General features: G+C 63.7%; 396 protein-coding genes, 16 tRNA genes, 1 riboswitch and 2 other annotated features (1 of these 415 running past the window's edge). Of the genes, 132 read left to right on the top strand and 280 right to left on the bottom strand.

The genetic code is table 11. The features are described from left to right. On the bottom strand, positions 1-573 hold the start of the coding sequence (locus C1A13_RS06320; protein WP_146021695.1) for a DHH family phosphoesterase. It extends 1401 nt beyond the left edge of the window; the window shows 573 of its 1974 coding nt (coding positions 1-573); it begins with the start codon at positions 571-573; the stop codon falls past the left edge of the window. A 182-nt stretch (positions 574-755) separates the two neighbouring features. Between C1A13_RS06320 and C1A13_RS06315 the strand changes: the two genes are divergently transcribed. After that, complete coding sequence (locus C1A13_RS06315) at positions 756-1238, top strand: DUF6530 family protein (RefSeq protein WP_101550226.1); 483 nt, start codon at positions 756-758, stop codon at positions 1236-1238. Beyond that, positions 1238-1579: a GIY-YIG nuclease family protein gene (locus C1A13_RS06310; RefSeq protein ID WP_101550225.1), complete on the top strand. Its 342-nt coding sequence runs from the start codon at positions 1238-1240 to the stop codon at positions 1577-1579. The genes C1A13_RS06315 and C1A13_RS06310 overlap by 1 nt, the downstream gene beginning before the upstream one ends. A 205-nt stretch (positions 1580-1784) precedes the next feature. Here the strand turns inward: C1A13_RS06310 and C1A13_RS06305 are convergent, their stop codons facing one another. Together C1A13_RS06305 and C1A13_RS06300 are read right to left on the bottom strand one after the other, a co-directional pair. Continuing rightward, on the bottom strand, positions 1785-3998 hold the full coding sequence (locus C1A13_RS06305; RefSeq protein WP_242970822.1) for a ribonuclease J: 2214 nt from the start codon (positions 3996-3998) through the stop codon (positions 1785-1787). A gap of 251 nt (positions 3999-4249) precedes the next feature. Continuing rightward, positions 4250-6571 carry a sugar phosphate nucleotidyltransferase gene (locus C1A13_RS06300; RefSeq protein ID WP_101550223.1) on the bottom strand — a complete coding sequence of 774 codons (2322 nt, stop codon included), beginning with the start codon at positions 6569-6571 and terminating at the stop codon, positions 4250-4252. Between the two features lie 188 nt (positions 6572-6759). On the opposite strand from C1A13_RS06300, the gene rnhA reads away from it, so the two are divergent. The 3 genes from rnhA (at position 6760) to nifU (ending at position 8954) form a co-directional block, all read left to right on the top strand. After that, positions 6760-7209, top strand: a complete 450-nt coding sequence (gene rnhA / locus C1A13_RS06295) for a ribonuclease HI (RefSeq protein WP_101550221.1) — start codon at positions 6760-6762, stop codon at positions 7207-7209. Positions 7210-7308: 99 nt separating this feature from the next. Continuing rightward, positions 7309-8502, top strand: coding sequence for a cysteine desulfurase NifS (nifS, locus tag C1A13_RS06290; protein WP_101550219.1), 1194 nt, complete (start codon positions 7309-7311; stop codon positions 8500-8502). A 23-nt stretch (positions 8503-8525) separates the two neighbouring features. Next, complete coding sequence (gene nifU / locus C1A13_RS06285) at positions 8526-8954, top strand: Fe-S cluster assembly scaffold protein NifU (protein ID WP_101550217.1); 429 nt, start codon at positions 8526-8528, stop codon at positions 8952-8954. Between the two features lie 58 nt (positions 8955-9012). Here the strand turns inward: nifU and C1A13_RS06280 are convergent, their stop codons facing one another. The 5 genes from C1A13_RS06280 to C1A13_RS06260 form a co-directional block, all read right to left on the bottom strand. After that, positions 9013-9948 carry a magnesium transporter CorA family protein gene (locus C1A13_RS06280; RefSeq protein WP_101550215.1) on the bottom strand — a complete coding sequence of 312 codons (936 nt, stop codon included), beginning with the start codon at positions 9946-9948 and terminating at the stop codon, positions 9013-9015. A gap of 370 nt (positions 9949-10318) precedes the next feature. Next, positions 10319-10792, bottom strand: a complete 474-nt coding sequence (locus tag C1A13_RS06275) for a DUF4358 domain-containing protein (protein ID WP_101550213.1) — start codon at positions 10790-10792, stop codon at positions 10319-10321. 16 nt (positions 10793-10808) lie between these two features. Then, entirely contained in the window at positions 10809-11660 is an 852-nt protein-coding gene (locus C1A13_RS06270) for a GDSL-type esterase/lipase family protein (protein ID WP_101550211.1), read from the bottom strand. Positions 11661-12196: 536 nt separating this feature from the next. Continuing rightward, a complete protein-coding gene (locus tag C1A13_RS06265) occupies positions 12197-12862 on the bottom strand; it encodes a hypothetical protein (RefSeq protein WP_101550209.1) in 666 nt (221 codons plus the stop codon). An 80-nt stretch (positions 12863-12942) separates the two neighbouring features. Then, positions 12943-13025, bottom strand: a tRNA-Leu gene (locus C1A13_RS06260). 244 nt (positions 13026-13269) lie between these two features. Between C1A13_RS06260 and C1A13_RS15250 the strand changes: the two genes are divergently transcribed. Continuing rightward, on the top strand, positions 13270-13716 hold the full coding sequence (locus C1A13_RS15250) for a YHYH domain-containing protein (RefSeq protein WP_347295252.1): 447 nt from the start codon (positions 13270-13272) through the stop codon (positions 13714-13716). Between the two features lie 69 nt (positions 13717-13785). Here the strand turns inward: C1A13_RS15250 and rsgA are convergent, their stop codons facing one another. The 3 genes from rsgA to C1A13_RS06240 all read right to left on the bottom strand — a co-directional run bounded on the left by rsgA (position 13786) and on the right by C1A13_RS06240 (position 17921). Further along, positions 13786-15177 (bottom strand): ribosome small subunit-dependent GTPase A, encoded by a 1392-nt coding sequence (gene rsgA / locus C1A13_RS06250; RefSeq protein WP_101550208.1) that lies wholly within the window; start codon positions 15175-15177, stop codon positions 13786-13788. A 619-nt stretch (positions 15178-15796) separates the two neighbouring features. Beyond that, positions 15797-16966, bottom strand: coding sequence for an iron-containing alcohol dehydrogenase (locus C1A13_RS06245; protein WP_101550205.1), 1170 nt, complete (start codon positions 16964-16966; stop codon positions 15797-15799). A gap of 28 nt (positions 16967-16994) precedes the next feature. After that, complete coding sequence (locus tag C1A13_RS06240; protein WP_101550203.1) at positions 16995-17921, bottom strand: aldo/keto reductase; 927 nt, start codon at positions 17919-17921, stop codon at positions 16995-16997. Between the two features lie 149 nt (positions 17922-18070). On the opposite strand from C1A13_RS06240, the gene C1A13_RS06235 reads away from it, so the two are divergent. Then, complete coding sequence (locus C1A13_RS06235) at positions 18071-18853, top strand: EFR1 family ferrodoxin (RefSeq protein ID WP_101550201.1); 783 nt, start codon at positions 18071-18073, stop codon at positions 18851-18853. Next, complete coding sequence (locus tag C1A13_RS06230; RefSeq protein WP_101550199.1) at positions 18850-19254, top strand: MerR family transcriptional regulator; 405 nt, start codon at positions 18850-18852, stop codon at positions 19252-19254. Before C1A13_RS06235 ends, C1A13_RS06230 begins: the two co-directional genes overlap by 4 nt. A 43-nt stretch (positions 19255-19297) precedes the next feature. Here the strand turns inward: C1A13_RS06230 and C1A13_RS14870 are convergent, their stop codons facing one another. The 6 genes from C1A13_RS14870 to C1A13_RS06205 form a co-directional block, all read right to left on the bottom strand. Further along, positions 19298-19471, bottom strand: coding sequence for a hypothetical protein (locus C1A13_RS14870; protein WP_172439193.1), 174 nt, complete (start codon positions 19469-19471; stop codon positions 19298-19300). A gap of 156 nt (positions 19472-19627) precedes the next feature. After that, entirely contained in the window at positions 19628-21730 is a 2103-nt protein-coding gene (locus C1A13_RS06225) for a sensor histidine kinase (protein ID WP_101550196.1), read from the bottom strand. Then, complete coding sequence (locus C1A13_RS06220; protein WP_172439312.1) at positions 21705-22400, bottom strand: response regulator transcription factor; 696 nt, start codon at positions 22398-22400, stop codon at positions 21705-21707. Before C1A13_RS06220 ends, C1A13_RS06225 begins: the two co-directional genes overlap by 26 nt. Positions 22401-22641: 241 nt before the next feature. Next, entirely contained in the window at positions 22642-23796 is a 1155-nt protein-coding gene (locus C1A13_RS06215; protein ID WP_101550192.1) for a hypothetical protein, read from the bottom strand. Positions 23797-23921: 125 nt separating this feature from the next. Next, positions 23922-25130 (bottom strand): GGDEF domain-containing protein, encoded by a 1209-nt coding sequence (locus tag C1A13_RS06210; RefSeq protein ID WP_172439192.1) that lies wholly within the window; start codon positions 25128-25130, stop codon positions 23922-23924. 83 nt (positions 25131-25213) lie between these two features. Beyond that, a complete protein-coding gene (locus C1A13_RS06205) occupies positions 25214-26542 on the bottom strand; it encodes an MATE family efflux transporter (RefSeq protein ID WP_101550187.1) in 1329 nt (442 codons plus the stop codon). An 85-nt stretch (positions 26543-26627) separates the two neighbouring features. Here C1A13_RS06205 and C1A13_RS06200 point away from each other — a divergent pair, with 85 nt between their 5' ends. Beyond that, on the top strand, positions 26628-27467 hold the full coding sequence (locus C1A13_RS06200; protein WP_101550184.1) for a MerR family transcriptional regulator: 840 nt from the start codon (positions 26628-26630) through the stop codon (positions 27465-27467). Positions 27468-27597: 130 nt separating this feature from the next. Here the strand turns inward: C1A13_RS06200 and C1A13_RS06195 are convergent, their stop codons facing one another. The 7 genes from C1A13_RS06195 to C1A13_RS06165 form a co-directional block, all read right to left on the bottom strand. Then, positions 27598-28335, bottom strand: a complete 738-nt coding sequence (locus C1A13_RS06195; RefSeq protein WP_101550183.1) for a nitroreductase family protein — start codon at positions 28333-28335, stop codon at positions 27598-27600. Positions 28336-28387: 52 nt separating this feature from the next. Further along, positions 28388-29089, bottom strand: a complete 702-nt coding sequence (deoD, locus tag C1A13_RS06190; protein ID WP_101550182.1) for a purine-nucleoside phosphorylase — start codon at positions 29087-29089, stop codon at positions 28388-28390. A 226-nt stretch (positions 29090-29315) separates the two neighbouring features. Then, positions 29316-29849, bottom strand: coding sequence for a CarD family transcriptional regulator (locus C1A13_RS06185; protein ID WP_101550179.1), 534 nt, complete (start codon positions 29847-29849; stop codon positions 29316-29318). A gap of 227 nt (positions 29850-30076) precedes the next feature. After that, positions 30077-32674 (bottom strand): translation factor GTPase family protein, encoded by a 2598-nt coding sequence (locus C1A13_RS06180; protein WP_101550177.1) that lies wholly within the window; start codon positions 32672-32674, stop codon positions 30077-30079. A 164-nt stretch (positions 32675-32838) separates the two neighbouring features. After that, positions 32839-33594 (bottom strand): SDR family NAD(P)-dependent oxidoreductase, encoded by a 756-nt coding sequence (locus C1A13_RS06175; protein ID WP_101550175.1) that lies wholly within the window; start codon positions 33592-33594, stop codon positions 32839-32841. 14 nt (positions 33595-33608) lie between these two features. After that, positions 33609-34238 (bottom strand): flavin reductase, encoded by a 630-nt coding sequence (locus C1A13_RS06170; RefSeq protein WP_101550173.1) that lies wholly within the window; start codon positions 34236-34238, stop codon positions 33609-33611. 177 nt (positions 34239-34415) lie between these two features. Next, a complete protein-coding gene (locus C1A13_RS06165; protein WP_101550171.1) occupies positions 34416-35759 on the bottom strand; it encodes an MATE family efflux transporter in 1344 nt (447 codons plus the stop codon). A 171-nt stretch (positions 35760-35930) separates the two neighbouring features. Here C1A13_RS06165 and C1A13_RS06160 point away from each other — a divergent pair, with 171 nt between their 5' ends. Together C1A13_RS06160 and C1A13_RS06155 are read left to right on the top strand one after the other, a co-directional pair. Next, complete coding sequence (locus C1A13_RS06160; protein WP_101550169.1) at positions 35931-36389, top strand: Lrp/AsnC family transcriptional regulator; 459 nt, start codon at positions 35931-35933, stop codon at positions 36387-36389. A 343-nt stretch (positions 36390-36732) separates the two neighbouring features. After that, complete coding sequence (locus tag C1A13_RS06155; protein WP_242970820.1) at positions 36733-38076, top strand: MATE family efflux transporter; 1344 nt, start codon at positions 36733-36735, stop codon at positions 38074-38076. Between the two features lie 63 nt (positions 38077-38139). Here C1A13_RS06155 and C1A13_RS06150 read toward each other — a convergent pair whose 3' ends face one another. Next, complete coding sequence (locus C1A13_RS06150; RefSeq protein WP_101550164.1) at positions 38140-39372, bottom strand: hypothetical protein; 1233 nt, start codon at positions 39370-39372, stop codon at positions 38140-38142. 231 nt (positions 39373-39603) lie between these two features. On the opposite strand from C1A13_RS06150, the gene C1A13_RS06145 reads away from it, so the two are divergent. After that, positions 39604-40353 carry an SDR family NAD(P)-dependent oxidoreductase gene (locus C1A13_RS06145; RefSeq protein WP_101550162.1) on the top strand — a complete coding sequence of 250 codons (750 nt, stop codon included), beginning with the start codon at positions 39604-39606 and terminating at the stop codon, positions 40351-40353. Positions 40354-40401: 48 nt separating this feature from the next. On the opposite strand, the gene C1A13_RS06140 is transcribed toward C1A13_RS06145, so the two are convergent. From C1A13_RS06140 to C1A13_RS06035, 22 genes are all read right to left on the bottom strand, one after another. Further along, entirely contained in the window at positions 40402-40749 is a 348-nt protein-coding gene (locus C1A13_RS06140) for a helix-turn-helix transcriptional regulator (RefSeq protein WP_101550161.1), read from the bottom strand. Positions 40750-40923: 174 nt separating this feature from the next. Further along, positions 40924-41274, bottom strand: coding sequence for a helix-turn-helix domain-containing protein (locus C1A13_RS06135; RefSeq protein WP_172439191.1), 351 nt, complete (start codon positions 41272-41274; stop codon positions 40924-40926). A gap of 313 nt (positions 41275-41587) precedes the next feature. Next, complete coding sequence (locus tag C1A13_RS06130) at positions 41588-42085, bottom strand: hypothetical protein (protein WP_101550158.1); 498 nt, start codon at positions 42083-42085, stop codon at positions 41588-41590. A 17-nt stretch (positions 42086-42102) separates the two neighbouring features. Then, positions 42103-42651, bottom strand: a complete 549-nt coding sequence (locus C1A13_RS06125; RefSeq protein WP_101550156.1) for a hypothetical protein — start codon at positions 42649-42651, stop codon at positions 42103-42105. 154 nt (positions 42652-42805) lie between these two features. Beyond that, on the bottom strand, positions 42806-43462 hold the full coding sequence (locus tag C1A13_RS06120; RefSeq protein ID WP_101550155.1) for a hypothetical protein: 657 nt from the start codon (positions 43460-43462) through the stop codon (positions 42806-42808). 97 nt (positions 43463-43559) lie between these two features. After that, positions 43560-44090 (bottom strand): hypothetical protein, encoded by a 531-nt coding sequence (locus C1A13_RS06115; RefSeq protein WP_101550153.1) that lies wholly within the window; start codon positions 44088-44090, stop codon positions 43560-43562. 6 nt (positions 44091-44096) lie between these two features. Beyond that, positions 44097-55136 (bottom strand): right-handed parallel beta-helix repeat-containing protein, encoded by an 11040-nt coding sequence (locus C1A13_RS06110; RefSeq protein WP_101550152.1) that lies wholly within the window; start codon positions 55134-55136, stop codon positions 44097-44099. After that, positions 55133-55702: a hypothetical protein gene (locus C1A13_RS06105; RefSeq protein WP_101550151.1), complete on the bottom strand. Its 570-nt coding sequence runs from the start codon at positions 55700-55702 to the stop codon at positions 55133-55135. Before C1A13_RS06105 ends, C1A13_RS06110 begins: the two co-directional genes overlap by 4 nt. Positions 55703-56116: 414 nt before the next feature. Next, positions 56117-56788: an MBL fold metallo-hydrolase gene (locus C1A13_RS06100; protein WP_101550149.1), complete on the bottom strand. Its 672-nt coding sequence runs from the start codon at positions 56786-56788 to the stop codon at positions 56117-56119. A gap of 10 nt (positions 56789-56798) precedes the next feature. Then, a complete protein-coding gene (locus C1A13_RS06095; protein ID WP_101550146.1) occupies positions 56799-57782 on the bottom strand; it encodes a lipoate--protein ligase in 984 nt (327 codons plus the stop codon). Between the two features lie 28 nt (positions 57783-57810). Beyond that, positions 57811-59196, bottom strand: a complete 1386-nt coding sequence (gene lpdA, locus C1A13_RS06090) for a dihydrolipoyl dehydrogenase (protein WP_101550144.1) — start codon at positions 59194-59196, stop codon at positions 57811-57813. Positions 59197-59214: 18 nt separating this feature from the next. Next, positions 59215-60492 carry a TRAP transporter large permease gene (locus C1A13_RS06085; protein ID WP_101550101.1) on the bottom strand — a complete coding sequence of 426 codons (1278 nt, stop codon included), beginning with the start codon at positions 60490-60492 and terminating at the stop codon, positions 59215-59217. Next, positions 60489-60992 (bottom strand): TRAP transporter small permease, encoded by a 504-nt coding sequence (locus C1A13_RS06080; protein WP_101550098.1) that lies wholly within the window; start codon positions 60990-60992, stop codon positions 60489-60491. The genes C1A13_RS06085 and C1A13_RS06080 overlap by 4 nt, the downstream gene beginning before the upstream one ends. 87 nt (positions 60993-61079) lie before the next feature. Continuing rightward, the gene (locus C1A13_RS06075; RefSeq protein ID WP_101550096.1) at positions 61080-61652 is read right to left on the bottom strand and encodes an HD domain-containing protein; all 573 of its coding nucleotides are present in this window, start codon (positions 61650-61652) and stop codon (positions 61080-61082) included. A gap of 12 nt (positions 61653-61664) precedes the next feature. Then, the gene (locus C1A13_RS06070; protein ID WP_172439190.1) at positions 61665-62621 is read right to left on the bottom strand and encodes a TRAP transporter substrate-binding protein; all 957 of its coding nucleotides are present in this window, start codon (positions 62619-62621) and stop codon (positions 61665-61667) included. Positions 62622-62746: 125 nt separating this feature from the next. Next, positions 62747-63841, bottom strand: a complete 1095-nt coding sequence (locus C1A13_RS06065) for a zinc-dependent alcohol dehydrogenase (protein WP_101550092.1) — start codon at positions 63839-63841, stop codon at positions 62747-62749. Positions 63842-63855: 14 nt separating this feature from the next. After that, entirely contained in the window at positions 63856-64884 is a 1029-nt protein-coding gene (locus C1A13_RS06060) for a zinc-dependent alcohol dehydrogenase (protein ID WP_101550090.1), read from the bottom strand. Next, a complete protein-coding gene (locus tag C1A13_RS06055) occupies positions 64885-66072 on the bottom strand; it encodes a dihydrolipoamide acetyltransferase family protein (RefSeq protein WP_101550088.1) in 1188 nt (395 codons plus the stop codon). It lies immediately after the preceding gene. 13 nt (positions 66073-66085) lie between these two features. Then, positions 66086-67060, bottom strand: coding sequence for an alpha-ketoacid dehydrogenase subunit beta (locus C1A13_RS06050; RefSeq protein ID WP_207654181.1), 975 nt, complete (start codon positions 67058-67060; stop codon positions 66086-66088). 13 nt (positions 67061-67073) lie between these two features. Next, positions 67074-68132: a thiamine pyrophosphate-dependent dehydrogenase E1 component subunit alpha gene (locus tag C1A13_RS06045; protein ID WP_101550086.1), complete on the bottom strand. Its 1059-nt coding sequence runs from the start codon at positions 68130-68132 to the stop codon at positions 67074-67076. A 297-nt stretch (positions 68133-68429) separates the two neighbouring features. Continuing rightward, positions 68430-69089 carry a FadR/GntR family transcriptional regulator gene (locus C1A13_RS06040; protein WP_101550084.1) on the bottom strand — a complete coding sequence of 220 codons (660 nt, stop codon included), beginning with the start codon at positions 69087-69089 and terminating at the stop codon, positions 68430-68432. 296 nt (positions 69090-69385) lie between these two features. Further along, positions 69386-70117: a carboxylesterase family protein gene (locus tag C1A13_RS06035; protein WP_101550083.1), complete on the bottom strand. Its 732-nt coding sequence runs from the start codon at positions 70115-70117 to the stop codon at positions 69386-69388. A gap of 28 nt (positions 70118-70145) precedes the next feature. Here C1A13_RS06035 and C1A13_RS06030 point away from each other — a divergent pair, with 28 nt between their 5' ends. Continuing rightward, positions 70146-71078 carry an AraC family transcriptional regulator gene (locus C1A13_RS06030; RefSeq protein WP_172439189.1) on the top strand — a complete coding sequence of 311 codons (933 nt, stop codon included), beginning with the start codon at positions 70146-70148 and terminating at the stop codon, positions 71076-71078. Between the two features lie 54 nt (positions 71079-71132). Next, the gene (locus tag C1A13_RS06025) at positions 71133-72146 is read left to right on the top strand and encodes a zinc-dependent alcohol dehydrogenase (protein WP_101550081.1); all 1014 of its coding nucleotides are present in this window, start codon (positions 71133-71135) and stop codon (positions 72144-72146) included. A 425-nt stretch (positions 72147-72571) separates the two neighbouring features. Here the strand turns inward: C1A13_RS06025 and C1A13_RS06020 are convergent, their stop codons facing one another. The 4 genes from C1A13_RS06020 to C1A13_RS06005 form a co-directional block, all read right to left on the bottom strand. Continuing rightward, positions 72572-73960 (bottom strand): hypothetical protein, encoded by a 1389-nt coding sequence (locus C1A13_RS06020; protein ID WP_101550079.1) that lies wholly within the window; start codon positions 73958-73960, stop codon positions 72572-72574. Positions 73961-74072: 112 nt separating this feature from the next. Next, positions 74073-74149 (bottom strand) — tRNA-Pro (locus C1A13_RS06015). Positions 74150-74214: 65 nt separating this feature from the next. Beyond that, positions 74215-74646, bottom strand: coding sequence for a PPC domain-containing DNA-binding protein (locus C1A13_RS06010; RefSeq protein ID WP_101550077.1), 432 nt, complete (start codon positions 74644-74646; stop codon positions 74215-74217). A 57-nt stretch (positions 74647-74703) separates the two neighbouring features. Further along, positions 74704-75210: a GNAT family N-acetyltransferase gene (locus C1A13_RS06005; protein ID WP_101550076.1), complete on the bottom strand. Its 507-nt coding sequence runs from the start codon at positions 75208-75210 to the stop codon at positions 74704-74706. A gap of 415 nt (positions 75211-75625) precedes the next feature. On the opposite strand from C1A13_RS06005, the gene C1A13_RS06000 reads away from it, so the two are divergent. From C1A13_RS06000 to C1A13_RS05990, 3 genes are all read left to right on the top strand, one after another. Next, positions 75626-76009: a desulfoferrodoxin family protein gene (locus C1A13_RS06000; RefSeq protein ID WP_101550074.1), complete on the top strand. Its 384-nt coding sequence runs from the start codon at positions 75626-75628 to the stop codon at positions 76007-76009. Positions 76010-76136: 127 nt separating this feature from the next. Next, positions 76137-77075 carry a uridine kinase family protein gene (locus C1A13_RS05995; RefSeq protein WP_172439188.1) on the top strand — a complete coding sequence of 313 codons (939 nt, stop codon included), beginning with the start codon at positions 76137-76139 and terminating at the stop codon, positions 77073-77075. A 138-nt stretch (positions 77076-77213) separates the two neighbouring features. Then, positions 77214-78503 (top strand): hypothetical protein, encoded by a 1290-nt coding sequence (locus tag C1A13_RS05990; protein WP_101550071.1) that lies wholly within the window; start codon positions 77214-77216, stop codon positions 78501-78503. Positions 78504-78559: 56 nt separating this feature from the next. Here the strand turns inward: C1A13_RS05990 and C1A13_RS05985 are convergent, their stop codons facing one another. The 4 genes from C1A13_RS05985 to C1A13_RS05970 form a co-directional block, all read right to left on the bottom strand. Beyond that, entirely contained in the window at positions 78560-79036 is a 477-nt protein-coding gene (locus C1A13_RS05985; protein ID WP_101550069.1) for an acyl-CoA thioesterase, read from the bottom strand. 149 nt (positions 79037-79185) lie between these two features. Beyond that, entirely contained in the window at positions 79186-79557 is a 372-nt protein-coding gene (locus C1A13_RS05980; protein WP_101553195.1) for a type II toxin-antitoxin system PemK/MazF family toxin, read from the bottom strand. 218 nt (positions 79558-79775) lie between these two features. Then, on the bottom strand, positions 79776-80315 hold the full coding sequence (locus tag C1A13_RS05975; protein WP_101550067.1) for a hypothetical protein: 540 nt from the start codon (positions 80313-80315) through the stop codon (positions 79776-79778). Positions 80316-80332: 17 nt separating this feature from the next. After that, positions 80333-81868, bottom strand: a complete 1536-nt coding sequence (locus tag C1A13_RS05970) for an NAD(P)H-hydrate dehydratase (RefSeq protein WP_101550066.1) — start codon at positions 81866-81868, stop codon at positions 80333-80335. A gap of 233 nt (positions 81869-82101) precedes the next feature. Here C1A13_RS05970 and rpsF point away from each other — a divergent pair, with 233 nt between their 5' ends. Genes rpsF through rpsR form a run of 3 tightly spaced genes read left to right on the top strand, consistent with a single transcriptional unit; the run spans position 82102 to position 83255 of the window. Continuing rightward, a complete protein-coding gene (gene rpsF / locus C1A13_RS05965; RefSeq protein WP_101550064.1) occupies positions 82102-82479 on the top strand; it encodes a 30S ribosomal protein S6 in 378 nt (125 codons plus the stop codon). A gap of 21 nt (positions 82480-82500) precedes the next feature. Then, positions 82501-82953: a single-stranded DNA-binding protein gene (locus C1A13_RS05960; protein WP_101550060.1), complete on the top strand. Its 453-nt coding sequence runs from the start codon at positions 82501-82503 to the stop codon at positions 82951-82953. A gap of 50 nt (positions 82954-83003) precedes the next feature. Further along, the gene (rpsR, locus tag C1A13_RS05955) at positions 83004-83255 is read left to right on the top strand and encodes a 30S ribosomal protein S18 (protein ID WP_101550058.1); all 252 of its coding nucleotides are present in this window, start codon (positions 83004-83006) and stop codon (positions 83253-83255) included. Positions 83256-83322: 67 nt separating this feature from the next. Here rpsR and C1A13_RS05950 read toward each other — a convergent pair whose 3' ends face one another. The 6 genes from C1A13_RS05950 to C1A13_RS05925 all read right to left on the bottom strand — a co-directional run bounded on the left by C1A13_RS05950 (position 83323) and on the right by C1A13_RS05925 (position 89910). Then, positions 83323-84237 (bottom strand): pseudouridine-5'-phosphate glycosidase, encoded by a 915-nt coding sequence (locus tag C1A13_RS05950; RefSeq protein ID WP_101550056.1) that lies wholly within the window; start codon positions 84235-84237, stop codon positions 83323-83325. 101 nt (positions 84238-84338) lie between these two features. Further along, a complete protein-coding gene (locus tag C1A13_RS05945; RefSeq protein WP_101550054.1) occupies positions 84339-85073 on the bottom strand; it encodes a GntR family transcriptional regulator in 735 nt (244 codons plus the stop codon). Positions 85074-85261: 188 nt separating this feature from the next. Next, positions 85262-86341, bottom strand: a complete 1080-nt coding sequence (locus tag C1A13_RS05940) for a BMP family ABC transporter substrate-binding protein (protein ID WP_158595622.1) — start codon at positions 86339-86341, stop codon at positions 85262-85264. Positions 86342-86364: 23 nt separating this feature from the next. Then, entirely contained in the window at positions 86365-87324 is a 960-nt protein-coding gene (locus C1A13_RS05935; protein WP_101550051.1) for an ABC transporter permease, read from the bottom strand. After that, entirely contained in the window at positions 87321-88361 is a 1041-nt protein-coding gene (locus C1A13_RS05930; protein WP_172439186.1) for an ABC transporter permease, read from the bottom strand. Before C1A13_RS05930 ends, C1A13_RS05935 begins: the two co-directional genes overlap by 4 nt. 16 nt (positions 88362-88377) lie before the next feature. Next, complete coding sequence (locus tag C1A13_RS05925) at positions 88378-89910, bottom strand: ABC transporter ATP-binding protein (protein ID WP_101550047.1); 1533 nt, start codon at positions 89908-89910, stop codon at positions 88378-88380. Between the two features lie 357 nt (positions 89911-90267). Between C1A13_RS05925 and C1A13_RS05920 the strand changes: the two genes are divergently transcribed. After that, a complete protein-coding gene (locus C1A13_RS05920; protein ID WP_101550045.1) occupies positions 90268-91095 on the top strand; it encodes a hypothetical protein in 828 nt (275 codons plus the stop codon). A gap of 29 nt (positions 91096-91124) precedes the next feature. Further along, on the top strand, positions 91125-92075 hold the full coding sequence (locus tag C1A13_RS05915) for a translation initiation factor eIF-2B (RefSeq protein ID WP_101550043.1): 951 nt from the start codon (positions 91125-91127) through the stop codon (positions 92073-92075). Between the two features lie 54 nt (positions 92076-92129). Here the strand turns inward: C1A13_RS05915 and C1A13_RS05910 are convergent, their stop codons facing one another. Then, positions 92130-92831 carry a Crp/Fnr family transcriptional regulator gene (locus tag C1A13_RS05910; RefSeq protein WP_101550041.1) on the bottom strand — a complete coding sequence of 234 codons (702 nt, stop codon included), beginning with the start codon at positions 92829-92831 and terminating at the stop codon, positions 92130-92132. A gap of 122 nt (positions 92832-92953) precedes the next feature. Here C1A13_RS05910 and C1A13_RS05905 point away from each other — a divergent pair, with 122 nt between their 5' ends. Then, a complete protein-coding gene (locus C1A13_RS05905) occupies positions 92954-94468 on the top strand; it encodes a YjjI family glycine radical enzyme (RefSeq protein ID WP_101550039.1) in 1515 nt (504 codons plus the stop codon). A 65-nt stretch (positions 94469-94533) separates the two neighbouring features. Here C1A13_RS05905 and C1A13_RS05900 read toward each other — a convergent pair whose 3' ends face one another. From C1A13_RS05900 to rlmD, 25 genes are all read right to left on the bottom strand, one after another. Further along, complete coding sequence (locus C1A13_RS05900; protein ID WP_101550037.1) at positions 94534-94965, bottom strand: YaiI/YqxD family protein; 432 nt, start codon at positions 94963-94965, stop codon at positions 94534-94536. A 134-nt stretch (positions 94966-95099) separates the two neighbouring features. After that, positions 95100-97286 carry a beta-propeller domain-containing protein gene (locus tag C1A13_RS05895; RefSeq protein WP_146021693.1) on the bottom strand — a complete coding sequence of 729 codons (2187 nt, stop codon included), beginning with the start codon at positions 97284-97286 and terminating at the stop codon, positions 95100-95102. 20 nt (positions 97287-97306) lie between these two features. Then, positions 97307-97840 (bottom strand): RNA polymerase sigma factor, encoded by a 534-nt coding sequence (locus tag C1A13_RS05890; RefSeq protein WP_101550034.1) that lies wholly within the window; start codon positions 97838-97840, stop codon positions 97307-97309. A 154-nt stretch (positions 97841-97994) separates the two neighbouring features. Next, complete coding sequence (locus C1A13_RS05885) at positions 97995-98396, bottom strand: hypothetical protein (protein WP_101550032.1); 402 nt, start codon at positions 98394-98396, stop codon at positions 97995-97997. An 82-nt stretch (positions 98397-98478) separates the two neighbouring features. Beyond that, entirely contained in the window at positions 98479-99750 is a 1272-nt protein-coding gene (gene purD, locus C1A13_RS05880) for a phosphoribosylamine--glycine ligase (protein ID WP_101550030.1), read from the bottom strand. A gap of 42 nt (positions 99751-99792) precedes the next feature. After that, positions 99793-100968 carry a phosphoribosylaminoimidazolecarboxamide formyltransferase gene (locus C1A13_RS05875; protein ID WP_101550028.1) on the bottom strand — a complete coding sequence of 392 codons (1176 nt, stop codon included), beginning with the start codon at positions 100966-100968 and terminating at the stop codon, positions 99793-99795. 13 nt (positions 100969-100981) lie between these two features. Beyond that, positions 100982-101680, bottom strand: coding sequence for an IMP cyclohydrolase (locus C1A13_RS05870; protein WP_101550026.1), 699 nt, complete (start codon positions 101678-101680; stop codon positions 100982-100984). Continuing rightward, a complete protein-coding gene (gene purN, locus C1A13_RS05865) occupies positions 101677-102285 on the bottom strand; it encodes a phosphoribosylglycinamide formyltransferase (RefSeq protein WP_417007719.1) in 609 nt (202 codons plus the stop codon). Before purN ends, C1A13_RS05870 begins: the two co-directional genes overlap by 4 nt. Next, a complete protein-coding gene (purM, locus tag C1A13_RS05860; protein WP_101550024.1) occupies positions 102279-103319 on the bottom strand; it encodes a phosphoribosylformylglycinamidine cyclo-ligase in 1041 nt (346 codons plus the stop codon). The genes purN and purM overlap by 7 nt, the downstream gene beginning before the upstream one ends. Further along, positions 103316-104773: an amidophosphoribosyltransferase gene (gene purF, locus C1A13_RS05855; RefSeq protein WP_101553193.1), complete on the bottom strand. Its 1458-nt coding sequence runs from the start codon at positions 104771-104773 to the stop codon at positions 103316-103318. Before purF ends, purM begins: the two co-directional genes overlap by 4 nt. A 24-nt stretch (positions 104774-104797) precedes the next feature. Beyond that, a complete protein-coding gene (gene purC / locus C1A13_RS05850; protein ID WP_101550022.1) occupies positions 104798-105508 on the bottom strand; it encodes a phosphoribosylaminoimidazolesuccinocarboxamide synthase in 711 nt (236 codons plus the stop codon). 68 nt (positions 105509-105576) lie between these two features. Next, positions 105577-106047, bottom strand: a complete 471-nt coding sequence (gene purE / locus C1A13_RS05845; protein WP_373690862.1) for a 5-(carboxyamino)imidazole ribonucleotide mutase — start codon at positions 106045-106047, stop codon at positions 105577-105579. Between the two features lie 412 nt (positions 106048-106459). After that, entirely contained in the window at positions 106460-106810 is a 351-nt protein-coding gene (locus C1A13_RS05840; RefSeq protein ID WP_101550018.1) for a DUF3221 domain-containing protein, read from the bottom strand. A 10-nt stretch (positions 106811-106820) separates the two neighbouring features. Beyond that, entirely contained in the window at positions 106821-108188 is a 1368-nt protein-coding gene (locus C1A13_RS05835; RefSeq protein ID WP_101550016.1) for an MATE family efflux transporter, read from the bottom strand. A gap of 23 nt (positions 108189-108211) precedes the next feature. Continuing rightward, entirely contained in the window at positions 108212-109564 is a 1353-nt protein-coding gene (locus tag C1A13_RS05830; protein WP_101550014.1) for an MATE family efflux transporter, read from the bottom strand. A gap of 26 nt (positions 109565-109590) precedes the next feature. Further along, positions 109591-111348 (bottom strand): ABC transporter ATP-binding protein, encoded by a 1758-nt coding sequence (locus tag C1A13_RS05825; RefSeq protein ID WP_101550012.1) that lies wholly within the window; start codon positions 111346-111348, stop codon positions 109591-109593. A 159-nt stretch (positions 111349-111507) separates the two neighbouring features. Continuing rightward, positions 111508-112881: a citrate/2-methylcitrate synthase gene (locus tag C1A13_RS05820; RefSeq protein ID WP_101550010.1), complete on the bottom strand. Its 1374-nt coding sequence runs from the start codon at positions 112879-112881 to the stop codon at positions 111508-111510. 369 nt (positions 112882-113250) lie between these two features. Beyond that, positions 113251-114303 (bottom strand): A/G-specific adenine glycosylase, encoded by a 1053-nt coding sequence (gene mutY, locus C1A13_RS05815; protein WP_242970818.1) that lies wholly within the window; start codon positions 114301-114303, stop codon positions 113251-113253. Next, entirely contained in the window at positions 114300-114863 is a 564-nt protein-coding gene (locus C1A13_RS05810) for an NUDIX hydrolase (RefSeq protein ID WP_101550008.1), read from the bottom strand. Before C1A13_RS05810 ends, mutY begins: the two co-directional genes overlap by 4 nt. A 7-nt stretch (positions 114864-114870) precedes the next feature. Further along, positions 114871-116457, bottom strand: coding sequence for an amidohydrolase (locus C1A13_RS05805; protein ID WP_101550006.1), 1587 nt, complete (start codon positions 116455-116457; stop codon positions 114871-114873). Between the two features lie 103 nt (positions 116458-116560). After that, positions 116561-118189 carry an immunoglobulin-like domain-containing protein gene (locus C1A13_RS05800; protein ID WP_101550004.1) on the bottom strand — a complete coding sequence of 543 codons (1629 nt, stop codon included), beginning with the start codon at positions 118187-118189 and terminating at the stop codon, positions 116561-116563. 46 nt (positions 118190-118235) lie between these two features. Further along, complete coding sequence (locus C1A13_RS05795) at positions 118236-119351, bottom strand: DUF4367 domain-containing protein (RefSeq protein ID WP_101550002.1); 1116 nt, start codon at positions 119349-119351, stop codon at positions 118236-118238. Continuing rightward, complete coding sequence (locus C1A13_RS05790) at positions 119348-119899, bottom strand: RNA polymerase sigma factor (RefSeq protein WP_101550000.1); 552 nt, start codon at positions 119897-119899, stop codon at positions 119348-119350. The genes C1A13_RS05795 and C1A13_RS05790 overlap by 4 nt, the downstream gene beginning before the upstream one ends. A 105-nt stretch (positions 119900-120004) precedes the next feature. Further along, the gene (locus C1A13_RS05785) at positions 120005-122122 is read right to left on the bottom strand and encodes a PTS sugar transporter subunit IIC/EAL domain-containing protein (protein ID WP_242970817.1); all 2118 of its coding nucleotides are present in this window, start codon (positions 122120-122122) and stop codon (positions 120005-120007) included. Positions 122123-122467: 345 nt separating this feature from the next. Then, positions 122468-123826 carry a 23S rRNA (uracil(1939)-C(5))-methyltransferase RlmD gene (rlmD, locus tag C1A13_RS05780; RefSeq protein WP_101549997.1) on the bottom strand — a complete coding sequence of 453 codons (1359 nt, stop codon included), beginning with the start codon at positions 123824-123826 and terminating at the stop codon, positions 122468-122470. A 232-nt stretch (positions 123827-124058) separates the two neighbouring features. Here rlmD and C1A13_RS05775 point away from each other — a divergent pair, with 232 nt between their 5' ends. From C1A13_RS05775 to C1A13_RS05760, 4 genes are read left to right on the top strand one after another with little or no spacing between them, the layout of a single operon-like run. Beyond that, a complete protein-coding gene (locus C1A13_RS05775; protein WP_367379705.1) occupies positions 124059-124994 on the top strand; it encodes an ABC transporter ATP-binding protein in 936 nt (311 codons plus the stop codon). Continuing rightward, the gene (locus tag C1A13_RS05770; RefSeq protein ID WP_101549994.1) at positions 124991-126595 is read left to right on the top strand and encodes a hypothetical protein; all 1605 of its coding nucleotides are present in this window, start codon (positions 124991-124993) and stop codon (positions 126593-126595) included. The genes C1A13_RS05775 and C1A13_RS05770 overlap by 4 nt, the downstream gene beginning before the upstream one ends. Next, positions 126582-127994 carry an ABC transporter permease gene (locus C1A13_RS05765; RefSeq protein WP_101549991.1) on the top strand — a complete coding sequence of 471 codons (1413 nt, stop codon included), beginning with the start codon at positions 126582-126584 and terminating at the stop codon, positions 127992-127994. The genes C1A13_RS05770 and C1A13_RS05765 overlap by 14 nt, the downstream gene beginning before the upstream one ends. After that, a complete protein-coding gene (locus C1A13_RS05760; protein ID WP_101549989.1) occupies positions 127987-128523 on the top strand; it encodes a hypothetical protein in 537 nt (178 codons plus the stop codon). The genes C1A13_RS05765 and C1A13_RS05760 overlap by 8 nt, the downstream gene beginning before the upstream one ends. A gap of 175 nt (positions 128524-128698) precedes the next feature. Here C1A13_RS05760 and C1A13_RS05755 read toward each other — a convergent pair whose 3' ends face one another. From C1A13_RS05755 to C1A13_RS05740, 4 genes are all read right to left on the bottom strand, one after another. Beyond that, positions 128699-128908, bottom strand: coding sequence for a ribbon-helix-helix domain-containing protein (locus C1A13_RS05755; RefSeq protein WP_101549987.1), 210 nt, complete (start codon positions 128906-128908; stop codon positions 128699-128701). Positions 128909-129409: 501 nt separating this feature from the next. Beyond that, on the bottom strand, positions 129410-130894 hold the full coding sequence (gene pap / locus C1A13_RS05750; RefSeq protein ID WP_101553191.1) for a polyphosphate:AMP phosphotransferase: 1485 nt from the start codon (positions 130892-130894) through the stop codon (positions 129410-129412). A 179-nt stretch (positions 130895-131073) separates the two neighbouring features. Further along, complete coding sequence (locus C1A13_RS05745; RefSeq protein ID WP_101549985.1) at positions 131074-131568, bottom strand: 4'-phosphopantetheinyl transferase family protein; 495 nt, start codon at positions 131566-131568, stop codon at positions 131074-131076. Further along, positions 131568-132395: a putative RNA methyltransferase gene (locus C1A13_RS05740; RefSeq protein WP_101549983.1), complete on the bottom strand. Its 828-nt coding sequence runs from the start codon at positions 132393-132395 to the stop codon at positions 131568-131570. Before C1A13_RS05740 ends, C1A13_RS05745 begins: the two co-directional genes overlap by 1 nt. A gap of 126 nt (positions 132396-132521) precedes the next feature. On the opposite strand from C1A13_RS05740, the gene C1A13_RS05735 reads away from it, so the two are divergent. The 3 genes from C1A13_RS05735 (at position 132522) to C1A13_RS05725 (ending at position 135046) form a co-directional block, all read left to right on the top strand. Continuing rightward, entirely contained in the window at positions 132522-133346 is an 825-nt protein-coding gene (locus C1A13_RS05735) for a Cof-type HAD-IIB family hydrolase (RefSeq protein ID WP_172439185.1), read from the top strand. Positions 133347-133513: 167 nt separating this feature from the next. Continuing rightward, complete coding sequence (locus C1A13_RS05730; protein ID WP_101549978.1) at positions 133514-134356, top strand: YitT family protein; 843 nt, start codon at positions 133514-133516, stop codon at positions 134354-134356. Positions 134357-134386: 30 nt separating this feature from the next. Beyond that, complete coding sequence (locus C1A13_RS05725) at positions 134387-135046, top strand: YczE/YyaS/YitT family protein (protein ID WP_101549976.1); 660 nt, start codon at positions 134387-134389, stop codon at positions 135044-135046. Positions 135047-135105: 59 nt separating this feature from the next. Here C1A13_RS05725 and C1A13_RS05720 read toward each other — a convergent pair whose 3' ends face one another. Further along, complete coding sequence (locus C1A13_RS05720; RefSeq protein WP_101549974.1) at positions 135106-135942, bottom strand: class B sortase; 837 nt, start codon at positions 135940-135942, stop codon at positions 135106-135108. A gap of 137 nt (positions 135943-136079) precedes the next feature. Between C1A13_RS05720 and C1A13_RS05715 the strand changes: the two genes are divergently transcribed. The 3 genes from C1A13_RS05715 to C1A13_RS05705 all read left to right on the top strand — a co-directional run bounded on the left by C1A13_RS05715 (position 136080) and on the right by C1A13_RS05705 (position 138588). Then, a complete protein-coding gene (locus C1A13_RS05715; RefSeq protein ID WP_101549972.1) occupies positions 136080-137576 on the top strand; it encodes an oligosaccharide flippase family protein in 1497 nt (498 codons plus the stop codon). Positions 137577-137670: 94 nt separating this feature from the next. Further along, positions 137671-138111: a cell wall hydrolase gene (locus tag C1A13_RS05710; RefSeq protein ID WP_101549970.1), complete on the top strand. Its 441-nt coding sequence runs from the start codon at positions 137671-137673 to the stop codon at positions 138109-138111. A 15-nt stretch (positions 138112-138126) separates the two neighbouring features. Continuing rightward, complete coding sequence (locus C1A13_RS05705) at positions 138127-138588, top strand: hypothetical protein (RefSeq protein ID WP_101549968.1); 462 nt, start codon at positions 138127-138129, stop codon at positions 138586-138588. Between the two features lie 46 nt (positions 138589-138634). Here the strand turns inward: C1A13_RS05705 and C1A13_RS05700 are convergent, their stop codons facing one another. From C1A13_RS05700 to C1A13_RS05680, 5 genes are all read right to left on the bottom strand, one after another. Further along, positions 138635-139960 carry an MATE family efflux transporter gene (locus C1A13_RS05700; RefSeq protein ID WP_172439184.1) on the bottom strand — a complete coding sequence of 442 codons (1326 nt, stop codon included), beginning with the start codon at positions 139958-139960 and terminating at the stop codon, positions 138635-138637. Positions 139961-140223: 263 nt separating this feature from the next. Then, on the bottom strand, positions 140224-141555 hold the full coding sequence (locus C1A13_RS05695) for a uracil-xanthine permease family protein (protein ID WP_101549966.1): 1332 nt from the start codon (positions 141553-141555) through the stop codon (positions 140224-140226). 152 nt (positions 141556-141707) lie between these two features. After that, complete coding sequence (locus C1A13_RS05690) at positions 141708-144023, bottom strand: xanthine dehydrogenase family protein molybdopterin-binding subunit (RefSeq protein ID WP_101549964.1); 2316 nt, start codon at positions 144021-144023, stop codon at positions 141708-141710. Continuing rightward, entirely contained in the window at positions 144020-144505 is a 486-nt protein-coding gene (locus C1A13_RS05685) for a (2Fe-2S)-binding protein (protein ID WP_101549961.1), read from the bottom strand. Before C1A13_RS05685 ends, C1A13_RS05690 begins: the two co-directional genes overlap by 4 nt. A gap of 13 nt (positions 144506-144518) precedes the next feature. Beyond that, complete coding sequence (locus tag C1A13_RS05680) at positions 144519-145355, bottom strand: FAD binding domain-containing protein (RefSeq protein WP_158595618.1); 837 nt, start codon at positions 145353-145355, stop codon at positions 144519-144521. 771 nt (positions 145356-146126) lie between these two features. Between C1A13_RS05680 and C1A13_RS05675 the strand changes: the two genes are divergently transcribed. From C1A13_RS05675 to C1A13_RS05635, 9 genes are all read left to right on the top strand, one after another. Then, on the top strand, positions 146127-147332 hold the full coding sequence (locus C1A13_RS05675) for a CaiB/BaiF CoA transferase family protein (RefSeq protein WP_101549957.1): 1206 nt from the start codon (positions 146127-146129) through the stop codon (positions 147330-147332). A 5-nt stretch (positions 147333-147337) separates the two neighbouring features. After that, on the top strand, positions 147338-148849 hold the full coding sequence (locus C1A13_RS05670) for an amidase family protein (RefSeq protein ID WP_101549955.1): 1512 nt from the start codon (positions 147338-147340) through the stop codon (positions 148847-148849). Positions 148850-148923: 74 nt separating this feature from the next. Continuing rightward, positions 148924-150444 carry an acyl-CoA carboxylase subunit beta gene (locus tag C1A13_RS05665; protein ID WP_101549953.1) on the top strand — a complete coding sequence of 507 codons (1521 nt, stop codon included), beginning with the start codon at positions 148924-148926 and terminating at the stop codon, positions 150442-150444. 336 nt (positions 150445-150780) lie between these two features. Further along, complete coding sequence (locus C1A13_RS05660) at positions 150781-152448, top strand: PucR family transcriptional regulator (RefSeq protein ID WP_101549951.1); 1668 nt, start codon at positions 150781-150783, stop codon at positions 152446-152448. After that, positions 152429-153355 carry an oxamate carbamoyltransferase subunit AllH family protein gene (locus C1A13_RS05655; RefSeq protein WP_172439183.1) on the top strand — a complete coding sequence of 309 codons (927 nt, stop codon included), beginning with the start codon at positions 152429-152431 and terminating at the stop codon, positions 153353-153355. Before C1A13_RS05660 ends, C1A13_RS05655 begins: the two co-directional genes overlap by 20 nt. Before the next feature lie 19 nt (positions 153356-153374). Beyond that, positions 153375-154928, top strand: coding sequence for an acyl-CoA synthetase FdrA (gene fdrA / locus C1A13_RS05650; RefSeq protein ID WP_242970816.1), 1554 nt, complete (start codon positions 153375-153377; stop codon positions 154926-154928). Positions 154929-154941: 13 nt separating this feature from the next. Next, the gene (locus tag C1A13_RS05645; RefSeq protein WP_101549944.1) at positions 154942-155112 is read left to right on the top strand and encodes a fdrA domain protein; all 171 of its coding nucleotides are present in this window, start codon (positions 154942-154944) and stop codon (positions 155110-155112) included. Positions 155113-155160: 48 nt separating this feature from the next. Next, entirely contained in the window at positions 155161-156411 is a 1251-nt protein-coding gene (locus tag C1A13_RS05640) for a DUF1116 domain-containing protein (RefSeq protein WP_101549942.1), read from the top strand. 92 nt (positions 156412-156503) lie between these two features. Further along, complete coding sequence (locus C1A13_RS05635) at positions 156504-157304, top strand: cyclase family protein (RefSeq protein ID WP_101549940.1); 801 nt, start codon at positions 156504-156506, stop codon at positions 157302-157304. Positions 157305-157404: 100 nt separating this feature from the next. Here the strand turns inward: C1A13_RS05635 and C1A13_RS05630 are convergent, their stop codons facing one another. Then, entirely contained in the window at positions 157405-157983 is a 579-nt protein-coding gene (locus C1A13_RS05630; RefSeq protein ID WP_101549938.1) for a LysE family transporter, read from the bottom strand. A gap of 120 nt (positions 157984-158103) precedes the next feature. Here C1A13_RS05630 and C1A13_RS05625 point away from each other — a divergent pair, with 120 nt between their 5' ends. Further along, entirely contained in the window at positions 158104-158655 is a 552-nt protein-coding gene (locus C1A13_RS05625) for a helix-turn-helix domain-containing protein (RefSeq protein WP_101549936.1), read from the top strand. A gap of 41 nt (positions 158656-158696) precedes the next feature. Here C1A13_RS05625 and C1A13_RS05620 read toward each other — a convergent pair whose 3' ends face one another. From C1A13_RS05620 to C1A13_RS05610, 3 genes are all read right to left on the bottom strand, one after another. Next, positions 158697-159641 (bottom strand): 2-hydroxyacid dehydrogenase, encoded by a 945-nt coding sequence (locus tag C1A13_RS05620; RefSeq protein ID WP_101549934.1) that lies wholly within the window; start codon positions 159639-159641, stop codon positions 158697-158699. Positions 159642-159731: 90 nt separating this feature from the next. Continuing rightward, the gene (locus C1A13_RS05615; RefSeq protein ID WP_101549932.1) at positions 159732-161075 is read right to left on the bottom strand and encodes a sensor histidine kinase; all 1344 of its coding nucleotides are present in this window, start codon (positions 161073-161075) and stop codon (positions 159732-159734) included. Then, complete coding sequence (locus tag C1A13_RS05610; RefSeq protein WP_101549930.1) at positions 161072-161746, bottom strand: response regulator transcription factor; 675 nt, start codon at positions 161744-161746, stop codon at positions 161072-161074. The genes C1A13_RS05615 and C1A13_RS05610 overlap by 4 nt, the downstream gene beginning before the upstream one ends. Before the next feature lie 182 nt (positions 161747-161928). Here C1A13_RS05610 and C1A13_RS05605 point away from each other — a divergent pair, with 182 nt between their 5' ends. The 3 genes from C1A13_RS05605 (at position 161929) to C1A13_RS05595 (ending at position 169449) form a co-directional block, all read left to right on the top strand. Beyond that, positions 161929-163527, top strand: coding sequence for an efflux RND transporter periplasmic adaptor subunit (locus tag C1A13_RS05605; protein ID WP_242970815.1), 1599 nt, complete (start codon positions 161929-161931; stop codon positions 163525-163527). A 6-nt stretch (positions 163528-163533) separates the two neighbouring features. Further along, on the top strand, positions 163534-166620 hold the full coding sequence (locus C1A13_RS05600) for an efflux RND transporter permease subunit (protein ID WP_101549928.1): 3087 nt from the start codon (positions 163534-163536) through the stop codon (positions 166618-166620). A 150-nt stretch (positions 166621-166770) separates the two neighbouring features. Next, positions 166771-169449 carry a cation-translocating P-type ATPase gene (locus C1A13_RS05595; protein WP_101549927.1) on the top strand — a complete coding sequence of 893 codons (2679 nt, stop codon included), beginning with the start codon at positions 166771-166773 and terminating at the stop codon, positions 169447-169449. A gap of 51 nt (positions 169450-169500) precedes the next feature. Here C1A13_RS05595 and C1A13_RS05590 read toward each other — a convergent pair whose 3' ends face one another. Then, positions 169501-170475 (bottom strand): carbohydrate kinase family protein, encoded by a 975-nt coding sequence (locus C1A13_RS05590; RefSeq protein WP_101549926.1) that lies wholly within the window; start codon positions 170473-170475, stop codon positions 169501-169503. Positions 170476-170635: 160 nt separating this feature from the next. On the opposite strand from C1A13_RS05590, the gene C1A13_RS05585 reads away from it, so the two are divergent. Then, complete coding sequence (locus tag C1A13_RS05585; protein ID WP_101549924.1) at positions 170636-171829, top strand: M23 family metallopeptidase; 1194 nt, start codon at positions 170636-170638, stop codon at positions 171827-171829. A 55-nt stretch (positions 171830-171884) separates the two neighbouring features. Here C1A13_RS05585 and C1A13_RS05580 read toward each other — a convergent pair whose 3' ends face one another. The 4 genes from C1A13_RS05580 to C1A13_RS05565 all read right to left on the bottom strand — a co-directional run bounded on the left by C1A13_RS05580 (position 171885) and on the right by C1A13_RS05565 (position 178138). Beyond that, positions 171885-173198 carry a cation:proton antiporter gene (locus C1A13_RS05580; RefSeq protein ID WP_101549922.1) on the bottom strand — a complete coding sequence of 438 codons (1314 nt, stop codon included), beginning with the start codon at positions 173196-173198 and terminating at the stop codon, positions 171885-171887. Between the two features lie 218 nt (positions 173199-173416). After that, positions 173417-175936, bottom strand: a complete 2520-nt coding sequence (locus C1A13_RS05575) for an HD domain-containing phosphohydrolase (protein ID WP_101549920.1) — start codon at positions 175934-175936, stop codon at positions 173417-173419. Continuing rightward, entirely contained in the window at positions 175933-177564 is a 1632-nt protein-coding gene (locus C1A13_RS05570; RefSeq protein WP_347295214.1) for a GH3 family domain-containing protein, read from the bottom strand. Before C1A13_RS05570 ends, C1A13_RS05575 begins: the two co-directional genes overlap by 4 nt. Continuing rightward, the gene (locus C1A13_RS05565) at positions 177548-178138 is read right to left on the bottom strand and encodes a hypothetical protein (protein ID WP_101549915.1); all 591 of its coding nucleotides are present in this window, start codon (positions 178136-178138) and stop codon (positions 177548-177550) included. Before C1A13_RS05565 ends, C1A13_RS05570 begins: the two co-directional genes overlap by 17 nt. Positions 178139-178360: 222 nt before the next feature. Next, positions 178361-178608: a binding site (T-box leader), on the top strand. Between the two features lie 71 nt (positions 178609-178679). On the opposite strand from C1A13_RS05565, the gene C1A13_RS05560 reads away from it, so the two are divergent. Beyond that, entirely contained in the window at positions 178680-180062 is a 1383-nt protein-coding gene (locus C1A13_RS05560) for a TrpB-like pyridoxal phosphate-dependent enzyme (protein WP_101549913.1), read from the top strand. Between the two features lie 62 nt (positions 180063-180124). Here the strand turns inward: C1A13_RS05560 and C1A13_RS05555 are convergent, their stop codons facing one another. Further along, complete coding sequence (locus tag C1A13_RS05555) at positions 180125-180571, bottom strand: MarR family winged helix-turn-helix transcriptional regulator (RefSeq protein WP_101549911.1); 447 nt, start codon at positions 180569-180571, stop codon at positions 180125-180127. Then, the gene (locus C1A13_RS05550; RefSeq protein ID WP_347295271.1) at positions 180568-181944 is read right to left on the bottom strand and encodes an MATE family efflux transporter; all 1377 of its coding nucleotides are present in this window, start codon (positions 181942-181944) and stop codon (positions 180568-180570) included. Before C1A13_RS05550 ends, C1A13_RS05555 begins: the two co-directional genes overlap by 4 nt. A gap of 217 nt (positions 181945-182161) precedes the next feature. Continuing rightward, positions 182162-182400, top strand: a binding site (T-box leader). A 49-nt stretch (positions 182401-182449) separates the two neighbouring features. Here C1A13_RS05550 and aspS point away from each other — a divergent pair. From aspS to gatB, 3 genes are read left to right on the top strand one after another with little or no spacing between them, the layout of a single operon-like run. Beyond that, positions 182450-184534, top strand: coding sequence for an aspartate--tRNA ligase (gene aspS, locus C1A13_RS05545; protein ID WP_101549909.1), 2085 nt, complete (start codon positions 182450-182452; stop codon positions 184532-184534). Between the two features lie 12 nt (positions 184535-184546). Further along, a complete protein-coding gene (gene gatA / locus C1A13_RS05540; RefSeq protein WP_101549907.1) occupies positions 184547-186004 on the top strand; it encodes an Asp-tRNA(Asn)/Glu-tRNA(Gln) amidotransferase subunit GatA in 1458 nt (485 codons plus the stop codon). After that, positions 186001-187428 carry an Asp-tRNA(Asn)/Glu-tRNA(Gln) amidotransferase subunit GatB gene (gene gatB, locus C1A13_RS05535; protein WP_101549905.1) on the top strand — a complete coding sequence of 476 codons (1428 nt, stop codon included), beginning with the start codon at positions 186001-186003 and terminating at the stop codon, positions 187426-187428. The genes gatA and gatB overlap by 4 nt, the downstream gene beginning before the upstream one ends. Before the next feature lie 56 nt (positions 187429-187484). Here gatB and C1A13_RS05530 read toward each other — a convergent pair whose 3' ends face one another. Further along, the gene (locus C1A13_RS05530; protein WP_158595696.1) at positions 187485-188129 is read right to left on the bottom strand and encodes a bactofilin family protein; all 645 of its coding nucleotides are present in this window, start codon (positions 188127-188129) and stop codon (positions 187485-187487) included. A 565-nt stretch (positions 188130-188694) separates the two neighbouring features. On the opposite strand from C1A13_RS05530, the gene C1A13_RS05525 reads away from it, so the two are divergent. Next, positions 188695-190074, top strand: coding sequence for a hypothetical protein (locus tag C1A13_RS05525; RefSeq protein WP_101549901.1), 1380 nt, complete (start codon positions 188695-188697; stop codon positions 190072-190074). Positions 190075-190128: 54 nt separating this feature from the next. On the opposite strand, the gene C1A13_RS05520 is transcribed toward C1A13_RS05525, so the two are convergent. Continuing rightward, on the bottom strand, positions 190129-190698 hold the full coding sequence (locus C1A13_RS05520) for a dipicolinate synthase subunit B (protein ID WP_101549899.1): 570 nt from the start codon (positions 190696-190698) through the stop codon (positions 190129-190131). After that, the gene (locus C1A13_RS05515; RefSeq protein WP_207654180.1) at positions 190698-190838 is read right to left on the bottom strand and encodes a hypothetical protein; all 141 of its coding nucleotides are present in this window, start codon (positions 190836-190838) and stop codon (positions 190698-190700) included. Before C1A13_RS05515 ends, C1A13_RS05520 begins: the two co-directional genes overlap by 1 nt. A gap of 189 nt (positions 190839-191027) precedes the next feature. On the opposite strand from C1A13_RS05515, the gene C1A13_RS05510 reads away from it, so the two are divergent. The 3 genes from C1A13_RS05510 to C1A13_RS05500 are packed head-to-tail and all read left to right on the top strand — an operon-like array spanning position 191028 to position 192469. Next, positions 191028-191618 carry a hypothetical protein gene (locus C1A13_RS05510; protein ID WP_101549897.1) on the top strand — a complete coding sequence of 197 codons (591 nt, stop codon included), beginning with the start codon at positions 191028-191030 and terminating at the stop codon, positions 191616-191618. A 3-nt stretch (positions 191619-191621) separates the two neighbouring features. Beyond that, positions 191622-191984: a type IV pilus modification PilV family protein gene (locus C1A13_RS05505; RefSeq protein WP_101549895.1), complete on the top strand. Its 363-nt coding sequence runs from the start codon at positions 191622-191624 to the stop codon at positions 191982-191984. Beyond that, the gene (locus C1A13_RS05500) at positions 191981-192469 is read left to right on the top strand and encodes a PulJ/GspJ family protein (RefSeq protein WP_101549893.1); all 489 of its coding nucleotides are present in this window, start codon (positions 191981-191983) and stop codon (positions 192467-192469) included. The genes C1A13_RS05505 and C1A13_RS05500 overlap by 4 nt, the downstream gene beginning before the upstream one ends. A 65-nt stretch (positions 192470-192534) precedes the next feature. Here C1A13_RS05500 and C1A13_RS05495 read toward each other — a convergent pair whose 3' ends face one another. From C1A13_RS05495 to C1A13_RS05465, 7 genes are all read right to left on the bottom strand, one after another. Then, positions 192535-198429, bottom strand: a complete 5895-nt coding sequence (locus tag C1A13_RS05495) for a type II secretion system protein (protein ID WP_101549890.1) — start codon at positions 198427-198429, stop codon at positions 192535-192537. Positions 198430-198466: 37 nt separating this feature from the next. Next, complete coding sequence (locus C1A13_RS05490; protein WP_172439182.1) at positions 198467-198871, bottom strand: type II secretion system protein; 405 nt, start codon at positions 198869-198871, stop codon at positions 198467-198469. 28 nt (positions 198872-198899) lie between these two features. Further along, complete coding sequence (locus tag C1A13_RS05485) at positions 198900-199370, bottom strand: type II secretion system protein (RefSeq protein ID WP_207654179.1); 471 nt, start codon at positions 199368-199370, stop codon at positions 198900-198902. A gap of 47 nt (positions 199371-199417) precedes the next feature. After that, positions 199418-199861: a type II secretion system protein gene (locus C1A13_RS05480; RefSeq protein WP_101549884.1), complete on the bottom strand. Its 444-nt coding sequence runs from the start codon at positions 199859-199861 to the stop codon at positions 199418-199420. Positions 199862-199990: 129 nt separating this feature from the next. Further along, the gene (locus C1A13_RS05475) at positions 199991-200362 is read right to left on the bottom strand and encodes a type II secretion system protein (protein WP_101549881.1); all 372 of its coding nucleotides are present in this window, start codon (positions 200360-200362) and stop codon (positions 199991-199993) included. Between the two features lie 48 nt (positions 200363-200410). Continuing rightward, positions 200411-201478 (bottom strand): type IV pilus twitching motility protein PilT, encoded by a 1068-nt coding sequence (locus C1A13_RS05470; RefSeq protein ID WP_242970814.1) that lies wholly within the window; start codon positions 201476-201478, stop codon positions 200411-200413. A 17-nt stretch (positions 201479-201495) separates the two neighbouring features. After that, the gene (locus tag C1A13_RS05465; protein WP_101549879.1) at positions 201496-203181 is read right to left on the bottom strand and encodes a GspE/PulE family protein; all 1686 of its coding nucleotides are present in this window, start codon (positions 203179-203181) and stop codon (positions 201496-201498) included. A gap of 66 nt (positions 203182-203247) precedes the next feature. On the opposite strand from C1A13_RS05465, the gene C1A13_RS05460 reads away from it, so the two are divergent. Next, positions 203248-204015, top strand: a complete 768-nt coding sequence (locus C1A13_RS05460) for a prepilin peptidase (RefSeq protein WP_101549877.1) — start codon at positions 203248-203250, stop codon at positions 204013-204015. Between the two features lie 74 nt (positions 204016-204089). Here the strand turns inward: C1A13_RS05460 and gspM are convergent, their stop codons facing one another. The 12 genes from gspM to spoVG all read right to left on the bottom strand — a co-directional run bounded on the left by gspM (position 204090) and on the right by spoVG (position 217125). Next, positions 204090-204710: a type II secretion system protein GspM gene (gspM, locus tag C1A13_RS05455; protein WP_101549875.1), complete on the bottom strand. Its 621-nt coding sequence runs from the start codon at positions 204708-204710 to the stop codon at positions 204090-204092. Further along, the gene (locus tag C1A13_RS05450; protein ID WP_101549873.1) at positions 204707-205324 is read right to left on the bottom strand and encodes a PilN domain-containing protein; all 618 of its coding nucleotides are present in this window, start codon (positions 205322-205324) and stop codon (positions 204707-204709) included. Before C1A13_RS05450 ends, gspM begins: the two co-directional genes overlap by 4 nt. Before the next feature lie 14 nt (positions 205325-205338). After that, the gene (pilM, locus tag C1A13_RS05445; protein ID WP_101549871.1) at positions 205339-206298 is read right to left on the bottom strand and encodes a type IV pilus biogenesis protein PilM; all 960 of its coding nucleotides are present in this window, start codon (positions 206296-206298) and stop codon (positions 205339-205341) included. Between the two features lie 15 nt (positions 206299-206313). Next, a complete protein-coding gene (locus C1A13_RS05440) occupies positions 206314-207501 on the bottom strand; it encodes a type II secretion system F family protein (RefSeq protein ID WP_101549869.1) in 1188 nt (395 codons plus the stop codon). 271 nt (positions 207502-207772) lie between these two features. Then, positions 207773-207949, bottom strand: coding sequence for a hypothetical protein (locus C1A13_RS14865; RefSeq protein WP_172439181.1), 177 nt, complete (start codon positions 207947-207949; stop codon positions 207773-207775). 68 nt (positions 207950-208017) lie between these two features. Further along, entirely contained in the window at positions 208018-209517 is a 1500-nt protein-coding gene (locus C1A13_RS05435) for a recombinase family protein (RefSeq protein WP_172439180.1), read from the bottom strand. Positions 209518-209711: 194 nt separating this feature from the next. Continuing rightward, entirely contained in the window at positions 209712-211754 is a 2043-nt protein-coding gene (locus tag C1A13_RS05430; RefSeq protein WP_101549865.1) for a bifunctional diguanylate cyclase/phosphohydrolase, read from the bottom strand. A gap of 21 nt (positions 211755-211775) precedes the next feature. Further along, on the bottom strand, positions 211776-212132 hold the full coding sequence (locus C1A13_RS05425) for an Hpt domain-containing protein (RefSeq protein ID WP_101549864.1): 357 nt from the start codon (positions 212130-212132) through the stop codon (positions 211776-211778). Positions 212133-212644: 512 nt separating this feature from the next. Continuing rightward, positions 212645-214069 (bottom strand): GntR family transcriptional regulator, encoded by a 1425-nt coding sequence (locus C1A13_RS05420; RefSeq protein ID WP_101549862.1) that lies wholly within the window; start codon positions 214067-214069, stop codon positions 212645-212647. A 113-nt stretch (positions 214070-214182) separates the two neighbouring features. After that, positions 214183-215115: a dipicolinate synthase subunit DpsA gene (locus C1A13_RS05415; RefSeq protein ID WP_172439179.1), complete on the bottom strand. Its 933-nt coding sequence runs from the start codon at positions 215113-215115 to the stop codon at positions 214183-214185. A gap of 95 nt (positions 215116-215210) precedes the next feature. Continuing rightward, positions 215211-216638 (bottom strand): D-alanyl-D-alanine carboxypeptidase family protein, encoded by a 1428-nt coding sequence (locus C1A13_RS05410; RefSeq protein WP_101549858.1) that lies wholly within the window; start codon positions 216636-216638, stop codon positions 215211-215213. Positions 216639-216807: 169 nt separating this feature from the next. Then, positions 216808-217125, bottom strand: a complete 318-nt coding sequence (spoVG, locus tag C1A13_RS05405) for a septation regulator SpoVG (protein ID WP_101549856.1) — start codon at positions 217123-217125, stop codon at positions 216808-216810. Positions 217126-217316: 191 nt separating this feature from the next. Between spoVG and murC the strand changes: the two genes are divergently transcribed. Continuing rightward, positions 217317-218678, top strand: a complete 1362-nt coding sequence (murC, locus tag C1A13_RS05400) for a UDP-N-acetylmuramate--L-alanine ligase (protein ID WP_101549853.1) — start codon at positions 217317-217319, stop codon at positions 218676-218678. A 1079-nt stretch (positions 218679-219757) separates the two neighbouring features. Here the strand turns inward: murC and C1A13_RS05395 are convergent. The 3 genes from C1A13_RS05395 to C1A13_RS05385 are packed head-to-tail and all read right to left on the bottom strand — an operon-like array spanning position 219758 to position 221888. Continuing rightward, positions 219758-220399 carry a nucleotidyltransferase family protein gene (locus tag C1A13_RS05395; protein WP_101549851.1) on the bottom strand — a complete coding sequence of 214 codons (642 nt, stop codon included), beginning with the start codon at positions 220397-220399 and terminating at the stop codon, positions 219758-219760. Further along, entirely contained in the window at positions 220392-220964 is a 573-nt protein-coding gene (locus C1A13_RS05390) for a cyclase family protein (protein WP_101549849.1), read from the bottom strand. Before C1A13_RS05390 ends, C1A13_RS05395 begins: the two co-directional genes overlap by 8 nt. A 15-nt stretch (positions 220965-220979) precedes the next feature. After that, entirely contained in the window at positions 220980-221888 is a 909-nt protein-coding gene (locus C1A13_RS05385; protein WP_172439178.1) for a magnesium transporter CorA family protein, read from the bottom strand. 449 nt (positions 221889-222337) lie between these two features. On the opposite strand from C1A13_RS05385, the gene glmS reads away from it, so the two are divergent. Then, positions 222338-224164, top strand: a complete 1827-nt coding sequence (gene glmS, locus C1A13_RS05380; protein WP_101549844.1) for a glutamine--fructose-6-phosphate transaminase (isomerizing) — start codon at positions 222338-222340, stop codon at positions 224162-224164. Between the two features lie 326 nt (positions 224165-224490). Here glmS and C1A13_RS05375 read toward each other — a convergent pair whose 3' ends face one another. Then, a complete protein-coding gene (locus C1A13_RS05375) occupies positions 224491-224685 on the bottom strand; it encodes a hypothetical protein (protein WP_101549842.1) in 195 nt (64 codons plus the stop codon). 13 nt (positions 224686-224698) lie between these two features. Then, positions 224699-225691, bottom strand: coding sequence for an asparaginase (locus C1A13_RS05370; protein WP_101549840.1), 993 nt, complete (start codon positions 225689-225691; stop codon positions 224699-224701). A gap of 376 nt (positions 225692-226067) precedes the next feature. Between C1A13_RS05370 and C1A13_RS05365 the strand changes: the two genes are divergently transcribed. Next, positions 226068-227000, top strand: a complete 933-nt coding sequence (locus tag C1A13_RS05365; protein ID WP_101549838.1) for a CAP domain-containing protein — start codon at positions 226068-226070, stop codon at positions 226998-227000. 47 nt (positions 227001-227047) lie between these two features. Here C1A13_RS05365 and C1A13_RS05360 read toward each other — a convergent pair whose 3' ends face one another. From C1A13_RS05360 to C1A13_RS05350, 3 genes are read right to left on the bottom strand one after another with little or no spacing between them, the layout of a single operon-like run. Beyond that, entirely contained in the window at positions 227048-227413 is a 366-nt protein-coding gene (locus C1A13_RS05360; protein ID WP_101549836.1) for a VOC family protein, read from the bottom strand. Between the two features lie 15 nt (positions 227414-227428). Further along, positions 227429-228217 carry a dihydropteroate synthase gene (locus tag C1A13_RS05355; protein ID WP_101549834.1) on the bottom strand — a complete coding sequence of 263 codons (789 nt, stop codon included), beginning with the start codon at positions 228215-228217 and terminating at the stop codon, positions 227429-227431. Continuing rightward, entirely contained in the window at positions 228214-229959 is a 1746-nt protein-coding gene (locus C1A13_RS05350) for a bifunctional homocysteine S-methyltransferase/methylenetetrahydrofolate reductase (RefSeq protein ID WP_172439177.1), read from the bottom strand. The genes C1A13_RS05355 and C1A13_RS05350 overlap by 4 nt, the downstream gene beginning before the upstream one ends. 148 nt (positions 229960-230107) lie before the next feature. On the opposite strand from C1A13_RS05350, the gene C1A13_RS05345 reads away from it, so the two are divergent. The 5 genes from C1A13_RS05345 to C1A13_RS05325 all read left to right on the top strand — a co-directional run bounded on the left by C1A13_RS05345 (position 230108) and on the right by C1A13_RS05325 (position 236536). Beyond that, entirely contained in the window at positions 230108-230479 is a 372-nt protein-coding gene (locus C1A13_RS05345; protein WP_101549829.1) for a BlaI/MecI/CopY family transcriptional regulator, read from the top strand. Continuing rightward, positions 230476-232332 (top strand): M23/M56 family metallopeptidase, encoded by a 1857-nt coding sequence (locus C1A13_RS15000; protein ID WP_207654178.1) that lies wholly within the window; start codon positions 230476-230478, stop codon positions 232330-232332. The genes C1A13_RS05345 and C1A13_RS15000 overlap by 4 nt, the downstream gene beginning before the upstream one ends. A 168-nt stretch (positions 232333-232500) precedes the next feature. Continuing rightward, a complete protein-coding gene (locus C1A13_RS05335) occupies positions 232501-232968 on the top strand; it encodes a MarR family winged helix-turn-helix transcriptional regulator (RefSeq protein WP_101549826.1) in 468 nt (155 codons plus the stop codon). Positions 232969-233000: 32 nt separating this feature from the next. Beyond that, positions 233001-234683 (top strand): ABC transporter ATP-binding protein, encoded by a 1683-nt coding sequence (locus C1A13_RS05330; RefSeq protein WP_367379712.1) that lies wholly within the window; start codon positions 233001-233003, stop codon positions 234681-234683. Continuing rightward, positions 234683-236536, top strand: a complete 1854-nt coding sequence (locus C1A13_RS05325) for an ABC transporter ATP-binding protein (RefSeq protein ID WP_101549823.1) — start codon at positions 234683-234685, stop codon at positions 236534-236536. The genes C1A13_RS05330 and C1A13_RS05325 overlap by 1 nt, the downstream gene beginning before the upstream one ends. A gap of 138 nt (positions 236537-236674) precedes the next feature. Here the strand turns inward: C1A13_RS05325 and C1A13_RS05320 are convergent, their stop codons facing one another. Together C1A13_RS05320 and C1A13_RS05315 are read right to left on the bottom strand one after the other, a co-directional pair. Continuing rightward, on the bottom strand, positions 236675-237163 hold the full coding sequence (locus C1A13_RS05320) for a GNAT family N-acetyltransferase (protein WP_101549820.1): 489 nt from the start codon (positions 237161-237163) through the stop codon (positions 236675-236677). Between the two features lie 40 nt (positions 237164-237203). Continuing rightward, entirely contained in the window at positions 237204-237473 is a 270-nt protein-coding gene (locus tag C1A13_RS05315) for a hypothetical protein (RefSeq protein WP_101549817.1), read from the bottom strand. A 119-nt stretch (positions 237474-237592) separates the two neighbouring features. On the opposite strand from C1A13_RS05315, the gene C1A13_RS05310 reads away from it, so the two are divergent. Beyond that, positions 237593-237823: a helix-turn-helix domain-containing protein gene (locus C1A13_RS05310; RefSeq protein ID WP_101549815.1), complete on the top strand. Its 231-nt coding sequence runs from the start codon at positions 237593-237595 to the stop codon at positions 237821-237823. A 429-nt stretch (positions 237824-238252) separates the two neighbouring features. Here C1A13_RS05310 and clpB read toward each other — a convergent pair whose 3' ends face one another. Next, a complete protein-coding gene (clpB, locus tag C1A13_RS05300) occupies positions 238253-240859 on the bottom strand; it encodes an ATP-dependent chaperone ClpB (protein ID WP_101549810.1) in 2607 nt (868 codons plus the stop codon). A 267-nt stretch (positions 240860-241126) separates the two neighbouring features. Between clpB and C1A13_RS05295 the strand changes: the two genes are divergently transcribed. Next, on the top strand, positions 241127-242194 hold the full coding sequence (locus tag C1A13_RS05295; RefSeq protein WP_101549808.1) for a hypothetical protein: 1068 nt from the start codon (positions 241127-241129) through the stop codon (positions 242192-242194). Positions 242195-242253: 59 nt separating this feature from the next. Here C1A13_RS05295 and C1A13_RS05290 read toward each other — a convergent pair whose 3' ends face one another. Together C1A13_RS05290 and fba are read right to left on the bottom strand one after the other, a co-directional pair. Next, a complete protein-coding gene (locus C1A13_RS05290) occupies positions 242254-243222 on the bottom strand; it encodes a hypothetical protein (protein ID WP_101549806.1) in 969 nt (322 codons plus the stop codon). Positions 243223-243395: 173 nt separating this feature from the next. Continuing rightward, complete coding sequence (gene fba / locus C1A13_RS05285) at positions 243396-244259, bottom strand: class II fructose-1,6-bisphosphate aldolase (RefSeq protein WP_101549804.1); 864 nt, start codon at positions 244257-244259, stop codon at positions 243396-243398. Positions 244260-244456: 197 nt separating this feature from the next. On the opposite strand from fba, the gene C1A13_RS05280 reads away from it, so the two are divergent. Both C1A13_RS05280 and C1A13_RS05275 read left to right on the top strand, forming a co-directional pair. Beyond that, complete coding sequence (locus C1A13_RS05280) at positions 244457-245872, top strand: alanine/glycine:cation symporter family protein (RefSeq protein WP_101549802.1); 1416 nt, start codon at positions 244457-244459, stop codon at positions 245870-245872. Further along, entirely contained in the window at positions 245838-246518 is a 681-nt protein-coding gene (locus tag C1A13_RS05275) for a YjjG family noncanonical pyrimidine nucleotidase (RefSeq protein ID WP_101549800.1), read from the top strand. Before C1A13_RS05280 ends, C1A13_RS05275 begins: the two co-directional genes overlap by 35 nt. Positions 246519-246579: 61 nt before the next feature. On the opposite strand, the gene pheA is transcribed toward C1A13_RS05275, so the two are convergent. Then, entirely contained in the window at positions 246580-247695 is a 1116-nt protein-coding gene (pheA, locus tag C1A13_RS05270) for a prephenate dehydratase (protein WP_101549798.1), read from the bottom strand. A 212-nt stretch (positions 247696-247907) separates the two neighbouring features. Continuing rightward, positions 247908-248921 (bottom strand): 3-deoxy-7-phosphoheptulonate synthase, encoded by a 1014-nt coding sequence (aroF, locus tag C1A13_RS05265; RefSeq protein WP_101549796.1) that lies wholly within the window; start codon positions 248919-248921, stop codon positions 247908-247910. A 77-nt stretch (positions 248922-248998) separates the two neighbouring features. Here aroF and C1A13_RS14860 point away from each other — a divergent pair, with 77 nt between their 5' ends. After that, positions 248999-249319, top strand: a complete 321-nt coding sequence (locus C1A13_RS14860) for a hypothetical protein (protein ID WP_172439175.1) — start codon at positions 248999-249001, stop codon at positions 249317-249319. On the opposite strand, the gene groL is transcribed toward C1A13_RS14860, so the two are convergent. Next, a complete protein-coding gene (gene groL / locus C1A13_RS05260) occupies positions 249316-250944 on the bottom strand; it encodes a chaperonin GroEL (RefSeq protein WP_101549794.1) in 1629 nt (542 codons plus the stop codon). The two genes, C1A13_RS14860 and groL, sit on opposite strands and share 4 nt — an antisense overlap. 46 nt (positions 250945-250990) lie before the next feature. Beyond that, on the bottom strand, positions 250991-251275 hold the full coding sequence (locus C1A13_RS05255) for a co-chaperone GroES (RefSeq protein ID WP_101549792.1): 285 nt from the start codon (positions 251273-251275) through the stop codon (positions 250991-250993). Positions 251276-251506: 231 nt separating this feature from the next. On the opposite strand from C1A13_RS05255, the gene C1A13_RS05250 reads away from it, so the two are divergent. After that, positions 251507-252445, top strand: a complete 939-nt coding sequence (locus C1A13_RS05250) for a D-2-hydroxyacid dehydrogenase (RefSeq protein ID WP_101549789.1) — start codon at positions 251507-251509, stop codon at positions 252443-252445. A gap of 289 nt (positions 252446-252734) precedes the next feature. Here the strand turns inward: C1A13_RS05250 and C1A13_RS05245 are convergent, their stop codons facing one another. From C1A13_RS05245 to C1A13_RS05225, 5 genes are all read right to left on the bottom strand, one after another. After that, the gene (locus C1A13_RS05245) at positions 252735-253313 is read right to left on the bottom strand and encodes a folate family ECF transporter S component (RefSeq protein ID WP_101549786.1); all 579 of its coding nucleotides are present in this window, start codon (positions 253311-253313) and stop codon (positions 252735-252737) included. A 68-nt stretch (positions 253314-253381) separates the two neighbouring features. Beyond that, a riboswitch (THF riboswitch) is annotated at positions 253382-253479 on the bottom strand. A 66-nt stretch (positions 253480-253545) separates the two neighbouring features. After that, positions 253546-254304, bottom strand: a complete 759-nt coding sequence (locus tag C1A13_RS05240; RefSeq protein WP_101549784.1) for a phosphoenolpyruvate-utilizing N-terminal domain-containing protein — start codon at positions 254302-254304, stop codon at positions 253546-253548. 187 nt (positions 254305-254491) lie between these two features. Continuing rightward, a complete protein-coding gene (locus C1A13_RS05235; RefSeq protein ID WP_101549782.1) occupies positions 254492-256153 on the bottom strand; it encodes a hypothetical protein in 1662 nt (553 codons plus the stop codon). A gap of 116 nt (positions 256154-256269) precedes the next feature. Further along, the gene (locus C1A13_RS05230) at positions 256270-257613 is read right to left on the bottom strand and encodes an AI-2E family transporter (RefSeq protein WP_101549779.1); all 1344 of its coding nucleotides are present in this window, start codon (positions 257611-257613) and stop codon (positions 256270-256272) included. Positions 257614-257699: 86 nt separating this feature from the next. After that, complete coding sequence (locus C1A13_RS05225; RefSeq protein ID WP_172439174.1) at positions 257700-258167, bottom strand: TspO/MBR family protein; 468 nt, start codon at positions 258165-258167, stop codon at positions 257700-257702. Between the two features lie 224 nt (positions 258168-258391). On the opposite strand from C1A13_RS05225, the gene C1A13_RS05220 reads away from it, so the two are divergent. Genes C1A13_RS05220 through nth form a run of 3 tightly spaced genes read left to right on the top strand, consistent with a single transcriptional unit; the run spans position 258392 to position 260214 of the window. After that, on the top strand, positions 258392-258970 hold the full coding sequence (locus tag C1A13_RS05220) for a chromate transporter (protein WP_101549774.1): 579 nt from the start codon (positions 258392-258394) through the stop codon (positions 258968-258970). After that, the gene (locus C1A13_RS05215) at positions 258967-259557 is read left to right on the top strand and encodes a chromate transporter (protein ID WP_101549771.1); all 591 of its coding nucleotides are present in this window, start codon (positions 258967-258969) and stop codon (positions 259555-259557) included. Before C1A13_RS05220 ends, C1A13_RS05215 begins: the two co-directional genes overlap by 4 nt. 12 nt (positions 259558-259569) lie before the next feature. Then, entirely contained in the window at positions 259570-260214 is a 645-nt protein-coding gene (gene nth, locus C1A13_RS05210; RefSeq protein ID WP_101549768.1) for an endonuclease III, read from the top strand. A gap of 42 nt (positions 260215-260256) precedes the next feature. On the opposite strand, the gene C1A13_RS05205 is transcribed toward nth, so the two are convergent. The 30 genes from C1A13_RS05205 to C1A13_RS05055 all read right to left on the bottom strand — a co-directional run bounded on the left by C1A13_RS05205 (position 260257) and on the right by C1A13_RS05055 (position 294141). Next, positions 260257-261564, bottom strand: coding sequence for a hypothetical protein (locus C1A13_RS05205; protein WP_101549766.1), 1308 nt, complete (start codon positions 261562-261564; stop codon positions 260257-260259). A 14-nt stretch (positions 261565-261578) separates the two neighbouring features. After that, positions 261579-262451: an Hsp33 family molecular chaperone HslO gene (hslO, locus tag C1A13_RS05200; protein ID WP_101549764.1), complete on the bottom strand. Its 873-nt coding sequence runs from the start codon at positions 262449-262451 to the stop codon at positions 261579-261581. A gap of 23 nt (positions 262452-262474) precedes the next feature. Then, positions 262475-263212 carry a class I SAM-dependent DNA methyltransferase gene (locus C1A13_RS05195; RefSeq protein ID WP_101549762.1) on the bottom strand — a complete coding sequence of 246 codons (738 nt, stop codon included), beginning with the start codon at positions 263210-263212 and terminating at the stop codon, positions 262475-262477. Next, entirely contained in the window at positions 263212-263499 is a 288-nt protein-coding gene (locus C1A13_RS05190; protein WP_101549760.1) for a YerC/YecD family TrpR-related protein, read from the bottom strand. Before C1A13_RS05190 ends, C1A13_RS05195 begins: the two co-directional genes overlap by 1 nt. A gap of 162 nt (positions 263500-263661) precedes the next feature. Continuing rightward, positions 263662-264003 (bottom strand): SHOCT domain-containing protein, encoded by a 342-nt coding sequence (locus C1A13_RS05185; protein ID WP_101549758.1) that lies wholly within the window; start codon positions 264001-264003, stop codon positions 263662-263664. Positions 264004-264015: 12 nt separating this feature from the next. Further along, entirely contained in the window at positions 264016-265317 is a 1302-nt protein-coding gene (lysA, locus tag C1A13_RS05180) for a diaminopimelate decarboxylase (RefSeq protein WP_101549756.1), read from the bottom strand. Between the two features lie 23 nt (positions 265318-265340). Further along, complete coding sequence (gene yihA / locus C1A13_RS05175; RefSeq protein ID WP_101549754.1) at positions 265341-266015, bottom strand: ribosome biogenesis GTP-binding protein YihA/YsxC; 675 nt, start codon at positions 266013-266015, stop codon at positions 265341-265343. 26 nt (positions 266016-266041) lie between these two features. Beyond that, positions 266042-268513, bottom strand: a complete 2472-nt coding sequence (gene lon, locus C1A13_RS05170; protein WP_172439173.1) for an endopeptidase La — start codon at positions 268511-268513, stop codon at positions 266042-266044. A gap of 415 nt (positions 268514-268928) precedes the next feature. Further along, on the bottom strand, positions 268929-270236 hold the full coding sequence (gene clpX / locus C1A13_RS05165; RefSeq protein WP_101549752.1) for an ATP-dependent Clp protease ATP-binding subunit ClpX: 1308 nt from the start codon (positions 270234-270236) through the stop codon (positions 268929-268931). A 68-nt stretch (positions 270237-270304) separates the two neighbouring features. Next, complete coding sequence (gene clpP / locus C1A13_RS05160) at positions 270305-270889, bottom strand: ATP-dependent Clp endopeptidase proteolytic subunit ClpP (protein ID WP_101553183.1); 585 nt, start codon at positions 270887-270889, stop codon at positions 270305-270307. A 133-nt stretch (positions 270890-271022) separates the two neighbouring features. Continuing rightward, complete coding sequence (gene tig / locus C1A13_RS05155; protein ID WP_101549750.1) at positions 271023-272417, bottom strand: trigger factor; 1395 nt, start codon at positions 272415-272417, stop codon at positions 271023-271025. A 148-nt stretch (positions 272418-272565) separates the two neighbouring features. Then, entirely contained in the window at positions 272566-273267 is a 702-nt protein-coding gene (locus C1A13_RS05150) for a metallophosphoesterase (protein WP_101549748.1), read from the bottom strand. Positions 273268-273327: 60 nt separating this feature from the next. After that, positions 273328-274293, bottom strand: coding sequence for a dipeptidase (locus C1A13_RS05145; RefSeq protein WP_101549746.1), 966 nt, complete (start codon positions 274291-274293; stop codon positions 273328-273330). Further along, positions 274280-274684: a YraN family protein gene (locus C1A13_RS05140; RefSeq protein WP_101549745.1), complete on the bottom strand. Its 405-nt coding sequence runs from the start codon at positions 274682-274684 to the stop codon at positions 274280-274282. Before C1A13_RS05140 ends, C1A13_RS05145 begins: the two co-directional genes overlap by 14 nt. Next, a complete protein-coding gene (locus C1A13_RS05135) occupies positions 274681-275280 on the bottom strand; it encodes a ribonuclease HII (protein ID WP_101549743.1) in 600 nt (199 codons plus the stop codon). Before C1A13_RS05135 ends, C1A13_RS05140 begins: the two co-directional genes overlap by 4 nt. 1 nt (position 275281) lies before the next feature. Next, complete coding sequence (gene ylqF, locus C1A13_RS05130; protein WP_101549741.1) at positions 275282-276181, bottom strand: ribosome biogenesis GTPase YlqF; 900 nt, start codon at positions 276179-276181, stop codon at positions 275282-275284. Beyond that, the gene (gene lepB, locus C1A13_RS05125; protein WP_172439172.1) at positions 276178-276741 is read right to left on the bottom strand and encodes a signal peptidase I; all 564 of its coding nucleotides are present in this window, start codon (positions 276739-276741) and stop codon (positions 276178-276180) included. Before lepB (C1A13_RS05125) ends, ylqF begins: the two co-directional genes overlap by 4 nt. Positions 276742-276772: 31 nt before the next feature. Then, a complete protein-coding gene (gene lepB, locus C1A13_RS05120) occupies positions 276773-277396 on the bottom strand; it encodes a signal peptidase I (RefSeq protein ID WP_101549737.1) in 624 nt (207 codons plus the stop codon). A 312-nt stretch (positions 277397-277708) separates the two neighbouring features. Next, positions 277709-278053 carry a 50S ribosomal protein L19 gene (rplS, locus tag C1A13_RS05115; RefSeq protein ID WP_101549735.1) on the bottom strand — a complete coding sequence of 115 codons (345 nt, stop codon included), beginning with the start codon at positions 278051-278053 and terminating at the stop codon, positions 277709-277711. A gap of 184 nt (positions 278054-278237) precedes the next feature. Then, positions 278238-278585: a cupin domain-containing protein gene (locus C1A13_RS05110; RefSeq protein ID WP_101549733.1), complete on the bottom strand. Its 348-nt coding sequence runs from the start codon at positions 278583-278585 to the stop codon at positions 278238-278240. Between the two features lie 12 nt (positions 278586-278597). Then, positions 278598-279275 carry a TIGR03936 family radical SAM-associated protein gene (locus C1A13_RS05105; RefSeq protein WP_101549731.1) on the bottom strand — a complete coding sequence of 226 codons (678 nt, stop codon included), beginning with the start codon at positions 279273-279275 and terminating at the stop codon, positions 278598-278600. Then, positions 279265-281109, bottom strand: a complete 1845-nt coding sequence (locus tag C1A13_RS05100) for a TIGR03960 family B12-binding radical SAM protein (protein ID WP_242970811.1) — start codon at positions 281107-281109, stop codon at positions 279265-279267. The genes C1A13_RS05105 and C1A13_RS05100 overlap by 11 nt, the downstream gene beginning before the upstream one ends. A 63-nt stretch (positions 281110-281172) precedes the next feature. Continuing rightward, complete coding sequence (locus tag C1A13_RS05095) at positions 281173-283482, bottom strand: hypothetical protein (protein WP_146021691.1); 2310 nt, start codon at positions 283480-283482, stop codon at positions 281173-281175. Between the two features lie 10 nt (positions 283483-283492). Beyond that, entirely contained in the window at positions 283493-284707 is a 1215-nt protein-coding gene (locus C1A13_RS05085; protein ID WP_101549723.1) for a hypothetical protein, read from the bottom strand. Positions 284708-284890: 183 nt separating this feature from the next. After that, positions 284891-285457, bottom strand: a complete 567-nt coding sequence (locus tag C1A13_RS05080; protein ID WP_101549722.1) for a hypothetical protein — start codon at positions 285455-285457, stop codon at positions 284891-284893. After that, on the bottom strand, positions 285447-286367 hold the full coding sequence (locus tag C1A13_RS05075; RefSeq protein WP_101549720.1) for a M23 family metallopeptidase: 921 nt from the start codon (positions 286365-286367) through the stop codon (positions 285447-285449). Before C1A13_RS05075 ends, C1A13_RS05080 begins: the two co-directional genes overlap by 11 nt. A 104-nt stretch (positions 286368-286471) precedes the next feature. Beyond that, positions 286472-287857 (bottom strand): NADPH-dependent glutamate synthase, encoded by a 1386-nt coding sequence (gene gltA, locus C1A13_RS05070; protein WP_101549718.1) that lies wholly within the window; start codon positions 287855-287857, stop codon positions 286472-286474. Beyond that, positions 287850-288707 carry a sulfide/dihydroorotate dehydrogenase-like FAD/NAD-binding protein gene (locus C1A13_RS05065; RefSeq protein ID WP_101549715.1) on the bottom strand — a complete coding sequence of 286 codons (858 nt, stop codon included), beginning with the start codon at positions 288705-288707 and terminating at the stop codon, positions 287850-287852. The genes gltA and C1A13_RS05065 overlap by 8 nt, the downstream gene beginning before the upstream one ends. Before the next feature lie 195 nt (positions 288708-288902). Next, positions 288903-292721 carry an N-acetylmuramoyl-L-alanine amidase gene (locus tag C1A13_RS05060; RefSeq protein ID WP_101549713.1) on the bottom strand — a complete coding sequence of 1273 codons (3819 nt, stop codon included), beginning with the start codon at positions 292719-292721 and terminating at the stop codon, positions 288903-288905. A gap of 91 nt (positions 292722-292812) precedes the next feature. Continuing rightward, positions 292813-294141 carry a family 10 glycosylhydrolase gene (locus tag C1A13_RS05055; RefSeq protein ID WP_172439171.1) on the bottom strand — a complete coding sequence of 443 codons (1329 nt, stop codon included), beginning with the start codon at positions 294139-294141 and terminating at the stop codon, positions 292813-292815. 150 nt (positions 294142-294291) lie between these two features. On the opposite strand from C1A13_RS05055, the gene C1A13_RS05050 reads away from it, so the two are divergent. After that, the gene (locus tag C1A13_RS05050) at positions 294292-294660 is read left to right on the top strand and encodes a zinc-ribbon domain-containing protein (protein ID WP_101549709.1); all 369 of its coding nucleotides are present in this window, start codon (positions 294292-294294) and stop codon (positions 294658-294660) included. A gap of 82 nt (positions 294661-294742) precedes the next feature. Here C1A13_RS05050 and C1A13_RS05045 read toward each other — a convergent pair whose 3' ends face one another. Further along, positions 294743-296014: a DEAD/DEAH box helicase gene (locus tag C1A13_RS05045; protein ID WP_101549707.1), complete on the bottom strand. Its 1272-nt coding sequence runs from the start codon at positions 296012-296014 to the stop codon at positions 294743-294745. Positions 296015-296171: 157 nt separating this feature from the next. Here C1A13_RS05045 and C1A13_RS05040 point away from each other — a divergent pair, with 157 nt between their 5' ends. Beyond that, positions 296172-297035 carry a polysaccharide deacetylase family protein gene (locus C1A13_RS05040; protein WP_101549704.1) on the top strand — a complete coding sequence of 288 codons (864 nt, stop codon included), beginning with the start codon at positions 296172-296174 and terminating at the stop codon, positions 297033-297035. Between the two features lie 447 nt (positions 297036-297482). On the opposite strand, the gene rlmH is transcribed toward C1A13_RS05040, so the two are convergent. The 6 genes from rlmH to C1A13_RS05010 form a co-directional block, all read right to left on the bottom strand. Then, the gene (gene rlmH, locus C1A13_RS05035) at positions 297483-297965 is read right to left on the bottom strand and encodes a 23S rRNA (pseudouridine(1915)-N(3))-methyltransferase RlmH (protein WP_101549702.1); all 483 of its coding nucleotides are present in this window, start codon (positions 297963-297965) and stop codon (positions 297483-297485) included. Continuing rightward, positions 297962-298756, bottom strand: a complete 795-nt coding sequence (locus C1A13_RS05030) for an MBL fold metallo-hydrolase (protein WP_101549700.1) — start codon at positions 298754-298756, stop codon at positions 297962-297964. Before C1A13_RS05030 ends, rlmH begins: the two co-directional genes overlap by 4 nt. 65 nt (positions 298757-298821) lie before the next feature. Next, positions 298822-300105 (bottom strand): UDP-N-acetylglucosamine 1-carboxyvinyltransferase, encoded by a 1284-nt coding sequence (locus C1A13_RS05025; protein WP_101553182.1) that lies wholly within the window; start codon positions 300103-300105, stop codon positions 298822-298824. A 300-nt stretch (positions 300106-300405) separates the two neighbouring features. Then, the gene (locus tag C1A13_RS05020) at positions 300406-302496 is read right to left on the bottom strand and encodes a LysM peptidoglycan-binding domain-containing M23 family metallopeptidase (RefSeq protein ID WP_101549698.1); all 2091 of its coding nucleotides are present in this window, start codon (positions 302494-302496) and stop codon (positions 300406-300408) included. A gap of 359 nt (positions 302497-302855) precedes the next feature. Next, the gene (thrS, locus tag C1A13_RS05015; protein ID WP_101549696.1) at positions 302856-304760 is read right to left on the bottom strand and encodes a threonine--tRNA ligase; all 1905 of its coding nucleotides are present in this window, start codon (positions 304758-304760) and stop codon (positions 302856-302858) included. A gap of 345 nt (positions 304761-305105) precedes the next feature. Beyond that, positions 305106-305561: a hypothetical protein gene (locus C1A13_RS05010; protein WP_101549694.1), complete on the bottom strand. Its 456-nt coding sequence runs from the start codon at positions 305559-305561 to the stop codon at positions 305106-305108. Between the two features lie 399 nt (positions 305562-305960). On the opposite strand from C1A13_RS05010, the gene C1A13_RS05005 reads away from it, so the two are divergent. The 3 genes from C1A13_RS05005 (at position 305961) to rny (ending at position 308263) form a co-directional block, all read left to right on the top strand. Further along, entirely contained in the window at positions 305961-306182 is a 222-nt protein-coding gene (locus C1A13_RS05005; protein ID WP_101549692.1) for a hypothetical protein, read from the top strand. After that, positions 306154-306426: a hypothetical protein gene (locus C1A13_RS05000; RefSeq protein WP_101549690.1), complete on the top strand. Its 273-nt coding sequence runs from the start codon at positions 306154-306156 to the stop codon at positions 306424-306426. The genes C1A13_RS05005 and C1A13_RS05000 overlap by 29 nt, the downstream gene beginning before the upstream one ends. A gap of 274 nt (positions 306427-306700) precedes the next feature. Further along, a complete protein-coding gene (gene rny, locus C1A13_RS04995) occupies positions 306701-308263 on the top strand; it encodes a ribonuclease Y (protein WP_101549688.1) in 1563 nt (520 codons plus the stop codon). Positions 308264-308314: 51 nt separating this feature from the next. Here the strand turns inward: rny and C1A13_RS04990 are convergent, their stop codons facing one another. The 4 genes from C1A13_RS04990 to C1A13_RS04975 all read right to left on the bottom strand — a co-directional run bounded on the left by C1A13_RS04990 (position 308315) and on the right by C1A13_RS04975 (position 312415). Beyond that, positions 308315-308866, bottom strand: a complete 552-nt coding sequence (locus C1A13_RS04990) for a YcxB family protein (RefSeq protein WP_101549686.1) — start codon at positions 308864-308866, stop codon at positions 308315-308317. 41 nt (positions 308867-308907) lie between these two features. Continuing rightward, a complete protein-coding gene (gene feoB, locus C1A13_RS04985) occupies positions 308908-310917 on the bottom strand; it encodes a ferrous iron transport protein B (protein WP_101549684.1) in 2010 nt (669 codons plus the stop codon). 275 nt (positions 310918-311192) lie between these two features. Then, positions 311193-311726, bottom strand: a complete 534-nt coding sequence (locus C1A13_RS04980; protein WP_101549682.1) for an inorganic diphosphatase — start codon at positions 311724-311726, stop codon at positions 311193-311195. A gap of 83 nt (positions 311727-311809) precedes the next feature. Then, complete coding sequence (locus tag C1A13_RS04975) at positions 311810-312415, bottom strand: LexA family protein (RefSeq protein ID WP_101549679.1); 606 nt, start codon at positions 312413-312415, stop codon at positions 311810-311812. A 279-nt stretch (positions 312416-312694) separates the two neighbouring features. Here C1A13_RS04975 and C1A13_RS04970 point away from each other — a divergent pair, with 279 nt between their 5' ends. Then, the gene (locus tag C1A13_RS04970) at positions 312695-312967 is read left to right on the top strand and encodes a hypothetical protein (protein ID WP_101549678.1); all 273 of its coding nucleotides are present in this window, start codon (positions 312695-312697) and stop codon (positions 312965-312967) included. 115 nt (positions 312968-313082) lie between these two features. Here C1A13_RS04970 and C1A13_RS04965 read toward each other — a convergent pair whose 3' ends face one another. From C1A13_RS04965 to C1A13_RS04955, 3 genes are all read right to left on the bottom strand, one after another. After that, positions 313083-313970, bottom strand: a complete 888-nt coding sequence (locus tag C1A13_RS04965; RefSeq protein WP_101549676.1) for a radical SAM protein — start codon at positions 313968-313970, stop codon at positions 313083-313085. After that, positions 313967-314386, bottom strand: a complete 420-nt coding sequence (locus C1A13_RS04960; protein WP_101549674.1) for a C-GCAxxG-C-C family protein — start codon at positions 314384-314386, stop codon at positions 313967-313969. Before C1A13_RS04960 ends, C1A13_RS04965 begins: the two co-directional genes overlap by 4 nt. A gap of 185 nt (positions 314387-314571) precedes the next feature. Then, positions 314572-314916, bottom strand: coding sequence for a helix-turn-helix domain-containing protein (locus tag C1A13_RS04955; RefSeq protein ID WP_172439170.1), 345 nt, complete (start codon positions 314914-314916; stop codon positions 314572-314574). 322 nt (positions 314917-315238) lie between these two features. Between C1A13_RS04955 and C1A13_RS04950 the strand changes: the two genes are divergently transcribed. The 3 genes from C1A13_RS04950 (at position 315239) to C1A13_RS04940 (ending at position 318876) form a co-directional block, all read left to right on the top strand. Continuing rightward, the gene (locus C1A13_RS04950) at positions 315239-315754 is read left to right on the top strand and encodes a ferritin-like domain-containing protein (protein ID WP_101549671.1); all 516 of its coding nucleotides are present in this window, start codon (positions 315239-315241) and stop codon (positions 315752-315754) included. Positions 315755-315820: 66 nt separating this feature from the next. After that, the gene (locus tag C1A13_RS04945; protein WP_101549669.1) at positions 315821-316480 is read left to right on the top strand and encodes a zinc ribbon domain-containing protein; all 660 of its coding nucleotides are present in this window, start codon (positions 315821-315823) and stop codon (positions 316478-316480) included. Positions 316481-316650: 170 nt separating this feature from the next. Next, the gene (locus tag C1A13_RS04940; protein ID WP_101549667.1) at positions 316651-318876 is read left to right on the top strand and encodes a hypothetical protein; all 2226 of its coding nucleotides are present in this window, start codon (positions 316651-316653) and stop codon (positions 318874-318876) included. Between the two features lie 84 nt (positions 318877-318960). Here C1A13_RS04940 and C1A13_RS04935 read toward each other — a convergent pair whose 3' ends face one another. Then, the gene (locus C1A13_RS04935; RefSeq protein WP_101549665.1) at positions 318961-319680 is read right to left on the bottom strand and encodes a glycerophosphodiester phosphodiesterase family protein; all 720 of its coding nucleotides are present in this window, start codon (positions 319678-319680) and stop codon (positions 318961-318963) included. Between the two features lie 195 nt (positions 319681-319875). Here C1A13_RS04935 and C1A13_RS04930 point away from each other — a divergent pair, with 195 nt between their 5' ends. Further along, positions 319876-320532, top strand: a complete 657-nt coding sequence (locus tag C1A13_RS04930) for a hypothetical protein (RefSeq protein ID WP_101549663.1) — start codon at positions 319876-319878, stop codon at positions 320530-320532. Positions 320533-320703: 171 nt separating this feature from the next. After that, positions 320704-321468, top strand: a complete 765-nt coding sequence (locus C1A13_RS04925) for a hypothetical protein (RefSeq protein ID WP_101549661.1) — start codon at positions 320704-320706, stop codon at positions 321466-321468. A 339-nt stretch (positions 321469-321807) separates the two neighbouring features. On the opposite strand, the gene C1A13_RS04920 is transcribed toward C1A13_RS04925, so the two are convergent. The 7 genes from C1A13_RS04920 to C1A13_RS04890 all read right to left on the bottom strand — a co-directional run bounded on the left by C1A13_RS04920 (position 321808) and on the right by C1A13_RS04890 (position 329378). Then, positions 321808-322704, bottom strand: coding sequence for a ribokinase (locus C1A13_RS04920; protein WP_101549658.1), 897 nt, complete (start codon positions 322702-322704; stop codon positions 321808-321810). A gap of 13 nt (positions 322705-322717) precedes the next feature. Beyond that, positions 322718-323197, bottom strand: coding sequence for an ureidoglycolate lyase (locus C1A13_RS04915; RefSeq protein ID WP_101549655.1), 480 nt, complete (start codon positions 323195-323197; stop codon positions 322718-322720). Between the two features lie 22 nt (positions 323198-323219). Beyond that, positions 323220-324125, bottom strand: coding sequence for an ABC transporter permease (locus C1A13_RS04910; RefSeq protein ID WP_101549653.1), 906 nt, complete (start codon positions 324123-324125; stop codon positions 323220-323222). A gap of 1 nt (position 324126) precedes the next feature. Then, on the bottom strand, positions 324127-325221 hold the full coding sequence (locus C1A13_RS04905; RefSeq protein WP_101549651.1) for an ABC transporter permease: 1095 nt from the start codon (positions 325219-325221) through the stop codon (positions 324127-324129). Next, the gene (locus tag C1A13_RS04900; RefSeq protein ID WP_101549649.1) at positions 325211-326737 is read right to left on the bottom strand and encodes an ABC transporter ATP-binding protein; all 1527 of its coding nucleotides are present in this window, start codon (positions 326735-326737) and stop codon (positions 325211-325213) included. Before C1A13_RS04900 ends, C1A13_RS04905 begins: the two co-directional genes overlap by 11 nt. 92 nt (positions 326738-326829) lie before the next feature. After that, on the bottom strand, positions 326830-327903 hold the full coding sequence (locus C1A13_RS04895) for a BMP family ABC transporter substrate-binding protein (RefSeq protein ID WP_101549647.1): 1074 nt from the start codon (positions 327901-327903) through the stop codon (positions 326830-326832). Positions 327904-327965: 62 nt separating this feature from the next. After that, complete coding sequence (locus C1A13_RS04890; protein WP_101549645.1) at positions 327966-329378, bottom strand: ADP-ribosylglycohydrolase family protein; 1413 nt, start codon at positions 329376-329378, stop codon at positions 327966-327968. Between the two features lie 139 nt (positions 329379-329517). Here C1A13_RS04890 and C1A13_RS04885 point away from each other — a divergent pair, with 139 nt between their 5' ends. Beyond that, positions 329518-330708 carry a PucR family transcriptional regulator gene (locus C1A13_RS04885; protein ID WP_101549643.1) on the top strand — a complete coding sequence of 397 codons (1191 nt, stop codon included), beginning with the start codon at positions 329518-329520 and terminating at the stop codon, positions 330706-330708. On the opposite strand, the gene codA is transcribed toward C1A13_RS04885, so the two are convergent. Further along, the gene (gene codA / locus C1A13_RS04880) at positions 330640-331974 is read right to left on the bottom strand and encodes a cytosine deaminase (protein ID WP_101549641.1); all 1335 of its coding nucleotides are present in this window, start codon (positions 331972-331974) and stop codon (positions 330640-330642) included. The two genes, C1A13_RS04885 and codA, sit on opposite strands and share 69 nt — an antisense overlap. Before the next feature lie 199 nt (positions 331975-332173). On the opposite strand from codA, the gene C1A13_RS04875 reads away from it, so the two are divergent. Then, on the top strand, positions 332174-332932 hold the full coding sequence (locus C1A13_RS04875; protein WP_101549639.1) for a creatininase: 759 nt from the start codon (positions 332174-332176) through the stop codon (positions 332930-332932). 605 nt (positions 332933-333537) lie between these two features. On the opposite strand, the gene C1A13_RS04870 is transcribed toward C1A13_RS04875, so the two are convergent. The 7 genes from C1A13_RS04870 to C1A13_RS04840 all read right to left on the bottom strand — a co-directional run bounded on the left by C1A13_RS04870 (position 333538) and on the right by C1A13_RS04840 (position 335893). Next, positions 333538-333612 (bottom strand) — tRNA-Cys (locus C1A13_RS04870). Positions 333613-333676: 64 nt separating this feature from the next. Next, positions 333677-333752: transfer RNA gene (locus C1A13_RS04865), tRNA-Gly, on the bottom strand. Between the two features lie 3 nt (positions 333753-333755). Then, positions 333756-333831, bottom strand: a tRNA-Phe gene (locus tag C1A13_RS04860). A 4-nt stretch (positions 333832-333835) separates the two neighbouring features. Next, positions 333836-333912 (bottom strand) — tRNA-Asp (locus tag C1A13_RS04855). 148 nt (positions 333913-334060) lie between these two features. Next, on the bottom strand, positions 334061-335134 hold the full coding sequence (locus tag C1A13_RS04850) for a 6-phosphofructokinase (protein ID WP_101549637.1): 1074 nt from the start codon (positions 335132-335134) through the stop codon (positions 334061-334063). Positions 335135-335166: 32 nt separating this feature from the next. After that, a complete protein-coding gene (locus C1A13_RS04845; protein ID WP_101549635.1) occupies positions 335167-335436 on the bottom strand; it encodes a DUF1294 domain-containing protein in 270 nt (89 codons plus the stop codon). A 112-nt stretch (positions 335437-335548) separates the two neighbouring features. After that, positions 335549-335893: a phenylpyruvate tautomerase MIF-related protein gene (locus C1A13_RS04840; RefSeq protein ID WP_101549632.1), complete on the bottom strand. Its 345-nt coding sequence runs from the start codon at positions 335891-335893 to the stop codon at positions 335549-335551. A 215-nt stretch (positions 335894-336108) separates the two neighbouring features. Here C1A13_RS04840 and sigK point away from each other — a divergent pair, with 215 nt between their 5' ends. The 3 genes from sigK (at position 336109) to C1A13_RS04825 (ending at position 338671) form a co-directional block, all read left to right on the top strand. Beyond that, positions 336109-336804, top strand: a complete 696-nt coding sequence (sigK, locus tag C1A13_RS04835) for an RNA polymerase sporulation sigma factor SigK (protein ID WP_101549630.1) — start codon at positions 336109-336111, stop codon at positions 336802-336804. A gap of 39 nt (positions 336805-336843) precedes the next feature. Next, the gene (locus C1A13_RS04830; RefSeq protein WP_101549628.1) at positions 336844-337917 is read left to right on the top strand and encodes a glycosyltransferase family 2 protein; all 1074 of its coding nucleotides are present in this window, start codon (positions 336844-336846) and stop codon (positions 337915-337917) included. A 112-nt stretch (positions 337918-338029) separates the two neighbouring features. Further along, positions 338030-338671: an HAD family hydrolase gene (locus C1A13_RS04825; RefSeq protein ID WP_101549626.1), complete on the top strand. Its 642-nt coding sequence runs from the start codon at positions 338030-338032 to the stop codon at positions 338669-338671. Between the two features lie 434 nt (positions 338672-339105). Here the strand turns inward: C1A13_RS04825 and C1A13_RS04820 are convergent, their stop codons facing one another. Continuing rightward, a complete protein-coding gene (locus tag C1A13_RS04820) occupies positions 339106-339351 on the bottom strand; it encodes a helix-turn-helix domain-containing protein (RefSeq protein WP_101553181.1) in 246 nt (81 codons plus the stop codon). Between the two features lie 661 nt (positions 339352-340012). Further along, positions 340013-342676 carry a cation-translocating P-type ATPase gene (locus C1A13_RS04815; protein WP_101549624.1) on the bottom strand — a complete coding sequence of 888 codons (2664 nt, stop codon included), beginning with the start codon at positions 342674-342676 and terminating at the stop codon, positions 340013-340015. A gap of 362 nt (positions 342677-343038) precedes the next feature. On the opposite strand from C1A13_RS04815, the gene C1A13_RS04810 reads away from it, so the two are divergent. Then, a complete protein-coding gene (locus tag C1A13_RS04810) occupies positions 343039-344295 on the top strand; it encodes a [Fe-Fe] hydrogenase large subunit C-terminal domain-containing protein (RefSeq protein WP_101549622.1) in 1257 nt (418 codons plus the stop codon). 60 nt (positions 344296-344355) lie between these two features. Here C1A13_RS04810 and C1A13_RS04805 read toward each other — a convergent pair whose 3' ends face one another. Together C1A13_RS04805 and C1A13_RS04800 are read right to left on the bottom strand one after the other, a co-directional pair. Continuing rightward, entirely contained in the window at positions 344356-347460 is a 3105-nt protein-coding gene (locus tag C1A13_RS04805; protein ID WP_101549620.1) for a hypothetical protein, read from the bottom strand. Next, a complete protein-coding gene (locus C1A13_RS04800) occupies positions 347457-349604 on the bottom strand; it encodes an efflux RND transporter permease subunit (RefSeq protein WP_101549618.1) in 2148 nt (715 codons plus the stop codon). Before C1A13_RS04800 ends, C1A13_RS04805 begins: the two co-directional genes overlap by 4 nt. Before the next feature lie 236 nt (positions 349605-349840). On the opposite strand from C1A13_RS04800, the gene C1A13_RS04795 reads away from it, so the two are divergent. Then, positions 349841-350788 (top strand): hypothetical protein, encoded by a 948-nt coding sequence (locus C1A13_RS04795; protein ID WP_101549616.1) that lies wholly within the window; start codon positions 349841-349843, stop codon positions 350786-350788. 73 nt (positions 350789-350861) lie between these two features. Here C1A13_RS04795 and dhaS read toward each other — a convergent pair whose 3' ends face one another. Further along, on the bottom strand, positions 350862-351425 hold the full coding sequence (gene dhaS, locus C1A13_RS04790) for a dihydroxyacetone kinase transcriptional activator DhaS (protein WP_101549614.1): 564 nt from the start codon (positions 351423-351425) through the stop codon (positions 350862-350864). A 161-nt stretch (positions 351426-351586) separates the two neighbouring features. Between dhaS and C1A13_RS14855 the strand changes: the two genes are divergently transcribed. Beyond that, positions 351587-351748, top strand: coding sequence for a hypothetical protein (locus C1A13_RS14855; protein WP_172439169.1), 162 nt, complete (start codon positions 351587-351589; stop codon positions 351746-351748). A 76-nt stretch (positions 351749-351824) separates the two neighbouring features. Here the strand turns inward: C1A13_RS14855 and C1A13_RS04785 are convergent, their stop codons facing one another. From C1A13_RS04785 to C1A13_RS04765, 5 genes are all read right to left on the bottom strand, one after another. Beyond that, a complete protein-coding gene (locus tag C1A13_RS04785; protein WP_101549612.1) occupies positions 351825-352991 on the bottom strand; it encodes a cation diffusion facilitator family transporter in 1167 nt (388 codons plus the stop codon). Positions 352992-353090: 99 nt separating this feature from the next. Beyond that, entirely contained in the window at positions 353091-353306 is a 216-nt protein-coding gene (locus C1A13_RS04780) for a DUF3006 domain-containing protein (protein ID WP_101549610.1), read from the bottom strand. Between the two features lie 11 nt (positions 353307-353317). Then, on the bottom strand, positions 353318-353935 hold the full coding sequence (locus C1A13_RS04775; protein ID WP_101549608.1) for an AAA family ATPase: 618 nt from the start codon (positions 353933-353935) through the stop codon (positions 353318-353320). A gap of 205 nt (positions 353936-354140) precedes the next feature. Then, positions 354141-354344, bottom strand: a complete 204-nt coding sequence (locus C1A13_RS04770) for a DUF378 domain-containing protein (RefSeq protein ID WP_101549606.1) — start codon at positions 354342-354344, stop codon at positions 354141-354143. Continuing rightward, the gene (locus C1A13_RS04765) at positions 354334-354771 is read right to left on the bottom strand and encodes a hypothetical protein (protein WP_101549604.1); all 438 of its coding nucleotides are present in this window, start codon (positions 354769-354771) and stop codon (positions 354334-354336) included. The genes C1A13_RS04770 and C1A13_RS04765 overlap by 11 nt, the downstream gene beginning before the upstream one ends. A gap of 169 nt (positions 354772-354940) precedes the next feature. Between C1A13_RS04765 and guaA (C1A13_RS04760) the strand changes: the two genes are divergently transcribed. Both guaA (C1A13_RS04760) and guaA (C1A13_RS04755) read left to right on the top strand, forming a co-directional pair. Next, positions 354941-356473, top strand: coding sequence for a glutamine-hydrolyzing GMP synthase (guaA, locus tag C1A13_RS04760; RefSeq protein WP_101549601.1), 1533 nt, complete (start codon positions 354941-354943; stop codon positions 356471-356473). A 35-nt stretch (positions 356474-356508) separates the two neighbouring features. Further along, entirely contained in the window at positions 356509-357813 is a 1305-nt protein-coding gene (guaA, locus tag C1A13_RS04755; protein ID WP_101549597.1) for a glutamine-hydrolyzing GMP synthase, read from the top strand. Between the two features lie 195 nt (positions 357814-358008). Here guaA (C1A13_RS04755) and C1A13_RS04750 read toward each other — a convergent pair whose 3' ends face one another. Then, positions 358009-358542: a helix-turn-helix domain-containing protein gene (locus C1A13_RS04750; protein ID WP_055081003.1), complete on the bottom strand. Its 534-nt coding sequence runs from the start codon at positions 358540-358542 to the stop codon at positions 358009-358011. Positions 358543-358732: 190 nt separating this feature from the next. On the opposite strand from C1A13_RS04750, the gene C1A13_RS04745 reads away from it, so the two are divergent. From C1A13_RS04745 to C1A13_RS04705, 9 genes are all read left to right on the top strand, one after another. Then, positions 358733-358933 (top strand): DNA-binding protein, encoded by a 201-nt coding sequence (locus C1A13_RS04745; protein WP_101549594.1) that lies wholly within the window; start codon positions 358733-358735, stop codon positions 358931-358933. 3 nt (positions 358934-358936) lie between these two features. After that, positions 358937-360019, top strand: coding sequence for a site-specific integrase (locus tag C1A13_RS04740; protein WP_101549592.1), 1083 nt, complete (start codon positions 358937-358939; stop codon positions 360017-360019). A gap of 54 nt (positions 360020-360073) precedes the next feature. After that, a complete protein-coding gene (locus C1A13_RS04735) occupies positions 360074-360394 on the top strand; it encodes a plasmid mobilization protein (RefSeq protein ID WP_101549588.1) in 321 nt (106 codons plus the stop codon). Positions 360395-360401: 7 nt separating this feature from the next. Further along, positions 360402-361556 carry a helicase RepA family protein gene (locus C1A13_RS04730; protein WP_101553180.1) on the top strand — a complete coding sequence of 385 codons (1155 nt, stop codon included), beginning with the start codon at positions 360402-360404 and terminating at the stop codon, positions 361554-361556. Positions 361557-361877: 321 nt separating this feature from the next. Beyond that, positions 361878-363221: a plasmid recombination protein gene (locus C1A13_RS04725; protein ID WP_101549586.1), complete on the top strand. Its 1344-nt coding sequence runs from the start codon at positions 361878-361880 to the stop codon at positions 363219-363221. A 372-nt stretch (positions 363222-363593) separates the two neighbouring features. Then, positions 363594-365513 carry a TetM/TetW/TetO/TetS family tetracycline resistance ribosomal protection protein gene (gene tet / locus C1A13_RS04720; RefSeq protein WP_101549584.1) on the top strand — a complete coding sequence of 640 codons (1920 nt, stop codon included), beginning with the start codon at positions 363594-363596 and terminating at the stop codon, positions 365511-365513. 376 nt (positions 365514-365889) lie between these two features. After that, on the top strand, positions 365890-366324 hold the full coding sequence (locus tag C1A13_RS04715) for a MarR family winged helix-turn-helix transcriptional regulator (protein WP_101549582.1): 435 nt from the start codon (positions 365890-365892) through the stop codon (positions 366322-366324). A 1-nt stretch (position 366325) separates the two neighbouring features. After that, a complete protein-coding gene (locus C1A13_RS04710; protein WP_101549579.1) occupies positions 366326-367690 on the top strand; it encodes an MATE family efflux transporter in 1365 nt (454 codons plus the stop codon). A 140-nt stretch (positions 367691-367830) separates the two neighbouring features. Further along, positions 367831-368340, top strand: coding sequence for a GNAT family N-acetyltransferase (locus C1A13_RS04705; protein ID WP_101553179.1), 510 nt, complete (start codon positions 367831-367833; stop codon positions 368338-368340). A gap of 75 nt (positions 368341-368415) precedes the next feature. Here C1A13_RS04705 and C1A13_RS04700 read toward each other — a convergent pair whose 3' ends face one another. The 7 genes from C1A13_RS04700 to C1A13_RS04670 form a co-directional block, all read right to left on the bottom strand. Beyond that, complete coding sequence (locus C1A13_RS04700) at positions 368416-368796, bottom strand: hypothetical protein (RefSeq protein ID WP_101549577.1); 381 nt, start codon at positions 368794-368796, stop codon at positions 368416-368418. Positions 368797-369217: 421 nt separating this feature from the next. After that, positions 369218-369898: a sigma-70 family RNA polymerase sigma factor gene (locus C1A13_RS04695; RefSeq protein ID WP_101549575.1), complete on the bottom strand. Its 681-nt coding sequence runs from the start codon at positions 369896-369898 to the stop codon at positions 369218-369220. Continuing rightward, a complete protein-coding gene (spoIIAB, locus tag C1A13_RS04690) occupies positions 369895-370332 on the bottom strand; it encodes an anti-sigma F factor (RefSeq protein WP_101549573.1) in 438 nt (145 codons plus the stop codon). The genes C1A13_RS04695 and spoIIAB overlap by 4 nt, the downstream gene beginning before the upstream one ends. Further along, positions 370319-370690 carry an STAS domain-containing protein gene (locus C1A13_RS04685; RefSeq protein WP_101549571.1) on the bottom strand — a complete coding sequence of 124 codons (372 nt, stop codon included), beginning with the start codon at positions 370688-370690 and terminating at the stop codon, positions 370319-370321. Before C1A13_RS04685 ends, spoIIAB begins: the two co-directional genes overlap by 14 nt. 111 nt (positions 370691-370801) lie before the next feature. Further along, positions 370802-372085 carry a bifunctional folylpolyglutamate synthase/dihydrofolate synthase gene (locus C1A13_RS04680; RefSeq protein WP_101549569.1) on the bottom strand — a complete coding sequence of 428 codons (1284 nt, stop codon included), beginning with the start codon at positions 372083-372085 and terminating at the stop codon, positions 370802-370804. A 122-nt stretch (positions 372086-372207) separates the two neighbouring features. After that, complete coding sequence (locus C1A13_RS04675) at positions 372208-374829, bottom strand: valine--tRNA ligase (protein WP_101549567.1); 2622 nt, start codon at positions 374827-374829, stop codon at positions 372208-372210. 174 nt (positions 374830-375003) lie between these two features. Next, positions 375004-375534 carry a DUF1836 domain-containing protein gene (locus C1A13_RS04670; protein ID WP_101549565.1) on the bottom strand — a complete coding sequence of 177 codons (531 nt, stop codon included), beginning with the start codon at positions 375532-375534 and terminating at the stop codon, positions 375004-375006. Between the two features lie 150 nt (positions 375535-375684). Here C1A13_RS04670 and trhA point away from each other — a divergent pair, with 150 nt between their 5' ends. Then, positions 375685-376338, top strand: coding sequence for a PAQR family membrane homeostasis protein TrhA (gene trhA, locus C1A13_RS04665; RefSeq protein WP_101549563.1), 654 nt, complete (start codon positions 375685-375687; stop codon positions 376336-376338). 113 nt (positions 376339-376451) lie between these two features. Continuing rightward, a complete protein-coding gene (locus C1A13_RS04660; protein ID WP_207654177.1) occupies positions 376452-376805 on the top strand; it encodes a ComEA family DNA-binding protein in 354 nt (117 codons plus the stop codon). A 54-nt stretch (positions 376806-376859) separates the two neighbouring features. On the opposite strand, the gene C1A13_RS14850 is transcribed toward C1A13_RS04660, so the two are convergent. Then, positions 376860-377036 (bottom strand): hypothetical protein, encoded by a 177-nt coding sequence (locus C1A13_RS14850; protein ID WP_158595683.1) that lies wholly within the window; start codon positions 377034-377036, stop codon positions 376860-376862. A gap of 146 nt (positions 377037-377182) precedes the next feature. Between C1A13_RS14850 and C1A13_RS04655 the strand changes: the two genes are divergently transcribed. From C1A13_RS04655 to C1A13_RS04640, 4 genes are all read left to right on the top strand, one after another. Further along, positions 377183-377258 (top strand) — tRNA-Val (locus C1A13_RS04655). Between the two features lie 5 nt (positions 377259-377263). Then, a tRNA-Asp gene (locus C1A13_RS04650) sits at positions 377264-377340 on the top strand. 29 nt (positions 377341-377369) lie between these two features. Next, positions 377370-377445, top strand: a tRNA-Phe gene (locus C1A13_RS04645). A 3-nt stretch (positions 377446-377448) separates the two neighbouring features. Next, positions 377449-377524: transfer RNA gene (locus C1A13_RS04640), tRNA-Gly, on the top strand. 404 nt (positions 377525-377928) lie between these two features. On the opposite strand, the gene C1A13_RS04635 is transcribed toward C1A13_RS04640, so the two are convergent. Next, the gene (locus C1A13_RS04635; protein WP_101549559.1) at positions 377929-378237 is read right to left on the bottom strand and encodes a helix-turn-helix domain-containing protein; all 309 of its coding nucleotides are present in this window, start codon (positions 378235-378237) and stop codon (positions 377929-377931) included. A 32-nt stretch (positions 378238-378269) separates the two neighbouring features. Further along, positions 378270-378596: a helix-turn-helix domain-containing protein gene (locus tag C1A13_RS04630; protein ID WP_146021689.1), complete on the bottom strand. Its 327-nt coding sequence runs from the start codon at positions 378594-378596 to the stop codon at positions 378270-378272. 180 nt (positions 378597-378776) lie between these two features. Here C1A13_RS04630 and C1A13_RS04625 point away from each other — a divergent pair, with 180 nt between their 5' ends. Beyond that, a complete protein-coding gene (locus C1A13_RS04625; RefSeq protein WP_101549555.1) occupies positions 378777-379133 on the top strand; it encodes a hypothetical protein in 357 nt (118 codons plus the stop codon). Between the two features lie 80 nt (positions 379134-379213). Here C1A13_RS04625 and C1A13_RS04620 read toward each other — a convergent pair whose 3' ends face one another. Then, positions 379214-379996: a M23 family metallopeptidase gene (locus tag C1A13_RS04620; RefSeq protein WP_172439168.1), complete on the bottom strand. Its 783-nt coding sequence runs from the start codon at positions 379994-379996 to the stop codon at positions 379214-379216. A 288-nt stretch (positions 379997-380284) separates the two neighbouring features. On the opposite strand from C1A13_RS04620, the gene C1A13_RS04615 reads away from it, so the two are divergent. From C1A13_RS04615 to C1A13_RS04595, 5 genes are all read left to right on the top strand, one after another. Further along, entirely contained in the window at positions 380285-380920 is a 636-nt protein-coding gene (locus C1A13_RS04615; protein ID WP_101549550.1) for a corrinoid protein, read from the top strand. 61 nt (positions 380921-380981) lie between these two features. Further along, on the top strand, positions 380982-382073 hold the full coding sequence (locus C1A13_RS04610; protein ID WP_101549548.1) for a zinc-ribbon domain-containing protein: 1092 nt from the start codon (positions 380982-380984) through the stop codon (positions 382071-382073). A gap of 118 nt (positions 382074-382191) precedes the next feature. Further along, complete coding sequence (locus tag C1A13_RS04605) at positions 382192-382371, top strand: hypothetical protein (protein ID WP_101549546.1); 180 nt, start codon at positions 382192-382194, stop codon at positions 382369-382371. Positions 382372-383090: 719 nt separating this feature from the next. Continuing rightward, a complete protein-coding gene (locus C1A13_RS15095; protein ID WP_242970904.1) occupies positions 383091-383552 on the top strand; it encodes a hypothetical protein in 462 nt (153 codons plus the stop codon). Positions 383553-383628: 76 nt separating this feature from the next. Continuing rightward, positions 383629-384438, top strand: coding sequence for an alpha/beta fold hydrolase (locus C1A13_RS04595; protein WP_101549544.1), 810 nt, complete (start codon positions 383629-383631; stop codon positions 384436-384438). 97 nt (positions 384439-384535) lie between these two features. On the opposite strand, the gene C1A13_RS04590 is transcribed toward C1A13_RS04595, so the two are convergent. The 7 genes from C1A13_RS04590 to C1A13_RS04560 all read right to left on the bottom strand — a co-directional run bounded on the left by C1A13_RS04590 (position 384536) and on the right by C1A13_RS04560 (position 399888). Next, the gene (locus C1A13_RS04590; protein WP_101549540.1) at positions 384536-386836 is read right to left on the bottom strand and encodes a sensor histidine kinase; all 2301 of its coding nucleotides are present in this window, start codon (positions 386834-386836) and stop codon (positions 384536-384538) included. Next, on the bottom strand, positions 386799-387509 hold the full coding sequence (locus C1A13_RS04585) for a response regulator transcription factor (RefSeq protein ID WP_101549538.1): 711 nt from the start codon (positions 387507-387509) through the stop codon (positions 386799-386801). The genes C1A13_RS04590 and C1A13_RS04585 overlap by 38 nt, the downstream gene beginning before the upstream one ends. Before the next feature lie 170 nt (positions 387510-387679). After that, positions 387680-388201: a EutP/PduV family microcompartment system protein gene (locus C1A13_RS04580; RefSeq protein WP_101549537.1), complete on the bottom strand. Its 522-nt coding sequence runs from the start codon at positions 388199-388201 to the stop codon at positions 387680-387682. Between the two features lie 4 nt (positions 388202-388205). After that, a complete protein-coding gene (locus C1A13_RS04575) occupies positions 388206-388580 on the bottom strand; it encodes a BMC domain-containing protein (protein ID WP_101549536.1) in 375 nt (124 codons plus the stop codon). 183 nt (positions 388581-388763) lie between these two features. Further along, positions 388764-389396: a hypothetical protein gene (locus tag C1A13_RS04570; RefSeq protein ID WP_101549534.1), complete on the bottom strand. Its 633-nt coding sequence runs from the start codon at positions 389394-389396 to the stop codon at positions 388764-388766. Positions 389397-389481: 85 nt separating this feature from the next. Continuing rightward, positions 389482-399528, bottom strand: a complete 10047-nt coding sequence (locus C1A13_RS04565; RefSeq protein ID WP_101549531.1) for a proline-rich domain-containing protein — start codon at positions 399526-399528, stop codon at positions 389482-389484. 177 nt (positions 399529-399705) lie between these two features. Next, a complete protein-coding gene (locus C1A13_RS04560; protein ID WP_101549529.1) occupies positions 399706-399888 on the bottom strand; it encodes a hypothetical protein in 183 nt (60 codons plus the stop codon). Between the two features lie 149 nt (positions 399889-400037). On the opposite strand from C1A13_RS04560, the gene C1A13_RS04555 reads away from it, so the two are divergent. Further along, on the top strand, positions 400038-400400 hold the full coding sequence (locus C1A13_RS04555) for a helix-turn-helix domain-containing protein (protein ID WP_101549527.1): 363 nt from the start codon (positions 400038-400040) through the stop codon (positions 400398-400400). A gap of 62 nt (positions 400401-400462) precedes the next feature. Here the strand turns inward: C1A13_RS04555 and C1A13_RS04550 are convergent, their stop codons facing one another. Both C1A13_RS04550 and C1A13_RS04545 read right to left on the bottom strand, forming a co-directional pair. Further along, positions 400463-401149: a manganese catalase family protein gene (locus C1A13_RS04550; protein ID WP_101549525.1), complete on the bottom strand. Its 687-nt coding sequence runs from the start codon at positions 401147-401149 to the stop codon at positions 400463-400465. 98 nt (positions 401150-401247) lie between these two features. Beyond that, on the bottom strand, positions 401248-402123 hold the full coding sequence (locus tag C1A13_RS04545) for a LysR family transcriptional regulator (protein ID WP_101549523.1): 876 nt from the start codon (positions 402121-402123) through the stop codon (positions 401248-401250). A gap of 108 nt (positions 402124-402231) precedes the next feature. Here C1A13_RS04545 and C1A13_RS15090 point away from each other — a divergent pair, with 108 nt between their 5' ends. The 3 genes from C1A13_RS15090 to C1A13_RS04530 all read left to right on the top strand — a co-directional run bounded on the left by C1A13_RS15090 (position 402232) and on the right by C1A13_RS04530 (position 403731). Further along, complete coding sequence (locus C1A13_RS15090) at positions 402232-402795, top strand: chromate transporter (protein WP_101549521.1); 564 nt, start codon at positions 402232-402234, stop codon at positions 402793-402795. Further along, positions 402792-403346, top strand: a complete 555-nt coding sequence (locus C1A13_RS15085; protein WP_101549519.1) for a chromate transporter — start codon at positions 402792-402794, stop codon at positions 403344-403346. The genes C1A13_RS15090 and C1A13_RS15085 overlap by 4 nt, the downstream gene beginning before the upstream one ends. Before the next feature lie 106 nt (positions 403347-403452). Beyond that, positions 403453-403731, top strand: coding sequence for a zinc-ribbon domain containing protein (locus C1A13_RS04530; protein ID WP_101549517.1), 279 nt, complete (start codon positions 403453-403455; stop codon positions 403729-403731). 290 nt (positions 403732-404021) lie between these two features. On the opposite strand, the gene C1A13_RS04525 is transcribed toward C1A13_RS04530, so the two are convergent. The 13 genes from C1A13_RS04525 to C1A13_RS04470 all read right to left on the bottom strand — a co-directional run bounded on the left by C1A13_RS04525 (position 404022) and on the right by C1A13_RS04470 (position 421384). After that, positions 404022-407861 (bottom strand): InlB B-repeat-containing protein, encoded by a 3840-nt coding sequence (locus C1A13_RS04525; RefSeq protein WP_172439166.1) that lies wholly within the window; start codon positions 407859-407861, stop codon positions 404022-404024. Between the two features lie 1160 nt (positions 407862-409021). Next, positions 409022-409477, bottom strand: a complete 456-nt coding sequence (locus C1A13_RS04520; RefSeq protein WP_101549513.1) for a DUF4085 family protein — start codon at positions 409475-409477, stop codon at positions 409022-409024. Positions 409478-409502: 25 nt separating this feature from the next. Then, a complete protein-coding gene (locus tag C1A13_RS04515) occupies positions 409503-414809 on the bottom strand; it encodes an RHS repeat-associated core domain-containing protein (RefSeq protein ID WP_101549511.1) in 5307 nt (1768 codons plus the stop codon). Beyond that, positions 414806-415372 (bottom strand): hypothetical protein, encoded by a 567-nt coding sequence (locus C1A13_RS04510; RefSeq protein WP_146021688.1) that lies wholly within the window; start codon positions 415370-415372, stop codon positions 414806-414808. The genes C1A13_RS04515 and C1A13_RS04510 overlap by 4 nt, the downstream gene beginning before the upstream one ends. A gap of 57 nt (positions 415373-415429) precedes the next feature. Then, positions 415430-415627, bottom strand: coding sequence for a hypothetical protein (locus C1A13_RS04505; RefSeq protein ID WP_101549507.1), 198 nt, complete (start codon positions 415625-415627; stop codon positions 415430-415432). Between the two features lie 10 nt (positions 415628-415637). Further along, positions 415638-416867 (bottom strand): hypothetical protein, encoded by a 1230-nt coding sequence (locus C1A13_RS04500; RefSeq protein ID WP_146021687.1) that lies wholly within the window; start codon positions 416865-416867, stop codon positions 415638-415640. Further along, entirely contained in the window at positions 416868-417746 is an 879-nt protein-coding gene (locus tag C1A13_RS04495; protein ID WP_101549503.1) for a collagen-like protein, read from the bottom strand. Between the two features lie 18 nt (positions 417747-417764). Then, entirely contained in the window at positions 417765-418697 is a 933-nt protein-coding gene (locus C1A13_RS15195) for a glycine-rich domain-containing protein (RefSeq protein WP_146021686.1), read from the bottom strand. 6 nt (positions 418698-418703) lie between these two features. Further along, positions 418704-418937: a hypothetical protein gene (locus C1A13_RS04485; protein ID WP_101549499.1), complete on the bottom strand. Its 234-nt coding sequence runs from the start codon at positions 418935-418937 to the stop codon at positions 418704-418706. Next, positions 418934-419773 (bottom strand): glycine-rich domain-containing protein, encoded by an 840-nt coding sequence (locus C1A13_RS15190; RefSeq protein ID WP_146021685.1) that lies wholly within the window; start codon positions 419771-419773, stop codon positions 418934-418936. Before C1A13_RS15190 ends, C1A13_RS04485 begins: the two co-directional genes overlap by 4 nt. A gap of 7 nt (positions 419774-419780) precedes the next feature. Continuing rightward, on the bottom strand, positions 419781-420779 hold the full coding sequence (locus C1A13_RS04480; protein WP_207654176.1) for a collagen-like protein: 999 nt from the start codon (positions 420777-420779) through the stop codon (positions 419781-419783). Positions 420780-421232: 453 nt separating this feature from the next. Then, a tRNA-Pro gene (locus C1A13_RS04475) sits at positions 421233-421309 on the bottom strand. A 1-nt stretch (position 421310) separates the two neighbouring features. Then, positions 421311-421384 (bottom strand) — tRNA-Gln (locus C1A13_RS04470). 231 nt (positions 421385-421615) lie between these two features. On the opposite strand from C1A13_RS04470, the gene trxA reads away from it, so the two are divergent. The 3 genes from trxA (at position 421616) to C1A13_RS04455 (ending at position 423010) form a co-directional block, all read left to right on the top strand. Beyond that, positions 421616-421933 (top strand): thioredoxin, encoded by a 318-nt coding sequence (trxA, locus tag C1A13_RS04465; protein ID WP_101549497.1) that lies wholly within the window; start codon positions 421616-421618, stop codon positions 421931-421933. Positions 421934-422018: 85 nt separating this feature from the next. Then, positions 422019-422594, top strand: coding sequence for a hypothetical protein (locus tag C1A13_RS04460; protein ID WP_146021684.1), 576 nt, complete (start codon positions 422019-422021; stop codon positions 422592-422594). Between the two features lie 215 nt (positions 422595-422809). Continuing rightward, on the top strand, positions 422810-423010 hold the full coding sequence (locus C1A13_RS04455; RefSeq protein ID WP_101549493.1) for an alpha/beta-type small acid-soluble spore protein: 201 nt from the start codon (positions 422810-422812) through the stop codon (positions 423008-423010). Positions 423011-423070: 60 nt separating this feature from the next. On the opposite strand, the gene C1A13_RS04450 is transcribed toward C1A13_RS04455, so the two are convergent. The 4 genes from C1A13_RS04450 to C1A13_RS04435 all read right to left on the bottom strand — a co-directional run bounded on the left by C1A13_RS04450 (position 423071) and on the right by C1A13_RS04435 (position 427390). After that, complete coding sequence (locus C1A13_RS04450; protein WP_101549491.1) at positions 423071-424831, bottom strand: Rqc2 family fibronectin-binding protein; 1761 nt, start codon at positions 424829-424831, stop codon at positions 423071-423073. A gap of 68 nt (positions 424832-424899) precedes the next feature. Continuing rightward, entirely contained in the window at positions 424900-426066 is a 1167-nt protein-coding gene (locus C1A13_RS04445) for an aminotransferase class I/II-fold pyridoxal phosphate-dependent enzyme (protein ID WP_101549489.1), read from the bottom strand. After that, positions 426066-426554 carry an Lrp/AsnC family transcriptional regulator gene (locus C1A13_RS04440; RefSeq protein WP_101549487.1) on the bottom strand — a complete coding sequence of 163 codons (489 nt, stop codon included), beginning with the start codon at positions 426552-426554 and terminating at the stop codon, positions 426066-426068. The genes C1A13_RS04445 and C1A13_RS04440 overlap by 1 nt, the downstream gene beginning before the upstream one ends. A gap of 17 nt (positions 426555-426571) precedes the next feature. Continuing rightward, positions 426572-427390 (bottom strand): histidinol-phosphatase HisJ family protein, encoded by an 819-nt coding sequence (locus tag C1A13_RS04435; protein WP_101549484.1) that lies wholly within the window; start codon positions 427388-427390, stop codon positions 426572-426574. 181 nt (positions 427391-427571) lie between these two features. Between C1A13_RS04435 and C1A13_RS04430 the strand changes: the two genes are divergently transcribed. Together C1A13_RS04430 and C1A13_RS04425 are read left to right on the top strand one after the other, a co-directional pair. Next, positions 427572-427841 (top strand): ACT domain-containing protein, encoded by a 270-nt coding sequence (locus C1A13_RS04430; protein WP_101549482.1) that lies wholly within the window; start codon positions 427572-427574, stop codon positions 427839-427841. A gap of 37 nt (positions 427842-427878) precedes the next feature. Further along, positions 427879-429237 (top strand): PFL family protein, encoded by a 1359-nt coding sequence (locus C1A13_RS04425; protein ID WP_101549479.1) that lies wholly within the window; start codon positions 427879-427881, stop codon positions 429235-429237. Between the two features lie 140 nt (positions 429238-429377). Here the strand turns inward: C1A13_RS04425 and C1A13_RS04420 are convergent, their stop codons facing one another. The 10 genes from C1A13_RS04420 to C1A13_RS04370 form a co-directional block, all read right to left on the bottom strand. Continuing rightward, positions 429378-430637: a hypothetical protein gene (locus C1A13_RS04420; RefSeq protein ID WP_101549477.1), complete on the bottom strand. Its 1260-nt coding sequence runs from the start codon at positions 430635-430637 to the stop codon at positions 429378-429380. Positions 430638-431091: 454 nt separating this feature from the next. Then, positions 431092-431988, bottom strand: a complete 897-nt coding sequence (gene ispE / locus C1A13_RS04415) for a 4-(cytidine 5'-diphospho)-2-C-methyl-D-erythritol kinase (protein ID WP_172439165.1) — start codon at positions 431986-431988, stop codon at positions 431092-431094. Between the two features lie 58 nt (positions 431989-432046). Next, the gene (locus C1A13_RS04410; protein WP_101549473.1) at positions 432047-433204 is read right to left on the bottom strand and encodes a DUF362 domain-containing protein; all 1158 of its coding nucleotides are present in this window, start codon (positions 433202-433204) and stop codon (positions 432047-432049) included. 864 nt (positions 433205-434068) lie between these two features. Beyond that, a complete protein-coding gene (locus C1A13_RS04400; protein ID WP_101549468.1) occupies positions 434069-434836 on the bottom strand; it encodes a Nif3-like dinuclear metal center hexameric protein in 768 nt (255 codons plus the stop codon). Then, entirely contained in the window at positions 434833-435525 is a 693-nt protein-coding gene (locus C1A13_RS04395) for a tRNA (adenine(22)-N(1))-methyltransferase (RefSeq protein WP_172439164.1), read from the bottom strand. The genes C1A13_RS04400 and C1A13_RS04395 overlap by 4 nt, the downstream gene beginning before the upstream one ends. Further along, on the bottom strand, positions 435525-435734 hold the full coding sequence (locus C1A13_RS04390) for a DUF1858 domain-containing protein (protein ID WP_101549464.1): 210 nt from the start codon (positions 435732-435734) through the stop codon (positions 435525-435527). The genes C1A13_RS04395 and C1A13_RS04390 overlap by 1 nt, the downstream gene beginning before the upstream one ends. 155 nt (positions 435735-435889) lie before the next feature. Next, the gene (locus C1A13_RS04385; protein ID WP_101553177.1) at positions 435890-436168 is read right to left on the bottom strand and encodes a zinc-ribbon domain containing protein; all 279 of its coding nucleotides are present in this window, start codon (positions 436166-436168) and stop codon (positions 435890-435892) included. 141 nt (positions 436169-436309) lie between these two features. Further along, a complete protein-coding gene (locus C1A13_RS04380) occupies positions 436310-436906 on the bottom strand; it encodes a sigma-70 family RNA polymerase sigma factor (protein ID WP_172439163.1) in 597 nt (198 codons plus the stop codon). 149 nt (positions 436907-437055) lie between these two features. Then, positions 437056-438414 (bottom strand): MATE family efflux transporter, encoded by a 1359-nt coding sequence (locus tag C1A13_RS04375; RefSeq protein WP_101549459.1) that lies wholly within the window; start codon positions 438412-438414, stop codon positions 437056-437058. A gap of 74 nt (positions 438415-438488) precedes the next feature. Beyond that, positions 438489-439454 (bottom strand): peptidylprolyl isomerase, encoded by a 966-nt coding sequence (locus tag C1A13_RS04370; protein ID WP_101549457.1) that lies wholly within the window; start codon positions 439452-439454, stop codon positions 438489-438491. Between the two features lie 153 nt (positions 439455-439607). Here C1A13_RS04370 and C1A13_RS04365 point away from each other — a divergent pair, with 153 nt between their 5' ends. Next, entirely contained in the window at positions 439608-440063 is a 456-nt protein-coding gene (locus C1A13_RS04365; RefSeq protein ID WP_146021682.1) for a metallopeptidase family protein, read from the top strand. Positions 440064-440133: 70 nt separating this feature from the next. Here the strand turns inward: C1A13_RS04365 and C1A13_RS04360 are convergent, their stop codons facing one another. From C1A13_RS04360 to C1A13_RS04335, 6 genes are all read right to left on the bottom strand, one after another. Beyond that, complete coding sequence (locus tag C1A13_RS04360) at positions 440134-440496, bottom strand: helix-turn-helix domain-containing protein (RefSeq protein ID WP_101549455.1); 363 nt, start codon at positions 440494-440496, stop codon at positions 440134-440136. A gap of 204 nt (positions 440497-440700) precedes the next feature. Continuing rightward, entirely contained in the window at positions 440701-441198 is a 498-nt protein-coding gene (locus tag C1A13_RS04355) for a GNAT family N-acetyltransferase (protein WP_172439162.1), read from the bottom strand. 103 nt (positions 441199-441301) lie between these two features. Continuing rightward, positions 441302-441376 (bottom strand) — tRNA-Gln (locus C1A13_RS04350). A gap of 42 nt (positions 441377-441418) precedes the next feature. Then, positions 441419-441495, bottom strand: a tRNA-His gene (locus C1A13_RS04345). A gap of 91 nt (positions 441496-441586) precedes the next feature. Further along, positions 441587-441663: transfer RNA gene (locus C1A13_RS04340), tRNA-Arg, on the bottom strand. A 30-nt stretch (positions 441664-441693) separates the two neighbouring features. Further along, a tRNA-Gly gene (locus tag C1A13_RS04335) sits at positions 441694-441767 on the bottom strand. A 267-nt stretch (positions 441768-442034) separates the two neighbouring features. Here C1A13_RS04335 and rpe point away from each other — a divergent pair. Further along, complete coding sequence (gene rpe, locus C1A13_RS04330; protein ID WP_101549451.1) at positions 442035-442697, top strand: ribulose-phosphate 3-epimerase; 663 nt, start codon at positions 442035-442037, stop codon at positions 442695-442697. Between the two features lie 4 nt (positions 442698-442701). Here rpe and C1A13_RS04325 read toward each other — a convergent pair whose 3' ends face one another. Then, entirely contained in the window at positions 442702-443274 is a 573-nt protein-coding gene (locus tag C1A13_RS04325; protein ID WP_101549449.1) for an adaptor protein MecA, read from the bottom strand. A gap of 62 nt (positions 443275-443336) precedes the next feature. Here C1A13_RS04325 and C1A13_RS04320 point away from each other — a divergent pair, with 62 nt between their 5' ends. The 6 genes from C1A13_RS04320 to C1A13_RS04295 are packed head-to-tail and all read left to right on the top strand — an operon-like array spanning position 443337 to position 450077. Beyond that, entirely contained in the window at positions 443337-445946 is a 2610-nt protein-coding gene (locus tag C1A13_RS04320) for a 4Fe-4S dicluster domain-containing protein (protein WP_101549446.1), read from the top strand. Beyond that, positions 445943-446953 carry an RnfABCDGE type electron transport complex subunit D gene (locus tag C1A13_RS04315; RefSeq protein ID WP_101549444.1) on the top strand — a complete coding sequence of 337 codons (1011 nt, stop codon included), beginning with the start codon at positions 445943-445945 and terminating at the stop codon, positions 446951-446953. The genes C1A13_RS04320 and C1A13_RS04315 overlap by 4 nt, the downstream gene beginning before the upstream one ends. Then, entirely contained in the window at positions 446904-447554 is a 651-nt protein-coding gene (locus tag C1A13_RS04310; protein WP_101549442.1) for an Rnf-Nqr domain containing protein, read from the top strand. Before C1A13_RS04315 ends, C1A13_RS04310 begins: the two co-directional genes overlap by 50 nt. Positions 447555-447585: 31 nt before the next feature. Next, positions 447586-448194 carry an Rnf-Nqr domain containing protein gene (locus tag C1A13_RS04305; RefSeq protein WP_101549440.1) on the top strand — a complete coding sequence of 203 codons (609 nt, stop codon included), beginning with the start codon at positions 447586-447588 and terminating at the stop codon, positions 448192-448194. A gap of 45 nt (positions 448195-448239) precedes the next feature. After that, entirely contained in the window at positions 448240-449490 is a 1251-nt protein-coding gene (locus C1A13_RS04300) for a putative glycoside hydrolase (RefSeq protein WP_101549438.1), read from the top strand. Between the two features lie 17 nt (positions 449491-449507). Beyond that, positions 449508-450077: a hypothetical protein gene (locus tag C1A13_RS04295; protein WP_101549436.1), complete on the top strand. Its 570-nt coding sequence runs from the start codon at positions 449508-449510 to the stop codon at positions 450075-450077. Positions 450078-450365: 288 nt separating this feature from the next. Here the strand turns inward: C1A13_RS04295 and C1A13_RS04290 are convergent, their stop codons facing one another. The 3 genes from C1A13_RS04290 to C1A13_RS04280 are packed head-to-tail and all read right to left on the bottom strand — an operon-like array spanning position 450366 to position 451644. Next, positions 450366-450929, bottom strand: coding sequence for a sugar O-acetyltransferase (locus C1A13_RS04290; RefSeq protein WP_101549433.1), 564 nt, complete (start codon positions 450927-450929; stop codon positions 450366-450368). Next, positions 450926-451252, bottom strand: coding sequence for an ATP synthase subunit I (locus tag C1A13_RS04285; RefSeq protein WP_101549431.1), 327 nt, complete (start codon positions 451250-451252; stop codon positions 450926-450928). Before C1A13_RS04285 ends, C1A13_RS04290 begins: the two co-directional genes overlap by 4 nt. Continuing rightward, positions 451249-451644, bottom strand: coding sequence for an RrF2 family transcriptional regulator (locus tag C1A13_RS04280; protein ID WP_101549430.1), 396 nt, complete (start codon positions 451642-451644; stop codon positions 451249-451251). Before C1A13_RS04280 ends, C1A13_RS04285 begins: the two co-directional genes overlap by 4 nt. Between the last annotated feature and the right edge of the window lie 643 nt (positions 451645-452287).

Here is a 452287-nt window from a genome sequence, read left to right as displayed (position 1 = left end):
CTCGTAGTTGTCCACCAGGATCAGCATGACCGACGGGCGGGTCTCAAAGTATTCGCGCGCGTAGCGCTTGAGCTCGGTGTTCTCGAAGAAGTACACCATGTAGAGCTCTTCCTCTTCGCTGACCGCGCGCGCCACGTAGACGGCGTAAAACCGCCCCTTGTATTCGGTGTCGTAGCCGCCCTCGGGACAGGTCCGGGTGATGTCCACGCCGGTCAGGATGGTGTAGATGCTCTTGCCGTAACAGTTCTCCTCCCCGAGGATCTCCTTCTGCCCGAGGCGGTTGCACCAGACGATCTCCCCCTCCCCGCTGCACACGAACACCGGGATGGGGAACCCCGTCAGCGCGTCCTGCTGCACGGTGGTCAGCGTCTGCCCCATCGTGACCAGGAAGCGGCTGATCTGCCGCTTGGCAAGCTGGACCTGCCACACGAGCAGCACCGCGCACGCCACCGTGACGAACGCGCAGATATAAAACAGCCGGATATTGAAGAACAGCGTGGCCACCGTGACGGCCGCGCAGCACCCGATTGCGATCAGCAAAAAGGATTGGAACGGATGATTACTTTTCTTCACTTCAAAACCTCGTTTGTAACGATGTTGTCGGTTTCCCAAGCGGGGCCGGCCCACTCATACATAGACTATTATATCACGTCCACCCGTCTGTTGCAATCCACAACCTGCCGCTTGACAGGCGAGGGCGCCTCTGCTATAATTCAAATTAGTAAATGACTAATTTAGTAAATGGAGGATTCCCCATGAACATCCCAACAACGTTAAAACATAAACCCGTCATCGCGGTCGAGGACTACGAGGCGATCGATGAGCACCGCTTCCCCGGAACCGACGCCAAGGGCCTCTCCCTCGGGCTTGCCCAGTGGAACGACCGCGGGAAGCTCGACATCTCCGCCAAGGTGTGGCGCCACACGGGCGGCAAGTGGTCCCGCCAGTCGGAGGAGCTTCCCCTGCACCGGGTGCTCGACCTGGCCATCCTCACCGCCCGCGCCTGCCAGTTCTTCCGCGAGGAGAGCTACCGCCACCCGGAATTCTACGACCCGGAGCACCCGGTCATCGACCGGGTGGGGCTCGAGGGGGACGCGATGACCGTCTCGGTCTGCACCGAAAACCCGATGATCGGGGAGGACATCAAGCTCTTCAGCCAGGCCCTCTCCGACGAGGGGGAACGCCTCGGCGAGCGGTTTTCCGTCCTCGCGCGGCTCTTAAAGGAGATGGGATACTGATGGACGCGCATAAAAAGGAGCTGCTGAACGCCTACAAGAGCCGTCCCCTTTCGGGCGGCGTCTACATCATCCGCAACACCCGGAACGGCCGCTACCTGCTGGCCGCCGAAACGAACCTCTCCGGCTCCAAGGGCAAATTCGAGTTTTCCCAAATGACCGACTGCTGCAACTGGCACAAGCTCTCCGCCGACTGGAAGGCGTGCGGCAGGGACGCCTTCGTCTTCGAGGTGCTCGACGAGCTCACCCAGAAGGAGACCCAGACGCCCGAGGAGTTCCGCGCCGACCTCGCCGCGCTCGGCGAGCTGTGGGCGGAAAAGCTCGACCCCGCCCTCGCCTATTAGCCTCCCCCGCCCATTCGTCCCCTTATTTAAATCTTCCAACCACGCAACAAAGCGGCCGCCCAATCGGGCGGCCGCTTCTGTATGCAGTTCATCAGAGGGTGGTCCATGGAGGGGGACGACCCGGCCCCCTCCATGAGGCGCGCCGGGCGGGACTGCCCGGCCCTCCTTAACGTGCTTTTGGGCGGGAGCCAAAAGCACGCGCGCCCTAGACCTCCTGGATGACCGGCAGGATCATCGGGCTGCGCTTGGTGCGGCTGTAGAAATAGGAAGAAAGGGAATCGCGCACCTGCGTTTTGAGGTTGCCCCAGTCGCTGACATGCTTTTTGGTGCAGCCTTCGATCGTCTGCTTGGCGACGGTGCGCGCCTCGGCGAGCATATCCTCCGCCTCGCGCACGTAGACGAAGCCGCGCGAGATGATGTCCGGGCCCGCGACGATCTGGCCGTTGGTCCCGTCGATGGTGGTGACCACCACGATGAGGCCGTCCTCGCCCAAATGCTTGCGGTCGCGCAGCACAATACTGCCGACGTCGCCGACGCCGAGGCCGTCGACGAGGATGCGCCCGGACGGGACGATCTCTCCCGTCTTGACCGACACGCCGTCGAGCTCGAAGACGTGGCCGTTCTCGCCGATAAAGATGTTTTCTGGCGGGATGCCCATCGCCAGCGCGAGGCCGGCGTGGCGCTTGAGCTGCTTATACTCGCCGTGCACCGGGAAGAAGAACTTCGGCTTGGTGAGCGCGAGCATGATCTTCAGCTCCTCCTGGCAGGCGTGGCCCGAGACGTGCACCTCGTACATCCGCTCGTAGATCACGTCGGCGCCCAGCCGCATCAGGTCGTTGACGACGCGGCCGACCGTCTTTTCGTTGCCGGGAATGGGGTTGGCGCTGATGATGATGAAGTCGTTCGCGGTGACCGACACCTTGCGGTGGTCGCCCGACGCCATGCGCGAAAGCGCGCTCATCGGCTCGCCCTGGCTGCCCGTCGTGATGAGGACGACGTCCTCGGGGCGGTAGCGGTTGATGTCGTCGATGTCGATCATGACGCCCTCGGGGGGCTTGAGGTAGCCGAGCTCGGTCGAGACGAGCACGGTGTTGACCATGCTGCGGCCGGAGACGGCGACCTTGCGGCCGTATTTCGCGGCCGCCTCGCAGACAAGCTGCATGCGGTGGATGTTGGACGAGAAGGTCGCAACGATGATCCGCTTATGCTCCGCCTGCTTGAAGAGCTTGTCGAAGCTCTCGGCGACCGTCACCTCGGTGGGGGTGAAGCCGGGGCGCTCGGCGTTGGTCGAATCGGACAGCAACGCGAGCACGCCCTTGCCGCCCAGCTCGCCGAACCGCGCGAGGTCGATGATGTCGCCGATGATCGGCGTATAGTCGATTTTGAAGTCGCCCGTCTGGATGATGACGCCCGCCGGGGTGTGGATGGCCAGCGCGACCGCGTCGGGGATCGAGTGGTTGACGCGGATGAACTCGACCTCGAAGCAGCCGAGCTTGATCGTCTCCTGCGGAGCGATCTGCACGAGCTTGACCTTGCCGTAGAGTCCGTGCTCGCGCAGCTTGTTCTCAATGAGCCCGAGGGTCAGCCGGGTGGCGTAGACGGGGACGTTGAGCTGCTTGAGGAAGTAGGCCAGCGCGCCGATGTGGTCCTCGTGGCCGTGGGTGATGACGATGCCGCGCACCTTGTCGCGGTTTTTCATCACATAAGTGAAGTCGGGCAGCACGAGGTCGACGCCCAGCATGTTTTCATCCGGGAAGGTCATGCCGCAGTCGACGAGGAACATGTCGTCCATGCACTCGTAGACCGTCACGTTCTTGCCGACCTCCAGAAGGCCGCCCAGAGGGATGACGCGCACCGGGGTCTTGCGCTGTTCCTTCTGGCCCTTGCGCCTGCGGCCCTGCTGTTTGGCCGCGTCCTGGCGCGCCTCGGCCGCCTGGCGGGCCTTGCCCGGCTCGGAAAGCTCGATCGTCGCGCCGACGACCACCGGGGCCTTTTTGCCGCCCCTGGAAGACTTTTTCGGCGCCTTCGGCGCCTGCTTGGCAGCCGCGGACTTCGGGGCCGCGGGCTGTTTCGCGGCCTGCTTGGGCGCCTGCTGCTTCGGGGCCTGCTGTTTGCCCGCCTGCTGCTTGGCGCCCTGCTTGGGCTGCTTCTGCTGTTTCTGGGGCGCGTCCTGTTTTTCATTCTGCGCCCTGGCGGCGCCGTTCCCCTGCTTCTCAGAGGATTTGGGCGCGGCTTTTTTCGGCGTCTCCGCTTTGGGGAGCGCCTTCTGGATCAGCTTGGCCGCGGCCTCTTTCACCGGCTGCCGGGGCTTTTTCTTCTGCGCGCCGCGTTCGACGACCGAACGCTTTTCGAGCGCGTCAAGCCCCATGCCGAGCTGTTCGTCGGTCAATTTTCCACCGACTTTTTTTTCATCTGTCACAAATGTACCTCCATGTTTTATGCAATTAGCAACTGCTCTTATCAAAATCCGGCAGAAAAGATCACAAAATCAGAACCCATCCTCCAACTGCTTACCCGGTCATGCCCAATCCACGAAACGGGTCAGCATCCCCGCCGGAAAGGACATCAATCGCAGTGAGAGAATAGGCGATGAAATTCCGTCAGCCGAATTCTTCTACCATCAAACGCATTGTGAAAATGCGTAAACCGAACACATGATTATTATACATTTTACCCGATTTCCCCCTCTTTGTCAAGCAAGCTCTCCAGCCGCCTGGTAAAATCTGTACAGAGCTCCTCCGCGATCTCCCAGCTCGCGGCCTCCGCGAAGACGCGGATGGCGCCGCCGTTTTTGCGCGGGCGCAGCAGCACGACGCCGCGGTCGCCCCGCACGACGACCCCCTCCCCCGCGCGTTCCCCGGCAAACTGCCCGAGCGCGCGCGCGGGCGGCGTCCGGATGGGCACCATCCGTTCCGCCTCGGCAAAGGGCGGGAGCTGCCGGTCGAGCTCGCGCAGCGAAAGCCCCCCGCGCTTCATGAGCGCGAGCAGCTGCACGGCGAGCATCAGCCCGTCGCGCGCGCACTGCTGGCGCGCCGCGAGCTTCCTGCCCTGCGCGTCCGAGCCGTCCGCCGGGCAAAGCAGGTAGCGGTAGACCCGCCGTCCCCGCTCGCCGGCCAGCGTGTCGAGCGCCCGCGGAAAGTCGTTTTCCACCGCGACGTCCTCCTGCTGCTCGAACTGCGCGAGGCACCACGCCGCCACCGCCCGGTGGCACCCGAGCTTCGTCTCCCCCTCCGAGAGCTCCAGCCGCCGCCCGTCCTCCGAGAGGGTGAGCTGCAGCGCCGCCTCCTCCGCGATCTCGCAGCCGAGCTTCGTCAGCACGTCGGAGAGCAGCCGCCCCGCGGCGGCGTTCCCGCAGGCGACCCGCGCACGCATCCCGTCGAGCCCGTCGGGGGCCTGCCGCAGCAGCTCGGTCAGGTACATGACCCCGATGCCGCTCATGTCCACGCAGTCGCCGAACCCGTCCGCCCCCGCGCGGGCGAACTCCCCGCGCGAAAGCGCCAGTTCGATCTCCCGCTCGACCCGGCGGGTGGCGGGCAGCCCCGCCTCGCAGAGCACCTTGATCGCGTTCTGCTCCCCGGCGCAGAGGTAGACCCCCAGCGTCAGGGCGTTGTAGCCCATCGCGAAGCCGAAGAGCGCCTCGAAGACGCTCCCGAAGTCGAGCACCGGCGCGCCGGTCGAGCGCACCCCCGCGATGAGCGCCGCGCCGAGCACCTTGGCGCACCGCGCGTCCCCCGTCGCCACGCCGACCGGGCAGCCCTTTGCGAGGGTGCCGACCGCGCAGCCGATCCGCACGGCAAGCTCGGGGGTCAGCTCCACGCCGACCTCGCCGCACATCCCCTCGTCGTCGAAGGCGCAGGCCGCGCCCCCCTTTGCCGAGAGATGGTCGGAGACGGCCGCGCCGTCCGGGACCTTCACGCCGCCCGCGACCCGGATGCCCGCGCGGACCTCCGCGCCCGCGCCGACGGCGGCGCCTTCGCCGACCGCCGCGCCCTCCCCGAGCCGGGCGCGCGACTTGACCGCCGCGCCGGGGCAGAGGACCGCGCCTTCGGCGGCGGCGTGCTCGCCGAGCACGCTGCGGGGCAGCAGCACGCTCCCCCGCACCTGCGCGCCCGCGCCGACGGTGCAGCCGTCGTCGAGCACGCTGCCCTCCCCGACCTGCGCGTTGCCGCCGATCCGCACCCCTTCGCCGACCCACACGGGCGGCGTCAGCTCGTAGCGGCCGGCGGGCCGCCTGCCCGCGAAGTAGTTGCCGGCGGCGTCCCGTTCCCCGCGCAGACGGCAGCGCACCCGCCCCGCGAGCAGGTCCGCCTGCGCGCGCCGGTAGGCCCCGAGATCTCCGATGTCGCACCAGTAGCCCGACAGGGTGCAGTTTTTGAGGAGCATCCCCCGCTCGAGCATCGCGGGGAAGAGATCGGATGCAAAGTCGAATTTCCGGCCCTCGGGAATCATATTGACCGCCTCGGGGGACAGGATATAGATGCCGGTGTTGGCAAGCTCGCTCGTCGCCTGCGCGTAGGAGGGCTTTTCCACGAAGCCGGTGATCCGGTCGGTTTTGTCCGCCACGACCAGCCCGTATTCACGCGGGTCGTCCACCTTCGCGGTCACGATGGTGACCGCCGCGCCGCTCTCCCGGTGCGCCTCCGCCGCCTGACGCAGCGGGAAGTCGCAGAGCGCGTCGCCGCTGATGACGAGCGCGGGGCCGTCGGGCGCGCCGAGCGCGTTTTTGACGCTGCCCGCCGTGCCGAGCGGCGCCTCCTCCTCGCAGAAGGAGAGCTTCACCCCCGCGAACTCCGCGCCCTCAAAATGGCCGGTGAGCCGCTCGGGCAGGTACTGCAGGGTGAGCACGCTCTCAAAGATCCCGTTTTCCGCGAGCAGCTCGAGGATGTATTCCACGACGGGGCGGCCGCACAGCCGCGCCATCGGTTTGGGGACGTTTTCCGTGAGCGGGCGCAGGCGCGAGCCCTGTCCGCCCGCCATAATGACCGCTTTCATCAGATGGGGAACCCTCCGTACAAACAGATTTACCGCTAGTATGGACGAAATCCCCCATCTTTACACTTTCCCGGCCGTCCGGGCGCAAAAAAACGGCCGCGCCCCTTGTAAAAAAGAGCAAAATCGTCTACAATATTTTCCGGTGTCTATCGCTGGGAAACCGGCAGTTTCACGGCACGGAGGAACGGATGCGTAAACAGGTCGAAATCTTTACCGACGGCGCCTGCTCCGGCAATCCCGGCGCGGGCGGCTGGGGGGCGGTCCTGCGGTTCGGGCGGCACGAGAAGGAGCTCTCGGGCGGCGAAATGCAGACCACCAACAACCGCATGGAGCTCACGGCGGTGATCATGGCGCTATCGGCGCTCAAGGAGCCCTGCACTGTCACGATCACCACCGATTCCAAATACGTCGCGGACGCGGTCTCCAAGGGCTGGGTCTACGGCTGGCAGAAGAAAAACTGGATGCGCGCCCCCGGCGAGCCGGTCAAGAACCCCGACCTGTGGAAGCGGCTGCTCGCGCTCCTCGCGGAGCACGACGTGACCTTCCGCTGGGTGCGCGGGCACAACGGGCATCCCGAAAACGAGCGGTGCGACGCGCTCGCGGTCGCCGCGATCGAAAAGGTGCGGGAAAATCCGTGATTTTTCGCGGAACCCCTTGCAAAATATACTTTATCGGTATACAATAGAGGCGTAATCAAAAACAACCCTTACATTTCCGGATAGAATGGTGGTAAGCGAATGAAACGGTTTGTATACGCGGACAACGCCGCGACGACACAGATTTCCCCTGAGGTGCTCGAGGCGATGATGCCCTGGCTCACCGAGGGCTACGGCAACCCGTCGAGCATCTACGAGCTCGGGCGCAGCGCGGGCTTCGCCATCGAGGATGCGCGCAAAAAGGCCGCCGCCGCGCTCGGCGCCCAGCCGAACGAGATCTACTTCACCGGCTGCGGCTCGGAGAGCGACAACTGGGCGATCAAGGGTGCGGCGCACAAGCTCGCCGCCAAGGGCAAAAAACACATCGTCACGACGGTGTTCGAGCACCATGCGGTGCTGCACACCTGCGCGGCACTCGAAAAGGAGGGCTTCGAGGTCACCTACCTGCCGGTGGACGAGCGGGGCCTCGTCACGGCGAAGCAGGTCGCGGACGCCATCCGCCCCGACACGGCGCTCGTGACGATCATGTACGCGAATAACGAGATCGGCACCATCCTGCCGATCCCCGAGATCGGCGAGCTCTGCCGCGAACGGGGCGTCTGGTTCCACACCGACGCGGTGCAGGCGGTCGGCAACGTTCCGATCGACGTGCAGGCCCAGAAGATCGACATGCTCTCCCTCTCCGGCCACAAGATCCACGCCCCCAAGGGGATCGGTGCCCTCTACATCAGGAAGGGCATCCTGCTGCCCAACCTCATCGACGGCGGCGAGCAGGAGCGCGGACGCCGCGCCGGCACCGAAAACGTCGCGTCGATCATCGGACTCGGCCGCGCGATGGAAATCGCCTGCGCCGACATCCCCGCCAAGATCGCCAAGGTCACCCCGCTGCGCAACCGCATCATCGACGAGCTGCTCACCCTTCCCCTCTCCCGCCTCAACGGCGACCGGGAACGGCGGCTCGCGGGCAACGCGAACCTCTCCTTCGTCGGCGCGGAGGGCGAGGCGCTCCTGCTGGGACTCGACATGCTGGGGGTGTGCGCCTCCTCCGGCTCCGCCTGTACGACCGGCTCCCTCGACCCGAGCCACGTGCTCCTCTCGCTGGGACTCTGCCACGAGGTCGCCCACGGCTCGCTGCGCCTGACGATCACCGACTGGACCACCCCCGACGACGTCGAGCAGATCATCGCGGCGGTCAAATCGGTCGTGGAACGCACCCGCGCGATGTCCCCGCTGTGGGAGGATATCCAAACCGGTAAAAAAGCCTTTAAGGTCTAAGCATAGAAAGGACTGGATGCAGAATGTTATATTCGGATAAGGTGCTCGAGCATTTCGCCAACCCCCACAACGTCGGAGAAATCCCCGACGCGGACGGCGTGGGCGAGGTCGGCAACGCCAAATGCGGCGACATCATGAAGATGTACCTCAAAATCAAGGACGGCGTCATCGAGGACGCGAAGTTCAAGACCTTCGGCTGCGGCGCGGCGATCGCGACCAGCTCGATGGCCACCGACATGATCAAGGGCTCGACCATCGAAGACGCTCTGAAGCTCTCCAATCAGGCGGTGGTCGAGGCGCTCGACGGCCTGCCCGCGAGCAAAATCCACTGCTCGGTGCTGGCCGAGCAGGCGGTCAAGGCGGCGCTCGCCGACTACTACCGCAAAAACGGCGTCGACCCCGACCCGATCGTCGGGACGATCACCGAGTGCGAGGCCTGCCACGGGCTGTAAACGAGAATTGAAAGAGCCGCCCATCTGGGCGGCTCTTTTTCTGCCTTGCGGCGGACGTTCAGTGGAACATATCCTTCTTGACGAGGATGAAGGTGCCGATGCCGGCAATGATCAGCGAGATGACGATCGGCACCCACCAGACGGGGAACGGCAGCCCCGAAACGTTCATGCCGTAGAAGCTGAACACCATATTGGGGATGGCCATGACGATCGTGATGGCGGTGAGCACCTTCATGACGATGTTGAGGTTGTTGGAGATGACCGACGCGAAGGCGTCCATCATGCCCGAGAGGATGCCCGAATAGATATTGCACATCTCGATGGCCTGCTTGACCTCGATCAGCACGTCCTCGAGCAGGTCCTCGTCCTCCTCGTAGAGCTTGATGATACGGCCGCGCAGGATTTTTTCGAGCGTGACCTCGTCCGATTTGAGGGAGGTGGAGAAATAGACGAGCGACTTTTCCAGCCCGAGCAGCTGGATGAGCTCCTTGTTGCGCATCGACTGGTGCAGGCGGCTCTCGGTGGTGGAGGAGAGCTTGTCGATCTGCTTGAGGTAGATGAGGAAGCGCGCGGCGATGCGCAGCAGCGTCAGCAGCAGAAAGCGGGTCTTGAGGGAGGTCTGCAGCCCCTTGACGCGGCCCTCCGCCATGTCCATGATCGTGAGGTTGTCGTTGAGGCAGACGGTGATGACATAGTCCCGCGTGATGATGATGCCCATCGGCAGGGTGGTGTAGAGCAGCGTCTTGTTCTCGTCGGTCTGCTCCTCGGCGGAGGGATAGTCGACGATGACGAGGGTCTGGTCCTCCTCGCTCTCGATGCGCGAGCTCTCCTCCTCGTCGAGCGCGGCCCGGACGAAATCGGGCTCCACGCCGAGGTCGCCGGTCAGGTAGGCGACCTCCGCCTCGGTGGGGCTGACGACCGAAATCCAGCAGCCCGGCTCGGGCGCGTCGATCTTGAGGATGCGGTTGTCCACCGTCTTATAGAAATTCAGCATAGAATGGCCCCTTTCTCAGGGGCTTCTAAGCACGGTGGGATGCGCCCCTGACGATATTGTGTTTTTTGACACAGAGCTTCCACCAGCGGGTACTTCCCGGGTCAGGGTTCACATCGGCACCTCCAAACTGTTTGATCGGTTCAAATTCCATATCCGGCGCCCGTTTGACGCCTTTCCCATTATAGCACATGATTCCCCGATTGCAAGCGCAAATTCCCGCAATCCGGACCCTCTTCCGCCTAGCCGCGCAAAAACCGTCCAAATCGGCCTGATTTCCGAAAATCCGGGTCAATACCGTCAAAATTGCGTAAAACTGGACCGCGAGAAAGCCCCCGCGGGAACGGTACGTTCCCACGGGGGCGTCCGGCAGTCAGAACTGCGCTTCAAAGGTCTTTTCCACGGAGGAGGTGTCGTCCGCCATGACGAGCAGGACATAGTTCCCGTGGGTCAGCACGAGCGCGCCGCCAATCTTGGTCATCTCCTCGGGCTTGTAGTCCTCGTAGGAGAACTTCTGGTCCTCGATGCGCACATCGATCGCGTCCTTGATATGCTGCACGTCCGCCGCGTCCTTCGCCTTGATGACGGTGACCTCCTCAGCGGTCGAGCGGGTGCCGCTCATGTACATCGACGCGTCCGCAACCTTCTCCTTGTCGAGCGAACTGTAAAGGCTGTAGAAGACCGTCTCGTCCGCCGTGACCATCTGGTCCTTGAGGTCGAGGCCACCGGCCACCGCCGCGACAACGTCCGCCGCCGCGGGCTGCTTTCCGGAATCCGCCTGCTTGCCGCACGCCGCCAGCGAGAGGACCGCCAGCGATGCGAGCAGGACTGCTAAAATACGTTTCATGATGACAGCTCCTTATTTATGATACGGTGTGGGTTTTGAGGTATTCAAACCACTTGGTGTAATATTCCGGCCCAAAGTGCATCCCGTCGGTCGGGGAGGCCTCCTCGGGCAGTTCGCCCCTGTCGTTCTTGAGCGCCTCGGCCACGTTGACGAAGTAGACGCCCTTCTCCTTGCTGAGCTCGAGCAGCGCCGCGTTGAAGGCGTCGATATGGCTGTTGTCCAGGTTGTAGATGTTGTCCGGCGTCACCGGAAGGATCGACTGGACGTAGATCAGCGCGTTCGGCTGGAGCGCCTTGATGTCGTCGAGCAGCTTGCCGTAACGGGCGATGAAGGTCGCGGTGTCCTCCCGGGCCTCGTTCCCGCCCAGCATGATGTAGAGTTTGGCATAGGGCTTCTGCCCGAGCGCGTCCATGATCGTGATGCGCCCCTCCTCCGTCTTGACGACCTCGCGCGTGTAGACGGTGTCGAGGTTGACGCTGGTGCCCGCGAGCACCGTGGTGTTGGACATGAGCCCGTAGAGGCCGATCCCCTCGGTGATCGAATCCCCGACGAACGCCGCGTCGTCAAAGTAGGTGCCCATCACCCGCTCCGATTCGGGGACCGCCCCATCGGGCAGCGCGGGCTTCTCCGGCGCCTCCGGTTCGCTGCTCTCCTCCGGCTCGGAGGAGGACGCCTCCGGCTCGCTCGATTCCGGCGCGGCGCTTTCCGCCACGGAGGGCGCGCTCTCCTCCGGTTCGGCGGCCACCTTCTGCCAAATCCCGGCCACGGCCAGCGAAAAAACCAGCGCGAACGCCAGCAGGCCGAGCACCGGCCAGAGCATATTCCGATTGTGCCCGCGAATCACCTTGGGCGGTTTCTTTTCAAACATCCCTTTACTCCTAACGGCGCGTATTCCGTCCGTCCCCCCGCCGCCCCTCCGGCCGCGGTAACGTGCTTATTATACAACATCGGCATTTGCCTTGTAAAGCCAGAAAATGGATGCCTGCAGCGCACAAAAGGTTGCAAAACCGGCGAAAGCAGGGGCGTTCCGCCCCATTTCCGTGACTGCGGCAAACGGTTCACAGAATATACACAAAGTTATAAACACTTTCCACCGAGTTTTCCACAGGACCGTTTCCCCGTAATCAGCGAGACGGCCCCCTTCTCCCCCGTCGTTTCAACAGCTTATCCACTGTATATTCGTCCGGGGCGCGGAAAATATACATGCATTTGTCCGCCAATGAAGGGCGGCGGCTGTCCGGAAAAAGGATTATACTTGAAGTCATACACCCCTTACGTGTCAAAATCTAACCGGATTCCTGCACACCGCGCCCGCTTTTTTCCATCGCGGTGCCTCCGGTGCGGGAAGGCAAAAAAATCCGGACGCTTTGCGTCCGGATTTTCGGCATGTCCGGAAGAGCGCCGCTATTCGGCGGCCTCCGTCTTTTCCCGCACGCGGCGGGGGAGGATCGGCGGGAACAGCCCCATTTTCACGCCGATGCGGTGGAAGAGCAGCGCGAACCCGACCAGCAGGACGAGCTGCATCGGGACGACGATGTATCCGTTGAGGGTGTCGTAGCCGTAAACGGCGTGCCCGCCCTCCATGTCCACCATCAGGTCGGTGCGGGTGAGCCCGCCGTAGGGGGCGAATCCCTCGACAAGCTCCGCCGGCAGCTCCCCATGGACGATCGTCCCCACCGGCAGGAGGATGTCGTGGCTGTAGAGGCCTGGTTCCCCGTCGTCCCGGATCGCGTCATGGTTGATCCTCGCCGCGATCCGGCTGCCGTCCTCCAGTTCGAGCGCCTCCCACCGCCGGCTTTTGTAGAAGGGGCCGCCGTTGTTGAGGACGGCGTACAGGTCGCCGCCGAAGGTGAACGTCCCGTGCTCCAGCATCTCGTCCAGCGTGCGCGCCCGGAAGGTGTCCCCGGCGGCGGGCGCGCCCACCGTCCCCGCCCCGCCCGCGTTGGAAGCGGCGTAGGACTCGTAGAGCGCGGGGAAAACGGCGTGGTTGAAGAGCCAGACGATCCCCAGCATGATCGGCAGAGCCAGCAGCAAGGAAAGCCAAATGTCAAAACGCAGTCTCCGTCTCAAGGAAAAGCCTCCTCTATTCGACGCCCGGCGCGCCGGACAAAAATAAAAACACCAGCCGCCGCAGCGACTGGTGTCTTTTTTGGTGCGGTGGATGGGACTTGAACCCACACGCTCGCGCACACGCCCCTCAAACGTGCCTGTCTGCCGATTCCAGCACCACCGCATGTCCATCAGGACCGAGGGCAAATCAAAAGCCGAGCTTCACTCGACGAATTATACCTTACCATATTGATGCGGGAATGTCAAGGTGAAAAAGAGAATTTGTTGGAAAAATTGCCTTTACAACGGACGGCTTTTTGATCACGCCGCGCAGCCGCGGCGCGGATGGTTTTTCCTCCGCCGTTCGACAGATTTCGACATTCCCAGTATTTTCCGGAGGGTACAATGGGTGCAGGAGGTGTTGTCCCATGAAAAAAATGCTCTGCGTCCTGCTGTCCGTCCTGCTGCTTTCGCTGCCGGTTTCCGCCCATTCGGGGCGCACCGATTCCGCCGGCGGCCACCACGACAACAAAAACGTCAGCGGGCTCGGCCCCTACCACTACCACCACGGCTATCCCGCGCACCTGCATCCGAACGGCGTCTGCCCCTACGAGAGCGCGCCGGCGGTCCCCGCCGCTTCCGCGCCCGCCGAGGCCTCCGCCCCCGCGGCGGCGGCCGCGCCGGCCGTGACCGGCAAGACGGACGCCGAGAAGGCGCTCTTCCTCGACACCTATATCGCGCTCATCCAGGGGGAGGGCTCCACCGTCTACCACAGGCTCGGCTGCACCGACTTTGACGAGACGGCGGGCTTTGTGGCCTACAACACGGCGAACGCCGAGGCGATGGGTTACACCGCCTGCACGAAATGCCACTGAGCGGGCAGCGTCCCGCGCCGCAGAAAAGCAGCCGCTTACGCGGCTGCTTTTCATTTTCCCAATCTCCGCCTACGGCTTCTCCGGGGCGGCTTGCCAGAGCGGGAAGGGCGGCTCCGCCAGCGGCTTCACCGCGATGGACATGAGCAGGGCGGGGTTGTCGTCCGCCGCGATCCGGTTCGAGCTGAGCGCGCCGCACGCCCGGCAGCGGTGGATGAGGGCCCACTCCCCGTCCTTGCGCACCCAGACGCCGATGGGGTCCATCGTGCCCCCGCAGAGCGACGCCCGGTCCCCCGGGCGGTTGTCGACATGGACGCTCGACAGGCAGCGGGGACAGTGGTTGCGGTGGCGGCTCCCGGCGTCCTCCGGCGTCACCAGAGCGCCGCAGACCTTGCAGGTGAAGCTCTCCATGCAGGGCTCATGGCGGTAGTCCGCCTTCTTCCACTGCCGCAGGGTCTTGGAGAGCTCCTTCTGCCGGCGCTGCTTTTCCCGCAGGAAATCCGCCTTGCTTCCGGAAAGCCGCGATTCCTCCCGGAGCTTCCGGTAGGACTCCCAGCGTTCGGGCGAAAGCTCGCCGCGCCGGATCGCCTCCGCCACCGCGCAGCCGGGTTCCCCCTGGTGGCGGCAGTCGCTGAACCGGCAGTGCCCGAGGTGCTCCTCGACGTCGGGGAAGCCGCGGGAGATCCCCTCCTCCGCCTCCCACATCCCGAGCTCGCGCATGCCGGGCGTGTCGATCGCCAGCACGCCGTTTTCCAGCAGGAGCAGCTGGCGGTGGGTGGTCGTGTGCCTGCCCCGCCCGTCCTTTTCGCGGATGCCGGAGGTGCGCATGACCTCCCCGCCCGCCAGCGCGTTCACAAGGGTCGACTTTCCCGCGCCCGACGGGCCGAGGAAGACGACCGTCCTGCCCGGCTTCAGGTAGCCGGCGAGCTGGTCGAGGCCGTACCCCGTGCGGGCGCTGACCGCGAAGACCCCCGTCCCGGCGGCGAGCTTTTCCGCCGCGCGGAGCTGGTCCGTGAAGTCCTCCACGGCATCCGCCTTTGTGAGCAGGACCGCCGGGACGGCGCCCGACTGCCACGCGAGCGACAGGTACCGCTCCAGCCCGCGCGGGCGAAATCCGCTCCCGAGCGGCTGCAAAATGAAGACATAGTCGAAGTTCGCCGCCACCGCCTGTTCCCCGTGCCCGGACGAGGAGGGGTCCCGGCGGGAGAACCGGGTTCTGCGGGGCAGCATCTCCAGGATGCGGCTTTCCCCGTCCTCCCGCCAGTCGAGCAGGACGAAATCCCCGACCGTCGGGCCGGTCTCCCCGTCCTCGCGGCGGGCGTCCGCCGCGAGGCGCGCGAGGCCGGCGCCCCTGTCGCAGACGATCTCAAAGCAGCCGCGGCGGACCGCCGTTATGCGCGCCGGGATTCCCCGCGCATCCTGCGGCAGGTCTGTCCGGCGAAATCCATATTGTTCGATATTCAAATGTTGTTCCCTCCGAATAAAATACAGGTTCCAAATGTTCGGCCGTTCCGGCCTCTCCTTTCCATCCGGGCTTTCCTCACCAAGACGCAAAAATCCCGCGGAAACAGAACCTTTCAGCCTGTCTCCGCGGGATTGTCCGGCGTGCCGCTGCGCGCGATCAGGGCGCAAAAAAGGACACGCCAAACGTGTCCTGCGCTGCGCAGCCTGCTGCGCGACAGTATTCACGAAAGGTGGCGCAAACGTCGCAAAAGCGCCGGGCGTTCCCCGCGCTCCCGCTCCGTTCCGGGCTATTCGGTTTTAGTGGAAAGCCACCTCATAAATTGCCGACATCAAGCGTTACTCCCTGTATGTTCCGATCAAACGGAAGGATTTGCAGATATCATATCCCATTTCGCGCAAAAATGCAAGGGGGAATTTTTCCCGCGCCGCGCGGCCGCAGGAAAAACCGGCAAAATCTCCGCCGGGTCGGGGGCAGGCGCGCAACCGTCACGCCGTCCTGGACGGCGGCGCGCCGGGGCTCGACGCCTGCGCCTAGAGCCGCGCGGAACTCTTCCGAGGCGCGGCCCGGCAGGGCATCTGACAAAAAAGGCCCCGGACAATGTCCGGGGCCTTTTTACCGTTACCGGTAGGACTCCTCCAAAATTTTCAGCGCGTCCGCGTCGGAGAGAGGCGCGGGGTCGACCTCGTAGAGGCCGCCCATCGTCTCCCGCGCGTTGCGGGCGTACTTTTCAAGCTCCTCCCGCTTCATGCCGTAGCCGCTCATCCTGATGTCGTCCACGCCGCAGGCGCGCATGAGCTCCTCGAGCGCGGCGACAAAGTCCATCGGCTCCTTCGCGTCCTTCCTGCCGAGGGCCTTTGCCATATCGACCATCCGCTCGTCGCAGCAGCCCGCCTTCGCCCAGTGGGTATAGTAGGCGCGGCTCACCGAGATGAGCGCTGCGCCGTGCTCGAACTGCGGGTGATAGGCGCTGATTGCGTGGGCGAGGCTGTGCTCGGAGGTGCAGCCGGAGGTCGATTCGACCATGCCTGCCAGCGTGTTGGCCAGCGCGACGTCGGCGCGCGCCTCGAGGTTGCCGCCGTCCGCGACCGCCGCCGCGAGGCTTTTGCCGATCAGCTCGATCGCCTTGAGTGCGTAGAGGTCGCTGAGCACGTAGGCGGTGCAGTTGAGGTACCCCTCGGTGCTGTGGAAGAGGGCGTCGAAGCCCTGGTAGGCGGTCAGCCGCTTCGGCACCGTCAGCATCAGCTCGGGGTCGACGACCGACAGCACCGGGAAGGTCTTGTCATAGCCGCCGCCGATCTTCTCGTTCGTCTCGGTCTTGGTGGTCACCGTCCAGGGGTCGGCCTCGGTGCCGGTACCCGCCGTCGTCGTGATCGCGACGACGGGAAGCGGGTCGTTCGGAGGGGTGAGTCCCTTTCCGGTGCCGCCCGAGATATAATCCCAGTAGTCCCCCTCGTTGGCCGCCATGATCGCGATCGCCTTGGCGGAGTCGATCGCGCTGCCGCCGCCGAGCCCGACGACGAAGTCCACGCCGTTTGCCTTGGCGAGCGCCGCGCCCTCCATAACGTGGTCCTTGATCGGGTTGGGCAGGATCCTGTCGAAGAGCAGGTGCTCCGCGCCCGCCTTGTCAAGCTGCTCCTCGACCCGCGCGAGGTAACCGTATTTTTTGACCGAGGTTCCGCCCGTCGTAACGATGAGCGCCTTTTTGCCGGGCAGCTCCTGCCGCGACAGCCGGTTCAGCATCCCCTTGCCGAAGAGGATGCGGGTGGGAATGTAGTAGTTGAATTTCATCTGATATCGCTCCTTTATCTCGTTTGAATCAGGGCAGGACGTTGCCCGCCGCCTGATAGATCGCGTACCACTCCTCACGGGAGAGGGTGACGTCCGCCGCGCGGCAGATATCCGCGAGCCGCCCGGGATTCATCGTGCCCGCGACCGGCTGCATATGGGCCGGATGGCGGAGGATCCACGCGATGGCGACCGTCGTATTGCTGACCCCATGCCGCTCCGCGATCCCGTCGATCACGCGGTTGAGCGCGGGGAATTTGTCGCTGCCGAGGAAGACCCCCTCGAAAAACCCGTACTGGAAGGGGGACCAGGGCTGGATCGTGATGTCGTGGAGCCGGCAGAAGTCGAGCACGCTTCCGTCGCGGCAGAGGGCGGAGTCGTTTTCCATGTTGACGTTGAAGCCGTTGGAGATCATGTTGCAGTTGGTGATGCTCAGCTGGAGCTGGTTGGCCACGATCGGGCGGGGACCCATCGCGCGCTGGAGCAGCTTCATCTGGCCGGGGTTCTGGTTGGAGACGCCGAAGTGCCGCACCTTGCCCGCGGCGGCGAGCTCCTCGAACGCGCCGGCGACCTCGTCGGGCTCCATCAGCGCGTCGGGGCGGTGGAGCAGCAGCACGTCCAGGTATTCGGTCCCGAGCCTGCGCAGGCTGCCCTCGACCGACTCGATGATGTGCCGCCTGCTGAAATCGAACATGCGCGGGTTCTTGACGATGCCGCATTTGGACTGGAGGATCAGTTTTTCCCGCACCGACGGGCTCATGTGCGCCGCCTTCGCGAAGATCTCCTCGCAGGCGCCGTCCCCGTAGATGTCCGCGTGGTCGAAAAAGTTCGCGCCCAAATCGAGCGCCGCCTGCACGAACCGTTCGGCGGCGGGGCCGTCGAGGTTGTTTATCCGCATACAGCCGACCGCGACGACCGGAACGGTCGGCCCGGCGGCGCCCAGCTTCATCGTTCTCATGCTTTCACCGCATCCTTTCTCCGCTGATGATATTCCGCCGCTTGCGCCGCGGCGGCGTTTCTGGTACGATATGATTATAGACCTTAGAGTATGCTCGAAGTCAATACCCCCAAAAAATATTCTTCCCCGGTGAAAGGAGGCGTCCCGGCGTGATCGGTCTCTACCTGAGCGGAACCGGCAACACCAGATACTGCGTCGAATACCTGCTGCGCCTGCTCGACGAAACGGCGGAGGCGGTGCCCATCGAGGAGGAAAACGCCGCCGAACGGGCCGCGGCGCATTCCTCGATCGTTTTGGCGTACCCCATCCAGTACTCCAACGCCCCGCTGATGGTGCGCGCGTTCATCCGGGACCATGCGGAGCTCTGGCGGGGAAAGCAGGTCCTCTGCCTGGCGACCATGGGCGCGTTCAGCGGCGACGGCGCGGGCTGCGCCGCCAGAATCCTGAAGAGGTGCGGCGCCGCCGTCACCGGCGGCCTGCACCTGCGCATGCCCGACTCCGTCTGCGACAGCAGGCTTCTGAAAAAGCCGCTCGAGGAAAACCGGAAAATCGTCAAAGCGGCGGAAAAAAAGATGCGGGAGGCCGCCGCCCGCATCCTGGCCGGGGACTTCCCAAGGGACGGGCTGGGACTCTCCCGCCGCATCGCGGGCCTGCTGGGACAGCGCCTCTGGTTTTACGGCAAGACGGCGCGCTATTCCGACGGGCCCAAATTCAGCGGGGCGTGCGTCGGCTGCGGCCTCTGCGAAAGGGTCTGCCCCATGCGCAACCTTTCCATACAAAACGGAAGGCCCCTGCCGCGCGGCCGCTGCACCATGTGCTACCGCTGCATCAGCCTCTGCCCGCGGAAGGCCATCACCCTCCTCGGGAAGGAAGTCACAGAACAGTGCCGCATCGAAAACTACCTGTCGAATGAAAAGGAGGACGCGGAATGAGCTACACCATCGCGCAGGCGGCGCGGCGCGCGGGGCTGACTGCGCACACGCTACGCTATTACGACAAGGAGGGGCTGCTGCCCTTCGTGGACCGGTCCCCCTCGGGGTTCCGCGCCTTCAAGGAGAGCGATTTCGAGTGGCTGTCGGTCATCACCTGCCTCAAGAGCACGGGGATGCCCATCCGGGATATCCGGCAGTTCATCGACTGGTGCGTGCAGGGCGATTCCACGCTGGCCGACCGGCTGGCGATGTTCCGGCGGCAGAAGTCGATCGTCGAGCAGCAGATCTCCCAGCTTCAAAAGCACATGGAAAAGATCAACCACAAGATCCGCTATTACGAGATCGCCTGCGAGGCCGGCACCGAGGACGCGGTCCGCGGCATCCCCTGCGACGAGCTGTGAGGAGAAAAGGCCGGGAGCCCCGCGGGGCTCCCGGCCTTTCTCCTCAGCCGTCCTTTTTGCGGAAATGGAAGACCAGCATCGCCGCCGCCCAGACCCCGAGCGGGACGAGCAGCCACCGGTAGGACACGGCGATATACGCCGAGGTCAGCGCCAGCAGAATGAGCGCGACCAGGGCGACGCAGAGCAGCCCGACGAGGAACAGCTTCTTTCCCGACATCCCGTTCCCTCCCCCACTTTTTTCTGCCCCCATCATACCATATCGCGCGCCCAAGAAAAGCCCCCGCGCCGATTTCTAACGGAATCTTAATCCGCGCCCGCACCGGACGGCGAAAGGCCCGCGGCAGCGCCGCGGGCCTTTCGCTTTCGGGGTGCTCTATTCATCCGTGGGTTCAGGAGGAGCCTGTTCATCGGACGGCACGCCGCCCGCCGCAACCAGATATTCCGCCTCCGGTACGCCATCCCCGGGCGCGTCCCCGTCCTCCCGCAAAACGGGGGCCGGTTCCTCCGGCCGCGGGGCCGGCTCCTCCTGGCAGAGGGGCAGCGTCACCGTGGCCTTGAAGAGGTCGCCGTCCAGCTCGATCGACAGCGCGCCGCCCGAAAGCTCCACAAAGCTCTTGGCGATCGCGAGCCCGAGCCCGCTGCCCTCTCCGGTGCGGGAGGCGTCCCCCCGCTGGAACCGCTCGACGATGTCCTCGGCGGTGAAGGTCATCTCATAGCTCGCCACGTTTTTGAAGGAGATCTCCGCCGTCTCCTCCGCCTGCCGCACGACGATGTAGACGCGGGTGCCGGCGAGGGAATATTTAAGGGCGTTGCCCAGCAGGTTTTCAAAGACGCGGTGCAGCTTCCTGCCGTCCGCCCAGACGAAGAGCCGCTGGGGGGCGAGCTGCGCCTTGATCTCCACGCCGGACGGGTTCATCCTTTCGTCCATCTCGGCGATCGTCTGCTCGGCCAGCGCGACCACGTCGATCCGCTCGGGTTCCAGATCGATCGCGCCGCTGTTCGCCTTGGAGATTTCAAACAGATCCTGCACGAGGTGGCTGAGCCGTCCCGCCTTCTGCCCGATGATCTTCACATAGTCGTTGGCGAAATCGGGGGTCAGGTTTTCCTGCCCGAGCAGGTCGGCGTAGTTGATGATCGAGGTGAGCGGCGTTTTGAGATCGTGGGAGACGTTGGTCACCAGTTCGACCTTCATCCGCTCGCTGCGCACCTGCTCCTCGACCGCGCGGCTCACGCCGCTCATGATGTCGCTGAGGTCCTCCCCCAGCCCGGCGAAGTCGCCCCGCAGCAGAAGCGGCCCCTGGACCGTGCCGCCGCGGACGCCCGCCGTGTAGTCCACCACCTTGGAGAACTCGTCCATGTTGCGATTATATTCGAGCACGAAGCGCGCGAGCAGGAAGATGCCGAGCGCCAACACGCCGACGTCGAGGATCCATCCGACCGGCCCGAGCAGGATCAGCACGCCGAACACGACCAGAAGGATGAGTTCCACGCCGATCAGCACGGCCAGCCGGGTCTTCATCCGCTCGAGGAACTCATAGGGGCTCTCGAGGCTCCTCATGAACCGCACGACCGACATGGGGATGTTGTTCCGGAAGAACTCCCTGCCGTTGACGGCAAGGTCGGCCAGCACGAGCCAGCACCACCAGAAGCAGAGCAGGAAGACGGCGATGCCGGGCGCGGGGCCAAGCTCCCCGCTGAACGTCGCCCACAGCGTCCACCCGCCGAAGCCGAGCGCGGCGGCCGAGAGGAGGAGCTTGACCTCCATCCACAGCCGGCCCATCGCGGAGGCGATGGCGCGGTGCGCCGCGCCGAGGGTGCGGTGGGCGATCAGCGTGCCGAGCAGCACCAGCAGGGCGAGCCCCGCGACGGCGCCCGCGGCGGAAAGCACCATCATCCACCGGAACCAGCGGTAGTATTCGCTGTAGACGGGGCCGTAGTTGAGCATCTGGTCCCGCGCCTTGACCGCGATGGCGATCGTCGGGGATTCGGCCCCAAGCCCCCCGGAGGAGAAGCTCGCGGCGTAAGGGGAGCGCCAAAGGGAGTCGTATTCGCGCTCCTGAACGCCGCTGCCGAAGGTGAAGAGCCGTTCCTTCATATGGATCCCGTTGATGTAGACCACGTGGTCGTACTGTCCCGCGCCCACCTGCTCCAGCAGGTCGGCGGCGAGCAGCTCCCCGTTTCCGGAGGCGTTCTTCGACCAGTTCTCCCGGGTGGCCCCGTCATAGATGTCGAAGCTGACGTTGTCCTCCCCCCACAGCAGGGTGTCCGCCTCCTGCTTGCCGCGCGCGATGTCGTAGGCGTCCCCGATGAGGGAGCCCATCAGCCTGCGGTAGCTCGCGGTGTCCTTGTAGTCGGCCGCGACCTCGTTTTCCAGCGCGAACGGCGTGAGAATCCCCGCCGTCAGCAGGATCGACAGGCTGAGGAAAAAGAGGAAGAAACACAGCCCCGGCCTACGCTTTTTCGATTTTGTAGCCAATGCCCCACACCACCTTCAAATATTTTGGTTCCCGCGGATTGATTTCGATCTTCTCGCGGATGCGGCGGATGTGGACCGCGACGGTGTTTTCCGGCGCGAAGCTCGGCTCGTTCCACACCCGTTCGTAGATTTCATCGATCGAGAACACCCGCCCCTGGTTGCGCATGAGCAGCTCCATGATCTTGTATTCGATCGGGGTGAGCTTGACCTCCTCGCCGTCGACGGTGAGGCGCTTCTGGTGCACGTCGAGGGCGAGCCCGCCCACCGACAGCACCTCCGACGCGCCGCCCGCGTCCGCGGCGGTGCCGAGCTGCACATAGCGGCGGAGCTGGCTTTTGACCCGCGCGATCAGCTCAAGGGGGTTGAAGGGCTTGGTGATGTAGTCGTCCGCGCCGAACTCCAGCCCAAAAATTTTGTCGGTGTCCTCGCTCTTCGCCGAGACGAGGATGATGGGGATGTTGTGCTCCTCCCGGAGCTTCAGCATCGCCTTGATGCCGTCTAGCCGGGGCATCATCACGTCCATCAATATCAGGTGGATGGTGTGGCCGGCCACGACGTCGAGCGCCTGCAGGCCGTCGTACGCTTTATAGATCTGTAAATTTTCCCTGCTCAGATAGATCGCGATCGATTCCACGATCTCCCGGTCGTCGTCCACGACCAGCACACTCAGTCTCTCTTCCATTCGTTTTGTCCCCCCGCAGGCGATTTGCGGCCTCGGCGCAATCCGTCCGGCCGCGACCCTCGTTTTCATGATTATACCACACCTCCCCTCTCTCGTCATGCTTCGATGATACCAGACAGTTCTTTCCTGCGGGTCGACAAAATTCTTACAATTCCCTTAACAATTTGCGACAAAATACAAAAGGTGCGGGTCCCAAACGGGACCCGCACCTTATTAAAATCAGTGCAGCTTACGGTTCATTGCCTTCCGTGTAGACATAAACCTTTCCTTCTTCCGACTCATAGCGGCTGCTGCTCGGTTTGAATTTGTAAGTATAGGAGCGGCCGTTGTCAATGGTATTGCTGCCGTTACTGACCCAGGAAACAGTACCCTTGACCTCGTCGCCGTTGTCGTCGTAAGCCCTGACCATCTTCTTCAGGTCGCTAAGCAGCGATTTCAGTTTAACATCGTCGTCTTTCGCAACGAGATAGCCCGGGCTCTTGAGCTCGAGGTCGATCTCACCGGAGGCCACGTCGAGATAGATCTTTACCGAACCGTCGACCGGCGCGTAGGACTTGTCGTCCGGCGTGAAGGTGAAGGTGTAGCTCTTTCCGCTCTGGACCGAACGGTTGTTGGAGGTGGTCCACCTGGCGTCGCCCGCGAGGTAGGTGCGGGTGGCGTAGTCATAGACCTCGAGGTTGTCGTTGAGCTCGTCGAGCACGTCGCCGAGAGTCGCTTCATCCTCGTCCCAGTAGATCGAATCGATCTTGACGCGGTAGTCGCCCTTCGAGCCGGTGGAGGCGGAGGAAGAGGCGGCGGGCTTCGTCGCCGCAGGCTTCGTCGCGGCGGCGGTCGGGGCGGCCGTCACGGCGGTGTTCGCCGAGGTGGTGATCTTCGCGGTCTTGGAGGTGACGTCCTTCTTGGTGACCGTCGCGCCCTTGGCCAGCGTGATGTTGGCGGCCGCGGTCACCTTGAGGGTGCCGACCTTGCCGTTGATCGCGACCGGGTTCGGGGTGTCGACCGTCATTGTGGTGACGTTTGCGGTCGCGCCGAGGGTCACGGCCACGCCGTCGTTGAGCTCCTTGGCGAGCGTCAGAGAGGCCATCGGGCCGCTGAGCGTCAGGGAGGTCTGTTTGCCGACCGTCACGTTGCGGGCCTTGCCGGTCGAATCGGTAAAGCAGACGAGCAGGTCGCCGTCCTTATGGGTGGTCAGCTTGATGTTGGCGGTTTTGATCGGGTAGGAAGCCGACGCGCCGTTACGCGTGAAGAGAATCTTGTCCGCCTGCGCGGTGACGCTGTAGGTGCCGGCGGTCTGGGTGGTCGCGGCGCTCGCCATCACGGCGAGGCTCAGCACCATCATGGCGGCCAGCAGGACCGCGGTAAACTTCTTGCCAAGCTGTTTCATCATCTTGTCCCCTTTTCTGTTGACGTTGGTGTTTGGGTCCGTCCCGCCCGCTGCGGGATGCTGTTTTCATTATACTATGGAAATGTTTCCAGTTCAATTATAATCTGTGTCCGTTCTGTGTTTTGTCAAATTTCGTCAGCCGGACGGGACGCGTCCTTCTTCATCTCCCGCTTGCGGCGGTACATCTCCCGGTCGACCCGCGCGATAAGCGGGGCCAGGTCGTCCTCCCCCTCCCGCAGGCTGTCCCAGCCCGCGGCAAGGCTGACCGGCAGATTGCCCGCGGCATTGTGCGCCTCTATCGCGGGATAGAGGTTTCCCAGCAGCGCCGAAACCTTGTCGGACGGCGTGCCGCAGGAGAGCAGTATGAATTCGTCCCCGCCCAGCCGGAAGATCTCAAACGCCTCCCCCAGAAGCCGCGTCAGCAGCTGCCCCGTCTCGCGGAGCAGGCGGTCGCCCCATTCGTGACCGCGCGCGTCGTTGACCTCCTTGAGGTTGTTCAGGTCCGCCGACACGCACCATACCGGCCGGTTGTGGACAAGGTCCGCCTCGATCTCCTTCCGCCGCCGCTCAAAGGAGGCGCGGTTGGCAAGCCCGGTCAGGCTGTCGACATAAGCCATCCGGTAGTAGACCTGCTGCAATTCGAGCTGGCTCTTTTGCAGTTCCAGCCGCGTTTGCAGCAGCAGTTCGCTCTGCTCGCTCTCGGAGAGCTTCACCATGCGCACGATCGCCTGGTAGATTACCACGTAGGTCGCCAGCACCGTCGCGCAGAAGAACAGCACCACGGGAATGTATTCCCTCCGCCCGATCAGCGGGGCCGGATAGGTCACGAGCAGATAGAGCATCGCATAGAAAAGGACCGACACCGCGGCCAGCATCCCCCAGCCGGTCGAATGCTCCGCCATCACCCGCCGGTAATTGCCGCGGATGCGCAGGAAGAGCGCCACCAGCAACCCTATCAACGCGAGCCGGAAAAGGAGGCTGACCCAGTCGTCGCCGCCGAGCAGGACGGCGGAGATGCGGGAAACGGCAATCAGCATGAACCCCAGCACGTCGATCGTGCAGAAGGTAAAGAGGAACCGCCCGTCCCGGTATTTGGAGAGCAGCAGGCAGGCCGTGAGGCTTGGGATCGAAAAACAGACGAGGGAGGCCTGCCCCGGCGTAAGCCCAAGGCCGAGGACGGCGGCGATATAGGCGGCGGCGGTCGCCGCGAAGACCGCAGATAGCAGGGCCGCGGTGCGGCGCATGGGATAGCGCGGCTCGGTGAGCAGCAAAAAGAGCAGCATCAGCCCGCTGCAGGAGACGATATCCCCCGCCAGAGCCATCGCGTCCGCCATTACCATCCCTCCAGCATCGAACTGCCTCCAGTATATCACAAACCTCCCGGCAATCCAAGAGGGCCGGAGGGATCAACGCGGCTTTACAGGTACCGGTAGACCTCGCGGCTGCGCCAGAGGAAGAGGGCGGCGACCCCCGCAGTGGCCAGCTCTGCGAAGGGGACGGCCAGCCAGATCCCCGTCACGCCGACCGCCTTCGGCAGCAGGACCAGCGCAACGATCAGGAAGCCGAAGGTGCGCAGGAAGGAGATGGCGGCGGAAACCCGCCCGTTGGAAAGCGCGGTGAAAAACGCGGAGGCGAAGATATTGACCCCGGCGAAGAGGAAGCTCAGGGAAAAGAGCAGGAAGCCCTCCCGCCCGATCTCATAGACCGCCGTGCCGGGCGGGGAAAAGACCCCCACAAGGGGCCCCGCCAGCAGCAGCGAAACCCCGAAGACGACCGCCGACGAGCCGCCGATGAACAGGGCGCAGATCTTGAAGAGCCGCTTGAGCTGGAGGGTGTTCCCGCTTCCGTAGTTGAAGCTGACGACCGGCGCGACCCCCATCGAAAAGCCGAGGTAGAGCGCGGTCAGCAAAAACTGCGCGTAGAGCACGATGGTGATCGCGGCCACCCCGTCCTCCCCGAGGTAGCGGAGCATGAGGATGTTGAAGAGGAAGGTGGTCACGCCGGTGGAAATGTTGGTCACCATCTCGGAGGAGCCGTTGAAGCAGCTCTCCCCGAGCGTCCGCCAGTCGAGCTTCGGGCGGGCGAAGCGCAGCGGGTTTTGGGAAAAGAGAAAATAGGCGACCCCCGCCAGAGCGGGGATGCACCAGCCGATGGCGGTGGCCACCGCCGCGCCCGTGATGCCCATCCCGGCGGGCACGATGAGCAAATAGTCGAGCACCGCGTTGGAGACCCCCGCCGCGATCGTCAGCCCGAGCCCGAGGCCGGGCCGCCCCGCCGTGACGAAGAAGCTCTGGAAGAGAATCTGAAGCACCGAGGCGGGCACGAAGAGCATCAGCGTGCCCAGGTAGGCCTTGCAGTCGGCCATCAGGCGGCCGTTCGCGCCGAGCATCGTGCAGAGCGGTTCGAGGAACGCGAGGCCCAGAACGCCGATGACGACGCCCGCCGCCACGCCCGCCGCGACGATGAGGGCGAAGCTCTCCCGGGCGCCCTGCGGGTCGCCCTCACCCAGCTTGCGCGCGACGATCGCGCTGCCGCCGGTGGAGAGCATGATGGCCACCGCCAGCACGAGGTTGAGGGCCGGATAGACGATGTTTGTGGCGGAAAGCGCGTCGGTGCCGACGAACCGGGAGACAAAGATGCCGTCCACAATGGTATACATCGACATGAAGATCATCATAATCACGGTCGGCAGCGCGAACCGCAGCAGGGATCCGAAGTGGAACTCCCTGGAAATCGCGGGATGCATGAGAAATACCTCCTGTTGTAAAAAAAGTCACTGCGGTCTATAATAAACCATCGGGTAACCCGATAGTCAAGGGGGAATTTAAAAAATGGGAAAGAATCCGCAGTACCTCACGACGGGCGAGTTCGCGCGGCTGTGCGGCGTAAGCAAGCACACCCTCTTCCACTACGACGAGCTGGGCGTCTTCTCCCCCGCCGTCAAGGCGGAAAACGGCTACCGTTACTATTCGATGGCGCAGATCGACGTCTTCTTCGTGATCTCCACCCTCAAGGAGCTCGACATCCCGCTGCGGGAGATCAAGGCCTACCTCGACCGGCGCAGCCCGGAGGAGCTGGTCCGGCTGCTCCAGGGGGAGGCGCGCCTGCTCGACGAAAAGATCCGCCGCCTGCGGCGGATGAAGGAGCTCATCCGCCGCAAGGCGGAACTCACCGAAAGCGCGCTCGCATCCGGACCGGAGGGCCCCTGCGTCCGTCCATTTCCCGAGAAATACCTCGTGCGCACCCAGGTGCCGCCCCTCACCAGCGAGCGCAGCGCCGCCCTGTCGCTGGCCGAGCACGTCCGCTTCTGCGACGAGCACGAGATCGTCAGCCCCTACGCGACCGGCTCGATGATCGGGCTTTCCGAGGTCGAGCGGGGGGATTTCACCCGCTATTCCCACTTCTACACCCAGCTGGACGCGCCCCCCAGGGGCCTGCCCGTCTACGTCAGGCAGGCGGGCAGCTACCTCACCGCCCGCCACTGCGGCGGCTACGACTCGGCGCATGAGACCTACCGGGACCTGCTCCGGTATGCGCGGGAGCAGGGGCTCCCGCTGATGGGCAGCTTCTTCGAGGACGTGCTGCTCGACGAGCTGTCGGTCAGCGGATATGAAAACTACGTCCTGCAAATCTCCATCCGCCTGGATGAGACGGAAGGGGCGGAGCGATAAAGGGCCGGAGGCGGTCGCCTCCGGCCCTTGCCGTTTGATTGCTCCCTTCCGCCGGGCCGCGCCAGCCGGTCGGACGGGAGGGCGGGAAGGGGCTCTTCGCCCCGCTTTTGTCCCGGGGCGGCCGTCCGCCTCACGGCTCCTCCCGGCGGAAGGCCGCGAGGTAGGCCTCCACCGAACGGGTCATCTCGCGGGAAAAGGCGGAGTTATACTTGCGCCCGCAGAAGGCCGCGAGCCACGCCTCATAGCCGTCCGCGCCCGATTTCGGGGCGAGCATATCCCGCAGCTCGTCCGCCCCCATCCGGCGGTAGCGGTTCTCCTGCACGATCCGCTCCATCGCGCACCGTTCCGGTTTTTTGCGGGCCTTCTGCCCGGCGGTCGGATAACCGAACACCACCATCGCCGCCGGGAAGACATAGTCCGGCAGGCCGAGCAGCGCCCGGTGCTCCTCGCACCGCTCCATCACGTCCCCGATGTAGCAGGAGCCGACGCCGAGGCTCCACGCCGCGGTCACGGCGTTCTGCGCCGCGATGAGGCTGTCGTCCACCGCGAGCAGCAGGTCCCCCGCGCCCGGCAGGCGCGGCGCGCACCCGCCCGCCAGGAAGGCGTCGTACCACTTCTGGCAGTCGGCGCAGAAGACCAGCACGAGCGGGGCCTTCGCGATAAACGGCTGGTGGTCGCAGCTTTCGGCGAGCCGCGCCTTGAGCTCCGGGTCGGTGACGTCGAGGATGGTGTAGAGCTGCTGGCAGCCCGCCGTGGGGGCGTTGACCGCCGCGAGCAGGATGGCCTCCTTTTCCGCCGCGGGGACTGCCCGCTCCTCAAAGGCGCGGACCGACCTGCGCGAAAGCAGGCTTTCGATGATCTCGTTCATGGGGGCTCCTTTCCCGCAAACGGGATGCGGCTTTCGCCGCATCCCGTCAGGCTCAGACGATTTCGAGCGCCAGCTCGACCATGTCGTTGAAGCTCGTCTGCCGTTCCTCCGGCGAGGTGATCTCGTCGGTGACGACGTTATCGCTCACCGTCAGCAGGGTGAGCGCCTGGATGTGGTGCTTCGCGGCCAGCGTATAGAGCTCGCAGGTCTCCATCTCAACCGCGAGGATGCCGTAGTCCGCGAGCATCTTCGTCTTTTCGGGCAGGTCGTCGGAATAGAAGCGGTCGCTCGTGAAGATCGGCCCGACGGTGGCGCGCATCCCCCTCTCCCGCGCCGTCTGATAGGCGCCCAGCAGCAGTTCAAAATCCGCCGACGGCGCGAAGGAGATCGGCCCGAACCGACATTTGTTGATGTTGGAATCGGTGGAGGCCGCGGATGCGATCACGACGTCCTTGAGCTTCAGTTCCGCCCGCAGGCCGCCGCAGGTGCCGACGCGGATGATCCGTTTGGCGCCGTACTCCTGCATGAGCTCGCTGGCGTAGATGTGCATCGACGGCATCCCCATGCCGCTGCCCTGCACCGAGACGCGCTTGCCCTTGTAGGTGCCGGTGAATCCGTACATCCCGCGCACCTGGGTATAGCAGACCGCGCCCTCCAGAAAGGTCTCCGCGATATGCTTCGCCCGCAGCGGGTCGCCCGGCATCAGCACCCGGTCGGCGATCTCGCCCGGCTTTGCTCCGATGTGGATACTCATTTGACTGCCTCCTTTATGTCTGTGATCCGTCCGTTTCCGAAAATTGGCCGCATTGCCTGTCCCCATTATACGTTACCCGCGCGCCCTTTTCAACCGGAAAGCGGACGGGCGGCGGCCCCGCGCGGGATCGAATCGCCGGGCCGGACGGCCGCGTCGGCGGCGCGGGGATTCTCTCCGAGCCTGAAAAACGGGGGCCGGTCCTGCGACCGGCCCCCGTTGATTCCTCTTATGCCTCCGCGTCCCCGCCGTCCTCCCCGGGGCGTTCCAGCCGCGCTTCGATATAGCGCGGCACCTCCTCCCTGGGGATGCCCAGCGCGGCGGCCAGCTCCCCGAAGAGGAGCTCCTCGGCGCGCTTCATGAACCGTTCGTCCACCGTGCCGAACTTTTGGCGCTGGCCCTCCAGCTCCCGCTTTTTCGCGTAGATCGACATGGTCAGCTCGACCAGTTCCGCGCTGTCATAGGTTTTGAGGGCGTTCGCGTAGTGCTCGGCCAGCTCTCCCAGCACCCGGCTGTAATAAGCCTTCGCCTGTACGGTGGGGATGCTGTCGACCAGCTCCTCCGCCTCCTTCTTTGTGAGGATCGGCCGCATGAACACCTTGTTGCCGTTCACCGGGGTGCGGATGACGCACTCCTGATAGAGCGGCTTCATCGTGTAGTAGGGCTGCTCCCCCGACGCGCCCGGCACCTTCCGCATGGCGATGTCCGCCACCTCGCAGACGCCCGTTCCTCCGTAAAAGACCAAATCTCCAACCTGATACATTTCCGATTACCTCCGAGGTCCTCTTGCCCGCTCCGCCCGGGGGCGTGAGCCGTCGCAGCAGTTCTTCGCGATCCGCGCTTTCGCATGGCTGTCCGCCGCGCGCCGCATCTATATTTTACCACAAAAAGCCGCCGGGATGTAAGAAGAAAATTTTTTCCCGCACAGGAATATTCGCCGCCGCGGCCCAGCGCGCAAAAATCCCGCCGCGCGGGCGGCGGGATTCGACCCTACCGGGCGGCGGGACCGCCCGATTCGAGGTATTCGCGGATGGCCTGTTCCACCTGCGCCACCTCCTCGCGGAAGGCGTCGGCGGAAATCCGCAGCGCGCCGTGCCCGAGGATGATGAGCTGTTCGAGCGCGTCGGAGGTCGCCACCCGCACCCGGTTGTGCTTTCCGAGCTCGCGGGTGACCTTCTCGATATACATGTCGGCCGTCTCGGCCTCCTTCGTATACACCACGCTGATGTTGTGCACCCGCTCGACCTCCCCCGGGTTCCCCTTCACCCGGTAGGCGTCGAACACTACGATCACCTCGCACTGCCGGAAGCCACGGTAGTTGCAGAGCAGGTCGACCAGCCGCCCGCGCGCCGCGTCCAGGTTCTCCTGCGCGAGGGCGTTCAGGTCGTCCCACGCGAAGATGATGTTGTAGCCGTCCACCAGCAGGTATTCCGGCCCATCGAGTCCCTTGGGGGGCTGGGAGGGGGGCCGCCGGGCGGGCTCCCTCCTGACCGGGCGGAACGCCTTGCGCGGGTCCCGGCGGATGGGGCCGTAGGTGCGCTCGAAAATCTCCAGCAGCTCCCGGTCCTCCGCCACCATCGCGCAGTAATCGGCCGCCCGCCGCTCGGCGGCGCGCTCCCCGGGGACGCCGGCAGGTTCCTTCGGCGCGCCGAGAACGCTTTCGAGGTGCATGTGCGCCGGCACTTCGTCCCATTTGACGAGGAAGCCCGCCCCATGGGCGCAGAAGACCGAATCCGCCGGGTTGTCCAAATCCGCGTCGCAGTCGTAGCCTGCGGCGGCAATCACCTCTTCGGCGTTGTGGCAGGGCTCGTAGCCCCTGAGGGAGCAGGAGAGCCGCCCTCTGCCGCGCGTGTACCCGGTGACCTCCATCTGGTAGCCCCGTATTTCGGACACGGGGGCGCTGCCGGTCAGCACCGACCGGTCCCCCTCCGTCTCGGGCGGCGCGAAGGAGCCCCCCATCCGCTGCAGATCGGACATCGCCCGGCCCACCGCCTCGGACGGCAGTTCCAGCCGGAAGTCGTACCACGGCTCGAGCAGGACGCTTTCGGCCCGCCGCAGGCCCTGCCGCACCGCGCGGTAGGTCGCCTGGCGGAAATCGCCCCCCTCGGTGTGCTTCTGGTGGGCGCGCCCCGCCGCCAGCGTGATTTTCATGTCGGTGATGGGCGCGCCTGTCAGCACGCCCGGATGGGTCTTCTCCTCCAGATGGGTCAGGATGAGCCGCTGCCAGTTGCGGTCGAGGTCGTCCTCGCGGCAGGCGGAGGCGAACCGCAGCCCGCTTCCCCGCTCCCCCGGCTCGAGCAGCAGGTGCACCTCGGCGTAGTGGCGGAGCGGCTCGTAGTGCCCGACCCCCTCCACCGTCGAGGCGATCGTCTCCCGGTAGAGGATGCTGCCCTGCCCGAAGCCGACCTCCATCCCGAACCGTTCCCGGACGAGGCTGCCCAGCACCTCGAGCTGCACCTCGCCCATGAGCTGCACGTGGAGCTCCTGGAGCGCCTCGTTCCACACGACGTGCAGCTGCGGGTCCTCCTCCTCAAGCTGGCGGAAACGGGTGAGCGCGGTGTGCGCGTCCACTCCCCGCGGCAGTTCCACCCGGTAGCCGAGCACCGGGCGCAGCGACGGGAGCCCGGAATCCGGCTCCGCGCCGAGGCCCTCCCCGGGACGGGTGCAGGAAAGCCCCGCGGCGGCGCACACCATGCCGGGGAGCGCCTCCTCCACCGTCCGGAACTTCGCCCCCGTATAGACGCGCAGCTGGTTGACCTTCTCCTCCCACGGCTCCCCCTCCCGGCTTCCGGAAACCGCCGCCTTGACCCGGAGGCTGCCGCCGGTGACCTTCAGGTAGGTGAGCCGGACGCCCTGCTCGTCCCAGCCGATCTTGTAGACCTTCGCGCCGAACGCCTCCCGGCGCGGGGGCTCGCGGGTATAGCGCGCGAGCCCCGCGAGGAACGCGTCCACCCCCTCGAGCCTGAGCGCCGAGCCGAAAAAGCAGGGGAACACCCGCCGCTTCGCGACGGCCTCCGCAATCTCCCCGTCTTCGAGCGCGCCCGCCTCGAGATACCGCTCCATCAGCTCCTCCGAGCAGAGGGCGACGGACTCCTCCAGCGCGCCGCGCGGGCGGTCCGCGCCGAAGTCGGCGCAGCCGCCGTCCAGCCGCGCCTGCACTTCCGCCAGAAGCGCCCCGCGGCCCGCGCCCGGCAGGTCGAGCTTATTCACAAAGAGGAAGGTCGGGACGCGGTAACGCTCGAGCAGCCGCCAGAGCGTTTCGGTATGGCTCTGCACCCCGTCGGTGCCGCTGACAACGAGGACCGCGTAGTCCAGCACCTGGAGCGTCCGCTCCATCTCGGTGGAAAAATCCACATGCCCCGGGGTGTCCAGCAGGGTGATCTCCGCCCCGTCCAGGTGCAGCAGCGCCTGCTTGGAAAAGATCGTGATGCCCCGCTCCCGTTCGAGCGCGTAGGTATCCAGAAAGGCGTCCCCGTGGTCCACCCGTCCGAGCCGGCGGGTCTCCCCCGCGCGGTAGAGCATCCCCTCCGAAAGGGTCGTCTTGCCCGCGTCCACGTGCGCCAGAATCCCGATTACCAGCCGTTTCATCTCATCGTTCCAATCGCTTTGGTCTCTTGGCGGGACGGTGCATGTCCCGCTATCTAGTATACCGGAAAAGCGCCGCGATGCAAGCCGGCGCGAAATTTTCCCGCGCGCGGCCCCGGCGACGCAAAAAATCCCCCGGCTTTCGCCGGGGGATTCGGCATCCGCCGTCAGGGCCGCAGGTCGGTGCCGCCCTGGATTTCGATCGTCTGTCCGGTGATGTAGGAGGCGTCCTCCGACGCGAGGAAGACGCACAGCCGCCCGATGTCCTTTTCGGCGTCGCCGAATCGCTGGAGGGGGATATGCTTGATCGTATCCCGGTAGAGCTGCGGGTAGTCCCTGCTCCACTGTTCCAGCGCCTGCGTCATCACGAGCGGGCAGACGACGTTGACGCGCACGCCGAATTCTCCCCACTCGGTCGCCGCCACGCGGGAGAGGCCGCGGATGCCCTCCTTGGCGGCCGCGTAGGAGGACTGGCCCGATTTGCCCGACAGCCCCGCGCCCGACGCGAGGTTGATGACGAGCCCCTTCGCCCGCTTGAGGTAGGGAAAGGCGGCCCGCATGTAGTAGAAGGCGGCGTAGAGGCCGCTGTGGAGCGCGAGCTCGAAGTCGGCGGTCGTGTGGTCGACGAGCAGCACCCCCGATTTGGAGGCCTGCGCGTTGTTGACCACCACGTCGATGCCGCCGAACCGGTCGGCCGTCTGCTTGACGGCCGAGGCCACCGCGCGCTCGTCCGCGCCGTCCGCCACGACGGTCAGCACCTGCGCGCCATACCCTTCCAGCGCCTTTTTGGCCTCCTCGAGGCCCTGCTCGTTCAGGTTGGTGATCGCGATGTTCGCGCCCTCCCTGGCAAAGGCGGTCGCGATGCCGAAGCCGATGCCCCGGCCGCCGCCGGTAACGATGACCGTTTTACCCTGCATCTTCATTCCGCGCCCCCCTCTCAGCCCGTGATCTTTTCCAGATGTTCTTTGCCCCGCCCGCAGATCGGGCAGACAAAGTCGTCCGGAACCGTGTCGGAATCCAGCACGTAGCCGCAGATCCTGCAGCGGTAGCCCTTTGCCGGCTCGGGCTGGTAGACCGAGGCCCTGGGCGGTGTGACGCCGTTTTTGATCTGGTGGTAGTAGGCGTAGCTCATCGGGCCGGTGGAGTCGAGCACCTCGGCGGCCTCCACCTCCCCGAGGAAGATGATGTGGGTGCCCGCGTCCATGCTGCTTACCACCTTGCAGCTGAAGCGCGCGGAGGCCTGCTCGCAGACGAAGGGAACGCCGCTCTCGTCGACGCGGGTGCGGAAGGACTCAAATTTTTCGGTGTCGCGGCTGCAGTGGAACCCGAACCTGCCGATCAGCTCCATCATGGCCGACTGGGAGAGCACCACCGCCGTGAAGCGGCCCGATTTCCGGATGATTTCGGTCGTGTAGTTCTGCTTGTTGATCGCGATGGTCACCTGCGCGGGCGAGGTCGTCACCTGGGTCAGCGTGTTGACCACGCAGCCGGACGAGATGTCCCCGCACCGGGACGACACAAGGTATACCCCATAGGTAATCTTCTGGAACGCCTTCAAATCCAGCATTGAAATCCTCCTAATTTTATAATAGTAACTATTACTGTTATTAGTAATAACTGTTTTCGCAGGAAAAGTCAAGCCCACGGGTAAAGTTCTGCCAATCCCACAAAGGGCGGCTTAAATTTCTATGCATAATTGCAAAGCGAGCCTCCCCGCTCTGCGGGGAGGCTCGCAAAACCAGTCCTATTGTTCCGGCCGCGCCAGCGGGGAGAGCAGCCGTTCCCGCCGCAGGCCGTACCAGAGGAAGCCGGCCAGGTCCGCCAGCAGCCACCCGATGGGGATCGCCCACCAGATGCCCTGCAGGCCGATCCGCGGGATGGGCGCGAGCGCGTAGGCCAGCGCCACGCGCACGCCGAGGGACACGACGGTCAGCAGGATGGACATCTGCGCCCGCTCAAGGCCCCGGTAGAGCCCGTAGAGCAGGAAGAGCAGCCCGATCCCGATGTAGCAGCTGCCCTCGATGCGCAGGTATTGGATCCCGACCGCCAGGATCTCCGTCTCCCCCGCCGGCACGAAGATCTCCATGAGCGGGCGGGCGAAGGCCGCCACCAGCGCGGAGATCGCCAGACAGAAGGCGGCCGCCCCCGCCACCGACGCGCGCAGTCCGGCGCGGATCCGTTCCCGCTTGCCCGCGCCGTAGTTCTGCGCCACAAAGGTCGAGAAGGCGTTGCCGAACTCCTGCACCGGCAGGTAGGCGAAGGAGTCGATCTTGACCCCGGCGGCAAAGGCGGCCATCACCGCCACGCCGAAACTGTTGACCAGCCCCTGGATCATCAGGATGCCGAAGTTCATGACCGACTGCTGGATACTCGAGAGGACCGAGCATTTCATGATGCGGACCATCAGCCGCCCGTCGAGCCGGAGATCGGCGCGCTCCAGGCGGAAGGCGGGTACGCGCAGCAGGCTGTAGACGGTCACGATCAGCGCGGATAGCGCCTGCGCGAGCACGGTGGCCAGCGCGGCCCCCGCGACCCCCATGCCGAACGGCAGCACGAAGAGCAGGTCGAGCGCCACGTTTGCGGCCGCCGCCACGGCGAGCGCGGCGAGCGGGACGGCGGAATTGCCGATGCTGCGCAGCGCGGCGGCAAAGAAGTTGTAGAGGAAGGTGAAGCCGATTCCCCAGAAGATGATCCGCAGGTAATCGCGGGTGTCCGCCCGGATGTCCGCTGGGATGTGCAGCAGCGTCAGGATGCGGTCGAGATTGCCCGCCGCGAGCAGGAAGATCGCGAAGGAGACCGCCGCGATGAAGAGGAAGGCGTTGAAGATGCCGCGCCGGAGGGCGTCGGGCTCCCGCGCGCCGAAAAAGATCGAAAAGATGACGCCGCTCCCCATGCAGAGTCCGAGCACCACCGAGGTGAGAAAGACCATCAGCGTATAGGAGGAGCCGACCGCCGCCAGCGCCCCCGCGCCGATGAAGTGGGAGACGATCAGCGTGTCGACGACGTTATAGAGCTGCTGGAGCAGTGCGCCGCCCATCATGGGCAGCGAAAAGCGCACGATCGCGCCGGTCGTCCCGCCCTCGGTCATGTCCCCTGCCAAGCACTTCCCCTTCTTCCGTTATGTAATATTATAATTCCGTTATGTAACTAACGACAGTTTATCACGCACTGCCGGAAATGTCAATCCTGCAAAAAGAAAGTTCCGCCTTGTTTTCCGGCGGAAAATGCGGTAGAATAACGGGGAAAGGGGTTGACCGGCATGTATCTCAAGGGACTGGACGAGCTCGACCGCAAAATCGTCGCCCTGCTCACCGAAAACGCGCGGATGTCCTATTCCGATATCGGCGAGGCGGTGGGCGTCTCCCGCGTGGCGGTGCGGGCCCGCATCGACGCGCTGGAAAAGCGCGGCGTCATCGAGGGCTACACGACGATCATCAACCCGCAGAAGATCGGCAGCGCCGTCTCCGCCTACTTTGAGATCGAGACCGAGCCCGCGCAGCTCCAGCCGGTCGCGGAGGCGCTCGACCGCTGCGACACCGTCACGCAGATCTACTTCGTGTCGGGCAGCAGCAAGCTGCACGTCCACGCCGTCGCCGCCAGCAGCGAGGAGATGGAACGGTTTTTGCAGGAGTTCCTCTACCGCCTGCCCGGCGTCGTAAAGCTCAGCTGCAACATCATCCTCTCCCGCAAAAAGGACGTCAAGGGCCTGCGGCTCTGACCGGGCCTTCTTGACAGGCGGCCTCCCGCCGACTATAATGGACCTCAGAAAGCAGAAAGGACGCTTTGTCATGAAGCTCTGTATCATAAGCCGCTCCGGGCAATTGGAAACGATGAAACATTGTGCGGAGCTTTACGATTTCATCGGCGGATAGACAGTTCCCCGGCGGGTCCGTTCGGACGGACCCGTCCGGTTCTGCGTGCCCGCCGGATGATGCGGATCGATTTTGCCGCGGACGATGTTTCGTCCGCGGCTTTTTGCGTCTTCCGCGCGGTATGCGCAGGGGAGGCGGGGGCCATGCCCCCGCCTCCCCTTTCATTTTATGGAAACGAGGAATTTTACCATGGAACGCGATCTCACCGTCGGCAGCGTGCCGAAACAGCTTCTCTCCTTCGCGGCGCCCCTCTTTCTCGCAAACCTGCTGCAATCCCTCTACAGCATCGTGGACATGGCCGTGGTCGGCCGGTTCGTCGGCAGCGCGGGGCTCGCGGCGGTCAGCAGCGCCGCCATGCTCAGCTTTATCATCCAGTCGGTCTGCACCGGCGTCACCACGGGCGGCGCGGTGCTCATCGCGCAGTATAAGGGCGCGCGCGACACGCGCGGCCAGCGGGAAACGACCGGCGCGCTCTTTTCGGTGTCGGCGCTGGCCGCCCTGCTCGTCACCGCGGCGGGCCTGCTCGCCTACCGCCCCGTCTTTTCCCTCATGAACCTGCCCGCCGAGGCGCTGCCCCACGCGCTCCGCTACATGCGGGTCATCTGCCTCGGCACCGTCTTTGTCTTTGGCTACAACGCGGTCTGCTCGGTGCTGCGCGGGCTGGGCGACTCCAAAAGCCCCCTCTTCTTCGTGGCGGTCGCCACCGCCGTCAACATCCTGCTCGACCTGCTGCTCGTCGGGCCGCTCGGCCTCGGCACGGAAGGCGCGGCGATCGCAACCGCCGCGTCGCAGGGCGTCTCCTTTTTGACCGCCGTGTTTGTCCTGCGGCGGCGGGGGCTCCCCCTCGACTTCTCCCCCTCCTATTTCCGCACCGCGCCCAAGACCTGCCGCGCCATCCTGCGCATCGGCTTTCCCACCGCCGTGCAGATGACCGTGCTCAACCTCTCCTACCTGCTCGTCACCGGCATGCTCAACGGCTACGGCGTGGCGGTGGCCGCGGCGGCGGGGGTGGGCCTCAAGGTCAACTCCTTCGCCGCCATGCCCTGCTGGGCGGTCGGCCAGGCGGTCACCACGATGGCCGGGCAGAACCTCGGCGCGGGGGATACCGGCCGGGCGGAAGAGACCGCCAAGAGCGGCCTGCGCCTCGCCCTGCTCGTCACGGCGGCGAGCATCCTCGCGGTACAGCTCTTCACCGCGCGGATCATCGGGCTCTTCAACACCGACCCCGAGGTCGTGCGGGAGGGCGTCTTCTACCTGCGCGTCTGCTGCTCCTTCAACAGCCTCGTCTACGCGGTCATGTACACCTTCGATTCCTTCGCGACCGGCGCGGGCGACTCCCTCTTCGCCATGCTCAACGCGATGCTCCATTCCGTGGTGATGCGCCTGTCGCTCAGCTGGCTGCTCAGCGTCCCGCTGGGGCTCGGCTTCGCCGGGCTCTGCTGGGGCGAATGCCTCTCCCCCCTGCTCCCCTTCGTGTTCGGGATCCTTTATTTCCGTTCCGGACGCTGGAGGCGCAAAAGGCTTGTCTCCTGAGCGGAGGACGCAAAGAGGACCCGCGGGCCGTCGGCCCGCGGGTCCTCCCGATTTTTGATCCGCCTATTTCGCAAAGGAGGGCAGGAATGCCTTTACGGGAGCGGCGGGCTCCCCGGCGGGCGCTTCCCCGGCGGTTTCCGCGGGGGCCCCGGCCGCTTCCGCATCCGATGCGGCCGGCTTCCCGGCGATGATATAGGTGCCGAGCCGGCGGGTCTTCGTGCGCAGGACGTAGTCGCCGTCGTCCGTCTCAACGAACTGGAACTCGGAGGTGATATCGACCGGCTCTCCGTCCTCGCCGATCGTGTAGACGACCGCGTTCTCCGGGTCGACGGTCAGCTCGCCGTCTTCGTCCACGAACGGATACCGCAGGTCAAGGGTCGCGCGGCTCGTCGAGGCGATCTGCGGATTGCCGATGAAGTCATAGAGATAGGCGTCCTGATCCGCGAAATAGTCCGTGTAATCCTGGTCGCTCCATTTGGTGGTCATCTTCGGGTAGAACTTTGCCGCGTTGTCGTCGCTCGTGAAGGCGAGCCACGCCAGCGTGTCGTTTTCACTCTCCCAGGTGATCTCGTTGTCCTCGTTCTTCTGCGGCTTCACGACCACGCCGCCGTCGCCCGCCTTGAAGTCGGCGTCCGCGCCGCGCTCGTCGTTTTTGACGTAGAACTTGAAGTCCACGATGACCTTGCCGTTCTTCGCGAGATACAGAGCGCCTTCACCCCAGTTCCACGGGGTGATGTCGAGATTGTCCTTCGCCTTATAGGTGGCGGTCAGCCCGATCTTCGTCTCGTCGCCGGTGAAGCCCTCCTTCATCTCTCCCTCGATAAAGCCCCAACGCTCAGCGGCGCCGTCAAAGTAAAAGCTGCCATTGCTGACCACATCACCGATCTTTTTCGAGACGAGCTTGAGCGATTTGATTGCTTTCGCGCCCTCCTCCTTCTTGAACTTCGCGGTGAAGAAGTCGGTCACGTCCCTATCGCAGCCAAGATATTCATACAGGTCTGAATAGTAGAGATCATCGGCCGAGATCGTCGAGCCGTCGTCCGCGACCGCGTCCGAATAATCGTCCGGGCTGTTTTCTTCCCCCATATCGGGAATCAGGTAGATTTTCGCGGTCGTGGGGACTTCTTCCTCATAGTAATTTCCCCGCATGTCGTAAAAGAAGACGCCGTCCGCGCGCAGGTGGATTTCCCGGACCACCTTCGCGCCCTCGGGGATCGGGGCGTCCTTCGCAAGGGCGGTTACGCCGAGGGAGAGCGCCAGTACCAGCGCCAGGGTGAGTGCCATCAGCTTTTTCATGTATTCTCCTCCTTTTGTCTTCGCGGCCCCCCGGCAAAGGGAATTGCTGCGCCGCACAGCGGCGCAGCACAAAGCGGGGCCCCGCTTTGCCATGTTCCTGTTGCTTCATTTTATCATGGCCCGGGAGATATGAGAATTCAATTTTTGTTGATTTTCTCCCCCGCGGATTCCGGCCTTGTGAAACGGCGAAAATTTGGTATACTATTGAAAAAGCAGTATGGAGGAGTCGGCATGAAAGCATTGGTGACGGGCGCGAGCTCCGGGCTCGGGCGGGATATCGCACGGGTACTGGCCGCGCGGGGATGCAAACTGATCCTGACGGCACGCAGCCGCGACAAGCTGGAGGCGCTCGCCAAAACGCTGCCCGGCGGCGCGCAGGTCGTCTGCGCGGACCTCTCGGACGAGAAGGAATGCCGCCGCCTCTACGAGCAGCTGCGCGCGGAGAAGATCGACATCCTCGTCAACAACGCCGGGTTCGGGCTGTGCGGCATGTTCGACAAAACCGACCTCGACGCCGAGCTGCGGCTGATCGATACGAATATCCGCGCGGTGCACATCCTCACCAAGCTCTTCCTGCGGGACTTCATCGCGCGGGACAGCGGCTACATCCTCAACGTCGCCTCGTCGGCGGCCTTCTTTCCCGGCCCGCAGATGGCCGCCTACTACGCCTCCAAGGCCTATGTCATGCGGCTGACGCTCGGCGTGCGGGAGGAGCTGCGCCGCCGGGGGAGCCGCGTCTATCTCGGGGCGTTCTGTCCCGGCCCGGTGGATACCGCCTTCAGCAGGACCGCCGACGTGCGGTTCGCCGTCGGCGGGATGCCGAGCCTGGAGGCCGCACGCCGCGCCGTCGACGGGATCTTCGCCCGCCGCGCGCTCATCATCCCCGGCGGGCTGATGAAAGCCGCCAAGCTGGCCGCGCATTTCGCGTCCGAGCCGTTCGCCGCGCGTCTCTGCTGGCACATGCAGCGGCGGACCAAATAAGCGTTCCGAGCCTTTAAAATCAAAAAATGGCCGCCCGTTGGGCGGCCATTACCATTCCTTGGAGACCTGAAGACATTGGGAGATCGCGCCCTCAAGTCCCGCGATGACCATCTCCTGCGCGAACGGAGGAAGGCGGTCGAGCATCTGCTGGTACCGCGCGAGATCGTTTTTGGGAAGCAGGTCGATCACCTGCTCGGGCTGGAGCAGCTCCTCCAGCTCCACGCCCAGCGCGGCCGCCACAAGGTCCATCGTTTCAAAGGTCGGGTTCGCTCTGCCGCATTCGATGTCGCTGAGCAGCTTTGTGCTGATTCCCGCGCAGGCCGCAAGGTTTTCCTGATTGATCTTCATCCGCTCTCTGCGGGCCTTGATGATCTGTCCCAGATTTGCGACTGTCATCGGCGATTCTCCCCTTTTTATAAAATTATAGGTAAAATCGCAGATTTTCTGAATAAACCATGTTACGCGTACTATTTTACCAGTCACATAACTTCAGTTGATACCCATTTTTTCTCATTTTCATGACAGCGCCTCACGCGGCCGCCGGCCCGCGAGCAAAAAACCGGCGCTTTCCTATTCCCGCCCGCGGACGGTCTCGAGCCACATGGCCAGAGCGCCCTCCGCCCCCCGGACAAACAGCTCCTGCCACGCCTCGGGAAGGCGGTCGACCATGGGCTGCAGGCGGGAAAGCTCTCTTCTGGGCAGCAGGTCGACCTCGATATCCGGCTGAAGCAGCTCCTCGATCTGGAGGCCGAACGCCGCGGCGATGCAGTCCATCGTATCAAAGGTGGGGTTCCCGTTTCCGCACTCGATGTCGCTGAGCTTCCGGTGGCTGACGCCCGCCCTGGCCGCAAACTCCTCCTGTGAAAGGCCCTCTCTCCGCCTGAGATACCTGATCTTCTGTCCCAGAACCTGTACCGTCATTGACATCACTCCCTATGTCGAAGTATAGGGGATTTTGTCGAAGAATGGAAATAACTGTAATTCTGCAATTATGGTGCGCATTCAAAAGCCGCCCCGTTCCCTTTGCTTTTGGATGCGTGAACCGCCGCCAGCCGCCATACTTGCAGGGAAGGTTTTGAAAATCGCCGCGCGCTTTCCTCCGGGAGGGTCGAAAAAGGCCGGGGAGCGGTTTTTCACCGCTCCCCGGCCTTCCGTATATCCGCCCGCCACAATTACGCCGGCCGAGCGGGCCGGCGTCAATCGTGCAGCCTGTTGACGCGGGGGGCTTCATTCATCACTTGGGTGGCGTCCGGTCCTCCCGTCCGCGGTGGGATTTTCCGCCGCTCTGATACCCGGCGGCCGCGATCAGGGCGGCGGAAACCGCCAGCAGCGCAAACGCCGCAGTGGGCAGCGGGCCGTCGCCCGTGTTCGGGATCGACAGCGGGATGGGCAGGTCATCGATGAGCTTGAGGTCGTCCGGAAGGTCGAGCGGCACGAGCACCCGCACCGAATCGCCGCCCCCACCGCCGCCCGACGGGCCGATGTAGGGGGAGTTTTCGATCCGCAGGTAAAACCGCGTCGACGCGCTGAAGCTGTTCCCGGGATTCCTTTCGAAGTCCGCGAGGCCGCCGACCGCCGCCGCCTCCTTCGTCCCGTGCCCGCCGCTTTCCGCGTGGGAGGGCGCGCCCATCGGCTCCCCGGTGTCCGTTTCCGCCGCCAGCGCCGTGATTCCCATGCACAGCGCCAGCACGCACCCCAGAAGCGCCGCCAGAACCCTGTTCATCCGTTTCATCCTTGTCCCTCCCGTGATCAGCTTAAGACGGTGATCGTCAATTTCGCGCCAGCCGACCCGATATATTCTTCCGTCTCGGGGTCGTATGCGTTAAAGACCGCCGTCGCGAGGTATTCGCCCTTTTCCAGCTCCACATCCAGCTTCGCCGACTGGATGTGGTGGTTGGGCTCGATGAGCCCCGTTTCGTAGATCAGCTCGCCCGTGTCGTCCAGCGTGATCAGCACCTGCATGAGATACCGGTTGCCCGGCACGTTTTCGATCTGGAGCGGGCCCTCGGCCTTTCCGTTTTCAAAGGTGGGCGCCGTGTTGATCGAGATATTGAACATGCCCTCTTCCACGATCCGGTTGAGCTCAGCCTGGATTTCCTCCTCCGTCTTGCCCTCGAGCTGCCCGGCGAGCGCCGCCGCTTCCCGCGCGAGGCCGGACGGCCCCGCCTTGGGCGCGCGCAGCAGCAGAAACGCCAGGATTCCCAGCACGAGCAGCAGCAGGACGCACGCCGCGGCGAGCAGCTTTTTGCCGCCGTCCCGGGTTGCGTTCGCCCGCTCCTCCGTCTTTTCTCCGTTCATCGTCCATCCCGCCTTATTTTGTTTCTATTTCAAGGCTTGCGCCGTTTGTTTCCTTGTTGGGGCGCGGATCGCTCCGCGGGCTCGGGTGGATGTCCTGCAGGGCCCGAAGGCCCCCGCGCGGGGGAGTTCCCCGCGCGGGATGTTAAGGAAGAAATTAAGCCGCCGTGACAAAATACATCACGTTCACAACGTTGGTGTCGTCGCCTTCGTTCACGCCGCCGGGGGCAATATACGCCTGCAGGGGGAGTTTCAGCTCGCCGTCGGTGGTACCGTTATTTTTAACGACCTTCCAGGGGGCGGCCAAATCCGTGTTTTCACTGTCGGAAATCGTGGAAAGGTCCACGCCGTTGACCGTCATCGCCATCGTCTTTGCCGCGGTCAGCGTGTTGTTCGCACGGACATAGCCGCCGCCGCTGTAAACGCTGCTATCGAAGGTGTTGAACGTCCAGCCCTCCTGCGGCAGCGCCCGCATGGCATAGACCTTGATGTCCGTATCCGTTCCGGTGTTGAGGATTTTGTACGCGTCGGCCGGCGTAACAACCATGCCGTCGCCGCCGTAGGCGTACATGCAGACCCACAGCGGGATCGTCGCGCTGATCTGGGTATCCCCGGACACGGCGTTTTTATCGATGTTCAGGTAGAAATCCGTCTTGCCGAACTGGCTTCCGCCGCTGGTGGCCAATTCCTTCTGCTCGCCGACCGCAGCTTCGGAGTCAATGCCGTGTGTACCGCCATCGTGCGCCGCGAACGCGACAACGCCCATGGACATGACGATCGTGATTGCCAAGAGAACCGCTAACAGTTTTTTCATTGTTTTGACCTCCTAAGATGTTTTGTATTGGGATTGTTTTGAAACCTTATAAAAAGTGATTCGCTCACATACCCCCTCCTCAGTTCTGCGGCCGCATTCAGTTTTCTACCTCGAGGACCAGCTTCGCGCCCGCCTGCCCGGCGATCGAATGTTCGTCGTCCGGCATGTGCGCGGTGAAGACCGCGGTCGCGTTATAGACACCCGCCGGCAGGTCCTCGGACAGCCTGATATACTGGATGTACTGTCCGGGCCTGATACCTTTGGATTGGTAGACCGTTTCGCCCGTGCTGTCGAGCGTGATCTGGACCGTCATGTTGTAGCGGTTGGCGGCGATGTTCTCGATGTTCGCGAGCCCTTCGCCGTTCCCGTCCGGGAAAATGAGATAGGTGTTAATCGCAATGTTGAACATGCCCTCTTCCACCACGCGGTTGAGCTCCGCCTGGATCTCCTCCTCCGTTTTGCCCGGGAGGTGGCCGGTCATGGCCGCCACGTCGAAGAAGGTGTCCTGCTGGCTCTGCCACCAGTACCAGCCTCCCACGCCCGCCGCGATCAGCAGGATCAGGAGCAGCAGAAGCAAGAGCAGTTTCCCGCGGCCCTTTTTCGGGGCCGCGCTTTCCGTTTCATTCATCGCTTATCACCCCCCGTCACCGGCCGCGCCGCTGATGCCCACCGTATAGGTCACGGCGGCGATCTGGGTCTCCCCGTCCGCCGTCACGCCCCCCTCGGGGATGTAACATTCGACGGGCACCGCGCGTTCCGCCGCCGCCCCGATGGGCTTGAAGAGCGGGCCGGTTTTATCCGCCGCCGTCCAGTCCGCGCCCGCGTCCGCCGAAACCCACTGGGTATCCAGCCGGAGCGCCGCCTGACCGGCGGAGAGGTTGTTCCTGGAGACGTCGTAGCTCCCGTTCGTGAGGAACCCGCCTGCCGGGGGCTGTACGAACGACCAGTTTCCCATCGGTCTCACCGACATTCCGGTGACCTGCACCGGGAAGAGGGAGTTGTTCTTGATGACGTAGCTCCCCTCCTCCGGCGTGACGACCTTGCCGTCCCCGCCGTAGCCGTACATGCACACCCACAGGGGCACCGTCGCGTCGATCGAGACCGGGTTCGTATGGAACGGAATCCGCGCCATGTCGTCCGCGTAGGCGTTTGCCGCGCCACGCTCAAGCAGGGATATCTTCATCGACAGCCAGCCGTCCCGGGATTCGCTGATGGCATTCGCATTGTAAAAATTGAATGGGAGAGTAACCGTCTGGTTCCACCCGCGTGTCTGGCTGACCGGATATTCCGTACCCTCGTAGGGCCTCGTCCATGCAAACTTATTCATGGCGTCATTGCGGCCCCACTCCGTGCGTCCGGCCGTGACGGCCTCCTTGCTGACAAGCTGCGGGGCGTAATCCGCGTCGGCGCTCTCCATCGTATAGCTTCCAATGCCCACGGAAAGCGATGTCGAAGTGCCGCCGGCCAACGGCTGCTGGATGGCTATGACGATCGACGCCGTGTCGTTGGGGCCGGAATCATCCGCGCCGAGCGTCGAGGTCTGCACCGCAGTGCGGTCGCCCGTACTGTACTGTACCTTCCAAAGTGAAAGGCTGAACGAACCGCTTTTCGCGACAGTCCCGTTGGCGTCCGTGGCTTCCAGGTGGTAAACTCCGTCATCGCCCCAGTTCGGCGTAAAGGTGACCGAAACCGATGCTTTGCCCCCGTTGCCCGAATTGACCACGCCGCCAAACGACGTGTCGATCTTATTTGTTCCACGATAGAGTTCGCAGCTGACCACGTCGTCGGAGGACACCTCCGCCATGATCGTCGCCGGGACGCCCGCCTGTTTCAGGAAGTCCCGCTCCAGGTCCATGAAGTGGAAGGGCTCGCCCAGCTCCAGGGTATTTGCTTCCGTGGTGGATTTCGCCAGCGTGTAATCGATGCTCTCCGCGAGCAGGAACTTCGCGGTTTCGTCCGCGACGTCCTCCACGACGCCGTTTAAATAGACGGCGACGTTACGGCCGGGGCCGTAGTCCGTGTCAACGTCCGCGCGGTCCATGTCCACCGGGATCGCCGCGGAATCCGGAAGCGCCCCGTCCACGTTGATGACTTTTCCCTTCGGCAGGTAGACGTACTGGTCTGCGCCGAAGGAGGTCGCCCTGCCGCGCAGGCGCAGCGTGCCGTTCTGGTAGATTCCGTTGCCGCCGCTGCCGCCGGTGACCGTGTTGCCCGAAAGCGTCAGATTTTCCGCCACCACCGTACTTCCGGCGATTCCGACACCGCCCGCGTACTGGGCGCCCGTGTTGTCCGCGATCAAGCAGTTTTTCAGCGAGGCGTTCCCCAGCCTGAGCCAGAGGCCCATGCCTCGGTTCTCCCGGATGCTTCCGCCGGTAATTTCAACCTGCCCGCCAAACGTCGCGATGCCGCCGATCATGTACTGCGCCTCGCCTCCCTCGTTATCGGAGATCTCCCCGTCCGTCATTTTCAGGGAAGCTCCCTGGCCTACGAAGATTGCGCCGACGCTATTAGTATCAGTTCCGCTCATACCAAGGTTTCCGGTAATCTTGCCGCCGTTGATTTCGATCTCGATCGACTTGTCCATGGCCGACAGAGGTGTGGCGATTGCCCCGCCGGGTAGCTTCGAGGCGTTGTTTTGCAAGACCGCCCCCTCGTTCAGGATCAGGCTTCCTTTGTTCACGGTGATGGCGGCTTCGCCGCCGATGCCCGGCGAGGCGATCTCCGCGGCTCCGGTCACACCGTGGCGGTGCCCGTCGACGGTGATCTCCTCCAGCGTCAGGCTGCCGCCGTCAACTGTAAAGATGGAACCGCTGTTGCTTGCTACCGCGTAGTTATCTCCGAGGCTTTCGTGCGCCTCCGGCTGGGAATAGCGCATGATCGTCACCGGACCGCCCGCGTCCACATAGCCCATTCCATAGAGCTCCTGTCCGCTCAGCGTGATGTTCTGGCCCTCCGGGATCGCAACTTCTCCCACCACGTAGAGGGTGCCGCCCTTTTGCGCGGCGAGCTTTTCATACGCCTTCGCGAGGGTCTTGACCGCCTGGGCGGGCGATCCGCCGTCCCTATCGTCGCTGCCGTTTATGCCGTCGATATAGACCGCGCCCTTCGCCTGCAGCTCGAGGACGTTCCCGCCCTCCCGCTTTCCGGCGGTGAAGCCCGCCGATACCCGGCCGGACAGCGCGGCCTTCGACGGGTCGACAACGATCGTATCCGGATTCTGCGCGTCATAGGTGATGATCGTCCTGCCTTTGTAGGCGTCTGCCAGGTCGATCTTCAGGGCCCCCCTCGGTGCAAAGGCGTTGAAGGTTTCGATATATTTTTCCGTCCCGAGGAAGACCTCTCCCTCGACCGACAGATCCTCATCCGTGCCCGCCGCCGAGGAGATCATCAGCTGGCCGGCCTGGTAGACCGCCGAACCCTCCTCCGCGTGGGTGTTTGCAATCGTGGAACCGCCGTAGAGCTTGTATGTTCCGCCCTCCGCGATATACACCGCGCCGCCCTGTCCGTCTGCCGAAGCATTCCGGTTGTTGCGCAGGACCGCGCCGTCGTCGGTATGGAAGCTTCCGCCGGACCGCACCGTCACGAGCGGCGCCTGCGCCTCGACCGCGGGCGCGGCCAGCGCCTCCGCGCCCTGCGTCACCGCCTCGCTGTGGCCGTCAAGCGTCGTGCCCGCGACCTGGAGGGTGCCGCCGTTTTCAACAATGAAAAGCTCCGCCGTGTTGGACGCCTTGCCGTACCCGGGCAGCGGCGAAACCGGCTTGGAGTAGCGCTTGATGGCGACCGGGCCGCCTTTGATCGTGACTGCGCCCGCACCGGTGACGTTGAAGATGTAGCTGTCGGAATTGATCTTGACCGAGCCGGTAATCTTCACCGGGTTGACGATATAGATCGTGCCGCCGCCGTCCGCCTTCAGGCTGCTATACGCCTTATTCAGCGTCGCGAAGGCCCCGTCCGGGGTCGCGCCGTCGCCCGCATCCGCCGACAGGGAGCCGTCCACATAGACGAAGCCCTTTTCGCCCAGCTTGAGCACGCTGTGCCCGCCGTCGGGCCCGCTTCCGACCGTGCCGTGCACCAGCCGGTACTGGGCCGCGACCGCCTCCGCGAGCGTGAATTTGGCAAGCTCGGGAGCGGGAGAAACCAGCACGCCCTGATAGGCGACCACTTCACGGCCCGCGTAGGGATCCGCCACGTCCACCGTCAGCGTCCCGGCAAATCCCGTTACGGCATCGACCGTCCTTCCGGCCGCGAGGTATACGGATCCCTCGGCCGTGGGGTTCCCGTTGACGCTCATCGTGCCGTTCTGGTGGACCGCGTCCCCGCGCGCCGCCTGCGTGTTGGAGATCGCGCCGCCGTTGAACGCGAAGATGCCGTCCGGTTCCACAACGACGGCCCCGCCGTCGCCGGAGGTCTTGTTGTTGCAAAGCACCGTGTTCTCGCCCATCGTCAGGCTGCCGCCGCGCGCGACGCGCACCAGCGTGCCCGCGGCGGTATAGCTGTCCTCCGCGCTGCGCCTGCCCTCGATCGAAATGCCGCCGAGCGTGAGCGTTCCGCCGTCCGCCACGCGGACAAGGTCGCCCGCGAAGGCGTCGTAGGTCTTCTGCCCCGAGACTTCAAAGCCGCTATACCGGCGCAGGTACTGGCCGTCCGCAAGGGTCCAGCCCGTCCCCGGTTCGGTCACCGTCACGGTTCCGGTCACGTAGATCGCGCCCGGTTCCCCGGCCAGGGCGGCCTTTGCCGATTCAAAGGTCTTGAAGGCGCGCGCCGGGGTCGAGCCGTCGTACCACTCGCTCGTGCCGCCGTTTTCACCGTCCAGGAAGACGATCTTGCGCAGCACGATGTTGGGGGACGCCTTATCGAGCAGCAGGGCCTCCGTGTCCGCCTGGAAATACCGCAGGTAGGCGGACGCGTCCGATACGGCGCTGCCGCTTAACGGGCTGACCACCGCGCTTCCGGATTGATACTGCGTGTCGCCGCCGCCCATGTTCATGGTCAGGCGGTACTTTCGGTTCTGGGTGATCGCCGCCGAAACCCGGACGGGAGACGCGGTGGTATTCAGATGGATGGTCCCGTCGATCGCGGTCCGCCCGCCGTTCAGGACAAAGCTGCCGTCCGCGACATAGACGCTCCCGCCATGCTGCGTGCTGTTTCCGAGGGCGTTGCCGGAGATCTGTCCGCCCGCCGCCGTGACCGTGCCGCCGTCGACGTAGACGCCCGCACCGCCGGTCACACCGGCCGCCGTCGTCCTGTTTCCGGTGACGCCGCCCGCGTTGATCGTGAGGGTGCTCTTTTCGCCTGAGACCCGGACGCCGCCGCCCGCCAGGGCGGTATTGTCCGAGACGGTGACGCCGTTGAACGTGGCGTTGCCCACCAGATCGATGCCGCCGCCGTTCGCCGCCGCCGTATTTCCCGTAATGCTGCCGCCGCTGTAGACCTGCTTGGTCGTACTATCGCTGATCCCAATGCCGCCGCCGCTGCCTCCCGCGCGGTTGCCGGAGACGCTGCCGCCCGACATGGTAAAATTCGTGCACGAAAACAGGTAGATTCCGCCGCCGTCCCAAGCCGCCTCGTTGCCGCTGATTACGCCGCCCTCAACTGTGAAAGACCTGCCCACCATCCCCATCATGATGGCGCCGCCGTTTGTTGCCGACGTGTTGCCCGAGATGGTTCCGCTGCGGATGGTAATAGAACTGGTCATCCCAGTCCCGATGGCGCCGCCGCCCGTCTTTACCACGTAGTCCGTTCCGGTCGCGTGGTTGCCCGTGATCGACCCGCCGTCCACAAGGACAGTCCCGCCTCTCACAAGGATGCCGCCGCCAAAGAGAGCGGTGTTTCCGCTGATCTCGCCGCCGTAGAGTGCAGTTATATTTCCAAAAGCGTTAATTCCGCCGCCAGCCTCCGCCGTATTGTCTGAGATGGATCCGTTCCGCATGGTCACGTTGCCATCCACACCGCCACCGCCGGTTTTTGCGGCATTGCTATTGATCGCGCCACTCTCCAGCGTCAGTTCGCCGTAAACGCCGCCGCCGTATCGCCCGGCCGTGTTGCCGGAGATTTCCGTGTCCCCGCTCACCACGACGGTGCTTCGGCTGCTGTTGGTACCACTGTAGACGCCGCCGCCATCCGCACCCGCCTGGTTCCCGGTAATTTTACCCCCGGTGATGACACAAGAGGGAATGCTTCCAGATGTTGCGCTGAGGTAAACGCCGCCGCCGCTGCCGGAGGCCGTGTTGCCGCTGATTGTGCCGCCGCTCATCTCGAAGGAGGAGCCGGTCGCCCGGATGCAGACGCCGCCGCCGAGCCCGCTGACCGAATCGCCCGTAAGCCCGCTTTCCCCGTGCGTGTTGTCCGAAATGGTTCCGCCGTTCAGGATGAACTTGTGGGTATTCCCCTCAATGATGACGCCGCCCATCTGGTTGCCCGTCACAGAGCCGCTGTTCATCGTAATCGTCATGTGGTCGGAGGGGGTGTGCAGGCCGGGGCCCGCGTTGTTGCGGATGATCGCGCCGTCAATCGTGCAGGTACCGCGCGTGGGCACAACGCCGGGGCCCGTGCCGTTTTCGATGACCGTTCCCTCGCCCAGCACCAGCGCCGCGCCGCCGCTGACCTGGATCAGGCCCGTTCCGTAGCGGCTCTGGGTGGTGCCCGACACGATGGGGGTTCCATTTCCGTTGACGACGACGTCCTTCAGCGTCAGCTTCGCGTTGGGATACTCCACCACGCTGCCGGCGCCCTCACGGGAGATGAAAATCGGCGCGAAGGTATAAGACCCGTCCGCCATTGTGCGGATCTCCGGCCGCCAGGTCTCCCCCGCGTTGTCCGTCATCTCCGGGAGGGACCAGGTCTCGTCTTCCCGAACCACCACGGTGGCGCTGATGAGGATGTTGGTTCCCGCGGAGCGGGATTTCAGCAGCTCCTTCGCGCGCGCAAAGGTACGAACCGCGTCGTCCGGGCTGGTACCGTTGTTAACGTCGTTGCCAGACCCGCTGAGGTAGACGTAGAGACCGCCCCGGCCGACGATGTTATTGCCTTCGCCGGCCAGCGTCAGGCCGCCGCCCATATCAACCAGGGTAAACACGCCCTGTTCCAGATAGGACGCGGCGTTATACCCGGCCGCTCCAGCGACCACCGTTTTTCCAATATAGGTATCCGGGACACGGAGCTGGAATTTTTTACTGGTATCCAACGGAGCCAACAGGCTGATCGGTGATTTCTTCACCTCGGAATTCTGCTCCATGTCGATGAAGATTTCGTCAGGGATCGTTACGCCGGTCCCGCCCAGGTTGAAGTACGCGCCCTCATGGGCCACGCCCGCCCCGCGCTGCGCGGTGTTCCCGCTGACCGTCACGCTTTCCTCGATCTGGAGCATCGCGAGCCCCGGCGCGATGTAGACGCCGCCGCCCGTCGAGGTCCGCCTGCCCCTCACGGATTTCGCTTCGTTATTCGTGATCGAGGCGGAGTCACTCATGACGAAATCGCCGCCCGCCACATAGACGCCGCCGCCGAGCGAGCCGTCCTCATGGCGGCTCTCCTCCTCCGGGTATGCCTCGTGCACATGGTTCCCGCTGATCGACGCGTTCCCGCCCATCTCCATGCTGCTGGTGCCGGCGAGATAGACGCCGCCGCCCTTGGTGGCCGTATTGCCGCTGATTTCCGCGCTTCCGTTCATGAACATCCTATCGCCGGCAAAATAGACCCCGCCGCCGAGCGCTTCGCCGCCGCGGTCAAGGATGTCGTCGCAGAGGTTCCCGGAGATTTTACCGCCGCTCATCGTAAAGCCGCCGCCGGCGATCCAGACGCCGCCGCCGCGGTGCACCGCGTATCTTTCCGTCCCTTCCACAACGGCGTAGTTTCCGGAGATTTCGCCGCCGGACATGGTCATGCTGCCCCCATCGAGGTACACGCCGTTTCTACCGTTCCCGGTGATTCTTCCGGAGACGACTTTGACAGTGGATGCGCCCGTGGCGTTGATGCCCCGGCCCTTGTTGCCGGAAATTTCGCCGCCCGCCAGCGTCACCGAACCGCCGGCGACGCTGACGCCGCTGCCCGCGCTGCCGCGGACGGCCGCCCCGTCCGCCAGCGTCAGGCTGCCGCCCGCCGCGACCGACACGATCGTATTGACAGATGTTTCGGCCTCGCCGTAGAGGCCGTCCAGAGCGACGTTTTCCAGCGTCAGGCTGCCGCCGTCCGCAACGGTGACAAACTGATTGAGCGTAAGGGCGGAATCATCCCAGCGGGTCACTTCGACCGTCTCATCAAGCGGGGAGGACCAGGTCTCGGTACCGCTCACGGTCACGGGGCCGCAGAGGATGACCTTCGCCGGGATTGCGCCGCCGCTCTTCGAGAGGATTGCCATCGCTTTTTCAAACGTACGGACCGGCGAATCGGGCGAAGCGCCGCTGCCGTCCGCGGCGGCGGCGCCGTCCAGATAGACGCCGCCCATCAGCACCAGATTGTTTTGATAGCCCGCCAGCGGATACGCCGTCCCGCTCAGCGTGAACGCGTCTGCGTAATCCGCCGCCGACGCCAGCGTCCCGCCGGGCTGTACGATGACGTTGCCCGGGCGGTGGCTGCCGCTCAGTTCGACCGCAAAGACCTTCCCCGCCCCGGGCGCGCCGGTCAGGGTGATCGTTTCCTCCGGGCTTTCGAGCCGGATTTTTCCCGTGAGTGCGGCGGCCGGGCCGTTCAGCAAAAAGGCCGCCTTTGTTGCGGAAGTCGAACGGTCGACCGAAACGGCGAAGCCGCCGTCCGGCGCGGCCACAGACCCCGCCGACAGGACGAACTCCCCTTTCGTGACAACGCCCGTCTGCGTCGCAGAGATCGAGCCGCCGTCCATCCGGAAGGCGCTGTCCTCGCCGACTTCCACCCCCCGCAGGACGTTCGAAACGGTTCCGTTCTCCATTGTAAACCTGCCGTTGCGGACAATCTCCACGCCGACATCCGTCCCGCTGACGGTTCCATCCCGCAGAACCATACTGCCCGCGGAGACGCGGATCATCGGCACCTCAAAGGCGGAACCGGAACTGCCGCCCTTGCCGCCAGAAAGCGAGCTTCCCCCGGTGACGGTCAGCGTTCCTCCGGAAACGGAAATATTTCCGCTGTCGCCCGGCCTGCCGCCATGCAGGATGATCCCATCCAGCGTGAGGCTGCCGGTCACATTGATCAACTCGTTATTACCGCTTCCGCTGCGGGAAACGGTCGCTCCGGACCAGGTTTCGTCCCCTTCCACCGGGACGGTCCCGCAGATGCGGATCTCCCCCTGTCCGGACAGCTCGTTGAGCAGAAGTTCCTTTGCGCGCGCGAAGGTGCGCACCGGGTCGTTCTCCGCGGCGCCGGTATTCACGTCGTCCCCCGCGCCCGAGAGATAGACCGCTCCGTTGTAGACCACCGCCGGGCGCGCCTGGACGACGCTCGCGTCGTCCGCGCGGACCGTCAGGCTCCAGGCGGGAGTCGCAGCCTGTAACGATTGGGTCAGGGCAAGCTTTGCCAGCGCGTCCCGCATGGAGACCCCCTCGGCGGCGCGCGCCGCGTCAAACGACGCTTTAAAGCCGTTTTCGCCCGCCGCGAAGGAGAGCACCAGCGTGTCCTCCGGCAGCGCGAGCAGTTCGACCGCCTGCGCCGTATCCGGGTGCTCGAAGAGAATCTGTCCGCCGGAGAGGCGCAGCCCGGTCCCGATCTTCAAAATGCCGCCCGCGAGACGGATTAGCTCGTCCGTCTGGACGTCCGCCCCGGAAATCTCGATCTCCGACAGGGTCATCGCAACGCCCTCTCCAAGGGTAAAGATCGCCCCGGAAGGGTGGTTTTCATGACGCGCCACCCGCACGGGCGTTTGCGCGAGGCCCGCAAAGACGCCGCTGAAAGCAAGGTCTCCCGGCGACATCTGGGAATTGCGTTTCAGATAATCCGCGCTCTCCGCCGCGGGATTCATGCAGTAGATCGTGCCGCCCGGAGCGGCCAGTTCCAGCGCCTGCTCGAAGGAACGCACCGGCGCGTTCTCATCACCCCGGTTGTCGTCGCTTCCGCCCCAGATCGTCGCCGTGCCGTCCGCGTTGCTCTTCGTTTCGGGGTCGGGGTTCCAATAGACGACGTCCCGGCTGTGCAGCTCGATTTCAGGCGCGTCCAGGGACATCGTGGTCAGCAGGTTTTCGCCGCGGAACGCCTTGACGGTGTACACCCCGTCCGCGCTCGCGGGCACGGCGGTGCTCGCCTCCGTCACCTCCGACGGGGCGTTTTCTTCGTGGCCGTTTTCTTCGCCGCTCTTGACCGTCACATCCTCCACGGGCAGCTCCACCGCTTCCCCCTCCGCGGGCTCCGCGCTCCGCGACCGGGCCATTGCCCGCACCGCCGGCACGAACTCCACCGTGAACCGCTCCGTCCCCGGATAGGTCGACGCCATCGCCACCTCGTACTGTCCATTGCTTCCCGGCGCGATCTCCGCCGTCAGCTCTCCCAGCGAGGTCACTTCCACTTCCGTGTAGAAGGAGCGCTCCTCCAGCGGCCCCTCGCCGTCATAGATCCGGATAACATACGTCCCGTTCTTCGTCACCGTGAACTTCCGCTGGAACCGGAACGGCTCCCCTTCCCCGTTCACCGTCACCCTGCCCTCGCTCATCGTCTCGTCCGTGCCCGACGAATTAGAGCTCGCGGCCTCCGAACCGGAAGCATCTGAGCTCACCTCGGAACCCGCATTTTCAGAACCGGTATCCTCCGGGCCCGTCCCGGAAGAGGACGCGGCCTCGCTCTCCCCGCCCGGCGCGGGATTCTCCGAACTGCTCCCATCCGGGGCCGGGGCCTTCTCCTCCCCGGTGCTCGTATCCGCCGTCGGGTCCTCCGGCTTGCTCTCCTGTTTTGACTCCGCTGTGCTGCTCTCCGGTTTCGGCTCCGACACGCCGCTCTCCGGCAACGGCACGATCTCCTCCGCCGTGATCTCCGCCGACAGCACCCGCACCAGATTGATCCGCGCGCTTGCCGCAGCCTCTGCAAGTTCACTGATGGGATTCGACGAGTCCTCCGCCCCGCCGGGTTTGCCGTTCTCCTCCGGTTTTCCGCTCTCCGGCGTCTCCTCCGGTTTGCTCTCTTCGCTCGATGCACTCTCTTCCGGAGCGCTGCTCACTTCCGGAACGCTGCTCGCTTCCGAGCTTGCCGCTTCCGAGCTTGTGGATTCCTCCGGGACGCCCGAAGCTTCCGAACCGTTCTCCTCCGGGCCGGACGCCTCGGACGAAACCGCCTCCGGGTCCCCCGTGACCTTCTCCGCGCCCTCCGTGGCGCCCTCGGCCTTTCCGCCGTCCTTCGCCTCGATATGTAAGTTCCGCGTGAAGGGGAAGGTCGACACCGCCGTGATCTCCACCGCGAGGCCGTCCTCCGTGAAGACCTCCTCCTGCGTCGCCGTCAGGCTGTATTCGTCCGTGCTCCCCTTGTCGTCCTCGTTGTGGCGGCGCTCCTCGGACGGGCTTTCGCCGCTTGCGGTCCCGCTCTCGGGAGGCTGCTCCCCATCCGGTTTGCTCTCCTCCGCGGGCGCGGCTTCGCTCGCCGGCGCGCTCCCCTCTCCGGAAGCTCCCCCGACGATATCCTCCGCGTATGTAAAGACCGGGATCGTACTCATCAGCATCAGCACCGCCAAAAGCAGCGCCGTATACCGCTTCCCGCTGTGTTCTTTATTCCTCCACAACGTTTTCATTCTTTCGTCCCTCCATGTCTTCCTGTCTCTTCTATCCGCAAGGATCGCTCCTCAATATCCAATACGCTCTCCAGAAAACACATGAGTTCCAGCACGCTCCGAAAGTTCTCCTCCCGCTTCCCTTCCAGCCACCTCACGCGCCCCTGCCAGCTGCTGTTCTGCCGTGCGTACACATGCACCGAGAAGGTTGCGCACCTCCCCCAGCCATTCTGCATCACCCGTTCGTTCCACTGCTGCGTCAGCCGGGGCAGGACGTCCTCCTTCATTTGCACGAACCGCGCCGCCGGGCCCGGTTTCCCGGCCGTGCGCAGCTGAGTGCCCCGCTGGGGGAAGGAGAAATAGTCGAAGACGGCGTCCAGCTTCATGACCAGGTCGTAAAATCCGGTGAAAGGCAGCTTCTCCGCAAAGCCGCCGTTATAAAATTCCCCGCTCGCCGTCCGCAGGGGCACGCTGTCCGCCAGGGCCCCCTCTCCAAAACAGCCGCTGATCGTGGTTTCCGTCACCGCATTCACGCATATCATGGTCACGGGGACGTTCCCCAACTGCTGCCTGGACCTCTTTGCCATATCCGATCCTCCGATTTATTACTGGACTTGATGCTCAAAAATGTCTCAAAAAGTACGCTTTTTGTGACCTGTAAAATAAAATAATATCTAAGAATTTATAAAAATTTTTGGTTGTCAACCGCAGGAAAAAATGATATACTCTTAACAACAATTTCCTTATTAAAAAATTATTCCCTTATTATGTGGGAACAATAGAGATTTCCCCCATGTTTTATAATGTGTACCTTTTGAAACCGATCCATTTTTCCCATTCATGCCCAAAAAAGCGAACCCGGGACCGATCTTTGATCGGTCCCGGGTTCGCTTTTTTGCGGGAAGTGATTTGGGGATATTTTGTGACCTGCGGTTTGAAGCTATTCCGCTATTGATATTTCAGGAGCTCGGGGGTATAACCGTCGGGGCTTTTCAGCCAGCTCAGTAAAACAATGTTTGGCTTTCCTCCATCAGTGCCTCCACTCGATTATGCGCGCTGCCGAACCGCCTCAAGCTCCCGGCGGCAAGCCGCCGCAGCCCCCCGATATCGTCCTTCAGGAACGGGACGTGATAGACGCACACCAAGCGCGGCGCACAGTCCCGCAGAATTCGCTGCCCCACGGAGTTTGAGAAGAAAACCGGATTAACAAAAATCACGTCGGCCCGCGCATTGCAAAACGCCTTGGCGGCCTTTGGAACCCGAAATTCCGCATCAGCTGTAATGAGCAGCCGAACGCCAAAAAGATCAATCAGGTAACAGTTATGGGGAACAGCGCCAAACGCATTCCCACCAGCCAGATGCCCTGTTCGTATGACTTCGACCGACCAGCCTGGCCGGCTGACCGTCTGTCCCGGTTCCGTCTCCGGGAGCAGAATCTCTGCCAAATCCCCGTGGGCGGCGTACCGTTCTGCCAGTTCCTCTGAAAAATGGTCGGGATGGCGGTGGGTAACCAGCAGGCAGTCCACCCCGCCGCGGAGGGCCGAATCCAGCATCTGCCCGGAAGGCGCGCTGAAGCCGGGCGCCGGGAGCGAAAACAGCGCGTCCACGAGCAGCCTCGCTCCCGGCGCCTCGAGCAGCAGGCCCGCGTTGGCAAGCAGCGTTATTTTTATCATCGCGCGCCATCTAAAAGAAGAGCCCAGAAAGCTCCGCCCGGGAGCAGCCGGAGAGGTATTCCCCGACCGGGATTCCCCGCAGAAGGTCCTCCAGCGCGTCCCGGCTGTGGCGGACGCCTTTCAGGGCCCGTTCCAGTCCGTCGATCTCCCGGCGTCCGAAAAAATCGCCGAAAAAGCGGGCGTTTTGGATTCTGCCCTCCACGACCTCCATGCGGAGGTCCACAATCCCGAATGGAAATCTTTTTACATTGCGGAAGGTATATGGCGGCGACTCCCCATAATTCCACTCCCACGTTCCATATTTTTGACGGACCAGCGCCCGGATCTCCGCGTCGTCCGCCGGGCCGATCCCATAGGGGGAAGCCTGCGGGAAGTACGTGAGGAAAAAACGGCGGAGCTCCGCGCAGAACCGTTCCACCGTCATTGGCTCCGGCAGGTGGGAAATCAGATTTTCCACCCGGGATTTTGTCGATTTGACCGCTTTGCTCTCGAGCTTCAGCGGACCTGGATTCAGCGCGCCCGCCAAATCCCCCATATTGGAATCAAAGAGGATCGTCCCATGATGGAGCATCCGGCCGCCATACCGCGCCTGGGCGTTTCCGGAAAATTTGCGTCCGTCAACCAGCAGGTCGTTGCGCCCGGACAGCTCCGTCCGGATTCCCAGAGTCTCCAGAAAGAGGCGCACGGGCTTGGTAAAAAGGGCGTAGTCATTGAATTGCTCCCCCGCGCGGTCCTCGCTGATGATGGTGAAGTTGACGTTTCCGAGGTCGTGAAAAACCGCGCCCCCGCCCGTCAACCTGCGGACGACCGCGATTTTCCTGTCCTCGACATATGCGGCGTCGATTTCCTCGGTGGAATTCTGATTCTTTCCCACAACAACCGCCCGGTCGTTGCGCCACAGCATGACCACGTCATCGGGAACCTTTTTTAGGAAGTATTCCTCCGCTGCCAGGTTGTAATAGGGGTCAATCGAAAAATTTTCAACGAGCAGCATTGCCCTCCCCCTCTCCGCGCCGCCACGGTCAGTTTGGTATGTGCAGCGCCCGCTTTTCAGCGTCCAGCGCCGCTTCGTGGAGCGCCTCCCCCAGCGTCGGATGCGCAAACACCGTATTGGCGAACTCTCCAACTGTCATGTGGGCGGACAGCGCCACGGCGCCCGCGCCAATCAGATTGCTTGCCTGCGGGCCGACGATATGGACTCCCAGCAGCGTCCCGCTGACCGCGTCCGCGACCACCTTCACAAAACCGTCCGGTTCCCCTTCAATGAGCGCCTTCCCGTTTGCGGCAAACGGAAAGCGGCCGATCCGCGTTTGATAACCGGCCTTTTGGGCGTCCTCCTCCGTGAGCCCGGCGAAGGCGATCTCCGGATGGGTGAAGATGCAGCCCGGGACAGCGCCGAGCGTCAGCCCGGTATCCAGGCCGAACATCTCCTCCACCGCGATCTCCGCTTCCCGTGAGGCGGCGTGCGCAAGCTGAATCTTGCCGGTCACATCACCGGCCGCATAGATGTGCGGAACGTTTGTGCGGCCCTTTTCGTCCGTCACAAGGCATCCCCGCTCAGTCCGGAGGCCTGCGGCCTCGGGGCGCAGCCCTTCGCAATTCGCGCGCCTGCCCGCCGCCACCAGCACCATGTCCGTCAGCAGCTCCTCCGTCCCCTCGTCGCCCTCAACCGTAGCCACCGTCCCGTCAAAGTCGCTTTCCACCTGAAGAAGCCTGCTCCCCAGGCGGAAGGTTACCCCCTCCCCTTCCAGCTTTTTTCGTACCAGCCCGGAAATCTCCCTGTCCGTGCCCGGGAGCAGACGGTCCAGCAGCTCCACCACCGTCACATCCGTCCCGAGCGAAGCGTAAAAGCTCGCAAACTCCATGCCGATCACGCCTCCGCCGACGATCAGGATGCTCTTCGGAAGTCCGGGAAAATCAAAAACGCGGTCGCTGTCAAACACCCCCGCTCCCTCCAATCCAGGAATCGGGGGCACCGACGGGCGGGAACCCGTGGCGATCAGGATTTCGTCTGCCGTGCAGACGAAATCCCCTGCCGTTCCCGTTACCCGTACCTCCCCCGGCGAGAGGAAGCAGGCCGTCCCCTCCACAAGCCGCACGCCGCTTTTTTTCAAAAGCATTTGAATCCCTCGGCCCAGTTGCCGGATAACCGCGTCCTTGCGCGCCCGGATCGACGGGAAATCCACCGCAGGACCGCCCGTTCCGATCCCGTAGGCCGCCGCGGACCGAACCTGCCGATATATCTCGGCGCTCTTCAAATAGGTTTTCGTCGGGATGCAGCCCCGGTTCAGGCAGGTGCCGCCCACCTGCGCACGCTCGACAAGCGTCACCTCGCCGCCTAACTGGGCCGCACGCAGGGCCGCGACATAACCCGCCGGACCCGCGCCGATCACTAAAACCTTTCTCACGTTTCTCTCCCTCCCCGCCTAAAGAATCCACATGATGAGCTGCGGGAAAAAGCTGAATAAGAAGATCAGCCCAATGCCCGCGGCAAAGAAGTATTTCCCCGAAGCCACCATTCGCTGGATCGGCCTTTTGGAATAGCCCGCCGCCACAAAGAGGTCCAGCCCGAAGGGCGGCGTCACCATCCCGAACGCAAGGTTAAAGACGGTGATCACACCGAAATGGATCGGATCGATCCCCAGAGTGAGCGCGATGGGGTAAAAGATCGGGGTTGTCAGGATGATGATGGGGATCGTTTCAATGAACATTCCAAGGACCAGATAGAGCAGGTTCACGGTGATGAAAAAGGCGACTGTCGTCAGCCCGAAGGAAACCACGACGTCCCCCAGCATCCGCCCGACGTTTTCAATGGTCAGAATCCAGCTGAACAGGGACGCGACCGCCACCAGCAACAGGACCATACCCGTTGTCAACGCGGAATTGACAAACGCCTCCTTGAGCTTTTTGAGGGTCAGCTCCCGATAGATGAAAAAGCCGACGATCAGCGAGTAGAGCACCGCGATTACAGCGGCCTCCGTGGCGGTAAAGGTCCCGGAATAGATGCCTCCCAGAATAATGACCGGGGAGAGCAGGCCCCAGAACGCTTCCTTGACCGCTTTCCATAGTCCTAACTTTTCGTCGGATTCCCCGGATTTTTCCTGCGGGGCCGCCTGTCCGCCTCTTCGGGAGAGCTTCGCGGTCAGCATATAGACCACCGTCGTAATGATCCCCGCGACGGCGCTCACCATAAACAGGCTTCCAACCGAGGAATTCGTCTGTGTACCGTAGATGATGAGCGCAATGCTCGGCGGGATCAGCAGGCCGAGCGTCCCACTCAGCGCACCCAGGAATGATGCGAAGTCGGGTTTATAGTTTCCCTTGATCATTTCAGGGTACATCATTCCTCCGATTGCGGCCGTCGTCGCGGCGGCGGAACCGGATATCGCGCCGAAAAAGGCGGAAGCCACGATCGTCACATAGGCAAGCCCGCTCTTCGCCCTGCCCACCAGCACCTTCGCCAGCTTGACCAGCCGCCCGGAGATTCCCCCCATCAACATGATATCCCCCGCCAGCACGAAGAACGGCACCGCCAGCAGCGGGAAGGAATCGACGGCGACCAGCAGGCGCTGGGGAACGATCGTGAGCGGAAGCGAAGCCTTCGCAACCAGCGCCAGAATCGAGGAAATGCCGATTCCCGCTGCGATCGGCATTCCAAAGAGCAGCAGAACGATAAAAGTTATCAGCAATATCGCCAGCGTCACAGGGATCCCTCCTTCCTTTCACAGTCCTTCTGCGGGACCAGCCGCCCGCAGAGGTCCTCCAGGGAAAACAGCAGCGTCAGCAGGCTGAAAAAGGGAATTGCGGCATAGACGATCCCCATGGGGATCCCCATCGCGGGGGAATCCTGCCCCATCGTCATGCCCGCCAGCTGGACGCCCTTGACCAGAAGGAACACGGCCATCGCCGCGACCAGCACCGACTGGACCCCGGCGGCCGCCTGCTTTTGCTTTTCCGGGAACAGGCCGATCACGACGTCGATCGCCACATGGGATTTCCTCCGGAAGCCGAGCCCCGCCGCCACAAAGGTCAGCCAGACCAGTCCGTAGCGGCTCAATTCATCGGTCCAGACAAACGCCTTTCCAAGGACAAAACGGGAAAATACCTGCAGGAAAGAGGAGACGATGATCAGTGTGAACAAAGCGATCAGCAGAATTTGACAAAGCCTGTCGGCGGCTTCGTTCGTCTTCTTGATAAGGCCCATTCTTTTCCTCCCTTTCGCCGCGCCCTTTGCGCGGCCCGCGGCGCCGCCCCGTGACGGCGCCGCGCACACACATAGATTCGTTCCGGTTCACTCTGCGAAAAGCGGAAGCCCGCGTTCGTAAAAAACCATGTCCGCGTCGCAGAGGTCCATGTAAGAAAACAGGATCGCTTCCTTATATTGCGGCTTCATCTTCGACTGCGGTGTATGGGTAAGGATGAGATGGAGCGTCTCCTCGGTGAAGCCCTCCTCCCGCGCCAGTACCGCGCCGTAAAAGCCGTGCTGCAGCTTTTCTCCGATGAACGACCTCCGATAGCCGCCCTTCCCGTCCGGCTCATATTCCAGCAGCTTACTCACGTCGTGCAGCAGGCCGATCGTCAAAATCCGTTCGTAATTGAACGATTCCCCCTGATACCGCTCGATCAGCTTCGCCATCTGAAGGGAAGCGATCGTCGTCACGTTGACATGGTCGACAAGGCGGCAGTCCCTCTCCTGGATATCGGGGTTGAAGCAGGCGTCCTCGAGGCGCTCCCATTTGCTCATTCCCCACGCGCGCAGCCAGACCGCGGCGATCCTGTCCGCCAGATCCTGATTCCGAATCTCGCGTATGATCGGGAACAGTTCCGCGATCTTCGATTTGTCCCTCTGTTTTCCGCCGTCCATAAGCGCACCCTCTCACTGGCGGCCGAGCGCGGCCTGCACCTTGCCCAGCGTTTCCTTGTCGGCGTAATTGTCATAGATCGGCTGCACGGCCGCGCGGAAGGGCTCCAGATCGGGCGTCGTGAACTGGACGCCCTGTCCCTCCAGCTCCGCCTGAAGCTGCGCCTCCATCTCCTTGACGGTCTGCCGCTCGAAATCGCACGCCTCCTTCGCGGCTTCGCGGACCGCCTCCTGAAGCTCGGGGCTCAGGCTGTCCATAAAGGATTTGCTCGCACCGAACGGGATGGAATCGTACATGTAGTTGATCCAGCCGTAATACTTCTGCACCTCGCCAAAGCCGGAGGTCGCGAAATTGCTGATCGGCACCTCAGCGCCGTCCACGACGCCGGTCTGCAGGGCGCTGTAGAGTTCGTTCCACGCGATCGGCGTGGGACTGGCGCCCAGCGCGTTCCAGGTGTTGATGTAGACGCTGCCCTCCGGAGTCCGGATTTTAAGGCCCTTCACGTCGTCGATCGAATTGACCGGGCGTTTGGAATTGCTGAGCTGCCGGAAGCCCGCCTCAAAATTTCCGACGATCTCGATCTGGTTCTCAAGCAGCGGCTTGTAAAGCTCCTGCCCGACCGGACCGTCGAGGACCTCATAAACCTCCTCGCGGCTCTCAAACATAAATGGGAGCCCGAACACCTCGAGCTTCGGCTCGTACGCCTGCGAAAGCACGCCCATGCCGCCCACGGCGAATTCGACCGTCCCGAGCTTGAGCCCCTCAAAGAGGTCCCGTTCCGCGCCGAGCTGCCCGTTCGGATAGATTTCAATGACGACCTTCCCGCCCGTTTTCTCTTCCACCAGCTCCTTGAACTTTTCCGCTCCCGTCTGATAGGGAGACTGCGGAGAAAGCGCATGTGCAAACTTTGCGACGATCACGCCGCCTCCGTTCTCCCCGGCGGCCTGCGCCGACGGACTGCCCGCCGGCAAATCCGACTGTTTCCCACAACCGCTGAATGCAATGAGACAAACCATACAGACGGCCAAACCGATGCAAAATAGCTTTTTCATCTTTTCTACCCATTCCTTCCAGGTCGTCGGTTTCTGTTCTCTTCCTACACTTTACGGGGCCCTGATTCAGGCACCAGCCCGATTCGGATGCAGTCCTCCGGTCCCTCCAGAAAAAGCCGCATCGCCTCCTCCGCCTTTTCCAGCGGGAATCTGTGGGAAATCATCTTTTCCACGGCATATTTCCGGCTGTTGATGAGCGCCGCCGCCTCCCCGACGTCCCACGACTGCCCGTGGCCGCCCCGGACCACCAGCTCGTTGTTGACGATCACGTCCGTCTTGAGCGGGACCTCCCTGCCGCCGTTGACGCCCGCCAGCACAACCCGTCCGCAGTCCCGCGGGAGCCGAAAGGCCGTCTGCACAGACGCGGGCACGCCGGCGCATTCAATGACGACGTCCGCCATTTTCCCACCCGTAATCCTGCGGACCTCTTCCGCTGGGTCGGTTTTTTGCAGGTCGATGATGAAATCCGCGCCGAATTCCCGAGCGACCTCAAACTTGACGCGGTCCTTGGTAAGGCCGATCACCATGATCGGGTATGCCCCGGACTCCTTTGCCGCGACCACCGAGGCCAGCCCCTGCGCGCCCGCGCCGACGATCGCGACGCTCTCCCCATACCGGACCTCGCCCTTGGTGCGCACCCACCGGACGCCGTTTCCGATGACCGAGGAGAGGCAGGCGGCCTCCGCGGGGACCTCCGGCGCGATCCGGTGGAGCCTGCTCCCGGGCGCCACAAAGAGATACTGGCTGTACGCCCCCCACAGGTAGGGCGGCTTGTCACAGTTCAGCGCGACCCCATAGGTCATATGGGGCAGGTGCGCCTGATAGAGGCCGGTCAGGCAGTACTCACATTTGTTACAGGCGATATAGGGCTCCACCGTGACCCGGTCGCCGACGTCCACGCCGTACTCCCGTTTAGCGGCCGCTCCGAGCCTGTCGACATAGCCGACGACCTCATGCCCGAGAATCTTCGGGAAGGAGGAGAGCCGGTGGCTCCCACGGTAGAGGAGCCGGTCGCTTCCGCAGATGGAAACCATCTCGACCCGCAGCAGGAGATCCCGGTCGCCGGGCTCGGGAATCGGGAACTCCTTTTTTACAAATTTGCCGGGTTCCTCCAGCACCATCGCATAACATTTTTCCATGCGGTTTCCCCCTTTCAAAGATCCCACCGCGCGGCCGCGGCCGTCATCTTTTCTTCCGCTGCTTCCACCGCCGCCGAAAAATCCGCCGCGTCGATCCAGCGGGTCCTGACCGCCGACAGACGTTTTGCGTTCTGCACGACCAGCCGCAGCGCCCTCTCGTAATCCCACGACGCATTCCCGACGCCGGTGACCGTCATTTCATGGTGCAGAAGCTGCCCGGCGGGCAGGTCCGCCAGCTCCGGGGGAACCGCGAAAACGAGCCGTCCCTGCGGACAGGGGGCGCGCCACGCCCGTTCCACATTTTCACGGGCCGCGTCCGACACGAGAACGATGTCATACCCTCCCGCCGCGACCTCCCCGGTAAAAACGCAGCCGCAGGCTTCGGCGGCCGCACGGTCCGTTTCCAAAGCGTCCGGAGCGTAAATCTCGGCGGCTTCCATTCCGACCCCCTCTGCCGCGAGGCAGGCAAGAACGGCAAACAGGTCAAGCCCCAGCACCAGCATCCGTTTTCCCAGGCCGCCTTCGCCGCGCTTGATGACGGCGCGCAGGGCCCGCTCCGCCGTTCCGAGCAGCACGGCCGATTCCAGCGGCAGGTCCTCGGGGAGCTTATGTACGCGGGAATTCGGGAGCACCGACACATATTCGCTGAACCCTCCGGCCAAAAGCTCCGGGCGCTCCGCGAGGGGGAAGGAGCCGTAGCGGAGCTGTTCCCGGCAAACGGAATAGTTCCCCGTCAGGCAGGGCTTGCAGAAGCCGCAGACGATGTTCGGCTCGATATAGACCATATCCCCCTCCGAGACCTTCCAGGTTTCCGCCGCAGCGGGCGGGGCGGAAACCACCCGCCCGATGATCTCGCCGCCCGGGATAAAGTCCCGCAGCCGGCCGTCCATCGCGCCGTCCAGCCGTAGATCGACGAGGCCACGCCTCCCGAAGGGCGCCGCGGCGACCTTGACGATCAGTCCCTCCGCGCCGCAGGCGGGCACCTCGAACTCCCGCACCGTGTAATCGGGGAACCGGCCAACCACAACCGCTCTGCTTTTCATTTACATCCCCCTCTCATCCATCGCCAGCAGCATCGGCTCCTCCAGCAGATTCTTCATCCTGCCCAAAAACCGCGCCACGGTCGCCCCGTCCATGATCCTGTGGTCGTAGGAGACGCAGAGATTCATGAGTTTTCGGGCCACGATCGCGCCCTCCTTCACGGCCGGTTTCTCCAAAATCGCGCCCGTCCAGATGAGCGCGCTCTGCGGGGAGGAGATCACCGGGGTGGAGATCACCGACCCATATGCGCCGGCGTTGGAAAGGGTGATTGTCGCACCGCCGACATATCGGGGGTCCGTGACGCCCTCCCGGGCCTGTCCGGTCAGGGCGTCCAGCTCCCGCGCCAGCTCCCAGAAAGCCTGATCCTGCGCGCCCTTGACAACCGGGACGATCAGGCCGCGTTCGCTCTGGACCGCGATCCCGAAATCGACATTCCGCCGGATCACGATTTCGTCTCCCTCCAGCGCGGAGTTGAGCACCGGGTATTCGCGGACCGCCATCACGGCCGCCCGGATGAAGAAGGGCATGAAGGTGAGCCTGATTCCGAGCCGCTGCGCCAGCGTGTCTTTCCATTTTTTACGCAGGAGGTCCGCCTCGGTCATATCCACCTCGACCGCCGTCGTCACCTGCACCATTTCGCTCCGGCTCCGCGCCAGCTTGTCGGCGGTCTTCTTCCGAACGCCCGAGAAGGGGATCCGTTCCTCGGCGGCGGAAACCGCCTGCACCTCCGGCGGCGTTTCCTGATACGCCGCCACGTCCTCCTTCGTCACCACGCCGTCCGGCCCCGATCCGCGAACCCGCGCGAGATCGATTCCCTGCTTTTTGGCAAGCGCCTTGGCCGCGGGGGTCGCCCGGACCCTGGCCGCGGGTTCGGGCTTTTGCGCGCGGACGGGTTCCGGCGCAGCTTCGGACGCCGCGCGTCCGCCTTCCGCCCTGCCGGCATAGCGTTCTCCCACCGCGCCCACGACCGCGAGCGCCTCGTTCACTTTGACGATCCCGCTGACCTCGCAGAGCCTTTTGAGCAGGACGCCGTCCATCGGAGATACCACTTCAAACGACACCTTATCCGACTCGACCTCCGCGATGGGTTCCTCCTTCGCCACCGGCTGGCCCTCCTCCTTGAGCCATTTCACGACCGTCGCCTCCAAAATGGCCACGCCCAGGCTCGGCAGCGTCACTTCCACAGACACATTCCATTCCTCCTCATACGATCTCTTTAACCGCCCCGACGATCTCCTCGACCGAGGGAACCATCATCTTCTCCCCATAGCGCCCCGCGGGGAGCGGCGCGTCCACCGCACCGAGCCTGCGCACAGGCGCGTCGAGGCAGTCGAGCATCTCTTCCGCCGCGATCCCGGCGATCTCTCCGCCGACGCCGCCCCGCTTCACGCCGTCCTCAACCACGACGAGCCGTCCTGTTTTGGAGAGGGAGGCGCGCAGCGCCTCCTTGTCAAAGGGGACCAGCGTCCTCGGATCCAACACCTCCGCCTCGATCCCCTCCTTTTGCAGGAGCTCCGCGGCCTCGAGCGACTTTTTCAGCGGATATCCCCACGACACGATCGTCACGTCCGCGCCCTCCCTTCGGACGGCCGCTTGTCCGAAGGGGATGGTGTATTCCTCCTCCGGGACCTCGCCCTTTGTCCCGTAGAGCAGCTTATGCTCGAAGAAAATCACCGGGTTGTTGTCGCGGATCGCGGTTTTCAGCAGGCCCTTCGCATCGTAGGGCGTGGAGGGGATCACGATTTTAAGGCCCGGGAAGTGGATGAAGGTGGCCTCCAAATCCTGCGCGTGGTGCGCGCCCGAGCCGGAACCGACGCCGCATCCGGCCGCCCGGATCGTCATGGGGACCCGAAATGCCCCGCCGCCGTTCATATAGCGGTATTTCGCCGCTTCGTCTGCCACCGCGTCCGCCGCCAGCAGAAGGAAATCGCTGTACATCAGCTCCACGACCGGTCTGCTTCCGACAAGCGCGGACCCCAGCGCCGAGCTGACGAAGCCATTTTCGGAAATCGGCGCGTGCAGGACGCGTCCGTCTCCGAACTTCTGATTCAGGCCGTTTGTGACCCCCCAAACGTTGTATTTTAAATCCTGTCCGATCAGGTAAACCCTTTCATCCCGCGCCATCTCTTCGGACAGCGCCTCTTTGAGCGCATTGGAAAATGTGATGATCCTGCCCACTGCATATCCCTCCTCAATCGGCGTAAACGTCCTGATAGTATTCCTCCCGTTCCGGGTAAGGGCTTTCGATTGCAAACTGCGCGGCCTTTTCCATTTCGGCGACGGCGTCCGCTTTGATCACCGCGATTTCCGCCTCCTTCAGGCAGCCGAACTCGAGCAGGCTTTCCTCCATCAGGCGGATGGGGCATTTCTGTTTCCATTCCTCGATCTCTTCCAGCGTACGGTACCCTCCCATCGCGTTCCGGTCAATCGGGTTGTGGCCTTCCCAACGGTAGGTCTTTGTCTCAATCAGCGTCGGACCTTTCCCGGCGCGTGCACGCTCGACCGCCTGCCGGGTGACGTCATAGACCGCAATCGCATCGTTTCCGTCGACGATATAGCCGGGCATCCCATAACCCGCCGCGCGGTCCGCGATATCCTCGCAGGCAGTCGTCTCCTCCATCGTGCAGGTGATCTGATAGAGGTTGTTTTCACAGAAATAGATCACCGGTGCTTTCCAGACTCCGGCCAGGTTGAGCCCCTCGTGAAAATTGGCGTTGTTGCTCGCGCCGTTCCCAAAAAATGCGACGCACACCCGGTCAAGCCCCTGCATCCGCATACTCAGCCCGACGCCCGCCGCAATCGGCAGGTGCGCCGCCTGGACTCCCGGCCGACCCAGAATTCCAAGCTCGTAGCAGCCCAAATGCGGACCGCCCTTTCCCCGGTTGTAGCCCGTCTTTTTTCCCAGCAGCTCGGCAAGCAGGATGTGCGGCTTCATTCCTTTCCCGATCGCCCAAGCCCATCCCCGGTGATAGGGCATGATGTAATCGCTCTCCGCGAGCGCGGCGCAGGCGCCGATCGGGCCCGCTTCCTGACCCAGCGTGGAGTGTTCGGAGATGGAAAATCCCCGATTCAGCATCTCCTTGATCTTTTCATCCAGCGTTCTTGTGCGGACCATATCGACATACATCCGGCGCAGGGTTTCCTTTGAAATCCCCTGCATGATTTCCCTCCGGTCCCGCTCCGTGCGGGTGTGGCTGGCCGCCGTTTCAATCATCTCGATCGTTCTTCCACCGTGGCACACATTGCTCATTGTGATTTCATCCCTCCCAGTTCGTCTGTCCTGTCCCGAGGGGCAGCACGTTTATAACGAAGGCTCCCTTGTGCGCACAATTTCACCTTGCTTACCATAATTCCAGCCTGTTTTTGGGTACAACGAATCTATCCCATTGCATTCGGCATGCAATAAGACGAAACCCACGATGTCAATTTTGAAAAAAGGACCGATTCCCTTAAAAATGCGTATAAGAAACAAGCCTTATTGCCGGGCGCAATAAAACAAAACGTTCTGATTCAACATGTACTGCGCTACATCAAACGCCGCGGCGGTTTATTCCCGCCCGTGCTTGCGGTTCGTCTGAGGGTCCATCCGGACGATCATTTCAATGTTGTCCAGATGGGCGCAGATACGCTCTTTCGCCAAGGCCTTGTCGCGGCCGCGCACCGCCTGCAGGATCCCGTCGTGCTCCTCCACGATTTTGGCAGCTCTGCCTTCCACCGCCAGTCCTCTGGCGCGGATGTCGGCGAGCATGCTCACCACGAAATCCTCAACCGCCACCATAAACGCGTTGTGGCTTGCCTCGGCCAGTCCCATGTGGAACTCGTGGTCGATTGCGACGTCTTCAGGGTCCATGCGCTGCTTTTCCACCGCAGCTTCAATTCGCCGGATATCCTCCTCCAAGCCGCGCTCGCAGGCAAGCCGTACGATCGTGGACTCCAGCATCCGCCTGAACTCGATGAAATCAAACATGATATCATCCTGGTCCGAAATGCGGATCATCGAGATCGCCTTTTCAAAATATTCCGCGCCTTTGATGACGACCTTGCGGTTTCCACGGCTCTCAATGACACCCAGGAATTCCAGTACCGCCAAGCTCTCCCGCAGGGAGCCGCGCCCAATTCCCAGGTTTTCCGCAAGCTCCCGTTCGGGCGGCAATTCCTCGTTGATCCGGATTTTCCCGCTCGAGATCGCGTCCAGCAGGGTTTTCATTACTAACTCCGGGATCTTTGGTCCCGCTTGAATTTTACTAAAGATAACACTCCCTCCTTTGGTAAGACCAATATACCATTATACCATTCGCCGGTCAATCCCTTTTTGGATTTTCTATAAACTATCACGATTTTCAGGTGGGTTTTTTAGTGTTTTTTACAGATAAATGAGATTCTCATTCCATTTCTATAAATACCCGGTAACAACAAAAGCAAAACATGCACGCAAAAAACGGCCGGGAGGACCCGCAAGCGGGTCCTCCCGGCCGTATGTATGCTCACTCTCCACCGGCAGTTTCAAAGTGCGAAGATCTGGTGCGGGATATCCGGGTCCAGATCGATTTTGGGTGCGTCGATCACCTCGACCGTCGTATCAAAGCGCATCAGACGCTTATCGTCCGCCGTGTATACGGGCCACTCGGGCATGCCGGGCGCCTGCGGGTAAGCGTCTTTGATGAACGTTTTCCACGCCCCGAGCATCGTGGCCGACAGCTCTTCAAAGCCTTCGTACGTCTCTACGCCCGGCCATTCCTTGTCGTCGCCCATGACAAAGGCGCTGTCGATGCCGTGGTGCGCCCGCATCGGCATCTTATCCCAATCCAGACGGTAAAGGTAGAGTCTGTTTCCGCGGCCCGCCTTCGCGTAGGCGTCGAACAACTGGATGGTGGCGTTACCATAGAGGTATTTGCTGACGACGTCGATCATCTTCCGGTCGTCCCCTTCCGGAACCAGCCGTTCCAGCGTCCGTTTTGCGTAGCGCGCGTATTTTCCGAAGAGATTGACGAGCGTCGTGTCGTCCATCTTCTTCATGTCGCAGAAATCGTAATAGTAATGGAACTCGTCCCGGTTAAAGCCGCCGAGGATGTCGACGTAGTTGGCCTTACCCGACTCGATGATTGCCAGCGCGTCGTCTCCGTCAAAGTTGACGCCGTCAAACACGGGACCGCAGCTGTGCAGGTTGTTGAGCCCCGCGATGATCATTCCCTGCTTTTCCACCGCGGAATATGGAGACGCGTTCAGTCTGTTCATACTGCGTCTTCCGGATGGCGCGGCAAAAGTGGACGCGGTCGAATATCTGGAAAAGGCGGCCGCCGCCTGCGGCGGAGCGGGCCCCCGCCGCCTGATGGAGTATGACGCGGAATGCGCCGTGCTGCTGCAGCAGTCCGTCTCCTCCGATTCCAAACGCTTTCGGGAACTGGCTTCCCGGCTGGACGCCCTCGAACTGCCGCGCGACACGCATTACCTCTTTTATGAGCGGCTCAACGGCCTTGAGGAGGTCGCGCTGGCGGTCGAATCCCTCGCCCAGGTTCAGGAACAGTGCTTTTTTGCCCTCGGCACTTACGTATCCCTGCACCTGCCGTCCCCATCTCCAAAGCCCGTTTCGCAGGAGGAGCTCGAGGAGCGGGTCCGGGAGCTGCACAAGCGGCTGTACGCGGGCAACCAGTTCGGATTTATCACCCAATTGAAAGAGCTTTACTGCGGACTGCTGGCGGAGCACCGGCATCTCCCCTCCTGCCGCGTCGCGCATGAATTGATCCGCGACGTCTGGTTCTCCTATTCGGAGAAACAGGAAGGCGGCCTCGGGCATGATTTCCCCATGACCTTTGAGGAGGCGTCCAGCCTTAACGACCTTTACGCCGATATCTCCAACCATTTTATCCTGGCGTTCAACCACAGCGCCGCCGACTTCTCCGACATCATTTCCTGCGCGGTCGAGTTCCTGCAGGAACACTGCGCGGAGCCGATCGCGCTGGCGGAAGCGGCTCAATTTTTGGATGTGAGCGAGTCCTATCTGAGCCGCCGATTCCACCGGGAAACCGGTCGAACCCTCGTGGATTACCTTAATCATATCCGGATCGACAGGGCGCGGCTCCTGCTGAGCTCCTCCGGCCATCTCCGTGTGCATCGGGTGGCGGAATTGTGCGGTTTCAGCAACGCGCACTATTTCGCGCTGCGTTTTAAAAAAGAGGTCGGCATGACCCCCGTTTGAGTTCCAGAAACGGATGCGCGCATATTTGTATCAGGAAAATCAGGAGGCGCGGATATGAAAATCCTCGGCATCTCTCATGGGAAGGTTCGTTTCAACGACCTTCCGAAGCCACAAATCATCTATCCAGACGACATCCTCGTGAAAATTCAATACGCGCTTCTCCCGCCGGACGACCTCGAACTCTATTTGGGCGGAAACATGATCATCCCCAACCCCTATACGTTCGGCCAGGCCGGCTCGGGGATCATCGAAGAACTCGGTCCCGCCGCCTATCACAAGGGGCTGTCGGAGGGGGACCGGGTGGTCTGGTTCTACCGCGCGAACTGCGGGATGTGCTACCAGTGCAGCACCGGCAGGCCGCTGTACTGCCCCAACATGACCTACTGCACCACCTCCTTCGCGGAATACATGACCTGGAAGGAGGCCTATATCTACAAAATTCCGGATTCTCTGCCGCTGGAACAGGGCGTCTTTTTCCAGGACATCCTGGATTGCCTGCGCGTATTCCATGAAGCGGAGATCGACGCCGATTCCTCGATCGCAATCCTCGGCGTCAATCACAAGAGCCTTTTGATCGCCTGGTATGCAAAGCTCTGCGGCGTGCGCTCCGTAACCGTGGTCAGCCCCAATCCGGGGATGCTTCCGTACGCGAAACGGTTCGGGGCCGACCATGTGGTGCGGTTCGGCACGGACAACCTGCTGATGCTGTCGACCGAAATCAACGAGGCCTCCGGCGGTTTTCATGCGGTCATCGACTGCGGCGGAAGCCTTCCTCTGCTACGCGAGGCGATGGACGTCCTCATGTACGGCGGTTCCCTTGTCATCCCCCATGTCTACCGGCCGGGGTCAAAAATTTCGGTCAATCTCTCCGACTTCTATTTCAAGGAGCCCCGGATCAAGGTCTTGAAGCAGGGCGCGCTCGACGTTCCGAAAGCGCTTGATCTGATGCCCCGCCTCGGTCTGGAACGCCTGACCGAAAATCTCGTGCCGTTTGAAAACGCCCTGTCCCTGTTTTCGCCAAAGTATTATGAAAACCGGTTCTGCGGCATAGCACAGCTGCCCGGATAAAGCTTCCGGATCCGTGGATGGTCAATCGGGCCCGCCGATGATTCCGGCGGGCCCGATTCTTTTGCTGATCCGGTACAAGTGTCGTAGATACGCAAAACCGATGGGGTCCCCTTTTCAGCGCAGGACATGAAGAAAGCCCGCATATGAGCATTTTGCTCATATGCGGGCTTTTTCTTCTGGTCGGAATGTAATTATAGGACTTATAGAAGCCCAGTAATATCAACGGTTTGCAGACTGTCAGCAAGAGGTTCTTATCCCAAATCAAGTAATCCAAAATATTATCCAAACACATGAACTACTACCTATATTTTTTTCAATAGCTGTTCTTTCTTTCCTTGGAATTCTGCTTCGCTTAAAACGCCACTTTCCTTTAATTCTAATATTTTTTGGATCTGGGGCAGAATATCGTTCTGTGTTTCATCAGATTATTGCCTATTCAGAAAACCCGCTAATTGAGCGTACTTTCTCATCGTTGTTTTAATAGCATCCTTTATAGATGAAGGCATTGTGTTTTCGGATGAAAACACCTTAAGTTCTATTAATAGCTTTTTATCATCCACCTTTTCCCTACCGGTAAATATATCTGTCCGAACACTGCCAAATTCAGTTTGTATTGGGTATTCATATTTCGAGGCAAGACCACATTGACTTAAAACATAGCAAAGTCGTTTGCCTAACAAAACAGGTTTTTCGGTTACGGTCTTATACCATTCAGAAGCTTCCGCAGCACGATTCGATTCTCGTTCGCGTACGGGATTATAGTCGTACTCATTCCAATCACCTGAAACAACATGAAAAAAATGTGTTTGCTTAAAACGATGCAAATATGTCTTTGCCAGAGTCGGCGATTCCACATTAAGATCAGTGCAAAGTTTGTGTAAGTCAGCAACACGAATAGGAATAACACGAAAATCAAAGTATAGTCTTGCTCGGTTGAATTCATGCAACGGCAACTGCTTTTTGTCTTCCGCATTAAGCTGACTAAACCAATAGTCCCAGTTGAGAGTATATCCATCCCTAGGATTAGCAAACTGCATTACGCGTGTATTTCTTAGTCCATCCGCTACGGGCCATGTCAGTATAACCTGATATTTAGATAGATTTTGCATATCAGGTTCTTCTTTCAATAAAAGGTTTCCAACTTGCTCATTAGCAGCACCTAATGTAGTTGAATCCTCTGCTATATTTTTAATATCTTCATCAATAATTCCATAATCAGCCAAAGCCTTTTCAGCGTTATGGAAAGAGAATGTCTGTTTAATAATTGTAGGCCAAATTGATTTTTCTGGACCAGTGACTTCAAAATCAGATTCGAGTAATATGCGTCTATTGCGAGAAGTAGCATCTTGCAACTGCTTTTGAAATGACTTATCTGTTGTAAGCCATATAAATAGAGTCGGATAATCCCGCAATTCCGCCCGGTCAAGTAGACTTATATGCTCAACAAATTGAGTCGGAATACGTTCTTTCCCAATAACTTTTTCTTCAAATTGGTCAATAATTACAACCAAAAATTTACCATGCGCTTTCTTTTTTTCCAAAAGAATCCTATCCAAAAGTAAACTTTTTGATTCTATCTCGTCGCGCGTTAAAACAAGAGTATGTACCAAAGGTATATGAGTGCCAATTTCAATAGCAGCACAACTTTTACCTGCACCACTTTGCCCCCAAATTGGCAAGAACCGAATTCCGCCACTGATATCGATGGACTTTTTGGCCCTATTAACAAGCTCAAGTAACGCCTGATCTGGAATTAATCGTCCACGATATGCAGTATCTAAGTCCTCGTAACGAGACGGCAATCTCAAACTCATACTTTATTCCTCCAAAATTATACATCATGTAAATAGTATACACCTTGCTTGTATATAAATCAATTTAAACAAAGTAGAAGACCGCCGACAAAAGTCGACGGTCTTCTACCAATGGTCCGAATAGCGGGACTTGAACCCACGGCCTCTACCACCCCAAGGTAGCGCGCTACCAAACTGCGCCATATCCGGACGGCTATATTATATTAGCATAATCGGCAGGTAAAATCAAGAGGGTTTTTCACATTTTTCGCCTCTTATCCTTCCAGCCGGAAATCCAGCAGGTTCAAGCCCGTCTTCTCGTCGAAGACGCGGCCGACGCGGCCGGCAAGCGTGCGCAGGAAAAGTTCGGCAGTCGCGCTGACGCGCGCCTCGCTCAGATGCCCGCCGATCACCGACCCGTCCGCGCGGCCGAAGGAGGCGTGGATATGCAGGTAGGGCTCCCCCTCCCGTTCCGTGACGCTGCCCTCCAAGCCGGTCATCTCAAGCGGCTCGTCAAAGACATTCGGGCAGAAGCGCTTCTCTGCCAGATCGTAGACGCCGACCACAACATGGTCCATCGCGCCCAGCCCGGAGAGGGTCCCGAGCCGGACCTGCTCCGTGACGCACAGCTCCTTCAATGACGCGGCCAGCTCCTCCCCGCGTTCGAGGCGGATGGCATAGGTGTCACCGAATTTGTGAAAAAACATGGCCGTTCCCTCTTTTCAAATTCAAAAGATGTGATATAATAGTAATAGTTCCGATATTTATTTTCTGATCTTCATTTCAAACACCCAGAGTTCCATCGGGAAACCCGGGCCGGCCTCCCATGTCCGCCTCTCCAGGAGGCGCAGCCCCAGCCGCTCGCAGTAGTCCAAAGCGCGGCTGTTTTTCCGGTCCACCACCGCATATACGCGGGCAAGCCCCCGAGCGGCGCACTCCCTCTCGATGAGTTCCAGCATCCCGGTCACCGTGCGGTTCCCGTGATATTCCCCGCGGATATAGGCATGGTACACCCAGAGGGCGTCCTCCTTTTCCCGGAGGGCGGCATACCCGACCTCCGCCCCATCATAGCAGATGAGCCGGTACTCCATATGCCCTCCGTCGATCTGGCGGCGGACCGCCCCGGGAGACTGCCAGGTCCTGAGCAGATAGTCCAGTTCCATCGACCCGTAGACCCCCAGATAGCGATCCGTCCAGATTTCCCGGGCAAGTTCGCACACCGTTTCGATCTGCCCCGCCTGCTCTACCGGGATCCATTCCAGCATCTCCATTCGGTTCCGCCTCCTTCGGCCGGACTGCTTGCAAACCCATTCCCCTTTCCATTGGTATTATACCACAAACCCCCACCCGCGTGAAGATTTTTTTCGGCTGTTCCTATGAGGTTTCAATAAAAACAATATTCGCGCGTGGGTTGGACATCCTAAATCCCGGGGCCGTCCGGTCCTTTTCCCAGGGGAGCGGAAGCGCATGGCGTCCCTGCCGTGACCGGACTTGCCGTTCACGAATTTTTCGCTCTTTTTTCATGAAGCGCGGCATAGGATATGCTATAATAAAGATCAACCGATGGCCGGGGGCCGCCCGGCGCCGCGGCCGCATAATCCTGTTGACAGTGGCGGGCAGCCCCGTCATTTTCAGCCGCGCCGAAACGGCGCGGCAACAACGCAGACATCAAAGGAGGAAACATCCATGAGCCAGGAGCAGAAATTTTTCATCTGCAAGCACTGCGGGAACCTTGTCGGCATGATCCACAACGCGGGCGTCAAGATCATCTGCTGCGGCGAGCCGATGACCGAGCTCGTCCCCAACACCACCGACGCGGCGGGCGAAAAGCACCTGCCTGTGGTCGAGGTGTCCGGCAAGCAGGTCACCGTCTCGGTCGGGAGCGTTCCGCATCCGATGACCGAGGAGCACCACATCGCGTGGGTCTATCTCCAGACCGCCAAGGGCGGCCAGCGCAAGAGCCTGCCTGTCGGAGGCGAGCCGAAGGTCACCTTCCTGCTCGAGGACGACGAGCCCGTCGCGGCATTCGCCTACTGCAACCTGCACGGCCTTTGGAAGACCGTGGTCTGATCGGTCGGAGCCGGGAGGGCGGCCGTATGGCCGCCCTTTTTGCACAGGAAGATTCTGGTTTGTGGGAACCGCGTGAATGTGCTATCGTTAGATTGAAAACCATATGATGAAACCGGGGGGAATCCTGATGAAATACAATCCTGAAATGGAACGGGTCCACACCGCTCCGATCGCCGAGGAACTGGCCGCGCGGCCGGAGGTGTTCGTCAGCCGGGAGGAGGGCGTGTATTTCCAGAAGATTTCCGCCGTCTGCGACCGGGTCACCGAACGGCACATCCACATCCTGCTGATCACCGGGCCGTCCGCCTCGGGCAAGACCACGACCGCCAAAAAGATCGCGCACGAGCTGCGCGAGCGCGGCAAGGTGGTCAACCGCATCTCGCTGGACAATTTCTATAAATCGAGCGACCAGCTGCCCCGCTGGGAGGACGGCTACCAGAATTATGAGAGCGTCGAGGGGCTCGACCTCGACTGCTTCCGCGAAACGGTGCAGCGCCTGCTGCAGACGGGGCGCGCGCAGTTCCCCATCTTCGATTTCACGGCGGGACGCCGCTCGGAGAAGACCTTTGAAATCTCCTACGACGAGCACACCTACCTCATCATCGAGGGCATCCACGCCCTTAACCCGCTGCTCACCGACACGCTCGCCCCGCACCGCACCGTCAAGCTCTACATCAGCGTGCACAGCGACTTCGTGGACGACGGCGGGCGCATCCTGCTGGGCGCGCGCGACCTGCGCCTCACCCGGCGGCTGCTGCGCGATTTCTACTACCGGGGCACCGGCGCGGAGGAGACGCTGCGGATGTGGGACTATGTGCTGCGCGGCGAGGACCTCTATATCCGGCCCTTCCGCGAATTTGCGGACGCGCACATCAATTCCACCCACGATTACGAGCCATTCCTCTACCACGACACCCTCGCCGAAATGCTGCGGCAGACCGACCCGGACTCCCCCTACCGCGAGACGATCGGCCGGCTGACCGACTCCGCCCGGCACTTCTTCGGCATCGACCAGGCGCTGGTGCCCGCGACCTCCCTCATTCAGGAATTCATCAAGCGGGACTGACCGGCCATTTGAAACCGTTTCGGGAACCGCCCGGCTTATGCCGGGCGGTTCCTTTTGTTTCCTCCCGGGTGATTGAAAAAGCCGCGCGGATATGCTATGCTTAATTTCGACAGATTTCGACATCCGGGAGGGCATCTCATGTTTGGGCTGATGGGCCTGTTCGGCGCCGCCTGCATCTTGTGGGGCGCCGGAATCTACCTGCGGCTTTTCCTGCGGCGGCCGCGCTACGACGACCCGCTCGCCTACGCGCAGGCGCTTTCCCTTTCCCGCGCGCTCGACCGGCGGCTCGCGGCCACTTCCCTGCGGCGGGTCGTCTGGCTCAAATTCTACGCCAACATGCTGCTTCCCTTCCTGGGGATCGCGGGCGGGCTCCTGCTCGGATACGTGATCCTTTCGGGCGCGCCTCCCCTCCCCGGCGCCGTCGTCTGGATGGCGGCGGGCGGCTGCGCGCTGGCCGACCTGCTCTTCCTGCGCTTTTATGACCGCCTCTCCTTCTGCGTCAATGCGGCGGCCTGCCTCACGCTGGCGGCCGCCTGCTTCTTTGCGCCGCCCGGCGGGCTCTTCCCCCGGCCGCCCCTTTGGGCCGCCGTCGCCGTGTCCGTGCTCTGCGCCTGCAACCTCGCCTATTTCTGGCGGCGGCGCGCCCTCTTCTCCCCCGCCGCCGGGGAGCTTTCCGCCGACGGGGACGACATGTTCCCCGCGGGGGAACCGGAGGAGCTTCCCCTTCCGGAAACCGCCGCGTTTCCCCGCGGGATACCGGGCGCCGCCCCAACCGGGCCGCCCGTCCGCGAGAGGCCCGTCCCGGCCGCATGGACGGAGAAAGAGCCCGCCCCCGCCGCGCGGACAGTTCCGGAGGGACCGGCCCCGGCCGTATTTGCCGCGGAGGAGGGGCCCGCGCCCTCCGCCACCCCCGCCGCCCGGCTCGACTGGCTGCTCGACGTCCGGAGGCTTCCCCCATATCCCCCGAACGAATGGGCGCCGCCCGCCCCCGTGCGCGCGGCGTCCTCCCCGTGGGACGCATGGGAGGCGCCCGCCTTCACGGAGGCCGCCTCCCCCTCGATATGGGGGCCTTCCGGCGGCGGGGAAGCCGCCTTTTTCGGCGGCATGCCGCCGGCCGGCGCCCGCCCGCAGTTTGCCCGCCGCGCCTTCGTCACCGGGAGCTTTCTGCACGGGCGGCAGGCACGCCTCGCCGTCTGCGTCCCCGGGCAGGCGGTCATCATCCGCCACCTGCCCGACGCGCGCTTCAGCGACTATATGCAGGTCAGCGCCGTCGTGGAGGACGGGCCGCCCATCGACGTGGGGAACCTCGGGGCGGGGCCGTCCGCGATCCTCTGTCCCGAGCTGCCGACCGGCGCGGCCTGTTACGGGAAGATCCTGCGCATCTTTCCGGACGGCTACGGGATGCTCAAATGCGAGATCGCCTACTGATGGAAGCAGGGCGTCCGCCGGATGGCGGACGCCCTGCTTTTTGCGCGCGGCGCTCTTTAAAACTGTTCGATGCGGCGCTGGAGCCTCAGCTCGGTACGGCGCGCGCCCGCCTCCCACTCGGCGCGCTCCTCGTCCGTCTCGGGGAGGAGGCGGGGCACCGGGGTGGGGCGCTCGTGCGAATCAAGCGCGACGAGGGTGAAATAGGCGCGGTTCACAAGCTCCTTGCTCCCGTCCAGCCGTTCGACGAACGCCTCCACCCGCACCTCCATCGACGTGACCCCCACGTGGGTGATCTGCCCGATCAGCAGGACGGTGTCGTTGGCGTAGGCGGCCTTTTTGAACTGGAGGTTGTCGATCGAGACGGTCGTCACGTCCCGGTGGGCGTGCCTGCGCGCCGTCACCGCCGCCACCACGTCCATCCACGCCACCAGCTTGCCGCCGAAGAGACGGCCGTTGCCATTGGTATAGCCCGGCATGACGATCTGTATCTGCTCGGTGCGGGATTCCGCGACCCGGTGCTCAAGGTTTTCCATAAACTGACGCCTCCGTTCATTTCGTATCCCCATCTTATCAGGTTCCGCGCGTCCCCGCAAGCGGACGCCCCGCCGGGGAGACCCCGGCGGGGCGTTATATGGCCGGGGAAAAACCGCCGGCGCTTTATAAAGACAGCTCGCCCACGCGTTTATGTAGGCGTGAACTGGCTGCCCGTGTCGCCCAATCCGAAGCTGATCGAAAGGGCATGGTTGATCTGTCCCATCGAGCCGTCGTCGAGGCGGCCCATCTTCTCCTTGAGGCGTTTTTTGTCGATGGTGCGAATCTGCTCGAGCAGCACCACCGAGTCCTTCGACAGGCCGCACCCGTCCGAATGGATTTCGATGTGGGTGGGCAGCTTGGATTTTTCCTTCTGGCTGGTGATCGCGGCGGCGATCACCGTGGGGCTGTAGCGGTTTCCGACGTCGTTTTGAACGATCAGCACCGGCCGCACACCGCCCTGTTCCGAGCCTACTACCGGGCTGAGATCGGCGTAGTAGATCTCTCCCCTTTTTACGGTCACGTCCATCACTCTCCGTGGTTATGGGCGGGCGAGCACGCCGCCCGTATTCGCATTTTTAACGCGTTATCCTGCACCGATATTTTGAACCTCCAGGGCATGGTTTAAACAGCGCGGGGGAAAAATGTTCCCGCGCCTCTACCATTCTATTTCCGGGCGCGTCTTTTTGACAGCAAAAACGGCCCGCACCTTACGGTGCGGGCCGTTTGAAACCTCCGGGTTCATTCAAGAATCTTGAAATTCAGGATCTCCACCTCGAAGTCGTTCTGCGGAATCGACAGTTTCAGGATATTTCCGTTTTCCCCGTCGACCACGAGCGAGAAGTCCCCCTCCTCGATCTTCCCGGTCACGACGAGCTTTCCGTCCTGCTCCTCGAACCGGACCCCCTGGTCGTTGAGCGCGGCGTTGAGGGCCGACAGGATCATCTTTGAGGCGGCCTTGCCCGGCACGCTGTCGGGCGTGAAGTCGAAGCTGAGGTCCCCGTACTGGACGGTCACCTTGTCGGTAAAGAAGGTCATCTTGATGTCCCGGATGCTCTCGGGCGACTGGAAGGTCACGACCGCGCAGTTCATCGGCTTTTTGTAGATCGTCATCTCCGTCTCCAGCCCGCCGTAGCGGACCTTTGCCGTGGTCTGGAACGACTGGCTGAGGTTCTGGCGCATCTGCTCCGCCGCCGACTCCTCCCGCGCCTTCGCGCCGCAGCCCGCCGCACCCAGCAGCAGCGCCGCCGCCAGCAGGATGCCGAACACCCGTTTCATCATCGGGACTCCTCCTTTATCTACCGGTCGTTATCCGCGAACACGCGCGGAAGCGCGTCGATCACATCGCGGGCGAGCATCGCATATTGGGAAAACTCCCCGGCGGCGTAGTCGCCCGCCATGCCGTGCAGCCAGACGCCGCAGGCGGCGGCCTCCTCCGGGCTCCTGCCCTGCGCGGCGAGCGCGCCCACGAGTCCCGCGAGCACGTCGCCGCTGCCCGCCTTGGCGAGCCCGGCGTTGCCCGTCGTGTTGATCCACACCCGCTCCCCGGGCGCGGCGGTCAGCGTGTGGGCGCCCTTGAGCACCACCGTGACCCCGTACTCCTGCGCGAACGCCTTCCCGGCGGTCAGCGGGTCGGGTTTCAGCTGCTCGAGGGGCAGTGTCGTCAGCCGGGAGAGCTCCATCAGGTGGGGCGTGAGAATGACCTCCGCCTTTTTGTCCTTCAATATATCTATATTCCGCGCGAGCGCATTTATACCATCCGCGTCGATGACGAGCGGGCGGGAGACCCGCCGCACGAGCTCGTAGACGATGCGGCAGGCGTCCGGCCCGGTCCCCAGGCCGTTTCCGACCAGCACTGCCGTGCTGCGTTCCGCCGCCTCGAGCAGCGCGTCCATCGCCTTGTAGGAGAGGGAGCCGTCGGGGTTCTGCGCGAGCGGCAGCAGCACCGCCTCGGGCAGCATGGGCAGCACGGTGCGGCAGACCTCCTTGGTGGAGGCGAGCGTCACGTAGCCCGCGCCGGAACGCATCGCGGCGAGCGTCGAGAGCACCGCCGCCCCCATGTACCGCTGGGAGCCCGCGACGTTTAAGAGCTTGCCGTAATCCCCTTTGTGGGTGTCGCGGCGGCGGCGGGGCAGCCGGTCGAAGACCCAGCCGCGGTCGACGAGGGTAAAGAGGGGCTCCACCCCCTCGTGCGCCTCGGGCGGGATGCCGATGTCCGCGACGACCACCTCGCCGCAGTACTCCGCGGCGGCGGGCATCGCGGTGGCGGGCTTGTCGCTGTCGAAGACGACCGTCATGCCCGCGCGCACCGCGCAGGGGTCCGCCTCCCCCGTGTCGGCGTTTACCCCGCTGGGGATGTCGAGCGCGAAGACCCGCACGCCCACGCCGTTGATCAGGCGGCAGACGTCCCGGTGGCGCCCGTCGAGCTCGCCGTGGAAGCCGGTGCCGTAGATCGCGTCGACCAGCAGGTCGGTCGAGGCGAGCCGCTCGGTCAGGTATTCGGGGTCGTCCCCGTAGCCGACGACCGCGATGTCCATCACGCCGATCCGCCGGAGCATCTCGGCGGCCTCGGGCGTCTTGGGGTCCCCGTCGGTCAGCACGACCGCCACGTTCGCGCCCGCCTCGCTGAGACGGCGCGCGGCGACGAACCCGTCGCCCCCGTTGTTGCCCCGCCCGCAGAAGATCGTGACGTACCGCCCCTCCACGTCCGCCGCCCGGCGGATCGCCGCGGCCGCGGCGCTGCCCGCGTTCTCCATCAGGCGCTCGCAGCTCATCGAATAGTTGAGGGAATTGCGTTCCACCGTCTTCATCTGTTCGGATGTCAGAATCCTCATGTCGTCAGCCCCCTGTCGCTTTTGTGTGTCCCGGCCGTTTCCTCTCCATAGTATAGCACAGTTTCATGGGCGGAAAACAGCGAAAGCTTGTACAAAAAAGGAGTGTCCGGGCCTTGACGAATTCCTGCAATCCTGCTATAATTTACTGGTTAGCCGCGGAATTCCTTCCGCGCTGCAAACATCCTTGCCCTTTCCATCGAGAGAGGGCCTAAAGTCCAAAAGGAGGTGTTCAAATGGCACAGCTCACAGCCAACTACGAAACTGTAATGGTATTCAGCATGAAGAACGGCGAGGAGAGCGTCAACGCGCTCGTGGAGAAGTTCTCTTCCCTCATCGGCGAGAACGGTACCATCACCAAGGTCGACACTTGGGGACAGCGCGCCCTGGCGTATCCGATCAACGATGAGACCGTCGGTTACTACGTGGTGATCAACTTCACCTCGAAGCCCGATTTCCCCGCCGAGCTCGACCGTATCTACAAGATCACTGACGGCGTCCTGCGTTCGCTGATCGTCGCGAAAGACGAGGAAGAGGCGAAGGAGGAGCCCAAGGAGGAAGAAGCCCCCGCCGCTCCCGCGGCCGAGGAACCCGCTGCTCCCGCCGAGCAGTAAGCGTAAGGAAGGTGTACCGCGATGTTAAACAGGGCGATTATCATGGGCCGCCTCGTGGCCGACCCGGAACTGCGCCAGACCCCGAACGGTGTGTCGGTCATCACCTTCACCGTCGCGGTCGACAGGAACTACTCCCGGGACCGGGAACGCCAGACCGACTTCATTGACGTCGTGGCCTGGCGCCAGACCGCCGAATTCGTGTCGAAGTACTTCAGCAAGGGCAAGATGATCATTGTCGAAGGCTCGATCCAGACCCGCAGCTATGAGGACCGCAACGGCAACAAGCGCCGTGCCGTCGAAGTGGTCGCGGACAACGTCCAGTTCGGCGAGAGCAAGAGCGCCGGCGGTTCCCAGCAGGGCTATACCGCTCCCGCTCCCACCCAGGCCCCGCCGGAGCCCGCCGTCTCCTATGCGAGCGGCGATGTGGGCGACTTCTCCGAGATGTCGTCCGATTCCGACGACCTTCCCTTCTGACCGCATTCTTCCACCTGTGAACCCCATATCATTACAAGGAGGTTAGAATCATGGCTTACGACAGATCCGATAACCGTGGCCCGCGCGGCAGAAAAGGCCGTAAAAAGGTCTGCTCCTTCTGCGTCGACAAGCTCGGCCCGATCGATTATAAGGACGTCCCCCGCCTGAGAAGGTATCTCAGCGAGCGCGCGAAGATCGTTCCCCGCCGTGTCACCGGCACCTGCGCGCGTCACCAGCGCCAGCTGACCCTCGCGATCAAACGCGCCCGTCATATCGCGCTGCTCCCCTACACCAGCGACTGATCGCTGACAAAACAACGCATCAAAACGGCCGACCGGCATTTGCCGGCCGGCCGTTTTTTGCCGCCTGTTATTTGCAGTACGCGACGGCGATCCGCGCCGCCACGCGCGCGTTGTTGTAGGCGAGCTCCAGGTTGCTCGCCAGCGACACGCCGTGGGTCATGTCCTTGATCGCAGCCAGCAGGAAGGGGGTCGTCGCCTTTCCATGGACGCCCTGCTCCTTCGCCATGTCGAGCGCTTTGGTGATCACCCGCTCCATCTCGTCGTAGTCGAGCGCGTACTCCTCCGGGATCGGGTTCGCGATGACCGCGCCCCCCTTGAGCCCCAGCTCCCATTTGGTGCGGAGGATGCCGGCGATCTCCGCCTCGGTGTCGATCCGGTAATCCACCTTCAGGCCGCTGCTGCGGCAGTAAAAGGCCGGGAAATCCTCCGTGCGCACCCCCAGCACCGGCACGCCGTACGTCTCGAGGTATTCCAGCGTGAGGCCGAGGTCGAGCAGGCTCTTCGCCCCCGCGCAGACCACGCCGACCGGCGTGTTCGCGAGCTCCTGGAGGTCCGCCGAGATGTCGAAGGTCTCCTGCGCGCCGCGGTGCACGCCGCCGATCCCCCCGGTCGCGAAGATGCGGATCCCCGCCAGCGAGGCGATCAGCATCGTCGTGGCGACCGTCGTCGCGCCGTCCCGCTTCTGCGCCAGATAGACCGCCACATCCCGGCGGCTCACCTTGCCGATGTCGCCCGGCTTGCACATCCGCTCGAGCTCGTCCGCCGTCAGCCCCACCTTGAGCTTTCCGCCGAGGATCGCCGTGGTGGCGGGGACCGCGCCCTCGGCGCGGATGATCTCCTCCACCTTGTGCGCGAATTCCAGATTCTGCGGATAGGGCATGCCGTGGCTGAGGATGGTGGATTCGAGCGCCACCACCGGACGGTTTTCGCTTACGGCCCGCGCGATTTCGGGCGTGATATCCAAATATCTTTCCAGGTTCATTGCAGTCATACCTCCACGATTCATTTTATCTTGGCCAATATCATATAGACATCTAGATCATTATTTCGATTTTTCCGGGACCCCGGGTCGACCGGGATCCCTCAGCCCCTGCCGTAGGAGCCCTGTTCGATCTGCATGACGTACCGCTCGCCGATCGAGTCGGTGACGTCGAAAAACACCGGGTCCCCCGACGCCAGGAAGCCGACATGCTCCAGGCGCAGGATGGGGGTGGAGGTGCTGACGCCCAGCCGCTGCGCCAGCTCCTCGCTGGCCAGCGTCGCAGTCACAAAGCTCTCCCCATGCTGGAGCGGGACGCCGAGCTTTTCGGTAAACATCGCGATCAGCGACATCTCAAGGTCGCCCGCGCAGAGGCCCGTCGCGTAGGCCGGGTTGATGTACGCCGTACAGTAGGAGATCGGCACCCCGTCCGCCAGCCTCACGCGGGAGAGCCGCCAGATCGGCGTGCCGGGCGCGAGCCCCAAATGTTTCGCCGTCCGCTCGTCCGCAAAATCGGATTCGAGGTTCACGTCGCGGATTCCCGGCACGAGCCCCGAAGCCAGCAGCTGGTCCGTGAAGCTCTTGACGACCGCGGTCGAGCGGTCGAGCGCGACGCCGCTCTTGAAGGTCCCCTTCCCCTGGATCTTGGTCAGCAGGCCCTCGCTCACCAGCGCGGTGATCGCCTGACGGACGGTGCCCCGGCTCACGGCGTACTTTTCCGCGAGCTGCTGCTCCGTTTCAATCTGTTCCCCATAGGCCATTCCCTGGATCTCTTCGCGAAGGTCTTCCATGATCTGGTGGTACAGGGAAACCCCGGCGACCCTCTTCAGCGCACTCATCTCTTCACCCGAATTCCGGAGTCATGCGAGCTCCATTTAATCAAACGTCTGTATGTATGTCTCTTCCTGTTTTCATAATACACATTCCAATTGGTTGTGTCAACCAATTCGGCGGCCGCCGCGCGCCGCCGGTTTTCCGCGAAACCCTCCGGGGAATCCCCCGGAGGGTTCGCGCTTCTCTCTTCCGCTTACTTGTGCAGCGGCTCGGTGGAGATGTCGATTTTGCCCGCGATGATATCGTCGTAGGCCGCCTTGATCTTCTCCTTCGCCTCGTCGCTCAGGGGGGAGTTGTCCAGATATTCAAAGGTGCAGACGCCTTCGGAGATGCCGTAATCGACGCGCTTGCCGCCCTGGAAATTGCCGGAGATCGCGTCCTCGATGAACTGGATGACCATCTTGTCAAAGAAGTTGACCGCGCTGCCCAGCTCCAGGTCTCCCAGCACGTCCTGATAGTGCACGTCCCACGCGACAAAGTAGACGCCCTTTTCCGCCGCGGCCTGCGCGCCGCCGACGCCGGTGCCGCCCGCCGCGGCCGCGATCACGTCGCAGCCCTCGTTGACGAGCATGAGGCCGAGCTCCTTGCCCTTGGTCGGGTCGGTCCAGGTGTTCGCATAGGCGACCATGTCCTCGATGTCGGGGTTGACGCTGCGCATGCCCTGCTGCCAGCCGGCGACGATCGCGTTGATGACCGGCTCGTCCGCGCCCGCCACGATGCCGACCTTATTCGCCTTGGTCGCGCAGGCGGCCGCCACGCCGGCAAGGTATCCGGTCTCGGTGCGGTTCAGGCCGAATTCCTGCAGGTTGGGATAGTCCGCGATGTCCGAGATCACGCCGTCCAGGCTGCCGAAGAGGATGTCCGGGAAATCCGCGGCCACGGCGGTCGTCGCGTCGGCCATGCTGGAGTTGGTGGTGATGATGATGTTGTAGCCCGCCTGCGCCAGCGCGCGGGTCTTGGGCTCGTATTCGCTCGACTGGGTGGCTTCGACCACCTTCACCTCGATGTTCGGATGCTCGGTCTGGTAGTCGCCGAGGCCGGCAACCAGGTTCTGAAGCCATTCCGCCTCGTCGACGGCCATGTCGGAGACGAGCGCCACCTTGTAGCTCTTTTCCGCGGCGTCCCCATCGCCGGGCGCGGGGGCGGAAGCGTCTTCCGCGGGAGCGGCCGGGGCGGAGGTCTCCGGCGCCTTTTGGCCGCCGCAGGCGGTAAACGCCGCCGCGACAAGAACCAGCGCCATTGCGAGAGCAAGGATCTTTACAGACTTTTTCATTTTCCGTTCTCCTTTGAATTGATTTATTGACGGTCTCCGGCGGTAACGTCGGACCCCATAACAATCAGCTTCTTTTCCGCGGAGCGCTTCCGCAGCCATTTGACAAGGCTCTTGATGAGCAGCGGCGCGATGACCACGATCAGCGCGAGCACATAGGGCAGCATCGAGAGGATCTGCACCGGATAGCCCCTGCCCGAAAGGGTCAGCACCAGCGCGTCGGAGAATCCGAACATCAGGCAGGCCAGCAGCGAAAGCACCGGCTCCGCCCCTGTGAGCACAAGCACCGCGATCGCCGTAAAGCCGCGCCCGTCGGTCATCCCGACGTTGAACATGTTGAGGGAAAGCGCGAGCTGCGCGCCCGCCAGCCCGCAGAAGACGCCGTTTAGAGCGAGCGCGAAATAGCGGATGCGCTTGATGCCGATGCCCGCCGAGAGGGCCGCGTCGGCGTTTTTCCCGATCGCGCGCACCGACAGGCCCATGTTCGTCCGGTAGAGGAAGACGTGGACCGCGAACGGCAGGAGGAGCGCCAGATAGACGAGGACCGAGTGGTCGTTCAGGACCGGCCCGATCAGCGGGATTTTTTCGAGGAAGGCAAAGTGGATGGTCGGCAGCGCGAGCTCGGACGGCAGGATGAACCGCCCGCTCGCGCCGAAGATCGGGACGAGCAGGTACCGCGTCAGGCCGGTGGCGATCGTCGTACACGCCAGCGCGCAGATGATCGGGTCGACATCCAATTCAAAGACGAAGAGCGCGTAGACCAGCGCGACAAGCAGCGTCAGCAGGACGGCGAAGAGGATGCCGCCCATAACGCTCTGCGTCATATAGGTCCCGACCACGGCGGCGAAGCACCCAAAGAGGGTGAAGCCCTCGAGCGCGAGGTTGAAGATATCCACCTTGATGGAGAAGAGGCCGCCCAGACAGATGAGGATGACCGGCGCAGCCAGCCGGACCGACAGGTTCAACAGCTGTTCCACATTGATCATGCCGTCTTCCCCTCCTTCCGCCTGCTCTGGAGCAGGTACCGCAGGATGTTGATGGTGGCGAAGAGCATGACGAAGCCCTTGACCACCTGGACCATCTCCGCCTGGACGCTCGTCTCGACCGACAGCGTCACCGCGCCGCTCTGCAGGGCGCCGAGGATGAGCGAGCCGAAGATGATGCCGAGCGTCGAATCCTTGCCGATGAGCGCGGCGGTCATGCCGTTGAAGCCCATGTCCACCGCAAAATTGTTGTAGACCTTGTGGTAGACGCCCATGACCTCGCCCGCGGCGGTCAGCCCCGAAAAGACGCCGCCCAGCAGCGCGACGACCAGGACGATCCGGATCGTTTTGACGCCGCACGCCTTGGCGAACTTCGGATTGTGCCCGATCATCCGCAGCTCATAGCCCGGGACGGTCCCCCGGATGCAGAGCGCGTAGGCGATGATGATGGCGACGACCGCGATCAGGATCAGGGTCGTGTTGAGGGAGGGCGCGAGGTTCACCGACATCGGCACGGTGGTGTCCGCCTTCGCGATCGGCCCGTTGTTGAGCAGATAGTCGGTCAGCAGCAGGATGATATAGTTCATCAGGATGGCGATGACCACCTCGTTGACCCCGAACAGAAATTTGAACACCGCCGGCAGCAGCGAGATGAGTCCTCCGAAGAGCGCCCCGGCCGCCACCATGACGACGGCCTGCACCCAGAGCGGCGCGTTGGGGATGACCTGCGGCACGAAGGCGATGCCCAGCGCCGCGAAATACATCTGGCCCTCCTGGCCGATGTTGAAATAGCCGCAGCGGTTGCAGATCGAAAAGGAAAAGGCCAGCAGGATGATCGGCAGGGTGTAACGGATGGTGTTCTTGACGCCGACCCAGCTTCCCAGCGCGCCCTTGGCCAGCGCCCGGTACGCCTCGAGCGGGTTGCCGCCCGAAGCCAGCACGACCAGCCCCGCGACTGCGAACGCGATCAGCACCGCAACCACCGGGGACAGGCCGCCCAGCAGCTTCTTCAAGGAAACCTCCGGGAGCTTCCGTTCCATGACATTCTCTCCCATCTCAGTTTGCCTCCCTTTCCGAGCTTGTAATACCGCCCATCATCAGCCCGATCTCCGCCTCGGTCGCCGAGGGGATGTCGGTCACCTCGCCCGAGCAGCGCCCCTCGTAGAGGATAATCATGCGGTCGCTCAGGCTCATCAGCTCCTCGAGGTCGGCGGAGACGAGCAGGATCGCCGTCCCGCGCCGCTTCTGTTCGAGCAGGTGCTCCCGCACGAAGTTGATCGCGCCGATGTCGAGCCCGCGGGTCGGCTGCGCCGCGATCAGCAGCTTGGGGTTCCGGCTGATCTCCCGCGCCAGTACGATCTTCTGCATATTGCCGCCCGAGAGAGACCGGACGGGCTTGTCCTGCGTGAGGCCGCGGATGTCGAACTTGCGGACCATCTCCGCCGTGTTTTCCGCGATCGCCCTGCCGCGCAGAATCCCGCGCCTGCTGAAGGGCGGCTGTCCCGCGACCCCGCAGATGAGATTCTCGTCCGCGTTCGCCTGCAGCGCCAGCCCCGTCGTCATCCGGTCCTCCGAGATATAGCCGACCCCCTTGGCCCGCCGCTGGCGGATCGGCAGGCGGGTGACGTCCTCGCCATCCAGCAGGATGCTGCCGCCCGAGAGGCGGAACATCCCGATCAGCAGGTTGATGAGTTCCGTCTGCCCGTTCCCTTCCACGCCGCCCACGCCGAGGATTTCCCCGCGGCGCACCGCAAAGGTGAGGTCCCGGATGCGCGGGATGCCGTTTCCGTCGATATACCAGAGGTTCTTGCAGACGCAGACCGGCTCGCCCACCTCGCCCCGCTCGCTGTTCTGGATCAGCTGGACGTCCTGCTTGCCGATCATCGCGCGCGCCACGTCGGTCTCGGAGGCCTCCCCGCGCTTGAAATGCGCCACGACCCGCCCCTTGCGCATGACGGTGATACGGTCCGCCACCCGGATGACCTCCCGCAGCTTGTGGGAGATGAAAACGATGGAGGTGCCGTCCTTTTTGAGCTCGTCGATGACGCTGAAGAGCTCGTCCGACTCCTGCGGCGTCAGCACCGCCGTCGGCTCGTCGAGGATGAGCACCCGCGCGCCCAGATAGAGCGCCTTGATGATCTCGATCTTCTGGCGCTCCCCCACGCAGAGGTTCCCGATCGGCGTGTCGGGGGAGATCTTCTGCATGCCGAAGCGCGCGAGCAGCCCGCGGATCTTCTCCTTGGCCGCCCGGTAATCGATGAAGTCCGCCCGGGTGGGCGCGTGGCCGAGGATGATGTTCTCGGTGATGCTCATATGGTCGATCTGCATGAAGTTCTGGTGCACCATGCCGATCCCGTGCTTAAGCGCGCCCGAGACGTGGTAGGAACAGGGTTCCCCGTTGATCAGGATCTTGCCCGCGTCCGGCGCGTACTGTCCGTAAAGGATCCGCATCAGCGTCGTCTTGCCCGCGCCGTTTTCCCCGACGAGGGCGTGCGTCTCGCCGGCCTCCAGCGAAAAGTCGATCCGGTCGTTCGCCACGAGCGCCCCAAAGCGTTTTGTAATGGATTCCATCCTTACGACAGGAGCCATCCGATAACCTCCTTCGGTGCAACCGCCTGGTTGTTCAGTGGAAAGATTTAGTGTTTTATAGATTTAGTTGTCTATATGTTTATGGCATAAGGGTAGCATGCGCTCTCCGTAATTGTCAATAGTTTTCTTTTTCAATTTTCAATTTTATTATGCAGAATGAGCCTCTTTCCCCCATCAAATGCCCGCGTTTTCTCGCATTTCATGCTGGATTGCGGCGCTTTATGCAAAACGCCCAGCCCCCATGGAGAAATTTCCGGGTGAAATCTGTGCAAATCGTAAAAATTGTAAAAACATCTATACAACTATATCATCTTGTGTTATAGTGAATCCATCAAGTCTGGAAAAGAGGGATTCCTTATGGATGCTTTCACGCCCGAGACCATCTGGAATGAATATGAAGAGCTATTGGAGATGACCCGCAGGCACAGCTTTTCCTCCCGGATCCGCAAATACCGGGACCTCTCCATCCTCCGGCTGCTGGGGGAAGTGAGCCTTGTCGTCGCCTGCGATTCCAACGCCTCCAACGGGGAAAAGCCGAACGACACCCACCGCAACACCTATGACGAGACCGCGGTCAGCGCGCTGAAGGTCCCCACCATGGAGGTGCTCGCCACCGGCGCCACCCCCATCGTCATTGCGGACAATCTCTGCGTGGAGATGGAGCCGAGCGGACGGAAAATCATCTCCGCCATGCAGGAGGAGCTGGACCGCTGCGGGCTGCTGGACAGCATCCAGTTCACCGGCAGCACCGAGGACAACATGCGCACCCTCCAGACGGGCATCGGCGTCACCGTCGTCGGGCTCGTGAGCGACGCCGCCCTCCGGCTCGGCCGCACCCGTTCGGGCGACGCGGTCTACTGCGCCGGCGTCCCGCAGAGCGGGATCATCGAGCATTACAGCGAACGCGACGGCACCGTCGCCAAAATCTCCACCGTGGCGAAGCTGCGGGAGCTGGATTTCGTCCACGAGATCCTCCCTGTCGGCTCGAAGGGCGTCCTGTATGAGGCGGGCCAGCTCGCGGAATGTGTCGGCCGGCGGTTCCTGCCCGTCGAGCAGCCTCCCGTCGACCTTAAGACCTCCGCCGGCTCCTGCACCGCCGTGCTGGTCAGCCTGCCGGAGGAATCGGGCGCGGCGCTCGCCGCGGAACTGGACATCCCCTGCTTTTTCATCGGCCGGATTCAATAAGATACCATATTAATAAAGGAGCGATCACCATGTTACAGGACATCCAATTCCAATCGGCACAGCACGTCATCGACGAGGTGCGCAATATGAACGTCAAGGGCGGCAGCCCGTTCGGGCGCGCCGCCGCGTGGGCCTACCGCCTCGCCTGCACCCAGGAGGAATTCGCGGACGTGGCCGCGCTCAGGGAACGGTTCGACTATATTTCGAGCGAGCTGCTCAGCCTCAAGCCCACGATGGCCACCATCTATAACTCCAAGTCCCTCGTCTATAAAAAGCTCGACTCCTTCCCCGCCGGCACGGAGATTTCCACCATCACCGGCGAGATCGCGGCGCTCTGCCAGCGGATCATTCAATATTCCCTCAGCGCCGTCGACCACCTCGGGGAGAACGGGGCCAACCTGATCCAGGACGGCTGCACGGTCATGATGCACAGCTATTCGAGCGCCCTGATGAGCGTCTTTACCGCGGCCGCCAAGCAGGGGAAACGGTTCAGCCTGATCTGCACCGAGTCCCGGCCCCTGCGTGAATCCCGTGTCGCGGCAAAGATCCTCCAGGAGCTGCATGTCCCCGTCACCTATGTCACCGACGCCTCCATCTGGGAGTTCATGCCCGCCTGCGACCTCATCATCATGGGGGCGGACACCATCGCATGGGACGGTTCGGTCGCCAACAAGATGGGCACCGCGCTGATCTCCCAGCTCGCGCTCTCCTGCAAGAAGCCGGTCTACATCGCCAGCGAAATCTATAAGCTCGACCGCCGCACCGCGCAGGGGCACCCGATCGTGCTCGAGCGCCGCACCCCCGCGGAGATCGTCTCCCCCGGCGATTTCGACAGCATGGAAGGGATCGAGGTCATCAACCAGTTCTTCGACCTGACCCCCTCGCACCAGATCACCGGGCTCATCACCGAGCGCGGCGTGATCGCTCCCTCGATGATCTCCCTCAACTGGGACCGCCTCGAAGCCCAGCTTCTCGGCTGATCCCCATTCTCCCATACAAAAGCGCGGCCCCGGTTCCGGGGCCGCGCTTTTCCGTCACATGCGTTCATAAATCTCCCGGGCCGCCGCTTCCAGCTTCCCGAGCGCACGCCCGTCCAGCGCCAGCCTGCCGTGCTCCCGTACGGCGTAGCCCTCCGCCTCCAGCCGGTCGAAATAGCGGTAGAGGGTGCGCAGGTTCAACCCCAGCAGCTCGGAGAGGACGCGCCGGTTGATCCGGACGGATACCGGCGGCGTCTCCTGCCGGACCCGCTCGTGGAGGTAGAGGAGCACCGCCTCGTATCCGCCCGCGAACCGGCGGCGGACGCTGGTCTGCATCGCCCGCTCCACAAGGGACGCGAGGTAGCGCAGCACCACGCCGGAAAAACCGCCGCTATTTTCAAGCAGCGCGCAGAAGCGCCGCGCGTCCGCCTCGGCAAAGAGGCAGTCCTCCTCCGCGGTGATCGACGCGCTGAAGGCCTCTCCGCCGCAGAGCAGCTCGGTGAGGCCGTAAATCTGAAAGCCCTCGTTGACGTAGGCAATGAAGCTGCGGCCGTCGCGGGAGATCGTGAGGACGTGGCACCGCCCCGACAGCATGATCCGGACGGAGCGGATGGGGAACCCCGCGTGGAGGATCCGCTCCCCTCTTTTGACCCTGCGCGCGCGCAGTCCCGGCCCGCAGCAGCGGGACAGCAGCTCGGGGCCCGCTTCCCCGCGTGCGGCGGCATCCATGAGCTCCGTGAGGCCCTCCGCGAATTCCATTGGATATCCCCCTTTCCGTCACCAGCATAAAACACTTTTGATAAGATGTCAATTGTCATTTTCTTTGCCGGACCGCCGGCCTATGATGGAAACAGAACAATCACCGGAAAGGCGGCGATCCAATGGAATCGATCCAGCGGCAGGTCCTGGAGATCATCAAGGACCCCACCAAGACGCACATGCAGACGGTTTTTTCCCTGGCGGAGTTCGCGGAAAACCTCTGCGGCTACCCGGCGGGCGTGCCGGACAACTTCCAGCGGCTCGTGGAGGAGGAGATTCTCTGCGACCACAACGACGGGCACGCCCCCCTCTGCCCCCGCTACATCCTCCCCGACTACGAACGGTTTATGGAGCGGGGCTGCGCGTTCCTCCGCCTCCCGCCGCCCGGAACGCTGGCGGAGGCGCTCGCCTCGCTGATGATCTTCTATTCCCATGTCCCGTCGGTGACCCATTATCCCGTATACATCGGGCGGATCGACCGGATGCTCGAGCCGTTCGTCCGGGAGGTCCCGCGCGATGAGGCGCGCGGCATGCTGCGCCTCTTTTTGACGGCGCTCGACCGGACGGTGAGCGACAGCTTCTGCCACGCCAACATCGGCCCCGAAGCCACCGTCACGGGGGAGCTGGTCGTTGAGCTGCTTCCCGAGCTGCAAAACGCCGTCCCCAATCTCACGCTGCTCTACGACCCCGCGGTCACGCCCGACGAATTCGCGGTCAAATGCGTCTCCAGCGCGCTGAAGTGCGCGAACCCCGCGTTTGCCCATGACCCCTATTACCGTTCCCGCATCGGGGAACGGTATGGAATCGCAAGCTGCTACAACGGCCTCTATGTCGGCGGCGGGGCCTACTCCCTCTCGCGCATGCGGCTCTGCCGGATCGCCGAACGGTGCCGCAGCCTCGACGAATTCTTTTCCGTGCGCCTGCCCGAGGCAGTGGACGCCGCCTGCCGGTTCATGGAGGCGAAAATCCGCTTTATCGCCGAGGAGATCCCCTTCTTCCGGACGAATTTTCTTGTCAAGGAGGGGTTCCTGGAGCGGGAACGCTTCGTCGGGCTGTTCGGGCTGGTCGGCATGAACGAGTGCGTCAACACCCTGATGGACCTCTGCGGCAGGCCGGGCCGCTACGGTCCGGACGAGGAGGCCAACCGGCTCGGCCTGCGGATCGTCGAGGCGATCGAACGGCAGGTGAACGCCTTCCAGAGCAAATACTGCGAGATCAACGGGCACCGCTTCCTGCTGCACGCGCAGGTCGGCGCCGTCGGCGACAACGGCGTCACCCCCGGCGTGCGCCTCGCGATCGGCAGCGAAATCCCCCTCTACGACCACCTGCGGCAGGCGGGGATGTTCCACCGCTTCTTCCCGTCGGGGATCGGCGACATCTTCCCCTTCGACCGGACCGCGCTCCAAAACCCCGCCGCCGTGCTCGACGTCTTCAAGGGGGCCTTCCGGGTCGGCATGCAGTATATCTCCACCTACGAGTCGGAGAGCGACGTGATCCGCGTGACCGGCTACCTCATCAAACGCTCCGACTTCGAAGCCCTGCAAAAGGGCGCGCCGGTCGCCAACGGCGCGGTCGCCGCCTCCAGGGAAACGATCGAGGAACGCGGCACCTACGAACGGATGGTGCGCAGCGTCTAAAAGCGGCCCACGGCAGGATTCCCGGGAAATAAAAGACGCCCGCGTCTCGCGGGCGTCTTTTGACTCTATTCGTCCAGCAGGGTCTCCAGCGCGTGGAAAAACGCTTCGTCGTCCGCGGCTGTGCGCTTTTTGATCGTGCCCGTCCTGCCCCCCGCCCGGCGCACCTTCTGCCCCAGGTGCCGTTCAAAGAGCAGCCGGTCCATATTGCCCGAATCGTACACCATCCCGTTCTGGTTGAGGGCGCGCGCGCCCTTGCCCAGCGCCATCGCCGCCACGCCAAAATCCTGCGTCACGACGACGTCCCCGCGCTCCATGAGGTTCGCGAGCTTGATGTCCGCGCTGTCCCGCGCCTTATCCACCGTGATCACGGTGCTGTAGCCGTCGCTCAGGACATGGGTATTGTCGATCACCATGACGACGGCGATCCCCCGCTTTTTCGCAAGCCGCACGATCTGCTCCTTGACCGGGCAGGCGTCGGCGTCCACCAGAATCCGCATTTCACGGTCCTCCCAAAGGCAGGGGACCGGCATTCGCCGTCCCCCTGCCGTCTCTTTCTCATCGTTCCCGCGCGGCCGGAGCTTGCCCCGGCGGAAACCCCAAAACAGCCGCCGGCGGCGGCTGCTTTGGGATGTTATTTGAGCCGCAGGATTTCCTTGCGCGTAAAGCTGTCGAGGTCGTAGCTCACGATCCAGTCGGGCGAGAAGGTATAGAGGGTGTTCCCGATGTAGAGTCCCCGGTTCACCCCGGAAAATGCGTTGGGCCCGAAATCGTCGTGGCTGATCTTCGCCTTGAGGGTGAAGCCGTCCGCGTCCTTCCCGTAGCTGAACACGTAGTAGCGGCTGACGATCCGTCCGAAGCCCGTATCCACCGCAAACCCGAAGAGGGAGCGTTCCTCGTCAAAGAGGACGGCCTTGTGGTTGGACAGCGCCTCCGCCCAGACGCCCTCGCCCCCGAAGTTGTAGACATAGAGTTCCTTCGGGTTGAGCGGGTCGGAGACGTCGAACATCGAGAGCTTGACGCCGTTCGCCGTGCCGCGCTCGTCGACGCTCTGCCCGATGCCGAGCAGGAGCCCGTCGTCCAGCGGGTGCAGGTACTCCGAAAATCCGGGGATCTTGAGCTGCCCGAGCACCTTGGGCGCGCGCGGGTCCGAAAGGTCGATCGCGAAGAGCGGGTCGGTCTCCCGGAAGGTTACGACGTAGGCCATCTCGCCGAGGTAGCGTACCGAATAGATGCGCTCGCCCGGCGCGAGCCCCTCGAGGCGGCCGATCTGCCGCATGCCGCTGTCGAGCACATAGAGGTTGTTGCTTACGCCCTTCACGGGATATTCCGCCGTGGCAGCCACCCGCAGGTTGCCGTCGAGCTCGCTGAACGCGAACTGCCCGTCGACGTATCCGTCGATCCACGCGGTCCCCATGAGGTCCAGCTTGCCGCCGGCGGAGAACTTGACGATCCCGGTTCGGCGGTAGCTCTCCGAATCGGAGACGGACCCGCGCCAGGAGTCATAATAGACATAGAGGTTGTCGGTCGACATGTAGACGCCGTCTCCCCCGCCGAGCACCGCGCGGGTGTCCGATTTCCCCGTCCGCACATTGACGGCGGAAACCACCGCGTAATCTGCGGAGCTGCAATCCGGCGCGATCGCGATCTTGTCCGCGGGCAGAAGCCGGGGTTCGGCGGCGCCGCTCTCGAAGCAGACCGGTACGATGTCGCTCAAAGGGGTGCGCTTATCGGTGAGGTCCGCGTAGACATATTTCCGGCTGACGAGATAGAGGGTCCCGTCCATCAGGCGGGAGGAGACGTAATTGCCGTCCTGCCGGAAGGTGCGCACCTCCTGCGGTTCGGCCGGGTCGGAAATGTCGTAGACCGTCATCTCCACTCCGCCGTCCCAGCTCCCGCCGTTCCATGAAGCCGCGTCGCCCGATGCGGCGGACCTGTCGACAAGGCTGTCGTCCGTCGCCTCGACCACCGTCTGTTTCGGTGCCGGGAGTTCGTCCGCGCTGTAACCGACGGTGACCAGCCTGTCGCCGTCGAGATAGAATTCATCGATCGCGGGATCGACCTCGATCGTCGCGGTCAGGGTCATCTCCTGCGCATCCGCGATGAAAATCGCCGGGGATTGGCTCGTCGTATTCTGATAGACGTAGCTGTAGAGGTATTTCCCGTCCGTCTTGACGATGTCCGCCTCGTCGACCCCCGCCTCCTGCACGTTGGTGCCGGAGAACGCGGCGGGCGCGCTGCGGATCATCCCGCCGGCATCCGCGGCGGGGGCCGCGTCTCCCACCGCGCCCGCCTCCGGTGCCGCCCCGTCCGCAAGGTACAGGTCTCCGCTGAAGCTGCCCTTGAGCATCCGGTCCCCTGCCAGCCGGTAGATCGTGTCGCGGACCTCGGTGTAGTCCGCCGCGTAATAGGCCGCTTCCGCGCCGCCGGAAGCCGCGGACGCCAGCATCGGCATGGCCGCCTCAGCCGGCGCGTCCGCCGGGGCCGCGGCCATATCGGCCGCCGTCTCCGGCATCTCCGCCGTTTCCGCCTCCGCCAAAGCGGGGCCGTTAAGCAGGTCGGCGGATTTCGCCGCGCCTGAATTCAAAAACCATACCGCGCCGAGCACCACCACAAAGCAGGCCGCGACGCTCGCGATCGCGCGCCACCGGATGACCTTCCCGGATCTCTCCTCCGGGACCTCCTCGATCTCCTCCAGCCGCGCGCGCAGCACCTCCGCGTCGAGTGAATGTGGCAGCTTGATGTCACGATTCAGTTCCTCGAACCTGCCGCGCAGAAAATCCAACGATTCCTGCAACTCTTCCTGTCTGTCGGGCTTCACGCACATTCACTCCTTTCGGGTTATTTTTCCAGCTGGGCGCGCAGTTTTTTGAGCGTCCGGTGCAGCTTGGAGCTCACGGTGCCCTGCGGCGCCCCCAGGATCTCGGCAGTCTCGCGCACCGTGTAGCCCTGCACCACCGCCAGCGCGATGATCTGGCGCTCCTGCGGCGTGAGGGTTTCCAGCGCGGATACGAGCGCGAGCTTTTGGGTGGAGTGCTCCTCCACGCCCTCCCCTTCCTCGGTGAGGTCGAGGAAATCGTCGATATCCAGCTCGTTGCGCCCCGAAATATACTGCCCGATCTTCCGCTTGCAGCGGATCGAAAGGATCCGCATGATCCATGGCCGGAAGCTGTTGTCGTCCCGCAGGTTCTTGATGCCCTTGAACGCCTCGATGAAGGTTTCGCTTACCACGTCCTGCGCGTCATGGGCGTTGCCCAGCGAATAGAGCGCAACACGATAAAGGTCATCAGCGATCTGCTGATAAACCCTTGCGAAACTATCCTTGTCTCCGAGGCGGGCCTCACGCACCGCCGTAACGTCAACAACCATCTTCATTTACCACCATTTTCTTGCAAACGGTTCACTGATATAGTGAAGGGAAAGCTGCAATTTACTGCACATGATTTGGAAAGAATCCAAAAAAGAATGTGTGCGTCGGCAAAGCCAATGCACACATTATAGCAAGCATCGCGGAAAAGTGCAACTTTCGTCACGCTTCGAGCACGTCGGTCGGGTTCTCCACCGTCAGGATGGCGTAGACGCAGGTGGTCACCACCGACAGGAAGTTCGCCAGCAGGTTGATCTGCGTCTGCGTCAGGTTGTCGCAGAGTACGTTCGCAACGGTCGCCGCCGCGTAGACGAACTGCGCGCCTTGGCCGCTCTGGGCCTGCGGCCCGGTGGGCCGCGTGGAGCCTGTGGAGCCCGTGGAACCGGTGGGACCCGTTGGGTCCGCCGCCCCCGAAGCCGCGGAGAAGGGGCCCGCCGCCCCCGTGGAGGAGGCCTGCCCCGCGGCTTCCGCGGCCGCCCGCGCGGCGCGGTTGACCTGCGCGTCCGAAACGAACACCCCTTCGATCCCCGCGGCCCCGACCACGCCCTCCGAACCTGTCGCCATGCGCACCACCTCCCCTACAGTCTATGCGGGCGGGCGGGCGCGCGCCAAAAAAGGAAGGCCGCGCGCGGCCTTCCTTTTTTTGTTATCTGTGGTTGCGCGCGCCGATGTCCCGGCGGAAATGCACGCCCTCGAACCGGATGCCCTCCGCCGCGCGGTAGGCGTTTCGGAGCGCCTCCCCGGCCGTCGGGGCGGTGCAGGTGACCCCCAGCACGCGGCCGCCCGCCGTCTTATAGACGCCGTCCTCAAGGCGGGTGCCCGCGTGGTAGACGGTCGCGCCCGGGACCTGCCCGTCAGCGCCGAGCCCTTCGATGGGAAGGCCGGTTTGGTACTTGAGCGGGTAGCCGCCGCTCGCGAGCACGACGCAGGCGGCGCTTTCGTCGGAAAATTCCACCGGAAGCTCCCCGAGCCGGCGCTCGTCGATCGCCAGCATGATCTCCAGCAGGTCGGTTTTGAGGAGCGGCAGCACCACCTGCGTCTCGGGGTCGCCGAACCGGCAGTTGTACTCGATCACCTTCGGGCCGTCCGGCGTGAGCATGAGCCCGAAATAGAGGCATCCGGAGAAGGGGCAGCCCTCCGCCCGCATCGCCGCGAGGGTGGGCTTGAAGATACGCTCCATGCACTCCGCGGCGATCTCCGGGGTGTAGCAGGCGTTGGGCGCGACGGTGCCCATGCCGCCCGTGTTGGGGCCCTCGTCCCCGTCGAAGGCGCGCTTATGATCCATCGACGAGATCATGGGCGCCACCGTTTCCCCGTCGCAGAAGGAGAGCACGCTCACCTCGGGCCCGGTCAAAAATTCCTCGACGACGATGCGGTTGCCCGACGCGCCGAAGAGCTTGTCCTCCATGATCGAGCGGACCGCGTCCTTCGCCTCGGCGAGGTCCCGCGCGATGACGACCCCTTTGCCGAGCGCCAGCCCATCCGCCTTGACGACGGTCGGGAAGGCGTTCTGCGTCTCGATGTAGGCGACGGCCTCGGAGGCGCTGTCAAAGGTGCGGTATTTCGCGGTCGGGATGCCGTATTTCTCCATGAGGTTTTTGGCGAAGACCTTGCTGCCCTCGATGCGGGCGGCGGCCTTGTTGGGTCCGAAGGTGCGGACGCCCGCGGCGTTCATCGCGTCGACCATGCCGAGCGCGAGCGGGTCGTCGGGCGCGACGACCGCCAAATCGACCGCGTGCTCCTTCGCGAACGCGACCATCCCGTCGAGGTCGGTCGCCTTGATGGGGACGCACTCCGCGTCGGCGGCGATGCCGCCGTTGCCGGGCGCGCAGTAGATGGTTTCCGCCTCGGGGTTCTCGCGGAGCTTGCGGATGATCGCGTGTTCGCGCCCGCCTCCGCCGACTACCAGAATCTTCATGAGGCCGTCCTCCTGTTGTTGTGATCTCAGTTCCGGCGCGCCTTAGTGGTGGAAAAGCCGGATGCCGGTGAAGGCCATGGCGATGCCATATTTATTGCAGGTCTCGATCACGTTGTCGTCGCGGATCGAGCCGCCCGGCTGCGCGATGTAGCGCACGCCCGAACGGTGGGCGCGCTCGATGTTGTCGCCGAACGGAAAGAACGCGTCCGACCCGAGCGAAACGCCGTCGAGCCTGTCGAGCCACTCGCGCTTCTCCTCCCGCGTCAGCGGGACGGGGCGCTCGGTGAAGAACTGCTGCCACGTCCCCTCCGCCAGCACGTCCATCCAGTCGTCCGAGATGTACACGTCGATCGTGTTGTCCCGGTCGGGGCGGCGGATGTCTGCCCTAAAGGGCAGGTTCAGCACCTTTTCATGCTGGCGCAGCCACCAGATGTCCGCCTTGTTGCCCGCCAGGCGGGTGCAGTGGATGCGGCTCTGCTGGCCCGCGCCGATGCCGATGCACTGGCCGCCCCTGGCGTAGCAGACCGAATTGGACTGGGTGTATTTGAGAGCGATCAGCGCGATCACAAGGTCGCGCTTCGCGTCGTCGGGCAGGGTTTTGCAGTCGGTGACGACGTTCTCGAGAAGGGCGTTGTCGATCTTGAGCTCGTTGCGCCCCTGCTCAAAGGTGATCCCGAAGACGTCCTTGTGCTCGACCGGCGCGGGGATGTAGGCCGGGTCGATTTTGACGACGTTGTAGCCGCCCTTGCGCTTGGTCTTCAGCACTTCGAGCGCCTCGTCGGTATAGCCGGGCGCGATGACGCCGTCGGACACCTCGCGCGCGAGCAGCTTGGCGGTCTGCACGTCGCAGGCGTCGGAGAGCGCGACCCAGTCGCCGTAGGAGGACATGCGGTCGGCGCCGCGCGCGCGCGCGTAAGCGCTCGCGATCGGGCTGAGCTCGAGGTCGTCCACAAAGTAGATCTTCTTTTCCACCTCGCTCAGGGGCAGGCCGACCGCCGCCCCGGCGGGGCTCACATGCTTAAAGGACGCCGCGCTGGGAAGCCCCGTCGCGGCTTTCAGCTCCCGCACGAGCTGCCAGGAGTTGAACGCGTCGAGGAAGTTGATGAAGCCGGGCTTGCCGTTCAGGACCTCGACCGGCAGCTCGCCCTCCTTCATAAAGATGCGCGCGGGTTTCTGGTTGGGGTTGCAGCCGTATTTCAGTTCCAGTTCCTTTGCCATGCCGCCGTCCTCCTCAGTGGTTTTTGTTGACGATGCGCGTCTCGCAGGTGCCCGCCGCCACGTCGATGTAGCGGACGAAGAGGGAGACCTTGTTCGCGTCGTTGAGATTCTCCCAGAGCGTGCCGGTGAAGACGTCGATATCCCCTTCGACCGCCACCTCCTCCGGCTCCCCCTCAAACGAGGGGATCGGGTCGCCGTCGCAGCGGTAGGTGTGGATGAAGTGCCCCTCGCCCGGGCGCGGGTCCCAATACTGGAAGAAGTAGCGGCGCACCGACGAGGGGTCGCCGTCCGCGCTCTTCAGGATCGAGAGGCGGTAGTCGAAGCCGTGCAGCAGCCCCGACACGCGCGGGGTGTAGTTGGGGGCGTCCGGCTCAAAGGTGCGGGTGCGCAGGGCGTCCGCGAAGGAACCGCCCCTCTGGAGAAAGTCATAGATCGTGTCGGTCTGGTCGCCGTTGGTGACGATCGTCGTGTCGCCGATCACCCGGACCGGCGAATAGATGATGAGCGACGGGTCGGAGAGCTTGGCCGGGTCGAACGCCTCGGTGCGGATACCCTCCCCGTCAGTGACGAAAATCCGGTTGCGGCTGTTCTCGCTGCGCCCCATGATGAAATAGGCGGCGACGGCGTGTTTCCCGTCCGCGCTGCGCCCGAGCAGGATGCCGCGGCCCGGGTAGGCGTTCTCTCTGAGCAGCTTTGCGATGTCCTGTTTCATTCCATTCCCTCCAATTGTCCGCTGCATACCAATTCCAGCGCCTTCGGGAGCAGCACCCATTCGGCCTGCTCCATGACGCGCCTCTGTAACCGTTCGGGGGTGTCGCCCGGCAGGACGTCGACCGCCTTCTGCAAAATGATCTGCCCGCCGTCGGTCACCTCGTTGACGAAATGCACCGTCGCGCCGGTGACCTTCACGCCGTAGGCGAGCGCCGCCTCGTGCACATGCAGGCCGTACATCCCGTCCCCGCAGAAGGAGGGGATGAGCGCCGGATGCACATTGATGATCCTGCGGTCGTAATTTTCGACGACCTTATCCCCCAGCACGTAGAGAAAGCCCGCCAGCACGACGTAGTCCGCCTCGAACCGCTCGAGCGCGGCGATGATCGCCTCGTCGTAATCGGCACGGGAGGCGTAGGCCTTCCGCGGGACCACCTCGGTGGGGATGCCCGCCTTTTTGGCGCGCTCGAGCGCGAAGGCCCCCTCCTTTGAGGAGACGACCCCGGCGAGCTCGGCGCTCGGCAGCTCTCCGCGCGCCTTCGCGTCGATGAGCGCCTGCAAATTGGTCCCGCCGCCCGAAACGAGCACCACGACCCGTTTCAGCATAGCTCGACCCCCCGCTCGCCGTCGTCGACGTAGCCGATTACCCTGGCGCGCTCGCCGTGGTCGTTGAGGATCTCGACCGCGCGCTGCGCGTCGTCCTTATCGACCACGAGCACCATGCCGGTGCCCATGTTGAAGGTGTTGTACATGTCGTGCTCGGAAATCCCGCCGATCCGCTGGATCATGTCGAAGAGGGGCAGGGGCGTCGCGAGCCGCTTGCTGATGAGGGCGCGCTTGCCCTCGGGTAGGGCGCGCGGGATGTTTTCGTAGAAGCCGCCGCCCGTGATGTGGGCGACCGACTTGACGGCGAGCTCGTCCATCACGGCGAGCACCGGCTTGACGTAGATGCGGGTGGGCGCGAGCAGCGCCTCGCCGAGCGTCGCGCCCAGCTCGTCGTAGTAGCGGTCGAGCACGCCGGGGGCCTCCACGTCGAAGACCTTGCGCACGAGGGAGAAGCCGTTGGAGTGCACGCCGTTCGACTTGATGCCGACGAGCGCGTCCCCCGCCGCGACGGTGGTGTTGTCAAGGATTTTGGACTTGTCCACCGCGCCCACCGCGAAGCCCGCGAGATCGTACTCGTCCTCGGGGTAGAAGCCGGGCATCTCGGCGGTCTCGCCGCCTGTGAGCGCGCAGCCCGCCTGTACGCAGCCCTCCGCGACGCCCGAAACGATCTGCGCGATCTTTTCGGGGACGTTTTTGCCGCAGGCGATGTAATCGAGAAAGACGAGCGGCTTCGCGCCGCAGCAGATGATGTCGTTGACGCACATCGCCACGCAGTCGATGCCGACGGTGTCGTGCCTGTCCATCAGAAAGGCGAGCTTCAGCTTGGTGCCGACCCCGTCGGTGCCCGCGCAGAGCACCGGGTTGGGCATGCCCGCCAAATCGAGCTCGAAGAGGCCGCCGAACCCGCCGAGACCGCCGAGCACGCCGCCCGTCATCGTGCGCGCCACATGCGACTTCATCAGTTCGACCGCCCTGTATCCGGCGGTGACGTCGACGCCCGCCGCCTTATAGCTCTCGGAATAGCTGTTGTTCATGCCTGTTCCCTCCGCTTGGCCTTCTCGCTGATCTTGTGTTCAAACTTGTCCTTAGGGGTCTCGTCGGGCACCTTGATCGGATATTCACCCGTGAAGCAGCCGACGCAGAAGCCGCAGTGCGCCCCGCGGGCGATCTGCTGGACCCCCTCGACGCTCAGGTAGTGGAGGGAGTCGACGCCGATCGTCTTTGCAATCTCGGGGATCGTCATCCTGCAGGCGATCAGCTTGTCGCGGCTGTCGATGTCGGTACCGAAGAAGCAGGGATTCCGGAAGGGCGGCGCGGAAACGGCGAAGTGCACCTCCTTGGCGCCCGCCTCCCGCAGCAGCTTGACGATCCGCCCGCAGGTGGTCCCGCGCACGATCGAATCGTCGATCAGCACGACCCGCTTGTCCTTCACCGTCTCGGCGATGACGTTGAGCTTGATGCGCACCGCGTTTTCCCGCTGGCCCTGGGTGGGCTGGATGAAGGTGCGCCCGACGTAGCGGTTCTTGATGAAGCCGACGCCGTAGGGGATGCCCGATTCGCGCGAATAGCCGAGCGCCGCGTCGAGGCCCGAATCGGGCACGCCGATGACGACGTCCGCCTCGATCGGGTGCTCGCGGTAGAGGATCCGCCCGGCGCGCTGGCGCGCCTCGTGGACGCTCACCCCCTCGACCACCGAGTCGGGGCGCGCGAAGTAGACGTATTCAAAGACGCAGAAGCTGCTCCTGCCGCCGCAGTGGGTGCGGATGCTCTTAAGCTCCCCGTCCTCGGCGACCACGATCTCGCCCGGCTCGACATCCCGCAAAAACTGCGCGCCGATGCTGTCGAAGGCGCAGCTCTCAGAGGCGAAGGCATAGCCGTTCTCCGTTTTGCCGACGCACAGCGGCCGGAAGCCGTTGGGGTCGCGGGCGGCGATCAGCTTTTTGGGGGACATGACGATGAGCGAATAGGCCCCCTTGAGCGTGTACATCGCCTTGGCGACCGCCTCCTCGATGCTCGGGGAGAGCAGCCGCTCGCGGGTGATGATATAGCTGATGACCTCGCTGTCGTTGGTCGTGTGGAAGATCGCGCCGTTCATTTCGAGCTGGCGGCGCAGGTCGGGGGCGTTGACGAGGTTGCCGTTGTGGGCGAGCGCCATCGTGCCCTTGCAGTGGCGCACGACGAGCGGCTGGGCGTTGACGACGCTGCCGTTGCCCGTCGTCGAATAGCGGCAGTGGCCCACCGCCATATTGCCCTGCCCGAGGCTTTCGAGCACGTCCCGGTTGAAGACGTCGGGCACAAGGCCCACGTTTTTGTGGCAGTTGATGACGCCGTCGTCATTCACCGCGATACCGCAGCTCTCCTGGCCGCGGTGCTGGAGCGCGTAAAGCGCGAAATAGGCGCTGGTCGCCACGTCGGTGCGGCTGTTTTCGTAGATGCCGAAAACGCCGCACTCCTCATGCAGTTCGCTGTACAAATCGATTCCCTCCATCGGAAATTCGTGGATCTCTCTCATTTATTCGCCGAGCAGGCGGCGCATCACTTCGTGGTACGCCCCTTCGACGCCGCCCATGTCGCGGCGGAAACGGTCCTTGTCGAGCTTTTCGCCCGTCTTGCTGTCCCAGAAGCGGCAGGTGTCGGGAGAAATTTCGTCGGCGAGGATGATCCGGCCGTCGGGGGTCTTGCCGAATTCGAGCTTGAAGTCGATGAGCTCGATGCCGAGATCCTTGAGGTAGGCGGCGAGCAGGTCGTTGATTTTGAAGGCGTAGCCGGCGATCGTCTTGAGCTCCTCGGGGGTGGCCAGCTCCATCGCGAACACATGGTAGTCGTTGATCATCGGGTCGCCGAGCTCGTCGTCCTTGTAGCTGTACTCGAGCACCGTCTTGGCGAGCTTCTTGCCCTCGGGCAGGCCGAGCCGCTTGGAGAGGGAGCCGGCCGCGATGTTGCGGACGATGACCTCGAGCGGGACGATCGTGACCTTTTTAACGAGGGTCTCGCGGTCGGAGAGCTCCTCAATCAGGTGGGTGGGGATGCCGTTCTCCTCGAGCATCTTCATCAGGTGGTTGGAGACCTTATTGTTGATGATGCCCTTTTCGGCGATGGTGCCCTTCTTCTGGCCGTTGAAGGCGGTCGCGTCGTCCTTATAGGAGACGATGTAGGCGTTCGGGTCGTCGGTCGCAAAGACCTTCTTGGCTTTTCCCTCGTAGAGCTGTTCCCTTTTTTCCATTTCTGTTTCCTCCTAAAGTCCTGAAGTATTTGAATCTTCCGATGATCGTGCGCATTTTGGCGGAGAGATCAGCCGAGCTGCTCCTGGAGCTTGCGGTCCTTCTCGATGACGCCCTGCTTCATCTCTTCCTTCCTGAGCGACAGCTTGTACGCGACCTCCGCGTCGGTCACGCCGATGATCTGCGCCGCGAGGATCGCCGCGTTCTGCGCGCCGTCGATCGCCACCGTCGCCACCGGGATGCCGGAGGGCATCTGCACCGTCGCGAGCAGGGCGTCCAGACCGTCGAGGGTGGAGGATTTGACCGGGATGCCGATGACCGGCAGCGTCGTGTGCGCCGCCAGCACGCCCGCCAGGTGCGCCGCCTTGCCCGCCGCCGCGATGATCGCGGCAAAGCCGTGGTCGCGCGCCGACGCCGCGAACTCGCACGCGAGCGCGGGGGTCCGGTGCGCGCTCATGACGTGGACCTCCACGCCGATGCCAAACCCCTTGAGGGTATCGATCGCGCCCTTGACGACCGGCAGGTCGCTGTCGCTGCCCATAATGACCGCTACTTTTTTGTCCGCCAATTTCGACACTTCCCTTTCCATTTCCGATTTTGTTTTCTGCAAATGAAAAACAGGCTGCGATCGCTCGCAACCTGCACTACTTCCGCGAAGGCATGGCGGACCCGCCCGCCGCACGCCCCAAAAGGCCGCCTGCCAGCCGGATGCAGCTCTCCCTTGATGATCCGCATTCGCCCATCAGAAGAGCCATTTCCGCCACCTCCGCAATCAAAATACACTTCCAGTTTACAGGATTCCGCCGGCATTTTCAATTGGAAAATGCACCGTTTTGAAAGATTGGAGGGTTGATTTAAAATGTACGATCTTGCAGGATTCTTTTTGTCGAATTGCACGACATGTCATACTCTTTCTGCCAGCGGTTTTTCCACCCGCCCGCGGACGGCCGCAATCACCGGGCCTGCCCGTCCTCCGGGGGCTTCACCAGAATGATCGCGTACACCGTGTCGACCTGCGCCGGGTAGCTCTCGGCGATCGTCCCGTCGTAGTAGACGCGCACCGCGTCCCCCACGCTGAAGTGCGTCATGCTGTCCCCCAGCGCCGCGTCCAGCGAGACGCTGACGAGATCGCTGGTACGGCAGACCTCCTCGTCCTCGTTGACGCGGACGAGGATGCTCCCCTCGCGCGCCTCTTCGACGACCCCGGCAAAATTCGGCTCCTTCCCGACGGTGTCCATGCTCATCGGCCGGGCGCAGCCGGACAGCAGGAGGAAAACGCACAGGCAAAAAACCAGCTTTTTCATATCATCCACCTCACAGAGATTGCTTCGGGCCGTCGTCCGTCTCCCGGAACCCGCGGTTGAGGCGCAGCTTGACGGGGAAGAAGATCGCGAAGGTGAGCGCCTCCGCCGCGAAAAGCGCGAGCCACACGCCGCTGAGCCCCCACAGCGCGGAGAAGGCCCGCAGCGCCAGGTAGACGAGCACGATGCCGCGCAGCAGGGCGACGGCCGTCGTGCAGAGCGACTGCTCGATCGACTGGAAATAGTACATGAGGATCGTGTTCGCGCCGGTGAAGGGCAGCGAGAGGAAGTAGAGCATCACGGCGGGCACGCCGATGGCGAGCACCCGCGCGTCGGTCGAGATGAAAAGCCCGATGATCTGCCCCGGGAAGAGCAGGATGACCCCGTAGACCGCGAGCGAAAAGAGCACCGCCGTGGCCGCCGCGACCCGGTCGACCGCCTTCATCCTCCCGTACCAGCCCGAGCCGTAGCTGATCGAGATGATCGGCTGGGCGGCCTGCGCCATGCCGTTGAAGATGCCCTTGCCCACATAGCCGATGTTGGAGATGATCGAGAAGACCGCGACCGCCGTCTCCCCGCCCACCCGGATGAGCACGATGTTGAACATGAGAATGACGAAGCCCGCCGAGGTCTCAAGCACCCCCGAGCCCGCGCCGTTTTTGACCATCCGCCACCAGAGGCGGGGAGAGAAGAACCGCCGGGTGAAGCGCACCTCGTTACGGCGGGTGACAAAGTGCAGGCTCAGCAGCCCGCAGGTGATGAAGGGGCCGATGATTGTCGCAAGCCCCGCGCCGAACGTCCCCATCCCCAGCGGGATCACGAAGAGATAGTCGAGCAGGATGTTGGCGGCGTTGCCCGCCGCTCCCGCGACCATCACGAGCCGGGGATTGCCGTCGCTGCGCACGATGACGCACATCGCGCTCGAAAGCATATAGACGAAGCAGAGGGGACTGATCGGAGACAGGTAGGCGACAACGTTCCCGACGATCAGGTCGGTCGCGCCGAAGAGGCAGGCGATCTGCCGCAGGAAGAGCGTCCCGAAGACGGAGAGCAGCGCGCCGGCCGCAAGCACCGAAACGACCGCCATCGTAAAGACGCGGTCGCCGCTTTCGGGGTCCCCCTCGCCGCGGCAGACCGAAATCGTGGTCGCCGCGCCGACGCCGATCAGGATGGAAAAGGTGGTGTAGACGGTAAAGATGGGCAGCGCGACGTTAAGCGCCGCGAGCCCGTTTTCCCCCACCGCCATGCCGACGAAAAAGACGTCGGCCAGGCAGTAGCAGCAATGCGCCACCTGCCCGATGATCGTCGGGACGAGGTAGCGGAAATATTCCGACCGGACCTCGGCGCGCCGCGCCTTTCCGGCAAGCGATTGTGCTGGCATAGAGCTCCTGTCCGGGCGCGCCTTCAGTGGGGCGCGTCCTCAATGATGGATTTCGTTTTCCAGCCGCCCGAAAAGAACCGGGCGGCCGCGATGACGAGGCCGATTGTCCAGCCCATCGGGATCGACCACCAGACGGCGGCCTCCCCGATAAACGCCGCGAGCGTGTAGGCGAGGACGACGCGCGCCGAAAAATTGCCCAGCGTCCCGATCATGAACACCTTCATGTCCCCCGCGCCGCGCAGCACGCCGTTGAAATCGCACATGATCCCCATTACCGCGTAGAAGAGGGAGACGACGGTGAGGTATTCGACGCCCGCCGCGATCACTGCGGCGTTGGCGGAGGAATCGACGAAGAGCCCGACGAACTGCGGGCCGAACCCCCACAGCACGGCGGTGGTCGCGCCACCGATGACCGCCGACATCACGACCGCCGCGCGCAGACCCTTCCCCACCCGCCCGGGCTTCGCCGCACCGATGTTCTGCGCGGTGAAGGAGGAGACGGCGTTGCCGACGTTGAGCATCGGCATGATCGCGATGCTGTCGATCTTGGTCGCGGCGGTGTAGCCCGCGATCACGTCGGAGCCGTAGCCGTTGACGAGCGCCTGCACGAAGAGCGCGCCGAACGAGACGATCGACTGCTGGACGATCGACGGCACCGCCACCCGGCAGATGTGCCGGAGGCGCTCGCATTCAAAGACGTGGGGCTTCCCCTCGCACGGCATCCGCCTGAGGCGGCGCAGCAGCACAAAAAACGCCAGCAGGGAGGCGAGCGCCTGCGCGATGAGGGTCGCCCACGCCACGCCCGGCACCCCCATCCCGAACCGAATGACGAAGAGCAGGTCGAGGAAGATGTTGGTCACCGACGAGAGCATCAGCAGCCAGAGGGGGGTGCGGCTGTCCCCGAGGGCGTTGAAGGCGGCCGTCGAGGTGTTGTAGAGAAATAGGAAGGGCACCGCCGCCACATAGATGCGCAGGTAGGCGTCCGCGTCGGAAAAGATGTTGCCCGGCGTGCGCATGAGCAAAAGTAGCGGGCGCGCGAGCAGCAGCCCGGCGAGCAAAAGCAGGGCGCTCAGCGTCATCATCGAGGTGAGCGCGGTAAAGACCGACGATTTCATCTCGGTGATCCGCTTGGCGCCGTAAAACTGCGAGATCACCACCGAGCAGCCGATCGAGGCGCCGGTGGCGACCGCGATGAACAGGAAGGTGACCGGATAGGAGGCCCCGACCGCCGCGAGCGCGTCGGAGCCCACGAAGTTCCCCACCACCACCGAGTCCACGATGTTGTAGAGCTGCTGAAAGACGTTGCCGAGGATCATGGGCAGCGCGAAGGTCACAAGGATCTTCGACGGGCTGCCGGCCGTCATATCCCTTACCATTTCATCGGTCCTTCCGCGCCAAAAGCCTATTCCATCTCGGTGTACATGCTGTAGAGGCGGTGGTAGAGCCCGCCCTTCGCCATCAGCTCGGCGTGGGTGCCCTGCTCGGCGATCCCCTCCTCGGTCAGCACGAGGATGAGCTGCGCGCCGCGGATGGTCGTCAGGCGGTGGGCGATCGTAAAGGTGGTCCGCCCCTTCGCAAGCGTCTCAAGCGACTGCTGGACGATCCGTTCGCTCTCGTTGTCGAGCGCGGAGGTCGCCTCGTCGAGGATGAGGATGGGCGGGTTCTTGAGGAAGACCCGCGCGATGCTGATCCGCTGCTTCTGCCCGCCCGAGAGGCGCACCCCGCGCTCCCCCACGTAGGTGTCGTACCCGTCGGGGAACTCCATGATGAAGTCGTGCGCGCCCGCGAGCTTCGCCGCCTCGACGACCTCCTCGCGGCTCGCCCCCGGGCGGCCGTAGGAGATGTTTTCAAAGACGCTGCCCGCGAAGAGGTAGACCTCCTGCTGCACGACGCCGATATTCTTGCGCAGGGACTCGAGCGTGAGACCGCGGATATCCTGCCCGTCGACGAGGATGCGCCCCTCGGTCACGTCGTAAAAGCGCGGGATGAGGCTGCAAAGCGTCGTCTTGCCGCCGCCCGACGGCCCGACAAGGGCCACGCTGTCCCCCGGGCGCACGTGCAGGTTGATGTCCGAGAGCACGCAGTGGTCGTCGTCCGAATAATGGAAGGCCACATGCTCGAAGGCGATGTCGCCCGCCACGTCCCGAAGCTCCTTCGCGCCGGGCGCGTCGTGGATGTCCACCGGCGCGTCGACCACCTCAAGGAACCGCTCGATGCCCGTCATGCCGCGCTGGAACTGTTCGGTGAACTCGACGATCCTGCGGATGGTGGTGAGCAGCGTCGTCACATAGAGCAGGTAGGCCATCAGGTCGGCCGCGTTGATCTGCCCGTAGATCATGAAGAGCCCGCCCGCGATCATCACGGCGGCGTACATGATGCCGTCGAAGATGCGGGTCACGCTGCCGAAGCCCGCCATGTAGTGGTACTGCTCCCGCTTGATGTCGAGGAATTCCTCGTTGCCCTCGCGGAACTTCTCCCGCTCGATCTGCTCGTTGGCGAACGATTTGACCACCCGGATGCCGAGCAGGCTGTCCTCCACCTGCGCGTTGAGCTCGCCGATCTGGTTGCGCGACTTTTTGAAGGCGCGGCGCATCCGCTGGTTAAAATAGGTGGCGCAGAGGACCATCAGCGGGATGAGCGCGAAGATGATCAGCGTGAGCCAGAGGTTGGTGTTCGCGAGGATGATGAAGGACACGACGATCTTGAGCGCCGCGATAAAGTACTCCTCGGGGCAGTGGTGGGCGAACTCGGTCACGTCGAACAGGTCGCTCGTGATACGCGCCATCAGCTGGCCGATCTTGGTGCTGTCGAAATAGGTGAAGGAGAGCCGCTGGAGATGCTCGAACAGGTCGCTGCGCATGTCCGTCTCGATGTGCGCGCCCATGATGTGGCCGATGTTCTGCATGTAGTAGTTGGCGGCCATGTCGATCACCCGCAGCAGCAGGTAGAGCAGCCCGATCTTCAGGATGAGCGAAACGGTGAGGCTCGCCAGGTCGTTCATGCCGAGGTCGGTGATATACCGCACCATCAGCGGCAGCACCAGCTCGCACACCGTCGTCAGCGAGGCGCAGAAGAGGTCGAGCGCCAGCACCCCGCGGTATTTCTTAAAATAAGGAGCGAACCGCCGAAGCAGCTCGCTGGTTTTGATTTGCCGGTTCATTCCGTACCCCTCTCTTTCCATCAGTCTATCTTAACACATCTTCTCCCAAAATGCCATTCCCGCAAAATCGACAAATCGCAGGCCCGTCCCCGCCCCCGCCTTTATGGATTTCGGCGCACAAAAAAGAGGCCCGCCGGACGGCGGGCCTCTGGGCTTCCGTTATTGCCGCTCGTGCAGCGGGATGTAGTCGGCGCGGGGCGCCACGCTCTGGTAGGCGGGGCGGATGATCTTGCCCGCGTTGCACAGTTCCTCGATGCGGTGGGCGCTCCAGCCCGCGATGCGTGCGATGGCGAAGATCGGGGTGAACAGCTCGGTCGGCAGGTCGAGCATGCTGTAGACGAAGCCGCTGTAGAAGTCGACGTTGGCGGAGACGCCTTTGTAGATGCGGCGCTCCTCGCCGATGACCTCGGGGGCGAGCCGCTCGACGAGGGAGTAGAGCTCGTATTCCTTGTCGAGCCCCTTCTCCTCCGACAGCGATTTGACGAACGCGCGGAAGATGTCGGCGCGCGGGTCGGAGAGGGAGTAGACCGCGTGGCCCATGCCGTAGATGAGCCCCGCGTGGTCGAACGCCTGCTTGTTGAGCAGCGCCTTGAGGTAGCCGCGCACGGCGTCCTCGTCGGTCCAGTCGGGCAGGGTCTTCTTCATGTCGTCGAACATCTTGACGACCTTGATGTTCGCGCCGCCGTGCCGCGGGCCCTTGAGGGAGCCGATCGCGGCCGCGATGACCGAATAGGTGTCGGTCGCGGAGGAGGAGACGACATGGGTGGTGAAGGTCGAGTTGTTGCCGCCGCCGTGCTCCGCGTGGAGCACGAGCGCCACGTCGAGCACGCGGGCCTCCAGGGCGGTGTACTTGCTGTCGGGGCGCAGGATGCGCAGGATGTTCTCTGCCGTCGAAAGCTCGGGGTCGGGCGCGTGGATATAGAGGCTCTGTCCCTCGTGGTAGTGGTTGTAGGCCTGGTAGCCGTAGACCGACAGCAGCGGGAAGAGCGCGATGAGCTGGAGGCACTGGCGCAGCACGTTGGGGATGCTGATGTCGTCGGCGCGGTCGTCGTAGGAATAGAGGGTGAGCACGCTGCGCGCGAGGGTGTTCATCATGTCGCGGCTCGGCGCCTTCATGATGATGTCGCGCACAAAGCTGGTCGGGAGCGTGCGGTAACGGGCGAGCAGGGCCGAGAAATCCTTCAGCTGCCGTTCGCTGGGCAGCTGCCCGAAGAGCAGCAGGTAGACGGCTTCCTCGAAACCGAACCGCTTTTCGCGGATGAATCCGGAGACGAGGTCCTTGATGTTGATGCCGTGGTAGAAGAGCTTGCCCTCACAGGGGATGGTCGAGCCGCTCTCGTCCACCATGCTGGACTGGATTTCGGAGATCTCGGTGAGCCCCGCGAGCACGCCCTTGCCGTTGATGTCGCGCAGGCCGCGTTTCACGTCCAGTTTCTCATACAGCGCGGGGTCAATGGCGCTGCCCTTCCGGCAGAGCTCGGAAAGGTCCAGTATTTCCTGCGTAATCTCGGAATACGGGTTGTTGGACGACATGTGTCACACTCCCTTTCTGTTCCTCTTTATGTTTTTATTGATTTAATGAATCACCTTATTATACCAAAAAATTGTGGACAATTCGTTTCCAAACTTTGAATAACGCAAAGCCGCCTGTCGAATCGAATCTCGGCAGACGGCCATCCGTCATGGCGCACACGGCCGCGGGGCGGGCCCGGCGGTCCCGGTTACAGCTTACAGGGGGACGAAACATTCCCCCAGTTTAGGATGGTGTTATTATAGCACATTTTCCCTGTTTCGGCAACCCCGCTTGAAAAATCTCCCTGACAAAAAGAGACCGCCCAACGGGCGGTCTCCCATCTCCGGTCGCCGGACTTCAAACGGATTTCTCCTGACGTCCGGGCGGCGTCACCCGCCCGCAGCGAGATAGGGCGCGAGGTAGGCCGAAAACGCGGAGGGCAGCGGATAGTCCTCCCGCAGCCCCCTGGGATCGATCCACTCGAGCCCCTCCCCCGCCTGCGCCTCCTCGACGGTGACGCGGTAGCCGGTCATGTGCCACTCGATGTGGGTGAAGATGTGCTTGGCCGGGCCGAGCGGCTCCACCCGCAGCGGGGCCAGCCCCAGCGTCCGCGCCGCCTCGACGGCGCCGGCGCCGTCGAGCGCGCCCGGCAGGTTGGGCAGCTCCCACAGCCCCGCCAGCAGCCCCTTCGCCGGGCGGCGGCGCAGCGCGAGCAGCTCGTCCCGCACGAGCAGGAGCACGGTGCGCTCCTCGACGCGGCGCGCCTTCTTCGCGGCCTTGACGGGATAGGCTGTTTCGTTCCCCGCCGCGTGCGCCGCGCAGAGGCCCGCGAGCGGGCAGCGCCCGCAGGCGGGCGGGCCGTTCGGCGCGCAGACGGTCGCGCCCAGTTCCATGAGCGCCTGGTTGAACGCCCCCGCGCGCCCGGCGGGGATGATCCCGCGCACCGTCCGTTCGGCGGCGCGCTTGACCGCGGGGTCCGCGATGTCGCTGTTATCCGCCGTCAGCCGGGAGAGCACCCGCAGCACGTTGCCGTCCACGGCGGGCTCGGGAAGGCCGAACGCGATCGACGCGACCGCCCCGGCCGTATAGGGGCCGACGCCCGGCAGCGTCAGCAGCGCCTCGTGGGAGGCGGGCAGTTCCCCGCCGTACGTTTCCATGATCACCCGCGCGGCCTTCCGGAGGTTGCGGGCGCGGCTGTAGTAGCCGAGTCCCTCCCACAGCTTCAGCAGCTCCCGCTCGTCGACGGCGGCCAGCTCCGCCGGGCCGGGCAGCGCGCCGATAAACCGCGCGAAATACCCCTTGACCGCCTCCACGCGGGTCTGCTGGAGCATGATCTCGGAGATCCACACGCGGTAGGGGGTGACCTCCCGCCGCCAGGGCAGGTCGCGGGCGTTTTCCGCGTACCAGCCGAGCAGCGGTTCTACGATCTCCTCCAGCCTCACGGCAGCTTTCGCATCCGTTCCACCAGCTTGCGGTAGACGGGGTACATCTCCGGTTCGCTGCTGTAGCTTTCGATCTCGCTGATCGGGATCCACTGCACCCCGCTGTTCTCGTCGCTCTTGACGGCCAGCGGCTGGTCCTCCGGCGCGGACAGCAGGTAGGAGACCGACAGGTGCAGGTGGGTGGGGACGTATTTTCCCCGTTTGACATGCCCCGGCACCGTCAGCACGTCCAGCCCCGCAATCTCCCGGGAGAGGGGCGACACCCGCAGGATGCCCGTCTCCTCGCGCGCCTCCCGCAGCGCGACCGCGAGCAGGTCGGGCGCGCCGTCCGCGTGGCCGCCCGTCCACGCCCACGAGCGGTAGATGTTGTGCCACGCCATCAGCGTCTTGTCGCGCGTCTCATTGACGATAAAGCCCGACGAGGTGATGTGCCCCGCGAGGCATTCGCGGGTGAGCACCGTATCGGGAAAATGTTCGATCATCGAGAGAATGAGCGCCTGGTCGGCGGCCTCCTCCTCCCCGCGCGGCCGGTAGGCCGCAATCTCTTCACGGTAGTTCAACTTGCTGTCATTCCTTTCGATAGAGCGGTTCCCCCGCCTTGATGGTCGCCAGCACCCGCAGGTTTTTCAGCTCCTCCGCCGGGACATCCAGCGGATTGCGGTCGAGCACGACCAGATCCGCCCGCTTGCCCGCGCGGATGGTCCCCTTCCGGTCCTCCTCAAAATACTGGTAGGCCGCGTTCGCCGTGACCCCGCGCAGCGCGTCCGTTACGGAGAGCCGCTCCTCCGGGCCGAGCACAACGCCCGCCCTGGTGCGCCGGTTGACCGCGCACCAGACGGTGAAGAGCATATCCGGCTGGATGACCGGCGTGTCCTGGTGGAAGGTGTAGACGACCCCCTCCCGGAGCGCGCTCGCGGCGGGGCTGATCTTTTCGGCGCGGGCCGCGCCGAAATTCTTGAGGTGCACGTCCCCCCAGAACCAGGTGTGCGCCACGAAGAAGGAGGCGATCATGCCGAGCTTCGCCATCTCGGCGAGCTGGTCCTCCCGCACGAGCTGCGCGTGGATCATCACCGGGCGAAGCCCCAGGTCCCCGCCCGCGACCTTTTGGTAAGCGCCGATGAGCTGGCCGCAGGCCGCGTCGCCGTTGCAGTGCACGAGCTGCTGCACCCGTTCGTCCACCGCCTGCCGCACGAAGGCCTCCAGCTGTTCGTCGGTATAGGAGGGGTAGCCCCGGTAGCCGTCCGCCGCGCCCTCATAGGGCTCGCTCATCCACGCGGTGCGTCCCTGCGGCGAGCCGTCGAGGAAAATCTTATATCCGCCGATGCGCAGGTTCCCGCGGTACCGGCCGTACCACTCCGGGTTCTCCCTGAGAAGCCCGGGGCACTGCTTCTGATCGAGGTAGCTCACCACGTCGAGCCGGAGCTTCCCCGCCTCCGACATCCCCTTCAGCAGCTCCCACTCGGCCGGACGGGTCAAGCCGTCCTGCGCCGTCGTGATGCCGTACCGCAGGTAGGCGTCCTGCGCCATCTCCATCTGGCGGAACCGCTCCTCCTCCGAGGGCAGCGGGACCGCGTTGGAACGGGAGATGAACGCCGTCTCCTCGAGATAGCCGTCCGGTTCCCGGGAGCCGTCCACCCTGCCGATCCGCCCGCCGTCCGGATCGGGGGTGTCCGCGGTGATCCCCATCTCCCGGAGCGCCGCCGAATTGACCGCCCCCATATGTCCCGACGCGTGGGAGATCAGCACGGGATTGTCCGGGGCGGCGCGGTCGAGCGCCTTCCGGCCGGGGTGGCGGCGCTCCTTCAGGTCGTTGTGGTCGTAGCCGAACCCGCAGATCCATTCGCCCGGCTTCACCCGGCCCTTTTCCCGGTGGTCCGCGATCCGTTTGACCACCTCCGCGATCTCCCGGCACCCCTCAAGGGATACGAGCCCGAAGGTCTGCGCGAAGGAGGTGATGTGGCTGTGCGGGTCGATGAAGGAGGGTATCAGCGTGCGGCCCCGCAGGTCCGCGCGCTCCGCGCCCGGGAAGGAGGCCAACAGCGCCTCCTTCGTCCCCAGCTCCCGGATGACCCCGTCCTCCACGAGCAGTGCCTCGGCGCGTCCGCCGCCTTCGAGCGTGAGAATGTCCCCGCCGTAATAAACCGTCCGTTTCATACCGCGCCTCCTTTTTGGTTTCCCCACTATTCTACCACAGCGCGGTGGGAAAATCCAATCGAAAAGCCGCCCGGCGTCAGCCGGGCGGCCCGTCCGCTTTGGGTTATTGGAGCTGCGCCTTTCCACCCACGGCGGCCGCGCATTTCCGGATCCGGGCGTACGCCTCCCCGTCCGAGTAGTAGTTCTTTCCGCCGAGCGAGAGCAGCGTCAGCGGCTGCGGGTCCTGCCCGTCGCGCAGGCGGTCCGTGTTGGGATCGAGGTAGAGCTTCACCTCCGAGCCGTCCGCATAGGAGAGGGTAAGGCTCGCGCCGTCCGTCTCGGCCGCGCCGCCCAGCCGCCAGTCGGCGGGCACCGGGCGGAACCGCCCCAGCTCGCTCATCACGTAGGTGACGGGCGAGACCTCCTCATACCGGCCGCGCCGGGTCAGCGTCGCGGCGGTCATCTGCTTGCCGTTGCCGATCATGATGCCGATCTCCATCGGTTTTTCAAGCGCCAGCCGGTCGGCGGGCTCGGTGACCGTGAAGGGCGCGGACACCCGCAGGCTGCGGTTGCCGCAGCGCAGGAGCTTGACGACGCGGTAACGCGCCGGAACGAGCGTCTCCCCCACCTGGGAGAGGTCCACCTCGCAGGAGGCTTCGCTCCCGGCGGGCAGAACGCCCGCCCAGTCGTCGAACGTCCCGTCGAAGGGGACCGCGGTCCATTTGTCCTTCAGGTACGCCTCGAGCGCGAACACCGCGTCGAAGCTCGCCTCGTCCCCTGTGTTGTTCCGGATCAAAACAGAGAGCTTCTCGGTCCCTTCAGGGCAGCTCTCCTCCTCCGCCGCCATCTCGATGGGGACGAACCGCGCCACCGTCAGCTTTCCTCCCGACGCGCCGGACAGGCGCAGGTAGGCGGTGCTGCCGCCCGAATCGACGCTGTGCTCCCACTCGATGGCCGCCGAGGCATAGACCCGCTCGGTGATCCCGCGCAGGTCGTCCGCAAGGCTCCCGTCGCGTGTGCGGTCGACCGTGCAGAGGATTTCCTTTCCGTCGTAGGCGAGGTCGTAGACGATCGGCCCGCCCGCTTCCCCGTAGGAAGCGACGCGCACCGAGGCCGGCGTCCTGCTCTCCACCCCCGAAAGGAAGGTGTCGAGCTTTTCGCGGTTGCCCAGCGCGGATGCGCCTTCACGCGAGACGACGTCCCCGTTGGCGAGCGCCGTCTCGGCCGGATACTCCTCCGGCAGGTCGGAGAGCGCCATGCGGGTGCTGTCCGAAGCGAGGCCGAACTCAAAGGCATAGGAAGCGCTCCCCTGCTCCCACTCGGCCGCGACCTCATAGATATAGGACCCCGTGCCGGGGACCTCGATCCTCAGGTCACGCAGCGTCTGCGTCTGGGGCTCCGCGCCAAAATTCCCGCGGTCGGAGAGGTCCCAGCGGCTGACGGTGACCCGGTCGGGACGCAGGCCGAAGGACAGGTCGATCCGCCCGACGCTCACGCGCCGCAGCAGGATCGGCATCCGGTAGCCCTCGTCGAGCGGGTGCGGCGCGTCCGCAATCTCCTTCGAGCCGTCCCCATAGTCCCACTCATAACCGCCGGTCGCCGCCGTGGCGCGCTCCGCGCCGTAGGCCAGCGTCAGCTCCGGGAGCTCCTGCCGCGCGGGCGACGATTTGAGCAGCGCCGACGCGGGCAGTCCCGCGGATACAAGCAGGAGCAGCGCAAGCGCTGCTCCTGAAAATTTCCGTAAAAGCTTCATCCTGTTGTCCTCCCCCGGCAAAACGCCGCTCTCTGATGTGGGAAGCCTATTTCGTCTCGTCGTAGCGGATCAGCTCCACCCGGTCGCCGGTATAGTCGTCGATGCCGTAGACGACCGTGACGCCGTCCTGTGTCTCCCTGACCAGCTTCGCGTAGGTGTAGCCGCTGTAGGTGTTCTTTTCCTGGCCCTCGGTACGGGTGTTGTCCTCGTCGCAGTGGACGCGGAAGCCGTCAAAATAGAGGTCGCGGATGATCGGGCCGCCCCGGTCGAAATCCGTCACACGGATGATGAGCTGCGTCCACTGCGCGGGGCTGGCCTGCTGCGCGTTCAAGAGCGCCTCGAGCGCCTGCACGTTTTCGATCCCGCCGCCGCTGATCACCACGTCCCCGTTCTCCGCAGCCTCCTCGGGCGTGTAGGGGTCGGGAAGCAGCCCCTGGTCGACCGGCAGGTGGGGCGGATGGGGCGCGTCGGGCGGGTAGAGCCGGATCGACGCGGCGATCCGTACCGCCTCGTCGAGGGTCATATCGTTGGTGAGCACCATATAGGAATACTGGTTGTCGTTCCACAGCACAAACTGGCTGCCGCGGTTATCCATTTTATAGGCGGTCTCGCCGCCCAGGTCGAATTCCTCGAGCTGGGAGCCCTCGGTGTTGATCGCCATCGTCCCGCTGCCGAGGATCGACTGCTGGAAGGAGATCATATCCCCCTCCGCGTTGGTGTAGGTCGACCAGTTGATGCTGTCGGCGAGCATCTGCTCGGTGAGGCGGAATCCGTCCGGCAGGTAGGCGGGCTGGTACTCGGCGAGGGTGAACTCCGCCACGCCGGCGGCGCCGTCGACCGGCTCGTAGGTGATGCTCGAGTACTCGGGGAACTTCTCCTCCACCATCTTGAAGAGGCCCTGCTTCCACGCGTCGACGCTCAGGACGCAGGCGGAAAAGCCGACCACGGCCGCCACCACGATCACCGCGGCGCGGCGCGCAAACGCGGTCATCCGCCGCTGCCACGGGCTGCGTTTCTCCGCCCGGATCATCCGCCGCATCCGTTCCTCAAATTCTCCGGAGAACACATGATCGAGCTTTGCGTCGTCCGGAAGCCGCGCGAGCATTCGTTCGCGCGCCTCGCCGAAAGCCTTTTCCAGCAGGTCGTCATGAAGCTCTGTCATATGTTCACCTCCTCCGTCAGGAGCTCCTGCTCCAATTTCTTTTTTGCGCGCTGAAGCCGCTTTTTGACGTTTTCCTCGCTCAGGTTCAGCATCGAGGCGATTTCACCCGTCGAAAAGCCGTTGTCGTATTTCAGCATCAGCACGCTTCTGTAACCCTCCGGCAGCCGGTCGATCAGGTCCATCAGGTGCATGTAGCCCTCGCGCGACTCCACCTCGTCCACCGGGACCGCGGCGGTATCCGCCGTCCAGTTTTCGAGCTCGTCGAACGAGACCACCGCCTTTTTCTTGCGGCTGTTATAGAGGTTGATCGAAATGTTCCTTACAATTATAACCACAAAGCTTTTGGTTTGGGGACACTCCACCTCGCCAATATTTTGCATGTGGTCGAGGATGCGCAGGAAAGCCTGGTGCACCGCGTCCTCGGCGAGCTGCGGGTCGCGCAGGATGCTGTTCGCCGTATAGAACATCACCTGGCGGTAGGTCAGGTAGACCTGTTCAAACTTCGTCCGCTCCCGCTCGCTGTCGAGCGCGGCCAGATACACCAGCATTCCTTCACCGCCCTTTCCTCCCGTGGATTATACCGAAAAAAGTATACCATACCTTTCCCCCGAACAAAAGGCCCTCCGCCGAATTTCCGGGCGGCCCCGCCGCGTTCAGTGCTCCCGGATGTACTTCTTCAGCTCGGAAAGCGGAATCGCGGGGCTGAAGAGGTACCCCTGGTAATATCTGCACCCGAGCGCGCCGAGCGCCTCAAGCTGCGCGGGCGTCTCCACATACTCCGCCACCACGCGGAAGCCGAGCGATTCGGACAGCCGCACGATTGTGGAAATGATCTCCCCGGTGCGGGGATTGTCCGTCATTTCCCGCACGAGCGAGCCGTCGAGCTTGACCATGTCGAACTGGCTGTCCTGCAGGTAGAGCATCGAATTGTGCCCCATGCCGAAATCGTCCATGATGATCCGCGCGCCCGTCTCCCGCAGCGCCGCGAGCCGTTCGGTCATCTGCGGCGCGCCGGACAGCGCGTCCTGTTCGGTCAGCTCCACGCCGAGCCTCCCCGGCGGGATGTGGTAGCGTTCGATCGCCTTTTTCACGAGCTCCGGCGCGCCGGGCGCGGTCAGCTGCCCGGCGGTCAGGTTGCAGGAGATCTCCAGCTCCCGGCAGCTCCATTCGCTGAGCGCCGCCAGGTCGCGGCAGGCCGTGTCCACGACGAACGCGGCCAGCTCGTCCGCGAAGCCGCCCTCCGCCGCCAGCGCGACCGCGAGCGGCGGGTAGACGAACCCGCCCGGCCCATGCTCCCAGCGCAGCAGCGCCTCCGCGCCCCACACGCGCCCCCGCGCGTCGGTCTGGGGCTGGTAGTGAAGCCGCACGCCCCCGCTGCGCAGCGCGTAGCGCAGATCCTCCGCCAGCAGCTTCGCCATCGAGCCGAGCTGGCCGCCGCGCGCCAGCAGCGCCGGGCGTTCGCCCGCCGCCTCGCAGGCCCGGACCTCCCCGGCCAGCCGCTCCATCTGCTTTTCCAGCGACCGCAGCTGGCGGGCCTGCGCGAGGCGCACAAAGGGCAGGTAGATGCCCACGCCGACCGCGAGGTTCACCAGCTGGAGCAGGCTCCCCGCGACCGACCCGGTCGCGGCGTAGCCGCTCAAAAAGATCGGGGTCGTCCATTCGACCGTGTGGATCGCGACGGGCACCAGCCCCGCCAGCGTCGCCAGATAGCTGATGACCGTCAGCACGAGCGGCGTGCAGAGGAAGGGCACCAGGTAGATGGGGTTGAGCACGATGGGGACGCCGAACATTATCAGCTCGTTGATGTTGAAGAGCACCGGCACAAGCGCCATCTTGGAGAGCCCGCGGACGTTTTTGCGCCTGTCGCACAGGAAGATGGCGACGACCAGGCAGAGCAGCGTCCCGCAGCCGCCGAAGAGCACGAAGGTGTCGAAAAAGGTCTTGGTGGCGATCTCGGTGGGGGCCTGCCCGGCTGCAAGCCGGGCAAGGTTCACGTCCATGCCCGCGCGGAAGACCTCGTGCGCAACCCCGTCGAGCACGTTGCTCCCGTGGATGCCGAAGAACCACATCAGATGCATCAGCAGGATGAAGAGCAGCCCGCTGCCCAGCCCCCGCCCCATCCGCAGGAAGAGCCCCTCGAACCAGCCGGAAAACGCCACCGAGTAATCGGCGCCCCCCAGCACGCGGGTGAGCAGGACGCCCAGCAGGGCGAAAAGGCCGATCACCAGGCAGGCGGGCACGATCGCGGAGATCGACCGCTGGAAGGCGGAGTCCGAGCCGTCGGTGTAGGAGCGCATCCGGATGGAGAACCGCTCGGACAGCAGGGTGAAAAGCGCGCAGCTGGCGATCGTCACCACGATCGCGCCGAACAGCCGCGAGCTCTCAAAGGCCGCGAAGGCAAAGCCCTCCGGCCCGTAGGTGAACGCGAGGTAGGCGCAGAGGCTGACGAAGGGGAGGGTCCCCCGGTGTCCGGCGGGCGTCTCCTCCTCGTAGCTGTAGCTGATCGTCAGCAGCATGATCAGCGAGATGACGCCGAGCGTCGCGTCGCGCACCACCGTCAGCAGCAGCCGGAGAGACCCGCTCCACAGCCCGTCGAGCAGCGTCTGCCAGCCGCCAACCGGGAGGCTCAGAAGCAGCAGCGCAAAGGAGCCCACCAGGATTTCCGGAATGGCGAGCACCATTCCCCGGCGGACCGACGTGAGTATTCGATTGTCCTCGATGCCCCCGTAGAGGCGTTCCAGGACGCTGGGCGACGATTTCACCGCGTTCACCGTCCGATCTCCAACGCCGCCGCTCCGGCGCGCGTCGGCCATTTAATCTGTGTGTCCGGGGGCGCCGTCCCCGGGTCCCCCGTGGTAAAAGACGACCCTTTCCCTTGAGGTTTTCGCCTCGTAGAGCGCCATATCCGCCTTTTTGAACAGCGCGTCAAAATCGGGCGTGTCCGGGGATAAAACGCGGCGCCGGCGCTGCACGAGCAGACGACGCCGTCCAGCTCGAAAACGCAGATCTTCTCAGCCTCCAGGATGATCCGCAGCCGCTGCCTGTACTGTTCCAATTCATCCACGCCGATACCGGTGCCTCCGTTTCATCTGATGGCTTCTTCCATGAAACACGGGTCAGGTCTCCGCTTTTACCAGCAGCACCACCGCCTCCACGTGCGCGGTGCGCGGGAACATGTCGACCGGCCGGCAGCGGACCGTCTCATACCCGAGGCGGGCGAACACGGCGCAGTCGCGGGCCATCGTGGCGCTGTTGCAGGAGACCATGACGACCCGCCCGGGAGCCATCCGCGCGACCGATTCGAGCACCGCCTCCTCGCAGCCCTTGCGCGGCGGGTCGAGGATGACCACGCCGGGGCGGATCCCCTCCCGCGAAAGGCGCGCGGCGGCTTCCGCCGCGTCGGCGCAGAAGAAGCGCGCGTTGGAAATGCCCGCGCGGCGCGCGTTGGCGACCGCGTTTTCCACCGCCTGCGGCACGACCTCGACGCCGATCACCTCTTTGCAGCGGCCCGCCAGCGAGAGCCCGATCGTGCCCGCGCCGCAGTAGAGGTCGATCACCGTCTCCTCCCCGGTGAGCGCGGCGAAATCGGCGGCCACGCCGTAAAGCCGTTCGGCGCCGGGGCTGTTCACCTGGTAGAAGGACTGGGGGGAGAGGTCGAACTCCACCCCGCAGAGCACGTCGCTGATCTGTCCCTTCCCATAGAGGACGCGGGTCTCCCGCCCGAGGATGACGTTGGTCGGGCGGTCGTTGACGTTGAGGACGATCGATACGATCCGCGGGTCGCAGGCGCGCAGGCGCTCGACCAGCTCCCGCTCGTGCGGGAGGCGGTCGCCGTTGACGACGAGGCAGACCATCGTCTCGCCCGAACGCTGCCCGGCGCGCAGGTAGACGTGGCGCAGCAGCCCGCCGCCCGCGGCCTCGTCATAGACGGGGACGCGGCAGTCCCGCAGGTAGCCGAGCACCGTCTCCAGAATCCGCGCGAAGCCGGGCGGCTGGAGGCGGCAGTCGTGGCAGTCGATCACCTCATGGGTGCGCGGCGCGAAAAAGCCCGCCGCAAGCTTCCCCTTCTGCATCCGGACGGGGTACTGCGCCTTGTTGCGGTAGCCCTCCGTCCGGGGCGACGGCAGGATCGGCTCCACTTCCAGCTCGATCCCGCCGATGCGGCGCAGGTTCTGCTGGACGAAGGCCTGCTTGTAGCGCAGCTCCGCCTCGTAGGAGACGTGCCGGAAGACGCAGCCGCCGCACCGGCGGCTCACCGGGCAGTCGGGGAGGACGCGGTCGGGCGAGGGGGTCAAAACCTGCTCGATCTTCCCGAAGCAGTGGGTCTTGTTGACCTTGACCAGCCGCACCAGCAGCCGGTCCCCCACCGCCGAGGCGGGCACGAAAACCGCCATGCCGTCCAAATGCCCGACGCCGCTGCCTTCATGGGTCATATCGGTGACGTCGAGCGTCACCAGGTCGTTCTTCCGCGGCATCCGCCCACCCCTTTGCATTTCGGACAATCTATGCTATACTCATCCTGTATTTTCCGTTGCATTCGCCGGCTCTCCGGATATTGTATCACAGTTTTTGGGCGGGTACAACCGGATTCTCCCGCGCCGATTGTGTTGCCCCGGTGAAGCCGCGTTGACGGCAGTGTGAATTTGTTGCAGTAAATCGCGGAAAAAGCCGCACCTATTGATCGGTATGCCGGAAGGGGGTGGCACTTTGGAAACCGCCGCGCAGGCCAAAAACGGCCCGAAACCCATGATCAGCGTGCGCCATCTGCGCAAGGTCTACCGCATCGGCGATGAAAAAGTCGTCGCCCTCGCGGACATCAACCTGGAAATTTTAAAGGGGCAGGTCGTCTGCATCGTCGGGACCTCCGGTTCCGGTAAATCCACCCTGCTCAACCAGCTCGCGGGGCTTGAAAAGCCTACCCGCGGCTCGGTATATATTGGAAAGACCAACATTTCCCGCCTGTCGGAAAACCAGCTCGCGATCTTCCGGCAGCGGTTTTTGGGCTTTGTCTTCCAGTCCTATAACCTCCTGCCAACCATGACCGCGCTCGAAAACGTCTCCCTGCCGATGATCTTCAAGGGGGTCTCCAAATCGAAGCGCAACAAGGCGTCGATGGCGATGCTCGCCGCGGTGGGGCTCAAAAAGCGCGCCCACCACAAGCCCACCCAGATGTCGGGCGGCCAGCAGCAGCGCGTGGGCATCGCGCGCGCGTTCGTCTCGCGGCCGAAGGTGGTTTTCGCGGACGAGCCGACCGGCAACCTCGACACCCGGACGACCATCGACGTCATGCGCATGATGGTCCGGTTCGCTCGCCGGTACCAGCAGACGCTCATCATCGTTACCCACGACCCCGAGATCGCCGACTACGCCGACCGGGTCATCACCCTGATCGACGGCGCGATCACCTCGGACGTCACCCATACGCCGATCTACGACGGGACCACCGACGCGGATTCCCTGCCGCCCGAATCGGTGCTTCCCGAGGAGCCAAAGCTCCCGGAAGGGCCCATCCCGGCCGAGGAGGAGCTCCCCCTGCCGCCCGACGACGAGCCGCTGATCCTTCCGGACGACGGGGACGCGCCCTGTGCTCCGCCGCCCGCCCCGGCGGCCGCTGAAGAAGAAAAAGGAGAACTGCCGATATGAACCATCTTTCCAGCCGCGTGATCTCCCTCGTGCTCGCCGTGATCTTCCTCTTTTCGGCGGCGGGCATCTCCTTTGCCACGCTTTTCCGGGGCACGACCGTCTACGCAGAGGAGGGCGATACCGCCGGCACCACCACGCAGGTGGAATCCCAGGCGCCGAAGGAGGAACCCGACGCGGTGCTGAACGTGACGCCCCGTGACGGCGATGGAAGCAACAGCGACGACAAGACCGACCCCACATCGGATGCTTACAACATCCAGGGCGTGCAGTTTCTCAGGGACGGCAAGCGCCTGACCCAGCTCACCAACGGTGACCATGCCAAGATGGTCATTACCGTGGTCGACACCCGTTTCACCCACGATCAGTATGACGCGTTGGTCGCCGGAAAGGACCCCTATGACTTCTTCGCCTTTTCGATCAACACGGACGTCTTTCGCATCAACAATCTGCCGGGCGACCACCCTGATTTCTTTGTGGGTTCCAGCTCGAACGAGAAGGGCGTCTACTATACCATTACCTATCCAGATATTACATACACTGGCGAGAGCAAGACCCTGCGCCTCTCCGTCTCCTACCCGCCCGAATGGGGCATCGGCATGACCGATTTCAGCAAGGAGCTCAACGAGCTCAAGGTGAAATCCCCCTCGAGCGAGCGGGAACACAACAAGAACGACGACGATGACGACGACTCCTCCAGCCGCCCGGATATCGCGCCGCCCACTCCGACGCTGATCGTGTCGGAGTTCGACTACGGCGGCGCGAGCGTGGCCGCGGCCAGCGACTTCTCCCTCAAACTGCGTTTTACCAACACGAGCAAAAAGCTCCCGATCGACAACATCGTCATCAAGATCACGGTGCCCGAGGCGTTCACCCTCAAGGGCTCCTCCAACACCATCTACCTTGAAAAGATGTCGCGCGAGTCGTCGATCGAGCGCACGATCGCGCTGTCGGTCAAGCCGGGCGCGGAACCGATCTCTCACGCGATCAAGCTCGACTTTGCCTATGAGGCGGTCATCGACGAGGCGCGCAAGCAGCTGACCTCCGAGCAGGAGATCAGCATCCCCGTCACCCAGCTCGACCGCTTCACCCTCAACCCCGTCGAGGTCCCCTCCGAACTCTATGTCGGGGACGACACGAGCATCGAGGTCTCCTTTGTCAACAAGGGGAAATCCCCCATCTACAACGTCTCCGCCGAAATCGCCGGCAACATCGCCCAGCCCGGCCAGCGCCAGTTCATCGGCAACATCGAGGCCGGCAAGGAGGATTCCGCCGATTTCCAGCTCGGCGCCCTGGAGGGCGGCGAGGTCAAGGGCGAGATCATCATCACCTACGAGGACGCGAACATGCACGTCACCGAGATCCGCGAGCCCTTCACGACGACCGCGATCTCCTTCTCGATGCCCTCCGACGACGGCATGGACGCGATGAACCCGATGGACGAGGTCCCCGAGGAGACGCCCTGGTACCAGACGATTCCCGTCTGGGGCTGGATGGTCGGCGGCGTGGTGCTCATGATCTTCGCGGCCTTCCTGATCAGGCTCATGCTCGCGCGCCGTAAGGAGGACGAGGCCTTCCTGGAGGACGACGATGAAGATATCTGATATGATTTCCATGTGCTTTGGAAATCTCTTCCGCCGAAAGATGCGTTCCATCCTCACCGTGGTCGGCGTGGTGGTCGGCACCTGCGCGATCGTCGTCATGATCTCCCTCGGCCTCGGCATGAACCTCCAACTCGAAAACACCCTCGCGCAGATGGGCAGCCGCCTCACCACCATCAGCGTCTACAACTACCGCTACAGCGGGATGGGCGAGGGCGACGCCGCCGTCATGGACGACAAGGCGGTCGAGCAGATGCAGAACCTCCCCGGCGTCGAGGTCGCGACCCCCATCTATTCCCCCGGCCTCCAGGCGCGCATCTATGCGGGCAAGGACGACCGCTACCAGATGGAGCTGTGGGACATCACCGGCATGTATGCCAAAGCCATGCCCAAAATGGGCTACACGCTGCTCGAGGGGGAATATCCCACGGGGCCGCAGACCGAAAAGAAAAAGCCGATCTATGTGGTGGTCGGCGAATACACCGGCTACAGCTTCCAGGACAACAAGAAAAAGTTTGACAACTACCGCTGGCCCGAGACGGACGAGAACGGCGAGCTCAAGCAGAAGCCGTTCGTCGACATCATGAACGACGAGCTCATCCTGCGCAGCAACAAGCAGGACGAGGACGATCCCGACAGCACCCAGTTCTCCCGCGAGATCAAGCCGGTCGGGCGGGTCAAGCAGGACTACGACAAGGGTTGGGAGACCTCGCAGGGCATCATCATGGACATCGAGGACATCAAGTGGCTCGAGGCGGAATACAACCGCGTCAACAAGATCAAGACCAGCACCCGCAACAACAAGGGCTACAGCAACGTCACCGTCAAGGTCGCCACGATGGAGGACGTCGAGCCGGTTCAGGAGGCCATCAAGGCGATGGGCTTCGAGACGAACTCGGCCGAGGACGTGCGCAAGCCGATGCAGGAGCAGGCCCGCCAGCAGCAGATGTTCCTGGGCGGACTGGGCGGCATCTCCCTGCTCGTCGCGGCTATCGGCATCACCAACACGATGATCATGTCGATCTATGAGCGGACCCGCGAAATCGGCGTCATGAAGGTGCTCGGCTGCAAGGTCAAGAACATCCGCTCCGTCTTCCTGATGGAAGCCGGGGTCATCGGCTTTGTCGGCGGCATCATCGGCGTCATCCTCAGCTATTTCATCTCCTTTTTGATGAACTACTTCAACTTCTCCTTCGGCGGGGACAACAGCGGCATGTCGATGCGCTATATGGGCTACTACGGGGGCGGCGGCGAGCAGGCCGCCGCGCAGGTCTCCCTCATCCCGCCGTGGCTCGTCGTGGCGGCGATCCTCTTCGCCACCCTCATCGGCCTGATCTCCGGCATCCTGCCCGCCAACCGCGCGATGAAGATTTCCGCCCTCGAGGCGATCAAGCATGAGTAAACCGAAAAAGCGCCGCCGCGCGCTCCCGCTTTTCCTCTTCCTGCTGGCCGCGGCGGTCCTGCTGGCCGCCCGCACACAGGCTGAGAAACAGCAGTACATCGACGCGCGCCCCGACACGCCCCTGATGGCCTCCCTGCGCGCACAAAGCCCCAACCACAGCCTTGACCTCGACGAACTGGTCGCCTCTCCCCTGCCCGCCGAACAGGACGCGGGCCCCATCCTCTATAACGCGACCTTCTATCCCGACGCGCGCACCGTCGTCTGTACGGTCAGCGTCCCCGGGGGCGGAGAGACGGCGCCCTACCTCGTCCGGTACGACCGCAGGCCGATTCCCGGCCGGTACGACCCCGGCGAGGACCGCTACGGGGTGCGCAGGCTCTATTTCGAGGAGGTCTCCGTGCCCCGGTTCGGATGGCTCGACCTTGTGGACGCCGGCTCGCTGAACGGGATGGAGTATAACCCCTATGCCGATCCCCCGCCCGGCCGGGTGCGGTTCCTGCTCGACGAGGAGTATGCTTTCCCCCGTTAGCTTTGCGCCCCGGCGGGCCTCTTCTCTTAGGTCTTCCGCCCAGCGGGCGCAGGGCCTGCCGATAGTCGACCGGCGGCGAGTTCCTTTCTTGTTCGCCCAAGATAGGAAGCGAAGAAGGCCAGTTTCGATAAATCAATCATCAAAAAATGCGGACCGCTTCGCGGTCCGCATTTTATTATTCCTTTGGCACCCGGTAAGGAGCAACCCACTCATAGGGAATTTTCTTTTTGATCAGGAAGTCTTCCACTGCCTCGTCTATGATCTTCGACATCGGCACCAACGACTCTTCGCTATAACCCTTGATCGCCTTATACAGGCCCTTATCAACGGTCGTCGATAACCGATCTCTATTTTTGAGGTCTCCGCTTACTTTGATTGTCGCCATTGCTATCAAAACCTTATCTGTTTAATAAGGTTATTATACAGCATAAACTTATTGACATTCCTGCTTATTATGCTGTATAATATTATTACGCTTCATAAGTACGTTTGCTTTGGTGGGCCGAATTTGCCTCGTTACCGTTTCCCTTGGTAACTCATCGGCAGTTACTCCCTTCTATAACAGCCGCCTTTGCAAAAAGGGCGCGCAGCGATCGCTGCGCGCCCTTTTTATTTGTACCTTCCGTTCCCGGATGTTGGGAGCGTCCGCAACCCGAATTGTGCCCACAGCTGGTGTACCCGTGGGGAGCGGCTGTAACCTGCGGGTACTGGCAAGGTACTCCCGGGGATTCCTAAGGGGGCGGCGGAGCCCCCTTAGGCGGACTTTTGGTTCCTTTTCGTCCGTCCGAAAAGGAACCCGTGGCGCGCGGCGGAACGCGCTCGTATTTCTTGCCGCTTTTTTAAGCGGCAATTCCCGCGATAGCCCTGCCGGGCGCAGCGCGGCAAATCAAAGCCTGGCTTCAATCGCCGCAATGATCGCCTTGAGCGTCCGAATGCGGGCGTAGCGCTTGTCGTTCGACTCGACGACAATCCACGGCGCATAGGCGGTGTTGGTGCGCAGGAGCATCTCGTCGACCGCCTTCTCGTAGTCGTCCCATTTGTCGCGGTTGCGCCAGTCCTCATCGGTGATCTTGTACTGCTTTTCCGGGGTATTCTGGCGGTCGGTAAAGCGGGCGAGCTGTTCGTCCTTGTCGATGTGCAGCCAGAATTTGAGGATGATCGCGCCCCATTCGGCAAGCCCCCGCTCAAAGCGGTTGATCTCGTCGTAGGCGCGGCCCCACTCCTCGTCGGTGCAGAACCCCTCGATGTGCTCGACCATGACGCGGCCGTACCAGGTGCGGTCGAAGATCGCCACATGCCCGTCCTTGGGCAGCGCGTTCCAGAACCGCCAGAGGTGCGGATGGTTTTTTTCCAGGGCGGTCGGCGCGGCGATCGGGATGACCTCGTAGCCGCGCGCGTCGAGCGCCGCCGCCACCCGCTTGATGTTGCCGCCCTTGCCCGCCGCGTCCCAGCCCTCGTAGGCGAGGATCATCGGGATGCGGCGGCGGTAGAGCTCGTTGTGCAGCTCGGAGAGGCGCTTCTGGCAGTCCTTGAGCTCTTTGCGGTAGTCGTCCTCCGCGATGGTGACGCTTAGGTCGATCTCCCGCAGGCGCGGCGCGGGCAGCGTCTTGATGTCGTCCGACACGCGGATGCCGGTGAACGGCTTTTCATAGCCGTTCTCCTTGCGCTCGATCGCCTGCTCCATCGCGCCGATCACAGTGGTAAAGACCTTCCAGGTCGCATAGCGGCGGTCGGTCGATGCCACCACCGTCCAGGGGGCGTTGTGCCGGTCGGTGCGGGAGATCATCTCATCGAAAATTTCCAGATATTCGCCATACCGGCGGTTGTGGTCCCAATCGGCCTTTGTCACGCGCCAGCGGGTCGATTTCTGATCGTCCAGCAATTTGAGCCGCTTCTTCTGCTCCTTCTTGGAGATGTGGAAGAAGAATTTCACCAGCACGTACCCGTCGTCGGTAATCTGCTGCTCAAAGTCCACGATCTCGTCGAACCGGTGGTTGAGATCGCGGCGGGTGAGGCGTTCCTCATCCCGCGCCACCGAAACCGCGCGGTACCAGCTCCGGTCAAAGATCGCCGTGTCCCCGTAGGTGGGCAGCGCCTGCCAGAAGGGCCGCATCCACGGATACCGCCGCTCGTCCGCCGTCGGCGCGAGGATGCTGTGCACCGAAAAACCGCGCGGGTCGAGGTTGGTGATCAGGCGGGAGATCTTGTCCCCCTTGCCGGAGGCGCCCCACCCTTCAAAGACAAGCACCATCGGGATCTTCAGCGCGCGGATGCGCTGCTGAAGCACGCCGAGCTTCTGTTTCAGGCCGTCGGACACCGCGTCCCACTCCTCTTTTTCCATCCGAACATCCAAATCCAGATTTTCCAGCATCATTTATTCCTCGCTTTTCATTCCGAGCTTCCTCCTATTGTGCCCGGTGCGGAGAGATTTTTGCCGCGGGCACATGAGCGGAGGGTTGTTACTCTCGATTATACAATATTTTTCCACTTTCTTCAACCAGAATCGTGCAGGATTACAAAAACAGTCCGCCAATGGCGGACCGTTTCCTGTCAGAGCGTGGTTTCGATGAGGGAAAAGGCGGCGGGCTCGCCGCAGAAGGAGACCACATAGTCCCCGACGCGCCGGGTCACGAGGTCGTCCCGGCCGGCCGTTTCGACCTCACGCAGCGGCAGGGTGATCCCCCGCCCATCCCGTTTGAGAAGCGCCTCCTTGCGGGTCCACACCGCGATCACCTCCTCCGGGCAGTCCGCGAGGGAACGCTCGGCGCCGGTAAAGAACCGCGCGGGGAACCAGTCGTGCAGCGTGCGGGAGGCCGGTTCCACGTCCACGCCGGCGGGGCGTTCCGAGAGTGCGACCGCCACCGCGCCACGCGTGTGGGAGATGCTGATTTGAATTCCCGGGAAATCCGGCAGAAAGGGCTTTCCCCGCGCGTCCTTTTCGACGCGCGGGGGCTCGGGCAGGCCAAGCGCGCGCGCAAGCAGCGCGCGGGCCGCCGCCGAGAGGTCCCGCGCGCCGGTGCGCGCGACCCAGACGGCGTTTTCCATCACGCCTCCCCCTTCCCGTAGGCGACCACCCAGAAATCCGCCTCGGTCGTGAGGGTTTCCAGCGCCGCGAGCCGGGCCGCCCCCTCCGCCGGGGTCTTATAGTAATAGGGAGTCATCGAAAAGAGGCTCTCGATGAGGGCGCTCCCCTCCAGCGTAAAGGAATAGCGCACGCGGCGGCGGTCCGTGATATGGAACCCCTCCAGTTCGAAGGACTTGTCCGCGTTTTCATAGGGCGCGTCGTAGAGGACGCTTTTGAGCCCCCACAGGTGCCGGGCCGCCGGATAGGCGGCGACGAAATGCCCGCCCGGGGCGAGCACGCGGGAAAATTCCCGCGGGCAGAGGGGGGAAAAGACGTTGTAGACGAGGTCGGCGCTCCCGTCCGCGAGCGGCAGCGCGAAGAGGCTTGCGACCGCGAAGCGGCCCCCGCGGCAGCGGCGGGCCGCGTGCCGGACGGCGGGCTTCGACAGGTCGACGCCGAAGAGGGCGGGAGCCCTCCCCGCCCCTTCCAGCGCTTCAAAGAGGCGGGCGGCGTAATAGCCCTCCCCGCAGCCCGCGTCGAGGATGCGGGGCGCGTCCCCGCAGAGAGCGAGAACCGTCCCGTTCAGCGCGTCGGAGAGCGGGGCGTAGCTGCCGCTGTCGAGGAACCGGGTGCGCCCCGCGACCATCTCCGCGTTGTCCCCCGGGTTGGGGCTGCTCTTTTGGTTGGCGAGCAGAAGGTTGACATAGCCCTGCGCGGCGATGTCGAAGGAGTGCCCCTCCGGGCACCGGCAGGCGTGCTCCCCCCACGCGAGTCTCCCGCCGCATACCGGACAACTGTACAAATCCATGTCCCTCCCGGTCAAGCTGTTTTATTCATTGTACCAGCCTTGCGCCGCCCCGTCAATTTCCGGTTGTGTCCGGCTTCCCATGCGTGTATAATGGTAGCTGGAATCGAATTGGAAGGGAAGAACCGCATGAAGATCAAACTCCTCGCCCTGGATATGGACGGCACGACGCTTAAAAGCGACCATGTGACCGTCTCCCCCGCAAACCGCGCGGCCATCGAGGCCGCCAACGCGCGCGGCGTGTTCGTTGTGACCGCCACCGGCCGGATGCGCCACCGCCTGCCCGAGGCCATCGAGCAGACGCCGGGGCTCCATTACGCCGTCACCTGCAACGGCGCCTCCGTCTTCGACCTGCGCAGGGAGGCCCCCCTCTACGCCAACCCCATCCCCATGGACACGGCGCTGCGCGTCTTCGACGCGCTCGCGCCCTTTCCCGTCTTTATCGAAATCTACAGCGGCGGCTTCGACTACGTCGAACGGGGCCGCATCCCCTATATCGAAGCCTCCGGCTTTTCCGAGAGCCGGATGAAAAACCTCCTGCGCGGCCGCCGCACCGTCGAGGACCAGCGGGAATACCTGCTGCATCCCGCCGCGCCGGTCGAGAAATTCAACGTCCCCTACCTGCCGCCCGAACACCAGCGGGCGGTTTGGGAAGCGATGCGCGGGGTGGAGGGGGTCGCCCTCACCTCGTCGGTCGCGCAGAACATCGAAATCAACGCCGCCGGCACAGACAAGGGGGACGGCCTGCGCTTCCTCTGCGAATACCTGGGCGTCGCGCCCGACGAGGTCATGGCCGTCGGGGACAGCCGCAACGACCTGGAGATGCTCACCTTCGCCGGGCTGGCCGCCGCCCCCGCCAACGCCGACGACGACATCAAGGCGGTCGCGGACTGGGTCGGCCCCTCCAACGACGACGACTGCGTCGCCCGGGCGATCGAACGGTTCCTGCTCTGAGCTTCGCCCGCAAAAGAAAAATGCCCGCGCCGCGGGTATTTTTGCGCGCCGAAGGCGCGCGGCCCTTTTGCGGGCGGGCGGCGGGGAGTCCAAAAAGACGAAACGGCGCCCCGCCGGCGCCGGGAACAAAATACGGCGCGGCGTCCGGCCGCGGCGGGAGGAAGGTTATGGCACCAAAAATCAAGAAGTTCCTGCTGATCACCGTCAGCACCCTGATTATTGTGGCGGGCACCTATTTCTTTAAATTCCCCAATAACTTCTCCTTCGGCGGCGTGACCGGCATCGCGGTCGTGCTCGCGCGCGTCATGCCCTTTTCCGCCGCGTCGATCAACTTCGTCATCAGCATGGCGTTGCTTGCCGTCGGCTTCTGCTTCCTCGGCAGGGGGTTCGGCCTCATGACCGCCTACTCGAGCGTGCTCCTGTCGGTCGGGCTGTCGCTGCTCCAGCGGTTCTGCCCCATGTCCGCCCCGCTCACCGACCAGCCGCTGCTCGAGCTCTGCTACGCGATCGCGCTGCCCGCCTTCGGGTCGGCCATCCTTTTCAACATCGGCGCGTCGAGCGGCGGCACCGACATCGTCGCCATGATCTTAAAAAAGCACACGAGCACCGACATCGGCGCCGCCCTCTTCTTTACCGACCTGATCGTGGCGCTCTCCGCCTGCTTCGTCTTCGACATCAAGACCGGCCTCTTCTCCTTCGTCGGCCTCATGGTCAAATCCCTCGTCATCGACAACGTCATCGAGTCGATCAACCTCTGCAAATACTTCAACATCATCTGCGACAATCCCGAGCCCATCTGCCATTTCATCGTGCATGTGCTCAAGCGCAGCGCGACCGTCTGCGAGGCGCAGGGCGCCTTCACCCACGGCAAAAAGGCGATCGTATTCACCGCGCTCAAGCGTCCACAGGCCATGGCGCTGCGCCAATTCGTCCGCGCCACCGAGCCGAACGCTTTCATCCTGATCTCCAACACGTCGGAGATCATCGGCAAGGGCTTCCTCAACAGCTGACCCATTACGCCCGACAAGGAGTGTCCGACCATGAAACCAGCCTATCCGGCGCGCGAATTCATCCTGCGGGTCCTCTACTTCTGCCTCGGCACCGCCGTTTGCGCGCTCGGCTGCTCGGCGTTCGTCCTGTCCGGCATCGGGACCGACCCGTTCAGCATGCTCATGCAGGGGGTGGCGCGCACCGCCCACATCTCCAACGGCGCCGCCCACATCGCCATCAACTTCACCCTGCTGGTCCTCTATTTCTTCATCGACCGCAAATATATCCGCGCGGGCACCTTCGCCGCCCTCTTTATCACCGGGCCGATGATCGACGCCGCAAGCCGCCTGCTCCGCGGCGTCATCCACGAGGGCCTGCCCTTCCCGGTGCGCGTCGTCATCGTGCTGGCGAGCTGCGCGCTCATCGCGCTTGGGCTTTCCGCCTCCATCAACGCGAGCGTCGGCGTCGGCGCGAACGATTCGCTGGCGATCCTCCTGAGCGACAAGCTGCACCTCCAGTTCCGCTGGATGCGCGTCGCGGTCGACCTCACCTTCGTCGTCAGCGGGCTCCTGCTCGGCGGCGTCATCGGGGTGGGCACCGTGATCACCGCCCTGCTCACCGGGCCGATTGTCCAGTTTTTCATGCCGCGCACCGCGCGGCTGCTCTATTCCATCCTGCGCCGCCTGACGCCGCAGGCCGAATCCGCGTGATAACGGAACCAAAAAGCCGCCTCCCGGGCCTTCCGGGAGGCGGCTTTTTTACGCGCCCGCTACTTCACAAAGGCGGGGAGCTTGGGATTTTCATTCTTGACGAGATTCGCCGTCTCGTGGTAACCCTCCCCCTCCCGCACAAGCCGTCCCATCACGACGAAGCGCTGGTCGGGGTTCTGGGTATAGGTGCCGTATTTGTAGCTGCAGGTCGAAAGGGAGAGGATCCGGTCCTCCGGCGTCACCTCGACGTCGTAGGCATATTCCGACCGCGCCTTCACGTCGCCGATGAGGGCATTGAAACGCTCGTCGGAATACTCGGCCATGTGGTAGGGCACGGGCGAGGTCTCCGCCTCGCAGTAAAAGACCGCGAAGATTTCAAAGACGTGGGCCGCGCCCTCGGTGGTCAGGTAGACATAGGGGGTCTTTTTAGCGAGCTCGATGTCCTCGAGCTTCAAAAGCTGCGCGAATTTGGCGCCCTCGGGGTCGTCCTTCACCCCCATCGGACTGCCGAGGTTGTGGCCGTAGATGATCGTGTTCTGCGCCAGGTCCGCGCCGTTGTCGAACATCACGCTCTCGTAGTCCATATAGTAGCAGCCCTCGTAGGCATAGTTCTTTTTGACGTCCCGCCGCAGGTAATAGTCATTGTTGGTCGTCTGCACGACCGCCTCGTTGATCGTGGTGTTGGGCAGGGTGAGCCAGCCGACCACGTCGGAATTCTGCCTGACCGCGTCCGCCAGCTCTGCGGAGACGTTCGGAAGCGCCGGGCGGTAGTTCCCCGACTGGTCGTATTCGCCGTCCTGGGTCGTGCCCTGGCCGCCGGATTTTTTGCAGCCCGCGCAGGAGACGAGCAGCGCGGCCGTAAGCAGCAGGGCGGTCCATCGCATGGTAGTTTTCATGGGAACGCTCCTTTTCTCGCAGTTGATACCGCTAGTTTGTGCAAAAAAAGGGCGTTCTAAAAAGGGAAAGGTTGGGTTGGGCTTTTTGCCGCGGTTTTTTCATATACCTTATTATCAAACAAGTCCGTGGTGAAACTATGAAAAAAATACAGCGTTTTTTCCTCAACGCCATGATCATGACCGCGACCTCGCTGCTCATGAACGCCGTGGGCGTCTGGTTCAACCTCTATATCTCCGGTAAGATCGGCGCGGAGGGGATGGGCGTCTTCCAGCTCATCATGTCGGTCTATTCCTTCACCGTCACCTTCGCGGCGTCGGGCATCAACCTCGCGTCGACGCGGCTCGTCGCGGAGGAGGCCGCCAGCCCCAACGGCAACGTCAAGGGCGCGATGCGCCGCTGCTTCGGCTACGCGCTGCTCTTTGGCGGCGCGGCATCCCTCTTCCTCTTTTTCGCCGCGCCCTTCATCGGGGAGACCTGCCTCGGCAGCGTCCAGACCGTCCGTCCCCTCAAGACCATGGCGCTCTCGATGCCCTTCATCGCGATGTCCTGCGCGCTGAACGGTTACTTTACCGCCGTCGGACGGGTGGCCAAATCCGCCGCCTCGCAGATCTTCGAGCAGTTTTTGAAGATCAGCCTCTCGATCGTCGGCCTCACCTTCCTGATGCCGCCCGGCCTTGAATACGCCTGCCTCGCCATCACCGGCTCGGGCGTGATCGCCGAGGGGCTCTCCTTCGTGAGTTCTCTGGTCCTCTACCTCGGGGACAGCCGGGGCTTCCGCCGGAAGGGCGCGCCCAAAAACCGCCTGACCGGACGGCTGTTCGGCATCGCGCTGCCCATGGCGATGAGCTCCTACCTGCGCTCGGGGCTCGCCACCGTCAAAAACCTGCTCGTCCCCGTCCGGCTTCAGGCGGGCGGGCTCGCGGCGGGCGCCTCCTTCGCCGTCTTCGGCGCGGTGCACGGCATCGCCCTGCCGGTCATCCTCTTCCCCGCCGCCTTCCTCAACTCCTTTTCCAGCCTCATCGTCCCCGAGATCGCCCAGCGCCACAGCCGCGGGCAGAGCATCTCCCACCTCATCCAGCGGATGTTCGCCCTTAACCTGTGCTGCTCGATCGGGGTGTGCGGCGTGCTCTTCGCCTTCTCCCATGAAATCGGCGCGGCGGTGTCGCAGAACCCCGACGTGGGCGTCTACATCCGCCTGCTCGCGCCCGTCATCCCCGTCATGTACCTCGACACCGCCGTCGACTGTATGCTCAAGGGGATGGACGAACAGCTCTCGGTCATGCGCTACAACGTCGCCGACGCCGCCATCAGCATGGTGCTCGTCTACCTGCTGCTGCCCGTCCTCGGCATCAAGGGCTATATCCTCGTCATCGTTTTGAGCGAGGTCTTCAACTTCTCCCTCAGCCTCGGGAGACTCATCCGTGTCGCAAAGTTCGAGGTCGACATCACCGAGCGGGTCGTGAAGCCCCTGCTCTGCGCCGCCATCTCGGTGCTCGCCGCGCGCATCCTCTCCCGCGCGGGGCTGCCGCTGCCCGGCTCCCCCATCGGGTTCGCACTCCTGCTTGCCCTGGTTTCCGCCGGGTGTTATCTCCTCCTCCTGCACCTGGCGGGCTGCGACCCGCGCCGCGTGTAAAATCGCGCATAGGGACAGGCAAGCCCGTCATATCCATGATACCGGGCGGGCTTTTCGCCCGCAGTGAAATGTGAAAACGGAAGGAGGGCTTTCCATGCCGCTGACGGACCGGGAACTGTTTGCCCGGCTGATCCAGTGCGAGGCGGGCGGAGAGGGGGACACCGGGATGAAGGCGGTGGCCAGCGTCGTGATGAACCGCGTGAACGCGCCGGGCGGGGAATACAAGCGCATCGGGCAGGGCAGCATCCGCAAAATCCTCTACCAGACGGGGCAGTTCGTCTGCATGTCCGAGACCGAACGGGGCTCCTACAACGCCCAGAACGTCTACAACATGCGGCCCGAACAGATCCACTACGACATTGCCGATTGGGCGATCGCCGGCAACCGCCTGATGGACCTGGGGCAGGCGCTCTGGTTTTTCAACCCCTTCTCCGCCAGCTGCCGGCAGAATTTCCCCAGCAGCATCGGCTATCTGGTCACGCGGATCGGCGACCACTGTTTTTACAATCCCACCGACGCTTATTACGAAACATAGAAAGAGGGGTATCATATGGCAAACGGCGACAACAACCTGAACTTCGGGCCATTCGAAAGCCAGCAGGCGGAGGAGAACCCGCAGAATAACGAGGAGGTTTTTCTCGGCTCCTTTTCCTCCATCCTGCAGGCGAACCTCGGCGCCTATGTGATCTGCGAATTCCTGATCGGCACCAACAGCCTGGAACGCAAGGAGGGCTACCTCTATTCGGGCGGTATCAACTACATCACCCTTTACCAGCCGAGCGAGGAGCAGTATACCGTCTGCGACCTCTACTCCCTCAAGTTCGTCACCTTTGTCGACACCCGTCTCAGGCCGCGGCAGGACCTGCCCGGCGCGGCCGGACAGCGCTACCTGCCCCCGCAGGCGGTCCCCGGCACCATGACCAATCCCGTCCCCGGCGGTTCGGGCGCCCCGGGCGGCGGATTCCCCGGCCCCGGCATGGGCGGCAGGGGCTATCCCCGCATGAGCCGGTAAACCAGCAAAAAAAGCGTGCGGCTTTCGCCGCACGCTTTTTACGTGTTCAGATCAGCTGGCGGTTCATCCATCTGCCGCGCAGCAGGCGGGCCATAAACATGGCCGCGCGGAAGACCCAGTCGATGATCATCGCGACCCACACCCCGAGCAGCCCCAGCCCGAGATAGCGGCCGAGGATATAGCTGAAGATCACCCGGAACACCCACATCGATACGACCGACGTGATCATCGTGTACTTCACGTCGTTGGCGGCGCGCAGGCCGTTCGGCAGGGCGAAGGACATCGGCCAGAAGAGGATGTTGCCGAGCGCGCAAACGAGGCAGATCTGCCAGGCCGCCTCCGCCGTCGCCGCCGAAAGCCCGAACAGCTCGATGATCGGGTGCAGCGCAAAAATCAGGATCAGGTTGAGCAGCAGGTTCATCCCGTGCGCCGCGCCGACCAGCCCCAGCATGTATTTTTTGGCCTGTGGGAACTCCCCCGCGCCCACGCACTGCCCCACGACCGTCACCATCGCCAGGCTGACCGCCGCACCCGGCATCTGGGACATCGTCATGACGCTGTTGCCCACCGCGTTCGCCGCGATCGCCACCGTTCCGAAGGTCGTAATCAGCCCCGCCACCATCAGCTTGCCGATGTGGAACATGCTGTTCTCCAGCCCGTTGGGCACCCCGATGCGCAGGATGCTTTTGATCATCGCCGGGTGCCACTCGAGCTTTTTGAGTTCGTCGAGGTAGATGCGGTTATTGTGGTGGCAGAGCACCGCCAGCAGGAACGCCGCCGACACTCCGCGCGCGATCAGCGAGCCGAGCGCCGCGCCCGCCGCGCCCAGCCGCAGCCCGTAAATGAAGAGCGCGTTGAAGGAGATGTTGACGATGTTCATGACGAGCGCCGCCATCATCGAGATCTTTGAGTTTCCCTGCGCGCGGAAGAGCGCGGCGCAGGCGTTATAGACCGCCATGAAGGGATAGGAGAGCGCCGAAAGCAGGAAATACACCTCGGCGTTCCCCATGACCGCGGCGTCCGCGCTGCCGAAGAGGGCGTGCAGGATGAATTTGCTGCCCGGCATGCAGACGGCGACCAGCCCGAAGGAGACGAGCGTCGTCACGGTCAAAAGCTGCTTGGCCGCCGCGTTCGCGCTGGGCTGGTCCTCCCGCCCGAGATACTGGGACGCCACGATCGACCCGCCCGTCGAGAGCGCCGCGAAGACGTTGAGCAGCAGCAGGTTGATCGAATCGACCAGCGAGACGCCCGAGACCGCCGCCTCCCCCACGCTCGACACCATGAAGGTATCCGCGATGCCGACCGTCGCCGCGAGCACCTGCTCGATGATCAGCGGGATGATCAGCCGCACCAAATCTCTTCTCGTAAACATCAGCAAACCGCACCTTCTCATAATCTGCAATCATTCTGCACCTTGTGCATAAAAATTGCAAGCCAATTTTTACATTTTGGCAGTTTGCCGGGGAGCGGACCGTGCCGCAATGTAAAATCTGTGTGAAATCCCGGTGGGGCGCCCGCGCCGCCTTCCAGCAAAAGGAAGGGCGGCCCTTTCCGTCGCCGGAAAGAGCCGCCCAACCCCGATTTCTGTAAGTTTGCAGAGAAATGGAGCAAAATCTCACAGACTTCTGATGGTTTTTAGAGGTCCGCATTCAGATCCTTGGTAGCCACGGTCTCGTATTCTTCCTCGTTAAAGATATAGTCGTTTCCGGGAAGAATCGCATTCAGCAGGATACCGAGGATTGCCGCGATCGCAAGGCCGCTGAGCGTGAAGCCCGCCCCGCCGATCTGGAAGGAGATGCCGCCGATGTTGTTGAAGCCGAGGCCGCTGACGAGGATGATCGCCGCAATCAGAACGTTGCGGGACTCGGTCAGGTCGACCTGGTTCTCAACCAGGTTGCGTACGCCGATGGCGGAGATCATGCCGTAGAGGATGAAGGAAACGCCGCCGATCGTCGCAGTCGGGATGGTATGGACGAACTCACCGAACTTCGGGATGAAGGAGAGCAGGATCGCCACAACGGCGGCGATTTCCATGACGATCGGGTCGTAGACCTTGGTCAGCGCCAGAACGCCGGTGTTCTCACTGTAGGTGGTGTTCGCCGGGCCGCCGATGAGGCCGGCAAGGCTCGTGGCAAGACCGTCGCCGATGAGGGTGCGGTGCAGGCCGGGGTTCGCCAGGAAGTTGCGCTCGCAGGTCGCGCTGACCGCCGCGATGTCGCCGACATGCTCCATCATGGAGGCCAGCGAGATCGGGACCATGATCAGAATGGCGCTTACGTCAAACTTCGCAAGGGTGAACGGCGCGATACCGACAAAGTTCGCCGCCGCCAAGGCGGAGAAGTCAACATGCCCGGTGACCAGCGCCACAAGATAGGAAGCGATGATACCAAGCAGGATCGGGATGATTTTGACCATGCCGCGGCCAAAGACGTTTGCCACAAGGATCACGATGATCGCGACGACTGCCAGCAGCCAGTTGCCGCTCGCGTCGTTGATCGCGTTCGGAGCGAGGATCAGGCCGATGAGGATGATGATCGGGCCGGTAACGACCGGCGGGAAGAAGTGCATGATCCGCTTGATGCCGCACGCGCGGATCAGCGCCGCCAGAATAACATAGACCAGACCGGCGCAGACGATACCGCCGCAGGCGTACGGGAGCTTTTCAGCCTCCGTCAGCGCAACGCCGGCGGAATTGGTCAGCGGCAGTGCCTTGACAGCCGCGAAACCGCCGAGGAACGCGAAGGAAGAGCCCAGGAACACAGGCGCTTTCCGCTTGGTGATAAAGTGGAAAAGCAGCGTGCCGATACCGGCGCAGAAGAGCGTTACCTGTACGTTCAATCCTGTGATGATCGGGACGATAACCGTTGCGCCAAACATCGCAAAGACGTGCTGCAAGCCCAAAACAACCGTTTTCGGCCAGCCGAGTTCCTGCGGGGCATTATAGATTCCTCGATTGGTATTGGCCATTGACTTACCTCCTCAACATAGTATTAGCCTTGTCTCCATTTCTCTATGTATTTCAGGGCCGGGGCCCTTTATACCGCCATGCTGTCCAAAAACACACCTCCGGGCGGCCGGGCCGCATGGCCGCGGCCGCCCGGTCCTTATTTTCTTTAAGCCTACTGGGCTTTCTTCTCCTTGAGCGCCTTGAGCACGTCGTCGGCCCTGATCGGCATCCGGAAGAACCGGCACCCGATCGCGTTGGCCACCGCGTTGGCGATCGCCGGCGCGCCCGGTACCATGACCGGCTCGCCGATGCCGCGCGCTCCGTACGGGCCCGTCGGCTCCTCGTGCTCCGCGACGCGCACCGTCAGTTCGGGCATGTCGTCCGCGGTCGGGATCTTGTAGTCGACGAAGTTGCGGTTGAGAATCCGCCCGTCCTTGAGCATCAGCTCCTCAAAGAGCGCCGTGCCCAGGGCCTGCACCATCGCGCCCTCCACCTGCGCGTCGTAGAGCGCCGGGTTGATGACCTTTCCGGGGTCGAAGCAGGAGATCATCTTGAGCACGCGGATCTCGCCCGTGTCGGTGTTGACCTCGACCTCGGCGCCGTTGACGCCGACCGTCCAGAAGGCCACCGGCTTGGGGCTCTGGCCGGTCTCCTGGTCGTAGCCCACGTTGTTCGGGACCACGAAGGAGCCCTTGCCGATCAGCGGGCCGTGGATGCCCGACGCGTCGGGCAGGGTGAGCCCGAGCGCGAAGGTGCTCAACGGGACCTTTTTATCCTTGTGGATCTTATGCACCACATAGCCGTCCTTGAGCTCGAGGTCGCGCTTGCTGCATCCGAACTTGATCTGCGCCAACTCGAGGATCTCGTTCTTCGCGTCCTCGGCGGCCAGTTTGACCGCGTTGCCCGCGCAGTAGGTGGTGCGGCTCGCGACCGTCTGCCACTCGTAAGGGGTGTGGTCGGTGTCGCCGGTGCGGATGGTGATCTTGCTCGGATCGATGTCGAGCACCTCGGCGGCGATCTGGGTGAGCACCGTGTCGGAGCCCTGGCCGATGTCCTGGCCGCTCGTCATGAGCATAAAGGTGCCGTCCTCGTTCATGCGGATGATCGCGGCCGAGGCCACGTCAGTGGGCTGAGACGGCGATTTCCAGCCGCCCGCGATGCCCTTGGCACGGATGAGGTTGGGCGCGACCTGCTCGCAGGGCTTGTCGTACTCGAGTTCCTTGACAACCGTCTCGAGGCAGTCCTGATAGCCGCAGTCCTCGAGGATCTGGCCGGTCGCGGTGGCGCCGCCCGCCCGCAGTCCGTTGACCCGGCGGATGTCGACCTCCGACATGCCGATCTCGTGCGCGATCATATCGAGGTTCTGCTCGATGGCGAAGTGGATCTCACACATGCCGAAGCCCCTGTACGGGCCGCCGACCGGATGGTTGGTGTAGACGCAGTAGCTGTCGCACCAGATGTTGTCGATGTCGTAGGGGCCGGGGCAGGCGATGCCAGCCGCCTTGACGATGTTGACGCCGTACTCGGTGTAAGCGCCGCCGTCCCAGACATACTCGATCTTCTGGGCGAGGATCTTGCCGTCCGACTTGCGCACGCCGGTCTTGAGGGTCGCATAGACGCCCTGGCGGACATACGCGTCCTCGAACTCCTCCTCACGGGTGTAGGTCATCTTGACCGGGCGCCCGCAGTTGAGCATCGAGAGCGGGATGACGATGCCTTCGAGGGTGGTGCCCGCCTTGGAGCCGAAGCCGCCGCCGACATACGGGGAGATGACCCGCACCTTGTTGAGCGGGATGTCGAAGGAGGTCGCCAGCGCCTGGCGCACCGCGAAGGGGGACTGGCAGCTCGCCCACACGGTGAGCTTTCCGTCCGCCTCGTACTGCGCGACGGCCACGTGCGGCTCGATGGGCACGTGCTGGACGTGCGGGATATAGAAGGTGTGCTCCGCGACGTAATCCGCCTCGGCAAAGCCCTTGTCGACGTCACCCTTGCGGAGTTTGTAGTGGTGGGAGATGTTGGTGCCCGGCACCGGGTGGAAGATCGGGGCGACCTTGTAGGTGCCCAGGTCGGGATGGATGAGCGGCGCGTCCGGCTTCATGCCCTCGACCGGGTTGGTGACCGCCGGCAGCTCCTCGTACTCCACCTTGATCAGCTCGACCGCCGCCTTCGCGATGTCCAGCGTCTCAGCCGCCACCGCCGCGACGGCTTCGCCGCGGTATTTCGCGGTGCCCACCGCGAGGAAGTTTTTGTCCTCGAGGTAGAGGCCGCCGCGTTTCTTATAATAGTCGCCCGTGATGACGCTCTTCACGCCCGGCAGCTTCTCCGCCTCCGACGTGTCGATGCTCAGGATTTTCGCGTGCGCGTAGGGGCTGCGCTTCACCTGGGCGTAGAGCATCCGGGACATCCTGATGTCGTCCACGTATTTCGCCTGGCCGGTGACCTTTTTGACGCCGTCAACCCTGTCGATCGTTGTTCCGACTGTCCTCATTTGCGCTCGCCTCCTTCCGTATGTGCCGCAACGTCCTCGATGGCCTCGATGATCCGTTTGTAGCCGGTGCAGCGGCAGAGGTTGCCGCTGATGCCCGCCTTGATCTCGTCGCGGGTCGGGTGCGGATTCTCCTTCAGGAGCGCCGTGGCGGTCATCAGGAAGCCCGGCGTGCAGAAGCCGCACTGGAGCGCGGCATGCTTGATGAACGCTTCCTGCAGCGGGGAGAGGTTGCCCTTGCGGTCGGCCAGCCCCTCGACGGTGGTGATGTGTTTGCCGTCCAGCTCGGGCGCCAGCACGAGGCAGGCGTTGACCGGCTTGCCGTCCATGATGACGGTGCACGCGCCGCACTCGCCGGCGCCGCAGCCTTCCTTGGCGCCCGTGAGGTCGAGCTCCTCGCGCAGGACGGTGAGCATCGTTTTATTGGCGTCGACGTAGAGCTCGACCGGCTCCTCGTTGACGAAGAAATTGACCTGGTATTTCATATGTATCCCCTCCTTATTTCGCCAGGGCTTCGAGGCTTCTCTTGACGATCAGCCCCACGATGGTGACGCGGTACTCCTTGGAGGCGCGCACGTCGTCGATCGGCGCGACCTCGGTCTTGGCCAGCTCGGCCGCCTGCTCGATCAGCGCGCCGTCCAGCTTTTTGCCGCGGAGCAGCTCCTCGGTCTTGACGAGCCGCAGAGGGGTGGGCGCGACGGAGCCGAACGCGATGCGCCAGTCGTCCCCGTCCCGCACCACGGTGGCGCAGACGGTGGAGAGGTCGACCTCGCGGCGGCGGGAGATCTTGGTGTACACGCCCTCCGAGCCCGCATGGTAGGGCACCCGGATGGCGGTGACGATCTCATCCTTTTTCAGCGCGGTCTTGCGCACGAAGATGAAGAATTCACGGATGGGGATCTCCCGCTTGCCCTCCGGGCCCTCGGCCAGGATCACAGCGTCGTTGGCGAGCAGCGGGGTGCCGGTATCGGCCAGCGGGGAGGCGTTGACGATGTTGCCGATGCAGGTCGCGCGGTTGCGCACCTGCTTGGAGCCGACCGACAGCGCCGCCTTGCCGAGGTAGGGATAGTACTTCTGGACGAACTCGTTGGCGCCGATCTCGTTCATCGTGACGCAGGCGCCGATGGTGAGGCCGGTCTTTTCGTCGAACGTGATCGTGTCCAGGCCGGGGATCTTCTTGATGTCGATCACGTACTCAGGGGCGATCAGGTTGTCGCGAAGCCGCACGACGACGTCGGTGCCGCCGTTAAAAACCACGGCGGAGTCCCCGTGCTCCGCCAGGAATGCAAGTGCTTCGGGCAAGGATTTTGGTGCTAAATAATTAAATTGTTTCACGATAAGCACTCCTTTTTAGGCATAATGTCACTACCACTAACCTTATTATACTGAGATGGGCAAATCATATCAATCGATTTTTTCCAAATTTTCTGTAATGAATAGATTTCGCAAGAGAATTTAGGCATTTTCGATCATATCGATTTATAAAAACTTCACAACATTTTATGGCGGACCGTCAGGTTTTTTGGGAATCGCATATTTGGCTTGGTCATACTTATGATTTTTGAAGGCCATGTTTGTTTACGCACCTATTAAAAAATCCCCGATATGCTGAAAAAATCACAATGCAGTTTGCCCGAAAAAAATTGCGTTTTTTGTAATATTGGGCGAAATGCATAAATATTATCAACATTTTCTGTGATCAAAAGGCATTTCCTCCAGTTTACAAGTTGGGGATTATCCACTATAATGTAGATAACCTACAAACTAGATTTCCCCTTGAAAACGGCCGCGGTCACATCGAAAAGAAAGAATTTCCTTCTTTACCATGCAAAATCGTCCGGCCGGCAGCGGAAGGCTCCTTCCCGTCCTCTTTTCGTGACCCTGCGGGGCGGATGGGACGGATGCGCGGCATTTTGGGAAGAATCCACAAGATTCCCATGGATTTATTGCTGTAAGTATAGCACATGATATGGAGTTATTACAACAGGTAATTGATTTCGTCTCAAAAACCGCCGGCGGGGCCGGCTTTCTCATAGGGCCGGCGCGGCAAACGGCGGCCGGCCGTGGAAGATTGTATACATTATATGAAACGGGAGGAATCACACTATGACAACCAAACCACTGAGCGGCATCAAGGTGCTGGATATGACCAAGGTCCTCGCGGGCCCCTACTGCGGCATGATGCTGCGCAACCTCGGCGCCGAGGTCATCCACTGCGAGATGCCCGGTTCGGGCGACGACGCCCGCGCCTACGGCCCCTACGTGGAAGGGCAGAGCATCTACTTCCTGAGCATCAACCGCGGCAAGAAGAGCCTCGAAGTCAACGCCAAGACCCCCGAGGGCAAAAAGGTGCTGACCGACCTGGTCAAGAACGTGGACGTGTTCGTTCAGAACTTTAAGCCCGGCGCGCTCGACAAGATGGGCTTCGGCTATGAGGACGTCAAGAAGATCAATCCCCGCTGCGTCTATGTTGCAATCTCCGGCTTCGGCCAGACCGGGCCCTATTCCGGCAGGCCGGCCTACGATATGATCGTCCAGGCGATGGGCGGCGTCATGAGCATCACCGGCGAGCCGAACGGAAACCCCGTGCGCGTCGGCACCTCGATCGGCGACATCATCGCCGGCATGATGGGCGCCTACGGCGCGCTGGCCGCCCTCTATGAGCGCGAAAAGACCGGCGAGGGCCAGCTTGTCGACATCTCGATGCTCGACTGCCAGGTCGCCATTCTCGAGAACGCCATCGCCAAGTACTCCGCGACCGGCCAGGTCGCGCGGCCGCTCGGACTCAAGCACCCGTCCATCACCCCCTTCGAGGCCTACCGCACCAAGGACAGCTGGGTCATCGTCGCCGCCGGCAACAACAAGCTCTTCGCCAAGTTCTGCGAGGTCACCGGCCGCCAGGAGCTCATCAACGATCCCAAGTTCTCCACCAACCCCGAGCGCAACAAGCATATGCAGGAGCTCAGCGACCTGATGCAGGAGCGGATCAAGGACAAAACCACCGACGAGTGGCTCAAGATCTTCGTCGACAACGGCATCCCCTGCGGCCCGATCAACTCGATCGACCGGCTGTTCGAGGACCCGCAGATCAACTACCGCAACATGCTCGTCGAAGTCGAGCAGACCCACATGGGCAAGGTCAAGGTCGCGGGCAACCCGGTCAAGCTGAGCACCGTCCCGCCCGAGGATGAGCTCCCCAGCGAGCCCGCCCCGCAGGTCGGCGAACACAACGTCGAGGTCCTGCGCGACATCCTCGGCTATTCGGAGGACGACATCAAGGCCTACATCGACACGCTGCCGAAGAAGGAGTGAGCGCCATGACCGACGAGAGATGCGAGAACCACAACGGGAAACCCTTCGTGCTCGAGGAGGCGACCGTCGCCTCCGTCCATGAGGCGATGCTCGACGGGCGCCTCACCTGCCGCCGGCTCATCGAGGGCTGCCTCGCCCGCATCGAGGCCTACGACAAAAAGGGCCCCGAGCTCAACGCGGTCATCCTCGTGAACCCCCACGCGCTCGAGGAGGCCGACCGCCTCGACGAGCGGTTCCAGGCCGACGGGCTGACCGGCCCGCTCCACGGCATCCCCGTCCTGCTCAAGGACAACTGCGAAACCTTCGACATGCCGACCACCGCGGGCTCCCTCTCCCTCGAGGGGTTCGAGACCCACAAGGACGCCTATATCACCAAAAAGCTCCGCGAGGCGGGGGCGGTCATCATCGCCAAGACGAACCTGCATGAGTTCGCCGTCTGGGGCGAAACGATCAGCTCGATCCTCGGCCAGAGCTACAACCCCTACGACCACACCCGCACTCCCGGCGGCTCGTCGGGCGGCACGGGCGCGGGGCTGGCGGCCAACTACGGCATCGTCGGCATCGGCACCGACACGATCAACTCGATCCGCTCCCCCTCCTCCGCCTGCTCCCTCGTGGGCATCCGCCCCACCATCGGGCTGGTGAGCCGGGACGGCATCGTTCCCTATTCGCTGACGCAGGACACCGCGGGCCCGCTCGCGCGCACCGTGGCGGACGCCGCCGCCGTGCTCGACGTGATCGCCGGCAGCGACCCGAAGGACCCCGTCACCGAGGCCTGCCTCGGCAAGATCCCGGCGAGCTACCTCGATTACCTCGACGACGAGGGCCTGCGCGGCAGGCGCATCGGCGTGCTGCGCAGCTTCTTCGGCCCCGACGACGACCTGCACCGCGAGGTCAACGCCTGCATGGAAAAGAGCCTTCAGATTATGCGGGACGCCGGCGCGGAGCTTGTCGACATCTCCGAAAAGATCGACTCGGGCTACCTCGTCAAGAACGTCAGCGTACATATTCACGACCTCAAGACCCACCTCGGCCAGTACCTCGAGGGCTTCGGCGACGCGGCCCCCATCCACTCGCTGGCCGACGTGCTCGCCAGCGGCAAGTACCACCCCGGCCTCAAGAGCAACCTCGACGAGGCGATGGGCTACGACGTGGGAACCCCCGCCTACAACGAGCGCCTCAAAAAGCGCGCCGAGCTCCAGAAGCAGGTGCTCGCGATCATGGACGAATACGCGATCGACGCGATCGTCTACCCGCACCAGCAGCAGCTCGTCTGCAAGACGGGCGGCAGCCAGCAGGAGCGCAACGGCGTCATCGGCTCGGTGACCGGCTATCCCGCAGTCGTCGTGCCCGCCGGCTTCTCCACCCCCTCGGACGACGCCCCCATCGGCGTGCCGGTCGGCATGGAGATTCTCGGGCGCCCCTTCGCGGAGCCGCAGCTCATTTCGATCGCCTATGGGTTCGAGCAGCACAGCCACCTGCGCCGCCCGCCCCTTTCCACGCCGCCGCTCGCGTGACGGCCCCCGCCGGGCTTCCCGGCGAAACTCCCGGCCGCCGCGCCGGTACCAGACTATGAAGGGATGGAACCAAAATGAATAAGATCGAAGACCTTGTTGCCCGCAAAACAGCGATCTACCAGGGCAACGCCAAGGCGATCGAAAAGCAGCACGCCGGCGGAAAGCTGACCGCCCGCGAGCGGCTCGGGCTGCTCTTTGACCCGGGCACCTTCGTCGAGATGGACACCTTTGTCACCCACCGCTGCACCTACTTCGACATGCCCCAGAAGCACCAGCCGACCGACGGCGTCGTCTGCGGCTACGGCAAGGTCGACGGCCGCGTCGTCTTCGCCTACGCGCAGGACTTCACGATCATGGGCGGCTCGCTCGGCGAGATGCAGGCCAACAAGATCTGCCACGTGCTCGAGGCCGCCCGCAAGGTCGGCGCGCCCGTCGTCGGCATGAACGACTCGGGCGGCGCGCGCATCCAGGAGGGCATCGACGGCCTCTCCGGCTACGGCAAGATCTTCTTCCGCAACACCGCCGCCTCGGGCGTCGTCCCCCAGATCACCGCGATCATGGGGCCCTGCGCCGGCGGCGCGGTCTACTCCCCCGCGCTCACCGACTTCATCTTCATGGTCGACAAGACCAGCAAGATGTTCATCACCGGCCCCGACGTCATCAAGACGGTCACCGGCGAGGTCGTCACCGGCGAGGACCTCGGCGGCGCGACCACCCACAACAAGAAGAGCGGCGTCGCCCACTTCATGACCCAGAACGACCAGGACTGCATCGCGCAGATCAAGCGCCTGCTCTCCTTCCTGCCCTCCAACTGGAAGGCAAAGGCCCCTGAGATCGACTTCGGCGACGATCCCTACCGCCTCGTGCCCGAGCTGGCCACCATCCTGCCCGACAACGCCAACCGCGCCTACAACATGTACGACGTGATCCGCGGCATCGTCGACCGGGGCGACTACATGGACTACCAGCCGCTCTACGCAACCAACATGATCACCTGCTTCGCGCACATCAACAAGCAGGCGGTCGGCATCATCGCCAACCAGCCGAAGGTCGGCGCGGGCTGCCTCGACATCAACGCCTCCGACAAGGCCGCGCGGTTCATCCGCACCTGCGACGCGTTCGGCCTGCCGCTGCTCACCATCGTCGACGTGCCCGGCTTCCTGCCCGGCACCCACCAGGAGTACGGCGGCATCATCCGCCACGGCGCCAAGATGCTCTACGCCTACAGCGAGGCCACCGTGCCCAAGGTCACCCTCATCCTGAGGAAGGCCTACGGCGGCGCCTACCTCGCGATGTGCTGCCGGGAGCTCGGCGCGGACGTCTCCTTCGCGTGGCCTGACGCGGAGATCGCCGTCATGGGCCCCGAGGGCGCGGCCAACATCATCTTCCGCAAGGAGGGCCCCGAGCAGCGCGCCCAGTCGATCGAGCAGTACAAGGCCGAGTTCGCCACCCCCTACAAGGCGGCCGAGCACGCCTTTGTCGACGACGTCATCCACCCCGCCGAGAGCCGCCAGAAGATCGTCGCGGCGTTCGAGATGCTGCGCGGCAAGGAACAGTCGATCCCCGAGAAGAAGCACGGCAACATTCCGCTCTGATTTGCGTGTCCCTCCCCCTGTGCCGCTGTCCCGCCCGTCAGGCGGGCGGGACGGCGGCCCCTCCTGAGAAGGTTTTGTGAGGTTGTAAAAGTTCCACAGCGTTTTGCGCTCTAAAAATTGGCATTTCTTTAACAATTCGTTTATTTTTCCGACTTCTTTGGCTATTTTCACAATTTTTTGGGCCATTTATATTGAAAAACTCCTATGTCAAAGTCGATCAAAACAAAGCGAATTTTTCTACATTGTATATTTTACACAACAAATGTTGACTTCGCTTTTTTTAATAGTATGATGAAAGTAATGACAGGGTAAGCCGGTCCGTTAGGAGGTTCCCCCATGGATAAAACATACGGCATTTCTGTCAGGTCGGTGCTCGAGATGGAGGTTCTCCAGGGCGCCAAGCTGATCGCGGGCAGGGGCGGCCTCGACCGCGTCGTCACCTCGATGAACGTCATGGAGGTGCCCGACATCATCGACTGGGTGAGCGGCGGGGAGCTGATCGTCACCACCGCCTATTCGATCAAGGACGATGTGGAAAAGCTCGTCGAGCTGGTCCCCGCCCTCAACAGCCGCGGCGTCGTGGGGCTGGGCATCAAGCCCAAGCGGTATATTCGCGAAACCCCGCAGGCGGTCATCAACGCCGCCAACGCGCTCTCCTTCCCCATCTTTGAGATCCCGCCGGAGGTTTCCTTCTCCAAGATCATCACCCCCGTGCTGACCACCATCGTCAACAACCAGGCGCAGGTGCTCATGGACATCTACGACCTGCAGAAGTCGCTCACCGCGACGATGCTCAGCGGCGGGAACCTTCAGGCGATCACCCAGACGCTGCACAACCGCTACGGCAACAGCGTCGCCATCTACAACGAGTTCTTCTCCTCCTACGTCATCTCCGCCACCTACAGCCGCCGCGACGCGATCTACCGCCAGATGGAAAACTGCGTGCGGGACAATTCCGGCGAGCGGCACGGCAGCGACAACGCCCTGAGCTGGCGGGAGCTGTGCAAGGTGGACGGGCGGGAGTGCAGCAAGATCACCGTCCCCATCTACAGCGACAAGAAGCTCTACGGCTACATCTTCATGTGGGAGGACAACCGCGAGGTCACCAGCGTGGACCTGGCCGTCATCGAAGCCTCCACCTCGCTGATCGCGCTGGAGATGCTCAAAAAGATCTCCCTCTTCGAGATGGAGAACAACCACAAGGTCTCCTTCCTCGACGACCTGCTCGTCAACGACGAGCTCAGCCAGCGCAAGGCGCTGGCCAACGCCGAATACTTCGATTTCGACATCGAGGCCATCCACCAGGTGGCGGTGGTCCAGGTGATTAATTCGCACAACTCCCTCTCCCTTTCCAACGGCGCGCTCTACAAGATGAACAACAACATCGTGCGCGTCCTGCGCCGCCTGTCGCGCAGCGCCTCCTACAAGCTGCTCTTCGTCAACAAGTGCGACAACATCGTGCTCGTCTTTGAGCAGAGCTCCCGTTCTCCCGCGCTCTGCAAGCAGGAGGTCTCCCAGTTCATGGAGGTCTTCGGCAAGGCGCTCGCGGATGACGGGCTGCTCGAGTTCATCAGCATCGGGATCGGCAGGGCCTACCCCGACACCGCGGACCTGTGGAAAAGCTGCTCCGAAGCCAAGCGTGCCGCCGGGTGCGGTTCGGTGGGCGGGGTGCGGGTCCACTATTTCGAGGATATGGGTGTCTACCGCTTCCTCTCCTGCGACACCCTCCAGAACGAGCTGCAGTCCTTCTACACCGAGACCCTCAAGGTCCTCGTCGACTACGACCGCGACCACGACTCCGAGCTCGTGCGGACGCTCCAGACCTACTTCAAGTGCGGGGGCAACCTCAAAAAACTCGCGGAGGAGCTGGGCGTCCACTACAACACCGTCGCCTACCGCATCCAGCGGATCAAGGAACTTGCCGGCGTGAGCTTCGACAACGCCGACCAGCTTCTCAATCTGCAGATCGCGCTGAAGATTTATGATGTGCAGAGAGACAGATGAAGGCGCGGTCCCGGCACTGGAGGTCTGCCACAGCCTGCGCAGATCGATCCCCGCCGGGGGCTGTCCCGCAACCGTTCACTCCGTTTTTGACCGGGCGGTCAACCTTGTCACCCCCCTCGGGCTCGTGACGCTGCTTCCCAAATGCCGCCCGCTCTATCCCTTTTCGGTGCGCATCGACACCGACATCCCCTTCCCCGCCCTCGGGCTGCGGCCCGATATGAGCGCGATGCTCCTGCCGGGGGAGGCGTCCGCCGGGATGCTGCACGTGGATCTGACGAACGCCCTGGACACCGACCTTTCGGTGCTCGAACGCAAGGAGCTGATCGTCCCGCCCGACCTGTCCGACAGGCTCGAACGCCTCGCGGGGGTCATCGGCGAGGAGGGCAAGCCGGAGGGCATGGCGCCGCTCGTCTTCCACCTGGAGGAGGGGTCTTCCGCGGATTATGCGGAGCGCTTCCCCCACAACCACTACACCGCTTTTCTGCTTCCCCGCGTCCGGCGCCTCTTCGACGCGCTGCACACGGGGCAGATCGTGGAAATCTCCGCGGCGGCCGGCGCGATGGCCGGCTGCGGGCCGGGCCTCACCCCCTCCTCCGACGACTTTCTGTGCGGGATGATGGCGGCGATGCTCGCCCGGGGCGGCGCGCGGGGCCGCGTGCTCCGCACGATGGACATCACCCAGCGCATGGGCTGCGCCGCGCGCGTCAAAACCAACGTCATCAGCGGCAGCTTCCTCATCCGCTCATCGCAGGGCCTGCTCTCCGCGGACGTGCTCGACACGGTCGGGCAGCTCTTTTCAAACGGACCCACGCAGTCGCTCGAAAGCGCTGCTTCCAGAGTCATAACCTTTGGGGAAACGTCCGGGACGGACATCCTCAGCGGTATCTATTTCGGCGCAAAAATCTAACATATTGGAGGAATCGGCATTGGTTAAGCTGGATATCAAGCAGAATACCTATTACGACTCGGTAACCCTCATGCTCATCTCCAAGGACCTCAAGAAACTCGACGGCGTCGAGGAGGCCCTCGTCGGCATGGGCACCGACCTCAACCGGGACATCGCCCACAACCTCGGCCTTGTGACGCCCGAGTTCGAGACGATCACCGCCAACGACTTCTTCGTCGCCATCAGGTGCGAAAACGACGACGTCATGGCCGCCGCCCTTGCGAAGGTCGACGAACTGCTGACCAAAAAGAAGGAGAACAGCAGCGCCAACTACTATCCGCCGACCCTCTCCTCCGCCATCAAGATGGATGACCAGCTCAACCTGGCGATCATCTCCGTCCCCGGCAAGTATGCCGCCGGCGTCGCGGACGAGTGCCTCGACCACGACATCAACGTCATGCTCTTCAGCGACAACGTCACGATCGAGGAGGAGAAGCGCCTCAAGGAGAAAGCCGTCTCCAAGGAGCTGCTCATGATGGGCCCCGACTGCGGCACCGCGATCATCAACAACGTCCCGCTCGCCTTCGCGAACGTCATCCGCCCGGGCGACATCGGCATCGTCGGCGCCTCCGGCACCGGCACCCAGGAGCTCTCCTCGCTGATCGGCCAGTTCGGCGGCGGCGTCTCGCAGGTCATCGGCACCGGCGGCCGCGACCTCAAGATCGAGATCGGCGGTCTCATGATGACCTTCGCGCTCGACGCCCTCATCCAGGACCCCAAGACCAAGGTCATCGCGCTGACCTCCAAGCCTCCGGCCGAGGAGATCGCGGATAAGATTCTCAAGCAGGCCGCCGCTTCCGGCAAGCCGGTCGTCGTCTGCTTCGTCGGCGGCGATCCCGAGCAGGTCAAAAAATACGGCCTCATCCCCGCCCTCTCCCTCGAGGACGCGGCCCGCAAGGCGGTCGCCCTCTCCAAGGGCGAGCCGGTCGTCGACTTCACCGGCTTCTCGGCCCCCGACGCCGAGATCGACGCGATCGTCAAGGCGGAGACCGCCAAGTTCGCTCCCACGCAGAAGTACGTCCGCGGCCTCTACACCGGCGGCACCCTCTGCGACGAGGCGATGAAGATGCTCACCAAGGCGTTCGGCGGCGTCTATTCCAACATCCCGCTGAAGCCCGAATTCAAGCTCGAGGACGTCAACGTGGGCGTCGAGAACACCTGCCTCGACTACGGCGACGACGACTTCACCCGCGGCCGCCCGCATCCGATGATCGACCCGTCCCTGCGCGCCGAGCGCGTGGTCAAGGAGTCGCTCGACCCGACGGTCGCCGTCATCCTCGCGGACTGCGTCATCGGCTACGGCTCCCATCCCAACCCGGCCGAGGACCTTGCCGACGCCATCCGCACCGCCAAGGCGAACGCCGAGAAGGACGGCCGCTACCTGAGCGTCATCACCTCCGTCTGCGGCACCGAGGAGGACCCGCAGTCCCTCTCCAAGACGCAGCAGCAGCTGCGCGACGCGGGCGCGGTCGTGATGCCCACCAACTCGCAGGCGACCCGCCTTGTTGAGCGGATCATCTCGAACATCAAGTAAGGGGGTCAGGAACATGAGCAAACTCAACGAACTCTTCAATAAAAAGCTGCACATCGTCAACCTTGGCATCGAGTCCTTCTACGAGGACCTCAAGACCCAGAAGCAGGAAGCGATCCACGTCGACTGGAAGCCGGTCGCCGGCGGAAACAAGAAGATGGCGTCCCTGCTCGGAATGCTCAAATAAATCTTCGCGGTTCCATTCACAAATTTCAGATAACAGGAGGAATTTACAATGACGTTGGGCGAAAAGATCAACCAAGCCAACGCGGAGGCGTTAAAACGCATCCTCGGCGCGCAGCCGACGCTCGTCGGGATGGGCACTGCCGGAGAGGACATCCCCGGTATGACCAAGAAGACCATCCTTCACGCCGGCCCGCCGGTCACCTGGGATAAAATGTGCGGCCCGGTCCGCGGCGCCGTCATCGGCGGCCTCATCTACGAGGGCCTCGCCGCCAACAAGGAGGAGGCCGAAAAGCTGGCCGCCTCGGGCGAGATCACCTTTGACTCCTGCCACCACCACAACGCGGTCGGCCCGATGGCCGGTATCGTGACCTATTCGATGCCTGTCTGGAAGGTCGTCAACAAGACCTCCGGCAACTACGCGTACTGCACCGTGAACGAGGGCCTCGGCAAGGTTCTCCGCTTCGGCGCCTTCGGCGACGAGGTCATCGACCGCCTGAAATGGATCCAGAACGAGTTCTACCCGATCGTCAAGGAAGCCATCGCCATCCACGGCGAGATCAACCTCAAGACGATGATCGCGCAGGTCCTGCAGATGGGCGACGAGGGCCACAACCGCAATAAGGCCGGCACCTCCCTGCTGATCCGTGAGCTCGCTCCCGCGATCGCGCAGACCCACTTCCCGCTGGAGAAGATCGTCAAGGTTCTCGAGTTCCTCAACTCCAACGACCACACCTTCCTGAACCTCACGATGCCCGCCTGCAAATCCACCATGGACCCCGTGGGCAACATCCCCTACTGCACCATCGTCTACACGATGGCCCGCAACGGAACGGAATTCGGCATCCGCGTCTCCGGCTTCGGCAACCGCTGGTTCACCGCTCCCGCGGAGATCATCGACGGCCTCTACTTCCCCGGCTACACCCAGGCGGACGCCAACCCGGACGTCGGCGACAGCTGCATCACCGAGACCACCGGCATCGGCGGCTTCTGCATGGCGGCGGCCCCCGCGATCGTCCAGTTCGTCGGCGGCACCGTGGCCGATTCCATCAAGTACTCCACCCAGATGTATGAGATCACCGAGGGCGAGGGCAACACCTACCAGATCCCGGCCCTCAACTTCCGCGGCAGCGCCACCGGCATCGACATCCGCAAGGTCATCGAGACCGGCATCCGCCCGATCATCAACACCGGTATCGCCCACAAGGACATGGGCGTCGGCCAGGTCGGCGCCGGTATCGTCAGCCCGCCGATGAAGTGCTTCGAGGATGCGCTTGAGGCGTGCGGCGAGTGGATGGAATAATTCCTTCCCCTCTCCCGTATCCTGTCCCCATGGGGACCTGAAAACAGTCGTTTGTATACCTACATACAATTCAATCTTAAGGAGGCAATTTTATGAGCAAGTGGAGCGACGTGAAAATCTATGACCTGAGCATCCCGATTGGTATCCTCACCCCGCCGTGGCCGACCTATGAGCCCATGCAGATGAAATTCTTCAAACGCCTGGCGCCGAACGGTGCGAACGGCCAGCTGGTGACCCATTCCAACCATGTCGGCACCCATCTCGACGGCCCCCTGCATTTTGATACCGCCGGCCGCGACATCGCGTCCCTCGAGCTGACCAAGCTGTGCGCCCCCGGCGTCGTGGTCGACTTGTCCGATATGGCGCAGGATTTCGGCATCTACACCCCGAAGGACATCACCGACCGCGCCGACGTCCACAAGGGCGATATCCTGATCATCAACACCGGCTACCACAAATACGGCTTCGATCAGCCGACCGCGGATGAGAAGCGCTACATGCTGCGTCACCCCGGCCCGTCGATGGACTTCATCCAGTGGGTCCGCGACATGGAAATCAAGTGGATCGGCGTCGACTGCGGTTCCGCCGACCATCCGATGAACACCAAGATCCGTGACTGGGAGCCTATGGAGGCCGAGGCCTGCGACAAGATCTTCATGGAGCGCTATGGCAAACACCTCAACGAGATCTACGAGTGGCCGAAGAACTACCAGGCCATGCACATCCAGCTCTTCTGCCAGCCCTACGAGGCGATCCACGCCGAGTGCCTGGGCGGCCAGATCGACGAGCTGAGCAACAAGCGCTGCGTCATCGGCTGCTTCCCCTGGAAGTTCACCGAGGGCGAGAGCTGCATCAGCCGTATCGTTGCCTTCACCGGCTTCGACGATGTCTGATTGATCTCTCCGTAAATTACGGTTCGTGTCTTCCTCACGGCTGCGGCCGCCCCGCTTACGCGGGGCGGCCGCAGCTATTTTTCGTTTCCCCCGCAGATGCTCAGAGAAAGAGGGACACCGCGCAGCAGACGAGCAGGAGCGCCATCACGAGGTTGACCACGCGGGCATGTTCAGAGAAAAGGCGGTGGAAGAGGCTGCCGAAGAGCGCCCAGCAAACCGTCCCAAGGAAGCCGACAAAGGCCAGCAGGAGTGCAAAGCCGGCCACGACAAGCGGCTGGCGGAAATAAGGGAGGACATAGGCGGACAGGGAGGTGACGCCGTAGATGATCACCTTCACGTTCACGAACTGCAGCAGCATACCGTCCAGGAAGCCCGCGCCCCCCTTCCTTTCCTCGAGGCGGGAGGAGCTGCACAGCGTCCGCCACGCGAGCCAGAGCATGTAGGCCGCGCCGAGCACCAGCATGAACGGCCTGATCCGCGGGAGAAAGGTGTAGAGCGCGCCGCAGAACACCCCACAGAGCAGCATCAGCACCGAAAATCCCGCCCAGATTCCTAGATTGAAGGGGAAGCTGCGGCGAAAGCCGAGCCGTCCCGCGTTGGACATCGACAGGATCGTGTTGGGGCCGGGCGTAAAGGCGGTGACGAAGATATAGGCCAGAAACGACGCAGGATGGAACATGGCGGTTGACCTCCTCGGCAAACAGATGTATAATATAGTCATCTTTTTGTGCAGGATATGATATGCACTATATTGTATATCATGTGCATTATATTGTCAAGTTCGGACTGGGAGGACGCCATGGATGTAAAAGAAACCGTCGCCTGCAACCTCAGGCGGCTCCGGGACGACCGGAAGCTGAGTCTGGACGCCGCCGCGCAGCTCACCGGCGTCTCAAAAAGCATGCTCGGGCAGATCGAGCGCGGGGATGTCAACCCCACCATCTCGGTCCTGTGGAAGATCGCGAACGGCCTGAAAATTTCCTTCTCCGCCCTGCTCGAGCGCGCGGAGGGGGGCACCTCCGTCGTGCGCGCGGCGGAGGCCTCCCCGCTTCTGGAGGACGCGGGCAACTACCGCAACTACCCCGTTTTCCCCTTCGACGAAACGCATCCCTTCGAGCTCTATCGCATCGAAATCGAACCGGGCGGACATCTTGAGGCGGCTCCCCACCTGCCCGGCACCGAGGAGAGCATCACCGTCTTTTCCGGGGATGCGGCCGTTTCGGTCGACGGCACGGACTACCCGCTCGGCCCCGGGGACTCCATCCGCTTCGCCGCGGACCGTCCCCACGGCTACCGCAACGCCGGAACCGAAACCGTGGAGTTGAGCATGGTCATCTTTTACGGAAGATAACAAAGGCGGGACCCATAAATGGGTCCCGCCTTTTGCAGTTCTTACCGGACGACGTTTTCCGGCGCGCCGTCCAGCCACGCCGCGAGGTTCTCGAAGACGATCACCGCGCGCTTTTCAAGCGCCTCCTTCGTGGCGAACGCGACGTGCGGCGTCGCGACCAGGTTGGGGGCGGAAAAGAGCGGATGGTCCCGCGGGATGGGCGGCTCGGTCTCGAAGACGTCGATCCCCGCGCCCGCGATCACCCCATCGGACAGCGCCTTCGCGAGCGCCGCGCTGTCCACCACCGGGCCGCGCGCCGTGTTGATGAGGAAGGCGGTTTTCTTCATGAGGCCCAGCTCCCGCGCGCCGATGAGCCCGCGCGTCCCGTCGTTGAGCGGCACGTGCAGCGACACGACGTCGCAGCCGGAGAGCAACTCGTCGAGACCGACATAGCGCAGCCCCGTCTCCGGCTTTTGGGTACGGCTGTAGACGACCACCTCGCATCCGAACGCCTCGGCGATGCGCGCGACGCGCAGGCCAATCGCCCCGGCGCCGACGATCCCGAACTTCTTGCCCTCCAGCTCGGTCCCGATAAGCCCCGCCTTGGTGCCGCCCTCCCGCACCGCCCGGTCGCAGGGAAGGATGCTGCGGCAGAGGGCGATCAGCAGCCCGAACACGAGGTCGGCCACCGCGACGGTGGAATAGCCCGCGCAGTTGCAGACGGTGACGCCGCGTTCCCGGCAGGTGTCCATCGCGACATGGTCGACGCCGGTAAACGCCACCAGGATCAGCTTGAGGGCGGGGCACCGCTCGATCACCTCGCGCGGATAGGGCAGGTTGGAGAGCACGACCGCGTCCGCGTCCCGGCTGCGCTCGATGAGCGTGGGCACGTCCTCGGCGCGGGTGTCGTAAGAAACGATTTCGATCCGCCCGGCGGCGGCCTTCTCCGCCATCGCCAGCAGTTTTTCCTTTTCCACGCCCAGCGGCTCCAGAATCACCAGTTTCATGGGAATCCTCCTTGCAGCGGCCCGGGGGCCGGTATTCTCATGGATATCATAGCATGTCCCGGCGTGTATTGCATCCCCGGGAAGAAAATTTTACCGGTCGGGCAGCGTCACCGTGCAGGTCGTCCCCGCGCCCGGCGCGCTCTCGTATTTGATCGCGCCGCCGTGCAGGTCGAGGATCCGTTTGACGATCGAAAGCCCGAGGCCGTTGCCCTCGCGGGAGTGGGAGCCGTCCCCCTGGTAAAACTTCTCAAAGATGCGCTGCTGCGTCTCGGGAGACATGCCGATCCCGTCGTCGGCGATCTCCACCCGCAGCCCGCCGACGACCCGGCGCAGCTTGACCGAGATATTGCCCCCCTCGCCGGTAAACTTGATCGCGTTGGAGAGCAGGTTCAGCCAGAGCTGCTGCACGAGCTCCTCGTCCCCCCGGTAGTCCGCCCGGTCAAGCTGGATGTCGAGGTCGATGTGCCTGGCGTGCCACTGGTTTTCCAGCAGCAGGATGCAGCGCCTGATCTGTTCGTCGAGGGAAAAGACGGTGGGGTTTTCCGCGGTCGACTGGTTTTCCAGCCTGGACAGGCGCAGCAGATTGGAGGAGAGGCTCGCCATGCGGTCGGTCTCGTCGGAGATCAGGCGGGTGTACTTCTGGAATTTCTCCTCGCTGAGCTTCCCATAGGGGGCCGAGGTCAGCAGCTTGACGCTCCCCTGGATCGCGGCGATCGGGGTCTTGAACTCGTGGGAGACGCTGCTCACAAAGTCCTTGCGGAGATATTCGATGTTGCGCAGCTCCCCGACCATCCAGTTGAAGTTGCGCACCACGACCCCCATTTCGTCGCGGCTCTCAAAGTCGACGTGCACGTCGAAGTTGCCGCGCGCCACCTGCCGGATGGCCTGGTTGAGCTTTTGCAGCGGGCGGATGGCGCGGTGGATGGCGACCACCGCGCCGAGGCTCGCGATCGCCGCGCAGAGGAAGAGGGTCTGTAGCACCAGCTTCCGGATTCCCGTGAACTGGCCCGGCGGGGGCGTGACCGAAAGGTACAGGTAGCCGTCCGGCATCCGCACCGCCCCTTCAAAACGTCCCTCCACCGTGCGCATCTCGAGCTTTCCCGGCTCGAGCGCGGCGCCGGAAAAGGGTCCGGGCAGCTCATCCGCGCGCTCGTAGACCTCCACGACGTCGAGGCGCTTTCTCAGCTCGTCGACGATGTCCCGCGTCGTCAGGCCGGAGCGGTCCATGAACCCCGCGAAGATGTCCACGACCGACTGGATCTGCAGTTCGGCCGACTGCTGCATCCTGCCCCAGATGTTGATGAAGGTGACCAGATAGGTGATTCCGCACGCCAGGAAGATGACCACGAAGAGGGTCACCAGGTATTTGAAGCGCACCGAGTGGATCCGCAGGATGTCGGCCGTCTCGCGGCCGTCCCTTTTACCCGCGTTCATACCAGCTTCTCCGCACGGTAGCCCAGCCCGCGCACCGTCACGAGCTTGAACTGCCGCAGGCCGCCGAATTTTTCCCGCAGGCGCTTGATGTGCACGTCCACCGTGCGCTCGTCCGCGTCGGAGTCAAGCCCCCAGATGTCGTCCATCAACTGCTGGCGGGTAAAGGTCTTGCCGGGGGCGTTCAGGAGCTTGAACAGGAGCTGAAACTCCTTTTTGGGCAGCACCGCGGTGCCGTGCTCGTCGGTCACCGAGAGCGCGTCGTAGTCGAGCTCGATGTCGCCGATGCGTAGCTTGTGGCCGCTGGCCATCTGCGCCCGCCGCAGCAGCGCCGACACCCGCCAGAGCAGCTCCTCGAAATCGACCGGCTTGACCATATAGTCGTCGGTGCCCGCCAGAAAGCCTTGGTGCTTGTCCTCCAGCGTCTCCCGGGCGGTCACCATGATGACCGGCAGCGTGTACCCCGCCTGCCGCAGCTCCTGCGTCAGCCGGTAGCCGTCCAGCTCCGCCATCATGATGTCGCAGATCAGCAGGTCGATGTGCGCGTCCTCCATGACCGCGAGCGCCTCCGCGCCGTTTTTCGCCTGATAGACCTGGTATCCGTTTTCCGCCAGGTAGTCGCTCATCAATTCCCGCAGACTGTAATCGTCCTCCGCCACCAGAATATGGAACATCCGCATCACGCCCCTAAGAAAGTTTCACAAGTCCATGTTGAGTATATCGGATTTTTATGAACAAAAGGTTAAATTTCCGCCAAAGTCCGCTCTACGGGTTCGGGAGTTCAAAAAAAGTTCATACAGAAGGACTATGATTAAGCCTGTTGTATTTTTGTTATATTATTTGGAGGGATATCCGCATGAACCAAAACCGCACGCGCTTCGCAGCCTGCCTGACGGCGGTCTGTCTGATGGCCGGAACCGCCGGCTGTGCCCCCAAGGCCGCGGAGACGGCCGCCCAGGAAAAAAGCATCTATGTGGAAACCGTGACCGCCGAAACGGGGGACCTCTCCCTCAGCACCGAGTTCATCGGCACCGTGGAACCGGATGAGCTCGTCAGCGTCTTCCCGAAGGTCGCCGGCACCGTGCTGGCCGTCCATAAGAACGTCGGGGACGAGGTCAAAAAGGGCGAGCTCCTCTTTGAAGTCGACCCCTCCGACATCCAGCTGTCGGTGAACATCGCGCAGGCGCAGCTCATGAGCGCGCAGGCCCAGATGGACCAGGCGCTCGGCAGCTCCTTCGACATGCAGATGATCCAGCTCGAAAGCCAGCTCAAGCAGGCGCAGAACGCCTATTCGAACGCCCGCCAGAGCCTGCGGGACTACAACGACGGCACCGAGGACTCGATGGACGACATCTCGAACGGCATGGCCGCCTTCCAGCAGTCGATGCAGAGCCTGAAGCAGCAGATCGCCGAAAAAGACGCGGCGATCAAGCAGGCGCAGGAGGCCGGGGACCCGGATGAAGTCGCACGTCTGCTGGCGCAGAAGCAGGGGCTCGAGGCCTCCTACGACCAGGCGGAAGCCCAGTACCTGATGATGCGCGCCAACTACAACGACCTCGACGACGGCGACGACGCGCAGCACAAGCAGCTCCGCACCGCCGTGCGCAACGCGCAGACCGCCTACGAGTCGGCCGAGCAGATCTACGAGCTGACCAAGGACGCGGTACATAACGACGCGATCAAGGTCGCCAAGGCCTCCCTCGGGCAGGCGACCGCCGCCTTTGAGGCGCAGGCCAAGCAGCTCGAATACACCCGCGTCACCTCCCCGATCGACGGCGTGATCGAGCAGAAAAACGTCTCCGAGCAGGGGCTGGTCTCCCAGTCGAGCCCCGCCTACACCGTCTCCAACAAATCAACCCTCATGGTCACCTTCTACGTCCCCGCCGACGCGGTCGACCAGATGGCGGCCGGCGACAAGGTCACGATCGAAAACGGCCGCAGGACCTATGAGGGCACCATCGCCGAGGTCGGCACGATGGTCGACCCCGCCACCGGACTCTTCAAGGTGAAAGCCTCCGCCGACGAGGACGACGGCGCCCTTCTGACCGGGCTTTCGGTCAAGGTCACCGCCGACACCGCCAAGGCGCGCGGCAGCCTGCTCATCCCGCAGAGCGTCGTCTACTATGAGGACGGCGCGGCGTATGTCTACCTGCTCGAGAACGGCCGCGCGGTCAAAACCTTTATCGAGACGGGCATCTCCAACGAGGAGTCGGTCGAGGTCACGTCCGGCCTGACCGCCGCCTCCCGGATCATCTCCACCTGGCACCCCAACCTCACCGACGGCGCCGCCGTCGTCCCGGCGGCCGAGGCCGCGGCCGCCTCTTCCGGCGCCGCCTCCGAAGAGGCCTCCTCCGGAGAGGACGCCGCGGAGGAGGCGTCCTCCGCAAAAGCCGCTTCCGAAGGCCAGCAGGCCGAGCCGGACGACGCCGCTTCCGGCGGCGCACAGGAGGACTGACGCCCTATGAATTTAACGAAACTTGCGATCAGGCGCCCTGTGTCGATGTTCATCGTCGTGCTGGCGCTGGTGGTCTTCGGCTTTTCGGCCATGCTCGGGGCTCCGCTCGAGCTCATGCCCGACATGGAGATGCCCGCCATGATCATCCTCACCATCTATCCGGGCGCGGGGCCTGAGGAGGTCAACGACCTCGTCACCTCGGTCATCGAGGACTCGGCCGCGAGCCTCAGCGGCGTCAAGAACGTCACCTCGCAGTCCAAGGAGAACATGTCGCTCGTCATGCTCGAGATGGACTACGGCGCCAACATGGACGTGGCGCACATGGATCTGCAGGAGAAGCTCGACATGTATAAGAGCACCCTGCCGGACGACGCCCAGACCCCGACCATCATCGAGGTCAGCATGGACATGATGCCGAGCATCGTCCTCTCCGCCAACGCCACGGGCGACGTCGACCTGCTCCGTCTCATCGACGACGACGTCAAGCCCGAGTTTGAAAAGCTCTCGGGCGTGGCCACCGCCGACGTGATGGGCGGACAGAAGGACTACATCAGCGTCACCCTCAACGAGGAGCGCCTCAAGCAGTATAAGCTCGACATGAACACGATCATCGGGTTCGTGGGCGCCGCCGACTTCTCCATCCCGGCCGGCAGCGTCGACCGCGGCGACCAGGAGCTCTCCCTGCGCGGCGGCGTCAGCTACAACACCGTCGAATCGCTCAAAAACATCCCCATCACCCTCCCCACCGGCCAGGTCATCCACCTGTCCGACGTGGCGAACGTCTACCAGGGCACCGAGGAGGCCGGCTCGATCAGCCGCTATAACGGCCATGAGACGGTCATGATCTCGATCACCAAGCGGCAGAGCGCCGGCACCGTCGACGTCTCCCGCGCGGTCATCGACACGATGAACAAGATCAACGACAGCAACATCGGCGTCGAGATGTCGGTCATCAACGACTCGAGCGAGCAGATCCTCGCTTCGATCAAGACGGTCATCCAGACGCTGATCGGCGCGGTCATCCTCTGCATGATCGTGCTCTTCCTCTTCTTCCGGGACTGGCGCGCCTCCCTCATCGTCGGAAGCTCGATCCCCGTCTCGGTGCTCACCACCCTCATCCTTATGAACATGATGGGCTTCTCCTTCAACGTCGTCTCCCTCGGAGGGCTCATCATCGGCGTCGGCATGATGGTCGACAACTCGATCGTCGTGCTCGAAAGCTGCTTCCAGCGGCAGGAGCGCCAGCTCACCCACCGGGAGGCCGCGCTCGAGGGCGCGAAGTTCGTCACCAGCTCGATCATCGCCTCGACGATCACCACCATCGTCGTCTTCCTGCCCATCAGCATCCTGAAGGGCCTGTCCGGACAGATGTTCCGCCAGCTGGGCTTCACGATCATCTTCTCGCTGACCGCGTCGCTCATCTCCGCGCTGACCATCGTCCCGCTCATGTTCTGCCGCCTCAAGCCGGTCGAGCGGGAGGGCAGGTTCGGCCTCTGGCTCAAAAAGGTGGAGGTCTCCTACGGCGGCTTCCTAAAAAAGACCTTCCGCCACAAGGCGCTGGTCGTCATCGTCTCCGTCGTGCTGCTCGTCGTTTCGGTCGGGATGGTCTTCTTCATCCCGATGCAGCTGATGCCCGACATCGACCAGGGCTCCATCTCGATCTCGGTCGACACCAAGCCGGGGCTCAAGCTCGCGGAGGTCGACAGGATCCTCACCGACCTCGAAACGATGGTCGCCGAATGCCCCGACGTGGAACGGTATTCCCTGTCGAGCGGCGGCAGCTCAATGCTCTCGTCGGGCGGGGGCGGTTCGATCTCCGTCTATCTCCGGGGAGACCGTGAAAAGAGCACCAAGGAATGGGTCGACATCTGGCGCGCCCAAACCGCCAACACGGTCGGCTACGACGTCGACGTGAGCGCCTCGAGCATGATGTCGATGATGGGCGGCGGCTCGAGCGTCGACGTGAATATCCAGGGCAACGACCTCGACACCCTGCGCGGCGTCTCCAGGCAGATCGAAGAGCAGCTGCGCGGGCGCGGCGAAGTCGTGCGCGTCACCTCGACCGTCTCCTCCGGCGACCCGCAGGCGGAGATCAAGGTCGACCCGATCAAGGCGACCGCCGTCGGGCTCACCCCGAAGCAGGTCATCGGCACCGTCTACAACATCATGGAGGGCAACTCCCCCGACACGCTGCGCGTCAACGGGCAGGAGTACGACATCCGCATCGAGTACCCCAAGGACCGCTACCAGACGGTCGCGGACCTGTCCGGGCTGATGCTCACCGCCCCCGGCGGGCGGCAGGTGCCGCTCCTGGACATCGCGACGATCGAGTACTCCAACGCGCCCCTCCAGATCGACCGCCAGAACAACCAGTACATCGTGACCGTCTCCGGCCAGCTCACCACCGCCGCCGAGAGGAACGCCGCGAAGATCACGCAGGAGGTCACCAAGTCGGTCGAGGGCATCCTGCCCACCGGCGTTTCGATCGCCACGAGCGACATGATGGAGAGCATGAACGAGGAGTTCTCCGCCCTCGGCGGGGCCATCCTCACCGCAATCCTGCTCGTCTTCATGGTCATGGCGATGCAGTTTGAATCCGCGCGCTTCTCGATCATCGTCATGATCTGCGTTCCCTTCTCCCTCATCGGCTCCTTTGGGCTGATGCTGCTGTCGGGCGTGACGATGAGCATGCCCTCGCTGATGGGCTTCCTGATGCTCGTCGGCACCGTCGTCAACAACGGTATCCTCTTCATCGATACCGCCAATAGCTACCGGGGCAGCATGGACGCCGAGACCGCGCTCATCTACGCGGGCCGCAGCCGCCTGCGCCCCATCCTGATGACCACGCTGACCACCGTCCTCTCGATGCTCCCGATGGCCCTTGCGATCGGCGAGAGCGCCGAGGCGATGCAGGGCATGGCAATCGTCATCATCGGCGGCCTGACCGCCTCCACCGTGCTGACGCTGCTGCTTCTGCCGACCTTCTACCTGCTCTTCCGGGGCAAACCCCGCAAGAACAACGACACCGACCCCGAGGCGGCGCTGAAGCCGCCCGCGAGCGATCTCTCCCCAGAGGAGCTTTCGCAGTTCTGACCCGCATTTCTGCGTATAAAAACGCCCGCCCCGCCTGCGCGGGGCGGGCGTTTCGCGTCCCTCCGCCCTTCCCCGCGAAGGCATATCCCATACGTGTCCGGAATAGATATTAGGGACAAGAGTATTGACGGGAAAGGACTGAAACATCCTATGGAGGACTATCAAGGACTGACCGGCCGACAGGCCGAAAAACTGCTCGCCGAGCACGGGGAAAACCGCATCCGCGCGGGCAAGAAAGCCGGTATGCTTAAAATCTTTGCGGGGCAGTTCCGCGACGCCATGATCATGATCCTGCTCGCGGCGACGGTCGTCTCGGCGCTGATGGGGGAATACACCGAGGCGCTCACCATCGTCGCGATCGTCTTTATCAACGCCCTGCTCGGCTTCTTCCAGGAGTACCGCACCGAGCGCACCCTCGAAAAGCTCGGCGAGCTCTCCGCGCCCTGGGCGGTCGTCGTGCGCGACGGGCAGGCCCGGAGCATCCCCGCCAGCGAGGTGGTCCCGCAGGACATCTTCTGCCTCAAGGCGGGCGACCGCGTCCCCGCCGACGGCTGCATCCTCGGGGGCGGCGGCATCCTCTGCGACGAATCGATGCTCAGCGGCGAATCCGCCGGCGTGGAAAAGTCCCCCGCCGCCGACCCTGCCGCCCCCGCCAAAAAGAACCTCGTCTACATGGGCACCCTCGTCACCCAGGGCAAGGCGATCTGCCGCGCCTCCGCCACCGGCGCGGACACCGAAATGGGTAAGATCGCGGACATGCTCGGCGGCATCGAGGCGCAGCCCACCCCCCTCCAGAAGCGCCTCGCCCAGATGGGCAAGGTCATCGGCGTGGCCTGCCTCGTCATCTGCGGCGTCGTCGCCGTCACCGGCATCCTGCGCGGCGAGGACCCCTTTAATATGCTGCTCACCGGCATCTCGCTGGCCGTCGCCGCCATCCCCGAGGGCCTGCCCGCCGTCGTCACGATCGCGCTTGCCCTCTCGGTCGGGCGGATGGTCAAGCGGGGCGCCCTCATCCGGCGGCTGCACGCCGTCGAGACGCTCGGCTGCGCCAACGTCATCTGCTCGGATAAGACCGGGACCCTCACCGAGAACCGCATGACCGTCAAGGCGGTCCAGACCCTCGACTGCCGCCTGGAGGTGAGCGGCGCGGGCAACGAGAGCACCGGGCAGTTTACCCTCAACGGGCGCGTCGTCGAGCCCTGCGACTTCCCCTCCGCCGCCATGCTGCTCGACGTGGCGCTGCTCTGCAACAACGCCTCCGTCACCCCAAAGCGGGAGGGGCTGCGCGGGCTGGTGGGGCTCTCCAAGGGCGGCGAGCTCGAGGTGTTCGGAGAACCGACCGAGGCCGCCCTGCTCGTCATGGCCGCCAAGGCGGGGCTCTACCGGGAATCCCGTCCCTACGAGGTCGAGGGGGAGATCCCCTTCGACTCCACCCGCAAGATGATGTCCGTCATCGTCCGCCGGGAGGACGGCAGGCGGTTCCTCTTCACCAAGGGCGCGCCCGACATCCTCCAGAAGCGGTGCACCCGGTGCGCCACCAAATCCGGGATCGTCCCGCTCACCCCCGAGCTGCGCAGGCAGATCGCCGCCCAAAACGAGGCGATGGCGGGACGCGCGCTGCGCGTGCTCGGCTTCGCCTACCGGGAGGCCTCCTCCCCCGACGACCGCGGCGAGCAGGGGCTGATCTTCGCGGGGCTCGCCGGCATGCTCGACCCGCCCCGCAAAGAGGCCTACGGCGCGGTCGCCAAATGCCGCGAGGCGGGCATCCGGCCGGTCATGATCACCGGCGACCACGCCGTGACCGCCAAGGCGGTCGCCGCCGAGCTTTCGATCTACCAGCCGGGCGACCGGGTCGTCACCGGAAGCGAGCTCGACGGGATGAGCGACGAGGCGCTTGCCCGGGAAATCAAGCGCATCTCCGTCTTCGCACGGGTCACCCCCGCGCACAAACTGCGGATCGTGCGCGCCCTTAAAAAGCAGGGCAACGTCGTGGCGATGACGGGCGACGGAGTCAACGACGCGCCCGCCGTCAAGGAGGCGGACATCGGCGTTTCGATGGGCGTCACCGGCACCGACGTCACCAAGGAGGCGTCTTCGGTCATCCTGATGGACGACAACTTCGCCACGCTGGTGTCCGCCGTCGAGGAGGGCCGCGTCATCTACCGCAACATCCGCAAGTTCATCCGCTACCTCTTCTCCTGCAACATCGGCGAGGTCGTCACGATGTTCTTCGCCATGCTCATGGGCATGCCGGTCCCGCTGCTGCCCATCCAGATCCTGCTCGTGAACCTCGCCACCGACGGGCTGCCCGCCATCGCCCTCGGCCTCGAGCCCCCCGACAAGGACGTCATGCGCGAAAAACCCCGCCGCGCCGACGAATCGGTCTTCTCGAACGGGCTCGGCTTTACGATCGTCATCCGCGGGCTGCTGATCGGCATCTGCACCCTCGGGGTGTTCACCTCCCTCATCCGCTCCTGCGGCGACCTGCACACCGCCCGTACCGGCGCGCTGCTCGCGCTCGTCATGATGCAGCTCATCCACGTCTTCGAGTGCAAGAGCGAGACGAAGAGCATCTTCGCGATCAACCCCTTCAACAACCTCAAGCTTGTGGGCGCGGTGCTCAGCTCCGCCGTGATCATGTATTTCGCGATCTACAACCCCTTGCTGGCCCCAATGTTCCGCGCCGTCCCCCTCACCCTCTCCCAGCTCGTGACCGTCGCCTCCTACTGCGTCTTCGTCCCGATCGTGTCCGGCGTCATCCTCGGCGTCAAAAACCGCACCGTCCGGCACACGGTCGCCACCGCCAGCGAGCTTGCCTCCGCGCGGTAACGTCCAAAAAGCCCCCCGCCGTCCGGCGGACGGCGGGGGGCTTTCCATACCCTATTTCAGCAGGAGCGGCGTGTGCGCGCGGCAGGCGAGCACCTCCTCCATCGTGGGCAGCGCGGGGATCGCGCCCGGGCGGGTGGTCGTCATCGAACCCGCCGCGTTGCCGAAGGAGAGGACGTCCTCCAGCTCCTCACGGGTGAGGCTCCGGATCTCCGCGAGGGACTTTCCGCAGAGGCGGTAGAGCACCGCCCCGAAGAAGGAATCCCCCGCGCCGTTGGTGTCGACCGTCCTGACGTCGAAGGTCGGCTGGCGCCCGCACAGCTCCCCGAGCCGGAAGAACGCCCCCTTCGCGCCCAGCGAGACGAGCGCGAGGGACGCGCCCGCCTCCAGGAGCTTTCGGGAGCCGCGTTCGAGGTCGGTTTCGCCGGTGAGCAGCGTAAGCTCCTCGTCGGACACCTTCACGATGTCCGCGAGGGAGAGCCCCTCGCGCATCCACCGCTTCGCCTCGCCGGGGCTTTCCCACAGGAGCGGGCGGTAATTGGGGTCGTAGCTGACGACCGCGCCGGCCTCCTTCGCGGCGCGCACCGCCGCGAGGGTCGCCGAACGGCTTGGCTCGTCGGTGAGCGACACCGAGCCGAAATGCATGATCCGCGCCTGTCCGGTGAGCTCCCGCATCACCTCTCCGGGCGAGAGCATGATGTCCGCGCCCGGCTTGCGGTAGAAGCTGAAGGAGCGGTCTCCGTGCTCGTCGAGCTGGACGAAGGCGAGGGTGGTCGGAACCTCCCCCGTCATGACGAGCCCCGAGACGTCGATCCCCAGGCCGTCGAGGGTGTCCCGGAGGAACCGCCCGAAGCCGTCCTCCCCCACCTTGCCGATAAAAGCGGTCTTTCCGCCGAGGCGGGTGACCGCCGCGAGCACGTTCGCGGGCGCCCCGCCCGGGTTGCGCGCAAAGAGCGCCGCTCCGCGATCGCTCGTTCCAGCCGGGGTAAAATCGATCAGCAGTTCGCCGACCGCCACTACGTCGTACATATTCAGCCCTCCCGCCTTTTTCCACAGTATAGCATATCCGCGGCGGGAAGGGGAGATTTTCCTGCCTGTTTTTTCAATTTTTCCATGCCCGGGCGGTTGAGCCCGGACGCAATCCATGATAGGATGGAAAAAAGGATATCCCCGCAAAGGAGGTTTTCACATGAAGCGTCATTTCGTCCGCGTCCTCGCCCTGGCCGCGGCTTTTCTGCTGACGGCCTGCGCCGCCCGCCTGCCCTCCCCGGAAGCGCGTCGGGCTCCTTCCACGGCGGAGTCCGCCGTTTCGGCCGCGCCGGAGGCGCCCGACCCCGCCCCGCCGCTCGCCGTCTCCCTCGGGGATCGGGCCGAGCTGGTGGAAGCGGGCGCGGTAGCGCCCGTCTTTCCGGTCTCCGACCCGGCGGAGCTGCCGCTTCTTCCCGGCGGGTACGCCGTCACCGTGACCGACGCAGGGGGCGGGACCGTCTTCGCGGGGGAGTCGGGGGAGCTTGGCGGTTTTCTGCCGGCGCGAAACGGCGGCTATGCCTACGAGGCCGCCGCCGGCGGGACCGTCTACCGCTTCACGGTCGACTGCGCGTTCCCGGTGCAGCTCTCGTTGAACGCCGCCGCGCGGCAGGGGGAGACGGTCGTCCTGCGCGCCCTCTACGCCGACGGCGCGGAACTTTCCGCCGAAAGCGACCTCGGATTCTCGCCCCGCTTCTTCTCCGCCGGAGACGGCAGCCAGATCGCGCTGCTGCCGGTGCGCTACACCACCCCGGCGGGCGTTTACGGCCTCACCGTCACGGCGGGGGATGAGGTCCTCACCCGCGAGATCGTCGTCGAGCAGCGGGAATTCGAGGTGCAGTACCTCGAGATGGACGCCGCCACGGCGGAGGAGACGGCGCTCTCCGCCGCCGCCAACGCCGAATGGGAGGAGAAGGTCGAGCCGCTCAAGGCGGTCGCCGACCCGGTGCAGTACTGGGAGAACCCCTTCCTCCAGCCGGTCTCCGGCGAGATCACCACCCAGTTCGGCTGCATCCGCTACACCAACGACGACCCGACCCCCTCCCGCCACGGAGGGATCGACATCGCCGCCAAAACGGGCACCGACGTGCTCGCCGCCAACAACGGCCGCGTGCTCTTCGCCGAGCGCATCCAGCTCACCGGCAACACGGTCGTCATCGAGCACGGCTACGGCCTCAAGAGCTTCTACTACCATATGGATTCTCTCTCCGTCTCCGCCGGCGACGCCGTCAAAAAGGGCGACAAGATCGGCGAGGTGGGCACCACCGGCTATTCGACTGGGCCGCACCTGCACTTCGCGCTGGCGGTGAACAACGTTTTCGTGAACCCGTGGACCGCCTTCGATTCCGGCGTCTGACGCGCAGCAGCAAAAAAGCCCCCGGCCGCCGGCCGGGGGCTTTTTATTTTGGTTCCTAGTCCTTTTTCTTCTGGTTCTTTTCACGCAGCTTGTCGTTGGCGGCCAGCAGTCCCTGCGACACGTAGTCGAGCTGTTCGACCTCGTCGTAGCGGTCGACCAGGTCGCTCTGCTCCATCTCCTCGGGGGCCTCGCCCTTGGTGGGCTTGAAGACCAGCTTGAGCAGGATGGGCGTCAGCATCGCCGCGCAGACCACCATGATGATCACCGGGCCGAAGAAGGCGGGCGGCATGAGCCCCATCGCCATGCCCTTGTTGGCGACGATCAACGCGACCTCGCCGCGGCAGGCCATGCCGAAGCCGACCTGCACGCACTGGCGGTTGGTGAATCCGCAGAGCTTCGCGCCGAGCCCGCAGCCGATCAGCTTGGAGACGACCGCCACAAGCACCATCATCACCGCGAAGAGCACGATCGCCGCGTCCATCTTGGGCAGCACGACCTTGATGCCGATGCTCGCGAAGAAGATCGGGGTCAGCAGCAGGTAGGAGAGCGGGGAAAATTTCGATTCGATGTATTTTGCCTTGGGGGTGGTGGCGATGATCACACCCGCGGAAAAGGCGCCGATGATGTCCGCGACGCCGAAAAACTCCTCGGCGCAAAAGGCCATCACAAGGCAGAGGACAAAGGCCAGCAGGGGGAAACGGTGCAGGTCCTTGTCGTGCATGACCTTGGTCATATACCAGCCGAGCAGCCTGCTGACGAGTACGCCGACCACACCCACGAAGACGAAAAAGGCGACGATCTTGACAAAGACGACCACCATGCTGACCTGCGCGCCCGCCAGGCTTGTCACGACGGTCAGCGCGATCAGGCCGAGGATGTCGTCGATGAGGGCGGCTGCTAAGATCGTGTTGCCCACCCTGGTGGAGAGCTTGCCGAGCTCCTTGAGAGTCTCGACCGTGATGCTGACCGAGGTGGCGGTCAGGATGACGCCGATGAAGATGTTCTGGAGCAGGACGCTTCCGGGGTGCGCGAATTCGCCCCGGTTGAAGAAGAAGGCCAGCCCCGCGCCCATCGCGAGCGGGACGAGCACGCCGCACAGCGCGACGACAAATCCCGCCTTCCCGGTCTTTTTCAGTTCCTGGATGTCGGTGCCCATACCGGCGGTAAACATGATGACGATGACGCCCAGTTCGGACACCTGCGCCAGAAAGTCGGTCGCCTGCAGGACGTTGAGCATCGCCGGGCCGAGGATCAGCCCCGCGAGCAGAGCGCCGACGACCTGGGGCATCTGGTAGCGTTTCGTCAGGAGCCCCAGAACCTTCGTGCTCACCAGAATAAGCGCGATGTCCATCAGAAATTTGTATGACATTCGATTCTCCTCTTTCCTTTCCCGTTTTCTCACACTTTTTTCACAGTTATTTATTATAGACCTTTCGGCGTAATTCGCAAGTTCTTTTAATGATTTTTGTGCAATATTACCTCTACTTTTTCCGTATCCGCCACGCTGAAAGCCGCCGTGCGGCCGGTTTTTGGCGGATACGACAAGGACGCCCGGACCGCGTAAACGGTCCGGGCGTCCGGTTTCTCCTATTTTGCGGGGGCGGCCTCCTTCGGGAGGACCTTCCCCGACCGCACCAACTCCACGAAGACAGGCGCGAGCTTGGGGTCGAACTGGGTGCCCGCCCCGCGTTCGATCTCCGCGATCGCAAACTCCACTGGCATCGCCGGCTTGTAGGAGCGCGCGGTCGTCATCGCGTCGAAGGCGTCCGCGATCGCCAGGCAGCGCGCGGACAGCGGGATGTCCTCCCCCGCGATCCGCCGCGGGTAGCCCTTGCCGTCCCACCGCTCGTGGTGGCCGATTGCGGCCGGGATCACGTAGTCGAGCGAGGGCAGGTGGCGGATCATCGCCACCGAGTTCTCCACATGCTTCTGCATGATGCTGTATTCCTCGGGGGTCAGCCGCCCCGGCTTGGTCAGGATGTGCTCGGGGATGCCGATCTTGCCGATATCGTGCAGCAGCGCGGCCTCGTAGATGATCTTGACATGGTCGGCGTTCAGCCCGATCGCCCGCGCGAGCGCGGTGGAGTACTCCGCCACGTTCTGCGAGTGGTTGAAGGTGTAGTGGTCCTTGGCGTCGATCGCGGCGGTCAGCGCGAAGATGGTCGGCGCGTATTCCTCGTAGCGGCCGCCCTCGATGAGCGGGGATTCCATCGGCGCCTGGGAGAGGGGCGACTCGAGCGAATAGGCGATGATCTTGTTCTTGCCGCTGCGCTTGGCGTTGTAGACCGCCATGTCGGCGTTGCTGATGAGCTGCGCGAGGTTGGAGGCCGCGTAGGGGTAGACGCACACGCCGCCGCTGAGGGTGATGACCTTGAGGCTCTCCCCCTCCACGCCGCGGTTCATGTTGGCGATCTGTCCCTTGATGTCGGCCGCGAGGTTGAGCGCCTTCATCGTGTCGAAGAAGGGCAGGATGAGCGCGAACTCCTTCCCCCCGTACCGCGCCGCGGAGCCGTTGCTCCCCAGCGTCGTGGAGATGATCCGCGCCACATGCTGGAGCGCCGCATCCCCCTCGCGGTTGCCGTAGAGCTGGTTGAAGAGCTTGAAGTCGTCGAGGTTGAGGATGACGAGCGCGATCGAGTGGTTCTTGCACCGCTCGAACTCCTCCCCCAGCTTCTCGTAGAAGGACTTCCGGTTGAGCAGGCCGGTCAGCGGATCGATGCGCGACTCGTCGTACGCCTTCTTGTAGAGGTTCGCGTTTTTGATCGCGATCGACGCCACCGACTGCACCGATTCGAGGAAGGCGATGTCGTCGAAGGAGTAACCGCCCTTTTTGGGCTTGGTGGAGAGCAGCAGAATGCCCACGAGGTCGCTGTCGCTCTTGAGCGGCACGATGCACTCGATGTGCATGTTCGCCAGCATCTGCTTCTCCGACTCCCACATCGATTTATAGAGCACGCTGCGCTGAAAGTCCCGGAGCATCAGGCAGCCGTCGTGCTCCTGGAACCACTGGATGCAGGGGTTGGCCGCCTGGAGGGAAAAGGATTTCACGTCGAGCGGGCTGGCCGAATAGGCGGTGCGGTAGGTCTCGCCGCCGCTGTCCTCGAGGCAGACGTAGACCTTCTCGACCGAGACGGTGTCCTTGACCACCTCGACCAGCTCGCGCAGGATCTCGTCGAGGTTGAGGCTCTTGGACGCGCGCAGGCTGAACTCCTTGAGGTGCTGCGCGCGCACCTGCGTATCCCGTACGAAGAGGTTGTCCATCACCCGATAGAGGAGCTTGTAGGAGGCGAGGATGATCCCCGCGAAGAGGATCGCGATGATCAGCGTCTGGTAGCCCCGGACCTGCGGGAAATAGTCGAGAATCATCCGCTCGAGCGGGCCCGCCCAGTAGGCGAAGAGCACCGACACGAGCACCGCGCTGGCCGCGAGCATCGTGCCGCGCGATACGAGCAGCGTCAGCCTGAAGAGCCGCTTGCGGTAGAGGGCGTAGAACATGTAGCCCGCGTTGATGATGCCCGACAGGGTGTCCCACGGGAAGATGTTGCCCGGCACGATCGACAGGACGTTGCCCAGAAAGAGAAAGCAGATGCCCACCACGATCGGGCGGGTCCAGGCGGAGGTGAGCTCCCGCGACTTGAAGAGCATCACCGCCGACGAGAGGATGATGAAGAAAAAGAGCACGCAGGGGATGGCGATTTCCCAGCCGGTATCGTAGCGGAAAACGCCCGTCCCGTTGCCGAGGTCGATGAAGACGGGCCGCTTGAGGAAGACCTCGAAGTGGGTCAGCACGAGGGTGGCGGCGGTCAGGCCCGTCCACAGCCGCTTTAAGAAGAGGCCCTTCGCGTCGACGAAGTTGAAGATGAAATTGTAGAGGAGCAGCGGGATGCAGAAGAGGCTGAGGATCGAGACCTCGTACCACAGCTCAAAGCCGGGGTAGAACTGCAGCCGCATGAGCATCGATCCGGCCGTCCAGAGCAGGTAGCAGCCCAGCAGGTTCATGAAGGAGCGGATGAGCCGGTTCTTTTTGGCGGCGGCCAGCGCGAGCAGCAGGATGGTGTAGCAGCAGACGCCCGCGATCGGGACATAGAGGAACGGAATCTGGATCATGGCGTCACGACTCCCCTTTCCAGCGGATAGTCCCGCTCCTGGAAACGCAGCAGCTCGGAGATGCGGAAGCTCGACTCGTTGATCCGGCGGACCTCCTGCCCGGTCGCCCGACGGAAGGCGTCGAAGGTGCCGGTGCGCAGGATGGTGATCTGCAGCGGCTCGATGCCGAGCATCTTTTTCAGGTCGTTGTAGTCGTTGTCAAAGTACTTGAAGTAGACGCTCAGATGCTCGCGGAGCAGCTGCTTGCTCACCGCCATCACCTCGAGCGACCCGGAGGCGATCTCGAGGTAGAGGTGCAGGTAGGGGCGGTTGTCCGCGCTGTACTCCTTGCGCGCCGCCCAGTCGTGGATGCCCAGCCCCGACAGGCGCACCACGTCGGAGATCGTGTCCTCGGTGATGCGGGTGAAGCCGCCGATGTCGATGACGGTGGGGATCCGGTCCACGAAGGTGAAGCGCGGCAGGCGCGCCCCCTCCTGCTCGCCGCCCGTGCTGAGGCACCGGAAGACGTCCCCCACCCGGTAGCGGACGAATGCGCCCCCCTTGAGCACCGTGATGACCACCTCGTAATTCTGGTTGGCGGTCAGCTCGTCCATCAGGCAGGTCTTGGGCTGGTAGGTCCGGTCGTCAAGATTTTTATACATCTCTCCCTCCGGAATGAACTCATAAAAGCAGTTGTCAGGGAAAAAGACGAGGCCGTTGCGCGCCCACGTCTCGGTCGCCATCAGCGTCGGCTCGGTGCCCGCGTAAATCTCCATCGGACGCACCCCCCACGCCTCCTCGAGCGAGGGCTTGTAGTAGCTTGTGTCGGTGCCCGCGCAGATGAGCGCCTTGAGGCGGAAGATGTCCTTCGGCTGCACGGTGCGGCCGTCCCGCTTCGCGCGGTAGGAGGCCGCGAGGTAGCGGCAGACCATGGCGGGGGAATACTGGAGCAGGTTCGTTTTGGATTTCCCGCCCCCCGCAGTGAAGCTCGTGGTGATATAGCTGATGACGCTGCTCAGCCCGAAAAAGAGGTCGAGTCCGTTTTGCAGGCCGAGCGCGAAGCCCTTTTTGTTGCGCTCGCCGAACGACATCCTCACTGCCTCGTCCACCGGCGGCAAAAACCGCAGGGGCAGCTCCTCGTCGAGCATCAGCGGGAACAGTCCCGTCACATAGGGCAGCGGCGCCAGCCCGTAGAGGGTCCGGTCGCAGGGCGCGATGGAAAACTGGCCGGGGCGCTTGCTGGTGGCCAGCATGAGCGCCGCCACCATGTTGCGCTTGAAGACGTCGAGCATTCCGCGCGTATAGGGCGCGAGCTTGATCGGGTGTTTGCCGCCCTCCCAGGTGGTCTGGATCCAGACCACCGGCTCGGCGGGCAGCATTTCGCTGCGCTTTTGCAGCAGGACGTCGGCGTAGTCCTCGAAGGTCGTCAGCGGAACCGCGCGGCGGAACTCCTCGACCGTCCGGGGCCTGCCGCCGTCGAGGAGCTTTTTGCCGAGCGCGCTCGCGCTCCACAGCCCGATCTGCTCCTCCATCAGCCTTCTCTGGATCTGCATGTAGCCGCCGATATCCAGGTCCAGGAATCCGCAGTACTCCTGCCAGAGATCGTCGTACTGCTGGTTCCTGAGCTTCTCCTCAAAGTTCACGCCCATGCTCCTCTCCTGCCTTTATCGTTGCCGCGCAGCGCCGCATGCTGGCGCGGTTCGGGATCAAAAAGGGGGTGGTCTTCCGGTATTCGCCGTAGTTGCCGAAGGTGCGCGGGAAGATGTAAAGGTCCTGCAGCACGATATATCCCACGTTGAGCAGGCTGAAGAGGACCCACGCCCAAAAGAGCGCGTCCGAGCCCCGCACCAGCCAGCAGCAGAGGTAAAACAGGATGAACCAGAGCACCCCCGGGTGCCGGCAGAGGGCGTAGACCCCGCGGTCGTACGCGCGGCGCTCGGCGGCCTCCTCCAGATAGGTCTGCTGGAAGGGAAGCGCGAAAAAGAGGGAGTAGACGAGCAGGAGGAGGAACAGAGCGCCCAAAAAACCGGCCAGCCCGCGCAGCGGCGCGGGGAGCAGGAAACGTGGGCGCGCGGTGATGAGCAGCGCCGCCGTGGAACCCGCCAGCAGCAGGCACCCGGCAAAAAAACAGGGCCGCAGCGCGCGCACTCCCCAGTTGACGCTGTTCAGATCGCCGAGCACGAAAAGCAGGAAACTCAGGCATCCCAGCAGTAGGATCATCAAATCGGTTTTCTCCTGTCACATTGTCACAGTTTGTCCATAAGTTGGTAAATTTAATTATAATATATTTTCCATTTTTCTGCAATATGCGACATTTGAATCTGGTAATATCCAACAAATGTCATGTCAATTTTTGACACCCTGTTGTAAGGTTTCCCTTTAGCGAAAAAATCGTGGTTGACAAATCCTTCCCGCCGCTGTATAATCTCTCTAAATCAAACGAACGGCAAACCGACGACCGAGAAGAGTAGGCGCGTTCGCCATCCCCACAGAGAGCCGCAGGCGGTGCGATTGCGGCGGGAGGGCCCGGGCTGAATGGACTCGCGAGGGCGGGACGAAAGGGATTTCCCGAGTAGTGCCCGACGGGATCTTCACCCGTTATCCAGGAAGCGCATATGTCAGTATGCGGAATGAGCGGGCGTTTCGACGCCAATTTGGGTGGTACCGCAGAAGCCAAGGCTTTTGTCCCAGCAGTCGCTGGGGCAAAAGCCTTTTTTGTTTGCCCGTTTGTTTGCAAATCCAACATCTGAAAGGAGCACCCGCCATGAAATCGAACAACGTGCCGCACAGGATCTATCTCTCCGAGGACCAGATTCCCCGCCAGTGGTACAACCTGCGCGCCGATATGAAGGAACAGCCCGACCCGATGCTCAATCCCGCGACGATGCGGCCGGTCACCGAGGCCGACCTGCGCCCCGTCTTCTGCGACGAGCTGGCGCACCAGGAGCTCGACGCCGTGACCCGCTACGTCGACATTCCCGAAGAGATCCGCGAGTTCTATAAAATGTACCGCCCCTCCCCGCTCATCCGCGCCTACAGCCTGGAGCGCGCGCTGGGCACCCCGGCGAAGATCTACTACAAGTTCGAGGGCAACAACACCTCCGGCAGCCACAAGCTCAACTCCGCCGTGGCGCAGGCCTACTACGCCAAGCGGCAGGGGCTCAGGGGGCTTACCACCGAGACGGGCGCCGGCCAGTGGGGCACCGCGCTCGCCGAGGCGTGCTCCTATTTCGGGCTGCCGCTGACCGTCTACATGGTCAAGGTCTCCTACAACCAGAAGCCCTTCCGCAAGGCGGTCATCCAGACCTTCGGCGCGGACGTGGTCGCCAGCCCGAGCGACACCACCGAGGCCGGGCGCCGCATCCTCGCCGCCGACCCCGAGACGGGCGGAAGCCTTGGCTGCGCCATCTCCGAGGCGGTCGAAAAGGCCGTCTCCACCGAGGGGTACCGCTATGTGCTCGGCTCGGTGCTCAACCAGGTGCTGCTCCACCAGTCGGTCATCGGCCTTGAGAGCAAGACCGCGATGGAGATGATCGGCGAGTACCCCGACGTGATCATCGGCTGCGCGGGCGGCGGCTCCAACCTCGGCGGCCTCATCGCCCCCTTCATGCAGGATAAGCTGACCGGCAGAGCCGACCCCCGCATCGTCGCGGTCGAGCCCGCCTCCTGCCCCTCCCTCACCCGCGGGCGGTACGCCTACGACTTCTGCGATACCGGCCGGATCACCCCGCTCGCCCGCATGTACACCCTCGGCTGCGGCTTCATCCCCTCCGCCAACCACGCGGGCGGGCTGCGTTACCACGGCATGTCCCCCATCCTCTCCAAGCTCTACCACGACGGCTACATGGAGGCCGTGTCGGTCGAGCAGACCAAGGTGTTCGAGGCCGCCGTCTTCTTCGCCAAGCAGGAGACCATCCTCCCCGCCCCCGAGAGCGCGCACGCCATCCGCGCCGCGATCGACGAGGCGCTGCGCTGCAAGGAGACGGGCGAGGAAAAGACCATCCTCTTCGGCCTCACAGGCACCGGCTACTTCGACATGACCGCCTATTCCGCCTTCCACGACGGCGTCATGAGCGACTACATCCCCACCGACGCCGACCTGCAGAAGGGCTTCGACGGGCTTCCCGCCATCCCCGGCGTCCGGTAAGCACCCAAAATAAAAGCGGCGCGCCGTCCGGATGGACGGCGCGCCGCTTTACATTCTGATTCTCATTTGGACGACCGCTGCCGGTCGATCTCATCGGCGAGGTTGCGTCGCATCCGGGCCACGAGGGCGGAGGCCTGCGCGATCTCCTCCCCGCTCAGTCCGCGGTAGAGCACCCCGTGCAGCTCGTCGATGACCGCCTCCACCTGCGGGCGCAGCGCGAGCGCCCGCCCGGTGGGATAGAGGTGGTTGATCCGCCGGTCGTCGGGGTCGGTTTCCCGGCGCAGGAGCCCCGCGTCCTCCAGCGACTTCGCCACGCGGGCGGTCGTCCCCTTGTCAAACCCCCGCCCCACCGACAGCGCGTCCTGCGTCGTGCCGGGCATCTGGTAGACCTGCATCAGCACCGGGAGCTGCCCCACCTCGACCCCCAGCGGAGCGAGCCGGCAGGCGAAGAACCGCTGCCCGTAACGGTAGAGGATGGAGATATCCCGGTTGAGGCGCACCTTTTTCATGCCGCGCCTCCCTCCGCCTCCTCCTGCGCCTTGAGCTCACGGAGGACGGTGAAGCCGATCTGCACCGAGAGCAGGAAGGTGGCCAGATCGGAGAGCGGCTGGCTGAGCTGTACGCCGAGCACCCCGAAGAGCGGCGGCAGGACGAGGATGAGCGGCAGGAAGAAGAGCCCCTGCCGCGCCATGGCGAGGACGGTCGCCTTGGCGGCCTTGCCGATCGTCTGGCAGAGCATGTTGTTGATGATCACCCAGGACATGAGCGGGAAGGCCACGCACTGGAAGCGCAGCGCCCGCGCGCCGATCTCGACGACGAGCGCGTCCTCCCCGCGGAAGACCGCGATGATCCCGGGGGCGAAGATGAACCCGGCCACCGCCAGCACCGCCAGCACGACGACCGACACGCGCACGCAGAACCAGAATCCCTCGCGGACCCGCTTATAGAGCCTGGCCCCGTAATTGAAGCCGCACACCGGCTGGAAGCCCTGTCCGAAGCCGATGAGCGCGGAGGAAGCGAACATATTGACGCGGGAGACGATCGACATCGCGGCGATCGCCGCGTCGCCGTAGGGGCCCGCGGCGAGGTTGAGGCAGATGGTGGCGACGCTCGCCAGCCCCTGCCGCCAGAGGGAGGGCAGGCCGCCCCGCAGGATTTCGCGGTAAAGCTCCCAGCGGGGGGTGAAGTCCCGGAAATGGATGCGGATGTTCCCGCCCCGCGTACAGCCGACCAGCAGGATGCAGAAGCTCACAAACTGGCTGATGACCGTCGCGATCGCCGCCCCGGCGATGCCCATGTGGAAGACGAAAATAAACAGCGGATCCAGCGCGATGTTGAGGATGCCGCCCGCCGCGATGCCGACCATCGCGTAGGAGGCGCTGCCCTGGAAGCGCAGCTGGTTATTGAGGACGAGCGACGCGGTCATGTAGGACGCGCCGAGCAGGATGTACCGCGCGTAATCCCGCGCGTAGGGCAGGATCGTCTCGGTCGCGCCGAGCAGCCGCACGAGCGGGTCGAGGAAGATAAGGCCGAAGAGGGTGATGAGTCCGCCCACGATCAGCGCCGAGAAAAAACCGGTCGCGGACATGCGCGAGGCGTCCCGGAAATCCTGGCCGCCGAGGCTGCGGGCGATGTAGTTGCCCGAGCCCTGCCCGAACATGAACCCGATCGCCTGGATGACCGCCATCAGCGAAAAGACGACGCCCACCGCGCCGGTCGCGCTGGTGCCGATCCGGCCGACGAAAAAGGTGTCCGCCATGTTGTAGACCGAGGTGATCATCATGCTGATGATCGTGGGGACCGCCAGCGTCGTGATGAGCCGCGGAATGGGCGTCTGGGTCATTCTGGCGAATTTGTCCGCCTGATTCTGGTCGCTGTGCACGAAACCGCTTCCTTTCTTTCCCTCCCATTATATCAGGCGGAAAAATAGTTGTCAACGCAACCTTTTTGCCAGAAAAAGGAGGCCCGTCCCCCGAATTCCCCGCGGAAAAATTTCCGAAAAGGGATTGACAACGCGCTCCCATCCTGCTAGAATGGCCGTTATAAAAGCAACGGCGCTTTTACCACACGTTGGGAAGCGCCGTCTTTTTTTATAACCGCCAAAGACGATGACGGGAAGAGTAGCCCCGACGCCGCGTCACAGAGAGCCGGGAAAAGGTGGGAGCCCGGTACAAGGCACGGGAGGAAGAACATCCCCGAGTTTCCGACCGAACGCATTTTGCCGGTAGGCTCGGACGCCGGGCGGCGCGTTACAGCCGCAAACCATAGGTGAAAGAGTGGGGCGCCCCCGGCGCCCTATTTGGGTGGTACCGCGGAAGGAGCGCCTTTCGTCCCAAAATGAGGGACGAAGGGCGCTCCTTTTTCGTCCGATCTTTGGAGGGATCGCTATGAAACGAACCGATTACTGCGGCGCGCTGCGGGAAGCCGACGTGGGCCGCGCCGCCGTCGTCATGGGCTGGGCGCAGAACAAGCGCGACATGGGCGGCGTCATCTTCATCGACCTGCGGGATCGCGAGGGAACGCTCCAGGTGGTGTTCGACGCGCAGAACCTTTCGCGGGAGGACTTTGCCGCGGCGGAGGGCCTGCGGGTCGAATCGGTGGTCGCGGTGCGGGGGGAGCTGCGTCCGCGCAGCGAGGAGACCCGCAACCCCCGGCTCGCCACCGGCGCCTTCGAGCTCTGCGCGCGCGGGATGGAGGTGCTTTCCGAGGCGCGGCCCCTGCCCTTCCCGCTCGAGGACGCGGCGGACGTGCGGGAGGAGGTGCGGCTGCGCTACCGCTTCCTCGACCTGCGCCGCCCGGGGCTGCTCGAAAACCTGCGCTTTCGCGCACGGGTCGCGCGCCTCGTGAGCAACTACCTCGAAAGCGAGGGGTTCCTAGCGGTGGAGACGCCGATGCTCACCAAATCCACACCCGAGGGGGCGCGCGACTACCTCGTGCCCAGCCGGGTGCACCAGGGGGAATTCTACGCGCTGCCCCAGTCGCCGCAGATCTTCAAGCAGCTCCTGATGGTCGCCGGCGTCGACAGATACTATCAGATCGCGCGGTGCTTCCGCGACGAGGACCTGCGCGCCGACCGCCAGCCCGAGTTCACGCAGGTGGATATGGAGCTCTCCTTCGTCGACCAGGAGGATATCCTGCGGCACCTCGAGCGAATGTTCCGGCACCTCTTCCGGGAGGCGCTGGGGATTGAGCTCCCCGCCCCCTTCCCCCGCCTCACCTGGCGGGAGGCGATGGACCGCTACGGCTCCGACAAGCCCGATCTGCGCTTCGGGCTGCCGATCGCCGACGTGACCGAGCTTGCGCGCGGCTGCGGCTTTTCGGTCTTCCGCAAGGCCGTGGAGGCGGGCGGCGTGGTGCGCGCCCTCAACGTCAAGGGACGCTGCGATTTTTCCCGCGGCACGATTGAAGAGCTCACCAAAAAGGCCCTCGCCTACGGCGCCGGGGGGATGGCGTGGATCGCCCTCCGGGAGGACGGAGAGCCCTACTCCGTCCTGACAAAATACTTCTCCAAGGCGGACTTTGCCGCGCTGCTCGACGCGGTGGACGGCAGGCCGGGCGACTTCATCCTCTTCTGCGCCGACCGCTTCTCCACCGTCTGCCGCACCCTCGGCGGCCTGCGGCTCGATCTCGCTGACCTGCTCGGCCTGCGCAGGAACCCCGGGGATTACAAATTCTGCTTCGTCACCGACTTCCCCCAGTTCGAGTATTCCGAGGAGGAGGGCCGCTACGTCGCGACCCACCACCCCTTTACGATGCCCTATCCCGAGGACCTCCCCTACCTGCTCACCGACCCCGCCCGGGTACGCGCGCAGGCCTACGATGTGGTGCTCAACGGCGTCGAGCTCGGAAGCGGCAGCATCCGCATCCACAGCCGCGACGTTCAGAAACGGATGTTTGAGGCGCTCGGCTTCTCCGACGGGCAGATCGGGGAACGGTTCGGCTTTCTGGTCAACGCCTTCCAGTACGGCACCCCGCCTCACGGCGGCTTCGCGTTCGGGCTCGACCGGCTGGTCATGCAGATGCTCGGGGCCCCCTCCCTGCGCGACGTGATCGCCTTCCCCAAGACGAAGGATGCCCGCTGCCCACTCACCGGCGCGCCGGGCCCCGTCGACCCCGCGCAACTCGATGCGCTCGGGCTGGCCGGGCTCCTCCGGGAGGGCGTGGGCGTCCCCGCCAAGGCGCGGCGCAGCCAGGCCCGCGTCGACGTGGACGCGGCGGCAAACCTCGCCCGCCTGCGGGTCGCGCCAGAGGAGCGGGAGGCGCTCGAACGGCAGATGGCCGAGCTCGTCGCCTTTGCCGGCCAGCTCGCGGAGGCGGACACCGAGGGGGTCCCGCCCGCCGGCCATGTGGTGCCGCTGGAAAACGTCTTCCGGCCGGACAGGGCCGGAACGCCCCTGCCGCGCGCGGACCTGCTCGCGGGCGCGCCCGAGACCTGGGACGGATGCTTCTTCGTCCCGCAGGTCGTGGAATGAGGAGGGAATGAAATGAAAGACCGGCAGATCACGCGGCTGAGCGCCGCAAAGCTTTCCGCGCTGCTCCGGAGGCGGGAGCTCTCCGCCGTCGAGGCGGCGGAGGCCTACCTCTCCGAGATCGAATCCCGCGACCCGGAGATCGGGGCCTACCTGGCCGTGACGGCGGACACGGCGCGCGCCCGCGCCGCTGCGGTGGACGCGGCGCGCCTGCGGGGTGAGGAGCTCCCGCCGCTGGCGGGCGTTCCGGTGGCGCTCAAGGACAACATCTGCACCCGCTTCGCTCCCACCACCTGCGCCTCCCGGATGCTCGAGGGCTTCACCCCGCCCTACGACGCGCACGTCGTCGAACGGCTGGAGGCCGGACGGATGGTACCGCTCGGCAAGTGCAACATGGATGAATTCGCGATGGGCTCGACCACCGAGAGCTCCTTCTTCCAGATCACCCGCAACCCCGCGGACCCCTCCCGCGTGCCGGGCGGCAGCTCGGGCGGCTCGGCGGCGGCGGTCGCCGCCTGTGAGGCCCCCTGCGCGCTCGGCTCGGACACGGGCGGCTCCATCCGCCAGCCCGCCGCCTTCTGCGGCGTGGTCGGCATGAAGCCGACCTACGGCGCCGTCTCCCGCTATGGGCTCGTCGCCTTCGCCTCCTCCCTCGACCAGATCGGGCCGCTCACCCGGACGGTGCGGGACTCCGCGCTGCTGCTCGACGTGATCGCCGGGCACGACCCGCGCGACGCGACCAGCCTTGCGCGGGAGTGGGGGAGCTTCGGCTCCCAACTCGGCCGGGAGGCCGGGGGTCTGCACGCCGCGCTCCCCGCGGAATTCTTTGGCGAGGGGATCGCCCCCGAGGTCTCCGACACCGTCAAGGCCGCCGCCGCGCGGTATGAGCGTCTCGGCGTGCGGGTGGAGGAGGTCTCGCTGCCCACCCTGCGCCACGCCCTGTCCGCCTACTATGTGCTCTCCTCCGCCGAGGCGTCCTCCAACCTTGCCCGGTTCGACGGGGTGCGCTGCGGCTTTCGCGCCGAGGGCTGCCGCGACATCGGCGAGCTCTACCGGGAGAGCCGCAGTCAGGGATTCGGCGCGGAAGTCAAACGGCGCATCCTGCTCGGCAGCTTTGTGCTGAGCGCGGGGTATTACGACGCCTACTATAAGAAGGCGCTCGAGGTGCGCACCCTCGTCCAGCGGGATTTCGCGCGCGTCTTCGAGCGGTTCGACTTCCTGCTGGCCCCCGTCGCGCCCACCACGGCCTGCCGGCTCGGGGAAAAGCGGAACAGCCCGCTTGAGATGTACATGGGCGACGTGTGCACGGTGCCGGTCAACATCGCCGGTCTGCCCGCGCTGTCGATGCCCTGCGGGACCGGCGCGCGGGGGCTTCCCATCGGGATGCAGCTGATCGGAAGGCCGTTTTCCGAACAGCTCCTCTACCGCGCCGCCTACGCCTATGAACAGAGCGAGGGAGGGAAACAGCCATGAGCGCGCGCGATCGATATGAGATGGTCATCGGGCTCGAGGTCCACTGCGAGCTCAAAACCGCGTCCAAGATCTTCTGCTCCTGCCCCACCGCCTTCGGCGCGGAGCCGAACACCCAGTGTTGCCCCGTCTGCACCGGTATGCCGGGCGCGCTGCCCGTGCTCAACCGGCAGGCGGTCGCATACGCCGTCAAGGCGGGGCTCGCCACAAACTGCCGCATCGCTTCCCACTCCCGGCAGGACCGCAAGAACTACTTCTATCCCGACCTGCCCAAGGGCTACCAGATCTCCCAGTTCGACCAGCCCCTCTGTGAAAACGGCTTTCTTGAGATTGAGACGGAGGCCGGCTCCAAGCGGATTGGCATCACCCGCATCCACATCGAGGAGGACGCGGGCAAGCTTGTGCACATCGAGGGGCAGGGCACCCTCGTCGACTGCAACCGCTGCGGGGTACCGCTCATCGAGATTGTCTCGGAGCCTGACCTGCGCTCGGCGGAGGAGGCCAAGGCCTATCTGCGCAAGCTGCGCGCCGTCCTGCTCTACACCGGCGTCTCCGACTGCCGGATGAACGAGGGCTCGATGCGCTGCGACGTCAACCTCTCGGTGCGCAGGAGGGGGGAGGAAACCCTCGGCACCCGCACCGAGATGAAGAACCTCAACAGCTTCCAGTTCATCTCCAGGGCGATCGCATTTGAATTCGCACGGCAGGCGGACGCGCTCGAGGCCGGGGAACCGGTCGTGCAGGAGACCCGCCGGTTCGACCAGGCGTCCGGCAGGACCCTTCCGATGCGCCGCAAGGAGGACGCCGACGACTACCGCTACTTTCCCGACCCCGACCTGCCGCCCATCGCCGTCTCCCGGGAGGAGCTCGACGCGCTGCGCGGGGAGATCCCGGCGCTGCCCGACGAACGCAAGCGCGGGTACGTCGGGCGCTGGGGGCTCACCCCCTTTGCCGCCGAGCTGCTCACCCTCCGCAGGGAGGCGGCCGACTACTTCGAGGAAACCGCCGCGCTCACCCGCTTTCCCGCGCTCGCGGCGAACCTCATCCAGAGCGCCGCGGTCCCCCTGCTCGGGCCAGACGGCGGAAGCATCCCCCTGCCTCCCGCGCACATGGCCCAAATCGCCGACCTGCTCGGGGAGGGCGGGATCAACAGCGGCACCGCCCGCCGCCTCGTCCGTGAGCTGTGGGACACCGGCCGCGACCCACTCGAAACGGTGCGCGCGGAGGGGCTCGGACAGCTCAGCGACCGGGAGGCGCTCACCGTGCTGGCGCGCGAGGCGCTCGTCGAACTTCCCCGCGCTGCCGGCGACTATCGGAACGGCAGGACCGCCGCGCTCCAGTCCCTCGTCGGACGGGTGATGCGGAAGACGGCGGGGCGCGGCAACCCCGCCCTGCTCCAGGAGATCTTCCGCTCCCTGCTCGGCTGAATGGCAAAAAAACGGGGCCCGTTCCGCATCCGGAACGGGCCCCGCGGATATTTTGCTCAGAGGTTTTCAAACGCCTTTTCGATCTCCTTGTCGCGGAGCACCTTGAGGGCGCCGTGGATGACCGCGCCCTGATCGATGGTGACCAGCTCGGAGGTGACGTCGCCCAGCAGCATGGCGTTCTGGTTGAAGACCGCCGCCTCCCGCGTCGTGACGTTGCCCTTGACGCGGCCGTTGATCGTGGCGCGCGCCGCGCCGATATCCCCGACCAGCACCGACTCCCCGTCCATCGTCAGGATGGCGGAGGCCGTGACGTTGCCCTGCACCCGGCAGGCCACCATCTCGATGTTGTTGCCCTGGACGTTCCCGGTCACCTGCCCGCAGATGCGGACGTTGCCCTTCGCGTCGATATCCCCCTTCATCTCGCCGAGCATTTCGACATGCCCGTCCGACGAGATCGTGCCGGTGATCGACGTACCCGCCGAAACGGTCGTCTTTTGCATCCCCTTGGCGGCGGGCGCCGGGCTCGCCGCGGGTTCCTCCGCCGCGGGCTCCTCCACGGCCGGGGCCTGGCGGCGGTCCTTTTTGCCGCCCTCGTTCACCGCCAGCATGCTGAACCCGCCGAAGGCCGACAGGGCCACCGGGGCGATCAGGCCGATGCCAAACAGGCTTTTCAGGGTCGCCAGCATCCGTTTTACACTCATGTTTACCATCCTCTCGTTTCCATTCTCAAACCCATGCCGGACAAGACCACCTCCGGCCGGTGGAAAACGCCCACGCGCGCCAGCCGCGGGCCGCTACCGCGAGCCCGGCGCACCTTGATCAAATGTAACTTCATTATAGAATACTTTCCAAATTGTTGCAAGATGTTTAGAAATTTTTACCTATATTCATGCAACTTTTTCTGTTACCAGCCTTAAATTGTGAAGTCTGTCTTCCGGAAAGATCGATTTAACCGAACATTTTAGATATTTCGCGGAATTATTTTTGATCGAGTCGATCGGCGTTTTTTTAGTTTTGTGACTGAAAAAGGGAAGTTTTTGAGCCTTCCGGCCCCAAAAGACGCCCCGTCCGCCCTTTTGAGGACCGTCCCGCAGGCCGCCGCCCTCCGCCCGGCCGCCAAAACCGGCGCGGACGCGGCGGCACGGAAAAGCCTCCTTCCGCCCGGCAAAACGCTCCGCCGTGACCTCCGGGTCCTTTTTCCATCTTGCGTCCCCCGCCGGCGGGAGGTATACTGAATTCAAATCGGATTGGATTGGGGGAACCGGAATGAAAAAGAGCGTTGCCCGCACGGCGGGACTGTGCGCGGCCCTCCTGCTTTCGCTGGGCGGGTGCGCGCCGGCCCAGCCCGCGCCGCAGGAGGCGCCGGCGGCGTCCGCGGCGGAGGCGCCCGGGACGGAGGAAGAAGCGGCGGCTGTTTCCGCCGCACCAGAGGGCTATTGCGAGGTGCATATCGCCTTTCCGGACAACCGCGAGAGCGTCGGGACGGGCGAGGACCTGCGCGTGGACGAAAACGGCGACCTGCTCCCGCCCGCCCGGAGCGGCGCGGTGGATTACCGCGCGGAGGAGCTCGTCACCCTCGACCTGCTGCTCCCCGAGGGGTGGACCGCGCGGCTCCCCACTGAAGGGGAGGGCACCTATGCGGAGATGCTCCGCGGGCCGGTCAACCTCTATCGCGGCGGGCAGTGCGTCGGCACCGTGGGGTACGACCGCTTTGACGACGAACCGATCGAGGCGTGGGAGGACTACGGCTTCGACGCGCCCCCGGCCGATTACCAGGGCTACTACCGCTGGCTGATGACCGGCGTTCGCACCTGGGACGACAGCTACACCCTTGTCGCGCAGACGGGACGGGCCGTCTCCGCGACCTGCCGGGTCCGCTACCCCGCGCGGCTTTTCGGGGACGGCGCGGACTACTATAACAAAGGCGTACTCTGCTGCGACCTCGACCTGCTCTACTTCACCGGCATCGAACTGCTCGACAGCGCCCTCACCGACGAACAGCTCCGCGTAATTGCCGACAGCATCAGGCTGTCGGCGGGCGAGCGTCCCTTCGGCCCGCCGCTGCCCGTCCCCTCCATCGAGACCCCGGCGGGCTTCCGGCAGGCAGAGGTGCTCTTTCCCGCCTATCAGGAGGGGAAAACCGACTACAACGCCGAAATCTATGAGCATTCTCCCTTCCGGCTGCGCATGGCGCTGCCCGAGGGCTGGACGGTCCGCAGGCCCGCGCGGGCGGAGGCGGCCGCGGACCTCTTCACCCCGATGGACCTCTATGACGGGGAGACCCGCGTCGGCAGCGTCGGCTACGGGACCTTCACCTTCGCCGGGCCGACGACCGGGGAAAACTTCCACCGCATGATCTACGGCCCGCTGATGCTCGGTTCGGTCGTCAACTGGGACAACGACTACACCCCCGTCACGATGACCGAGACGACCTGCACCGCAACCTGCCGGGTGATGTGCAAGGCGGACGGCCCCGAATGGGAGGCAGTCAGCATGGCGGACAGGCCCGAACGCTACAGCCCGGCCATCCTCTCCTACGATGAAAAGCTGCTCGTCTACGTGGCGTTCTCCTTCGAGGAGGGGCTCGTCACCGGCGAACAGCTTGACGGCATCGCACGGACCATCCGGCTCCTGCCGGAACGGTGACGCCAAAAAGCCCCCGTCCGCCTGCGCGGACGGGGGCTTCATCGTTTCATCGGGTCACGCATAGACCGGCTGGAGCTGCTTTCCCGCGAGCGCGGCCTCGAGCGCCGCGCCCACCTTGTCGAAGTGCGCCACCACCGAGGTCGGCTTTTTGACCGGGTCGTCCTGCGACATCGGGACGAAATAGACGTTCTTGGCGTTCATCAGCACGCCGATGTTGCGCGCCGAACCGGAGAGCGCGTCGTTGGTCGACACCGCCAGCAAAAGCGGGTTCCCGTTGCGCAGATTCGATTTCGCGGCCATCGTCACGGGGGTGTCGTTCACACCGTTGGCGAGCTTGCCGAGGGTGTTGCCCGTGCAGGGGACGATCACCATCGCGTCGAGCAGGTTTTTCGGGCCGATCGGCTCGACCTCCTCGATCGTGTGCCACACCTTGCGGCCGCACGCCCGCTCGATCCGATCGATCCAGTCGGCGGCCTTGCCGAAGCGGTTGTCGGAGACGTAGGAAATCGGGGAGAGGATCGGGAACACGTCGTAGGTCCCCGCAAGCTCCTCCATCACCGGCAGCACCTTCGCCCAGGTACAGAAGGAACCGGTCATGGCAAAGCCCAGTTTTAATTTGTCCATCACAGCACCTCCTGTTCAGACAGGCAGTTGCCGATCGTGTCGAGGATGATCTCTCCGGCGGTGATCGGCGCGGTTTTTCCGGGCAGCGAAAGCGCCCAGATCGTTTTGATGCCGAGGTCGCCGGCGGCTTCAAGATCCACCCCGGTAGAGCGCACATTTGGATAGGGCGGGGAGTCGGGGTGGAGCGGACGTTTGCACTACCATTTTCTGTGCGGTCACGCAAGTCCGGGCCCTGATTCTGGAAGGGATGCGCGGTTGAAAAAAGGCGCTGTTTCTGGTATGATGACAGGTAGGAACAGGGCAACTGAAACATACGGGGAGGCGGGGCCATGCGCACCGGAAACAAAAAGGGATATGTCCTGCTGACGGTCGTCTGCGTCTTCGCCTTTCTGTCGGCGCTCGGCTTCACCCTCCTGACGGCGGCGCTCGCGAACATGCAGAGCGCAGAGCGCAAGCTCGCCAGCGCGCAGACCGACGCCTACGCCGTCTCGCTGGCCGAATCGGTCAACGACATGGTGGAGGCGGGGCGGTTCGAGCCGCTCGTATCGGGGTGGAAACAGGCCGCCGCGGCTTCCGCCAGCATCCCCGACGGCCGGGATTCGGTCTTTTTGCCGGGGAGAGGCGCGGCGAACGCCCTGGAATCGGAGAAGATCGCCGTCGCGGACCCGGCCGACCCCGGCGCGGACGGCCGGACGGTCCGTATGGACGCCTCCTTCTGCCTTTCGGACGTCACCGTCCGCCGGGACCCCGCCGACCCGGACAACCGCAGCAAATATACCGCCTCCGGAACGCTCGAGGCCGATCTGGCCGTCACCTGCCAGCTCGACGGCCGGGAGGTGGTCATCCGGTTCCACAGCACCTTCGACGCGGCGGCGGACGCCGGGAAGTGGAAGCTGCGCCAGTTTGTAAAGGGGGACTGAGCCATGCGCCGGAAAATTGGGAAGCCGCTCCGGGATAAACGGGGCTTTACGCTGATCGAATCGGTGCTCGGCGTGCTGCTCTTCGCGCTCGTGATGACGGTCGTCGCGGCCCTCTTCGTCACCGCGTCGCGCATCACGATCCGTACCCAGCAGTCGGAAAACGCGGTCAACCAGGTCATCGCCCTCTCGGAGGAGGCGGGCGCGGACCTTTCCGCGCCCTACGAGACGCGGGATTTCTCCCTCGTCAGCGGCGGAACGGTGAACGAGGAGCTACGGCTTGTGACCTACGAGGTATCAAACGGCGACGGGACGGTGCGCCTGAGCAAATTCGTCTACGCGCCCGCGGAAACGGGGGGAACGCCATGAGCCGCCTGCGCGCCCTGCTGCGGAAAAAAAGGGGCTTCACCCTCATCGAGATGATCGTGGCGATGACCGTCTCCGCCCTGCTGATGGCGGGGATCGCCGCGCTGCTGCCGAGCTTTGTGAAAATCCACGCGCACAGCATCGACCTCTCCTACGCGAAAAAGATCTCCAACAGCATCGAGGAGGCGCTTGGCAACGAGCTCTCCTTCGCTTCCCGCGTCTCCGTCTCGGCGGACGGCGCGGTCCTCACCTACACCGGCCGTCACGGGGAAAAGACGGTCGACGGGAACGCCGACCCGCCGGTTGTCGAAGGGCTCGCCTACGACCCCGGCTACTACATGGGCCAGCAGGTCACCCTCCGCTTTTCCCTCGACGGGGAGGTCTGCACCGTCTCGATCGCCGTGCGCGACCGCACGGGCGGCAGCCTCTACAGCGCCGACAGGCCCATCCGGCTGCACGGGGTCCAGCCCGCCGCCTCCGAGCCGTGATCCGGACATGCAAAAAAGCGCCCCCGGGTTCCCACCATGTGGGACCCGGGGGCGCTTCGCGCATTCTATGAGGCGGGCGGTTCCCCGCCCTCCGCGGGATCGTCCGGGACGGAGGACGGCTCCGGGGATGAGGACGCCTCCTCGGGTGGAGGCTCCACCGGGGCCGCTTCCTCGGAGGAGGACCCGGAGGGACCGTCCTCGGACGGGCCTCCGGACGGATCATCCGCCGGAGGCGCCGCGTCCTCCCCCTCCGGGGTGGAAGCCTCGGGCGGGAGCGGATCGTCCGGCGGGACCTCTTCCTCCTCCATGACCGCGAGCGGCCACGGCAGGCTTTCCAGCGCCGCCCGCACCGCCGCGCGGTCGGTGAAGTCGGGCGCCGGGACGCCGTTTTCCTCAAAGAGGACCGCCGTCAGCCGCCGGTCGGCGGGCGGTTCGTTCTCCGCGGGGCTGTCGGCCGGGGTGTAGACGGTCCCCGCGCCCACCGAGCGGATGCCGTCCGACGGATCGGCATAGTAGAAGCTGTCGGTGATAACCGCGTCGTCCGTCCGCTTCCCGGCAAGACCGCCGCGCGAGGAGGCCCTGCCTTCCACCGCGCCGAGGTTGAGGCAGTCGTCCAGCGCCCCTTCGAGGCTCCCGACGAGGCCGCCGGTATTCGTATCACCCCGCACCGCCGCCGTATTGTCACTGCTTTCCAGGGTGGATTTACCGTCGGCCGAGCCCGCGAGCCCGCCCGTCTGGCTGCCGCCCACCACCGCGCCGGTGTTGACGCTCTGCCAAAGGGCGCTGTTATCCACCTTGCCGGCGAGCCCGCCGGTATTGGCGCCGCCCGCAACGGGCGCGGTATTCCTGCTGTCCTCGAGGCGGGAGCCGGCCCGCAGGCTCCCCACGATCCCGCCGACGGTCCCGCCGTCCGCGCGGACCTCCCCGCTGTTTTCGCAGGTTTCGATCGTGCTGCCCACCGCCGCGCCGGCGATGCCGCCCGCGGTTCCGGGGCCTCCCGCCGCGCCCACGGGCGCGGAGTTGCGGCAGTTGACGAGCACGCTTCCGTCCGTCGCCTGCCCGGCGATGCCGCCCAGGCCCAGCGGGACGGCGGTGACCGCCCCGCGGTTGTCGCACTCCTCGATCCGGGTGGCGCCCGCGCCGCCCACGATGCCGCCCGTGTTTCCGTTCCCGGCGGTATTGCCGCTGTGGCGGACCTCCCCCTCGTTGATGCAGCGGACGATCTCCATCTTCGAGACGCCGCCCGCGTTGCGTTCGGCGCTTGAGACCTTCCCGCGGTTCTCGCAGTATTGGATGACGATGGCGTTTTCCTTATTTTCGCCGACGATGCCGCCGACGTTATAGCTCTCGCTGTGCACCGTCGCGGTGTTGACCACCGGGCGGTCCGGCTCGCCCGAAATGCCGACGCGCGCCTCCCCGGCGATCCCGCCGACCCGGATGCCGGTGCCGTTGACTGTGAAGTTTTCGCCGTTTTCGTACTGGCGGAGGCTCCCCGTCTGCAGGTAGCCGACCAGCCCGCCAACCGAGCTGCCGCCGCTCACCCTGACCGGCTGGACGGCGGGGACGGCGTTGTCCTTGAGGGAGCCGTTGTTGGTGCCGACCAGACCGCCGACATAGTTGCCCTCCCCCTTGACCGTGAGGCCGCCCTCGGGCGGGTCGAGCACGCAGGATTCCACCGCGCCGTCGGTATCGACAGAGCTTCCGCTGCTGCCGACCAGCCCGCCCGCGTTGGAGGTCCCGTTCGAGGCCTTCCCCGCCGAGACATAGCCGCCGCGCATGGTGCAGAAGCTGACCGTCCCGCGGCTCGACCCGGCGATCCCGCCCGCCGCGCTGGCGGAGGCGGTCACGTCCGCGCCGCTCTCGCAGTTGGTGATCTCCTTGCGGCTGTCGTGGCTGCCGGCGATGCCGCCCACGTAGGAGCCGCCCTCGACCGACTTGCCCGCGTTCGTGCAGCCCTCGATCGTCGCCTGGTTTTTCCCGACGATGCCGCCCGTCGCGTCCCCGCCGAAGATATCCCCTTCATTCCGGCAGTCCCCGATCCGCACCGCCGTGTTCTCCGTCTGGCCCGCGATGCCGCCAACATATTTCCCCTTGCTCTCGATATCGCCGTAGTTGGCGCAGTTCTCCACCGTGACGTCCCCGCGCGCGCCGCCGAGGATGCCGCCCGTCTTGTCGGGGTCCCCGGTGTCGGTGAGGTCGGCATAGTTGTAGCATTCGGTCACGGTGACCGCCGTGCTTCCTCCGGGCGAGGAGTAGCCCGCCACGCCGCCGAGGCCGCTCCCGGCGTTCCAGAGGCGGGGCTGGCCCCCGTCGTCCGGGTCGAGGTTCTCAAAGCCGTTGAAGCAGTTTTCAATCCTGCCGCCGTCCATGCGGCCCACGACGCCGCCCACATAGGAGCCGCCGGTATATTCGCTGCCGACCGTGCCCTCGTTGGAGCAGTCCGACAGCGTGCCCGCGCGCACATAGCCCGCGACGCCGCCCAGATAGTTCGCGCCCGCGCCCTTCCCCGGGTTCTCGACGAGCCCCGCGTTGACGCCGTTCCCGGCGTAGGCGCCGCTCTCCATGACGCCGGCCACGCCGCCGAAATAGTTCCCGCCGAGGCCGGAGACCCTGCCCTCGTTGCGGCAGCCCTCGAGCGACTGGTCCGAACGCCCCGCGACGCCGCCCGCCGCCTCGCCGTCCGCCTGCACGAGCCCCCGGTTGACGCACTCGGTCAGGCCGGCGTGGGTGTAGCCGACGACGCCGCCGACATTGCCCGCGCCGCTGACAAACGCCGCGTTTTCCAGCCCGGTATGGGCCTGGCTTCCCTCCAGCCCAACATAGCCGCCCGCGTTTTTGCCCGACGCGAGCACCTTGAGCAGCCCGGACACGTCCACCGATTCGCCCGGCGCCAGCAGGTTGGCCGCGCGTCTGTCCGGGCCGTTCCGGGTGCCGGAAATCAGGCCGGAACCGGTGTTCCAGCCCACGACGCCGCCCACGTTCTCCACGCCCTGCACGATGCCGTTCGCTGCGGAAAATTCCGCGAAATCGCAGTCGGAAACCGTGCCGGTGTTTTTGCCCGCGATGCCGCCGACCTGTTTTTCGCCAAAGACGCTGCCCGCGAGGGTGCAGCCGGAGATCTCCCCGGCGTTCTCTCCGGCGATGCCGCCCACGGCCTGCCCGTAGAGGGCGTTCGCAGGCAGGGCCTCCCACCTGCCGGGGGCCTCGGAGACGCCCGCGCCGTTATAGAACGCGGCGCTGTTTTTGCTCTCCTCGATGCGGCCTCCCGCGGCGTTCAGCCCAGCGATGCCGCCGATCTGCCCGATCGCTGCGCCGCCCGAGACGGGATACCCCCGCACGAGCCCCTTGTTCTCGCTGCCGGTAATCGTGAGCCGGTTGCTCCCCACGAGACCGCCGACCCGCTGTCCGCCCAGGACGTTCGCCTCGTTCACAAGGCCGCCGGGCGCAAAGTCGCAGCCGCCGAAGAGGCCGCCCACGTCCGCGCCGCCCGAAACATCGCCGACGCTGCGCACCGTCCCCGAGAGGGCGAGCCCCTCCGCGTACCCGGCGACGCCGCCCGCGTAGCTTCCGCCGGCGGCCAGCGTGCGGCTGACCGCCGTCTGGAGCGCGCCGCCCCGCATCGCGCCGAACAGGCCGCCGGCATAGCTGCCGCCGCCCGTGAGGGTGTAGTCGAGGACCAGGCGGCCGGCCGCCGCGCCGCCGAAATGGGGATTCACCTCCGCGGTGAGCCCCGTCCCGGCGTAGACCACGGCGCCCGCGGACACCGTCCGGTAGCTGCCGCCGATGCTCTCCCCGACGAGGCCGCCGACATAGCTCCCCGTCCCGGTCACCCGCGAAAGCACGGAGAAATCCGCGCTCCCGCCCGAGATATCCGGTTTGGCGGGCGGGATCTCGGTGGGCTCCACCGGGTCGGGCGGCTTCTGGCCCACCTCGCCCAAATCCGCCCACTGGGGCGGCCGGGCGGCCCACTCAGGGTGGTAGTTGCTGCCGCTCATCGCCACACAGATCCAGTAATGCCCCTGGTAGATCACCTGTTCTCCGGACGCATACCGTCTCTCCTCCCAGTCGGGCCACTCCCCGTCCGGGTCGGGCGCGGGCATCGGGAACCACGGCGTCTCCGGCGTACCCGGAACCACGCCCGCGGGAATCTGATCGTCGGCGCAGATATACCAGCGCCCCTGATCGGTCACCACCGCGCCGAGGCGGTAGATCTTGCCCGCCTGCCACTCCTCCGCATTGGAAAAGCTTACGCCGCCAGCCCGCCGGGGCTGCCAGTCGGGGATTTCCTCCCAGTAGCCCTCCGCCTTTTTGTTCTGGGGCGGGACTCCGCGCAGCTCCTCGGGCAGGTCCTTTATGCAGCGGTAGTAGGTATTTCCATGCTTGACGATATCCCCCGCCAGATAGGCAAATCCGTTTTCCCAGCGGTCGCCCGGCGTGGGGCGGTCGGACGGGGTGTCCCCGCCGCCCGAGCCTCCCGAACCGCCCGCATCGTAAATCGGCTCTCCGCGGCTGCGCAGGTGGCAGTCCTCCATCCGCGCGTCGGTCGCCCGGCCCGCGAACGCGCCCACATGGTCCGCGCCCGCGACGCGCGCATCCTCCAGGATGAGGCGCTCCAGGTCCGCGCCCGAAAGCTCGGCAAACAGCCCCACGAAACTCGTCCAGGGACTCTGCGCCGGGTTCTTTTTGCCCGCGTCCTCCCACGCGGGATCGATCGTCAGGCCGGTGATCACGCCGTGAGTCCCCCCGTCCGGGGGCGCGGTCTTATAAGCCCCCGTGAACGCCTCCCCGTCGGGGAAGCGCGTGGGGACGAAGTTTAAATCGTTCGGCGAGCGGTAGTCGTTTTCCGCGGCCTGCCAGTCGATGACCGCCGAGGTCTGCAAAAAGTCGCTCCCGCTCGGCGCGTAGCGCATGTTGTTGAGATGCCGGGCGTTTTTGATCTCGTAGAGCGTCATGCCGCCCGGCGCGCTCTCCCCCGCGAAATGGGAGTGTTCCTCGTTGGACCGCCCGGCCGCGTCCTCCGCGCCCGGGGCTTTGGCGACCACCTCCGCGGTGATCAGTCCCGGACGGATGCCCGGATACCGGCTCACGCTGTGGTGCAGGCAGTCGAGCACCAGGATCAGCCTGCCGCTCAGCGGGTCCTTATAGAGGATGCTGCCGTTGGTGGGGGTGTCCTCCGCCACGGATACGTCCGCGACCTGGAGCTTGAAGAGGTTGGGCAGGCCGGGGAGCTCCAGCACCTGCGCGCCGTCCTGGTAGACGCGCAGGTCGTAGGTGACCGACTCGTCGTAGGGCACGGGGGTCACGTCGTTCCATTCGACGGTGAGGCGTTCCCCGTTTTCGATCCGCACGGTCGGCGCCTCGAGCGTCATCGCGCCGCCCAGCTCGCCGGTGTAGTCCACGCCGTAGTAGCCCTGCCGCTTGCGCTTCAGGTCGTCGCGGCTGCGGCTGACGACGTTCGCCCCGTCGGTCTCCGCGCCCTCGTAGCCGAGCGCCCCCGCCTGCTCGCTGTAAAAGACCGCCCGGACGACGCCGGTGGTCCGGTTGTATTCGATCAGGATGGAATTCTCGAGCACCCCGGCGTCCGCCAGATAGGGGCGCAGCACCTTGTCGAGAACGGGGTCTCCGCCGCCCGCCCTGCTGATGCGCAGCGCGCGGATGTTGTTCCGGTTCTTCTCGAGCTCCTCCGCGCCCGGAGTAGGCTTCACGTCCGCGTCGAGGTCCACCTCCCGGCCCTCGGCGTTCAGCTCGTCAAAGAGGCTGGTGCCGCGCGCGTTGGTAAACGCCTCCTGCGCGGACAGAAAAATCGTCCGCGCGCTCTGGTTGAGCCGCACCGACTCGGCGCTGCGGTACCACGCCAGAAAGGAAGGCGTCACAACGGCCAGCAGGACGCCGATCACGGCAATGACCACGACCATCTCCACGAGGGTGAACCCGCGCCTGTAATTTTGTTTTCCGCGCATCGGTTCATCCCCCCCTGCAAACTCCCAGACAGTGCGCTCAGCTCCCGTACGTTCCGTTGGCACCGTCCGGCATGGTGCACACCGCGCCGGCGGCCCCCCAGTTTTCCACGAACACCGTGTAGAAATCGGGAAGCCCGCCCGTCAGGTAGCCGTCGAGCGGCCCCGCCTCCCCGGCGAGCTTTTTGACAAATTCGCCGTCGCCGTCATCGTCGATGTTGACGCCGTTTTCCGCCGACGGGTGTTCTCCCAGCATTTTCTCCGCCAGCCACGCATCCGCCGCCGTACAGAGGGACTTTGCCGCCGCGTCGGCGCGCGCCTGCTTCGCGGTCGCGACGTATCGCGTCACCAGCGGCGCGGCCAGCGCGATCAGCACCGCGATGATCGCGATCACCACGATCATCTCGATGAGCGTAAAGCCCGCCCGGCCGGTTTTGCGTTTCATGGCGTTATCTCCCTGAATCCGGGGCTGGTCAATCACGCCCGGCAAACCATTTCTCCCAATCGAAGCCGCGCGGGTACACATACATATTGCCATCCTTTATGATGACAACGCCTGCAACCTCGAAGTTATCAACACCGACCATCCAATTGCCGTCGATCTTTCTGCTCAGATAGGCTCCCAAATCAACGTTCCGTACACTGAGCGGAGACTCAGCGGAAAAAAAAATCCCATTGCCCTTTGTATTCAGATCGTTCGTACCGTAATTATCCCCTTTTTCGACACAGTCCTCGTATCCGTTGAGCATTACCTCGGCGACGTAGGCCTCCCCGGCTGAATACAGCAATTTGGCCGACGCTTCATATTTCAGTTCCTTGGCGTTCGTGATATACCGGGTCATCAGCGGCGCGACCAGCGCGATCAATACCGCGATAATCGCGATCACCACAATCATCTCGATCAGAGTAAACCCCCTGCGTCTGCGGTTCTTCGTCTTATTCAAGTCAGCCACTCCTCTCGTCGATATCAAAAGGTGTTCCCCAGTTTTATTTAACCGTCGCCATAGGGGTTAAAGCCCGCAGGATAGCCGTACCGCTTATCCCCGTCCACGATGACCGCGCCTTCAACGTTAAAATCCGTGACGATTACCGTCCACGTCTGCCCCGGGACGTCTCCGTCCAGATATTCCCCCAGCCGCACGGTGCCCTGATCTGTGTTGTTGAAGTTGCCGTCGCCATTCTTGGAGAGCTCGTTGTAATTCGGGTCGCCGTCAACGCAGTTCTCCAGCCCGTTCAGCAGTTCTTCGGCGATATACGCCTGCGCGGCGGTATAGAGCTGTTTGGCGGCGGCCCTGTACCGGGTTTCCTTCGCGGTGGCGATATACTTCGTCATCAGCGGCGCGACCAGCGCGATCAATACCGCGATGATCGCGATCACCACAATCATCTCAATGAGCGTAAAGCCCGCCCTGCGCTTTTGTTTTTGCGCCGTCATGCTTATCATCCTTTCCCTGGCCGTCTGCTCCGGAAAGGGGCTTTCCGCGGGAAAGCCCCTTCTCCGCAAAAGACGGGGAACCAAACCCCGGGAAGCCCGGGGTTTGGTTCTTCTGTCAGCACCCGATCATTAGTCAGGATATGCGCCGGACGCACCGTCGTCCATCGTGACCTCGGCTTTCGCCACCGCGCCATCACTGATCGTGACTTCCACACTCGAGATGGTGGCCTTATTATCGATGTAGTCCTTTGCCGCCGACGCAACACTGGACGCATCGAACGAAGTCGTGCCTTTCAGCGTCTCCTCGGCAATAACCGCTTCCGCCGCGGTGTAGATGGACTTCGCCGCGCCGTCGGCCTTGGCCTGCTTCGCCGTGGCTATGTACTTGGTCATCAGGGGCGCGACAAGCGCGATCAGCACGGCGATGATCGCGATGACGACGATCATCTCAATGAGGGTAAAGCCTTTTTTGCGGGTTTTGGTGAGATACTTTTGAAACATCTCTGGTTCCTCCTTTAATAAAATACAATCTATAAAACCTTGTGGGTTTTAACCATCTGAAAGCCCGACGAGCCGCCGGAAAAGCTCCCGGTCGGTGCAGCGGTCGAGCGCGTCCTCCAGGCTCACCTGCCGCTCCCGGCAGAGCTGCGCGAGGGAGGCGTCCATCGAGAACATCCCCTGCTTGACGCCCGTCTGGAGGACCGAGGCGATCTGGTGACCCTTGTTCTCGCGGATGATGCTGGCCACCGCGTCGTTGACGAGCAGCACCTCGAACGCCGCGACGCGCCCGCTTCCGCCGACGCGCGGCAGAAGCTGCTGCGATACGACCGCCCGCAGCACCGACGCGAGCTGGGTCCGGATCTGCTGCTGCTGGTAGGGCGGGAACACGTCGACGATCCGGTCGATCGTGGCCGCCGCGCCGGTCGTGTGCAGCGTGGAAAAGACGAGATGCCCCGTCTCGGCGGCGGTGACCGCCGCGGAAATCGTCTCAAGGTCGCGCATCTCTCCGACGAGGATGACGTCCGGGTCCTCCCGCAGCGCGCTGCGCAGCGCCTGCGCAAAATCCGGCGCGTCCCGGCCGATCTCCCGCTGGTTCACCATGCAGCGCTTGTGCGGGTGCAGGTATTCCACCGGGTCCTCGATCGTCAGGATGTGCCCGCTGCGGGTCCGGTTCACCTGGTCGAGCATCGCCGCCAGCGTGGTGGACTTGCCGCTGCCCGTCGGTCCGGTCACGAGCACCAGCCCGCGCGGGAACCCGGCCATCCGTTCAAACACCTTCGGCAGCCCGAGGCTTTCGATGGTGGGCAGCTCCTCCTGCAAAAGGCGGATCGCGGCGGCCAGGCCGCCGTTCTGGTGGTAGAGGTTCACGCGGTAGCGCCGCCCGGTTTCGTCGTGGTAGCAGAAATCCGCGTCGTCCGTCCCCGGCCCGAAGGAGATTCCCTCCCTGCCGCAGAGTTCGCCGATCAGCGCCTCTACCGCGTCCTCCCCGAGGACGGGCGCGTCGGGCAGCGGCCGCAGGGACCCGTTCTGGCGCATGATGGGGGGCAGTTCCTTCGTCAGGTGGAGGTCGGAGCCGTCAAAGGCTCTCGCCCTCCCCAGATATTCATCGATTTGCATGGGCATCCCCTCCCGGTTCATTCAATGTTGTAGGTGACGCGGAGGTACTCCGCGAGGGTTGTTTTCCCCTCCCGCACGAGGTCCGCGAGGTTATCCTTGAGGAAGCGCCCGCCCGAGGCGCGGATGGACTCCCGGAACTCCTGGACCGACGCGCGCTGCACGACGAGCTGGCTCAGCTCGTGGCGCATCGGCACGACCTCATGGATGGCCGTCCGCCCGAAATATCCCGTAAAGTTGCAGTGCGCGCAGCCGCTCCCGCGGTAAAAGGCCTTCGGCCGCGGCCCCTCCCAAAGGGAGAGCTCCTTCTCGTCCGGTTCGTATTCCCGTTTGCAGTGGGGGCAGACCAGCCGCACCAGCCGCTGGGAGATGACCCCCACCACCGCCGAAGCGACGATGTAGGGTTCCACGCCCATGTCCACGAGGCGCATGAAGGTCGACGCGGCGTCGTTCGTATGGATGGTGGTGAGCACGCGGTGGCCGGTGATCGCCGCGCGCGCGGCGATGCGTGCGGTCTCCACGTCGCGGATCTCACCGATCATGATGACGTCCGGGTCCTGCCGGAGGATCGAGCGCAGGCCGGAGGCGAAGGTGAGCCCCGCCTTCGGGTTGATCTGCACCTGGCTGATGCCGTCGACCAGCTTTTCCACCGGGTCCTCGATCGTTACGACGTTCACGTTCGGCGTCGAGAGCTGGTGGAGGACCGCGTAGATCGTGGTCGACTTGCCGCTGCCCGTCGGGCCCGTCACGAGGATGATCCCGTTGGGGTTGCGCATCACTTCCTCCAGGCGCGCGTAGTTGTCCGCCGAGATGCCCGTGTCCCGCACGTCGACGATGTCGAGGGTGTTGTCCCCCATGATGCGCAGCACCGCTTTTTCGCCGTAGACGGTGGGCAGGGTGGAAACACGCAGGTTGACCGCCTTGCCGTCCACGTCGGCGGAGAAGCGGCCGTCCTGCGGCACGCGGCGCTCGCCGATGTCGATGCCCGAAAGGATCTTCAGGCGGGTGATCAAGGAAACGTGCACCGACGAGTTCAGGAGCATCGCCTCGATCAGCTCGCCGTCCACGCGGAAGCGCACGCTGACGTTCTGCTTGCCCGGCTCGACGTGGATGTCCGAGGCGCGCATGTGGTAGGCCTGCGCCACGATTGAATTGAGCAGCCTCACGACCGGCGCGCTCTCGACCCGTTCGAGCATGTCGCTGTAGTCCTCGCCCCGGGCGGGGTCGGCCACGTCCTCGTATTCGCGGTTGAACTCCTCCAGCGCCGACTCCGCGCCCTGCTGGGCATAGCAGCGGTGGATCGCGTCGTTGAGGTCCCGCTTGGTGGCGAGCACCGGGACAATCTGCATGCCGGTGACGAGCCCCAGCTCCCCGAACGCGTAGAAGTCGAGGGGGTTGTTGGTGGCGACGGTCAGCTCCCCGCCCTGCACCCGCAGGGGGATGAGCGAATATTTCTGGGCGAGCTCGCGCGGCACCAGCTGCACCGCCGCCCGGTCGATCCGCTCCTCCTGCAGGTCCACGAAGGGGACCTCCAGCCGCTGCTGGAGCGCGAGCATGAGGTTGTGCTCGGTGACGTAGCCGTTTTCCACGAGCAGGTCGCCCAGGCGGCCGCCCTTTTCCTTTTGGAGCGCGAGGGCCTCGTCCAGTTTTTCTGGGGTCAGGAATCCGGCTTCGACCAGGACCTGTCCCAACGGTAGGTTTTTCAAAGGCGCACTTCCTTTTCCGCCGGATTTGTGATAAAGTAGCGGTAACGCCGCCTGGGAGGGATCGTCTTGCTTTGGTTATTTGAACGGCTGCCCGCCGCGCTCGCCCTGTTGTTCGGGCTGGTGGTCGGCAGCTTCCTGAATGTCTGCATCTACCGCATCCCGCTTGGGATCTCGGTCGCGAAGGGGCGCTCCTTCTGCCCCGCCTGCGGGGAGAAGATCGCATGGTACGACAACGTCCCCCTGCTGAGCTTTTTTGTGCTGCGCGGCCGCTGCCGGCGCTGCGGGGACCGGATATCTCCGCGGTATCCCGCCGTGGAGGCCGCCAACGCCCTGCTGTGGCTCCTCTGTTACCTGAGCCACGGGTACTCCGCCAAGACGCTCCTGCTCTGCCTCGCGCTCTCCGCGCTGCTCGTGGCGGCGATGATCGACCGTGACACGGGGATCATCCCCGACCGCATCTCCGTCTTTCTCGCGGCGCTGGCCTGCTGCTCCCTCTTCGCCCCGGGGTTTCCTTCCCCGCTCGCGCGGCTGGGCGGCGCGCTCTGCGTGAGCGTGCCCATGCTGCTCGCCGCGCTCCTCTGGGAGGGATTCGGCGGGGGCGACATCAAGCTGTGCGCCGCCTTCGGCCTGCTCGCGGGCTGGCGGCTTTCGCTGCTCGCCATCCTCTTCGCGTCGGTCTCCGGCGCGGCGTGGGCCGTCTTCCTGCTCCTGCGCAGGGGCGCCGGACGGAAGACCGCCTTCCCCTTCGGGCCCTTCCTCGCGGCGGGCATGGGGCTGTCGCTCCTCTGGGGAGAGGAGCTCGTCGGCTGGTACCTGTCTCTCTTCCTGCTTTAAGGGCGGCGGCAGGCGGGCGTTGCTGCGCCTTTTGAAGGCGCAGCACAAAGCGGGGCCCCGCTTTGGCCTGCCGGTCAGGCGAAGCCGAGGTCCTCCTCCGGCATGCGCACCCCGTAGATCCGCACGGTCGCGGAGACGCGCGCCTCGTCGCCATAGTCGTTTTCCGAATTGAAATCGATCTGCAGGTGCTCCACCCGCAGGCAGAAGCTCTTTTCATTGAGCGCGTCCACGAACGCCTTGGCGTCCTCATAGCCTCCCGTTGCCAGCAGGTTCACCTCGCTGAGCATCAGGAGGCTTTCTTCTTCGCCCTCCTCCTGCGAGCCCGCCGCCTCGGGGAGGATCTCCGCCTCCCGCACCGTGCGGTAGGGGGAGATCTGCAAATTCTGCACATGCAGGCCGTGTTCCTCCATCAGGCCGTTGAGGATGTTGTCGATCGTGTAGCTGTTGAGGATGCTGTGGAAGGAGCCGTAGTTGTCCTCCGCCTCCCGCGCCGCCTGCCGGTACTGCTTGGCGAGCTTGCCGTCGCGGAGGATCTCCTCCATCTCCGCCCGTTCGGCGGAGACCTCCTGCAGGCGCTGCTGCTCTTCGAGCAGCTTTTCATGGAGCGGCATCATGCCGAACCGGAAGATGCACACGGCCACGATCACCACCGCCAGCAGGAAGAGCAGCCGCTTTTCCCGTTTCGTGAGCGTCATGGCGCCGCCTCCTCTCCCGCCGGATTCCACAGCCTGCAGGTGACGGTGAAGGCGTAGACGCCGCCGTCATGCGCCTTGCGGTACTGGAAGCCCGAATAGCCGACCTCCTCGAACACGCCCGCGCCGGTGAGGTTTTCGGCGTATCTGGCGGGCGCGTCCTTGTCGGCGGAGACGCAGGCGATCTCCATCGTGTCGCCGTCGAAGGTGTACCGCTCGACCGTCACGTTGGAGGGGCGCTGCGCCTCCACCTGGTCGAAATCCACCGAGGAGAGCCGCCGCGTCCCCTCGAGCACCTCTATGTACCGTTCGCTCTTCTGGTTGTAGCGCATGAGCGCGTCCCGGGAGGCGCGCATCTGCGCCCGCTCCCCGAACTTTTCCGCGTTGGCCGGCGCGGCGAGGTAGTCCTCGTTGCGGGAGATCTCCTCCTTCAGGTCGGAGATCTGCCAGGAGACCAGCGTCCCGTGGACGCCGGCCGCCACGGCCAGTATGACGGCCGCGCCGCCGATCAGCAGCAGCGACCGCCGGCGGGCGCTGCCCCGGCCCCGGTGCTCCTGCCGCCTAAGCGCGGCAAAAAAGTCGATATCCCGTTTTTTTGGAACCTGACGGACCCGCAAGCGCGCCGCCCCCTTTATAACCGAATCGCCGCTCCCACGGCGTAGAGGTATTCGCTGTATGGAAAGTCCCCGGGGCATTTGAAGCCCTCGGGCGCCGCCGCGGACGCCGCGTCGACGCGCAGCGCCTCCCGGAGCTCGCCGGCCAGCCGCGAATCGGCCGACAGGTCGGAGCAGAGGAAAATCCGCCTGACCGGCCGCTGCTTATCGTGCATCAGCTGGAACTGAACGAGGCGGGAAAGCTGGGCCGTCGCCGCGCGGGCCAGCCGCTCCTGGCGGCTTTCGGCGTCCGCCGTCTCGGGCACGAGCGAGGAGAGGATGTATTCGTTCTCCACCGGGCTCTTCGGGGCCGCGACCTGCGCCTCGCGGTAGAGGCGGGTTCCGCCGCCGCCGAAAAGGCTCAGGCAGAGCTCGTCCTCCCGCACCCCCGCGTAGATTACCGTTTCCTCCTTCGGGAGGTCCCGGTCGAGCCGGCAGGCCTTGAAGGCGGCGTTGCACGCCACGTCGAACGCCTCGGGCCGGAACCCGGCCTTGCGCACGGCGTCCCGGTAGCCGTCGACGAGCGAGCGCGGCACGACCGCGCACCACGCCCGGAAAAACTGCTTGCCCTCCCGCTCGGTCGAGCCGAGCAGGACGTAATCCATCAGGCTCTCCTGCTTGGAGGCGGACAGGTGCGCCGCCTCCCCCGCCAGGATCCGGTCGAGGTCCCGCGGCTTGGCGGCGGGCACCTCCAGCTCGCGGAAGGAGATCGCCGGGCTCGTCACCGCAAGGCACATCCGCTTCCCGCGCAGCCCGTTTTCCCGCGCAACGCGCGCCAGCGCCTCCCCAAGCTGGGAGGAGTTGACCACGATGCCGTTTTTGACGCAGCCCTCGGGGGTGGGCATCCGCCCGAAACCGGCGATCTCCACCCCGCGCCCCCTGCGGCGCGCCGAAACCATATGGATCCATTGCGCTGAAATTTCCACAGATAAAATCATCTGAAAAATCCTCTCCTACAGGACCGTCCCGTACATGCTGTAGATCGGCAGCAGCACCGCCGCGATCACGATGCCGATGATGATCGCGATCACGATCATCATCAGCGGTTCCACCAGCGTCACCATCCGCTGCATCGCGGTCTGCGCCTCGTCGTCGTAGAACGCGGACAATTTTTCCAGGATCCGGTCGAGGCTGCCCGACTGCTCCCCGACGTAGATCACCGAGGTGACCATCGGGTCAAAGAGCCCCGTCTTTTCAATCGCGGCGGAGAGCATCTCCCCCTGCTCGATGTCCTGGATGACCTGGCCAAACCGCCCCTCGATATAGCTGTTGCCCAGCACGCTCACCGCGATGCTCACGGTGTCGAGCATCGAAATGCCGCTCGAATAGAGGATCGAAAGCGCGTCGGTCATCCGGGAGACGTAGACGGTCATGATCAGCTTGCCGAAGACCGGGATCCGGATTTTGAGCCGGTCGATCCACATGCGCACACGCGGCATCCCGGACAGGAAGATCCAGCCGAGTCCCAGCAGGAGGACGGCGACGACCACCAGGTACCAGCGGTTGGTGAGAAAGCCGCTCACGGCCATGACGCCCCTGGTGATGGGCGGCACCTCGGCGCCCTCGAACATCGTGAAAAAGCTCGGCAGCACGAAGACGAACAGGCCGATCACAACCCCGAGCGTGACGCAGACGAGCAGCACCGGGTAGACGAGGCTGCTGCGCACCTTGTTGAGGATGCGGTTCTCCTTTTCGTAATGCTCGGCCATCCGCTCCATCACCCGGTCGAGCGAGCCGCTCAGCTCGCCCGCCTGGACCATGTTCACGAGCAGCGGCGGGAAGACGCCCTCCTGCTCCTTGAACGCCTCGGTCAGCGAAAGGCCCTTCTGGATGTCCTCGTAGAGGCGCAGGTAAGCCTTGCGGGTCTTGGGCCGGTCGGCGCGGCTGCAAAGGATGTCGATCGCCTTGAGGACGGTGACGCCGGCGGCGAGCATCGTACCCATCTGGCGGCAAAAAAAGGCGACCTCCTTGAGTCTGACGCGCTGGGGCCTGTGGGCATCTTCCCCGATTTCCTCCAGCTTCAGGCTGTAGAGGCCGCCGTCCTTCAGCTTCCGGAAAGCCGCGTCGCGGCTCTCCGTCTGAACAACGCCCCGAAAGATTTTGCCGTTTGCGTCTCTGGCAACATATTTGAAACTCTGCAAAACGGCGGCCTCCTTTGGGTCAAATTCGGGCAGGAAAGTTTTCCTGCATTCCGGACTTTTTTAAGATAGTCACATTCGCCCGTTGCAACAAATTGATCAAGTTGAAGTGTTACCGTGTAAAAGGGTTTCCTTTTTTAGACAATTTTGCGCGTTTTATTTAGTGATATTATAGCAGTTTCCCATTGGTATTTCAAGGGTTTTGGAGCTTGATCAGGATGGAATATTTTATATTTTTTGCATTTTTCTTTTGCGATTCCTTCTTTTTCAAACTTCAAAAAATAATTTTGTGACCGCAGACAGCCGTTACACATGCCACAATAATCCATGAAACCGCACAACCGGCCGGGCCCGCGGCCCGGCCGGCATCCTGCACCTTACGAATCTGAAATCCACCATTTTTTCCGGATTTTTGCAAAAACGCAGATTTGCCCACCTGATCAAGCAGCAAAGGACCTTGATTCCTGCATTTTCACCGCCTTCGCGCCGCTTTTCGCGCGTCCCCGACAAGCATCAAATCTACCGCTTTTTCGTGATATCGGCGCAGCGCAGTCTGATCACAAGAGCCTTATCCGCCGACGCTTCGACCCGTTCGATCAGCCCAAGCGCGAGCCCGCGGGTGAGGACTCCGCCGCCGAGAAGCTCCGCCGCGCGGGCCCTGAAGTCCTCCCGCGACTCCTCCCGCCGCCGCGCGGCGGCGAGCTTATCCGCGAGCGCCTGCTCCTGCCGCCGCATCCGCCCGGCAAGCGCGTCGAACGCCTCCTGCCCGACCCGACCCTCCGCCCGGTCGCAGTAGAGGGCCGCCAAAGCGTCCCGCGACCGTTCGAGCCTGCGCGCGAGGATTTCCGCCTCCTCCCCCGCGGGGCCCGCGGCCTCCTCCGCCAGCCCGCCGGGATCCCGCACCTGGGCGAGCAGCTCCGCGAGGGAGGCGCGGACGGCCTCGAGCACCGCCTCCTCCCGCAGGTAGTGGGCGGTACAGCGGTGCTCCCCAGGGTTCCGCTTCCACCCCGCGCAGACGAAGTAGCGCGCCTTGCCGTTCGACCAGAGGGTCATCGGCGCGCCGCAGTCCGCGCAGAAAAAGAGCCCGGTCAGCGGCCTGGGTTCCGCGGGCTTCCGCCGCGCGGCGTAGCCGCGCACCGCGAGCAGCTCCTGCGCGCGCTCGAACGTCGCGGAGGAAACGATCGCCTCGTGCGTCCCCTCCGCGACCAGCCACTCCTCCCGCGGCAGGCGGCGCACCCGGTCCAGCTTGTAGCTGACCTTCTGCGACATGCGGGAGACCAGGTCCCCCCGGTAGGTCGGCATCGACAGGATGCGGCGCACCATCGGATAGCTCCACCCCGCGCCGGGCTTTTGGCCGCAGGCCATCCGCTTGCCCGCCGAGGGGGTGGGGACCCCCTCCTCCGTCAGCCGGCGGGCGATGGCCGACACCGTCTGCCCGCCGAGGAACCAGGCGTAGATCCGCCGCACCTGCGCGGCCTCCTCCGCCTCGACCACAAGATGGTTCCTGTCCGCCGGGTCCTTGCGGTAGCCGTAGGGCGGATAGGTCCCGATAAACTTGCCCATCTGCCGGCGCGTCTGGAGCGCGGCGCGCACCTTGCGGGAGATGTCCTTTGCGTAAAGGTCGTTGAAGACCGCCCGGAAGGGGGTCATATCGCTCTGCTCGGCGGCCGTGTCGATGCGGTCGTTCACCGCGATGTAGCGGACGCCCCGCTCGGGAAAATACCGCTCGAGGTAGTAGCCCGTCAGGATGTAGTCGCGCCCGAGACGGGAGAGGTCCTTGGTGAGCACCGTGTCGACCCGGCCCGCCTCGATGTCCTCCACCATGCGCAGGAAGCCCGGCCGGTTGAAGTTCGTCCCCGTGTAGCCGTCGTCCGCGTAGATTTCCACGACGGGCAGGCTGTTTTTCCCGCAGTAGTCCAGCAGGAAATCCCGCTGGTTCCGGATGCTCTGGGAGGCGCCGTCCCGGTCGCCGTCCTCCTTGGAAAGGCGCAGGTAGAGCGCCGCGCGCGCCGCGCTCACGGCCCCCTCCGTTCCCGTTCGTCCATCTGCCCACCCCCTGCCCCAATATATGCCGCGCGGCGGCGGACCATCGTCCATCTGCCCACCCCCTGCCCCAATATATGCCGCGCGGCGGCGGACCATGCGCGGGGCGGGACGCGGAAAGACCGCCGCGAAAGCGGCGGTCTCCTGTTCCGGTATGCGGGGGCGGCGGTTCAGGCGTCCATCGGCGAAAGCACGCTCAGGACCCCCTGCATCGAATCGTCATAGAAGCGGTAGCGGTCCTTCCCGCCCTTTTTCGCCACATACAGCGCCTGGTCGGCCGCGTGGAAGAACGCATCGTACTGGGTGCCGTTTTCCGGCGAGAGGGCGATGCCCATGCTGATCAGGATTTCAAACGACTGGTATTCCCCGTGCAGCGCGTCGAAAATCCGCCGGATCACCGGCTCGATCCCGCCGCTGTATTCGAGGAAGATGAGGAACTCGTCCCCGCCGATCCGCGCCGCGATGTCGCCGCCGCGCACGCTCTTCTGCACGAGCCGCGCCACATGCTTGAGCACCTCGTCCCCGAACATGTGGCCGTACCGGTCGTTGGCCTCCTTGAAGTTGTCCAGGTCAAAGAGCACCATCGCGTAGGACCTGTCCTCGCGGGCCAGCGCCATCTGGATCCACCTGCGTGCGGCGGCGTGGTTGTTGAGCCGCGTCAGCGAATCCTGTTCGGCCATCCGCCTGAGCTGCTCCAGCCGAAGCTGCTCCTCGTGGTCGTCCACGAATTTGCCGATGACCCCCGCCTGCTCGGTCCCGTTCCCCTCCCAGAGGGGGCGGGCCACCGCCTTGTACCAGCGCCTCTCCCCCTTGACGTTGAGGCAGTAGGTCCCGCTGACGATCGGCTTTTCGGGCGTCGCGCGGCGCAGGCGGCCCTGCAGGTCGAGATAGTCCGCGATAAGGAAGACCCCGTGCAGCTCCCCGTTTTGCTCGGGATGTTCGATCAGGACGTTCAGCCCAAGCTGGCGCGCCCCCCATTCGGACAAGGTGAGCAGGTCGGACTGGTAGCTGTATTCAAACTGGATCTCATTGGACATCGAGGCGAAGAACTGGTACTTGGTCCGCTCCTGCTCCAGCAGGGTGAGGGTGCGGTTGGACACCTTTGAGCCGGCGATCGCCTGGGTGGAGAGCTCCCGGATGTTCGCCTCGGAGACGTCGTTGAGCGAGCGCAGGCGGAGCTCGTCGTCCAGGCGCGGCCCCAGCTCCCGCAGGCACTGAAGCAGCAGCGGGTTGAAGACGCCGCACTCCCCGCCCATGATCATCCGCATGGCCACGCCGTGGGGAAAGGCCTGCTTGTAGACCCGCGTGCTCGTCAGCGCGTCGTAGACGTCCGCGAGCGCGACGACCTGGGCCTCGACCGGGATCTCCTCCCCCCGCAGCCCGTCGGGGTAGCCGCCCCCGTCATACCGCTCGTGGTGCCAGCGGCAGATGTTGTAGGCCACCTGGAGCAGTTCCTCCTTGTGGCGCAGGAGGGCGTCCTCCATGATCTGCGCGCCGAGGGCGCAGTGGGTCTTCATGACCTCGTATTCCGCGGGCGTCAAGGGGCCGGGTTTATTCAAAATTTCCTCCGGGATGGAGATCTTTCCCACGTCGTGCAGCGCGGAGGCGTTAACGATCAGCGCCGACCGGGCGGCCGTGAGGGGGTAGCGGTCGGTGATCTCCTGGAGCTTGCGCAGGAAAATCTCGGTGAGGGTGCGGATGTGCAGCACATGCAGCCCGCTTTCCCCGTTGCGGAACTCGACGATGTTGGACAAAATCTCCACCATCAGGAAGTTGTTCCGCTCCTTCTCCACGATCTGCTCTGTTACCATCCCTTCCAACGCTTTCTGCTTGGAGTAGAGCATGATGGTGTTGCGCACGCGGCGCTGGACGTTTTTTTCATCGAACGGGCGGCTGATGTAGTCGGTGGCCCCGAGGTCATAGGCGTGGTCGATGTAGGTGGACGCGGTCTCCGACGAGATGGTGATGACGGGGATGCGCCCGATCCAGCCGTTCTTGTTCATGAGCGCCAGGACCTCGAAGCCGTCCATTTCCGGCATGACGATGTCCAGCAGGACAAGGGAGAGCTCCTCGCTGCGCTGGTGCAGGATGGCGGCCGCCTCCACGCCGTTGGCGGCTTCCAGGATCTCGTAGTCCTCCGAAAGCATATCCGCCAGCAGGGAACGGTTCATCTCCGTGTCGTCCACGATCAGTATCATGCCTTGCTTTTTCATGGCCGTCCTCTTTTCAAATCCTTAAGCCTGCGCCAGCTCCCGGATCCCGTTGATGGTTTTCTGGTAGTCCTCCCCGACCCGCCGGAGCAGGCCGGGCACGGCGTCCGTGAAAGCGCCGCCGCGCAGCTCCTCGCACAGGTCGCCGGCGGACCGGTACAGGGCGGTCAGCCCCAGGTTCAGGCAGACGCCCTTGATGGAATGGGCGGCCCGGAACGCCTCCTTCGCGTCCCCGGCCTCCACCGACCTGCACAGCAGGCCGTAACTGGGTTCCTCGGCGAACTTGAGCAGGAAGCGCCTCACGCGGTCCTCGTTCCCCATCCGGCGGAGCACCTCTGTATAGTCCGCCCCGATCAGGGCGTAACATTCCGCAGTCGTCATCGACGCACGATCCCCTTTATCCGCCCGCGGGCGGTCATTTTATAGTCTTTTGCCGCCCCCTTCCGGGCTTTTCCCCGGAAAAGGACGGCTGACTTCCACCGTATAATCGTCCCTGATCCTCATAATACCTCTATTTTAACGTGTTTGTGACCAAGAAGCAAGACGAATCTGAAATTTGGGTCCGTTCCCCGGCGGATTCCGCCGCATGGAAAGGCCCCGGCGCGCCCCCATCGGGGCGCGCCGGGGCCTTTCGCGGAGGGCTTACCGTTCCGGCTCCTCCCGCATGGCGCGCAGCAATTCCAGCAGCAGCTCCCGCAGGGAGGGGCCGTCCTCCGGTGCGAAGACGAGCCGGACCGTCGGTTCCGTTTTTTCCATGCGCCCACCTCCGACACAAGTATATGTCCCGCCGCGCCGCCCAATGCGGACGGGGGAGGACAAAAAAAGGGCCGCCGCTGTGACCGCGGCGGCCCTTCGGTTCCGTCCCATGCTTTGGGCCCGGCCGGCTCCCGTTTTCAGAGGACGCCCCGCTCACGCAGCCTGCGCCCCGCCCCCTCGAGGACATGGAACATCAGGCCGCTGAAGCCGCGGGCGAACCGGCCGGCGTCCCGCGCGGCCAAACCGGCGCGCATCTCCTCGATCAGCTCCCGGCGCTCCCCGGAGACGGAGCTCCCCCGGGCGAGAAAGCGGAGAATGACCCCCCAGCCGAACAGGTCGGACAGCTGCCCGTAAAGCTCCCGCAGGCAGGGGGAGGCGTCGGAATCCGCCACCAGCTCCATGCAGGTGAAGGGGACGATGTCATAGGCGGTCTCGCTCCGGAAGATCTCCGCCGCGCGGCGGACCTTGTCCGGCCTGAAGTGGGGGAAGGCGGCCAGCATGACCGCCTCGCCCGTCAACGCGAGCATCTGCACCGTCTGTAAAAAAATCTTCAGGTTTTTGCGCACCGCGGGGGCCTGAAGCCCCTGCCGGGCGACGCTCTCCTCCTGCGGGATGACCCGCGTGCCCCGGCCGTTGATCGTCTCGGTCAGCCCGAGCCGTCCCAGCAGCACGAGCGTCCTGCGGATCGTGATCACCGAGACGCCGTACTCCTCCGCGAGGTCGGCGGCGGAGGGGAGAAATTCCCCGAGCCGGTAGTCCTCGGCGTAAATCTTCCGGATGAGCTTCATGGCGATGAAAAAGCCCTGCTGCGGCCGGCCCTTGTAGACGCGCCAGGTGAAGGGAACCTGCTCGGACGCGGGCGCGTACCGGGACGCAAGCTCGCCGAAGTGGGCGCGAACATGCACGTCGCAGTTCCCGAAAAAGCGGCAGATCAGCGTTCGCAGCCGTTCGGAGTCCTCCGCGCGCCGCGCGTCGATCATCTCCATGAACCTGCGGCGCAGGTTTTCCGAATCCCGCTCATTCTCCGCCTCGTCGGTGAAGAGGCCCCGCAGGTAGGTCATGCGGCTGAAGACGGAAATCTCCCAGAAAAAGGAGGTGAGCAGCGGGTTGCCCAGCGGCGCGAGAATCCGGCAGAAGCATTGGAGCTGCGTTTGAAGGTTCTGTATGCGCATCTTCTCCACCGAAAGGGCGAGTCCGTCCAGCCCCTCCCCGTCCATCATCAGGAACCCCCGCAGGAAGATCTCCGGCAGAATCTTTTTCGCCATCCAGGACAGGTCGAGGATGGCGTCGCGCCGGGCCGCGAAATAGGCGACGCACACCTCGCGGCATTGGCCGCCCGGCGCCCCCCTGATCACAACGGCGTTCCTCCCGCGCGAGATCGACAGGTAGCCCCCCTCCTCGAGCATGTGGTAGGCCTTGCGGATGGTGCGCGTCGAGACGCCGAACATTTCGCGCGCCTCCCCAATCGAGGGCAGGGTGTCCCCCTCCTGGTAGAACCCGAGGCAGATGCGGGTGAAAAAATAGTCATAAATCACGCTGTAAAGCCGCTGCTCTCTGTTCAATTGTGCCTCTCCCTCCTCACAAAGCGCCCTTCATCATGTTACCGTTCTATTTTATCAGTTTAGTGTCTAGAAGTCTATGTCCTATTTGTAAATACTTCCATCATCCGCTTTGTTTACGCAACCTTTCCCCGCGTCCCGGCCCCGCGCACGGATCGGGCCTTTGCCGCCCGAACCGTGGTCCCTTGCGCTCCACCCCTTCCAAAACCTTCGGGAGCCGTCTTTGGGGACAGGCGCGGGTGGGCCCGCCCGGCCCGCGAAGCCGGGCGTTCCGGGCGTTTGGGCGATGGTGCAAACGTCCGCCCCACCCCGCCCGGCTTTGAAGCAAGATCGATCAGCAGCGTATCCGGGCCCAGCTTCTCCAGGATGTCGGCGGTGAGGATGCGGGCGGGCACCGTGTTGAAGAGGACATCCATCCCCCGGACGTGCTCCGCGAGCGTCGCGATATGTACCGCGCGGCATCCCTCCGCCTCGATCTCGGCCAGGTCGCCGTGTTTGCGCGCCGCGACTGTGACATCCGCGCCCATCCCGCGCAGGATGCGCATCAGCGCCTTGGAGATCCGCCCGTGCCCGGTGATCATGCAGCGGGAGCCGAACAGGGAGATCGGCAGCTCCTCCATCGCGATCGACGCCGCGCCCTCGGCGGTGATGACCGCGTTTTTCACGCAGAGCTCCTCCCGTTCAAAGTAGTCGATGATCGTGACGCCGCAGCTCTCGGCCAGCGCGCGCATCGCCGGGCTCACCTTGCCGCCCAGCACGCAGGCGCCCGGCTTGAGCCCCGACAGGCAGTCGCACACCCGCACCTTCTGCTTGGAAAAGGGCGCGTTCACATGCCGTTCGTCGGTGCTCATCGGCAGAGGAAAGATGATCACGTCGCACTGCGGCAGGACGTCCTCCGGGTCTTCGGCGCACACCAGGCTTTTCTCAAGCGCGCTGTTCGTTTCGAGCAGCATGGCGTAAACCGTTTTCCCCTGTGCCGCCAGCCGGTTTGCGACGTGCGCCTGGCGCAGGTCCCCCCCGACGACGGCAAAGGTTTTATATGCAGTCATAAAAGTACCCCCATAGGATTTTACTGGCATACTCACGTATACCCCATCCTATGAGGGTCTTTTCGATTCGGTGATTGCCCGGCGGGCGAATCCCCCTATTTCAGCTCCTCCACGTCGATGATCCGGATCTTGTCCTTCGCGTCCTTGCCCGTGCGCACGTCGATGAAGGTTTCCGGACGCGGGCGCGGGCGGGCCTGCGGGGGCGCGGCGCGGTTCACGCGGCGGCGCCTCCGGCGCATTTTGCGGTAGCGCGCCCGCAGCACCGCGCGCACGGCCAGCAGCAGGACCGCCAGTCCCAGCAGCACGCCCCCGAGGATGCCGGCCCAGCGCAGGAGCATGGGCAGCGGACCTTTTCCATCCTCCGGCGGCGCGGCGTCCGCGGGCATCGTCTCCGGCTGCGGCAGCGAGAGGGCGAGCGGGACGGTCCCCACGACCTCCTCCATCCGCCCGGGGGGCGAGGGGAGCACCAGCTCGGCGCGGGCTTCGGCGGCCGTCTCGGGCGTCAGCGGATCGGGAATGGAATAGCGCACCCCAAGGTCGTCCGCCGTCGTCCCGGCGGGGAGCAGGACGGAGGCCTCCCCCTCCGCCGCGAGGGACGCGGTGAGCGTCCCGCCGTCCGCGCCCGTATAGGGGGCCTCCCGCCGCTCGATCTTCGAGGCGGGCACGGCGGTCCGCGAGAAGGCGCCGAAGCCGTAATCGAAGAGGTTGGTCGAGTCGATGTACTGCGCGTCGATGACCCCGTCCGAGTGGAGCACGATGCAGATGAGGGTCACGCCGCCCCGCTCGGCAAGCGTGACCAGCGTGTGGCCGGACTCCTCCGTCCAGCCCACCTTGCCCGCGAACGCGCCGGGATAGGTGTCGTTCAGCGTGAACATATAGTTGCGGTTGTTGAGCCGCCGGGTCTCCGCCTGCTTGTTGGTGGGAGGGATCTCATAGTGGGTGGTGCCCGCCAGCGTGCGGAACTCCGGATGGCCATAGGCCTCCCGCGTGATGACCGCCATGTCCCGCGCCGAGGTGTAGTGCGCCGTGTTCGGCAGGCCGTTGGCGTTTACAAAGTTCGTGTTCTGAAGGCCGAGCTCGGCGGCGCGGCTGTTCATCCGCCGCGCGAACGCCTCGAGCGAGCCGGCCAGATGGACGGCGAGCCCGTTGGCCGCGTCGTTGGCCGACTCGACCATCATCGCGTATTCCAGCTGCTCGACGGTGAGCTGCTCGCCCCCCGTCAGCGCGATGTGGGTGGTGTCGCGCGGGACCGCGAAGACCGCCTCGTCGGTCATCGTCACCACGTCGTCCGGCTGCGCCTCCTCCATCGCGATCAGGCAGGTCATGAGCTTGGTGATGCTCGCCGGATACATTTTTTTGTCGGGATTCTTCTGGTAGAGCACCTGCCCGGTGTCCGCGTCCACTAGGATCGCCGCCTCCGCGTAGAGGGTCGGCGGCTGCCCGGGATTCTGTTCGGCCGAAGCCGGGAGGGAGAGGGGCAGCGCAATGAGCAGCGCCGCCAGCAGGGTCAGGAACTTTCGCATGGCCACCTCGTTGTAATCAAGAATTCGCGGCAGGGCCGCGGGAAACCGTCTGTGGATTATTTTAACACAAAATCCGACGGGGTTTGCGTGCGGCGCGCAAAAATTCACAGATGCTTAACAAATGCCGCGGAAGGCAAAAATACCGCCCCGCGTTTCCGCGGGGCGGTATTCATTCCCCGGCTTCCTGGCCGGCGTGCAGGTGCTCCTCGAGCTGCTGGGCGCCCTGCTGCGCCGCGAGGTGCTCCTGGTAGGCGGAGAGGATCGCGTCCTCGAGCTGGCGGCGGGCGGCGGTCGTGATCGGGTGGGCGATGTCCCGGAAGGCGCCGCTGTCGTCCCTGCGGCTGGGCATCGCCACAAAGAGGCGTTCCGGGCCCTCGATGACCTTGATGTCGTGGACGGCGAGCTCTCCATCGATCGTCACGGATACCAGCGCGCGCAGGCGGGTATCCTGATAGGTACGGCGGATTTTGATATCGGTGATCTGCATGGTGAATTTCCTCCTCGGGTTTTGTCAAAGATGCTATCGATAGTATTCGGCGGTTTTCCAAAAGTTATGCACCACGCCCTGGCGCACTTGAATTTTTCACCAATCCGTCCTATACTACATACAAGTAAAATATCCAAGCAAATTTGACGGGAAAGGCTCGCTGCCTTTCCTTTTTGGAGTTGAAAGCGCGCATGTTCGACGGAAGCCTCCTGAAAACGGTAAAGCACATCCATTTTATCGGCATCGGCGGGTCGGGAATGTTCCCCATCGTGCAGATTCTGCACGCGCAGGGCTATTTCATCACCGGCTCCGACAACAACGAATCCGACACCGTCTCGCTCGAACGCAGCATGGGCATCCCGGTCGCGCTCGGCCAGCGCGCCGAAAACATCGACGGCGCGGACCTCATCATCTACACCGCCGCGATCATGGCCGACAACCCCGAGCTGATCGCCGCGAAAAAAAGCGGGGTCCCCACCGTCGAACGCGCAGAGATCCTCGGCTACCTCACGAGCCTCTACCACGAGTGCATCTGCGTCTGCGGCACCCACGGCAAGACCACCACCACCGCCATGCTCACCCAGATTCTGCTCGGCGCGGGCCTCGACCCGACGGCGGTTATCGGCGGCAAGCTGCCGGCCATCGGCGGAAACGGCCGCGTGGGGGAAAGCGGCGTCATGGTGTGCGAGGCGTGCGAGTTCAACGACCACTTCCTCCAGCTCGATCCCGACGTGGCGGTCATCCTCAACGTCGACGCCGACCACCTCGAGTATTTCGGCACGATCGAAAACATCATCAAATCCTTCCGCATCTTCGCCGGGATGGCGAAAAAGGCCGTCATCGTCAACGGCAGCGACGAAAACTCGATGAAGGCGGTCTCCGGCGTCACGGGCAAGGAGATTATCACCTTCGGCTGGGAGGAGAGCTGCGACTACTCCCCCGCCGGCATTGTCCATGAGGGGGCCGTCTCCACCTTCGACCTGCTCCATCACGGAAAGCCACTCGGCCGCTTTACCATCCATGTGCCCGGGCGTCACAACATCCTCAACGCCGTTGCCGCGATCGCCGCCGCCATCCATGCGGGCGCGCCCGTTTCCGCGATCGCCGAGCACCTCGCGAAGTTCCGCGGGGCGGGGCGGCGGTTTGAAATCCTTGGTGCCGTGAACGGGGTCACAATCGCGGACGACTATGCCCACCATCCCGCCGAACTGGCCGCGACCCTCCGCGCCGCCAAGGAGCTTCCCTTCCGCGAGGTGTGGGCGGTCTTTCAGCCGTTCACCTATTCGCGCACCCAAATGCTGATGGACGACTTCGCGCTTGCCCTCGCCCTCGCCGACCATGTTGTCATGTCCGAGATCATGGGCAGCCGCGAGAAGAACACCTACGGCGTCTACACCAGCCAGCTCGCCGAAAAAATCCCCGGCTCGGTTTGGTTCCCCGCGTTCCCCGAAATCGCCAGGTACGTCATGGCCAACGCTAAGCCGGGCGACCTCGTCCTCACCCTCGGATGCGGTGACGTCTACAAATGCGCCAAGCTCATGCTGCAAAAATAGGTTTATCTGGAAAAGGGCCCACCGGCATCGCCGGTGGGCCCTTTTGGGTTTGCCGCTCATGAAGCGGCACGGTTTGTCGGTAGTCGGCCAACGGTGGGCTTGGATTTACTGCTCAGTGAGCGGTGTAGCTTGCCGGGTCCCGCCCCGGAGTGGGCTTGGATTTGCCGCTCATCGAGCGGCGCAGTTTGTCGGTGGTCGACCGACGGCGGTTTTAGGCTTGCCGCTCAGTGAGCGGCGTAGCTTGCCGGGTCCCGCCCCGGGGCGGGCTTAGATTTGCCGCTCATCGAGCGGCGCAGTTTATCGGTAGTCGACCGACAGCGAGTTCCTTTCTTGCTTGCCCAAGAAAGGAACCAAAGAAGGGCACGAGGGGCTTTGCCCCTGCGACCCCAACGCCGCCTCCTGTTGGCCTGCGGCCAAAGTCGGCGGCGCCCTCTTCACGGATCAGCGGACGGGTGTACAGCATCCCGCCCGCCGCCGCGCCGCGGGCGCAATGCCTCTGCCGGCGAGTCCCCGGTACCGTACCGGAAATGCAGTTGGAAAATGATCAGGTGGGGGCACGCGGGGGAGAGTCGCTGACCCTCCGCCCGTGAGGCGCACGCGCTTTTGCTTGTCAAAACGCGGGGGCAGTTGCGGTCTGGAACCGCAACTGCCGTGCGCCTGGGGAGGCGGAAAACTGCGCGGCTACGCCGCGCACGCGCGCAGGGCGCGCGAACGCCCGGAACGGGCGTTGTTTTCCGTCGCGAGTCCTCGGCGAGCCTTCTGACAGCCATTGTTTGGGGTGCCCGCAACCTGAATTGAGCCTTCAGCTGGTGTACCCGTGGGGAGTGACGGTAACCTGCGGGTTATGGCAAGGTACTCCCGGGGGTTTCTCAAGGGGACTGGCGGAAGTCCCCTTGAGCGCCCTTCTTCCGCCGACTTCTTGGGCGCCCAAGAAGTCGGCCCGCCCGCCGGGGCGGGACCCGGCGATCCCCGCCGCCAAAGGCGGCACATCTGAAGCGCCCCGGAGGGGCGCGAAAAAGGCTTGCCGGACGCAGCGCGGCAAATCCAAATCACCCGGGGCGAAAATCCTAAGAATCCTCCTATGGGGCGGGCTCCAAATGCTCCAGAATCCCCGCGCACCAGCCGATGAGGCGCGCAAACCGTTCATCGGCGGCGCCCCGCGCCTCCAGCACCGCGCGGCCCTCCTCCCCGGCCAGGGAGCGGAGCTCCCGGCGGTCGGCGGCATAGATTCCGGTCTTTGCGAGACATTTTGTGCGCAGCAGGAAAAACGCGCCCTTTTCCAGCGCGGGCAGGTCGTCCGCGCTTCCGAATACATAGCTGTGACAGGCCGCGTGGTAGAGGTTGGCCGCCTCCACGCGCAGAGCGAGCCGCACGTCCCCGCCGCCGGGCGGCGAAACGAGCCCGTCCAAGCTCCCGAACAGAGGGCGGGTGTCGTACCAGAGCTGAAGACGGTCATGCGCGGGCCATGCCTGCAATTCCATCGTCCCGCAGAGAAAGCCGCAGGCCTTGTCCGCCTCGGGCATCTCCCGGACGAGCGCACGGTACCGCGCAAGGTCCGCGGGCGTCAGCCCGTCGAGCACGACCACCATGTCGATGTCGCTCTTCTCGGTGGCCTCCCCGCGCCGGTAACTCCCCTGCAGCCCCGCAAATCGCAGGCGTTCCCCGAACGCGGCGCGCAGCTTATTGATAAAATCCGCCGTCCAGCGGTTGATGTCAACCATCGTCCACCTCCGCGACCACCCGGCAGGGCAGACCGGTCATCCCGTCAAAATTGACCGGGAAGGTCCGTGCGACAAACCGCGCCGTCTTCTCCCCGCCGAGCAGTTCTCCGAGATTGCAGAGGTTTTCAATGATGAACACTCCCCGGTCGGCACAGTACTGGTCCTTGGGGGTGTGCTCTCCGCCGCGCCGCACACCGGCGCAGTCGACGCCGATGATCGACACGCCCTTTTCCAGCAGCGCGTCGATGAGCGCGTCGGAAAGCTGCGGATGCCCGGTGAAATAGGCGCGGGTGCCGTAGGGTTCCCGCTCGATGAAGCCGGTACGGAAAGCGGCGAACATCCCCGCCTCCACCGGCGAGAGGTCGACGTCCCGCGTCCCGATGTCGCGCCCCTCCACGCCCGACACGTCGAACGCGATGCCCTCCCGCCGGGTGAACGCGAGCGGGAACTCCTTGTCCATCACGTCGAAGTGGGTCCCCAGATGCCCGAAGGACGCCTGCTTCTCATTCCCGTGCGCGTCCTTGTCCGCCTGGCGCGTCACCTTGACGCTCAGATCGATCAGCAAATCCATCCGCCTCCCTTAAAACCATTTTTTCCGTTTAAAGTAAATGAGCAGCGCCGCCACCACCATAAGGCTCCCCGCAATCACCAACGGGTAGCCGAAGCGCCAGCCGTATTCGGGCATCTTGAAATTCATGCCGTACCAGCCCGCTACGAGCGTCAGCGGCAGGAAGATCGCCGTGATGACGGTAAAGACCTTCATGATCTTGTTCAGGTCGATGTCCACCTGCGCCTGGTACGCCTCGCGCACCTGGGTGACATAGTCGCGCAGGTTGAGTACGCTGTTTCCCAGCCGCGCCGCCCGCTGCTCCAGCAGGCGGAAGGCGCGCAGCGTATGCTTGTCCGCCACGCCGTTTTCGTTCTCCCGCACCCCTTCGCAGATGGCGATCAGGTGCTCGTAATAGCTTTTGAGCGCCATCAGGCGGCGGCGCAGTCCGGCGATCTCCCTGATGCAATAGTCATGATTCCGGGAGGAAAGCAGCGCCTCCTCCAGCCCCGTGACCTCCCGCTCGATCGATTCAAGCGCGAGATAGTCGTCGGCGGTGAGCCGGTCGAGGCAGGCGCAGATCAGCCGGGCAGGTTCCCCGTAGCGCGTCCCCGGCACACAGAGCCCGGCGAGCGCCTTCCCCGTCTCGCCCGTACCGTCCGACAGGATCGCCAGCGCGTCCTTTGTCAGGAAGGCGCACAGGCGCATGGGCGGCGCGAGCGGGTCGCGCGCGTCGCACACCGACACCGAAAGGTAATCAAACCGTTCATGGCTTTCGTACTTGGACATCCTGCCCCGCAGACACCCTTCAAGGATGTGCACATCCTCCCCGAGGACCCCGGCCGCCTCCGCCAGCGCGGAAAAATCCGTGACGCACACCCGTTTTCCCGCCGCGTCCGGCCGGTCGGGGCGCAGCTCCCCCGCTTCGATGAGATAGACCATCCTCCCGCCTCCGGTTTCTTTCAGATTCCCTCCCATTTTAACACGGTTTCCCCGCAAAATCCACGCCGTTTGTAGCATCCGCGCGTAAATCCGCATAGAATGCATTGCTTGTGTTTCCAGGGGAAGTTTGCTATAATTCCAGTAAATCATCGGAAAGGAGGGCAGGGAAAATTTTACGCAGGGAGGTGACAGACAGCTGAGATCGTTATACGCAAGCGCCAGAACCGCTCCGGCGGTTGACGAGGTGGGAGGTTAATCGAAATTGTTCGGCGGGTGCCTCCCCGTTTTGCTTCCGAGCGCAGCCATCCTGAAAACTTCCGGGCAACCGGATCGACAGGCAGGAGGGCAGGAAGTCGAATCTGAAATTTTCACCGGGCGCCCGGCCGCATCGCGCGGCGCGGACGGGGCCCTTTACAGAACGGATTGCCGCGCGGGAAAGAAAGGTACCTATGTGCGGAATTGTTGGTTACGCCGGCGGCAAAAGAGCCGTCAGCGTCCTTCTTGATACCCTTTCGGGGCTGGAATACCGCGGCTACGACTCCGCCGGCGTCTCGGTCTTTGACGGGGACGGCATCGTCACCGTCAAGGCGAAGGGCCGCCTGCAAAACCTGGCCGACCGGCTGAAGGCGGAGCATCCCGGGCTGGCGGGCGGCTGCGGCATCGGGCACACCCGCTGGGCCACCCACGGGGAGCCCTCCGACGTAAACGCCCACCCCCACGCCACCGAAAAGCTCTCGCTGGTGCATAACGGCATCATCGAAAACTATCAGCAGCTGCGTTCCAGGCTGCTCGGCGAGGGGTATGATTTCCTCTCGCGCACCGACACCGAGGTCGCCGCGAAGCTCATCGATTCCCTCTACCACGGGGACCCCATCGCCGCGATCTCCGAGGCGCAGGCCATCCTCGAGGGCTCCTACGCCTTTGCGATCCTCTTCGCGGACCGCCCCGGCGAGGTGTACGCCACCCGGCTGGGCAGCCCTCTTATCGCGGCGGCGGGCGAGGGAGAGACCTTCATCGCCTCCGACGTCCCCGCCATCCTGCCCTATTCCCGGCGCTACGCGCTGATCGGGGAAAAACAGATCGTGCGCATCGACCGGGAGGGCATCTCCCTCTTCGAGCCGGACGGCTCCCCCGCAAAGCTCCAGATGCTGACCGCCGAATGGTCGGTCGAGCAGGCGCAGAAGGGCGGCTACGACCACTTCATGCTCAAGGAGATCTACGAGCAGCCCCGCGCGCTCGCCGACACGGTGCATCCGCGTATCTCGGACGGCCTGCCCTCCTTCGAGGCGCAGGACGATATCCCCGAGGGGTTCTGGCGGCAGTTCGACACGATCTCCATTGTGGCCTGCGGCACCGCCATGCACGCGGGCATGATCGGGAAAAACCTCATCGAGCGGCTGGCGCGCATCCCCGTCGAGTGCGACATCGCGTCCGAGTTCCGCTACCGCGATCCCATCCTCGGCAAGCACTCCCTCGTGCTGCTCATCTCCCAGTCGGGCGAGACGGCCGACACCCTCGCGGCCCTGCGCCTCGCGCGGGAACGCGGCGCGACCACCCTCGCCGTCGTCAACGTCACCGGCTCGTCCATCGCGCGCGAGGCGGACTACGTCATCCGCACCTTCGCGGGCCCCGAAATCGCCGTCGCCTCCACAAAGGCGTATTCGGTGCAGCTTTCGGTGATGTACCTCATCGCCATCCGGCTTGCGCTCGCCAACCGTGCCGTCGACGACGCGCGGGCGCGCGAGCTCACCTCCGGCCTGCTGGACGCCATCGAAACCACCAAGGATGTGCTCGGCCTCAATGTGGAGATCAAGGAGTACATCAAGCGCTACGAATCGCTGCGCGACCTCTTCTTCCTCGGGCGGGGGCTCGACTATGCCCTCTCGATGGAGGGCTCCCTCAAGCTCAAGGAGATCAGCTACATCCACTGCGAGGCGTATGCGGCGGGCGAGCTCAAGCACGGCACCATCTCCCTCGTCACCGAGGGCGTCCCGGTCGTGGCGGTCGCCACCCAGGAGACGCTGCTGCCCAAGATGGTCAGCAACATCAAGGAGGTGCATAGCCGCGGCGCCGACGTCCTGCTCGTCTGCAAGCAGGGGCTCGAGGTCGATCCGGAAATCTACTCCAAGCGGCTCGACCTGCCCGCGCTCGACGACCTGTTCATGCCGGTCGTCGGTGTGATTGTGCTCCAGTTGCTGGCCTACCACACCGCCGTCCTGCGCGGCTGCGACGTCGATAAGCCCCGCAACCTCGCCAAGAGCGTCACCGTGGAATAATCCGCGTGAAAACCGGGAGGGGGCGCCGCGAAAGCGGCGCCCCCTCCCTTGTCTTCGTGCGGCGGAAGGGGCGGGGCGGGCGGAAAACCGCGCGGCGGGGCCGCGCGTGCGCGAAAGCGGAGCTTTCGCACAAACGCCCGGAGGGCGTTGTTTTCCGCCGCCCCCGCGTCCCCGGCGAGCCGTCCGGCGGCACGAAAGAAGCCCTCCCGCACGGACGGCGGGAGGGCCAAGGGCGGGGCGGCCGGCCTGAACCAAACGCTTTGAAGGGGGTCCGGGGGGGAACTTTCCCGAAAGGTCCCCCCGGGTCCCGCTACCGGCGGAAACCTTTAAAGGTTTCCGCCGGTAGCGATCGTCCAGCAGAGCGCGCCGAAAAAGCCGAGCACGATGAGCACGAGCAGGATTCCGAGCGCGACGCGCAGGGCGGCGGGCATCCGGTCGCGCCAGAGATGGAGCGCGCCGAGGAGGCAGACCGCCGCGAACAGCGCGATGAGCGCCGTGGACGAGGAAAACAGCAGTTCCAAAAATCCTTCCTCCTTACAGGGTGATCTCCCCCGCATAGTTGGTTTCAAAGATCCGCCGCACCCCGGCGGGGTCGTCCGTCTGGCCGAGCGCCCACATCAGCTTGGTGACGGCGGCCTCGGTGGTCATGTCCCGGCTCTGGATGACGCCGGTGTCGAGGATTTTGCGGCCTACCTCGTAGATGGAAAAATCGCTGCCCTCATAGAGGCACTGACTGCAAACCACGACCGAGACGCCGTTCTCCACAAGGCGGCGCACCTCGGCGGAGAGGTCGCGCCGGATGAAATGGAGCCCGCCCGCGCCGAACGCCTCGAGCACCACGCCCCGGTATTGGAGGCCGAGCAGGCTGTCGAAGACGCGGGGGTTGGTGCCGGGGATAAGCTTGAGCAGAAAGACGTCGTTGCATAGCCGGTCCTTCAGGACGCAGGGACCGTCCGCGGGCGGCTGGCGGCGTCCGTAAAGGCGCACGCCGCTCGCAAGGATTTCGCCGCGGTCGGGGCTGTTGACGCTCTCGAACGCGTCGAAGCCCATCGTGCGCACCTTGACGGCGCGGCAGCCGCGGATGATCTTGTGGTTGAAGGCAATGCTCACGCCGCGCACGTCGCTGTCCACGGCGGCCAGCGCGGTGGCGAGGTTGCTGCGCGCATCGGACAGCGGGGTGCCGACCGGCAGCTGGGAGCCGGTCAGGACGACCGGCTTTTGCAGGTTTTGGAGCATGAAGGAAAGGACCGAAGCGGTATAGGCCATCGTGTCGGTGCCGTGGGTGACGACGATACCGTCATAATCCTCCAATGCGTCGTAGACGCTGCGCGCGATGAGCTGCCACTCCTCCGCCTGGATGTTCGAGCTGTCCAGGTTCAGGATGCCGCGGTAGGTGACGTCGTACCACGGCTCCAGCTCGCCGACCGCGCGCAGCAGTTCGGCGGGCGCGCGCTCCGGTTCGAGCCCGCTCTCGCCCGGCCGGGACGCGATCGTCCCCCCCGTCGCCAGCAGCAGCACCTTTTTCACCGCGCATCCCCCTTTTTCGCTCTTTTCCGCCTTTCATTATACATGCACAGCGCGTCTTTTTCAACCGCGCCGGGGCGACACAATTTTTTCACAAATAAATGATATTTTTTTAACAATTTCCTCTTGATTTTTTCCCGCCCCGGTGGTAAGATAAAGCCGTACAAAGACGTTAGATATTTAACAAACTTACTCCTCCCTTTTCTTTCTCTCCTTTTCTTAAAAAACGTCCCCATCCCAACCGGATGGGGACGTTTTGTATCCGGGGAAAAATTACGGGATCTTCCATTGAACCGCGTGGAAGTTTGTGTTAGGATAAAAGCAGGACCGCTCCCCTTTTCCGGGTGCGCGGCACTCCATTCCCAAAGGAGTCCTGGATATGAAAAAACTGGCCGTCTTCGTGGCGTTTCTCGTTTTGCTGTCCGGTTGCGGCGCGCCCGCTGCGGAATCGGAAAACCCCGCCCCGGCGGACGTCTCCTCCGAGGCCGTTTCCTCGGAAATCTCCTCTTCGGAGGCTTCCTCGGCCGTCTCTTCCGACGCCTCCTCCGAGGTTTCGTCGGAAGCCTCCTCTGAAGCGGCCTCATCGGAACCGGCGGAGGTCTCCTCCATCGCGCCTCCGGTGCCCACACCCGAAGAGATCGCCGCCGCGGAGCAGGCCGCGCGGGAAGCGGCCGAGAAAGCGGCGGCGGAGCAGGCCGCCGCGCAGGCAGCAGCCGCACAGGCCGCGGCGGAACAGGCCGCGCGGGAAGCCGCCGAGCAGGCCGCGGCGGAACAGGCCGCGAAGGAAGCCGCCGAACGGGCCGCGAAAGAGGCGGCGGAGAAGGAAGCCGCCGAACAGAAAGCCGCGCAGAAAACCACCACAAAGGTCTCGGGCATGAACTTCCGCAGCGAGGTGGAGAAGGACCTGCTCGCGCTCATCAATGAGGAGCGCGAGGCCGAAGGGCTCGACCCGGTCAAGATGGACGGCGATTTGCAGTCGGCGGCGCGCATCCGCAGCCGGGAGCTCTGCAAGACCGGTCACTGGGACCACACCCGGCCCAACGGGGATTCATGGAGCACCGTCATCACCGAGGACGTGCCGGTCAAGTTCGCGGCGGCGGGCGAAAACCTCTGCATGACCGAGTACGACGACCCCAGCGTCGACAACGCCTATTCGGCGGACTTCTATATGGACCGGTGGCTGAACAGCCCCAGCCATTACGACAACATCATCCGGCCGAACTTCACCCATGTGGGGATCGGCGTCTATGTCTCCGAGCGGGGCGGCGTCACCAAGGGCTATGCGACGACGATTTTCGCCGAGCTGCCCTGAGCCTGCGGCAAAAAGGGAGGCGGACCTCACGGTCCGCCTCCCTTTCTTTATCTCTGCGGGACGATCTCGATCCAGTAGCCGTCGGGGTCGTGGATGAAATAGATGCCCATGCCGGGGTTTTCAAAGCAGATGCAGCCCATCCGCGCGTGCTTTTCGTGCAGCTCGTCGAACCGGTCGGTTACGAACGCGAGGTGGTATTCGAGCTCGCCGAGGTTGTAGGGCTCCTTCCGGTCGCGCAGCCAGGTGAGCTCGAGGGTGAAGTCGCTCTCCCCGTCGCCGAGGTAGACGAGCCTGAAGGAGCCGTCCGCCGCGTTTTTCTCCCGCACGGGGGCCAGCTCGAGTGCCTCGCGGTAGAAATCGAGGCTCTTTTGCAGGTCGAGGACGTTGAAATTGAAGTGGTTGAAACGGATCATATCGATTCCTCCTTGTTACAGTTCTCCGCCGCGGATGTGGGTGATGTAGTCCATGCAGTAGTCGTCCTGTCCCGCGACCACCTTCGCGGCGGCCAGCGCGTCCTGCATCGCCGGGCTCACCGGGTCGAGGATCGCGCTCGAAAGCCCCGCCATCATCGCCGCCGAGAGGAAGGCGCTGTTGATGAGGGAACGCCGGGGCAGGCCGAACGAGATGTTTGAAAGCCCGCAGGTCGTCCTGACGTCCGGGTAGTTCTGCGCCATGAACTGGACCGCGCCCACCGCGTTCTTCGCACTCGCGCCGTCGGTGGCCAGCGTCTCGATGAGCACGTCCGCATAGATGCGCTCGTCGGGGAGGCCCGCCTTGCGCAGCTTTTCCACAAGCGCGGCGAGCTTCTCGCATTTCTCCTCGAGGGTGTGGGGCATCTCACCGTCGATCGGCAGGCCCACCACCGAAGCGCCGCTCGAATGGGCGAGCGCCGTCACCTCGTCGAACCGGTCGGTCAGCGTCGCCGAATTGAGGATGAGCGGCGTCCCCGCAGCGGCCTGCACCGCCTGGGCCATCACCGCCGGGTCCGCCGTGTCGATCATGATGCCGCAGGAGGAGTGCTCCCGGATGAGCGCGACCACCCAGAGCATCGCCGCGAGCTCCTCCCCTCCGCAGATCGCCGTGTTGACGTCGAGATATTCCGCGCCCGCGTCCGCCTGCGCCTGAATCAGGCCGATCACCGCCGCCTCGTCGTGCGCCGAAAACGCCTCCATGGTTTTGGGGATCGAGCTGTTGAGCTTCTCTCCGATTAAGATCATGTTTCTTCCCTCCTGATTTCTTCGATCAGCCCCTGCACGATCGCAATTTTGCGCAGCGGGGTCATGATGTAAAACCCGTCCGCCGCGTCGTATACCCGCCGGGCAATGCCCGCGCTGTAGGCGATGGAAATTTTCGCGGCCTCCTCCGGCGTCTTGTCCCGGAGCGCCTCCACCACCCGGGGCGGAATCTCGATGCCCGACACCTCGTTGATGAGGAAGAGGGCGTTTTTATATCCCGCAACCGGCAGGATCCCCGCAAAAAGCCGGCAGTCCAGCTCCCTGCGCGCGGTCAGAAAGTTCTCCACCGCCGCGTCGCTGAAGATCGGCTGGGTAAAGAGCGCCGACGCGCCGAGCGACAGCTTTTTCTTCGCGCGTTCCAGCTCCCGCGGGAAATTGACCGCGTTCACATTGAGCGCCCCGCCGATCACAAAGGGCGCCTTTGAAAACACCTCGGAATTCATGCTGTGGATGTAGGAGATGAGATCGAAGGAGCTCAGATGGAACACCCCGTCCCTGCCGCGCGTCTCGGTCTGCGTCGGCGGGTCGCCCGTCACCACAAGCACATGCGAGATCCCCTCGAACGCCGCGCCCAGCAGCCCCGCGCGCAGGGCGATGTGGTTCTTGTCGCGGCAGGAGATGTGCGGCAGCACCTCGATCCCCGCCTCCCGCCTGATCTTGGCCGCCGTCATCAGGCTGTCCGCCCGCGTGCGCGAGAGGGGCGAATCGGTCACCGTGATGAAATCCACGCCGCCGCGCCTGAGCTCGGCCGAGGCCGAGAGGATGAAGGAGCAGTCATAGTCGAAGGGCGGGTCGAGCTCCACCGCGATCGTCTTGCGGCGCGCGCCGGGGCGGCCGCCGCCGGGCGCGGCAGCGCCCGGGCCGGGGACCAAAGGCCCCGGCAGTCCCGTCCCCGCGGGACGGGACGCGGCGGCCAGCGCCTCCGCGGCCAGCGCGATGTGCCGCGGCGTCGTGCCGCAGCAGCCGCCCAGGATCTCCGCGCCCGCCTCATAGAGCGCGGCCAGCTTCTGCGCGAAGTACCCGGCGTTATCCTCAAACAGGACGCGCCCGTTGATCGACGAGGGATAGCCGGAATTCGGCATCGCGATCAGCGGCTTTCGGCGCGGGCCGAGATTGCGCAGGAGGTTCGCCATGTGGCTCGGGCCGCAGGCGCAGTTAAAACCGGCGGCGTCGACCAGCGGGCAGTTTTCCGCGGCCTCCAGCAGGACGCGGCAGTAGTGGCCGCGGCGCGAATAGCCGTCCTGGGACACCGCGAAGGAGACGTACACCGCGGCGCCGGGGACCCGCTCCCGGATCAGCCCGAGCGCGGGCAGGACCTCGTCGAAGGAGGCGAGCGTCTCAAAGAGGAATTCCCGCGCGCCGAGCTCCAGGAACCGTTCCGCGACCGCCAGATAGTCCCCGGGGGCGGTTTCCGCGTTGTTTCCGCCGATATCCGCGAAGACGCGCGCGCCGGTTTCTTTGGCCGCCTGTTCCGCGAGCGACCAGCCCGCCGCGATCACCCGGGAGAGCTGCTCCGGGTCGGGAAGGGAAACGGGGTTTGCGGCAAAGGTATTCGTTTTGACCGCGCGCGCCCCCGCCGCGAGATACTCCCGATGGATGCGCAGGACGGTGTCGGGCGAAGTGAGGTTGGCAAGCTCGCAGGGGGCTTCATCCCCCGTGAGGGAATAATAATAGGTGCCGAACGCGCCGTCAAAGAGCAGCGGCCGGGACGGATCAAGCGGCATGGACGTTCCAACTTTCCGTATCAGGATATGATTCCAGTAGATTGTAGCATATCCCGCCGGAAATTTCCAGTACCGGGTTGACATCTACTACAGCTTGTAGTATGATTTGGTTACTACAAGCTGTAGTAACCAATCCGGGGGTGACCGTATGAACAGGCTTTCCGATTCCGAATTCACGATCATGCAGGAGATTTGGTCGCGCAGCGGCCCCGTTACGGCGGGCGGGCTGGTGGAGGCGTTCTCCGAACGCCGCGGCTGGAAAATCCAGACCGTCTCCACCTTCCTGACCCGCCTTGTCGACAAGGGGATGCTCACCTGCGAAAAACACGGCGGCCAGAACCTCTACCGCGTGGCGGTGAGCGAGGCCGACTACCGCGCCGGGGAGACGCGCGACTTCCTGCGGGAGGTGCACGGCGGCAGTGTGCAGAGCTTCTTTGCCGCGCTCGGCAGCCCCGGCTCCCTCTCCGGCGCGGAGATCGAGGAGCTGCGCCGCTGGCTTGACGGGGAGGGGGCGAAATGACGGCGTTCTTTTTTTCCCGCGTCCTTCCCCTTTCGCTGACCGGCGCGGCGGTTTCGGCGCTCATCCTGGCCGTCTCCTTCCTCACCCGCCGGCAGTTCGGCTCCCGGTGGCGCTACTACATCTGGCTGGTCGCGCTCGCGCTCTTCTTCCTGCCCGTCACGCTGCCCTTCCCCGCCGGCGCCCTCTCCGGCGTATCGGAGGCGATCTCCCCCGCCGCTGCCGCGGTGCGCTTCGCGGCGGGGCCGCCCACGGCCGCCGCGGAAACCGCGGCGGCATCCGCGCCGCTTTCCTGGCGGGAACTGGCCGCGCTCGCGTGGGCGTGCGGCGCGGCCGCGCTGCTTTTGCAGCGCGCGTGGGCGGCCCTCCGGTTCCACCGCGCCCTGCGGCGGACGAGCCGCCCCGTCGCGGACCGTGAGACACTCGCTCTCTTCGCCGCGTGCAAGGAGGAGCTTCGCGTCCGCCGCGCCGTCCGTCTGGAGCGGTGCCCCCTCGCCGGCACGCCGATGCTCGTGGGGCTCCTGCGGCCCCGCGTCCTGCTCCCCGACGCGCCCGCAGACCCGGACGCGCTGCGCTTTATCCTGCTGCATGAACTGACCCATCTGAAGAGCGGGGACCTCTTCTATAAGCTCGCGGGGCTGGCGGCCTGCGTCGTCCACTGGTTCAATCCGTTCGCATGGCTCGCTCTGCACCGGATCAACGCGCTCTGCGAGCCCGCCTGCGACGAACGCCTCGCGCGGCCGATGGACGCGGACGAACGGCGCGGCTACGGCCGGGCGATCCTCGGCGCGATGGGGACCGTGCGCGCCGCCCCGCCTCTCTCCACCCCCTTCAGCCTGCACAAAGAGGATGTCAAAAGGAGGCTCACCCTCATGATGAACTGCAAGAAATCGACCCGGGTCCTGCTCGCGGCGGCCGTCTGTTCCGCCGCGCTGCTCGGGTTCGTGGGGATGTCGATCTCCACCTTTCTGATCGCGCCCGCCGAAGCCGCTTCCCCCTCCGAAAGCTCCCGCCTGCTGGCCCCCTCCCCCGAGCGGCTGGCGAAGGAGCTCGCTGGCGGCGTCGTCTTTGATTTTGAGTCGGGCGAGCTGCGCATCGCCATCCCGGACGAGCTACCGGACGGCTGGGCGTGGTCCATCCACCCCGCAGGGCGGGCCGCGATGGGGGACGGCGCCATGAGCGTCCACTGGTTTGAGGCGGAGTCCGCCGCCAACGACTGGCGGCCCGGCGGGACCTATACCGCGCCGATCGGCGGGGAGCTGCTCTCCTATGACGTGGAGTTCGCGCTGCTGGACGGTGCGGGCGAGGAACTCGCTGACGGGAGCCTCTCGTGGGACGCGGGCGAAGCCGCCTCCGCGCCCGCCGTCATCGGCGGCGCGGACGGTCCGACCTCGATCATCGTGGCCCCGCGGCTCACGCCGCCGCTTGTCGGGCTGACGGTGGCCGCGCCCTTCGACAAGGGCCTCGGACACAAGGGCGTCGACTACCGGGCGGAGCCGGGCGAGGCCGTCTTTGCAGCGGCGGACGGGACCGTCTCCGAAGCCGGCTGGGAGGGCGTATACGGCTACCGGGTCGTCCTCGACCACGGGGACGGCTTCCAAACCCTCTACGCCCACTGCAAGGAGCTCGCCGTCGCGGTCGGGGACGCCGTCGCGGCCGGCCAGCGGATCGCCTCGGCCGGCTCGACCGGCAACGCCGCGGGCCCCTGCCTGCACTTTGAGGTCCGCCTGAACGGGGAGCCGGTGGAGCCTCCCGCCTTCTCCTTTGAAGAGGCGGAGGGGTCCGCGCCGCAGCCCGGCGCGGGGACGCCGAATCAGGTGAAGGACGAATCCTCCTCCACCCTCATCGAAGATTGAGCGGGAAGGGTTTGTATAGATTGCTCAGATGAATCCTGAACAAATTGTTAACTCTGGCAAAATCTATTGACTTTCCCGTAGGCACTGCATAAAATTAGTTAGACGGCTAACGATTAGCTGTCTAACTATTTTTTTGCTGTGTTTGCAACATGACAGGAGCAGATTCCAATGGATGAAATCGATCAGGTTATCCACATCGACTGGGAGCTTGTCTCCCTGCACAAGCAGTGCATGAACCGGCTGATGAGCGACCGGGGCGTCTATCCCGGACAGCCGCCGCTGCTCTTCACGCTCGGCAGGATGGGCGCGTGCAACCAGGCCGACCTGGCCAAGGCACTGCACATCAGCCCAGCCACCATCGCCGTCTCCCTCAAGCGGATGGAAAAATCCGGATTCGTCAAGCGGGTGCCCGACCCGGGCGACCTGCGTTCCAACCGCATCGAACTCACCGAAAGGGGCCGCAGGGCCGCGGCGAGCGCGGACCACGCCATCCGCAGGGTCAACCAGCAGATGTACCGGGACTTCACCCCCGAGGAATTTTCCCAGATCGTGCATTTTTACCAGCGGATGCAGCAAAATCTGATCAGGCTCAAACAGGAGCTCTACGGACAGGAGGAACCCACTTGCGCAAACTGATCTCTTACCTTGCGCCCTATAAAAAGTCGGTCATGATCGCCGTCGCGTTCATGCTGCTCGACGTCGTCTGCGAGGTCGTCCAGCCGACGCTCATGTCCGACATCGTCGGCCGGGGCATCCAGACGGGCAACATCCCCTTCATCCTCGGCGTCGGCGCGCTGATGATCCTCTTCGCGCTGCTCGCGATCGTCGCGGGCTTCGGCAACGCGCGCCATTCCGCCAGGGCGGGCGTCGGCTTTGCAGCCGGTCTGCGCCGCGGCCTTTTCGAGAAGGTGCAGACCTTCTCCTTCAAGAACATCGACGACTTTTCCACCGCCTCCCTCGCCACCCGTCTCACCAACGACGTGACGCTCCTTCAGAACGCGGGCATCATGAGCCTGCGCCTCATGATCCGCGCGCCGCTCATGTTCGTCTTCGCGATGATCATGGCGCTGCGGATGAACGCCCGGCTGGCGGTCGTGCTCGTCGTCATCATCCCCACCCTGCTGCTCGCGCTCGGCTTCATCATCAAGACGGCCCTGCCCCTCTTCAACCAGATGCAGGCGCGCATGGACGCCCTCAACGGCAGCGTGCGGGAGAACCTCACCAACGTGCGCGTCGTCAAGTCGTTCGTGCAGCAGGACTATGAGAAGCGGAAGTTCAAATCCGCCAACGACGCCCTCACCGGCGCCTCCCTGCGCGCGATGAACGTCGTCATCTTCAACATGCCGGTTATGATGCTCGTCATGAACCTCGCCACCGTCTCGGTCATCTGGTTCGGCGGCGGGCAGGTCATCCGCGGGGAGCTTCAGGCCGCCGAGATGGTCGCCTTCATCAACTACATCTTCCAGATCCTCATGTCCCTCATGATGCTCTCGATGATGTTCGTCCTCTTCTCCCGCGCCTCCGCCTCCTACAAGCGCGTCATGGAGGTGCTGAACACCGAGGTCGACCTCACCGACGAGCAGGGCGCCGGCGAGTGCCCGATCCACGGCGACGTCGCCTTCGAGCACGTCTCCTTCAAATACGACCCCGCCAACGGGGAAAACGTCCTGCGGGACATCACCCTCTCGGTCAAGGCCGGCCAGACGGTCGCCGTCATCGGCGGCACCGGCGCGGGCAAGAGCTCCCTCGTGCAGCTCATCCCCCGCCTCTACGACGCCACCGAGGGCCGCGTGCTGATCGACGGGCGCGACGTGCGGGAATACACCGTCGAGTCGCTGCGCAGCCAGGTCGGCATGGTGCTCCAGAAGAACACCCTCTTCTCGGGCTCGATCCGCGACAACCTCAAATGGGGCGACGAGCACGCCTCCGACGAGGAGGTCGAGGCGGCGGCAAAGGCCGCCCAGGCCCACGATTTCATCATGGGCTTCCCGAACGGCTACGACACCTGGATCGAGCAGGGGGGCGTCAACGTCTCGGGCGGGCAGAAGCAGCGGCTGTGCATCGCGCGCGCCCTGCTCAAAAAGCCGCCCATCCTCATCCTCGACGACTCGACCAGCGCCGTCGACACCGCCACCGAGCGCCGCATCCGCGACGCCTTCGACACCGCGCTGAGCGGCACCACCAAATTCATCATCGCCCAGCGCATCTCGTCGGTGAAGGACGCGGACCAGATCGTCATCCTTTCGGACGGCGAGATCGCCGACGTGGGCACCCACGACGAGCTGCTCGCGCGCAGCGAGGAATACCAGGAGATCTACTATTCCCAGCAGGAAAAGGAGGCGGATGCGTAATGCCTCATCGTAAAGTCGTCGTCCAGCAGAAGCCGAAGAATTTCGGCGCGGCGGTCAAATTCGTGTGGGGATACCTGCGCCGCCGCAAATCGGCGCTCTTCCTCGCGGCGGTCATGGTGCTGCTCAACATCGGCGCTTCGCTGGCGGGCACCGCCATGCTCCAGCCGATCATCGACAACTTCCTCGAGCCGGTCGCGGAAATCCCGCTCGCGGCGCGGTTCACAGGGCTTTTCCAAGGGGTGATCACCCTTCTGTGCATCTACCTCGTCGCGGTTTGCGCGAGCTACCTGCAAACCCGCCTGATGCTCACCGTCACCCAGCGTTCGATCAACGACCTGCGGCGGGAGCTCTTCGACCACCTGCAGGACCTCTCGGTCCGCTACTACGACACCCACACCCACGGCGAGATGATGAGCCGCTTCTCCAACGACGTGGACACCCTCAATGACGCGCTCGCCAACTCGCTGACCTCCCTCTTTTCGAGCGTCATCACCCTCGCGGGCATCCTCGGGCTCATGCTCTCCAAGAGCATCCAGCTCACCATCCTGACGCTGCTCATGACCCCGCTGATGTTCTTCGTCGCGGGCAGGCTCATGAAGGTAAGCAGCAAATATTTCATCGCCCAGCAGGCCAACCTCGGCCGCGTCAACGGCTATGTGGAGGAGATCATCACCGGCCAGAAGGTCGTCAAGGTCTTCTGCCACGAGCAGGACGCGCTTGAGGAGTTCGACCAGCTCAACGGCGAGCTCCAGGAGGCGGCCACCACCGCCCAGAGCTATTCCGGCCTCATGATGCCCGTCATGATGAACATCTCCACCGTCAACTACGCGCTCGTCGCCGCCATCGGCGGCATCCTCTCGATCTTCGGCTTCATCAGCGTCGGCGGGCTGGTCGTCTTCCTCCAGCTCACCCGCCAGTTCAGCCGCCCGATCAACGAGGCGTCCAGCCAGTACAATGCGGTCATCACCGCCATCGCGGGCGCGGAACGCATCTACGAGGTCATGCGCGAGCCGGTCGAGGAACCCGACCCCGCCCACGCCGCCGACCTCGTCCGCGACGGGCACGCCTTCTACTGGCAGCGCTACCGCGACGACGGCGCCCCCGCCGAGCGCGTCCCCGTGCGCGGGGACGTCCGGTTCGAGGACGTGACCTTCGGCTACGCCCCCGAAAAGACGGTGCTCCGCCACATCTCCCTCTACGCGAAGCCCGGCCAGAAGATCGCCTTCGTCGGCTCCACCGGCGCGGGCAAGACGACCGTCACCAACCTGCTCACCCGCTTCTACGACATCGCGGAGGGCCGCATCACGATCGACGGCATCGACATCTGCCAGATCAAGAAGGACAGTCTGCGCCGGTCGCTCGCGATGGTGCTTCAGGACACCCACCTCTTCACCGGGACCGTGCGGGACAACATCCGCTACGGACGCCCCGACGCCACCGACGAGGAGGTCGAACAGGCCGCGCGGCTCGCGTCGGCGCACTCCTTCATCATGCGCCTGCCCCACGGCTACGACACGGTGATCGAGGGGGACGGCGCAAACCTCAGCCAGGGCCAGCGCCAGCTGCTCAACATCGCGCGCGCCGCCTGCGCCGACGCGCCCATCCTCATCCTCGACGAGGCGACCAGCTCGGTCGACACCCGCACCGAGCGCCACATCGAGCATGGCCTCGACCGGCTCATGGAGGGCCGCACCACCTTCGTCATCGCCCACCGCCTCTCGACCGTCCGCAACTCGAACGCCATCATGGTGCTCGAACAGGGCGAGATCATCGAGCGCGGCAGCCACGACGACCTGCTCGCCCTGCACGGCCGCTACTACCAGCTCTATACCGGCGTGGCGGAGCTCGACTAAGGGGGGATTTTGAAAAATCCCCCCTTAGAACCCCCAAAAACTTTTGTTTCAGGTGGGGCGCTCCGCCTCCCGGCAGCGCGCCGCCCGTGACGCAAGAATCCCCCTGCCGGCCAATGGCCGGCAGGGGGATTCTTCATTCTAGATGAGCGGCTTATTGAAGAGGAAGAGGTCCGCGTAGCTGCCGTCCTTGAAGCGGTAGCCATTTTTCGTCGTGCCGATGTGCTCGAACCCGAGGCGTTCATAGAGCTTGATCGCCGCCGTATTGGTGCAGACGACGGCGTTGAACTGGAGTCCCACGAATCCGCACGCCGGGCACATCTCCAGCGAATGACGCACCAGCTTTTCCCCCACGCCGAGGCCCCGCGCCCCGGACGCCACCCCGTAGGAGGCGTTTGCGATATGCCCGCAGCGCCCCGCGTTGTTGGGATGCAGGATGTAGAGCCCCAGCACCTTCCCGTCCGCCTCCGCGACCCCGGTGAAGGACTGCGCCGCGAAAAACTCCCGCGCCTCGTCCTCCGTGAAGGGTTTGTCCTGCGGAAAGCTGTTCCCCTCCTCGACGATCCCGTTCCAGATGGCGGTCATCGCCGGGAGGTCGGCGGCGGTGAACTTCCTCACGGTCACTTGCATTGTCAAAACCCCTTTCAGACGGGGGAATTATACACCTTTTTCAGAGGACATGCAACTGTTTTAAGGATTCCACGCAGTCCACGTAGCCCTGCCGGTAGAGGTATTCCGCCTCCGCACTTTCCGCGTCGGCAAGAGCCGCCAGCAGGTCATGGACGAAAAAATGGTCGTTGGGATGGACGTTTTGCAGGCAGGCCGCCTCACAGTCGTCCAGCCGCCCGCGCAAAAGGCGGCTCTCCCCGCTCTCCCGGAATCGCTGGTGCGCCCGCTCGTACATCGCGCCCAGATATTCTTCAAATTCTTCCGACAGCATGGCGCAACCCCTCCTGATATGATATAATGATATTTACCTTAGAGTAGAATATTTGGTATTAGCTTTTAGCTTAATTGTATTATATTCGCTAAGAGCTTATTTTTCAAGGGGATTTTGATATGCTGGACAAAGAAATTTTTGGGCAGAGAATCCGCGCCCTCCGGACGAAATGCGCCGTTCCCCAAGCCGCGCTTGCGGAGCTTCTTCAGGTTTCCTGCGTGCAGATCAGCGACATGGAACGTGGAAAGAAAGCCACCTCGCTGGAACGGCTGGTGCTGCTCTCCGACTACTTCGGGGTGTCCACCGACTACCTGCTGGGCCTGACGGAGAACCCCGAACGGGCGCAGTAGGCGTCCTCTTGCTGATACCTCGGCATTTGTCTTCTTTCCGCGGCTGGCGGACTCCACGCGACGGGGGATTCTCAAGGGGGCGAGCTTTGCGCCCCCATCTTCTTCAAGTGAGCCCCCTTGAGCGCCCTTCTTTCGTCCATTTCTTGGGCGATCAAGAAATGGACCCGCCTGCCGGGGCGGGACCCGGCAATCCCCGCCGCCGAAGGCGGCACAACAAAAGCGCCCTGTAGGGGCGCGAAGAAATCCCCGCGACCGCCGGTCGGAAAATCCAAAGCCACCCGCCGGGGCGGGACCTGGCAATCCCTGCCGCCGAAGGCGGCACAACAAAAGCGCCCTGTAGGGGCGCGAAGAAAGCCCCGCGACCGCCGGTCGGAAAATCTAAAACTGATTAAAAAAGGGACGCACCCAGCCGGGCGCGTCCCTTCCCTATTATGGAACAGCCTTGATTGCCAAATCATCATTTTCCATGACTGCCTCGAGCCGGGTGCCGGGGGCAAGGTCCTCGGCGATGATCATGCGGGCGAGGAGCGTTTCGAGCTTGTGCTGGAGGAACCGCTTGAGGGGGCGCGCCCCGTAGACGGGGTCGTAGCCCTGGTCGACGATATACTCCTTCGCCTCGGGCGAGAGGGCCAGGGTGAGCTGCTTGTCGGCGAGGCGCTTTTGCAGGTCGGCCATGAGCAGGTCGACGATCTGCGCGATCTCGGATTTTTGCAGCGGCTTATAGAAGACGATCTCGTCGAGGCGGTTGAGGAACTCGGGGCGGAACTGCTGCTTGAGCAGCCCGTCCACCGCCTTGCGGGCCTCCTCGGTGATCCGGCCGTCTTCGTCGATCCCCTCGAGGATGTGGGGCGAGCCGAGGTTGGAGGTCAGGATGATGATCGTATTTTTAAAGTCCACGGTGCGGCCCTGGCTGTCGGTGATGCGGCCGTCGTCGAGCACCTGGAGCAGGATGTTGAAGACGTCGGGATGGGCCTTTTCGATCTCGTCGAAGAGGACGACCGAGTAGGGCTTGCGGCGCACCGCCTCGGTGAGCTGGCCGCCCTCCTCGTAGCCGACGTATCCCGGAGGCGCGCCGATCAGGCGGCTGACCGAGAATTTCTCCATGTATTCGCTCATATCGATGCGCACGATGTTGCGCTCATCGTCGAAGAGCGCCTGCGCGAGCGCCTTGGCGAGCTCGGTCTTGCCGACGCCCGTCGGGCCGAGGAAGAGGAAGGAGCCGATCGGGCGGCCCTGGTCCTGGATGCCCGCGCGGGAGCGCAGGATCGCTTCGCTGACGGTGGTGACCGCCTCGTCCTGGCCGATGACCCGCTCATGAAGGATGCTCTCCATATGGAGCAGCTTCTGCCGCTCCCCCTCCATCAGCCGCGCCACGGGGATGCCCGTCCAGCGGCCGACGATCCGCGCGATCTCCTCCTCGGTGACGCGGTCGCGCAGGAGGGTGGAGTCCTTCTCCGCCGCGCCCGCGAGCTTTTCCTCCTCCTCCAGTTCCTTCTGGAGGGCGGGGAGCTTGCCGTATTTGAGCTCGGCGGCGCGGTTGAGGTCGTATTCCCGTTCGGCCTTCTCGATGTCCGCGTTCACCTGCTCGAGCTCCTCGCGCAGCCTCTGCACCTTGGTGATCGCATTCTTTTCGTTCTCCCAGCGGGCCTTCATCGCCTTGAACCGCTCGCGCATTTCCGCGAGTTCCCGTTGGATCTCCTGCAAATGCTCCCTGGAAATCTGGTCGGTCTCCTTTTTGAGCGCCGCCTCCTCGATCTCATGCTGCATGATCTTGCGGGAGAGGTCGTCGAGCTCGGACGGCATCGAGTCCATCTCGGTGCGGATCATCGCGCACGCCTCGTCCACAAGGTCGATCGCCTTGTCGGGCAGGAAGCGGTCGGTGATGTAGCGGTTGGAGAGGACCGCCGCCGCGATGAGCGCCTGGTCCTGGATTTTGACGCCGTGGAACACCTCATAGCGCTCCTTGAGCCCGCGCAGGATCGAGATCGTGTCCTCGACGGTCGGCTCGTTCACCAGCACCGGCTGGAACCGGCGTTCGAGCGCAGCGTCCTTTTCGATGTACTGGCGGTACTCGTTGAGGGTGGTCGCGCCGATGCAGTGCAGTTCGCCGCGCGCGAGCATCGGCTTTAAGAGGTTGCCCGCGTCCATCGAGCCCTCCGTCTTGCCCGCGCCCACGATGGTGTGCAGCTCGTCGATGAAGAGGATAATCCTGCCCTCGCTCTTCTTGATCTCCTGCAATACCGCCTTGAGGCGCTCCTCAAATTCGCCGCGGAATTTCGCGCCCGCGATCAGCGCGCCCATGTCGAGCGAAAAGATCGTGCGGTCCTTGAGGTTTTCGGGCACGTCCCCGCGCACGATGCGCAGCGCGAGCCCCTCGGCGATGGCCGTCTTGCCGACGCCCGGCTCGCCGATGAGGACGGGGTTGTTCTTGGTCTTGCGCGAGAGGATGCGGATGACGTTGCGGATCTCGTTGTCGCGGCCGATGACCGGGTCGAGCTTCTGGCTGCGCGCCTGCTCGACGAGGTCGGTGCCGTACTTTTTCAGCGCGTCATAGGTGTCCTCCGGGGTGTCGGAGGTGACGCGGGTGTTGCCGCGCACGCTCACCAGCGCCGAGAGGAAGCCGTCCTTCGTCAGGCGGAAGCGTGAAAGGAGCTGCCCCAGCGCGCCGTTCGGGTTTTCGAGCAGCGCGAGCATGACGTGCTCGACCGAGACGTATTCGTCCTTCATCCGGTCGGCGAGCTTTTCCGCCTGGACCAGCGCGCGGTCGACCTCCTGCGAGACGTAGATCTTGCCCTGCTCGCGGCCGGGCCCGGAGACGCGCGGCAGCCGCTCGACCTCGGCGCGCACGTCGGAGAGCAGCGCGGCGGGGTCGATCTCCATCTTTTTGAGCATCTGGCCGATGAGGCCGTCCTCCTGCGCGATCAGCGCGTAGAGCAGATGCTGCTGTTCGATCTGCATGTTCTGGTATTCGGTCGCGAGGTCCTGTGCGCTTTGCAGCGCCTCGAGCGACTTCTGGGTGAATTTCTGAGCGTTCATAGACACCCTCCTCCTTTATGTGAAAGCTGTTTGATACGGTGTTTTAGCACTCTGTTGCCTTGAGTGCTAACTCTATAGTACCCCAAACCGCAGGGGAAATCAAGTACAAATTGTAAACATTTTTCCTGTGAATTGTGCCTGGTTTTTTCCCAATTCCCGGCGAATTTGAACGGTTTCTGAACTTTGCCCCCCGGCGGTTGACGGGGGCCGGATTTGGGGATATCATAGGATTACACCAAAATTTTCATCTGTAAGAAGGGATTTCATATGAAGCGTTCCGTTCTCGCCGCCGCGCTCGCGCTGGCCTGCGCGCTCTCCCTCGCGGCCCCCGCCTTCGCCGCGGAAAAAGCCCCCTCCCTCGCGGGCGACTCCAAGACGACCGCCGTCGCCAAGGTCTATGAATATGACCCCCACCGCTACCTCGCGAACGGCAATTCGGTCTACGGCAACACGCTGACCGTCGCCGCGGACGAGCGGGTCTACGACGACTCGGGCAAGCTGTGGCGGGTCACCGATTCCTCCGCCTTCTACGACTCCTCCGCCTTCCGCTGCTCGGTCAAGACGACCGCCAACGCGATGAACGCGCGGTCGATCCGCCAGTCGGACGAGCCGATCGTCGGGGCGGGCGCCTGCTTTGTCGTGTCCCTCTCGAAGGACGGGATGTACGACAACACCGGCATCGGCTTCACGGTGACCTATACCGCCGTCAAGGACACCGCCCTGCCCGTCTCCCCGCTCGGCGCGAACACCGGTACGGCCTCCGAGCTGGCGGTCAAAAGCGGCGCGAAGATCGTCATCGACTACACGCTGCGCATCACCGAGGACACCCTCTTCCCCTCCTCCTACCTGAAAACCAGCCCCGACTGGTACGGCGACCTCTTCTATTTCAAGGACGTCGAGCACCCGATCGGCGCGGAGGACATCGTCCTCACCCCGACCCAGGAGGGGGACAGCGACTACACCTGGGAGGACGAGGACATCATCGTCGCCGAACTCTCCGGCTCGGACATCTTCTACGCGCCCAAGCTTTCGACCCGTCGCGCCGACACCGGCCGCAACCACACGGCCCCTCTCGGGGAGATGTACACCCGCTTCTTCCGCGGCAACCCCGACGCGAAGGGCGGCACGCTCACCCTCACGAACCCCTACCTCACCTTCGACGGCGAGGAGACGGTCCCCCACAGGCAGATCCACATCTATGAGGCGACCGAAGCCGGCGACCTCAAGGACGTGACCAGCCGCTTCAAGTACACCGCCGATTCCGACGGGCGCGGAGCGTTCTCGGCAAAGGTCCGGACGCTCGGCAACTATATCATTACCGCCGGGGCTCTCTGAAAGCAATAAGCAAGGCCCGGATTTCATGCGAAATCCGGGCCTTTTTACCACCGTGCATATCACTTCGTTTTTACCTGGAGGGACTGCGCCATCTTCTTGAGGGCGGCGCGGTCGGCCTGATCGTCGGCAGTGATAAAGATGTGCATCATGCTGCCGCCCTTCAGCGTCGTGAGCGTCTCCACGCGATTGTCGGAGGCGGACCAGACGACCGACTTTCCGAGGATGGCGCCCTTGCTCTGCGTACCGTAGGGCTTCCCGTCCGTCGAAGGGTGGAAGCCCAGATAGATGCCCATCGACGGGGCCGATGTGCCCAGCGGGGTCACTTTATCGATGTAGTAGACCAAAAAATCTACGCCGAACTGCTCGATCACCACATAATCCTTGTCGAGGCTGATCTGGTATCCCGCGGCATCCAGCGTCTCCCTGCGGGCGTCGGTGTTCAGCATCCGTTCCCCCGGCTTCAGCGTGGCAATCACCCGGTCGCAGAGCGCACGGCATTGATCGGGGGAGCGGTAGGCCTCGGGCGTGACCAGAAAAGAGAGCATAATGAGTCCGTTGTCGGCGGTCCGCACCACCACGGCACTGACGAGGATCGCTTCGCCCTGTGGGTCTGTCGCGGGGATTTTGAGCTTTGCCGCCGAAAAACCGGGCTCCGAGCAGGCCAGCTCATAACCGAACTCCGCGTCCTCCCAGTTGGATGAAAAGATGATTTCCAGATCCTTTACAAAATCGCCGGTGGAATAGCAGAACATCTCCTGCGCATACACAACCAACTCCGCGCCGCCGATATTTTCCGACATCAGCCGGGTCTCGCGCGCAGAGGAGGACATGGGTCCCATGATATCGGGCTGCATCGCCGCGTCCTCGGTTCCGGCCGGCATCCGGATGGTCAGCCGGCCGTCGAGCACAGAATAGGGCTCCTTCCGCAGTGCGCGGTTAAAGAGGGAATCGGCTTCCTGCGCCGACACGGCCTGCCCGGGCAGAAGCAGGAAGAGCGCCAGCAAAACGGAGAAAAACTTTTTGAACATCAGAACCCCTCCCAACTGAGCGGCGTTGTGTCTTTACTGTCAATATATCAGATTCACGCGGGAAAAGATAGCGCAAGACTGCACAAAATAATGGCGTAAACGTATGGGTCCCGGGGAGGCGTGAGAACTAAAACATCCGCCGGTTTAGCCGGCGGATGTTTTTTCTTTATGCTTTACGCCTTGCCGACCGAGCCGAAGAGCTCCATCTTCTCCTTGACGGTCGCCTTGATCGCGTCGCAGCCGGGCGCGAGCAGCTTACGGGGGTCGAAGCCCTTACCCTGCCGGTCCTTGCCCTCTTCGATATACCCGCGGGTCGCGGCGGCGAAGGAGAGCTGGCACTCGGTGTTGACGTTGATCTTGCTGACGCCCAGCGAGATCGCCTTTTTGATCATGTCGGCCGGGATGCCCGTGCCGCCGTGAAGGACGAGCGGCATCGACGGGTTCAGCTTCTGGATTTCGCTGAGCACCTCGAAGTTGAGGCCCTTCCAGTTTTCAGGATACTGGCCGTGGATGTTGCCGATGCCCGCCGCCAGCATCGTCACGCCGAGGTCGGCGATGCGCTTGCACTCGGCGGGGTCCGCGACCTCGCCGCCGCCCACGACGCCGTCCTCCTCGCCGCCGATCGCGCCGACCTCGCACTCGACCGAAATGCCCTTGGAAGCGGCCAGCGCGATGATCTCCTTGCTCTTTTCGATGTTCTCCTCGATCGGATAGTGGGAGCCGTCGAACATGACCGACGAGAAGCCCGCCGCGATCGCCCTTTTGGCGCCCTCATAGCTGCCGTGGTCGAGGTGCAGCGCCACCGGCACGGTGATGCCGAGGCTTTCGACCATCGCTTTGGTCATCGCCGCGACCGTCTCGAAGCCGCACATATATTTGCCCGCGCCCTCGGAGACGCCGAGAATGATGGGGGAATTGCATTCCTGCGCCGCAAGCAGGGCCATCTTGGTCCACTCAAGGTTATTGATGTTGAACTGCCCGACCGCGTAATGTCCCTCATGGGCCTTGGTAAGCATGTCCTTCGCCGATACTAACATGTTTCGTCCTCCTCGATCATATGTTGGAATGGTACGTCCCGCGCCCGCCGGACGCGGGCGCGGTTGTGCAATGGTTCTATTATATGGGATTATTTGCAAAAAATCAAATTTTTTTGCCCGGACGCGCCGTTGACGCGCCCGCGCGCAAAATGCTATGATGTTTCCGGGACTTCCCGGGAACACGCTGGGAGGATGGCATGGAAAAACTCGCGGAAGGGATCGCAACGCTCAACCAACTGGTCGGCGGCTTCGTGTGGGGGCCCGTCATGATCGGCTTCCTGCTGCTCGCGGGCCTCTATTTCACGGTCGGCACCGGTTTTTTCCAATTCCGGCGGTTCGGGCTGTGGCTGCGCGGCACCCTTTTCGCCATCTTCCGCAGCCCCGATGTGCGCGACCGGCGCGATCCCGGCGCGATCTCCCAGTTCCAGGCGCTCGCCACCGCGCTGGCGGGCACCATCGGCACCGGCAACATCGTCGGCGTGGCCACCGCGATCACGGCGGGCGGGCCGGGGGCCATCTTCTGGATGTGGATCTCCGCGCTCGTCGGCATGATGACCAAATACGCCGAAAACGTCCTCGGCAACCGCTACCGCTACCGCGACGCCCAGGGCAAATGGGTCGGCGGGCCGATGGTCTACATCGAGCGGGGGCTCGGCTGCCGCTGGCTCGCGGTCCTCTTCGCCGTCTTCTGCGCGGCCGCCTCCTTCGGCATCGGCAACATGACCCAGGCCAACTCCATTTCGGGGGCGCTCGCCTCCTCCTTCGGCCTCTCCCCGCTCGCCGTCGGCATCGCCGTCGCCACCCTCGCCGGGGTGGTCATCCTCGGCGGCATCAAGCGGCTCGCCTCGGTCACGGAAAAGCTCGTGCCCTTCATGGCGGTCACCTACACCCTCGGCGGCGTTCTCATCATCTGCCTCAACTGGCGCGGCATCCCCGCCGCCTTCTCCGCCATCCTATCCGACGCGTTCACCCTGCGGGCCGCGGGGGGCGGCGCGGTGGGATTCATCCTCTCGGACGCCGTCCGCTACGGCGTGGCGCGCGGGGTCTTCACCAACGAGGCCGGGCTCGGCAGCTCGGTCATCGTCAATTCCGCCTCCAACGTGAAGGAACCCGTCCGCCAGGGGATGTGGGGAATCTTCGAGGTCTTTTTCGACACGATCGTCATGTGCACGATCACCGCGCTGGCCATCCTCACCTCGGGCGCGCACCTGCTCGGCGGGGACGGCGCGGAGCTCGCCATCGCCGCCTTTTCCAGCGGTTTCGGCCGGTTCGGCGGGGTGTTCATCACGCTGGCCGTCTGCTGCTTCGCCTTCGCCACCATCCTCGGCTGGTCCTACTACGGCGAACGCGCCGTCGACTACCTCTTCGGCGCACGCGCCCGCATCGGCTACCGCCTCTGCTTCATCGGCATGACCGTCGTCGGCTGCGTGGGCAGCCTCCAGCTCGTCTGGAGCGTCTCCGACACCTTCAACGGTCTCATGGCCCTACCCAACCTGATCGCGGTGCTGCTGCTCTCCCCGGAGGTGTTCGCCGCCACCCGCGACTACCTCGGACGTATCAAAAAAGGAGGACCCTCCCATGAAATACGACGTCATTCTGCTCGACGCGGATGAGACCCTCTTCGACTACCGGCGGGCCGCCCGCGAGGCCCTCGCGGGCACCTGCGCCGCCTTCGGCGTCCCCTTCAACGAAGAAGTCCACGCCCGCTACCACGCGATCAACGACGCGCTCTGGAGGCTCTACGAGCAGGGCGGCACCACGCAGGAGGCCCTGCGGGTCGGGCGGTTCGAGCGGCTCGCCGCCGCGCTCGGCGCGTCCTTCGACCCCGCCGCCTTCAACGCCGCCTACACCGCCGCGCTCGGCGAGGGGGCCTATCTGCGCGAGGGCGCGCTCGAACTCTGCCGGGCACTTTCCGGAAAGCGCCCCCTCTACATCGCCACCAACGGCCTTGTCGCGACCCAGAAGCGGCGGCTCGAAAAGTCCCCCCTGCGCCCGCTCATCTCGGACATGTTCATCTCGGAGGAGATCGGCTTCCAAAAGCCGCGCAAGGAATATTTCGACGCGGTGCTCGCGGCAGCCGGGAACCCCGACCCCTCCCGCGTCATCCTGCTGGGCGACTCGCTCACTTCCGACATGGCGGGCGGCAGAAACGCCGGCGTCGCCACCTGCTGGCTCGCGCCGGAGGACGCCGTCGACACGGTCGGCTGCGACTACCGCGTCTCCGCCCTCCCCGATTTTATCCCCATCGCGCTGGCGTAGCGCGCTGCAAAACGCAAAAAAACAGGCGGACGCGACTGCGTCCGCCTGTTTTTCATTCCGTTCAGTCCCGGTCGCTCCGGTAGGCGCCGAGCAGCCGGAAGTCCTTGGCCCCGGCGGAGATCTCCGCGAGCACGCCGCGCACGTCGTCGCTGTCGACGTCCCCCTCGAAATCGAGGTAGAAGCGGTAGCTCCACAGCTCCTCGGGGATGGGGCGGGACTCGATCTTCACAAGGTTGATCCGCCGGTCGGCAAAGTGCCGGAGGGTGTTGTAGAGGGTGCCCGATTCGTTGTCGAGCGAGAAGGCGAGGCTCACCTTGTCCGCCCCGGCGGGCGCGAGCGCGCGCCCGATGACGATGAAGCGGGTCGCGTTGTGGCGGCTGTTCTCGATCGCCGGGGCGATGATTTTAAGCCCGTAGAGGGCGGCCGCGCGTTCGCTCGCGATCGCCGCCTTGGCAGGGTCGCCCCCGTCGGCCACCAGGCGGGCACTTTCAGCGGTGCTGTGGAACACGGCCTGTTCCCAGCCGGGGTGCTCCGCAAGAAAGCGGCTGCTCTGCTCGAGGCCCTGCTCGTGGGAATAGACGGCGCGCACCGTGTCGAGCGTCGCGCCCGCCACGCCCACGAGGTTCTGGTGGATGCGCAGGCGGCGCTCTCCGACGATGAAGAAGCCGTAGCCGCCCAGCAGGTCGTATACCCGCGTGATCGCGCCGGTGGAGGAGTTCTCGATCGGCAGCACGCCGTAGTCGATCTCCCCGTCCCGCAGCGCGGTGAAGACGTCCTCGAACTCGGCGCAGGCGGTCCGCTCCCGGTCCTCGCCGAAGTAGTCGGCGAGCGCCTGCTCGGAGAAGGAGCCCGGCGCGCCGTAGTACCCTACCTTCCCGGTCAGCGGGGCCGCCTCACGCGGCAGCGCGCCGCCGATGTCCCGCCGCTGGGCCGCCCGGCTGATCGCCATCACCGCGTTCATAAACCGTTCCGCCTCGGCCGCATAGCCCGGGTCCCGCAGCCGCGCGACCGCCTTATCGAGCACCACGCGCTCCCGGTCCCGCTGCAGGACCTGCATGTTCCGCGCCTTTTTAAACCGCGCGACCTCGCGCACCACGTCCATCCGCCGCTCAAAGAGCGGGATCAGCTGGGAATCGATCTCGTCGATCTCCCTCCGGTAGCCTGCCAAATCCTCCATAAGTACCTCCCTGCGGCTTTCTTTCAAGAAAGCCCGCCAAAGAACTTTTGATTAGATATGCCGCGGCGAACCGCCTGACGCTCGCGGCGTGCGAACGGGGCCTTGCCGCACGGGCGGCGGGTTGGGCTGGGGCGGCGGCCCGCCTGAACCCCAGTTTTCGCCAGGCCTTTTTCAAAAGGCCGCTTTTTACAACCGTCCGTTCCCCCGTATCCCTACAGCTCCCTGCCGACGGCGCGGGCGATGGCGCGCAGCTCCTTGACGAGCTCGCCGTAGACGCTCGGGCGGATCGACTGCTGGCCGTCGCAGAGGGCGTTGGAGGGGTCGTTGTGCACCTCGATGATCAGCCCGTCGGTGCCGACGGCGACGGCCGCCTTGGCGAGCGGGTCGACCATCCACCACTTGCCGCTCGCGTGGCTGGGGTCGACGACGACGGGCAGGTGGCTGAGCTTTTTGACCGCCGGGATCGCCGAGAGGTCGAGGGTGTTGCGGGTGTAGGTCTCGAAGGTGCGGATGCCCCGCTCGCAGAGGATGATGTTCTCGTTGCCGCCCGCCATGATGTATTCGGCGCTCATCAGCCATTCCTCGATCGTGGCGGAAAGGCCGCGCTTGAGGAGGATGGGCTTGTGGGTGTGGCCGAGCTCCTTGAGCAGCTCAAAATTCTGCATGTTGCGCGCGCCCACCTGGATGACGTCCACGTCCTCCGCGAAGAGCTCGATGTCGTAGGGGGACATGATCTCGGTCACGATCGGAAGTCCCGTCTTGGCGCGGGCCTCCTTGAGCAGCCTCAGGCCGTCGTACTTGAGCCCCTGGAACGCATAGGGGGAGGTGCGGGGCTTGAACGCGCCGCCGCGCAGGAAATCCGCGCCCATCTCCTTAACCTGCTCCGCGATGCCGCAGATCTGCTCCTCGCTCTCGACCGAGCAGGGCCCCGCCATCATCGTGATCTTTTTGCCGCCGATCTCGCGCCCCCCCGCCTTCACGACGGTCGGGTCGGGATGGAACATGCGGTTGGCCTTTTTGAACGGCTCGGCGACGTGCATGACGCGCTCGACGTTGCGGTTTGCCTCGATCCAGGTCGGGTCGATCTTGCTCGTGTCGCCCACAAGGCCGAGGATGATCAGGTCCTTGCCGATGACCGGGTTGACCTCCACGCCCCGGCTGGTGAGCGCGTCGGTGAGCTTGTCGATCTCCTGCTGCGGGGTTCGGGGTCTCATAATGACGATCATTGCGGTTGCCTCCAATAAATTTGATTTTACGCAAGGGTCCGTCATCCGCGCATACAAAAAGAGGACCCATTGCGTCAATGAGTCCTCTGGATATATTCCCTGCGATCAGCCGCGCGGAACTATCTGCTCATCAAACACAATCTTTTTCCATAGCCAAAAAAGCCGGTGCTAAAGTAAAAGCCCCAGCTAAAAAAGCCGAAAAATCGATTCTGTTTGAGGGTGAGCTTGTTCATGGCTTCCTCCGCGTGTCTGGTTTGGTTGTTTTCATTATAATCGAATTGCACAATCTGTCAAGGCATTTTTTGAAATTTTTCACAGCGGCCCGTCCCACAGGCACACAAAAAAGGCCCCGGCGCGGTGCGCCGGGGCCTTTGGGGTGCGGGGTTTCGCGGGATTAATACATGCCGCCCATGCCGCCCGCGGGAGCCGCGGGGACCGGGTTCTCTTCCTTCTCGTCCGAGACGAGGCTCTCGGTGGTGAGGACCATCGCCGCCACGGAAGCGGCGTTCTGGATCGCGCTGCGGGTGACCTTGGTCGGGTCGACGATGCCCAGCTCGATCATGTCGCCGTAGGTCTCCTTGGCGAAGTCGAAGCCGTAGCCGACCTTGCGGGTGCGGCGGAGCTTGTCGATGATGACCGAGCCCTCCATGCCGGCGTTCTCGGCGATCTGGCGGATGGGCTCCTCCAGCGCGCGGCGGACGATGCGGGCGCCGGTCTTCTCGTCGCCGTCGAGGCCCGGGATGAGCTTTTCGACCGCCGGGATGGTGTTGAGCAGCGCCACGCCGCCGCCGGCGACGATGCCTTCCTCAACAGCCGCCTTGGTCGCGGACAGGGCGTCCTCGATGCGCAGCTTCTTTTCCTTCATCTCGATCTCGGTGGCAGCGCCGACGCGGATGACCGCGACGCCGCCGGAGAGCTTCGCCAGGCGCTCCTGGAGCTTCTCCTTGTCGTAATCGCTGGTGGTCGTCTCGATCTGGGCGCGGATCTGCGCGATGCGGTCCTTGATGGCCTTCTTGTCGCCCATGCCGTCGACGATGATCGTGTTCTCCTTCTGGATCTTGACCTGGCGCGCGCGGCCGAGCTGGTTCAGCTGGGTCTCCTTCAGCTCGAGGCCGACCTCTTCGCTGATGACCTGGCCGCCGGTCAGGATGGCGATATCCTGAAGCATCTCCTTGCGGCGGTCGCCAAAGCCGGGGGCCTTGACCGCGACGCAGGTGAAGGTGCCGCGCAGGCGGTTGACGATGAGGGTGGAGAGCGCCTCGCCCTCGACGTCCTCAGCGATGATGAGCAGCTTCTTGCCGCCCTGGACCACCTGCTCGAGCAGGGGCAGGATCTCCTGGATGGAGGAGATTTTCTTGTCGGTGATGAGGATGTAGGCGTCGTCGAGAACGGCTTCCATCTTCTCGGTGTCGGTGACCATGTAGGGGGTGATATATCCGCGGTCGAACTGCATGCCCTCGACCACGTCGGTGTAGGTCTCGGCGGTCTTGGACTCCTCGATCGTGATGACGCCGTCGGCGGAAACCTTTTCCATCGCTTCGGAGATCAGTTCGCCGATGAACTCGTCGCCGGACGAGACGGACGCGACGCGCGCGATGTCCTTGCTGCCCTTGACCTTCTTGGAATTCTCCTTGAGCGACTCGACCGCCGCGTCGACCGCCTTGGCGATGCCCTTCTTGACCGCCATCGGGTTCGCGCCCGAGGTGACGTTCTTCATGCCCTCGCGCACCAGCGCCTGCGCCAGCAGGGTCGCGGTGGTGGTGCCGTCGCCGGCCGCGTCGTTGGTCTTGGTCGCGACCTCCTTGACCAGCTGCGCGCCCATGTTCTCATACGCGTCGGGCAGCTCGATCTCCTTGGCGATCGTCACGCCGTCGTTGGTGATGAGCGGGGCGCCGAACTTCTTGTCGAGCACGACGTTGCGGCCCTTGGGTCCCAGGGTGATCTTAACGGTGTCGGAAAGCTTGTCAATACCGGCCTGGAGCGCCTTGCGGGCATCCTCGCCATAGCAGATAACCTTAGCCATATTTATCAGTCTCCTATATCAAAATTTATTGTTCACGGGGCTGTGATCATTCCACGATCGCGAGGATGTCGTTCTGGCGCACGATGGTGTATTCCTCGCCGTCCACCTTGACCTGCGTGCCGGAATACTTGCTCATCAGGACCTTGTCGCCGACCTTGACGGTCATCTTAACTTCCTTACCGTCAACCAGGCCGCCCGGGCCGACCGCCAGAACTTCGGCGATTTCCGGTTTTTCCTTCGCGGAGCCCGCCAAAATGATGCCGCTCTTGGTGGTCTCTTCCGCTTCCGCCATCTTTGTGACAACTCTGTCTGCCAATGGTTTGATCGTCATGATGAATTCCTCCAGTTATTATAATAGTTTTTTGACAAATTTAAGGAGATTTGTTAGCACTCTTTCTCTCTGAGTGCTAAGACTATTCTAATACATTTTTTCTAAAAATCAAGCCCTTTTCCAAAAAATTTTCAATGTTAACATTTTGGTAACAATCGCCCGTCCGCGCCCCCAGTTTCTTGTAATGCGCGCCCGCTTCTGTTACAATGTCCCTGCAAGGGAGGTCAGGGCATGAAAGTAGTGGTTCTCGACGGATTTCTCGCGGGGTACGGCACGGGCGGCCTGCCGCTCGACCCCGCGCGCTTTACGGTGGAATGGTATGACGACACCCCGCCCGGGCAGATCGCCGCGCGCATCGGGGACGCCGAAGCGGTCTTCACCAACCGCGCGCCCCTCACCGCGGAGACCTTTGCCGCCTGTCCGCGCCTGCGGTTCGCGGGCACCTTCGGCACCGGCTACAACATGATCGACCTCGAGGCGGCGCGCCGCGCGGGCGTGACGGTCCGCAACGTGCCCTCCTACAGCACGATGGCGGTCGCGCAGAGCACCATCTCGCTGCTCCTCTCGATCGCCTGCGCCACCCCGGAGCACGCCCGCTACGTCCGCGAGGGCCGCTGGGTCTCCCCCACCGACCCGCAGGTCGCCGGGCGGCGGATGTTCGAGCTCGCGGGCAGAACGCTCGGCGTCATCGGCTACGGCGAGATCGGCCGCGCGGTGGCGAAGATCGCCGCCGCGCTCGGCATGGAGGTGCTCGCCTGCCGCCGCCGTCCCGCGTCCGGAGACGGCGCGGCCCGGATGGTCCCGCTCGGCGAGCTGCTCGCGAAATCGGACGTGGTGAGCATCCACTGCCCGCTGACCGACGAGACCCGCGGCATGGTGGACGCGGAGATGATCTCCCGCATGAAGCCGGGCGCGGTGCTGCTCAACACGGCGCGCGGCGCGATCCTCAACGAGCGGGACGTGGCCGACGCGCTCGACTCCGGCAGGCTCTACATGGCCGGGCTCGACGTGCTCTCCGAGGAGCCGCCCGCGCCCGGCCACCCGCTCGCCTTTCATCCGCGCGTCATCTGCACCCCGCATGTGAGCTGGATGCCCGTCGAGACGCGCGAACGTCTGCTGCGCCTCGCGGCCGAGAACCTCACGCGCTTCGCCGCCCAGGGAGGGCTTTGAAAATCCCCCCTGAACCCCGCCAGGGAGGACTTTGAAAAGTCCCCCTGGACCCCGAAACTTTTGATGCGGGCAGGGCGCCGTTCCCTATCGCGCCACGCCGCCCGCGAGGTTCTTTCCCAAATAAAAATTTTCGCCCGCCTTTTTTAAAAGGCGGCGGGTGAGAAAACGCCCGGCACTCTGAAAGAGTGCCGGGCGTTTTCGAGGGCGGAGCCCTTTACCCGGGCCCGCAGGCCCTGCTTCAGGAGCATTTTCTTTGCTTCTTTCTTTTGCGATAGAAAAGAAAGAAGGTTCACACAAGGGCGCGCGCGCGGATGGTCGCAGTGGCCTTGAGCAGCGCGTAGAGCATCGCCACTTCGATCGGGAAGAGGAAGAGGTTCTTGATCACGCGCATGCCGACGAGCGCGACGAACGCCTGCCCGTACATCATCGACAGCCACAGCGGGTTGAGCAGGAAGGTGACCACCACCATGACGCTCAGATGCGCGGCTGCCGTGCGCCCGAGCGTGACCGGCTTGCGGTAGAGGATCAGCCCGTAGAGGAAGCCGCGCATGAATTCACTGATCGTGAACCCGGGGAAGAAGGCGCTTCCGTCGTTGCGGGTGAAGTACTTGAGGATGTCGATGGCCGCGCCCGCCAGCCCGGTGAGCACCGGGCCGAAGAGCATGCCGGCGGCCGCGATCGGCAGGAAGGTGAAACTCACGCGGATCAGCGCGCTTATGAAGATCGTGAACTGGTTAAGCAGCACCGACAGCGCCATGAGCATCGAGGTGCCCGTCAGCGAACGGACGCTGCGGGTCTCCCGGGCCGACTCGGCGGTCAGGCGGGGAATCCCGCGCAGCTCCGCCGCAAGGGAAGAAAACCGATTCATCAAAAAAATAACCTCCTTTCATGTAACAGTCTCTTGCTACATGAAAAGAGGGCTCGCTCTTTGGATGCAGCAGCGGGATGCGGGACCGGCACCGCAAGGATTCCTTTTCGTCCGCCCGACAACTCCCCGTTCGGGCGGCACTTAACGCGCCGGTTCCTACTCTGCTATGAGTATGCTCCTATCATATCATATCCGCGAAAAAATGCAAGAGGGAACTTGCTTCCCTGCACCGTCAGCCCGACTGTCCGCGCGGGCCCTGGCAGCCCTCCCGCACCGCCATGAGGGTGCGCTCGTCCGGGTCCGCAAACACCTCGCCGGTGAAGCCGTTCACCACGACGACCCCGCCCTCCCGCAGGGTGAAGAGCCTCTCTCCCACCCGCGTCACGGCGGGCACCCCCATCGTGCGCGCGAGGATGCAGGCGTGGGACATCTGCGAGCCCCCGCTCGTGACGAGCGCGAGCACCCTGCCCCGCTCGATCCGCACCACCTCGCTGGGCAGCAGGTGGCGCGCCGCGAGCACCCACGGCTCCGGACCGCGCCCCGGCAGATCCGCCTCCTTTTCGCCGCGCAGCCGCCGCATGACCCCGTTGCACACGTCGGTCACGTCCGCGCTGCGTTCCCGCATGTAGGCGTCGTCCATCGCCGCCAGCATCTGCGCAAGTTCCCGTCCGGCTTCCTGCACCGCGTATTCCGCGGTCAGGCCCTGCCGGACGATCCGGTCGGTCACCCGGTCCTCGAAGTCGGGATCGGTCAGCATGATCCGATGGATTTCAAAAATGCGAGCCTCGTCGGGGCCCGCCTCCTCCTGCGCGCGCAGCTGCAGCGCGTCGAGGATGCCGAGCGTCTCCGCGCGCGCCGCCTCGAACCGCTCCAGCTCCACGCGGCTGTCGGCGGCCGGGCAGGGCCCCACCTGGCGCACCGAGTTGTCGAAGAAATGCAGCCGCCCGAACACGAGCCCGCCGCTCCCGCCGATGCCCGTTAGCCTCTCCATCGTCCATCCCTCCTCCCGTGTGAATTTTATAGTTTAAAGCGGTATTTCAATACATCGCCCGGATTTCTTCCATTATAGTGAGGCAAACCTGTTCTGTCAACAAAAACAGGGCGAAAAAAGCGGTTCCGGACGAAACGCCCCGCCGGGAAAAGAAGGGGGCCCCGCGGTTTCGCGGGACCCCTGCTGCTTATTTTTGGGTGTAGGCGAGGTTGTCGAACACGGTGGCCTGGCTGATGATCCCATCGCCCTCGGTGTATTCGATCTTGACGCGGTCCCCCTCGCGGGTGAGCGCCAGCTCGTCTGAGACGAGCGCGGGGACCGTGAAGATCTTGTCGGGGTGCTCCGCGAGGATCATCTTGTAGACCGTATCCCCGCCGCTCACCTCCGAGGCGATGCGCTCGACCGTCCCGGTGACCACGGCCTGCTCCGAGGCGGGCGGCGCGACCCCCGCGATGCCCGAATTCTTGAGCCCCTGCTGGTAGTCGCGCAGCGCGAGCGGAATCGTCTCGCCCGTGCCGACGATCGAATAGTTGGCGACCGATACGAAGGCATACTGCTTGATGAGGCGGCTCTGGTCCTTGAGCGCCATGAAGTAGGTCGGCTGGCCCTCGACGTTCAGGATGAGCGGGAAGGTCGCGTCGTAGCCCAGGTGCTGGACCTTGCCCTCCGCCGAGCCCTGCGCCGCCATCTCGGTCGCGCCCGGCATCTGGTAGACGATCGATTCCTTGGTGACCATGTCGACCATGATGAACCCGATCGCGCTGTCGTCCCCGCCCACGCTCGTCATGCCGGTGAAGAGGTAGCAGCGGTCGTTGTTGTAGATGATCATGTGCCCGGCCGAGGCGCGGTATTTGTCCTTGTCCGCGAAGTTGAGCCAGCCGCGCACGTACTCGCCCTTGTTGTTGATCTGGCGGATGATGAAGTCCTCCGGCTGGATGCGGTCGACCCATTCGGGGATCGTGTCGATCGTATACTTTTCCATCTCGCCGGTGGTCGCATTGACCACCCACGCGCCCGTCGCCTCGGGGAGGCTGAAGCCGCGCCGGTTGCGGTAGGTCGTATAGATCCAGTAGGGCTGGCCGTCGTCGGCGATCTCAAAGGAGGGGTCGGTGATCCCGTCGAACCACGCCCCGAAGAAGCGGGTGTGCCTCGTCAGGTCGTGCAGCAGGTAGTTGCCCGGCTGGTATTTCACCTTGAAATTTTCGACGTACTGCACGTCGTTCACATCGGTGGCGGACACGAGGATATAGCCCGGGGTGCCCGACATGTTGGTCAGCCACTTGAAGAGGCCGGAATGGTAGAGCGGCACCGCCCACACGAGCTTGCCGTCCACCCGCTGGATCGTCGCGTCGTTGCTGCCCAGGCGCACCTGGCTGCCGAGCCCCGCGCGCTCGCCGAGCTTCTTGTCGGCCAGCCGCACGGCCAGCTCCTGGTCTACGACCGGCACCTGGTTGAGGTCGACCGCCTGCATGCTCGCGGAAAACTCGACCACCTCGGAGGTGCCGAGCTGGTCGCGGAAGGCCTTCCAGTTGAAGATGAAGGAGGAGCCGACCAGCACCACGATGAAAAACACCCACGGCAGCGCAAGCAGGAGCTTGGTCCAGCGGGGGAACTTCTCGTTTGGCACATAGTTGAACGGCCGCTCGCTGCGGTCGGTGAACTGGAAGGTCAGCTCCCCGAAATGCATGAGCGCCCACGCGCCGACATAGAGGGTGATGACCACCGCCCAGAAGAAGGCGCCGTCCGAATAGAAGAAGGGGTTGAGATTGGGCGCCTCAAAAAAGATATAGAGGCAGATGCCAAGGGTAATGACAAGGTAGGTAACCAGCTTGTACCGTTTGACCTTCACAGTCAGTCCTCACTTTCGATGCCGCATTTTGTATAGAGTATTCTATCACACTTTTCCTCAGCGCGAGAGGAAACCGGCAAATCTTAACAAAAGATTCATCTTTCTTCACAGTTTGTTCACGCATCGGTCGAGTCGTTTTCCCGCCCGCCGGAGGCGTCCTCCGGCTCGTCCGTTTTTTTGCGGCGCGGCGGCCCGATGCGGGAGACGTGCGCCCCGCGCAGCATGCCCGGCGCGCCGCGCCGGGCGGGCTTCTGCTTTTTCGAGCCCTGCGGGATGGGCGAGTCGGGCGCGCTGTAGCTCACCAGTTCCAGCGGCATGCCGCGGGCGGCCAGCCGCGCGTCGACGAACCGCCAGATGAGCATGTAGACCACCGAGAAGACGGGCACGCCCAAAAACATCCCGATGAACCCGTAGAGGCCGCCGAACAGCATGATCGCGAAGATGACCCAGAAGGCCGAAAGCCCCGTAGAGTCCCCGAGGATTTTGGGGCCGAGGATGTTGCCGTCGAACTGCTGGAGGATGAGGATGAAAACGAGGAACCACAGCGCCTTGATCGGCGCGTCGATCAGGATGATGAAAAACGAGGGGATCGCGCCGATAAACGGCCCGAAATAGGGGATAACGTTGGTGACCCCCACGATGACCGAAATGAGCATCGCGTTGGGCATCTTGAAGAGGGTCATCCCCAAAAAGCAGAGGATGCCGATGATGAGGGAGTCGAGGATCTTCCCGCTGATGAAGCCGCCGAACACCCGGTTGGCCTCGGCGGTCAGGTCAAGCAGCCAGTCGGCGCGCTGCTGCGGAAGGATGGCGTACCAAACCTTTTTGCAGCCCGCGCAGAACCGCTCCTTGTCGAGCAGCATGTAGACCGAGATGATGATGCCCACCACCGTGCTGAGGAGCCCCGACGCAAAGCTGGTGGACGCCGAGACGAGCCAGGGAAGCAGCTGCTTCATCATCGAGACGGTCGAGTTCAGGATCGTGTCGGCGTACTGCCTGAGCGCGTTCGAGATCGTGGCGTCAAGGTCGAGGTCGGGGAAGAGCGCCAGCAGGCGCGGCAGCCAGGTGTCGGGCGAATTGAGGTAGCGGGAAAGCCTGTAGACGAGCCCCGTGATGCTCGAGATCAGCTGCGGGATGACGATCATGACGAAGACCGCGATCACCCCCGCCGCGAACAGGAAGGTCAGCAGCACCGCGACCGCGCGGATGCACTTGCCGCTGACGTGCTTTCCGAGCAGGGGGGAGAGGATGGCGCGCTCGATAAATTTCAAGATCGGATTGAGGATGTAGGCGATGCCGAACGCATAGATGAAGGGGGAAATCAGCCCCAACACCGTCGAAAACGCCCTGCCCACCACCGGAAAATTGTTCAGCAGCCCGTAGAAGAGGATCGCCGCCGCCAGCACCAGAAACGCGTAGACGGCCATGGTCGTATCCCGTTTGTTGAAATTCAGTTTCATCTGCGCACCTTTTTTCTTCCGTCGTTTTGCCCGCGGGCCTTTTCCCTATTCTACCACAGCGGTAAAAAAATTGATAGAGGATGCGGTCAATTCAGCGCCGCGACCGCCCGGTTGAGCGCCGCCGCGTAGAGCAGCCAGCAGAGATAGGGCGCCGTGAGCCAGAGTGTGCGCCGGGAGAGCATCGCGAAGCAGGCCGCGGTGACCGCGGCGAGCGCGAAAAGGGCGCACAGCTCCCAGAAGGCAAAACGGAAAAGCCCGAACCGGAAGAAGAGCGGGCTCCAGAGGAAATTGAGGAGGAGCTGCGCGCCGTAAAAAGTGAGCGCCTGCGTGCGCGCGGAGGAGGCGGGCTTCTCCCATATGAGATAGGCCGCGATCCCCAGCAGCAGGTAGAGCAGCGGCCACACGACCCCGAATATCCATGCGGGCGGCGCGAAGGCGGGCAGATCGAGCGATTCGTAGACCGCGCGGACGTCCCCTGAAAGCCAGTTGCTGAGCAGCCCGCCGGCCAGCGGGACGGCCACCGAGACCGCAAGGGGTTTGAGGCGGATGGTCATGGGCGTTCCCCTCTTCCATACAAAATTTTCCTTTCTGTAGCTTATGACAAAACAGTAACATTTATTCAGATTGTTTGACGGGGCCTGTCGTTTCGGGGTATAATAAACGCGTAACCGCATTTTCCGGCCGGCCCCGCCCGCGGGGCCGCGGGTTCGTCAGGGGTTCCCCTGGGCGCGCGGCTGATCAAACAGGCGTCGCCTGTGGAAAAGAGTCTGAATCGCACATGAAAAAGAATCACCCGCTTTTAAGACTGTTCGCCGCCTTCTTCAAGATCGGCCTCTTCACCTTCGGGGGCGGCTACGCGATGATCCCCCTCATCCACCGGGAGGCGGTGGAAACCCACCAGTGGATCAGCGACGAGGAGATGCTCGACGTGCTCGCCATCTCCGAGGCGACCCCCGGGCCCGTCTCCATCAACTCAGCCACCTTCATCGGCTACCGCGTCGCCGGGTTCTGGGGGGCCGCTTCCGCAACCCTCGGGGTCGCGCTGCCCTCCTTCCTCATCATCGCGGTGCTCTCCCTCTTCATCATGCAGTACCAGCGGTTCACCTGGCTGACCTGGGTGTTCGACGGCATCCGCGCGGGCGTCGTCGTGCTCATCCTCAACGCCGTTATCAAGCTCGGCAAGCAGGTCCCCCGCACCAACTTCGTCGCGATCGTCATCCTGATCGATTTCCTCGCGGCCTCCTTTTTCAACGTCAGCGTGATCCTTCTGCTCGTTCTCTCGGGCGCGGCCGGCGTCGTCCGCCAGCTTGTGATCGCGCGCAGGAACCCGGAAGCGGCGGGAGGTGACGGCAAATGATCAACCTCTACCTCTTCCTCACCTTTTTCAAGATCGGGCTTTTCACCTTCGGCGGCGGCTACGCGATGATCCCGATGATCCAGCAGGACATCCTCTCGCACGGCTGGCTCACCCAGCAGCAGCTCATCGATTTCATCGCCATCAGCGAGTCCACCCCCGGCCCCTTCGCGGTCAACATCGCCACCTTTGTGGGCATGTCCCAGTCGGGCGTCGCCGGCGCCGTCTGTGCCACCCTCGGCGTCGTGCTCCCCTCCTTCCTCATCATCCTCATCGTCGCGAAGTGGTTCGGCCGCATTCAGGAGAACATCTATGTGAAGGCCGTCTTTTACGGCCTGCGCCCCGCCGTCGTCGCCCTCGTCGCGTCGGCCGCGCTCTCGATCTTCACCGCGATCACCCTCGGCGGCCTCTCCCCCCACGCCCTGCTCTACTTCTGGACGCTGCCCCACATCAGCTGGCGCGCCATCCTGATCGGCGTGATCGTCTTCGCGGTCAGCCGCTGGCGCAAAAAGCTGCATCCCATCTGGCTCATCTGCATCTCCGGCGCGCTGGGATTCGTCTTCCACGCCGCGCTGCCCATGATTCCTTAAAGGAGGTTCCCCATGAACAAGAAAAAAGCCGCCCTGCAGGCGGTGGAGCTGCTGAAAGCGGAATACCCCGACGCGATCTGCTCCCTCGACTACCAAAAGCCCCACGAGCTGATGATCGCCACCCGTCTGGCCGCGCAGTGCACCGACGCGCGGGTCAACATCGTCTGCGTCGATCTCTTCCAGAAATACCAGAGCGTCCGGGACTTCGCGGAGGCGGACGTCGCCGACGTGGAGGCGATCGTGAAGCCCTGCGGCTTCTACCACACCAAGGCGAAGGACATCGTCGCGATGTGCCGGATGCTGATGGAGCAGTACGACGGCGTGCTCCCCGACACGGTCGAGGAGCTGACCAAGCTCCCCGGCATCGGGCGCAAGACCGCGAACCTCGTGGTGGGCGACGTCTACGGGAAGCCCGCGATCGTCTGCGACACCCACTGCATCCGCATCACCAACCTGCTCGGCCTCACCGACAGCAAGGACCCCGCCAAGGTGGAGGAACAGCTCCGACCGCTGCTGCCGCCCGCCGAGTCCAACAACTTCTGCCACCGGCTGGTGCTGCACGGCCGCGCCGTCTGCATCGCGCGGCGGCCCCAATGCGACAAATGCGTGCTGAACGTCTGCTGCAAGCACTACAAGGATACATACAAGGTGAAATGACATGGCATGAAAAGCGGCCCGCCGTCCGGCGGGCCGCTTTTCTTATGGGTCGATCCGCCGCTCGATGGCCAGCGTGCCGTCGGACGCGAAATCGTAAACGTACCAGACGTTTCCGTCCCCGTCGAGGACGCGGCGGTGGGTCTGGTCGACCCGCAGGTCGCCGCGGATGCCCAGCCCGTCCTCCAGCGGCTCCGAAAAGACGATCTCGTCCTTTTCGATGTCGTAGACGTGCGGGCCTAGCATGTTCGTTTCGAGCAGGTAGCGGTCGCTGAGGAAGCCCGCGATACTGGAGTGATGTCCAAAACGGACCTGCCGGTCGGGGTGGGAGGCGTCCAGCCAGTGGAATTGGACGTACGCCCGTTCAAAGAGGCCGTCGCTGACCGCGAAGGCAAAGATATTCCCATCCGGGGAGCGGCTGCTTTTCCGGTTGGCGGCCGCCGCGCGCACCCATACCAGTTCGTCGTAGATTCCCCAAATCTGCCGCTCGGGCCAGTCGGCCTTCAAGACCTCCACCTCCGGGATGTCCGGAATATCCCCCTCGTAGTCGGCGTAGACCTGATAGACGTCCTCCTCGCCGGTGCTCATCGAAATGAAGCCGTAGCCGCAGAAGAGCGTCATCGAACCGCGCCCAAGCTGCTCATACCACACCGGCGCGTCCTCCCCGAAGCAGCGCTTCCAGTCGGCGTCGGCGTCGGCGTCATTGCCGCCGACCTCGTACCATGGTGCGTGCGCCGCGAGCACCGGGAGCATGTCCCGGCGCTCCTCCGGCAGCGGATACCGCCTGCAGATGCAGATCGACCGGACCTCGCCGCCCGCCTCGCCCTCAAACGCGACGGAGAACTCCCGCGTTCGGTAGCCCGCGTAGGTGGCGTAAAAGCCGGCGCCCTTCCCCGGCGCGCCGGTCACGTCGTCGGGCGAAAAGCCGAACTGCGGCGCGCCCAGCCTCTCCCGCACCCGGGTGAACGAGTCGCCGACCGAGATGCCCGCGATCACCGGGGCGGTGGAACGCCCGTCGAAGAGCAGGCGGCCGGACGCCCCCTGCTCCCACAGCGCGTCGTCGGGGTATTTCGCGGCAAACGCCTCCCCGTCGAGCGTGAGGTAGTCCTCCGCCAGCGGGCAGAGCTTCCAGTCCTTCCGCTCGAGAAAGCGGGGCGGATCAAGCCGGTAGGTCCCACCCGGTTCCGGGCCGGGTTCCGATTTTGATCCCGGCGGTTCGGCGGAGGCGGCGCGCCCGGCCGGGGCGGGCGCGGATGGCTCCGCGGCCGAAGCCGCCGCGGGGGCGGCCTGCGGCGCGCACCCCGCCAAAAAAAGACAGGCCGCCAGCAGGGCGGCGATCTTCCGCAGTCCCATCCGACGGCCTCCTTTCAGCGCCGCAGCAGGGCTTCCAGCTCCGCGCGGGTAAAGGTGTACTTTTTATCACAGAAGTGGCAGGCCACCTCGGTGGTCTCCTGTTCCTCGGCGAGCTTTTCGAGGTCCTCGCGGCCGATGCTGAGGAGCGCCCGCTCGACCCGCTGCTTGGAACAGGTGCAGCGGTAACGGACCTCCCGCTCGTCCAGAATCTCGGGGAAAAAGCCCGCGAGCACCGTTTCAATGATCTCCCGGGGTCCCATCCCCTCGTCGATCATCGTCGAGACGGGCTTCACCGCGTTGATGTTCTCCTCCAGCCGCGCGATCGTGTCCTCCCCCGCGCCCGGCAGCAGCTGTACGAGGTAACCGCCCGCCGCCCGCACGGTGAGCTCGGGGTTCACGAGCACGCCGAGCGCGCAGACGGTCGGCGTCTGCTCGCTGACCGCGTAGTAGCTCGTCACGTCCTCGGCAATCTCCCCCGAGACGATCGGCACCGAGCCGATCGACGGCTCGGGCAGGCCCACGTCCTTGATGACGGTGAGGGTGCCGTTTTTGCCCACCGCGCCCGCCACGTCCAGCTTGCCGTAGCGGTTGAGTGGAATTTCCACGACGGGGTTGGCGACGTAGCCGCGCGGGTTGCCCCGCGCGTCGGACACCGCGATGAGCGAGCCGGCGGGCCCTCCGCCGGCCAGCCGCACCGTGACGCTGTCCCCCTCGTTTTTGAGCTGGCTACCCATGATCGAGGCGGCGGTCATCAGCCGCCCGAGCGCGGCCGTCACCGTGGCGGAGGTCCTGTGGACCCGCTCCGCCTCGGCGGCGATATCGGTCGAGTCCACCGCGGTGCAGACGAGCGAGCCGTCCCCCGCGATGGCGCGAATCAGTTTTCCCATATCTGAAAGTTCCTTTCCGTTTCTTATCCCCTGCGGCGCGCCGCGTAGACGGCGCGCTGGGTCGTCTCCCCCACCGGGTCGAAGGTGTCCCCCGCGTAGACCGCGAGCAGCTCGAAGCCGGCGCGGTCGAGAATTCCGGCGAGCGTATCGTGCGAATAGCCGCGCTCGCAGAAGCTCTCCCCCTCCCGCGCGTAGAGGGTTTTCTCCCGTACGAAAAAGTCGAGCGTGATCTCGGTGAGCAGGGTGTCGTCGGTGGCGTTCTGCCATACGCAGTAGAGGTCCCCGAGGTCGTAGACGAAGGTGTTCTGCCCGAGGATTTCCCGGTGCTTGTAGGGGGTGTTCACGTCAAAGACGAAGACGCCGCCCGGCGCGGTGAAGAGGGCCACCCGCCCGATCGCGGCCTCGAGCGCCGTCTCGTCGGTGATGTGGTTGAGGCTGTCGAGCGCGCAGACCGCCGCGTCCACCGTGCCGTAGAGGTCGAGGGAGGAAAAGTCCTGGCAGAGCCAGAGGATTTCCCCCGCGCCCTTGGACGCAGCTTCAGACAGCATGTCCGCGCTGCCGTCCACCCCGATCACGTCGTAGCCGAGGCGGGAAAGCTCGACCGAAAGGCTCCCCGTCCCGCACGCCAGATCGAGCAGGATGGGCTTTTCGGCCACGCTGAGATGCTGCCTGATGACAGAATCGAAATATTGCGCGCGCCGCCGGTAGTCGACCTGCTCCATCAGCCGGTCGTAATAGGCGGCAAAGGCGTGGTAGGGCATCAGTCCTTCACCCGCTCGAAGACCACCTTGTAGCCGTCGCTGCCGTAGTTGAGGGAGCGGTTCACCCGGCTGATCGTCGCGGTGGAAGCGCCCGTCTTGGCGACGATGTCGCTGTAGACGCGCCCCTCGCTGAGCATGCGGGCCACCTCGAGGCGCTGGGAGAGCGCCTTGAGCTCGGGCACGGTGCACAGGTCGTCGAAGAAATTATAACACTCGTCCATCGTTTCGAGGGAGAGGATGGCTTTAAAGAGATAGTCGACGTTCATGTCCTTGAGTTTCGTATTCAAACGATCGCCTCCACAAATGATATTTGCACTGTCTGCATTTTATCATTTTAGTTTACGAAAGTAAAGACTTTTATGCGTGAAAGCGCTACATTTTTTTCGCGCTGCCGCTTCACACCGGGAAAGGGCGCGAAAAGCCGGGCGGAAACACCCGCCCGGCCGCTTTCAGAGCTTTTCCAGCAGCTCCGCCTTTTTTGTTTGGTACTCCTCCTCGGAGATCAGCCGCTGCTCATAGAGCCCCCGCAGGCGTTCCAGCCGCCGCTCGATCGGCTCCTCCGGCGCGTCCGCCTCGTCGATCTCGATGCGGCAGCTTGTCACGCCCTTTTTGGAAAAAGCGTTCAGCAGGTTGACCGCCGTGATGACGGCCGCGATCAGTGTCCAGAAAATACCGAACGGCCCGAAGGCGGGAATCACCATGAAAATACCGAGCAGGACAAAGACCGCGCCGACGACGGCCCCGACGGCCGACTGTCCCTTGCCCGGGCGGACGCGCACCTGTTTTTTCATCTCCGCGCCCCCTCAGTCCTCATCGTTCCGCACGAGGTCCTCGTAGCTCTCCCGACGGACGACGACGCGCGCCCGCCCCTCCCGCAGCATGACCACGGGCGGCCGGGGGATGCGGTTGTAGTTGGAGGCCATCGCATAGTTGTAGGCGCCGGTGGCCAGCACGGCGATGATGTCGCCCGCGCGCGCCTCCTGCATCTGCATGTGCTCGCCGATCAGATCGCCCGACTCGCAGCACCGGCCCGCGAGGGTGACGGTGCGGGTCTTGGGCTCTGCGGCCCGGTTGGCGACCATCGCCTCGTAGGGCGCCTGATAGAGGATGTAGCGCGGGTTGTCCCCCATGCCGCCGTCCACCGACAGGTAGGTGCGCACGCCGGGGATCTCCTTGACCGCGCCCGCCGTGTAGAGAGTCAGCCCCGCGGGGCCGACGATCGAGCGGCCCGGCTCGATGACGATGAAGGGGGTGCGCAGCCCGCGCGCCTTGCAGGTGCGCTCGACCGCGCCCGCGACCCGCTGCATATAGCGGTCGTACTGGACGGGGTCGTGCTCGGGCAGGTATTTGATGCCGAAGCCGCCGCCCAGGTCGAGGATCTCGAGCTCCCGGCCCGTCTCCGCCTTCACGTCCGCCATGAAGCCGAGCATCACCTCGGCGGCGTGCTCGAACGGCTCGATGTCAAAGATCTGCGAGCCGATGTGGCAGTGGACGCCCTTGAGGCGGACCCCCTTCATGCCGACGGCCTGCCGGACCGCCTCCATCGCCTCGCCCGTCTCGAGCGCGAGGCCGAACTTGCTGTCGATCTGGCCGGTGCGCACGAAGTCGTGGGTGTGCGCGTCGATGCCCGGCTTGATGCGGAAGAGGATCTCCGCGACCTTGCCCCGGCTGACGGCGAGCTGGTCGAGCAGCATGAGCTCGTCAAAGTTGTCGACGACGATCGTGCCCACCCCGTATTCGAGCGCCTCGATCAGCTCCTGCACCGTCTTGTTGTTGCCGTGGAAAAAGATGCGCTCGGGCGGGAAGCCGACGCTTTTGGCGGTGTAGAGCTCGCCCCCCGACACCACGTCGAGTCCGAGCCCCTCCTCCGCCACGATCCGGCAGACCGCCTTGCAGCAGAACGCCTTGCTCGCGTAGGTCACGAGCCCCCGGCCGCCGTAGTAGCGGTTGACCGACTCACGGTAGCTTTCGCACGCGCGGCGGATCTCGTCCTCGTCCATGACATAGAGGGGGGTGCCGTAGGTCTGCGCCAGCTCGACGGTATCCCGCCCGCCGATCGTCAGGTGTCCGAGGGCGTTGAGCCCCAGGCAGTCGGATACAAACATATGATCACGTCTTTCGTCAGATTTTACATGTCGTCGGCATAGCCGCCCGCGTCCTTCTCGGCCTCGCGCGCGTCCATCGAGGCGCGGTCGTCCTCCTCCCGCGCCTCCTCGGCGCAGTCCCGCTCGATCTCCGCGACGATCGCCTTAACCGCGTCGACCCCCTCGCCCGTCTCGGCGGAGAAGGGAATCTTGATGATCTGGTCGGCGCAGGGCAGCTCGCGTTCCAGCGCGGCGAGGCGTTCCTCCCGCTGCTTCTTGGAGAGCTTATCCGCCTTGGTCAGCACGGCCACGAAGGGCAGCTCCCGGTCGATCAAAAAGTCGATCATCGTCAGGTCGTCCGCCGTCGGCGGATGGCGCATGTCGATGAGCTGGAAGACGACCCGCAGGTCGCGGTCCTGCGCGAAATACCCCTCGATCAACTCCGCCCAGCGGCGCTTCTCCCCCTTCGAGACCTTCGCGTAGCCGTAGCCGGGCAGATCCGCGAAACGGATGCCGTCCGCATGGAAAAAGTTGATCGTCGCCGTCTTGCCCGGCACCGCCGACACCCGCGCGAGCCCCTTGCGGTTGAAGAGCTTGTTGATCATCGAGCTCTTTCCCACGTTGGAGCGCCCCGCGAAGGCGATCTCGGGCAGGTCGGAGGGCGGAAGCTGCGACGACGTGCCGTAGCTCGCCTCAAACTGGACGTTGTGGTAATTCATGGCTCCCGCCCCTTTCGGTCTGTCATTTATTGTGGAATCGGGGAATTCGCCTTGGAAAGCGGCTCCTTGCCCTCGGAAGCGATCGCGTCGAGCACGGGGGTGCTCGCCTTGGCGCGCGGTTTTTTGACGAGCGCCGTCTCGAGCACCGTGTCGATCCGTTCGGCGGTGATGAAGCGGATATGCTCCTTCACGACCTCGTCGACCTCGGCCAGGTCGGGCTCGTTCTCGGCCGGGATGACGACCGTCTTGATGCCCGCGCGGTAGGCGGCCATCGTCTTTTCCTTGAGCCCGCCGATCGGCAGCACCCGCCCGCGCAGGGTAATCTCGCCGGTCATCGCCACGTCGCGGCGCACCGGGGTGCCCGACAGCGCGGAGATGAGCGCGGTGCAGATCGTCACGCCCGCGGACGGCCCGTCCTTGGGCACCGCCCCCTCGGGAACATGGATATGAATGTCGCGCGTCTTATAGAAGTCGTGCTCCACGCCGTACTGCTCCCAGTGGGCGCGGATATAGCTGACCGCGGCGTGCGCGGATTCCTTCATCACGTCGCCGAGCGAGCCGGTCAGTTCCAGCTTGCCCGCGCCGTCCATGACGGCGACCTCCACCTGGAGCATCTCGCCGCCCACGCTCGTCCACGCCAGGCCGTTGACCATGCCCACCTCGTCGAACGACTGGATGAGCTCGGGCTTGAACCTGCGGGGGCCGAGGTAATCGGTGATGTTCGCGTTGTCGATGACGACCTTTTTCGCGTCGCCCGAAACGATCTGCTTGGCGGATTTCCGCAGCAGCGAGGCGATCTCCCGCTCAAGCTGGCGTACGCCCGCCTCGCGGGTGTAGTTGTCGATGAGCGCGTAGACCGCGTCGTCGGTGATCTTCGCCTTGGAGGCGGTCAGTCCGTGGCGCTTGAGCTGCTTTTGGCAGAGGTGGTTTTTCGCAATGTGGAACTTCTCCTCGCGGGTGTAGCTGGAAAGCTCGATGATCTCCATGCGGTCGCGCAGCGGCCCGGGGATCGTGTCAAGGGTGTTGGCCGTCGCGATGAAGAGCACGTCGGAAAGATCGAACGGCACCTCGATGAAGTGGTCGCGGAAGGCGTGGTTCTGCTCCGAATCGAGCACCTCGAGAAGCGCCGCCGACGGGTCGCCGCGGTAGTCGTTGCCGAGCTTATCCACCTCGTCGAGCAGCATGAGCGGATTCTGGCTGCCCGCCAGCTTCATCGCGTTGATGATGCGGCCGGGCATCGCGCCGATATAGGTTTTGCGGTGGCCGCGGATGTCGCTCTCGTCCCGCACGCCGCCCAGCGAGATCCGCACGTATTTGCGCCCCATCGACTTGGCGATCGAGCGGGCGATCGACGTCTTGCCGACGCCCGGAGGGCCGACGAGGCAGATGATCTGCCCCTTGATCTCCGGCGCGAGCTTGCGCACCGAGAGCAGCTCGAGGATGCGCTCCTTGACCTTCCGGAGCCCGTAGTGCTCCCGGTCGAGCAGCGCCTTCGCCTTCTTGACGTCGATCTTGTCGGCGGTCCTTTTGCCCCACGGTAATTCGAGCACCGTGTCGAGATAGCCGCGGATGACCCCCGCCTCGTTGGAGTTGCCCGGCAGCTTGGACAGCCGGTCGACCTCCTTGCCCAGCTTTTCGGCGGTCTCCGCGTCGAACTTGATCTTGGCGATCTTGTCGTAGTACTCCTGGATCTCCTCCTGGTCGTCGTCCTCGCCCAGCTCGCCCGAGATCGCCTTCATCTGCTCGCGCAGGTAATATTCGCGCTGGTTCTTGTCGATCTGGCCCTTGACCTTCTCCTGGATGTCCGCCTCGAGCGAGAGGATGTCGTTTTCCTCCTCAAGCAGGCGCGCCAGGATCTCCAGCCGTTTGAGCGGGTCGCTCTGGGAGAGGATCGTCTGCTTGTCCTCGACCTCCATCTGCATGTTGCCCGCTATGTACTCCGCCAGGTGCACCGGGTCCTCGCTCACAAGCGCGCTGACGATCAGCTCCTTGGGCATCCGTGGCGTGAGGTAGCAGTATTCCTCGAACAGGTCCTTGACGGTGCGCATGAGCGCGTCGCACATCGCGGACTTGACGCTGCGGGTGATGCGCAGCGGGAACTCCGCGATCATCCCCTCGAAGAAGGGCGACTCGGAGAGCACCTCGATCGTCTTCGCGCGGTACATCCCCTCGACGAGCACCCGCCAGGTGCCCCCCTGGGATTTGATGATCTGCTTGACCTGCGCCACCACGCCGATTTTATAGAGCCCGTCCGCCTTCGGCTCGTCGTCGCGGATGTTCTTCTGCGCGACGAGGAAGATTTTGCGGTCGCCGCTCATCACGCGGTTGAGCGCGAGGATGGACTTTTCCCGGCCCACGTCGAAATGCAGCACCATCTGCGGGAAGAGCACCAGCCCGCGCAGCACCAGCATGGGCATGCGCACCGGTTCCTTCGGTTCGGGCACCTGCGGGGACTTCTTCTCCGCGGGCAGAATTTTTTTATTGTTAAGCTCGCTCATATCGCGGCCTCCATTCTCCGGTAAAATGCTTCTATCTCAAAAAACCTTGCCGGTTTGAGCTATTATTATATCATGCTTTCCCCCCGATGTAAACCGGGGAGCATTACCAGCCAAAGGGGACTTTCGTACCAAAGGGGACTTTCGGGAAAGTCCCCTTTGGAAACCCTCAAAGCTTCATCGGGCCGGCCGCCGTCTTCCGGTATGGGGCTCTGCCCGCGCTTTTCGCCGTCTCTGTCCGCGCCAAAACGCTCTTTGGAAACCCCCAAAGCTTCATTGGGCCGGCCGCCGCCTTTCAACATGGGGCTCTGCCCGCGCTTTACGCCGTCTCTGTCTACGCCGGGTCCGCCGCCGAAAGACGCGAAACGGCCGCCGCAGAAACTCTGCGGCGGCCTCTTCCATGCCGTCTTACACCGAATCAGGACGCGCTGTCCCGCCGGGCCCGCGGCGTCACGCGGCGGGCGGTGGAAATTTGCAGGCGGGAAGGCCTGCGGGCGGGATCCCGGGTGTACTCCGGCTCCCCCTCCCCCTTGGCGCAGGCGCCGGTGATCCGGATGCCCGCGACCGTGCAGTCGGAGGGCGCCTCGTACATGAGGTTCCCGAGCACGTCCTCGATGATCGCGCGCAGCCCGCGCGCGCCCGTCTTGCGCTCGATCGCCTTGTCGGCGATCGCCTCGAGCGCCTCCTGGTCGAAGGAGAGCTCGATGTTGTCGAGCGAGAAGAGCTGCTGGTACTGGCGCACCATCGAATTCTTCGGCTCGGTCAGGATTTTGACGAGCGCCTCCCGGTCGAGCGGTTCCAGCACGGTGAGCACCGGCGTGCGCCCGACCAGCTCGGGGATGAGCCCGAAACGGACAAGGTCCTGCGGGATGACCTGCTGCACGAGCTGGTCCTTCTGCTTGGAGTCCTTGATCGTCGACCCGAAGCCGATCGAAGATTTATCGGTGCGGCGCTCGATGATCTTTTCGATCCCCTCGAACGCGCCGCCGCAGATGAAGAGGATATCCTTGGTGTCGATCTGGATGAATTCCTGCTGGGGATGCTTGCGCCCGCCCTGCGGCGGGACGTTGGCGACGGTGCCCTCCAGAATCTTGAGCAGCGCCTGCTGGACCCCCTCGCCCGACACGTCGCGGGTGATCGAGGGGTTCTCGCTCTTGCGGGAGATCTTGTCGATCTCGTCGATATAGATGATGCCCTTCTGCGCGCGCTCGACGTCGTAGTCCGCCGCCTGCAAAAGGCGCAGCAGGATGTTTTCCACATCCTCGCCCACATAGCCCGCCTCGGTCAGCGTCGTGGCGTCCGCGATGGCGAAGGGGACGTTGAGCATCTTGGCGAGGGTCTGGGCGAGCAGCGTCTTGCCCACGCCGGTGGGTCCGAGCATGAGGATGTTGGTCTTGCCGAGCTCCACCTCGCTCGTGTCGCCGAAATAGATGCGTTTGTAGTGGTTGTAGACCGCCACGGACAGCGCGATCTTCGCGCGGTCCTGCCCGATCACGTATTCGTCCAGCCGCTCCTTGATCTCACGCGGCTTGAGCACGGTGATCTGCTGCTCGGGACGGCTCTGGCGGGGCCGCTGCGCGGGCATGTCGTCGTCGAGCACGCTCTGGCAGAGCTCCACACACTCGTTGCAGATGCACACCCCCGGCCCCGCGATCAGCCGCTGGACCTGGTTCTGCATCTTGCCGCAGAAGGAACAGCGCAGTTCCCTCTCGTCGTTCTTCGCCATGGGATACCTCCTGAAAATCTGGATACGCAAAACGCGGCGCCGGTGGGCGCTGCGCTTTTGGGAAAATGTTATTCGTGGTGGCTGAGGATCTTATCGACCAGGCCGTAGTCGAGGGCCTGCTGCGCGGTCATGAAGTTGTCCCGCTCGGTGTCCCGCTCGATGATCTCGAGCGGCTGGCCGGTCTGCTCGGAGAGCAGGCGGTTGAGCTTTTCGCGGGTGCGGATGATCCAGTCGGTGTGGATCTTCATGTCGGTGGCCTGGCCCTGCGCGCCGCCCGACGGCTGGTGGATCATGATCTCGGCGTTGGGCAGCGCGATCCGCTTGCCCTTGGCGCCCGACGAGAGCAGAAACGCGCCCATCGACGCGCCGAGCCCCATGCAGATGGTCGAGACGTCGCACTTGATATAGTTCATCGTGTCGTAGATCGCCATGCCCGCCGTGACCGAGCCGCCCGGGCTGTTGATGTAGAGGTGGATGTCCTTGTCGGGGTCCTGCCCCTCGAGGTAGAGCATCTGCGCGATCACCAGGCTGGCGGAGGTGTCGTTGACCTCCTCGCACAGCATGACGATGCGGTCGTTGAGCAGCCGCGAAAAGATGTCGTAGCTGCGCTCGCCCCGGTTCGTCTGCTCGATGACCATCGGCACCAGGCTCATGGCCGCGCTTCCCATTGTTAGGCTCATTGTGAAATTACCTCCTGTCGGATTCGTTCTGCCGCAAACCAATCCTCTATGCTCCAAAAGTTTTACCGGCGCGGCGGCTGGCCGCCGTGCCGGTATGTAGGCAGTCTTATTCGGCCGACCCGTCCGCGGGCTCCGCCGCCGGGGCTTCCTCCACCTTCGCCTTCTTGGCGCGCGGCTTGGAGGCCTTCTTCGGCTTCTCCTCCTTGGCGGGCTCCTCCCTGACCTCCTTCACGACGGCGCTGTCGCGCACAAGGTCGAGCGCCTTGCCCATCGCGAGGTTCTGGGCGATCTCCTTCTCCGGAACGATGTTCCTGAGCTTGTCGGCCTCCATGCTGTAGTTCTTCGCGAGCTTGTCATACTCGGCGGCGATCTCCTCGGCGGTCGGCTCGATCTTCTCGAGCTCGACGATCTTTTCGAGCGCCAGGCGGGTCTTGACCTGCGATTCGGCCTGCGGGACGAAGCCCTTGCGGAAGCCGTCCATATCAGTGCCCGCGTACTGCAAATAGGTCGGCAGGTTGAGCCCCTGCGACTGCAGACGGTACTCGAAGTCGCGCACCATCTCGTCGATGCGGCTGTCATACATGCACTGGGGGATGTCGGCCACGAGCTTTTCGCAGACGGTATCCATCAGCTTGTTTTCCATCTCGGTTTCAGCCTGGCTGTCATGACGCTCCTGCGCCTTCTTCTTGAGGTCGGCCTTCAGCTCGTCGAGCGTGTCGAACTCGCTGACGTCCTTGGCGAACTCGTCGTCCAGCAGCGGCAGCTCCTTCATCTTGAGCTCGTGCAGCGTGCACTTGAAGACAGCGGGCTTGCCCTTTAATTCCTCGGCGTGGTAGTTCTCCGGGAAGCTCACGTTCACCTCGAACGACTCGCCGACGCTGTGGCCGACGACCTGCTCCTCGAAGCCGGGGATGAAGCTGTTGGAGCCCAGCTCGAGCGGGTATTTCTCGCCCTTGCCGCCCTCGAACGCCTCGCCGTCGACAAAGCCCTCGAAATCGATCACGGCGGTGTCGCCGTTCATGGCGGCGCGGCCCTCCACGGCGATCACGCGGCCGCCCTGCTCCTGCATGCGGGAGAGCTCGGCGTCGACCTCGGCGTCGGTCGCCTCGACGACCTTCTTCTCCACCTCGATGCCCTTGTAGCCCTCGATGGAGACCTCCGGCTTGACGGTGACGGTCGCCTTGAAGGAGTAGCCGTCCTTCGAGACGTCGAGCACCTCGATATCGGCGCGGTCGACCGGCTCGATGCCCTTTTCCTCGACGGCGGCGTCGTAGGCCGCGGGGTAGGTGTTGTTGACGGCCTCCTCATAGAAAACGCCCTCGCCGTACAGCTTTTCGATCATCTTGCGGGGGGCCTTGCCGCGGCGGAAGCCGGGAACGGTCATCCGCTTGACGTTCTTTTTGAACACCTCGTCGACCGCCTTGCCGAACGTCTCGGCGTCGACGGTGATGGTGAGCTCTACCTTTTTGTCCTCGTTGGTCTTCATTTCTGTTACTGCCATTCTACTTCCTCCTGAAAAATGTTCCGTTCCCCTGCATCTTCCGCTTTTCCTGGAGGAACGATTCGGGCGCTATAAACCCACTATCTTGGTATTATATCAAATCGGACGGGACTTGCCAATAGATAATTTGTGAATTTCCCGCGTTTTTTCAGCCTTCCCGGCCGGTTTCCACCAGCACCGGGTCAAATTTCAGGTAGTCGCCGCTCACCAGCCGAAAGCGGATGCCCTCGTAGCTCCCGTCGATCGCCCAGCGGCACCCCTCGGCGTGGATGTGACCGTAGTAGCAGCGGCGGACGCCGTGCTTTTTGAGCACCTCGAGGATCTGCGGCGAGACGCTCTCGCCGTAGACGGGCGGGTAGTGCAGAAAAACGACCGGCTCCAGCCCGGTCTTTTCCGCCTCCGCGATCGAAAGCTCCAGCCGGATGCACTCCCGGTTGATGATCTTGTCGTCGAACGCCTCCCCCGTCTCGAAGAGCCACCCCCGCGAGCCGCAGACGGCGATCCCGTCGGCCGTAACGCAGTTATTATGGAGGATTTCCAGCGTGTTTAATCCGTGCGCCGAAAAAAAGGCGTGCACCTTGGAGCGGGTGCTCCACCAGTAGTCGTGGTTGCCCTTGAGCAGGATCTTGCGCCCGGGCAGCGCCTCGAGAAATTGGAAATCCGCGAGCGCCCCCTCGAGCGACATCCCCCACGAGGTGTCGCCGGGCAGCACTACGGTGTCCTCCTCCCCGACCTTCGCGCGCCACGCCCGCCCGATGCGCGCGACGTAGTTTTCCCACCCGGGGAAAACGTCCATCGGGTGCCCGCTCGTCAGCGAGAGGTGCAGGTCGCCGATTGTGTAGACCGCGATTGCGATCGCCTCCTTTTTGCCGGGCCGGTCTCCCGGGGAAGCCCCGGAAAACAGCCCCGCTTACATCCCGCAGGGAGGTTCTCCCCGCGCGTCGTACCGCTCGAAAAACGCCATCGCGTTTTGAAAAAAGAGCTTTTGGGCCAGCTTTTCGCCGTACTCCGCCTTCACCCGGCCGTAGAGCCCGCCGATCCTCTCGGCCGGCTCCAGCCAGGAGGGCACGTCGGTGCCGTCGTAGTCGGAGCCGAGCGCCACGGCGTCCTCCCCGCCGAGCGCGAGGAAGTGGCCCAGGTGCGCCGAGAGCGCCGCGTAGGAGGGGTCGGGGTCGTCCGCCGCGATGAAGTGGGTGGAGAAGTTGAGCCCCACGACGCCGCCCGCCGCCGCGACCGCCCGGAACTGGTCGTCGGTGAGGTTGCGCCCATGCCCGCAGACCGCGCGGGAATCCGAATGGGTCGCGATAAACGGGCGCCTCGCGCGTTTCTGCACCTCCCAGAAGCCGCTGTCGCTCAGGTGGGAGACGTCGACGACGATTCCCGCCTCCTCGAGCAGCGGGAGCGCCTCCCGTCCGAGGGGGGTGAGCCCCTCGTCGCAGGCCATGCCGCTGCCCAGCTCGTTTTTACCGTTCCAGGTGAGGGTCAGGACGCGCACGCCGCATTCCCGCAGCCGCGCGATCCGCCCGAGGTCCCCGGCGAGCGCCGAGCCGCCCTCCACCGTGAGCAGCGCCGCGCACCTTCCCCCGGAAATGATCTCCCGGATGTCCGCCGCCGTGAACGCCTGCGCGGCGAGGTCGGCGTTCTCCGCGAGCTGCCCGGTGAAGAACCGGTAACAGCTCTCAAAATAATCGACCGCGGCCTCGCCGCGGTATTCGTCCGGCATGAAGATCGCAAAGCACTGGCACCAGTCGTAGCAGGCCATCCGGCCGAGCGCGAGGTGCGCGCCGTTTTGCCGCAGGCTCCGGTCGCCCGGCGCGAGGCGTTCGCCGTCGTGCAGGCGGGTGACGGTGTCGCAGTGCAGGTCAAATAAATACATCCAGATCCCCCGTATCGTACGCGCCCGCCAGGTGGGCCCAGCGGGTCACCACATTCGAGCCGGGCCGCTCGGTCACGACCTCGAAGAGGTCGAAACGCGGCTGGACCGCCCCTGTATTGTATATGCCGCGCTCCCGCAGATATGCCACGGCGGCCAGCGCGATCCGCCTGCGCTGCGCCCTGGTGACGCTCGCGGCCGGGGCGGCCAGCGCGCTTTGCGCGCGGGTCTTGACCTCGACGAAGGCGATGACCCCATCCTTTTGCAGGATGAGGTCGATCTCATGGCGCCCGCTGCGCCAGTTGCGCGCGAGGATCTCGTACCCCGCCTCCGCGAGCTTCTTTGCGGCGAACTCCTCCCCCAGCGTCCCGCGCTGCCGCGTCGTCGCCGTCATTTGAGGAGCTTTTTGAGGAAGGTGCGGCGGTGTACCGGCGAGGGGCCGTACCGTTCCAGCATCTCGTAGTGGAGCCTGGTGCCGTAGCCCTTGTGCTGCGCGAACCGGTATTCGGGGTACTTTTGGTCGAGCTCCTTCATATAGCGGTCCCGCGCGACCTTCGCCAAAATCGACGCCGCCGCGATCGACGCGCTCCTGCCGTCCCCGCCGATGATCGTCTGGGTGGCGAAGCCGAGCCCCGGGTCGCAGTTGCCGTCGACGAGCGCGAGGTCGGGCTTCACCGAAAGCCCTTCCGCCGCGCGGCGCATCGCGAGCATCGCCGCCCGCAGGATGTTCATTTCATCGATCTCCGCAACCGACGCGGCCGCGATGCTATAGGCCGCGGCCCGCGCGGTGATCTCGTCAAAGAGCGCCTCGCGCTTTTTTTCCGTGAGCTTCTTCGAGTCGTTGACCCCCGCGATCTCGACGCCGCGCGGCAGAATGACCGCCGCGGCGTACACGTCCCCCGCGAGCGGCCCGCGCCCCGCCTCGTCGATGCCGCAGACGGCGGAAAACCCCTGGTCGTAGGCGATCAGCTCATACTGGTACAGGTCCATGTCAGTCCTCCGGCGGCAGTTCCAGCGTCAGCCTGCCGAGCTTTCCGCTGCGGAATTCGTCGAGCACGGTGATCGCCGCCCGCTCGGTGTTGACCTCGCCGCCCGGGAGGAGCATCCCGCGCTTTTTCCCCACGAGGCAGAGCAGCCCGTAGGCGTCGAGCCCGTCCGTCTCCCCCTCCTTCAGGTGATAGCGCGCGGCGAGCTGCGCCGGGTATTCGGCGTTTAAAAGCCAGAGCAGCCGCATCGCGAGCAGCTCGGCGTCGAGCACGTCGTCCTTGACCGCGCCCGTGAAGGCGAGCCGCTCCCCGACGGCGGGGTCCTCGAACTTGGGCCAGAGCACTCCCGGCATGTCCAGCAGGTCGATCCCGCCCGCGAGCGACACCCACTGCCGCCCGCGCGTCACGCCCGGGCGGTCCTCCACCTTCGCGCGCTTCGCGCCCGCGAGGCGGTTGATGAGGGAGGACTTGCCGACGTTGGGGATGCCAACGATCATCATGCGGATCGGCTGGCCGCTCATTCCCTTCTCCGCCCGGCGCGCGAGCTGCGCGGAAAGCGCACTCTTTACGAGCGGCAGAAACGCCCCCAGCCCCTTGCCGCTGCGGCAGTCGGTCGCGATGGCGGGGACGCCCTTTCGGGCATAGTAATCCACCCAGCGGCGGGTCGCCCCGTCGTCGGCGGAATCGCATTTATTGAGCAGGATCACGCGGGGCTTCTGCCCCACGAGCTTGTCGATCTCCGGATTGCGGCTCGACGCGGGAATCCGCGCGTCGGTCAGCTCGACGACGATGTCGACGAGCTTCAGGCTCTCGCTCATCAGCCGCCGGGTTTTGGCCATGTGCCCCGGGAACCACTGGATCGACGGGACCTCTGCCGCCGGGACGCCGGGCTGCTGGGTACTCATGAAATCCCTCCGAACTTGTTGAATGGGAAGAAGCGGAAGACCGCCTTGCCCATGATGTGGCGGACGTCGACCATGCCGATGTCGCTCGACCGGCTGTCGAGCGAATGGTTGCGGTTGTCCCCCATCACGAAGACGCAACCCGCCGGCACCTTCACCGGGAAGGAGATGTCGTACTGGAGCATCGTGGGTTCGTTGATGTAGGGCTCATCGAGCAGGGTGTCGTTGCGCCACACCTCCCCCGACGCGAAATCGATGAAGATGACGTCCCCCTCCTTGCCGATCACCCGCTTGACGATCGCGTCCTCGTCGGTGATCGAGCGGTCGACGACGACCACGTCGCCGTATTCCGGCGCGTAGCCCGCCTGCTGGAGGATCAGCCGCTCGCCGTTGTGGAGGGTCGGCAGCATCGAAATGCCGTTGACCGTCGCGAGCCGCGCGAAAAAGGTGAAGATGAGCAGGAAGGCGAGCAGCGGCACCAAAAACGATTCCACCCACTCGTACGCCTCGCTCACCGCGCTTTTCGCCTCCGGCTGATTGTCCCTGTATTCCGCAGCGTCCATCTGCATCCTCTCCATTCCAGTCATTCTGTCGTCAGTCGATCTCCCCCGCCCTGCCCGCCGGCAGGAAGCGGTAGACCGCCTTGCCCATCACCCGCCGCAGGTCGATCATGCCGATCTCCCGCGTACGGCTGTCGGCCGAGTGGTTGCGGTTGTCCCCCATCACGAAGACGCTCCCCTCGGGCACCGTCACCGGGAACTTCACGTCCCGTCGGGTGAGGGTGGGCTCGTTTAAGTAGGGCTCGTCCAGCGTCTGCCCGTTGCGGCGGACCTGCCCGGTTTCAAAGTCGATGTCGATCTCGTCCCCCGCGCGGCCGATCACCCGCTTGATGATCGGCGGCTCCCCCTTCTGGCTGCGGTCGATGACGACCACGTCGCCGTATTGGGGGTCGTGGTAGCCCGCCTGCACCAGCAGCAGGCGGTCGCCGTCGCGCAGGGTGGGCAGCATCGAGGGGCCGGACACCGTCGCGGTGCGCGCCGCGAACGCAAAGATCAGCAGGATGACCCCCACCGCGATCACGCACGACTCCACCCATTCGTACACCTCGGCCACCGCGCCGCGGCGCCGTTCCCTGGCGTTCAGGGAGTTCTTGATGTCGTAGCGGAAGTCGTGTTCCCGCCGCGCGTCCTGTCGGGTCCTGTACTGCTGTTCCAACATACGCCCATCCTTCCGGAAGCCCGGACCTTTCCATTGATAGATTTTCAGTATAACACACCCCGTCCCGCGATTCAAGGCGGACGGCGCCGGCCGGGGCGCGGCCGAAGAATCGGAAAAAGAAAAGGGACGTTTTCACGTCCCCAGCCTGCGGGGCCGCCCGCAGGCTGCACGAGGGGGAACCGGATCGCCGCGGCCCGCGGCCTTGCTCCCTCATCCCCCTCGTGTGCGCCCCCTTTTTCAAGGGGAGTTTTGTCCGGCACATGTCCGGACAAAACAGAAAGGGACGTTTTCACGTCCCTTTCAAAAGCGTTCTTATCGAATGGTGTCCTTGACCTTGGCGGCCTTGCCGACGCGGTCACGCAGGTAGTAGAGCTTGCTGCGGCGGACGCGTCCGTTCCTGACCAGCTCCACCTTGTCGATGTTGGGGGAATGGATGGGGAAAACCCTCTCGACGCCGCAGCCGTGGGCCACGCGGCGGACGGTGAAGGTCTCGGAGATGCCGCCGTGTTTCTTGGCGATGACCGTTCCCTCAAAAACCTGAACCCTCTTCTTCTCGCCCTCTTTGATCCAAACGTGTACCTTGACGGTATCGCCGATCTCGATCTTGGGCAGCTCTGCTTTCGTGCAATCGGTGACGATCTGCTTCAAAGCGTCCATTACTGCTTCCTCCTTATTTTTTGCAGACATTCATGCCCAAAATCGATGGCAGAGGACTGTCCGGTTTCATGTTCAATCCGGCTGGATTGGGCGTGAAATCCCGTTGCAGGATCACAACGTTCATTACATGCTTATATAGGATACCACAGGGGAATCCAAAATGCAAGTATTTTCTTCCTGTTTTTTACGAATTTACGATGAGCGCGATGAACTCGAGCGGCGTCTCCCCCGCGTTTGCGATGCTGTGCCCCTGGCCCGACGCGGTGTGCGCGCAGTCTCCCGGGGAGAGCGTGACCTCGGTGCCGTTGTCATTGTAGCGCGCTTCGCCCGCGAGGATGTAAAAGGTCTCGCTCTCGCCCTGGTGCTCGTGGTAGCCGATCGAGCAGCCGGGCGCGAGGACCATGTGATTGAAGAGCCTGCCGTGCCCGCAGAACTGCCCGGGCTGCAAAAGCTCCTTCATGCGCACCTCCCCGTCGCCGCCGCGCATCTGCGTCTTGACCGTCTCGGGAAGCTCCCGTTTTCTTGTAATCATCCTGCATGCCTCCTATTCAAATGGGTTTCCATCCTGGTCCAGAACCGCGGTGCGCACCACCCGCATCCAGTCCGCGCGCACCCCCTCCTCCGCCGCGAACGCGTCGAGCAGCAGGGTGGGGTTGAGGTTGAGCGTGTTGCCGGCGGCGGCGCGCATCGTAAAAACGAGGGTGTCGCCCGCCGCGCGCTCCTCCCGCACCGAAAAGTGCGGCTTCGCGTCGATCACGCGCTCCCCCTTTTTGCCCTTCTTGACGACGGGGACCGTCTCCCGGTTCCGCCACGCCGCGAATTTTTCCGCGGCGGCCTCCGCCGTCATCCCGTCGAACTCCTGGGTGATCTCGTAGTCCGCCCACGCGATCGCCTCCGGCTTCTGTCCGGCCGGAGCCGCGCGGTAGCAGCGGACCCCCTCGGGCAGCACGGCGTTGAGGCGCTCCACCACCTCCTCCATCGGCAGCTCCCCGGTGAGGCGGAAATCCATCGACTCGCAGGTGCTCTCATAGCCAAGCGCGAGCGGCAGCGCGAAGGTCAGGTAGACGTGCGGGTGGAAGCCGAGGGTGTGCCACACCGGCAGTCCCGAGCGCTTGAGCGCGCGGGAGATACAGCGCACCATGTCGAGGTGGGAGATGTATTTGATCCGCCCGAGCTTCCGGTAAAAGACCCGGACGGTCATTTTGAAGAGCTCATTTCCCAAAGCAGGCACCTCCCACCAGCTTGTTCGCGCCGCAGCCGGAGCAGTTGATGCGGCAGTGGGGCGTCACCTGCGCGGCGAGCGCGCGCTCGTGCTCGCGGATGAGGTACGCCTTCGTCACCCCGTAGTCGAGATGGTCCCACGGCATGACCTCGCCGTAGCTCCTCCGGCGGTTCGCGTAGAAGGAGAAGTCCACGCCGCACACCTCGGCGGCGTCCTCCCACCGCTCCATCGAGAAGAAGTCGTTCCAGCCGTCGAGCTTCGAGCCCAGCCGCCACGCGTATTCGACGACGGGGCACAGCCGCCGGTCGCCGCGCGCGAGCACCGCTTCCAGAAAGCTCGTCGGGCTGTCGTGGTATTTGACGGTGATTTTCTTGCTCTTCACCGTGTCGAGCAGGATGCGCTGCTTGCGCCGCAGCTCCTCCCGCGTGTCCTGCGGCTCGAACTCGAAGGGGGTGAACGGCTTGGGCACGAAGCAGGCGACCGAGACGGTCACGCTGACCCCGCGCCCCTTGGGGCGGTCGGGCAGGCGGTAGAACATGTCGACCACCTTCTGCGCGAGGCGGATGATGCCCGCCACGTCCTCGTCCGTCTCGGTGGGGAGCCCCATCATGAAGTAGAGCTTCACATTGCTGTAGCCCCCCTCGAAGGCGGTGCGGCAGGTGCGCAGCACCTCCTCCTCGGAGACGTTCTTGTTGATGACGTCCCGCAGCCGCTGGGTCCCGGCCTCGGGCGCGAAGGTGAGGGAGGATTTGCGCACCGCCGCGATCCGCTCGACCAGCTCCCTGGAGAAGTTGTCCACCCGCAGCGACGGCAGCGCGATGTTGACCGCGTCCCGCTCGGTCCAGGAGAGCATGTCGTTCAGAAGCGGCTCGAGCTCGGAATAGTCGCTCGTCGAAAGGCTCGTGAGCGACACCTCGTCGTAGCCGGTGTGGTCGCACAGGTCGTGCGCCTGCCGGTCGAGGGTGGCGTGGCGCTTTTCGCGCAGCGGGCGGTAGAGGAACCCCGCCTGGCAGAACCTGCATCCGCGGATGCACCCGCGCAGCACCTCGACCATCGCGCGGTCGTGCACCGTCTCGGTGAAGGGCACGACGAAATCCTTCGGATAGTAGACGCCGTCGAAATCCCTGACGATCCGCTTCAGGACCCGGGCGGGCGCGCCCTCCCGCGGGGTGACGGCTTCGATCGTGCCGTCCTCCCGGTAGCTGACGTCGTAGAGGGAGGGGACGTAGATGCCCCCGATCCGCGCGGCGCGGCGCAGGAAGGTTTGCTTGTCCCAGCCCTCCCGCTTGGCGATCTTGTAGAGGTCGATCAACTCGAGGTTGACCTCCTCCCCCTCGCCGAGGATGAACAGGTCGATGAACGCCGAGATCGGCTCGGGGTTGCAGGCGCAGGGACCTCCCGCCACGACGAGCGGCGAAAGGCCGGTGCGGTCCTTGGAGCGCACCGGCAGCCCCGCGAGGTCGAGCATGTTGAGGATGGCGGTGAAGCTCAGTTCGTATTGCAGCGTGAAGCCGATGAAGTCGAAATCGGTGACGGCGTCGAGGCTCTCGAGCCCGAAGAGGGGGATCCGGTGCTCCCGCATCAGCCGCTCCAGGTCGTCGCCCGGCGCGAACACCCGCTCGCACCAGATATCCTCCCGCTCGTTCATCAGCGAGTAGAGAATCTTCATGCCGAGGTGGGACATCCCCACCTCATAGAGGTCGGGGAAGCAGAAGGCGAACCGCACGTCCACCTTCGCCGGATCCTTTACAATGCTGCCGAGCTCGCCGCCGGTGTAGCGCGCGGGCTTCTGTACCTGCAAAAGCACCCGTTCGAGCGCCTTTCTCACATTCATGATTTGAAACATCCTCTCAAAAAGCTACCCCCCATTTTACATGAAATGGGGGGTAAATGCAAGCTATGCGAACCGGTAGGCTTCGCTTGGATAGGGCTCGCCCGGTCCGGCCGTGCGCCGCAGGTCGGGCAGGGAGTAATAGTCGACCGTCTCCCCCTGCCGCAGCCCGACGGTATAGTCGTTCGGATAGAGGACGCCGCCCGGGAAATAGCCGTCCGGGTCGAAGACCTCCGTCTTTTCCCCGGTGACAAGGTCCAGGACGGTGAACCCGCAGTAGAAGGTCTCGCCGCCCAGGATTGCCTGCATCCCGACGAGGAAGCGCCCGCCGCCCATCAGGCGGGGGAAGGCGTAGCGCGCGGGGATGTTGTCCGTCCGCTGGCCGATCTCCCGGTTGGGGAGCCGGAGCTGTTCCCCCGTGCCGTCGGCGCGGGCGGTCCAGATGCCGTCGTCCGCCGCGTAGGCGATCGTCTCCCCCGAGAGGTCGAAGGAGCCGTCGTCCGGGAGCAGAGCGGTTGCGATGCGGTCGGGCAGGGCGTATTCCTCCACGGGGAGCCGCTGCCCGAACTTGCCGTAGAGCACCGACCCGGAGGTGAGCAGCCGGTAGTCGTACCCCACCCGGTCATAGACGGGCGCGAGCGCGACGGGGCGGGTCTCCCGGTCGAGCCGGACGCCGTCCCCGAAGCTGCGGCCCGTCTTCGCGTCGAACGATTCGACGAACCAGCTCCCGTCCGCCGCGCGGGCCAGCACGGCCACCGATTCCCCCGTCCCGTAGGCGTCGATCGGGGCCGCGCCCGCGCGCTCCGTCTCGCCCGCGAGCAGGGAGTGGAGCGTCAGCGCGCCCGCGCGGTTCCACCGGAGCAGCAGGGTCCCCGCCTGCTGTCCGTCCCGGTAGCGGCAGAGCGCGTAATCGGGCGTGACGCCCGCCACGTAGAACTGTCCGCCCGACGCGGTGAAGAGGGGCTTGTCCTCCCCGTAGGCGGTGAGCTCCACGAGATTCTGCCCGTCGTCCGCGCGGGAAGTCCGCACGGAGAGGTAATTTTCATAGTCCGCGGTGAAGAGCTCCCGCACCCCGCGGTCGAGCATGACCGGGCTTTCCCGCGTCTCGCCCGTCGAGAGGTCGAGCACCGTGTCGACCGTGTCGGAGCGCATCACGACGGTCATATCGTCCGGATAGGCCGTCCCCGAACGCATCGCGCCGAAATTCCGGTAATAGCCGACCGTCCCCGCGACCAGGTCGCAGACCGCCAGCGCGGCGTAATCCGACTGCGCGCCCGGGATCGACGCGACCGCGGTCAGCAGCCTTCCGCCCCCGTGCAGGCGCGGCTCCGTATAGCACGGCTGCGGGAAATCCTCCGGCGCGTTGGCGGGATAGCGGTCCCCCAGCGCCTCGGCGAGGCTGTCGGAGGAAAGCGCCCGCCGCACCGTGCCGCCGGGTCCGGCGAGCCACACCCCCCCGCCGTCGGCGCAGGCGGCGGCCCCGGACGCCGGGTCGAGGTCGTAGCCGCCCGGCCGCTCCCCGGACATCCGCCGCCACAGCTCGAGCGGGAGGCGGTGCTCCTCCGATTTTTCCGGATCGGAGGCGGAGCGGTAGGAGACGACGCCGTTGTCCTGGACGAGACGGTAGTCCCAGCCGTTGAAGGAGGTCCTTTCCATCCGGTCGATCCCGGCTTCCGGTGAAAAGTCGTAAAGCGCCTCCCCGCTCGAGGTGTCGAACGCCTCGAAAAGCGCCTTACCGTCCGCGTCCTCATAGCGGACCAGCAGGACCCCGCCGAGCTGAAGCAGCTCCCGCGGATAGAGGTCCTGCGAGCCGGAATCCGTCGAATCGAGCGGCAGGTACTCCCCCTCGAGGCTCACGGCGTCGGGGAGGGTATTTTTCCCGACCAGCCGGGCGATCCCGTCATAGACCTCCCCGCCGAACAGGTACTGCCCCGTCTCGTCCCCGACCTGGAGCCAGAGCACCGTCTTCCCGGGATACAGCTCGTGGCTCTCCCCGCAGAGGAAGAGCTCGAGGGAACAGACCTTCCCGCCGCCCAGCACGCTCACCTGCTGGTAGCCGAGATCCTCCTCCCCCTCGATGGAACGCATCTCCACCCGCTCAAAGGGCGAGACGGTCAGCAGGTTCGCGATCCCCTCCACCAGCGCGCGGGACATCCTCACCCGCTGGAATTCGCCCGGCGGGTCGATGCGCACGTCGCCGGGACGCGCGCCCGTCAGTTCGGCTTCCATCGCGAGCAGGAGCGGGTCGTCCGTCTTTTCCGGCGCCGGCCGCGCGGGCTCTTTGGCGGGCGCGGGGCCCTCCACGGGCGGCTGCACGCAGCCCGCCGCAAAGAGGCAGAGCGCCAGCGCCAGCAGGACGCAGAGCCATCGTTTCATCAAATCCCCCCTAGCGGTATTTCACGGCGGCCAGCCACGGGCCGTCGCCGTCCACATCTTCAAAATAAACATAGGATTCCGTGAGGTCCCGTGGCCCGAACATGGTCTCATACGGAGCTTTCCAGGGATCGGGCAGCGGGTGGGAACGGTCGTCCGGGTCGTCGAGGGAACAGATATAAAAACGGGTTTCCCTGTTTTCATCCGCGCCGGCCCGAACAAGCGTCCGGGCTTCCAAAAGAAGGTCCGGATATAAATCGCTATAGTGGATTTCATATTTTCGGGTTTCGCCGGTCTGCGCATCCAGAACGACGGTATATGAGGCGCTTTGTGAGATCACATAGCGGTCCTCGACGCCGCACTTGATCGACCCGTTGGTCCGCCTGCCCACTTCCAGCTCTGTCCGCGCTCCTGTTTCCAGATCGCACAGAACCGCGCCCGCATAGTGTTCCCCGTCTCCCGCATACGGAGAAAAGAGCGCGGCCGCCACCTTTTCCCCATTGCAGAGAAACCGCGGAGCGTAGAGAAGATAGGGCGGCGCATCGGGCGTGGCCCCCATCCCGTCGGGCAGATCGCTGTTGTTCAGGATTCTTCGGGCGTTTTCGCCCCGCGCGTCCGAAATCCAAATGCCGTCCTCCGCCGCCCAGGTAAAGGCGTTCCCGCTATAGTCATAGGCGCAGGGCGAATATCTGGTCGAAAGGCCAAACTCCAGCAGCGCGATATTCTCCGGCAGCGGCACGACCGCTTCGGCCGTTTCGTCGGTGCTGCTCCGGTAGAGCATCCGGTCCGTGAGCAGGACCCGGTAGTCATAGGGGCCGTATGAGACCTTCTCCATCCCCCAGACGAGCTCGTCTACCGGAAACCGGTAGCGCATCTCCCCCGAAGACAGGTCAAACGCCCCGATCATCCAATGGAGTTCGGAGCCCTCTCCCTTCCGTTCATACCAGCTGCACACCAGCACGTCTCCCGACTGTAAGAAATCCCCATAGATCAGTTCGCTCTTCCCGATTCCCTCCATGGGCCTCAGGATGACCGCCTCCTCCGGGAACGCTTTGGGGGACTCCTCCGCCGATCCGGGCGCGGGCTCCGATTCCGCCGGGGTAACGCCCGCCGTCACGGGCGGGGAACCGGGCAGCGCCCCGCCGGGAGCGTCCGCCCCCGGGCTTTCGCAGGCGGCCAGCGACAGGCAGAGCAAACCCGCCGCGAGCGTGCAGAGCATCCGTTTCATCCAAAGCCCTCCTCCTATGTCCGTCGAATCCGATATTGAAACAGTGTCGGATTTTGGCGGTTTTCATCCGGGCTGGCAAAATTTTGTGAAAAAAGAGGCCGCCGCTTCCTCCTGCATTTTACCACACATGCCGCCGAATGACAAACCGAAGGCCCCTCCGGCAGCGCCGGAGGGGCCTTCGTCCTATCCCCGCAGGAGGGTGGCCGCGAGATAAAGCGCGGTCAAAAGCATCGTATAATTGCCGCGCGGCAGCAGCAGGAGGGCCGCCGCGAAGAGGGGTGTGAGCACCGCGAACCCCGCGAGCTTCTGCCAGAACGCCGCCTGTTCGGGCTTCCCGGCGCGGCAGAGCGCGAGCCCCAGCAGCACTCCGCCGTCCAGCCGGCCGACCGGCAGGAGGTTGAAGATGCAGAGCGCCAGGTTTGCGGCGGCGAAGCCGTTCCAGCCGCAGAGGAGGACGCACGCCCCCGCGGCGAGCAGGTTCGCCGCCACGCCGCCGAGGTAGACGGCCGTCTCCCGGCCGTAGGAGAGCAGGCCGCGTTTTTCCAGCCGCACCCCGACCGCGCAGAACCGCATGGCGAGAATTCGCGCGCCCGTCAGGCGCATGACGAGGATATGCCCGCCCTCGTGCACGAGCACGCCCCCCAGCGCGGGCAGACCGAGCCCCGAACGGTCGCAGAGCAGCCAGAGCGCGAGCACCGCGAAGAAACCGAAGGTGAAGGAATAGCGCGTGCCGCCCCACTCAAACTCCATCGGCGTCCATCCCGTCGAGCACCCACGCGGGGTTGTAGTACCGGCCGTCCTTGCTGATCTCAAAGTGGACGTGCGGCCCGGTGGAGATGCCCGTGCTGCCCACCAGCGCGACAAGCTCCCCCCGCCGCAGGTTCGCGCCGAGCGGCGCGGCGATCGACTCGCAGTGGCAGTAGGTGGTCGTCAGCCCGCCGCCGTGGTCAAGGGTGATGTAGTTGCCGTAGATGGGGGAGCTGTCCACCTCCACGACCCGCCCCGGCAACGACGCGTAGATGCCGCTGCCCGAAGCCGCCGCGATGTCCACCCCCCGGTGGAAGTCCTCCGCACCCGAGATGGGGTGTTCCCGCCAGCCGAACGGAGAGGTCACGGCGCCCCCGGCCGGCGCGTCCACCCGCGCCGAGACGAGGATCGGCGAAAAGGCGCAGGAGGAGGGGGCCTCCTTCCCCGCCGCGTCGCCGCGCCCGAACCAGCCGCCCGCGCCGCTCAGCCCCTCCGCCGGAGCGGAGGGACCGGAGGAAGCGGCGGCGGTACTCCCGCCGCCGCTTCCTCCGGTGTCGCCGTCCCCGGGCGCGTCCGGGGACGGCGGCTGAGCGGCGGGCGGCGTGAGCAGCTCGGTCAGCACCCGCGCGGCGGCGTCCGCCGCGTGATCCGCCGCTTCCCGCGCCCGCGCGGAGACCGCCGCCACCCCCGTCCCGCTCGGGATTTCCACCCGGTCGGCGGTCAGCAGCCCGTCAAAGAGCTCCGCCATTCCCCGCGCGGCCCCCGGCTGGAACCTCCGCAGCCCCAGGCAGCCGAGCAGCAGCGCCGCGCACAGGACGATCTGCACGATCACCGTGAAGAGATAGGGGTCCCTCTCCCGCCGCCTGCGCATCCCCGCGCGCGGCGGATACCGGCGTATCCTCTGGTCGATCATGATGCCATCCCGCTCCTTTGCTGCCCTTCTAAGACAAGTCTATGCGGGCGGGCGCAAAAAAATGAGCGGTTTGTCCGCCGGACAAACCGCTCATGGGAATCTGGTTATTTGGATTTGATGTACTCGTCGATCGACTGGGCGGCGGTCTTGCCCGCGCCCATCGCGAGGATGACTGTGGCCGCGCCCGTCACCGCGTCGCCGCCCGCGAACACGCCCGGTTTGGTCGTCGCGCCGCGTTCGTCCGCCACGAGGCAGCCCTTTCTGTTGGCCTCCAGCCCGGTGGTCGTCGACCGGATGAGCGGGTTGGGGCTCGTGCCGATCGCCATGATCACCGTGTCCACGTCGATCGTGAAGTTGCTGCCCTGCTTTTCGATCGGGCGGCGGCGGCCCGACGCGTCCGGCTCGCCCAGCTCCATCTCGACGCACTCGATCGCCTTGACGCGGCCGTTTTCGTCCCCGAGGATCTGCACGGGATTCCGGAGGAGCTGGAAGAGGATCCCCTCCTCCTTGGCGTGGTGGACCTCCTCGGCGCGTGCCGGGAGCTCGACCTCGCTGCGGCGGTAGACGATATACACCTCTTCCGCGCCCATCCGCTTGGCGCAGCGGGCCGCGTCCATCGCCACGTTGCCGCCGCCCACGACGGCGACCCTGCGGCTCCTGGCGATCGGGGTGTCGTACCCCTCGCGATAGGCCTTCATGAGGTTGATGCGGGTGAGGTACTCGTTGGCGGAATAGACCCCCAGCAGATTTTCGCCGGGGATGTTCATAAAGTTCGGGAGCCCCGCGCCCGAACCGATAAAGACCGCTTCAAAGCCCTGCTCGAAGAGCTCGTCGACCGAATCGACCTTGCCGATGACCATGTCGGGCTTCATCTCCACGCCGAGCCTTTCGAGCGCGCCCACCTCGCGGGCGACGATCTCCTTGGGGAGGCGAAACTGCGGGATGCCGTAGACGAGCACGCCGCCCGCCGTCTGGAGCGCCTCGAAGACGGTGACCTCATACCCCATCCTGGCGAGGTCGCCCGCGCAGGTAAGCCCCGCCGGGCCGGCGCCGACCACTGCGACCCGGTGCCCGTTGGAGGCGGGGCGGGTAAGCTCCTCCGAGCCGTTTTCCATCCACCAGTCGGCCACGAACCGCTCGAGGCGGCCGATGCCCACCGGCTCCCCCTTGACGCCGCGCACGCACTTGCCCTCGCACTGGTTCTCCTGCGGGCACACCCGCCCGCAGACGGCGGGCAGCGAATTGGTCAGGGCGATCTCCCGGTAAGCGCCGGCAAAATCCCCCTCCGCCACCTTCGCGATGAACTCCGGAATCCGTACGTTGACCGGGCAGCCCGCGACGCACGGCCTGTTCTTGCAGTGGAGGCAGCGCTTCGCCTCGTCCACCGCCATCTCGGCGGTATAGCCGAGCGCGACCTCTTCAAAGTTCTTGTTGCGCACGTCGGGGGCCTGCTCCGGCATGGGGTTCTTCTTTAAGGACATGTTAGGCATGGCGTTTCCCTCCCGTCAGGCGGCAGATGTGCGCCGGGTCCTCCCGGTCGGCCATCTCGCGCTCCTTATAAAAGCTGTTGCGCTTCATCAGTTCGTCGAAATCGACCTCGTGGCCGTCGAAGTCCGGGCCGTCCACGCAGGCGAATTTCGTCTGCCCGCCGACCCTGACGCGGCAGCCGCCGCACATGCCGGTGCCGTCGACCATGATCGGGTTGAGGGAGACGAGCGTCCTGATGCCGTAGGGCTTCGTCGCGGCGGCGACGAACTTCATCATGATCACCGGCCCGATCGCGATGACCAGGTCGTACGGGTTCCCCGCCTTGATGAGCTCCTCGAGCTTCTGGGTGACGAGCCCCTTCTCGCCGTAGCTGCCGTCGTCGGTCATCAGGTAGAGATGGTCGGTGACCGCCTTCATCTCCTCCTCGAGGATGACGATCTCCTTCGAGCGGAAGCCCGCAATCATATCCACCTCCAGCCCCGCCGCGTGCAGCGCCTTGGCCTGCGGATAGGCGATCGCGGTGCCCACGCCGCCGCCGATCACGCACACCCGCCTGACCTCCGGCCCCACGTGGGTCGGCTGGCCGAGCGGCCCGACGAAGTCGAGCAGGCTGTCGCCCTCCCCGAGGGTGTTCAGCAGCTTGGTGGACGCGCCGACGATCTGGAAGATGATCGTCACGGTGCCCTTTTCGCGGTCATAGTCCGCGATGGTCAGCGGCACCCGCTCCCCCCGCTCGTCGACGCGGAAGATGATGAACTGGCCCGCCTTCGCCTTTTTGGCGATGTGCGGGGCCTCGATCTCCATCAGCGTCACCGTGTCGTTCAGCGCCCGCTTCTTGACAATCTTGTACATACGCTCACTCCTATTTCAGGCCGCGCGCCAACGCACAGCACATTTTGAAAGAGTTAATTTTTTATCAAATCTCCCAGAAAATAATAATTTTTTATCACTCGTTCTATTATACCAGCATCCGCCCGCCCATGCAACAGAAAAAACATAACAAACCTTCGCAAAATGCACGCGAAGGTTTGTTATATCTGTGCATGCTCATTTTTTGACGGTGATCTTGAACTTCTTGACGACCTTGCTCTTGTCGTAGGGCTCGCCCACGAGGTAGGCGGTGCCCGCCTTGAGGCCCTCCACCTTGACGACGTTCTCGTCGTCGGTGTTATAGAGCTCGAGGATGTCGCGGTCGGTCACCGACCACTTGATGCCGGGGTCCTCCGCGTTGGCGGGCGACACCGTGCCGGTGTAGACCGAGCGCCCGTCCCCCACGTAGAGGGTCGACGGCCCGTCGATCGAGATCGCCTCGACCTTGACCCCCTTCTTGGGCGCGGTACTGCTCGTGTCCTTGCTGGTCTGCTTATATTTGCCGGTGCCCACCACGATGTCGATCGAGCCGCGCACCCCGCTGCCGTCCCGCGCGATGGCGGTGATCGTGGCGGTGCCGTCCCGCAGGCCCTCCACCTTGCAGGAGGAGGACGTGAGGTTGGAGAGCTCGACGATGTCGTCGTCATCGGTCACCCACTTGACCCGGTCGTCGTCCGCGTCGGAGGGCGACACCCGCACCGAAAGCGTCGTGCGGGTCCCCACCTCGATCTCCTCCTCATCCGCCTCGACGACGATCTTCGTCACGTCGCCGCCGTCGCCGCCGCTTCCCCCGCCGACATAGACGGTGCAGCGCGCCTCGTCGTCGTCGGTGTAGGCGGTGATGCGGGTTTTGCCCTCCCCCTTGGCGACCACCTTGCCGGAGGAATTGACCGTCGCGACCGACTTGTCGTCCGTCTCCCACGAGACGTCCGCGCCGCCCGCGCCGCTCACCTTGAGCGGGAAGGTGTCGCCCACCTCGAGGTCGAGCTCCGTCTCGTTGAGGCGGAGGTTCCCGCCGTCCTCATCGTCATCGTCGTCCTCGTCCTCATCGTCGCCGCTGGAGGAATAGCTCCCCGAGCTGGCGCCGCCGAGATAGGCGCTGATGCCGTTGGCGATCGCCTCGGCCATGCGGCTCTGGTATTTCGAGTTGATCAGCTTGGTATATTCCCCCTCGTTGGACATGAAGCCCAGCTCGGCGAGCACGCAGGCGAACTGGCTCTCGCGGGTCATGTAGTAGAGCCCCGCCTTGGCGCCGCGGTTGTCCGAGCCGAGCGCCTTGGAGACGTTGGCGGAGATGTTCGCCGCGAGCTGCTTGGAGAAGGGATAGAAGTAGTAGACCTCGGTGCCGGTCGCCTTGACGTTGGGGGCGGAGTTGCTGTGGACGCTGACGAGCACCTGCGCGTTGAAGGCGCGGGCCGCCGCCATGCGGGTGGCCATCGTCGAGCCGGGCTCGGCCATCAGCACCGTCGCGCCCTGGCTTTTGAGGTCGCTGACGAGCTTTTTGGCCACCGCGAGGTTGATGTCCGCCTCGTCCTTGCCGGGATAGAAGCCGAGGTTGCCCGGGTCGTTTCCGCCGTGCCCGGGGTCGACCACGATCCGCGCCCCCGAGAGGGAGCCGGGGGAATTGTTGAAGCGCAAAACGAGGCTGTTGCCCTCGTAGTACGCCTTGTAGCCAAGGAAGCCGCCCGCCTTCTTGAGGGTGAGGTTGAGGTTGGAGCCCTCCCATTTGGCCGACTTGAAGAGCGCGTTGGACTTGATCGAGTCGGAGTCGGGGGTACGGGCGGTGTAGTCGAACTTGAAGATGATCTGCGAGCCGTCGTAGGCGACCTTGTAGGGCACCTTCTGATCCATCTCCAGCGAGACGCTCGTGTAGGCGCCCGACGATTTGACCGACATGCCGCTGATGACGTTCTGGTCGGGCATCGAGCCGCCCGACGCCTTGATGTCGTCCGAATAGACGCGCACGCCCGATTCGAGTTTCCAGTAGGTCTTGGTGACGCTGCCGTTCTTGTAGACGATCTCGTCCCCGTAGGTCTTGTCCACCGTGCCCTTGGGCAGCGGGAAATAGCCCGAATTGGAGTTGTCGTTGAGGGTATTGATGGGGAAGGTCTCCGCCTGGTCGGCGACGACGTAGACGACCGACCCCTCGCCCATGACCGCCCGCTTGTTGACGGTGACGAGCGCGCCCTCCACCGACTGGGTCTCCCCCTGCGCGGTGGCGGTAAAGGTGATGTTGCCCATCGTGGTGGCGGAGGCGGAGGCGCTCGGCGCGGTGAACACGCCGGTGAACCGCTTGTAGCCGGACAGCGAGTCCGCCTCGTCGGTCTCGTCCTCCGTCTGGGAGAGGGTGATCGTCTGCCCGCCGACGCTCGCGCTCACCTTGGCGTCCTCGTAGGCGAGCACCGAGACGGTGACCTCCATGCCGCCGTCGACCGCCAGCTTGCCGGTCGGGGTGACCTCCTTGATGACCTGCACCTGCCGCGTGATGCTGTAGGTGAGGGTCTTGCCCTTGTGCACAAAGGCGAAGGTGTTGAGCCCCGGCGTCAGGTCCTCGCGGATGGCGAAGTAGCCGCTCTCGTTGGTGGGGATCGTCTCCCCGTTCATCGTGACCTCCGCCTGCGGGTCGGACGCGCCCTGGAAGGTGACCGACTGCTCCTTGGTCGTGAAGGTCATCTGCTGCGGGGTGGTGATGGCGAGCTGGGTGAGCACCCACTGCTCGTTGATCTCGTTGTTGAGGTACTGCACGAGGGTGGTCGTGCTGTTGCCGGGGTTGGCGGAGAGCGCCGCCAGGGAGTTGAACGCGTTGCCCGACACGCCGCCCAGCTCCTGCAGGTCGATGACCTGCTTGGTGAGCTGCTCGTAGACCGTCCAGCCGATCGACTGGGTGCCCACGCGGTCGGCCGCGTGCATCATGTAAAGGGTGGTGTCGGCGCCGCGCGCCACCTGCTTCCACCACTCGGCCACGACGCCGAACCGCGCCGTCTCCTCGTTGGTGGAGCCGTAGTTTTTGACCATCACGAAGTCGAAGAGCCCGCTCTCGACCATCGCTTTCGTGTCCGCGTTGCCGTAGCCGAGCGCGGTCCGCTCCGCCTTGGTGTCGGTGCCGCCGGGGTTTTCCGCGGCGTTCTCCCACACGGCGTCCGCCAGCAGTCCCACCTGGGTGCCGGGCGCGCGCTCCCGCACGGCGGAGGCCGCCGCGCTCACGAGCGCCGACGGCACCTGCCGCAGGTAGTTCTGATAGCCAGCGCCGCCGCCGTTTTCGAGGTACTGGGCGTAGCTTTGCCCGTCGGCGGGGTTTTCGTACCCGTCGAGCAGGATGCCGTCCAGCTTGTACGTTTCCGCAAAGGAGCCGACGTTCTCCCGCACGCTGTCGAGCGTCCTCCCGTCCGCGTTGGCGGCGCGCAGATATTTGCCGTCGTCGCCCGCGAGGCCGGACACGTCGTAGGTCGCGTAGACGTAGAAGCCCATCTCGCGGGCCTTGTCCGCGAGATAGCTGGTCACGTCGATTTCAAGCGGCGCCGCCTCGAGCGTGTCGCTCGTAAAGAGGACGGTGTCGCGGTACTTCGTGTCGATGATGATCGAATTCATCGTCAGCTCCTGCGCGGCCGCGAGCGCCCGGTCGAGCTGGCCGCCCAGCTCCGCCGCCGAGAGCGGCGCGTCGGTCGTCAGGTAGTCGGTCCCCGCCGAGATCATCACCGCCCGCAGCTCGTCCGGGACGTTGAAGTAGACCGGTTCGGGCTCGGGCTCCTCCTCCGGTTCCTCCCCGGGCCCGGAGGACTCCTCCGGACTGTCCGCGTCCCGCGGCTCTTCCCCGTCGGAGGACTCCGGTTCCCCGTCCGCGGAAGCCATGACGGCGGCGTCCGGGCTTTCCGCCCCGTCCCCGCCGATCAAATCCCCGCCGAGAAACGCCAAAGCCCCCATCAGCAGCGTCATCAGGATGAACGCCGCCGACAGGGCGAGGGCAAGTTTTTTGCGGTTGGGGCCGTTTCTTGGCAAGCTGGTTTCCTCCCCGCGCGGACCGCCCCGGCGGGGCCTGTCCGGATACCGTATGGGGCGGGTCCGAGAACCCGCCCCGCGTCAACGGCTGTCAGAAAATCTTTTTGAGGTTCCGTTCCTCCGCCTGCATCTGCCTGCCCGGCGAAACGAAGAGGGATTCATAGCTGTAGAAGGCCACGCCGCCGTAATGCTTCGCGTCCCGCGCGGTCGTCACCATCCGGGCGAGCAGGTCGGTGGTTCCGAGCCACTCGTCGCGGCCCGCGCCCGCCCACGTGTCCTCGGTGCCGATCTTGTAGGCCCCGATGCCCACATAGAGCTTGATGCCGTCCACCTTGATCATGTCCGCCCACTTCTTCACCGTCTCGGCGTAGGGACAGGTCGCGTTGTCGTAGCCGTAGTAGACCTGCGGGCAGATGTAGTCGACATAGCCGGGGTTGGAGAGCCAGACGGACGCGTCCGCGAACTGGCTTTCATAGTTGGTCTTGACGTTGCCCTGCGGGCTGATGCCGAAGAGGCAGGCGGGCTTCGATTCCTTGATCGCCGCGTAGACCTCCCGGATGAGGATATCCACGTTTTCCCGCCGCCAGTCGGCTTGGGAGAGGTTCGAGCCCGAGGCGCGGTAGGTCGCGCTGTCGAAGGCAAAATCGGTCGTCGGATAGAAGTAGTCGTCAAAGTGGACGCCGTCCACATCATAGTTCCGCACGATCTCCCGCACGCCGTTCACAATGAGCTTGCGCGCGGCGGGGCTGCCGGGATTGTAGTAGACGCCGCCGTTCCATTCGAGCGCCGCGTCGCTGCCCTGGCTGAGCCAGATTTTCGCCTGGTTGTCGCTCGACATCGGCTGGTCGCCGATCCGCACGCGGTAGGGGTTGAGCCACGCCTCGATGCGCAGCCCCTCTTCGTCCGCCAGCGCGCACATGATTTCCAGCGGGTCGTAGCCGGGGTCCTGCCCCTCGGTGCCCGTCAGGTAGCGGGACCAGGGGAAAAAGTCGGACGCGTAGAGCGCGTCACCGAACGGCCGCACCTGCACGAACACGGTGTTGAAGCCGAAGTCGGCCGCCTTCTTGAAGGCCGCGCCGACGTTGGCGGTGAACTGCGCCTTCGTCTTGCCCTTCACCATCGGCTCGAGCGTCAGGTAGGACATCCATACGGCGCGCACCTCCCCCTGCGGGGCGGAGGAGATCTTCTGCCCCTCCCGCGGGGCGTTCGCCGCCAGCAGCCCGGCGCCGAGGAGAATGTTTTCGTCGCTGCCCGGCGCTTCCACGCCGTACACGCTTGTCGTTTCCGTCCTGCTCAGGGTGACCGCCTGCGCGGCGTCCCCCCGGCCTCCCGCGATGTCATCGCCGGCAGCCCGGCTTCCGCAGCCGGCCATGCCAACCAGCAGAAATACCGACAGTATAACGCTTAACGTCTTTTTCATGCTGATTTTCCTTTCCACACGATAACTCAACATAATTTTACACGTTTTGCCCAATTCGGTCAAGTGTCCCGAGCAAATATCTGTCTTTTCCGGTTGACTTTTTCAACATTTAGTATACACTGGTACCAACGGTTTCCGGAGGTGACAGAGATGTTCTTTCTAGGTATATTCGGCGCGAACAGCAAAGTAGTACCCGCCGGACAGGTTTCCGCGGCGGCCTGTCCCGCCTGCGGGGAAACGGCGTCCCTCAGCGTCTGCCGCCGCTACAGCTACGTCCACTTCTTTTTCATCCCGCTCGTCAAATACGATTCGGTCTATCTGGCTACCTGCCCCCGCTGCGCGAGCGTCTTCGAGCTCGACCCCGCGCTCGGCCGCCGCCTCGCGCACGGCGGGGAAATCACGGTGCCGCCGGGCGGGCTGCGCCTGCTGCGCAATAACGTCCTCCCCCGCTGCCCCGCCTGCGGCGCGCCGCAGCAGAAGGACAGCCTCTACTGCAATCGGTGCGGCGCAAAGCTCTGATTCCTGCGTCCCGGAAAAAATTCCCGGCGTTTTATGCCAAAAAATCAAAAAAGGCAGCCGCTGTGCGGCTGCCTTTTTGGTTTCAGTGCTTGCGCGGGGAACGTCCGGCGGGCTTTTGCTGCTTCTGCGGCTGCTGACGCACCGGCTTCGGCTTCGCGGCGCGCTGCTCGCGCGGCGGGCGCTGGGGGCGCGGCTGCTTGGGCGGCGCCTCGAACACCTCCATCGGGTAGGGATGGTCCTCCACCACGGGGATCTTTTTGCCGATCAGCTTCTCGATCTCCTTGAGCTCGTCCATCTCCTCGATGCTGCAAAAGGAGATCGCCGTCCCCGACAGCCCCGCGCGCGCCGTGCGCCCGATGCGGTGCACATACGTCTCGGGGATGTTGGGCAGGTCGTAGTTGATGACGTGGGAAAGCTCGTCGATGTCGATGCCGCGCGCGGCGATGTCGGTCGCCACGAGCACGCGGATCTCCCCCGCCTTAAAGGCGCTCAGCGCCCGCTGGCGGGCGTTCTGGCTCTTGTTGCCGTGGATCGCCTGCGCCTCGACGCCCGCCTTGTCGAGCTCCCGGGCCACCCGGTCGGCGCCATGCTTGGTAAAGGTGAACACGAGCGCCGAAACGATGCCCGGGTCCTTGAGCAGGTGCACGAGCAGACGGCGCTTGTTGGGCTTATCCACAAAATAGAGCCGCTGGTCGATCACCTCGACGGGGGAGGAGACGGGATCCACCGCCACTTTGACCGGGTCGGTGAGGATGCGGTCGCACAGGCGCATGATGCTCTCGGGCATCGTCGCGGAGAAAAAGAGGGTCTGCCGCTTCTGCGGCACCCGGGCGATGATCTTCTCCACATCGTGGATGAAGCCCATGTCGAGCATCCGGTCGGCCTCGTCGAGCACCAGCGTCTCGACGCGCGAAAGGTCGATATACCCCTGCCCGATCAGGTCGTTGAGCCTGCCGGGGGTGGCGACGAGAATGTCGACGCCGCGTCGAAGCTCGTCCACCTGCGGGTTCTGGGAGACGCCCCCGAAGATGACGGCGGTGCGCAGGCGCAGGTAGTGGCCGTAGGCCTTGAAGCTGTCGGAAATCTGGAGCGCGAGCTCCCTGGTCGGGGTGAGCACGAGCGCGCGGATGACGCGCGGCGCGCCCGGCTGGGGCTTCCGGGCGGAGAGCCGCTGCAAAATCGGCATGGCGAAGGCGGCGGTCTTGCCGGTGCCCGTCTGGGCGCAGCCGAGCACGTCGCGGCCCTCGAGCGCGGGGGGGATCGCCTTTTGCTGGATGGGGGACGGGGCGGTGTAGCCCTCGTCGGCCGCGGCGCGCAGGATGGGCGGTATCAATTTCAGTTGATCAAATTTCATAAGTTGTGCAGATTCCTTTTGCTCAATTCACATTCACTGTGTAAGCTGTAAGTATACCATACTCCCGGCCGGATTGCCAGTAAAAATTCCCCATGCTCATATGGACAGGCGCGCGGGGCATAGATATGCAGAAGAAAACGCTTTGGGAAGTGACGCAATGAAGGCAATCAACAGGGCGATCCTGCCGCTGGCCCTCGCGCTGGCGGTGGCGTTGGGCGGGATCGCCGTGCAGGGCGTCCGGGCGGTGTCCGCGAACGCGCCGGCGGAACCGGACGGGATCGAACTGCCGATCGTGATGTACCACCACGTGCTCAAGGAGCAGGCGCGGCTCAACAAATACACCATCTCCCCCGACGAGTTCCGGTCGGACATGGAATACCTGAAGACGGAAGGCTATACCCCGATCGTGATCGCCGACCTGCTCGCCTATGTGGAGGAGGGCGCGCCGCTGCCCGAACGCCCGGTCATGATCACCTTCGACGACGGGTACGAGAGCTTCCACGAATACGTCTTCCCCATCCTGAAGGAGTATGACTTCAAGGCCGTCTATTCCATTGTGGGCCGGTACGCCGACCAGTATTCCGCGGTGGACGACCATCACATCCGCTATTCTCACTCGACGTGGAACGAGCTGCGCGAGATGCGGGACAGCGGCCTCGTGGAGATCCAGAACCACTCCTACAACCTGCACGAGAACCAGAACGGCCGCCACGGCTCGATGCGCAAGTCGGGCGAGGGGCTGGCGGCCTACCAGACGATGCTGGAGGAGGACCTCGGCAAGCTCCAGGACGAATGCGCGGCGTTCCTCGACTGGACGCCCACCTGCTTCACCTACCCGTTCGGGCAGATCAGCAAGGAGGCGCTGCCGGTGATCCAGGGGATGGGCTTTTCGGCGGCGCTGACCTGCGAGGAGAAGCTCAACTACATCACGGGCGATCTAGAACAGCTCTACCACCTGCGGCGGTTCAACCGTCCGCACGGCACGTCGTTCCAGACGATTCTCGAGCGCGCCCGCAAATAGGTTTCGCCCGCCCGATCCAAAAGTTTTCGCCCGCCTTTTTCAAAAGGCGGCGGGTGAGAAAAGTCCCGGCGTTTTTTCAAAACGCCGGGATTTTTCGAGGGCGGAGCCCTGAGCCCGGGCCCGCAGGCCCTGCTTCAAGCGTATTTTGGGGGTTCGGGGGCCTTTTACAAGAAAAAAGGCCCCCGGGAAGAGGAGAGGCCGCCGAACCGGCGGCCTCTGAAACGTTCCTTTTTCTCTTGTAAAAAGGAACCGAAAAATATGCCTGAAGGAGAGGGCGTTCCGCTCGCTGCGGCGAGCGGCGCGGGGCTCCGCCCCGCGGCCCCGCCGCCTTTGAAAAGGCGGGCGAAACTTTTGGCTATTGTGAATCAGGCGTTCCGCTCGCCGCGGCGAGCGGCGCGGGGCTCCGCCCCGCGACCCCGCCGCCTTTGAAAAGGCGGGCGAAACTTTTTATTTATGATATTTCGCGTTCGCGTTGATCGAGAAGGCGCGGTAAAGCTGCTCGAGCAGCAGCACCCGCGCGAGCTGGTGCGGGAAGGTCATCGGCGACATCGACAGCCGCAGCGAGGCGGCGTCCTTCACCGCGTCGGAGAGCCCGTGGGAACCGCCGATCACAAATGCAAGGCTCCCCGCGCCCGACGCGGCCGCCCGCGCGAGGTAGTCCGCCAGCTCCTCGGAGGAGAGCGTCTTCCCCTCGATGCACATCGCCACCACCCGCGCGCCCTTCGGGATCTTCTCGAGGATGCGCTCCCCTTCCTTCTCCACGCAGACGCGAATCTGCGCGGGCGAGGGGTTCTCCCCCAGCCGGTATTCGTCGACCTCCACGACCGACGCCCGGCTCCACAGCCCCAGCCGCTTTACATATTCCACGCAGCCGTCGCGCATCCACGCCTCCTTGAGCCTGCCGACCGCGATCACCTGCACCGCGATCACAGCACCACCATCTCGGACGGGCCCGACCGCGACGCGACCGTCAGCGTGAAGTCGATCCCCTCCCGCATCCCGCCCGCCGTCAGCGCGCAGTAGGACGCCTGGTAGGCGTTCTCGGGGGTGTTGCTGTTCTGCGAGAGGTGCCCCAGCACAAAGCGGGTGCTCCCCGTGCGGACCAGCTCGATCAGCTCCTGCGCGCAGACTTCGTTCGAGAGATGCCCCGTGTTGGAGGCGATCCGCCGCTTCAGATAGTAGGGGTAGTCGCACGCGCTGAGCATCCCCGGCTCATAGTTCGATTCGAGCATCACAAGGTCGCAGCCCCGCAGCATCTGCGCGACGTTTTCGCTTATGTATCCCATGTCGGTGGCGACCGCCAGCCGCCGCCCGTCAGGGGTCCGGATCCGGTACCCGACGCTGTGCGCGCTGTCGTGCGGCGTGTCGAAGCTGTCGATCTCAAGCGAGCCGACCGTCAGGCGCGTCCCCGGCTCCACCGGATGCGCCTCCTGCCCCGGGACGAGCACCCCGTCCCACCGCAGCCGCTCGAGCACCTCGGGCGTGGCGTAGAGGGGCACGCCCAGCTTTTTGAGGAGCACCCGCAGGCCGCTCACATGGTCGGTGTGCTCGTGGGTGACGAGCACCGCGCCGATCGAGCGCGGCTCGATGCCGCGGGACTCCATCGCCGCCAGCAGCTGCTTGCAGGAGCGCCCCGCGTCGACGAGCACCGCCGAGTCGGAGGCGGCGATATAGGTGCTGTTCCCGCTGGAACCGGAGAACAGCGTGCAAAACCGGGCCATAGGCATCCTCCCGAAACGAATTTGGATAAGGAAAACGGCCGGCTCAAAAAACAGCCGGCCGGAAGTCAGAGCGCAGCCTTGAGCTCTCCGTCGGGGAGCACGACCTTGCGGATATTGGCGCCGAGCGCCTCGAGCTTTTCCACGATATTTTCGTAGCCCCGCTCGATGTGCTCGATGTCCTCGATCTCGGTGACCCCGTGGGCCGCCATCGCGGCGATCAGCACCGCCGCGCCCGCGCGCAGGTCGACCGCGCGCACCGGGGCGGCCGTCAGCCGGGGCACGCCCTCGACGACCGCGACCTTGCCGTCCACCTGGATCTGCGCGCCCATCCGGCGCAGCTCGTCGACATAGCGGAAGCGGTTGTCCCACACGCCCTCGGTCACGATGCTCGTCCCGTTCGCCATCGAGAGCAGCGCGGTCATCTGCGGCTGCATGTCGGTCGGGAAGCCGGGATGGGGCATCGTCTTGAGGTTGACCTTGGAGAGCTCCCCCTCGCGCGTCACGCGGATCGAGTCGTCGTATTCAGTGACCTCCGCGCCCGCCTTCTCGAGCTTTTCGGTGATCGCCTCGAGGTGCTTGGGGATGACGTTTTTGACGAGCACGTCCCCGCCGGTCGCCGCGGCGGCGACCATATAGGTGCCCGCCTCGATCTGGTCGGGGATGATCGAATAGGTGGTCCCGTGCAGGATGTCCACCCCGTGAATTTTGATGACGTCGGTGCCCGCGCCGCGGATGTCCGCGCCCATCGAGTTGAGGAAGTTGGCCAGGTCGACGATGTGGGGCTCCTTGGCGCAGTTTTCGAGGATGGTGATCCCCTTGGCCTTGACCGACGCGAGCATGACGTTGATCGTCGCGCCGACCGACACCACGTCGAAATAGATGTGCGCGCCGAGCAGCATGTCCGCTTTCGTGTTGATCATGCCGCTGTCGATCGAGACGGTCGCGCCGAGCGCCTCAAACCCCTTCATGTGCTGGTCGATCGGGCGGACCCCGAAATTACACCCGCCCGGCATTGAGACGCTCGCCCGGTTGCAGCGGGAGAGCAGGGTGCCCAGCAGGTAGTAGGAGGCGCGCATATACCGCGCGAGTTCATAGGGGACGACCGGCTCGGTGATGTAGGTGGTGTCCACCTCGACGGTGGTGCGGTCGAGCATCCGCACCGACGCGCCGAGCGCGCGCAGGATCTTGAAGAGCATCGTGATGTCGCTGATGTTGGGGATATTTTCAATGACGCATTTGCCCTGCGCCAGGATCGTCGCCGGAATGATCGCAACGGCCGCGTTCTTCGCGCCGCTGATGGTGACCTCGCCGCAAAGCCGGGTGTCGCCCTGCACAATAAACTTTTCCATCTTGACCGCCTTCTCCGCGCGCGCCACACATTTTTTCAAAGCCGCGCCCCGGCTTCACGCGCGTCCGGCCGGGGCGAAGAGGATTCCCTGTCAAAAGGTTGTCCGCCGCGCCGAAGCGCGCGGCAAACAGATGCGCGGCAAAGGCGCATTTCAATACATATAGTATATCACCGCATCCCACAAAATAAAAGAGGAATTTTTGTGATGATTCTTAAAATCCGGCTCGTTTTTTGCCGGAAGATGGCAAAAACGCGCCCCGCGCGCTGGAAAGCGCGCGGAGCGCGTGCGTCCGCGGGAAATTTAACCATAGAGGTAGGGGGCCGCGTCGACCGGCGTACCGTTGACGCGGATCTCGAAGTGCAGGTGGGGGCCGTAGGCGTTGCCGGTCGCGCCGATGGCGGCGATTGTCTCGCCCTGGGAGACCTGCTGCCCGGCGGAGACGTAGAGCGCGCTGCAATGCGCGTAGAGGGACTGCATCCCGCCGCCGTGGTCGATAACGACGCAGTAGCCGTAGAGTCCGCGCCAGCCGGACGCGACGACGGTGCCGTCGGCCGAGGCGAGGACGGGGCTGCCGTAGCAGCCGCTCCACGAGATGTCGGAGCCCGTGTGGCCCCAGTACCCGAGGAAGCCCGGGTTGATCGAGCCGGCGATCGTCGGCCACTGGAAGGCGCCGGAGGCCACCCTGCCGCTCGAATCCTTGGGGATGACCTTGAGCGGGCGGTTGCCGCCCACGACGACGATCTGGTTGACCGGCTCCTTGACGATGGTGGTGTTGAGGATGTTGCGGTCGGTCTCGACGCCGTCGGTCATGACGATCTCGGCGGTCACCTCGCGCACGCCCTTTTCGCCCTGCTGGACGATCTGGTAGTAGCCGATGTCGTGGTCGGGGTCGGTGCGCTGGGTGATCTCGTATTCGAGCTCCTCCTCATACCGGATCGTCTCGGTCACCTTGACGCCCAGGTAGGGCACCGAGTTCGCGATCAGCAGCTCGTCGCCCGGGAAGAGGCTCACGTCGACGCCCGGGTTCATCGCCTTGAGCTCGTCGAGCGTGATGCCGTTTTTGGCCGCAATCTTCAGCGGGTCGTCGCCGCTGACCACCGTGTAGATCTTCTTGCCGCGCTCCTCCTTGTCGAGCAGCGAGCGGATCTCCTCGAGCGAACGGATCGAGCCGTTCGGGCCGGAGGGATAGAGGCCCTGCTTGACCTCCACCTTCTTCACGAACTGGATGCTCGTGCTCTCCTCCATGTCGGAGGTGCGGTAACGCTCCTTCATCTCATAGAGCAGGTCGAGCAGCCCGTCCCCGTCGGTGACGGCGCCGATGTAGGTCCCGTCGATATAAAGCCCCGTCGCCTCTTCGACCGCGAAGCCGTCGGGATTGTTCTCGCTCCGGCTCACCGCGCGGATCAGGCGGTTGGTCAGCTCGTCCGCGTCGAGCAGCTGGCTCGGGTCGGCCGTGTGCACGAACCGCCCCATGAACCTGCTGAACGGGTCGCGGGTGACGGGCGTCAGCTCAAAGCGCGGACGGATCGTCTTGGCCTGCTCCTCCGCCTCTTCGGCGGCCTGCTCGGCCTCCTGGACCTCGTTGGTGTCCTCCTCCTCGGCGGTCGGGTCGGCGACGAGCACGTCGCCGAGGATCATACGCTCCTTCATGTCCTTCTCCGCCTCGGTGAACACCGTCTCGTTGGAGACGTAGCCGATGTCGACGCCGTTGTATTCGACGTGCAGCGCGAGCTGGAAGCCGGCGAAATAGCGGACGGTGAAGTAGAGCAGCACGCACGCCGCGATGGGCGCGGCATAGTTGAGCAGCGTCCGGAAGATCCGCCACAGCCGCTTCAGCCAGAACCCGGCAGCGTTCAGGACGACGTTGGCGACGTTGCGGGAGGTGCCGTAGCGCCGCGCGTTGTCGACCGCCTTGGAAAATCCCCGGCACTGCTCGCGCAGCTCGGTCAGCGGCGAGACGAGGTCCCGCCAATAGCCGCGCAGACGGGCGCGCAGACGGTTGAAGTACTTGCGGCGGCGGGCGGCGGCCTCCTCCTCCATCCGGTGGAAGCCGTGCGCCACATGCCGCCGTTTGGCGCGGGTCGTGCGCAGCAGCTGGATGCCCACAAAATAGCAGTAGGCGTAAAAGGCGTTTGCCGCCCTGAACCAGAGGCGCTTGACCGACCGGACGAAGGGGCTCTCCGCCCTTTGGGCGGGCGGCGGCTCCGCGCCGTCCTCCGTTTCGGAGGCGGCCTCCCCGGCGGGAGGGGACGGTTCCCCGGCGGGCGCGGCGAGCTCCTCGAGCTCACCGGAGGGGGCCGCTTCTTCCGGTTCCGCTTCCGCCAGTTCGCCGAGCGGGGAATCGTCCGGCTCCGGTACGGAATCGTCCGGCATCTTGTCGTATGGCGCCAAGCAGGCCACCTCCTTCCCGTGGATTCGCCGGGCCCCGGCGCGTCTTGCGCGAAGGCCGCACTTCACAGCGCCCCCGTGAAAAACACGGGGACCGGAAGCATGTCGTAGGGTAATATTGTACTATAAATCCGCGTTTTAGGCAAGTATCTGCCGGAAACGCGTGCTACCTGTATAGTTAACACGATTTATGTGGCGGTAGTTTCGACAGTCTGTGAATATTCTGTGTACGGCCGGAAATCTCAGGAAACCCGTCCGCCGCCCAAAGCCTCGGCGCGATTCCCCGCGCGGGAAGCCGGCCGACGCCGGGCGGCAAAAAAGCAGCCGCTCGCGCGGCTGCTTTTTCATGCGGTTCCGTCTGTTCAGTTGGCCTTGGAGTCGACCTCGGCCTTCGCCTTTTCGAGGAACGCCTCGAGGGACATCGTAGTCGTCTTGCCGTCGCGGCGGTCGCGCACCGCGACCTCGCCCGCCTCGGCCTCCTTGCCGCCGAGCACGAGCATATAGGGGATCTTCTGGAGCTGCGCCTCGCGGATGCGGTAGCCGACCTTCTCGTTGCGGCTGTCCGTCTCGACGCGCAGTCCCGCGGCGGTGAGCGCGTCGGACACCTTTTGCGCGTAGGGGATGTGCTCGTCGGTCACGGGCAGGACCTTGACCTGCACCGGCGCGAGCCAGAGCGGGAACGCGCCCGCGTAGTGCTCGGTGAGGATGCCGATGAACCGTTCGATGCTGCCGAGCGCGGTGCGGTGGAGCATGACCGGGCGGTGCTTCTCGCCGTCCTTGCCGGTATAGGTGAGGTCAAACCGCTCGGGCATCTGGAAGTCGAGCTGGATGGTGCCGCACTGCCAGGTGCGCCCGATGCAGTCGCGCAGGTGGAAGTCGATCTTCGGGCCGTAGAAGGCGCCGTCCCCCTCGTTGACCGAGTAGGGCTTGCCGTTCTTCTCCAGCGCGTTCCGGAGCGCCTCCGTCGCCATGTTCCACTGCTCCTCGGTGCCCATCGAGTCCTCCGGACGGGTGGACAGCTCGAGGAAGTATTCAAACCCGAACACCTTATAGATGCTGTCGATCAGGTCCATGACGCCGAGGACCTCCTCCTCGATCTGCTCGGGGGTCATATAGATGTGGGCGTCGTCCTGGGTGAAGCAGCGCACCCGCATCAGCCCGTGCAGCGCGCCGGACAGCTCGTGGCGGTGCACGATGCCCAGCTCGGCCATCCGCTCGGGCAGGTCGCGGTAGGAGTGGAGCTTGCGCTTGTAGACGAGCATGCCGCCCGGGCAGTTCATCGGCTTGATCGCGAAGTCGCGGTCGTCGATCTTGGTGGTGTACATGTTGTCCTTGTAATGGTCCCAGTGGCCCGAACGGTGCCACAGCTCCTCCGAGAGGATCAGCGGGGTGCGGATCTCCTCATAGCCGCGCTGGCGGTGCAGCTCGCGCCAGAAGCTCTCCAGCGTGTTGCGCAGCACCATGCCCTTGGGGAAGAAGAAGGGGAAGCCGGGGCCCTCCTCGTAGATGTCGAAGAGGTCGAGCTCGCGGCCGAGCTTGCGGTGGTCGCGGCGCTTGGCCTCCTCGAGCATGTTGAGGTAGCTTTCCAGCTCGCTCGCCTTGGGGAAGGCGATGCCGTAGACGCGGCAGAGCATCCGGTTGTTGCTGTCGCCATGCCAATAGGCGCCGGTGCTCTGCACGAGCTTGATCGCCTTGAGGGGCGCGACGCTCATCAGATGCGGGCCGGCGCACAGGTCGGTGAAGTCGCCCTGCTTATAAAAGCTGATCTTCTCCCCCGCGCCCGAGTGCTTGTCAATGAGCTCGAGCTTGTAGGGCTGGTCCTTCATGAGCTCCTTCGCGTCGGCGGGGTCGAGCTCGAACCGCTCGAGCTCCTCCCCCGTCTTGACGATCGCCGTCATCTCCTTTTCGATCTTGGCGAGGTCCTCGGGGGTGAAGGGCTTCTCGACGTCGAAATCGTAGTAGAAGCCGTTTTCGACAGCGGGTCCGATCGTGTATTTCGTGTCGGGGTATAGATGCATGACCGCCTGCGCCAGCACGTGGGAGGCGGTGTGCCAGAAGGCATGCTTGCCCTCCGGGTCGTCGAAGGTGAGGATCGCGAGGGTGCAGTCCTCCGTGAGCGGGGTGCGCAGGTCGACGGCCTTCCCGTCGACCCTGGCCGCGCAGGCCGCCTTATAGAGGCCCGCGCCGAGGCTCTTTGCCACTTCCGCGGCGGTCGTGCCGGATTCAAACTCCTTGACGACGCCGCCTTTCAACGTTACGTTTATCATATTCCTGCTTCCTTTCTATCCGAGGTTATTTTACGCAATAAAAAAAGCCCTCATCCCCAAAAGACGGGATGAAGGCTCTGCTCCACGGTTCCACCCGAATTGCGCAAAAAATCGCGCCGCTCGACGATCGGTAACGGGATCGGCCGGCGTGCTCGTCGCACGCGCTCGGGGGGCGGTCGTCCATTCGCGGCGCGTGAAGCGGCTTTCAGCTTAAACCGCTTCTCTCTGTGGCGCGCCCTTGCGCCGGGACGTTCCCCGTCAACGCTGTTGGGGATGTTCTGCTTTACAGATTATCTTAGCACGCCGCCGCGCGGCTGTCAACCGTTCTTTCGCAATGGAACGGATTTACTTGGCGAGCGGGAGGTTTTCGACGATTTCGCGGGTGTTTTTGCTGCGCAGGTCGACCTCGTCGACCCAGCCGTAGAGGGTGTCCACCTGCCACGCGACCTTCTTCACGTCGCGGCGGATTTCCTTGACGTCGTCCTCCATGCGGTCGATGCGGGCGCCGACCGTCCCGACCTCCGCCTCCACGCCGCCGACGCGCGCGTCGAGGTTGCCGAGCTGGGTCCGGACGCCGCTGAGGCGCGTCTCCACAAGGTCCATCCGCGTCTCCACGCCGTCGAGCCGCAGGTCCATCCGGTCGAGGCGCGTCTCCACATTTCCCAGACGCGATTCCATGCCGCCAAGGCGCGTCTCCACGTTGCCGAGGCGCGACTCCACCTTGCCGAGCTGCGTCCCGATGGGGGACAGCTTGTCATCCATCATCCGCCCGATCGCCTGCAAAAGCTCCCGTTCGTCCATTCCGCACACCTCACAATGGAGATATTATAGCACAGGCGGCGCGCCCGTCGCAAGCTGGCAGATTGCACACATTTTCTCTCCGCTCCTACTTTCTACTACTTTATCCGATTTCCCCACCGCCGCAGGATTTTGTGATATGATCTTTGGGAGGTGGGCTGTCAAATACCAACAAATACCCTGTATTTACAAGCTCTCCGCTTGTCTACAAGCTGCGTATGCCGTGATATGATAAATGTAGCGCACCAAATGTGCGGTTCCATTCGCTGTTCCCCGCTTGGGGAACACGATAAAATAAAAGGCAAGATAACGTTTACCATAAACCAAAAATTTCTCATCTATGCTCTGTTGGGCTTTTATCCTAAAATGAAGGTGTCAAAAAAAAGGGAGGAGGCGTTTTCCATGCCGTTTACACCCCGGCAGACAAAGGGCAGGGAAAAGTCCTTCTACAAGACCCTTTATCTGTCGGAACAGCTGATCCGGGAGGTCGAGCGGATCGCCTCGGAATATGACACGAGCTTCAATAATGTCGTCGTCAGCATGATCGAATACAGCTTGCAGAACGAGGGGACGAACCCCGGAATGGAGGAACAGCATGAACGCACGCAGGCCGCTCATCAATGAAATCTACCGCTCCTGCTATGAAGAGAGCGTCAAGGAACCGGACGAGCTCTTCCAGCTCCGCCAATCCCGCATCGAGCTCGAGCGCCTTCTCCGTGCCCGCCTCGAAAGCGGCGGCGACGAGAGCCGGGACCTTCTCGACCAGCTTCTCGAATGCACCACCCGCATTGAGTCCTATACCTGCGAACTGTACTTCCGCGAGGGCTACTCCTACACCTTAAAGTTCCTCGCGCAGGGCCTCTGCTGAACCGGGGCGGCCGCCGTTTTGGCGGCCGCCCGCTTTTTTTGTCCGAATTGCCCTCTAAAAGTTCACAATTTCGCAATAATTCTTGACAATCCTATGACATCCATATAAAATAGTAATGTCATGCAGTATGTTTTATGGTATCATCGCACGGAAGGTTTTGGCGTTTTTTCCCCGCTTTCCCGCGCTGTGCCAATAAAAATATTCTATCCGCGCACGGCTTTCCGCGCGCGGATTGCGGACATTGAAAATGGAATAAAGGAGGTCAGTGTTCCCCATGAGCACAATCGGATTCATTCCGTTTGTCGTCAGTGTGATTGGTGCTTTTTTAGTTGGCGCGGTAATCGCATTTTTCCTGGGTATTGCATACCGCAAAAAGGCCGCGGAAGCGGCGCTCGGTTCCGCCGAGGAGGAAGCGAAACGGCTGATCAGCGACGCAATCAAAGCGTCGGAAACAAAAAAGAAAGAAGCCATCATTGAGGCGAAGGACGAAATTTACAAGCTCAAGCAGGACAATGAAAAGGAAATGAAGGAACGCCGCTCGGAGGTTTCCCGCCTCGAACGGCGCATCCAGCAGAAAGAGGAGTCGGTCGACAAAAAGCTCGACAACCTCGAAAAGAAGGAAGAAACCCTTCAGTCAAAACTCAAGGAGGCGGACACCAAGCTCCAGGAGGCCGAGCAGGTCAAGACCCACCAGTTCGACATGCTCGAAAAGATCTCCGGCTTCACCGCCGACCAGGCTAAGAATTATCTGCTCGCCAACCTCGAAGGCGAGCTGACCCACGAAAAGGCCCTCAAGATTTCCCAGTATGAGAGCCAGCTCAAGGACGAGTCCGACCAGAAGGCGCGCGAGATCATCGCCGCCGCCATCGGACGCTGCGCGGCCGACTATGTGGCGGAGATCACCGTCTCGGTCGTCCCGCTGCCCAGCGACGAAATGAAGGGCCGCATCATCGGGCGCGAGGGGCGCAACATCCGCACCCTCGAAACCCTCACCGGCGTCGACCTCATCATCGACGACACCCCCGAGGCGATCACCCTTTCGAGCCACGACGCCGTCAAGCGCGAAACCGCGCGCGTCGCGCTCGAGCGGCTCATCCAGGACGGCCGCATCCATCCCGCCCGCATCGAGGAGACGGTCGACAAGGCCCGCCGCGAGATCGAGGGCAAGATCAAGCAGGACGGCGAACGTGCCGTTATGGAGTGCGGCGTGCACGGCATGCATCCCGAGCTGGTCAAGCTGCTCGGCCGCATGCGTTACCGTTCGAGCTACGGCCAGAACGTACTTAGCCATTCGATCGAGGTCTCCCAGCTTGCCGGCATGATGGCCGCGGAGCTCGGCGCCGACGAGGCGCAGGCGCGCCGCGCGGGCCTCATCCACGACATCGGCAAGTCGATGACCCACGAGATCGAGGGTTCCCACGTGCAGATCGGCGTCGACCTCGCCCGCAAGTACAAGGAGAGCCCCGATATCATCCACGCGATCGAAGCGCACCACAACGACGTGGAGCCCCGGACGATCGTGGCCTGCCTGGTCCAGGCGGCCGACGCGATCTCCGCCGCCCGCCCCGGCGCCCGCAGGGAGAACCTCGAGAACTACATCAAGCGTCTTGAAAAGCTCGAGGAGATCGCCAATTCCTTCGACGGCGTCGAGAAGTGCTACGCCATCCAGGCCGGCCGCGAGGTGCGCATCATGCTCAAGCCCGACGTCGTCTCGGACGACCAGATGACCATCGTCGCGCGCGAGATCGTCAAGAAGATCGAAAGCGAGCTCGACTACCCCGGGCAGATCAAGGTCAACTGCATCCGCGAGAGCCGTGCGATCGAATACGCGAAATAAGCTTTTACGCCAAAGGGCGCCGGAAATTCCGGCGCCCTTTTTCCGTACGTCCTATCTCGGGCCCTTCCATTTGACCGGCCTGCCCGCCGCCGCTTCAAAAAACGCGCGGAATTCCTCCGGGTCCCCCCGCGTGAAGCCGTCCCGCCCCAGCACGTAGGCCTGCTGCCTCGTGATGTAGAGGTAGTAGCCCTCCCGCGTCTCAAACGCCTTGACGAACTGGCTGTAGTAGATTTCCCCCGCGCTCTGGTCAGTCTCCCACGCCATGCGGTCGCCGTAGAAGGCCATCCGGGTCTCCAGCATGCCGGAGACCCGGTTTTTGCGGGCGGAGCGCACCGACAGGGCGGTGACCCACTCGGGCGCGAAAAGAAAGAGCAGGCCCAGCAGGGCGGCTTCGACCAGCCGAAAGGCCGCCCCGCCGCTCCCCGTCGCGAGGGCCTCCGCCAGCGTCATCAGGAATGCCAGCAGGGCGACGACGCCGACGATCCGAAAACATAAAAACAGATGCGTCAGGTATTTGTGGTGGAACCGGATCAGCTGCCGGTACATCCGGTCGTCCTGTTTCATCCGCGCCGCAAAACGCGCGGATTCCGCCGTGTGTTCCATTTTGCCGCCTCCTTTTCCTCCATTCTAGCACGCCCGGCGGCTCAAAGCAATCCGGCGAGGTTTTGGGCGAGCGTGCCAAGCTGGAAGACCGCGAGCGCGGCGGCATAGGCGACGGCGGTTTGCAGGAGGGCCGCCGCGAGCGCGCGCCAGGTGGAATGGAGCTCGCGGCGCATCGTCGCGAGCGCCGACACGCAGGGGGCGTAAAGCGCGCAGAAGACGAGGAAGGCCGCGGCGGAGAGGGGGGAAAACCGCGCGGCGAGCGCCGCCGCGAGAGGCCCCTCCCCCGCGAGCGACACCCCCAGCGTCGAGACGACCGCCTCCTTGGAGACCAGCCCGGCGAGCAGCGCGACCGCCGCCTCCCGGAAGCCGAAGCCGAGCGGCGAAAAGAGGGGCGCGAGCACGCCGCCCGCCCGCGCGAAGAGGCTGGCGGCGGGGTCCGCCGTGAAGCGGAGTCCCCCGTCCACATGCTGGAGCAGCCAGATGAGCACGCTCATCGCAAAGATGAGGGTCCCCGCCTTGCGCAGGAAGTCGCCGCACTTTTCCCCGGTGTTGCGCAGGACGTTTCGCAGCGAGGGGGCGCGGTAGGGCGGGAACTCCATGAGGAAGGGGGCCTCCCGCCCCCGGAAGGGGCCTTTGCGCAAAAACCAGCCGACCGCCGCCATCGCCGCAATCCCCGCAAGGTAGAGCGCCGCGACCGCCAGTCCCTGCCGCCGCGGGAAGAAGACCCCGGCGAAGAGGGCGTAGATCGGGAAGCGCGCGCTGCAGGGCAGGTAGGGGGTCAGCAGGATGGTCAGCCGCCGGTCCCGCTCGCCCCCCAGCGTGCGGGCGGCCATGACCGCCGGCGTGGTGCAGCCGAAGCCCATCAGCATGGGGATGAAGGATTTGCCCGTGAGCCCCAGCCGCCGCAGGGGCAGGTCCATCAGAAAGGCCGCGCGGGAGAGGTAGCCGCACTCCTCGAGCAGCGTGAGGCAGAGGAAGATGAGCGCCACCTGCGGCAGAAAGGTGAGGACGCTGCCCACCCCGCCGAGCACGCCGCCCACCAGCAGGTCGGAGACGGGCGGCGACACGCCGAGCGCGGGAAGCCATCCGGAAAGGCCCGCCGAAAGCCCGGCGAGCAGCCGTTCCATCCAGCCTTTGAGCGCGAGCCCCGGCCCTCCGAAGCAGACGCCGAACATCCCGGCCATCGCGGCCAGGAAGATCGGGAAGGCCAGCTTCCGGTGCAGGACCGCCCCGTCGATCCGGTCGGTGAGGGTCCCGCCCGCGGGCCGGGGCGGCGTTTTCACCGCCTCCCGCAGGATGCGTTCGATCAGCCGGTAGCGCGCCCCCGCGATGAGCGAGGCCGTGTCCTCCCCCGTCTCCCGCTCGAGCGACGCGCGGATGCGCCGCAGCTCCCACCTCTGTCGGGCGGTGAGGCGCAGGCGGTCCTTGAACGCGTCCGGGTCCTCCAGCAGCCCGGCGGCATAGAACCGCAGCCGGCCCGGTTCCCGCACCGCTCCTTCGACGGCGCGCGCCGCCTCCGCGATCGCGCCGTCGAGCGGTTCCCCGTACCGGGGCGGCGGCGGGACGCGCGCGCGGCCCAGCGCCGCGGCCGCCAGCTCCTCCACACGCTCCCCCTTCCTCGCCGCGACGGGCACCACCGGCACCCCCAGCAGCTTTTCCATCCGGGCGGCGTCCACGCCGCCGCCCGCCGCCCGCACCTCGTCCATCATTCCCACGGCGACCGCCATCGGGGTCCCCAGCTCGCAGAGCTGCAGCGTCAGGTAGAGCCCCCGTTCGAGCGAGGTGCCGTCCAAAATGTTGACCGCCGCGTCCGCCTGCCCGCCGAGCAGGAACTCCCGCGCGACCCGCTCCTCCAGCGTATACGCCGCGAGCGAATAGATGCCCGGCAGGTCGACGAGCACCGCCCGCTCTCCCGCCGCTTCGATCCGTCCCTCCCGGCGTTCGACCGTCACCCCCGCCCAGTTGCCCACGTGCTGGCTCTGCCCCGTGAGCCGGTTGAACAGGGTGGTCTTGCCGCAGTTGGGATTGCCCGCCAGCGCCACCGTCCGCATTGCCCGTTCCTCCCCGCGTTTCCGATTCGGGTTTGTCCCCTGCCACCAGCATATGACACGGCGGGAATTTTTAGCCCTCGCCGCCGGAGGGCGCGGCGGAAGGGACGGAGACGCGGCGGGATCGGCCGTCCCACGGGACGGCACGCCGCGGGGCCGCCCGCTGGCGGCCCCGCGGCGCCCCGCGCTTCGCGCGGGCGATCCCGCCGCCGCGCAAAACCCCCCGCCGCTGTATCACAGCGGCGGGGGTTTTCCGTATTTCCGGAGCTTCGCGGGATCTATCCGCGGCAGAATTTCTCGACGTAGTGGTCGATCGCGTTCTGGACGATCTCGATCGCGGTTTCGGGGCCGGCCACCTCGTTGACGGCGGTCTGTTTGCCCTCGAGGGATTTGTAGACGCTGAAGAAGTGGCGCATCTCGGCAAAGACATGCTCGGGCAGCTCGCTGATATCCCGGTAGTGGTTGTACATCGGGTCCTCAAAGGGGATCGCGATGATCTTCTCGTCGTTTTTGCCGTTGTCGATCATCGAAATGACGCCGATCGGGTAGCAGCGCACGAGGCTCAGCGGGATGAGCGCCTCGGAGCAGAGCACCAGCACGTCGAGCGGGTCGTTGTCGTCGCCGTAGGTGCGCGGGATGAAGCCGTAGTTGGCGGGATAGTGGGTGGAGGTGTAGAGGATCCGGTCGAGGATGATCAGCCCCGTCTCCTTATCCAGCTCGTACTTATTCTTCCCGCCCTTCTGGATTTCGATCACAGCGATAAAGTCGTTTTTGGTAATGCGCTTGGGCGACATGTCATGCCAAATATTCAATCCGATAACCCCTTTTCAAAACTTCTCTAGCCCTGTAGCGTCCTGTCAGGATGATTTTAGCACACCGCGGCCCAATAAGCAACCTACCACTTGGTTTTTGTCTCCACGACCTTGCCCACGATGGTGAGCCGGTCGATTTCCCCGCCGATGAAGACCTGCGTCTGGTAGGCGGGATTGAAGGGCTGCAAGATCACCGCGCCCTCCTTTTTGAGCACCTTTTTAAGGGTGCCCTCCTCCCCGTCGACAAGCACGACGGCCAGATCCCCGCTTTCGACGTCGGGCTGGCTGTGGACGAGCGCGAGGTCGCCGCTGCTGATGCGCGGCTCCATGCTGTCCCCGCGCACGATCAGGTAGAAATAGTCGCGCGGGTTTTTGACGTTCGCGGGCTCACTGCCGTAATCCTCCTCAAAGGCGTAGGCGTCGTAGCCCGCCTTGACGGTGCCGAGCACCGGCACGAGCACCTCCGCGCCCGGCCACACCGGCGCGGAATGCGCGTCGTCCCGCCCGAGCAGGCCGTCGGCCGATACGCCGAAGAGGTCGGCGATTTTGCGGAGCGTGCCGGGGTCGGGGGTGGAACGCCCCGTCTCCCACTTGCCGACCGCCTGCTGGCTGATGCCGAGCTGCGCGGCCAGCGCGCCCTGCGAAATTTTGCGCTCCTTGCGAAGCGCCCTCAACCGTTCGGAAAACATCGATCTTCTCCCTTTCCCGGCGCGCGGGAGGAACCCGCTGTCCGGCCCGCGCCGCCGTCCCCGCAGCCATTTATACTGACAGTTATATTTTACATCAATAGGTTGTATCTGTCAATCCAAATAATCAAAAAAGTTGTAAAACAGCTTGACAACAACCATTAGTTGTTGTATATTGAAAATACAAACAATCGTTGTTTTTCGGCAGTCCGGACGCCTCCTTTTCCGCGCGGGAGGCCGTCCGCCGGGAAACGGTCGGCGCGGAGGAAGGAAGGCATCCGGATGAAACTGTTCTATCATATCCGCTATCTGTTCCAACTGCTTACGGTGGTTTCGGCGTTTTTGGTCCTCGGTTCGCTCGGCGCATGGGAGACGGGCGGCATTTCCCTCTGGGAATGCATCCTCCAGCTCGTCGCCTTCACCGCGATCGGCGTCTTCTGCGCGCGGGCGGGCTCCAAGAAGCCGGCCCGGCGCCGCCATGCGCCGGCGCCCCCGACGCAGGCCGCGCAGGCGCGGCCTGTCCGCCGCCGCGTCGCCGCCGCGCACGCGGCCTGAACGCGTACCCGCACGCCGCCCGGCGCCATCCTGCGTCCGCGGCGCGTGAAAAAGCCGCGGGAATCCCGCGGCTCTCCTGCTTTTGGCGTTCCCTGTGGATACGCACTCCATGTCTTTACACGCCCTCCAAATCAAAGGGGGGCGTGTATTCTTCTTTTGCGGAGCTTTTCTCCTGCATGTAGCCGCGGACGCCCAGCTCCCGCGCGCGCTCGAGCACCCTGCGGTATTCGTAGCTGCTCAGCCGCCGGCCGAGCTCGGGGAACTCCCCGCTGCGGTAAAAGGGGGTGTACTGGCTCATGACGCTCACACGGATCTCCTCCAGCGGCAGGTTTTCCGCGATCCATTCGAGCACCGCGATCGAATCGTGGAGCCCGCCCGGCAGCACGAGATGGCGGATGACGAGCCCCTTTTCGAGCAGCCCGTCCGCTCCGAACCGGACGGGCCCCGTCTGCCGGAACATTTCGGCGATCGCGGAGGACGCCGCCCGGAAATAGTCGGGCGCGCCCGAATAGCGCGCCGCGCGCGCCGCGTCGGCATATTTGAGGTCGGGCAGCCAGACGTCCGCCACCTTCCCAAGCAGCTCCAGCGTCTCGGGAGACTCGTAGCCGCCCGAATTGCAGACGACGGGAATTTTGAGCGCGGGGCGGGCGCGCCCCACCGCCTCCACGACCCAGGGCGCCCAGTGGGTGGGGTTCACGAGGTTGAGATTGTGCGCGCCCTGCGCCTGCAATTCGAGAAAGATTTCCGCCAGACGGCCGACGGAGATCTCCTTCCCAAAGTTTTCCGCGCTGATCCGGTAGTTCTGGCAGAAGCAGCAGCGCAGCGGGCAGCCGGAGAAAAAGACGGTCCCCGAGCCGCGCGTCCCGCTGATGCAGGGCTCCTCCCACTGGTGCAGGGCCGCGCGCGCGACGCGCGGGAGCGCGCCGCCGCCGCAGAATCCCCTTCCCGTCCTCCGGTCGGCCCCGCAGGCGCGCGGGCAGAGGGTGCAGTGTTCAAGCCTCATTTTCCTTCGCCGAGCAGCTCCCGCTCGACGAGCCCGGCCGCATAGATCACCAGCTCGCGGCAGCTCTTTCCCTCGCCCGCCTTGCGCCGCTCGATCAGCTGACGGCAGGTGGTGCTGCCGTTCTCCGCCTGGAAGATGCTCTCCAGCTCCTTGATCCGCGCGTAGGTCGCGGCCTTGGTGAGCCCCTTCTCGGGCGAGCCGCCGCTCCCCTGGAGCCCCGCGAGCATATAGACCGCGCTCGTCGCGCCGCACACGCCGCTGTGCATGCCGCCGATGCCGCCGCCGAAGCCCTCGGAGATTTTGAACGCCGTCTCCTCGTCCATGCCGAAGAGGTCACAGTAGGCGCAGAGCACCGCCTGCGCGCAGTTGTAGCCCTGCTTATGCAGCGCCACGGCCTTTTCCACTCGATTTTCCATCTTTTCGCTTCCTTTAATACGGTTGTCCTTTGCCGCCGAAACAGGCGGGATTGATCATAAATGCTTGATAGCCGCTTCGGTTATTATACCAGCCTGCGCCCCGGTTGTAAATCGTCCGGCGCGCAAAAAGGCACGGGCCCGCCCATCGGCGGCCCCGTGCCTTTTACGCTGCCCGCGGTCCGGCCTCAGAAGAGCTTCCCGAGGCTGATATAGTTCTGAATCAGCAGGCTCAACTCCTCCTGCCGCTCGGCGGGAAGCTCCTGCGCCGCGAAAAAGCTGCGCTGAAGCGCCGTCAGCCGCCTGTTCTCCGGGGAGATCAGGTCCTCGTCAAAGAGGCGCATGGTCTGGAGCTTCAGGCCATCCGCGATCTGGTCGAGCGTCTGCACCGTCGGGTTACCGTTGACCCGCTCCAGCCTGCTTACGCAGGCGGTGGTCATCCCCGATGCGAACGCCAGCTGTTCCTGTGTCATTCCAAGGGAAGTGCGTACAAACCGGATGTTACGTCTGATTACCTCGTTGCTGTTTGACATGCGTCCACACCCCTTTTCGACATCATAATACATTTTTCGACCCATTTCAAACTACCATAGTTCTAGATATATGTTACCAGTATTAAATGTATTTTCCATTTGTGTAAAAGCGTCCCCCAAATTTGTGCATCATTTTTTGAAACCGGTTTTTTTCGACAAAACAGCCGCTCGCATGGAAGGCAAATTATACTTTTATTATAAGTTTTTCATGACCACTGTGGAAGCTCTACGCCCCATCTTTTCCGGAAAAATTTTTCCCAGTCTGTCCGGAGGCCGCCGCGCATATCTTTAAACATGTAAAAACCTGACAGGAGGGACCCCTATGAGCGATCAGAACGCCATCCTCTACGCGGCGCCGGAACCCTATCCTCCCATCCGCGTGGAGCGGCCCAATCCCCGTTACGCGCAAATGCTCCAGGCCAATTTCGCCTCCGCGGGCAGCGAGCTCACCTCGATCACCCAGTACACCTACCACAGCCTCGTACTCGGACGCTCCGCGCCCGAGGCCGCCGACGCCCTTCACCACATCTCGATCACCGAGATGCACCACCTCGACATCTTCGGCAGGCTCGTCCTGCTGCTCGGCGGCGACCCGCGCTACTGCTCCCCGCGGCAGGGCTGCCCGGTGGCCTGGAACGGCAATATGGTGACCTACCACGCCTCCCTCTGCGAGGCGGTCCAAAGCGACATCTCCCTCGAGCAGGCCGCCATCCACACCTACCAGTACCAGGCGGCGGCGATCGAGGACTGCTATATCTCCGCGATGCTCAACCGCATCATCCTCGACGAACAGCTCCACATCCGCGCCTTCCGGCGGATTCTCGAAAGCTGCTGCTGACCCGCTTGCATTTTCCGGAGGCTGTGCTATCATATTCCCAGAATCCCCCTCGGAAGGAGGAACGGCATGGTCTGCCCTTACTGCAAAAAACGCATCCCGCGCAAAAGCGCCTACTGCCTGCACTGCGGCGCGCCCCTCTCCGCCCCCGCCGGGGCGGACGCCCCTCCGGTGCGCGCCTGCATCCTCTGCGGGCGGCCGCTGCCCGAGGGCGGCGTCTCCGACCTGTGCGACGCCTGCCTGCGCGGGGAAACGCCGGACGGCGTCCCGCCCGAGCCCGAGCTGCTCCCCGACTTTGACGAGAGCCCGCCCGGCGACGCGCCGAAATCCCGGCGTAAGCTGCCGCGGTGGCTGCTTCCCGTCCTGCTCGTCATCCTGCTCGCGGCGGGCGGGCTCCTCTTCTTCCTGCTGCGCCCCGGCGCGGAAGCCCCGCGGGAGCAGGCCGGCGCGCAAACCGATGCGGAGCGGTACGCCGTCTCCTGCGCGCAGGAGATGGTCCGCGCGCAGGCCTACGACCCCGCCAGCGTCCACTTTTACCGGCAGGGCCTGTCGGTCGACGAGGAGGCGGGCGTCTACACCGTTTCCCAGCGGTTCGACCGCAACACCGCCTCCGGGGAGACGCTCACCGAGTCCTATACGGCAAAGCTCACCCTGTCAGACGGCCTGGACGGCTACTCCCCCCTGATGCTGGAGGTGGGGGGCGGCGTCCTCTACGACAACCGCGAATAACCCCCGCCCGGGGCGGCCAGACGGCCGCCCCGGGCTTTTTTCCCCGCGCGGCGTGCCGACACAAAAAACACACAGGGATCTGTCCCCCGGCGGCTTCCAATTTGGTTATAAGAGTAACCGGAAAGAGAGAGAAACTGGAAACGCAAGAGCAAAGAAGGGGGCATCTCACCATGAAAAAACTGCTCGCACTGCTTCTGGCGGTTGCCTGCGTGCTGTCGCTGAACGTCGCGGCCTTCGCGGCGGCCTACGACATCTATACCGACCCGGTCGTCGGCACCATCCTGAACGGGGACGGCGAATCCGCCTACGATTCGGGCTACGACACCCTGAAGCCCGGCGACGACTACTACTATATCATCGGGCCCTCCTCCGTGGCGGGGTACGACATCCTGACCGACAAGGACGTCGTCCGCTTCTCGATGAAGAAAAAGACCAACGGCAAGCTGGTCAGCGGAGCCGACATCGTGGAAAAGCGCTTCAACGGCACCCGCTACGTCTGCATCAGGTTCTCGATCAAGGACAATTTCTCCGCCGACGAATACAAGGTCGAGATGGAGGCGCAGATCAAGGCGCGCAAGGATTTGATCGTCACCCACTATCCGAGCCTCGGGGGCCGGGACTTCTTCCCGATGTTCAAGCTCGCGGGCCCTTCGGCGCGCAGCGCGGACCTGACGCCCGAACAGCTCGGCGCCGCCTACGAGCAGGCGGTCAAGGAACTGGCCGCCGCGGAAAACAGGCAGAAGGACCTGCTGAACGAGCTCAAACAGCTCGCCGCCGACGCGGGTTACGCCGCGTTCAGCCCCGGCAGCCCGGTTGAAAAGATCCCCGGCGCCGACGCGCTGAAAGCCGAGGCCGACCGGCTGCAGAAGGTCTATGAGGACCTGAAGGCGCAGTACGACGCGGAGCAGAAGACCCAGTCGCTCACGGCCGAGGCGGAAAAGCTGCGGCAGCAGCTCGCCGACCTCGACGCGAAGATCAGGGAGGTAAACGACCAGATCGCCGCCCTTCCCACCGAGCAGCCGGCCGACACGTCCGCGCTCCAGGAGGCGCTGGCCGCGCTCAAGCAGAATATCAGCGGCCTCACCGGAGTGCTCACCGGTTTGGGCGTCGACGTCGACGCCGCCCTCGCGCTTGGCGAAGGGCTCACGACCGGGAACCTGCCCCGGACGCAGCACCCGGACGCGCTGCTCAACATCTTCGCGTCCGAGAACGCGAAAGAGGACCCGGAGGAAAAGGACACGGCAGGCGTCAACGCCATCCTGCGGGGGCTTCAGGGCGAGGGCAGCATTTTTAACGACGTTCCCCTGATTGACGACGAGGGCGGCAACTGGGCCGCCGTCGGCGGACAGCTCTGGACGCTGGCGGTTGATCAGGCGGGCCGGATCAGCAGTATGCAGGCGCAGGCCGCGGAGCTGCAAAAACAGATCGACGACGCGGCGCCGCAGGCGGGCAACGCCGCCCAGCGGCAGGCGCTCGAAGGCCAACTTACCACGCTCAACGGCGACAGAGCGAAGCTCGAGGCCCGGTATCAGGAACTCACCGCGGCGAACCTCTCCCCGCTCGGCGCGCCGGTCACCATCGAGCAGGTGAACCGGGCCAAGGCAGACGCCGACGCCGCCAAGGCGAAATCTGACGCCGCGGCCAAGTACGGCGAGACCTACCTTTTGTGGGCGGAGCAGAAAAACACCGTCGTGCCCGCCGCCCAGAAGGCGAAGGACGAGGCCTACAAAGCCTACTTCGAGGGCGCGACCCAGGAGGAGCGCCTCCAGTCGGGCAAGACCTATTACCACGCCTTCAAGCTCTACATCCAGAATGAAAACCGGGTGGACGACGACGCGACCTTCACGATCGGTGAAAAGGGCGTCGTGATCAAGCCGGTCAAAAACGAGCGCAACATCGTCACCTGGGAGAACGCGGACGGGCCGGTCGCCTCGATGACCTTCCTCGCGGATTCGGACGCCGACTACTACTGCCCGCGCCTCTCCACCCGCTGGAACGACGCCGACTACCTCGACTACTTCCACGACGTGGACGCCTACCTCTTCGACTTTGTCGACAACCCCCGCGTCCCGGCGGCGACCCGCCCGACCCTCTCCCTCTACAACCCCTTCGTCGACGAGGACGGCGACCTGACCGTGCGTGAAAGCCGCATCCACGTCTACGAGGTGGACGGCGACGGCGAGCTGGTCGACAAGACCCACCTCTTCAACTTCGGGGAAAACGACGACGGCGACCGGGTGCTCTCCATCCGGACCTTCACGCTGGGCACCTACATCGTCTCGGACGGCAAGGCCGACCTGCCTGAAAGGAAGCCCTCCAGCCGCCCGGCCGACGTTGAAAAGCCCACCATTGAAGTCAACAACAACCGGAAGCCCGTGCCAAACACCGGGCGCTGACTTTCCTGCCGGGCTTCCGGTCCGTTCACAGCAAAGGGGCGCCCCCGGCCGATGGCCGGGGGCGCCCCTTCGTTTTATGCCCGTTCACGGGCGGATCGCTTCAAAGATCATGCCGTCGCACCTGGCGCGCGCGAGCCTGCCCTCCTCCGGGGTGCGCACCGTCCACGCGAGCAGCGGAAGCCTTTTGCGGCGGCATTTCAGCCGCAGCTTTTCGGTGATGCCGCCCAGCTCGTAGGCGACGAACTGGGGCCTCGAAACGCAGTTGAAGAGCATATGCCGCAGGGCGTAGGCGCGCAGGCCGTCCCGCAGGCCCTCGTACTTCCGGCAGGCGAGCTGGCCGCACACAAGATGGGGCGCGTTTCTCCGCAGCCACCAGACGGTGAGGGGGTTGAAGGACTCGAGGATCACCGGGCCGCGGTAGCCCGCGAGCTCCCGCACGAGCGTGCGCTCCAGCGCGCCGGGAAGCCCGCCGTTTTTGAGTTCGATGAGCAGCGGCACCCGCCCGCCCACACATTCGAGCACCTCCCGCAGCAGCGGGATCGTACAGGCGGTACCGCCCAGCCGCAGGCGGCGCAGGCTCCGGAAGTCCATCCGCTCCACCGTCCCCCGCGCCCCCGTCATCCGCCGCAGGTCGTGGTCGTGGAAGACCACGAGCGTCCCGTCCGCAGCGCGGTGCACGTCCAGCTCGATCGCATAGCCCGCCTCAGCCGCCGCGCGAAACGCGGGCAGGGAGTTCTCGGGGACCCCCTTCCCCGCCGCGTGCAGCCCCCGGTGGGCCACCTTCTGATATCCTTTCAGCAGCATTGCGCATAATCTCCATGACAGATTTGATCGGCCGGTTTCCCGGCCGGTTCCATTTTACCACGCGCCGCGCCCCGCTGCAACGCCCGCCCGGTCTTTCCGGGGAAATTGGAAAAGATTTCACGCATTATTCACATTTTGCGGGTATAATGGAGTTGTTCTTTACCGGACCCAACACAGCTTTCAGGAGGAACCGACATGAAAAAATGGATCTCCCTGCTCCTCGCCGTCCTGACGGCGTCCGCGCTCGCGACCGCCGCCTTCGCGTCTTCGATGGGCGGCGTCGTCAAGCCGAACGAAAACGGCGACAACACCGTCACCTTCGGCAACGACAACGTCACCTACGCCAAGCTCTCCTTCAAGGCGGATTCCGACGCGGAGAAGTTTTACGTCGAGCTGTCGACCGACTGGGACGACTGCGCCTATGGGGCCGATTTCTACGACCTCGACGCCTACCTCTACGCCTTCACGGTGAACCCGTCGATCCCCGCCACCTCCGCGCCCACCCTGCTGCTCTACAACCGCTTCGTGGATGAAGACGGGGAGTTGACCGTCAAGCCGGGCGACGTGACGATCTACCAGGTGAAAAAGACCGGTCTCACCGACGTGACCTCCAGCTTCACCGCCACCGAGACGGGCGACGGCGACCCCGTCTTCGCGATCCGCACCCGCGCGCCCGGCACCTATGTGATCTCGGCGCAGAAGGTGGAAAACGCCTCCGGCGCGCTCTCCCCCCGCAGGGTCACCGACGCCGACCGCGCCGAAGAGAAGCGGGACGCCGCCTCCAAGCCGGCCTCCGACGGATCCGGGGCGGCTCCCGGGACCAAGGCCGTCCTGCCCTCCTTCGCCAAATGAACCCGCGCGTCCCGTCCCCGCCCGCAGAGGGCGGGGACTTTTTTTCGGCCGTCCGCAGGAAAACGCGCCAAACGCCGCACTCTATGGTTGGACCTTTGCGCATTTTGTGATATGATTGTGTTGCGCGGCGACCGCCCGAGGGGCGTCGCGGCCAGATGTGGGGGGATTGCCATGGGTAGCAAGGACTACCGCGCCAGGAAAATCGAATATTACGGGCGCCCGATGGGCGCGCTGAATCTCTATATCTATCTGCTGCTGCCGGTCTTCGTCGTCTGGCAGGCGGTCAGCTTTACCTGGCGCGCCACCGTTGCAAGCGCCCAGTTCGAGACGGTCACCGAGTTTTTGTCGGCGTTTATCATCCTCGTCCTCGGCGCCGCGGCGTGGCTATCGGTCTACGGCGTCGACCGCTACGCCTTCTTCAGCAACATCGTCTTCCTCTTCGCGGCGGGGGCGTCGCGCGTCATCCAGACCTTCTTCCCCAACCTGCTCGACGGGCGGGGCGGGGCGGTCTCCGCCGACCTCCAGGCGGCCGTCGCCCCGGCGGCGCAGGCGGCCCTGTCGATCTCCGGCGGGCTCACGGCCTTCTTCTCCTCCCTTCAGGAGGGGGTCGCCGCCGCGGCCGGGAGCTCCCTGTCGATCTTTTCGGGCGGGGGCATGGGCGCGATGGGCGGCATGGACCCGTCCGGCGGGATGGGCATGGCCGGCATGGGGATGGACGGCATGATGGGCGGAGCGCAGCCCGCCGCCACCTCCCTGATCGGCAAGCTCGTGGGGCTCTTCGTCAAGACGGGAGAGGACTTCACCCTCTTTGCCAACACGGTCGAGTGCGGCCTCTTCGTGCTCGTCTGCCTCTTTTTCCTTTTTTACTTTTTCGGCAACCGGAAGTTTTTCTTTTCCTCCCTCGAGGATTTCCGCGTGCGGGATGAGGCGGGCTGAGAAAGCCCTCGGAACCGGTCCCGGCCCGGCGGGGCCGGTTCCGTTTTTCCCCGCACCCCTCCCCCCGTCCGCGCATATCCTGTCAATGGGGGTGTTCCCCCGTTTCTTTGGGAGGTAACCAAAGATGCACCGCTCTGCCACACCATGCCTTCCCGGGCATCCACCAGCCGTTCTCCTGTTACACCCGACCCTCCTGTTATAACCACACCGGCACAGAGATCCCGCGCCCGCGGCCTTCGCGGGCGCGGGCGGGGCCGGCGGCGCGGGAGGCGGCGATCACATAAGGGCCGGGCGATGGGATTTTTCCCATCGCCCGGCCCTTCCTTATGCCCCCGGGGGCTATTTTGACAGAGGGAGCCTCGCGGCGCGCACCTCTTCGATCGTCGGGATCGAGGAGGACGCGCCCTTTTTGGATACCGCCAGCGAGGAGGCCGCCGACGCGAGCCGCAGCGCCTCCGCCACCGTCTCCCCTCCCAGCGCCGCCGCGAGGAAAAAGCCGGTGAAGGTGTCCCCCGCGGCCGTCGTGTCCACGACGGGCACGTCGTACACCCCGTGGGAGAGCCTCGTTTCCCCCTCCCCGTAGAGGACGCCGCTCTTCCCCAGCGTCAGCACGATACGGGAGCCGGGGAACCGCGAGAGCATCTCCGGCAGGATTTCCAGGGGGTCCTCCCTGCCGGAGATCTGCGCGCCCTCCACCTCGTTGAGGAGGAAGATATCCACCTTCCGAAGGTCGCAAGCAAGCATCCGCTCGTCGAAGGGCGAGGGGTTGAGCGCAATGGTCATCCCCCGCTCATGCGCGCGGTCGATCAGGTAGTCCACGAGATTTACCTCATTTTGCAGCAGGAGCAGGTCCCCCGGGCCGAAATCCGCGAGCACCCCGTCCGCGTATTCCCGCGTGATCGCGCGGTTCGCGCCGGGATAGAGCACGATGCTGTTCTGTCCCTTCGCGCTCACCTGGATGATCGCGTTGCCGGTGCGGGTTCCGGCGGTGCGCACGCGGCTCACATCCACGCCCGCCTCCCGGCAGACGTCGAGCAGCATGCCGCCGTCCTCTCCCACCATACCCGCGTGGCAGACCTCGGCGCCCGCGCGCGCGAGCGCCACCGACTGGTTGAGGCCCTTGCCGCCCGGGAAGACCTCGAGCCCCCGGGAGGTGATCGTCTCACCGGGCGCGACGATGTGGTCGAGGGAATAGACGTAGTCGATGTTGAGGGAGCCGAAGTTCAATACGCGCATCGCGGGGCCCCCCTCAGTATTCGAGCGCGACCGGCCCGCCGCTCACCGGCAGCCAGTCGGCGGGGCGCTCCCCCGCCTTCGCGAGGTAGTAGTAGCCGGCGGGCTTTCCGAGCCCGCGGCAGGCGTCGTGCCAGACCTCCCGCGCCATGACGGCCGCCTCCCCGGGGGAGAGCAGCACTGCGCGCACGTCCTCCGCGCGCGGCGGCTCGCCGCCGTGCGGCAGCGCCACGCAGAGGATGACCGGCTCCGCCATGCAGAAGATCGCCTCCTCGGTGTGGGCGTGCTTCTCCATCGAGCGCACCTCGCAGGGCGCGGCCCCGCCGATCGTGTAGCCCAGGTGCCCCAGCGTGTCGATGAGGGGGGCTTTGGTCATGTGGTCCTCATAGGCGTCGGTCTTGGTGTGGGACACCCGTTCGGCGTCCTCCTTCAGATTGTAGTAGGTCCCGTAGGGGGTAAAGTCGAACTCCCCGATGGGGATCGCCTTGATGGTCATCCTATCCAACCCTTTCCGGCCGTCAGACGGCGTTTTTCTTGAGCTGATCGAGGTTCGTCAGGCACATCACCACGACGGTGGCGATATAGGGGGTCATCAGCACGAGCTGCGAGGGGATGTTGAAGCTCTGGAGACCGACCGACACCGCGTCCGCGAACGCGAAAATCAGACAGGCGAAGAACGCCTTGAAGGGGTCGCCCTTGCCGATGCGCGCGGCCGAGACCGCGAGGAAGCCCTTGCCGGCGGACATGTTCTCGGTGAACATCGAGATGCCGCTCAGCGGCAGGCAGGCCCCCGCCGCGCCCGCGAGCACGCCGGTGATGATCAGCGAGGCCCATTTGTACTTGGTCACCGAGACGCCCGCGCTCTGGATCGCCTTTTCGTTGAGGCCGACGCCCCGCAGGCGCAGGCCGAAGCGGGTCTTGTACATGACGATCTGCGAGACGATCACGACGGCGAAGGCCGCGTAAACGAGGATGTTATGGTTGTTGAGCAGCTCGCCCACGAAGGGGATCCTGCCCAGCAGCGGGATGTCGATGCTGCCGAAGCTCTTGATGCGCGGGTCCATGATCGAGCCGCGGATGTGGAAGATGTTGAAGAGGAGCAGCGAGGTGAGCCCCCATGCGCTCAGGTTCATCGCGATGCCGACGACGATGGGGTCGGACTTGAAGTGCAGCACGAAGGTGCCGAAGATCGCGGACATCACGACGCCGCTGGCCATGCCGAAGAGCAGCCCCATGAACGCGTTCTCGAAGAGGTAGCTGCCCCAGGTGGCAAAGAAGGCGCTCGTGAGCACGTAGCTTTCCAGCCCGATGTTGAAGATTTTCGCCTTGTGGCCGAAGACGCTGCCCATCGTGGCCAGCGCGAGCGGCGCAGACAGGCGGACGGTCGCCGCCAGCGTGGAGGTGCTCAGCAGAATTCCCAGCATCTCACTGCACCCCGCTTTCCTGTTTGCGCAGCATGCGCAGTTGTTTCTGGTCGCAGAACCACTTGTAGAGCGCCTCGTAGTCGATCGCGACAAGCAGCACGAAGAGCGCCTGGAGCACCGAAATCACCAGCCGGTTGGTCTCGGTGACGCGTTCCATGTGGAAGGAGCCGCTCTTGAGCGCACCCCAGATGAACGAGATGAAGATGACCGCGATGGGGTTGTTCTTGGCGATCGAGGCGATCATGACGCCGTCCCAGCCGAGGTTGGTGGCGAAGCCGGGGCGGAACTTGCCGAACGTGCCCATCATTTCGGTGCCGCCGCACATGCCCGCAATGAACCCGCTGAGCAGGAAGATCGTCAGGAAGGTGCTCTTGTAGTTGACGCCGCCGAACTTGGAAAACTTGAGGTTCTCGCCGACCATCTTGAGCTCGTACCCCTTGACGGTGTACTTGTAGAGCAGGTGCACCAGGATCGCGATGCCGATGGCGATGAAGATCGCCGTCGTCGCGCTCGTGCGCGGCAGGAGCACCGACAGGCGGGCGGTCGGCTGCATGTCCGGGGTGGCGATCGCGTCGGCCAGCTCGGACGCGTCGAAGCCCATGTACTTGAAGGTCAGGTACTCGGTGAAGAGCAGCGCCGCGTAGTTGAGCATCAGGGTGCTGATCAGCTCGTTGACGTCGAGCAGCAGCTTGAGGATGGCGGGGATGAAGGAGAAGATCATGCCGCTGAGCCCCGCCACCAGCAGGCAGACGACGATATGTACCCCGCGGGGCATGAGCAGCTGGTAGCCGACGACCGCCGAGACGAACGCGCCGAAATACATCTGCCCCTCGATGCCCACGTTCCAGATGCCCGATTTGAAGGCGATGACGGCGGAGATGCCGGTGATGATGCTCGGGGTGGCCCAGCGGATCGTGGTGCCGATCGCGCTGACGCTGCCGAACGCGCCCACGCCGAGCGCCTTGAACGCCTCCGCCGGGCTGTTGCCCTGGGAAAGGATGATGATCGATCCGATGATCATGACCAGCAGCGCGGCGACGAGATATTTGAGGACGGTGAGCTTTCCGTTCGTGGAAAGCCTGAGGTTAAGCTTCATCCCTTTTCCCTCCCAACATGTACATGCCGACCGTCTGCTCGTCCAGCTCGTCGGTATTCCGCAGGTTTCCGGTGATCTCGCCGTTATACATGACGAGGATGCGGTCGGAAAGCTCCATGACCTCGCCGAGCTCGTGGCTCACGAGCAGGACCGAGACGCCCGCCTCCGCGATCTGGATGATCTTCTGCCAGATAAACTCGATCGCGCCCACGTCGATGCCGCGGGTGGGGTCCTCGACGACCAGCAGGTCGTTCTCCTGGCAGAACTCCCGCCCGACGACCACCTTCTGGATGTTGCCGCCCGAGAGGGTGCCGATCTGCGTGTAGACGCTTTCGGCCTTGACCGAGAAGTCCTCGACGACCTGTTTGGAGAACCCTTCGGCCTCCTTTTTGTTGACGAGCAGCGGGTTTTTGAACTTGTGGGCCACATGGTAGCCCATGATGCAGTTTTCCAGGATGCTCGAATCCCGGGCGCAGCCGGTGCCGAGGCGGTCCTGCGGGACGTAGCCGATCCGGTCGACCCGGTGGCCGCGCGGGGAGAGGTGGGTGATGTTCTCCCCCTTGTAGCGGATCTCGCCCGATTCGGGCCTGCGCAGCCCGAAGAGGCTTTCGATCAGCTCTCCCTGCCCCGAGCCCGCGACGCCCGCGACGCCGACGATCTCGCCCTTTTTCACCGAGAAGCTGACGTTCTTGACCTTGACGACGCCGTCGTCGCTCTTGACGGTCAAATCCTTCACGGCCAGCAGGTCCTCGCCGATCTCCTTTTCCTGCTTCTGGGTGTTGAAAAGCACCTCGCGCCCGACCATTAGGCTCGCGAGCAGCTGCTCGCTGGCCTCGGCGGGGGTCAGGTTGCCGGTGACGCGGCCGTTTTTGAGCACCGTAATATAGTCAGAGATCTCCATTACCTCTTTGAGCTTGTGGGTAATCAGGATCACAGTTTTTCCGTGTTCAGTCAGATAGCGGATCGCATCGAACAGGCCCTCGATCCCCTGCGGGGTGAGCACCGCGGTCGGCTCGTCGAGGATGATGATGTCCGCGCCCTTGTAGAGGACCTTCACGATCTCCACCTGCTGGAGAAGCGAAACAGGCAGGTCCTGCGCCTTTTCGTCCAGCGGGATGGAAAACTTGTACTTGTCGCAGATCTCCTGGATATCCTTCCTCGCCTTTTTCCTGTCCAGGAAATATCCCATACGGGTGGTCTCAAAGCCCATCATGAGGTTTTCCAGCACCGTAAGCTCGGGATAGAGCATGAATTCCTGGTGGACCATGCCGATCCCGCATTTCGCCGCGTCGTTGGGGTTGCGGAACACGACCTTTTTGCCGTTGACGAACACCTCGCCCTTGCTCGGCTTATAGATGCCCGCGATCATGTTCATCAGCGTCGACTTGCCCGCGCCGTTCTCGCCGATGATCGAATGCACCGACGCGCGCTTCACCGTCATGTTGATGTCCTCGTTCGCGACGAGCGAGCCGAAGTATTTGCACATCCCCTTGACTTCCAGAATGACGTCTTCCATAATTGCCTCCATCCTGAGCGGAACCATTCCGTCCGTTGGATTATTCGGCGGGCGGCAGGAGCCTTCCTGCCGCCCACCGGAGCGTTCGGGGGTTATTTTACAACGTTTTCGTCCTCAGTGACCTGGATGGTGCCGTTCTTGATGCCCTCGACAATCTCGAGCACGCCGTCCTGCAGCTCCTTGGGGAGCTTGTCAAAGTCGCGCTGATCGTACATCGGGAGCCCCTGCGCCAGGCCGTAGGCCTTGTCGCCGCTCTCGTAGGTGCCGTCGAACACGCTCTTGCCTTCCACATAGAGGGCCTCGTCGAACGGCTTGAGGGCGGACCAGAAGACGCACGGATCGACGTCGCCCTGGTAGTCGTCGCTGCCGATGCACTTGATGCCCTGGTCGGCGCAGCCGGCGATGACGCCGAGGCCGCTGCGGGAGGCGGACTGGAAGATGAGGTCGACGCCGTTATTCTGGATCATCAGCTTGGCGACTTCCTGGCCCTTGACGGGGTCCTGGTCGTTGCCGACGTAGGCGACCTCGACGGGGATGTTCTCATCGACGTGGTGCACGCCGGCGATGAAGCCGTCGCGGTACCGGCGGCTGACGGGACGGTCCGCGTGGGCGATGAAGCCCACCTTCTTGGCCTCGGTGGTGTTCGCCGCGAGATAGCCCGCGATGAAGGAGGAGGCGTACGGGTCGACGGAGATCGAGCTGACGTTCGGCTCGTTCGTCTTCATGTAGACGTCCGCGAGGATGAACTTGGTGTCGGGATACTCGGGAGCCACCTTGACGGCCAGCTCGGACAGGTCGCCCCACATGCAGTAGACGGGGTTGGCGCCCAGCTCGGCCATCGCGCGGACCTGATCCTCATATTCCGCCTTGTCGAGCGTCTCAATGATCTTGAGCTCGGCCCCGGTCTCGGCGGACAGCTTCTCAAGGCCCTTCACGCACAGCGCGATGAACGGGTCGCCCACGGGGGACGGGATGAGCAGCGCGATCGGCTTGTCGCCGGTCGGGACGCTCGCTTCGGCCTGTGCGGCGGGCTCCTCGGCGGGGGCGGCGTCCTCTTCGGAAGCGGGGGCCTGGCTGGCCTGCGAGGGGGCGGGGGCGGTCGCGCAGCCCGCGAAGACGCCCGCTAAGAGCGCGAGGCAGAGAAGCAGAGAGATCGATCTTTTCATTTTTTCATAACTTCCTTTCTTCCTAGCTTATCGTTAAGAGGCTTCCTTTCCTCCTGGGTCCGTTATTCCTGCCAGTGCTTTAAGATCGCGTCGGTCGTCTTTTCCGAAAGGGAGGTGATGCTCTGGGTTTCCATCGTGCGCACGTAGGTGTCCAGCCGGTCCTCGAGCGGCTCGGTGAACTTTTTGTCGAGCGCCGCCGTCCCGAGCATCGCGCCGTAGGCGTGCCCGATCGGGCCGCCGGTGCAGTCGTTGTCCTGCCCGGACATCATCAGGATGCTCATCGCCTTTTGGTAGTCGTTGCCCGCGAAGTAGATCGCGATCACCTCGGAGGCCATGTTCGGGTAGCAGTGCACCCAGTTGTAGTGCTTGTATTTTTCCTCGCACAGCTCCCACGCCTCGCGGTAGGTCGCCGATTTCTCGCACGCCTCGAAGGCGAACTCGAGCACGGTGTAGAACTCGCTGTCCATCGGGATGGCGCGCATCGCCTTCTCCAGAACGGTGCGCATGTCGGTCTCGACGTAGGCCATCGAGACGAGCACCGCGTTGAAGACCTCCGCGAGGATGCCGTTGTTGTGGTGGGAGACCCGCCCGTCCTTCCAGGCGAGCTCGGCGGCCAGCCTGGGCCTGCCGGGGGCGAGCGCGCCGCAGATGGCCGCGCGCATCGCGGCGCCGATCATCTCGCGGTAGGGATTGACGAGGTAGCCGCTCTGCGGCGGATAGATGCCCGAGCGCATGTGGCGCAGGGCGACCTCCTCGGCCGTGTAGGCGAAGGGGATGAGCCCCACCCACTTGTCAGCGATGTCGTCGGAATCGATCGCGTAGCCCTTTTCACGGAACGCCTCGAGCAGCGCGAGCTCGAAGGTGATGTCGTCGTTGAGGGTCTCGGGGGGCTTGACGTAGCCGTCGATCTCCCCGAACACCTCCCACAGCCGGGAGGATTTGAAGCCCTCCACCGCCGTGCCGAGCGCCGAGCCGATGATCTCGCCCAGCCAGCCCGCGTGCACCCGGTCGAAGAGCTCCTCCCGGCCGGGAAGCCGGTAATCGGGATATTCGCAGAGCTGCGCGTTTTGCAGGTACTGCTCAAAGCTCTCGTAGACCACGCAGGACCAGTAGGGGTGCCCCTCGATCTTGGGGGCCTCGGCGAGCGCCTTGAACACCCGCGCGTTGAGGACCTGCAGGTCGATGAGGCGGTCCTCCCGGATCGCGTCGAACGCCAGCGGGATGAGTTTGTCCGCCTCGGTGACGTCGTAGCCCATGTTCGCCATGCTGCTGATCGCGCCGAGCATCTTGGAGTAGGGCGCCTTCGACTCGGGCAGGGGCTTGGTCCACGCGCCCTTGCCGCTCTCGAGCATCTGGCGCGCCTCCTCGAGGAACTTGCCCTCCAAAAGGTTGTCCCACTGGATGAGGTCGGTGCGGTCCTTCACCGGCACCGCGCCGCTGAACATTTCATAATCCCATTCCCACGCTTGTTTCATGCGGTAACACTCCTATCTGTAAAATTATGACATGGTCAAAAAATAGGGCTTGTATTATAATGGTCCTGATACTTTCAGGCTGGTACGATCAGGTTTTTTTGCGTTTGCCGCCTGCACTGTTTTGGAAGGAGGGCGCCCCATGTCCATCTCCTGCGCGGACCTCAAGGGCCTCAGGCACTTCAGGCAGATCCGGCTGGTCGCCGGTGAAAAGGGGCTCTACCGGCAGATCTCCTGGCCGTTCATCTGCACCACCTCGACCATCTCCCAGTGGCTGCACGGCGGGGAGCTGATCTTCATTTCGGGCGCGGGTCTCGACTGCGGGGAGGAGAGCCTGCTCTCCCTCATGCGTGAATCGGTCTCCAAGGGGCTGGCCGGCATGGTCATGCTCACCGGGGAACGCTACATCCCCGAAATCCCCCCGTCGCTGGTCGAGCTGGCCGACGCGTCCTGCTTCCCGCTCTTCGAGATGCCCTGGGACGTCAAGCTGATCGACGTGACGCAGGAGATCTCCGAAAACATTATGTACCGCAAGGAGCAGGCGAAGAAGGGGCAGCGGTTCCTGGAGCAGCTGCTCTTTTCCGCGGACGACAGCCGCACCTTCGAGGAGCTTTCCGGGCTGTTCGGGATCCCCCAGCGCGCCTTCCGCTTCATCGCGGTGGCGGAGATCCAGGCCGGGGACCCGGCGGCCGCCGCCCTGGACACCATCAAGAGCGACCTCTCCCACACCCTCAAATCGTGCGGCGAGGGGGAGGGGCGCAGCGTCCTGGCGATGGGGTACCTCAACACGGTCGTCTGCCTCGCGCTCGGCAAGACCGAACGGGACGCCGACGCGCTCGACAAATGCCTCACCGAGACGTTCGGCGTGCTCTCCAAGCGCTATCCCCACGCGCCGCTGCGCCTGGGCTTCGGGCGGGTGTGCCAGAAGGGCTGCCCCATCCGGACGAGCTACTCGGAGGCCAAAAAGGCGCTGGCCACGATGGCTAAGGGCATCAGCCGGGAACAGGTGCTGCACTATTCCGAGCTCGGCATCTTCCGGCTCTTCTTTGAAATCGAGAACCCCGAGGAGATCCGGAAGTACTCCCGGGAGAACCTCGGGCCGCTGCTCGAGGCGGACCGGAAGAACGGCTCCGACCTCGTGGGCACGCTGCGCAGCTACCTCTACAACAACTGCAACCTGCTGCGGACCTCCCAGGCGCTCTATATCCACCGCAACACCCTCATCTACCGCCTCAATACGATCAAGGGGCTGCTTGCCAAGGATTTAGACGATGCGTTTGTCCGGCACGAACTCTTCAACAGCATCCTTGCCGCGGAATTCATCGAAAAATAGCGGTTCCTCCCGCAAAAAGCCCCGGTCGGTTTCGACCTGCTCGAACCGCCGGAAGAGGAATTCTCCCCCGCGCACCGAGCAGGCGACGCTCGCGCGTTCGCAGACCGCGTCAAACTCGTCGGCGGCGTTGAGCACGATAAAGTTTGCGTCCCTGCCCGGCGCGATGCCGTAGGCGTCCTGGATGTGCAGCGTCTTCGCGCCGTTCACCGTGATCAGGTCGAGCGCGCCGTAGATCTGCTCGATGCTCGTGAGCTGGCAGGCGTGCAGGCCGGCGTCGAGGATGTTCATGAGGTTCCCCGAACCGAGCGGATACCACGGGTCGGAGATCGAATCCTGCGCGAAGCAGACGTTGAGTCCCTCGGCGAGCAGCTCGGGCACGCGGGTCACGCCGCGGCGCTTGGGGTAGCTGTCGCACCGGCCCTGAAGATGCATGTTCTCGGTCGGGCAGGAGATGAAGTTGAGCTTCGCGAGCTTGAGCAGCTTAAAGAGCTTGGCGGTGTAGGCGTTGTTGTAGGAGGCCATCGCGCAGGTGTGGCTGGCGGTGGTCAGTTCGCCGATGCCGCCGAGGTAGGCCTGCGCGGCCAGCTCCTCGAGGAAGCGGGACTGCTCGTCGTCCGTCTCGTCGCAGTGGATGTCCACGAGCTTTCCGTATTTGACCGCGAGCTCGACCGCCCTTTTGACCGAGCGCAGCCCGAACTCGCGGGTGAATTCAAAGTGCGGGATCGCGCCGACGACGTCGGCGCCCATTTTAAGCGCCTCCTCCACGAGCCGGTCGCCGCCCGGGAAGGAGTACATCCCCTCCTGCGGGAAGGCGATGATCTGCATGGTGACGAGGTCGGAGACCTCCTCGCGCAGCTCCAGCATCGCCTTCAGGCCGGTGAGGTTGGGGTCGGTCACGTCCACATGGGTGCGGACGTATTGGATGCCGCTCAGGATCTGCTTGCGCAGGGCGATGCGGGCGCGGCGCTTGATCTCCTCCCCGGACATGCCGCCCTTTGTCTCCGACCAGCGCTGGATGCCCTCGAAGAGGGTCCCGCTGTGGTTTTTCGCGCCGGGTTCGCGCGCCGTATATACATAATCCAGATGGATGTGCGGTTCCACATAGGGCGGAAGCGTCAGCTTCCCGCCGAGGTCCACCCGCTCGGCCTCCGGATACCGGGCGCCCAAGCCGGGAGCGATCTCCGAAAAGACGCCGTCCTCCACCAAAAGGTCGGTGACGCCGGCGGCGCCCTTGAGCTTCGCGTTCAGAAATAAGGTTCTCTTCATGTCCCGAAATCCCCTTTGATCCAGGCGGGCCGGTGGCCGCCGTGTTCTCTGTTAAAAAGCATAGCACAGCGAAACGGCTTCGTCATTGTACCCTGCGTACAAGCATTTGGCGAGCTTTCGGACTTTTTGTACATTGTAGCCACAATCCTTTTCCCTTATCATTTGATTATGTGATGAACATCCAAAAGGAGGGCGCTGTATGTTTGAAGAAGTCAAGATGGAACGGATGACCTGGCGGGAATTTGAGGCGAAAAAGGACCAGGTCCTCATCCTCCCGGTCGGCGCGACCGAACAGCACGGGCCGCACCTGCCGCTCTGCGTGGACGCGGTGCTCGCCGAGCAGTTCGCCTGCCGGCTCGCCCAGGCGGTCGGCGGCGTGGTCGCCCCCACCCTCTCCTACGGCTATAAATCGAAGCCCCTGAGCGGCGGCGGGCCCCTCTTTCCCGGCACGATCGACCTGAACGGCGCGACGCTCCAGCAGCTCGCCTCCGACCTGTTCGACGAGTTTGTGCGGGACGGCTTCACCAAAATCTTCATTATGAACGCGCACTTTGAAAACGACCCCTTCCTCATCGAGGCGATGGACCTGTGCAGCGCCCGTTATGGGGACCGTGTCACCCTCCTGCTCTCCAACTGGTGGGACCCCATGCCCGAGGAACTGATCGCCCGCCTCTTCGACGAGGTGCCCTTCCCCGGCTGGGCGTTCGAGCACGCGGCGATCACCGAGACCTCCCTCATGCTCTACTTCGCGCCCGAGCTTGTGCGGGAGGAGCTCATCGTCGATTCAAAGGGCGCCGCGCCCTGCCCCTACTTCAAATACCCCATCGATAAAGACGCCATTCCCTCCACCGGGGTCCTCGCGACCGCGCGTTCCTCCTCGGCGGAAAAGGGGCGGCTGATCGTCGAGGCGGTTCTCCCACGCCTCGTCGAGATCGTCGGTACGGCCTTCCCGGGCTGACAAAAACAGGGCGGCGGGTCCGTATGGATCCGCCGCCCTGTTTTTGCGCCGACCGGAATCGGACCGGTGAATGTTGGTTTCGCAGATTTTTTGCTTTCCATGCCGCGGATGCGCAAAAACCCCCGCTGCTTTCGCAGCGGGGGTTTTGTCCTTTGGAGGCGCCGACCGGAATCGGACCGGTGAATGAAGGTTTTGCGGATTTTTTGCTTTCCACGCCGCGGATGCGCAAAAACTCCCGCTGCTTTCGCAGCGGGAGTTTTGTCCTTTGGAGGCGCCGACCGGAATCGGACCGGTAAATGTTGGTTTTGCGGATTTTTTGCTTTCCATGCCGCGGATGCGCAAAAACCCCCGCTGCTTTCGCAGTGGGGGTTTTGCCCTTTGGAGGCGCCGACCGGAATCGGACCGGTAAATGTTGGTTTTGCAGATTTTTTGCTTTCCATGCCGCGGATGCGCAAAAACCCCCGCTGCTTTCGCAGCGGGGGTTTTGTCCTTTGGAGGCGCCGACCGGAATCGGACCGGTAAATGCTGGTTTTGCAGATTTTTTGCTTTCCACGCCGCGGATGCGCAAAAACCCCCGCTGCTTTCGCAGCGGGGGTTTTGTCCTTTGGAGGCGCCGACCGGAATCGGACCGGTGAATGAAGGTTTTGCAGACCTCTGCCTTACCGCTTGGCTACGGCGCCGCTATCATATACCGCAGTATATGAAAAAAGAGGCGCGAAGTTTCCATTCCCGACCTCTTTTTGTTGGAGCGGGTTACGAGGCTCGAACTCGCTACCTCCACCTTGGCAAGGTGGCGCTCTGCCAAATGAGCTAAACCCGCGTTTGGTGCCTTCGGTCGGAATCGAACCAACGACACGAGGATTTTCAGTCCTCTGCTCTACCAACTGAGCTACAAAGGCAAACTGGCGACCCGGATGGGGCTCGAACCCACGACCTCTAGCGTGACAGGCTAGCGTTCTAACCAACTGAACTACCGGGCCATCTGCGCCGGTCTTGTCGAACAGCGCGATATTTATTATAATCGTTCCCACCGTTTTTGTCAATAGGATTCGGGGAAGAATCTTGAAAAAAGAACGGCGGAAAAAACCAGACGCGGGCGGGAGGAAATCCTCCCGCCTATGGTATTCCCTAATCGCCGAAGGAAATACCCAAACTGCGCGCTGTAAAAATCATCTGGTCGTTGACCGGGACGAATTTCGTCTTTCCGGCGACGTCGGACAGGCGGTTGTGGACGATCTCGTTGTTCTGCTGGGCGACGGTCACGCCGAAGATGCCGCGGCTGAAGAGCTCCGCGCCGTAAACGCCGAACTGGGAGGCGAGCACCCGGTCGTAGGCAGACGGCTCGCCGCCGCGGATGAAGTGCCCCGGCACGACCATGCGCGTCTCGGAGCCCGAGCTCTCCTCGATCTGCCGCACGATGCGCGCCGTCGCCGTCGTGATCCCCTCGGCGGCGCGTTTTTCGGCGCGCTCCTTCTTTTTCATTTTGGCCTCTTCGGCGTCGAACGCGCCCTCCGCGACCACCACGATCGAGAATCCCCGGCCGGACGCCGCCCGCCGCTCGATCGCCTTGACGACCTTTTTGATGTCGTAGGGGATCTCGGGGATGAGGATGACGTCCGCACCGCCCGCCACGCCGGTGTAGAGGGTGAGCCAGCCCGCCTTGTTGCCCATGATCTCGATGACCATCACCCGTTTGTGGCTGCTCGCGGTGGTGTGGATGCGGTCGACCACCTCGGTGCCGATCCCCACGGCGGTATGGAAGCCAAACGTCACGTCGGTGCCCCAGATGTCGTTGTCGATCGTCTTGGGCAGGCCGATGATGTTGAGCCCCTCCTCGGAGAGCAGATTGGCCGTCTTGTGGGTGCCGTTGCCGCCCAGGACGAAGAGGCAGTCGAGCTTCATCTTTTTGTAGTTGCCCTTCATCTCGGCGACCTTGTCCACGTCGTTCTCGACGATCTTCATGTTTTTATAGGGGGTGCGCGCCGTGCCGAGGATGGTGCCGCCGCGCGTCAGGATGCCGGAAAAATCCGACTGCTTCATCTCATGGTACTCGCCCTTGATCAGCCCCTTGAAGCCGTCGACCACGCCGACGATCTCCACGTCCGGCATCTTCTGGTAGAGCGCCTTGGCCACCCCGCGGATGGTCGCGTTCAGTCCCGGACAGTCACCGCCCGCCGTTAAAATTCCCACTCTTTTTGCCATTTCCTTTTCCTCCTTACGCAAAACCCGTCCGATTACCGAACCAGCAGCGCCCACACGAGCAGCCCGTATTCCGCCAGCGTGATCGCCGGGATTCCAACCACAAAATACCAGCGGCGCGTCTTGTGCCGGAAGAGATACATGCCGGCCCACACGCCCCATCCCCCGCCGATCACGGCGAAGAAGAAGAGCGTTTTCTCGGGGATGCGCCACGCGCCGCGCTTCGCCTTCCACTTGTCGAGCCCGCAGGCCGCCAGTCCCGCCGCGTTGACCGCGAAAAGCGCCCACATCAAGACGGTTCCCATCCGCTCATCCTTTCATTCGGAATCTTCGCAAAATCAGTATACCACATCTTTCCGCCGATGGAAAGGCGCACGGCAGAAGGGCGGGGAGCACGCTCCCCGCCCCTTTTACGGCTCAAAAATTCGCGCCGTTCCAGCCCCAGCTGGCCACCTCCTCATATTTGACGTAGACGTGGTCGGGCGCGATATCCAGTTCGTCGCGCAGGATGCCGGTGATCTCCCCGGTCAGCCTGTCAAAGGCGGACGCGGGCGCCTTGCCGTAAACCTTGACCTCCACGAAGGCCATCGGCGCGCCGGCCTCCCCGCGGAAATACATGCGGCAGCCGTCCTCGAACGTGCACATCAGCCAGTTTTCCGTCTTGCCGGGGATGGCGGTGATCGCCTGTCCGAATTTTTGCTTGATCGCCTCCTCCTTTTCCGGGGTGAGCGTGACGTTTACCTTTGTCTGGATGCAGGGCATTGCGATTCCTCCCTCAAATTTTTCTGCGCTTATTATATCCCGTTCCCGCCGTGTTTTCAATCGTTTTTCCGGGACGGCCGTTTCCGTCCCGCCGCCGGACTTGCACGGGACGAGACCCTTTGGCATATAGATGAATCGTGCCATGTCTTGCATGGTGCGTTTTCTTTTTCGCCCGATTCTCAAATCCGCCGGGTTCCGGCCGAGGAGGTCTTCCCTTGTTCTCGTTGTTCGCCGCCCTGTGCAACCTGCTCTATTTCGCCCTGCACGTCACCGGTACCGGGTCCTTCCCCCGCCCCCTCTCCGCCAAGGAGGAACGCGAATGCCTCGATCGGATCGCCGCCGGGGACGAAGCCGCCAAAGCCTGCCTGATCGAGCACAACCTGCGCCTCGTGGCCCATATCATCAAGAAGTATTACAGCACCTTCAAGGACCAGGACGACCTGATCTCGATCGGGACGATCGGACTGATCAAGGCGGTCTCCACCTTCAACACCGACAAGGGGACCCGTTTCGCGACCTACGCCTCCCGCTGCATCGAAAACGAGGTGCTGATGCACTTCCGCAATAAGAAGAAGTCCGCGCAGGACGTCTACATAAGCGATCCGATCGACACCGACAAGGACGGAAATTCCCTGACGCTCGGCGACATCATGTCGGAGGAGGACAACATCATCGACTGCATCGACCTGCACATCAAGTCGGAGCAGCTCTATGATTTTATCGCCTGCTGCCTCGACGAGCGGGAGCGGCAGATCATCGTCATGCGCTACGGACTCGGCGGGACCCGCCCGCTCACCCAGCGGGAGGTCGCCAAAAAGCTGGAAATTTCCCGCTCCTATGTCTCGCGCATTGAAAAGAAGGCGATCGGAACGCTTCGCACCCGCTTTGAACGGGAGGGCGCATTTCTCTGACGCGCCGTTCGGGCGGCAAAACCTGTAAAGGAGAGTTCCATGATCACCATCAGCCTGTGCATGATCGTTAAAGATGAGGAGGACGTCCTCGCCCGCTGCCTCGAAAGCGCGGCGGACGCGGCGGACGAGATCATCATTGTGGATACCGGCTCCGCCGACGCGACGAAGGAGATCGCGCGGCGGTATACCGACAAGGTCTATGACTTCGCGTGGACCGACGACTTTTCCGCCGCGCGGAATTTTTCCTTCTCCAAAGCGGAGATGGAATACTGCATGTGGCTCGACGCGGACGACATACTTTTGGAAGCCGACCGCGCCGCGCTGCTCGACCTCAAACGCACCCTCGATCCCGCCGCCGACGTCGTCATGCTCCGCTACCACGCGGCGTTCGACGCGGACGGCAAGCCCACCCTCTCCTACTACCGCGAACGGATCGTCCGCAACAGCCCTGAATTCCGCTGGGCGGGGGCGGTGCACGAGGCGATCACCCCCTCGGGCGTCGTCGTTTACGGAGACGCCGCCGTCTCCCACCGCAAACTGCGCCCCTCCGACCCTGCGCGCAATCTGCGCATCTATGAAAAACAGCTCGCCGAGCAGGGGGAGCTCGCGCCGCGCGACCAGTTCTACTACGCGCGCGAGCTCTACTACCACGAGCGTTACGCCGACGCCGTCCGCGTGTTTGAGGCGTTCTTGGACGGGGGACGCGGCTGGATCGAAAACAACATCGAAGCCTGCCGCCATCTCTCCTGGTGCCGCTACGCGATGAAGGAGCCGCGCGAGGGGCTTTCCGCGCTGCTGCGCACCCTTGAATACGACACGCCGCGCGCCGAGGTCTGCTGCGACGTCGGAAAGCATTTTCTCGACCGCGCGCGCTACCGGGAGGCGATCTTCTGGTATGAGCTCGCGCTCTCCCGCGAGCGCGACGACCGCTCGGGCGCTTTCGTCAGCCCCGACTGCTACGGCTACCTGCCCTGCATCCAGCTTTGCGTCTGCCACGACCGGCTGGGCGAGCGCGCCCGCGCCGCCGAATATAACGACCGCGCCGGGAAATATAAGCCCGACGACCCCTCCTACCTGCGCAACAAGCTCTATTTTGCCGCGCAGGGCTCCTGAAGGAAATCCATCCCCCGGCGCGCCCGCCGGGGGATGGATTTCTTTGGTTTGCATTTCTCCGGGAAACGCGGTAGAATAGCTACAGAAAATTCACCCGGCCAAGGAGGTTTTCATGCAAGGCGCAATCTTTGATATGGACGGTACCCTGCTCGACTCCATGCCCTTCTGGGGCGACTCCGCCGACCGCTTCCTCATGAAGCGGGGCGTCCGCCCGCCCCCGGGGCTTTACGAGGCCCTCAAGGACCTCAGCATGGTCCAGACCGCCGATTACCTGCGCGAACGGTTCGGCGTCACCGGGACCGTGCAGGATGTGATGGACGGCATCAACGAGGTCATGGAGGAGAGCTATTTCCACCAGATCCCGCCCAAGGCGGACATCCTCTCCTTCGTCGACCGCCTCGCCCGCGCCGGGGTGCGCATGTGCGTGGCCACCGCCACCGACCGCTATCTCGCGGAGGCGGCGCTCAAGCGGGTCGGCCTGCTCGGCCGGTTTGAGTTCCTGCTCACCTGTACCGAGGTGGGCGCGGGCAAGCATCTGCCCGTGATCTATGAGCGCGCCTGCGAACGGCTGGGGCTGCCCCGCGAGGAGGTCGTCGTCTTTGAGGACGCGCTCTACGCCGTGGAGACCGCCAAAGCCGCCGGCTTTCCCGTCGTCGCAATCGCCGACCGCTCCGCCGCCGGGGACGAGCCCCGCATCCGCGCCCTCGCCGACCGGTTCGTCAAACAGTATGCCGAACTGAATGAATGGGAATAAAGAGAAGCCGTCCGGAAGGGCGGCTTCTCTTTATTTGAGTTTTCCGCTCATTGAGCGGCGCAGTTTGTCGTTGGCCGGCCGACGGCCGTTTTAGGTATTCCGCCCCGGAGGCGGAGGGCCTGTCGGTGGCCGACCGACGGCGGGCTTGGATTTGCCGCTCGGCGAGCGGCGTAGTTTGCCGGGTCCCGCCCCGGCGGGCGGCCCAATTTCTTGGCCGCCCAAGAAATTGGGGAAAGAAACCGCAGGGGGCTGCGCCCCCTTGACCCCCACGCCGCCTCCGGTTGGCCTTCGGCCAAAGTCGGCGGCGCCCTGTCCACGGATCAGCGGACGAGCTTACAGCAACCCGCCCGCCGCCGCGCCGCGGGCGCAATGCCTCTGCCGCCCAGCCCCCGGAACCGTACCGGTAATGCGCCCGGGGAGGCACGGCTTTACAGTCATTCGCCGCTCTCTTCCGGCCGGCGCACCGGCCCCAAAAGGTCTTCATAACGGCACCCAAGCGCCCGGCAGATCATCGGGAGCTCATGGGCAAAGATGTTACGGCACCCGTTCTCGATCTTCGTCACGGTCGACCGTGTGATATCGAACTCCGCCACCTGCAATTTTGCGGCGAAAAGCTCCTGCGACCACCCCTTCTGATTCCGCAGTCGGGCGATATTCTTACCGATATAGCCGTCCAGCATTTTTTTACGCCCCATAGTACAATCGCTTGCTCCCATCTAATCACATTTTTCTTGATTATAGGGAGATTATTTGCTATAATTGTTCTTATATAAGAACACTAGGGAGCCTAACTAATGAAAGTATCTGTGAAACTACCGAAAAACAAAATCTGGGGAATCCGCCTGGAATGGCTGCTCCGCCGGAACCCGGAGAACGCACCTCCCCGGCGTAAGCGGGCGTGTGGAAGAGGAAAGAAAAGGGGCGGGACGCAATAGCGCCCCGCTCCTTTTCTTTCCGTTGTATGATATCGTTCCCTGCCGTGTGCCACCTTGGTGGGTGCTTCGGCAGTTGTCTTATTGTCGCGGGAGGCTGGGCGTGAGCGGTGGGGGGATTCTCAAGGGGGGCAAGCTTTGCGCCCCCATCTTCTTCAAGTGAGCCCCCCTTGAGCGCCCTTCTTCCGCCGACTTCTTGGGCGCGCAAGAAGTCGGCCCGCCCGCCGGGGCGGGTCCCGGCAATCTTTGCCGCCGAAGGCGGCTCATCTGAAGCGCCCCGGAGGGGTGCGAAAAAGCCTTCCGTCCCCTGGGCGGAAAATCTAAGAAGAAGCTCCGCCGGGCGGCCGTCGGCGGGACACGCCTCCGGTACTAGGCCTGCGGGCCGTCGCAGCGCGGCAGCCTCCGCCGCTCACCGAGCGGCAAATCTCCCAAAAATCCATTTAAAAAGCACCCTGACCTCATGGAAAGCGAGCGGCAGCAACGCGAGCAGCAGCAGGTCGACCCACTCGGTAAAGGAGAGCGCGACGGTGCCGAACGCGGCCGTCAGGAAGGGGACCTCGGTGACGGCGATCTGGAGGCCGACGCCGACGGCGAGGGAAAGGAGCATCGTCCGGTTTTCGAGGTGGTTCATGCGGAAGACGGAGCGGTCGACGTCGCGCATACCGACGGCGTGGAAAAGCTGGGAGGTGGCGAGCGTCACGAAGGCGTAGGTCTGCGCGTGGATGAGGACGCTGGGGTTTTCCAGCAGCGCGCGGATGCCGCCGAAGGAGATGGGCGCGTCCGCCAAAGTAAGCATCCGGATGGGCGAATAGAGGAAGGCGGCCAGCGTCATCCCGGCGATCACGACGCCGTAAAAGAGGGTGAGCGCGAACCCGCCGTGCGCGAAGAGGCTCTCCTGCGGGTCGCGGGGGCGCTGCTTCATAATGCCGGGGGCCTTGGTGTCCACGCCGAGCGCGAGTCCGGGCAGGCTGTCGGTAATGAGGTTGACCCAGAGGATGTGGATCGCGCGCAGCGGGGCGGCCAGTCCGGCGGCGATCGATACGAACATCGCGATCACCTCGCCGAAGTTGGAGGAGAGCAGGAAGAGCACCGACTTTTTGATGTTGGCGTAGATGCCGCGCCCCTCGCGCACCGCCTTTTCGATGGTGGCGAAGTTGTCGTCGGTGAGCACCATGTCCGCCGCGCCCTTGGCCACGTCGGTGCCGGTGATCCCCATCGCCACGCCGATGTCCGCGGCCTTGAGGGAGGGCGCGTCGTTGACCCCGTCGCCCGTCATCGAGACGATGTGGCCCCGGCTCTTGAGCGCCTTCACGATCATGACCTTATGCTCGGGGGAGACGCGTGCGAACACCCGCAGATCCTCCACCCGCGCGTCAAGCTGTTCCTGGGACATTTCCGCGAGCTCCGCGCCGGTCAGGCACTGCTCCTCCCGCTCGGCGATGCCCAGCTCCTTAGCGATCGCAAGCGCGGTGTCGCGGTGGTCGCCGGTAATCATGACGGTGCGGATGCCCGCGTTTTTGAATTCCCGCACGGCCGCCTTCGCCTCGGGGCGGGGCGGGTCGATCATGCCGGTGAGGCCGACGAAGCAGAGGTGCTCCTCCTCGGCGGCTTCGTTTCCCTCCCGTCGCGCGAGCGCCAGCACCCGCAGTGCGAGCTTTGCCATCTCGCCCGCCGCCGCGAGGATCTCCTCCCGGTCGGCGCCGGTCATCGGGCGTTCGGCGCCGTTTTCAAAGATGCGTTCGCACCGGGCGAGCAGGATGTCGGTCGCGCCCTTCGTATAGGAGACGGTTCCCGCGCCGGTTTTGTGCACGGTGGTCATCATCTTGCGGTCGGAGTCGAACGCCTGCTCGCCGACGCGCGGCATCCCGGCTTCAAGCCCTTCCCTGCTCACGCCGAGCGGCGCGCCCATATCGAGCAGCGCGAGCTCGGTGGGGTCGCCCACCCGCGCGCCGTCCGCGGTGGAGGCGTCGTTACAGAGCACAAAGCCGGTGACGAACTCCCGGTCACGGCCGTAGTCGAGCCCGCTTACGCCGCGCAGCACACCGTCCAGCCAGACCTTAGTGACGGTCATGCGGTTCTGGGTGAGGGTGCCCGTCTTGTCCGAGCAGACGACGCTGACCGCGCCGAGCGTCTCGACCGACGGCAGCCGCCGCACGATCGTGTTGACCTTGACCATCCGCTGGACGCCGAGCGCGAGCACGATGGTCACGACGGCGGGCAGGCCCTCGGGGATCGCCGCGACGGCCAGAGAGATCGCGGTCAGCAGCATTTCGGGGATGTCGCGGCGCTGGAGCACCGCGATGCCGAACATCGCCAGGCAGACGACGACCGCCACGACGCCCAGGATCTTGCCGAGGTCGGCCAGCCGCTTCTGGAGCGGGGTGAGCTCCTGCTTCTGTCCGGCGAGCATCGCCGCGATCCGCCCGATCTCGGTATCCATGCCGGTGGCGGTCACGACCCCCTCGCCCCGCCCATAGGCCACGCTCGTCGAGGAAAAGGCCATATTCACCCGGTCGCCGATGCCCGGCTCCCCCTCGGCCACGAACGCGGCGTCCTTTTCGGCGGGCACCGATTCCCCGGTGAGGGCGCTCTCCTCCACCTTGAGGTTGACCGACTGGAGAAGGCGCAGGTCGGCGGGGACCACCCGCCCGGCCTCGAGCAGCACGATGTCGCCCGGCACGAGGCCGGCGGCGGGCACCTCGGAGAGCCTGCCGTCCCGGCGCACGAGCGCGTTGGGGCTCGAGAGCTTTTTGAGCGCCTCGAGCGCCTGCTCCGCCTTGGCCTCCTGCGTCATGCCGATGACGGCGTTTAAGAGCACGACGAGCAGGATGATCACCGCGTCGGAGACTTCCCGCAGGAAGATGGAGATCGCCGCCGCGGCAAAGAGGATGTAGATCATCGGGTCGTTGAGCTGGGAAAGGAACATCGCGAGCTTCGATTTCCGCTTCTTTTCCGCAAGCTCGTTGGGCCCGTGCTTTTGGAGGCGCGCCGACGCCTCGGCCGCAGTCAGCCCCCTGGCGGGGTCCACGCCGAGCTCCCCGCAGGTCTGCCGGATATCCTTCTGAGTAAACAATTGCCACACTCCCTCAAACTGTTGTCAGAGCTATTGTTGTCCGCAGACGATAGAACTATCAAAAAATAGCCGTCCGAATATACGGCCATTTTTATTGCTTCACAATAAAAAAGACCTTCAACATGCCTGCGGCACGCTAAAAGTCTTGTTACCTCACACGGACCCCAGGCCAGGGCTTGCGCCCGCGGTGTTGACCTGGGATTTAAAACGACTCCCTTATTAGCTTATGTCCAGTTTACCGGGGAAATTTTGTTTAGATTGGGATTTTTTATGAAGAAAATGTGAATTCTGCGTCCCTTCCCATTGATGAAACCTTCCGCATTGGATATCCTAAAGGAAGAAACGCAAGGAGTGTGAACGCCATGGCAACCTTCCAGGAGCTCTACCAGACGCTGCTCGCCGCGCAGGCGCGCAGCAACCTGCCCGAAGCGATCAAATACATCCGCACCCAGCAGGACTTCGATCCCAAGCAGCTCGACTGCCTCTTGAATCCCCAAAAGCACCCGCTCGTCTGGCGGACGGGCGAATGCGGCTGCGCGCCCGGCGAGGGCGCGTGCGAACGCGCCTGCGCGTTCGACGCGATCCATTCCGCGCCCGAAGAGGGCGGGCGGGTCGCCATCGACGTGACCCGCTGCGTCGGCTGCTCCGCCTGCATCGACGCGTGCGCCGCCAAAAAGCTCGAGGCGAGCCGGGACGCCGTCGCCGCGATGGAGGCGGTGCGCCGTCACGAGGGCCCCGTCTACGCGCTCGTCGCGCCCGCCTTCATGGGCCAGTTCTCCGAGGCGGTCACGCCCGGCATGCTGCGCAGCGCCTTTTTGCGGCTCGGGTTCGACGGGATGATCGAGGTCGCGCTCTTCGCGGACATCCTCACCCTCAAGGAGGCGCTCGAGTTTGACAAGAACATCACCCGGGAGGGCGACTTCCAGCTCACGAGCTGCTGCTGCCCCCTGTGGATCGCGATGATCCGCAAGATCTACAGCGAGCTGCAGTCCCACCTGCCCGCGTCGGTCTCCCCGATGATCGCCTGCGGCCGTTCGGTCAAGGCGCTGCACCCCGACGCGCTGACCATCTTCGTCGGCCCCTGCATCGCCAAAAAGGCGGAGGCGCGCGAAAAGGACCTCGCGGGCGCGGTCGACTACGTGCTGACCTTCCAGGAGGTGCGGGACATCTTCGCGGCGGCGGGGATCGACCCGGCCAAGCTGGAGGACCGCGAGCGCGACCACTCCTCCCGCGCGGGGCGCATCTACGCGCGCACCGGCGGGGTGAGCGAGGCGGTCCGCTCGACCGTCGAGCGGCTCAACCCCCACCGCAAAATTTCGATGCGCACCCGGCAGGCGGACGGCGTGCCCGGTTGCCGCGCGCTCATTGACGACCTGCTCGCGGGGAAGATCGACGCGAACTTCTTCGAGGGGATGGGCTGCGTGGGCGGCTGTGTGGGCGGCCCCAAGCGGATCATCCCGCGCGAGGAGGGGGAGCGCAACGTGGACGCCTACGGCGGCGACGCGGCCAGCCCCACGCCGATCGACAACCCCTATGTGATCGAGCTGCTCGGCCGGCTGGGATATCCCACGGTGGAAAGCCTGCTCACCGAAAACGACATCTTCTCCCGCAAATTCTGAAAAACACCAGGCGAGGGCCGCGGCAGACGCCGCGGCCCTCGCCTTTTACTCGGTTTCCGCTCAGGTGAAGAGGCCCTTGAGCCAGCCGAAGAAGCCCTGCTTCTCCTCGACGGGGGCGGCCGTCTCCTCGGCGGGTTCGGGAATCTTGACCTCGTCGGTCTTCATGACGAACTTGACGTCGGTGTCGAGGCCCTCGGGCGCGGCGGTGAAGACGCCGTACTCCTTCGAGAGGTCGACGTAGCGGTCCTTGCGTTCGAGCAGCTCGTCGAGGTCGTCGAGCTTTTCGATCGCGCTGTCCGCGGCGCCCTTGTCCTTGAGGCGGTCGAGGGTGGCGATCATGCCGCGGGAGAGGGAAATCTTCTCATCCTGGAGCATGTTGCGCATCGTCTCGGTGATGTCGCGGTGCGCGTCGAGGTCGTCGCGCATCCGGAGCAGCGTGGTGATCGTCTCGGGCGACTCGTGCAGGCTCTTGTGGATGTCGGTGCGCTTCAAATCGCGGCGCAGCGCCTTGATGATCGGGCGGGCGTCGGTAAGGTCGTCGCGCAGGTCGTCGATGTTCTCCACCTCGTCGAGCAGGTTGGTCTCGTCGAGCTTTTTGAGCAGGAGCACGAGCGTCTCCATGTTGTCGGTGTTCTCCTTGAGGTGGCCGAGCATCCTGTCGAGGTACTTCTGCACCTCGGTGCCCTGGAGCTGGCCCGCCATCTGCTCGAGGCCGGGGCCGTACCGGTTCACGTCGTCAAGCAGCTTGAGCAGCTCGTCGGGGCCGATCGCCACGACCAGCTTTTCCATCTGCTCGACCATGCCCTTCATGGCCATCAGCTGCTGGTACTGCTCGGTGGGGACCGGGACCGTGCCGCCGCTGCGCGCGCTGCGGGCGCGCGGCGCGCTTTCGACGATCTCCTTCAGTTCATCGTCGCCCGCCTTGTTCAAATATTCGTCGATCGCGCCGGTCAGCACATAGTAGCCGGCCGTCGTCCCGGTGATCTCCGCATAGACATCCATGCGGTCCTCGTCCACCGGCTTCTTCACGGCGCCGTCCGCCTTGGAACCGTCGTCGGGCGCGGGAGCGGGGTCCGCGTCCCCGCCGCCTTCACCGCCCTCGCCGGAGCTGCCGTCCGCGTCGTCCCCGGAGGGGGCGTCCGTGCCGGCGGGCGGGTCCTTCTTTTCCTCCGCAGGAGGCTCCTCGCCCTTCCCGGCGGCTCCCGCGTCCTCCCCGCCGGACGATTCGATGTACTCGGCCAGCACCGCGGTCACGCCCTCCGGTTCGCTGACCACCGGCCCGCTCGCGGCGGGATCGCTTGCGGTCGGCTCGCTCGTCGTGGGCTCGCTTGTGGCGGGCTCGCTGGCCGTGGGCTCGCTGGCCGTGGGCTCGCTCGTCGTGGGCTCGCTCGTCGTGGGCTCGCTCGTCGTGGGCTCGCTCGTCGTGGGCTCGCTCGTCGTGGGCTCGCTCGTCGTGGGCTCGTCGGTCGCGGGCTCGCTCGTCGTGGGTTCGTCTGTGGCCGGCTCGTTTACAGTCGGCTCGCTCGTGACCGGTTCGGCCTTTTTGTCGCCCTCCCTGCGGATCGGGCGGATGTGTCCCGGATTGACGATGTCGCCGTTCGCGCTGGCGCGCACCAGCTCGTCGCGCAGGGTCGGATTCAGCTTGGAGCCGGAGAGGACGTCGTCGAGCTTCCCGGCGGCGTCGGGGTTATTGATGTAGCCCATGACGACCTGCCGCGCCTGCAGGCGGGTCTGCTGCGCCTCCAGCTGGGCCTTCATCTGCCGGCAGATCTCCAGGAACTGCTGGAGCGCCTGGAGGCCCTCCCGGTATCCCTCGGGGTCGGAGGCCTGCGCGGTTTTGACGCCCGCGTAGACCGTCTTGAGGTCGTCCAGCAGGGTCTGTAAGCCGCCCTGGTCCGCCTGCGCGATGATCTGGTCGAGCTGCGCCTTGAGCGCCTTGTTCTTTTGCAGCTCGTCGTAGTCGTCCACCAGCTCCTGCAAGCGGTTGGGGCTCAAATCGTCCACGAGGTCGAAGAGGTCGGCGAGATCGTCGTCGTCGAGCAGGGTGCCCATCGCCTTTTCGCTCAGGTCGTGGTCGATGCGGTCGTAGAGGCGGACGTTCTCGTCGGTGACGTATTTGGGCAGGATATCGAGGATATCCTTGTTGAGGTCGTAGAAATCGAAGACGTCGTCGATGATCAGCCTGGCCGCGTCGGTGCGTTCGGGGTCGGTGAGCAGCGAACGGATGTCGCGGTCGGGGTCGAGGGTCTCGAGGTCGTTTTGCATGTCGCGCAGGTCGTAGAGATCCTGCTCCATGTCGTCGAACTCGTCGCTCTTTTTGAGGTCGTCGAGGTCGGGCAGCTCGGGGGAGGCCGCGATCATGATCGGGCCCATCTCAAAGTCGACGACGTCGGCGGTGACGGTGAACTCCTCGGGGAAGTCGAGGTCGTTCAGCTCCTGGACGCTGTAGCTGTCGAGCGCGAGGCTGTCACCGAGCCCTGGCAGGCAGACCATCGCGACCACCTGGCTGCTGCCGTCGGTGACGACCGAGCCGTCGCTGACCTTGACGTTGCCGAAGGTGTCGTCCGGGAGGGCCATGCCCGCCGCCACCATGAGCGGCGTATACATGACGGTCTTTTCCCCGCCGATCTCCACCTCATGCTTCGAGGTGTTTTTGAAGGAGAGGCGGATCTCCAGCCTGCCGGACTTCCCCGCCAGCTCCTGCGGGTCGTACTCCTTCCCGTCGAGCCGGTAGGTGATCTTCACCTCGAGCGGCAGCTCCTTGCCGGTGCGTCCGGTGTAGTAGAGGTCGGTGCCGTCGAGCTGCCAGCTCAGGCGCTCCCCCTCCTGCCGGGGGCCCTGGTCCCCCTTGATGTTCTCGATGTCCTTGAGGTCGGAGACGTCCTCGAAGGTCACGCCGGGCGTGTCGCTGTGCAGCCAGTCGGTGACCACCGTGTCGTAGGGGCGGCCGGTCGGATCGAGATTGACGTAGACCGTCTCGCTCTTCTTGGTGCCGATGAGATTCTCCGGCTTCTCCTTTTCCGGTTCCGCCCGGACCTGCGCCGCGGCGGGCTGGGCGGGTTCCTCGGCGGACGCCGCCGCGCAGCCCGAAAGCAGCGTGGAGGCCGCCACCGAAAGGGCGAGCAGCACGCAGAGCGCGCGCAAGGAAAGGTGCTTTGGTTTCATATCGATTCCCCCTGTTTCGCATGGAGCTCTTTGAGCCGTTTTCCCAGCCGCTTTCTCGGCGGCGGGGTGATGTCGCTGCGCCAGTTGTGGGAGGTCTTCGCGATGAAGCCCTCGCAGGCGAGCAGCACCGACGGCAGGATGAAGATGCTGACCAGCGCGCTGATGACGGCGCCGCGCGCCAGCATCGAGCAGATGCTCTTGATGATCTCGATTTTCGAGATGAGCGAGACGCCGAAGGTCGCGCAGAAGAAGACCGAGGCGCTCGTGATGATCGATTTGTCCGACGCGCTCGAGGCGATCTTGATCGCCTCGACGCGCTCATGCCCATTTTGCAGCTCCTCGCGGAAGCGGGTGGTCATCAGGATGGCGTAGTCGACCGTCGCGCCCAGCTGGATGCAGCCGATGACGATGGGCGACACAAAGGGGATGACCGTCCCGGTCAGGGCCGGGATGCCCTGGTTGATGAAGATCGACAGCTCGATGGCCGCCACGAGGATGACCGGTACGGTGAACGACTTGAAGGTCAGCCCCACGATCACCAGGATCGCCAGCACCGAAAGCACGTTGGTCACCTGGATGTCGACCGTTGTGATGTCCATCAGGTCCTTGGTCATCGCGCCCTCGCCGGTGATCAGCGCGCCGGGGTCGTACCGCTTGGCGATTTCATTCAGCGCCTCGATCTGGGCGTTTTCCTCCTCGCGCGCCGCCTTGTAGCGGGAGTTGATCATGAGCATCTGCTTGCCGTCCTTCTTGCAGATGTCCTTGAGCTCCTGCGGGATGAAATTGTCCGGGATGCCCGGGCCGACGAATTTATTGTAGGCGAGCAGCGCCTCCACCCCGTCGACCTTCTCCATCTCCTTTTCCATCGCGTTCAGCCGGTAGGCGGGGAGGCTGTCGTCGACGATCACGAAGTGTGTGGTCGCCATGTCGAACTCGTCCTTGAGCTTGTTGGTCGCCACGGTCGACGGCAGGTCCTCCGGAAGCGACTGGTCGATGTTGTAGTAGATCTGCGTCCTGCTCTGCATGATGAGCGCCGGCACGAAGAGCACGAGGAAAATCGCGACGAAAGTCTTTTTGTGGTCGATGATCCAGTCGTTGAGCCTTGTCAGGTCGGGGATGAGCGACCGGTGGCTCCAGCGGTGAATCGGCTTATCGAAGACGAGGATGAGCGAGGGCAGCACGACGAGCACCACGAGGATGCCGATGACGATGCCCTTGGCCATCACGAGCCCGAGGTCGGGCCCGAGCCCGAGGCGCATGGCGCAGAGCGCCAAAAAGCCCGCCACGGTGGTCGTCGACGACCCGGACAGGGAGACGAACGCACCCTGGATGGCGCTCGCCATCGCGTCCCGCCGGTCCTCGAACCGCTCCTTCTCCTCGTCGTACCGGTCAAAGAGGAAGATCGAGTAGTCCATCGAGACGCCCAGCTGTAAGATCGCGGCGATCGCTTTGGTGATGTAGGAGACCTGCCCCAGAAAGATGTTGGTGCCGAAGTTGTAGGCCACCGCGAAGCCGATGCCCATCAAAAAGACGAAGGGCAAAACAACCGATTCCATCGTGAGCGACATGGCGACGATCGAGAAAACGACCGCCAGCAGCGTGTAGAAGGGCATCTCCTGTTCAACGAGGTCCTTGGTGTCCTTGAGGAAGATCGACACGCCCGCCAAAAAGCACCGCTCGTCGCAGAGGGCGCGCACCTCGTCGATCGCCCGCAGCGTCTCGTTGGAGGCGCCGGGGTGCTCGAACTGGACGATGATCATCGTTGAATCCTTCGCCTTTTCGCTGTAGAAGATATCCTTGATCTCGTCCGGAAGGATCTCCTTGGGGACGCTGATGTCGAGCATGCTGGAGATCCACATCGCGTCGCTCACGCCGGGGACCTCCTCGATCGCGTCCCGCAGCTTTTCCACGTCGCGCGCGGGCATTCCCTCGACGACCAGCATCGCGGTCGCCGCGCTGTGGAAGGTGTCCTCGAGAACCGCCTGCCCCTGCGAGGAATCGAGCTCTTCGGGCAGGTAGGAGAGGATATCGTAGTTGACGCGGGTGTTGATCGCGCCGTACAGGCTGGGCAGGAGCAGCAGCAGCGCGAGAAGGATGATCGTCTTTGGCGAGCGCGTGAGCGCCCGCGCAAATTTCTTGAGCAAGCCAAAACCCCCTCATTCCATGCGGGAAGCGCCAAGCCGCGCCTCCCCTTCTTAAACCATACCCAATATATCACCCGGCCGGCGCGATGTAATTAGACAGATTTTTCATCTGTCTAAAAATACGACACCTCCCCAGAACTGTCGTTTTTTTTGACAAATCCGCTTTTTGTCTATACCGCGGCCGGCATCGGGCGGATATAATAAGGTCGGAAAACACTCTTGAGGAGGGCGCGGACATGGAATTTCAGCACCGGATGCTGCGCGCGGTGGTGGCCGGGATCGTCGACAAGGCGCTGCGCGACCTTCCGCGCGACCCAAAGCGCAGCCTGCGCAACCTCGTGGACCTCGGGGACAGCTGCGCGAAGGGCCCGCAGCAGAAGCTCTTCTTCGCGCGGGCGCACGCCGCGCTGCAAAGTCCCGCCTCCCCCTATTACCAGCTCGCCGCGGACGCCGTCAGCTGGGTGGACCCGCGCGCCCTGCGCGCGATGGGGGTCAACCTCGGCGCGTCGGGGCTCACCTGGGGGGTCGGGCGGCTCCGCCAGGAGGAGGCCGCGCGGGGCGGGCACCTGCCCTGGATGCTCCTGCTCGACGGGCCCGCCCGGGCGGATTCCCCCGTTCCGCGCGAGGCGAACGCCCTCGGCTGCTATACCTTCGTGCTGCGCGGCGCCGACGCGCGGGAGGCCTGCGCGCTCGCCGCGCACTGGCCCGAGAGCGCCTTCTTCGCCGAGCTGCCCGCCGCGCAGATCACCCCCGAGACCGCCGCCCTGCTTGAAAAGGCCCCCAACCTCGCCGTCTCGGTCGACGTCACGCCCGAAACGGACGCCTCCGAGGCCTTCGGGCTCCTGCACGCGGCCCGCAGGTTCTACGGCTTCGCGGCCGCCTGCACCTCCCGGACCGCCGACACCCTGCTGGACGGGGCGTTCCTCGACCGGATGCGCGCCGGGCACTGCCTCTACGGCTGCTTTCGCTGCCCCGCCGGAGAGCCCGCCCTCGAGGACAGGCTCTTCCGGACGGTGAACGGCGACCGCGGCCGCCGCAAGGGGCGTCCGCTGCTGCTCATCGACTTCCGCCGCGACGTGCAGTCCGTCGCCGAGGCGGTCTCCCCGGGAAGCCGCGCGCTGCGCGTCAACCCCGCGCTGCCGCTCGGCCCGCAGCTCTCCCCGCGATCGGAAAACGTGATCTGAACGGCAAAACGCCCGGCATCCTTTCGGATGACGGGCGTTTCCGGTTCGCGTCCGCCGGTCTGCCGGCGGACGCTCATTCCTTCTTATATTTTTCCAGCGCGTAATGGATGCTCGCGTCGGTCATCTCCTTGACCCGCAGGATGTAGCCGTCCGGCTCCTCCTTCATGCCGTGCCGGGCCCATTTCATGATGAGCCCCACGAACGCGAACGCGTAGAAATCGGCGATGAATTCGAGGTCCTCCTCGCCGATCGGGCTTTCTCCGAGCAGCTCCTCCGCGAGCGACCGGACCAGCCCCCGGGCAAATTCCAGCAGGTACTCCTGGAAGGAGTTCTGCCCCGGCGTGCTCAGAGCGTTGATGTAAAAGCGCTTGTTGTCCCGCATGTAGCGGCAGAGCGCGCCCAGGCCGTCGGTCCAGTGGGCGCGGTCGGAAAAGCTGCTCATGAGCTTGACCGTCTCGGTATAGTAAATCCAGTTGACAAGCTCGTATTTGTCCTTGAAGTGGTAGTAGAAGGTCTGGCGGTTTACCCCGCAGTTGGAGGTGATGTCCCCCACCGAGATCTTTGAAAGCGGCTCCCGCTCCATCAGCTCCTTGATGGACGCGGCCAGCGCCTGCTTGGTGATCATTGAATCCGCCATGCCATCCCCCCTTTGCCGCCTTTCGGGACGCCTCTATTCTAATACAAATCCTTCCGGTTTGCAACCGTGGGCGGGAAGCTTCCGCGTCCCTTGCACCGCGCGGTGAAATGTGCTAAACTGGGGAAAACCCGGCGCCCGGGCGGGCGGAAGGAGGCGGACGGATGAGTTTGAGCAGCGAGCCGGTCCGGCGGGAGGACGACCTCCTGCGGATGATCGACGAGGGCATCGCCGCGCTTGAGACGGACGAGGAGTTCTCCAAAACGGTGCAGGCGATCGGCGAATTTTGCAGCCGGAATGAAAAACCGGACCCGGAGGAGCCCTGAACGGGCCGCTCCGGGAAAAGAGGCGGACGCTCCAAACGGAGCGCCCGCCTCTTTTTCATTTCTTCAGGCGCGCGGCTCAGATGAACGCCTGCTCGACGCGGATGACCGCGAAGTATTTTGAATCGATCGCCTGCACCCCCTCGCGCACCCGCTGGGCGACCTGCGCGTCGCTCAGGCGGAAGCGGTGGGGCACCGTCACGTCGAAGATCAGGTTGGTGTGGGTGACGCCGTTCACCATGCGGAAGTCGTGGATCGAGATCGACGGGTCGATCCCGCGCACCATCTCCTCCACCCGCTCCCGCAGCGCGCCGATCTCGCCGTGGTCGACGGCGACGGGGTCCATGTGGATGGTCACGTCGCAGCCGAACTTGTGCCGCAGCTCCAGCTCGATGACGTCCACCGCGTCGTGCATGGTCAAAATGTCCGCGTTGCAGGGCATCTCGGCGTGCAGCGAGATGATCCGCCGGCCCGGCCCGTAATCGTGCACGATGAGGTCGTGCACCCCCGACACCTCGTCATGGGCGAGCACCGTCTCCTCGATCTGCCGGACGAACGCGGCGTCCGGGGCCTGTCCGAGCAGAGGGGAGAGGCTGTCGCGCGCGGTGGTCCAGCCGGTATAGAGGATGAAGAGCGCCACGAGCATGCCGATCCAGCCGTCGATGTTAAGCTTGGCAAAGTAGCTGACGGCGATCCCGAGTACGACCGCGGAGGTCGCGACCGCGTCGGTGAGGCTGTCCATGGCGGTCGCTTTCATCGCGGTGGAGCCGAGCCGGCTGCCGAGCGAGCGGTTGAACCAGCACATCCACAGCTTGACGGCGATCGAGAGGAGCAGGATGACCACCGACACGGCGCTGAACGACACCGCCTCGGGGCGCAGGATCTTCGCGATCGAACCGCGCGCCAGTTCGACCCCGACGAGCAGGATGGCCATCGACACGGCCAGCCCCGAGACGTACTCGATCCGCCCGTGCCCGAAGGGGTGCTCGCTGTCCGAGGGGGCGCAGGCCATCTTGAAGCCGACGAGGGTCACGACCGACGAGCCCGCGTCGGAGAGGTTGTTGAAGGCGTCCGCCACGATCGCGATCGACGAGGTGAGCCACCCGGCGGCCGCCTTGGCCGCGAAGAGGCAGAGGTTGAGGACGATCCCCACCACGCCCGAAAAAACGCCGTACCGTCCGCGCACCTCCGGGTCCTCCACCCGGTCGCTGTCCCGCACGAAGCGGCGCAGCAAAAAGTTGATCATATCCCATTCATCCAATCCGTGCAAATTGCGGGCCCGCCGGGGCCCGCGGCTGAAAAGGGGCGGGCCGCGACCCGCGCGTCCCGCCCCGACATAACCGGTTTATTTTTCCCAGAGGGCCTCCATCTTTTCGCGGATGCGGGCGCGCCGCGCGGCGGTCGCCTCCGCGTCGACCTTGAATTCGCCGATCTCATGGACGACGATGTCGCCCTCCCCCGCCTCGCGGGGCAGGCGCGCGCGCTCGACGCCGATCGTCTCGCCGTTTTCCGCCTCCAGGATGGCAAAATTCCCCTCGAACCGGTCGATGCTGTACCGCATGGGTATTTCGTTCACTTCCTCATGGCCGCAAAGCTTTTGATCAGCTCCACCGCGTCCCCGGTGGACAACAGGCTGCTGTCGAACGAGAGGTGGTAGCTGCCGATCTCCCCCCACTTTTTGTCCGAGTAGGAGTTATAATACGCGGCGCGTTTTTTATCGATTTTGGAGATCATGTCCTTGGCCTCGCCGCCGCTCATCTCATAGAGCCGCTTGACCCGCTCGACGCGGTACTGGAGCGGCGCGTGGATGAACACGTTGAGGCAGTCCGGCTCGTCGCGCAGCGCGTAATCGGCGCAGCGCCCGACGATGACGCAGTCGCGCTCCCGGACGATCTTGCGGATCGCGTCGAACTGCGCCAGAAACAGCTTCTGGTTGATCGGGACATGGTCCACGCCCATCAGATTCCCCATGGAATACGGATTGACCGACATGGAATAGAGCAGGCTGCTGACCGGTTTTTCATCGTTGCTTTCAAACAGGTCCCTGCTGATGCCGCTTTCCTTCGCCGCAACCTCGAGCAGCTCCTTGTCGTAGAACTCCACGCCGAGGGAATCCGCCAGCGCCTTCCCGATCTCCCGGCCGCCGCTGCCAAACTCTCTCCCGATGGTCACGATCACCCGTTTCGCCATGACAACCGCTCCTTTCCCGCCCGTTTTACACAGGCCGTACGCATTGCCTTTGCCGTACTATTATTATACGCTTTCCGCGGTGATTTTTCAACCTTCGGGGACCCCGGCGGGCAGATTTTCCGGCCGCGCCCTCCGGTTTTTCACGGCCGGGCGGCGGCGAAAATAAAAAAGCGGCGGTAAAACCGCCGCTTTTTTGGGGCCGCCGTCAGACCGCGTCGCGCGTTTCGGGGCGGAAGAGGAGCGAAATGCACCAGATCGCGCCGAGGGCGACGAGGGTATAGATGATGCGGCTGAAGATGCTTGCCGAGCCTCCGAAAAGCCATGCGACCGCGTCAATCTGGAAGATGCCGATCAGGCCCCAGTTGATGCCGCCGATGATGGTCAGGATCAGCGCAATTTTATTGATCAAACCAGTCAACCTCCTTGATCAGTGGGGACGCGCCGTTATCAGTCTGCCCGGAAAAATCGGGATTTATGCACCGGATGCGGGGAGCCTCTCCGGGCGCGTCCTCTTCGGAGGAAAGCGCCGTGAAACCGACGGCGGCGGACCTCGCCGCGAAGACCGCCACGCGGTCCACCTCCGAACGCTTCAGCACCCGGTAGGGCGCCAGCGGCGCGCCCTCATAGAAGAGGACCGCACGGTCCCCCTCGGGCGCGAGGGTCACCGCCAGCGCCTCAAACGGGCCGGTCTCCCGCTCGATGGCCGCCGCGTCGAGCCGGTAGGGGCCGCCCTCGGGCAGCGTCACGATCCGCTGCCCGCCCGCGGCGTACACCCGCATCGAGCAGAGCATTGCCATGCCCAGCGCGAGCACCGCGGCCGCAATCAGCCGTTTCATTCCGCCATCCCTCCTTTGACCGTCTTTTTTTCCGCGCCCGCGCCGGTTTTGCCCGGCACGGCGCGCAGGCAGGAACAATCGTTTCCTTGCCGCTTGTATTTTGCGTCTTTTTGTGGCAAAATAAACGTATTCCCGCAGGTATCTGATAAAAAAGGATTGATGAACCCATATGAACCACCAGACGGTCGTGATCCTCGACTTCGGCGGGCAGTATAACCAGCTGATCGCCCGCCGGGTCCGCGAGTGCGCGGTCTACTGCGAGGTGCTCCCCAGCCGGACCCCGCTTGCGGAGGTCTTCGCGAAAAATCCCATCGGCATCATTTTTACGGGCGGCCCCAACAGCGTCTACGAGGAAGATTCCCCCCACATCGACCCGGCGGTCTTTGAACGGGGCGTCCCCGTGCTGGGCATCTGCTACGGCATCCAGCTGATGGCCCACACCCTCGGCGGGCATGTCACCAGCCCCGATTCGCGCGAGTACGGCAAGACGGTTACATACTACGACACCTCCTGCCCCCTCTTCGCGGGGCTGCCGGACAAGGGCGTCTCGTGGATGAGCCACACCGACTATATCGACCGGCTGCCCGAGGGCTTTACCGCCGCGGCGCACACCGACTGCTGCCCCACCGCCGCGATGCAGAACCCCGAGAAAAAGCTCTACGGCCTACAGATGCACCCTGAGGTGCTCCACACGGAAAACGGCGTCGCCATGCTCCATAACTTCCTCTACCGGGTGTGCGGCGCGAAGGGCGACTGGACGATGGGCGACTATGCCCGCAGCACGGTCGCGTCCCTGCGCGAAAAGATCGGGGACGGCAAGGTGCTGCTCGGGCTCTCGGGCGGCGTGGACAGCTCGGTCGCGGCCGCGCTGCTCTCCCGCGCGGTCGGCGGCCAGCTCACCTGCATCTTCGTCGACCACGGCCTCATGCGCAAAAACGAGGGGGACGAGGTCGAGGAGGCTTTCCGCGGGCATGACCTCAACTTTGTCCGCGTCGACGCGCGCGACCGCTTCCTCGATAAGCTCGCGGGCGTGACCGACCCCGAGCGGAAGCGCAAGATCATCGGCGAGGAGTTCATCCGCGTCTTTGAGGCGGAGGCCAAAAAGCTCGGGCGGGTCGACTACCTCGCGCAGGGCACCATCTATCCCGACGTGATTGAATCGGGCGCGGGGGACGCCGCGACGATCAAAAGCCACCACAATGTCGGCGGACTTCCCGATTACGTCGATTTCAAGGAGATCATCGAGCCGCTGCGGTTACTCTTCAAGGACGAAACCCGCGCCCTCGGCAGGGAACTCGGCCTGCCCGGTTACCTCGTCGACCGCCAGCCCTTCCCCGGCCCCGGGCTCGCCGTGCGCATCGTCGGCGAAATCACCCGCGAAAAGGTCGCGGTTCTGCAGGACGCCGACTGGATCTTCCGCGAGGAGATCGCCCGGGCGGGACTGGAGAAGGAGGTCCACCAGTATTTCGCGGTGCTCACCGACATGCGGTCGGTCGGCGTCATGGGGGACGGGCGCACCTACGACTACACCGTCGCGCTGCGCGGCGTCACCACCACCGACTTCATGACCGCCGACTGGGCGCGCATCCCCTACGAGGTGCTCGACCTCGTCAGCCGCCGGATCGTCAACGAGGTGCGCGGCATCAACCGGATCGTCTACGATATCACATCCAAGCCGCCCGCGACCATCGAATGGCTCTGAGGCCGGCTCGGCAGGACATGGGAGGAAAACAGCATATGCAGCAGGACATGATCGTTATTCTGGACCTTGGAAGCACCGAAAATACCGTCCTCGCGCGGGCCGTCCGCGACCTGGGCGTCTACAGCGAAATCTACCCGCACGACATCACGCCGGACGAGCTGCGCGCGCTGCCAAACGTGCGCGGCATCCTCCTGAACGGCGGCCCCAACCGGGTGGTGGACGGCGCGCCCGTCGACGTCGACCCCGCGGTCTATTCGCTCGGCATCCCGACCCTTTCTGCCGACCATCCCACGGCGCGCGGCGAGGCCCTGCCCCATTGGCCGGAGGATCCCGCCGCGCTGACGGAGCTGCTTCGCGGGTTCGTCTTTGACACCTGCAAGGCGCAGGCCAACTGGAACATGGAAAACTTCATCGCCGACCAGATCGAGCTCGTCCGCAAACAGGTCGGCTCCCGCAAGGTGCTGCTCGCCCTCTCGGGCGGCGTGGACAGCTCGGTCGTGGCCGCGCTGCTGTTGCGCGCCATCGGCGACCAGCTCACCTGCGTGCACGTCAACCACGGGCTGCTCCGCAAAGGGGAGCCGGAACAGGTCGTGCGCGTCTTCCGCGACGAATTGGGCGCGAACCTCGTCTACGTCGACGCGAGCGAGCGGTTTTTGGGCAAGCTGGCGGGGATCGCGGACCCCGAGCAAAAACGCAAGATCATCGGCGCGGAGTTCATCCGCGTCTTCGAGGAGGAGGCCCGCAAGCTCGAGGGGATCAACTTCCTCGCGCAGGGCACCATCTATCCCGATATCGTTGAGAGCGGCACCAAGACCGCCAAGATGGTAAAGAGCCACCACAATGTCGGCGGCCTGCCCGACGACCTCGCGTTTGAGCTCGTTGAGCCGCTCCGCCAGCTCTTCAAGGACGAGGTGCGCGCCTGCGGCACCGCCCTCGGCCTGCCCGACGCCATGGTCTACCGCCAGCCCTTCCCCGGCCCCGGACTTGGGGTGCGCTGCCTCGGCGCGATTACCCGCGAGCGCCTCGAGGCGGTGCGCGAATCGGACGCGATCCTCCGCGAGGAGTTCCACGCCGCCGGGCTCGACAAGACCGTCTGGCAGTATTTCACCGTCGTCCCCGATTTTAAATCGGTCGGCGTGAAAAACAACGCGCGCTGCTTCGAGTACCCGGTCATCCTGCGCGCGATCAACACGATCGACGCGATGACCGCAGACGTCGAGCAGGTGCCCTGGCCGGTGCTCATGAAGATCACAAACCGCATCCTGAAGAAAGTGCCGGGGGTCAACCGCGTCTGCTACGACCTCTCCCCCAAGCCGCCCGCGACGATCGAGTGGGAATAACTAACAAAACCAGCAAAGCCTTGAAAACACTGGGTTTTTGAAACGGAAACGGGGCATTTGATAGCAAATTGATAGCAGATACCAAAACCGGATTTACTTTGTTCACTCCCGTATAGCGGGTGGCTTGCGGGAAAATCCTCCATATCCTAAGAAAAAGGTCTTGCTGACTTTCACCAGTCGGCAAGACCTTTTTTGCTATTTGTCTTTTCTCTGTTTCTTCAATCCTTTTATCAGAGCATCGCTTAATTCCTTCGAGGGGACTTTGGCCCACCGCTGGGTGGTGTCATACTTGGGGTAGTTGTACCGCCAGCGGTCATAGTCCTCCTTGGTGATCTCCCCGGCCTCCAACTTCGCCGCCTGTTCCCGCCACGCAATCAAGATTTTGTTCAGCTCACTGGCTTGACGGCCTCCCTGGAAAATATCTGCTTGCAGGCAGGCGCGTCCATCCGCCTCTATCACTTTCAGACTGTAAACATCCTCCAAGGCGAACAGCGTATGGGCCAAACCTATGTAGTTGTCTATGTCCGGGACGCTCAACGCCTGGGGCGATACATCTAATGTATGCGCCAGGGCAGCGGTCAAGTCGGCCTTCGGCGTCCGGGTGCCTGTTTCGTACTGCGCCAGACGAACATCGGCGGAACGCTCTGGAAAGCCCACCGCCATACCAAGATACTTCTGTGTCATACCCCGGAGGGTGCGGAAAAAATGGATGCGCTCTCCTATTGCCATAAATGCCAACTCCTATCTGGTGGTTTCTGTCGAAGATAGTATAACATATTCGCTTAGTAACAGTCAAGAGTATCTTAAACAAAAAAGTTAAAAATTATTCCGCAAGCCACTTGACAAAGCAAATTTGTTTAGTTATAATTTGTTAAGCATAAAGGCTTAGTGCAAGAGCCATGAGAGGAGGTGAACCACAATGGCAAGCACCATGTTCATGCGGGTGGACGAGGTAGCGGAAGAATTAGGGGTTTCTGTCCCCTATGCCTATAAGCTGATTCGTTCCATGAATGCGGAGTTGAAAAAGACGGGCTGTATTACCATTTCAGGCCGGATCGACCGCAAATTCTTCCACGAAAAATTTTATGCCACAAGAGGCCAGAACGAAAGGAGCGATTAACCTATGGCAGCGTTTAAGAACAAGGCCAACGGCACTTGGTACGTCCAGTTCCGCTATACGGACTGGAAAGGAGAGCGCCAGCAGAAGTTAAAGCGTGGCTTTGCCACCAAAAAGGAGGCCCAGGCGTGGGAGCGAGAGTTCCTTATGCAGAAACAGGCCGACGTAAATATGACCTTCGAGAGTTTCGCACAACTTTATGAGAAGGACATGAAGCCCAAGCTGAAATTGAACACCTGGCTGACAAAAGAGAGCATCATCCAGAAGAAAATCCTACCGTATTTTGGAAAGCGCAAACTGTCGGAAATTACCGCCAAGGACGTGATGGATTGGCAGAACGCAATCCGGGGATTGACGGACACCAAAGGAAAGCCCTACTCCCCTACCTATCTCAAAACCGTCCACAATCAGTTGAGCGCCCTCTTTAACCATGCTGTCCGCTACTACGGCCTCCAGGTCAATCCTGCGGCCAAGGCCGGGAACATGGGTGTGGAGGAACGGCGTGAAATGCTGTTCTGGACGAAGGACGAGTATCTGAAATTTGCCGACGCCATGATGGACAAGCCCCTCTCCTACTACGCCTTTGAAATGCTCTACTGGTGCGGTATCCGGGAGGGGGAGTTGCTGGCCCTCACCCCGTCTGACTTCGACTTTGAGGCGGGTACAGTGTCCATCAACAAATCCTATCAGCGCCTCAAGGGCAAGGACGTGATTACCACTCCCAAGACGAAAAAGAGCAACCGTGTCATTAAGATGCCCAAATTCCTCTGTGGAGAGATGGAGGACTACTTAAAGATGTTTTACAGCGCCGGGGCGGACGAACGGATCTTCCCTGTCAGCAAACACTATCTCCACCATGAAATGGACAGGGGTGCGAAAGCGGCTGGCGTGAAGCGAATCAGGATACATGACCTCCGACATTCGCACATTTCCCTGCTGATTGATATGGGCTTTACAGCCCTGGCAATCGCTGACCGGGTAGGGCATGAAAGCATCGACATCACCTATCGCTATGCCCACTTGTTTCCCACAAGGCAAACGGAAATGGCGAACAAGCTGGACATGGAGCGAGAAGGTTCATTTTCCTAAAAACGAGATTATTTTCGTTTTTAAGATTTTGTCATGTTGAGAAAGGAATTAAAAATGTCACTGAAAAACCGAGACAGCAAAAACCGCTGGAGGAACAAGATTGTAGCCTTCCGGGTGTCCCCGGAGGAAGATGAACAGATCGACGCCGCTGTGCGGCTCTCCGGCCTGACAAAGCAGGACTACATCACAAGACGGCTCCTGTGCCGGGACGTAGTGGTACAGGGTAATCCCAAGGTCTACAAGGCCCTGCGTGACCAGCTTGCCGCCGTTCTGGACGAACTGCGGCGGGTCGAGGACGGGGCCGGTGTGGACGACGAACTGCTGGACACCATTCAGCTGATCACCGCTATCATGGGCGGCATGAAGGAGGATTGATAGATTGATGGATTCCAAGGAAACGAAAAGGACTGTCCCGGTTCCGTCTGTTGGCGCAGACGGGGAACAGCCCATTTCACATACACCTACCGCAAGTATAGCAGAGGACACGACAGAAAACAATCCCCCTGAAAAAAATTATGCGGAACTGCTGCGGAAAATGCAGCGCATGAACGACCCGGCGTATCTCCCCACAATTTCCATGAACGAGTTGTACGAGAACGTCTATCAGAGCAGACCGCCCGTCATTGACGGTCTGCTCTATCCGGGAACATACCTCTTTGCGGGAGCGCCGAAGGTGGGCAAGTCGTTCCTGATGGCCCAGTTTGCCTATCACGTCAGCATGGGCCTCCCCCTGTGGGACTATCCCGTTCACAAAGGGACTGTCCTCTATCTGGCGCTGGAGGACGATCACCGACGCTTGCAGAAGCGGCTTTACCGGATGTTCGGCATGGAGGGTACCAACGACCTTCTCTTTTCCATCTGCGCCAAGCAGGTCGGCAACGGGCTGGAGGAGCAACTAAAGCGATTCGTGCAGGAACACCCCGACACCAAGCTGATTATCATTGACACCCTCCAGAAAATCCGGGAGGCTGGTGGGGATAAGTACAGCTACGCCAACGATTATGAGGTGGTGGGCAAGCTGAAACGCCTCGCTGATGCTTGCGGCGTCTGTCTCCTGCTGGTACATCACACTCGGAAACAGCAGGCCGACGACAAGTTTGATATGATCTCCGGCACTAATGGCCTGTCGGGTGCGGCGGACGGGGCCTTTCTTCTTCAGAAGGAGAAGCGAACAGATGGCACCGCCACCCTGGACGTGGTAGGACGTGACCAACAAGACCAGCGGCTCTATCTCACCAAGGACAAGAAACACCTAACATGGACATTGGAGCGAATGGAAACAGAGTTATGGGTAGAACCACCCGACCCGGTGCTGGAGGCCGTAGCCGCCTTTATTACGGCGGAAAGGCCGTCCTGGGGCGGTACGGCCACAGAGTTGGCAGCGGCCCTGCAAGTGGATATGAAGCCCAACGCCCTGGCGATGCGGCTGAACGTCCGGGCCAGTAAGCTGGCGGCAGAGTATCACATCCGTTATGAGAACACCCGTACCCACGCTGGGAGAAGTATCAGCCTGACGCTGGAACCTCCCCAGGCGTGACGACCGTGACGGCTGTGACGGCTTTTTTGAGAGCGGGGGCGGTGTCTAAAACATCGTCACGGTCGTCACGGCTGTCACGGGGTGCGGCAAAGTTTAGGCGGGGTGCAGGGTGCCCTTTTCAAAGGGCGGCCCTGCTGGGGGAGACAACCGCAGTTGCCGGGGGCAAAGCCCCCGCACCCCCTCGGGAGAGCCCACGGCACTTTCGCATCAACGGGGCGAAAGTGTCATAGTGGGTTATTACACTTCCCGCAGGAAGTGCCTCCCCCCGAAACCCCCGCCCATTTTCAACAATCAAACATCTGAAACAGGAGGATCTTTCCTATGGCGAGAGGCGACGGCATTGACCGCACCAACGCAAGAAATATGAGGCTGACCGCTGCTAAAATCGGTAACACCCAGCAGCACAATGAGCGTGAGAAGGATTCCTATGTCAACCAGGACATTGTACCAGAGCGGACGCCGCTCAATGTCCATTTCAAGGCCCCATCCGCAGGGTATCAGGAGATGTTCGCCCAAATGGAGGCCGACGGCGTGATCTCCGCCCGCGGCATTAAGGCGGACGCCTTTCGATACGGTGAGCTGGTCTTTGATGTGAACTCCGCCTACTTCTACAATCACGGCGGCTATGACTTCGCAAAACAATTTTACACCGACGCATACAAAGCCGCAATCAAAATCGTAGGCGGAGAGCAGTATATTTTGTCGGCGGTCATGCACGCCGACGAGCGCAACCGAGCCATGTCCGAGGCGCTGGGGGAGGATGTGTACCACTACCACCTCCATGTGGTCTATATCCCGGTGGTGGAAAAGGAAATACGATGGACAAAGCGGTGCAAGGACAAATCCTTGGTGGGCAAGGTCAAAGAAACCGTTATGCAGGTCAGCATGAGCAAAAAGTGGGCGTCCCAGCCCGCGGTAGACAATGCCACCGGGGAACCGTTACGAACAGCAAAGGGCAAGCCTGTGCTGAGAAAGTCGTACAGCGTCTTGCAGGATGATTTTTTTCAGCAGATGCGCTCCGCTGGCTACACTGACTTGGAACGTGGAGAGCGTGGCAGCTCCGAGGAACATCTGACGGTCACGCAGTTCAAGGTGAAGTGTGAACGGGAGCGGCTGGCACAGCTTCAAGAGGCGGCTGTGCTGGCCCAGGCCGAGGTTGACCGAAGGAACAGGGAGGCGGCAGCTGCCGAAAAGAAAGCGGCCCAGGCCAAGGCCAAACTAAACGATGTGGCCCCCATGCTGAAAGGCATGGAGAAGCTGGCGGAGGAATTTTCCAGCGACCCGGAACAGGTCTTGCCAGAAGCGGGACCGCTGGAATCGGCCAGAGCCTACCGGGAGAAAAAGGCCAAGCCCTTATGGGCGAAGATCGTCAAGGTGCTGCGGTCTGTCTATCGGGCCTACTGCGACCTCAAATCCAAATTTGAGCGGCTGCAAGCGGACTATGGCCGGGAGGTCAGCAAAAATAGTTCCTTATCAGAAAGGCTTTACGAGGTCTGCGCCGAGCGAGACAGTCTAAAAGGAAAGGTTAGGGACTATGAGCGGGTCAGGCGCACCATTGGCCCGGAACAGGCGGACAGAATATTGGAGGCCGCTTACCAGCAGGAACAGGCTGAAAAGAAACGGAAACGGGCCGCAAGGCAAAAAACAAGGGTAGGCGCACGATAATCACCAAAACCAGAGGGTGTTCCAGTGAATGCCCTCCGGTTTTATTTGGGGAATCGGGTAAAATAATTTCTTGTTTTTTAGAGCGCACTATGATATACTATCATTATCCTGATTTGAGGAGTCTACCAAATATGCGGCAAGGTATTCTTAAATAAAATTTGATAATGGGCGCAAAAATGATTGCCCCTTGCAGGGGCTTAGTTTTTGTGCCCAATTTAAGAATACTTTTGCCTTTTTAGTAAATATCGTGACGGACAGCGGCTTATGTAAGCCGTGCATACTTCTGTGTGTCCGAAGTCATGATCCCCAGCGGTAAAAGTATTAGCCGCTGGGGATTTTTGCGCCCATTTGGGCCTTGTACGGAGGATAGACATGAACATTATCAATATTGGGATTCTTGCCCATGTAGACGCTGGAAAGACAACCTTGACGGAGAGCCTGCTATATGCCAGCGGAGCCATTTCAGAACCGGGGAGCGTCGAAAAAGGGACAACGAGGACGGACACCATGCTTTTGGAGCGGCAGCGTGGGATTACCATTCAAGCGGCAGTCACTTCCTTCCAGTGGCACAGATGTAAAGTCAACATTGTGGATACGCCCGGCCACATGGATTTTTTGGCGGAGGTGTACCGCTCTTTGGCTGTTTTAGATGGGGCCATCTTGGTGATCTCCGCTAAAGATGGTGTGCAGGCCCAGACCCGTATTCTGTTCCATGCCCTGCGGAAAATGGACATTCCCACCGTTATCTTTATCAATAAGATCGACCAGACTGGCGTTGATTTGCAAGGCGTGTATCAGTCTGTTCGGGATAAGCTCTCCGCTGATATTATCATCAAGCAGACGGTGTCGCTGTCCCCGGAAATAGTCCTGGAGGAAAATACCGACATAGAAGCATGGGATGCGGTCATTGAAAATAACGATGAATTATTGGAAAAGTATATCGCAGGAGAACCAATCAGCCGGGAAGAACTTGCGCGGGAGGAACAGCGGCGGGTTCAAGACGCCTCCCTGTTCCCGGTCTATCATGGCAGCGCCAAAAAGGGCCTTGGCATTCAACCGTTGATGGATGCGGTGACAGGGCTGTTCCAACCGATTGGGGAACAGGGGAGCGCCGCCCTATGCGGCAGCGTTTTCAAGGTGGAGTATACAGATTGTGACCAGCGGCTCATCTATCTGCGGCTATACAGCGGAACGCTGCGCCTGCGGGATACGGTGGCCCTGGCCGGGAGAGAAAAGCTGAAAATCACAGAGATACGCATTCCATTCAAAGGGGAGATTGTTCGGACGGACACCGCCCACAAGGGCGAAATTGTCATCCTTCCCAGCGACAGCGTGGGATTAAACGACGTATTGGGGGACGACACCCGGCTTCCTCGTGAAAGGTGGCGCGATGCCCCCCTCCCCATGCTGCGGACGACGATTGCGCCGAAAACGGCAACGCAAAGAGAACGGCTGCTGGACGCTCTTACGCAAATTGCGGATACTGACCCGCTTTTGCGCTACGAGGTGGATTCCATCACCCATGAGATCATACTTTCTTTTTTGGGCCGGGTGCAGTTGGAGGTTGTTTCCGCTTTGCTGGCGGAAAAGTACAAGATTGAAACAGCGGTGAAGGAACCCACCGTCATTTATTTAGAGCGGCCGCTCAAAGTGGCCAGCCACACTATCCATATCGAGGTGCCGCCCAACCCGTTTTGGGCATCCATCGGACTGTCTGTTACGCCGCTCCCGCTTGGCTCCGGTGTACAATACGAGAGCCGGGTTTCCCTGGGATACTTGAACCAGAGTTTTCAAAACGCTGTCATGGATGGTATCCGTTACGGTCTGGAGCAAGGCTTGTGTGGCTGGAACGTAACGGACTGTAAGATTTGCTTTGAATATGGGCTTTATTATAGTCCGGTCAGCACGCCGGCGGACTTTCGCTCATTGGCCCCGATTGTATTGGAACAGGCATTGAAGGAATCAGGGACGCAGTTGCTGGAACCTTATCTCTCCTTCACCCTCTATGCGCCCCAGGAATACCTTTCCAGGGCTTATCACGATGCGCCGAAATACTGTGCCACCATCGAAACGGCCCAGGTAAAAAAGGATGAAGTTGTCTTTATAGGCGAGATTCCCGTCCGCTGCATACAGGCATACCGTACTGATCTGGCCTTTTACACCAACGGGCGGAGCGTATGCCTGACGGAACTGAAAGGGTATCAGGCCGCTGTCGGCGAGCCGGTCATCCAGCCCCGCCGTCCAAACAGCCGCCTGGACAAGGTGCGCCATATGTTCAGTAAGATCACTTGATACACCACAGCGAGGAAGGTTATTGCATTTCCCTGTCTTTCGTGGTAAAATGTAGTTGTAAACCACCAGAGAAACCAATCTAATTTTACCGTTGATAGCCATTTCCTTGATAGCCAAATGATAGCAAAAGTTCGGCAAGCCCATAGGATAAGGATAATAGGTATCAGGAAAAATCAAATGGTATCAAATCCCCCAAACAAAAGCGTTTAGAATTAAGTTTCATTTTGCGAGTGGGAATAAATCCGGAAAACGCTTTCAAAGGGGCCCAGGCTTTCGCCTGGGCCCCTTTTTTCCCCCGGCACTTGACTCCGGATAAAATCCGTGATATAGTTAAGCGAAATTATATAAATTGACTTAACCATTTAGGAGGATCGGCATGGACCTGCGGGACGCCCTAAACCAATACTACTACGACACCACGGTCTGCGACCTGCGGCAGCTCAGCCGGACGGGCGGCGGGGAGCTCTCCTACAACAGCATCATGTACCTGGACGTCATCTCCTTCCAGGAAGCGGACGGCGGCTGTACGGTGGGCAGGCTGGCAAAGACGCTTCGCATTTCCGCGCCGGCCGCCACTCTCAAGGTCAACGAGCTCGTCAAAATGGGGCTGGTTGAGAAGTCGCGCAGCGAGACGGACCGGCGGGTCGTCTACCTGCGTGTGACAAATCAGGTGGCCGAGTCCCTCAAAAGCTACGACAGCCCCTTTGAACGCGCCGCGCAGGCGGTCGAGCGGCGGTTTACCGCGGATGAGATCCGGGCCTTCTGCTCGATCCTCGGCACCTTTACCGAGGAATATAAGAAGGATTTTTGATATGGAACAGCAAAATCAGATCTTCGAGACGCTCTCCCCCACGCGCCTGTTCTTTCGGTGCGCCCTCCCCAGCATGGTCAGCATGGCCGTCGCCGCCCTCTATACGATCGCCGACGGCGTCTTTGTGGGTCGTTTCATCGGGTCGGACGCCCTCGCGGCAATCAACCTCGTCATGCCGCTGCTCAGCATCAGCTTCGCCCTCGCCGATATGGTCGCCGTCGGTTCGTCGGTGCAGATCGCCATCCACCTGGGCGAAAAAAAGGAGCTGGAGGCCAGCCGGATTTTTACCGTCTGTTCCCTGCTGATCGTCGGGATATCCGCGGTCGTGGGAGTGATCGGCTATTTCGGCGCGGAACCGCTCGTGCGCCTGATGGGGGCGGACGCGGAGGTCACCGCGCTCTCGGTGGAATATATCAAGGTGTACGCCGTCTTCGCGCCCTTCATCATGGTGTTCTTCGCGGTCGACAACTACCTTCGCATCTGCGGCCGCACCCACTACAGCATGGCGCTCAACATCATGACCTCCCTGCTCAATATTCTGCTGGACTACCTGTTCCTCGGCGTGCTGCGGCTCGGCATCGGCTCCGCCGCGCTGGCCTCCTGCATCGGGCTCTCGCTGGGAACCCTCCTCGGCTACTGGCCGTTTCTCCGGAAAAAGCTCCAGCTACGCTTCGTACGCGGGAAAATCCGCCTCCGGCAGATCACCAACATTCTGTTCAACGGTTCCTCCGAGTTCTTTTCCAACATCGCGGGCTCCATCCTGATGATCATCCTGAACAGCATCCTGCTTCATCTGGCGGGCTCGATGGCGGTGGCCGCGTTTTCCATCGTCCTCTATGTGGACAGCATCATGGCCTCCCTCCTCTATGGCATGACCGACTCGATGCAGCCGGCGATCAGCTACTGCTACGGCGCGAAGCTGCGCGGCCGCATGTTCGCCTTTGAAAAGCGGGTGCTGCTCGCGGGCGCGCTGCTCTCCGGGATCACGCTGGCCGGGATGCGCCTCGGCGGGCAGGGGATCATCTCCCTGTTTATCCGGGAGAACGACCCGGCCCTGCTGGAAATGAGCCTGCGGGCCATGGAACTCTTCTCCTTCACCTACCTGACCGGCTGGATCGGCGTGGGGCTCAGCGCCTTCTTTACCGCCGTCAACCGGCCGGGGACCTCCCTCGGCATCTCCATCGGCCGCGCGCTCTTCTTCCCGCTGCTCGCGCTCGCCGTCCTCGTCCCCCTGCTGGGCGTGGACGGCGTGTGGCTCACCTCGGCGGCAAGCAGCACGCTGACAGCCGTCACGGCGGCCGTTTTCCTCGCGCGGTTTTTGTACGGACAGAAAAAAGAGGGCCGGACCGAACCCCCTTCCCGGTGACCGCGGCGCCGGCCGCGGGATTCCCGGTTTCTTTCCGCGAAAACGGGATCCTTTTTTCGCGCGCGGTGCAATCCGGCCCCGTAAACCGCCAAGAATCAGTGAAAGGCCCGCGGAAAGGCGCGGGCGGTTTGGAGGAAGCCATGATCATCCGAAAAGAGACTCCCGCGGACTATGAGGCGGTGTATGAACTCGTCAAGGCCGCGTTTGCGGCCGCCGAGCACAGCGACGGGCGGGAGCACGAGCTGGTGGCCGCCCTGCGGAAGAGCGGCGCCTTCGTGCCCGGGCTGTCGCTCGTCGCGGAGACGGACGGAATTCTCGCCGGGCACATTCTCTTCACGGAAATCCGGATCGGCGGGCGGACCGCGCTGGCGCTCGCCCCGCTGTCCGTGCTCCCCGCGTACCAGCGGAGGGGCGTCGGCTCCGCGCTGATCGCGGAGGGGCACCGTGCGGCGCGGGAACTGCGCTATCCCTTCTCCGTCGTCCTCGGAAGCGAAAGATACTATCCGAAATTCGGTTACCTTCCCGCCGAACGGTTCGGCATCCGCCCGCCGTTCGACGCGCCGTCTGAAAACTTCATGGCCCTCCCCCTGTCGGACGAGCCCGTCCGGATGGAGGGCGTCGTGCGGTACGCAAAGGAATTCGGGCTCTGACGCCCTGCGGCGGCCCGGGAAACCGCGCGCCAAAAAGCCGGGGGACCCCAGCGGGGTTCCCCGGCTTTTTCTGTCTTACCCAGCGGGCTTTTGGTCCTCCAGGAGCTTTTCCGCCAGCTCTTCCGCCAGCCGCTCCACCGCTTCGATCCGCGCCGCGTCCGCGCCGGGGAGGTGGACCCCCGCCGTGACGACGACCACCGTGTTGAGCACGCGGCAGAGGCGTTCGGCGACCGGGCGGGCGACGGCCTCGTCCTTGTGGCCGGGCTGGTTCCATACCGAGCAGGTGCAGGAGACGCTCCCGTCCCCGCGCAGGCTGGGGCGCGGCTGCGCGATGGCCACCGACCCGATGTGCGACCGCCCGCCGCCCACCGTCACGGTGAGGCCCTCGTCGAGCGCCGCCGCCCGCGCCTCGAGCGTGATGCCGTCGCGCGACACGCGGTAAGATCCCGCCTCCATGCGTCCAACCCCCTTCAGGCGGCTTTTCCGCCCTCGATTTTATGAATCCACTGTAACGCACCCGCCGCCGGATGTCAACCCAAAACCGTGCCGGACGGGCGGGCGCGGCTGCCAAACAAAATTTCCTCCCGCAAAGCGGGCGGGGCCGCCGCGCGGGGGCGCCGCTTTTGCCGGCTTTCCCCCCAAACGCCCAAAAGCGGCGCCGCATAACGCCGCGCCGCCAGTCGCCCCCCGCCGGCGCGCCGCATAGTATGGCAGTGTGAGCAACAACAAGCGGCGGCAGTATAAGGGTGGCGACAGCCCTCAGAAGAGCCTGCGTATGACGACCTGCTGCTTCACATAAAGGGAGGGCGGATTTAATCCGCCCTCCCTTTTTCGCATATCGCGCCTGTCCGACGCCCGTCCGCTCCCTTCTCCCCCGCTACCCCGTGAGCTCGCGGCGCAGGGCGGTCAGGATCTTTTTTTCGCGGCGGGAGACCTGCACCTGCGTCATGCCCAGACGCGCGGCGGTCTGCACCTGCGTCATGCCGGAAAAATACCGCAGCACGATCAGCTTGCGGTCGTTCGGCTCGAGGCTGCCGACGACCTGCTTGAGGGAGATCACGTCGGAGAGCATGTCCTCGGGCGACGCGACCGGCAGGTCGATCTGCCCGCCGCCGTCGTCGTCGCTCTCGGTGAGGGAGAGGGGCGGCGCGGCGGCGCAGAGCGCCTCGACCACCTGCTCCTCCGGCAGGTCCATCGACTGCGCGAGGTCGGCCACCGTCGGGTCCCGGCCGAGGACGTTCGCGAGGCGCTCCCGCTCCCGGGAGATGCGCATCGACAGCTCCTTGAGGGTGCGGGAGACCTTGACCGCGCCGCCGTCCCGGAAGAGGCGGCGCATCTCGCCGAGGATGACGGGCACCGCGTAGGTGGAAAACCGCACGCCGCGCGTCTCGTCGAACGCGTCGGCGGCCTTGCACAGCCCCATGCAGCCCGCCTGGAAGAGGTCGTCATATTCGATCCCGCGCCCCTTGAACCGGTGGGCGCAGGCATGTACCAGACCGATGTTCTGGGAGATGGTCTGTTCCCGTTTGTTTTCGGCACATTCGATCACCGGCTTCATGCCTCCTTGCTGCGAATGTCCCTCTCCAGAACCACCGTCGTCCCCTTTCCTTCCTTGGACGTCACCTTGACGCGGTCCATAAGGCTCTGCATGACGGCAAAGCCCAGGCCCGCGCGTTCCTCCTCCGGCGCGGTCGTATACATCGGTTCCATCGCCTTTTTGATGTCGGGGATGCCGCAGCCCTTGTCGCGCACCTTGATGACGACGCGGTGGTCGGGCAGGATATTCGCGGTTATGTACACGATCCCCAGCCGGTCGCGGTAGGCGTGGACGATGCAGTTGGTCACCGCCTCGCTGACGGCGGTCTTGATATCGGAAAGCTCCTCCACGGTCGGGTCGAGCTGCGCGACGAACGCCGCCACCGCCGTGCGGGAGAACGCCTCGTTGACCGAGCGGCCCTCAAACTGCAGCTTCATCGAATTAATTGCTTTCATCTTCCATTCCTCCGGCTTTCGCAGACTTATCGGGTACGGGGCGGCGCTCGGCCCTGTCCAGAACCGCGAGGCGGTCGAGCCCCGCGAGAACCATCACCTTTTTCAGATGGCTCGCCACATTGACCAGGTGCAGCGTCCCGCCCAGCTCCTGCATGAGCTTGTAACGCCCCATCACCAGGCCGATGCCCGACGAATCCATGAAGGTCACGTCGCGAAAGTCGATCTCCAGCTCGCGGACCTGCCCCTTGAGCACCGCGTCGTCGATCGTCTCGCGCATCTCCTTGGCGCTGTGGTGGTCGATGTCGCCGATAATCCGCGCGGTCAACAGCTCGTCCGCCAGATCGATTTGAACAGCCATAATCTTCTACGTCCTTTCCTGGGAAGGCATTTCTCCCCGCTTTCGCGCAGCAAAAAAAGCCCTATCCAAAGGATAGAGCTTTTTCCGTGAAAATGCTGTCGAAGCATGTCCCTATTCCAATTTCACCCCGGGGAAAAAGAGGGCGCGCACCTCCGACGCCAGATAGAGCGACCCGCAGACGGCCACCACGCCGCCCTCCGAGGCGGCCACCGCCCGCGCCAGCTCAACCGCCTCCCCGGCGCTGTGGGCGGCGGAGGCCCGCAGCCCAAGCGCGTCGGCGCGCTCGGCAAGCAGGTGCGCGTCGAGCGCGCGGGGGCTCTTCGGGGTCACGCAGATGAGCCGCCTGAAGCGCGGGGCGAGCGCGGAAAGCGCGCCGCCCCCGTCCTTGTCCGCGAGGACGCCCATCACGCCGGTGACCGGACGGTCCCCGGCGAGGGAGAGCGCGTCCGCGAGGGCGCGGGCCGCCTGCGGGTTGTGCGCGCCGTCCAGGATGACGAGCGGGTCCCGCCCGACGATCTCGAACCGCGCGGGGATCCGCGCCGACGCGATCCCGCGCGGGATCGCGTCCCCCAGCAGGAGCTTCCCGAACTCCGGCGTCCGGCCCAGCTCAACCGCCACCGTGAAGGCGGTCATCGCGTTGTCCACCTGATGCCGCCCCGCCAGCGGGATGTGCAGCCCGCACCTGCGGTACCCGAGCTCGGTCCCCTCGAGCCCCAGCTTCATCCACTCGGGGTGGGGGCTCGGCTGGATGACGGGCGCGCCCCTGGCGCACGCCTCCTCGTAGATCACCGCGAGCGCGTCGACGTCCTGGGCGGCGCAGGTCACGACGGGAACCCCCGCCTTGATGATGCCCGCCTTGGCGCGCGCGATCTCCGCGACCGTCCCGCCCAGCACCGCCGTGTGATCGAGGCCGATCTGGGTGATGACGCTGATAAGCGGCCTTCTCACCACGTTGGTCGCGTCGAACGCGCCTCCCAGCCCCACCTCCGCCACGACGACGTCGCAGTTTTTCCGCGCGAAATAGTCGTAGGCGACGGCGGTGACGAATTCAAACTCGTTGAGGTCGTCCACCCGCGCGGCCAGCGAGGAAACCCGCTCCACGCTCTCCGTCAGCTCCGAGCGGGAGATCATCTCCCGGTCAATCTGGATGCGCTCCCGGAAATCGAGCACAAAGGGCGAGGTGTAGAGCCCCGTCCGGTACCCGGCCGCCTCCAGCATCGACGCGATCATCGCGCAGGTCGAGCCCTTCCCGTTGGTGCCCGCCACATGCACGATTCTCAGCCGTTCCTGCGGATCGCCCAGCAGCCCCATGAGCGTCTCCATGCGGTCGAGCGTCGGTTTGGCGCTGAACCGCCCGAACGAATGGATATGGCTTAACGCCTCCTGATAAGTCATCCTGTCCCTCCAAAAAAGCAGGCCGGGCCCGCCCCGTTCCGGGGACGCCGCCTCGCGGTCGTCGTCCCCGGCGGCACGGCGCGGCCGGCCTGCTGTAAAAGGTCTCTGTTTTCCGCGGTCTTTCAGGAGAACGCGGAAAGGCTCTCCTCGATCTTCGCAAGGCGCTCCCGCACCTTCTGGAGCCGCTGGCGCTCCGCCTCGACGACGTTGGCCGGGGCCTTTTCGACGAACCCGGGGTTCATCAGCTTGCCCGAGAGGACCGCGATGTCCTTTTCGCAGGCGGCCTTCTCCCTGCCCAGGCGCGCGAGCTCCTTCTCGCGGTCGACGAGCTCGTCCATCGGGATGAAGATGCGCGCCGCCTCGGTGACGACCTGCACCGCGCCCTCGGGCGCGAACCGCTCCCCGATCTCCACGTCGGAGGCGAAGGCCAGCCGCTGGAAGAAGGGGATTCCCTGCCGGAAGACCTCCGCCTCGCCGGTGGCGATGTAGAGGTGGGTCTTCTTGGAGGGGGGCACGTTCATTTCGCCGCGGCGCACGCGGATGGCGCGGATGGCCTGCATGACCTTTTCAAAGTCGCGCTCGTCGGCGGCGAAGTTGAGCGCCTCGTCGTAGACCGGCCAGTCGGAGACCATGACGCTCTCCCCCTCGTGGGGCAGCGCCTGCCAGATCTCCTCGGTGATGAAGGGCATGAAGGGGTGCAGCAGCTTGAGGGTGCCCCCCAGGACGTACACGAGCACCCGCTGCGCCGCGAGGGAGGCCTCCCCGCCCGCCTGCAGGCGGGATTTGCAGAGTTCGATATACCAGTCGCAGAGCACGTCCCAGATGAAGTCGTAGAGCTTCTGCACCGCGAGGCCCAGCTCGAACTTCTCGAGGTTTTCGGTGACCTCGCGCACGAGCGCGTTATATTTCGTGAGGATCCACCTGTCCTCGACGGCGAGCGTCCCGGGCAGCGAAACGTCCGTCAGCCCGTCGGAGAGGTTCATAAGCACGAACCGGCTCGCGTTCCACACCTTGTTGGCGAAGTTGCGGGAGGCGTTCACCTTCTCGTCCGAGAAGCGCATGTCGTTGCCGGGGGCGTTCCCGGTGGCGAGGGTGAAGCGCAGCGCGTCCGCGCCGTATTTGTCGATGACTTCCAGCGGGTCGATGCCGTTGCCGAGGGATTTACTCATCTTGCGGCCCTGCGCGTCGCGCACAAGGCCGTGGATGAGCACCGTGTCGAAGGGCACCTCCCCCATATGCTCCAGCCCCGAGAAGATCATCCGCGCCACCCAGAAAAAGATGATGTCGTAGCCGGTGACGAGGGTGTTGGTCGGGTAGAAGTATTTGAGCTCGGGGGTCTCGTCCGGCCAGCCGAGGGTGGAAAAGGGCCACAGCGCGGAGGAGAACCAGGTGTCAAGGGTGTCGGGGTCCTGTACCAGGTGCTTTCCGCCGCACTTCGGGCAGGCGTCCGGGTCCTCCTTGGAGACGACCATTTCCCCGCAGTCGGGGCAGTACCAGGCGGGGATCCGGTGGCCCCACCAGAGCTGGCGGGAGATGCACCAGTCCTTGATGTTTTCCAGCCAGTTGAAGTAGATCTTGTCGAACCGCTCGGGCACGAATTTGGTGTCGCCCCTGCGCACCGCCTCGATGGCGGGCTTGGCGAGCGGCTCCATCCTGACGAACCACTGCTTGGAGACGCGCGGCTCGATCGCGCTGCCGCAGCGGTAGCAGCCGCCGACGTTGTGCTTGTAGGGCTCGACCGATTTGAGGTAGCCGCCCGCCTCGAGGTCCGCGACGATCGCCTTGCGGCACTCCTCGCGGGTCATGCCCTCGTATCTGCCGCCGTGTTCGTTGATGGTGGCGTCGTCGTTCATGACGTTCACGACGGGCAGGTCGTGGCGCAGCCCGACCTCGAAGTCGTTGGGGTCGTGCGCCGGGGTGATCTTCACCACGCCGGTGCCGAAGTCCATCTCAACGTATTCGTCCGCGATGATCGGGATCTCCTTGCCCACGATCGGCAGGAGCACCTTTTTGCCCACGAGGTGCTTGTAGCGCTCGTCGTCCGGGTGCACCGCGACGGCGGTATCGCCGAGCAGCGTCTCGGGGCGGGTGGTCGCGATCTCGAGCACCTCGTCCGTGCCGACGATCGGGTAGTTAATGTGCCAGAAGAAGCCGTCCTTCTCGTCGTACTCCACCTCGATGTCCGAGATGGTCGACTTGCAGTGGGGGCACCAGTTGATGATCCGCTCGCCGCGGTAGATGAGCCCCTTCTCATAGAGGTTGACGAACACCTCGCGGACCGCCCTGCTGCACCCCTCGTCGAGGGTGAAGCGCTCCCGCTCCCAGTCGCAGGAGGAGCCGAGCTTTTTGAGCTGGTCTATGATGTGGCCGCCGTACTCCTTTTTCCACGCCCATGCGCGCTTCAAAAATCCCTCGCGTCCGAGGTCCTCCTTGGTGACGCCCTCCTGCCGCATGGCCTCGACGATCTTCGCCTCGGTGGCGATCGACGCGTGGTCGGTGCCGGGCAGCCAGAGCGTCTCGTAGCCCTGCATCCTCCGCCAGCGGATCAGGATGTCCTGGAGCGTCTCGTCGAGGGCATGTCCCATATGCAGCTTGCCGGTGATGTTCGGCGGGGGGATGACGATGGTGTAGGGCTTCTTCTCGGGATTGGGCTCGGCGTGGAAATACCGGCCCTCCTCCCAGAAGCGGTAGGTTTTATCCTCAACCTGCTTGGGGTCGTAAACCTTTTCCAGTTGTTTCGGCATGTCTGTTCCTCCAATAGCCTCTTTCGGCAAATTACAATACTCTATATTATAATAAAGTTCCCGTCCAATTACAAGCGGGACCGCCGGAAAATCTGCCTTTTCAGCGGATTCGGCGGCAGGGACGCGGCCGCGCCAAAAGGCGGCGGGGGCTTTGCCCCCGCCGCCCGTCGGACGCTATCCCTCCGGGGCGTTTTCCACGACGCCCTCGCACACCCGCCGCAGCTCGGTCGCCGCTCCCGCCAGCGCGAGGGCGAGCGCGAGCGCCCGCTCCCGGCTCTCCAGGCCCGACGCGTCCGAAAGCTCCTCCCGCAGCAGCGCCTCGAGCTTCGGGCGCAGGCGGTTTTTGAGCGCGAGCGCGTCCCCGTAGGCCCGCTCGAAGCCGCCCGGCGCCCCCTCTCCCGCCACCAGCCTTTTGATGTCGGAGAGCGCGAGCTGCTGCTTGAGGGTGAGGATGCAGAGCAGCTGCATCACCTGCTCACGGGAATACTTTTTGCCCTTGACGGGCATAATAAGATGCTCCTTGGAATAGTTGTTGACCATCGTCTTGGTCAGCAGCTTATCCTCCGCCGACCGCTTGTTGCCCGCGAGGCCCTCGTCCACCAGCGTCAGGATCTGGTCCATATAGAGGTCGATGCGCGGCACGTCGGCGGCGGAGAGATCGGCGTCCGCAAAGGCGGCGGACAGGATTTCATCAAAGGTTTTCATCGTCTTCCCTCCCGGCCGGAATTCCCTGTCCCCAATTCTACATGATTTTGTGAACTTTTTCAAGATGCAGTTGCTTTTTCTTCGATATGTGATATTATAATAGTATCATATAGTTATTAAAACTACATTATATTGTTGTGAGGTGCCACTATGCCGCGGATCTTCCTGAAAGCGCGCGACCCCATCAGCAGCTACACCCATTTCATCGGGGCGTGGCTGTCCGTGATCGGCCTGGTCGTGATGGGGGTGCATCTCGCGGTGACGCCGGGGGTCACGGCGGTCACCGCCGTCTCCTGCATTCTCTTCTGCCTGTCGCTCATCGCGCTCTACTGCGCGAGCAGCATCTACCATTTCACCAACGCCGCGGCCAAAATCCAGACCGCGCTGCGCAAGCTCGACCACGCGATGATCTACGTGCTCATCGCCGGGACCTACACGCCGCTGCTGCTCACCCTGCTCCCCCGCCCGAACAACCTCGTCTTCACCGCCGCCATGTGGGCGGTCGCCGCCGCGGGCATCCTGATGAAGATGTTCTGGCTGGGCGCGCCCCGCTGGCTGAGCACCACCCTCTACATCCTGATGGGCTGGGCGATCGCCGTCGACCTGCCCGCGGTGGGCGCGCTGCCCCTGCCGGGGATCGTGCTGCTCGTGGTGGGTGGGCTCGCCTATACCGTGGGCGGCGTCATCTACATGGTCAAGCGCCCCAACCTCTCCGAACGGTTCGGGTTCCATGAGATTTTCCACCTCTTCGTCATTGCCGGCAGCGTCTGTCACTACCTGATGGTCCTGCTGTACATCGTCTGAACCCCGTCGTTTTCTGAACGCAAGCCTCCCGCCGCGTATTTTGCGGCGGGAGGCTTGCGTTCCCTGCGGCGGGATGGTATCATTTCCCCATGGGAGCGAAAGGGGGCGGCGGCATGAAACAGCGGTCGGGCACGGGCCTCATCTGGGCCGCCGCGGGGCTTCTCGCGGCCGCGCTCATCTGCTATAACGTCGCCACCGCGCCGCCCCGGGTCCCCGCCAGCATCGCCTTTTCCCCCGCGCCCGTTTTAAACCCCTACCCCGAGCTGGAGGGGGTGGTCGTCCACATCAACCGGGCCACCGAGGAGGAGCTGACGCAGCTCCCCGGCATCGGGCCGGAAAAGGCCGGGGCGATCCGCGCCTACGTCCGCGACTACGGTACGCTCGACTCCCCCGAACAGCTTCTGGAGATCAGCGGCATCGGCGAGAAGACGCTCGAGCAGATTTCCCCCTACCTGGCGTTCGACTGAGCCGAAGTTCACCCTGATAAAAAACGGGCGCGGCAGACGCCGCGTCCGTTTCGTTTAGTTCCGGTTCGGGTTCTCCGGCGCGGGCGGCTCGGGAGCGCCCTCCGCCTGGGATACCGCCTGGTTGATGAACGCGCTGGTGATTTCCGCGTTCGGGTCGACCTGTGCGAAATGGTCGTGCCGGGTCCGGGACCGTTTCCGTTCGGGATGGATCAGCCGGTTTTTTTCGAGCATGGCGCTCACCTCCTGCCGATAGTTTTTGCAGGGCGGGCGGGATTATGCGGGAGCGCTTTTTTGAAAAAAGCGGTTGACATTCCGGGACAGGCAATGTATAATAATTTACGTCGCTTGTTGGACGTTCAGTCGCCAAAGGCAAATGTGGGAGCTTAGCTCAGCTGGGAGAGCATCTGCCTTACAAGCAGAGGGTCACAGGTTCGAGCCCTGTAGTTCCCACCAGTTGTGGCCCGGTAGTTCAGTTGGTTAGAACGCTAGCCTGTCACGCTAGAGGTCGTGGGTTCGAGCCCCATCCGGGTCGCCATTTTTCTCCCTTTCCGCTTTGCCAAATATGCCTTTGTAGCTCAGTTGGTAGAGCAGAGGACTGAAAATCCTCGTGTCGTTGGTTCGATTCCGACCGAAGGCACCAAGCGCGGGTTTAGCTCATTTGGCAGAGCGCCACCTTGCCAAGGTGGAGGTAGCGAGTTCGAGCCTCGTAACCCGCTCCAAAAAGGACGCTTCATTTTGAAGCGTCCTTTTTCTTTTTCAGCGAGAGCGAACCCGCTGCCTCCACCGACATTTTAAATCCGGAGGTCCCGGGGCCCCCGCGAAAGCGCGCTTTTGCGGGGTGGGGTTGCGGGTTCGAGCCTCGTAACCCGCTCCAAAAAGGACGCTTCATTTTGAAGCGTCCTTTTTCTTTTTCCGCGAGAACGAACCCGCTGCCTCCACCGACATTTTAAATCCGGAGGTCCCGGGGTCCCCGCGAAAGCGCGCTTTCGCGGGGTGGGGTTGCGAGTTCGAGCCTCGTAACCCGCTCCAAAAAGAACGCTTCATTTTGAAGCGTTCATTTTTATTTGGAGCGGCTATTTACCAACTATACAAAAAAAAGGGGGGTATTCGACATCAATTGTTGTCAAAACATATTTCTAAGCAAGTCCATAATGATCTGTTGCTGCTTTGGGTTTAGTGCCGACCAATTATCAAGCATTTCTCTCTGCTCTGGCGTAAGCGAAATGGGGTCATCCCCTTCTGAGAAAAATTGTGATAAGGTAATTCCAAATCCTTTGCACACCTTATCCAGCGTTTGTATTGTTGGCGTTTGTCCCTTGCGGTACCAGGTGGATATCGTTGATTGAGACAGTCCGGAATGTTTTGATAAATCATACTCAGTCCAGTTCCGAGCCAAGCGGAGTTTCGTAATTTCTTTGAGTATATCTATCATGATCCCCACCCTCTTGCTACGTTATAAGGCTTTTATTCTTTCAGCGAAGATATGACACTATCGAAAATCTCCAACGCTTGCTTTCTCTTGGTAACATCAAGAGCATTCAACTTCCTAATCATGTCGTTACTCTTGGCTTCATAGCCAACGACCAAACTATCTTGAAGGACATCGTCGGCAGAAGCATTCAAAGTGTTCAGGATCAGCAGGAACGTTTCTAGCTTCGGCACTTTATCGCCACGTTCGATATCGGCCAGATACCTTGTGCTGATGCCTATCCTTTCTGAACACTCTTTCAGACTCCAACCACATTTCGCTCTATATGACTTAAGCTTCTTTCCCATGCTTTTACAGTTCACGGGCACCACCACCTATCTAGGGATATCTTCTACAAATAGCATACCAACTATACAAAGCCAACAAAATGATCTATTAATAGAAATGTCCCTAAATAGGAGTTGTGCTCGATAAACATTTGTGCTAACATAGGACTGGGAAATTGGCAGCTTCGCCAAAACGCATGACGAGGAGGAAGCGCAATGCCTGACAAGGTACTGACGACCATTGAAGCAACCATCATGACCAAAACAAAAGAGGCCCTGTTAAAGCACTGCGAAAACACCGGGCTTTCGATCGGCGAAGTGATCGACCGTATGGCATTGGATTTTGTCATTGATACTCCCGAACTTGCCGCAAACGTATTGTGTGAGGAATTCGTGATCATGGTCGTCAATCAGACGGAGGAGCAAATGCAAAAAACGGTCCACCATGTGATCGCCAGCCTGATGATTCCCTTTCTTGGGAACGACAGTGATGCGCGCGCTTTTTTTGAGGACCTTTCGCTCTGCATCAAAGATCATATGGATCTCATCACGAAAAACGCGCAGGCGTCATAGCCGAATCCAAAAGTGCGGCCGCCGGCCACGCGAAAAGCCCCGGGGCGCTTCCTCCGAAGCGTCCCGGGGCTTTTCCCGCGCTATTTGTCGATGTAGACCAGCGGGTCCAAAAAGCTCGACCCGATGCGGATTTCAAAATGCAGATGGTTGCCGGTGGAGTTGCCCGTCGAGCCGACGTTGGCGATCTTCTCCCCCTGCTTGACCTCCTGCCCGGCCGATACGTCGAGCGAGCTGTTGTGCCCGTAGAGGGTGCGGGAGCCGTCGGCGTGCTCGATGATGACGCACTTGCCGTACTCCCCGTACCAGCCCGCGAGCACGACGCGCCCCTGCGCCGCCGCATAGACGGGCGTGCCGTGCGGGGCGGCGAGGTCGATGCCGTTGTGGTGGGGATAGTCGTAAAAATCCGCCGACAGCCACCCGGTCTTGAGCGGGCGGATGAAGGAGGACACCCAGCGGCTGCCGTCGGCGGTTTCGCTTCGCAGCACCCGGGTGCCCCTCTTGACCACCTGGTCGACGGGGCGGGCGGTGTCGGTCGACTGGACCGACAGCACCTTGACCGGCCGGTCGCCCTCGAAAACGACCTGTGAACGGATCTCCCGCTCGCCCGCAATCCCAGCCGAGACGACCTCGGTATAGCCCCGGTAGCGGGCGGGCTCGTCCTGGTAGGCGACGCTGTAGGGGATTTTTTCCGTGGTGACGACGGTGCGCGTGGTGCGCGCGGGCGGCTGAAGCGCCAGAATGTTCACCGCGCAGAAGAACGCGAGCGTCACCGCGAGGGCGCGCGCCGTCAGCTTCCTGATGGGGGTATTTTTTGTCCGCTTCCGCGATGTCGATTGTCCGGAGTTGTCCGCAGAAAACTGCATGGGTGTGCCTCCTCCCTGAATCGATACGCACTCAGGATACCGGGCGTTTATGAACTGTCTGTGAACACCGGGCATCGTTTACACAAGGTTTACGATATTGGAAAGCCCTGTCCCCTCCCCCTCCCTGCTTCTTCCCGGGGAGGAAATCCCCGGTCCCCCGGCCATCCAGAATCTCCGGGCGCCCGTTTGCGCCCACCCGCTTGAAATCAGCGCCAAAGTAAGGTATGATTGCTGTAGCGGAAAATCGGAATCCGCGCCTGTTTTTGGCATTTGAGGGGGGAAAATCGGTTGTCCCAGCTTTTGGATGAAATCAGCCGGCTCCTGCAGCAGGGGCGCGCGCCCGCCGTCAAGGAAACGGTTTCCCGCGCGATTGCGGAGGGCCTTTCCGCCGGGGAAATTCTGAACGGCGGCCTGCTTGCGGGCATGGGGGTCATCGGGGAGAAGTTCAAGGCGAACAAGGTCTATATCCCCGAGGTCATGATCGCCGCGCGCGCGATGAACGCGGGACTTGAGCTGCTCAAGCCCCTGCTCGCGGAAAGCGGCGGCGAGGTGCGCGGCACCGTCGTGCTCGGCACCGTCAAGGGCGACCGGCACGACATCGGCAAGAACCTCGTCAAAATGATGCTCGAGGGGAAGGGCCTGCGGGTCATCGACCTGGGGGTCGACGTGCCCGCCGCCAAGTACATATCCGCCGCCGAGCAAAACGGCGCGGACATCATCGCCTGTTCCGCCCTGCTCACCACCACGATGAACGAGATGCGCGCCGTCGTCGCGCTCCGCAACGGCACGCCCGCACTCGGCGGGGTCAAGGTGATGATCGGCGGCGCGCCGGTCACCCAGGCGTTCTGCGACGAGATCGGCGCGGACAGCTATACCCCCGACGCCGCCACCTGCGCGGAGGTCGCGCTCGGGTTCTGTTCCTGAGCGTAAGCGAGGAAGCCCACCAACATGATTGGGGCGCCACGCGCCCATACGGAGGAAAGCCATGTTTTGCAGCAAATGCGGAAGGGAAATCCGGGACGACAGCGTTTTTTGCTCCTACTGCGGCGAGTGCGTCGAGGAGGAGCCGCGGGAGGCCGGGGAGCCCTGCGGCGATGAGGAGGAAGCGCCCTGCGTCCGACCGGGCGCGCCGAAAAAGCGTTGCTCCGAATGCGGGAAGGAGCTTCCCAGCAGCACGATTTCCGACCTGTGCGCGATGTGCACCATCCGGCGGCGCAACCGCGAAATCGAGGAGGAGCGCGAGCGGCGGGACGCGGAACCGCCGAACAGGGACCGCTACGACATTTCGGACGAATTCGACCAGAGCGTCTTCGAGCGCGACCGGGCGAACTATTTCCGCGGCGAGGAGCCCGGCTACCGCTCGCAGGAGCGCCCGTCCCGCTCCACCTATACCGGCAAGCCGGCCGGCGCGCTCGGCGGCGCGGACCCCAAGCCCGCCAACCGCGGCTGCCTCATTGCGGCGATCGTGGTGATCGTCGTGGTGTTCGTGCTCCCCATCCTCGCCGTCTTCATCTTCAGCTTCGCGGCGGACTCCCATTCCTCCGTGGACGCCGCCATTGCGCCCGTCTCCGAGGCTTCCCCGATAGACGGCGACTGGTGGCCGGACGACGAGAGCGACTGGCAGGCGGACGACGAGAGCGAGCCCGGCTTTGACGACGGCGCGAACGTCATCAGCACCGGAAGCCGCGACGAGCTGTTCGACCAGTTCATCGTCTCCGCCGCGGAAAGCACCCTCTACGCGATGATACCCGCCTACTATGAGGCCGATTCGGTCGCCTTCCACCACGACCGGGAACAGCTCACCGGCGACGGCGCGTTCATCACGACCTACGGCACCGCCGACCTCACTTTGGGCGGGCGCACAAAGACCGACCGTTTCGAGGTGGTGCTCGCGATGTCGCCGAGCTATTACCACCCGCTCTACCTCGCGGTCAACGGCGAGCCGGTCTTCGACATCCGCGACACGGTCGACCGCGACGGCTACGTCACCGCCGAAGGCGCGCAGTTCTACGAGCGCGAGGAGGGCACCTCCCTCTTCGACGAGGAGACGGCCATCCGCCTCGATGATTTTGAATGAAAAATCGGCTGCGGCCGTAAAGAAAAACCTCCCGGGAAGATTTCCCGGGAGGTTTTTGCTTTCCCCGGCTCTGCATCTTCCCTTTCCGGCGGGGAACACTAAAAGCCGAGGTGATTTTATGCCGAAAAAAGACCGCGCGAAGTCCAAGCGGCCGCCCGAATCCGGCGGCGAGCCCGCGCCCTGCGCCGTGGATGTGATTCCCGACTGCGTCAACACCGACGGCACCGAGATCCCCGACGGCTACAACAAAATCGGCTACCAGGTGGTCGACAACATCTGCGAGGAACACATCATGTGAGCTCCAGCCAGCCTTTCCGGCGGCCGGTCCCCAAGGGGACCGGCCGCTTTTCGTATGCGCGCGGAACCCCCGCGCCGATTTTTGAATAGGATGGTTTCAGACGATTTATTGACCGGTTGGGAGGTATTTTAATGCTGCGATACGGAAATTCGGAATTTTCCATGGGCGGGCGCTGGGGGGTTGTCCCGCCGCCCATCGGCGCGGCGGTCCCGGGCGGGACGCCGAGGACGGCGCCCCCGCAGGGCGGCGTCCAGCGCGCCGCAGGCGCGCCGGGACCGCGCAGGCCGGGCGGCGCGGCGCAGCCGGACGGGAACGGCGTTCCATACGCCCCGCGCGGCGAGGCAGGGGCCGCGGGCGCGACGGGATCGACCGGACCGCGCGGCGAAACAGGGGCCGCGGGCGCGACGGGACTGACCGGACCGCGCGGTGAAACGGGGGCCGCGGGCGCGATGGGACCGACCGGACCGCGCGGCGAAACGGGGACCGCGGGCGCGACGGGGCCGACCGGACCGCGTGGCGAAACCGGGCCAACCGGCGCGACGGGGCCGACCGGACCGCGCGGTGAAACGGGGCCAACAGGCGTGATGGGACCGACCGGACCGCGCGGTGAAACGGGGGCCGCAGGCGCGACGGGACCGACCGGACCGCGCGGTGAAACGGGGGCCGCGGGCGCGACGGGACCGACCGGACCGCGCGGGCCGAGAGGCGCGGCGGGCCCTGTGGGGCCGCGCGGCGAAGCGGGGCCGGCGGGGCTCGCGGCCGCGAGCTTTTATACGGCGGGGCGGCAGGTCCTGCAGCCGAACAGCGTGCTGCCGCTCGCGCAGGCAAATCCCTGCAATGCCGGCGGATTCCTGCTCGAGGACGGGTGGGTCACCGTCCCGGCGGGCGGGCTCTACCTCATCAGCCACCGGGTGGTGCTCGCGCCGGGCTTCTCCGGGGTGTTTGTCCTGCGCTCGGAGAAGGGCGCGGACACGGCGGGGCACGCGAGCTTCGGCCGCGCCGAGGACGGCGAGGCCGCGCCCTGCGCGGGAACGGGAATCGCGCGGCTGGCGGCGGGCGACCGGCTCTGCCTCTTCCGCGCCGCGCAGGGCGACCTCACGCCCGTCGAAACGCTCGACGCGGTCGACCGCATGGCAGCCGTTTCGATCCAGCTGACCCTCGTCCGCCTCGCGGACGAATGACCGTCCCGGGTCCCGCCCTCCTCCCGCACCCGCGCCCGCCGGGGCGCATAGAATGGGAGGAAGGAGGATTCTTTCCATGTTTTATGTCCGAACGAACGACGGCGTCAAAATCGCCGTCTATGATTTAAATCCCACGGCCGCCGAGACCGTTTTCCTCGTGCACGGCTGGCCGCTTTCCCACCGCATCTTTGAATACCAGGAGACGCCGCTCATCTGCAAGGGCTACCGCGTCGTCGAAATCGACCTGCGCGGCTTCGGCAGCTCCGACAAGCCCGCCTGCGGCTACACCTACGACCGGATGGCCGACGACATCTACGCCGTCGTGCGCGCCCTCAACCTGCAAAATTTCACCCTCGCGGGCTACTCGATGGGCGGCGCGATCGTCCTGCGCTACATGGCCCGCCACCGCGGCTATGGCGTCAAAAAGCTCGCGCTGCTCTCAGCCGCCGCCCCCAGGCTGACGCAGGCCCCCGGCTTCTGCCACGGCGTCCCCGCGAGCGCGGTCGACCAGTGGGCCGCGGGGGCCTCGACCGACCGCCCCGCGCTCATCCGGCAGTTCGGCGGGATGCTCTTCGCGCTTCCCCACAGCCAGGCGATCACCGACTGGCTGGGCGACGTCTCCCTCTCCGCGTCGGGCATCGCCACCATCCAGACCGCCTGCGCCCTGCGCGACGAGGACGGCCGCGCCGACCTCGCAAGGGTCTGCGTCCCCACCGGCGTCTTCCACGGCCGGCAGGACCGGGTCGTCCCCTTCGACCTCGCGCTCGTCACGCAGCAAGGCATCCGAAACGCCGTCCTCTATCCCTTTGACCAGAGCGGCCACGGCATCTTCTACGACGAGCTCGACCGTTTCAATTCCTGTTTCCTCCAGTTTTTGGCGTGCTGAACCGGCCCGCTATCGGGTTCCACGGAGCTTACGCAAAGAGGGGGCGCGCGGTATGTTCCGCGCGCCCCCTCCTGTTGGAAAGGAGATTTTCCCGAAGTCAGTCCTCCGCCTGTTCCGCCTGTTCCGCCTGTTCCTCCGCCGCTTGCCGGGCGAATTCAACCGTCACGACAAAGAGGTCCGCGATCGTCTCCACCGAGAAGCGCCCGCCGCACGCCTCGGTAAAGGTACGCGCGATCGAAAGCCCCAGCCCGCTGCCGCCGTCGGTGCGGGCGTCGTCCCCCCGCACGAACCGCTCGGTGAAGTCCTTATTCCTCGCGATCTCCTCGCGGGAGGTGTTTTTGACGCTCGCGACCGCCGTGGTCCCGTCCGCCGCGAGGCTGACATGCACCCGCGAGCCGTCCAGCGAATATTGCAGCGCGTTCTGCACGAGGTTCTGGAAGACGCGGTAGAGCCGCTGGCCGTCCGCCGTGATCATCACCGGCTCCTCGGGGATCTCCGCCCGCACCGTCACCGTGCTGCGGCCGATCTGCTCGGCCATGTCGGCCAGCGTCTGACGCAGCAGCTTGCCCAGGTCGAGGGTCTCGAGCGTCACCGGGAGCTGCCCGGAGGCCGCCTTGCTCACCTCGAACACATCCTGCACCATCGTCTTGAGCCGCTGCGACTTGCTCTCGAGGATGCGGATATAGTCCTTCACATGCTCGGGGAGCTCCTCCTCCTGCCCCAAAAGCTCCACATAGCTGATGATCGAGGTGAGCGGCGTCTTGATGTCGTGGGAGACGTTCGCAATCAGCTCCACCTTCATCCGCTCGCTGCGCATCCGCTCCTCGAGCGCCTCGTTCATCCCGCGCTGGATGTCGTTGAGGTCCTTCGCCGCCGCCGCGAGGTCCGCGTCCTCCGGCAGGTCGAGCGGCATCGTGAGCCCTCCCGCGTGCACGGCGGCGATCTGCCCGACCAGCGCGCCGATGTCCCGGGCGGTCTCCCGGTTGCCCCGCGCGAAGCGGTAGAGCATCCAGAGCAGCAGCGCCAGCAGCCCCGCCAGCAGCAGGAACGCGAAGAGGGAGTCGCGGTTATAGACGCGGAAGCCCGCGTAGAGCAGGAGCGCCGACGCCGCGAAGGCCGCGGCCGCGATCAGCACCGCGCCGAACCGGCGCACCATCCGCCGCTGGAGGGGCAGCTTCAGATCGGAGGCGCGCGCCGCCGCGCAGAACTTCCCGGTGAGGCTGTGCTTCCAGGGCTTCGGGTTGTGCCTCCAGTCGTTGATCAGCAGGTAGGCCGACCAGAAGATCACCAGCAGGGAGAACCCGTTGCGGGAGAGCTCCTGCGCGTAGTAGGTGAAGATCCACGGGTCGAGATATTCCTCCCGGACCATATAGGTGATCTCCCGCAGGGCGTCCTGCGGGCCGGCCAGGAAGACCACCAGCGCCGCCAGCAGGAGCAGGAGCTTGCCCTCGTACCACACGCGCCCCGTCACCCGTGCAATCGCCGCGTCGGCGCGGCGCTTGTCCCCGCGCAGCAGGAACCAGACGGCCAGCAGCAGGACGCCGGCCGCGCAGGAGGCGGCCATGCCGGTGTAGCGGTCCCGCCTCTCCTTCAGGTTCTGCTCGAGCCAGTAGAGGCGGTTGTTCTGCCGCTCGGCCGAGCTGTTCCCGTAGCTGCCGCGCACGTAGAGCATCGGGCTCTTCGCCGCCGCGATCACCACGCTCGCGCGGGCGGCCTCCTCGTCCACCGTGAAGTTTTTATACCCGGGGACGTACCAGTCCTTCCCCTCGCGGTAGTAGCCGTCGCCGTAGATGTCGAGCTCCCTGCCGTCCTTGACGACGCGCACCTTGCTCCCGTCGAACCAGAGCAGAAAATTGTAGCCCTCGGGCAGCTTGAGGTTCGGGCCGTCCAGCCCCGTGCCCTCGGCGTTGGTATACTTCTGCTCGCCGTCGTAGCGGATGTCGTAGAGGACGTTCTTATCCTCCTTGAAGTAGTCGTGCGCCGCCTGCGCGGACGAGCCGTAGCTCGACGGCGGCGAGATGGTGACGCTGAAATCGTAGCCGTCGTCCCAGCCGTGGTAGCCGCCCGAGCCGTACTCGCCGATCGCGTCGGCGACCTCGGCCGCCTCCATGACCGCGGAGGTGATTTCGCCGTTGTAGGAGACGCTGTATTCGGAGTAGTTCGCGTTTCCGCCGACGGCCATCGTCAGAAAATCCTCGAGGTAGCTTGCGACCGCGTCGCGGAACGCCCGCGTATTCTGGTAGTCCTCCTGGAAGGCGTCCGCAACCGACGTGCGCTTCCACGAGCCGCCCGTCAGGAGGGAAAGCGCCTCCGGCACGCTCGTCAGAAGCAGGCTGATCCCCAGAAAAAAGGCCGTAAAGCTAACGGCCGCCCTCCACTTTTTCGATCTTGTATCCAATTCCCCATACCACCTTTAAGTATTCTGGTTCCTTCGGGTTGAGCTCGATCTTCTCCCGGATGCGCCGGATGTGCACCATCACCGTGTTTTCGGCGGCGAAGGCGTCCTCCTCCCACACCCGCCGGTAGATCTCCTCGGCGGGAAAGATGCGCCCCAGGTTGCGCATGAGCAGGTCGACGATCTTCGTCTCGGTGGCCGTCAGCTTGACCGGGTCGCCGTCCGCGCGCAGGACGCGTTCCTCCGGGCTGTAGCTGAGCCGCCCGTTGTGGATCTCGTCCCCCGTCCCGGGCGCGTTGATGTCCCCCAGGCTCGTGTACCGCCGCAGGTGGCTGCGCACCCGCGCCACCAGCTCCTGCGGATTGAAGGGCTTGGTGACGTAGTCGTCCGCACCCATCGAGAGTCCGAGCACCTTGTCGGTGTCCTCGCTCTTGGCGCTGAGCACGATGATCGGCAGGTTGCGCCGCTCCCGCAGCTTCATCACCGCCGACAGCCCGTCGAGCCTCGGCATCATCACGTCGATGATCATCAGCCGCACCGAACGGTCCATCGCCTGTTCGAGCGCCTCCATCCCGTCGTACGCCCGCAGCACGCGGTAGCCCTCCTTTTCGAGCAGCAGCGCGATCGCCTGCACGATCTCCCGGTCGTCGTCGACCACCAGCACGCATTCGTTCATCTGATCTCCCCCTTAGGCCTGTCTCTATCCTAATGCGGTTTCCTTACAAAAAAATGGACGCGTTTCTTACGGAAATCTTACAACTCCGGCGCGCCCTCAGCCTTCATGATACCACAACCCTCCGCATGTGGATAGTGCATAAAAAAATCCGGAAGCAAAGCTTCCGGATCTCAGGGGCGTTTTCGCCCCGTCTCCCCGTATTTGTCCGAAAGGACGGTGCGCGGGCGTTCCGCCTCCTCGGCGTTCTCCCACGGCAGACGGTCCCCCGGCTCCTTCAGGTAGCTTAGAATCCGCCAGATGCCCTCCCCCGAATAGGCGCTCACTCGGAAAACCGGGCGGCAGCCCGCGAGTTCAAGCCACCGCTGGGCGCGGCCGGGGTTGGCGCCCGGCTCGTCGATGCGGGTCACGATGCCGATCACCGGCCGCGTGCAGGCCGCCGCGACGCAGGGCGGAAAGAGGCAGTAGGGCTCGGTCGCGCCGCAGAGCAGGCCGACCACGTCGGCCTCGTAGGCGTAGAGCGCCAGCGCGCGGCCGAGCGAGGCCGTCTCGGCGTACTCGCCCGGCGTGTCGATCACCACGTCGTAGTGGTTGATATACTGGGTCTTCCGGTAGGCGATCTCACCACCCCGCAGCGCCTGGGAGAGGGTCGTCTTGCCGCATTCGCTGCGTCCCATCAGGATGATCTTTTTCATTCCGTCACGTCCGGGTCACCGCGCAGACGGTAAACCCCAGCGTCCCCTCCAGGTAGGCGAGGATGCTGTGGATGGCGGCCTCCACGTCGGAGATGAGGCCGGTGAAGATCAGCGTGCCGCTGAAGCGGTCGATGAACCCCATCTCGACGCTCGCCGTCTTGAGCGCGAGGTCGCCCGCGATCACGGCGATTTCCGCCGGGGACATGCTCAGGATGCCGATCGCCGCCTGCCGGTAATCGGCCTCGGGATCGAGCCCCAGTTTCTGGTAGATGATCCTGTCGGGGCTGGCGATCACATGCGCCAGCGTCACCTGCTTGCCCGGCACCAGTTCCTGGATGATTCGCTGCTTTTCCGGAGATTCCGCCCGCTCATACGCCATTCGCCCGCCTCCTTTCCCTTTCGGTCATTCCTGTTTCTATTGTAGCAAGCCCGCGGCGGGAAAGCCATGCGCGGCGGCGCTTTTGCACAAACGCGGTCAAGATTTGTAATTTCAATCAGAATTGATCAGTTTCTGATCATCAGGACGGCAAAAATCCCCCGCCGAAACGGGGGATTTTTGCTGTCAGCCTTTGTTTTCGACCAGGTCGCCCACGCTGCCTCCCGCGGACGGTAAGGTGGAGGAGCCGCCCGAACCGCCGCCGGAACCGCTCGAGCTGCCGGCAAAGCTCCTGCCGGAAGCCGGCGCGTTGACGCCCTTGGTCATCCGCTCGAGCGACACGTTGGTCAGCTCGTAGTTGACGTTGGGGCTGTAGATCACGTCGATGTAGCCTTCCCCGTCCGCCGACAGGTCCCGTTCCTCAATGACGCAGTTGCCCTTGAGGTAGGTGGTGTCGATGGAGGTGGAGCCGGTTGCAATGACGGTGGGTTTGTATTTGGGGTTCTGGATGGTCACATTGGGGCAGGTGACGCCGTCCAGAACCACAGTGCCGCCGCTCCTGATGAGCAGGGTCCCGGTGATCTCGACATTTTTCAGGGTCACCGTGCCGCGGCCGACCTCCTCGGAGATCGTGAGGTTGTTTTCCACACGCATATTCTGGTAGGTGATGTCCGCCGTGTCAATCGTCTGCCGGGTGTCGACCGTTTTGACGGTTCCGTCCGCGCCGCCGGCGACCTTGCCAGAAACCGCGGCCGACGGGACCGCGAACGCCACGGCCAGGGCGGCCGCCAGCAGCATTGCCAAAATCTTTTTTCCCATGGGGATACCTCCCTTTTACTTGGGGACGGGAAGGGGGCGGGCCCCCTCCCCGGCTCCCTGAAGATTCAAACCGCCTGGCCCGGCGTTATTCGGTCGTTCCGCCGCTTTCGGCGGGAGTTTCCTCTGACTTGGCCGGAGGCGGGGCGACCTCGGGCTTGCTTTCGCTCCCCGTCCCATCGCCGCCCGGTTCAGTCCCGGTCTGATCCTGCCCGGCGTCCTGCTCCTTCGGAGGCTGCTGGACGTCGGTGCCCTGTTCCTTGCCGGGGACCTGTTCCCCATCGGGGGATTCGGTGCCGGGGGTTTCCGTGTCAGGGGTCTCGCCGTCGGGAGTCTGGCCCTCCGTGGACTGCCCACCGTCCGGCTTCGGCTCCTCCTCCGCGGGCGGGGCCTCTTCAATCGGCTCCTCCTCCAAGCTGGCGGGGGAGGCCAGAAGGTTGTTGGCCGCCGTGCGGACAACCTCAAGCGCGATCTCAAATTCGGTACTGAAGCCGTCCTTCTGTGCGGTCACCATGAAGTAGAAGGTGCCTTCCGGCGCGTCGTCCGTCAGGAAGACCAGCGCCCTGGTGCCGCTCATCCCGAGGAAGATCCTGTCGCCGTAGTTGGTCGGATCCACGAAGAAGGTCATGCCGGCGGTGTCCGCGTCTCCGAAGTCGATCGCCTGCGGGCCGCCGAAGGCCTGGCCCTCGGGAACCGCGACGCTGATCCTCTGGTCCGCGATCTCAAACGCATTGGCCTCCTGCACGCGGACGGTGACCGTGAAGGTGCCGTCGGTGTAGCCGCTGCCGCCGGTGACGTTGAGCGTCAGGGTGTAGGTGCCGGCCGGGGTGTCCGTGCCCACGGTGATGGTCTTATCCGCCCTGTTGAGCTTCGGACGGTTGGGCTCCTGCATGGTCGCCTCGTCCCAGCCGGTGCCGTCCGCTTCGATCGTCGCGCCCGCGTCGTTGAAGCCGAGGGTGAAGGACGCGCCCTCGCCCTGCTTCACGCTGAAGGCGTTCCCGTCGATCGTGAGCGCCTCGTTCGGCTTGGTGGTGACCGTGACCGTCACCTCGAAGGCTGCGGTCCTGTGGCCGTCCTTCGTCGCGGTGGCCTGGTAGGTGTAGGTGCCGTCGGCGCCCAGCCAGGGTTCATCCACGTTGATCTCCGCGCCGTTCACGTTGAGGCCGTTATGGTGCGCGTCGGTGATGGTCACCGTCGCGTCGGCCGGGTCGGTCGTCACGGTGAAGCCGGTCTGTGCCTGGCCGCGCTCGTAGGTGAAGTCCTTTTCGAGCACCGTGATCGTGGGCGTGCTGTCGCTCGCGTGGACGGTGAAGGTGACCGGGGTCTCCTTGTAGCCCGCCGCGCTGGCCGCCGCGGTCACCGTGTAGTCGCCCTCGGCGATGTCCGCGCCGATGCGCAGGCCGCCGTTATCGAGACGGATCTGGTCGGTGACCGGGCTGGCCGTGACGCCGCTGAGGGTCACCGCGATCCCCTCGCCCGTGGTGAAGGATTTCGTCTCACCGAGGAAGCCCTTGAGGTCGACGGTGATGTCGGTGGGCTCGTTAAGGGTGATTCCCGGGCGGGCGGAGGCGTCGTTCACCGTGATGGTCACGGTGAAGGTTGCATCCGCGTAACCGCCGGATTTGCCGACCGTCGCCGTGAAGCCGTAAACCGCGGGCTCCACATCGGACGGGGTGAATTGGATCGTCTTTGCGGACGGGTCAATCACAAAGCCGCCGGACGCGTTGTCGAAGTCTGCCGCCAGAGATTTGAGGGTGAGGTCCGCCGGGATATCCAGCGTCAGGGTCTGCTCGCCCGTCTCGTCGGCATAGTAGGTCTCCGCGACGTCCGCCGGGACCTCCCCGATCTGCTTGGGCGCGCCCACCACGAAGGTGATGTCCGCTTCGGCGGCCTTATAGGCCCTCGCGTCGTCGCCGGTCGGGGTGATCTTCGCATGGACCGTATAGGTCGTGCCCTCGGCGCCGCCCTCGTAGATCATGATGGTTTTTCCATCGCTGCTGAAGTGGACCTTTCCGGCGTCGTCGGTCGCCGTCAGCTCGATCGTCGGACTGGTCAGGCTTTCCGCCGTCGACAGCGCGAAGTCCTTCCGCGCGCCGTAAGGCGTCTCGACCGGGTCCGCGGTGACCGCGCCGCCGTCCAGCAGGATGGTCAGCTCCTGCCGCTCATCCGTGACGGTGACAATGATCCGGAAGGAGGCGTCCTTCACGCCGGGCTTGCTCGCCGTCGCGTCGAGGGTGTACTCCCCGACCTTGGCGTCGCTGTTCACATAGAGGGTGCTGTTATCGGACCTCCAGCTGATGCCCGCCGGGAGCGGGGTGGTCGTGACGGTAACCGCCGCGCCATCGACCGCGACCGGATAAGCGGTGCTGGTCTTCTTGTAGGGGTGGGTGAAGGTGAAGTCATCGACCGAGAGCTCGTCGCGGTCGTCGACCACCGTAATCGTGACCTCGAAGCTGCCTTCCTTGTGGCCCGCCACATTCGAGACGGTGACCGTGTAGGTTTCGTCGCCGACGGGTTTGGCCGGGCCGTAGTTCAGCGCGCTCGGGTCGGCGTTGAAGCCCACGGTCGCGCCCGGATAGGCCACCTGGACCTCATCGGTGATGACCTTCGAGTACTGGATGGACTCCGCACCCTTGAGGCTGTAGGTATACGCCGTCGTCATCCCGGAGAGGTCGAGCGCGGGCTTCTCCGCGATCTCCACGGTGAAGTGCAGCGTGGTCTCGGCAAAGAGATCGTTCTCCGGAACCGTGATCGTGAAGGAGGCGCTGCCGGCCGGGGCGGAGCCGGGGGCGTAGACGCCCGCGGAGGCCGCGTTGATGTCCGCGCTGCCGCCCGCGTCCTTTTTGATCATCGTCTTGGGATTGAAATCGGTGTTGTCCGACTGGAGATAGAGCAGGAGGGCTTCCCCTTCCGTTGCGGTGATCGTCTGCCCGTCCGTGAGGTCCGTCCACTCGCCGCTGTTGCCGCCCAGCTGGTACTGGAAGGTTGCGGAGGCTTTCGGAGGCGCGGGCAGGACGTTGACCGCGATCTGGAAGTTGAGCGTCTGGTAGCCGTCAAGCGCCGCCGTCGCGTCATAGATGAGCGGGACATCGGTCTCCTTGGCGGTGCTGTAGATGGAGACCGTGCCGTCCCGGTTGGGCACGATGCCCGGGACGGACGGGGTCCTGTCGGCGATTGCGATCGCCGCGCCCGCCGGCTCGACCTTGATCGTATAGGTCTTGCCGTCCGGATACTCGCTGGGCAGGTGGTTGATCGTCGTGGTCGCGGTGTCGGCCGTCAGGGTCGGGCGGTCATAGTGGAAGACCGCTTCCGTCCTGTCGGAATCGGCGTATTTCGCCGAACCGCTCCTGGCCATCGCCCGGACCGTGATCGGGTAGTCGACCTCCGTGCCGCTCCGGATGTTCCGGACCGCTGTGAGCGCCTGGTTGTTGGTGGTGTTGTAGCCGCCCCAGTCGGCGCTCGGGTCCACACTGTAGTGAGCGGCGCCTTCGACGGCCTCCCACGAGGCGGTCAGCTCTCCGGTTTCATCGTCGTAGGCGAAGGTAACCACGGGGGCCGCCAGTCTGGCGGGCGCGTATTCGTAGACCGCCGTGACCGGCGTGCCGTCGTTGTAGCCGGGGGCCTTCGCGACGACGGAAACCGTGTCGCCCGCCTTGATCTTGGCGGGGAGGATCGTCGCCGCGGTCTTCGCGGTATGCTCGACCAGCGTGCCGTTCACAAGCAGGTCGTAGCTTTCCGCGTTCGGGACCGCATCCCACGAGGCGCGGACCCACTTGACTTCCTCATCCGCCGTGAACTGCGTCTCGAGGGCGAGGGCGGCGCCGCTCACGTCGAAGGAATCCTTCTCGGTGACAACGATCGTCAGCGCCTTGACCGTCTCCTGATAGACGCCGTCAAAGTTTCCGGACGGGGTTACGGTGATCGTAAAGGCATAGGTTCCGGGCTCCACATCCGCCGGGACTTCGACCGCGACGCCGTCCGTGGAACTGACCATGTCCTTGTAGGACTCGTCGTCCGCGGCGACTGCGATGCTGGCGGTCCCTCCGGTCTCCCCGACCGCGACGGAATACTGCTTCGGAGCAGTCAGGGTGCCCGCCTTGAAGGTATCGGTGACGCCGTCGCCGCCGACCGCTTCGCCGTTGACCAGGACGGTCAGTTCCTTGAGCGCGTCGGCCTGATAGGTCTTGAAGCTCTCTTCGGCCGAATCCGTGTGGAGGAGCGACCCCTCCTTCGCCAGCGCGCGGAGCCCGACCGTGAGCCCGCCGCCGGGCGCAAGCCTGGTCAGATAGTACTTGCCGCCGCTGCTGGAATCCTGGATGAGCGCCTTCTCCACCGGCTCGCCGTCCTCGGTGGCCGCGTAGCCGGCCGCGTCCGCAACGGGCTGGAAGAAGAAGCGCGTCTTCCCGTCCGCGGGGGTGCGGCTGACCGTTCCGGTGAACTGGACGTCGTCCAGCGCCGCCCGGGTAATCGTCAGGGTCTTGGGGTCGGAGACGGGGGATTCCGCGTTTCCGCTGCCCTTGGCCGGGAACGCCTTCACCGTGAGGGAAGCGTTCTCCTCAACCGTCGGGAGACTGCCGGCGTAACCCGCGCCAATGCCCAGCTGGGCGCTGGCCGAATCGGTTTCCACCTTCAGTTCGCCGCCGGCGTAAAGCTGGTAGTAGGCGGCGCCTTCCACCGCGTTCCAGCTGACTGTGACCGTGCCGCTCGTCTCGTCGGACGGATCGACCGCCAGACTGAGGCCGGAGATGACCGGCTGCGCGAGCTGGCTCTTCTCCACGGCGGTCATGTTGACAACCGCCTGGGTCGCGCGGTTGTCCGCGCTGCGCGGGTAGTCCACCTTGACGGTGTAGGTCTCGCCGGTTACGGCCGTCTCGGGGAAGGGGAAGGTGACCGTGGAATCGATCTTGCTGACCGTCCATCCGTCGGGCGCGTCCACCGCCATCCTGTCGGCGGTGATGTTCACGCCGGTGGTGACGGAGACCGTCTGACCGGGTTTCACCTGGATGTCATAGACGCGCCGGTTGTCGACCGCCGCGCCGACGGACGGCTCGGACGACGCCTGCCGCGCGTCGCCGTTGACGGCGACCGCCGTGTCGTAGAAGGAGGTCGTGTCGGTCGCCACCTTCACCTGCAGGGTGATGGAGGTCGGCTCATAGTTTTCCTTCGACGCCTGGAAGGGGAGTGAATACTCCCCGGCCATCGCCTCGGGGGCGATCGTCAGCGTCCTGCCGCTGAGCGCGAAGCCCATCGGCCAGCTCGTTCCGGTGAAGCGGTAGCCCGCGCCGACCTTGTCGGAGAAGGTGATCGTCTGGGTCTCGCCCGCATAGTGGGAGGCCGTGAAGACGACGCCGTCCGGACCGTCCTGCTTCGGGAGGTCGCCCGACAGATCGGAAGCCGCGTCGACCGCGATTCTGCCGCTCAGAACCTTGACCGTCAGGGTCAGGCGCGCGTCAGGGATCGAAACGCCGTCCGCCCTGGGGGTGAGCTTGATCGTATAGCTGCCCGCCGGAGCGTTCGGCAGGATGGTCAGGACCCCGTTGCCCCACGCGGTGTAGAGCGGGGTGGCGCCGGCCGAAAGGGTGACCGCGTTGTCGCCGTTGGCGAGCTTGGCGAGCACCGGGATCTGGGCGCCGTCGCCATAGCCGACCTCGACGGTCCTCTCGGTAACGGCCGCGTAATCCTGGTCGTCGTCCACCTTGTACTCGACGATCGGGGCGATCGTCACGCGCAGGGTGAAGTCGGTGTCCAGATAGTTTTCCGCCGTGGCCCTGAACGGGAAGTCGTAGGTCCCCGCCTTGGCGCCGTTGGCGCGGACGCCGGAATTCACGATGTTGAACCCGGCCTGTTCGGAAATCTGCTTCGTGATGACCGCGTCCGCCGCATTGGTGGACAGGACGGCCTTTTCGAGGTCCTTGAGGGTGACGGAGATGACGCCGTCCGCGTCGGCGTAATAGGTCTTGTCACCGACCGTTGCGACGGGCGTCAGCCGCGCGTCGCTGACCAGGTTGACGCTGATTGTAATTTCGCTCGGGAGGTAGTTCTTATTCGTACCCTTGAGCGTCACCTCCATGCTGTCCCCGGACAGGTTCGCGGGGACGGTGAAGGTCCGGTTGTCGTCGGAGGTGATCTCCGCGTTTTTGTCGGTGCGGGTGACCTTGGCGTTCGCGGGCACGGTCGAGACCGTGAAGCTCCCGCCCTCGCTGCGGTTGACCGGCAGCTGGTAGACGCCGGCCTTGTCGGGGGAAATCGCCTCGCCGTCCGCGCCGGTGACGGTCCACGCCACCTCGGCGGCGGGCACGACCTCCACGACGATGTCAAAGAGGAAGGGGGTATAGTACTGCGCCTCGGCCTTCAGCCGGAGGGTATAGGTGCCGGCCGCCAGATTGGCCTTGGCGGTGACCGTCTTGTTCGCGCTGTTGAAGATGAGGTTGTTGACGCTCTCGCTCACGAGCGACAGGGTCGTCTCGGGCGTGGTGCTGATGGTGAAGACCTCATCCGCGCCGTAGCCGTGGGTGAGCTCGGCCTTGTTTTCCGCCACCACGGCGGGCGCGTCCATCAGCGGGGAGGAGACCGAAGCGGTGATGTCCCCCGCGCCGACCCGCACCCGGACGGTGAAGCCGGAGCCGAGCGTGATGTTGCGGTCGGAAGTGCCGCTCATCCGGAAGGGGATTTCCACCGTACCGGCGGGCGCGTCGTTCGCAACGGTGATCGCGTCGCCGAGGACGGTGATCTTTTTGTTTTGCAGCAGCTGCCGGACCTCCGCGGAGGAAAGGCTCGTCTCGACCGTGCAGCCCGCGGACGGGTTCGCCGCGATCGTGATCTGATTGCCCTCGCCCGCCTTGGATTCGGCGGTGTAGACGCCGTCCGAAAGGGTCAGCTCGCCGGATTTGTCCGTCACGGTGACCGCCGGGATGACGTTGACCGTCAGTCTGGTCGTCGTCTCGGAGGGCCTGCCCTTGTCGACCACGAGGTCGGTGGTGATGCGGCCCGCCTTCGTCACGTCGACGTTCAGCGTGTCGGTGTCAAAGTCCCAGGCGACCGCGCCGGCGGGGACGCAGTTTTCCACGTCGATCGTGTCGTCGATGTGGGTCGTGCCCTCGTTGGTGGCGACCTGGAACGCGCCGTCAAAGTCGTTCAGCTTGGAGAGGTCGATGTCCAGCGTGGCCGCGCCGTCCGCCGGCACGGTCGAGTAGACCTCCCCCTCGTCGTGGATCGAGGTGATTTCATTCTTGCCCACGATCCGCAGGTCGAGCAGATAGGTCCTGGAGGAACGGGACGCGTGGGTGACCTCCATCGTCAGATGGTAGGTGCCCGCCGACTGGCTGGCCGGGACGACGATCTTGTCGCCGGCCGTGTTCAGCTTGATCGTCTTGACCGCTTCGCCCCTGCCGTTCGTGACAGTGAGGGCCACCTTGGCGTTCGCCGGATCCCTGGTGAGGGTCAGGACCGTCTTGACCCCCTCCGGCGCGCGGGTGCGGAAGTCGAAGCCCTTGTCGTCCTCGCCCGGCGCGAACGCCTTGACGGTGCTCGTGTTGGAGGTGATCCTGGTGATCCGCGCGTAGTCGCCGACCGTGACGACCAGCGTGACCTTGCCGGACTGGAAGCTCTTGTCGGTGCCGTTAAAGACATAGGTGTAGACGCCCGGTTCAGTGTCCGCCGGAATGGTCAGAGTCCCGGTAGCCTCGTCGAAATCGCCCGCCTGCGCGGAGGACGGGTCGAGAGCCACCTGCGCGGTGTCGGCCGCGCCCTCGGGCCCGGTGACCTCCACCCGGTAGGTGTAGACGAGGCCGGAATCCGCGACCTTCTGGGTGACGACGAAGTTGTCCGCGCCGGTCCCGGCCTTCACGCCGTCCCCGGTCACCCGCATCTCCACCGAAAGCGGAGACTGCGCCACCGTGAATTTGATGACAATCGTCTTGGTCTGGTAGTTGCCGCCCTTGTCGGACGAGGAGCTCTCGCCCGTCAGCGTCAGCTCATAGTCCCCCGTGGGAAGCCCGGGCGCCAGCTGGATGAGGCTCTTGCCCTTGGCAAAGCTCTCCTTCACGAGGTAGGCATCCCGCAGGTCGGTTTCCGGCTCGTCGGCGGAGACGAGCGAGGCCGCCGTAAACTGCGCGCTGCTCTTGGAGTCGGAGGTGATCCGGAAGTATTTGTTCTCCCCATAGGCAAACCGGTCGGCCTCGTAGGTCTCGCCGTCCGCCGCGGGAGCGATGGTCTGGTAGCTGCTGTTGGTGGTCGAACTCGCCACGTCGGTCACGGTGATCGCCGCCTTGTCGACGATGATCTTGACCGTCAGCCGCGCGTCGTTGTAGTTGTCGGCGCTGACCGTCGTGACAAGGTCGTAGGTCTCCCCCTCCGCGAGCACCGGCAGGCGCTTGGGAACGGTGACGACGTTGTTCTTGACGGTGACGGCGCCCTCGCCGGTGGCCAGCTTGGCAACGGCCGTCGCGGCCTTCATGCGTCCATCCTCGCCGTCCTGGTAGAAGAGGAGGTTCAGCTTGTTGCTGCCCGTCGTATCCTCATAGGGCAGATGGACCGTCGCGACGATGTCCGAGCCGTTGACGATCTCGGCGTTTCCGACGAGATTGCCGGTGACGTCCTTCAGCGCGATCGTATAGGTGTTGTCCACCTGGTAGGTAAGCGCCAGCTCGGCGTCGGCATAGTTGCCCGCCGGGTCATAGAGGGTGACCGGGATGAGATAGCTGCCCACCGGATTTTTGCCCGACAGGGAGAGGACGTTCCCCTCGAAGGAGGCGCCCTCCGGCAGCCCGGACGCGCGGTAAGAGGCGAAGGTGGTGACGCCGTTCGGGCGTTCGTCGCCGCTGGTGAGCGAAACGTCAAACGCCTTTTCATACCGTGCGTTGAACTTGGCGGAAATTTTGCCGTCCACGGCATCCGCCCAGGCGGGGCCTTCCGGATCGCCCGTGCTGTAGGCAAGTCCCACGCCGGTGAATTGCGCCTGCGCGACCGTGAGGTTGACGGTCAGCGGCGTCTCCAGATAGGCGTTGGGGCGGGAGGCAAGCAGACGGATGGCATAGTCGCCCGCGCCGGCCGTCTTGGGGACGGTCAGCCTGGCGATCCCGGTGTCGCCCGTGATCGAAACGGCAAAGCCGCTCTCCGAGATGCCGATCTCCTCCCCGCGGAAGGTGACCGAATCGATCGAGAGCGCCACGTTCTGTTTCGGCGTGGTCGCAAACTCGAGGTACTGGTCGTCGGCGAACTGCCCGTAGGTGAAGCCCGCCGTGATCGTCTGGCCGCCCTTATCGCCCGAAAGCGCCGCCGCCAGGTCGGGGTGGGAGGACTTCAGATCCTTGAACAGGACCGAATCCGAGACGGAGATCGTCCGGCCCAGCGCCTCCGAATCGTCATAGAAATACATCGGATAGGGCTCGTCCGCGATCCTTCCGGCGGTCAGGGACACGTCCGCGCCGTAGACCGCCGAGACCGCGTTAAGCGTTCCGCGCCCGGTGCCGGGCGCGGCGTCCAGCGTGGCCGCGCTGTTCGGAGACATCTCCAGTTTGGCGTTTTCCGTGAGGATATCGCCATTGGTTCCGGAAACGCTATAGGTAAAGTCGCGCGCGGTGCCCGCGTAAATCAGCTCGTCCTTTTCCGGAAAATCCTCGCTGGCAAGGCGCATCCGGTCAAAGACCTGCACCTTCTGCTCCACGGTCGCCGGGCTGTATCCGCTCTTGCGGATGGTGTAGACGACGGTCGCTTCGCCGGGATTCACGGCGGCGGCCCTCACCGGGATGTTCCCGTCGGCGTCCGCCGCCCCGAGCACCTCCACCGAGACGATCTGGCGGCCCTGGTCGTCATAGCCGCCGCTCGCCGTGGCGGTCGCGCCCGCCGGCGTCTTGACAATGTTGAACTCCTTGCTGACCGGGCCGTTTTGATATTCGGTCATGGCGAGCGCATCGCCATGAGGCCAGGTCTCGCCGTTCGTTCCGGCGCTGAAGAAGCTCCTCATGCGAAGAACCATCCCGCCCACAAAGGACGGTTCCGTCAGGTCTCCGCCCTCGATGGACGCCCGGATTTCCGCGCTTCCCGTGTCCGCAGCCGATACCGTGCCGCCCATCGACATGGTCAGCGTCAGGATCAGGGCCAGCATGGCCGACAGAATCCGCTTGGTCTTTCTCATCTGTCTCTAACCTCCTTAAAATGTCCCCTCCTGGTCAGGACCGTCCGCCACGGGGGGACCCATCCTGATGAAAAAGGAAATGCTTCGTCTGTGCAGGGTCTTCAGATGCGTTCCGGAAGGACCGGCATGCCGTTTTCCCCCGGAAGGAATGGACCGCGCCGTAAAGGGCGCGGCCGCTCATGCGCTCTTTCCGGACGGGGTGGGACCGTCCGAGGTGGTGTGCATCAGGTTTCTGGTGAACGCCATACCGCGCGCAATGAGCAGCAGCCGTTCCTGATCCTCCAGCGGCAATTCAGCCGCTTGTTCGATGATTTCCCCGGCGTATCCGGACAAACGGCTTTGAATTTCCCGCTCCGTCATCCTTTTCCCTCCTTAATGCTTTATAGATGAATTATAACATGCCTATTTTTCAGTGTCAATGAATACTTTTGTAAAACAATTTCACTGTCAATGAAAATAATCATTGAAAAAGCATTGCAAATAGGTTATAATTTCCATGAGGTGATGCTATGGATACGCTGGGTGCGCGCTTAAACTATGCCCGCAGAAAAAGAGGGTACACGCAGAACTCCCTTGCGGAGGAGATCGGCGTCTCGCGCGGGGTAATCTACAATCTGGAAAAAGACAAGACTTCGCCGCAGCCGATCGTCATCAACGCCATCTGCCAAACGCTCAAAATCAGCCAAAACTGGCTCATGACCGGCGACGGCGAGATGGAGGACAAACGTGCGGCGTCCCGGAGCGCGCGCGTTCTGGCGGAGCTTTACGAGCTCGCCAAGGAACTTTCCGAAGAGGAACAGCTCTATATCCTGGATGTGATCAAGGCATTTCGCCAGCGCCTCGGGGGCCACCCCGGGACACCCGAAGAGTAAAAGGAGGCGGACAAGCATGCTTGTCCGCCTCCTTTTTGCTCCCCCGCGCGGCGGCTGCCGCGCTACGAAGGACGCGTATTCGGGTTGTTGAAGCTGGGCGGCGCGGCCTTTGTGTCACCGAAGCCGTTGGCCGGGGAAGGCGTCGAGAGATTGAAATAGAGGCGGGAGTCCTCCGTGACGCCGAAATCCCGATTCGAGCCGGAATCCTGCACGCGGTTGAACGCCTCGCGGAAGAGGGCGTTATGCGCCTCCTCGCGGTTGAGGAGGAAGTCGATGGTTTCGCGGACGTGCTTATCCTCGATCTGCCGGTGGAGATATTCGTAGACCACCTTGGCGCGCTGCTCCGACGCGATGTTGGAAAGCAGGTCGGCGCACAGGTCCCCCGTGACCGTGACATAGTCGGCCACCCAGGAATAGCCCGACGCGTTGATGAGCCCCGGGTTGAGTCCGAGCAGGACATGGCTCTGGATCTCGCCCGCCGCGACCTGCTGGCTGTCGACGTCGTGGCCGTTGAGCATGTTGATCGTCGTCGCCACCATCTCCATGTGGCTGAGCTCCTCCGCCGCGATATCCATAAAGAGGTCCTTGATCGCCGCGTCCTTGATGCGGAAGCTCTGCGACATATACTGCATGGCCGATTTCAGCTCGCCGTTGGCCCCGCCCAGCTGCTCCTGCAGCAGGACGGCATATTGCGGGTTGGGTTTTTCGACCCGTACTGGATGGAACAACATTTTTTCATGTTTGAACATTGGGATGCCTCCTCCAAACTTTTTGGAATATTATTTCCCGGATTGTCCGAATCATCCTTCAAAATGCAAAAGAGGGAGACGAAAATCGTCTCCCTTTTTTACGCCGTGATTCCGCCGACGGCATCCAACAGCACCCGCAGGCCGCGCGAAGGGCGCTGGTTCCTGTTGCGCACCGCCAGCATCTCGTTGCGCATGTCGACGCCGTCCAGCGCAACCACCCGCAGCCGTTTTCGCGCGACCGGCTCCGCCAGCAGCAGGTCCGGCAGGACGGTGATCCCCAGGCCCGCCTGGGCGGCCTGGATCAGCGCGGTGGAGTTCACGCTCTCCCACAGGGGGCGCGCCGTCTGGTTGGCGAGAAAGAGCGTGCTGTCCAGCGTGTCGCGGATCGCGCTTCCCCGCTCCCGCAGCAGCAGCGGCGCGGCGCACAGCTCCCGCGGCGTCAGCGGCTCCGCGGGCAGCGGGAAGCCGGGGGCGCAGGCCGCCCACAGCCGGTAGGATCCGAAGGGCTCGCTGCGAAAGATCCCCTTTGGCTCGGCGCCCTCGATCAGCGCCAGGTCCGCTTCCCCGCTCTGCAGGATTTCAACGGCGCTGGCCGCGCTCACCACCCGCACCTGCACCTGCAGTCTGGGCAGTATTTCCCGCACCCGCAGCAGGATCTCCGGCAGCGGGAAGGAGGCGATCGTAATGCTGGACACCAGCTTTACGGGCGCTTCCTCCTCCAGGCCGGCAAGCCGCCCCTCCAGCTCGCGGCAGGCGGCCAGAATCCCCCGTGCCTCCTCCAAAAGCAGCGTCCCGCAGGGCGTCAGGCGCACGCCGCGCGGCATCCGGTCGAAGAGCGGCGCGCCCGCCTGCCGCTCCAGCTCCGCCACGGCGTGGGAAACCGCCGACTGGGTGAGGAACAGCTTTTGCGCCGCCCCGGTAAAGGTGCCCGCCCGCGCGACCGCCTCCAGAATTTCCAAATGCCGCAGGTTCATCACGTTCCCCCTGACATGAATTGAATTAATGTGATCCATACAATTATATCATTTTACAGATCGGTTTTCCAGTCCTATAATCATAGGGTATGGAAAGGGAGTGCAAACTTGGAAAAAACAAAAAAGCCCTACCTCTGGCTGTTGGGCGTCAACCTGTTCATCAGCACGTTCACCTTTGGCGGCGGCTATGTGGTGGTCCCCATGATCCGCCGCTATTTCGTGGAGCGCAGGCGGTGTTTCACCGAGGAGGAGCTCGTGAGCATGGCGGCCGTGGCGCAGTCCTCGCCGGGCGCGATCGCCATCAACCTCTCCGCGCTGGCGGGCTTCCGCACGGCGGGCCTGGGCGGGGCCGTCCTCAGCTGTATCGCCGCCATCCTGCCCCCGCTCGCCATTTTGGGGCTGGTCTCCGCCTTTTACGCGGCCTTCGCGGCCAACGCGGTGATCGCCGCGGTCCTCAAGGGCATGCAGGCGGGCGTGGCCGCGCTGATCGTGGATTTGATCATCGACATGTGCCGCATGCTGCTCAAGGAACGCTCGCCGCTGTTGACCGCCATGATCCCGTGCGCCTTTCTGGCCAGCTTCGTACTGAATGTCAACGTGGCCCTAATCCTTGCCGCGAGCTGCCTGCTCTGCGTGGGACGGGTGCTGCTGAAAAGGAGGGCGCGCCGGTGAACCGGATCTGGACGCTGTTCTATACCTTTTTCAAGATCGGCGCGCTCAGCATCGGCGGCGGCTACGCGATCATCCCCCTGATCCAGGAGCAGGTGGTGGAGCGGGCGGGGTGGGTGAGCGAAAAGGTCTTTACCGACATCATCACCATTTCGCAGATGACGCCGGGGCCGCTGGCCGTCAATACCTCCACCTTTGTGGGCCTGCAGATCGCGGGCGTCCCCGGGGCCGTCGCCGCCACCGTGGGCTGCGTGCTGTGCGGCGTGGCGCTCTCCCTGGTCCTGTATGCGTTCTTCCGCCGCTACCGGAGGTCCGTATATGTATTCGAGGTGCTCGGCGGGCTCAAGGCGGCCTCGCTGGGGCTGATCATGTCGGCGGCGGGCACCATCCTGCTGCTCGCCTTTTTCGGGACCGGCGCCCCCGCGCCCGGCGCGATGCCCGACTGGGCCGCGCTGGCGGTGTTCGCCGCCTCCCTTTTCGCCCTGCGCAGGTGGAAGCTGAACCCTGTCCTGCTGATGGCGGTCACCGGCGCGCTGGGCTTGTTCCTCTATTGACGGAAATTTCTGGTCCGTCCGCATTTGCCCATTGACTTTTTCGCGTTTTTGACGTATACTAAGTTAATGCTTGTCAACTAGCATAATATTTTTAAAGAGGTATCTCATGTACAACGACAAAACACTCATTTGCAAAGACTGCGGAAACGAATTTCAGTTCACTGCGAGCGAGCAGGAATTCTACGCCGAAAAAGGATTCACCAACGAGCCGCAGCGCTGCAAGCCCTGCCGCGATGCCAGAAAAGGAAATGCGCGCGGCGGCAATTCCGAGCGCCAGATGTTTGAGACGGTCTGCTCCGAGTGCGGAAAAACCTGCCGGGTCCCCTTCGAGCCGCGCGGCGACCGCCCTGTTTATTGCAGTGAGTGCTTCTCGAATAGAAGGTAACCAGTCGCTCTTAAGTGTGTCCCTTCGGGGGCACACTTTTTTTCTGTCCCGGCGCTTTTCCCCGCGCGGGTTCATCGTCCGTTCACCGTTTTTTCTCGAATTGTTGCCGGTTTTTCCATACCAGCGCCACAAACCGCCCGTATACTGAAAGCAATTCGATGGAACCCGTTTTCAGAAAGGAGCCGCTATGAGAGCTTTTTTGATACAGATATTCCCCACGCTGGCCTCCCTGTTCGGCGATGAAATCGTCTTTGCGCTCGCGGAGAAGCTGGGGCTGCGCCTCGCCCATGTCAAAGGATAGGCGTCCGCGCGCCGTTTTTTCGGCAGCGCCCCGCCCGATCACACGCACAAGAGCCGTATGGGCAAACGCCCATACGGCTCTTTTTTGGTCCTGCGCGGCTTCCCGCTACGGCCTTCTGCGCCGGGAAAGGAGGATTCCGCATCCGGAGACGGCCAGCGCCAGCAGCGCGAGCCCGGGCAGGGAACCGTCCCCCGTCAGCGGGATCGGGTTTTCCTCGATGACGATCGTCTTCAGCGGCTCCGGATCTTCCAACGGCTTCGGATCGAGCGGCTTGAGGAGACGCTCGGGCGGCTCTGCCCCCGCCGCCCGGATTCGGGGCGGGACTGTCCCCGCCGGAGTCGGACGCCGGGTCGTGGGCAAACATGGCGGTGAAGGTGAGCTTAGAGATATAATAGTTGTCCAACGGCCATACGGGAACATAGGCCGCCGGATCCACCTGCGACAGGAAAAAAAGCCGCTCTTCGGCGTGGCTCGTCTCGACCGGCGCCGACATTCTGGAGGGCCCCTGCATGTATTCAATTTCCAAGTTCCAGCCGACGAAATGATAGCCTGCGTCCGCCACCGGCTCGGGAACCCCGATATCCAGGGTCTGCGCGAGAGGCTGGCTCATCATGGCCCCTCCGGAAACGATCCGGACGAGCGGTCCGCCGTCGGCGGGCCGCAGGCTTCCATACGCGCCCGCCTGGAAGTCTACGGAGCAGTCCGGGCCCCGGGTACGAGCGAATGCCCGCATGATGATTGTCATGTCCTCGTCTACTGTAAAAGACCAGTCCACAAATTCTTCATTGGGCCAGTAGTAATTAATATACCAATCCGGATTTTGTTCTCCGAATGAGAAGTCGGGGAGATTTCCGGCATAAATACGGACACCCTCAGGGACTGAATAGTCGACTGTGCACGCCTTCCCATCGGTCCCCACATGCACGCTGCCGTCCTCGTCGAGAAACCGGACGGTCATGGTGCGCATCTCCTTCGGCTTAACCCACCGGGCACGGATGACATAGTCGGTGTTCCAGTTCAGATATGCGGAAGAGACCGATGCAAAACCGAGTCCGTCGACCCAGGGCATGGTGTACCGGGTGATCCCGTTCTTCTTTTCAACGACGTCCCAACCGGCAAAGAGATATCCCTCGCAGCCGGGGATCGGTTCGTCGGGCGCATAATAATTAAAGCTTCTGTTTTTTGGTGCTCTGAAGTCCGGCGGCAGCTCCCCGATCAGTGTTTTTCCCTCCGGGAGATTCGCGTCATAGGGGATCAGGCGGATGTCGGCTTCCGCCCGCCATACCGCGCGCAGGACAAGGGTCAGCTCATCCGGATCGTCATTCCGCATGTCAATGGTTTCGCCGGGCAGGACCTCGACGTCATATGGATCGCCCCAGTAATATTTCCGCTCATATTTCCAGCCGTCGAAATAATATTCGTCCCGTGTAAACGGCTCCCCGGGGGCCTTGACCTCGATTGCGGAGGGATAGGCCGGGTCCGTGGAACCCGCGTAACGGTAGCCCCTCTCGTCCGTCGGAAGCAGCTTTTCAAGCCTTGCCCGGTCCGGGTCGTCCGCGGGAAGCCCGGTTTCGTACCGGACGCGCAGAGGGCTGACCCACACCGCATAAAGGGTCGTGTCTTCCGTCACTGGGATCATATCATCGCCGTACCGGGAACCGTATATGATCCCTCCGTCCGGTTCGGTGGACCAGCCCAGATGGAGCCAGCCGTCCCGGTGGAGGGCGTAGCCCGCCACCGGGGCAGTGATCCCCTGAAGATATTTTTTCGGCGCGGGCAGCTCCCCGGTGTATTCCGCCGCGTTCGCATCATAGGTTAGCGTATACGTCCTGCCCCAGATCGCGTAAAGCGTAACGTCGCCGGCGACCCGCAGCGTCCCGCCCGGCAGGTAATCCAGCCCCTGCCCATCCGGCTGCGTGTTCCAGAGCAGGAACTCGCGGCCGGGGCCCTGCACGAGCCCGTCTGGCGAAAGCACCACCGCGCCCTCGCCGTACCGGTAGACGGTGGGATCGGCGGGCGCCGTCCCGCCGAGGCCGTTGGCGTCATAGGTCACACGGCAGGAATCGGGCTCGACAAACGCGGCGTACTGGGCGTAGAGTCTCAAATCCTCGGACAGCCAGGGGCCTCTCCCGCCCGGGAAGTAGCCGGTTCCGCTCCCATCCGCCGCCGTGTTCCAGGAGGTCAGGACGCCGTCGTCTTTTTTGAGGTCCGCGGGGAAGGATAACGTTACATCTTCATCGATGGAATGGAAGGCGGGATCCACCGGAACGCTTCCCTCGGTGTTGCCGTTTCCATCGTAAAGGATATGACCGCCGGTTGCCCAGCGGGCGGTGAGTTCAATCCCCAGCACGCTCGGATCTTTTCTGTATTGGTCGAGGTCCCTCTGCGTAAACCGGTCAGGAAAACCATCGTCCGGATCCGCGTCCGGGTCGAACCGGACCCGCGCGTACCAGCCCAGGAATCCCTCCCGGCCAAAGCCAAGCTCTTCCGGGGAGCGCAGGGCCGTTTCCGACGAGAGGTCAAAGACCTGGTAAGCTGCGTTGGGGTTCCTGTAAAGCTCATCGGAATAATACGTCACGGCCCGGCCGTCCGCTGCCTCGACCCATTGCGCGTACAGGTCGGCCGGGATGCTTCCCCATCGTTTCACGATTTGCCCGCCGTCGGGTTCCGTTGTCCAGAAGAGGAAACGGGCGGCCCGTTCCTCGGATATATTGATATCGAGATTCGCTCCTGGCCACGGCATTTCTTCTTTTTCCCAGGCGACCGTGTAATGATCCTCCTTCGAGAGGTTCCGATGGAGGGTAACCGATTCCGGCGAAACAATGGGCGTCCACTGCGCATAGAGGGTGGTCGTCTCCTCCCAGAGGACGATGTCCTCATCCAGATAGATTTTCCCGTTCCCCTCTTTGTCGCGGCACCAGCCTTTGAACTCGTGGCCGTCGTACGAAACGTCATCCGGGGTGGGAGCCCATCCGAAGATTGCGTCAAAAAGCATTATTTCAAGAGGTTCTCCGACATATTTTTCCTGCTTGTCATCCCAAATTCCCCCACCGTTTGGATCCAGAGTGACACGATAATCCATCGGGCCTGAGTTTGTATCCCACTGCGCATAAAAATGATATTCTATCGGCAGGCCATCCCCATAAATTTTGATATACGCCTTGTCATGGGAAGCATAGCTTCTTCCGCTTCCGTCCCTCTGGGTATTCCAGCCGGCAAATCCCCATGTATTCAAATCCAGCGAGGAACCGAACACATCCCAGGAGTCGGACAGCCAAACATACAAACTATCCGATTGGACCAGCTCTCTGACGACCGTCTCATCTTCCGCGTCGGGCCAGTTGCTGTGGAAATACACAACGATTTCGGGTTCCTCCGGCGCGTCCGCTCCTTCGGCCGCCGGGAGCCCGTTTGCCGACCCGGCGTCCGGCAGGACTACCGGCGCGCGGCCGCAGTCCGCCGGGTTCTCCCGGCAGACGGGGCAGTCTCCGTTCGGCGCGTCCTCCGAGCAGGCGGCCGCGCAGATACAGACGGGTTTATCCGCGCCATCGCTGTCCCCCTCCAAGGGGGTGCCCATACAGTCCGCCGGATCCTCCCGGCAAACGGGGCAATCCCCGTTCGGCGCGTCCTCCGAACAGGCGGCCGCGCAGGTGCAGACGGGTTTATCCGCGTCATCGCCGTCCTCATCCGAGGGGGTGCCCATGCAATCCGCCGGATCCTCCCGGCAGACGGGGCAGTCTCCGTTCGGCGCGTCCTCCGAGCAGGCGGCCGCGCAGGTGCAGACGGGTTTATCCGCGTCATCGCCGTCCTCATCCGAGGGGGTGCCCATGCAATCCGCCGGGTCCTCCCGGCAGACGGGGCAGTCCTCATCCGGCGCGTCCGCATTGCAGCGCGCGGAACAGGTGCAAACCGGCTTGCTCTCCGCCTCAGGGAGTTCTTCCGCCAACACCGGAAGTCCGACGGATAAGAGCATCAGCGCGGCCAGAAATCCTGAGAAAAACCGCTTTTTGTTACGCATCACAACATCTCCTCTCCATACAGAAGCGGGGAAGCCCCTTTCTATTGGAAGCTCGCCCATTTTCAAGCAACACCTCTATATATGATAGGTCTATACCCGAGTGGTCACATTGCGGTCTCAAATCAAAGAAAATTCTGGAAAAAACAAAAATTTAGTGATTGTGTAATGAATGTGTTCGGAAAAATCCACGAATTAAACTTGCGCGCCATAGAAATTCTGAAAAACAGGCTGAGTTCGGGGGTCTGCAAAGATGGCGGATATGAGGGACGGAAGAGCTTTTGTTATTGCCGGCGAAAAGGCCGGAAACGAACCGGCAAAAGAGCCGTGTCGGGAGCTTTGATCATGTCAGAGGAAGGACTCATAAAAAATATCGATTTATTAAGAAAGCGGTAGGGGCCCGACAGGCCCCTACCGCTTTCTTATTTTTCAGATTGTTCTGAGCTGGGTTTAATTTTCCGAAAGCTCATTTATACGATTCAGATATTGGCGTTATGTCCTTTGGGCCAGAAAGATCCTCCAAGCGATAGGGTACACCGTTCGCTTCACATCAAAGAATAACAATTGTTATGGGGGCCATATCATCATAGTACTCGGTATACAATTCGTCTGACACCTCCTATTTTATCGGGTTCCCAAACCAAATTTGCATGCCGTGAGCTTTGCCCGTGAACGGAGCATGATAATGACCCTAGTAGCTTCCGGTCGAGTTTATCCCTTTGTGATGTTCAGGCAGTTCTTTGGCGGATAATCCCAGAGGGATGGCAAGGGCTTTGGCATCTCCCTGGTTTTTCGTATAGACACCGCATCTGCTTCCATATAGCGCAGCCCGTCCGGACGGTAGGTATAGGCCGTCCGCGTAGAGGGATACCATCTGATTAAATCCATTATACCTTTTCATCCTTAGTGTGGCAATCAAATTAACAGGGCCGGACAGTTATGCCCGACCCTGTTTCCAGATATTGTAAATGTTTTCATTGAATCTTTAGTTTTTTATATATAATCTGTATTTCACCGCCATCTGTAAGGATTCTATGTTCCCAGAGTCCACCTTTGACCTTTTCAAATTCATCGTATCCCCAGCGCATTTCTCCACCGAGCCAGTGCTTATCTTGTGGGATGTCCACTAGGAATTTTTCCACATCGAGATATGTAATTACATAATGATTTTCTACAGTAGAAATCCCAATGTCAACTTTGCCTTTATCATCACCGATTGTCATATAATTAATTTGTGTGACGATAGCATCGTGAAAATTTTGGGAGTTAAGATAGTGCTTCAAAAAGGCTTCCGGGAGATCTGCACTGGCTTTTTCAAATTCGGCACTGTACTTTCGGACGGAATTATTCCATTTTTCAAATGCCTCATTCCGTTCATTTTTATCGATTGAGTTCATCATTTCCCAATATTCTTTTTTGAAGTATTTCATAAGAATCTCCTTAAAATCTATAATATTAACCAAACACAGGGATGGGACCGGAAAATGGAGTCCAACTAAAGCTAAAATCAAAATTAAAATTTGCTCCAAAGAAAGGGAATAATACCGTTGAATTGGGCCCTGTTGTTTGAGGTTGATTTAGTTCAATATAATCCCCCTCCATAACGTAATAACCTGCAAGCATCTCTGAGGTAGGCATCGCCATAATTTCTCCTGTCGAATAATACTCTCGGACTCGCTTTCCGTCAGGAAATACAAAAGTCCACCCCTTTTCATCGGTTTCTATAGTAATTTTATCTGCCCAGTCTTGCTGGTTCGCCTGCCAGTCCCAATCAGTTTCTTCTCTAAGTCTCTCAAGAACTTTTGTCGGCGGATCTCCGGGCGATTTTTTGTTTTTATCGTGAGGAGATCCATCATCATTTTGTGAGAATTTTTTCTTCCCATCTTTATACTCAAGATGAACATGCTTTAAGCCTTTATCTGTATGCGGAGGGTCTATCCGTACCTTCCAACCTTTCCCCAAATCAATCCATTTTGATCTGTTACCGCTTGGATCAATGAAGTTAATAGAATCTCCACGGCAATAAATATAAAGATTGAGGCTGAGCGGATCGATAGTCTTCTTATCTCCGGGTAGGGATACATCGGAACTACGTGTGGAATCTTCGGCGGTAAACCTGCCGGTTCTCGGGTCGTAGCTTCTCGCGCGCAGGTAGTAATCGCCCGTCTCACGGTCGAAGTACTCGCCGCAGTAGCGGAAGGGGTTCACATCCAGCGGCTCCGGATGCTCTTCGTTGCCAAAGGCGTCGTACCGGTAGTTCTTCAGCAGGTTTCCCAGCGCGTCCGTCCGCTGCACCACGTCCCCGTGGGCGTTGTGGAGGTAGTACTGGAGCGCGCCGTCCTGCTCGCGGGCGATCAGGTTTGCGCCGCGCAGATACCGCGCCACGATGACGCCCGTCGCGCCGACTTCCGCCACGATGTTCTGCCCGTCCCACAGGTGGGTAACGCCCGTTGCGTCCGCGCCGCTCCCGTAGGTCTTGCCGTAGCGAAGCCCGTCCGGACGGTAGGTATAGGCCGTCCGCTCGCCGTCCGCGTAGAGGGATGCCGTCTGGTTAAATCCATTATACCCTCTTATTTCCAGCGTGGCAAGTTCCCTGCGGAAGCCGTTCGGCACATAGCCCACCCGCGGCGGCGTCCCGTCGTCCGGACCGGTCCTGCTCCATTCCCGGTACACTTGGTTGCCGTTGCCGTCATAGCGGTAACGGTAGGTTTCAACCGTATCTTTCCCTCGCTTTTCCTCGGTCAGCAGCCAGTTGTTCGGGTGGTAGCCATAGGTGGTCGTGTAGGTCTCGCCGCCTGTCACCGTCATGCTGGAGCGGTTGGAGAAGCGGTCGTAGGCGTAGGAGATCGTGTTGCCCTCCGCCTCTCTCTCCCGCGCGAGCCTGCCCATGCCGTCATAGACGTAGTCCGTCACCTTGCCGTCCGCCCCGGTTTTGCTCTTCTGGTTGCCGTCGAGATAATAGGTATACCTGTAGGAGGACACGACGGTGTCTCCGCGCCTGTTGACGAGCGAGGTCACAAGGTTCGCGGAATTGTAGGTATACGCCGTCGTGAGGCCGCTCTCGGGGTATTCCAGCGAGATCCGGTTGCCGTTGTCGTCGTAGGCATACCGCGCGATCACCGCCTCCCCCTTCTTCACCTCCGCCAATCGGTTGAGGCTGTCATAGGCATAGCCGAGAGAGATTTCCGCCGTGCCGTTCCGTGTGAGGGTAAAGCCTGTGCGGTTGCCCGCCGCGTCGTAGGCGAGACTCTTGACGACGCCGTCCGATTCCACCTGTTCCACAAGGCGGCCCCGCGCGTCGTAGCGGTAGGTCACCGCCAGCATACCGTTCGAGTCGGACAGCTTCTGGTTCGTCTTGGTATAGCTGTGGGAGATGCTCTCAGGGACGCCATCCACCGTCACCGTCTCGGAGAGGACGCGGTCCAGCGCGTCATAGGCATAGACGGTCGTGTTCTTATTGCGGTCCGTCTTGCTCACGAGCCGTCCCACCGCGTCATAGACGCAGGTCTCCACAAGGTAGAGCGGATCGTCCGCCGGCAGCGCGTTGCTGCGCGGGTCCACCATTTTGACGACCTTGCCGAAGCGGTTATATTCGCAGGTGGTCTTTGCCGCGCCGTCTAGGGAATCGCCGAGCATGCCGGTGTACACCGCGACCTTGTTTCCCGCGGCGTCGTATTCGTACCGCGTGCGGTTTTCGCTCCCGTCCGCCTCGAAGAGGATGGTATCCGTGACGCGGTTCCGATTGTCGTAGCGGTATTCGGTCTTCCGCCACGCCTCCGGTTCGCCCGGCGCGCCGCACAGCACCTCCTGCCGGAGGACGTTGCCCGCAGCGTCATAGAAGTAGCGCGAAACCGCGCGGGTGCCCCCCTCGAACGGCGCTTCCTGCCGGATGAGGCGTCCCGCCGCGTCGTAGTGAAACAGCGTGGCGTTTCCCTTGGGATCGGTCGTGGAAACCTTATTCCCGAGCGCGTCGTAGGCCGTGAGGGATGACTTGCCCGCCGCGTTCGTCTCCTTTGTCACACGGCCCGCGTGGTCGTATTCCCATCTCGAGACGTTCCCGTTGGGATCGATCGTGGAGACTTTGTTGCCCAGCTTATCATAGCCGTGGACAACGACGGAATCCGCCGTCCCCTTCATGCGCTCTTCCACCACACGGCCGAGCTGGTCGCTGGTCGCCTGCGTGACGACGGAAGGCGCGGCGGCGTCCCCGTCGACCGTTTTGGTCACGCGGGAATACCTGCTCTCCACGACGGGTTCATAGACGGCGGTTTCTTTATAGAGCTCCTTGCCCGCCGCGTCCGTCAACGTCCTGGAGATCACGTTGTCGTAGAGATCGTAGACCTGCGCGGTGCGATTCTTGACCGTGCCGTCCCCGCCGTATGCCGTCTGTTCCGTCAGGCGCTCCAGATGGTCGTATGTAAACGAGGCAACCGGGATCTCCGTCTCCCCGTCCAGCAGGGACTCCCGTTCGATCCGGCCGAGCGGCGTATACTGGAGCCGTGAACGGTTTCCCGCCTCGTCCGCGGTGGCGATGCGATTGTTGGCGTCGTCGTATTCGGCGGTGCGGAAGGTCCCGTCCGGGTTCGTTTCCTTCACCTTGCGGCCGAGACCGTCGTATTCCACCGTGGAGGTATGGCCGTTTCCGTCCGTCGCGGAGGTCTGGCGGCCGTACCAATCGAACACTGCCGTCTGTTTGATGGTGCCTGCCGCATCAGCCGTATCCGTGGGAGCGATCAGGTTGCCGTTTGCGTCCTTCACGCCGAGGAGCCGTACCTCGATGGGCTCGGGGGAGTAGGGGCCGTAAACGTACTCGGTGACGGCGCAGTCCTCCGTGGTATCCAGCGGATCGCCGTAGTACCGTTTTTCCCGGATCAGACGATTCTGTCCGTCGTATTCATAGGCGGCGCGCTCCTTGAGAACGTCGCCGTCATAGACCCGCTTCTCGGCCGCGAGCTTTTTGTCGCTTGTAAGCGTGTACGCCTCCCGGATCGTGCCGGAGGTGTTCGTCGTAACCCTCCCGGTCATGAGGCTGTAGGAGAGATCGTAGGTTGAGGAGACGTTCTGGTTGTTGGCGGCGTCCTGCGGATAGTTCTCCGTATATGCGGTGACATTGTCCTTGGAGTCGTAGGCCCAGGTCATCGTCTTGCTCCGGGCGCCGCCGCCCTGCGGATCGTAAACCGTATCCGTCTCCGAGACGGGCAGCTTGCGCTTGCCGCGGTTTTCAAATTCGTACCTGATCTCCCGCCTGCCCACGAGTCTGGCCGCACCGGAGATGATGTGGTAGGTCTCCTCCGTGGAAAGCATGCCGTGCTTGCTTTCAAAGCTGCTGACCACCCTTTTTTCGGCAACGCCGCCCTTGAGGTATTCCACCGTCGCGGTCTTGGTATAATCGGCCCCGAAGCCGTTCCTGCCAACCTTCTTGACCTGTTTATCCGTCAGGTCCAGTTCGCCCACCGCAAAGCTGTATGTTTCCTCGTGTATTGCGGCGTTCCGGTCGGCCGGGTCCGGGAAATCCCTGCGCGCCTGTACCGCGAAGCTGTAGACCGTGCCGTGCATGCAGCTCGGAAGATCACGGCTGATCCCCTGATAGGTATATTCCGTCCGCGCGCCCGAGGGGTGCCGGATGGCCGTCAGGAGTTGATAGGTGATATCGATACCGTCGTCCGCCGACTGGCTCGACTTCAGGAACAACCGGGTATTCCCGCTCTTCGGGGTGTACTCGTAGGCCGTGACGCGCTCGCTGCCTTCCCCGATGACGGCGCGCATGTCCGCGAGCAGGTTGTCCCGCACCGTATACTTGCAGAGGATATCCCCTGTCTCCTCCTGCTGCCAGTAGAGGGTCTTCACATTGCCCGAGACGGTTTCTTTCAGATTGAGAACACGCCCCATGGTGTCGGTGATCCGGCTCAGGCGGCCGCCCGTGTAACCAAAGGAGATCCGGTTTCCGAACTTATCCTCCATATACTGGAGCCGGATATCCTCCTCGGTGCCGGAAAAAACGTCCTTGCGGCCGCTGCGGTGGGTCACCACCGTCTGCCCGGAGGGAAAGGAGAGGGTGATGTCCTTTTCCTCGTAGTCCTCAAACTCCCAGACTCTTTTTTCATAGTTGCGGGCGATGGTGATGGAGCGTCCGTCGTCGAGGTGCAGGTACATGGTGCCGCGCAGTCCTTCCTGAATCTCCATGATTTCTGTGGGCGCACTGTATTCAATGGAGGGGAAATTGAACCGCCAGCCGTATCCCAGGCCGTAGAGCTTGAGGAAGTGGTCGTTTGTACGGGCGATGGTTTTGAGACGCTTTCCAGTAATGATATCGTCGAGGAAGTAGTCGTCCGCTGTGAAACCGTTGCTCTCCCGCTGATCTCTGAGCTCGCTTTTGCTTTTGAAATACATATACCGCATTTCCAGCTTGGTGTCATAACGGACATCCTGTCCGTACCAGCTTCCGCTGGTTTTTTCCGGGATGGCGTACTGGGCGCCCGAAGCGGTGGAGTCGTAGGACCGCACCACGTCGAGGTCGAAGCCGTTTAAGCCCGGCAGGTGGACGTCCGTGTAAGAGAGCTGCAGGGCGCCGCTGTTGAGGGAAACGGTTTCGTTGCCTTTATAGGCGATGTGGTAGGGCGCCTCCACGTACTCGCGGGGGATCGCGTCGATGTATTCGGCGCGGTCGCTTGCGGCCGCGGCCATAGGGACCGCCGCTTCCTGTGCGCCCGTTTCCTCCGTAAGCTCCATGTTCAGGCTGCCGTTGTCTTCATAGGTTGTCATAATGTCCCTCCTTTAAGGGCAAAGGTCAGTTCTCCGGCTTTTTTCGCGTGGAACCCCAGCAGGGTGATGATCCCCGTCCACGGCTCTTCCGGCGCGATGGGGAGATGCAGCTTGAGCTTCCCGTTTTCATGCGAGGCCGTCTCCGGGAGCAGGGGATTGTTCACCGCGAGGCCGACGTCCTTCTGCGGGAAGCCCTCCCAGGATACCGCGGCGGGATCGTATACGATGACGAAGGTGATTCCCTGCGCCGCGGGCGCGTTCAGGGCGTTGACCTGCAAAACGAGTGCCTCTCCTTCTGCCACGGATACGGTGAGTGAATCCGCCCAGTTGCCGCCGGGGATGAGCTCCTGCCATTCCTGCCAGGTCGGCTGCTTGTCCGTCAGCATCTGCCAGTCCAGTTTTGCCTTTTCAATGTCCTCCCAGGTGTACCCCGCATCCGGGTCCGGTTCCGGACGGGGCTGGCAGACTTCCAGTTCCGCCCAGCTCCTTCCCGATAAAGCAAGCTCGCTCCATGTAAATGCGCATTGTTCCCAGGTGCATCCGTCCGTTTTTTGCGGGCTCATATTCTGTCTCCTTTCAAGGGGAGCCGTCCATGGGGACGGCTCCCGGTCAACTTGTCCCTATTCCCGCGGAGCTTCGCTTTCCCCGATGAACGCCTTTACATCGTCTTCGCTGCCGACCAGGTTGTAACGGATTTCTCCGTCCACCTCAATGAACCAAAGAGGCTTGTCCTTTGTCCATCCGAAGGCTTGAATGATCGTTTCCGGAGCGGCGCCGTTTACCGTCTGCGTCCCATCAAACTTAAAGTATGTATACATTCTTTTTACCTCAATTCTCGATCAGCAGATATTTGTCCGTCTGGTTGTTGTCATACTCGCCGATGTGGATTTCAATGTCGGCGGCCGCTTCCTGCTGTCCGGCGGTGATCTCCAAAGTGCTGCCGTCAGGCTTATGCAGTGTGATCGGGTCCGGAGCGCTGTATTTCTGCCCTTTAAAAATCTTCCACACCAGAGGGCCGTCCGGTTTTACAGTCAAGTCGTAATCCAACGAGAACAGCCGCTGGCCGTCGCAGTACCACATCTTTCCATCGCAGTAGTTACATCCATAGGCCTGCACGGCCGGATAGTTCCCGCTGTTGGAAACCGGGACCGCTCCAAACAGGCTCTCATCGCTGGTCTCTCCCGTGAACAGATCGAAGGTAAAGAGCTTGCTTCCCTGCAGGCCGAATACTTTGTCATCCGTCTGCACGATTGTTGCGCTGGAGCCATGGCCGTCCGTGTTTCCGCGCAATCGCGTATAGATCGTTTCTGTTGTATTAAAAACCCCTCCGCTGGGGGCCGCGTTTCTGGGGGTGGTAAAGCTCCAAGGCGCTCCGGAAGAACGTCCCATATTGCTGACAAATTTGACTGTATCCTCGTTAAAGTCAATTAAACAGCCTTTCCCCGAATTATTTGATGCTTTGCAGAAATCCGGGTTTCGATTGAGCAATGTCCAAGTATTGGAGGCCACATCATACACAGCTAATTCGTAGCCATTTAAAGCCGTATTGTTAGGATAGTACCGAATAGGAATCGCTGCATAAATCTTGTTATAAGCGCGGTCATAGCGCATGACAGGTAAGATATTTGCCGCCTGATTATAATAATTATTTAATCCATAAGGAGGTGCGCTCAATTTAGTGACCTGACCGGACTCCAAATCCAACACGCTGAAGAAGAGTGTGTATCCGGAGAGCAGGAAGGCTCGCTTATCGACAATGACCTGTACAAAGCGAGTGTTTTCGTCGTAGTTTCCCATCATACGAATGTTGTCCCCTTGCGTTTTGGTGCTACGATGATACGTTAACAGCGTGTTCTTCACCTGAACATATATGGTATCACCCCAAGTGAGCGACATATTGTAGCCATAGCTGGTCCATCCCGTCAGGTTCATGGTCAGCTCCTGCATAAAACTGGAGGACTGCCCGCTCAGCGTACTGCGCGGAAGTTTCACCTGCTGCATCATATGTCCTACGCCGCTTCCGCTCCGGCTTCCAACAAAATTGCTCCAAGTATCCATTTACATATCCACCTTTCTGATTTCAATCTGTGCAACAAGATCCGCGGTGGGCGCAGCCTTCAATGCGTATGCGGTTGCAACGCCGCCGTTGTTGCGCAGAATGATCACGCTGCCGTCTGCTTCGAGCTGGTTCAGATATGCCGCCGGGAAGGTCATTTCCAGGACGGTTCCGTCAACGATCCGGCCGTCGGGAACGGGCTGTGTCCACCAGCCCTGATCCGGATCTTCCGTCCAGTCCGCCACGCCGAGCGTCACCGTAACGATCTGAGATGCGCCCGGTTCGCCTTTCGGCCCCTGGGGGCCCGCTTCACCGCGCGGTCCGGTTTCTCCTCGCGGGCCCGCAGGTCCGACCGGGCCTTGAACTCCCTGAACTCCCTGAGGGCCCGCTTTGCCTTCCGGTCCCTGCGGACCGGCTTCGCCCTGTGGGCCCTGCGGCCCCTGCAAAGCGCCTACGCTAACCCATGCGTTCTGGTCCGCGGACCAGATATAGATCTCATTTTCCGCGGCGGTTCCCACAGCGTATGCTTCACCGCTGCCGCCTGTGCCGTGGGCCTGTGAAAGCGCCTCCACGGCAGCGAACAGCCCGAGGATCTTCAGCCCCGCGCCCGGTTCTCCCTGTGGGCCTTCCGGGCCGGCGGGCCCCCTGATCCCCTGTGGGCCGGTTTCTCCCTGCGCCCGCTGGTTGGATCTGGAGTAATCCTTCAGCTCCTGATCCCAGATATACCAGTAGCCGTCCGCACCGATGTAAGGCGTCCTGGTCAGATGGCCCACCATCGCGTCCAGCAGCTGGTTATCGCGATTAAAGTCGGCCATATCGGGTTTGTCTGTCTCGACCCACTGGTTTAGACCGGTGTTCGGAAATTTATTTGTACTTGCCATTTTATTCTCCTTCTCGTTTCAATCCGATAAAGTTGCCTGTTTCACACGATGGTTGCGGATGATGACGATGCCCTGACCGCCAGCACCGCCGCTGGCTACAGCTTCACCCGCAGTAACTGAAGAAGTATAGGCGCTTGCGCCGCCTCCACCACCGCCGCCGTAGTTTCCGCCGCCGCCACCGCCGCCGGCACGTGCTGTCGAAGAGAAGACGCCAAGACCACCATTGCCGCCCCTCCCTGTAATGAAAGCCCCGGGGCGCCCATTTCCATAATCATTGGAGATGTTTCCTCCTGCCCCACCATTTGCGCCTCCATTTCCGCCAGCGGCTCTATTCGAACTTCCAAAAGCTCGGGCACCGCCACCGCCGCCCCCCGCGTAGTCCTCTGCATCGGCTTCCCCAAATTCGCGGGTGGTCGTGCCTTGACCGGGACTGCCGTCGGATGCTCCATCACGCCCTGCGCCGTTTGTGTTAGGGTCTGGAGTAGAACCGCCGTTATTGCCACCTGCTCCGCCAACGTAATTGACCGCGCCGCAGCCGCCCCCGACGGTATATGAAAAGGCCTTGGATGCTCCCCCGTCTTTTCCTGTGCTACCGTTACTAGTAGCACCCGCTCCACCTGCGCCAATGACGATATCATATGGTACATCTTTTTCAACCTGTACAAAAAATGTACCAGTAAAACCGCCCCCTCCGCCACCTCCAGCTACCCCGTTGCTGCTCACAAGATAACCGCGGTTTCCGCCGCCACCGCCGCCGACGAGAAAGGCGTCGATCATCATGCGGTCCGGGGAAAGCAGCGTGAAGGTGCCCGAGGTCAAAAAGCGGATTTTCCATCCGATGCCCTCTTCGACGATGGTCTCTGACTGACCGGTGTATGTAAACTGCGGCACATCGACCCACCCTCCGGGGGAGGGTGAACCTCCTCCGGACAAAAAGCAACTTGTCAGCATGCTTGATTACCTCCTGAAGATACGTTTCAAAATCCCTTGTGTTTTCACTCTGGAGAACTCTGACTCAGCTGGGGACAAAATCTCCGCGCCGTCCCGCCAGAACTTCCCGTCCCGGTACTCGTCCCCGATGCCGACCGGCTTGTCCCCTACCGGCACCGCGTCCGGGAAATCGGATGTGTTGTAGGGCGCGATGACGATCATGTTCACCACCACGCCGTTTTGGATGATTGCGTAATTCATACTGTTTTCTCCTCTCTGTGATTTCGGATGATACAGATGCCTTGTCCGCCCGCACCTCCTCCATGCATTCCGCCATCGGAGCCCGCTCCGCCTCCGCCGCCTCCGTAGTTTCCTCCACCGCCTCCACCACCGGAAGTACCGCCGTTTCCTCCTTTCCCACCAATACCTTCTATTGGAGAACCGTTTGCACCATTTTCTCCTGTTGAACCGTTTCGCGCACCCCCAACACCACCACTTGCGCCGCCATCTCCGCCCTTGCCGCTGACGCCGCCACCGCCGCCGCCACCGGCATAATCTACGCCCGAAGGTTCGCCAAATTCTCGGGTTGTCGTGCCCTGACCGGGATCGCCATTGGACGCACCGTCATATCCGGTGCCGGGCTTACCATTGTCGGCCGCTTTACCGCCGTTGTTCCCGCCTGTGCCGCCAACGTTGCTGCCGTCGCCCGGTGTCCCCGGATTCCCGCCGTTCGCCGCCGTTCCAAATCCCCGCGTGGGAGATCCCGGCTGATCTGAGGCGCCCCCAGCGCCGACCTCGATTGCATAAGGGGTACCTGCCATGATCGAAGTAATGATCGTGGTAGTATATCCACCACCCCCACCGCTTCCTCTTGTTGCCATAAAGCCATTTCCACCACCGCCGCCGCCACCAACGAGGAACACGTCGATATTCAGTTTTGCCGGAGAAATCAATGTAAAGGTGCCGCTCGTCAAAAACTTGATTTTCCAGCCGACGCCCTCCTCGAGGACCGTCTGGCTCTGGCCGGTATACTCGAATTCCGGCAGTTTCAGCGGGTTACTCCCGCCGCCGCTGTCACAAGGGAATGCTGTGTTCAACATTCTGTCACCCCACAATCGTAATCAGCACCGGGATATCCATGCCCGGTTTTTCGCCCAGCGCGGATACCGTGACCTGTCCGGCGGTCTGCGCCGTGAGCAGCAGCTTGCCTGCCGCTGCCGCGTCATACTGCTCGGCGGTCGTGGCCGCCGCCAGCCCGATGGTCCCCGGCGTCTCCGCTCCCACGATCTCCGCGATGGCCAATGCCTGCGTATAGGGGGCCGCGTCACCCATCCAGCCCGCCGCCGTCAGCGTCGCCGTGACGTTCCTCGCCGGGGACGCTTTCCCATTCCAGCCGGACTTTTCCTCCGGACTCACGAACTTGCGCCCATCGGTCTCCGGGATGTCATCCGCCGTCAGGGAGATCGTGCCGCCCGCATCAGGCATTTTCCCATTGATTACAGCGGGGTCCCCTTTGGGGCCCTGCGGTCCAGCCGGCCCCTGAACGCCTTGTTCACCTTTTGGCCCCGGTTCACCAGCCGGACCGATCGCACCCTGAGGTCCGGCAACACCCTGCGGGCCCTGTTCGCCCTGCGAGCCCTGCAGACCCTGCAATACGCCGATGTCCTTCCACACGTTCTCGTCAGACCAGATATAGATGCGGTTGTCCGCCGCGGTCCCAACCGCATAGGCGTCGCCCGCCGTACCGACCGGGTGCGCTCCGGCAAGCGCCGCCGCCGACTCAAAGAGCCCCAGCACCCGGAACCCCGCGCCGGTGTCTCCCTTTACGCCGGTATCGCCCTTCGGGCCCCGCGGCCCCTGTTCTCCCTTCGGGCCCTGCGGGCCGATTTCACCGCGCGCTTTGGTTTCACTCTTGACGTACTCGGCGACGTCGGTGTCCCACACATACCAGCAGCCGTCCGCACCGACATAGGGCGTCTTTTTGAGGTGTCCCACCAGCCCGTCGATAATCTCGTTGTCGCGGTTGAAATCCTCCATCACCGGCCGGTCGCTTGCCACCCATTGGTTTAAATCCGAATTTGGCAGTTTGTTTGTGCTTGACATGAAATTTCCTCCCTTTATGCTGTATTGTTTATAGAAACCCGCCATCCCACCCTGAAATTGCTTTTCTCTCTTCACCCCCTCCTAAGCCGCCTCTTTTTAAAAGTTCGCCTTTTTAAGAAACATACGTTCTATATGCTTTCATTGTATCAGTCCGCCCGTCCAATTATCCGGTCTAGCGGGCGAAATTTTGTCTTGACAATTTCCAGGATTCAGGCTTATAAGGCCATGCGATAACCAAAAAAGCGGCCGAAAGCAAACCTGCTCCGTGCCGCTTACTTTTTAATAAAAAAGGCCATCGGCTCAGACTTGAGTCGATGGCCCTATGGCAAAGGAGTCCTGACCACGCACGCGGGCGGTCCGCTGTTCCATTCTGTGTCTCTTATCTGTGGATGATGTCCACAGCATTTCGCATAAATAGAAAAAGACCGCCGACAAAAGTCAGCGGTCTTTTGGTGGTCGAGGTGACAAGACTTGAACTTGCGGCCTCTGCGTCCCGAACGCAGCGCTCTACCAAACTGAGCCACACCTCGATGGCTGCCCGACTAGGATTCGAACCCAGACAAACAGAGTCAGAGTCTGTCGTGCTACCTTTACACAATCGGGCAATATGCACAAGTCACGACTTATATTATATCGCACATCTCGAAAAAGTCAAGTCCTCTGCCGATATTTTTGGAAAAATGTTGGTGCATGGCGGGGAACGGATTGGGAAAGATACGACGGAAGGGCATTTCCAAAAAAACACCGTCCCGTGGGGAAAATGTCCGCAAAAGACTTGATGAGATTTTTGATCCGTGTATAATAGGGATAAGAAAACAATCTGGGAGGCTTTATAGATGTCTGTGGTTCATTTTTCAAAGGATACCTTCGATACCGAAGCGCTCGGCGCCGCCGGACCCGTGCTGGTTGATTTTTGGGCGCCGTGGTGCGGACCCTGCAAGATGCTCGGCCCCATCATCGAACAGCTCGGCGACGAGATGGACGGCAAGGCCGTCATCGGCAAGGTGGATATCGACGAGGAGCCCGATCTCGCGGCCCGCTACGGCGTCATGTCCATCCCCACCGTCATCCTCTTCAAAAACGGCGAGGAGGCGGCCCGCATGGTCGGCCTCCAGTCCAAACAGGCGCTCGTCCGGATGATCGAAGAGGCGTAACACCGTAAAGTTTTTTTAAATCCCCCGCTCAGCGGGGGATTTTCTTTTCCCCCGAGGGGAAACTATCCGCAGAATACAAAATTTTGTGGATTGGCGGGTGGTGCCGATGGTGGTCGTCACTGCGGGCGGCCCCGGCAGGCGTCTGCGGGAGCTGCTGCGCACAGGCGGCGCGCTTTCGATGCTCTGCGCGGATACCGACAGGGCCGCGTTCTCAGGGGACGGCCCCGATATCGTCTTTCTCTCCCAGCGGGCCTTTTACCAGATCGCGTGTGAAAACGCCGCGTTCATCGTCCGCAGGAAGGGCGAGCTGCCGCGGGAGTTCTCCTGCAAAAACGCCGTCGCGATCATCGACAGCGCCGACCCCGCGGTGCTTTCCGCCGTGGCCGGGCGCAGGCTCCCCGCCGTCACCTGCGGGCTCGGCACCTCCGACACCCTCACCCTCTCCTCCTTCACGGTGGACAGCGCGGTGATCTCCCTCCAGCGCCAGCTCACCGCCTTTGACGGGACCCCGGTGGAGCCCTTTGAACTGCCCGTCTCCTTTTCGGGAAAGCTCGAACCGTTCGAGCTGCTGGCCGCCGCCGCGATCTTCTGCCTCATGGGAAAGCAGAATCCGCTGGCCGCCGCGCCCCTCTGGCGCATCCCGCCCGGCCCGCGGCCTTAAAAACAGACGTATGGCGTCTGTTTTTGCATATCCGCCCCAGGGGGCGGATATGCGCGCAAGGCCGCGGCCCCAGCCGGGGCGCGCCTCCTGCAAAAAGCGGCGGAATCTGGATTGCCGCGCAGGATTTGGCAGTTATAATCATTCCGCACGCGCTCATACTATTACTGCAAACGCAAGAAACATTCTTCAGAAAAATTTAAGGAGTGTATTTTAACATGTCTAACAATTCTTCCAACAATCCTGTTGTCCCGCAGGCTCGTGAAGCCCTCGATAAGTTCAAGATGGAAGCTGCCCGCGAAGTCGGCGTCAACCTCAAGCAGGGCTACAACGGCGACCTGACCTCCCGTGAAGCCGGTTCTGTCGGCGGCCAGATGGTCAAAAAGATGATCGAAGCGTACGAGAACTCCATGAAGTAAGTTTCCCCTTTTGGGTATGAAAAACGGACAGGCAGCCGCCTGTCCGTTTTTTGTCGTCTTTTACCGGCCCTGCAAAAGCCGCGCCGCCAGCTCGAGGTCGGGCGCGACCACGGCGGTCTGGTAGGGCTCGTAGAGCACGAGTCCCGGCTTGCCCGCCGGGTGCTTGCGCACGTTGCGGATTTCGGTGTAGTCGACCGCCACCTTGCCCGATTCCCGCGCCTTGGAATTGCAGGCCGCGATGACCGCCGCCTGCTCGATCGTGCGGTCGGGAGGCGTTTTCCCCTCCGTCACGACCACCACATGGGAGCCGGGGATCTTCTGGGTGTGCAGCCAGAGGTCGCCGTTGCGGCTGTCCTTCAGGGTGAGCCGGTCGTTTTGCAGGTTGTTGCGCCCGCAGAGGATGGTGAACCCGTCGTCCGAACGGTATTTGAGCGGCGGGAGCTTCTCCTCCTTCATGCCGCGTCTGGGGGCGCGGCGGAGATAGCCCTGCCCGGCCAGCTCGTCGCGGATGGCGTTCAGCTCGCTCTCGAGCGAGGCGCGCGCCAGCTCGTCGAACACCGTGTCGAAATAGCCGAGCTCCGCCTCCCCCTGCGCGATCAGCGCGCGCAACTTCTTTTCGGCGGTATCCGCCTTGCGGTAGCGCGCGTAGTAGCGCTGGGCGTTCTGGCTCGGGGTCAGCATCGGGTCAAGCGGAATCCTGACCTTCGGCGCGCCCTCCTCGTAATAGTTTTCCAGCTCCGCGAAGGGCGTCCCCTTTTCGAGCGCGTAGAGGTTCGAGTTGATGAGGTCGCCGTAGATTTTCAGCTTCTCCCGCTCGGTCGACGCCCGCAGCTCCTCCCGCTGGGCGGCCAGCTTGCGCGCCGTCCGGTCGCTGAGGTTGACCAGCAGCTTCAGGAGGTCCGCGCCCCGCTGATGCATCCGGTCGATGCGGTCCCGCTCGCTGTAAAAGCTGTCGAGCAGCGCGCTGTAGCTGTCGTATTCCCGGCAGACGAGGGCGTGCCCGTACTGGTTCAGGTCGAGGTAGGAGAAGTCCTTGGGCTTTCCCGTGCCGTCGACGAGCATTGTCGGGCGCGCGCCGCCGGAATTCAGCCGGTCGGAGAGCTGGGCGAGGTAGAATTTAAGCCGCGTCTCCCGTTCGCCGTCCAGCTGGGAGACGAGCGTCTCCTCCCCCCGCGCCGCGTTGTGGGCGATCTCGCGGCAGACGAGCGGGCTCATCCCTTCGAGCGCGCCGAGCAGCGCCTTGGAAAGCTCGGCGTCCTTCCCCGCGCGCAGCCGCGCGACGATTTCGGACGGGGCCGCCGTATAGATGTTCAGCCGGTCCTGTGCCGGCACATGGGTATACGCCATGCCGGGCAGCACCGGGCGCACGCTGCTCATCTCGTCGCTCACCCGCTTGATCGCGTCGACGACGCGCCCGTCGGGCCCGACGAGGATGATGTTGCTGTGCCGCCCCATGATTTCGACGGCGAGCGTCAAAACGACCCGGTCGCCCAGCTCGTTCACCGTTTCAAAATGCAGGTGCAGCACGCGGTCGAGCCCCGCCTGGGTGATGCTGACGAGCTTCGCGCCGGTCAGGTGCTTGCGCATCAGCATGCAGAACATCGGCGGGGATTTGGGGTTGTCCTGCGGCAGGGTGGTAAAATGCAGCCGCGGGTTGGAGGCCGACGCGGAGACGAGCAGCTTGTGGTTGCCCGCCTGCGCGCGCATGGCGATGACGATCGTCTCGCGCGCGGGCTGGTGGATCTTGTCCACCCGTCCGCCGACGATCCGGTCCTCGATCTCCCGCTTGAGCTGGCTTAAAAAGACGCCGTCCAACGGCATGGTTCTCACGCTCCAATTTCAAAAAGAAACTTCCGCCCGCTCCACAGCGGGCGGAAGATGTGGTTAGGTTACAGGGTTTTGAGGAACCGCTCGATCCGTTTGAGCGCCTCCAGTAAATGATTGACCGAATAGGAGTAGGAAATGCGCACGAAGCCCTCCCCGCTCTCGCCGAACGCGTCGCCGGGGATGACCGCCACATGCTCGGCGGCCAGCAGCTTTTCGCAGAATTCGCCGCTTGCCATGCCGGTCTCCCGGATGCTCGGGAAGACGTAGAACGCGCCCTCCGGCTCAAAGCAGCGCAGGCCCATCCGGTTGAGCCCGTCCACCAGCAGGCGGCGGCGCATGTCGTAGGAATCGCGCATCTCCTCGATATCGCCGTCGCAGTTTTTGAGCGCCTCAACGGCGGCGTACTGGCTCGTCGTGGGCGCGCACATGATCGCGAACTGGTGCACCTTGGTCATCTGGGCGATCACGGGGGCCGGGCCCACCGCGTAGCCGAGCCGCCAGCCGGTCATCGCGTAGCTCTTGGAAAAGCCGTTGACGATGACCGTGCGCTCCTTCATCCCGTCGATCTCCGCGAACGACACGTGGCGTTCGCCGCCGTAGGTGAGCTCGGCGTAGATTTCGTCGGACAGCACCATGATGTCGGTGCCGCGCAGCACCTCGGCGACCGCCTCCAGATGCTCCCGCCGCATGATCCCGCCCGTGGGGTTGTTGGGGAAGGGCAGCACGAGCAGCTTGGTTTTCGGCGTGATCGCGGCGCGCAGCGCCTCGGGCGTCAGGCGGAAGCCGTCCTCCGGCTTTGTGGCGATCGGCACCGGAACGCCGTCGGTCAGCGCGGTGATCGGGGTGTAGCAGACGAAGGAGGGCTCCACCACGAGCACCTCGTCGCCCGGGTTCACCAGCGTGCGGATGGCAAGGTCGATCGCCTCCGAGCCGCCCACCGTGACGAGCACCTCCGTCTTCGCGTCGTACTCAAGGGTGAAGCGGCGGCGCAGGTAGCCGGCGATCTCCTTTTTGAGGGGCGCGAGTCCGGAATTCGCGGTGTACCAGGTGTGTCCGCGCTCGAGGCTCTCAATGCCCGCGCGCCGGATGCTCCAGGGGGTCTTGAAGTCCGGTTCCCCCACGCCCAGCGAGATCACGTCGTCCATCTCGGCCGCGATGTCGAAAAAGCGGCGGATGCCCGACGGCTTCAGCGCGACGGCGCGGCGGGACAGGATTTTGTCGTAGTCCATCACAGGGAGGTTACCTCCCTCTCGTCCTTGACGTCGTCGACCATGAGCAGCCCGCGCTCCTTATACTTTTTCAGCACAAAGTGGGTGCTCGTCGACTGGACGGGTTCGAGCGGCGCGAGCCGGTGCGCCACGAAGAGGGCGATGTCCTTGAAGGTCTTGCCGCTGATCGTGAGCGCCAGGTCGTAGCCGCCGCTCATCAGGTAGCAGGTCTCCACCTCGCGGAACTGGGAGATCGTGTAGGCGATCTCCTCAAAGCCCATGCTGCCCTTGGGGATCACCTTGATCTCGATGCGCGCGGACACGAGGTTGCGGTCGGTCTTGTCCCAGTCGATCAGCGCCTTGTAGCCCTTGATGATGCCTTCCTTTTCGAGCGAGGCGACCGCGGACGCGACCTCCTCTTCCCGCGCGCCCAGCATCGCCGCCAGCTGCGCGTTGGTCAGCTTCGCGTCCTCCGCGATCAGTTTCAGCAATTTTTCGGTGTCCAGCATGGTACCCAACTCCTTTGTCAGATGATTTTAAAGGGAAGCGGCTGGCGCTCCTTATAAAACGTGAAGGCCGTAAAGCCCGCGTCGATCAGCATCTGCATGCCCGCGGCGATCCCGTCGCCGATCCGGTCCGCCGCGTGCGCGTCGGAGCCGAGGGTGATGTATTCGCCGCCCAGCTCGCGGTAGCGCTTGACGTACTTGAGCGGCGGCATCGTATCCCCGAGCTTCTGCCAGAGGCCGGAGGTGTTGATCTCGATGGCGCGGCCGTTGCGCGCGGTCGTCTTCAAAATCGCGTCGATGATGTCGTCGTACCGGGAGAGGTTGACCGGGATCTTGTGCTCGCCGGTGATGTAGCGCACCGGGTAGGTCAGGTGGCCGAGCACGTCGAACTTGTCGAGCTTCGCCACGTCGAGCAGGTAGCGGAAGTACCAGTCGAGGTAGCGGTCGATGTCCCGGGGGCTCCAGTCGCCGAAGTCGCAGTAGTAGATGTCCTCCCCCTGCACCGTGTTGTGCTGGGAGACCATCACCATGTCGAACTTGAAGGAGGCGAGCACCTTGTCGGTCAGCGCCGGGTCATAGAGCACATCGCCCAGCTCGACGCCCGCCATGACGGCCAGCTTGCCGTTGAAGACCCGGCGCGCCTTGGCCGCCTCGAACACCGACTGCCGGATGCGCAGCTCGTACTTTTCCTGCGCCCAGGTGCGCAGCTCGCAGTGGTCGGTGACGCAGATGCCGGAAATATCCTTTTCCACCGCCTTTTCACACATGAACATGATCGAGTGGTGGCCGTCGTTCGAGTTGTCCGAATGGGTGTGGCTGTCGAATAGATTGATGAACATGAAATCCCCTCGCTTCCGTCGCGGCCCTTCCCCGGACCGGATGATCGTAAAAACATTTTAATTAAGATAGTATAGCACAAATGCCCGAATTAGTATAGCATTTTTGTAAATTCTGTGCTATACTATCTTATCGTTTAAAAGCTCCGGGCACGCCCGGGAGATTTTTGGGAGGTACGACGATATGCGTGCTGTTTTAACCGTCATCGGCAAGGACCATGTGGGCATCCTTTCCAAAGTCGCCAACCAATGCGCCGAATCCAACGCCAACATCATCGAGGTCACCCAGACCGTCCTGCAGGACCTCTTCTGCATGATCATGATGATCGACATCTCCGAGGTCAACTGCGAGATGTCCGAGCTTGTCTACCAGATGAACCGCCTCGGCGAGGAATCCGGCCTTTCGATCCACGTCATGCACGAGGACGTCTTCAACTCGATGCACAGAATTTAAGGCGCTTCGGGGCCATCGACGAAGGAGAACCACTGCTATGATCAACACCAGCGACGTCCTTGAGACGATCCACATGATCCAGGACCAGAACCTGGACATCCGCACCATCACGATGGGCATTTCCCTGCTCGACTGCGCGGACGGGGACCTCTCCCGCTCCTGTGAGAAGGTCTACCAAAAGGTCACCCGCTGCGCCCGCGACCTCGTCAAAACGGGCGAGGCGCTCGAGATGGAGTACGGCGTCCCCATCATCAACAAGCGCATCTCCGTCACCCCCATCGCCATGCTCGCGGCCGCGAGCGGCGGCGACCCGGTGCAGTACGCGCTCGCTCTCGAGCGCGCCGCCTGCGAGGTGGGGGTCAACTTCATCGGCGGTTTTTCCGCCCTCGTCCACAAGGGCTTCGCCGCCGGGGACGAGGCGCTGATCAACGCCATCCCCGAGGCGCTCAAGCGCACCGACCACGTCTGCTCGTCGGTCAACATCGGCTCCACCAAGACGGGCATCAACCTCGACGCGGTGCGGATGATGGGCCGGGTGGTCCGGCGCTGCGCCGAGATCACCGCCGACAACAACTGCTTTGCCGCGGCGAAGCTCGTCGTCTTCTGCAACGCGCCGGAGGATAACCCCTTCATGGCGGGCGCCTTCCACGGCGCGGGCGAGCCCGACTGCGTCATCAACGTGGGCGTCTCCGGCCCCGGCGTCGTGCGCGCCGCGCTGGCCGCCGCCCCCGACGACCTCGACATCACCGGCGTGGCCGAGCTCATCAAAAAGACCGCCTTCAAGATCACCCGCATGGGCCAGCTCATCGGCACCGAAGCGAGCCGCCGGCTCGGCGTGCCGTTCGGCATCGTCGACCTCTCCCTCGCGCCGACCCCCGCCGTGGGCGATTCGGTCGCGCACATCATCGAGGAGATCGGCATCGAGAAATGCGGCGGCTGCGGCACCACCGCCGCCCTCGCCCTCTTAAACGACGCGGTCAAAAAGGGCGGCGTCATGGCCTCCTCGTCGGTCGGCGGGCTGTCGGGCGCGTTCATCCCCGTCTCGGAGGACGCCGGCATGATCGACGCGGCCCGCTGCGGCGCGCTCTCGATCGAAAAGCTCGAGGCGATGACCGCCGTCTGCTCGGTCGGCCTCGACATGATCGCCATCCCCGGCGACACCCCCGCCGAGGTGATCGCCGCCATCATCGCGGACGAGGCCGCCATCGGCATGGTCAACTCCAAGACCACCGCCGTGCGCGTCATCCCCGCCGTCGGCCGCAAGGCGGGCGAGGAGCTCGAATTCGGCGGGCTTTTCGGCAGCGGGCCGATCATGAAGGTCAACACCTTCTCCCCCGCCCGTTTCATCAACCGCGGCGGGCGCATCCCCGCGCCGCTCCAGAGCCTCAAAAACTGACAGGCGGGCGTTCCCCGCCCGGATATCAAAACGCCCCGCCTTTTCGCGGGGCGTTTTTGCGCCGCGCGGGGAAAAGGGCCGCCGGAAAACCGGCGGCCCTTTTCAGGATGATGAGAGAGATGTTAGGGGGTTGTCAAATTTTATTTCGCGGCCTTGCGGAAGGCGACCGCGCCCGCGGCGGAGAGGGACAGGACGGCGGCCAGCACCGCGACGTTCACCATGTCGCTCGAGCCGGTGTTCGGGATGTCCTTGCCGTCGCTGACGGTGGAGTCGGCGGTGGCGTCGTCTTCCACGTCCTCAACGTCCCCGTCGTCAGAGGCATAGACGTCGAGCTCGGTGTCCGAGACGATGTAGGTGCCCAGCTGGCGGGTGCGGATCGACCAGCCCGGGATCTCCTGGTCGTCCTCCGAGTAGGTGAAGGAGGCGGTCACGTCGGTCAGGTAGCCGTCGGAATCCAGCGTGTAGATGTAGCAGTTCTCCGGGTCGGGGGTGTAATCGTCGTCGTCATCCCACGGGATGCCCAGCGTCAGGGTCGCCTTGGAGGTCGCCGGGACGGTCGGGCTGCCGACAAAGTTGTAGAACCACAGGTCGGCGTCGACGGGGTCGCCGTACTCGGCGTAGACGTCGCTCATGTTGGAGGTGGACAGGCGCGCGTAGAACTTGGAGGCGTCGTCGTCCGCGTCAAATTTGAGGGCCGCGCGGTCGTCGCCCCAGATCAGGGTGTTGGTGTCGTTCGCGTCGGGGTCCATGTAGACGCGGTCGCCGACGTCCGGGTTGTCGTCGTTTGTGGCCTTCTCGTTGCTGACCCAGAAGGTGTAGTCAATCGTGACGGTGTCGCCCGACTCCCAGGTGTCGGTCGAGTCGTCCACGTAGGAGGAGGGCTTGCTGCTCTTGCCGCTGTAGCTCGAGAGGTCGGCCTTCGCCTTGAAGGTGATCGTGCCGTCCGTCTTCATCTCGTCGGTGTCGGTCATGTCGTTGAGCACGACCTTCAGGTAGGAGGTGCGCGCGCTGCCCGCCAGCCGCTTATCGGTCACGACGGTGATCGAGCTGATCAGCTTGGAGTTGGTGTCCTTGTCGAGTTTGAATTTGAAATAGTCGGTGTTGGTGATATCCTCGTACACGACGCCGCCCACATTGTCGGTCGGGTCCTCAAAGAGCGGGATATAGAAGGTGGAGCCGGGGGCCACGCGGTCGGGGATCGAGACCGCCAGCGTACCGTCGATCGCGAAGGAGCCGCTGACGGTGATGTCGCCGTTGCCGCTTTCTCCGACATCCTCGGAATAGTAGCCGTCGGAATCATAGGCTTTGTCGAGGGAGAAGCTGTCCGCCGCGAACGCCGCGACCGAGGCGGCGCTCAGGACGAGCACCGCGGAAAGCAAGAGGGATAGCGCTTTTTTCATGTTGGTTTGTCCTCCTTAAAAAATCGGTTTTGATCGGGACGCGTCCATCCGCATCCACTGGAAAGATTGTACGTCCCGTTTGTGTTACCGGTTTGTAACCACTGTGTTTTTTTCCTGAAATCGCGGTGAAATTTCCCACACATTTTCCCGGCGTGACAGCGAAAGGGCCGCCGGTTCGCGGCGGCCCTTTCGCTGGAGGGATTGGAAAAAACTGATTTTTCTGCGCCCCGGCGCAGTGGAGGAAAACCTCTGAAAAGCCGGCGGCTTTCCCTGCCGGCAAGAAGAGCATACCGCGCCTGTGTGTGCCTTTTTTCGGCACGGTGTGAAGAAACGCTGAAATTCCGATGAAATTTTGCGCACAAAACCGGCCGCGTCCCGGCGCGCCCGAACCCTCTAAAACGCCGCAAACCGTTTTCCCGCGAAAAAAGCCGCCTTGTCAGGCGGCTTTTCGGTTTCAGGGCTCCCGGTCCAACAAATCGAGGACGACCGCCCCGTAGGTGACCGCGCGGGAGAGGAAAACCGCTTCCGCGTGGGAATAGAGCCGGCGCATGCAGTGCTTGGCGGGACCGCGGTCCTCGAAGATGCCGAACACCGCCGAGCCGCTCCCGCTCATCAGCGCGCCGAGCGCGCCCGCCTCGCACATCCGCTCCCGCAGGAAGGGGATCTCAGGCAGGTCGGCGACCTCTTCGAGGACGTTGACCATCCCCCGGGCAAACGCCCTGAGCTCCCCCGCCTCGAGCTGGCGGAGCAGCGCGGGCATATCGGGGCGGCGCTTCACGCCGCGCTCGTCGTAGCGGCGGTAGCTCTCGGGGGTGGACATCCCCGGGCCGGGCTTGGCAATGAGGATATGGCAGGCGGGCAGGGGCGGCAGCGGGGTGAACTCGTTGCCGATCCCCCGCGCGCGCCGGGTGCCGCCCACGATGCAGAAGGGCACGTCCGCGCCCACCTGCACGCCGATTTCACAGAGGGTCCCGCGGTCCGCGCCCGTCCCGAAGAGGGCGTTGAGCCCCACGAGCACCCCGGCCGCGTCCGCGCTGCCCCCCGCGAGGCCCGCCTGCACCGGAATACGCTTTTGAATATCGATCGAGATGGCCGTGTCCGGCTGGCCGAACCGCTCAAAAAACTTCCGTGCCGCGATGTGGGCGTAGTTCGTCTCGTCGCAGGGGATCATCTGCCGGTCGCAGGATATGTAGATGCCCTTCCCGGACATGCGGGAGATCGTCACCGTATCGCACAGGTCGACCGCCTGCATGATCGTATCGATCGTATGGTAGCCGTCGGGGCGTTTCCCCGTGACGTCCAAGGCAAGGTTTACCTTGCCGGGCGCGTCGACAATCACCGTTTTCTTCATCGCCATCACCTGCCGTTTTTTCTATTGTAACACACTCTTCCTCTTTTGGGGAACCCCTTCAGCGGCCCTTGCTCAAAAACCGGAAGACGGGCACCGACCGGATATCGATCGCCCTGACCGGGCACATCTCGTGGCAGCAGAAGCAGCGGATGCATTTTGCGTAGCCGATCTTCGCCTTGCCGCCCGTCACCGCAATCGTCTTCGCCGGACAGCTCTCGGCGCACCTGCCGCAGCCGACGCAGTCCCGTTCCCGCACCTTCGGACGCGGGGCGAGGCGCGGCTCCAGCCAGTCGACCGCCTTTGCAAGCGGCCCCGGCAGACTCCCGCTGAAATTGAGCTTTTTGCTCGCGGGCATGAGGAAATCTTCGATCACCGGCGGCAGCGGGTCCCCGAGCAGTTCCACGCCGGAGACGCCGTCCGGGCAGAGGCCGCGCCGCACCGCTTCCGCGAGCATGGGCACCCGGTCGGGGCCGAGCCCGATCAGCCCCGCCAATACGAGATCGAGCGCGTAGAGGCCGTCGTATTTCGCGGCGGCGGTCAGTCCCACATGCCGCCGCCTGCCGCCGGTGGGGCCGTCCCCCTCCATCGCGTCGACCGCGTCGGCGACGGTCAGGCCCGGCTTCACGAGCAGCGAGAGGTCGACGAGCATCCGCGCGAACTGCTCCCCGTCCGGGAAACGGTAGTGGAGCTGGGGCTTCAAAAGTCCCGGCACACAGCCGAAAAGGTTCTTGACCCCGCAGGAAAGGGTGGTCATGCAGTGGGTCTTGAGCTTGCAGCAGTTGACCACGAAATCCGCGTCCGCGACCGGGTCGATGACGTCGAAGTCGCGGCAGAGGGCCCCCTCCGCGACATGCACGTTCCGCGAGTCCGCCGACAGGTTGAGCGACGCGCCCGTGCGTCCGGCCACCGCCGCCATCCCCGTCGCCTCATAGGCGGCGGAGAGAATCTGCGGGGTATAGAGCCCGCCCGGGCTGTCCGCGATCGTGATCCGCCGCGCGCCGCGCGCCTGAAGCTGGCGGACGACCGCCTCGATCACCGCCGGATGGGTCGTGGCGGTGCGTTCAGGCGGGCAGCGCATAATCAGATTCGGCTTGACCGTCACCCGCGCGTCGGGCGAAAACGCCCCCACTCCGAGCAACTCAAAGTGGCGGGCAACCGCCCGCTCCACCTCCGCAGGGTCGTAGCTTTCCGTTTTGATCAGGGATACCTGTGGCATGATCTTCTCCTTTTTTGCCGCTCAGGGAGCGGCGCAGATGGGGATTGCCGGGGTCCGCCCCGGCCTGGGCTTTCTTGGGTTTTCCGCCCGAGGGCCGGAGGGCTTTTTCGCGCCTCGTAGAGGCGCTCTGAATGAGCCGCCTTCGGCGGCGGGGATTGCCGGGTCCCGCCCCGGCGGCGGTCCTGGATTTGCCGCGCTGCGCCCGGCGGGGTTTTTTCCGCACCCCTTCGGGGCGCTCCAGATGTGCCGCCTGCGGCGGCGGGGATTGCCGGGTCCCGCCCCGGCGGGCGGGCCGACTTCTTGCGCGCCCAAGAAGTCGGCGGAAGAAGGGCGCTCAAGGGGGGCTCACTTGAAGAAGATGGGGGCGCAAAGCTCGCCCCCCTTGAGAATCCCCCTTCCGCTCACGTCCAGCCAGACGCGGGTAGGAGGCTGATGCTGGCGCTCTCAACAACGGCTATCGGAAGGCTCGCCGGGGACACACGGCGGAAAACAACGCCCGTTCCGGGCGTTCGCGCGCTCTGCGCGCGTGCGCGGCGAAGCCGCGCAGTTTTCCGCCTCCCCGTGGGCGCTGCGCGCCACGCAAAAGCGGCCGTGCCTCCCCGGAAGCACTTCCGGTACGGTTCCGGAGACTCGCCGGCAGAGGCATTGCGCCCGCGGCGCGGCGGCGGGCGGGATGCTGAACACCTGTCCGTTGATGCGTGGACAGGGCGCCGCCGACTTTGGCCGCAGGCCAACCGGAGGCGGCGCGGGGGTCAAGGGGGCACAGCCCCCTGCGGTTTCTTTCCCCTATTTCTTGGGCGGCCAAGAAATAGGGCCGCCCGCCGGGGCGGGACCCGGTAACTTCGCCGCTCGACGAGCGAAAATCTAAATCGTGGTCGTCACGTCGACGTTCGTGCGCGCGATCACGACGGGCACGCCCTCCCCGACGGCGGCGCGGATGAGGCCCGCGAGGTAGTCTAGAACGATCGTTTCGGTGCCGAAATGCCCCGCGTCGAGCAAAGTGATTCCGCGGTGGACCGCGTCGAGCATCACGTCGTGCTTGACGTCTCCGGTGACATACGCCTGACAGCCCGCGGCGGCGGCCGCCTCAAGCATGTTTCCGCCCGAGCCGCCGCATACCGCCACCCGCTCGATCGCGCGGCCGCCGTCGCAGTAGCGCACCGCCTGGAGGTCGAGCATCCGCTTGACGTAGTAGGCGAATTCCGGCGGGGTCATGCCGCGCGCGAGGGTCCCCACGCGGCCGATGCCCTCGCCGGGGCAGGTCTCCTCAAGCGGCGCGGTGTCCGCAAGCTCGAGCCGCGCGGCAAGGATGTCGTTGACGCCGCCCCTGGCGATGTCGAGGTTGGTGTGGGCGCTGACGACCGACAGCCCCGCCCGGACAAGCCGCCAGACGAGGGTGTCGGCGGTGACCCGCTTCATGGGGTGGAAGATCACCGGATGATGGGTCACGATGAGGTTCGCGCCGCGCGAGACGGCCTCGTCGATTACATTGTCGGTCACATCGAGCGCGACGAGCGCGCCCTTCACCTGCTCGTCCGGATCCCCGACGAGCAGCCCGGGGTTGTCAAAATCCATCGCGAGCGAAAAGGGGGCCGCCGCGTCGATGGCGTTATAGACGTCCTTTACGTTCATGTCGTGCACCTGCTTTCCAGTTCTTTTAAGAGCGCCCGCAGTTCCTCGTATTCCGCCCCGGGGCTGGCGGCGCGTCCCAGCCCCTCCACCCGCTCGCGGATCAGCCGCGCCGTCTTGGCAAGGTACCGCCGCGCGGCGGGCGACGGGTCGTCGAGCAGCGTTCCGCAGTACGCCTCGGCGGGCGTGAGTGTCCGCGCCCGGCCGGTATAGGCGGCCTGCATGACCGCGTAGGGGAAGTTTCCCGACACCACCGCCTCCTCCCGCAGGATATCAAAGCCGTTCTCCGCGAGGCTGCGGCGCAGCCGCTCGGATTTGGTCATCGGCTGGAGCACGAAGCGCAGCGCCGGGTCGCGGGTCCAGGGGGCTTTGCCGATGATTTCCCAGATGAGGTCGCCCCCCATCCCCGCAATCACGATGTCGTCCGCCCCGCCCGCCGGAAGCCCGTCGAGCCCCGCGCACAGAATCAGTTTCACCCGGTCGGCGACGCCGTATTCGGACAAAGTGAAAGCCGCCTTTTCCAGCGGCTTCCGGTTGATGTCGCAGGCGCAGCCCGCGGAAATCTTTTTCTGCGCGGCAAGCCAGGCGACCAGATATCCGTGGTCGCAGCCGATATCCGCGCAGCGCGCCCCCTCCCGCACCATCGAGGCGATGGTCAGGAGCCGCGCGTCCAGCTTGGGCAGGCGTTCCATCAGGCCAGCACGTTCTTGGCGTCGGTGGCGTTGAGCTTGCGGAGCAGCGCGTCGCAGTCGACCCCGTGCACCATGCATGCCTCCGCGATCGTCTCCCCGCGCGAGGAGGGGCAGCCCAGGCAGTGCATCCCCATCTCAAGGAAATATTTCGCGAGGGACATGTCGTTGTCCAGCGCCTCGCCGATCAGCGTATCCTTCGTATAGATCATTTTACAAACCTCCGTTTTGGGAATCCGATTTTTGGCCGCGGGTTCCTTGCGGCTATTATAACATCTTTTTTGCGCCGCGAACAGGGGAAAATCCAACTTTTCAGGGCATGAAAACGGCCGCCGTTATAAAACGGCGGCCGGAAGATGCAAACAGATTACTGCTGCTCCTTCATCTTGGCAAAGCACTCGGAGCAGTAGACCGGACGGTCCTCACGGGGCTGGAAGGGAACCTTCGCCTCGCCGCCGCAGGAAGCGCAGGTGGCGGTGAACATCTCTCTCTGGGGGCGCGCATTGTTCTTGCGGGCATCGCGGCAAGCCTTGCAGCGCTGGGGCTCGTTGACAAAGCCTCTCTCAGCGTAGAACTCCTGCTCTCCCGCTGTGAAGACGAACTCGGCTCCGCACTCTTTGCATGTCAGTGTTTTGTCAGTGTACATTTTGGTTACCTCGCTTAAAATTTGATTTACCCGCTGGAACTGCGTGGACCGAGATTGAAAACCAAGCTCTGCCAATGGCGCCAAAGGGTAGTTATTATGCAATCCCTCTCGGGACTGTCACAAAATGGATCGCGTGCGTTTTCACTGGAAAACGCTCCGCAGCTTTCGCCGCACTCTCTGCAAGGCGTTGTCAACAGCTTTCGAGGATGAACCGAGTTCGCGGGACATCTCGTCGTAAGAGTAGGAGCTGAGGTACAATCTTAAAACCTGCCGTTCAAATGGGGACAAAAGGGTGGCTATCTGCCGGTTGCGCGCGTTTGTTTCCTCGCTCGCGATCAGCAGCTGTTCGGGGTCGTCTCCGGGAGACGCGAGCGCCTCCTCCGGCACGTCCTCGCCCAGCGAAAGATAGCTGCGCATCGGCGCGTTCTTGTCGCGCATATGCGCCGTCACGGTGCTGATGAGCTTGTTGTTCACGCACACCGCGGCAAACGTTTTAAAGCGCCCGGGGGCGTCCTCGCGGTAGTTGCGCACCGCCTTGAGCAGCGCGATCATGCCCTCCTGGTAGAGGTCGTCCGCGTCCGGCCCGCCCCTAGAATAGGAACGCGCGCGCGCGTGGACAAACGATCCGTACCGCTTGATCAAGATGGCCAGCGCCTCGTCGTCGCCGCCCTTTGCCCGCAGGGCGAGGGCCTCGTCGCTGGCGTCGCAGAGAGAGGTGGATTTTGCAGTGTCGTTCATGAGACCTCGTTCTCCCCGGCGTGTAAAACGCAGTGACCAAATTGATTCGTTATTCATTATAGCCACGGGGTCCGGTTTTGTCAAGCTATTTCAAAAATAGCGCGCCTGCTCCCCCGGTTTTTTGACGTTTTCCCCAAAATTTCGCGCGGCTAATCGCGCACCGTCAAATCACGCAGCCATTTGAAGCCGAGGATGCGGAAGCTCGAGACCACCGTTTTGAGGATTTCGTCGCACTTGAGGCAGAGGAAGACGGCGGGCGCGGGCCAGCCGAGGATGAGCCCCGTCACGAAGCCGAGCGGCACCGCCACCCCCCACAGGAACGCCGTCTCGCAGATGAGCACGAACTTGGCGTCCCCGCCCGCGCGCAGGATGCCCACCATGCCGGTGATCGCGAGCGACTGGAAGAAGACGATGAGCGCGCCCACGCGGGTGATCCCCCGGGCGATCGAGATCGTCGCCTCGGAGAAGTTGTAGAAGGAGATGACCACCGGCCCGAGCGCCAGCGTCACCGCCGCCGAAAAGAGCCCCAGCACGACCGACAGCGCCAGCAGCGTGACCGAGCGCTGCTTGGCCTTCTCGTACTCGCCCGCGCCGATCGTGTTGCCCACGACGGTGAGGGCGGCGTTGCCCACGCCGAAAATCATCACCGACACGAGCTGGTTGATCACCGTGTAGATCGAGTTGGCGGCCACGAAGTTGGTGCCCATGCGCCCGATGACCACCGCCGTGATCGAGGTGCCGATCCCCCACATCAGCTCGTTGCCGATGACGGGGATCGAGACGGTGAAGTACTTCCTGTAGAAGTCGCGGTTGCTCGGGAGCAGGTCGCGCAGGGAGAAGCGGATCTTCTTCTCCTTCAGGAAGAGGTAGCCCGCCGCGATGCCGAACTCGACGAGACGGGCGCAGACGGTGGCGATCGCGCCGCCGCGCACCTCCAGCCTCGGCGCGCCGAACTTGCCGAAGATCAGCACATAGTTGAGCGACGTGTTGACCACGAGCGAGGCGAGATAGACGGCGATCGAGATATTCACCGTCCCCACCGAGCGCAGCATCATGATCGTGAGGTTCGCCGCCGTATAGAACGGATAGGACCACCCGAGGATGCGCAGATACTGCACGCCGAAATCGATGACGGCCTCCTCGGTCGTGAAGATGCCCATGAACTGGCGCGGGAAAAAGAGCGCCACGCAGGAGAAGACGACCGCCGCCGCCATCCCGATCTTATAGGTGATCGCCTCGACCCGGCGGATGACCTCCACGTCCCGCTTGCCCCAGTACTGGGCGATCAGCACGTTGGCGCCGCCCGCCACGCCGAAGCAGACGACCATCAGCATGAACCACAGCTGGTTGGCGATCGACGTCGCGGACAGCTGCACCTCGCCGAGCTGTCCGATCATCAGCGTATCCATCATCGAGACGGCCACGGTGATCAGGTTTTGCAGCGCGATGGGCACCGCGATCAGCATCAGCGACTTATAGAAGCCGCGGTCGTTTACAAACAGTTTCATTCCATTCCCTCTCTGTCCTCAAACCACAAAAAACGGGCGGGCCCGCGGCCCGCCCGGCCTCCCTGTCCGGGGGCCTATTCCTCCACGGTGACCTTGACGATGGTCACCGGCTTGCTCGTTTTGCCGGCCGGATTGCCCGCCTGGTCGGTCTCCCCCGTGTCGAGCGCGGCGATCTTGTCGACGACGTCCATGCCCTCGATCACATAGCCGAACACCGTGTGCACATCGTCGAGGTGGGGCGTGCCGCCCACCTCCTCATATTTTTTGAGCGCCGGGAGCTTCTGGTCCGCGTAATCCTGCGGGACTCCCGCCGCATATTTGCCGTCAAGCTCGCCGTTGAGCTCGTCGATCCGCGCGTTGACTTCCTCCTGCGACTTGCCGCCCGCCGCCATTTCGGAAATCTCCCGCTGCGCGGCCGAGACCTGGTCGTTCATATAGAGGTTCAGCAGGTAGTCGGACAGGCCCATCCCCGAGAGCGCGTCCTTGCGCTGCACGATGAAGAACTGGCTGCCGTTGGTGTTCGCGCCCGAATTCGCCATCGAAAGCGCGCCGCGGAAATTGCGCAGCACCGGCGAGAACTCGTCCTCGAACGGCCCGCCCCAGATGCTCTCGCCGCCGGTGCCGTCGCCGTTCGGGTCGCCGCCCTGGAGCATGAAGTCGTTGATCACCCGGTGGAAGGTGAGGCCGTCATAGTAGCCCTCCCTCGCATGGGTGAGGAAGTTCTCCACCGCCTTGGGGGCCTCCTTCGGGAAGAGGCGCACCCGGATCGTCCCCTCGCTCGTCTCGATCGAGGCGGTGGGATTGTCCGCGTAATCGCCCGTGCCCTCGAGCGCGGCGGTCATCTGCTCCATCAGCGCGAGGCCCTCCCCGCCCACCTCGGTCGGGACGGGGCCCGGCTCGGGCAGCGAGGCCTCGGAGGAGCTTTCCTCAGCGGCGGAAGACGGCGCCGGGGAACTCTCCGTGCCCTCCTCCTTGGCGCCGCACGCGGCGGCGGTGAGCATGACCGCGAGGGTCAGGAATATCGTCAGGATTTTTTTCATGTGTTTGGCTCCTTTGTTTTGATCGTTAGGCTAGTAGTATACCACACGCGCGCCGCTTTCACAAGGAACGGTTTGTGAATTTTCATCCGCGGTTGACTTTTCGGCCGATCCGCGCTATCCTGTTCCCACAAACGCCGTGCAAAGGGGATTTCTATGATATCGATCGACGAGATGCGGGAGATGCTCGGGGAGCTCCTAGACGAACTGCCCGAAGCCTTTTTTGAGGAGCTCAACGGGGGCGTCTGCCTTCTGGAGGAGGCCAAACGCGACCCCGCGGCGCGGGAGGACGACCTCTATATCCTCGGCGAGTACTGCGAGGGGCCGCTCGGGCGGAGCATCGTCCTCTACTACGGCTCCTTCGCGCGCCTGTTCGGCCGTCTGGGGCCGTTGCAGCTGCGCCGGGAACTGCGCAAGACCGTCCGCCACGAGTTCCGCCACCACATCGAGGCCCTCGCGGGCGAGGACGCGCTCGACCGGGAGGACGAGGCGCAGTTTGGCGATTACCTCCGGCGGCACGCCGCGCGGGAGGACCCGGAGCAGGCCCGGCGCGCCGCGCTGGAAGCGGGCCGCCGGGAGGGGCGGCTCTTCCGCCGCCGCCCGCGCAAATGATCCCGGTCATTTAAAAAGGGGAGCGGCACGCCGCTCCCCTCTTCCATATCCCGTATCAAAGCCCCGTTTATTATAGGGCGGCGCCATGTCCCGCCCTGCTCCGCTCGGTCCACTGGATGAGAACGCCCTCCGCGGCGGACAGGAAGAGCTCCTGCTGTGCCTCCGGCAGGCGGTCCAGCATCGGCTGGAGGCGGGAGAGGTCGTTCCGGGGCAGCAGGTCCACCTCGACGTCGGCGCAGATCAGTTCCTCGATCTGGATGCCGAACGCGGCGGCGATGCTGTCCATCGTGTCGAAGGTAGGGTTCCCGTTGCCGCACTCGATGTCGCTGAGCTTCCGCAGGCTGATTCCCGCTTTCGCCGCAAAGCTCTCCTGTGAAACGCCCATCTGCTGCCTGCGGAATCTGACGCTCCGGCCAAGTTCCTGTACGGTCATCGGCAATCAACTCCTTCCACTGAAATTATAGGAGTTATTACCTGATTATGGAAACCATTATATTTCTAGAATTATATTGCTTATCTCCCTCGAAACCACGGTCCCACCGGCGTTTCCGCGGCGGAGCGAACCGCCTCCGGCGGATGAAATTTTACATAGCTGTTCCCCTTTTCCCCGTCCGCGGGGGGCTTCTAAGCAGGCCCTCTAAAAGGTCAGCCGCATCTGGTACCAGGTTTCCCCGCCGTGCGTCGACGCGGACAGGCCCTCGTTCCGGAACCCGAACCGCTCGTAATAGGGGATCAGACGCTCCTTGCAGGTCAGCACGACGCCCGCCCTGCCCCCGGCCTTCGCGTCCGCGATCACCCGCTTCATGAGCCGGGCCGCACAGCCCCGCCTCCGGTACGCAGGCGCCGTATCCACGCCGAAAATCATCATCCACCGGCCATTCTCCCGGTAGTAGCCGGTCGACCCGTACATGCCGTCCAGCAGGTCCTTTTCGTCCGTGGGCATCCCGTTGATCAAGGCCGCCAGGACCTCCCCGTCCTCCAGCAGCCAGCAGGACCCGGCGTAGGCCTTCAGCCGTTCGGCGAGGACCTCCCGCGGGGCCGCCTCGCCCGCCGGGAAGCAGGCCGCCTCCACTTCGCAGATCCGGTCCAAATCCGCCGGGACCGCGAACCGCAGGGACATTTGATCAGCGCACATGGCGTTCACGCCCTCTCCGTCGTATTTCCGCCCCACGGACGATTCCGTCCGGGCGGCGTGGACCATACAAAAACCGACCTGTCGAAACAAGTCGGTTTTTGTATGGCTGGGCCGGCAGGATTCGAACCTGCGAATGCAGCAGTCAAAGTGCTGTGTCTTACCGCTTGACGACGGCCCAATTTGAGAAATTCCCCGCCCGCTACGCGGCCGGGGAATTTGATGGGGTGGGTAATGAGATTCGAACTCACGGCCTCCAGAGCCACAATCTGGCGCTCTAACCAACTGAGCTATACCCACCATATGGCGTGTCCCGTTTTCAGGGACGGCGCGTTTGTCTCGGCCCGACGAGAACGCTTCGCGTTCAAGGAGGCCTGGCGCAAAGTGAAAATGGCGCGCCAGGAGGGACTCGAACCCCCAACCTACTGCTTAGAAGGCAGTTGCTCTATCCGGATGAGCTACTGGCGCACAATCGGCCGCCCTCAGGCGCGGGGGTTATGGAGCGGGTGATGGGAATCGAACCCACGTTTTCAGCTTGGAAGGCTGACATTCTACCATTGAACTACACCCGCAGGCTTTAAGCGACGCATTTAATTTTAGCAAATTTACCATCCCTTGTCAATAGATTTCCGTGCCCGCGCGCGCCTTTATTTCCCGGCCGCGCGGGCGGCCCCCTCCCGCCCCGAGATGGCCAAATGGTGAACGCCCTGTGAATTCTGCGACCGTTGACCCTATTTTCTTGCAATCCACGGCACATTACGATATAATATTCGTGCACATTCAAGGCCAAAAGTGCCTTTTGCCCCGCATTTGCGGGAGATCACTTTACGGAGGCAGCCATGTTCAAAATTTCCCCATCCATCCTCGCCTGTGATTTTGCCAACCTCGAGGCCGAGGTGTCCGCCATGCAGCGCGCCGGCGTCGAAATGGTCCACGTCGACGTGATGGACGGTCATTTTGTCCCCAACATCTCCATCGGCCTGCCGGTGGTCGCCTCCCTGCGCAAAAAGACCGCCCTGCCGCTCGACGTGCACCTGATGATCAGCGACCCGCTCACCTATGCGCCGCAGTTCTGCGACATGGGCGCGGATATCGTCACCTTCCACGTCGAAAGCGAAAGCGATCCGCAGGCCGTCATCGACGCCATCAGGGCGAAGGGAAAAAAATGCGGCATGACCATCAAGCCCCGGACCCCCGCCGAAGCCCTCTTCCCCTATCTTTCCCAGCTCGACATGGTGCTGGTGATGACGGTGGAGCCCGGGTTCGGCGGACAGAAGTTCATGGCGGACATGTGCCCCAAGATCGAGGCCGTCCGCCGCGAGTGCGGCCGGCTGGGCGTCCCGATGGACATTGAGGTGGACGGCGGCATCGACGAACGCACCGTCCCCGCCGTCGTGCGCGCGGGCGCGAACGTCTTTGTGGCGGGCAGCGCCCTCTTCGGGAAGCCCGACTACGCCGCCGCGGTCGCGGGGCTGCGCGCCGCCGCCGAGGGCGCGCTCTGACCCCTCAGCCGAAATAGGCGCAGATCAGGTCGACCGCCTTGTCGTCCAGCACCTGTTCGGCGTGCTCTCCGAGCCACGCCTCGGCCAGCTCCCCCTCCCCGCAGCGCGGCGCGAATTCGTCGAGCAGCGAGAGGGTCACCCCGCCCGCCTCGTCGAGCGGATGCACCACCAGCCGCCAGCCCCTCCCCATGCGGTAGAGGGCGCTGCGCAGGATCCGGTGGGAGCAGCGCCGGAACAGTTTGACCGACCCTTCGATCAGGGCGTCGACGTCGTCAAAGGCGTAGACGACGGGCGCGGCGACATGACGCCGCACCTTCCACCGCTGGGGGCGGCGCCGGCCCAGCCCCGAAAAACAGATTTCGCAGCCGCCCTCCCCCGCGGGGGCCACCTCCACAAGGATGCGGCCGCCCGCCTCGAACTCCACCGCGCCACGCGCCGTCTCCAGCAGCGTCAGCAGCAGCGAGCGGGTGCGCAGGTCGCGGTAGTCGAGCGCGTCGTAGCTGAGGCCAAGCTCCTCGAGCTCCTCGCGCGTGAGCGCCACCCGCAGGCGGCGCGGGCCGAGCTGTTGATACTCCATCGCACATTCCCCCCCGCACTATCTTATGTTCTTCGCAATTTTTTGATTATCGGAGGTTGCTTATGGCGGGTTTTTTCTATAAAGGCATCCTGCTTCAGCAGCATAAAGAGCCCGCGCTCTCACGGGACCTGCGTGAGTTCGTCAATGCCGACACCATCGGCGTGACGATGGACCGCCCGCCCGTCGGGGACGCGGATTCCCTCACGCCGGCGGAGATCGCTTCGCTCGCGCGCGACGCGCATATCGTCGACGAGCGGGACGGCCAGCCGCTCGCGGACAAGCTGGCCGCCTGCCAGCAAACGCCTCCCCGCCTGCTGATCGCCGACGCGGTCGACGACGAGCCCTACCTCTCCAGCCAGCTCGGCCCCCTGCTCAAGAACCCCGCGCACAGCGCCCTCGGCCTGCGCCTCGCGCAGCGCGCGGCAGGCGCCGCGGAGGCGCAGTTCGCCGTCTATAAAAATCTGACCGACCTCGACATCCGCATCCCGCGGAAGATCGAGGGCTTTTCCGTCCGCCGCATCCGCGGACGCTATCCGGCCGAATACCAGGCGTCGCAGGCCTTCGAGGCCGACGACGACGTCCTGCTCATCGGCGTGGGCGCGCTCATCCAGCTCGCGCGCGCCGTCCTCTTCAACCGCCCGCAGACCACCACCTTCGTCACCGTCGCGGGCGACTGCATCGGCAACCCCACCAACCTTGAGGTCTCCCTCGGCATGACCGTCGCGCAGGTGCTCGAACGCTGCGGGCTCATCGAGGACCCCGCGCGCGTCGTCGTGGGCGGTTCGATGACCGGCATCTCGGTCATCGACACCGAGAACACCCTCGTCACCCCCTCCACCCGCGCCGTCCTCGCCTTCCGCCAGGACTTCAAAAGCCTCGGGTTCGGCTGCATCGGCTGCTCCCGCTGCGTCCACGTCTGTCCCAAGGGGCTCAACCCCTTCTTTATCTACCGCGCCGTCCAGGAAAAGCGGTACGCCGCCTTCCGCACCCTCGACGCGCAGATGTGCATCGGCTGCGGGACCTGCAGCTACATGTGCCCCGCCAAGCTCGACCTGTCCGAGACGGTCCAGAAGGCCGCGCGCAGCTTTAAGCCGATGGCCGGTTCGATCCGGACGAACGCCGCCCTGCTCGCCAAGAAGGACGCCGCCGACTATGAGAGCTACCTGGCCGATTACGCGCTCCACCGCGCGCAAATCGACCACCGCAGGGCGCTTGCCGCCGCGCGCCGCGCCGACGAAAAGCGCCGGGGCGAAGCCGCGGCCGCGCACGCCGCCGCGGACAGGGAGGCGGACCGCGCCCTTGCGCAGGCGCTCGCGGACCACCGTGCCGCCGACGCGCAGGCCGACCGCGCCCTCGCGCAGGCGCTCGAAGCGAATCAGGCGGCCCAGCGCGCCGCCGACGAGGCGCTTGCGCAGGCGCTGCGCCGGAAGCAGGAGGCCGGGCAGGCCGCCGACGGCGCGTTCGCGCAGGCCGAGCGGCAGAGGCAGGCCGCCGAACAGGCCGCCGACAAGTCGGTCTCCGACGCGGCTGCCGCCGCGGAGGCCGCAGACCGGGCCGCCGAGCGCGCGGACGCCGCCGCGCTCAAGCGGATGCAGGCGGAGGAGAAGGCGGCGGACAAGGCGTTCTCCGACGCGCTCAAGGCGCAGCAGAGCGCCGAAAAGGACGCGGCGAAGGCGCTGGCGAAGGCCGAGCGCAATTCCGCGCTTTCCGACGACGACAGGCAGGCGTTCAAAAGGACGCTGGACGAACTCCAGGCGGGCGCGGAGCGGGTCCGCGCCGAGGCGCAGGCCGCCTGCGGCGAGGCAAAGGCCGCCGCGAAGGTCAGCTACGAATCCGAACTCGAAAAGGGCGTGCGTTCCCGCGCCGCCGCCAAGGAGGCGGCCGCCGCCGCACGGCAGGCCGCGGAAGCGGCCAAGCTCGCCGCGCGGGAGACCTGCGAGGCGGCGCGCCGGACCTGTGAGGCGGACAAGGCCGCCGCGCTGACAGCCTATGAGTCGGCGCAGGAGGCCTGCGAGGCGGACAAGGCCGCCGCGCTGAAGGTCTACGAGGCGGCGCAGGAAGCGGACGCACAGGCGCGCGCAAGGGCGCTGGAGGTCTACGAGGCCGCCCAGCGGGAGTACGAGCGGGCCAGGCAGTCCGCGAAGGACGCTTATGAGGCGCGCCTCGAGGAGGCGCGCCAAACGGACGAACGGGCGCGCGCCGACATCGAGGCCGCGCTCGACCGGGCGAAGGAAAACGCCCGCGCCGCGGCGGACGCCGCGCGGCAGGCGCAGGCCGCCTTTGAGGGGCGGCCGGTCACGGTGGTGCTCGGCGGGAACGACATTCCCGGGGAGCCCGCGCCGGAGCCCGGCGCCGGGCCTATAACCGCCGAAGCCGTTTCCGGCGCGCCTGTCGCAGCCGAGGCCGTTATCGCCGAGCCCGCCGTTGCCGGCGGCGGGTCCGCGGGCATCCCGGAGGAGGCCGCGCGGACGGTGTCCCCCACCGACGCGCCCGGCGCTCCCCTCGAGGAGGTGGAGCTGCTCCCGCCCGAAGCGGTCGCGGAGGAGAGCGCGCCGGCAAAGGAGGCCGGGGAGCCGGCCGCCGCGCTGGCGGCCGCGGGCGCGCAGAAGCCGGACCCGATGCGCGGCTGGCGCAAAAATGATTCCACCGAAAAAGGGGGGGACGACCGTTGAAACTGAATCGCAGGGCGGCCCCCCACATCCGCTTTCCCGAAAGCAACCGGACGCTCATGTCCGATATGATCATCCTGCTGCTCGTGCTGTGCGTGCTGGCGTTCCTCTACTACGGCGGGCGCGCGCTGATCGTCTGCGCCGTGTCGGTCGTCACGGCGGTCGTCTGCGACGCGCTGTGCACCCTCATCCGCGGCAGGCGCCCCAACCCGCGCGACCTCTCCCCCGTGGTTACGGGGCTCATCATCGCGCTGACGATGCCCGCGACGATCCCCTACTACGTGGTCGCGTCCGCCGCCGTCTTCGCCATCGCGATCGTCAAGCACCCCTTCGGCGGCACCGGGCAGAACCTCTTCAACCCCGGGGCGGCGGGCTTCTCCTTCGCGGCGATCTGCTGGCCGGGGCTCGTGTTCATGTATCCCATGCCCTTCGACCGCATCCCCGCCTTCGGTGAGGTGACCGCGCAGCTCTACCAGAACCCCGCCTTCGTGCTCAAGGTCGGCGGCGTTCCCACCAACAACCTCACCGAGCTGCTCTTCGGCAACTACCCCGGCCCGATGGGCGCGACCAACATCCTCGTCATTCTCGCCTGCCTGGTCTATCTCATCTTCCGGCGGACGGTGCGCTGGCAGCTCCCGCTGCCCTTCCTCGCGGCCTGCGCCGCGGTGACGCTCCTCTTCCCGCGCGCTGGGACCGGATTGCAGGCGGTCTTTTACGAACTCATGTCCGGGACGCTGCTCTTCGGCGCGGTCTTCGTCCTCACCGACCCCGTCACCAGCCCCAAACGGGACTCCTCGATGGCGGTGTACGGCGTCTTCGCGGGCGTGGTCGCCATGCTCTTCCGCTATTTCGGCGGGTACGAGGAAAGTATGCCCTTCGCGGTGCTCATTGCGAACGCGTTCGTCCCGCTGATCGACCGCTACAACGAATCGCTGCACCGCGCCATAAGGAGGAAACACCTTGAAGCTAGAAAAGCTAAAACGCGCCCGCAGGCGCGGACGCTGGTTTGACGGCATCTTCGGCAGGAATCCCGTGCTCTGCTGCGGGCTGGCGCTCCCCTTCGCGGTGATGGTCACCACCAGCCTGCGCAGCAGCGTCTCGATCTCCATTCTGCTCGCCTGTTCGCTCATCCCCACCGTGCTGCTCGCCTCGCTGGTCGGCAGGTTTTTGCCGAGGTGGTTTTCGCCCGTGGTCTACACCCTCTTCGCAATGGTGGTGGTCGTCGCGTGCGTGCCGCTCATCCTGCCCATCTCCCCCGAGGTCGCCGACTCGCTGGGCATCTATGTGCCCATCCTCTCGGTCAACACCATCCTGCTGACCCTCTGCGCCCGCTATGAGCGCCCGGCCGACCGGCCCGTCATGGCGCTCGTCGACGCGGCCGCCTACAGCCTCGGCTTCGCGCTGGCCATGTGCCTCATCGCCTTCTTCCGCGAGCTGCTCGGGGCGGGCTCCCTGTGGGGCGTGCCGGTCCCCCTCCCCTTCAAGGCCGAGGGTGTCCAGATCGCGTTCGCGGGCTTTATCGCCGTTGCGCTGCTCAGCGCGCTCGTGCGGTTTTTGCGGCGCGCGGCGCTCGTCTTTTCCTACCGGCGGCACAATCCCAAACCGGAATAACCGGCCCGCCGGTTTTCTATGGAGGTAACCCATGAACGTCCTGTCTGAGTTTTTGATCATCGCCCTCTCCGCGGCCGTGCTGCAAAACGCGGTCTTTACCCGCGGGCTCGGGTCGAGCAGGGACACGCTGATGATGGGGGCTCCCCGCCGCATCTTTGCGTTCGGCGCGGCGCTCACCTTTATCACCGTCGTTTCCGCCGCGCTCGCGTGGCCGCTCAACCGGCTGCTGCGCGAGCAGCAGCTCTCCACCCGGCTCGGCATCCGCTATCTGACGTCGATCTCCACGCTCGCGTGCGTCTGCGCCGTCTTTACGCTGCTCTATCTCGTCACCCGCGCGTGGTTCCCGCGCATCCACTATCCGCTGCGCCGGGACGCCGCGAACGCGGCTTTCAGCTGCGCCGTGCTCGGCACCATCCTCATCGCCTTTTCGGGCGGCTACGGCTTTGTCAAAACCGTCGGCTTCGCGTTCGGCTCGGGGATCGGCTACACCGCTGCCCTGCTGCTCGTGCGGGAGGGACGCCGCCGCATCGCCCTGTCCGACGTGCCCCGCGCCTTCCGCGGGCTGCCCATCATGCTGCTCTATATCGGAATCCTCTCCCTGGCGATCTATGGGCTGATCGGCCACCAGCTCCCGACCTGACGGGCCTCCCCCCAAAGGCGCCTATCCTGAAACGGTGGTGATACGATGGCAAAGAATTACAAGATCAAACGGTACAACCGCATCTACCGCGGCAAGCGCTCGACGGGCTCGCTCGTCCTGCGGGGGGCGCTGGTCGCCGCCGCCGTCTTTATCGTGGCGTTCGTGGGCTATAACGCCTACGGCCCCATCCGCGATTACTTCTCGGGCGCGCTCGCGGCCGCTTCACACAACGCGCCGAGCGAGGCCGAGCCCGCGCCCCCGCCCGCCGAAACGTCCGAGCCGGAGCCCGAACCGGAGCCGCCCGTCCCCGCCGACGTGCGCGCGCTCTACCTGACGAACGCGCAGATCCGGGATCCCGCCCTGCTTGACCAACTGCTCGACGAGCTCACCCGCACCGAGATCAACGCGGTGCTCTTCGACCTCAAGGACCAGCAGGGCAACATCCTCTACCGGTCCGACCTCGACCTTGTGGCGCAGACGGGCGCGCAGTCGGAAAATGCCTATGACCTCGGGGCCCTCTGCCAAAAGCTCAAGGAAAAGAACCTCATCCCCATCGGGCGGCTCAACGCCTTCCGGGATCCCATCGCGCCCTCCCGGATCCCCGACGCGGGCATCAAGTACATGAACACGGAGATCCTCTGGCTCGACAACGCCGCCGACCAGGGCGGCATGCCATGGCTCAATCCCTACTCCGACCTGGCCCGCGCCTATATCATCGACATCGCCACCGAGAGCGTGTCGCTCGGGGTGGGACGGATCCTGCTCGACAACGTCAGCTTCCCCACCGGCTACGGGCAGGAGTACGCCTCCTACGGCCCGACCGCGGAGGGTGTGACCCGGTCGGACGCGCTCTCCGTCTTCCTCGACCAGATCGACCAGCAGGTGCAGGCCAAGGGCGGCGATGTGAGCGTCTACATCTCCGGACTCGCCGCACTCGGCGCCAACAATACCTACTACGGCTCCAATCCCCTCGCGATCGCCAATGACAACGTGACCATCGGCGTGATGCCCGCTCAGTTCGGCGACGGCTTCACCCTCGAGAGCTTTTCCCTCGAGGCGCCCGTGCTCGACCCGCGCGGCACCGTCGACAGCCTGCTCAAATTCATCGCCCCCGACGTCGCGGGCAAAAACGTCACCGTGCTCGTGCAGGCGTATCCCGCCTCCTACACGATCGAGAATAATAAGATGTATACGGTCGATGATATTAACGCCCAGATCGGCGCCGCCTCCCAAAACGGCGTCATCAGCTACATCATCTACAGCCCCGACGGCAGTTACCCGCAGCCCGACGTCTGATTACAGGAGGTTTTTACATGGCCTTTAAAGTCCGCCTCTTTCCCGGCGAGCCCGACTACGAGACGCTCCATGTCGCCAAGCTCACCACCTTCCCGCTCGAAAAGCGGGATTACAAGCCCTATTCCCAGGCGCGCGTCTGCTTTTCTCACGGCGGGCTCTCCCTCCAGCTGCTCGCGTTTGAGGCGGAGCCGCTCCCGCAGAGCGAATTGCGGGCGGTCTTCCGCTTTACCGGGGACGAGCCCCCCCTTACCCTCCTGATCCGCGCCGACCGGAGCATGCGGATTCTGCGCGGCGCGGAGGACGTCACCGCCGTCCTCGTCGCGGCGGAGGCCGCTTCGCTCCACATGTTTACCGGCGAGGACCTCCAGGGGGTGTTCTGGGGCGGAAACCTCTTCCTCTCCGCCGCCGTCATGAAGACCTACTACCCGCGCTTCTCCCCTGTTAAGGGCACGGCCTTTACCGGCAACCTCTACAAGCTCTGCGAGGGGCCCGAAAAGCCCCACTCCGGGTGCTTCTACCCGGCCGACTTCGCAAAGCCCCTCGACGCCCCCGAAAACCTTGGGGAGTTCGTCGTCATCGACTATTGACCGCCGCATCTCCAGACGCGCGGGACCATAAACAAAAAACAACGGCCGCCCGGCAAGGGCGGCCGCTTTCCTTTGCTTTCATATCGCGCAGACGGCTGTGGGCAGCGCCCCGCCCGCGCCAGACGCTTTGAGGGTTTCCAAAGGGAACTCTCCGCATGAACAAGGCCGCCCGGCTGGGCCGGCCTTTAGCGCTCCTCACGGGACGCGCGGACAGCTGCGGGCAGCGCCCCGCCTGCGCCAGACGCTTTGAGGGTTTCCAAAGGGAACTTTCTCGAAAGTTCCCTTTGGTCACAGGCTCTCCACGATCTTCCGGATGACGCGGCAGGGATTTCCGGCGGCCAGCACGCCCGCGGGGATATCCCGCGTCACGACGCTGCCCGAACCGATCACCGTGTTGTCGCCGATCGTCACGCCGGGGTTGATTACCGTATGCCCGCCGATCCAGACATGGTTGCCGATGCGCACCGGTTTTCCATATTCCAGCCCGGTGGCGCGCGCGGTCGGATCGAGCGGATGGGTGGCGGTGTAGATATCGACGTTGGGACCGATCTCCACATAGTCGCCGATGATGACCTGCGCGCTGTCCAGCACGGTCAGGCCGAAGTTGGCGTAAAACCGCTCGCCCACCGAGGTGTTGACGCCGTAATCAAACCACACGGGCGGCTCCATGTAGGCGCGCTCCTTGTGCGCACCGAGCATCCGCATGCGCAGGCGGTCGTGCCCCGCTTCGTCCTCGGGCGGCAAATTGTTGTAGGCCTGGCAGATCTGCCGCATCATCAGACGCAGCCGCACCAGCTCGGGATCCCCGGGATCGTACGGTTCTCCGGCGAGCATCTTCTCACGTTCTGTCATTTTGGTCCATCTTCCTTTCGCGCGCCGCCGGAGGGCGGCGCGTCTGTTTTCTGTCCGCGGGGCAGCGCCGCGAGCAGGGCCAGCAGCAGCTTCTGCGCGATCAGCGGCAGCAGCGCTCCCACTGCGTCGAGCTGCGGTAAAAACAGCGCCAGCGCGATCAGCGCGATCGTAAAAAACCAGCGCGCCGCAAACCCCAGCATGACAAGGGTCCCGGCGCGTTTGGGAGCTTTCGCCGCCTTTTTCGCGGCATAGCGCAGCAGCAGCGCGTCCGCCGCCGCCCAGACACACCCGGCGGCCAGCCCCGCGGCAAACGGCGCGGTCATTCGCCGAAATGGATGGCGTAGAGGCGGTCGCGCACCAGCTTCGCGATCTCGGCGTAGGCGCGGTTGAAGCGGCATTCCCCCTCCTCGACGCGGGTGCACTGGAACTCCCCGTCGCCGCCGACGCACCGGCTGATCGTAATCGGGCCCTCCACCGTCTCGATGACTTCTCCAAGCGGGATCTCCTGCGGCGCGCGGGCGAGCTCGTAGCCGCCCTGCGTGCCCTTATAGGACCGGACGATCCCCTGCGCGACCAGCTTGCGCAGGATTTTGAGGGAAAAGCGCAGGGTCACGCCCGTCGCGGCGGAGAGCGCCTTGGCATCCATCCGGCTCCCGTTCTTCGCCAGACAGTTGACAATCCGCACCGCGTAGTCGGCTTCGAGGGTGATATACATGAAATCCGCTCCTTTGTTCGCGCTTTTCCAAAAGGAATAAACTATACTAATTAAGTGTATAACATTCGGCGCGTTTTGTCAAGGGCGGGGTTCCCGGATTTGCCGCTCAAGGAGCGGCGGAGATTGTCGGCTGGCGGCCGGCGGCCGCTTTGGATTTGCCGCTCAGTGAGCGGCGGAGGTTGTCGGTGGCCGGTCGACGGCGGTTTTAGATTTGCCGCTCATCGAGCGGCGCAGTATGTCGGTAGTCGACCGACAGCGAGTTCCTTTCTTGCTTGCCCAAGAAAGGAACCAAAGAAGGGCACGAGGGGCTGCGCCCCTGCGACCCCCGCGCCGCCTCCGGTTGGCCTTCGGCCAAAGTCGGCGGCGCCCCGTCCATGGATGAGCGGACGGGTGTACGGCATCCCATCCGCCGCCGCGCCGCGGGCGCAATGCCTCTGCCCGAGAGTCTCCGGAGCAGTACCGAAAGTGCATTCGGGGAGACACGGCCGCTTTTGCGTGGCGCGCAGCGCCCACGGGGAGGCGGAAAACTGCGCGGCTTTGCCGCGCACGCGCGCAGAGCGCGCGAACACCCGGAACGGGCGTTGTTTTCCGCCGCGGGTTTTGGCGAGCCTTCCGACAGCCGTTGTTGGACGCAGCGGCACCA

Source organism: Anaerotruncus massiliensis (ex Togo et al. 2026) (assembly GCF_900199635.1).
Taxonomy (GTDB): domain Bacteria; phylum Bacillota; class Clostridia; order Oscillospirales; family Ruminococcaceae; genus Anaerotruncus; species Anaerotruncus massiliensis.
The sequence above is the reverse complement of the archived record's forward strand: the minus strand, read 5'-3'. Positions and strand labels throughout refer to the sequence as shown.

What these genes read in the sequence shown, in the direction of transcription:
- C1A13_RS05725 (WP_101549976.1), top strand. Translation starts at nt 134,387, where the DNA reads ATGAAACCAGCCTATCCGGCGCGCGAATTCATCCTGCGGGTCCTCTAC.
- C1A13_RS04705 (WP_101553179.1), top strand. Translation starts at nt 367,831, where the DNA reads ATGATCATCCGAAAAGAGACTCCCGCGGACTATGAGGCGGTGTATGAA.
- C1A13_RS04830 (WP_101549628.1), top strand. Translation starts at nt 336,844, where the DNA reads ATGATCACCATCAGCCTGTGCATGATCGTTAAAGATGAGGAGGACGTC.
- purN (WP_417007719.1), bottom strand. Translation starts at nt 102,285, where the DNA reads ATGCTGAAACGGGTCGTGGTGCTCGTTTCGGGCGGCGGGACCAATTTG.
- C1A13_RS04885 (WP_101549643.1), top strand. Translation starts at nt 329,518, where the DNA reads ATGTCCATCTCCTGCGCGGACCTCAAGGGCCTCAGGCACTTCAGGCAG.
- C1A13_RS06080 (WP_101550098.1), bottom strand. Translation starts at nt 60,992, where the DNA reads ATGGGCCTTATCAAGAAGACGAACGAAGCCGCCGACAGGCTTTGTCAA.
- C1A13_RS06010 (WP_101550077.1), bottom strand. Translation starts at nt 74,646, where the DNA reads ATGTTTTTTCACAAATTCGGTGACACCTATGCCATCCGCCTCGAACGC.
- C1A13_RS05930 (WP_172439186.1), bottom strand. Translation starts at nt 88,361, where the DNA reads ATGGAACGGAAGCTCCCGGAGGTTTCCTTGAAGAAGCTGCTGGGCGGC.
- C1A13_RS04380 (WP_172439163.1), bottom strand. Translation starts at nt 436,906, where the DNA reads ATGAACGACACTGCAAAATCCACCTCTCTCTGCGACGCCAGCGACGAG.
- C1A13_RS06040 (WP_101550084.1), bottom strand. Translation starts at nt 69,089, where the DNA reads ATGAAAACCCTGCTGGACGCGATCTCGAGCGGGAAAATCCGGATCAAC.
- C1A13_RS05975 (WP_101550067.1), bottom strand. Translation starts at nt 80,315, where the DNA reads ATGATGAAACGGGTGTTCGGCATCCTGCTGGCGGCGGCGCTGCTGCTG.
- deoD (WP_101550182.1), bottom strand. Translation starts at nt 29,089, where the DNA reads ATGAGTATCCACATCGGAGCAAAGCCGGGCGAGATCGCCGACCGGGTG.
- C1A13_RS04765 (WP_101549604.1), bottom strand. Translation starts at nt 354,771, where the DNA reads ATGAAACGGCTGATTGCGGCCGCGGTGCTCGCGCTGGGCATGGCAATG.
- C1A13_RS04905 (WP_101549651.1), bottom strand. Translation starts at nt 325,221, where the DNA reads ATGAAGCTTAACCTCAGGCTTTCCACGAACGGAAAGCTCACCGTCCTC.
- C1A13_RS06245 (WP_101550205.1), bottom strand. Translation starts at nt 16,966, where the DNA reads ATGAAATTCAACTACTACATTCCCACCCGCATCCTCTTCGGCAAGGGG.
- C1A13_RS04440 (WP_101549487.1), bottom strand. Translation starts at nt 426,554, where the DNA reads ATGCTGGACACCGAAAAATTGCTGAAACTGATCGCGGAGGACGCGAAG.
- C1A13_RS05590 (WP_101549926.1), bottom strand. Translation starts at nt 170,475, where the DNA reads ATGTACGACGTAGTGGCGGTCGGCGAACTGCTGATCGATTTTACCCCG.
- C1A13_RS04305 (WP_101549440.1), top strand. Translation starts at nt 447,586, where the DNA reads ATGAACGTCCTGTCTGAGTTTTTGATCATCGCCCTCTCCGCGGCCGTG.
- C1A13_RS04965 (WP_101549676.1), bottom strand. Translation starts at nt 313,970, where the DNA reads ATGAGGCTTGAACACTGCACCCTCTGCCCGCGCGCCTGCGGGGCCGAC.
- purM (WP_101550024.1), bottom strand. Translation starts at nt 103,319, where the DNA reads ATGAACAACAGCTATTCCGAGAGCTATAAGGCGGCGGGCGTCGACGTC.
- C1A13_RS04940 (WP_101549667.1), top strand. Translation starts at nt 316,651, where the DNA reads ATGAAAAAACTGCTCGCACTGCTTCTGGCGGTTGCCTGCGTGCTGTCG.
- C1A13_RS04455 (WP_101549493.1), top strand. Translation starts at nt 422,810, where the DNA reads ATGTCTAACAATTCTTCCAACAATCCTGTTGTCCCGCAGGCTCGTGAA.
- C1A13_RS05350 (WP_172439177.1), bottom strand. Translation starts at nt 229,959, where the DNA reads ATGCCGCTTGATCCGTCCCGGCCGCTGCTCTTTGACGGCGCGTTCGGC.
- C1A13_RS05570 (WP_347295214.1), bottom strand. Translation starts at nt 177,564, where the DNA reads ATGGGCGTGAACTTTGAGGAGAAGCTCAGGAACCAGCAGTACGACGAT.
- C1A13_RS04845 (WP_101549635.1), bottom strand. Translation starts at nt 335,436, where the DNA reads ATGGGAACCGTCTTGATGTGGGCGCTTTTCGCGGTCAACGCGGCGGGA.
- C1A13_RS05795 (WP_101550002.1), bottom strand. Translation starts at nt 119,351, where the DNA reads ATGACAGAGCTTCATGACGACCTGCTGGAAAAGGCTTTCGGCGAGGCG.
- glmS (WP_101549844.1), top strand. Translation starts at nt 222,338, where the DNA reads ATGTGCGGAATTGTTGGTTACGCCGGCGGCAAAAGAGCCGTCAGCGTC.
- C1A13_RS04900 (WP_101549649.1), bottom strand. Translation starts at nt 326,737, where the DNA reads ATGGAAGACGTCATTCTGGAAGTCAAGGGGATGTGCAAATACTTCGGC.
- C1A13_RS04805 (WP_101549620.1), bottom strand. Translation starts at nt 347,460, where the DNA reads ATGAAACCAAAGCACCTTTCCTTGCGCGCGCTCTGCGTGCTGCTCGCC.
- thrS (WP_101549696.1), bottom strand. Translation starts at nt 304,760, where the DNA reads ATGATAAACGTAACGTTGAAAGGCGGCGTCGTCAAGGAGTTTGAATCC.
- C1A13_RS06095 (WP_101550146.1), bottom strand. Translation starts at nt 57,782, where the DNA reads ATGCTGCTCGTTGAAAATTTTTCGATTGACCCCTATTACAACCTGGCA.
- C1A13_RS05410 (WP_101549858.1), bottom strand. Translation starts at nt 216,638, where the DNA reads ATGCGAAAGTTCCTGACCCTGCTGGCGGCGCTGCTCATTGCGCTGCCC.
- C1A13_RS06100 (WP_101550149.1), bottom strand. Translation starts at nt 56,788, where the DNA reads ATGATAAAAATAACGCTGCTTGCCAACGCGGGCCTGCTGCTCGAGGCG.
- C1A13_RS05345 (WP_101549829.1), top strand. Translation starts at nt 230,108, where the DNA reads ATGAACAGGCTTTCCGATTCCGAATTCACGATCATGCAGGAGATTTGG.
- C1A13_RS04375 (WP_101549459.1), bottom strand. Translation starts at nt 438,414, where the DNA reads ATGAAACTGTTTGTAAACGACCGCGGCTTCTATAAGTCGCTGATGCTG.
- spoIIAB (WP_101549573.1), bottom strand. Translation starts at nt 370,332, where the DNA reads ATGAAAGCAATTAATTCGATGAAGCTGCAGTTTGAGGGCCGCTCGGTC.
- tig (WP_101549750.1), bottom strand. Translation starts at nt 272,417, where the DNA reads ATGGCAGTAACAGAAATGAAGACCAACGAGGACAAAAAGGTAGAGCTC.
- C1A13_RS04925 (WP_101549661.1), top strand. Translation starts at nt 320,704, where the DNA reads ATGGGTAGCAAGGACTACCGCGCCAGGAAAATCGAATATTACGGGCGC.
- C1A13_RS05275 (WP_101549800.1), top strand. Translation starts at nt 245,838, where the DNA reads ATGAAATACGACGTCATTCTGCTCGACGCGGATGAGACCCTCTTCGAC.
- C1A13_RS06275 (WP_101550213.1), bottom strand. Translation starts at nt 10,792, where the DNA reads ATGAAACGTATTTTAGCAGTCCTGCTCGCATCGCTGGCGGTCCTCTCG.
- murC (WP_101549853.1), top strand. Translation starts at nt 217,317, where the DNA reads ATGTTCGACGGAAGCCTCCTGAAAACGGTAAAGCACATCCATTTTATC.
- C1A13_RS05655 (WP_172439183.1), top strand. Translation starts at nt 152,429, where the DNA reads ATGTGCAGAGAGACAGATGAAGGCGCGGTCCCGGCACTGGAGGTCTGC.
- C1A13_RS04675 (WP_101549567.1), bottom strand. Translation starts at nt 374,829, where the DNA reads ATGCCGAAACAACTGGAAAAGGTTTACGACCCCAAGCAGGTTGAGGAT.
- C1A13_RS05900 (WP_101550037.1), bottom strand. Translation starts at nt 94,965, where the DNA reads ATGCGGATTCTGGTGGACGCCGACGCCTGCCCGGTCAAGGAGCAGATC.
- C1A13_RS05730 (WP_101549978.1), top strand. Translation starts at nt 133,514, where the DNA reads ATGGCACCAAAAATCAAGAAGTTCCTGCTGATCACCGTCAGCACCCTG.
- C1A13_RS04510 (WP_146021688.1), bottom strand. Translation starts at nt 415,372, where the DNA reads ATGAGCCCGCAAAAAACGGACGGATGCACCTGGGAACAATGCGCATTT.
- C1A13_RS04390 (WP_101549464.1), bottom strand. Translation starts at nt 435,734, where the DNA reads ATGATCTATACGAAGGATACGCTGATCGGCGAGGCGCTGGACAACGAC.
- C1A13_RS04685 (WP_101549571.1), bottom strand. Translation starts at nt 370,690, where the DNA reads ATGGCTGTTCAAATCGATCTGGCGGACGAGCTGTTGACCGCGCGGATT.
- C1A13_RS05500 (WP_101549893.1), top strand. Translation starts at nt 191,981, where the DNA reads ATGAGCCGCCTGCGCGCCCTGCTGCGGAAAAAAAGGGGCTTCACCCTC.
- C1A13_RS04750 (WP_055081003.1), bottom strand. Translation starts at nt 358,542, where the DNA reads ATGGCAATAGGAGAGCGCATCCATTTTTTCCGCACCCTCCGGGGTATG.
- C1A13_RS05135 (WP_101549743.1), bottom strand. Translation starts at nt 275,280, where the DNA reads ATGGACCTGTACCAGTATGAGCTGATCGCCTACGACCAGGGGTTTTCC.
- C1A13_RS05065 (WP_101549715.1), bottom strand. Translation starts at nt 288,707, where the DNA reads ATGTACAAGATTGTCAAGAAGCGGGCGCTGAACGACACGGTGACGCTG.
- guaA (WP_101549601.1), top strand. Translation starts at nt 354,941, where the DNA reads ATGAACCACCAGACGGTCGTGATCCTCGACTTCGGCGGGCAGTATAAC.
- C1A13_RS05040 (WP_101549704.1), top strand. Translation starts at nt 296,172, where the DNA reads ATGAAGGCAATCAACAGGGCGATCCTGCCGCTGGCCCTCGCGCTGGCG.
- C1A13_RS05885 (WP_101550032.1), bottom strand. Translation starts at nt 98,396, where the DNA reads ATGGCGACAGGTTCGGAGGGCGTGGTCGGGGCCGCGGGGATCGAAGGG.
- gltA (WP_101549718.1), bottom strand. Translation starts at nt 287,857, where the DNA reads ATGCCTAACATGTCCTTAAAGAAGAACCCCATGCCGGAGCAGGCCCCC.
- C1A13_RS05875 (WP_101550028.1), bottom strand. Translation starts at nt 100,968, where the DNA reads ATGGCAAAGGAACTGGAACTGAAATACGGCTGCAACCCCAACCAGAAA.
- rplS (WP_101549735.1), bottom strand. Translation starts at nt 278,053, where the DNA reads ATGGACGCTTTGAAGCAGATCGTCACCGATTGCACGAAAGCAGAGCTG.
- C1A13_RS15195 (WP_146021686.1), bottom strand. Translation starts at nt 418,697, where the DNA reads ATGCTGACAAGTTGCTTTTTGTCCGGAGGAGGTTCACCCTCCCCCGGA.
- C1A13_RS05225 (WP_172439174.1), bottom strand. Translation starts at nt 258,167, where the DNA reads ATGACCATCCGCCTCAAACCCCTTGCGGTCTCGGTGGCCGTCCCGCTG.
- fba (WP_101549804.1), bottom strand. Translation starts at nt 244,259, where the DNA reads ATGTTAGTATCGGCGAAGGACATGCTTACCAAGGCCCATGAGGGACAT.
- aroF (WP_101549796.1), bottom strand. Translation starts at nt 248,921, where the DNA reads ATGATCGTCATTATGAGACCCCGAACCCCGCAGCAGGAGATCGACAAG.
- lepB (WP_101549737.1), bottom strand. Translation starts at nt 277,396, where the DNA reads ATGTTGGAACAGCAGTACAGGACCCGACAGGACGCGCGGCGGGAACAC.
- C1A13_RS05415 (WP_172439179.1), bottom strand. Translation starts at nt 215,115, where the DNA reads ATGACTGCATATAAAACCTTTGCCGTCGTCGGGGGGGACCTGCGCCAG.
- C1A13_RS04955 (WP_172439170.1), bottom strand. Translation starts at nt 314,916, where the DNA reads ATGTCAAACAGCAACGAGGTAATCAGACGTAACATCCGGTTTGTACGC.
- C1A13_RS14860 (WP_172439175.1), top strand. Translation starts at nt 248,999, where the DNA reads ATGAGTCCTCTGGATATATTCCCTGCGATCAGCCGCGCGGAACTATCT.
- ispE (WP_172439165.1), bottom strand. Translation starts at nt 431,988, where the DNA reads ATGAAGAAAACGGTGATTGTCGACGCGCCCGGCAAGGTAAACCTTGCC.
- C1A13_RS05715 (WP_101549972.1), top strand. Translation starts at nt 136,080, where the DNA reads ATGAAAAAAATACAGCGTTTTTTCCTCAACGCCATGATCATGACCGCG.
- C1A13_RS05395 (WP_101549851.1), bottom strand. Translation starts at nt 220,399, where the DNA reads ATGGTTGACATCAACCGCTGGACGGCGGATTTTATCAATAAGCTGCGC.
- C1A13_RS05555 (WP_101549911.1), bottom strand. Translation starts at nt 180,571, where the DNA reads ATGAAAAAGGTGCGCCTCAACCGGGATATCTCCATCCTCTACCGTTAC.
- C1A13_RS05495 (WP_101549890.1), bottom strand. Translation starts at nt 198,429, where the DNA reads ATGCGCGGAAAACAAAATTACAGGCGCGGGTTCACCCTCGTGGAGATG.
- C1A13_RS05890 (WP_101550034.1), bottom strand. Translation starts at nt 97,840, where the DNA reads ATGAAGATGGTTGTTGACGTTACGGCGGTGCGTGAGGCCCGCCTCGGA.
- C1A13_RS04990 (WP_101549686.1), bottom strand. Translation starts at nt 308,866, where the DNA reads ATGGAACACACGGCGGAATCCGCGCGTTTTGCGGCGCGGATGAAACAG.
- C1A13_RS05430 (WP_101549865.1), bottom strand. Translation starts at nt 211,754, where the DNA reads ATGAAAAAGCAAGGCATGATACTGATCGTGGACGACACGGAGATGAAC.
- C1A13_RS05840 (WP_101550018.1), bottom strand. Translation starts at nt 106,810, where the DNA reads ATGAAAAAGCTGGTTTTTTGCCTGTGCGTTTTCCTCCTGCTGTCCGGC.
- C1A13_RS06125 (WP_101550156.1), bottom strand. Translation starts at nt 42,651, where the DNA reads ATGAACGGAGAAAAGACGGAGGAGCGGGCGAACGCAACCCGGGACGGC.
- C1A13_RS05610 (WP_101549930.1), bottom strand. Translation starts at nt 161,746, where the DNA reads ATGTTCCATATTCTGGTGGCGGAGGACGATTACAGTCTGCGGGAATTG.
- C1A13_RS06160 (WP_101550169.1), top strand. Translation starts at nt 35,931, where the DNA reads ATGTATCTCAAGGGACTGGACGAGCTCGACCGCAAAATCGTCGCCCTG.
- C1A13_RS04840 (WP_101549632.1), bottom strand. Translation starts at nt 335,893, where the DNA reads ATGCCCTGCATCCAGACAAAGGTAAACGTCACGCTCACCCCGGAAAAG.
- C1A13_RS05335 (WP_101549826.1), top strand. Translation starts at nt 232,501, where the DNA reads ATGGATGAAATCGATCAGGTTATCCACATCGACTGGGAGCTTGTCTCC.
- C1A13_RS04485 (WP_101549499.1), bottom strand. Translation starts at nt 418,937, where the DNA reads ATGAATTACGCAATCATCCAAAACGGCGTGGTGGTGAACATGATCGTC.
- gatA (WP_101549907.1), top strand. Translation starts at nt 184,547, where the DNA reads ATGAAAGACCGGCAGATCACGCGGCTGAGCGCCGCAAAGCTTTCCGCG.
- C1A13_RS05820 (WP_101550010.1), bottom strand. Translation starts at nt 112,881, where the DNA reads ATGTCGTCCAACAACCCGTATTCCGAGATTACGCAGGAAATACTGGAC.
- C1A13_RS04595 (WP_101549544.1), top strand. Translation starts at nt 383,629, where the DNA reads ATGTTTTATGTCCGAACGAACGACGGCGTCAAAATCGCCGTCTATGAT.
- C1A13_RS05825 (WP_101550012.1), bottom strand. Translation starts at nt 111,348, where the DNA reads ATGAACCGGCAAATCAAAACCAGCGAGCTGCTTCGGCGGTTCGCTCCT.
- C1A13_RS05215 (WP_101549771.1), top strand. Translation starts at nt 258,967, where the DNA reads ATGATCAACCTCTACCTCTTCCTCACCTTTTTCAAGATCGGGCTTTTC.
- C1A13_RS05585 (WP_101549924.1), top strand. Translation starts at nt 170,636, where the DNA reads ATGAAGCGTCATTTCGTCCGCGTCCTCGCCCTGGCCGCGGCTTTTCTG.
- C1A13_RS05830 (WP_101550014.1), bottom strand. Translation starts at nt 109,564, where the DNA reads ATGGTAAGGGATATGACGGCCGGCAGCCCGTCGAAGATCCTTGTGACC.
- C1A13_RS04605 (WP_101549546.1), top strand. Translation starts at nt 382,192, where the DNA reads ATGCCGAAAAAAGACCGCGCGAAGTCCAAGCGGCCGCCCGAATCCGGC.
- C1A13_RS05240 (WP_101549784.1), bottom strand. Translation starts at nt 254,304, where the DNA reads ATGGAGAGGCTAACGGGCATCGGCGGGAGCGGCGGGCTCGTGTTCGGG.
- C1A13_RS05010 (WP_101549694.1), bottom strand. Translation starts at nt 305,561, where the DNA reads ATGGACGAACGGGAGCTTTTGCAGGCGATCGGGCGGATGATGGATGAC.
- C1A13_RS05705 (WP_101549968.1), top strand. Translation starts at nt 138,127, where the DNA reads ATGGCAAACGGCGACAACAACCTGAACTTCGGGCCATTCGAAAGCCAG.
- C1A13_RS05025 (WP_101553182.1), bottom strand. Translation starts at nt 300,105, where the DNA reads ATGGAAAAGTTTATTGTGCAGGGCGACACCCGGCTTTGCGGCGAGGTC.
- rpsF (WP_101550064.1), top strand. Translation starts at nt 82,102, where the DNA reads ATGGCACAGCTCACAGCCAACTACGAAACTGTAATGGTATTCAGCATG.
- C1A13_RS06020 (WP_101550079.1), bottom strand. Translation starts at nt 73,960, where the DNA reads ATGAGTTTGAGATTGCCGTCTCGTTACGAGGACTTAGATACTGCATAT.
- C1A13_RS05835 (WP_101550016.1), bottom strand. Translation starts at nt 108,188, where the DNA reads ATGCCAGCACAATCGCTTGCCGGAAAGGCGCGGCGCGCCGAGGTCCGG.
- guaA (WP_101549597.1), top strand. Translation starts at nt 356,509, where the DNA reads ATGCAGCAGGACATGATCGTTATTCTGGACCTTGGAAGCACCGAAAAT.
- hslO (WP_101549764.1), bottom strand. Translation starts at nt 262,451, where the DNA reads ATGGGAAAACTGATTCGCGCCATCGCGGGGGACGGCTCGCTCGTCTGC.
- C1A13_RS04740 (WP_101549592.1), top strand. Translation starts at nt 358,937, where the DNA reads ATGGCAGCGTTTAAGAACAAGGCCAACGGCACTTGGTACGTCCAGTTC.
- C1A13_RS04295 (WP_101549436.1), top strand. Translation starts at nt 449,508, where the DNA reads ATGGCCTTTAAAGTCCGCCTCTTTCCCGGCGAGCCCGACTACGAGACG.
- C1A13_RS06065 (WP_101550092.1), bottom strand. Translation starts at nt 63,841, where the DNA reads ATGGAAAAATGTTATGCGATGGTGCTGGAGGAACCCGGCAAATTTGTA.
- C1A13_RS06165 (WP_101550171.1), bottom strand. Translation starts at nt 35,759, where the DNA reads ATGACCGAGGGCGGGACGACCGGCGCGATCGTGCGCTTTTCGCTGCCC.
- C1A13_RS04730 (WP_101553180.1), top strand. Translation starts at nt 360,402, where the DNA reads ATGGATTCCAAGGAAACGAAAAGGACTGTCCCGGTTCCGTCTGTTGGC.
- C1A13_RS05250 (WP_101549789.1), top strand. Translation starts at nt 251,507, where the DNA reads ATGAAAGTAGTGGTTCTCGACGGATTTCTCGCGGGGTACGGCACGGGC.
- C1A13_RS04560 (WP_101549529.1), bottom strand. Translation starts at nt 399,888, where the DNA reads ATGACGGAGCGGGAAATTCAAAGCCGTTTGTCCGGATACGCCGGGGAA.
- C1A13_RS04910 (WP_101549653.1), bottom strand. Translation starts at nt 324,125, where the DNA reads ATGCTGGGAATTCTGCTGAGCACCTCCACGCTGGCGGCGACCGTCCGC.
- purF (WP_101553193.1), bottom strand. Translation starts at nt 104,773, where the DNA reads ATGGAGGGAATCGATTTGTACAGCGAACTGCATGAGGAGTGCGGCGTT.
- C1A13_RS04450 (WP_101549491.1), bottom strand. Translation starts at nt 424,831, where the DNA reads ATGCCGTTGGACGGCGTCTTTTTAAGCCAGCTCAAGCGGGAGATCGAG.
- clpB (WP_101549810.1), bottom strand. Translation starts at nt 240,859, where the DNA reads ATGAACGCTCAGAAATTCACCCAGAAGTCGCTCGAGGCGCTGCAAAGC.
- C1A13_RS06195 (WP_101550183.1), bottom strand. Translation starts at nt 28,335, where the DNA reads ATGAACGAGATCATCGAAAGCCTGCTTTCGCGCAGGTCGGTCCGCGCC.
- C1A13_RS06135 (WP_172439191.1), bottom strand. Translation starts at nt 41,274, where the DNA reads ATGACGGTACAGGTTCTGGGACAGAAGATCAGGTATCTCAGGCGGAGA.
- C1A13_RS04385 (WP_101553177.1), bottom strand. Translation starts at nt 436,168, where the DNA reads ATGTACACTGACAAAACACTGACATGCAAAGAGTGCGGAGCCGAGTTC.
- C1A13_RS04430 (WP_101549482.1), top strand. Translation starts at nt 427,572, where the DNA reads ATGCGTGCTGTTTTAACCGTCATCGGCAAGGACCATGTGGGCATCCTT.
- C1A13_RS05950 (WP_101550056.1), bottom strand. Translation starts at nt 84,237, where the DNA reads ATGAACCTGGAAAGATATTTGGATATCACGCCCGAAATCGCGCGGGCC.
- clpX (WP_101549752.1), bottom strand. Translation starts at nt 270,236, where the DNA reads ATGGCGAAGAACGACGAGAGGGAACTGCGCTGTTCCTTCTGCGGCAAG.
- C1A13_RS05615 (WP_101549932.1), bottom strand. Translation starts at nt 161,075, where the DNA reads ATGAACGCGGGTAAAAGGGACGGCCGCGAGACGGCCGACATCCTGCGG.
- C1A13_RS04780 (WP_101549610.1), bottom strand. Translation starts at nt 353,306, where the DNA reads ATGCGGTACAGCATCGACCGGTTCGAGGGGAATTTTGCCATCCTGGAG.
- C1A13_RS05800 (WP_101550004.1), bottom strand. Translation starts at nt 118,189, where the DNA reads ATGAAGCTTTTACGGAAATTTTCAGGAGCAGCGCTTGCGCTGCTCCTG.
- C1A13_RS06130 (WP_101550158.1), bottom strand. Translation starts at nt 42,085, where the DNA reads ATGAAACGGATGAACAGGGTTCTGGCGGCGCTTCTGGGGTGCGTGCTG.
- C1A13_RS05770 (WP_101549994.1), top strand. Translation starts at nt 124,991, where the DNA reads ATGAACCATCTTTCCAGCCGCGTGATCTCCCTCGTGCTCGCCGTGATC.
- C1A13_RS05385 (WP_172439178.1), bottom strand. Translation starts at nt 221,888, where the DNA reads ATGGTCTATCTCATCGAAGCGGGGGAGCTGCGCCCCGACCGGCCGGAC.
- C1A13_RS06145 (WP_101550162.1), top strand. Translation starts at nt 39,604, where the DNA reads ATGAAAGCATTGGTGACGGGCGCGAGCTCCGGGCTCGGGCGGGATATC.
- C1A13_RS05365 (WP_101549838.1), top strand. Translation starts at nt 226,068, where the DNA reads ATGAAAAAACTGGCCGTCTTCGTGGCGTTTCTCGTTTTGCTGTCCGGT.
- C1A13_RS14870 (WP_172439193.1), bottom strand. Translation starts at nt 19,471, where the DNA reads ATGTCGGGAAAGAAGCTGTTCCTCGTCGGGCTGCTCTGCGTCGCCCTG.
- C1A13_RS05195 (WP_101549762.1), bottom strand. Translation starts at nt 263,212, where the DNA reads ATGCCCTACCACGCCTTTGCCGCCTATTACGACCGGCTGATGGAGCAG.
- C1A13_RS06120 (WP_101550155.1), bottom strand. Translation starts at nt 43,462, where the DNA reads ATGAAAAAACTGTTAGCGGTTCTCTTGGCAATCACGATCGTCATGTCC.
- C1A13_RS04545 (WP_101549523.1), bottom strand. Translation starts at nt 402,123, where the DNA reads ATGAACCTGCGGCATTTGGAAATTCTGGAGGCGGTCGCGCGGGCGGGC.
- C1A13_RS04370 (WP_101549457.1), bottom strand. Translation starts at nt 439,454, where the DNA reads ATGAAAAAAATCCTGACGATATTCCTGACCCTCGCGGTCATGCTCACC.
- C1A13_RS05075 (WP_101549720.1), bottom strand. Translation starts at nt 286,367, where the DNA reads ATGATCGACCAGAGGATACGCCGGTATCCGCCGCGCGCGGGGATGCGC.
- aspS (WP_101549909.1), top strand. Translation starts at nt 182,450, where the DNA reads ATGAAACGAACCGATTACTGCGGCGCGCTGCGGGAAGCCGACGTGGGC.
- C1A13_RS05920 (WP_101550045.1), top strand. Translation starts at nt 90,268, where the DNA reads ATGGATGCTTTCACGCCCGAGACCATCTGGAATGAATATGAAGAGCTA.
- C1A13_RS05740 (WP_101549983.1), bottom strand. Translation starts at nt 132,395, where the DNA reads ATGGATTTGTACAGTTGTCCGGTATGCGGCGGGAGACTCGCGTGGGGG.
- C1A13_RS05605 (WP_242970815.1), top strand. Translation starts at nt 161,929, where the DNA reads ATGAACCAAAACCGCACGCGCTTCGCAGCCTGCCTGACGGCGGTCTGT.
- C1A13_RS04290 (WP_101549433.1), bottom strand. Translation starts at nt 450,929, where the DNA reads ATGACAGAACGTGAGAAGATGCTCGCCGGAGAACCGTACGATCCCGGG.
- C1A13_RS05945 (WP_101550054.1), bottom strand. Translation starts at nt 85,073, where the DNA reads ATGAGTGCGCTGAAGAGGGTCGCCGGGGTTTCCCTGTACCACCAGATC.
- C1A13_RS04400 (WP_101549468.1), bottom strand. Translation starts at nt 434,836, where the DNA reads ATGAACGTAAAGGACGTCTATAACGCCATCGACGCGGCGGCCCCCTTT.
- pap (WP_101553191.1), bottom strand. Translation starts at nt 130,894, where the DNA reads ATGCTGGAAAATCTGGATTTGGATGTTCGGATGGAAAAAGAGGAGTGG.
- C1A13_RS04420 (WP_101549477.1), bottom strand. Translation starts at nt 430,637, where the DNA reads ATGAAAAAAGCGCTATCCCTCTTGCTTTCCGCGGTGCTCGTCCTGAGC.
- C1A13_RS04495 (WP_101549503.1), bottom strand. Translation starts at nt 417,746, where the DNA reads ATGGCAAGTACAAATAAATTTCCGAACACCGGTCTAAACCAGTGGGTC.
- C1A13_RS04785 (WP_101549612.1), bottom strand. Translation starts at nt 352,991, where the DNA reads ATGATCAACTTTTTGCTGCGCCGCTTCGTGCGGGACAGCGACCGGGTG.
- C1A13_RS04530 (WP_101549517.1), top strand. Translation starts at nt 403,453, where the DNA reads ATGTACAACGACAAAACACTCATTTGCAAAGACTGCGGAAACGAATTT.
- C1A13_RS04410 (WP_101549473.1), bottom strand. Translation starts at nt 433,204, where the DNA reads ATGCCACAGGTATCCCTGATCAAAACGGAAAGCTACGACCCTGCGGAG.
- C1A13_RS04320 (WP_101549446.1), top strand. Translation starts at nt 443,337, where the DNA reads ATGGCGGGTTTTTTCTATAAAGGCATCCTGCTTCAGCAGCATAAAGAG.
- dhaS (WP_101549614.1), bottom strand. Translation starts at nt 351,425, where the DNA reads ATGGCGGATTCAATGATCACCAAGCAGGCGCTGGCCGCGTCCATCAAG.
- pilM (WP_101549871.1), bottom strand. Translation starts at nt 206,298, where the DNA reads ATGATTTTATCTGTGGAAATTTCAGCGCAATGGATCCATATGGTTTCG.
- C1A13_RS05480 (WP_101549884.1), bottom strand. Translation starts at nt 199,861, where the DNA reads ATGACGGCGCAAAAACAAAAGCGCAGGGCGGGCTTTACGCTCATTGAG.
- lysA (WP_101549756.1), bottom strand. Translation starts at nt 265,317, where the DNA reads ATGTTTGTATCCGACTGCCTGGGGCTCAACGCCCTCGGACACCTGACG.
- C1A13_RS05620 (WP_101549934.1), bottom strand. Translation starts at nt 159,641, where the DNA reads ATGAAACTGGTGATTCTGGAGCCGCTGGGCGTGGAAAAGGAAAAACTG.
- C1A13_RS14850 (WP_158595683.1), bottom strand. Translation starts at nt 377,036, where the DNA reads ATGCTCGAAAAAAACCGGCTGATCCATCCCGAACGGAAACGGTCCCGG.
- gatB (WP_101549905.1), top strand. Translation starts at nt 186,001, where the DNA reads ATGAGCGCGCGCGATCGATATGAGATGGTCATCGGGCTCGAGGTCCAC.
- C1A13_RS05760 (WP_101549989.1), top strand. Translation starts at nt 127,987, where the DNA reads ATGAGTAAACCGAAAAAGCGCCGCCGCGCGCTCCCGCTTTTCCTCTTC.
- C1A13_RS05635 (WP_101549940.1), top strand. Translation starts at nt 156,504, where the DNA reads ATGAGCAAGTGGAGCGACGTGAAAATCTATGACCTGAGCATCCCGATT.
- rpe (WP_101549451.1), top strand. Translation starts at nt 442,035, where the DNA reads ATGTTCAAAATTTCCCCATCCATCCTCGCCTGTGATTTTGCCAACCTC.
- C1A13_RS04680 (WP_101549569.1), bottom strand. Translation starts at nt 372,085, where the DNA reads ATGACTTATCAGGAGGCGTTAAGCCATATCCATTCGTTCGGGCGGTTC.
- C1A13_RS05295 (WP_101549808.1), top strand. Translation starts at nt 241,127, where the DNA reads ATGAAGCGTTCCGTTCTCGCCGCCGCGCTCGCGCTGGCCTGCGCGCTC.
- C1A13_RS05095 (WP_146021691.1), bottom strand. Translation starts at nt 283,482, where the DNA reads ATGAAACGATGGCTCTGCGTCCTGCTGGCGCTGGCGCTCTGCCTCTTT.
- C1A13_RS05695 (WP_101549966.1), bottom strand. Translation starts at nt 141,555, where the DNA reads ATGGCCAATACCAATCGAGGAATCTATAATGCCCCGCAGGAACTCGGC.
- C1A13_RS06170 (WP_101550173.1), bottom strand. Translation starts at nt 34,238, where the DNA reads ATGCTGGATTTGAAGGCGTTCCAGAAGATTACCTATGGGGTATACCTT.
- C1A13_RS04585 (WP_101549538.1), bottom strand. Translation starts at nt 387,509, where the DNA reads ATGAACGAATGCGTGCTGGTGGTCGACGACGACCGGGAGATCGTGCAG.
- purE (WP_373690862.1), bottom strand. Translation starts at nt 106,047, where the DNA reads ATGGGCAGCGACAGCGACCTGCCGGTCGTCAAGGGCGCGATCGATACC.
- C1A13_RS04355 (WP_172439162.1), bottom strand. Translation starts at nt 441,198, where the DNA reads ATGTGCGCTGATCAAATGTCCCTGCGGTTCGCGGTCCCGGCGGATTTG.
- C1A13_RS05600 (WP_101549928.1), top strand. Translation starts at nt 163,534, where the DNA reads ATGAATTTAACGAAACTTGCGATCAGGCGCCCTGTGTCGATGTTCATC.
- C1A13_RS05995 (WP_172439188.1), top strand. Translation starts at nt 76,137, where the DNA reads ATGAAATACAATCCTGAAATGGAACGGGTCCACACCGCTCCGATCGCC.
- C1A13_RS05505 (WP_101549895.1), top strand. Translation starts at nt 191,622, where the DNA reads ATGCGCCGGAAAATTGGGAAGCCGCTCCGGGATAAACGGGGCTTTACG.
- C1A13_RS04480 (WP_207654176.1), bottom strand. Translation starts at nt 420,779, where the DNA reads ATGTCAAGCACAAACAAACTGCCAAATTCGGATTTAAACCAATGGGTG.
- C1A13_RS05185 (WP_101549758.1), bottom strand. Translation starts at nt 264,003, where the DNA reads ATGAAAAAACAGGTGCGCGTCCGCCCGGGCAAGGGACAGTCGGCCGTC.
- C1A13_RS04325 (WP_101549449.1), bottom strand. Translation starts at nt 443,274, where the DNA reads ATGGAGTATCAACAGCTCGGCCCGCGCCGCCTGCGGGTGGCGCTCACG.
- C1A13_RS06215 (WP_101550192.1), bottom strand. Translation starts at nt 23,796, where the DNA reads ATGAAACAGCTTGGCAAGAAGTTTACCGCGGTCCTGCTGGCCGCCATG.
- ylqF (WP_101549741.1), bottom strand. Translation starts at nt 276,181, where the DNA reads ATGAGTACCCAGCAGCCCGGCGTCCCGGCGGCAGAGGTCCCGTCGATC.
- C1A13_RS04280 (WP_101549430.1), bottom strand. Translation starts at nt 451,644, where the DNA reads ATGTATATCACCCTCGAAGCCGACTACGCGGTGCGGATTGTCAACTGT.
- C1A13_RS04505 (WP_101549507.1), bottom strand. Translation starts at nt 415,627, where the DNA reads ATGTATACATACTTTAAGTTTGATGGGACGCAGACGGTAAACGGCGCC.
- C1A13_RS05765 (WP_101549991.1), top strand. Translation starts at nt 126,582, where the DNA reads ATGAAGATATCTGATATGATTTCCATGTGCTTTGGAAATCTCTTCCGC.
- pheA (WP_101549798.1), bottom strand. Translation starts at nt 247,695, where the DNA reads ATGGAGGATTTGGCAGGCTACCGGAGGGAGATCGACGAGATCGATTCC.
- C1A13_RS05560 (WP_101549913.1), top strand. Translation starts at nt 178,680, where the DNA reads ATGAAATCGAACAACGTGCCGCACAGGATCTATCTCTCCGAGGACCAG.
- C1A13_RS05355 (WP_101549834.1), bottom strand. Translation starts at nt 228,217, where the DNA reads ATGATCTTAATCGGAGAGAAGCTCAACAGCTCGATCCCCAAAACCATG.
- C1A13_RS05230 (WP_101549779.1), bottom strand. Translation starts at nt 257,613, where the DNA reads ATGAAACTGAATTTCAACAAACGGGATACGACCATGGCCGTCTACGCG.
- C1A13_RS05970 (WP_101550066.1), bottom strand. Translation starts at nt 81,868, where the DNA reads ATGAGGATTCTGACATCCGAACAGATGAAGACGGTGGAACGCAATTCC.
- C1A13_RS04555 (WP_101549527.1), top strand. Translation starts at nt 400,038, where the DNA reads ATGGATACGCTGGGTGCGCGCTTAAACTATGCCCGCAGAAAAAGAGGG.
- C1A13_RS04775 (WP_101549608.1), bottom strand. Translation starts at nt 353,935, where the DNA reads ATGGCGAAACGGGTGATCGTGACCATCGGGAGAGAGTTTGGCAGCGGC.
- C1A13_RS04300 (WP_101549438.1), top strand. Translation starts at nt 448,240, where the DNA reads ATGGCAAAGAATTACAAGATCAAACGGTACAACCGCATCTACCGCGGC.
- C1A13_RS06315 (WP_101550226.1), top strand. Translation starts at nt 756, where the DNA reads ATGAACATCCCAACAACGTTAAAACATAAACCCGTCATCGCGGTCGAG.
- C1A13_RS05425 (WP_101549864.1), bottom strand. Translation starts at nt 212,132, where the DNA reads ATGACGACTGCGGAATGTTACGCCCTGATCGGGGCGGACTATACAGAG.
- C1A13_RS05595 (WP_101549927.1), top strand. Translation starts at nt 166,771, where the DNA reads ATGGAGGACTATCAAGGACTGACCGGCCGACAGGCCGAAAAACTGCTC.
- C1A13_RS05085 (WP_101549723.1), bottom strand. Translation starts at nt 284,707, where the DNA reads ATGAAACGGATGCTCTGCACGCTCGCGGCGGGTTTGCTCTGCCTGTCG.
- C1A13_RS04890 (WP_101549645.1), bottom strand. Translation starts at nt 329,378, where the DNA reads ATGAAACAAGCGTGGGAATGGGATTATGAAATGTTCAGCGGCGCGGTG.
- C1A13_RS05520 (WP_101549899.1), bottom strand. Translation starts at nt 190,698, where the DNA reads ATGGACAAATTAAAACTGGGCTTTGCCATGACCGGTTCCTTCTGTACC.
- C1A13_RS04970 (WP_101549678.1), top strand. Translation starts at nt 312,695, where the DNA reads ATGAAACTGTTCTATCATATCCGCTATCTGTTCCAACTGCTTACGGTG.
- C1A13_RS06185 (WP_101550179.1), bottom strand. Translation starts at nt 29,849, where the DNA reads ATGTATCAGGTTGGAGATTTGGTCTTTTACGGAGGAACGGGCGTCTGC.
- C1A13_RS05080 (WP_101549722.1), bottom strand. Translation starts at nt 285,457, where the DNA reads ATGGAGTTTGAGTGGGGCGGCACGCGCTATTCCTTCACCTTCGGTTTC.
- C1A13_RS05720 (WP_101549974.1), bottom strand. Translation starts at nt 135,942, where the DNA reads ATGAAAACTACCATGCGATGGACCGCCCTGCTGCTTACGGCCGCGCTG.
- C1A13_RS05100 (WP_242970811.1), bottom strand. Translation starts at nt 281,109, where the DNA reads ATGAATGTGAGAAAGGCGCTCGAACGGGTGCTTTTGCAGGTACAGAAG.
- C1A13_RS05910 (WP_101550041.1), bottom strand. Translation starts at nt 92,831, where the DNA reads ATGGAATTCGCGGAGGGCCTCACGGAGCTCATGGATGCCGCCGCACGC.
- C1A13_RS04810 (WP_101549622.1), top strand. Translation starts at nt 343,039, where the DNA reads ATGGCAACCTTCCAGGAGCTCTACCAGACGCTGCTCGCCGCGCAGGCG.
- C1A13_RS14855 (WP_172439169.1), top strand. Translation starts at nt 351,587, where the DNA reads ATGAGTTTGAGCAGCGAGCCGGTCCGGCGGGAGGACGACCTCCTGCGG.
- C1A13_RS04875 (WP_101549639.1), top strand. Translation starts at nt 332,174, where the DNA reads ATGTTTGAAGAAGTCAAGATGGAACGGATGACCTGGCGGGAATTTGAG.
- C1A13_RS04445 (WP_101549489.1), bottom strand. Translation starts at nt 426,066, where the DNA reads ATGGACTACGACAAAATCCTGTCCCGCCGCGCCGTCGCGCTGAAGCCG.
- C1A13_RS04670 (WP_101549565.1), bottom strand. Translation starts at nt 375,534, where the DNA reads ATGAAAACCTTTGATGAAATCCTGTCCGCCGCCTTTGCGGACGCCGAT.
- C1A13_RS04525 (WP_172439166.1), bottom strand. Translation starts at nt 407,861, where the DNA reads ATGGGCACCCCCTCGGATGAGGACGGCGATGACGCGGATAAACCCGTC.
- C1A13_RS06270 (WP_101550211.1), bottom strand. Translation starts at nt 11,660, where the DNA reads ATGTTTGAAAAGAAACCGCCCAAGGTGATTCGCGGGCACAATCGGAAT.
- C1A13_RS05700 (WP_172439184.1), bottom strand. Translation starts at nt 139,960, where the DNA reads ATGTTTACGAGAAGAGATTTGGTGCGGCTGATCATCCCGCTGATCATC.
- nifS (WP_101550219.1), top strand. Translation starts at nt 7,309, where the DNA reads ATGAAACGGTTTGTATACGCGGACAACGCCGCGACGACACAGATTTCC.
- C1A13_RS06155 (WP_242970820.1), top strand. Translation starts at nt 36,733, where the DNA reads ATGGAACGCGATCTCACCGTCGGCAGCGTGCCGAAACAGCTTCTCTCC.
- C1A13_RS05925 (WP_101550047.1), bottom strand. Translation starts at nt 89,910, where the DNA reads ATGGCTCCTGTCGTAAGGATGGAATCCATTACAAAACGCTTTGGGGCG.
- C1A13_RS05360 (WP_101549836.1), bottom strand. Translation starts at nt 227,413, where the DNA reads ATGATCCGTTTCAACCACTTCAATTTCAACGTCCTCGACCTGCAAAAG.
- C1A13_RS05315 (WP_101549817.1), bottom strand. Translation starts at nt 237,473, where the DNA reads ATGCTGTCGGAAGAATTTGAAGAATATCTGGGCGCGATGTACGAGCGG.
- C1A13_RS06110 (WP_101550152.1), bottom strand. Translation starts at nt 55,136, where the DNA reads ATGAAAACGTTGTGGAGGAATAAAGAACACAGCGGGAAGCGGTATACG.
- C1A13_RS06150 (WP_101550164.1), bottom strand. Translation starts at nt 39,372, where the DNA reads ATGAAAAAGCTGATGGCACTCACCCTGGCGCTGGTACTGGCGCTCTCC.
- C1A13_RS05140 (WP_101549745.1), bottom strand. Translation starts at nt 274,684, where the DNA reads ATGACGGCGACGACGCGGCAGCGCGGGACGCTGGGGGAGGAGTTCGCC.
- groL (WP_101549794.1), bottom strand. Translation starts at nt 250,944, where the DNA reads ATGGCTAAGGTTATCTGCTATGGCGAGGATGCCCGCAAGGCGCTCCAG.
- lepB (WP_172439172.1), bottom strand. Translation starts at nt 276,741, where the DNA reads ATGGACGCTGCGGAATACAGGGACAATCAGCCGGAGGCGAAAAGCGCG.
- C1A13_RS05755 (WP_101549987.1), bottom strand. Translation starts at nt 128,908, where the DNA reads ATGGCGACAATCAAAGTAAGCGGAGACCTCAAAAATAGAGATCGGTTA.
- trhA (WP_101549563.1), top strand. Translation starts at nt 375,685, where the DNA reads ATGCCGCGGATCTTCCTGAAAGCGCGCGACCCCATCAGCAGCTACACC.
- C1A13_RS04610 (WP_101549548.1), top strand. Translation starts at nt 380,982, where the DNA reads ATGTTTTGCAGCAAATGCGGAAGGGAAATCCGGGACGACAGCGTTTTT.
- C1A13_RS05290 (WP_101549806.1), bottom strand. Translation starts at nt 243,222, where the DNA reads ATGTTCAAAAAGTTTTTCTCCGTTTTGCTGGCGCTCTTCCTGCTTCTG.
- C1A13_RS05530 (WP_158595696.1), bottom strand. Translation starts at nt 188,129, where the DNA reads ATGAGTGTAAAACGGATGCTGGCGACCCTGAAAAGCCTGTTTGGCATC.
- C1A13_RS04935 (WP_101549665.1), bottom strand. Translation starts at nt 319,680, where the DNA reads ATGCTGCTGAAAGGATATCAGAAGGTGGCCCACCGGGGGCTGCACGCG.
- C1A13_RS06005 (WP_101550076.1), bottom strand. Translation starts at nt 75,210, where the DNA reads ATGGAGATGCTGGAATGGATCCCGGTAGAGCAGGCGGGGCAGATCGAA.
- C1A13_RS04695 (WP_101549575.1), bottom strand. Translation starts at nt 369,898, where the DNA reads ATGAAGCCGGTGATCGAATGTGCCGAAAACAAACGGGAACAGACCATC.
- rpsR (WP_101550058.1), top strand. Translation starts at nt 83,004, where the DNA reads ATGGCTTACGACAGATCCGATAACCGTGGCCCGCGCGGCAGAAAAGGC.
- C1A13_RS05205 (WP_101549766.1), bottom strand. Translation starts at nt 261,564, where the DNA reads ATGGGACTGCGGAAGATCGCCGCCCTGCTGGCGGCCTGTCTTTTTTTG.
- C1A13_RS05475 (WP_101549881.1), bottom strand. Translation starts at nt 200,362, where the DNA reads ATGTTTCAAAAGTATCTCACCAAAACCCGCAAAAAAGGCTTTACCCTC.
- C1A13_RS05030 (WP_101549700.1), bottom strand. Translation starts at nt 298,756, where the DNA reads ATGGCCCGGTTTTGCACGCTGTTCTCCGGTTCCAGCGGGAACAGCACC.
- C1A13_RS05640 (WP_101549942.1), top strand. Translation starts at nt 155,161, where the DNA reads ATGACGTTGGGCGAAAAGATCAACCAAGCCAACGCGGAGGCGTTAAAA.
- C1A13_RS05665 (WP_101549953.1), top strand. Translation starts at nt 148,924, where the DNA reads ATGAATAAGATCGAAGACCTTGTTGCCCGCAAAACAGCGATCTACCAG.
- C1A13_RS05330 (WP_367379712.1), top strand. Translation starts at nt 233,001, where the DNA reads ATGATCGCCGTCGCGTTCATGCTGCTCGACGTCGTCTGCGAGGTCGTC.
- C1A13_RS04960 (WP_101549674.1), bottom strand. Translation starts at nt 314,386, where the DNA reads ATGGAAAATCGAGTGGAAAAGGCCGTGGCGCTGCATAAGCAGGGCTAC.
- C1A13_RS06205 (WP_101550187.1), bottom strand. Translation starts at nt 26,542, where the DNA reads ATGCATCCCGCGATTTCCAGGGAGTTCCACTTCGGATCCCTGCTGCGG.
- C1A13_RS04435 (WP_101549484.1), bottom strand. Translation starts at nt 427,390, where the DNA reads ATGTTCATCAATCTATTCGACAGCCACACCCATTCGGACAACTCGAAC.
- C1A13_RS04975 (WP_101549679.1), bottom strand. Translation starts at nt 312,415, where the DNA reads ATGTTTTCCGAACGGTTGAGGGCGCTTCGCAAGGAGCGCAAAATTTCG.
- C1A13_RS04920 (WP_101549658.1), bottom strand. Translation starts at nt 322,704, where the DNA reads ATGCGCGTATTGAACTTCGGCTCCCTCAACATCGACTACGTCTATTCC.
- nth (WP_101549768.1), top strand. Translation starts at nt 259,570, where the DNA reads ATGAACAAGAAAAAAGCCGCCCTGCAGGCGGTGGAGCTGCTGAAAGCG.
- C1A13_RS05710 (WP_101549970.1), top strand. Translation starts at nt 137,671, where the DNA reads ATGCCGCTGACGGACCGGGAACTGTTTGCCCGGCTGATCCAGTGCGAG.
- gspM (WP_101549875.1), bottom strand. Translation starts at nt 204,710, where the DNA reads ATGACGCTCACGAAACGGGAAAAGCGGCTGCTCTTCCTGCTGGCGGTG.
- C1A13_RS04700 (WP_101549577.1), bottom strand. Translation starts at nt 368,796, where the DNA reads ATGGAGGCGGGATCTTACCGCGTGTCGCGCGACGGCATCACGCTCGAG.
- C1A13_RS04895 (WP_101549647.1), bottom strand. Translation starts at nt 327,903, where the DNA reads ATGAAAAGATCGATCTCTCTGCTTCTCTGCCTCGCGCTCTTAGCGGGC.
- C1A13_RS05000 (WP_101549690.1), top strand. Translation starts at nt 306,154, where the DNA reads ATGAACGCACGCAGGCCGCTCATCAATGAAATCTACCGCTCCTGCTAT.
- C1A13_RS05575 (WP_101549920.1), bottom strand. Translation starts at nt 175,936, where the DNA reads ATGATCCAGATTCCGTTCCTCTATGTCCCGATCGCGGGCGTCTGCTGC.
- C1A13_RS05110 (WP_101549733.1), bottom strand. Translation starts at nt 278,585, where the DNA reads ATGATTACAAGAAAACGGGAGCTTCCCGAGACGGTCAAGACGCAGATG.
- C1A13_RS04850 (WP_101549637.1), bottom strand. Translation starts at nt 335,134, where the DNA reads ATGGCAAAAAGAGTGGGAATTTTAACGGCGGGCGGTGACTGTCCGGGA.
- rlmD (WP_101549997.1), bottom strand. Translation starts at nt 123,826, where the DNA reads ATGCCGCGGAAGAACGACCTGGTGACGCTCGACGTCACCGATATGACC.
- C1A13_RS05905 (WP_101550039.1), top strand. Translation starts at nt 92,954, where the DNA reads ATGGAATCGATCCAGCGGCAGGTCCTGGAGATCATCAAGGACCCCACC.
- C1A13_RS04500 (WP_146021687.1), bottom strand. Translation starts at nt 416,867, where the DNA reads ATGGATACTTGGAGCAATTTTGTTGGAAGCCGGAGCGGAAGCGGCGTA.
- C1A13_RS04795 (WP_101549616.1), top strand. Translation starts at nt 349,841, where the DNA reads ATGGAATTTCAGCACCGGATGCTGCGCGCGGTGGTGGCCGGGATCGTC.
- C1A13_RS05525 (WP_101549901.1), top strand. Translation starts at nt 188,695, where the DNA reads ATGAAAAAGAGCGTTGCCCGCACGGCGGGACTGTGCGCGGCCCTCCTG.
- C1A13_RS06175 (WP_101550175.1), bottom strand. Translation starts at nt 33,594, where the DNA reads ATGAAGATGCAGGGTAAAACGGTCATCGTTACCGGCGGCGGCCGGGGC.
- C1A13_RS05005 (WP_101549692.1), top strand. Translation starts at nt 305,961, where the DNA reads ATGCCGTTTACACCCCGGCAGACAAAGGGCAGGGAAAAGTCCTTCTAC.
- C1A13_RS04745 (WP_101549594.1), top strand. Translation starts at nt 358,733, where the DNA reads ATGGCAAGCACCATGTTCATGCGGGTGGACGAGGTAGCGGAAGAATTA.
- C1A13_RS05990 (WP_101550071.1), top strand. Translation starts at nt 77,214, where the DNA reads ATGTTTGGGCTGATGGGCCTGTTCGGCGCCGCCTGCATCTTGTGGGGC.
- C1A13_RS04575 (WP_101549536.1), bottom strand. Translation starts at nt 388,580, where the DNA reads ATGGCGTATGAGCGGGCGGAATCTCCGGAAAAGCAGCGAATCATCCAG.
- C1A13_RS05490 (WP_172439182.1), bottom strand. Translation starts at nt 198,871, where the DNA reads ATGAAACGCAAAACCGGCCGGGCGGGCTTTACGCTCATCGAGATGATC.
- C1A13_RS06025 (WP_101550081.1), top strand. Translation starts at nt 71,133, where the DNA reads ATGAAAATCCTCGGCATCTCTCATGGGAAGGTTCGTTTCAACGACCTT.
- tet (WP_101549584.1), top strand. Translation starts at nt 363,594, where the DNA reads ATGAACATTATCAATATTGGGATTCTTGCCCATGTAGACGCTGGAAAG.
- C1A13_RS04820 (WP_101553181.1), bottom strand. Translation starts at nt 339,351, where the DNA reads ATGCTGGACGGCTATATCGGTAAGAATATCGCCCGACTGCGGAATCAG.
- C1A13_RS06045 (WP_101550086.1), bottom strand. Translation starts at nt 68,132, where the DNA reads ATGAGCAATGTGTGCCACGGTGGAAGAACGATCGAGATGATTGAAACG.
- C1A13_RS05870 (WP_101550026.1), bottom strand. Translation starts at nt 101,680, where the DNA reads ATGAAACAGGACATCGCAAAGCTGCTCAGAGAGAACGCCTACCCGGGC.
- C1A13_RS04945 (WP_101549669.1), top strand. Translation starts at nt 315,821, where the DNA reads ATGGTCTGCCCTTACTGCAAAAAACGCATCCCGCGCAAAAGCGCCTAC.
- codA (WP_101549641.1), bottom strand. Translation starts at nt 331,974, where the DNA reads ATGAAGAGAACCTTATTTCTGAACGCGAAGCTCAAGGGCGCCGCCGGC.
- C1A13_RS04620 (WP_172439168.1), bottom strand. Translation starts at nt 379,996, where the DNA reads ATGCAGTTTTCTGCGGACAACTCCGGACAATCGACATCGCGGAAGCGG.
- C1A13_RS04735 (WP_101549588.1), top strand. Translation starts at nt 360,074, where the DNA reads ATGTCACTGAAAAACCGAGACAGCAAAAACCGCTGGAGGAACAAGATT.
- C1A13_RS06075 (WP_101550096.1), bottom strand. Translation starts at nt 61,652, where the DNA reads ATGGACGGCGGAAAACAGAGGGACAAATCGAAGATCGCGGAACTGTTC.
- lon (WP_172439173.1), bottom strand. Translation starts at nt 268,513, where the DNA reads ATGAGCGAGCTTAACAATAAAAAAATTCTGCCCGCGGAGAAGAAGTCC.
- C1A13_RS06230 (WP_101550199.1), top strand. Translation starts at nt 18,850, where the DNA reads ATGAGCTACACCATCGCGCAGGCGGCGCGGCGCGCGGGGCTGACTGCG.
- C1A13_RS04520 (WP_101549513.1), bottom strand. Translation starts at nt 409,477, where the DNA reads ATGAAATACTTCAAAAAAGAATATTGGGAAATGATGAACTCAATCGAT.
- spoVG (WP_101549856.1), bottom strand. Translation starts at nt 217,125, where the DNA reads ATGCAGATCACCGATATCAAAATCCGCCGTACCTATCAGGATACCCGC.
- C1A13_RS05320 (WP_101549820.1), bottom strand. Translation starts at nt 237,163, where the DNA reads ATGCAAGTGACCGTGAGGAAGTTCACCGCCGCCGACCTCCCGGCGATG.
- C1A13_RS05255 (WP_101549792.1), bottom strand. Translation starts at nt 251,275, where the DNA reads ATGACGATCAAACCATTGGCAGACAGAGTTGTCACAAAGATGGCGGAA.
- C1A13_RS05790 (WP_101550000.1), bottom strand. Translation starts at nt 119,899, where the DNA reads ATGCTGGTGTATCTGGCCGCGCTCGACAGCGAGCGGGAGCGGACGAAG.
- C1A13_RS15000 (WP_207654178.1), top strand. Translation starts at nt 230,476, where the DNA reads ATGACGGCGTTCTTTTTTTCCCGCGTCCTTCCCCTTTCGCTGACCGGC.
- C1A13_RS06105 (WP_101550151.1), bottom strand. Translation starts at nt 55,702, where the DNA reads ATGGCAAAGAGGTCCAGGCAGCAGTTGGGGAACGTCCCCGTGACCATG.
- C1A13_RS06115 (WP_101550153.1), bottom strand. Translation starts at nt 44,090, where the DNA reads ATGAATGAAACGGAAAGCGCGGCCCCGAAAAAGGGCCGCGGGAAACTG.
- C1A13_RS06000 (WP_101550074.1), top strand. Translation starts at nt 75,626, where the DNA reads ATGAGCCAGGAGCAGAAATTTTTCATCTGCAAGCACTGCGGGAACCTT.
- rnhA (WP_101550221.1), top strand. Translation starts at nt 6,760, where the DNA reads ATGCGTAAACAGGTCGAAATCTTTACCGACGGCGCCTGCTCCGGCAAT.
- C1A13_RS05940 (WP_158595622.1), bottom strand. Translation starts at nt 86,341, where the DNA reads ATGAAAAAGTCTGTAAAGATCCTTGCTCTCGCAATGGCGCTGGTTCTT.
- C1A13_RS04360 (WP_101549455.1), bottom strand. Translation starts at nt 440,496, where the DNA reads ATGACCGTACAGGAACTTGGCCGGAGCGTCAGATTCCGCAGGCAGCAG.
- C1A13_RS05660 (WP_101549951.1), top strand. Translation starts at nt 150,781, where the DNA reads ATGGATAAAACATACGGCATTTCTGTCAGGTCGGTGCTCGAGATGGAG.
- C1A13_RS05960 (WP_101550060.1), top strand. Translation starts at nt 82,501, where the DNA reads ATGTTAAACAGGGCGATTATCATGGGCCGCCTCGTGGCCGACCCGGAA.
- C1A13_RS05625 (WP_101549936.1), top strand. Translation starts at nt 158,104, where the DNA reads ATGGATGTAAAAGAAACCGTCGCCTGCAACCTCAGGCGGCTCCGGGAC.
- C1A13_RS05745 (WP_101549985.1), bottom strand. Translation starts at nt 131,568, where the DNA reads ATGGAAAACGCCGTCTGGGTCGCGCGCACCGGCGCGCGGGACCTCTCG.
- rny (WP_101549688.1), top strand. Translation starts at nt 306,701, where the DNA reads ATGAGCACAATCGGATTCATTCCGTTTGTCGTCAGTGTGATTGGTGCT.
- C1A13_RS06200 (WP_101550184.1), top strand. Translation starts at nt 26,628, where the DNA reads ATGGGAAAGAATCCGCAGTACCTCACGACGGGCGAGTTCGCGCGGCTG.
- nifU (WP_101550217.1), top strand. Translation starts at nt 8,526, where the DNA reads ATGTTATATTCGGATAAGGTGCTCGAGCATTTCGCCAACCCCCACAAC.
- C1A13_RS04395 (WP_172439164.1), bottom strand. Translation starts at nt 435,525, where the DNA reads ATGGAACGCCTGCCCAAGCTGGACGCGCGGCTCCTGACCATCGCCTCG.
- C1A13_RS05805 (WP_101550006.1), bottom strand. Translation starts at nt 116,457, where the DNA reads ATGAAACGGACGGTTTATTACGGCGGGGACATTCTCACGCTCGAAGGC.
- C1A13_RS15250 (WP_347295252.1), top strand. Translation starts at nt 13,270, where the DNA reads ATGAAAAAAATGCTCTGCGTCCTGCTGTCCGTCCTGCTGCTTTCGCTG.
- C1A13_RS05645 (WP_101549944.1), top strand. Translation starts at nt 154,942, where the DNA reads ATGAGCAAACTCAACGAACTCTTCAATAAAAAGCTGCACATCGTCAAC.
- C1A13_RS05670 (WP_101549955.1), top strand. Translation starts at nt 147,338, where the DNA reads ATGACCGACGAGAGATGCGAGAACCACAACGGGAAACCCTTCGTGCTC.
- C1A13_RS04580 (WP_101549537.1), bottom strand. Translation starts at nt 388,201, where the DNA reads ATGAAAAAGATCATCCTGATGGGACGCAGCGAATGCGGCAAGACGACC.
- C1A13_RS04930 (WP_101549663.1), top strand. Translation starts at nt 319,876, where the DNA reads ATGAAAAAATGGATCTCCCTGCTCCTCGCCGTCCTGACGGCGTCCGCG.
- C1A13_RS05735 (WP_172439185.1), top strand. Translation starts at nt 132,522, where the DNA reads ATGAAGATCAAACTCCTCGCCCTGGATATGGACGGCACGACGCTTAAA.
- C1A13_RS04625 (WP_101549555.1), top strand. Translation starts at nt 378,777, where the DNA reads ATGCCTGACAAGGTACTGACGACCATTGAAGCAACCATCATGACCAAA.
- C1A13_RS04550 (WP_101549525.1), bottom strand. Translation starts at nt 401,149, where the DNA reads ATGTTCAAACATGAAAAAATGTTGTTCCATCCAGTACGGGTCGAAAAA.
- C1A13_RS05685 (WP_101549961.1), bottom strand. Translation starts at nt 144,505, where the DNA reads ATGAAATACCAGGTCAATTTCTTCGTCAACGAGGAGCCGGTCGAGCTC.
- C1A13_RS04365 (WP_146021682.1), top strand. Translation starts at nt 439,608, where the DNA reads ATGATATCGATCGACGAGATGCGGGAGATGCTCGGGGAGCTCCTAGAC.
- clpP (WP_101553183.1), bottom strand. Translation starts at nt 270,889, where the DNA reads ATGAGCCTGGTGCCGATGGTCATCGAGCAGACGAACCGGGGCGAGCGC.
- trxA (WP_101549497.1), top strand. Translation starts at nt 421,616, where the DNA reads ATGTCTGTGGTTCATTTTTCAAAGGATACCTTCGATACCGAAGCGCTC.
- C1A13_RS05510 (WP_101549897.1), top strand. Translation starts at nt 191,028, where the DNA reads ATGCGCACCGGAAACAAAAAGGGATATGTCCTGCTGACGGTCGTCTGC.
- yihA (WP_101549754.1), bottom strand. Translation starts at nt 266,015, where the DNA reads ATGAATTACCACAACGTCCAGTTTGAGGCGAGCTACGGCACGTCGTCG.
- C1A13_RS06060 (WP_101550090.1), bottom strand. Translation starts at nt 64,884, where the DNA reads ATGAAAAGCAGAGCGGTTGTGGTTGGCCGGTTCCCCGATTACACGGTG.
- C1A13_RS05310 (WP_101549815.1), top strand. Translation starts at nt 237,593, where the DNA reads ATGCTGGACAAAGAAATTTTTGGGCAGAGAATCCGCGCCCTCCGGACG.
- C1A13_RS04635 (WP_101549559.1), bottom strand. Translation starts at nt 378,237, where the DNA reads ATGATAGATATACTCAAAGAAATTACGAAACTCCGCTTGGCTCGGAAC.
- C1A13_RS05985 (WP_101550069.1), bottom strand. Translation starts at nt 79,036, where the DNA reads ATGGAAAACCTTGAGCACCGGGTCGCGGAATCCCGCACCGAGCAGATA.
- C1A13_RS04715 (WP_101549582.1), top strand. Translation starts at nt 365,890, where the DNA reads ATGGACCTGCGGGACGCCCTAAACCAATACTACTACGACACCACGGTC.
- C1A13_RS05220 (WP_101549774.1), top strand. Translation starts at nt 258,392, where the DNA reads ATGAAAAAGAATCACCCGCTTTTAAGACTGTTCGCCGCCTTCTTCAAG.
- C1A13_RS05325 (WP_101549823.1), top strand. Translation starts at nt 234,683, where the DNA reads ATGCCTCATCGTAAAGTCGTCGTCCAGCAGAAGCCGAAGAATTTCGGC.
- C1A13_RS06210 (WP_172439192.1), bottom strand. Translation starts at nt 25,130, where the DNA reads ATGGCGGACGCGATGGCTCTGGCGGGGGATATCGTCTCCTGCAGCGGG.
- purD (WP_101550030.1), bottom strand. Translation starts at nt 99,750, where the DNA reads ATGAAGATTCTGGTAGTCGGCGGAGGCGGGCGCGAACACGCGATCATC.
- C1A13_RS05690 (WP_101549964.1), bottom strand. Translation starts at nt 144,023, where the DNA reads ATGAGGACAGTCGGAACAACGATCGACAGGGTTGACGGCGTCAAAAAG.
- C1A13_RS04570 (WP_101549534.1), bottom strand. Translation starts at nt 389,396, where the DNA reads ATGGGAAAAAAGATTTTGGCAATGCTGCTGGCGGCCGCCCTGGCCGTG.
- C1A13_RS04565 (WP_101549531.1), bottom strand. Translation starts at nt 399,528, where the DNA reads ATGAGAAAGACCAAGCGGATTCTGTCGGCCATGCTGGCCCTGATCCTG.
- C1A13_RS04285 (WP_101549431.1), bottom strand. Translation starts at nt 451,252, where the DNA reads ATGACCGCGCCGTTTGCCGCGGGGCTGGCCGCCGGGTGTGTCTGGGCG.
- C1A13_RS04660 (WP_207654177.1), top strand. Translation starts at nt 376,452, where the DNA reads ATGAAACAGCGGTCGGGCACGGGCCTCATCTGGGCCGCCGCGGGGCTT.
- C1A13_RS06300 (WP_101550223.1), bottom strand. Translation starts at nt 6,571, where the DNA reads ATGAAAGCGGTCATTATGGCGGGCGGACAGGGCTCGCGCCTGCGCCCG.
- C1A13_RS06180 (WP_101550177.1), bottom strand. Translation starts at nt 32,674, where the DNA reads ATGAAACGGCTGGTAATCGGGATTCTGGCGCACGTGGACGCGGGCAAG.
- C1A13_RS06280 (WP_101550215.1), bottom strand. Translation starts at nt 9,948, where the DNA reads ATGCTGAATTTCTATAAGACGGTGGACAACCGCATCCTCAAGATCGAC.
- C1A13_RS05045 (WP_101549707.1), bottom strand. Translation starts at nt 296,014, where the DNA reads ATGAAATTTGATCAACTGAAATTGATACCGCCCATCCTGCGCGCCGCG.
- C1A13_RS06140 (WP_101550161.1), bottom strand. Translation starts at nt 40,749, where the DNA reads ATGACAGTCGCAAATCTGGGACAGATCATCAAGGCCCGCAGAGAGCGG.
- feoB (WP_101549684.1), bottom strand. Translation starts at nt 310,917, where the DNA reads ATGCGGACGGTGGCGCTGGCGGGCAATCCCAACTGCGGCAAGACCACC.
- C1A13_RS05580 (WP_101549922.1), bottom strand. Translation starts at nt 173,198, where the DNA reads ATGTCATACAAATTTCTGATGGACATCGCGCTTATTCTGGTGAGCACG.
- C1A13_RS04950 (WP_101549671.1), top strand. Translation starts at nt 315,239, where the DNA reads ATGAGCGATCAGAACGCCATCCTCTACGCGGCGCCGGAACCCTATCCT.
- C1A13_RS05935 (WP_101550051.1), bottom strand. Translation starts at nt 87,324, where the DNA reads ATGATCAATGTGGAACAGCTGTTGAACCTGTCGGTCCGGCTGGCTGCG.
- C1A13_RS04515 (WP_101549511.1), bottom strand. Translation starts at nt 414,809, where the DNA reads ATGACAACCTATGAAGACAACGGCAGCCTGAACATGGAGCTTACGGAG.
- C1A13_RS05630 (WP_101549938.1), bottom strand. Translation starts at nt 157,983, where the DNA reads ATGTTCCATCCTGCGTCGTTTCTGGCCTATATCTTCGTCACCGCCTTT.
- C1A13_RS06310 (WP_101550225.1), top strand. Translation starts at nt 1,238, where the DNA reads ATGGACGCGCATAAAAAGGAGCTGCTGAACGCCTACAAGAGCCGTCCC.
- purC (WP_101550022.1), bottom strand. Translation starts at nt 105,508, where the DNA reads ATGGAAAAAAGGGAACAGCTCTACGAGGGAAAAGCCAAGAAGGTCTTT.
- C1A13_RS06035 (WP_101550083.1), bottom strand. Translation starts at nt 70,117, where the DNA reads ATGAACAGACTGAACGCGTCTCCATATTCCGCGGTGGAAAAGCAGGGA.
- C1A13_RS05245 (WP_101549786.1), bottom strand. Translation starts at nt 253,313, where the DNA reads ATGAATCGGTTTTCTTCCCTTGCGGCGGAGCTGCGCGGGATTCCCCGC.
- C1A13_RS04725 (WP_101549586.1), top strand. Translation starts at nt 361,878, where the DNA reads ATGGCGAGAGGCGACGGCATTGACCGCACCAACGCAAGAAATATGAGG.
- C1A13_RS05050 (WP_101549709.1), top strand. Translation starts at nt 294,292, where the DNA reads ATGTTCTTTCTAGGTATATTCGGCGCGAACAGCAAAGTAGTACCCGCC.
- C1A13_RS05280 (WP_101549802.1), top strand. Translation starts at nt 244,457, where the DNA reads ATGGAAAAACTCGCGGAAGGGATCGCAACGCTCAACCAACTGGTCGGC.
- C1A13_RS04425 (WP_101549479.1), top strand. Translation starts at nt 427,879, where the DNA reads ATGATCAACACCAGCGACGTCCTTGAGACGATCCACATGATCCAGGAC.
- C1A13_RS04825 (WP_101549626.1), top strand. Translation starts at nt 338,030, where the DNA reads ATGCAAGGCGCAATCTTTGATATGGACGGTACCCTGCTCGACTCCATG.
- C1A13_RS05470 (WP_242970814.1), bottom strand. Translation starts at nt 201,478, where the DNA reads ATGCAAATCGATGAATATCTGGGGAGGGCGAGAGCCTTTGACGGCTCC.
- C1A13_RS05675 (WP_101549957.1), top strand. Translation starts at nt 146,127, where the DNA reads ATGACAACCAAACCACTGAGCGGCATCAAGGTGCTGGATATGACCAAG.
- C1A13_RS05055 (WP_172439171.1), bottom strand. Translation starts at nt 294,141, where the DNA reads ATGAAAAAGACGTTAAGCGTTATACTGTCGGTATTTCTGCTGGTTGGC.
- C1A13_RS04710 (WP_101549579.1), top strand. Translation starts at nt 366,326, where the DNA reads ATGGAACAGCAAAATCAGATCTTCGAGACGCTCTCCCCCACGCGCCTG.
- C1A13_RS04915 (WP_101549655.1), bottom strand. Translation starts at nt 323,197, where the DNA reads ATGACCATCAAGGCGATCCCCATCGGGGAGTTCGACTTTACCCCCTAC.
- C1A13_RS05915 (WP_101550043.1), top strand. Translation starts at nt 91,125, where the DNA reads ATGTTACAGGACATCCAATTCCAATCGGCACAGCACGTCATCGACGAG.
- C1A13_RS06240 (WP_101550203.1), bottom strand. Translation starts at nt 17,921, where the DNA reads ATGAGAACGATGAAGCTGGGCGCCGCCGGGCCGACCGTTCCGGTCGTC.
- C1A13_RS05145 (WP_101549746.1), bottom strand. Translation starts at nt 274,293, where the DNA reads ATGTATTTATTTGACCTGCACTGCGACACCGTCACCCGCCTGCACGAC.